This window comes from Spiroplasma endosymbiont of Dioctria linearis (assembly GCF_964030865.1).
Taxonomy (GTDB): Bacteria; Bacillota_I; Bacilli_A; order Mycoplasmatales; family Mycoplasmataceae; genus Spiroplasma_A.
On the sequence record NZ_OZ034984.1, the window covers coordinates 634,386 to 1,095,758 of the forward strand.

Sequence of the window (461,373 nt, forward strand, 5' to 3'; positions counted from 1 at the left end):
TTATATTTTCAAAGGTATTTTGATCTGCAAATGGTTTTAAAATTTTATCTCAAAGTTGATTGCTTTCTCATCAGTCAAAACCTTCAGTCCCTGTTTCACTACCTGCAATTGATAAATCTAAGTAATCACCATGATTATTTACTTGTTGCACAAAAGCTAATGTTAAGTGGTCAAGTCCATTAACACTAGAAGTAATATTTTGCATATTATTTCCTTCATATAACCCAGCATCTAAATAAGGTGAGAAATATGTTGATTTATTTGCTTTTGTTTTTTTAGTAATTGAAGATTTTCTATTTGGATTTGCATCACTTCATTTTGTATATAGACTTTTTCCAGGTCCAGTTGGAGGCATAATTGCTTCTCCTCCACTAGATCCTGCTCCAGGTCCAGGGTTTGTTCCCCCACCACCTTCTCATGAAGGTCCTTCTCAATTACCAGGATTTTCTAAATTGTCTAATGCTTTATTTGCTTGAATATCATTTTTATAATCAATAGCCTTTAACTCCTTAATAACTTCCTCTTTATCTGTAATTTCTTTTGGAATAGCATTTGCTAATAAATTTCCATTCAATGCTTCTGCATATGTAAATTGTTTGAAACCTGAGCCAGATCTAATGTTTTGATCTAATGCATTTTGGTCAGCTTGAGCTGGACCTGTTAATCCATTATCTTGAAAATGACTTGGTACATCTCTTGAAATATAGAACATTCCTAAACCACCAAATTCCTCTTTAACAGCTCAAGTTCTTAATTCAGCTGCATCTTTTGGAGTAAAGTTATAAGCAGCAGCTTCAGCTCTTCTTCCAATTCAAGGAGTGATTTTAATTCTTTTTTTCATGTAACTTAGATCTTTTTCATCTCCATTTGTTACTTTATTTATTTCCATTCAATTTTGTGCTGATTGTAAAGCTCCATCTTGGATTTGCTTTAATTCTCAATCACTATCAGTATTAACATCATTTGGCACAGTTAGATAACCTGTAACTAAATTTAATCTAAAATTAATACCTAAATATTTTGTAAAGTTATATAAAGGATAAATTTCATCACCTAATAAATTTAAATTATTAACTCCCTTATCTCCAAAACCAGGATGTAATGCAAGACCATCTTCTGTAGACATTACAAGTGATAATTGGAAATCATAACTTAAATCTTTTTCAATTAAAATTTTTAAAGCACTAGCCAATAGTATTTGTGAATCTAAGTAATCTCCTTGACGTGATAAATACGGTGCTGCAAAATAAAAATCAAACTTTTTAGTACCATATTTTTTTCCAACATTTTCAATTACTTCTGCCAATTCTTCTGGAGTTTTATTATTTTGTCAAGCGGAATGCCATAAAGAATTGGCAAAAGGTCCAAAAGAAATTCTTACATTTTCTGGATTTAAATTCCCACCATCATTATGACTTGTTATTTTTGTTTTAGAACTTTTTTTTGTTCAATCTCTATATCTATCATTAAATCATTTAGCATATTCAGTTTCTTCACCTTCTTTAGCTAAAATTCCTTTTCCATCACCTTTTGAAGGTCCAGCATTTCACATTGGAACTAAATCACCAGTATCTGCTGCATTTTGCATAAATCCTAATGTTACTTCTGAATTTTGTGTAATAACATTTTCTTTACCAGCTATTTCACCTAAGTCATTATAAATAATATTTTTTCCATTTAAACTTTTTTCTGCTTCAGCTCTTGTACCTTGACTTTTTCCTTTATCTTTCATCAAGTATTCTGCTGTATCTTCAACAATTCCCATATCTGCATAGGGAGAGAAAATAAACTCATCAGAGTTAATTGTTAATTTTTCAACACCTGCTAAAGAAGATCTATCTTCTTCTTTAATAACTCCATAAGTTAAACTATTTTTATTTGTATTTTTTGTTAATAAGTCCTTTGATATTTGCTTTTTAACACTATTTTGTTTTATAGTATTAATTTCATTATTTATGTTTCCATTACCTTTTCATTGTTCACCTGTTTCAAAAGTTTTGTCTTTTGCATCCATTACATTTCCACAAGCTACAACTGAACCACCAGCAGATACAACTAAGCTTGTACTTGCTAATAAATTTAATAATTTTTTCATATTTTGTCCTTATCCATTTAGTATAGAATATTACTAATATTTTTATTATATCTAAAAAGTATTTATTTTTCAAAAATATTTTTATAAATTAAAAATATTTCTATAAGGATAAATATCATTATAAAAGAAAAAACTCCTTTTTAAAAGAGTTTTTGATTTTTAAACTAGAGTTTATACCTGTTTTTAGCAATTTTATGTTCTGGCTTAGGATTTTTCAATGAACTTGTTCAATCTCCAGTAAAGGCTCTAGCAAAGTCATATTCTTCCAAATAAGCTAAACCATGAGTTAATAAACTTTTGTTTATTGGCTTTTTAGTATGAACATCTAATCCTCTATCATCATTCATTGATCACATTCCAATATATCCTAAACCAACATTGTGGCTTCAATTATACAATTCTTTTGCATCTTCTTCAGTAAATACACCTCAAACTGTATCATTAACTCCAATCATTGGAGTTGCCCCAATTAATTTATAAAGTCCTTCATTACCAATTGAAACTTTTCCATAATTACTTTCAATTGAAGTTGCTAAGTTATTTTTTGTAGCATTTACTGCTTGTTTTGCTAAATCAAAGTTAGTTAATCCATCTTTGATAGCTTGTACATAAATCGGATCACCATAGTCCATTAACATTAAGTTAACAACTGGTATATCAGCTTGGCTTAATCCTGCTTTTTTAAATTCTTCAACAAATATATTCATTACACGATAACCAACAGAAGTTAAACCTGTAGGCAATACTGGTAAAGTTAATGAGAAATCTCAATCCTTATCTTCTTTTTTCATTTCAGCAATTGTTGCTGCCAACAATCTATTATCCTCATCTAATTCTTGAGCATGTCCTTCAATATCAAAGTCAATTGCTTTTGGCATATTAACATCTTTATAACCATTTTTATTAGCTAAATTAACTAATGATTCTTGATAGCCAATTAAAGATTTTTTAAGTTCTTCTTTTGCTGTTAGTGTATTTTTAGCAAACAATTTATTTGCTAAAGTTCAAGGATTTTTATCTGTAAATCCACCTGTAGTTGCTCCACCATAAGCCACTTTAATATTTTCAAATTTATTTTGCTTTGCCATTGGTTCTAAAATTTTACCTCAGAATTGACTGTTTTCTCATCACTCAAAACCTTCAGTACCTGTTTCACTACCTGCAATTGATAAATCTAAGTAGTCACCATGGTTATTAACTTGTTGTACAAAGGCTAGTGTTAGGTGATCAAATCCGTTAACACTAGAAGTAATATTTTGCATATTATTTCCTTCATATAATCCAGCATCTAAATATGGAGAAAAATAAGTAAAACTGTTAGATTTTGTTTTTTTAGTAATTGAAGAAGTTCTATTCGGATTTGACTCACTTCATTTTGTATAAAGACTTTTTCCAGGTCCAGTTGGAGGTGCAATAACCTCTCCACCATTTCCTCCACCTGTTCCAGGTCCAGGGTTTGTTCCCCCACCACCTTCTCATGAAGGGCCTTCTCAACTACCACCAGTTTCTAAATTATCCAAAGATGTATTAGCTAGAATATCTTCATGATAATCAATTCCACCAATTTTTTTAATTCCATCTTTATCTTTTTCCTCAATTACTGGTACTGTTTCACCTGAAATTGTTCCATTTAAAGCTTTTGCATATGTAAATTGTTCAAAACCTGTACCTGATCTAATATTTTGATCTAGTGCATTTCTGTCAGCTTGTGCAGGACCTGTTGCGCCATTGTCTAAAAATTCACTTGGTACATCTCTTGATATATAAAACATTCCTAAACCACCAAAGTTTTGTTCTTTTGCTCAAACTCTTAAATCAGCTGCATTTTTAGGTGTAAAGTTATATGCTGCTGCTTCAGCTCTTCTTCCAATTCAAGGAGTGATTTTAATTCTTTTATTTACAAATTTTTTATCTTTTGATACACCATTTATAATATTATTTAATTTATTTCAATTTTGTGCTGATTGTAAAGCTCCATTTTTAACAATTTCTAACTCTCAATCACTATCAGTATTAACATCATTTGGTACAGTTAAGTAACCTGTAACTAAATTTAATCTAAAGTTCATTCCTAAATATTTTGTAAAGTTATATAATGGATATATCTCATCACCTATTAAATTTAAGTTTACTTGACCATGTTCTCCAAAACCAGGAGCTAATGCAACTCCATCTTTTGTTGACATTACAAGTGATAATTGAAAATCATAAGTTGGGTCACTTTCAATTAATATTTTTAAAGCACTTGCTAATAATTTTTGTGAATCAGCATAATCTCCTCTAGCTGATAAATATGGTGCTGCAAAATAGAAATCAAATTTTTTAGTATCGTATCTATATCCAACTGCTTTAATAACTTGCGCTAACTCTTCTGGAGTCTTGTTATTTTGTCATGCTGTATGTCACAATGAATTAGCAAAAGGTCCAAATGAAATTCTTACATTTTCTGGATTTAATTGCCCACCTTTTCCTTTTATTTTTTCACTTCCATTTTTATCTTGCCCAGTTCAATTTCTGTATCTGTCATTAAATCATTGAGCATATTCAGTTTCTTTGCCTTTTTCAGCTAAGATTCCTTTACCATCTCCTTTTGATGGACCAGCATTTCACATCGGAACTAACTCACCTGTGTCTGCTGCATTTTGCATAAATCCTAATGTTACTTCTGAATCATTAGTTATAACTGTTGAGTCTTCAGCAATTTGTCCTAAGTCATTATAAACAACATTGTTTTTTAAACTTTTTTCTGCAACATCTCTAGTTCCCTGACTTTTACCTTTTTCTTTCATCAAGTACTCTGCTGTATCTTCAACAATTCCCATATCTGCATAAGGTGAAAATACAAATTCCCCATCATTAACTGTTAAAATATCTTTATTTGCTAAAGAAGATCTATCTTTTTCTTCAATAGTAGCATATGTTGAACTTTTAATACTTGTATTTTTTATCAACAAATCCTTAGAGATTTGCTTTTTAATGCTATTTTCTTTTAGCTTAGAAACCTCTTGATTAATAGCTCCATTACCTTTTCATTTTGCTCCAGTTTCATAGTCTTTATCATCTTTATCTAAGTTACTTGTACAAGCAACAACAGAAGATCCTGCTGAAACTGATAAAGTTACAGTTGCTAATAAATTTAATAATTTTTTCATAGATTGTCCATCCTTTTTATATCATTATTTTTTGTACTATTAATTTAATTATATAAAATAGAAAGGTCATAATTAGGAACATTTAAGATATAAAAATATTTTAGTTAAAATATGAAAGCTAAAATAATTTTAGAGTTAATTATCGTTTTTTATAACTCATTGTTCTTCACCTATTTTATTAATAGACTCAATTATTAAAGAAACCAGCTGCTCAATTTGATAATTTGAATAAAAAGGATATTTTCTATCAAAATAAGGCTGCATATATTTTAATTTTGTATTATATTTTGTAAGTCATTGATTGGCAATGTCATTAAGTTCTGTCATTGCTTCTCTTTGTTTTCTAGATTTAATTTCACTTTTTAAATCTGAGTTTAATTGACCATATAATTCATTTGATTTTAAAGTTAATCATTTTTGAAACATAGCATAATTTGATACACCGCTTTGAATAACAGGAGAAACTATGTATCTATGTCTATAATTTTTAAACTTTTCTCATGAGGTATTTGAGACTCCATTTTCATTCGATAAGTTGTTTTGAATATATGTCTTATGTTCTATCAAATTAGTATCAAATAGTTTGATAGTAGATAAGTAATCAATAGGTAATTTGAAATTTGAGTTAGTATTTACTGAATATCGAGAAATACCTTCAAAAATCTCCTCATTTTCAAAATTAAATTGATTAAAGTAATAAGTATTTATTGAGTCCAATTTTATAAAAATAAAATTAGTTAAATCAAAAAAACTAATGTTTCTTTTTATTCATTTCCTTAAATTCTCAGTTTTCATAAATTGATCGATATTCATTTCTAACTCTCTTTTTATATATCGCTCATAAATAAAGGACTCTAATGATTTTGAAACATATTCATTAAATCACCTTAATAAATAATAGTCTGCATCATATGAATAATTAAACTCATTTTTCATTGTGTAGTTTATAAGTCTTTTTAAATTAACTAATAATCCTGAACTTAATTTATTAACATTCTTAAAATCCTTTGTTAGTTTTAATACTATATCATTTTCTTTAATTCCATTACGATTTACCCAGTATATTGATTCATTATTTACCATGCTAGCAATTACAGAAACAATTCTAAAGTTTATCTTTACATTTTTATAATTGAAAACTAAATTTATATAATTCTTATCTGTATGGATTTCAGGAACAACCTTATATGTTTTTGAAACTCTTAATATTGTTTCACTTAAATCTGATATTTTAATTAAAGAAGCACTTAGATATTTAACTGCACAAAGATCAAGATTAATTACATTATTTATTTTCATATATGAATGATATGCAAAATCACCAACTTTTTTTAAATGAATTTTTTCATTTAAAAAAAGTTGTTTTAATTCCTTAAAATAGGAATTTATTTTAGTTGTAAATGTCTGCTCTTCTAGAGTTAAGATTTTTACTGTTTTATTAAATTTTCATATATCTTTATTTAATTTCATATTAATCTCTTTCTATTTCAAAAGTAAAGTACTGTAAAAAAATTAAAAATAAACCATTTTCTTTATTTGTTGGATAAATTGTTCTTGAATGAATTTGTAAATCCAAATTATCATATTTTTGACTTTCCTTTTTTATGGAAATAGTTGTAGAACCTTTAGTATTTTTTAAATATACAACAGAGTCATATCAAAAGAAAAAGTTTCCATTAATATTTCTTTCCTTATTTTCTAAAAATTTATTAATATAGTGAAAATACTTTTCTAGAAATTTTTGCATACTTGGATATGTTCTATGAAAAACTCAACTTAAGTTTTTTAATTTAAAAGAATTATAAGTTTTTGCAATTTTTTTACTTCTTTTATAAAAAATATATTTTGAGTCTAAAACATTATCTACCTCTTTTTTACTTGAAAAATTATAGTCAAAACCAAAATCTAATCATCTTTGTAGGTAAATATTTTTAGTTAAATCATATTGTATCTCAGACATAATACTTATTTTTAAAAACAAACGTTCTTGTCTAGTTAATGAACTTCTAAGTTTTATTCTTACATAGTAAAAAAGAATTTGTAGTTTTTTTACTAGCAGCTTATTTAGCGTACGAAAACTTTTCACATACTCTAATGTAAATGATCTGTTATACATTGTTTTATTACAAATAATTGGTAGGAATTCATTATGCTTAAGCGCAGTTCTAATAATTATTGAAAAACCAATTTTTCCCTCTTTATAGAAAGTAATTTTTATTGAGTCTGCAAAAGTTACTATTTTTTTAGGACTATTACATCTATATTTTTTTACAATTCAACTAACTTTAATATCATTTGATACTTTGTAAAAATTAGTAACAAGTTTAAATATTTCTTTATTAATTTCACAAATTCAACAATCATCAAAATGTTCTCTTGTTTCAATTTCTTTTTCATATGTTTTATACATATTTCTGTTTACATATTTTATTGCTAGTAAATCAATATTAAGTTCTTTATCAAAATTATAAAGTTCTCCTGTTGCAAAACTACCATGAGTTTTTAATTGGACAATATCTTTTAATTTTGTCTTTAAATAGTAAATGTTTTTATCAATAAATTTCTTAAATTTATTATCAATATAAACTTTTTTTAGCTGATTATTAATTTGTTCAATATCAGCTGTAACTAATTTACTTGAAATTTTATCCATAATTATCCCCCACTTTTTTCGTAATTTAAGCAACTCAATACAAATAGAGAAGCTGTTTCAGCTCTCATTATATTTTCTCCCAAACCAATACTTTTATAACCTATTTTATTTAATTTTTTTACTTCTTGAGCATCAATTCCACCCTCAGGTCCAATAATTATATTAATGGTTTTAAATTTCTTTATAATTTCCTTTTTAAGGAACTCATTTGTTGCTTCTTCTCAGCAAACTAAATTAATGTCTGCCTTATAATATTCCAATTCTTGTAAATTTCTAACAATTGAATTTATTTTTGGAATATCAACTCTTTTTGATTGTTTTGCAGCACTTTCACAAATTGCATATCAACGAGTTATCTTTTTTTGTTCGTTTTTGACATCAATTTTTACAACATTTCTTTTAAATTCAACAGGAATAATATTATCTACACCAAGTTCCGTAGCTTTTTGGAGAATAAAGTCTCATTTTTGTTCTCTAATAATACCCAAAATCAAATTTACTTTATAGTTCTTTTTAATTAAATTTTCTTTTGATATTATTCTTGCTTTGCAAGATTTTTCACTTATTTCAAAAATCTTGCATAAGTACTTCTCATCTTGATAAATACAAAATATTTGCTCTTCTTCTTTTAATTTTATAACATTTTTAATATGATGAAGGTCATCATTTGTTATTTCAAAATAATCTTTCTCAATTTTATCTAAAAAGAAACTATGCATAATAACTCCAATTCTCTATATATTATAATATAATATTTATTGAGGTGAATATTATTTGAATTCTATAAAGTTGTTTGTTTAAAAGGAGAATTTGACAATGAAGATGACTGATAAAAATAGTCAAGAGCAAGAATTGATTCAAACAATGGAATCAATTGATATTGACTATGAATTCAGCAAACTAAAGAAGTCAAGCAGACATACAAGATTTAAGAGTGAGACTCTAAAAATAACTCTTGTCAGTTTGTTACTAAGTATGTCCACAGCTGTTAGTTTAATAAATGTAATTATTCCATTATATATTACTGGAGTAAATCTAGGCTTTGTCCTAAAATACTTTGTTATTGCTATAAGCTTCCAAGTGGTAGGTGTATACTGGGGTATGATAATAGGTTTGTTAGATGGTCTACTGCAATTTCTAATCTGAGGTTATAGTCCCTTATTTAGGTTAACATCTGGAATTGGATTAGCAATTTGAGTAGTACTTTTTTGATTAATATACGATAAAGTATTTCGAGTTTATAGTAAAAATGCCTCTTTTAATAGAAGTATTTCTCTAATATTCTCAGGAATGTTAGTATTTATTTTTGGGCCATTAAGCTCAGCATTTTTGAATTATTTAAGATTCTATATTGAATATGGTGAAATATATGGAATATTTAAATTTTTTCACTCATGACTAAGTTTTATGGTATTTGATCTATTTGCAATTATTTTATTCACACTCACTACTAATAGAATTCAAATATTAACTGAAAAATTGCTAAAATAAATAGAAAAAACCTGCATTTTATGCAGGTTTTTTCTATTTAATATCTTTTAGTATTTTTTCAATTTTATTAGCATTTTCTAAAGTTTTATCAAATTCAAATGTTAATTCTGGCACACTTCTCATTTCAACTTTACTTGCAAGAATCATTCTTATTTCTTTTAAATTCTCTTCAATTTCAGCCTTTACTTCATCTTTATTTGAATTAACATCCATTGATGAATAAAAAATCTTTGCATGACCCATGTCATTTGATAATCTCACTTCATGAATTGTGAGTGAATTTAAGTATTCACTATCTGGAAATTCTCTTTGCAAAATTAAGTTTAATTCTCTCAAAATAGTTGATTGATTTCTTTCAATTTTTATATCATTTGCCATAATTACTTCACCTCTTCTACCTTATATGCTTCTATAATATCATTTTCTTTTAGATCATTAAAGTTTTTAATTGTAATACCACATTCTTGTCCTTCTTTAGCTTCTTTTATATCTTCTTTTTTATTTTTTAAAGAAGATATTTCTCCACTATAAACTACAATTCCATCTCTTAAAATATGAACTTTTGAAGAACGTGGTACAACTCCACTCATAATTCTACATCCTGCTATTGTTCCAACTTGTGAGTGTCTAAATAATTGTCTTACTTGAGCTTCTCCAAGAGATTTTTCTTCAAAAACAGGATCTAACATACCAGTAGCAGCTTCTGTTATTTCTTCAATCAATTTATAGATAATATTGTGCAATCTTATTTGCACACTATCTTCTTCCGCTTTTTGTCTAACTTGTGATGTTGGTCTTACATTAAAACCATAAATTAGTGCGTCGGATGCCAAAGCCAATGTAACATCACTTGCTGATATTGCTCCAACTGTTGCACGAATTACATTAATTTTTACTCCTTCAATACTAATTTTTAGCATTGAATTTCGAACAGCTTCAACTGTACCTTGAGTATCAGCTTTTAAAATTAAATTAATTGATTTTAATTCACCAGATTCAATTTTATTTTTAATTGAATCTAAAGTGAATGTCTGATTTTTTTGTCTTGCTTCATTTTGTTGTTTTTCAAACTGAGCTTTTGCAATATCTCTTGCCATTTTTTCTTCAGTAACAACAATAAATTTATCTCCTGCTTTAGGAACTTCGTTTAAACCAATAATAACTGCTGGTTGACCTGGAGATACTTCAACAAGTTTAGCCTTATTTTCATTTTCTAAATCTTTAATAGTTCCAAATGTTCCCCCAGCAATAATAATATCTCTAATTTTTAAAGTACCATCTTGTACTAAAATTGTTGCAATAGGACCCCTATTTTTATCTAATTTAGCTTCAATAACAGTTCCTCTTGCAAATTTATTAGCATTTGCCTTTAAATCCTTTAATTCAGAAATTAATAAGATAGTCTCTAATAATGTATCTAGACCCACTTTTCCTTTTGCAGAACCTTCAATAAATGGAATATCGCCACCATATTCTTCTGCTACAATTCCATAATTCATTAATTCCATTTTAACTTTATTTGGATCTGCACCTTGTTTATCAATTTTATTTACAAAAACAATAATTGGAACACTAGCTGCTTTTGCATGGTCAATTGCTTCTTCGGTTTGAGGCATAACACCATCATCTGCTGCAACTACCAAAATTACTATATCAGTAACTTCACTTCCTCTTGCTCGCATCTCTGTAAAAGCTTCATGTCCAGGAGTATCAATAAAGGTAATTTTATTTGACTTTATTGTTGTTTGATAAGCACCAATATGTTGAGTAATTCCCCCAAACTCTCCATCTGTAACATTTGCATTTCTAATTGAATCTAATAATGTTGTTTTACCATGGTCAACATGACCCATAATTGTTACTATTGGAGGTTTTGCTGTTAAGTCCTTTGGATCGTCTTTTTCATTAAACGTTTCAAAAATATTTTCCTTAGTAACAGTAGTCTCTTTTTTAAAATCATAGCCAAATTCAATGCATAATTCACCCATTTGTTCTTCTGAGAGAATTTGATTTTGAGTTACCATTGAACCATTAGTAAAAAATCATTTTACAATTTCTGCTGGTCCTTTATTTAGTTTCTTTGCAAAATCCGCAATTGATAACGGTTCTGTATAAACAAAAATACCATCAATCAAACCAGTTTCTGTTGTTTGTTTTAGTTGATTTTTTATATTTGCACTATGTGCTTTAGATTTATTTTTAGACTGTTGATTCTTATTATTCTCTTGTTTTATATTTTTTGCCATAACTACTTCTCCTTTCTTATTCAATGTTTTTTAAAATTAACTTTACAAAATTATCATCATTAATTCCAATACTTTTAATATTGTTTCTTCCAATAGCCTTGCTTAATTGTTCGGAATTAAGTAAATTATTAATAATTTTGACATTATAAAATTTTGCCTTATCATTGATTTTTTTTAATTGACTTTTTCCCATGTCAGAAGTTGTTAGTACAATTTTTACTTTAGTTAGTTTAATTTGATCAAAGAGTTTTTCTCCATAAACTAATTTACCTGCAGATGAAATCATTCCTAAAGAACCTAATAATTTATCTATATTTAGTCCCAATTTAATTTTACCTCTTCTAAAAGTTTTTCATAGAATTCATTTCCCAAACTAGTCTTTAAATTTCTTTCTAAAGCTTTAGTTTTTTTTACTTTTTCAAGTGCTTCTATAGTTGGTCTTATATACGCACCTCTGCCATTAGCCTTCTTTGTATTATCAATAAAAACTTCACCATTTTTATTTTTAACAATTCTAATTAATTCAACTTTTGGATACATTTTATTAGATGCAGCATCTTTTCTAAGACTTATATCTTTTGACATTTTTTAAAACTATTTTTCATAGTATGAATCATAACTGTCATCAACATTATCAATACTTTCTTCGAATTCAAAAGTATTATCTTCTTCACTTAGACTTTCAAATGCTGCAATTGATGCTTGAATTTCATCGATTGATTTATCTTCTTCAATAAAAGCAATTTCTTCTGCTTCTTCTTGTTTTTTGATAAAGTTTTTATCTTTATTAAAGTTACCTGCAGTTTTTTCTCTTCTTTTGTTAACTTTATTTAGGAAATCTGGATTACTTAATTCTGCTTCATCAATATTTCCATTTCATTTAATTTCAATTTCTTTTTCTTTGGCATTTTCCAATGAGAAAATATTAATTTTCATATTTACAAGATTTGCAACTAATCTAGCTGCCATCCCTTTTTTACCAATTGCTAATGATAATTGTTCATTTGGAACAACTATAAAACACTCATTGTTTTCTTCGATAATATCAATACTAATTACTTTAACGGGTGCTAATGAATTCATTACAAATGTCTTTTTATCTTCATTTCATAAAACTACATCAATTTTTTCACCATTTAATTCCTTAGTAATATTTTTAATTCTACTTCCTGATGCACCAACACAACTTCCAATTGGATCTACACCCTCTTCGTGTGAAAATACAGCAATTTTAGCTCTATGTCCTGGTTCTCTTGCAACTGATTTAACTTCAACTATTCCCTCAGAAATTTCTGGAACTTCAGTTTCCATTAATCTTGTTAAAAATTCTGGATGAATTCTTGAAGCTTGAATTTGCGAATGCTTGTTATCTCTTGAAACTTCTTCAATATAGAAACAAATTCTATCATCAATATCAAAATCTTCTCCTGGAATAATTTTTTTATTTCAAATTGGAATAATTGAACCGTTAATATCAACTAAATAACTATTCTCTGTGATATCTTTAACAAATCCACCAACAATTTCATGATTTTTTGATAAAAATTCTTGATAAATTTTATTTTTCTCACCTTCACGAATTTTTTGCTTAATAATTTGTCCTACTTGCATTACAGCTATTTTTGAGAAATCTTCTTGAAATTCGACTGGTTCATATACATTGTCACCAATTGAAACATTTTCTCCATAAAGCTCTTTAGCTGTATTTAAGCCAATTTCTAATCATTCATCTTCTATTTTTTGAACAACAGTTAAAATTTTAAATACCTTAACTTGACCAGTATTTTGATCAATATCTACTCTTACTGTTGCTTCAGGATCAAATGATTTTTCATATGCTTTTTGAAAACCTTCTTTAATACCCTCCAAAACAATATCTTTGTCTATTTTTTTATCTTGTACGATTTCAAAAATCGCATCTAATAGTTTTGCACCATCTGTCATGGCTTTTAATCCTCCTATAAATTTTGTCAATTATGTTTTTAACAAATATAAAAGAAGACTTGCGTCTTCTTTTACTTTAAATATGACACTTTAATTATAACTAAATTATCTAAAAATTTGTATTTTTTTATTAATTTAAGTAAAAAAATTAAATTAAAGCTTATTTTTAAATAATGCATAGACCTTTTATATATAATTTGATTGTATTTAAATAAAAAAAGGAAATAAAGCAATGAAAAAAAGATGTCAATGAGCTAATAAAAATATACTAAATCAGCAATATCACGATAATGAATGAGCTAAACCAATTTATGAAGATAAATTGCTCTTTGAAATGCTTATTTTAGAAATAAATCAAGCTGGACTAAGTTGAGATATTATTTTGAAAAAGAGAGAGAATTTTAGAGAAGCGTTTGATAATTGAGATTATCATAAAATTGCTCTTTATGATGAAAAAAAGAGAGAAGAATTAATACTAAATCAAGGAATTGTAAGAAATAGGTTAAAAATAAAGGCTGCTATAAATAATGCAAAAGCTTTTATTAAGATTCAAGAAAATTATGAAAGCTTTAGTAATTTCATTTGGTCTTTTACAAATAATAAAATAATCAACAACTCAATTGAAGATGAAGAAATTACCCCTTCCTTTTCTGAATTATCAATAAAAATAGGTATTGAATTAAAGGAAAAAGGTTTTTCATTTTTAGGAAAGACAACTGTATATTCCTTTCTTCAGGCAATTGGAATTGTTAATGACCACTATAATTATTGTTCATTTAAAAATTAGAGAATAAAGATTAATTTACATCAAATTCTGCTGTTAGATATTTTTCATTTAACATTTTATTATAAATTCCTATGCCTACAAATTTATATAATTTTAAAAACATATTTTTCTGTTCATAATTTTGTTTATCATGAAGAAATAAGAATTTCTTAATAGAATCATTACTAAAATCCCTAATTATCTTATGCTCTATTGACATAGTCTCAGGAATAGATCAATAAAATTTATTTGTTGTTTTATTATATTTGGTTAATTTACCATAACTAGTTGAGTCTTCATCAGCTAAAATAAGTTGTTTTGAATTATCAAAAGTTAAGTAACCAGCTTGAAAAGTTAGCACTTTCATCTCATCTCTATAATGTAAAAAATTAGTTCTTCCTAAAACTGATAAGCATTGTTTTACAGTATAAGTAGAATTAACTGATAATAACTTATCAAAATTTCCTTTATAGTTCAAAATTTCATGTTTTAATTTATATTTTAAAATTAAAATTAGTTCTTCTACTATTAATTTATTATTTATAATAAATTCTTCTACAAGATCGTCTATTTCCAAATAATTAGGATATAAAGATAAAAACTTTTCCATACTTGTTATCTCGTATAAAAAGGATGTCATAAGTAAATTATCGAAGTCTAGATCTATATTCTTTTTATTAATTTTTCCCTCTAAACGATTTAAGAAATAACTTATTATTTGATGATTATCTAAAAAAATAAATTGTTTTAGTATATTTTTATTTCTGTTTGTATTATTCTCTTTATCTTTAAATTTTGATATTTCCTTTGCTGTTTTTAAAAATAGATCATCTAAAGCATTATAAAAATTTTGTAAAGAGAATTCATAGTTGTTAATTATTTTTTCTAAAGAATCACTACCATATTTTTTATAATATTTTATAACTTTACTTTTAATAATATTTTTATTTCCATATCATTTTTTTAAACTTTGCAAAATTATATTCTCAGTATGTTTTTCTAATGTTATTGTTGAATTATAAGGTAGTCCCTTTTTAATTACATTAAAATTTGTTCCAATTATTTGAGAACTAAATAGGTTTCTTATTCCTAAAGTAAGATCATATTTATTATCTATATTTGATATTAAATCATATACTTCTAATTTATTTTTTAATTCAGTCTTTCTAAGACCTCTACCCAATTGCTGCAAATAAACAGTTTTTGAATTTGTTGGTCTTAATAATATTATTGTATTGATCTCTGGTATATCTATACCCTCATTAAAAATATTTACTACACATAAATAGTTTATTCTACCAGTTTTAAATTCATACAATATTCTTTTTCTATCTTTATTATTTTCAGCTGTTAATGATTCTGCCCTTAAATTTTTTGCTTTTAAAAAATTAGAAATAATATTGGCATGTTCTATTGTGATACAAAAAATTAAAGCTGTTGGTCTGGCATATATACCCAAGTACTTCTCAATAGTCTTATATAATAATTCATTTCTAGATTGTGTATTAATTTTTTTAAATATTTCCCTATCTGAATTTATATCAACTCCATTTAAGTCAGTGGAAGTATCATCAATACAGTAATAATCAAAAGGACATAATAATTTTTGATTAATAGCATCTCATAGTCTCAATTCAGAAGCAAATTCATTATTAAAATATTTTTTTATATCTTTTCCATCTTCTCTTTCAGGTGTTGCAGTTAAACCAATAATTTGTTTAGGTTGAAAAAAATTAAAAGTTTTTTCAAAAGAATTTGCTGCAATATGATGGGCTTCATCAAAAATTAATATATCAAACTGGCTTTTTGAAAAATTATTTATTTTATTTGAAAGAGATTGGATGGTTGCAAAAAGATGTAAAGGTTTCTCACTAATTATTTGACCATCATATAAAACCTCTCCAAAATTAGGATTATTCAAAACTTCTCTATAGGTATTTAAAGCTTGATCAATAATTTCTTTTTGATGTGCTAAAAACAAAATACTTAGATTTTTATTTGAAGTCTCTCATTGTCTTTTAAAGTCAAAAGCCGAAACTAAAGTTTTTCCAGTTCCAGTTGCCATTACAATAAGATGCCTATTTTTTCCTTGAAATCTTCTATATGAAAGCTTATCTATAACATCTTTTTGAAATTTATATAAATTTCTTTTTTTATAAATAAATGAGTTATCTAATTCTAAAATATTTTTTTGCTCTTGATTCTCCTTAATTTTTTGAATTAGTAAATCTCTTTCATAATCATCTGAAAAATCAACCAAATTATCATCTCATAGTAAATTAAATTCCTCTATCATTTTTTGAACTAAATCATTATTTTCTTTTGAAGCAAATTTAATATTTCATTCCCTTCCACTAATCATTCCTTTATAAGTTAAATTAGAAGAACCTACTATTGCACTATTATAATTTGTTTTTCTTTTAAAGATCGCTGCTTTAATATGTATTCTTTCACTATGTCCCTCTAAATTGTCTTCTATCCTTATTTGAATATTGTCATAACTTTCAATTAATTTTTTTAGTTCTTGCAAATTATTGAATTGAGATAAATCATCAAATGTTGTAGAAATTATTCTTATTAAAATTTTATTTTTTTGACAATAATTAAATGTTAATGAAATCTTATTTAAAATAGATTTTGATATAAAGGGATAAATTAAATATACTTCATCTGATGTTAAAATTTCATTTTGTATTTCAGTTAAAAGTTCTTGCTCATCTTTATTTGTAAAAAATTTATCTTCTTTCATAATTTTTACTTGCTCCTATATTTTGAATTAATAAAAAAAGATAACAAAATGTTATCTTTTTTTATTAATAAACAAGTAAATTATATAACTATAATTTATATTTTATTATAAAACAATTATTTAATTAGTTCGTTATTTTCAAGAGCTTTATGAATCGATTCCATATTTATTGGTAATTTTATAAGGTTATTTAATGGTAAATTATTTTTAATTAAATATAAAAATAAATAATTTATCTGCCTATAATTATCAACAGCTATAACCAAGGAATTCTCATAGTTATCATATTTAAAGGATCTAATATTTTCTTGTAATAAAAACTCTCTAAATTTTTCTACATCAAATTGATCCTTAATAAATAATTTGTACTTGGAATAAATATTTAATGCTTCTTTTGAACCTTCAAATATTTTTTTCCCCTTTTCTAAAATAATATAATCATCAATGATATCTGAAATCTCATCAATATTATGAACAGTAATAATGATTGTTTTACCTTGATTCTTAAAATCTATTAATAAGTTTTTAATTTTATTTCTTCAATACGAATCTAAATTTGCTCCTGGTTCATCCATAATAATTATTTCCGTATCTTTAATAAAACACAATATCAAATTTAGACGATTTTTCATTCCTCATGAGAATTCACTTATAATTTTATTTCTTGTTTCTCATAAATCAAAGAACTTTAGTCAATACTCAATTTTTGTTTCTCTATCCTTTTTATTTATTCCAAGAATTATGCACATGGTTCTTAAAAAGAAGACAGCATTAACACTATATAGTGAAAAATCTGTTTGAGTATAAAAACTAATTAGTTTATTAATTTTATAATGAGATATTTTTTTTCTTGATACCCCATTGATATAAATATCTCCTTTAAAATTTCTTATAGATCCAATTATGGAATTAATTAAAACACTTTTACCACTACCACTAGAGCCAAGAATAGCTGTTATTTTTTGAGAATTAATATCCATATTAATTTCACCAATTTGATGAGTTTTAAATTTTTTTACAAAACTTTTGATATTTATTTCCATATTTATATCCTAACTTAAATCGAATTTGCTATATCGATAACAAATCATTGCAAAAAATCCAATAGATAATAAAGCTTGAATAGCCAAATATATTCATGGCTTTGTATAATGGTTATAAGAATTTTTATCTATAATATTAAATTCATTTAATATAAAAGTGTAATTGCTATAATTTAGAAACATATTTTTTTGATTATTCAAATCAATTTTTGATTTTGAGCCATTTTTAAATCAAAAATCCTTATAAGAAAATCCTGATAACTCTGTATAATTATTTCAAATACCATTAAATAAATTTAAATTATTATATAAATCAAATTTACTTCTTGCAGAATAATAGTTATTTCATCCATCATTTTGAACATCAACTGAGTATTTGGAAGCAACAATATACTTACTAGTGTAATTTATAAAGTACTCTTCCAATACCCTTGATGCTAGCATTAAAGGAAAAAATAAGTCATTTCTTATAAATGAATTTTCAATTGTTCCAGACTTTAAAGTCAATCCACTTTGTAAAGAAGTTGATGAATTTAAATTATATTTATAAATATTTGTTAAGTAATTTTTTTTAAATACAGCGCTTATAGTTTTATTATCTTTATAAATTTTACTTTTGGATTCATCAATAAAAACAAATTCCTCAAAGTAATCACTTGTAAATTGTTGAAAATTTGGTAGATAGCTTTGAATACTATCTAGAAAATCACTTAAATCTCTTAAAATTAAGCTTAATTTCTTATCACTCTTTTCAGTGTCTTTTATTAATTCCACTAATTTATCTTTTGAAATGAATATATTTTTTAAATATATTTCTGTATCAATTAAATCATCTGCTTTAAAGTCTTTCAGATCAGTCATGTTTGAACCAACAGGTAAATTTTTTATCTTTAAATTTTTTCCAGTAATTAATGTTTCCTCTTTTTTAATGATATTTAGTTTGCTTCAAAAGTTATTTATTCTTTTATTTATTGAATCTTCCAAAAAAAAGTCTTCTTTAGTAAATTCATTTTCCTTAACCATAAATTCATTTAGAGCATACGATAAATATGGATATTTTATTTGATAGTTTAATACATATTTTTGTAAGTCAAATGAGTCATATAAGTCACTTATTTTATAAATCTGTCCATTATTATAATTGAACTTTATTGTTCCTTGACTTTCTTTTGCTTCTATAAATTGACGAGGAATGTTTGAAAGAAAAGTAATAGATATTAATAGTGTACAAATAATTGTTGTAAACTGAATATTTGAAAATAATAAAAGTAGTAAGATAAAAGCCATTAGAAAAAGTGAAGATACAAATGAATAGAGAAAAAAAGCTAAATTTAGTTTTGCAATTAAATTAAAATTTTCTGTTAATAAGTATCCAAATAGAGTAATTAATAAAGTAGAAATTACTAAATTAAATAGAACCACAATATTTATTAAAGTATATTGACTTGTTAGCATTTTAACTCTTGAGACTTGATTTGCTAAAACTAAATACAAGAGTTTATTTTCTATAGAGTTAACAAAATAAAACTGCATGGACCTCAAAACTAAAAGAAAGATAAATAATGATATATAAATTAAAATATAAAAATTAAAAAATATAACTATTTGTTCTCCTGTTGTTAAAAAAAATAAACTAAGAGAAAAGAAAAATGGAAAAAACAATAATAATAAATTTAAAACTATAAATGATTTTTCATGAAATATAATTTTAAAATTAAATATTAACAATTTATTAAAGGATATACTATTTTGTATTTTCATAATTTTTAAGTAAAAAAATTAAATTTTACTTCTTTCAATTATTATTGAGTCATCTGCAAGAGGTTTTCCATATTCTTCAAATACAAAAACAATATTTAGGAAATTAAATTTTAAAAGTATTCCAGTTTTTCTTTCTTGATAACCTTTATATCTTCTAATTTGTTTATATCCATTTTCTGTTTTCTCAACATCTGAATAAATTCCAAATCAGTTTGTATCTGTTACACTTCCATTAGAATAATAATTTGTAAAGTATAAATTAAAAATTCCTTGATGACCATTCTCTAATAATTTATCTCTAAAATCAATTTGATTATCATTTAATAAGGATAGACCTTTATTAACTGAGGCAACATAACTTCCATCACTCACTTTTTGTAAATTATCTCAAATATTTCCTTCAATTTCCTCATCTCTAACTTTACCACTAAAAGCAAATGGTGTTTGAAATTGACTACTTCCATTTAATATTGTTGATTCTCTTGTATCGAAAACATTTTGAAATGATTTTATACCTTCAATAGTATTAAAGTAAATTGCATTTCCAAAAGATGTATCCTTAATTAAATTTTCCCCATTTAAATCCTTATTTTCAGCATTATCAATTGCTAAAGAGTATTTTATAGCCACACTATTTATTGGTAACTTATAGTTTGAGTTAATTACTAAAGATAATCCTTCAAGTGTAACTTTACCATTCGCCAATGAGTTTGTATTTTTATTAACTCCGTTATAATTACTTTCTGCTAAAAAAGTTTTAAATAAAGTTTCATAGTTTTGATACATGGTTTTTAGATTTTTATTTAATAAACTAAAAGCATCTTTATTGACATTTTTTGTGCCATAATCTTTAAAGTTTACTTCATTTCCATTTTCCTCTATATTTATTAAAATTGATTGATTTGCATCTTTATAATTTTGCCCATCCTTTTCATTTAGAAAAGCATTATAATTATTTGCTTCTACTTTTGAAGAAATTGAATTTTTTGAAATAGTTGGCTTATTATTAGATGAAAACTCTAATCCAATATTTATCTCGCTCAAATATTTATTTTTAATAAAATTTATAAATTCGTCTCTAAAATCAGTTGAAGCATAAATATTCTCTATTATCGATGCTCTTTTTTTACTATTAAAAAAATCAAATATTTTATAGCTAGTTCTTTTATCCAAATTTAATAAACTATTTTGATAATCTAATCAAGAGAATTTACTTTCACTACTTAGGAAATCATTTTCAATATTTTTTTGAATTTTATCAATATTTTTTAATAAAACCTCATCATTTGTATAAGTAAAGACTAATGGAATTGTTGTATCAAAACTTTGCTTATTACCATCATTATTTTTAAATTGAATTGTGATTTTTAAATTAATTACTGTTGAAGATAAAAAGTAATTTGGATTTGACTCTTCATTTTCCTGTCAGTCTTTATTTGTATATTTAATATCAATAGAATTTTTATCAAAGTCCAATGAATCAACTACTTCATTATTTCAAATGATGACATTAAACTTATCTGAAGAGTTTGCTAATTCATTTAATTTATTTCTTAGTTCAACTGTTCTTAAAATATTATTAAAGTCAGTTACAATATCATCTTTTAAATTTTCAGTTAAGTCTTCTCTGACATTTAAACCCTCTGGACTAGTATTTGTTCCATATTTTTCAATATTTTTTCTATTAAAAAAGTTATATACTCCATTATCATCAATTAATCCTAGTAATTTATTTTTTTTAGAATTAATAAATGAATCCATAATCTCGCTTGATTGTTTTTTAAATTGTTCAATCAATTCCGAAACATCATTATTTTCTTCAATTGGAGGCTGTTTTTTATTTCCACAGGCAATAACTGAAGTTGTTGCAGAGGAAGCGATTCCTAAACCTGCTAATATAGTTAATAATTTTTTCATTTTCTCCTTCACAAAAATGTTTGAAAAAAAATAAGTAAGTACTAAGCTCTTTGTTCTTAAAATCAATATTATCTAAAAAAAAAAAAAAAAAGCAAGGACTTGCTTGTTAAATAGCATAAAAAATAATTTTCCATTATTAACTTATTTAATAGATTTTATATTTATCTCAAATTTTGAAAATGAGACTTGTTGTATATTTTGAAAATTTTTCAGAAGAATAACAAATAGGAACTGAAATAAGTGTTGTGCCAATTAAAATTATTAAGGCATATACTATATTTCTTATAAGAGCTGGACTAAAATTTAAGAAGTTATTATTAAATAATTTCTCCATAAATATTATTTGAATAAGATAATGAAATAAATAAACATATAATGATAATTTTCCTAGATAATCAATAAATTTATTACTATACGATGGAATAGATAGGAAAATTAAAAATAATGGAATAGACATAAGAAATGTAATAATATTTGAGGTACTCATTGAAATTTTATAATTTATTACATTCATATTGTAATACATAATAGGAATGTAAATTAGAAGAAATAAGAACATTGGAATAAGAAATTTTTTAATACCCTCTAAATTATAATATCTCTTAATTCAGGCTCCAATTAAATAAAAAGTAATCATATAAAATAAATTAAACATTGTAAATACTTGTCCAAATCTATATAGAGAGGTTGTTGCAGAAGAAAAAATAAATAATAAGCATATTGATATAAATAAAAAAGTTGATGTGGTTTTGTTTACAAAGTCATTTAGATATTTAATAAATGGTTGTAATAATAAAAAGCATCAAATATACCATCAATCTCTACCACCAAGAAATAAATTATTTACATGATCAAGTATATTTGTAAAATTATTAATTGAAAGACAAACTATTGTATTTATTATTAAACAACACATTACAATCATAAAAAGTTTTAAAAAGTTATAATTTTTACTATCCACTTTAAAATATCCAGTAATAAGTATGAAAACGCTCATAGAAGCTCCAATAATTGGTTCTAAAAAAATAATATTTTGATATCCGAAAGCAGTTCAGTCATGATACAAAATAATTAAAAAAGCCATTAAATATTTAACCAATTGTAGATTGCTGTTATTTCTTCTCATAAATTCCTTTAAAATTTTATTTCACAATTTATTATATAGTAAAAGAGCACATAAATGTGCTCCTTCTAATAATTAAATACTAAAGTCTTATGTAGCTCCAACATTTTTTCAGTTGAAGTAAAGTGATCAACTATTTGTAATGCAAATTGTAAAGCCCCCCCAATTGAACTTCCAGTAATAAAGTTTTTATCAGCAATTGCAGATATATGAGGTTTTTTAATTGCTTTTTCTAAATTAGATGTGCATCCAGGATAATGTGTAACTTCAATTCCATCAACTAATCCCAACTTACCTAATATTTCTGGAGCAGCACAAATAGCTGCAATAACTTTATTTGCCTTTGCATGTTTTTCAAGTGAATTCATTAAAATTTCACTTTCCTTTAAATGATCAACACCAACTCTTCCACCAGGTAAAATTAAACAATCATATTCAGAAAAATTAATATCATTAATTAATTTATCTGCCATAATTTCAATATTTCAAGCTCCCTTTACTTGTTTTGAATCATTAATTGATACTATATCAACAACAGGAAAACTTTTAGGAAATAATTTTTCTGCTCTTCTTAAAACATCTACTGTTGCAACAACTTCTGTATCTTCAAAACCATTAGCAACAAAGATAGCCACTTTTGCCATTTTTTATTCCTCTTTTCTTTTAATATTATACTACTAATTTTTATATATAATATTTATAGGTGATTTCTATGGGAACTATTAAAAATTTAATACTAGTAACAAAAATATTCAAAAAAGATAAAAATAAAGATTTATTTAAAGAAAATAGTTCTTCAAAACTAATCCACAATCAAGAACTATTAGAAATAAATATAAGAACTATTAGAAATGCTTCTAAAAAATTTAGCTCATTAATTTTTAAAGATAAATTTTCTCCAGAAAATGGTTTTAGACTAATTTATTCAAAAGGATTTAATTCTTTTGGTTTTAAAGAAAATATAGACTTAGTTATTTGTGATGTTAAAAATAAAGTTATTGAAACTTATTCAAATTTTGGCCCTAACAAAATGACAAAATACTACAATAAGGCATCATCAATATATGTTTTAGCAAATAATATGAATCAATATCTTAATATCAAACAAAACGATTTATTGAAAATTTTAAAATAAAATTGACTACCTAGGTAGTCAATTTTATTTTTTAATTATATTTTATTGTTATCTTCCAAAGATTCTTGTTCAACTTTTGACCAAAAATCTACTGCTAACATTTTATCAACAAATTTAGTAGAAACATGCAATCCATTAAAATAAAAGTGATTTTTATTATGATTTAAGCAAATATGAATAATTGTTAATGCTAAAAACCTATGATTTTCGTCAATTAGCTCTTTTGATGATTTTTGCTTAAATTCTAAGTAGTCATAATTTTTAATCAATAATTCTTTCATTGTTTCAATTCCAGGATTATTTCATGATGTTAATAGGTATTCTTTTAATTTAGCAATTTTTAATTTTCCTTCATTTCCTTTTGACAATCAATAATTAATTATTTTCTTTTCAAAAATCAATGCAAATTTCTTTATTCCCTCATCTAAAGTAGGGAAAAAATATTGACTTGGTTCCAATTCCTCTTCAAGTTCAAAATGAATTAAAAGTCATGAAGTTGGAAATTTAACTACACCCAATTGATCTGAACTTAATTGATAAACTTTTTCACTCATATTTAAACTCCTTTAATTTATAAAATTATATCATAATTATAAATTTTTCTTACTTCTCATTAGTTTTCTTTTATTTCATAAGAACTGAGGGAGATTTTTTTCTAATATTTTTAGTTGTTATAACAATTGAAACAAAGAATGAACCAAAAACAAGAATAATTGCCAATATTGGACTTCATCAAGTTAAACCAAATGGTATTGAACCAAGTTGTTTACTAATTACGTTAAATAATATTGATATTAGTGTGAAGTTTGCAAACACTCCTAATGCGTAGAATAATGCAGATAATATAGTAACACTACCAAATGTATATTTAATAATTTTTCAATTTGAATACCCCAATGATTTCATAACAATCATAAATTTTTTATATTGATTAACGTATAAATCATTTATTAAGGTAATTGTTAAAACCATAATTATTATTAATAAGCATATTGCCACAGTGGCTACACTTAAAATTATAGAAGATAATTGGTTTATTAGAGCTTTTTGCTGACCTAATAAAACTGTTGATTTCATTTCAAGTGTACTTGATCCATAATTATTTCCATTCATAGTATCTTGACCTGCTTTATAGTCTCTTGAAAAAGATGCTTGAGTTGTAATAAAATATGGTTCTTCTGCATTTGATAATATACCACTATACCACATACTTGGTCTAACACTTTTTTGAAAGTCATTATCACCATAAATTAAATCTTTAATATTATTATCAGCTTTTTCACTAAAGTCATTTGGATTTATATAATCATATGTTTTGATGTCAACTCCATTAACATTATAAGAACCAACAGGTTTCGAAGTGTCTTCATATTTTAAATTGAATGGAATATATTTTGAAATACCATATCCACTTAATATATTTACAATACTTTGATCTGCAATTACTATAGGCTTTCCATATACTCCAATTGACCCAATTTTTTTAAATTTTATTTTTTCAATATTTTTATTATTTGATATTCAATTCATTTCAACGTTTCCTAAAGTTATTGGCCCATCAGTTTCTCTTAGAGTTCTTGCAAAAAGGTTTTCATACCCTTTTGACATATATTCAACTGGAACTCCTGATAAGTTCTCTTGCTCACGTTCAAAATTTCCTGATGCATCATAATATAGAGAATAAGGTTTGAATGCAAAATACTCGCTATTATTGTCTAAATTCGGGTTAACTTTTGCTCAAGCTTTTCTAGTTTCTTCTGGAACAAAATCTGAAGCATCCTCTTGTCATCATTTACTACTATCTCTATTCCCACTCTGTTTCAGCTTCATAAAATTCTCTTTATAGATTGATGGAATAAACATTGTTATATTATCAAAAGAATAGTATGGTCTTATTTCAAAATCCAATTTTTCACCTTCTGGTGTTGGAGTTGAATTTAAATTGAAAAATCCATAAGCATTATCTTTAAGTTTTATATCATTTTCACTCTTAAATAAATTAAACCCAGTTTGATCAAATATTGGAGCATGTGTAAATTTACTTGCAGATAGTCCATCCATATCAATAAAAGGTTTAGAACTAGATGAGTTTTTATATTTTAATCAATCACCATCATCATACATTCATGCCTCATTTGGAATATTTAAAGCGTTTTCTCTTAATATAAGTCTATCTTTTTGAATTTTTGGACTTTCAAGATTATCTCAATTTTTATCTAATTCAAAATCTGTTTGTTCATTTGAAATAACAGGAATAGTTAAATTTTTTCCATCATAAAATCTACTAATTTCTTTTAGTTCATTCGGTTCAATTTCTTCACCTTTTATTAATTGTTGCAAGATTTTAATTTGATAATCACTAATAAATAAATTTTCTCTATCATTCATAGTCATTTTATAAGCATTTTGAGTTGCTTGTAAACCAGTTAAGTCTAACTTCCTATTATTATTTGTCATAACATTTAGTCTTGTATAAAAGTTATCCACTCCTGGAATATATTTATTTATTTGTCAACCAAAAGCAAAATTATTAAGTCTATTTTCTGATCTAGTTACATATTGTTTTATATATGAAGGTGTTTGAGCAATTATAATATTTACAATTTGCTCTTTTCAATCTCCCTCTGTTATTGATGAGCCATCAATAAAGTTTATCAACAATTGTGGTAATCCATCAGTTAATAATCCAGATAGATCTTTTATTTTTTGTAATCTATCTTCAAAGTTTTCTAAATCAGGTGAATTAGAATGAATTGTTCATTCTAATATTTTTTGAATATCTGAAATTGAGATTCCTTTACCAACAAGTTGATTAATATTATTACCTAATAAACTTGCAATTATTGCAATTAAAGAGTTTTGTTCACTTGAATTATTTCCTTCAGAACTAACTCCATTCATAAAATTATAAAGTCAATTTGCTTTTATTTGATTATTTTTTCCCTGACTTAACAAGATTTGAGGTATTGCTGAGTTGTCTGAAGGTGGTCCAAAATCAGATACGTTTTTAGATATTTTTGTTATTCCACTTCCAAAAATATTATTGCTATCAAATAAGGATTTCTCATAATAGTCAATTTCTCTCGTTGGTGATAAAGAAGTTTTTGCTAAAGGCGCATTTCCTATTAATTCTCTATTTTCAAAATAATTAGAGTAATAAACATTTTTATAATAACTTCCTACCACATTTTGAACTAAACCTGGAATTGTTAAACCAAATGATACTAAAAAACCAGCAAAGAATACCGTTGTAGCTGAAAGAATTGTTTTAGAGAAACCAGAGGTTGCTAATTCTATACTAAATCTAGTAGAGAAAGATCTTTTTCTAAACATTTTATTATTAATTTTGTCCACTCATTTAATTCTTTTAACTTTTTCCATTTTATACATAATTTCTAACGTCGGTTTTTTAACTAATAAAAACGCTGTAACAAATGAAATTAAACATAAGAGTAATCCAAAAATCAATATAGATATTAGTAAGGCTAGCGGACTAAAAATAATTAAATCTGATTTCCCTGAAGAAAATTGCAAGAATACTTTTGCAACAAATTCTTGAATAAAGGAACCTAAAAGTCAAGCGATGGGAGCCACAAAGATAGTTACAATTATTCCATAAGATATATATGACGATGAAATTTCAAAATTCCCAGCGCCCATTGCTTTTAAGATAGCAATTTCTCCAGAGTTTAATTCAACTGTCTTTTTAACTGCTACAACAGTTGCTATTATTGTAATTATAAAAACTAAAATTGAAAAAGCATAAGAGAATATTTTAAACCCTAAAATTAGCATTGGTGCAACAATTCAATTAAGTTTAAGATTGCTTGAATCAAATGTTGAATATGTATTTATAAATGACTCATCATTTAATTTATCATTATTTCCAGTTATAAAATTATATGAATTGTATATTTCAACAATATTATTAAATGAATAAGCTCTATATTTTTCTAGATTTTTTTTACTCTCTGATATATTTTCTTTATTCTCAACAGTTAACATTGAATAAATAGACTTTGTAGCATTTTTTTCCAATTGAGTAGATATTATTTTATTAAAGTTATCTTTTGTAGCAAAAATTATAGCATTCTTCTTATTATTTGGAAGTGGATCTTGAGTATTCCCCATTGGAAAATAACTTAGAGGTTCTACAGCAAACCCTGAGATAACAAAGTTGCTTTCACCTAAGACTATATTATCCCCTAGTTGATATTTATTTGCTGTTGCAAATTGAGGATTTATTAAAATTTCATTTTTGGTTCTTGGTAAATTTCCTTCATATAAAGTTAATTTATTTTTTAAATCATTATTAATATCAATAATTCTATAATTAACTTCAGATATTACATCTGTAAATTCCATCTCAGCTCTAGCTTCATATTTAAAGCCCATTGCCTTAGATAAAATTTCATTTTTAAGATAGAATGCCTTTGAAGCCGATATTTCCTCATAATTATATTTTTTATTATAATTATCAAACTCTTCAAAATCTCTATTATAACCAATTAATTGTTCAATACTATTATTCTCATAATGCCTTAAATGTTTACTACTAAAACTACTATCATAATTATAAATTTTTCCACTATCGCTTCTTTTAACAATAATCTGATTGAAACTTCCTCTCATTCCCTTTTTAAATATATCTTCTTTTGAGTTTGGATATCTATCTAAATCAGGATCTGCTGAACCTAAATCAATATTGTTTTTTCATGGTCTAGAATTATTATCAACAAGAAAATTATTATTAACTCCTAATTCTTCTTCATTTCAATCATTTGGTAAAGTAGGATTAAATCCAAAAATTCATTTAAATATTGATAGTGCAAATTTTTTATTCTCAGTTTTATTTTCTTCTTCTGACTTTTCTAACAAAAAATTAAAACCTATTTCATTATTTTCATTTAATTTATTAAATTCTGCAATTATATCTTCTCTTTCTTTTGAATTAGAATTTGCTATTGCTTGATTAATTCAATACGAAGGATATTCAGTTGTTGAATTTATCAATTGTCTAATAAAAGTTTCTAATGCAAAATAGAGATATCGATTATAAATATCAAAATCATTATTATCATCTAAATCATTATTAATAAAATTATCATAGTTAATGAGTTCTTTAGTTTTTAACTCATAAAACAAAGTGTTTTTGACATAGCTTGGAGGATTTTCACTAAATAAATCTTCTAAATAATTCTTTTTCAGCAGTTCAATCGTTGGTAAATAAAAATTTGAAATAGTGTTATTGTAATTTGCAGCAGTTTTTGTTAAATATGAGTGAGAACTTGCACCTGGATAATAATTAACATCTAAGTTTGGATCTCACTTAACTTCATCTCTAATTGGATCATAAGTATATTGAAAAATGCTATATCAATAATCTCTATGTGCTAACATTTCTAAAAATTTTTCTTGAATATTTGAATCTTCAAAAGTTTTAGTTAAAAAAGTTTCTTCATAACCCTCACTTGAAAAATTTTCAAAGTGAGAAATATTATAATTCAATTCAATTGCTTTATTACTTCTTTGACTAGTTAAATCATTTGAATCTTTAACATACAAAAACTGATTATTAAGAATATCCATAGGAGCAATTATATTTGAACCTTTTCCTTCTGATAAATTAACCCCTACTACCTGTTGGTTAACAAAATCAAATGGGTCCATTTTAGACATAGTTTTTTCATAATCTTCACTAATTCTTTTGGTTGTTGAAAAAGACACGCTTAAAATAAAGGTAGCTAAAAAACTTAAAATTACAATTACAATAAACTGTATTTTAAATTTCATTACACCTTTTATACCTTGTTTTAAATACAAAAATAGCGTCTTTTTCATTTTATCTTTCCCGACTTAATTGGTTTATTTTTGAAATATTATATTATTTCAAAAATATTTTATCATAATTTAAAAATATAATTTAATTATCGGGGGATAAAATGAAAAAAATAATATCAATATTAGCAGTAATGAGTGTAACAACTTCTACTCTAACTGTTGCATCTTGTAGCATGATAAATTTAAAAAAAGCATCAATTACAAATAAAGTTAGTAATTTAACTAAAATATCTGAAACTTTATTGCGAGGTTCAATGATTCAAAATGCAAGTCAAGAAACAAATACAGGATTTGCATATGATTCAAATTATTTAAATAATCTTGTCTACAACTCAAAAGCAAACTCTTTAATGCCTCTTTTTAAAACAGGTCAAGAAACAAATTTAAATAACCTTAGAGATCTTTATTTTGATAATCAAGATTTAAATAGAGATGCAATTAATGAACTACAAGAAAATTTTTTAAATGATAAAGTTAAAGCTCCAATAACGTCAGTTAAAAATATTGCAGGAACTCTTATATTTGCAATAACTACTCTCCAATCAAATGGAGGAATTCATCCAAGTATTTCTGGTCTAATTCAGGGTGCTATACCTCAACTTGGTTTAAATGATGGCTTAGTTGACTCTTTAAACAGTAAAAATATTCAACCAATTGCAAAATTAATTCAAACAATTAATGAGCCTTTATCAAAAACAATAGGTTTTTTGCAAGAGTCAAATGTTATTTATGGAGTTTTGAAGAATTTTTTTAATTCTGAATTTGAAAATGCTATAAAAGAGAAAAATGTTGAAGAAATATTTAAATGAATAATAGATTTTTTAAATGAGGTAAATTTATCAGGAGGAGCCAAAATACTTGATAACTTAATTAATTCAATATTAATTCAAGATAAACAAGCAGAAAAATTAAGTGGACAAATGATCGTAAATGCTTCATTGAATAAGTTTAATAATATTTTTGCCAGAGTATTAAAACAAGAAGATAAAATTATTAGCAATGAAAATATATATGATTTAAATAAAAATTTTGATAAAAACCTAGGAAAAATAATTGGGGAATTCTTTCAACAAATAGAAAAAAATAATCTAAATTTAAATATAGAAACAATACTAAAATTGGTTTTTGAAAAGACTGAAAATATTACAGATATATTATTTATAATTTCAGGACTACTTAAATATATTTCTTCAATAGATTTTACAAGTTATATTCCACTATCAAATGATTATTTATTTGATAGTGAAAAATTAAACAATGATTTTTTAAAGGAGTTAAATAATTTAAGCCTAAAAGAAAATCCTTATAGTACAGAGAAACTTTTAAAAAATCTTTCTACGATTACAGGCATTGAAAAAAATTTAGATGGTAAGCAAATGCAAAAACTCTTTTATTTACTTTTTAACTCTGGTGAAAAAGTAACAAATATTGATCAAAATGTTGGGTTAATAAGCTTAATATCAAAATTAAGTTCTCCAATACTGGGACAAAATAAAAAAAATAACTACTCTTCTCTTCTTTACGGAATTGGCAATGGACTTGCAATTTGAAAAGGATGATCTTTTGGTGGAATTGGACCCGATCAAGTTGGAAATGTACTTAGATGAGTAATTGGTGATGGTCTTGGATTTAATTCAGACTTTAGTGGTTTAAATAAAGTTATTGAAATATTAAATGGTATTGGCATTACAATAGATTTAAAAGTTAGTGAAAAGACAACAAATCAACTAAAACATCTCTTTAGTGCTATTTGAGATGAGGATTCAACTTTAATTGAAGATTTAACTGGACAAAAAATTAGTTTATACTCTATTTTTAAAAATGAAATTGCAAGCGGTATTACAATATCAAAACTTATTGATTTAATTTATAAAAATATAGCTCAGGCTGATCCAAGTAATAAAATTGATAGAGAAAAAAGTATTGATAAAAAGGCAGAAAAATTATCTATTGGACTAAATATCATTAGTAAAGAAATTGTAAATGATAAATATCAATTATGATATAAAAGCAAAAATAGTGAAAAGCAATTCATAGAAAATAGTCAAACGGGAGACTATAATCCCCTACAGGCCTTAATCTTATCTTCAACAAGAAATGGGCTTTACTTAAAAATTAATGAAAACCCAATAATAGTAAATCAAAAAGTTAAAGGTTCTAAGGCTTCGATGTATGCTTTGGGAACTAATTTTGATTCAAATGGAAATCAAGTATTTAGCAATTTTAGAGAATCTTCTATTATGGAAGGATTGGAATATATTTTTGATGATAAAATAACTAATTATATTTTAGAAGATATTGTAAAAGCATTTAATGATATAAATATGATTGATACTGAGGTTTCAAATAATATCTATAAAAAATTAATTCAAAGTAAGAATTTTAAAACAAAAAATTTAAGTTATGTTAATATAGATAAACCAAATTTAGTACAATCGATAACTTATGAAACTACCTACGTTGACCCCTTTAATAATAAAAGTTTTAAGTATGAAATTAATCTAATTCTTAAACCTGATCAAGCTTCATGAAAAATAAATAATATAAAAAGAGTATAAGCATGATTTTGGTTATAAAAAGTTTCTTTATGTAAAGAAACTTTTTTAATATATAATAACTATAATTAGAGGGAGTAGTCGGGGAAAATGAAAAGAATTATTTCACTTTTAGGAATAGTTTCAATAACAGCATCTACAGCAAGTGTCACAAGTTGCAGTACAATTAATAACAAAAAAAAGTCAGTTATTAATAAAGTAAATAATTTAACTCAAATATCATCAACTCTTTTAAGGGGTGCAATGGTACAAAATGCTAGTCAAAAAGTAAATTATGGACTTGCATATGATGCAAATTATTTACTAGATTTAATACACTCAAGCAGAGCAAAAGAACTTATGCCAGGTTTTAATACAAATTATCAAACAGATATGAGTTCATTAAATAGTAGTTATTTTAATCAAAATTTGACAAGAGAAGAGATAAATAAAATAGCTAAAGTGAATGGGTCTAATGATAACGGCTCTTTTCTTACAGATAATGTAAAATCTCCTGTTGGAGCTGCTGATTCGATTGGAAGTCTTTTAACAGTCTTTATAGGAATTATAAAGTCTAATGGAGGAATTCATCCAAATTCTTCAGGGCTAATACAATCTTTTTTGCCTGAATTAAATCTTAGTGAAGATAATGTAGATAAATTTAGTAGCGAAAAAATGGCATCAATTTCAAATACTTTAGATCAATGAGCTGATATAATTGCCATAACAATAAAAATAGCTGTTAGCGCAAAATTACCATATACTTTAATTTCGAATTTATTAAATGTTAATTTTTTAACAGCATTAAGAGAAAATAATTGAAAACTCATTAAAGAATCAATTATTAAAACTTTTTTAAATATAGACTTTGTATCAATATTAGACCTATTAGTAAATAATATTTTAAGAGTAGATAAAATTGAAAACTTAACAAATAAAAAAATAATGAACGCTGCTATAAAAAGATCAAATAATATATTTGCAAAACTTTCAGGTCAAAAAGATAAAGTTATAAAAAATAAAGATGAATTATATAAAGATATTGACTTTGATTTTGAAAATAAATTTGGTGATGTCTTTGCAGGATTTTTAAATAACTTAAATAATTTAGACACATCAAATATTTTTTCTATTATTTTTGATGTCCTTTTTGTTATTTCAGCTATTTTTCAAAGAATTACAAGTATTGATTTCTCACAAGACACTCCACAAAGCCATGATGATCTTTATTCATATAAAGGAGAAGTTGGAAGAAAAGAAAAAAGGAATTTAAAATTTTTAAAGGAACTTGCTGATACTGACTTTAAAAATAGTCAATTTAGCACTAAAAAACTAATCAAAAACCTTTCTATTGCATTAAATGCAAAAGATAATGATGGTTTAAATTTTGCAAAACTATTAGGATTATTATTTCAAAGTGGAAGTAGTAAAACCTTAGACATATCAAAACCAGGAATTCTTGGTTGAGTGCCATCTTTATTAGCAAAATTAGGAACTTTATCAGGAGATTATAAAGGTGCTGAGGGTTTTTCACCGCTTCTTTATGCAATGGGTAATGGTTTTGCACAATGAAAAAATATTAAAATTAATGTGATTGGAGAAATTGGACCTAATCAAATAGGTAATTTTGTAAAAGCTATTATTGATGCTTTTATTGAAAACAGAAGTATTAATGGTTTAGACTCTCTATTTGATTTTTTAAAAACTTTTGGTGTTAATATTCCACTTAGATTTAACCAAGATGAAATGATGAAAAAATCTTGAAAAACTTTATGAAGCTCTGAATCAACTTTTTTGAAAACTATCATTGGAGGAGAAAAAAATATATCATTGCAAACTATACTAAGTTCTCAAATATATGAAGGAAAAACTATTTCTGAAATATTGGATTTTATATATTATTCAATTAGCTCAACAAATCCAAATTATATAAAAATAAAAGATTTAGAAGAAACATCAACAAGATTAGCTGATGGAGTTAGAGATATTTCTTCAGCATTAGTTGACAATAAGTACTCTATTTTTTATGGTCAAGATACTCCATATAAAGAAGGTAATAATAAATATACAGCTCTTCAAACATTAATGATAACAAATAATAAAAATGGATTATATATAAATTTTGATGAGAAAAACAATAAAAATGTTAAAGGTATGAGATCTGCTATGTTTGCTCTTGGAAATGACTATGACGAAGATGGTAGACAAAAGAATACATTTAGAGAAAAAACGATATTAAGTGGTTTGGAAAAAATATTAGATGACTCTGATATCAACGATCTATTAGATCAGATATTGCTTGGTTTTAAGGATGTTAATAAAATAAAAAGTGAACTTACAACATATTATTATAAACCTTTAATTTATCATAAAAATTTTAAGACAAAAATTTTAAGTTATAAAGGCATTGATGAACAAAACACTGATGCTATTATAAAATATAGAACCTTATATACAATACCTGTCACGAATGCTACATTTACATATGAAGTAGAACTATTATTATTAAATGGCTCTAATGAATGAAAAATTAGTTCAATTGAAAAAAAATAAAAACTCGTTTAAAATACGAGTTTTTTAAATATTACATTATAAATATAATTGCTATAATAATTCCTAAAGTTAAAATTGGTAACAAAAATCATAACAATCATGTTTTTGATTTTCACTTTACTCCATAACCCTTTTTTTTATCTTTTTTAGGCTTTTCTTTTTTAGGAGGGACTATTTTAATCTCTACATTTTTATCTTTTGCCTCTGGAGGAGCTTTTCTTCATTGTTCAAATTCTTTAATTGGTTTTATTTCTTCATGTTTTTTTTCAAATTTATGAGGTTTCTTTTCTTTTGCTTTATTTAAATCCTCATCAATGAACTGCTCCCTTTCATTTTCTGCAAGTAATGGTTCATCAGAATCTGGAAGCATTTCAATATCTCCATTTGTTCTTCCACTTAAAGTATCGACAAAGTGCTGTGCTACTTCTCTATTTGTAGTTCCAAATGTAATACCATTTCCAAAACTATCATTTTGAAGCGAAACATAATGTAAGCCTCCAGCATTTTTTGAAAATTGCAATTGAATTTTTTGCAATGAATAAGAGTCAAATGGTAAATATCTTATTTGTGTACTTGAATCATCATCACTAATTTCTAAAGTAAAAGTTCTTTTAGATGTAATAAAAACAATTCCAATCATATTTTCATCATATCTTTTAAAACTTGCTCAAAGTGCTGATAAAACTATTTCATCTTCATCAATATAAGTTTCACTGTGTTGTCAAACTTTCTCTAAGATATTTTTGTATGTAGGCAATCAAATATAACCTTGTTGAGCTAATTCTTCTTTTATTTTTGCACTAGTTTTCATTTTTAAATTACCTACTCTCTATCTATTATTTTATCTTATTTCCTTTTGTAAATTTTATGTATATTTCCATTAATTTTTTTTCATAACTGCTATGAGGTTTAAAAGTAAAATAGTTTATATCTTTAATTTCATCTGGTAAATACTGTTGTTCAACTCAATCGTTTTCATAATTATGAGCATATTTATAACCAATGCCATGTCCTAATTTATGAGCATTTCGATAATGATTATCTCTAAGATATGGTGGAATTGGAGGTGCTAAACCGTTATTAACATCTTCTATTGCCTTTTCTAAAGCTAAATAAGATGAGTTTGATTTCTCACTTAAAGACATTTCTATAATAGCTAAGCCCAAGATAATTCTTCCCTCTGGCATTCCTATTTGTCTAAAAGTTTGGCATGCTTGATAAACTCTTATTGGAATTGTTGGATTGGCTAGTCCAATATCCTCATAAGCCATAATAATCATTCTTCTCATCAAAATTTCAAAATCACCTATTTTCATTAATCTTGCTCAATAGTGTAATGCAGCATCAACATCACTTCCTCTAATTGATTTTTGTAATGCTGATTTTAGATCATGATATTCATCACCTTCTCCTGTTCCCTTAGTAACAGCTTGTTCAAATATTGCCTCAATAATTTCATTATTAATTTTAATATCTGGATATAATTCGAGCATTAATTCTATTGAATTGATAGCCACCCTTAAATCTCCATTAGAAAGCTCACAAAGTTTTACAAATGCATCTTTTTCAATATCTAGATTAATTTTATTATTTTTTAATACTCTTTTTATACCCTCTTTCATTTCTTCAATAGTAATTTCTTTTAACTTTAAAATTGTACACCTACTTCTAATAGCAGGATTAATTACAAAATAAGGATTTTCAGTTGTAGTCAAAAAAACTACAACTTTTTTTGACTCTATAAACTCTAATAAATAATCTTGAATATTTCTATTCATTCTATGAATCTCATCAACAATTAATATTAATTGTTCATCATGATTTGATGATTCAATTAACTTTTGCAATTTCTCTTTTTTATCATTTGAGGCATTAAAAAAATCATATTTTGCTTTAAGATCATTTGCAATAGAAATAGCCATAGATGTTTTACCAACTCCTGGAGGACCATAAAAAATTAAATTAGTAAGAAATTTTTTTTCAACAAGTTTTGAAATTAAACCATACTTATTATTAATTAAATGTGACTGACCAATGATATTTTTTAAAGTATCTGGTCTTAATAAGAAACTTAAAGGTTTGTTCATTTTTTTTAACTCCTAATTGAATAATAGCATAAAAAAACTAACCTTTTGGCTAGTTTTTAAGACTTACCTGCATCATGCAAATCTTTAAATTTTCCTGGAATCTTTATTAATTCTTTATAAGTTCCTTGTTGAACAATTCCCTTACCAGGAGCTAATACAAATATTTTATCAACATCTTTTATAGTACTCAATCTATGTGCAATTATTACTGATGTTTTTTCTTTCATCAGTTCATTTAATTGAACTTGGATTTCTTTTTCAACAATATTATCTAACGCACTTGTAGCCTCATCTAAAATTAATAACTCAGGATTTCTAAGTAAAATCCTTGCAATTACAAGTCTTTGTTTTTGACCACCACTTAGTAATAAACCACGTTCTCCTAAAATAGTTTGATAACCATAAGGTCAACTATTAATAATTTGATCAATTTGGGCTTTTTTACAAGCTTCATGTACTTCTTCTTCAGTAGCATTAAAATGACCATATCTAACATTATCATAAACATCACCAAAAATTATTGATGGCTCTTGTTCAACATAACCAACGTGACTTAAATAACTTTTTAAGTTAAAGTCTTTTAAATTCTTATCATTAACTAAAATGCAACCCTCAGTTGGATCATAAAATCTTAACAATAATTTTGAAACTGTAGATTTACCACTTCCAGTTTCACCAACAAAAGCATAAGATTTTCCCTTTTCTAAAGTAATATCCAAATTTGGAACAATGTTAACTTCTGGTTTCTCAGGATAATTAAATTTAACTTTTCTAAACTCAATTTTTGAAATATTTTCATCAAATAAAATCCCTGATTTATCTTTATCATCAAGAATTGGTTCTTTTTCAATAACTTCATATATTTGTGCAGAAGATGCGGATGCTCTTGATAGACCTGGAATAATTGCAGCTATTTGTCATAAAGGACGAGTTAAACCAACCATAGCTGAAATAAATGATGGTAAAGTAGTTGTTAACATCTTATTATCATTAAAAAATTCTATTGCAATAGTTATCATAATTAAATTAATTAGAACATCTGAAGCAATTAAAATTGCTAATAAAGTACCATCTATTTTTGAAATTGGCTTAAAGGCCTTAATATAAGGCTTATGAAGTTCTTCTAATCTTGATTCTTCATATCTTCTTGTTCCTGTTGCTTTTACTAATTTAATTGCTCCAATTCGATCAATTACATCACCATTGACATCAGAAATTACATCTCTAACTTTTTTAACCTTTTTTTGATATTGAAGTGAAAACATTATTACAATAAATGTTAATGAATAAACACAAATACTTGCAACTAAAGCAAGTTGTCAATGAATTGCGAACATCATAGCTGTTCCCATTACAATAACTAATGGTGCTTGAATTACTCAAGCAATCATTCCTGAAATCTCGTTTCCGATAACATTAGTATCTCCAACTAATTTTGTCATTAATTTTCCAATTTTTTTATCAGAATAATAACTAATGTCTTGCTCTAATAATCTTTTTATTGTTAAATTTCTTAACTCTACTTCTATATTTACTGCCAGCATAATTGAACATGAGTTCCTGATATATGTACAAAAATATAGCAAAATTAAATCTGTAGCTGTTATAGCCATTCATGCTTTTCAAGATAAATTTCAATATTGTCCATTTTGAGCTTGTGCTGCACTAAGAACATTTCTTAGAAATAAAGTATTTAAACTTACTAAAAAAGCACTAAAAGTTACAACAAAAACTACACTTAAAAACAATGCCTTATATTTTCATCCATAAATTAATACTATTCATGAAAATTTAAGTTTATTTTTTTCTTTAACTAATTTATAAACCTTATCATCTGGAATATATTTTTTAGATTCTTCTCTATTATCAGCAACAATCGCATCTCCAATTGGATTATTTGTTGCATTATATGAATTATCCATATAAATTTTCCCCTCTATTTTATATTGTTGATATATTATCATAAAAATATAAAAACAACTATTAGAAAGTTGTTTTTATATATTAGTGAGTTTTTTTGCCTTCTTCTTTCGATGAAGTTGCAATTGGTAATTCTCTAACAAGATCATTTAATTTAATACCAAATACATTTTCATAAACTTCTGAATATTTTTGAACAGGAACTACTTCCAATTCTTTTCTTACCTCTTCAGGAATATCTTCGATATCTTTAGTATTTTTAAATGGAATTAATATTTTTTTCAAACCACTTCTATGGGCAGAAATTGATTTTTCTCTTAATCCACCAATTGGGAATACTAATCCTCTTAATGTAATTTCACCTGTCATACCTATTTCTTTTGGTACAGGTTTATTTGTTAATGCTGAAACAATTGCTGTAGTAATTGTTACACCAGCACTGGGACCATCTTTTGGAACAGCTCCTTCAGGAACATGGATATGAATATCATTTTCATTGAATACTTCTTTAGGAATACCAAACGCTTTATAATTTGATTTAACAAAGTCATAAGCAATAGTTGCTGATTCTTTCATAACATCTCCAAGTTTACCAGTAAGAATTAATCCCCCTTTACCAGGAAAGTGGTTAACTTCAATTGGTAAAATATCTCCCCCGAATTGAGTATAAGCAAGTCCTGTAACAACTCCGACTTGAGCTTCATTTTCTTTTTCAGTATGTTCAAAAATTCTTTTTTTAAGTAATTCATTAACTACTTTAGGAGTAACTGTTAATGTTTCAATTTCTTTTTTTAACATTTTTACAACAAATTTTCTAGTGATTGAAGCAATTCATCTTTCTAATTGTCTTACACCAGCTTCTCTAGTATAGTGTTTGATAATTTCATTGATTGCTTCTTTTTTAAAGATTACTTGTTCTTTAGTAACCGCATGATCATCTAAAACTTTAGGAATTAAATACTCCTCTGCAATTTTCATTTTTTCGATTTCAGTATAACTTGATAATTCAATAATTTCCATTCTATCATATAAAGCTTCTGGAATATTTTCAGGATAATTTGCAGTTGCAATAAATACAACATCGCTTAAATCATATTCTTCTTCTAAATAATGATCTGAGAATTTTGAGTTTTGTTCTGGATCTAATACTTCTAACATTGCTGAAGCTGGATCTCCTCGATAGTCACTTGCCATTTTATCAATTTCATCAAGTAAGAAAACTGGGTTTTTAACTGCAGCTTTCTTCATTCCTTGAATTACTCTACCTGGCATTGCTCCTATATAAGTTTTTCTATGACCTCTAATTTCTGATTCATCTTTAACACCACCAAGAGCCATTTTTACAAATTCTCTTCCCATTGATTCAGCAATTGATTTTGCTAAACTTGTTTTACCAACTCCTGGAGGACCTACTAATGTAATTATTTGTCCTTTCACTTTGTTAGTATTTTGTTTGACAGCTAAATACTCAATAATTCTTTCTTTAACTTTTTCTAATCCATAGTGATGCTTATCTAAAACTTTTTTTGCAAAAGTTAGATTTGTTTTTTCCTCAGTTTTTTGTCATCATGGTGTTTGCATCATTCAATCAATATATGTTCTTGTAATATTTGCCTCTGAAGAAGAAGCAGGCATTCCTTCACATTTATCAATTTCTGATAAAATTCTTTTTTTTATGTTTTCTGGGAAAGGTTCTGATTCAAGGCGTTTTTTATATTTAGCCAAATCATCTCCTTCTCCATCCATATCCCCTAATTCTTCTTTAATAGCTTTTAATTTTTCTCTTAAATAAAATTCTCTTTGTTGCTCATCAACTCTTGATTTAATTTTTTTACTAATTGATGACTCAATATCTGCTGATTGACGTTTTTCATCTAAAAAGTCATTAATTATTTCAATTCTTTTAACAGGATCTAATTCTTCAAGCATTGCCTGTTTCTTTTCAATTGGCATAAACGGCATCAAATTAGCAGCACTATCTACAATAAAATTAGGATCAACATTTGCAGCAGAAGTTTTAATAATATCACCAACTTCTGATGGGAATTCATCTTGTGAACTTATCATTGCCTTAATATATTTTGTTATCTTATCTAACGCTTCTTTATTTGAGCTCTTTAAGCTATCTTTTACTTTATAATTTGCAATATAAAATTCATTCAACTCAATATCACTAATTTCTATACGTGATATTGATTTTATATTTACAGTTAATGTACCATCTTTTCATTCCTTTTTAATTTTTACTTCAGCCAATACACCAAATGTGAATAAATCATTTAATTTTGGATCATCTTCTAATGGTTTTTTTTGTGAAACCATTAGAATTTTTCCCTCATATTTTTCAACAGCTTCTTTAACTGCAAGTGTTGTTTTATCTCTACCAATTTCTAAAACTTGTTCAAAAGTTGGGTAAATATAACTACCACGAGTAATTAACATAGGTAATTTTTTATTCATAATATTCCTCCTTAGGTACAAAAATATAATATCATAATTTTTAGCACTTGCAAGTGTTAAGTGCTAAAAAAAAAAAAAAAAATACAAGAAATTTTGTATTTTTAACCGTTATTTGTATATAAGAAATCAACGATTTTTTCTTTAATTATTTCTTCTTTTATCTGTGCTTCTGGTAAGAAAGAATTCTTAATAAAGTCAATTTCTACACCAAATGATTTAGCTAAAGTTTCATACTTTTGTTTTAATTCTTCTTCTGATACTTCAAATTTTTCAGTATTTCTAACTTGATCTGTTATTAAATAACTTTCAATACGTTTTTTTGCATCCCCAAATAATTCGTTTCTAATATCACTATCAGTTAACCCTGTTTGTTTTTTATAATCTTTGATTGTTATTTTTTGACTTTGAACCTTTGCTTCAAATTCCTTGTATAAAGTTTCAATTTCTTTATTAATAGCTGATTTTGGAATTTCTATAGTTGAATTCAATCTAATTAAATCTATCACTTTGTTTACAAAAACATTTTTTGATTGTAATGTTTTTTGATCTAAAATTTGAGTTTTTAAACTATTTTCTAACTCTTTAAAAGTAGTAATTCCCGGTAGATTTAAATCCTTTACTAATTCATCATCTTTTGCAGGTAAAATTCTCTCTTTAATTTCTTTTACATCTAACTTAAACTCAGCTTTTTTTCCTTTTAATTCCTCAGTATAGTCTTTGGGGAACTCTACATTAATTGAAGATTCTCCTAGCCCTTTACCAATCATTGCATCTTCAAAACCAGGAATCATTTGGCCACTTCCAATAATTAATTTGAAATCTAGTCCTTTTCCACCTTTGAAAGCTTTACCATCAATAAATCCTTCAAAATCAAATGATACTGAATCACCCTTAGCAATTTTAGCACCTTTTTCTTTTAGTTTTTCCATTACAAATCTTTCTCTATATTGGTCAATTGCTTTATCTAATTCTTCTTTTGTAACTTTTAACTCTTCTTTCAATAACTCTTTATCTTTTAGCCCTTTGTAAGTTCCTATTTTTATTTCTGGTTTTAAGTCAAAAATAAAGTGTAACTCACATTCCTTTTCACTAATTTTAACAGGCGTTGGTACTGGTGAAGTAAATGGTTCAATATCAGACTTTTGATCTCTTGCAAAAGTCCAAGCTTTATCCATGATTGATTGAACTGCTGCATTTAAATATTTAACTGGTGTTAAATACTGTTCAATTTTTTCTTTTGGTGCTTTACCTTTTCTAAAACCTGGTATCTCAATGTTAGCTGCTGCTTTTGATTTACCTTTTTTAACTGCTTCTTCTCATTCTTTACCTTCAATTGTAACTATCCAAATTCCTTGTCCTTTTTGTGCAATTTTTTTTGTACTAAATTTCATATAAATTTCTCCTCTTTTATACATAACTTTTTTTATTATAACAAATAATTGACTATTATTAAGTAATTTTAATCTCTAACTTATTTTCTAAATTAATTAAATTTGAGTCAAAAATATACATTTTTTCTTTTAAAGTTTCATACTCTAGAGAATTCTCAATTGATGGTTCAAAACAAACAAATATTTCAACAATTATAGGTAACAATTTAACTATTGCTTTAATATTTGTATTTAATTTTAAGTAAATATTTCTAGAATTTAAATACTCACTTACATCGATTACAATATTAGAAAATTCAATATATAATTCAATTTTAGTTATAAAATAGCTTAATTTAGACATATTATTTTTCTGCATTAATTTTGCAATATATTCTGGATCATATTTTAAATCAAGATATTCTATATAATTAAACTTATTAAGCTTATTTAAACAGTTTTCTACTTTTGAAAGTTTCTTAAAGATACTTTCAATATCTTTTTTTATGACACTAGGAATGGCTTTAATTTTTATTGTATCTTTTCAAAAATTTATAAAAGTTTCATGAATACTTAATTGTTTATCTCTTTCTTCCCAAAACTTAAATAAACAGCACAAACAACTAATGATTTCATTGCAATTGCACTCAATTATTGAACAACTACAATTATCTATTTTATTTTTACAATTACAACATTTCATAATTGCATCTCCCATCAGTAGTTTAAATTAATATATTGCAACTAAATTATTTTCTTATTTGGAAGATAATTACTAGATTAAAATATTTACTCATTAATTTTTTTATATTCTTTTTATTTATTTTTTTCATTTTTTTTAGGTAGATTTTTTTTCTTAATTGGTTCACTTGTAAATATATATCTTATTTTTTCTCAAAGTCCCGCTTCAAGTTTTAATCTTTTTTTAAGTATTGATTTCTGTTTTTCTGGATGAATATTTAATCAAACAGAGATATTTGAAGTGTTTAATTTCTTTTTTAAATCATATCAAAAACTAAAGAACTTGTTTTTTGGGTCTATAGTTTCAGACATTGAGAACTCATATCCAAGAATAGTAAAAGTTTTTTGAGCTTCAACTGAAGAATCAATATATATCTTTTTATTATGTTCACTAATTTTAGATACTCTTTTTTCTTCTTGACTCTGTCTATATTTTTGTGCATCCTCTCTTGATCTACCATATAATTGCATTCAAAGTTTCTCTTTTTCTGCTTGCTCTCTAAAGTAGTCTCTCTCTTTTACAGTTCTAGTCTCAATAACTCTTTCGACAGAAGCCATTTCTTCTTCCCTAGCTGCCTTTTCTTCTTCTAAACGTTTTTTTTCTTCGTTAATACGTTTTTCTTCAGCAATTTGTCTTTGCTCAGCCAAACTTTTTTTCTCAGCTAGTTTATTTTCTTCTTTTATTTTTGCTTCTCTTTCAGCTTTCTCTGCTTTAAGTTTAACTGCTTTCTCTTGTCTTAGTTTCTTCTCAATAGCTTTTTGCTTTTCTATTTCTTTTCTTTTTTCCTCAGCAATTCTCTGTTCTTCAGCAATTCTCTGTTCTTCAGCTAATCTTTGTTGTTCAGATAATCTTTGCTGTTCAGCTACTCTTTTTTCTTCTTGAGCTTTTCTTTTTTCTGCAATAATTCTCTGTTCTTCAGCTAGTTTTTTTTGTACAGCTGCTCTTTTTTCTTCTTCTATTCTTTGTTCCTCAGCTCTATTTTGCTCAGCTATTCTTTTCTCTTCTCGCAATTTAGCTGCTTTCTCTTGTCTTAGTTTCTTCTCAATAGCTTTTTGCTTTTCTATTTCTTTTCTTTTTTCTTCAGCAATTCTCTTTTCTTCAGCTAATCTTTTTTCTTCTCTTAATCTAGCCACTTTTTCTTCTTTTAATTTTTTATCAAGAATTTTTTGCTTTTCTATTTCTTTTCTTTTTTCTTCTGCAAGTCTTTTCTCTTCAAGTATTCTTTTTTCTTCTTTTAGTTTAGCTGCTAGTTCCTCAGTTCTTTTTCTTTCTAAGGCCATTTTTTCTTCTAATTCTCTTTTTTGTTCCTCAACTAATCTTTGTTGTTCTTTTAATTTTGCATCTCTAAGTTTAGTTTCTTGCTCTTCTCTTTGTTTTGCTTCCAATAATAATTTCTCAATTGAATTTCTATTAATTGAATTTAGTTTAGGAACATCATTTTCTTTAGTTTTTTTTCTTGGATCTGCTTGAATAGAACTATTAACTAATTTTTTACTAGTTGCCGCTTTAGAATCATTTAATTGGAATTTAAAACTTTTTTTATCAAGTTCCTTATCTTTAAAAATAGTCTTTTTTAAACTTTGATAAACAGCTTCATTAGTTGCTTGGTTTCTGTTATTTAAATAAGCAGGCAAATTTGAATTCTCAATTTCCATTAAATAATTAATATAGTCAACTAATTGAAGACGAAAATTTATATCATATGCTTCATATTCTTGAGCAAATAATACTATTGTTTTACTATTAAGCCTCTTTTCAATTAAATTTTTAACTCTAGCTCTTACTTTTCCAGATAGTAAAGAGAAATCACTTTCTGTTCTTACTCTACTTTTGTTCTTAACTGTCATTTTTATTTATTACCTCTTTTTCTTTTTTTAATTGCTTAAAACAATTAAAAATAAATATTAAATTAATTACTATAGTTTGTTTAAAATAATTTAAGCAAACTTTTACTAGTTAAAAATATTTTACTATAAATATCATATTTTATTTACAAAATAAAGTATATTATTAAATTTAAAAGACATTTTTAAATATCATTAAAAAATAAAAAAAAAGACATTTTTATCATAAAAACTGTCTTTTTTATTATTTAATATTTTTTATAAATTTTCTACTAATTTTTTCAACTCTATCCTTACGTTTTTGCTCTTCTAATTGTTGAATAGTTTCTGCTTTTTGTTGAATTGCTTTGTAATTTGGAACTATTTCTTTAGCAACTTTTAATGACTCATCAAACATTTCGTTATCATTAACTTTTGTAAAGTATGCTTTCATTTTTAATTCAGTTCCTTTTATTAATTCTTGCTCTTGTCTAATTTGCGCGTCAATAGTTGCTATTTCAGCTCTATATTTAGCATCTCTTTCATAACGTCTCTCACGTTCAAGTCTTAAAACTGAAGCAACACGTTTTTCTTCAGTTCTTTTTAATTGACGTTCTTTCATTAATTCAATTAATTTTTGTCTTTCATGTAATCTTCTTAATCTCTCTGCTTTTTCGATTGCTTTTAAGTTTACATCCTCACGTCTTTTAAGTCTTCTTAACTCACGTGATTCGGCCATTCTTCTTGCACGAGTAACAATATAACTGTTAGCTCTTTCAATTTTCATCATATTAACTCTATGACGACGATCATTTCTTAATTGTCTCAAATACTCAACTTTATGAGTCATTTCATCAAGTGCTAAGCTTTCTCTTTCATTTGAAGCAATTAAATCATGAATCATTGGTCTTTTTGCAGCATCATAATTTATTGGATAGTATCCTACTGGTCTTTCTTCATGATAAGGTTTTGCTTGCCCTTTTTTTTCAGTTCTTTCATTGTTTGTTACTAATAAGTTAGTTTTTTCAGGATTTAAATTAATTTCAAATCCTTCTTTTGAAAGAATATTTCTTTTTTCTGGAATTATCATTTCATCTTTTATACTATATTCAATTTTACCCATTTTTTCTGTAACATAAATATTAGTATTAATGTCAAATTCTTCAGTTAAGTGTTTTTGGAAAAATTCTGTTCCTAATTCTAAAGCTGCAAGATTCTCATCTTCTTTTACTAAAATATTTTCTTGTACTTCAATATTGTTTGTTTTATTAAATTCTTCTCTAGACATATTTTCTCTTGTAATATATCCAATACTTTCTGAATTATTGTCTTGAGATTCACTTTCAGAAATTTTAGTTTCTTTTGTTAATTCTTGATTTGCAATATTAGCCTTTTCCTCTTGAATTAAACTATTTGAAACATTTCCATCATTAATAAAATCTAACAAATTAGGATCTGGAATTGCAGATGAAGTCATCAATTCAGTTTCTTCGTCTATTCTAATAACTGATTTAGTTGAAGCAACTTCATTTTCACTAGACTGAAGAGCTGCAAAACTATTTTTTAGAATGCTTTCTGGTTCTCCAACTCCCTTTTCTTCTGCTGCACTTAATAAGTTCTCAATTTCAAATAAGCTTTGCCCAGTTTTAGCTGTTGCAGTAAAATTAAATTTCTCTGTTTTAATTTGATTTGAATAACCAGCTCTAGATAAAATTTCTTCCTTAGTTGTCTTGCTACCTTTAAAGCTTGATGCAGTAGGAGAAAGTCTTGATATTAAATCTTTTCTTTTTTCATCTGGTAATACTGATACTGGTTTAACATCTAATCTATCTTTTCAACCAGAAATTGCTCTTTCATTAGTATAATTTTGTCCGTTAGCAAAATTTTCTCAAAAGTGTTTAAAAATCCTATTAAATTCACCTTCTCATAAGTCAATTAAATTAGGTCTTCTTGGGTCGTTCTTAGGTAATGAGTTTATTCTTTCATATGAAGAGATTAATTTTTTATAACTTTCATCAATTTGCAGATTATATTTATTAATTAAAGCTAATGCTTTGGGACCAAACTTTTGATATAAATATTCATTTGAGCCAGGCTTCTTTACAATAACTGTTTTTGTCCTTGTAGTACTTATATTTTTTCCTAATGATTTATTATTAGCCGCCATGCCTAGTTCCTCCATTTAAATATAGATTTATTATACACTATTTAGGCCTATTTTTAAAGGTTATCTTGCCTAGAACAGTTATAATTAAAAGATAAATAATTTTGAGTTTATAAAATAAAAATTAAATAAACAAAAGTCTATTTAATAAATGCAAAAGATATATTTTTTGGTTTTACTTTTAAAGTTTTATAAATAGAATCATTAATAACTGAAGTTGCTTTAACTCCATCCATAAAAAATTTTCCTTGACCAAGCGCGTATACTCTTACCAAAATAAATAGATCAGTTTCCTGATGAATAGTTACACTTACATTTATACTTTTATAGCCAACTGCAATTGAAATAACATCAAATTCAATTATTTTACTTAGTATTTTTTCATCTATTTCTAGATTACCTCTAGAGTTTCTTTCAATAGATATGTACATATCATTCACCTCTAATTTCTTATTTTAGTTTGCTCTTCCTGCATATTTTCCATCAGTAGTATTAATTAACACTTTTTCTCCTTCTTTAATAAATAAAGGAACAGTTATTTCTAATCCTGTTTCAACTTTTGCCTTTTTTTGAGCTCCACTAGTTGTATCACCTTTAACAGCAGGTTCAGCTTCAACTATTGTTAGTTCTATTTTTTCAGGAATAGTTATTCCCAGAATTTCACCATCATACTCTGTCATTTTTACCATAATACCATCTGTTATAAATTTTAATTCTCATTCTAATTTTGCTGAAGCAATTTCCACTTGTTCATAATTTTCAGTATTCATTAAAACACAATTTGAACCATCATTATATAAAAATTGCATATCCTTTTTCTCAATTAAAGCCTTATCTACTTTTTCTCCCCCTGTAAAAGTAATTTCAACTCTTGCTGCAGTTCTCAAATTTTTAACTTTTACTGTTACTTTTCCCTGTTGTCTACCTGTTTTAGAAAATGAGTTTTCCAAAACAACAAAAATATTCCCATCATATAAGAATGTATTTCCAGGTCTTAAATCGTTTACTGACATAAAATAATCTCCCTTTAATGTATCTAAATAAATTATATATAAAAAATGCTCTCTTGTGCTAATTTGAAAGAATTTATTTGTAAATAAAAATTAGTTAAAAATTAAACCCACTTTTATAGGTGAATTTGGATCTTTAAAAGTAGATGCACTAACCATTTTTTTACCTTCTCTTTGAAGTTCAATAATTTTTAAAAATCCATTAGTTGTATTTACAATTATTCCCTCTTTATCAATGGCAATTATTTCTCCATTAGCAAATATTTTATCTAATGTCATTATTTTCTCTTCATCTTTTATAACTCTTGCTGATTTTATTTTAATTCTTTCTTGGTCAATATATGTAAAAGCAATTGGTTGAGGGCTCAAAGCTCTAATAAAATTACAAATTTGCTCAGCTGATTTATTTCAGTCTATTTTTTCTTCTTCATTTTTTAAATTATATGCGAAGCTAACTTTAGTTTCATCTTGTTGAACTCCAATTAATTGCCCTTTTAATATTTGTAATAAACTTTCTTCTATCATTTTTTTACCTAAAACGGCCATTTTTTGAAAAACTGAATCAGCGTTATCTTCTGGTGTAATTAAAATTTCTGCTTGGCAATACACATCACCTGCATCCATCTTTTTAATCATTTTCATTAATGAAATACCAGTTTTGCTTTCTCCATTCATAATTGCATATTGTATCGGGCTTCCCCCTCTGTATTTTGGTAAAAGACTTGCATGAACATTAATACAATTTTTAAAGAGATCTAAAATTGGTTGAGTAATAAATTGACCATAAGCACAAGTAATCATAAAATCTGCTTCTAGACTTTTTAATTCATCATAAATTTGTGAAATCTTAAAAGGTTGAAATAGTCTATAATTTTTGCTTAAACTATATTCTTTTACTGGTGAGAACTTAATTTCCTTTTTTCTACCAATTTGCTTGTCAGGTTGAGTAATAATACCAACAATTGTTAGGCCAGTTTTTTCTATACCTTTTAAAATCTCAACTGATATATCAGGAGTACCACAAAATATCACTTTAAACATTAATTCTCATCCTCTCTTAATTTCATAAGATCTTCTAAAAAATTAGGATTATATTCCTTAACAATATCTACAACTTTTTGTAAAACTACAATCATGGCTAATGTATCTCTGTCACAATATTTAAGCATATCCTCTTTTAAAATTATTTCATATTCTTCTTGACTAATTACATTATCTAAAAATTGTCTGAAAGTTTGACTTGCTTTATCACCTTTATTAATTTTTAGATCCTTGTAACTCAAACTACTATCCAAAGCAGGTTGAGTTTTTTTAATTGAATATGATCCTCTAAACTCTGGATGATAAATTAATCAATTGTCTCCACTTTTTCTGAAAAATTCCATTAAGTCAATAGTATTCATATAAATGTAAGTCAAGGGAATTGTGAATTGAGGATAACAATAAATAAGATTTTTTAAAACTCCCTTTTCAAAAGATTTATTATATGCCACATAAATACCTGGACCATATTTAAAACAATCTCTAATAAAATTTAATAAAAATTGCGGTCTTGGATCTTCTTGATTACTTGCAATAAAGTTTAAATGTTTCATTGTATTTATTGGGTCATTAAAATCGTAATTTGGATTATCAATAACGTGAATTGAATATTGAAATGGAATTTGTTGGTAAGCTCAAGAATTATCATACTTAGGAATTGCTCACTTTACTGTTTCAAAGTCGTACATATAAACTGGATAATCATAATATTGTTTTAAATTTTTTAAGATTGTTTCATATGAACCAGCTTTGATAATATCTTTGGCTGTAATTTTTTTATTTTTTATAAAATTAGAAACAACATTAATTACTCTTTTTTCATCTTGCTTAAACAAATGTTTAGAATTATAAATATATTTATTATCTTCTACATCCTTAATATTTTCAATATAAATGTCTTTTGGAAATAATGAGTGTATAACTGCTGCAGATGCTTTAAATCTTGATAATTCGTAAAGATTAAACTTGCTTTTATCATAATATGGAACAACATGTTGACAATATTTTTCATCAAGTTTATAGCTTAATTTTGCATATTCCAATTTAATTTTTTTACACTTTTCATTAAATAAATTCTCTTTTGTTTCAAAAAAAGCTGATATCTCCGCTATACAACCATCAAAATAGAAATCATTTGCTTCCATTCCTTCAATTAAACTATTAATTTTTGGAAGTTTTATAGAATTCTCCAATTTATCTGTAATTCTTATTAATTGTGAATATATTAAATCAGATTCACCACTAATTGGAAGTTTTAAATCCTTAGTTTTAGGTTCTATATCATTTTCATAATCTATATCATATAAATCTGATACTTTAAAGTCTCGTCTTTCTTCTTTAATACCAATTCCTCTAATATAGTCTCTATTTATTAGGCCTATTTTTACATCATCAACAATATAACCATTTTTCTCTAAAACTTTTTTTTGATACATAATATCAAGAAAATGCTCAGTCTTTGAAGAGGTTGACCCCTTAAATTCAACAATTGTAACGTGCTTATTACCATTGTTAATTAAAACGTCACATCTAACTCTTAACATAGAGTCATTAGCTTCAAAAGTGGGTTCGAACAAATACTTTATATTATTATTTTCTAAAATCTCACGTGTTTTTTGAATTGTTTGACTATATTCCATTTCCTGAAAATCAAAATATTCAAAATTTGTTTTTTTCACTGAGTTCTCTTCATATAATTTTTCAATAAAATACTCCCTAGCAGCTTCACCAACTGCCAATCCATCAACAATTGTTTCTGCAGGAAGCCCTGATATCTCAAAACCATTAAGATCATTTAATTGTTTAATTAATAAATCTTTTTGATTAGACTCCTCTTTTGATAAAAGACTTTCTTCTTTTGTTAATAAATCAGAATATAAATCAATTGCATTAAATCCAGACGAAGAATTAAAATCATCTTCTGTGTTCATTTCAACTTTGTAATGAGTTTCCAGAATCTTATTTTTTTTCAAATTAATAATTGTTTTAAAATTTTCTAAATTATGAAAAATTCAAGCTATTTTTGGGCAAACGCCCATATATCTTTTAAAATCTTCTTTTGTAACTACTTTCATCTTATAATCCCCTAAACAAAAAACATATTATAAAATATGTTACTTATTTCTTCTTGGTACAAATTTAACTGTTGTTGCCTTAATAGCTTTATCCATTTGAAGAGAAATATCCTTATTACTTTTTTGAGTTTTTTTCTCAACTTTGATATTTTTAAGTTCCTCTTTAACTTGAGTTTTATGCTCAATAGTTTTTAACTTTTCTTCTTTTTTAAGTACAACTTTTTCTTGTTTTGTTAATTTAACTTTTTTTTCTGCAATGGCTATCCTTCTTTTTGTATTTTCAAGGTCAATTTCACCATTAACTTGTCAAGCAGTTACATAGTTATTTTTTCCTGATTTTGTAGTAATTCCTTCTACTTCATATGCATTAGTTGAAATTAACTTATTTGTTTTTGGTTCAAACATTTGAACAACAACATCAAAAACATCTCTATATTTGTACTCTACACCTTTTCTAGCATAAACCTTTTCATATTCAACTTTAATGTTTTTAATGTTCTGTGTTTTTGCCAGATAGTTTTTAATTTCTTCTTTAACTACTTTTTTTCTTTTTTGTTGTTCAACTTTTTGAGCTTTTTTACTTGTTATTGATGAAACTATAACAAATATTAAAACAACTAAAACAACAACTCCAATTACAATAGTACTTGTTGAACTACTTAGTAACATGTAACTTTACACCTTCTTCTAATTCTTTTTTATTTTAACTCATTTTTTTAAATTTTTAAAACTTTATCAATAACTCCACCACCAAGACAAATCTCATTAATATATAATACGGCTTCTTGACCCTCAGTAACAGCCCTAACTGGCTCTTGATAATTAATTTTAATTTTATTATTTGAGATTACTTCTACTTCAACTTTAATATCTTTTTGTCTATATCTAAATTTTGCACTACATTGAAATTTATTTGATTTAAAATATATTTCATAATTAGATATAAAATTAAATTCCTCAACTATGCAACTTTTTGATTCTAAAAAAGTCTCATCGCTTAATGGAGCTACATAAATAATTTTATTATTGATATCCTTTTCAGCAACATAATATGGTTCTTTTTGACCACCAAGATTTAATCCTTTTCTTTGGCCAATTGTATAGTACATTACACCAATATGTGTTCCTATTTTTTTATTAGATTTTATATCTATAATATCTCCTGGTTGATTTGAAATATAATTTTGTAAAAAATTAGTAAAATCTCTCTCTCCAATAAAACAAATACCTGTAGAATCTTTTTTCTCAGCTGTTATTAAATCATATTTTTTTGCAATTTTTCTAATTTCACTCTTTTGAAATTTTTGAAGTGGAAAAAGCGTTTTTGATAACTGTTTTTGGTTTAACTGACAAAGAAAATAACTTTGGTCCTTTTCCTTATCAAGTCCTCTTATTAATTCATAAGTATTTTTATCCTTATCAAATCTAACTCCTGCATAATGACCCATAGCAATATAGTCTGCTTTAAGATCATTAATTGCATAATTTAAAAACTTATCGAACTTAATGTATTTATTACAAAGAATATCTGGATTTGGTGTTCTTCCCTTTTTGTATTCACTTACAAAATGCTCAAAAACATAGTCTCAATATTCCTTAATGAAATCAACTCTATGAATTTTTATATTCAATTTTTTAGCTACTTCTAAAGCATCTAAGTAATCCTTTTCTTGTGGACATACTTCCTCATCTAATTTATTTCCAAGAATATCATTATTTAAGTTACTATCTCAATTCCTCATAAAAAGAGCTTCAACTTCATAACCTTGTTCTAATAATATTGCTGCAGTAACAGAAGAATCTACTCCTCCACTTAGACCAACAATAACTTTCTTTTTTTTCATAATTTTCGCCTTATTTTATTTATTTTTTTTCTTTTCCTTTTTTAATAGTTTACTAATTTTTTTATCTACTTTTGAGTCATTATATCAATCCTCAAATGAATCAAAATTAAAAGAGTTTTGATTTTGATTCTTAGTTAATTTTGATTTTACTTGTAAGCTTTCTACAAGTTGAGTTGTACCACCATCTTTTTCAAAAAAATCAGTTTTAACCTTATTTTTTTTATTTCTACTTTCAAGACTATTAAAAGCTTTTTGAAGATCATCAACTGTATTTGCAATAGTGTAATCAGAGTTATTTATTACTGGTAATGAGTAATTATTATCCTCTTTAAAGAATAAATTTAACTCCTTTGTATCTAAATCAGCACTTGGAAGCGTATTGCTAATGTTTAAAGCTTTATCATTATTCTTTTTCGCATTTTCATCTTCAAAATTGACATGCACAATTTTATCCATTTTTTGTTCTGCTTCAATTTTAGTTTCTGAATTTTGTTTGATATTCATTTCATCTCTTTCAATTTCTAATTTTTGAAGTTTTTTATCATCTTCAATTTCTTGCAGATCTTGAAGACTTTTATGTTCTTCAAGATTTTGTTTTTCAATTACTTTTTTCTGTTCCTCAAGTGCTTTTGATTGTTCATCATGAAGTCTTTTTTCTGCTAGTTTTTTTTGAATTATTAATTTTCTATTAGTTAACCATCGCTCTTCTGTCATTTTTCTTTTTTCTTCTAATAGTTTTATTTGTGCTAATCCATTTTCTTCTTCTAATTCTACTTCAATTAGTTTTTTTTCAGCTAAGAATTTTTGTTCCATTAAAATTTTTTCCTCATTTAGTTTTTTATTTTCAGCTAAAAGTTTATTTTCTACTAATAATTTTTCTTCCATTAATCTTTTATTTTCTGTTAACAACTTATTTTCTACTAATAACATATTTGCAGATAATAATTTTTCATCATCTAACTGATTCTCAAAGAATTCTTTTTTATTATCAAAATTTATTTTATCTTTTGCATTATTTTTGTCTTCTTCTTTATTAATTTTAGAAAAAAATACAGTTTCATTATCTTTTTTATCTAAATCTACTTCAATTGATTTTTGAACTAAAGAACTCTCTTTTTCTTTATTTACTTTGTTTTTTACAACTTCTTTATTATTATTATTAAAAATATCAGTTATTTGTTCTGAAGTCATTTCCACAGTTTTTTTAATCTCATCAATTTTTTTATTTAATGAAACTTCTAACTCTTTTAGTTCTTGTTGATAAGAATTTGTTTTAGGTATTAAATTCTCATTTCTAGCTAAATTATAGTTTTTAAATTTATTATTTGGTTTTAAATCAATATTTAATTTATTAAGAAGATAATCTTTATCATTTTGTTCATTTTCATAACTTCTTACTCTTAAATCAATAATTTCTTTTCTAATATCAGATCTTCTAGGCATAATCATTTTATCAACTAAATTAATTGACTCATATTTGTTATTCCCAATATCAGTTTTTTGAAAAGCCAAATTATTTGAATTTTCTGGAGCAAAAAAATGAGAATTAGCATTTTGAACAAGATCAATTTTTGATATGTTTTTTGTTTTAAATTCCATTGTTTTATCCAATTCTGTTAAAATTGTCTCTCCAGAGTTTTCATCAAATCATAGTTTATTTGTATGAAAATCCCCTAAGTTTTCATCAAATGAATTTGTTAAATTTTTATTAATTTTTAGAACTTTTATTTTATCAGACATAATAAACCTCACTAACTAATTATACAATAATTAGTGGCTATGAAAAATAATACTTTATGTAAAAAAATAACCTTCAAGGTTATTCTTCTAAATTATTTGTAACTTTAAAATTAGTTGAGTCTGATATGCTTTGCAATTTTTCTCTCTCGCTTTTTTCAAGATCTTTTGGAATTACAAAATTAACTTCTAATAATAAATTACCTCTGTGAGATGATTTAACACCTTTATATAGTCCATAATTTTTAACAGTAATAATATCTCCATTTTTGATACCTTTTGGTATTTTTACATTAATATTTCCATCTAATGTTTTTATAGAAATTTCATTTGCCAGAATAGCATCTAGATAACTTATATCAAATTTAAATTTGATATCAAACTCATTCACTATTGCTAATTTTTTGGAACCATTCAGATGTATATCTGCATATAAATGACCACGCTCTCCACCATTTGGAGAATAGTTTCCTGCATTTCTTAAAACAATTTGCTGACCTGGAACTAAACCTTTTGGTATTGGCATCATGACAGTTTCCTTTTTAAGAACAGTTGCATGTCCTCTACAAGTTTTACATGGATTCTTATTTTCTTTTCCATTTCCTTTACATTTTGGACAAGATTGTTGTGTTTGAAATTTAGCAATACCCATATCTTGAAGTACAGTAACTACACCGTGTCCATTACACACTTCACACTCAACAATATCTGATTTCGATTTTGCACCAGTTCCATCACAATCATCACATTTTGAAATTAAATCCATTTTAATTTCTTTGTCAACTCCAAATAATAATTCTTTTAGAGTTAAATTAACATCTATTACAACATCTTTTCCTCTTGAAGTTCTTGCTCTTGAAGAAGAACTACCTCTTCCTCCAAAAAAATTAGAAAAGATGTCTGAGAAAAAGTCTCCAGCTCCTCCCATATTTGAGAAGAAGTCTCCGAATCCTTGTCCAAATCCACCACCAAAACCAGAACCCATTCCACTTAATCCATCGTGACCAAATTGATCATAAGCTTGACGTTTATTTGCATCTAATAATACCTCAGCTGCTTCTGTAGCTTCTTTAAACTTTTCTTCTGCATCCGGTTCTTTACAAATATCTGGGTGGTATTTTTTAGCTAATTTACGATATGCTTTTTTGATATCATCTTCAGATGAAGATTTGGCAATACCCAAAATTTCATAGTAATCTCTTTTAGCCATAATATACCTTCTTTCTTATCTTTAAAAAACAACTACAAATTAGTTGTTTTTTAAAATTATTTAGATTCTTCATCTTTATTTTTGTCTTTTTTATCTTTTTTATCTTTTTTATCTTTTTTGTTTTCAATATCTTCTTTTGGTTGTTCAGTTGCACCAGCTTGTGCTTGCTGAGCTGCCATTTCAGAAGCCATTTTCATTGCTTGCTCTAAATCATTCATTTTTTTCTCTAAAGTTTCATAATCTTCCTTTGAAATTAATTCACGAATTTCTTTTGCCATTTCTTCAGATTGTTTTTTTTGCTCTTCATTTACTTGATCTCCAGTTTCACTAATTGAAGATTCAATTATATTCAAGTAACTTTCAGCCTTATTTTTTAATTCAATATTTTTACGTTTTTTATTATCTGACTCTTGATTTTCTTCGGCTTCTTTAACCATTCTTTCAATTTCTGCATCAGATAAACTACCTGAGTTTGAGATTGTAATAGTTTTTTCTTCATTAGTAGCTTTATCTTTTGCAGTTACAGATACAATACCGTTTACGTCAATTTTAAATGTAACTTCAATTTGAGGAGTTCCTTTTGGAGCTGGTTTGATTCCTGTTAATTGGAATTGTCCTAATGATTTATTATCTGCAGCCATTGGTCTTTCACCTTGTAATACATTAATATCAACTGCTGGTTGATTATCAACTGCTGTTGAGAATACTTGTGATTTTTCAGTTGGAATTGTTGTATTTCTTTGAATCAAAGGTGTCATAACTCCACCCATTGTTTCAATCCCTAATGTTAGAGGAGTAACATCTAATAAAAGAACATCAGTTACGTCCCCAGCTAAAACTCCACCTTGAATAGCTGCACCCATAGCAACAACTTCATCTGGATTAATAGTTCTATTTGGTTCTTTTCCAAGTAATGATTTTACTAATTCTTGAACTGCTGGAATTCTTGTTGATCCCCCAACTAAAAGAACTTGATCAATATCACTAGCTTTTAATTTTGCTTCTTTTAAAGCATCTTCAACTGGTTTTCTAGTTCTTTCAACTAAATCTTTTGACATTTTTTGAAACTCTGCTCTTGATAATTTAGTTGAAAAGTTAACTGGTCCACTTTCATTCATTGCAATAAATGGTAAGTTAATTTCTGTTTCAACTTGACTTGATAAGTTAATTTTTGCTTTTTCTGCTTCATCTTTAAATCTTTGTAAAGCCATTTTATCTTTTGATAAATCAATATTGTGTTCTTTTTTAATTTCTTGACCGATTCAATCCATAATTTTTTGGTCAAAGTCATCTCCCCCCAATTCATTATCACCTGAAGTTGATAAAACATCATATGTTCCTTCTGCTAATTCTAATAATGAAACGTCAAATGTTCCTCCACCCAAGTCATAAACTAAAACTTTCATTTCTTTATCTTGTTTGTCAATTCCATATGCCAATGCAGCTGCAGTAGGTTCATTAATAATTCTTTCAACATCTAAACCTGCAATTTTCCCTGCATCTTTTGTAGCTTTTCTTTGAGCATCATTGAAGTAAGCTGGTACTGTAATAACAGCTTTTGTTACTTTTGTACCAATTTTATCTTCAGCATATTTTTTTAAATATCTTAAAATTTCTGCAGAAATTTGTTCTGGAGAATAATCTTTTCCTTCTAAATTTCTTTTCTTATTTGTTCCCATATCACGTTTAATTGATATTGCTGTATTTGGGTTTGTTACTGCTTGTCTTTTTGCAGCTCCCCCAATAATAATGTCACTATTTTTAAATGCAACAACAGATGGTGTTGTTCTTTGACCTTCAGGGTTTTCAAGAACCATTGGTTGTCCACCCTCCATAATAGCTACACATGAATTTGTTGTACCTAAGTCTATTCCTATAATTCTTTCTTTTGCCATAATTAATCTCTCCTTTAATATTTTTCTAAATTACTCTGCAACTTTTACAGCTGCATGTTTAATAACTCTATCATGTAATTTATAACCATTTGAAACAACAATTGCTATTTTTCCTGATTTAAATTCTTCACTTTTTACTTGCTCAATTGCAGAATGCAATTCTGGATTGAAATCATCTCCTGGTTTTACAACAACCATTGCTACACCAGCATTTGTTAATGCTTGGTCAATTTGATTAATAATCATTTCAAATCCCATTAAATAATTTTTAATTTCAGCATTATCAGGAGTTGAATTTAAAACTCCTCTAAACATATCTATTGCTGGAATCAATTCCGAAGCTAATTTTTCACCGCCATACTTTCTAACCAAAACACTTTCATTTTGAAATCTTCTAACTGTATTTTGATTATCAGCTACCGCAATTAATCTTGCTTCTTCTAGTTTTGCAATTTCATCATTCAATGCTATAAACTCTAATTCCAATTTTTCAATATTAGAAAGTTCTTCAACATTAACTTCCTTATTTTTTTTGTCTTCAGTTTTTATATTCTTATGATCTTTATCAGACTTTTCATCTTTAATTTCTTTTGTTTTTGGATTTATATTTAATTCTTTTTTAATATTTTCAAATAGATCCAAAATTTTTTTCATTTTTTCTTTTTCCATTTTTATTCTCCTTCCAACAAAAATTTTTCTTCAATTTTATTGCTTATTCATTCTAAAAGTTTTGATACTTTATCATATTCAATTCTTTTAGGCCCAACTAGAGCTAAAGCACCTTTGCCCCCACCTTTTGTGGGAAAGTTTGTTCCAATAACTGCAATATCATCATTTTCATTGCCTGTTTCTAAACCAATAGCTACAGTTGTTTTGTTTGTTTTACTTTGGTAATTAAATCAAACAAAGGGAGAAGCATTTTCAATAAACTGAATAATATCTTTTATCTTATTTGCATCATTAAACTCTGGGTTTTCTAATAAATATTTAACACCACTTGTTCTTGATTTATTTGAATCTGTATGTATTAAAGCCCCTATTAAAGTTTGTAATACAAACTCATATTTTTTAACTTGTTGCCTTAATACAGGAATCATTGCTTGTGATTTTGTTTCAATTTCAGAAATTTTAGAATTTACTAATCTTTCATTAAATAAATCAATTGATAATCTTAGTTCTTCTAAAGTTATTGAATCAAGATTTATGTTTTTATTTTCAATTGCTCCATTTGAAAGAACAAATATTACAACTGCAGATTTATTTGAAATAGGTATCAACTCAATTTTTGATAAGAGTAACTCACCATTTACTTCTGAAGTCGCAACAACTGTTGCTAATTTTGTCATTTCGCTTAATATTGATGAAGTCTTTTCTAAAATCTCATCAATAGTGGCTCCTCTTTTTTTAAAGATCTCATTAATCTGAACTTTGATATCTTCAATGTTATTCGATTCCATAAGATTATCAACATAGTATCTATAACCTTTTGTTGAAGGAACTTTTCCTGAAGAAGTATGAGCTTTTTCTAAAAAGCCTTGTTCCTCTAGAAATGCTGATTCATTTCTAATTGTTGCAGAAGATACTTCCATTGTTAATACCTCTTGAATCCTTTTAGAACCTACTGGTAATGCAGTTTTAATATATTCTTCTATAATGGATTTTAAAATTAGGTTTTGACGTTTTGTTAACAATTAAAAACACCTCCATAACAATACATTTCTAGTTTATCAATAGCACTCTTAATAATCAAGTGCTAATTTAATTTATTTGAAGTTGATAGTACAAAATTGTTATTATTAACATCAATTACATAATTTCTCTTAGGTTCTATCTCACTCGAAACTATTGCCCTTGCAATTAAAGTCTCAATATTTCTTTCAATATATCTTTTAATTGGTCGAGCACCATATTGTTGATCATAACCTTCTTCTAAAATTTTTTTTATAGATGAATCTGTAAAATTTATAATATATTCATTTGATAATAAAACTCTCTCTTTCAATTCATCTAAAGTTTTTATAATAACTTCTTTAATAACATCTTTAGATAAAGCATTGAAAGTCACAATATTATCAATTCTATTTAAAAATTCAGGTCTAAAGAATTTTCTTAAGTTCTCATTTAGAACATCTTGGTCAATTAATTCTGGTGGTGTTGAGATTAGATATTCAGAACCAATATTTGAAGTCATAATTATGATTGTATTTTTAAAATCAATTGTCTTTCCAAGAGAATCAGTAACTCTACCATCATCTAAGATTTGTAAAAATATATTAAAAACATCCGGATGAGCTTTTTCTACTTCATCAAATAATAGTATTGAATATGGTGCTCTTCTTACACCCTCAGTAAGTTTACCTCCCTCTTCATAACCAACATAACCAGGAGGAGAACCTAATAATTTAGATACTGAATGTTTTTCCATATATTCAGACATATCAAACCTCAGCATTTTTTTCTCACTTCCAAATAAATTTTTTGCAAGTGATTTTGCAACTTCTGTTTTACCAACACCAGTTGGACCTAAAAATAAGAAACTACCTATTGGTTTATTTGGATCTTTAATTCCACTTCTACTTCGAATAATTGCATCAGATACAAGTTCTAATGCTTGATTTTGACCTTTTACCATTTTTTTAAGTGTTGTACTTAAACCTAAAAGTTTTTGTTTCTCACTTTCAATTAGATTTTCCATTTCTATTCCAGTTCATCTAGATACAATTGAAGCAATTTCAATTTCAGTTACTTCCTCTGAAATTAATTTCTCCTTATTATTATCAAGTGCAGAACTTAATTGTTTTTCTAAGGCTGGTAATAATGAATATTGAATTTCTCCAGCTCTTTGATAATTAGCTTGTGCTTGAACTTGTTCTAGTTCAACTTTTAAACTATCAATAGTAGATCTAAACTGATTAATTTTTTCTAAAGCTTTTTTTTCAGAATTTCATTTATTATTAAACTCGGCTTGTATTGATTTTAAATTTTTTAATTCTTTTTCGGCTTGTTGTAATCTATCTTTAGATTTTTCATCTTGTTCCTTAGAAAGAGCTGCTTTTTCAATTTCTAATTGCATAACTTTTCTATCAATTTGATATAACTCTGTAGGAACTGATGCTAACTCCGTTTTAATGGTGGCACTTGCTTCATCTACCAAGTCAATTGCCTTATCTGGTAAAAATCTATCGGAAATATATCTATCACTTAATTGTGCAGCTGCAACTAAAGCATTATCATGAATTCTTACTCCATGGTATGTTTCAAAACGTTCCTTTAGTCCTCTTAAAATTGAAATTGTTTCTTCAATAGTAGGTTCACTTACAATAACCTTTTGAAATCTTCTTTCAAGTGCAGAATCTTTTTCTATATATTCTCTGTACTCTTTTAAAGTTGTTGCTCCAATAACTTTAATACCACCTCTAGCAAGAGAAGGTTTTAATAGGTTTGAAACATCCATTCCTCCGCCATTTCCAGTTTTTCCTGCTCCAACAATTAGATGTAATTCATCAATAAATAATATTATTTGACCATTTTCTTTTTGAATTGCATTTACAATTCCCTTAATTCTTGCTTCATAATCTCCTAAAAAACTAGCTCCAGCCATAACACTTCCCATGTCTAACTCTAGAATTTTTTTATCTTTTAAAACACTTGGAACATCACCTTTATTTATTCGTTGAGCTAAACCTTCTGCAATTGCTGTTTTACCAACACCGGGCTCACCAATTAAAACCGGATTATTTTTAGTCTTTCTACTTAAAATTCTAATTACTCTCATAATCTCGTCATCTCTTCCAATGATTGGATCAATTTTTCCTTCTTTTGCATCCTTTGTTAAATCCCTTGTATATTTATTTAGGATTTCTGGATCATTTAAAGGATCTGGTTTTTGTGTAAAATCCATAAACATTCCTCCTCTTGATTAGCACTCTATGTGTCTAATTGCTAATCAATAATATATTACATTTTGTTTTAGCAATGTCAATGTTTAAGTGCTAATTTTTTGAAATTTTATAAAATAATTTGAATTAAAGAATAAGGTATTAATTATTTACTTATCAATTAGAAAACTATCTTGTAAATATATAACCCAACTAAAATAAAAACACAAATTAAAAGCACTAGTTTATACCAGTGCTATTAAGTATTAAATTTTATTAGAATAATTTTCTTCAATAAAAATGCAATATAGTTGCATAAAAGTGGAATAAGCCAATTTTGCTTTTTCCATTAAATTTAAATTTGAAGTTGATCTAATCACTTCTCCTTGAAAAAGTTTTATATTTATTGGTAGATACCTAAATACATCCAAATTTATTTTTTTATTTAGCTCAATAAAATCTTCAATTTTATCTGATCTCAAAACTAAGCTTAAAAGAATTTTTTGTTCCTCACTAATTAGACTTTTTAGATCTTCATTTTCATTAAAATCACAAAATAGTAAAATTAACTTATAGTTAATAGCATTTGAATCCTTAGAATTTTTAATTTTTTCAGTTTGTTTTTTAGTCAACTTTAATCAAATATTTGAATTATATCTTAATTGAGTTAAAAAGATTTGTTTTAAAATAAATATTCTTTGTAGAATTTTAAATCCATTTCCAATTGTAAACTTACTAGAAAAAAAGTTTGTTGTTCAATAAGATATATTTTCTGTTAGTTTTCACAAAATATAAGTCTTATTAAATTCTCTTTCTAACTCTTTTACTATTTTTATAAAAGAATTACTTTTAATTGCCTCAGAAAAAAGTATATCGTACTTTTGCTCTATTCTTACCTGAGGTTGATTTGAAAAGTTATATATAATATCTTTAAAATCTATAAAATTATCATCATTAGTTAATTTTAAAAAAGATAAATTGTTATTATCAATAGTTTTTAATTGTTTAAGCATGTGTTCCTCCAAACAATTAATCGCTCTTTTTAATTTATTTTTTTAGAAAGATCATAATTAATTACAGAATTATATCCTTTTTTAATAGCATCCTCATATGTAGCTTGTACACAAATTTCTAAAGCTAAACCACATATCTCTAAATCTTCTACTTTTTTACTTTTTAATCAAAAGTCTAATTCAGATTCAACATTTAACTTCTTATTTTCATTATCTTTAGAAATATAAAAAGCAGAATAACTATCATAATCTAATTTAGTTCCTTTTCTTATTATTAAGTCAGCATTTGATGAATCAATAATAAATTCTGCTCCTTGTGAATTAATTATGCAGTGTTCTGGTCATTCAGTAAAAGAGATATGATTTTGGGGATGAAAATCTCCTGAAAAAATAACATAGTTTCCATTCTTTTTATATTCACTAATTTTATTTTCAATTTCATTTTTAATTAATTCACCCTCAGGCACATAAAGTTTTCCCAATGGATTAGCAAAGTCATATTGATAATCTACTACAATTAAAGCTTTTTTCATATTATAAAAAATCTATTAATATCTCATTTAAGATATTAAATCCCCTTTCTGTACATCTAAGATTATTATTAACTATTTCTAATAAATTTTGTTCAATTTTCTGTTCAATTTTTTGTTTATAAAAAGTAACTATCTCTTTATTTTTTTCTAAAGATACATCAATTCCTTCTACCATTCTTAAACCCATCATTATAATTTGGAAATAATAATCTTCTTGTGAAAGCAACTCAAACTCTTTTTTATAATTCAAAATATTACCTTCATTTTTAGTCAAATAATATTTATTATCAATTTGTTCAAATCCTGTAGCACCAATACCTACACCAGCAAATGTTGAATTATTTCAATAACTAATATTATGAAATGATTTCTTATTTTCGCCTAAAGCATAATTAGATATTTCATATCTAATATAACCCAAATCCTTAAGGCCTTGATTAACTATTTCATCAAATAACTCGTCATTTTCGGGTACTTTCATATTTTTTCTTCCCCAAATTGATTTTTCCTTCATTATTAATGAATATCATGAAATATGATCTGGCTTTAATTCTTTAAGATACTTTAAATCTGTTGCAATATTTTCTTTAGTTTGATCATATAAGTTATACATTAAATCTATACTTACGTTTTTAAATCCCGCTTTTCTAATTAGTTTGAAAGCCTTTATTGCTAATGAATTATCATGAATTCTTCCAATTTTTTTTAATAACTCATTGTCAAAAGTTTGAATTCCCATACTAACTCTATTAATATTAAATTCCTTATAAATATTTAATTTCTCTAGTGTAACTGATTCAGGGTTTAACTCTATTGAATATTCGAAGTTTGGTCTGTTAGTAAACTTTAAGAGAATATTGCACATCCTTATTGTTTGCTCTTCGTTTAAACAACTTGGAGTTCCTCCCCCAATATAAATACTTTGAATATCTTCTAATCTATTTTCATAGTCTTGTAATTCAAGTTCAATTTTATCTAAATACTTTTCAATTATTTTTGGATCTTGTGGTTTTTTTACTTTTACAAAATCACAATAAAAACAAATATGTTCACAAAATGGAATGTGAACATATAAGCTATTAATTTTTCTATCTATTGATTTACTACTCCTCATGGTTTTAATGAAAGACCTCTTTTTTTTCTAATAATTAATCAAGGTATAACAATTAAGAATAAAAGAATTGCCATTGAAGTAAAGAATATAATCATACAAACTTTATTTGCTTTTTTTCTTATTTCTTTTATTTCTTGTTGTGGTATTATTTCATATCCATAATACCCAATTAAATTATTTTTTCTTGTTCTAGTTGTTACTATGTTTAATACGTGAACTATTAAAGTAATAAATAAAATAACTATATTTGTTTTAATTTCTGAATCTAACGATTTTAGACGCCCAACTTTTCAAAATAAGAAATAAATATCTGGATTTCCATTTAAATATTTACTTTGTAAACCATACATTATTGCTAATGAAATTGCTCCAAAAATATAAATACAAAATGATACTCAGTTTAAATAAACTCCTCTTGATATTAATGTTCTATAATTTCTAGTAATAAAATAAGGTACGAGCTCTTTTCCAAATAAGAGATCCTTTTCATATTTTTTGACATTTGAATAAATAAAGGCAAAGTCAGTCAAGCTAGTTATAAAAAATCCTGCTGATACAATTAATAATGTTATTGAGAAGAAAGGATACATTACTTTTGCTCTTTCCACTCCCATGTAAGTTCCATTATCTCCAGCTTTATAATAAATTGCTAACATAATTGAAGTTGTAATTATACCAACTACTCCTATTAAGAATATTAAAAATATTCTTAATTTCTCACTTCTTATTTCCCTAGCTATTTCTTTTGGAATGATATTTGCCTTTTTCATTCTTTCTCCATATGAATTATGTTCATAAGGATTATAATTATTTGAACTAACTGGTGCATAGTCAACTTCTGGATTGTATCCAAAATTTGGATTAGGATTAGGATTATAAAATTGATTATTATTAGAAAAATCATTATAGCCATATTGCATATTATTATTTGGCATATGATAATTTTCATATAAAGGTTTATTATTATAAATTTCATTTCTTTGAAGATTATTGATTTGATTGTTTGGAGGATAAACCATTCTATTATATTGATTTTCATCTCTATAATTTCCATAATTAATTCTTGACATATTCTCAAAATCTAAACGCTCTTGTTTTAAATTATTACTATATTGATTTTGATAATTTACATATGACTGCATTTGAGTTGGTTGATATCTTGGTTGTTGATATTGAATTAAATCTCTTTGATTATTTTGAAGATAGAATTTTTCATTTGGATCTCTTACTTCACTTCTCTTATAATCAGGCATTCTATTTTGTTGATAACTATTATCAAAATTTAATTGTCTTGGTCTTATATACCCAGAGTTCTTATTTTCAATTAGATTTTTTTGATATATTGCTGTTTCATTAAAGTAATTAGGATTATTTTGAGGGTTTGAATTTAACGCAAAATTTCCAACAGTTTGTTGGTTTTGATTTTCATTTAATTCTTCATTTTTAATTGGATTTACTAATCCACTCATAAAAAACGCCCCTTTTTTTTATGAGCATAAAAAGGTTTTATTTTTTTCTTCTATCTCTTTGAATTTTTTTAATTTTAGCTATTTCTAGCTCAAAATTATTTCTTTGATTTTCAAATTTTTCAAGTCTTTTAAATTCATCTGCTGATACTTGCTCTTTTTCAAAGTAAAATTTTGAATTTTTTCTAAAAAGTATCAAAAAATATATAGTTAAAGAAATAGATGCAATTATTGTAAAAACTAGCAATACAACTCATAAAGGAAGACTAAAGTCTAATACTTTAAAATTTGTTTTACTCATTAATAGTGTTTTCATAACAATCACCTTTTTAGCCCAACTGTAAATTACCCTATCTACAATCTTAATTATAATAACATATTTATTAAAAAAACTAGATTTTTTTAATCTAGTTTTTTCATTTTTTTAGTCTCAGCTTGCCACTAAAGCGTCAATAATATCATTTTTTCACTCTTGAATATCTAAATCATTAACAAAAAAGTCAATAAATTCATCTTTTAAAGTAACAATTAAGTTCATTGAAAAGTCATTTAATTCAATATCTAATTCTTTTAATTTTTCTAAAACTTCTTTAGGAAAATCAGGACTAAAAGCAATTGATTGTACACAATCTTCTGCAAATAATTCAGCATCTGATTCTTCTTGCAATGAACCCATTAGAGCAGAATAAACCTCTTCTTCACCTATTTCATTTTCTTTAACAACTCTTGCTATTTCTTCAAGGGGTTTTCCATCTAATTTTAATGGTTCATAATTTTTTTCAATTTCTTCTCCAAATAAAACAATAGCAAAATATAAACTCATTCCAGCTATTAATTCTTCAAACATCTTATCTGCTATTTCATCTGGTAAATTATCAATATATTCACTTATACTATTTGCTTGTACTTCTGTCATTTTATAGTTCTCCTTATTTATTTAATTATCTAACAAAAAAGTCCATTAATATAAAAAAGTTTTAATAATTATCTATTTAATGGCTTTATACTAATGACAATTATATAAGAGAATTTAATTAAAATAAAAACTTCAACTTTTAATAGTTGAAGTTAAGAATAAAATTATATCTAGTATTTTTAAATAAATTAATTATTTATAATATCCATTTTTGTATATATTATACTGTTATAATCTCAACTCTTATTATTTGGTCCTCATATTTCAAATCCCCTATTATAATGATTTTCCCTATCTTTATTAGGATCTTCTAAATCTATGATATGGTCAAAATAAAAATCTTTATAAGATGAATTTTCATATTTATAATTAAATTCAGAGGTATGATATGAAACTTTACTTTTAATATATGAATTTAACGCATATTCAATTTCAGTATTTCTAACTTCTGTTTCTTCATCTTGCTTATAATCAATCTTTTGTTTAAATGTAAAATTAGCATTATATAATTTTAAATTTAGATGTTGATTTTTGCTATTTGCAATAATCTTGCCTTTTTCATTTACCACTTCTTCAATTAGTAAATCTGGAGAGTTTAGTTGACTACTATATTCTTCAAAAAATTCTTTCATTCAAGTGCTTAAATTACTTGTTACATACCCCACAAAGTAATCTATATATAATGAAATTAAACCAATATAAATATCTTCTCCTTGATCTGTTTTGATTTTTAGTACATCCTCTCATATCCTTGTACATGAAAATGTATTACCTGATATATGTCCTGATCCCAAAAATATTGAGAATGCATTTTTCTTTTTTAGATTCCAATGATTATCATTTGTCATTTCTGATCCAAATTCAATTTGAATATTATTATAAACATTTGAAAAAGCTTTTTTTACTTCATCTTCACTTTTACCAACATAAAACCCTGACATCAATTCTATTCCAAATGGTTTTTCTAAACTTGCATCAGTTGGAAGTAAACTATCATATAAAAAATTAACATTATTATTATCTACATCATCTTTTTTAACGATTCTTTCATATTTATTTCCATTGTTTGAACCTGATCAAATCTTAAAGTGATCATCTTTTGATGATAACTCTAAGTCACCATTTTCTAATTCATTAACTTCTAATGAACCAAATCTTTCTAAAATTTCTTCATCTGATCAGTTAGTTTTCTCTTTTTCTGGGTCAGTTGTCCCTCCAAAACAAGATACTACTGTAAACGAACTTGAAGTTACCAATGTTATTGAACCAAGTACTGCTAATAATTTTTTCATTTTAATTTTCTCCATTTCTTATAATATCATTATAAATATTTTCTGATAGATTTCTAGTATTTGTTTTAGAATTTCACTCATAAGTTACTAATTTATTATTTATAATGGTTGAATACATTTTATAAATAATAAACTCTTCAGATATTGAATTGATAATTGATAATTGATTTTTATATAATTCCAAGGCACTTTGATAATCCTTATAATAAACTCATTTCCCAGTATTAAGTTTAAATTTAAAGACAGTATATTTACCATCACTAATAATATTTTCTCAATCTTTTTCTTGATCTTTTAAATTAACTGACTCATTTTTATGAATATACTTATAACTCAATTCTATTTGTTTTTGTAATTCTATAATGACCTCTTCTTCATTTTTTCTTGAAAAGTAGACTTTTCCATTTATATCATAAATTTCATATGCCTTTCTTAAGATTTGTAATGAGTTTTGAAACATTATTTCTTTTGCCGCATTTGGATTTGATGCTATATTTTCATTTAATTGATCTGAAAAATCAGATATATCTTTTTTATCGTTATTGTCAACATAATACATTCTTTTAATTCTTATTCCATTATTATTTTTATCATTGTCTAAATAATAAAAATTATTCTTTCAATTTTCAAAAGTTGTAGTAAATTCTATATCTCCAATATCCAAAGTTACATTCTTGCTATTTTTATTTTGTACATTCTTTAATATTTCACTTTGAAAAAATAATTGACTTTCACGGAAAGAAAATTGATATTTTGTTTTTTTATTATCTAACGTTTTTCCATATAATCAATCATCATATATTGGAGAGCTTTTTATATCTGTATTATATAAATTTTTAAAAAGTTCATCATAAATGGAATTGAATACTACTTTTTTTTGAACTTCACTAAATTGTGAGAGTTTTGTAAAATTTGCAATTTTTTGTAAAGTTTCTTTAAATGAAATACCATTTTGTTTTGCAATAGAATTAATAATTTCACTTTCATTGAAAAGATTTTTTTTAAAGCTAAATGCACTATCTAACTTATTAATAAAATTATTCCCTAAAAAATTTATTTCATAATTTTCATCTTTAATTTCTTCTTTATCAATTATTATTTTTTCTGGGTTTGTATCATTATACCCGCTTTGTACACATCTATCATTATTTGTGTCAAGTCTAAACATAATATACTTTTTGCCATTTAATGAGTCATAATATTTAAAATCATGTCATTGCCTTCTATTATTTTTAACTAAACTACAATAATCAGAGACCATATGCTCAGTTCAACTTCCTCTAGTATTTAAACTATTCATAAATTCTGTAAGTACTATTTGACCCCTTCCTTTATCACTAACACTAATTTCTAATTTCTTTCCTGAATTTAATACTTTAATGTCTATTCCTTCAAGATTATTTTGAATTAGTTCAAATCATTGACCACTTGGAGCAGTTAGAGTAATTTTATACTTAAATTGATTTGAGATAATATCATCTATATTACTAGAAAAATAAGACCAGAAATTATCATAAAAATAATCATTAAAATAGTCTTCCTTATATCTGAAAGAATCTTCCAAAGGACTTTGATTCATAGTATTTTTTAATGGACTATTTTTTTCTTCATACATTAAGCCATCTGCATCATATTTTGTTTTAAATGCATCATAGTAGTATCCTTTATGCATTTTTGATTGAAGATCTGTCATATCCTTTTTGTTAAAAGCATTATAATAAATACCATTATGAAAATAAAATAATGATTGCTTAATTGTTGCATTATTTTTTTGAAATGCTTTTTTTGCCTCAAATTCTGAGTCAAACCATTTAAGAGAATCATAAGAATACTTTGGTCTTATTAATCCCTTATTTACATAACTATCTAAAGCTCTTTCTTGAGCTGATTTTGTTTCCTTATTAATCGGGTCTTGATAACATCCTGAGTTTTGACCAGGTAAACAGCTTGGAAGAGTTACTTTTCCTAGTGCATTTTTATATACTTTTACAAAGTCATTGGAATGAACTCCATATAGTTTATCTGGATCAAGCTCATTTGTTGAATAGTTTTTAATAATTTTATTTGGATTTGAAGAGGTTGTCTCTTGTAAAATTGGGTTTTTTAGAAATTCTTGAGAAAGTATAGAGTTCTTATCCCTATATTGCTCTCCTTGGTAGTTATAAAGTACTTCAGAACCTATTATTTTAGAATTAAGTTTTAAATCCTTTTCAATTTCACTAATTTGCAATTCAGCCTTTTCATTAAAACTCTTTCTTGTATTTTGTTCAGAACTGTTTGTTAATAATGGAGCAGTAGTTGAAAAAAGAGCTGCCATAGATAGTAGAAACTTTGCTTTCATTAATTTATCCCCCTTGTATTTGAATTATCAATTTCTTTAATGTTTGAATATAAGTAATCTATATATTCAGCTCTATTTGAGAAAAATTTATCATTTAGTCAAAATTGTTCAACTTCAATCTCAATTAAATTATTTCTAAAATTTAATAATTTCATAATGTAATACATTAAATTAGTTTTGTCTTTAAAATAGTATTTTATTCCATAAAAATCAAAATAATAAATAGTTGTCTCTTCAAAATCTAAATTATACAACTCATCATAGTTATTTTTACCTTGTACTAATTCTGAAAATAAAACCTTTTTACTTGTATAAGTAAATGTTGATAATACATATTCCTTTGCTTCTTCAAAATTTGTAAAGTATCTATATTCGTTTTGTTCAAATGAATATTTATAGAAAATTTGATATTCTTCTTTTTCCAATTTTTCTAGCATGCTTTGAAGAGCCATTTGTTCATTATCAAATCTGCCTCCGAAAAAATCTGTATATCTTTCGCCAATTTTTCCACTAATTAAATATTCCTCTAATAAAATATTTACAAGATCATCCTTATTTTCATTTTTATAGTTTTTGTCTTTAGAAGAGAAATAAACTTTTTTTCCATTCATTAAAGTCTCATTAATAATATCTCTTTTTAATTGAATAATAGCATCATCATAAGTTGGAAAGTATCTTTCCTGATATAAATATATATCATTTTTAATAGGTTTTTTTAATTGGGTCACTCTAAAGATTTTTGAAGGATCAAATTTTTTTGATGAAAGAATAAAATTTGTCATTTGATATTCTAATCTTTGATGAGTATCTGGTATTAATAATTGATAAGTTTTTGTACTACTTATAGGTATAAAATCTAGAATCTCAATAACAATTGAAGTTATAATTAAAGCCTTTTGTGCCTTAACAGATAAATCCAATACCTTTGTTACATATCTTTCAAAAACTCCATTATTTTGGGCTACTTTTTTTTGAATATCTGAAACTAAATCATTAAATTTACTCTCAGCAAAATCTAAACTCTTATCTGCAAGATGATTAAGAATATTTTTTATTTCATTTGAATCTTTTCTTGAGTTATTAAACTTACTAAATTCCTTTTTATTAACTAAAAAATCTGTTATATAAGTTGCATCTTCAATACCAATTTTTTCTACAAAATCTTTTCATTCTTTTCTTGTATCAAATTTTAAAAAGAAATTATAATAAATTTTAGAGAGCATTAAATTATCCTCTTGTGTGATATTTGTAAATCTAAAAGCCTCCTTCATTTGATATAGATAAATTGAACATAATGTTGAAAAATCCATACTTTTAATATTTTTTAAACTATTAACAGCTGCATTGGATTCTCCAATAAGACCATATTTTTTTATTAAATATTTAAAGTCAGATAGTTCCGTTTCTGCCTTAAATCCATCAAAAACAGTATTAACAGTAAAGTTTTCTAAACTTCCAAATCTATTTTCTAAAATACCTAAATCTACAATTGAATTGACATTCATTGTCACTAAAAACATTAATTGTTCTACCAAATAAACAATTGTAGAACTTATTAAATTAAATAAGGCTTCTTTTGCACTACCTGTTTCAGAACTTACTAACTCTCAATTATTTTTATTTAAAATAATATTTTGTATATCTGAAGTTGATTCAATTATTGAATCACCTGTATAGACACCATCTTTTTCATCAATTTGTTCCAGATGATAAAGTCCTGGGGAGTTATAAATCTTATCAATTTTTGCCTTATCAACTTCAGTTGGATTTATAACTGATAAATCATTAACTTGACTATCTAAAAACTTATCTCCACTTTTAGTTGTATATTCTAATTCTAATGAGTTTTCTATTTGTTGTTTCAAACCTTCTTTTGTATATGCTAAATTTCCATAATTATATAAATCTTTACTTGGAAGGGAATTATTGTTTAAAAAATTTGAGTAATAATCCTCTTCTAAATCAGATTTATTTTCATATTCCTTACCATTTGAATAGTAAACTTTTTCTATTTTATCAAGATAACTTTTTTCAACTGCTTCTTTTGCAATTTGTTCATTAGATTCAGAAATAGCTTTACCATTTGCATCTTTATAAACTATTGTTTCATCATTTGAATCAGCTAAAACCTCAGGATATAGTTGTCCTAGCGAATCCATTACATAATCATCTACATTTTTATTTGTTTTTGTTTCTTTTATTTCATAAGAATTTTCAATATAATCAAAAACTTCTTCAAAAGTTTCAAATTTATTTTCACCAAGAATTAATTGATTATAAATATCTTGATATTTTTGAGACTTTACTCCACTTTCTTTATTATATAAAAAATAGTCAATAGCCTCCTTTTTTGAGTCAAATTTTTCTCCAAATAATTCATAATATAAATCATTGATAGGATTTTTTCAATCACCATTTTCATCAATGTTACGACTACATGCTACTACCATTGATGCAGAACTTGCTCCAATAGATAGTGTACCTAATATTGTTAGTATCTTTTTAATACTTCTCACCCTCTCTATTATTTTTTAATATATTTAAAAATATCTTTTAAAAACTCTTGAATGCTAAATTGATTATTAATAATTCTGAATTTTATGTATGAAATAAATTCAATGAAAAACATTAGTGAAATATTTAGCATAAATATCATTAATATGAAAATAATAATAATTGAACTATTATTTTTTGTAATTTCATTAATGGTTGACGAATTGCTCTTAATATTAAATTTAATATTATTATATTGAGTTAATTCTCTTATCATTAATCTATTATTTTGAATATTTTTAAATAATGTTTTTTGATATTCATTAATATTAATTATACTTTTAAAAATAGTTGAATTATAACTAGAAATATCTAGCAATTTATATGTTCTTATTTTTTTAAAACTTAGATTATATTCATAAGCTATTTCTTTTTCAATGCCAATTGTATTAATAACATTAAAATAAATTGAAGGCTCAATATTTGTCTTAAAAAAATAATTAAATCCATATCTATTGAAATCTTTATAAATATATCTAAGTTCTTGATCTTTAATATCTATGTTTTTAATATCCTTTCATAAAAAAGAATTTATGACATTTAATCAGTAATTCATTTCATATTCTTTAAAGTATAAAAAACTTTGAAAAACTTCAATATAACTTTTTTCAGTTATTTCATCAATTTCTAAGGGATTACTAAGATAATTTATAAGATAAAAATAAAATATATCTTTATAAAAATTGTTTACAAGACCTATTTGAAAATCACTGGCGTTATTAATTTTTAATATAAGTTTGCCATTTTTGAAGTCCAATTGAGAAACTAAAAATTTTAGTTCATCAATTTTTTGATCATCTCATAAATAATTATTTTTTAGTGTCTGATTAAATTTTTCTAGACCTCTATAAAAATTGTTTGATTCTTTGAATCAAAATGTTATTTTTGACATTATTTTTTCAAAATCCTCAGATTTCATTAAATTTTTTCAAATTAAATTTATTCCATCACTTTTGTTATATTCATTGTTAATTTTATAATCATATACATTACAAACTGGATATAATTCTTTATTTACATAAACAATTTCAGTGTTATAACCTTCACAAAAATTAATCATATATTTAGTATACTCATCAAAAATTACCTCATTTTTATAATTAATAATCTCTAAATTTTTAAAATTCATATTATGAATAGGATTATTTAATGCTGTAGCAATAAGATTAATATCTTCAAATGAAAAATTTAATTTTTCTTTATTTTTTGAAACTTGATCTACTAATTCATAAGAAACTCTTCTTTCTGAAATATTTTTTTGAACAATTGTTAAATGTAAAATATTCATTAAAGACAAAATTACAAATAAAGAGCTAAAAATTATACTTGATAGTTTATTAGAAATTATTATTACTCCTGAAATAATTAAAAAACAAATTGGAATATACAATATTAATAAGAGTTCTTTTATAAGAAAAACTTTAAAAACAAAACCAATATTATTAAATCCTATTATTCAAAAGTGAAATAAAATAAATATTGAGTGAATAGAAGAAGTTACAATTAATAAAATAATAAAACTACTCAATAATCATAGACAAATATATCTAAAAATATATAAATTTCTATATGCATCTCTTTGAAAGAAATAGTTAAGAATTTTTACTTTTTTTAAATAATTTATAATTACAAATGATATAAAGGGAATTATGCAAAAATAAATAAATCAATCAACATAATAAACTAAAACATTTATAAGGATTAATTTATTTTCATCAGCTGAGCTTTTTGAATTATACGATAAATTTGATTTATATGTAAAAAAGGCTATATTAAAAATTAAAAAATATATTAAAGTCAGTGAAATTAATACTATTCATGACTTTGCATTTTTAATATGCTCTTTAAAAAAATCAAAATTAATATGCATTTTCCCACCTATTATTCTTACTAAAGTTTTTAAATACTAGTTACTTAATATAAAACAAAATTTAATATGTATAAACTAAATTCAAACTTTTTAGAATTAAATACATAAAATAATCTCAATTTAAAAATTTAAATAAATCTATTTATTATTCACCACATTATACTTTTTTATTATATTCATTATTTACTTCTCCTTTCAAATTCATTTTATCAAAAAATAATTAAATAAGTGTTATTTTTTTAAATAAAAAAAACTTTAAAGTTTAAAACTTTAAAGTACTATCTAATATTTTTTGGAGCTGGAGCAGCTTTTCTTTTATGTTCTGAAATTTTGTGCAAATAATCAACTCTTTCTTTTACTTGAATATCCACTAATTTACCACTAATATAATCATCGATTAAATCATAACTAAAACCTATTTCAGATTCATCTGTTTGATCTTCTCATAAACTTGCAGTTGGAGCTCTATTTATAATTGATTCAGGCACACCTAAAATTTTTGCAGCTTCTCTAACTTCTCTTTTTAAAAGATGAACAATTGGTAATAAATCCACTCCTCCATCACCAAACTTTGTAAAATAACCAATATGTCATTCATCAGCATTATCAGTTCCCAAAACTAAATAATTATGAGTTTGAGCCATTGAATAAAGTGTTGTCATTCTTAATCTTGCTTTAGAATTTGCAAGAGCTATTTTTGATTGCTCAATTCCAGATTTATTTAATGAATCTGATAGAACCTCAAATGTTTTAGATAAATCAACTGATACATTTTTTAAATTAAGCTTATTAATTAATTCTAATTTGCTTTTTTCATCTAACTCACTAGATTTACATGGCATTCAAACAGTCAAATAATCATCTGGAAATGCTTTTTTTGCAAGAGCTGCAACAACAGCTGAATCAATACCACCACTAATTCCTACAATAACACCTTTTTGATTTGCTTTTTTAACTTCTTGTTGTAATCAATTTACTAAATAATCTAAATATTCTTTTAATTGCATACTAATCCATTCACTCCAATTCTATATCAAAAACTTTAACTACATCACCACGTTGGGCTCCTTTTTCTCTTAAGATATTATAAACACCTAAATGTTTAAGTTTTTCATTAAACAGTAGTAAATTATCATAAGTTGAGATTGGAGTTTTTTGATACGCTTTATAAACATCCTCACCTTCAATTCTTCATCTACCATTTCCAAGATTTTTGACTTGAATATCTTTTAAGTCAGATTCAAAGTTATAAACTTTATAATCTTGAGGATTTTCATCTTTTATTTCTCATAAAGGAATATCTTTTACTATTTCTAAAGTAGAACCTATTTCTAATAATAATTGATCAATATTAATTTTAGTCAATCCAGAAACTTCAATAATTTTTTTATCTTTATATTTTTCCTTAAAGTATAAAAGATTTATTTTAGCTTCATCAATATCAATTTTATTAGCTACAATAATTTCAACTCTTTTTTCTAAATTAAAATTATATTCAATAAGTTCTTTTCTAATTAATTCATAATTTTTTACAACATCTTCTGTTGCATAATTTCCTGACATATCAATAACATGACAAATTATTTTACATCTTTCAATGTGTCTTAAAAATTCATGACCTAAACCTTTTCCTAAACTAGCTCCCTCAATTAGTCCTGGTAAATCAGCTACAGTAAAAGTTCTTCCACTTTTATCTCTACTTACTCCTAATTGTGGGTTTAAGGTTGTAAAAGGATAATCTGCAATCTGAGGTTTAGAGTTTGAAATAGCTCTTAATAAAGTAGATTTTCCAGCATTGGGAAGACCAACAAATCCAACATCTGCTAATACTTTTAATTCTGCTTTAATATTTACTTCTTGTCCTGGGTCTCCTGCTTCAAAAATTGTTGGAGCCTTATTTCTTGAGTTTGCAAATCTTGCATTTCCTCTGCCACCTTTACCACCTTGAGCCAGAACTTCTTGTTGTCCATCACTAATAAAATCAAATAATAATTCATTTGTATCATTATTATAAATAATTGTTCCTACGGGGACTTTTATGTAAGTATCCTTACCATTTTTACCATGCATATTTTTAATATCACCTTTAAAACCATCTTCTGCACTGTAAAATTTTTGTAATTTTAAGTCTAACAATGATGACTTACCTTCATCTGCTATGAAAATAACATCACCACCTTTACCACCATCACCACCATTGGGACCACCATTTGCTACATATAGTTCATGACGAAAAGAAACAGCTCCATCGCCACCTTTACCTGATTTAATATTAAAATGCGCTAAATCTACAAATTTCATGAACTAAGTTCTCCTCTTTTATATACTATTCTAAACTATCACTATTCATTGATATTGATATTTCACCATTAATCAATTGAGTATAACAATTATGACATAAAAATGTTGGCATACCAATTGAAGCATTATAATCATCTAATTCCTGTCAAGCTTCAATTTGAGGCTCTATCATGTCATTTAACTCATCATCATCAATTTCAGGATTTTCATCCAGTATTCCCTTAGCAATTTGACCTAATGTTTTTGGTGCTTTTTCATCTATAAAATCTATTTCATCAATACCACAAACTGAACAAGTAACTCCAAATAATTGCATCATTACATTTTTTGGGTCATTGTATTTTACAAAATCCTCTTCTGTGAAAGTTGTTTTTATCATAATTTTTACCTCTTCTCTTTAAATGATATTATTTAACTCATTTAATAATAACATTGTATTTTCCTTATTAAAATCTATTTTTAATTCTAAACCTTCTTCTAAACTAATTCCTAATGAATCACAAGCCTTCATAATAATTGCCATTGCTAAATCATTTAATGTAAAGTTATCAAAATTTAGAATTGGAAAAACATTGTAAAAATATGAGTTTGCAATGTGCTGACAAATTGTAAATAGACTTGGATTTGAATCATAAATAGTTTGCTCAATTTTTAATTCAATATCTTTTAAAATTTCTTGTGCTTCTTTTAAATTAAATTTTGAAGGATTTATAGCTATAGTAGAACCATTTTTTTCAATAAATATTTCTTGATCTACTAATTGTTCAATTAAAACCATAATTAAGAATGTTTTATATTCTGGCTTTATCTCGCTATCTAATAAATAAGCTTTAATTTCTTCTAGAATTAATCTAGCATTTAATCCCCTTAAAGCATCAAAAGCCATTAGATGAGATTCTTGATCTAGTTTTTTTGACATAATATCAACAACTTTATTTGTTGTTCAATTTATAAAATTTTTTTCATTGAAATTAAGTTTTTCCATTATTTTTTTTTGCATTTGTTCCAATTGTTTTTCAAAATCTTGAGGTACATATGGAGCATTTAATTCATCACAAACAATTTTAAAAGCCTTATCATAATCATTTTCAGCCATTGCTTCACTAATTTTTTGCATTATTTCTTCATAATAATTTTTCATAAAAAGTACCTCTTAATATCTAATATTTTACCTTTTTTAAGAATTAAATAAATAGAAACAAAAAAATCTTTCAAATATATGAAAGATTTCAAATTAAATAATTATTTTTTAACTGCTTTTTTAACTGCTGAAGCATCTTTTGCTTTATTATTAATAACTTCTTTAATACGTGCAGCTTTTCCAGTTAATTTTCTAATATAGTAAATTCTAGCTCTTCTTACACGTCCACGTTTAATTATTTCAATATTTTCAATAATTGGTGAATGAACTGGGAAAGTTCTTTCAACAAAAACTCCATTTGAGTTTTTTCTTACACAAACTGAATATGAAATTCCACTTCCTTGGGTTTTAATAACTACACCTTCAAATGCTTGGATACGGAATTTTTCTCCCTCTTTAATTTTTACATTAACTTTGATAGTATCTCCTGATGTAAAATTTGGAAGATTAGTATTCAATTGTTCATCAATTAATGCTTTTGTGTTTTTTGTTAACATATTCATAATTATTTATCTCCTTTCATTTTTTTTAATTTTTCTATAAATTCTAAATCTAGTTTGTTTAATTCACTTTTTTCTAAAAGATCTGGTCTTTTATTAAAAGTATTTCTTAATCTACCTTCTTGACGATATTTTTCAACATTTGCATGATGTCCACTTGTTAAAACCTCTGGAGCTTTTTTACCTCTAAAATTAATTGGCTTTGTATAGACTGGATGATCTAATAAGTTATTTTCAAAACTATCATTTATATATGAATCTTTTGCAATTACACCATCTAATAATCTAGTTATAGAATCTAATATAACTATACTTGCTATTTCACCACCAGTTAAAACATAATCACCAATAGATAATTCTAAATCAACATAATCTAGAATTCTTTCATCAAAGCCTTCATAATGACCACATATTAATATTATATGTTCATATTTTAAAGAATATTGTCTTGCCAAATTTTGATTTCAAGTTTGACCTTGAGGACTTGTTAAAACTACTAAACTATTTTCCTTTTTACAACTTTCAATTGCATTCACAACTGGTTCTGGCATTAAAACCATTCCTTTTCCACCACCAAGTTGATAATCATCAACTTGATTATGTTTAAGGGTTGTGTGATTTCTAAGATCAATAATTTCGACATCAATGCTATTTTTTTCAATTGCTCTTTTAATTATTGACTCTGATATATAAGAATTAATTAAGTTGGGGAATAGAGTTATAATTGAAAATTTCATTATAATAAAACCTCAATTTGTCTCAGATATATTTTCTTACTTTCAATATCTATTTTTTCCAAATAGAATTCAACGCAAGGAACCCAAATTTGCTTATTGTCTATTTCAACTTTTATCAAGTCGTGTGCACCATTAAACATTTCATCAATAACTTTTCCATAAGAATTTTTTTGATAAAAACATTCAAATCCAATATAGCTAAATTCCTCTTCTACAATCTCAGATTCTTTTTTTACATAGACCAAACTATTAATTAATTTTTGAGCATTTTCAATATCTTTAATATTTTCTAAAGCAATTATGTGCTTTTTATTTAAAAAGTAAGATTTTTCAACTTCGAAAACATCTAAGTTTTCAGAACTACTTTCCAAAAAGAATTGCTCATTTTTTATATCTTTAATAAGAATTAAATTACTTTCCAACTTAAATTTTACTTCACCTTTTAAGCCATGAGTTGCAACAATTTTTCCTATTTTTTGTAAATTATTAAACATGTAGTTCTAAAACCTCTAAATCTATAATAATTTTTTTAGAAAAAATAGATACTTCAGAATTACATAAATTAGTAATTGCTTCTATAAAACCTTCATTCTTTTTGCCTTTAAAAAAATCTTCATTCTTTTCTTCAATTACAAGAATAAATTCATAAGTTTTATCAGTTTCGTATTTTTGCTTTAAAACATATAATATCTCTTTTGGAATAATGTCTTTTAAAATTCTTTCAAATGTCTTAAAAACGTCTTGTATCACTATTTATCTGAATTATTTTCTTTTTTTTCAGTAATTTTTTTAGTTGGTGCCTTTGTAGTTTTAGCAACAGTTGTGACTTTTGGTTTTGCTACTTTCTTAGTAGCTTTTGGTTGACCTTTTTTACTTTCCAATTTAGCATTGTGTAAATCAGTCATAACTCCTTCTTTTGAAAGAATGTTTCTTACAGTGTCAGTTGGTTGAGCACCTTGTTGAAGTCATTTTAAAGCTATTTCTTTTTTAAGACTTACTTCTCCATTAATTGGATTGTATGTACCAATTAATTCGATGTATTCTCCATCACGTTTAACACGGGCATCTGAAGCTACAATTCTATAAAATGCAGCTCTTTTTTTACCGGCTCTTTTTAATCTTAATTTAACCATTTTTTTCCTCCTTTTTTCTATTTAAGAACATTATTAATATTAAACTAAAAAAAAAGTTTGTCAAGTCAAATTACTTAACAAACTTATTTTAAGCACTTATTATGAGCATAAAATATTACTCTGTTTGAGAATATATCCTCTTCTTCAAAATACTCATAGACATCTCCATCTGAAATTCGTGTTTTGCATTTATAGCAAATTTTAGCGTGTATATTTTTTTTCATACAACATAATATTAAAAGTAATATAACATATAATATTTTACATTTTATATAATATTAGAATTTAGAAATATAAAAATATTTTAAAATCCTATCTTGCAAAAAATTTATTTCATAAACCTATAAATATTCAAAACATTATAAGAATAGTAAAATTAATAATATAGTATGTATTCTGATCTTTAGATATTGATAATATATTTATTACTAAAGTAGTAATAAATATTATCAATGGCACTATAAATGTTTCAATTGAGTTTATTAAATTGAATTTAGATTGTTCTAAAAGTTCTAAAAGCCCACCAAATACATATGTTAATAACATTGTTGAAAATACAATATATAAAATACTTTTTAATAGATTAAGAAGCTCTGAATTATATCAAGCCGGCTCTTCTGAGCCACTATTTATTGATACATCTGGAAAGAAAATAACATTAAGTATAATATTTGCAAATATTATTGAAATAATTACGTAATAAACTAGTAGATGCAACCAATATATTTTAATATTCAATTTTTTTGATGAAACAATAATTGAGATATTGTAATGAATCATAGCAACTATTAACATTGCTAATGCAAAACCAGCAAAAAAGTAATTGTTTATTTTAATACTATTTAAAGACATTATAACTCCGGCAATTACAAAAATAGTCATATTTAATAAAAATGCCATAAATAAAGAGTTCTTAAATTTAGAAATATATAAGCTAGATATTTTTCATCTACTTGCATGACTATTATCTAAATTATTTAGAGCTAAATTATACTTAATTGAATCTCAACTTGTATTTGTATAATAAGCTTCTGACATTTTTAATTCTTGTAATCCCCTTTGATTTTTAAGTGCTCTTTCTCTTTCAATATTAAAAGTTTCTTTGACATTATTTGAAATTACTTCTATTGCCTCTGAAAATACTTTTATATCCTTTTCTAATAATAAGTTATTTGCTAATTTATCAATAAAATCTGATAAATAATTTGGTATATAACTAATAGATTTAAAATCCTTTAAAGCTTTTTTAGCTCCATTTAAATCATTTGCTACAATAATTTTTTTTAAATTATCAATATAAATAATAGTATTTTCAAATTGAAAAAGAATATTATCTCTCAAATTTTTTCTATAAGTTTTAAGATTTACAAATCTTGAAAATAATAGACTTTTAATTGCTCCATAAATAATTGTAAAAATTGTACCTAAAAGAATTAATTTAAAAGGATCAAATAATTGGAACATCAATTCTCCTTCACCTTTATCTTTTAAATTATTAACTCAAGCACTATAAAAATAATACATAAAAAATAAAAAACATATAAAAACTAACTGTATACTAAATTTTTTAATAAAATCACCTATATTCTTTTGTTAGTAAACTAATTTAAATTGTTCTAATCAAAAATTTTCTTCTTTAAAACCTAATTTTTTATAAATATTAAAAGCCATTTTACTACCAAAAAGACATGCTTCCTTTTGGCCCTTTTCTAAACATCTGTTTATTAATGACTTCATTAAAAAAGTAGCAAGACCTTTTCCTCTTGCAACTTCTAACATTGCAATATCATCAATAACAGTTATATTTTCATCAAAGTGAGTTAAATGACCTGTTCCTACATATTGACCATCATATTTTATAATGTAAAGCTCGCTTACCTTTTGATACTCTTCAAAAATCCCATAAAATTTTTTAGAGTCTGTTACTTCATCTGAAAATATTGCTCCAACTATCTTTACAAAATTGTCTAATTGCTCTTTAGTATCAACTTTTATAAATTCCGCTTTTTTAACACTATATTTTTCATACTTTTGTAGATTTTTTAAATTAAGCGACATAAATTGATAATTAATTTTAAACTTAATTTCCTTAATTAATTTTTGCTTTTGATAAGCTTTATTTGTAAAATTAGTTAAAAACTTTGGACTATACTTTTTAATTTCATTAAGTCCCTCAAAATTATAATCTCAATTTTTCTTTATAATTGAGGTTGGATGATCATTAAAAGATAATAATTCATGCTCATTTATTTCTAACTTGTTAATTTCATTATTAACTGGATCAACATAATAACTTAAATAAACTTTTGCAATTGTGTCATATTTTTTTACTTCTGATATTTTTGATTTATATTTGAATTCCATATACTATTACCTCTAAACCTCAACACACTTATTTTACAAAAAAATAAAAAAAATGCTAGCAAAAGCTGGCATGTATTTTTTTAAATTGGCGCCCACGAGAAGATTCGAACTTCTGACCCTACGCTTAGAAGGCGCATGCTCTATCCTACTGAGCTACGTGGGCAAAATAAGACAAAATAATAATAGCAAATTTTAGACAAGAATGCTACAATTTTATCTCTTTGGTTATAAAAATATAGTATTATAAACATTCTAAAATTTAAATTATTTTGCCTTTTTACCAAATTTATTAGATTTATGAGTTTTTTTATTTTTTATAGGTAAGGTTTGCCTTTTATAAAATCATTTACTTAAATATTCTAATTTTAGTCTATCTTAAAACTTTAATATGCAAAGTGAAACTAGTAGAGTAATCATTTGATATTATTTCTCAATTACTTTTATTTTTAAAAGTATATATATTAAAAATTAACATTAAAATATATAAAAGGCAATAAAAATATTATTTAGTCTTTAAAAATATGCCTACTAAGTACTTATAAAATATTTTCTGTTTAAAAGACTTATAGGATTTAAACAGACAAATAAATAACTTTATTTTAACTTAACTAAAATTCTTCTAAGATTGAACATTTAAAAATAAAGAATTTATATTATAACTAATCTATTTTTTTCATCTTAATAATTTTAAAGGAAGTTCTAAATTTGAAATATACATTTTAGATTTTTCAAAGTCATTAATTAATAATTTTTCATATTCTTTACACATATTTTCAAATTTTGAATAAAGCTTTTTTACTAGTTCTTGTGTCTGAACAGTATGATCTAAAGGATGAGGACCCATTAAAATTAGAATGTTTTTAAAAAGTTCAAATAAGTCATAATTCATTTTTGAAGCTGTTGTATTTTCAACTCCAAGCAATAAACTCATTATTTTTCCAATTTTATAAAAGCATTTTTTATCATAAAAGTCATCAAGTTTTGTATATTTTAATTCTAAAACTTCATTAATATCATCTTCAGAAATTAAAAAGTCAAATTCTAATAGATTTTCAACATCTAATTTTCTTTTAAATTTATCTTCTTTAGTTTCTTCAAAAAGATTTAAAACATCAACAAAAAGCTTTTTCTTTGGTTTTATTCTTGAATCTATTAAATTTGGTAAATACTCATGAATTAATAAAATTAATCTTAACTTTGCAAGTACTGTATAAATTATTTCAGATGCTCTAAAAAGAGTTTCTTTATTATATGAAATGAATCTTTCCTTTTTTGATTCAATATAAGGAATTAAAACTTCTATATTAATATTTTGATTTGCAAAAGGTGATAAGATTTTAATATTTGATTTTTTTAATTCATTCCTTATTTCACCATTTTCATTAATATATTTATCATCAGATATAAATAAAGGAAGATAGTTTTTTAATTGATCAAATAACTCCTCACCATCATCAAGCATAGTAACTGCACTAATTTCTTCTTTCATAAGAATAGTTGTTAATTTTGTTAATTGGAAAAGCGCTTTAAAGCGTTCTTTTAAATCAAAATTATTTCATTTTGATGATGAAAAATTACTTAAAAAGAAAAGCCACTCTTCATCACTTTGAATCAATTCATGAGTTTCATTTAAGTAGTCTAACTCTTTTTCCCTTCATTCTCTTCCAGAATTAAATTTTCTCAAAATAACATCTCTTTGATAACATTTTTCAATTCTTTGATATAAACCCTGTTTTTCTTGAATACCTATTAAACTTAAAGTGAAAACAAATGGATAAATTGTTGAAGCTTTTATTTTACCATCGTCAGCTTCATAATTAATGTCATACTCATAGTTAATTACTAATTCTCTAATATAAGCTTGAGATAAATTTTTTCACATTTCATATGTTCTAAAACAATACTCATTAATATAAGGTAATAATAGATTTGAAATTATATCTCAACATAATTCATAAGTTTCTTCGTCTTTTAAGTTTGCTTTTCTTGGTTTATCTTTTACAAATCTATACCTAATTTTATAGATTTCTTCATATCTTTCTAAAATATATTCTGTATAAGAGTTATTTTCTTCTAAAGGAATTTCTGTTAAAACAATTCCTCGATATAAAGAATATTGAATAACTCCTAAATAAACTACTGGATATAAATTATAAATAAGTTCCTTTTGAGTTGTAATATAGTATTTAAGTTGTGCATTTTCGTGTACCAAATTATGTAAACCATACCAAAAAATACTTTGTTTATCAATTTCTCTCATATTAACCTTTCGCTATTTATACTAATGTTTTAATAAATTGCTTCATTGAATTTAAAGCTCTATTTGAATACATATCTTTTTTTTCTTCTTTTTTAATTTTAGACTTAATTTCTAAATTTTCAACAATACTTCAATTTGCTTTCATAGGTTGAAAGTTTTTTGAACTTGTTGAAATAATATAATTTTGTAATCCACCCATTACAGTATTTATTGGAAATTTCATAAGTTCTTGCTGATTTAATAATCTTGCAATATTTATAGCAGCTATGATACCTGATGAAGTTGATTCAACATAGCCCTCTACACCTGTAATTTGCCCTGCAAAGAATATATTATTATTTGATTTTAATTGATTGAATTCATTTAAAACAGTTGGTGAATTTATAAAGTTGTTTTGGTGCATAACACCATATCTTATAAAGTTGGCTTTTTCTAAACCAGGAATTAATCTAAAAACTCTTTTTTGTTCTGGTCATGTTAGATTTGTTTGAAATCCTACAAAGTTATAAAGATTATCTGCAGCATTATCTTGTCTTAATTGAACTACAGCAAAATTATTTGTTCCATCAAAATTTCTTAAACCTGCTGGTTTAAGAGGGCCAAAAGTTAAAGTGTCAAATCCCCTTTTTGCCATTACTTCTAATGGCATACAACCTTCAAAGTATTTTAGATTTTGTTCCGATTCTAAATGTACAGGAGCTAATTCAGCAGATATTAACTCATTATAAAATAACTCATATTGTTCTCTGTTCATAGGACAATTAATATAATCTTGAGTTTCTCCTTTTTCATAACGATTCTTTCTAAATGCTATATCCATGTTTATTGAATCTTTGGTTATTATTGGTGCAACTGCATCAAAGAAATAAAAATAATCTTGTCCAATTAACTTCGAGATCTCTGACTGTAATGTTTCACTGGTTAATGGACCTGAGGCAATTAAAGTTATTTGAGTTTCATCTATTTTTTTAAATTCCTCTTCAATTACTTCAATATTTTTATTATTTTTCATTTCATCAGTAATATATTTTGAAAATAATTCGCGATCTACTGCAAGACTACCTCCTGCTGGTATTTGAGCAAATTCAGCAGCTTTAATTATTAATGAATCAAACATTCTCATTTCTTCTTTTAAAGTTCCTACCGCATTTTTTAAATCACTTGATCTCAAAGTATTTGAACATACTAATTCAGCAAAATAATCCAATTTTTGTACTGGATTTCTTTTTAGGGTCTTTTTTTCATATAATTTAACTTTGATATTTCTTTTTGACAATTGGTAAGCTGCTTCACAACCTGATAATCCAGCTCCAATAATATTAACTATTCTTTTCATTGTTTAATTATAACAAAAAAATTGACTTAAAAATAAAAGGTAAATATCAATTTATCTAAATTTTATAAATATATTTTTAAAATTAATTATCTTGATAAATTATTACTAAATAAGCAGTTAAAACCTATTATTAATATCTTGACTCTTTTTAAGATTCTTCCTTTATTTGCATAAAGAAGTAGAATTACTCTCTTTTTTACATTATTAACTATTTAATTTAAATATATTAATTTGGTCTTATTTCTCTATTTTTTGTATCTTTAAAGAAGTTATCTTTTTATTTCTTAGATAAATAAAATGGAAATCTCTAATATTAAAAAATGCACAATATAAAATTGTGCATAAAATATTTTAAGATTCTCATTTTAATTTAAATGAAGCTGTCACTGTAAAGGCACTTACCAATGCTATTGAAACTGCTAAATAAATTCCAGTCTCTAAATCAAATATAAATCTTCCTGCTCAAGCATTTGTAAATGGCTCCATGCAATATTTAAATATATTTAAATAAGTTGCATATTTTAGAACTGGACTATTCATAATTAAATCAATTGGTATGAAGGAACCACCTAAAAAAGCAATTGGCATATATATAATATTTGAAACTGCAATATAAGTTGTTGTTGATTTAAATATACTTGCCAATAACATTCCCATTGCAACTGCTTGAACTAATGTCAACAATAAAAATGGAATTGATTCTCCAAATTGTACTGGTAAAGCAACATTTGCTCATCCAAACTCGCCACCAAACATTATCCCAGCTCAAAGTAAAGTTCATAAAAATCCCATAAGCATGAAAACAATTCCCATTGCTACAACAGTTAGTATAAAAAAAATTGGTTTTATATTTGTTGCACCAATTCTTTTCATAAGAACACTATTTTTAAATTCTAAAATTGTTTGTGGAATTATAAAAACCCCCACAGAGATTATTTGCATTATTGCTAATGAGCCTATTAAGTTATGTAATAAAGCATATTTAGGTTGACCACTTGATCCAGGTATTTCCATTGTTTTAAAAACAAAACCTTCAAGAAATAAAAGAATCAATGGGAAGAAAAATAAGAAGAATGGAACTGCAAAACCTTTTGCATAGTATTTCATTAAAAGTTTTATTAAAGGAAGATTTTTCCCTTTATTTTTTTCACTATTAATAATTCTATCTAATTTATTTTTATTTTCCTTATCTGATTTTTCAATATCTTTTTTTAAATCAGCTGATTTTTCTTCTTTAAATTTTTTTCAAGTAAAATTATGAACTGACCCATATTGTTTTACTAAATCTTTAACAAGTCCTTGTTCTCTAATTTTTCCATTATGAATATAGATATATTTATCACAAAGCTCTTCAATTTCACTCATCATATGTGTTACCAAAATCATAGCTTTATTTTTACTTACAACATTTTCCTTAATAACATCAAAGATTTCACTTCTAACTTCAATATCTAATCCTGTTGAAATCTCATCAAATATAACTAAATCAGGATTGTGAATTAAACTTAGAAGTATATTTACTCTTTGTTGTTGCCCACCGCTTAAACCCTCTAAAAATTTATTTTTAAAATTTTCAATTTGAAATTTTCTTAGGATTTCAATTAATTTCCCATGAGTCATTGGTATATTAAAAGTTTCTAAATAATACTTAATCATATCCAAAACTGTAATTCCAATTGGATATTTTGATTCTTGGAATTGTAATCCAATTGTCATATTTTCTTGTCTTTTAATTTTACCTAAAGTTGGTTTTCTAATACCTCCAAGTATTTCACTCAAAGTCGATTTTCCCCCACCATTAGGACCAATAATACCAATCCTATCTCCTGGATTTATCACTAAACTAACATCATCTAATGCATTTTTATTTTTATAAGTTTTTGTAATATTAGTGATCTCAATTAAAGGTTTTGTTTCATCAATACCCAATTCTTTTTTGTTTATTTGTTCTTTTTCTATCATAATTATTCCTCTCATTTAAATTTTAGACTCAATAAGTATAATACCTTTATCTTAGTTTTAATTTAACAATAAAAAATAAAAAATATTTTATAAATACTGATTTTTTTTAATAAAATAATAATGTTGAAAAACACAAAGGGAGAAAAATAATGAAAAGCTTCAAGCTGAAATTAAAAATGAAATACCTGATTTTCAAACTGAAAAAGAAGCAATTAATTGAGCTCTTAAAAGTACAAAATATCAAGAAGCTTTGATTGAGGCGACATGAACTTTTGCTTATATGGTTAAGGTCTTATGATTTTTACAAGAAGAACAACCAACCGAATCTATTGAAGAATATGAAGCAATTATAAATGATGCTAACACACAAGAAGTTTTAACATCAAAGAGCAAAAAGAGTATAAATTCAATAATCAATTGAGCTAAAATTAGTCCTTTATCATAATTATAAATATTAAAAGACCTCTTATTAGAATAAGAGGTCTTTTAATATTTTTTGCACAAATTTAACCCATTAGACCTGCATCATATAGATTTTTAAAGTGTCCAGTTTTACTTTTTAATTCACTAAAACTACCAACTTGAGCAATTCCTTTTTCTGGAGCTAATACTATAATTGTATCAACATTTTTTATTGTACTTAATCTATGTGCAATTGTAACAGTTGTTCTCCCCTTCATTAGACTATCTAATTTAGATTGAATTTCTTTTTCAACTATATTATCTAAAGCACTTGTTGCTTCATCTAAAATTAATAATTGAGGATCTTTTAAAAACATTCTTGCAATTACTAATCTTTGTTTTTGTCCACCAGACAACATAAATCCACGCTCACCAAGAATAGTATTATAACCTTCTGGTCATGTCATTACTAAATCATGTAATTCAGCTAATTTCGCTGCCTCTATTGCTTCTTCATCACTAGCATCAAAACGTCCATATTTTATATTATCAAGAACATCTCCAAATAAAATTTGAGGTTCTTGTTCAACATAACCAACTTTATCTAAGTAACTTGCTAAATTTACATCTCTTAAATCATTAGTTCCATTTATTAAAATTTGACCTTTAAATGGATCATAGAATCTTAATAAAAGCTTTGCAATTGTTGATTTTCCAGCTCCAGTCTCACCAACAAAAGCATATGATTTACCATGCTCAAATGTAAATGAAAATTTTGGAATAATAACTTTCTCTGGTTTTTCTGGGTATCTAAATTCAACATCTTTAAAAATAATTTCTTTATCAATATTTTCAATTTTAATTCCTTCTTCAGGATTATAATGTGGGTCAATTCTTGATTTTGAAGTTATAATTTCATCAATTCTTACAGCTGAAGTTGAAGCTTGAATTAATCCTATTTGTAACCTTGCCACTTGCATAACTGGTCCAACCATTGTTCCAACAGATGATATAAATGATGTTAAAACAACAGAAATTGTTGTTGGATCATCATGTCATTTTATTGCAGCTGCAATAACAATTATCATCTGAATTGAACTTATTCCTGCCACTAAAATAGTTACTATTGTAGATTGCAACTTAATTAAGCTACTTGATTTTTTAAAGTAATCCTTATGAATTTCTTTAAATCTTTCAGTTTCATAATTTTCAGTTCCAGAAGCTTTAATAAGTCTAACTGTAGCAATTCTATCTGTTACATCTCCATTAATTGATGTTATAGAATCTCTTGTTTTAAAAGCAGCCTTTTTTACAATTCCAAAACTTGAAAAAATTGATGTTACAATTACAATCATTGTTATTATTACAACTATTGTCAAATAAGTATCTATTGTAAACATCATGATTAATGCCCCAAAAAATGTAAATGAGGCATTTAACATTGTTACTGGTATTTGTTGTGCTTGATCTCCAATAATTTGTGTATCTGAAACAATTTTTGTTAAAATCTCTCCAATTTTTTTATCAGAATAATAACTCATATCTTGTTTTACTAATTTTTCTAGAGTTTTATTTCTTAATTCAATTTCTACATTTTTTCCCATTATTCCTGCTAAGTAATTTGAAGCAAAAGTAAATATTGCTAATGATGCAAATAATCCAAGTTGAACATAAATTCAATCTACTCAAGTTAAATTAAAACCAAATAATGGTGTAGTAGTAATTGGTTCTCCCTCACCTTCACGTGGAGGAACTAATATTATCATAATATTTTGAATAATTTTAGGACTTAGAACTCCTGCAACTGAAGATGCAAGTGTCAGTATAACTAAAAAAATACCAACTATAGGATGTCTTTTTAAATAATGAAAAACAATAGCAAAAAATGCTTTTCCACTTTTTTTCTTTTTGAAATCATTATTATTAGATTTTTTTGTATTTTCTTCTGAAATTAATTCTTCAGTAATATTTTTATTTGACATTTCTTCACCTTTTCTTACAAATTATACATTAAAAAGCAAAAAAAAGAGAGATAAATCTCTCTTTGAATTAAATAACTTTTATCATTTGTGTGTCGGGAATAAAATGATTAGTTAATTTATACTTAGTTTTTTTAGGCCTTAGCCTTACAAGTGTGATATCTCTATCACAAATTTATTATATCATTATTAGATTTGATTTAATATATCTTTTGCATTTTCTACTAATTTTGCCCCGTCTTTTATTAGTTTATTTGTAGAATTCCTAGAATAGATACTATCAGGAATTGCAAAGACCTCTTTACCTTCGTTTATTGAAAATGAGAACAGTTTTTTTATAATATCTTTTTCTTTAAATTGAATAAAAAGAATTGCTTTTGAGATACCACAAATCATTCTATTTGCATAGTCTCCCATAATATTAATAATATTACTATTAGATTCATATACTTCTGTAATTGCCAATAAATTCTTTCTTTCTGGTACATCAATTGTTTTTCTAAGATAATCTTTCATGCTTTCTTCAATTATTTTAATTAATTTATAATCATTTTTAAATCCAGTATCCAATACCTCATTATTAACACCAATATTTTCAATTGTTGAAAATACAGTACCCTCTTCATTTAAATCTCTCATAAAAGTTTGTGTACTTTTAATTCCATAATCATTAATTTCTTCTCCCCCAACCAAAGCAATTGTTTTATTATGTTTAGAGATAAGAGATATATCACCTTTGTAAAATATCACAAATGGTGGTTTATGGGTATTTTTTAAGTAATTTGGATATAACGGACTTAATATAGTTATAAAATTACAATCAATTGAATTTGAAACTTCATCCAAATCTTTATGAGTTATTTTTTCTTTGATTTCCAAAGCATTATAGATTTGATCTCAATCACCATTATATTTTATTGAAAAATATAATAATACATTTTCCATTAATTTAATTGAAAAATTTTATTTGCAACTAATTCATTTCCATATTTATTATTTTCCGCATTTCCGAAAGATACAATTCTTCCTTCAACACCAATATAGGATTGATCAAAATATTCATATTCTTCTCCTAAAATATTTGATCAAACTTTTACATTAATAAAATCCTCAATAGTTTCTCCCGATTTAGTTTTATAATTTCTTGGTACTTTTAAAACAAATTTATATAATTTTTTTTGACCATCTTTAGAATCAAAGACAACTTGAGGTTCACCTTCCATTTGGCCAATAATAGTTACATTATTCATATCAATACTCCTCCTACTATTAATATCGACATAAAGTTAAAAAAAATAATTGATTAATCAATTATTTTTTTACTTTTAAATTCTCTAAGTTTTTCTTTATATACTTCTTTTTCTTGTTTTAAATCATCTTTTAATTTAAGTTTTAATTTTTCTTTTTCTTCTTTTGTTAAGTCCTTATTTCTAAGTTCTTTCATTGTAGAAGAGTTTAAAGTAATAATTTTATTAGTATGTTCGTCCTTTAAACCTTTATTTTCAAGAATTCTTTGTTGGGATTTAATTCCCTTTTCACTTAAAAGATTTGATCCTTCTTCAATAAGTCCCTCTGATTTTGCAACAATTGTTGCAACAGCTACACCTCCAACAACATTTGCTCCTGTTCTTCCCATATCAAACAAACCATCTAAGGGAGCAATTAGTTGTAGAACACTTCCTGCATAACCACCAAATCCAATTCCTCCTAATACCCCAACAGTAACAACTGTTGCAGTTCCAGGAACACCAGCTATTCCAAGTGATGCAATGACAGTAACAAACAAAGCCATTATAAAGAATGTAAATAATCCCATATCATGAACAGCACTTCCTGAACCAGTTCCTGTTCATAGAATACTTGTAGCTAATCCTGATTGAACTCCAGCACAAGCAATCAATCCCATAGTTGTAGAAATTGGTTGAATTGTATTAGCAGCTCTTCCATTTACTTTCATATCTTGTGTTAATGTTTCCATTGCAATTGGTAAGGATGCATTGGAAGATTGAGTAGAAAAACCTTGTATTAAAGGTTTTCAAGCATTTTTTCATCATGCGCCAACTTTGATTCCACTTAAGAAAATTTCTAGTGTTAATAGACCTAAGGCAATTGCAACACCTAAATAACCTACTCCTATAATTTTTCCAATTGAAACTAATGCCCCTATTGGTCTTGAAGTAATTGAAACAGTAATCATAGACATAACAGCCAATGGCATTATTTTCATAAATGTCATTAAAATTGACATCATGACATCTCATCCTGTATCCATAGCTTTTCTAATTGCTTCCATTTCAACATGTTTTCTTTTTGATAGAATTTTTACACTTCCACCAGCTAAAGCACCAACTACCATTACAGGAATAATTGTGTTTTTAGATAAAGCTCCTACAATATTATTGGGAATATAATCTCAAATTATTTGCGGTAAAGGTACATTTTCTTTACCAGTAACAGAAGAATCAGGTGTTAATTCAAATCCTTTTCCTACTTTTACTAATAATCCTATAAAGAAAGTTATTGTAAACATTACAGCCACATTAAATAATAATAGAGCAATCCCCTTTGCTGTAATTCTTCCTAAACCAGTTTCACCAGGTTTAGATGTTATTTTAAATATTGCAATAAATACAATTGGCACTGTTAATAAGTAAACTCCATTTATAAATATATTTTTAAAGAATGAAGCTCAAATATTTAACTCATAAATTCAATATAATTCATTTCCTGGTTTGGAAATTTCTTCAAATGAATCTGAATTAGGAAAACCAACAATGGATTGTAAAACAATACCAAATATTAACCCAATTGACATTCCGAGTATAACTCTGTACATAAATGCAAATTTATATTTCTTTAAAAAGAATCATAAACCTACTTGTAAAGAAATAAATATAGTTATAGAGACAAGTGATTGTCATGTACTAATAGCTATAAAATCTCTAAGTAAATTATGACCTTGTTCTTCTGCTAAGAATTGCATATAATCTCTCCTTTTTTTATTTGTTTAACTTAGATAAAGCGATATGAATAATATCGACAGTTCTTGAAAATGGTGGAGCATAAGGTAAATCAATTTGTTCTAAATCAGAGTTTACTTTTGCCTTTTGTCAAATTAAAGCCGCCAAAGCATAAATTCTTAAAACAGAACTATTACTTCCAGCCATTTGAGCTCCCACTATTTCTTTTGTATTTTCATTAATTATCAATTTAAGATATAAGTCTTTTTGATTTGGAGTATAGTTCGTGTGATCCTTATCTTTAATAAAAACAGATTTTATATTCATATTATTTTTTAATGCCATTTGTTCTGTTATTCCAGTTCTTGCTATCTCTAAATCAAAAATTCTTAACATTGAACTTTGAATAGAACCAATAAATTTTGCTTTTTTTCCAGAAATATTATCTGCTATCACTTTTGCAAACTTACTTGCAACTGTAGCTAATGGTGAATAAATATCTTCATTATTAATATAATCCTTAGAGGTTGCACAATCGCCAGCTGCATAAACACCTTTAACATTTGTTTCACCCTTTTGATTAACAATAATTGTTCCTCTGTCATTCATTTTTAAATTACTATTTTTTAAGAATAAAGTATTTGGTTGAAAACCAACAGAGAGTAAAACTGCATCTGCTTTAATTTCTTTACCACTTTTTAATAAAATTGAACTAACTTTTTTATTTTTCAATTTTATTTCTACTAATTGTTCTCCAAGTAAAGTATTAATTTTTTTCTCAATTAATTTTTCTTCTATTAAATTAGAAATTTCTTCATCAAAAGCCTTTTTCATAACTTTTGACTCCATTTCCAATAAATATACTTGTTTATTCAATTCAGTAAGGCTTTCTGTCATTTCTAATCCAATAAAACCAGCTCCAACAACAACAATTTTTTTGATTTTGTCATTATTAATTATTTTTTCCTTTAATAAAACTCCATCTTCTAATGTTGTAAGAGAAAAAACATTTTCTCCATCAACACCACTAACATTTGGCTTAATAGGCTTTGCCCCTACTGCTAAAACTAAATTATCGTAATCTTCAAATTGACCATTAAAAAATACTTTTTTATTTTTGAAGTCAACTGAATCTACTTTTGTATTAGATATAATTTTAATACCTGTTTTTTCAAACTCTTCTTTTGTTCTTGCTATTAAAATATTTTTATCTTCAAAATTATTTGCAACAAAATATGGAAGTCCACATGCTCCAAGAGAAACGTAATCCTTTTCTTGTATAACAGTTATTTCTATACTAGGATCATTTCTCTTAAGTCTAGCAGCAACACCCATTCCAGTTGCACTACCGCCAATAATTAATGTCTTCATTTTTCTCCTTACCTTTAGCTTGCAATATATTAATGCCAATATTATTATAAGTACTAAATTCGCTTTTTTCATTTTAAATATAAAAAAATAATGACAATGTAGTGATACAAAAAAAGTAATCATAAATTTAGAGTTTTTTAAACAAGGTATATTTACCTTGTTTTTTATAATTTGAATATCAAGAATATCATTTGATAACTGATTTCTTATAAATGCTAATATCTTTTTTACAAAGCTTATTATTATGTATTGTCCCTTTTTTTAATAACGAGTGAAATGATTCAATAACAATATTGTCATAGCAAACTCCAGTGCGTCCCATAGAAATAATCATCTTGTGTTTATTTACAACACTAGCATATTCATGCGTCTTATATGACGACCCTTTATCGGAATGGATAATCATTCCATTTTTAAACAAACCTTTTCTTTTTGTTTTATTAATTGCTGATTTTAAATTTTTAATAATAAACTCATTGTTGTTTTTATTTGAAATTTTGTAATCAATAACTTCTCTTGTACTGCCATCAATAATTGTTGAAACATATAATTTACCATTGTTTGAAACCAAATACGTAACATCAGTGTACCAAACCTTATTTGGCTCCGTAACGGACTTATAATCACGCCTTATAAGGTCTTTGTACGTTAAGTCAGATTTAGTTCTACCTTTATTTATCAACTTAACTAAATTTGCTCTTTTTTGAAAATTTGAAATAATACTATATTTTCTCATTATCCTTAAAACTTTTGATGTACTTATATTTGTATTGTATTCTTTAATGTAATAATCCCGTATTCTTCTATAACCAAATTGACATAAATTATCATCAAATATTTTTTTGATTCTTTGATAAATATCAAAATCACGATCATAAGTTTCATCAATGTTTTTATACTTATCCCAATAGGATTTTTTGAGATTATATTTTATTAAAAGATCTTTTACTTTGATTTTTGAATTATTATTTAATTCATCTCTCATTGCTACTAGCAACTCTTTTTTGGTTGGGGCAATTTCAATAATACTTTTTTTAGATACTTTTGGATTTCTATTTTTATACAACCATGTATTTATTGTTGCAAAATTAACTTTGAATAATTTTGCAGCATACATTATTGAATAATTATTTTTTGTAATTTCAGATATAACTTTGTTTTTGAACTCTAAATCGTATTTACGATTTACTCTTTTCATTTTTCTCCTTTACTTAATTAAAGCGCAAAAAAAGAATTGAGTTTTCAATTCTTTAATGTTTGTTTATATTTCAATTTATTTATAATTTGATATCAATATTATTCAAAAAATGTCATTGTCATATAGTGAATATTTTCTAATTGAATTTCACTTTTTACATCTTTATCAAACTTTAAAGCTAATGAAGTTGTTTCGTGTCCTTTGTTGTTTCAAATTCCTTGTTCATCAAATTCACCAATTCCCATTTTTTTAACCGCTTCTAAAAATAAAGTTTTCATTGTTTTATTTTCATCTTCGGGTGAATTGATTACTTTCACATCAATTTCTTTACCGTCTTCGAATAACGCTAAACTAACTGCTTTATGTGATCAGTCTAATACTGTTTCCATATCTTTTGCTTTTGTTTCTACATTAGTTAGTGATTCACTAATTTTGTCATAAACATTTACTTGTAAAAAGTTATAACTTTCTGGATTACTGCCTTCTTTGTGAAAGAAGTCTTTATATGTAATGTTTGCGGGTGCATCGGCATCAATTTTTCCACCATCTTTTTCATTAATTAATTTACTTTCAACAATTTCTGAAAGTTCTTCATTTTTTACAATTTCTTTTTCAACAGTGTCATTTCCGCCACCACAAGAAACCAATACAGCACTTGTAGAAACTACTAAACCAGCAGCTCCTAAAATTCCTAATAATTTTTTCATATTTTAATTTTCCTTATTTTAAAAATTTAATTTTGTTTTATATTGTTATTGCGAATATCGACTATTGATTAATAATATTTTTTAATCAATAACGCAATTTGTCTTATCCGATATTGCTTGTAGTTATTTTGACAAAAAAAAAATCAAGTCTTGCAAAGAATTAATAAAAATTAATTCTTGCTCAACTGATGATTTTTAATTACTTTTCTTAATTGCTAATTCTTTAGTAAACTCATTTCTACACTTTTCGCATACTTGATCTAAAGTCAGCATTTTATTACTGTCGTATTTTTGAATACATTCGCAAGTTATTTGTTTACCTTCAACTACGTAAGTTTTTTCATGCTTACTAAATTCTTGAAAATCAACTTCGCACATTACTTTCATAGTATCAGCACTCATATATTCACCATCTCTTATATAACAAACATCGCAAATTAAAATTTCTTCAAATCCTAATTTAAGTTGATAAACTCCTTCAGTTTTTCAATATGTGAGTCTATCTTCTAAAAAGAATCTAAAAAAACATGGTTCGCAAACTCCTCCTGCCATAAGATCCACTTTATCACATATTGGGCATTCGCCATTCTTATTTGAATGCTCAATCATTGGTTTTATATATGTTTTATAAGTTTTTTTAGACTTGCTAACGCTTCGTCCTTAGTTATTTTTTTTACCATACAGGTTTCTCCTTTTCTTTTCTATCTATTTTTTTAATACATTCTAAATTTCATCATTTAATTCATTTATGAACCCATTCAACGTACATATTTATATCTTCTTTACATTCCTTATTATTGTGAATTGTTCCTTTTTTGAGTTGACTATGTCAACCTTCCATTAAACCGTTATCATATGAAACACCAGTTTCTCCCATTGAAGTTAAAATTCCATATTTATCTGTAAATATTTTGTATTCACCTGAAGTATATTGGCTTCCTCGATCAGAGTGAAGAATTAAACCTTCAGTGCTCATAAATTTTTCTTCAACACTTTTAACGGCTTTTATAATATTTGGCATTACTAATCCATTATCATTATGTAATGAAATCTTGTAATCAACAACTTTTCTTGTGTTCTCATCAATTATTGTAGAAAGATATCTTTTACCATTTTTTGATATCAAGTATGTAACATCTGTATATCAAATTTGATTTTCAGCTCTTGATAAGTTAAATTCTCTATTAATTAAATCTTTTGAAAATTTAGGCTTTTCCTTATATATTCTTTTTTCTGCTTTTTTCTTATTCTTAATAACATAGTTTGAATAAATATTATTTTCTCTCATAATTCTCCTTACTTTTCAATGACTAATATTTATACTGTATTCATATTTTAAATCTGCAGTAATTCTTCTATAACCATATTGGCATAAACTATCAATGAAAATTTTTTGTATTAATTTTGTTATTTGTTTATCTTTGTTTAATCGTTGTGAATAAATATTTTTATATTTAAGTCAGTATGATCTTTTAAGATTAAATAGCTCTAAAACATCTTTTAAAAAAAGTTATTTTTATCTACCAATTCTTTTATGAAAAAAACTTTATTAATATTTTTCATATCAATAACTTTATTATGTTTTTTTAGTAATTCAATTTTCATATAATAATCGAGTCTGACTTTTTTCACTATATTCCCCCAAGATAAACTCAGAAAAACAAAAACACTGGTTTTTACACCAGTGAACGATTCTCAAAATATTAAATTTAGAAAATAAAAAACAAAGAGCCATTCACACAGTGCTTTGTTTTCCTTACTTATATTATATCATTTAACACAATGATTTTTTTATAGAATCTAAACATTTATATTTAATAAATAAAAAAACTCCGAAGAGTTTTAGTGTGCATCAGCCCAATCAAGCACGGATTGTTTTCCTTTTCTTTAGGCGAAAAAAATTACCTCTTGAAAATCACTTTCCAAATATACCTTTATTATAGCGTTACAAAAAAATAAAAAGAAGTGAAAATTCACTTCTTCCCAACACTCTAGTTTTAGCCTCTAAAAAGTTCCCTAAGAAGCTAGTTGTTCCACAAGTAGACTAGGTCACCTACAAGCAGCTTTCCACAATTAAATCCTTAATTGATATTTATATTATAACGTTACAAATGAAAAATTTATACCCAAATATCATAGTAAAAATTTTGTAAATTTGGGTAGCAGGATAAAGACTGATATCATTTTGACTATAAACCCCCTAAAAGGTTGGTTTATTCGGCCAAAAAATGATATCAGTGAAAATAAAAGTGATATCACATTTGATATCACTTTTAACAATCGGCACCCGATTTTTTCTAAAAGTACTTTAAACACTATGTTTTTTAAACTTGCAAATGATATCACATTTGCAAAAAACTGATATCCTTTGCAAAAAATATTCTTTGAAATTGAGTAAACAAAATTAATTTATTATTTATTACTTTTAATATTATTACAATCTCTGCATAACATTTTTAAATTTTCTGGTGTTGTTTTACCTTTTTTCGACCATGGTATTCAATGATCACCTTGCATTAATTCAATATCAAACTTCTTTTGGCAAACAAAACATTGTCCGTTTTGTTTTTCATATTGAGAAATTTTTTGACTTTCTGTAAATGCTCGCAAACTCAAGTGTTTTTCCTCTCCAGAAAGAAGAAACTCATAAATACCTTTATTAGAAGTGACCTCATCATCTCTACGAAGTTCCTTTACCCTAATAGAAAATTCACTTGAATTATACGAATTTTCACTATATTTAAAATAAAGTCTACCTCAATCTACACTTTTCATTTCTGAATAATGATCAACGAAAGTGGTTTCAATTCAATTAATAACTTTTCTAAAATATGTTCACAATTCATTTGCATCATTATCAAGTTGATGAGTACTCATGTATTCCTCTATGGTTTTCATTTTTTTGTCTAAAATTATTCACCTTAAACTAAGTTCTAATAAATTTTGTCTATTGACTTGTACATTTACATAATATTTTGAAATCTTATCTGCACCTTGACCCGGAGCGGAAAAATATCTCTTAGCATCACTTAATCACGCTCCTGTATAAACAGCATTTCTAAGCTCTTGATTCGATAGTTGTTCACCCGCAATGTTAATAGTAGTAAATCAATCTAACTTTTCTTTATCAGTTCCCGTGCAAAAGTACACCATAAGTTTATAATTTAATATCTTGTCTTTTTCAACGTTGCTTAAACTATGAAAATAATTACTTTTAATATGAAAAATGTTAGAAACATATTCACATATACTTATAATCCTTTGTTGTCCATCTAAGACTTCAAAATTATCGTCTCCATTATCAACTCAATATAATACGTTGAGCGGAAAATTATTTAATACCGTATTAATCACCGCTTCACGTTGCTCACCTTTGTAAACATACTCCCTTTGATATGCTGGTCTTACATCTAATTTTCCACCATAAGCCTGAACACCAGTTAAGGCGTTATTTTTATAACCCTGCACCAAATCTCTAACTGGAATATTCTTTAATTTTATATCCATTATTTATTCTTCCTTTTTATTATTATTCTAAAATATTTAGCTACTCCATTAATCATTGAAAGATAATTACCAGCAGCTTTTGTTTCTTTGTTGCTCATAATACTATATCTTCCAATTCCATCAATAATTTCAAACTGATCAGGACTGAACTTATCTAAGAATGTAATTGGAACACCCATTGGTTCATAGTAATTTTCGGGAATTGACTTTGTAACATCAACATTAATTGCATCATAATTGTCATATTTTGGATTTTTACTATTATCATATTTATCAGTTAACACAAGTTCTTCGTGACGTTGAGCAAAGTCTAAGTTAGTGTATCACCTTACTCCTTTTACTTTTATGAATTTTCTACCTATTTTATCAATCTTCACAGTTGCAGCGTCGGCTCCATAATGTTCTGGAACAGCAAACCATCGGTCTCCTGAGTGTATACTTTTCCCAAGTCAAACTTTATTTTCTTTTATTAAAGGGAAAACATTTTTATAAGTAATCGCGTTTACATTTCCAATAATGGAATATTGTTTACCGTATTCCTCCATTAAATCTATAAATTCCCTAAAAAGACTAAACGGCGGATTTGTAACAACGATATCACTTTCTTTTAATAATTCAATACACTCATCCGATCTAAAGTCCCCGTTTGAAGTTTTGAAATTAATCATATCAAAATTATAAATATTTGAATCATCGCCCGTTCCATCATAGACCATAGCATATGATTTTCCGCCATCCTCTTTATAGTGAGTTGCAATTAATTTTTTTAGCCCCAAAAATTTAAATTGTTTATGAAAATAAACTCAAAATTGACTAGAAGCATTATCTAAAAGTTCTTTATCTTTAAACCTTTCATAAAACATAGTACGTTCAGTTTTAATTTTGAACCTTTTAACACTAATTCTATTTTTCAAAACAGATAAAAGTTCTGGATCATCACAATTACAAAGAACTGTTTTTCCCAAAAATTTTTCTGGATAATATCTAATTTCATCCTCGATAGTTTCTAGGGTTGTATAAAACTCATCATTTTTATTTTTATCAGCTTTTCTTAAATCTGCATTTTTAGCCATGTTTCTCGTTTTCCTTATTCTATAAGTAAATATTAGCATATATAAAATATGCTTTTTTTTATAAAAACAAATAGTATTTACTCAGATAATATAGTTTTAATAAATAATTGAGTGCACCATTAAGCGCCTTTAATATTTTAATGATGAATCTGAATTAATATATAAGGTCTATTTTGTACTCGTTTGGGATTTTTTACTTTATTCTGAGAACTCAAATTTAACCTGTCCTTTAAAATAAAAACAGTTACTTGATTCATCAATATCATTTTCATCTATAATGACAGTCTCTTGTTTAATTAGATTATTTTTGAATTGCTCAACATTATAAATATTATTATTTTCAGTATAGTGTCAAAATGCATTGCTCATACCGTTTCGTAAATTAATTTCATCTTCTGATATATTATTATTTTTGTAAAGTGTATCAACTAACAAACTACAATAGTCAAATAATTCCATATTATTAGTTTTGTTGTTTGATTTTTTTTGAATTTCTTTCAGGGATATCTTTGAGTTATAAAAAACTTCTGACAATTGAATTTCTTTAATGTCAACAATCACTAAAAATTCAACAAATTCTTTGGGTTTTCTTTTATCAAAAATCCTTACCCTTACTTCACCATTTGCAAAAGCATCTAACGCCACACCATCAATTGCGTCTGATGAGGGCCCGGTTCTTCTTGCTATGATAATTTCATTATTTGTATCATTTGTTTCTATCACAAGATCATCAATAAAGCCAATTCCCAAAACTTCAATAGCTCTATAAGATGAATGTGTGTTTATATTTTGTTCATTTATTGTATATAGATTATTGGTATTTCTAATCCCTATTTTGCATGCATCATTTAAGTTTAGAATATAACTTACTTTTAACTCAATTAAATTTGTTGCTTCAAATTCATAAATTTCTATAGTTATTTCAGAATCCCCTTTATCGGCAGAGAGTAAAACTTTATACTCCTTATTTTTATCTAAATCTTTTGACTCATTGAAAAGTGGTAAAAAGAACCTTTTAACATCCTCGTCATGTCGCACAATTTTTCCATTTTTATTGAATAATTTTAAATCTTCTTGATCATATCCTGAAGTAAATTTTTCTATAACTTTTTTGTCTTTATAACTAAAATATTGTTCATCCCTTGCGAAAATATCAACACTATAAATAACGTCTTGCGGAGTTATTAAATTTGATAAAGTTCCAAATGTAGTTTCCGGTTTTTCGGGTTCGTTGTTATCATTGTTATTCGGACTACACGAAATAGATGCGAATGTTGCTGATGTCACAATTACAATTGAACTCAACAAAGATAATATTTTTTTCATTTAAATTTTCCTTTGTATTATTTTAACTTAAAAAGGAAATACGAATTGTAGTTCCTTAAAATGATTACTTTTTTATACTCACTGTACAAGCATTATTTTTTTATATTTCTAAGAATTTTTTCAAATCTTTAAATAATAATTCACATTTAGACATTGCAGCCTCTTCATTATTACTTACACAAATGAAATATATTTTTATTTTTGGTTCAGTTCCCGAAGGCCTTACTGCAAATCAACTTCCATCTTCAAAGTAAAACTTCATTAAATTTTGTCCAGGCATATTGAATAAACCGTCAATATAATCTTCAACATAATTTAACTTTAAGCCACCCATTGATGAAAATTCTTCTTCTCTAAGTTTTTTCATAATAGGCTCTACTTTTGATTTAATTTCTTCCGGCTTAAAATTTAAGTTTTCAGTGTATGTATAATAATATCCATATTTAGCATATAGATCATTTAATACATCTATTAAAGTTTTACCTTTTTGTTTATAATATCATGCTGCTTCAACTAACATTGTTGTTGCTTGAATTCCATCTTTATCTCTTGTTGATGAATCAAGAACATATCCATAACTTTCTTCGTATGCAAATACAAAATTTAGATCTCTTTCAGACTCTTTTAAAATTTCTGAACCCATTCATTTAAAACCTGTTAGAGTTTTTATAACTTTAACATTATAAGTTTCATTTGCTATTCTATCACCTAAATCACTTGTAACAAAACTTGAGTACATAGCTGGATTTTTAGGAGTTAACTTATGTTTTTTCATTTGACTTAATTTTCATTCAATTAATAATGGACCAGTTTGATTACCATCAATTCTAATTCATTTTCCCTTATGATTAACAGCACAACCAATTCTATCTGCATCTGGATCTTGAATAATAATAATTGAAGCATCTTTATGTTTTTCTCCATATTCTAAAGGAATTTTTCAAGCAGGTTCAAATTCTGGATTTGGATTACCAACATTTTTAAACGTTGCATCTTCAAATGCATGTTCTTTTACTTCTATTACTTCATAACCAAAACTTCTCAATAATGGTGGAGTAAATTCAGTTCCTGTTCCATTAACAGCTGAATAAATCATTTTAAATTTATCTCTTGATTCATTCTTATAAAATTGTAAATTTTCAATCATTTCTTTATATTTTTTTAATACATTTTGAGGAACAACTTCTAAAAGAGTTTTATCAAACTTATAATTTCAATTTAAAATATCACTTATTTCTTCCATATATTCAGCAATTATTTTTGTATCTTCATCAATTAATTGACATCCAAATTCATCATAAATTTTATATCCATTATAAACTGCAGGATTATGACTTGCAGTAATTACAATTCCTCCAATGGCATTTAATTGCTTTGTTGCAAAAGAAACTACTGGAGTTGGTTTCATAATATTATCTTTAAATAAATATGCTTTAATTCCAAAACTTGTTAAAATCTCAGCAGCTAATTGAGAAAATTCTTTTGAGAATTTTCTATTATCATGACCAATAACAACACCTCTATTTAAAACATCTCCATATTTTGATAACAATAATTTTGCATAACTCATTGTCACTTTTTTAATTGTATATAAATTAAATCTACCTGGTCCGGCACCAAGAATACCTCTTATACCAGCAGTTCCAAATTCTAATTGCATATTAAATGCAGCATTTAATTCATCATCACTAGCTTTTAATAATTCCTCTTTTAAATTTTCATCTAAGTGATTAGATTTCAATCACTCCTGATAGACTTCATTATTTTTATTAAAATTCATGTTTTTTCTCCTTTAGAAATTTTATTGGTTTATAAGAAAATCTATGAATATCCAAAACACCAAACTCTTTAACTCTATTTTGGTGATCAATTGTACAATATCCCTTATTTTTTATAAAGTTATATTGTGGATATTTTAAATGATAATTATTCATTATCCTATCTCTATAAACTTTTGCTAAAATGCTTGCAGCTCCTATAGTAATGCTCAAGTTATCTCCCTTAATAATTTTTATAGTTTTACACAAATCTAATTCTATATTTTCTCCATCAATTAAGCAAACTTCTGGCTTAATTTTTAATTTTTTAATAGAATCTACCATTCCTATTCGACTTGTTTTCTTTGGATTAAATTCATCTACAAATTTTGAATCATATTCACAAATGCTATAGTCAATACAATTTTTTTTAATTTCATCAAACAATTCTTCTCTTTGCTTTTCATTTAATAATTTAGAATCTTTAATTTTAAAGTTGTTATACTCAGGTTTTAAAATTACAGTTGCTACAACAATTGGACCTGCCATTGCTCCCCTACCAACCTCATCACTTCCAGAAATTAAATTAACCTTATTTTCTTCTCTTATTTTTTGATCAAATAAGTATCTTGAGTTTTCTATCATTCAACTGTTAAATCACTTACTACTGTTGAATCTAAATCATTTTCCTTAATTGATTGGTTTGATATTTCCTTAATTTCAATTGGTTTTTCAAATGAAATTTTTCCTAAATTATTTTTAATAATGTCATGAATAAAAAGTTCAATAGCTCTTTCAACATCAGCTATTTCATCAAGAATTGTAAATTTATTTCTTTTAGCAATTTCTTCAAAGATAGTAAATGTATCATCATAATCTATTGGTCTTAATACGTGCTTATTAATTTTATAAGTATTTTCAATTAATGATGGATATGAATTATAAATATATCTCATTAATTTAGTTGCCATTCTCTCTTTTGGAATGACATCTAATCTAATTGAATTAGTAGCAGCACAATTACAAGCTACAGTTTCATTTTCAAACTTTGCAGGTAAAATTCCGGGAGTATCAATCAATGTAATATTATTTGTCATTACAATTCTTTGCATACCTCTTGTTACTCCTGGTTTATTGCCTATTTTTAAAGTCTTACCTCTTGATAGTTTTGAAATAACAGTTGATTTTCCAACATTTGGAATACCAACAACTAAAACATTAAGTTGTGGTTTTTCTATTCCCCGTTTTTTTTGTTTTAATTGTGATTCTTTTGTCATTTCATTTATAAGCTTTAAAACATCACTATAAATATCAGCTTGCTTATCTTTTACAATATATGTTGTATTTCCAATGGATTTAAAATATTCAGTCCATTGATTAGTTATATCTTTATCTGATAAGTCAAATTTAGTTAAAATTATTAATCTTGGTCTAGTGTTTAAAACTTTTCTTAATAATGGATTTTGTGTTGAAAAAGGTGCTCTTGCATCAACAATTTCCATAACAAGATCTACTATAGAAATCTTTTGTTCAATTTCCTTAATACTTTTATTCATATGACCTGGGAATCAATTAAAACTTGATTTTTCATCATTCATAGGATTACCTCCTCAGTGATAGTATCATTTTATAGTTTAATTATTAAAAAATCTAATTTATTTTTTAATTATTTATGATACTTTTGTTTTTTATTTATTTTAAACCCTCTATAAATTTGTTCCAATAAAATTATTCTTACCAAATTATAAGGTAAAGTGATTAAACCAAAACTAATTTTATTATTATGAATTTCTCTAAACTCTTGGCTAAATCCATCACTTGGACCAATTATAAAACATATTTTCCCATTTTTAAAATTTTGATTTTTTTCTATGGTTTCAGCAATTAATTCAGAACTATATTGCTTAGAGTTAATATCTAATAAAAATATTTCGTAATCTTTACTTTCTTGTAATTTTAAATTAATATTTTGCTCATTTTTTACCATATTAGATTTTATATCACCATGATCAAATTCATTAATTTCAATCATCTCTAACATAGAATGTTTTTTAAGCTTATCAATGTATGCTTCATATACTTCTCTATATTCCTTATTAACTTTATTAAAACAAATTATTTTTATTTTCATATTTACTCCTAAAACTCTTATAATTATACACTTACATATTTATTCAAAAAAAAATATGATAAAATATAAATATATTTTGGAGGATATTTTATGGCTGAAAAAAATAAATTTTATTCAATTTTAGACTACAGACCACAATTTGAAAATATAGTTGATGCACTTGTGCCTGATATTCAATTTTCTTATTCTGCTATTATGAATAATTCAACTATTCAAACATATTTTAATATGATTTCACTTGAATATTATGGATATGAATATTATCAATTATTGAGATTAAATAAATTAGAATTTAAAGTTAGTGAAAGAGCATTAAACTTAACTATTTTAGAAATGGTTTATAATATAATTACACAAATCATTGCAAGAAAATGAAGATATTCTGAGTATATTGCATATGATATGTATATATTACCTTTACGTATTAAAAAATATATTAAGGCAATGAATTATGAATTTATAGAGTATGAAACTGCAAGTAAAAAACCAATTTTAAAATTAGTTGGACAGCCTTCAAGAATTGTTGTTGAAGAATTGGTGGATGAATTTCATGATGATAGATTGAACTATGTTATAGAGCAATTTAGATCTACTGGTGAAGATGAAGTTGAAATGAAATTAATATTATTTAAAAGCATTTCTCTTTTCGCTCATGAGGGTGAAGCATTAATTTATCAAAAGTTTGGAAAATATTTTGCAGAAAATTATTTTAGAGATGTTAAAAGTTTAGAATCTTATAAAGCAGATAATTTATCTGCAAAAGAAAAAAAACATGTGTCTAAAATTATTAATGATATTTTTAATATAACTTTACTTTCAGTCTTATTAATGTCAGACGCAATCAAAACTGGTGTATGAAAAAAAATGAAAGATATTGAAAAAAGAAGAATAGAATTAGAAAGTACTCAAAAAACAATTGAAGAAGCTAATAAAAAATTACAGGCTATTTCTCAAAGAGAAAAAGAGATAAAGAAAATTGAAATTAAATAAAACTCTCTAAGGTATTTTAATAAAAGAAAACTTATTAAAATATATAGGGAGTTTTATTATTTTAAAATAGTAAAAGCCTAATTATCAAAAAAATCTAATGATTTTACTAATAAAAGCAATAAATAAAAACCAATAGATTATTATCTATTGGTTTTTTAATTTTAAAATTTCATTCCACCAAGATTTGGCATTTTTCCAGATTTAAGTGATTTAGTTAATTCAATAACTTGCTTTTTACCTTTATCAAATTGATTTAAAAGCTCATTAAATTCTTTTTCTGTTCTACCTGAACCTTTTAAAATTCTTTGCTTTCTAGTTATTGCTTTTAGAAGTCTTGGTTCTCTTCGTTCTTTTAATGTCATAGAAGTCATTAAAATATTTGCAACTCAAAGTTTTTGTTGAGCCTGATTAATTTGTGTTTCACTAACTTTACCATTTAATCCTGGAACCATTTTCATAATTCCTCCAAGATTTCCCATTTTTGCAACTTGTTCCATTTGATTTCTTAAATCCTCTAAATCAAATTGACCTGCAAACATTCTTTTCATTGTTTTTTCCATTGTTCTTTGGTCAACAACATCAGCTGCTTTTTCAAATAATGTTTCAACATCACCCATTCCAAGAATTCTATCAGCCATTCTTTTTGGGTAAAATTCAGCAAGAGCTCCAATTCCCTCACCCTCTCCAATAAATTTAATTGGTAGTTTTGTAATATCAGTTATTGAAAATGTTGCTCCCCCTCGAGCATCTCCATCAAGTTTTGTAACAATAACTCCTGTTAATTTTAATAAGTTATTAAATTCTTGTGACACGTTTATAATATCTTGCCCAGTCATTCCATCAACAGTAAGAATTATTTCCTGAGGAGAAACAACTTTTCTAATTTCATTAAGTTCATCCATTAATTGTTTATCAATTTGCAAACGACCTGCAGTATCTAAAATTATTACTTCATAACCATTTTTTTGAGCATAATCAACTGCTTGCTGTGCAGTTTTAACAGGACTTTGTTTACCTTGTTGAAAAACATCTAGATTATTTTTTTGACCTAATTCAACTAATTGATCAATAGCTCCTGGTCTATAAATATCTAAACCAACCATTAATGTTTTCTTTTTATTTTTTTTGGTAATTAAATGGGAAAGCTTACCAACTGTTGTTGTTTTACCAGCACCTTGTAAACCAACCATCATAATAATTGATGGCTTTTTATCTATTTCTAATGGTTTATTTGTTTTCCCTAAAATTTCAACTAGTTCTGCGTGAACTATTTTAACCATTTGTTGATCTGCTCTAACACCTTGTTCAATGAAAACACCTTGAGCTTTTTCCTCAATGTTTGCTATAAACTTTTTAACTACATCAATATTAACGTCTGCTTCTAAAAGAGCTAATCTAATTTCTCTTAATACATCTTTTACATTATCACTATTTAAAGTAGTTTTTTTTAAATTCTTTTCAATAGACTTTTTCATTCTATTGGCTAAAAAATCTCCAAATCCCATAGTTTCACTCCAATCTCAATTAATTATAACAAAAAACACAATTTTTGAAATGCCAAAAAAATAATTATAATTATCTAAAAAGTAAAGGTTAATAATAAATAAAATTATAGTTTTTTTGTAAATCTATAATTAAAAAATTTAATGAAGATAAATTAAAAACGCTAGTTGAAACTAGCGTTATAAATCTTAAGACAGGAATTTATTTTCCTTAGTTCACATTTCCTATAATCTTATTACTTCTCGTTTTTCACGGATTATAGTTATATAAATGTCTCCTGGAGTCTTATTTATTTTCTGAATGCTTTCTTTTAAATTTAAAGATATTTTTTTCATACTATAATCATCTACAACAGATGGATTTACCATAACTCTTATTTCTCTTCCTGCTTTAAGAACATAAACTTTAAGAACACCTTCTTGTTGTAAACAAATATCTTCAAGTTCTTGCATTCTTATAAAATATTGATCTGCATCATTATTTCTGGCTCCTGGCCTTGCAGCACTCATAGTATCTGCTATAGCTACAATTTCTGCATAGTATGTTTCTTTTTCAACATCATTATGATGTGATTCAACTGCATTAATTATTTCAGACTCTAGATTATATTTTTTTAGAATATCTACTCCTAATTTTACATGACTTCCTTCTTGCTCGAAGTCCACAGCTTTTCCAATATCATGTAAAAGACCAGATTTAAGTCCTATTTTTTCATCAAGACCCATCTCTAAAGCAATTTTTCTAGATATCTTTGCAACTTCAATTGAATGCTGCAAAGCATTCTGACCATAACTATGTCTAAATTTTAATTTACCTAGCATTTTAACTATTTCTTCAGGTAAATCATCAATATTTAAATTTAACAGGACTTCATTTCCAATCTCCAAACAATGCTTATCCAATTTTTCTTCTTGAATTATTAATTGTTCTTCAATTGTAGCCGGATGAATTCTTGCTGTTTTTATAAGTTCGCTTAAAGTTAAATATGCAATTTCTCTTCTTATTGGATTAAAAGAAGATATTGTCACCCTATTTGGAGTATCATCAATAATTAAATCAACACCCCCATAAGATTGAAATGTTTTTATATTTCTTCCTTCTTTACCAATAATTTTACCTTTTCAAGAATCATTTTCAATTTCAAAAAAAGTTGTATTTTTTTCAGAAGTGATTTCAATATGACAACTTTGCATTGCATCTATTAATATATCAGAAGCTTTTTTTTCAGCTCTAACTTTTAATTTATTTTCATAATCTTTAATTTTATTTGAAAGTTCATTTAAATATTTATTTTCTACAATATTAAATAACTCTGTTTTTATTTGATCTTCAGTTAAATTTGAAATATTTTCAAGAGCTAACTGAAATTTCTTTTTTTGAATGGCTAATTCATTTTTTATTTTATTTGTATTAATTTTTTCCTGAATTAGTTCTTCTTCCTTCTTATTCAAAATTTCTATTTCTTCAAAGAATTTTTCTTTTTTTTGTTTTAAATTTTTAGTTTCAATTAAAATTTCTTCTCGGATATATTCAGCGTCATTTTCAGCATTAAGTTTTATTAAAGCTGCATCTGCTTTTGCTTCCGCTAGAATTTTCATTTTAACTTCTTTTGACTCGTCTAATGTTTTTTTAAAAATGTATTTGCGCTGACGAGACTTAATTAAATATACTATAACTGTACCTAATACAATTAAAAGCACTATTAAAAAAGATATTATCGCAATATACACATGTACTAAATCATCGTTCATAACTAGCATTGTTCTCCAATCCTAGAAAAGCGTGGCGTTGCCTTATGCAACGTTATTATTTTACATTAATTAATAACAATAGTATAAATAGCAAAGAAGATTTTATAAATAAAAAAATAAACAAAAATAATAATAATTTTTGTTTATTTGAAAATATTATCCAACATGTAGTTCAACTTCAAAAGTAAAACTCTGAGCTGATCAATTAAAAGAAGAATTCTCATTAATTGATTGTGCTTTTTTATATGTAATAATATAGTGAATATGTTCATGAGAATGCTCTGCTTTGGAAATTATATTTTCATTAAAACTAAATGAGGCACTTTCATTCTCCTCTTTTACTGCACTAATAAATAAAATTTCAAAGTTTTTTGTAGGTAAAATTGATTCATCCATAATTACATTTTCAACTTTTTTTGCAGCTTCTTCAATTGCATTAATTGCCTCCTCTTCTGTTTCAACAGCTACTTTATTTAAAACTTTTTGCAAATTTTTTACTGTATTTTCAATAGTATTTACATTATTACAAGCAATAACACTTGTGCTAGCTGTACCAATAAGTCCAAATGAACCCAATAAAGTCAAGATTTTTTTCATATATTTTTTCTCTAATTTCTATTTCTAATATCTTTATTAGATATAAAAATTATAAATTAGATTTATGATTTTTATTTATAATTTTTATAAATAAAAATAATTTAAATTTAATAAAAAATTTTAAAATAAAAAAAACTGCATTAAATACAGTTATAAATTTATTCAATACTTTCTTTAAGTTTAGCTTGAATTTCTAAGTATTTTTCTGGATTATTATTAAATCATTCCCTCACTGATTCTTTTCCTTGACCAATTTTTTCTTCACCATATGAATATCAAACTCCAGCTTTATTTAAAATATTATATATTGTAGCCATTTCAATAATTTCAAGATCTTTTTCTACACCTTTATTATATGCAATAGTAATTTGACAAGTTTTAAAAGGTGGCGCTACTTTATTTTTTACAACTTTAATTTTAACTTTATTTGCAGTTGCCTCACCATTTGTAGATATTGTTTCACCTTTTCTTACTTCTAATCTTATAGATGAATAAAATCTTAAAGCTCTTCCACCAGGAGTTATTTCAGGACTTCCAAATATGACACCAACTTTTTCTCTCAATTGATTAATAAAAATTACTGTAGTATTAGTTTTCGAAACTATACCATTAATTTTCCTTAAAGCTTTTGACATCAATCTTGCTTGTAACCCAATTTGTTGATCTGACATTTCACCTTCTAATTCTGCTTTAGGAACTAAAGCAGCAACAGAGTCAACTACAACTATATCAATAGTATTTGATTTAATTAACATTTCTAAAATATCTAAAGCCTGTTCACCTGAATCAGGTTGAGCCACAACTAAATTTTTAATATCTATACCAATATTTTGAGCATACCTTGGGTCTAATGCATGCTCTGCATCAATAAAAGCTGCCCTACCATTATTTTTTTGTGCTTCACAAATTGCATGTAAAGAAAGCGTAGTTTTACCACTTGATTCTGGTCCATAAATTTCTATAATTCTACCCTTAGGATATCCTCCAACGCCAATAGCTCTGTCAAGTAAAAAACTACCTGTTGGAGTAACTTCAATTGCTGAATTGGCAGCATCTCCTAATTTCATAATTGATCCTTTTCCAAAAGTTTTTTCAATATCTTTTAATACACTTTTAAAAGCAGGATCATCATAAATATTATTATCACTCATATTTAAAAGCACCTCATTTGTATTTTTTTCTAATATTTTTTCTATCATATATTTTCCTCCTCAATTATCATTATCGACAATAAGGAATTAAAATTAAATTTCTAAAATTTTATTAATAATAAATTCACTTGCTCTAGTTTTATACTCTTCTCTTGTAATACTTTCTTTAATAAGAAATTTATAAATAAAATTTTTATTTTTAAATCTAAAACCAACAAAACTTAAACCAGATTTGTTATCTTCATATTTTGGTGGAGCATAACCTGTAAAACCAATAACAATATCGGAACTAATTTTTTCACTAGTTTTTTCTAACATTAAAGCTAGAACTTCTTTTGAAACAACACTATATTTTTTAATTACTTCTATATCTATTCCTAAAATTTTTGTTTTAAAATCATCAGAATAACAAATAAATGAACCCTTGAAATATTCACTAGCTCCAGAGATATTTGTTATTTGATTTGCAAAATACCCTCCTGTAAATGATTCACAAGTAGATAATGTTAAATTATTTAATTTTAAATATTCAAATAATTTTTTCATATACAAATCCTTAAAAAATATAGTGAGATTAAATTATCATAACCCACGTTTTGTAACACTTACGTGCATCAACTATCTATCTATCGCTTATGCATGCGATCCCAAAGGCTTGTTGAATTCCTCACCCTTAAGCTCCTCTACCAAAATTTGAGTTTCTTGCTTGTGGAGTTTACCCGTTCCATTTCACTATTTCTAGCTAATCGTCTCTGTGGCACTTTAAAAAGCTTATCATAGGCATAAATGCCCTTAGACTATACTTAAGTCGTTACCAATAAATTGGTACCTAAAGTTATTTTTTTCTCTAGCACAAACACTACATTCATCTCAGAATGTGCAAGCGTGGAGTTTCCTCTATATTATTTTTCAAATATAGCAGTTGATTCAAAATTAATCTCATTGTTTATTTTATACTAAATTACTTATTATATCTCTCTTTTTCTAAATTAGAAATTCTCTTAATAAGATCTGAACTATTTAGTCCCGCTCTTGCTAATGCTTCCATTTGACTTTCACTTAATTTTAAAGTTGCCAATGTTTCTGTTAATTCATTTGATAATCTATTAATATTTTCTTTTAAAGTGGCTATTTCTTTTTGTTTTTTAATATCTTTTTCTTCGAAAAATTTATAATCTTCTGCTATCATATCTAAAAAAGCATCAACTTCTTCTACTTTATAACCTTTATATTCAACTTCAAAATCTTTATCAATAATTTCTTGTTTAGTTAATTTTATAAAATCTGCCATTTTTTATACCCCCATTTAGTCTAATTGTATCTCATTTTATAATTTTTTGTAGAGATATATCGACTAATATATTTGGGTGAGATTTTGATATTAAAAAATAAAGGAATGTATTTAGAAACTATTATAAATAATAGTATAAGTACTATTGAAGAAAATAGTGGTTTTATTTATAAAATGCCTATTAATAACAATATTATTTCAGTTAAAGATAATATTATTACAGCAAGATTAAAGAAGAGCTATTTTTGTGATTATATTGGTTTATGAAAAGGAACTTATTTAGAATTTGAAACCAAAGAGTCTGAGAAGGACTATTTTAATTTGAATAATCTTTCTCAACAACAATTTGAAAAATTAAGATTAGTAAATAAAAATTATGGATTAGCTTTTCTAATAATATATTTTCATTTATATGAAAAAATATATATTATCCATATAAATGAATTAGAAAATATAAAAATTAAAAAAATACCCTATCAGTATTTCAAAGATAGTTTCTTGGAAATAAGTTTTTCAGGTATTAGTTTTAATTTTAATGATATTTTTAATCATTTAATCAATTATACATAGTTATTTTTACAGAAGTTTCTTTTGACTTATCTTCTAGTTTCTTCAATAAATCTTTAATATTATTAATTTTACATTCATCAATTATTGACATAATCTTTGGTTTTGAAATACCAAGTTCAATAAAATTTTCAATTTTATCTATTTCATTATCTGTAAGTTTATAATCAAAAATTTTTTCAATAAAGTTATATGTATTATCATTTCTTAATTTAGAATGTTTCTCTTCTAACTCTACAAGCAACCTATTAAATAAAGGTGTAAGATCAAGGATAGTTTTTTTACCTTTTTGTTCCAGCTTAATAATTCGATTTTTTAATAACAAAGATATTTCTTTTTCAATTTCTTCTTTTGAAAGTATCATATGTTCTGCTATTTGTGAAGGTGTAAAATTTTTTTGCTCATCATTTGATAACTCCATAATTATTAGTAAAATAGCTAATTGATTTTCATTAATTTTAATTTTTGAATAATTTAAAATTAAAAGAGTTTTTTTGCTTATTAACCCTGTTTTAAAAAGTTCAAACATATTTTTTTACAAAATTAAAACTTGCTATTTGCAAGTCTTTTAAATTTTGTTCTTATTATTTAGCTACTGCTTCTTTTAATTGTTTAGCTACTTTAAATTTTGTTACTGTTGTTGCAGCAATTTGGATTTTCGCTCCAGTTGCTGGGTTAACACCTTCACGTGCAGCTCTTTCAGCAGTAACAAATTTACCAAATCCTGCTATTGCAACTTCATCTTTATTAACTAGAGCATTTACAATTTCATCAAATACGAAGTTAATTATTTTTTCAGCATCAGCTTTTGTATTACCAAATTCTACTGAAACTTTTTCTGATAATTCTTTTTTTGTCATGGCTATACACCCCTATCTCTATACTACCTTAGCATGTTGGAAAAAGTCATTTACTAACGCACTAGGCTTATGATTATTGTATAGTATTTTATATAGTATTTCAAACATTGGCACTTTAATTTTATATTTCTGGCTGATCTCATAAGCTAACTTACAAGATAAAACTCCTTCAACAGTATTCTTATGAGAAATTAAAACAGTCTTTGCATCATCTTTTTGAGCGATTTGAACTCCCAATGAAAAGTTTCTTGATTTTAATGATGAAGCAGTTAGGATCAAATCACCAAGTGTTGCAAAATTCATAAATGTTTCTATTTTAGCTCCAAATTGTTTTGCTATAGTATATATTTCTGCATTTCCTATTGTAATTAATGATGCTTTTGAATTATCTGCTGCTGAAAAACCATGCAGCAATCCCGCAGCAATAGCAACACTATTTTTTAATGCTGCAGCAACTTCACACCCAACTACATCCGTTGTGGGTTTCACAATAAAGTATTCATTAGAAAATAAATTTGCTATATATATAGCAGTTTTTTCATCTTCATTGCAACTCATGACACAAGTTGGTTTTCTCATAATTACTTCAATTGCAACAGAAGGTCCATAAATTGCACCATAAGATTTCATAACATCTTTGCCTTGAAATCTTTTTTTAATTTTTTTACTTAATAAATCAAGATTTTCTTCATCTAAACCTTTGGCTACATTTATTATATGCATTTCACGCTTTCCAAATTTTATTACATTTTCAATTGCATTATCTAAAGCAAAAGTTGGTACACTTAAAATTACAATATTTGCTTTTTCCATGGCTGCTGCAAAATCTGTTGTTGCCTTTATATTTGAATTAATTAGTAAGTCCTGAAAGAATTTAGAGTTCAAATGATTATTATTAATATCTTCAACTTGAGTTTCTTCAATTCCATACATAATTACATCATGACCATTGTCTGCTAAAACATTAGCTAAAACTGTTCCATAAGCTCCAGTCCCTATTATTGCTATTTTTTCTTTTTGCATATTTTTATTTCCTTTCTCTAAAAATTATAGTTATTGGTACGCCACTAAAATCAAATTGTGAACGAATTTGATTTTCCAAAAATCTTTTATATGAAAAGTGAACAAATTCAGGATTATTCACGAATAAAACAAATGTTGGTAAGTATGCTTCTACTTGAGAAGCATAGAATATTTTCAATCTACCTCCATTATGATTTGGAGCGGGATTAATTAATTGAGCCTTATTGAAAACTTCATTTAATAAACTTGTTCTAATTCTTTTTTTAATATTTTTTTGAACTAAATCAACAATATCAAATATCTTATGTATTCTTTTATTTTCTTTTGCCGAAATAAATAAAACCTTTGCATAATTTAAATACTTAAAATAAGCCTTAATTTCTTCTTCTTTTCTTTTCATAGTATTGGTTTCTTTATCTTGAACTAAGTCTCATTTGTTACCAATAATTATTATAGGTTTATTTTCTTCAAAAGCAAAACCTCCAATATTTGTATCATGATCTTTAATATTTTCACTTGAGTCTAAAATTAATAAAACAATATCTGACTTATTAATCGTACTTATTGATCTTAAGTAACTATATTTTTCAAGATTTTCATAAATCTTACCTTTTTTTCTCATACCAGCAGTGTCTATAATTGTATAACTATTTCCATTATATTTTATTTTACTATCCACTGCATCAACTGTTGTTCCGGCAATTTCAGAAACTATCATTCTATCTTCACCAACTAATGAATTCACTAAACTTGATTTACCAACATTGGGTCTTCCAACAATTGCTAGTTTAAGTTCATCACTTTCTTGACTTTCATCAAACTTTGGAAAACTTTCAATTATTTTATCCAGCAAATCTCCTATTCCAATACCGTGAGTAGAAGATATCATAAAGGGTTCACCAAAACCTAAAGTCATAAAAGTAAAGGACTCATCAAATTGATCCTTTTTATCATATTTATTGACAGCAAGAATTACAGGTTTATGAGTCTTATAAAGTATCTTAGCAACTGCTTCATCTTCTTGAGTTATTCCATCTTTATAATTAATTGCAAAAACAATAACATCTGCTTCTTTAATTGCAATTTCTGCTTGCATTCTTATTTCTTTTGAAAATGGACTATCTTGTAAAGTTATTCCACCCGTGTCAACTACAATAAAAGGTAAAGTTAGTCATTCAGCTTTACCATACATTCTATCTCTAGTGACTCCAGGTTTGTCTTCAACAATAGCCTTTTTTTCTCTGATTATTCTATTAAAAAGTGTAGATTTACCAACATTGGGTCTTCCAACAACTGCTACAATTCCTTTTCTTGCCATAAACTACACCTCCTTAAAAAGTAATTACTATTTAAGTTTTTCTATTTTGTTTAAAATTAATCTAATTACTTTATTTATATTTAATTTACTTGTATCTAAATATCAAGCATCAGGGGCTATTTTAAGTGCCCCCATTTCTCTTTTTTTATCATAATCATCTCTTTGTTGAATTTGTCTTAAAATATCTTCATAAACATTTGGCTTTATTTTTCTTCTTTTATTTTGATTAAATCTTCTCTCTGCTCTTGATTCAACTGAACAATCAAAATATATTTTTAATTCTGCTTCTGGAAGAACAACCGTAGTAATATCTCTTCCAATTACAATATTGTTTTTATTTTGAGTCATTTTTCTTTGAGCTAAAACCATAAACTCTCTAACCTTATTATTTTTTGCTACATATTTAATATTTTCTGCCACTTCATAGTCAAAAATACTTTTTCCATATTCTATATTATTTACTAATATAGACTTTTCATTTATATATTCAAAATTAAAGCTTTTAATCTGTTTTTCAATTTCAGCATCCTTTAAAAAATCAACTTCATTATCTAAACAAAATTTAGTAAAAGCTCTATACATAACTCCAGTATCTATAAAATTCATTTTCAACTTAACAGCTATTCTTTTCATAACTGAACTTTTACCAGAACCTGCTGTACCGTCTACTGCGATATTAATATATTTCAATTGCTTTTATCCTCCTATTACAAATATTGGAATTATTATTGCTAAAAACATTAATACTACTAAAACAATTAAAATTGGTAAAACTCATTTAAATCGATATTTTCTTTCTTGTAATTTTCAGGTTTTCAAAACTTTATTTAAACCCTTTTCATTTTTTTCACTAACCTCTATTATCATTTGTTGAGTACTTCTATTATCTTTACTTCTTACTTGTTGAACAGTTGTCATTGAAATATCTTGTGGATTAGTTTTTAATCAAGCTTGCTTTTCTTTTAACTTATCAATATTTCTTTGAAAATTTTTATCGTTTGCTTGTAAGCTATTATACAAATTAATATACTTATCATTTCTTAGGTTAAGTGAACCTTCATCTTCTTCAACTTCACTAATAAAATTTTTATTAACTTGATTTAAACCAATTTTTTTAAGTTCTGATATTTCTAATTTCATTTCATATTTTAAATCTTCAGGAAATAAACTTGATGACTTGTCTCTATCTAGATAAGGTTTTTCAAATTCATGTTTTGCATCAAAAATTGATAACTTTTCCTTAAAAAAATCTAAATCTATCATTTTCAATTTTTCAAAAGTTGAATGTATTACTGATTTTTCATCTTGTATATTTTTTTTATAAGCAATTTCCTTTTTCACTTTTTCATGAATTGGCTTATTACGTTCCATTCTTGTTAGGTTCATTTTTTTCACCCCATTAACTTATATATTATAAATTAAATATGGAAATAATTGAAATTATTGTTATTATATTAAAGAAAAGGAGATGGTTTTTATGAAGAAAACTTGAATTGATAAATCAATGTGTATAGGATGTATGGCATGTGTGCAAATTGATGAAACTGAGACTCTTTTCATGGATGAAGATGGTTTTGCTGAAGCAAACGATAATGATCTAGAATTAGTTGAATGCCAAATGGTATGTCCTACAGGTGCAGTTAAAATTGGTGATGAATAAAAAAAGTTCTCAAAAGAGAATTTTTTTTATTCATTTATTTATTAATATTTTATAATAATAACTTATTTAATAAAACTCACTCATTAATAGTCTATTAAATTTATTTATTACAACTATAAAATAATTAGCCTTTTGGACAGTCTAATATCTTTTCTTTCTTTTTTTTTTTTTTTTGATAATGCGAAATTATAATTTCTTGTAATTTCAAAATTATTATATCATAGTTAAAAAAATATTATAATTTTTAATTATAATATAGAATTTTTTCCACTATAAGTTAAATAAAAAAATCCTAATATTAGGATTTTTTTATTAATAACTTATTTCTTCTTTTACTGTTCTTAATTGATTAAATACTTCTGATTGATATTTTTTTGTTCCATTAATAACAGCCAATAATGGTTGTTCTCCAACTTTTGTTGGTAATTGTAAAGTATCTCCAACATATTTTGCAATACCATTAATTAATGCTGTTCCACCACATAAAACTATTCCATTTCTGAAGATATCTCCAGCTAATTCTGGAGGTGTCATTTCAAGAACTTGAACTACTAATTCAATAATTCTTGACAAAGGAACTTTTAATACTTCTCTTAATTCTTCTGGTGTAATTTCAATTTCTCTTGGTAATCCTGAAACAACATCACGTCCATAAACTTTCATTGATTTTTCATCAATAAATTTTGCAAGTGAACCAATATTAATTTTGATTATCTCTGCTGTTTTAATTCCAATTTCCATTCCATATTGTGCTCTTATGAATTTTAGAATTTCTTCATTTAAATAGTTACCTGCTATTTTAATAGATTTTGAAATAACTATATCTCCAGATGAAATAACTGCAACGTCAGTTGTTCCACCACCCATGTCAACAACAAGTCTTCCTGTAGGAGCATTAATATTTACTCCCCCACCTAAAGCAGCCATTTTTACTTCTTCTTCAATAAATACTTCTCCAGCACCTAAACTAATTGCAATTTTTTTAAGTGCAGTTTTTTCTAATTGTGTAATTGCTGAAGGACAAGCTAATAACATTACACAATTTTTAAGAGTTTTTTCTAATCTAAGTCTTGCAAAAATATAATTTAATTGAGCTTGAGTAGCTTTGATATCAGTAATAACACCATCAACCATTGGTCTAACAATTCTTAGGTTTTTATTTCCTTTACCAATCATTTTGTATGCTTCTGCTCCAACTGCTACAATTTTATTTTCCTTAATTTTGTAAGCTACTATTGAAGGTTCATTATAAACTATTCCGTTTCCCTCAATATAAACTAATGTATACGCTGTTCCTAAGTCCATAGAAACAAATACTGGTTTTTTTCCTGCCATTTTTTTTATTTACCTCACTATTTTCAACTTTCATATACATTTTATCAAAGAAAAAGCCAAAAACTCAAAAAATTTATTTTTACTTGTAAAAGTGATTAATTTTTTTAACTTGAGGTTCTATTACTGCAAATAATGTATAGCAAATTGAAAATCTAACTAATTCTATTGCTGAAATAACACCTATAAAGATTCCTAAATTTTCTTTTATACTTGTTCATTCTCCTGAATGTGCCTCGTGATATGAGGTAATCATTCCTGTTGAAAAATGATTATGAGTATGACCGTGATCACTATTTGTTGTAATGTATAACATTAAAAATACTAATAGTGTGTAAATTATTGTTATTACAGGTACATAAATAACTATTGGTGTTCATTTTTTAAATCTATCCACGCTTTTAATTGGATGCTTATGAATACTTGAATTTCTAAAAATAAAGTAATAGACAAATCACATCAATCAAATTGATGCAAAATAGCCAAAACTATCAATTACTAAAGTTAATGGATTGTGAGCATCTATTAAGTGAATAAATGGCACTATAAATGCTATTATTCCAGAAAAGATTGGTCCTAGTGCTGCAAGTGATAATGTTATAACTAAAATATCTAATATTCTAAATGGAATTGCCACACCATATAATGGTATTTTGTCTAATAATTGCTCATATAACATTTCAAATGCTGATAATGCTACAGCTAATGCTAAGAAAACTCCTGTCAGAGTTATTTTAAATGTTAAATTTCTACGACTTGTAAATAAGCTACTTTTCCAATGAAAATCAGTATCATTTATATCATCGTGGTTACCTAGAGAATCAAAGTGGTGTTCATCATGATAATGGTCTTTTTTACCCTCTTTTACATCATCATGATCTGGTATTTCATGTTTTTTATCTTCCATATTTTTTTCTCCTTTTATTGTTCAAAAATATTATATACTAAATTATAAAAATTATAATTAAAAATTATAATTTTTATAATTTTTACTTTTTTTATTTGTTGTTTATAATAATATTGTGTGTATTTTCGGGGCAAGGTGTGATTCCTTACCGATGGTAATAGTCCATGAACTTGTAAAAGAGTTGATTCAGTGAAATTCTGAAACCGACGGTAAAGTCCGGATGAGAGAAAATACCATAACATTTTTATAAACTTTTTAGTTTATAGTTTTGTTGTATACTAAGCGCCCTTTTCTTTTTTATAATGGTAAGGGTTTTTTATTTCAAAGGAGTTAAAATGGAAAATACTTATAATTTCTGAGGTCATAAATATGATTTTGCAGAAATAAATAGATACAACTGAAGAATGGTACTAAAAGATAATTTTGTTCTAGACATAAAAAGAATATCTTTATTGGCTATGCTTTTTGCAATTGAAATACTTTTTACTATTATAAGTAAATACACTATTGGAGGTTTAGCAATAGCAGAAGCTTTTACAATAGAAATATCTTTAATTGGAATTTTATTTATATATCTAACCACAAATGTTTTCTACGCTGCCATATTTAATATTGCAGCAAATTCACTTAGAATGGTTTTACCTCTTCCAAGTAATTACATTGGTGTCCTAGCAATGACTATCTCTGATTTAACATTTATAATATCTTTTGCAGTTATATTTTTTTTATTAAAGAAAATTATACTATTTAAAATTAAAAGAGAGAATCAACTGAAATGATATCTATTATTGATCACTATATCAGGAACTTTAGCGATTATGATATCTGCATTTGTTTCTCTTATTTGTAATCAGCATTTTATTTTTGAATGATATGACATTTTATATCCTGGTATTGTTCCTGAAAGGAACAGTTATGGATGAAATATTTTGTTATGAACAGGGTTTGGAGTTTCAATTGCCAAGTTAGCAGTTAATCTGATTATTTTTTTATTAACTACTAAATTACTTGTTAAACTTATCAATAAACATTTATTTTAGAAAGTATTGCTATACTTGAAATAATTTAATATAAAATAATTTATAAAGGAGAACTTAACGATGGAAAAAAATGTAATTAAAATGATTGTTGAAATACCAAAAGGTAGCTCAAATAAATATGAATATGACATTAATACTAATGAAATTAGTTTAGACAGAGTTTTATACGGAGCTAATTTTTATCCAGGAGAATATGGATTTGTTCCTGAAACTCTTGATTGAGATGGAGACCCATTAGATGTTATAAGTCTTGCAACATACCCTACACTTCCTGGGGTTGGAGTTAATGTTAGAATCTTAGGATCAATCAAAATGATTGATGCAGGTGAAATTGACACTAAACTATTTGGTGTATTTGCAGATGATAGAAGATTTGATTCATATAAAAAAATAGAAGATGTTCCTCAACACTTGAAAGATGAAATTGAAAATTTCTTTTTACAGTATAAAGCATTACAAAAAAAAGAAGTAAAAATTAATGGTTGAGGTTCTATAAAAGAAGCTATGAATGAATTAAAGGAATGTAAGGAAAGATATATTCAATACAAGGATAGATATTCTAAACCTGGTGGTAAAGAAGAAATTATGGCTGAATGAAAACAAAAAGGTTTAGGCCAAGGATAAGAAATAAAAAATGAGATTATAAAGTGAATACAATTTTGGTCACTATATTTATCTCATTTTTTATTTCTTAAAGTAAAGTGAATGGTCCAACAAATTTTAAATTTGAAGTTTTTGAATTAAATCTAAAAACTTTAAAATCTATTTTATTAAATTCTTTTGAATAAATTCTTGCTATAGAAATATCCTTTTTATAACTTTCACATTCATTCTTTACGAATTGAATAATTTCCATTTCATATTTTTCCTCTAAACCATTTTTTAAACTATTTGAAAAAAAGATTAAAGTGACAATAAATAAAAATGAACTAATGGAAATGAACTCAAATATTGGTTTTTCAAAAATAAAAATTAGAAATTTGGAAGGATTTTCTTTAATGATTGATGTCTTATCTAAAAAAGAAAAAACTATTGCAGTAATTAAAGTTGAATAATAAATAGTATATAGAAATAAAGGTATTCACTTAACTATTAACTGAAATTTTTTTATATCTTTATCTTTTTGATAAAGCTTAGTATTAAATCAAATACTTGCTAATATATAATCCAATTCATATCCAACGCTTGGCATTATTCATTTTGGTATTACTATCTGTTTTTTTCTTTTATTTATCATTTGATTAATTCTTGAATAGCTTTCAGTTTCACCATAAATAACATTTAATTCTTCTGCTCTCAAATATACCTTAAATTTAGAGATTATGGAATCAATTTTTGAACTTGAAATATTGCTATCTGCTGTATTTATCTCATGAATTATTATTTTATTCAAACTAAAAGTATTAAAAATTCTTATAGTTATTAGAGAAATTAATGATAATCCTAATGCAATTAAAAGTATCTTATTTAAAGAATCCATAAGTTCACCTTTCTTTAAAATAATTATATAACTTTAAAATACTATCTTTTATATTTATCAAATAAAAATTTAATTTCCGGCTTTAATGAATTTACTTTTTTTACATCATAAATAGAATTAAAGTTTCTAACTATTCCATGGGAAGACATAAAAGCATTTACATAGAATTTACCATTTTTATAGTCTACTGGTTTTAAAGTTCCCCCTGCAGTTAATCCTGCAGCAAAAAAACGAACTTTATGATCATCAATTAAATCTAAATCATGTAATATTGAATCAAAATCAAGATTATATTTTTCCAATCAAGCGCGTTCTTTATTTTGTCTTTCAAATGTTTCTAATTCATTTGGTCAGACTTCTTCATATCTTACAAGCCTTGATTGCATTTTACAGTCAGCTGAAATTGCAAGAGCCGCCATTAAGGACCCCTCCGGTGCTCCTCCAATTCCATAAACAAAGTCAGCTTCTCCATTCACAACATCAATTGCTGCCAATACATCTCCATCTTGGATAAGCCTTACAATTATTCCCATATCATTCATTTTTCTTATAATTTCTTGATGACGTGGTTTATCTAAAATAATACACTTCAGATCTTTTCTTTTAGCATGAATTTGCATTGCTTCAATCGAATAAATTAGTCCCTTGGATAAATTAATGCACTCTTTAAATTCTGTGCTAACAAAGAGTTTTTCCATGTACATTTCAGGAAGTTGTAACATTGTATTTTCTCTTGAAAAAGCAATTGTTGAAATACTTCCAGCATAATTATATGCTGCTGGATGAGTCCCCTCGACAGGATCTACACTAACATCATATGTTAAAACACTAGGATCTTCTAAATCACCAAGTATTTGACCTACAAATAGCATAGGAGCTTCATCTAACTCTCCTTCTCCATTTACTACTTTTAATTTAAATCCCTTCTCATTTTTTAACATTACTTGAAAGGCTTCAACTGCAGCTTGATCTACTAAGTTTTTGTTTTTTTTACCAATATATTTATATGAAGCAATTGCAGCTACTTCAACAGTTCTTAATAAAATAATATCGCGATTCATTTTGAATACCCCTTATATAAATAATTATAACAAAATTATCTGAATCTACTTTTAGCTCTTTTGTATTGTTTATTTCCTTATTAGTCTATAATCTAATTTGTATAAAGGAGATGTATTTATGTCAAAAAAAATAAGAGCACAAGATAATTTCTTTGACTATATGAATAAGGAATGAATTGATAAAACTGAATTACCAAGTGGATATCCATCATGAGGTAGTTTTGAGATGCTACATAAAAAATCAATGGATGATATTAAAGAATTAATTTTGGAATTCAAGTCTAAAAGGTCAGATTTAAAAGGAGATCAAGAAAAAATAACTAATATTTTTGAAAATTACTTAAATGTAAAAAAAAGAAATGAGCAAGGAATCACTCCAATAAAGGAGATTATAGAATTAATTGATTCATTAAATTCAAAGGATAACTTTACTGATTTTCTAATAGAGTCTTTTAAAAGATTTAATATATCATTTTTTCACTCAAAGGGAATAGACTCTGATTTTAAAGATAGTAATAAAAGAGCCTTAATGATTGGTTCAATGGGCTTGGGTATGTCAGATAGAGATTTTTATGATGAGAATCACCCAAGACATAAAGATATTAAAGCTGCTTATAAAATATATTTAGAAGATATTTCAAAAGCTTCAAAATTAGAATTTAAAACAAAAAGCATTTTTAATTTAGTTTATAACTTTGAAAAAGAAATATCTCAAAGTATGTTAAAGCAAGAAGAATTAAGAAGTCCAGAAAATATTTATAATGTTGTTAAAATAAGTGATTTAAATAAGTACTGCCCATTTATTAACTGAGACAACTATTTAAATGAAACAAAATATGGAAAAGCTGAAATATTAATATTAACTGAACCTAAATTTTTAGAAAAACTAAATGATATGCTTAATAAATTTGAATTAGATGAATTAAAGGATTTGTTGAAAATAAAAACTTTAATAGCCTTCTCATCAATATTAAGTTTAGATTTATATCAAATAAATTTTAAATATTCAAGTATCTTTAGTGGTGTTAAAGAAATGAAGCCAGAAATTGATAGAGCTGTTGAATTTACAAATTCAAGATTGGGAGAGTTATTAGGAAAAGAATATGTAAAAAAACACTTTTCCCAAGAATCAAAAGAAGATGTTCTTGGAATTGTAAAGGACTTAATTAAAGTTTACTCAAAAAGAATAAATAATTTAGAATGAATGAGTAAAACTACAAAAGCAAAAGCTATTGATAAATTGAACTCGTTTACAGTAAAAATTGGTTTTCCAGATAAATTTGAAGACTATTCAAAAATTGAAATTAGAAGCTATGAACAAGGTGGGAATTTATTTGAAAACATCAGAAATCTTTCAAAACACTTTATTGAAAAGGAGTTAAATGAAATAAATCTTCCTGTCGATAAAACAAAATGATATATGAATCCTCAAACTGTTAATGCTTATTATAATCCCACTTCAAATGAAATTTGTTTTCCAGCGGGAATATTACAAAAACCATTTTATGATATTAAAGAACCAAAAGCTAAAAACTTAGGTGGTATTGGTGCTGTCATTGGTCATGAAGTAAGTCATGGATTTGATGATGAAGGAAGTAAATTTGATAAAAATGGGAATTTTGAAAATTGATGAACCGAAGAAGATTATAAGCAATATAACTTAAGAACTCAAAAATTGGTTGAGCAATATAATTCATATGAAATTAATGGAACTAATGTTAATGGAAAATTAACATTAGGTGAAAATATCGGAGATCTAAGTGGAGTTGCAGCAGCGCTAGATATTTGTAAGGCTCAATGTAAAGAAGATATAAAACTATTCTTTGAAAATTATGCAACAATTTGAATGAGAAAGTCTACTGATGAATTAAAAAATACTCGTCTTTTAATAGACCCTCACTCACCTGAGGAGTTTAGATGTAATGGAGTTTTAATAAATATTGATGAGTTTCATAGTGCGTATGAAACAAAACCAGAAGACAAAATGTATCTTGAAAAATCAAAAAGAATTAAAATTTGATAAAATAAAAATCAATAGATTAGTATCTATTGATTTTTATTTTTTTAAATTATTCTTTATCAACTGCTGCTTCTTTAATTACCTTTTTATCCTTTAAAACTAATTTTCCAAAAAAATGAGTTTTATCTTCTATAACTAGTTTTCCAAAAAACTTTGAAAAACTAAAAGCATATATAAAGCAAATTATAGAAAAAACAGTATAAGTAACTGTCATCTTAACTAATAACAATTTGGACTTTTCATTTGTATTATCAAATCCATTTAATAATTCTGGGGCTCTTAGACTAATTCCCCATATTATTGATAAAACTATTATTAGTAGAAAAATAAAAATATTAATTGATAGATATATTCAATTTATTTTAGTTTTTTTCTTATTTACTAAAAAAATAGTATATCCAAAAATAAATCAACCTAAAGTTACAATAACAAATAATAAGGACATATAGCCAATAAGCTCTAAAATAATCATATATCACTCAATCATTTTATCTATCTCCTCAATATTTTCTAGTTTCTATTTTTAATTTATTAATAATATTTTTATAGCCCTGAATTTCATCATATCCTTTTTTACTTGAAATATATTTCTCAAGATTTGTTTTATTTGACATAATATTTTTATCAAATACAGTTTTATTATAATTTAAATCAAATTTTGTACTACTCAGTTTTTTACCTAATTTAAGAGTTTGTGCTATATTTTTATATAGAAATTCTTCTGAAAAATAATTTTTATCAATTAAATAATTAATTTTATTAACATTATTTGTTCCTACAGCTAATTGTAAAAGTCTAGTTGAAGGCATAAATTTAAAGTCCTCATCAGAATTAATATCTGCAATTTCAGTTATTTTTTGCTTATCTTTTTGTGTATCATATTGTGGATAAGTAAATAAGGTATCCCCAGAGACATAACTTATATCTATAAAACTATAATCATTAAAATCAGATGATCAAGCAGAATGACCCTCTTCTCATCCATTTAATATATATTTCATATAATGTGGCTCACCTTGCTTATAAAGTGAAGATTGTATATAACCTAATATTCCAGGTTCTGCTCTTGTTAAACTAAAAGTACTATCTGAATCTAAAAAGTATTCACCACTTTTTAAATTATTCTTGTTTCTAAAATTTTTAAAATTATTATAGTTTTTGTTTTTCTCATTATAAATATCTAGTAAATGAGTCCAAGCATAATCAATATGATCATAACTTTCAATATTTTTATAATCAATATCTCTTTCTCAATCTGAAAAAGCCATTCCTAAATAATCTTTATTTGGGTCAACTTTTTTTAATCATTCATTAGTTTTTATAACTTCACCAGAATTTATTTCATCTAAATAATAATATAATTTTATTTCATTAGCTCATTTTGGTTTTTTATTATCTACGTGCTTTTTAAATTCCTTAAATCATCAATTCATGAAACCTTGTCCTACACTATAATTTAAAGAACCATTAACATAAAAATATTTCTCTTCTTTTTCATTATAAATATTAAGAGTTTTATTATCTGTAGTTCAACCAGATTTTGTTGAGTTAACAAAACCATGTTTCATTCCAGCATCAGCTAAAAGATTTAAATATGTATCAAAAGTTGCTCAATCACTTTCATCAATATAAAGATCATCTTGAATATCCTCAATAGTAATAAATTCTTCTTTAGAACTAATTGTATCAAAATTTCCTTTATATCTTCACGGAGTGAAGTTTAAAGATTTTCTCCTTACTTTTCAAAGATTATGAAACTCTCTTTCATCATCTCAATTAGTATTTCAACTATCATCAATTCTTAATTGAAAAGAATCCATTCCAAGTTCTGCAAGTGATTCATACTCATTTTTTCAATATTTATTTCAATTAAAATCAAGATATTCATCAAAAGATAATTTATCTTGGATTCCTACTGGAACTCATTTGTTTTCATTCTCTTTAAAAACACTATTATAATAAGCAGAGGTTCATTCAGGAAAATAAAAAATATTATAATCTGCTTCCTTATAATCATCATAATTTATGTCAAATAAATTTAGAGTTATTTGATTATTAATAGAGAAATCTTTTTCAGTTTCTTTTTTACCAGTAATTTTGAAATTAAGTTTTTCAACTGCTTTATTTTTAATTTCATTTGATTTTACAGAAACATTTATTATATAAACTTTATTTTCATAAACATTATTTAAAGCTTTTCTATTATTAATTTTTTCAGGAACAAGTAACGCTTGTTGAATACCAAATGGATTTTTCATACCATTAGTTAATTTATAATCACTAGCATAAATAAATTCATTAAATCCAAATTCTACTTCAAAATCTTGTTCATTTATTTTTTCTTCTAATTCAACTTCTATTGAGTCAAATTTTTCATTAGCCACTACAACTATTTGTGCAGTATTAAAATCATTTTCTCAAATGTCTATTGAATGCTCATTATTTAAATAATTATATTTTTCTATATCTCCATAAAATTCAGCATTTTCCAATGAATTGCTTTCTTCGCTTGGGATATACAAAGCATAATTTTCATAAGCATCTGTAGAAAAAGCATGTAGCTTTTCTTTGCCCTTAAAATTTTCTTTCATTTCATTTGTTAACTTGAAATCCAAATAGACGCTTCTTTCTAAACTAGATTTATTTATAAATATTACTAGTGAAAAAATTATTAAAATGAATTGTAAACAAAGAGTTGAAATAAGTAGAATTTTTTTTGTCATAGTACCCCTTTATATTTTAATTCTCAACATTATGATAAATATCTTGAACATCTTCTAACTGATTTAATTTTTCAATTAATTTTTCAAAATTAATTTTTATTGCACCATCTGTTATTGTAATCATTTCATCTGCTAACATTGTAGTTTCTGCAATATTATAATTATTAATACCAGCAGAATCTAAAGTTTTTTTAACTTGATTAAATGAATTAAAAGGTGCATAAATTACTGTCATATTTTCTTCTTCTACAACATCATTTACTTCACAATCTGTTTCCATTAATAATTCTAATGTTTGTTCAACATTTTTCTGATCAAATGCAAAAATGCTTACCGCTTGAAATGAGTGAGATACAGCTCCACTGTTGGCAATCTTACCACCATTTTTATTAAACGCATCTCTTATTTCAGCAATAGCTCTATTAACATTATTTGTTAGTGAATCAACAATTATCATCGAGTTTCCTGGGCCATAACCCTCATATCTATTTGAAGTATAATTATCTGCATCTCCACCTTCAGCCTTTTTAATTGCTCTTTGAATTACATCAGCTGGAACTTGTTTTGACTTTGCTTTATCAATAGCGCTTCTAAGTGCTAAATTTGAATCTGGATCTTTGCTGCCAGCTTTTGCAGCCATATAAATTTCTTTTGAAGCTCTACCATAAATTGCTGATTTCATAGCAGCTGTTTTTTCCATACTTGCTTTTCTAACTTCATGTGCTCTTCCCATATTAAAACTCCTTTGCATTTGAAAACTTTACTATAAAATTTTACACTAAAATTTTTATTTATTTAGGAAAAGCGTTACATTTATTTTTTATAATTAGGTTTATATTAGAATCTTCTTAATTCAATTTAATTACATAATTTAAATTAATTAAAAAAAGTTACAGATATGTAACTTTTCTATTATAAATATTTAATTTTAATAATTATACTTTGTACTTATTTTGGAATAAAATATATCTCCAACTATACCATTATTATAAATAGGTTGTATTCCTAAATATATATAATTTTCTGAGTTTTCATTAAGTTCTCTAATATAGTGACTATTTAAATTATTTTGACCTTGATAATATCATTTTCTACCATCGATTGAGTAATAAATTTGAAAATAACTTGCACTTGAGTTATTTGTCTCTCAATTAAATCTAATATTTATATTATTATCATTTTTTTCTCTTTTAATAATATATTCACTATTTATTTTTGATACTATTGTTTCTTGATTGGAATCAATCTCATGCTTATTAATCTCAAATCCTCCAACAGAAAAAATAAAATTATTATTATTCTGTGGATTAATTTTTAATCCAAGTTTAGCAATTCTATTATCTTTATTTATTCCTTGAGCAGACGATAAATCAGCACTAATTTTATATCATCCATCCTTATTTTTCTCTTCAATGATTGTATCAATACTTTTAGGTCCTTCATTTAATTTTGAGTCCGTATATGTTATTTGAGTATTATTTAAAATATCTTCTAATTGTAAATTTGAAGACTTACCTATTTTATCTTCATCACTTGTCTTTATATAAAAACTTACCTTATAATTACTTTTACTCAAATTAGTTCCCATTAAATTTCAAAAATAATCATTTTTTGATCATATGCCAGGTATAACTCTTCCATCGTTATTAAAGTCATAACCCATTCCTATTGATATAGAGTTACCCTTCATATAAGGATTGTAATAATCATAATATGGTGCTAACTGACCATTTTTATTTATTTGACTTACAAATTTTTCTCCATCATTTGTTTTTATTGAGTTTGTATTTGGGTTTATTATTGAACTTCAAAAATCCCATTGGTAAGTAGGATTTGAATCTGCAATTCTGGAGTTAGTTCATGGATTAATTTTGTCATAAATAATCTCATTATTACTATCTCTATTTATAAAATATATTCCTGATCCTGTTGAAAAATAGGTTTTCATAGATGGATCATTTTCAATTTCTTCAGGTTGCTTATCAGAAAACTCACTATAGTTATTATCAATAATTCTATCCGCAACTATTGTTTTTTCTAAAAAACTATTACCTATTCCATAACTCTTATTGTACTTACCATTATTATTTAAAATAAAGTTATTTTTATAAGCTTCATTTCAATTTTTTTCCTCTGAATTAAAAAAATCATATTTAATTCTTGGATCAGACATATAAATAGCTTCGATATTTTGTTGTCCCTGTCCAATCATCATATCGTATCCTTCAGCATCATTTTCTAAATAACCATTTTTACCAGTCATTTGATAAGTGGAATAGAGATTTGATATTTCTTGTTGCATTATTAAATATTTATATAGATTCTTTTCTTTCCAGATATTTTTTGCTTTTAAAAAGTTTTTAAAGGACTTTGAATATTCATTTGCTCCACCAGATCCAAATATTGAAAAAGAATTATTAGGTTCATTATCATATTCATTTAAATTATTTTTATTAAATATTTGATTTCTATAATCATAGGCACCAACACTAGGGATAGTAATACTTTCATTTAATAATGTATAAGCATTTTTTCTAGCTTCATTATTACCATTATGTTCTGAACTTATATATTCATTAAGATTAGGAGTTGAAATACCAAAATCTAGTTGTATAGAACTAGCACTTCTAGAGGCATCAACTGTCTTTTTAGAATTTGGTCGTGATGAAACTTTATCATATTCTAAACTTCCATCATTTGTATAATAAACAATTGATAATCTTCTTCCGATTTTATCTTCTATTTTTTTTGCTTCCCTATTAAACTGCTCCATTATTTTATTTATCTCTGAATTTTTAATAACATACCCGTCACCTTGAGATCCATTTGCCTCATTATTTATCATTCAACCATCAAAATTGAATTTTATACATTGTTGAATTAAAATGTCCACCATTTTATAATTGCCATTTAAATCAATCTCTAAAATACTTTTTAGAGATTCTCTAGTTAAATCTTCTCAACCAGACATATATCAAAGACCTAATACTGGAACACCATTTTTGTGCATATATTCACTATAATCTGCAAATGATGGAGTTAATCAACCTTTATTTGTTATTGCTGGTCAAGTATACATTTGATGCATATAACTTAAATTTGTTAGGTTACCACCAAATGGATTTTTTGTTCCTAAAATAGAACTTGATGAACTTGAAGGAGCATGAAACATATTGAAAAAACTACTTTTTTGTTGATTTTTTACAGTGCTTTTTGCAACATAATTTCTTGCTCTTAGCTTTTCTTTTGATATATTATATTTTAAATCCATATCTTTACCATCATTTCAAGTGGGAAGTGAATTAATATAATTAAATTTTCTAGATCTAGATTGAATTCCAAAATCTAATCATTTATTTCCATTTGGTCTATATGATTTTATTATTGGTGAACCTGTAGCTCCTTGTTTTTTTATAAAATTTGCTCCTTTATATGATGTAGCATAATTGTCATAGTCAAAAATTTTATCAACTACACCATTTGAGGAATCAGTTTTTTTTAAAAGTGAATCATTAAAAGCAATTCCACTTTTATCAAATTGATCATAAAATCAATTATAACCATCTCCATCTTCTGTTTCTCCTGTACTTCAATTAAAATCAGGTAATCCTTCAATATAATTTCTTGTTGTTATATCTCCGATATTACAAGATACAGCACTTAAAGAAGCTCCTGAAATAATAAAGCCTACTAATAATAATTCAATTATTTTTTTCATATTTTTTTATACCCTCCTTGCTTAATATTAATAAGCAGTGTAAAAAAAGAAATTCATAGCAAGGACATAACATAAGTAATTGGCAATATTATATTTGCTTTATTCGTTAAAAATGTAAATGGAATTTCTAATTTTGGATTTACTATTGTTTGTAATATATTAATTTTATACATTGTTATGTTAGTAATTGAAGATAAAAATAATCATTGAAAGGATTTTATCGGCATCAAGTATCCAAATAAGTTTAATACAATAACTGCTCTATTATTCGTTATTAAATTTATATCAATTAAGCAATCTCCTAGTAATAAAAATACTATTATTATTATTAAATTTATTGATTGAATAATAACTAAATTTTTAAACAGCATTGACATTAAATAACAAATGGCAAGTAGACATAACATATATAAGAATGAAGTAATTAACGAATTCAAAATACAAAAAAATAAATTAAAGTATTCTCATACATTATTATTAATGAAAAATATTTTTTGCATTGAAAAAAATAGATATTGAAAATTTTTAAAATACAAAAAGCTATCTATAATATTTACAATAATTAAACAAAAAAATAAAGATAGAAAAGTTATTAATAAGGTACAAATTAATATTGAGAAATATATTTTGAACTTATTTATCGCAAATATTTTAGCTTGTTTAACAAGAATACTTTGCTCTCAATTTGAAATCAATAAGGAGAAAGTAAATAAAGAAAAAGTAAAAGGTATTATAAATAAATTAAAAATCTGTCCACTACTTTCAGCATAGTCTTTATTACCAAAAGATGTTTTAATTAAGTATGCACTAATAAATATAAAAGTTGGTATTAATATTGCTAATACATATACTTTAAAGTTTTTAAATATAGTTTTAAAAACATAATTAAAAGTTGACCGAAATGATATATTGGATTTTAAAGAATTAAACATATTTTACCTACTTTCATTTAAATAATTTAATTGATAGATACGTTAAGATTGATACTAAAATAATTGAAATGACTACTAAAACATATATATTAGTAATAAATGTGTAACTATGATCATCAGAAATAATTTGTTTTATTCCACCTCTAAAATCAACAAAGGTAAATGAAGCTGTAATTAGTAAAATTCAAACCATATACTTTGTTATTGACATATAACCTAAGAAAGTTATAAATCAACTCCTAGTAGAAATAAACGAAGGTATAATAACATCAGACATAATTAAATAGAAAATAATAATTAAAATTGGAACTACTGCTTGAATATTTTTTGAATTAAATAGATTCATAATTATAACACAAGAAGAAAAAACAGTTATTTGAATTAAAATTGAGACAAAAATAAATCAAACCCAATTTCATCAAAATAGGTTTCCTAAATAATTAAAACTTATTTTAAACTGAACTTTAGAAATTAAATAGACAATTAATATATTTAAAAGCTCTGCAGCAAAAGTAAAACATGTAGAACAAATTATAATCGATAAAATAATATCATATGGCTTAGTGCCTATAAATTTAAGTCTTTTAATTAAAGACGTATCCTTTCACGAAAACAGCATACTAGAGAAATAAGCTCCAGTAACAAAAGAAGGAATCAGAAATAAAGAAGTCATTTGAGGTGGTAGTAACTCAAATGTATTTGAATAATTTGTATAGCCTATAAAACAAATAATAGTAATTATTAATGAAGAAGCAGATATTATTATTCAAGCTCTTTCATTTCTTAAGCTTAATGATGTTATTATTGATATTGTTTTTTTGAAATTACTAACTCCTATTTTAAAATTACTATTATTTCTCATCATCAATTTCCTCATAATATTTTTCTAAAAAATATCTAATTGATCCATACTCTTTAATAATTTTTTTTACACTTTCATCCCTATAAATTTCACCTTTATTTAAAACTATTATCCTATTACATATTTTTTCAATTTCTTCAGGTATATGAGATATTACTATTAAAGTAATATCTTCTTTTTTTCTTAAATTATCAAAAAAATTAACTAGTTTGATTTGCATTTTTAAGTCAAGTCCTGTTATTAATTCATCTAAAATTAATATTTTTGGTTTTTTAATTATTGATATCATAGAGTTAAAGCGTTGTTGTTGACCACCAGATAAGTCACTTAATCGTTTAGTTAAAATATCTTCAACCTCAAATATATTAATTAACTCTTTTATATATTCGTCTTTATTTCATTTTTTTGAAATTAACAAATTAAGTAAATCTACCCCTCTTGTATTAAATGGTCAGTCTCCTTTTTGGAATTGTATTCCAATACTCTCTTTAATTTTATTATCAATTTCTTTATTTTCACTTATAAAATTTACTTTACCTTCTGTTGGTTCACTTATTCCAGATATTATTTCTATAAGAGTAGTTTTACCACTACCATTTGCTCCTAAAATACCAATTGCCTCTCCCTTTGCAATTTCAAAATTTAGGTTTTTTAAAACTCATTTATTTTTTTCGAATTTTTTTGATAAATTTTCTATTTTAATCATTTTTATACCTCTAACTCATTTCACTATTTGCAAAAAGCAATAAGTTTCATGTTCTTTGTGTAAAATCCTTAAGCTGAGTATTAAATTCTATTCAAGGATTAAACGGTAGTTTCTCTCTATTGGAGTAGTTATTTGAAGTTTCTTCAATTTTATCAACAATAACTTTATCCTCATTTCCTTCTTCTGCTTTAATAAATTCAACTCAGTTATTTTGATCATAGCTAATATAAATGTATCTATTATCTGATTTTCCTAAATCAAATAAAAAGATTCTTAAATCATAAAATGAGTTATATTTATAGGCATAGTAAAGTAAAGACCCCGGACTATCTTGTCTGTATTCTTTTCCCTTATTATTAAAAACATTATCTATTCCTTCTAATGGTGCTGCTTTTTTTTGATACATTTCAGATTTCGGATCAATGAAATTAATATAATTTAAGGCAATCTCTGTATATATTTTTATTAAATTACTTGCAATATAACACTGTAAATTTTCATTATTAGAATAATATTGATTTCAATCTCACAGTTTGAATTGAATAAAACTATCCACTTTATTATCCTGGATACTAATATTTAATTCTTTTCTTCTATAATATGGATCAAATACATTTAAAGTTTCTTCTTCACCATTATTATTATTCTTTTTTGCAAGAAAATTTAATTTAACTACCTGACCAATATCATTTTCATTAACTTCCTCATTTGTTTTAAAAAAAATATTATCAGTATTATTTAAATTTACTAAGTTAAAATACTCATTTCCTGATTCATCTATAAAAGAATCTTCCTGATTTATATTAACTATATCTAATATTTTTTTATCACTTATTGAACTTTGATTAACATATAATTTAAATCCATTTTCCTCTAAAGCACTAAAGTTAGATATTTCATATCTTTCAACTTCATGCAAGGGAGATGCAGATGGACTATTATGTCCCATTACTTGTAAACCTAAATAAATTGCATCAACACGTTTACTTTTTATTCTTATTGGTTTTTTTTGCATTAAGTCAACACTAATTTCATCAACATTACCATTTTTAATTCTCTTTGCTTCATTTTCAAGCTCAACTTTATATTTTCAATCATAAGCAGCTGAGTAAGTTTGAGAAGAGTTTACAAGATTTTCTCAACTTGACCTATATTTTGGTTCTAAAGGAATATCTTTAAAATTTAATAAATTATCAAGGGCACCTGATCTACCCTCTTCTTTATTTTTAATTGTAGTGGTAATCAAAAATAAGGAAGAATATAATGGTAATACTGTTAATGCTGAGATTGCAAATATTAAAAAAATTTTGTTTTTAAAATTAATGATTCCCGATTTCATTTTTTTAACCTCTTTTATAACTTTTAAAATTATAGACAAAAAAAAAAAAAAAACAATTCCCTATAACAGTGTTTTTTATAACCGCATAATTTTAGCTACTTATAATTTTATTTAATAACTCTTTTAAATATTAAAAAAGAAAACTCAAAATAAAGTTTTCTTTTTCAATTTATATAGAATATTTAGAAAGTCCTTTAATAAAAATGTTTATTTTTATTAAATACAACCATTATATTCGAAGATTATACAAGTTTTACTTTACTAATTTTGGATCTATAGAATAAATTTTTTTCATAATAAAGTCCATTTTCGTTTCTAAATTGTCTGTTTCCGCATCTACTACCAAAAAATCAAACATATGTTTTCTTCTTTCAAAGAAATCATCATATTTTTTATTTAATGTTTCTCAATATTGTCTTGGAGTATTAAGTTCTTGACTTCTTCCTCTCTCTTTAATTCTTTGGATTGCTTTGTTGGTTGACACTTTTAAATAAATTACCAAATCAAATGTTGCTCTATGCGCTAAATTTGGAATAACAACATGCTCATAAAAATCAGTGTAAGTTTTATAATCAACATCATTCATTGTTTTTAATTCATGATTAACTGCAACAAAAATTGGGTCTTCCAAAATTGTTCTATCAAAAATTACATTTTCCAAAGATTTTGCTGCAATTATTTGTTGGCTTCTTGCAGTAAGCATATATATTTGCATTTTAAATACATTAGCCTCCATATTTTTATAATAATCATCAAAGTATGGATTATTATCAATTGGTTCTGGAAATATTTCATAACCTAGTCTTTTTGAAATCTCTTCACTAATAGTTGATTTACCTGCACCAACTGTTCCAAAAATAGCTATTCTCATTTATTTACCTCTCTTAACTTTCAATGAATTATAAATTCCATAAAACTGCTTAATTTCATGTGACTTTAGTTCTCTAAATTTACCAATTGGTAAATCATCAATTGTCAAAAACTCTATTTGAGTTCTTTTTAATTTTCTCAAATAAATATCTGCTGCAACTAGCATTTTTTTTACGTGATGTTTTCTTCCCTCTGCAATTGTTAATTCAATAACAGATTCATCATACTCTTCATCATACTTAAGTAATCTTGCTTGAATTGCTTTTGTTTTGTAATCATCATCAATAATTACACCTTCTACAAGTTTTTTAATTTGATATTTATGAACTTTTCCTTTACATAATGCTTGATATGTTTTTCTAAATTCATATTTTGGATGCATTACAAAGTTTGCAAATTCTCCATCATTTGTCATAATTAAAGCTCCTGATACATCATAGTCAAGTCTTCCTACTGGATATACTCTTAATTTTGAGTCTTTAAAAAATTCTGCTACAGTTTTTCTATCTTTTGGATCATGCATTGTTGTTAATACTAATCTAGGTTTGTTAAACAAATAATAAACCTTTTCTTTATTTTCATCCAGGTTTTTATTATTAATATCAATTTTTACATTTGTATCAAATTTTGAACCCATTTCTCTAATAACAGTTCCATTAACTTTTACTCTACCTTGTTCAATTAATCTCTCTGCTTGTCTTCTTGAACAATAACCTCTAGTGGCTATTATTTTTTGTAATCTTTCTTCCATTATGAACCTCTATTAAAAATGTCTTTTTCTTCTTCTATTGCTTCTTTTAGTTTTGGCAACTCATCTAAGCTATTTAAATTAAAATATTTTAGAAAATCATCTGTTACTTTATATAGCATTGGCTTACCAACATCTTGAGATTTTCCAGCCTCTTGAATTAAATTTCTTAGTTTTAATTTGTAAAAGATTGTTTCACAATTTACACCTCTAATATCTTCAACATTAGCTCTTGAAATTGGACCTTTATAGGCAACTATAGAAAGAGTTTCAATACTTGCTGTTGAAAGTTTTGATTCAGTCTTTACATTTGCTAATTTTGTATAATATTCAGCATTTTCCTTTTTTGTAATTAATCTAAATTTATTTTTTGCAAATTTTTGAATATTTAAACCACATGACTCATCGCTCTTATATTTATCAACTAATTTATCAATTATTATTTCAATCTCATTTGTACTAGCTTCATTTAATATAAATTGCAAATCTTCAATTGTTGTTCCCTCATCACCACTAACAAATAATAAACCTTCAACTATTGCTATCTTTTTATTCTTATCCATAATTTTCTCCTCTTAATAATCTAATTCAAATACTTTACAATAACTTCATCACCATTTTGAGAAAGCGTTATAAATTTCTTAGCTGCTAAATCTAAGACAGCCAAGAAAGTCGCTACCATCATTCTAATTGAGAATTCTTTTAATTCAATTAATTTTGCCAAATCAATTTCATCAATATTATTATTTTTTAAAAATGCCTTGATTTCTTCTGCTACTTCTTCAGGAGAAACATCAGCTCTATTAATTGTATTAACTTCCATTCTTTGGAATTTATTTTTCTCAATTGCTTTTAAGAATATATTTGAGAATTTTTCTATATCAATATTATTTTGAGCTAAAGGTAATTCATCATCATCAATTTTAGATATCTTTATTATACTTTTTGCTTTACTAAAAGTCTTTAAAAAATCTTCTTGTTTAGTTTTAAAGAAATTTGTTACTTCTTTAATTTTGTGATATTCCATTAATCTACGTATTAAATCATCTCGTTCTTGATCTTCATAATTTGAATCAACTTCAACTTCTTCTTTTGGAATTAATAACTTTGATTTCAATTCTATAAGGTATGCAGCCATAACCAAATATTCACTTGCAATTTCAATATCTAGTAACTCATATTCTTTAATATAACTTATATACTGTGAAGAAAGTTCAATTAAATTAATGTCCATAATATTCATTTCTTTTTCTTTTATTAAATGAAGTAGTAAGTCCAGTGGTCCATTAAAATTATTTAGTTGTATTTCATTTCAATTATTCATAATGTACCTCTTAAATTAAACTATTTTTCCACTCTTAATGAATCTAATGTTTCTTTGATTTGCTCGTTTGATTGTAAGTATTTATTTAACGCTAGCATTATTCTACCAATTATTATGAATAATAACTCTAATGAAAAACAAATATTATATTTATATGCTGGATCAACAAAATCATGTTCAATGGAATTTCTTAACCTTCTAATATAATGTCAAGCTTTAGAATAAGTTACTCTTTCAATAACATCTGATAGTTGTTGGAAATCGAAAGCGCTTTTTGATAAAAAAGAAATATTTGGCAAAAAATCATTGGAGAATCTTAATGACTCACTAGAGTATTTTGTAGGTTCTTTTTTACAATACTTATCGTTTAAATGCTTTGCAATATAAGTTAATTTATCAAATATTGTGTAAAGATATTTAAAACTTTCATTTTGCTGATGAAATTCAACTGAACTTACACTATACAACTCTTTAAAATTTTTTAGTGCATCATATTCTTTTGATTTTTCTAAGAGATATTTAAAGATACTTTTTATTTCTACAAAAATTGAGAAATTGAAAGTTCTTTCTTCACTATAAATTGTTTTTTCAATTGCTTTTTTTACATTGCTTGTATAATTGTGAACATTTTCAGTACTTAATTTAATTCCACTTTCTTTTTTAAAAGTAATATCTAAATATCTGGCACTATTATCACAATATTCAACTAGTTTTTCAATAATTGCATCATTTTTAAAAAAAGTCTCATCAATGTAGTTTTGAATAATATCACTATATTTATTAAACTCTATTAAAGATTCATATTCTTTAGAGGCAAGTGATTTATTGATTTTAACTATATCTTTTAATGTAGTTTTCTCTAACATAATTTTTACCCCTTACTATATTAATTATACATAAAAAAAATTTTATAACCCATTATGTGTACTAAAATTTAGTTTATAAAAGAGTGTATAATATTTTAGTAAAGAGAAGACAATTTGGAGAAATTTATGATAAATAGAATTAATACACGAAAAGTTATAGTTGGCAATATTGAAATTGGAGGAAATAACAATGTTGTTATTCAATCAATGACAACTTCAAAAACTCACAATGTTAAGGAAACTCTAGAACAAATAAATTCACTTTATAAAGAGGGATGTCAAATTGTTCGTGTTGCAGTATTAGGTATTGATGATGCTAATGCACTTAAACAAATTGTAGATAACTCCCCTGTCCCTATAGTTGCAGATATCCATTTTAATTATAAATTTGCCTTAATTGCAGCAGATGCTGGTTGCGCTAAAATAAGAATAAATCCAGGAAATATTGGAATTGAAGAAAATACAATTGCAGTTGTTGAAAAATGCAAAGAGAAAAAAATACCAATAAGAATTGGAGTAAATTCAGGTAGCTTACCAAAAAAAATGGTTGCTCAATATGGTTGAACAGCAAAAGCAATGGTGGAATCTCTTAGAGAACATATTGAGATATTAGAAAAGTATAATTTTAAAGATATTATTTACTCTTTAAAGGCAACCGATCCTTTAATGGCAATTGAAGCCTATGAACTTGCTAGTGAAAATTGAGATTATCCTGCACATTTAGGAATTACCGAAGCTGGTAGTTTATTAAATGGAGCAATAAAATCAAGTTTTGGTCTGGGTTATCTTCTTCAAAGAGGAATTGGAAATACTATAAGAATTAGTTTAAGTGAAGACCCTGTTGAAGAAATTAAAGTGGCAAAAAGATTATTAAACTCACTAGGTCTATTTAAAAATATGGTTGAGGTAATTGCTTGTCCAACTTGTGGAAGATTAGAGTTTGCTCTAAGAGAAGTTGTTAAGGAAGTTGAGGAATTTGTAGAGGAACTGCGATTCCCTTTAAAAGTAGCAATACTTGGTTGTGTTGTTAATGGCCCAGGTGAAGCAAGTCAAGCAGATATTGGAATAGCTGGTGGAAATAAAGGTGGTATTATTTTTAAAAAGGGAAAAATTTTTAAAACTGTTCAACAAGATATGTTAGTTCCAGAATTAAAAGAATTAATATTAGAATATTATGAGGAATGAAAAAAGATGCAATAGCATCTTTTTTAAAATTCAATTTGTAATAAAAAATTCCTTTCTTGATTAGATTCTAAATTTAAAACTTCTGGCTTATCTTTTAACTCCTTAGATATCTTATTTTTCATATCAGGTAATCCATTTCAATGTTCAATACAAATAAAATCACAATCATTATTTTCTCTTCATAATACTAAATCTTTAAAATCATTAGTTTTAATTTTAAATTCTATTTCTCCATTATTTAAAATAATATCTTCATTATAATAATTATCAGTTATATATGATTTACTATTATTAAAGTCTAAACTTTTATGTGTGATTTCTTTAATTTCAATATCCTTATTTAAACTTACAATAAGTCCTTTTTCAAATTTATCTGAAAATAAGATTGGCTTATCAAATCTTAAATTTGCTTTATTGAAAAACTTAAAGCCAGGATGATGTCCAAGTGAGAAAAACATAGTTTCATGCTCTAGATTTTTTACAATTATGTTTAAAAATAAATTATTCTTTATTAAATATAATTCAATTATAATTTTAAATTTAAATGGGTATATATGATAAAAATCATTATTTGAAATATATTCTATAATCACCCTACTTTTGCTCTGCTCAGTAACTTTTCAGTTTCTTATTTCTCTAAAAAAGCCATGTCTTTCAAGTTTTAAAGGTTTGCCGTTATGTTCTAAATTACCGCTTAAATTACCACAAATAGGAAATAAAATTGGTCAATTTTTCTTTCATTCTGAACTTTTTTGATATATTATTTCCACATTAGATTTCTTAACACTTTTTATTTCAAAAGGATTAATTTCAAAAATAACCTCAATTTCATCATTAAAAATTTTATTCATAATCTTGATTAATATCCTCCTCTATAGCTTTTAAGTTCAATTTTGTTTTTGTTTTTGCAATAACTCTTTTTTTAATTAACATTTTTAAATTTTTTGTAGCAGAATTATACTTATTATAATCTGCAAATATTTTATTACTCATAAAGTAAAATATTAATATTGAAACAAGCACAATTACACAAGCAATTGACATTATTAATGTTGAGAAGTTATCAAAGGTTCTTAAAAATTTTTCAATTTCTTCACTTGTTGAAGTCTCTTTAAAAATAAACAATTGATCTAAATTAGAAAAATTTTTAAAAATACCTACTTTTAAACTAGATAAACTATTTTGTGTCACTTCAACAATAAAATATCCAAGAAACATTGAACTTCCATAAAAACCTGTAACTGGATTTTTTTTAGCTCTATAATTTCAAAATACACAAGCTGAAAATAATGAGTAAATAATTTGGTTAAAGCAAATCCCAGTAAGTATATTTAATAATATAAATATAAATGGATTAGAAATAAATGCCATTATTGTATATGCTGAAAACAAAATAAATAGATTAATATAGATTAAATATTTTTGTTCTATTATTTTTCTTAAAACTTTATAACTTAATACGGATGCTAATATTGTTGGAATTAAATAAATAAATTCATTAATTCTTAATCAGGTCAAAACATTCTCATCATTTAAATTTAAATTAGTTAAATTTAAAGCAATATATAACTTTATAAATAATGAGTTATTTATTGCACTAGTCAAAGTTAATAGAAAAGCCAATGTGTAAATAATAAAAAAAGTAAAATTATTCTTCTTTGGTAAATGTTCTAAAACTTCATTATCAAACACTTGAACTAGGTTTTTATTTTCTTTAATGATAAAGCTAAGTACAAAAGCTGTAAGTAACATCGATATCAAGAATAAATTAAATAAAATTGTACTTACATTGTTATTAGCAACCATATTTACATTATTAAAATAAATTCCTAAAGAAGATGAAAAAGAAATAAATATAAATGTAATTCAAACTGAAGGCATAATATATATTCTAAAAAAGCTTTGCTCATTTAAAAATAGAGTAAATAATGTTGAGCTTGCTAAACAAAATGAAAGCATAATTGATACAATGATTAACATTCATAATGGCAAATTTAGAAAACTTATTAATGCTAAAACTAAAATTAGTAAAATATTACTTATTTGAATTCAAATTTTCCTATTTTGCATGATTCCCGTAGTAAAAGTCGCAATTGGCTTTAGAATAATTAAAAATAAAAAAGTTGAAAAAATACTAGCTAAAATAAAATTTGTCGAACTAATATTTTGTTGTAAACTTATCTGATTTTTTATTTCAATACCTGCATATCCAGCTGCTACTCAAAATAAAATAATTTGAATTAATCATAAATAAGTAGTCCTTTGTAATTTTTCTTTTTTGCACAAAAATACCATTGAAATAGCACAAATTATAAAAAGTATTGGAAATAGAATTATTATATCTCAGTGTTTCATTTTGCACCTCAAATTATATTTTATTACAAATTAAAACTAAAAGGTCATTTAAATGACCTTTTAGTGTGAAATTTTTTGATGATTTTGTACTTTTTCAGAAACTACTGGGTTCATTTGTTGCTGATTAATTTTTTTAATATCTTTTTTAATTTTTTTAATTTCATTATGAACTTTAATTAAGTAGACACTTGATTCATTATTATAATTTTGAATTGAGTCAATTATTTCAACCCTATTCTCAAGTTGAAAATTATAAAATGCAATCTTTTTATATTGTTTATCACTAATTATTATTAAATAGAAAACTAGGTAAATTAAGAAAACTAATGTTGTTAATATAAATGCTGTCATAAAAATAACATCTATTGCATTATTAAAATTAAAAGTAAATATTACACTTAGATTTAATGTTTTGTTTTGAACTCAGTAAACTGAACTTTTAATAAATAGTCCAATGATTGGCGTAATTAGCATAGTTAATAATAAAATTATTAACCATAAACTCATTAATTTGAATTTTTTATAAATTTTAGAGTTTTTTAAAGCATCCTGATTAAAATTTCTGTTAACTCCAAATAAAGTATTTGTATTATTAACATTATCCCTATATTTTTCATTTAAACTATCTTGAAAATTTTGTTGCTTATTGAAGTTTTCAAACAATTTTCTAGTATTCAAAGGTCCAGTTTCCAAAGTATCAAAATGTTTTTCATCAAACTCCTTATTTGAGTTATTTGCAAACTTATTAAGCTCAATTTCTTTTTCAATTACTTTATGATCTAATGACTCAGTAAAATCATTTTTAAATAAGTTTGTATTATTGTTATTTTCAACTTGAGTAATCTCTTTAATTAAATCAGAATTTAGTTCTTTTAATAAATGAGAATTTCTTTCATTTGAAGGATTAGATTCTAATTCCTTTATTAAATAATTTTTAAATTTATCATTTTGATTAAAATTTGTTTCATCATTTGATGAACTCTCTTTTAATTTTCTCTTCTCATACTCTATTTCATGCTTTTTAAAATCTTTAATTTCTTGTATTCTATTAATTTCAGATTGTTTTTTTTCTTGTTGTAATTTTCTTGTAGGAATTATTTCAGTAGTTTTAGTGGCTACTTCTCCAACCAACTTCAAATCACTAAAAGTCTCACTTATTGGTGAAATATTTTCTAATGAAGATTTTCTCCTTGGTGTCAAGTGAATTTTTGTTTCAGGAGTTTGAAAGTTTTCAACTAATGTAGATGATGTGTTAGATTTTTCAAATATATTTACTGTTTCGTCATTTTCAAAATCTTCATTTTCAAAATTATCAAAAATAACATCATCTAATGTAAAAGTATTTTCTCCAGTTAAATCAAACAAACTAACATCTTCAGTTTCTTGTGTTATACCAATTTCTGAAAATAAAGATTCAATATAACTAGTATCAGTAATTTGATTTTCAGTTACCTCTTTTTGTACTTCTTTTCTTGGTCTTAACTCAATTTGTTGAACTTCTTGAGAATTAACTGTTACTATCTGTTGATCTATTAGGTTTTTTAATTTCAAAAATTTAATGAAACTAGAATTAATCTGTCTTTCAATTATTTCTAATATTACATAATTTTGGCGATTATATGATACAACCATCCCTATACTAAATCCCATAAGATACACCTCTAATATTTAGTATATATATAAATAAATGTTTTACAACCTTGCTTGAGGGACTTTTATAAGGTATCTTTTAAGTTGAATTAGAATCAAATATTAGATAAACAAAAATAAAAAAAGCATAAGCTTTTTAATAAATACTAAATTTTCATTAAATCATTTTCTTTATCTTTTGCCATTTTATCAAGCATATCAATAAATTTATCAGTATTTTTTTGAATTTGATTTTCCAAATCTTTTTTTACATCTTCTGGATATGAACTATCTTTTTTAATTTTATCATTTGCATCTCTTCTTGCATTTCTAATTCTAACTTTAAAACTCTCAAGCTCTTTTAACATTTTTTTAACTAAGTCTTTTCTGATTTCTTCAGTTAGTGCTGGTATATTAATTCTTACTAAATCAGCTTCTGCAATTGGATTTAATCCCAAATCAGCCTTATTTATTCCTGCTACAACTGCAGCTACCTGACCTTTATCATAAGGCTTAATAACTAACTGTTGAGGCTCAGGAGAAGATACTTGTGAAGTTTGATTTAATGGTGTTGGAGTTCCATAGAAATCAACAATAACACTATTTAGCATATTTGCGTTAGCTCTTCCTGTTCTAATTTTCAATAAGTATTCTTTAAAACTTTCTATTGTCTCTTCCATACTCATTTCAGTGATATCAATTATTTCATGTGACATTTTAAAAATCCTCTCTTATTTATTTAATTACAGTGCTTTCTAATTCACCGTGTGCAATTTTGATAATGTTGTCTGCACCATTCATATCAAAGACAACAATTTCCAATTTACCATCTCTTGATAATGCTGCAGCTGTTGAGTCCATAACTTGTAAATTTCCTGCAACTAAATCATTGTGTGTTAATTTTTTTAAAAACTTTGCCTGAGAATTAGTATTTGGATCAGAATCATAAACTCCTTTAGTTCCATTTTTAGCCATTAATAAAGCATCGGCTTTAATTTCAATTGCTCTAATACTTGCTCCAGTATCTGTTGTGAAGTAACTATAACCAGTTCCACCAGCAAATATTGTTACATAACCTTCATCAAGTTTTTCTCTTGCATTTCTATAGTTATATGAACTTGTTACAGTTTTAATTTCCAAAGATGAATAAACTTTTACTTTATCAAATCCTAATTTTCTTAATGTAGCTTCAAATGCCAATGCATTCATAATTGTTGCTAACATTCCCATATAATCTGCTTCAATTCTAAATAATTCAAGAGTATCTGCTAATTTTCCTCTTCAAATATTTCCCCCACCAATTACAATTCCAATTTGCAAACCTTGCTTAGTTAATTCAATTACTTGTTTTGCAACAGCATCTAGTCTTTCCTTATCATAAATGTCTCCATTTCCTTTTAAGGCTTCTCCAGATATTTTCAATAGAACTCTTTTAAATTTTAGTGCCATACTTACCTCGCTAGATAGATTATAACAAAAACCCATATTTTTTTAATAAAAATATGGGTTTTTTGCAATTTAATATTTATATTATTAAATCTCCTTATTATCAACAACTTCTTTTTTTACTTGCTTTTCTTGTAAATAGAATTTTAAAAAACCTATTGGAACAATTAAAATAACTAACAATATAACTAAAATAGGTTTTCAAATATCTGCCATTTTTGTTGTACTTAACATTAACATCATTGAACCTCCAAGTGTTAATAGACAAGTTAAATATGCAAAAGTAACAAATATTCAAAATAATCAATTTTTATAAATTTTCTTATAAGTAGGTTCTTTTAATCTTAAGTAAATTACATTAGTTGTCATTAATATTTTTAATGCACTTACTGCTAATGAAAAATACGCTAATAACTCAATAATTTGATTAAAAATTATATACAATATAGCACAGCCAATTAGAAGTAACATAGCCATATATGGTTGATTTGATCATTTAGAAGTTTTTAAAAAAGGTTTAGATAAATCTTTTTCTTCTGCCATCTTGTATATCAGTCTTGTTTGATATAACAAAAATGCATTAATTGAACCAATAAATAGTAAAATTGCTAAAACATTAAAAGTTATTTTTGATCAATAAGGTAATTTAGAAAAAGCCAATAATCCTTGATTACCATTTGCCATTTCATCACCTGATGACGCTAATGATAACAGAGCAATTCCATATATTAAATAAATTGTAATAACAATTATCACACCAGAAATGATTACTCTTGGTGTAGTTTTTTCTGCATTTTTAATTTCTCCTGCCACATAAGTTGGTACTTCTGTACCAGAATAGGAAAACATAGTCATTGTAATTGCTGGAATTAATAAGGAAGATGAAATATATGCTTGACCTAGACCTTGATTCATTTCCTTATTACTTAAAAGCCCATTAGTTGAACCATAAACTAGAGCTAATATCATTACAAATAATATAGGTAAAGCTTTAATTACTAAAAATATTATTTGACTTACTTGACTACTATTTTTTAAAAATATTTGAGTTCCCCCAATTAATAACAAAATTAAAATTGATATACTCTTTAATAAATAAATATTATCAGATTTTGCCATACTCATAATAATTGTAGATAAAGCTAAACAACTACTTGCTATTGCAGTTGCTGATACAAATAATGTTAAAACTCAACCAAATCAGAAACTCATAACTTTTCAGTTTGCTTTTCTTAATCAACTATAAGTAGTTCCATTTTCTTGAAAAGAAATTGCAGGTTCTACCATTAAAAATGTTTCAGGAAGAATTATTATTCCCCCAATAATTCAAGCTAATATCATAAGCAATGGATTATTACCAACCATCATAAAAACTTGATTGAAAGTAACAAGTAAGCTTGAACCAATTGTTGCTGTTAGTGTCAAAGCTAACACAGTTCAAAAACCCATTTTTCTATTTTTCATTTTTTATTCTCTCGCTTTCCTGTGAAAACTCTAAAGTTCTATTAATGTACTCTTCATTATAATCTGCAATTACATTTACATGTTCAGAACCTTCTGGTGTTCATAATATACTTCTTTTATTTTTTTCTAAAGAGATTTTTTTATTATACATATCTAAACTCATTTCATAAGGAATAAATGTATCGCCAATAGCATGTATAAAAAATATTGGTACTTCCTTATTAAATTTCATATTTTTAATTAAATTGTAACTACTTTGATTAGTCTTTGTAATTTTACTAAACTTCTTAGTATAATTTAAACCATTAAATCATCAGGCTTTTTTAAAAAAATTATTTTGAATATAATAACGATACTGATATTTAATTTTATTAAAACCACAGTCGGCAACTACTCAACTTATTTCATTTTTAAAAAGACCTTTTTGAGAATATAAAATAGAAGTTGAAGCGCCCATGCTATTACCGATTAAACCAATATTTTTAACATTATTGTTAATCTTCAAATCACTTATAATTTCATCTATCATTTCAATACTTGAATAGCCAATATCAGTATATTTGCCATAACTCTCTCCATGTGCAAATGCATCAAAAGACAAGATATTATATCCCTTTTTAAAATAGTGATAAACAAGTCTTAACGCTAAATATTTATCTTCAGTTCAACCATGTAAAGCAATTACTCAATTATCGCTTTTCTTGTTTATAACTTTAATACAACTTATATCTCCCTTTTTGGTTTCCAACTTATACTCTTTAATATCACTATTTTTAAATGATTCCTCTTTTAAACTCATTTTTTTTAAATCTCAATAGTGATAATCTAAACAATTTAATTTGCTTGTAATATTTGGATATTGACCAATATTTCTCTCTTTTTCAGATCTTGGATATGTATAACAAAAATCCCTATATATTTTAAAGTCTCTTTTTGATTTTATTAAAATTAAAGGAATTAAAATAGTTGTAAGTATAATTCTTGAAAAATTATACTTATATTTTTTTATATTTTTGGACATAAACTATTCCTCTCAAAAATTTCATTTTGATTCCTACAAAAAAATTTTAAAATATATACTGCATATATTTTCATTTTTATAAAAAATGAAAATTTTTTTTATATTAAAAAACCTAATCAGTATAATCTTCTCGATTTGAATTTCTATTGTAAAAAAATCTTTCCTTTACAGTTCAAAGTGACTCACATATTGAGGGAATGCAAATTATTAAAAGTATATAATCAAAAATTGTATTTATAGAATTATAAATAAATGAGTAACCGATATTATTTGCTCAATTAAATTCTTTATTGATTACTTCAATTTTATTTGGATTTAATCAGTATACAACACCTGAAGTAACTCTTGAGAAATATAAAAATATAATTGGTATAGAAATAAAAGCAAATCATACTCCAATCTTAGTAATCATTTTCTCCGTTTTTACATTTGGTGTGAAAAAACCAGCTGTAAAAATTAATAGAGTTGGCAATCAATAATCAAAGAAAAATTGTCAAAACTGTAAGTATGCTCCTGGTAAAAGTATTGACAAAGTTGCTGCTAAGAAGCATAAAGTAATTGAAGCAGATAATGATAAGATAAAAGCTCCAAAAAAAAGTGGTATATACTTAAATGTCAATGTAATATAAAAAGGCATTGGTGGTATTAATCCAGTTACAAAACCTATTGAAAAATATAAGGCTAATAATAGTGAAATTGAAGTCATATCAAATATTGTTCATCTTTTCATTTTTATTTTTTTAACTTTAAACTCTCATTTACTTAAATAATAAATTAAAGTCTCTAAATTAAAAGTTATAAAAGCTAAGGCTATTATATTTTTTTTATTAATTTTATCCTTATCGAGGATAATATTAAGAATTAGTGAAAAATTTATTAAAGTAAATAAAACAAAAAATAATGAAAAGCAAAAAGAGATGGTTATTATTTTTCCAAGTAAAAGACTACCATTTTGATCTCCTGCCTCGATAATTGTAATAATTGCTCAAATCACCAAGCCTAAACATATTAATATTCTTATTGTAGATAAAACTATTGATAATTTTATAATTTTTTTATTCATGAAGTTCCTCCATGAAAAAAGCAGAATTTTTATTCTAAAGGTCTTCCTACGCTAGTATTAACTAGATCAGGTTCTAAGAGTATTTCTCAAACTTATTTAAAAGTTACCTCTGCCTTTTTCATACTTATTTTATATTAAATAAAATAAAAACACATATTAAAATGTGTTTTTATCTATTAATTTTATTTCTCTAAATCTTTCTTAGATTTTGCAACTGTCTTTTTGGCAGTTGATTCTGCTTTGGCAACTGTTTTTTCAGCTGTTTTTTCAGCCTTTTCAACTGTTTTTTCAGCTGTTTTTTCTGCTTTTGCAACTGTCTTTTTGGCAGTTGATTGTGCTTTAGCAACTGTTTTTTCAGCTACTTTTTCAGCTTTTTCAATTGTTTTTTCAGTTTCTAATTCTACTTTTTCAATTGGTGCTTTCACATCTTTTTTAGAAATCTCTAAAGCTTCAGCTCTAATTTTAGCCACTTGTTCTTTAAAATAAGTAACCTCATCTCCCTTTTCTGGATTAACACCTGTTTTTGATGCATTCTCTAAAAAATAAATTCCTAAAGCTGTTTTTTTACTAAATTTTATTTTTTTAATTGTTCTTCTACCTTCTAAGTAGTTAACATAAACAGCACTTTTTTCATCATCTTCAATTATTTTTTGAATTTTTGATAATTTGATTGATTCTCCCAATGTAACAATTTTTTCATCATCAATATAAAATCATAGTTGATTTGAAAAAAATAAAACCATTGAAAACCAAATTGCCGATGTTACAAATGATATTACAATGCAAACAATAAACAATGACATAGTCAAACTTTTTAAATCTATAAAATAAAATACCAACGACATCACTGCTGCTACAATTGATACAATTTGTAAACCTATCATAATTCCAACTAATAATTTATTAGCAAACTTAACTTCAGATTTATTAGTTTTAAATAATCCTGTTAAATATCATGAATAGATTGATGATAATGGTGCTACAGTTAAAAGAACAATTGAAAGAATTAATAAATTACTTGCTTGTAAAGATAATAAATTATTAACCATATTAATTACCCGCCAACTGTGCTGCAACTTCAGCTGCAAAATCTGTTGTTACTTTTTCAATTCCTTCTCCAACTTCAAATCTAAACATTTGCTTTAAAGTTGCACCTTTTGATTTTACAAAGTTTCCTACTGTTTGCTTTTCATCCATTACAAATCCTTGATCCAATAAAGTTATTTCAGCAATTTTTTTATTTAGTTTTCCTTTTAAAATATTTTCAGCAACATTTTCAGGTTTACCAGTTAAATCAGTAGTTTCCTTAATAATGTGCATTTCTTGATCTTTAAACTCCTGAGGCACATCAATTTGTGATAAATATTTTGGAGACATAGCTGCAACATGCATACAAACATTATATGCATCATCACTTGAAATGTTTCCATCAAAATTTAGTAAGACAGATATTCTTTTATTTGCATGATTATATATCGCTAAATTTTTTCCTTCAACTGCAGCAATTCTTCTTAATTCAATTTTTTCACCAATTGTTGCTGTTGCTTCAACACAAGCTTCACTAATATTTTGTCCTGATGCCAATTTAACATTTAAAGCTTCTTGTAAATTTGTAGCTTTTGATTTTAATAAAGCATTACCAATATTTTCAATTAATGCCATAAACTTATCATTTTTAGAAACAAAATCAGTTTCTGAGTTTACTTCAAAAATAATTGCTCTTTTACCATCAGTTTTTGCAAATGAAACTCCTTCAGCTGCTACTCTATCAGCTTTTTTAGCTGCTTTTGCTAAACCATTTTCTCTTAATCAAACTACTGCTTCTTCAATGTTACCGTTTGTAGCTTCTAAAGCTTTTTTACAGTCCATCATTCCAGCAGAAGTCATTTCTCTTAATTCTTTAATTAATTGTGGTGTAACTGCCATTTTAATCTCTCCTATTTAGTTTCTTCTTTATTTACAGCGGGTTTTTTAGGTGCAGCTGATCTTTCACCCATTGAATCATTATTTCTTGGTGTATATGGTCTTTGACCTTCTCCATATTGTTTCTCTTCTTTTTTCTGAGCAACAATTTTTAAACTACTTGGTTGCATTTTAATACCTGCTGCGTCAGCATAAACATCAACTATAAAATTAGTAATAATATTTACTGATTCTTGAATATCGTCATTTGCAGGAATTACAAAGTCAACCATATCTGGATCAACATTTGTATCACAAATAGCAATAACTGGAATTCTTAATTTTCTTGCTTCTTTAACAGCAATTTCATCAGTTTTAGGATCAACTACAAACATCGCTGCAGGTAGTTTATGCATTTGTTTAATTCCACCTAAAGTCTTTTCTAATTTAGCTTTTTCTTTTCTAATTAAAATTTGTTCCTTTTTAGGTCTTAAGTTTATTTTTCCTGTTTTTTCTTCATTTTCAATGTCTCATAAAGTTTTAATTCTTAATGAGATTGTTTTCATGTTTGTTAATGTTCCACCCAATCATCTTGAGTTTACAAAGAAATTACCACTTCTTAACGCTGCTTCTTTTACTGCATTTTTGGCACTTCTTTTTGTACCAACAAAAATTATTTTCTCTTTTTTTTGTCCAATTAAAGTAACGTATCTTTTAACGTCTTCTAATCTTCAAATAGTTTGTTGTAAATCAATAATATGATTTTTATTTTTTGCTCCATAAATATATGGTTTCATTTTTGGATTTCAACGCTTAGTTTGGTGTCCAAATTGAGCTCCAGCATCTCATAACTGTTCTCTTGTTAAATCTTTTGCCATGTTTTAATTTCCTTTCAAATTTTTATTCGTTAATCTTCCATAATGGTTCTAAATAAATCCACTTGTTTAATTAAAAATAACAAGCACTAGGATGTAAAATTCCCATATGTGATTGCATACCCAAAATTAAATATACAATATTTATAGTATATCATTTTTTAATATTTGTTCTACAAAAAAATAATGCTTTAAAAGCATTATTTTAATTTTGTTAATTTAACTAAGGATTTTGCATAAATTTCCATCATTTTCTTTAAATCATCAATTTTTACATATTCATTATATGAATGCATAGTTGAATCATTCATATCAAATTCTGCTCCAAAAGCAATCATATTTGGCATTGATTTAGCAAATGTTCCCCCACCAATTGCTATTGGTTCAGCTTTTAAATCTCCAGTTACTTCTTTATAAACTTGCATAATGTTTTTTACAACTTCACTATCTTTTGGAAAATAAACTCTATCTTCAATTGAAGATAATTTTAACTCAATATTTTGATTTGAAACAAATTTTTCTAAAACTTCCACAACATCCTTTTTTGGATCTCTTGTACAAGGTATTCTAAAATTAATTGTAAATCTAAAGTCTTTTTTAGAAACTTCAACTATTCCATTACAAGCAGTTAAACTTCCAGTCTCATCTGTTAAGTCTCCAAATATGTCTTTCATATCAAAATTTAAGTGAGCATATTTTGAAACAAAGTCAGCTAAAGGATGTTTCAATCCAATTTCAGCAATCGCTTTTAATAATCAAGTTGATGCAGATATTCCTTTAAAAGGTAAACTTCCATGAGCTGATACTCCCTTTACAAATAAGTAGTTATCTTTTTCATAAGAATCAATTGAATTTTTCTTTAGTCAAGCTGCAATTTCGCTTTTTTTAGGTCCATCATATTTAACTAAATCATTTACCGCGTTATATACTTCTCCTCCACTTAGTTCAAATTCTGATTCAAATTTTCCCACTAAATCAACATCAGCAATTCATTTTTCTGCATAAACAACAGGGAAATGACCATCAGGAACATATCCTAAATCACACAATTGCTCATTTGCAACATATGCCTCCATACATTCTCAGTTTGTTTCTTCACTTGTCCCAAAAATAAATCTAACTTTATAATCTGGTTTAAAACCATTATCAATCAAATATTTAAAAGCAAAAATATTCATCATTGTAGGTCCTTTATCATCAAAAGTACCTCTACCTATTAATTTCCCATCTTTTATTATTGGTTCAAATGGATTAGTTTTTCACTCATCAATATTTCCTGCAGGAACAACATCTAAATGACAAATTATTCCAAATAATTTATCCCCAAATCCATAATCTGCATAGCCATATCTGTAATCTGGAGCTATAAAAGTTTCAAAACCAAAACCCTTTAGTAAATCTATACAATGATTTAAAACATTTTTTATTTCTTGATGTACAGGTGCTCCATATGTCAGATCTCTTCTATAAGATGGCATAGCCACTATTTTTTTTGTTTCTTCCAATGCTTGATCAAAATATTGACCTAATAGTATTTCTTTAACTACATTCATAAATAATCTCCTTAATTTTTATTTCTTTCTTTTACAACGATATCATAGGCATCATTTATTTGAGCCATTTTTTCTTTTGCATATTCATTATTATTTTTATCAGGATGATACATTTTAGCAAGTTTTAAATAAGCTTTTCTAATTTTATCATCTGAATCAGTTGGTAACACTTCCAATATTTTATATGCTTCTATTAATTTTAATTGCTTTTCATCAACTTCAAAATTTGTTTTACTTTTTTCTTTTGATTTAACTTGCAATTGAATTTCAATCATTTCAATAATTTTATTTAATTGTTTAGAAAATTCAAGAAACTGACTATCAATATATTCATTTAAATTTTCTGGTTTAATTGATTTAAAATTTTTATTTTCCTCTTTAAAAATGATAGCTGGTATAACTGCTAAAATAAATGTCTGCTTATACAAATTGAAAGTTTTTGTAAGAAATTCACTGTATATCAATAATAGAACTTTTGTTGAAAATACAATAAAATTTTTTTTAGATAGGTTCTCAAAAATTACGAAAAAATCAAATTCTTTAACTGCTCAATAGTCATAAAAACTTTTTTGAGTATTTTCAATAGTTAAAATTAATTTTTCATTTCTATATTTTTTCTTTATTTCTTTAAATTCAGACTTGAACGGAAATCTATTAAAATTTTCGACTAAATCAATTTCTTTTATTAAAACTACTTTATCCTTTTGACTTGCAAATGAGGATTTAAAACTTTTTAGTGCTTCATTAACTTGAATATTATCTTTACTATTTTTTTCACGTTTTCCTAATTTAATCTTATATAAAAAACTTAAAATACCAAATAAAAATAATAAAATAAAAACTAATACTCAAAATGACATTATTAAACTCCTCTTCTCATTAAAAAAACTCCTATTTAAAGGAGCCTTATTTATTATTATTTAGATTCTTGGGGAATAACAACAGCTCTAGTTCTGTTTTTACCAAATCTTTGATATTTTACTATTCCTGATACTAATGCAAATAATGTATCATCTCCACCACGTCCAACGTTTACACCTGGATGGATTTTTGTTCCTCTTTGTCTGAAAATTATAGAACCTGCATTAGCAAATTGTCCATCTGCTTTTTTAGCTCCTAAACGTTTTGATTCTGAGTCACGACCATTTCTAGTTGACCCTACTCCCTTTTTAGAAGCAAAATATTGTAATCCTAATAAGAAACGCATATTAAATCATCCTTTCTATTTTAAAATTCTTTGGATATTGTACCTCAATAGTTTCTAGTTGAATAATCATAAACTCTAATAGATGATTTAATAAATTATCCTCTATTATTACTTTTATTTCTATTCTATTTGCATCAACATTAATTTTTATATTTTTATTAAATTTAATATCTAATGCATTTAATGATCCTGAAACTATTCCTGTAATTGCAGCACATACAAGATCTTCTCCATGATCTTTTAAATTTGCATGTCCCCTTATTACAAATGAATTTATTTTATTTTCCTTTTTAAAAATTTTTGCTTTTACCATCAACTATTCCTCTGTTTTATTTGAAGTAGAAGTTTTTGGTGCAGCTGTTGTTTTTGGTGCAGTTGATTCTATTGTTGGTTTTGAACCACTTAATGAAATAGTATCAATTTTAACCTTAGTATAAGGTTGTCTGTGACCATATACTTTATTAACATTTTTCTTAGGATGATATCTAACAACTCTAAGTTTTTTTCCTTTACCTTGTTTAACAACAGTTCCTACAACTGCTGCTCCTTTTATTAAAGGTGATCCTACAGTTCCATCAATCATTAGAACTTCATTAAAAGTAACTTTTTTACCTTCTTCAACCTCTAATTTCTCAATATAGATTTCATCTCCTGATTGAACTTTAATTTGTTTTCCACCAGTTTTTATAATTGCGAACATCTTTATTCCTCCCAGTCTAGACTCGCCTTGTATGTGAGTTATTTTGCAAACTTCTTTATAACATACAAAAGTGCGGTTGAAACTAGCAACCTAAATAATTTTATACCAAATTAATAGATTTTTTTACTTTTTTTTACTTTTTTAAGCAAATATTAAAATAAATTTACCACATTTGGAACATTATTTTCAGCTTCAATTGCAGCTTTATTCGAAACTGAATTATCTGTCTTAAAAGTAGAATTTCCAATTTTAGCATCTAACTTATCAACTTTATTTAATGAAATTGCTGTAAAAACAGTAGTGGCAATTGTTCCTATTGAATTTGAGAAAAGTTCACCAATTGATTTTGTAATAGAACCAAAACCATTAAGTAAAGCTCCTAACATCCCTTTACCTCCAATAATTTCTCTTGATTTTTGTATAGATAATTTTTCCATATTTAGACCTCCTATATTAATATCGTCATAATATTTAAAAATTAATCTTTATAAAAATATTTTGTTAATTCATTTTTACTTACAGAGAATTTTTTTGAGATATTTTTTATTGCTTCCTTTTTACTAATATTTTCTGATATTAGTTTTTCAACCTCATATATAATTAATTCCATATCTACTTTTATTTCATTTTTTAAAGAATATTTAGAATCAATAATAATACAAAATTCTCCTTTTAAAACTAACTGATTATTATTAATATATTCACAGATCTCAACAATTGTTCCCCTTAGAAACTCCTCATTGAGTTTTGTTAATTCTCTTGCTAATACAATATTTGTATTTTCATTTAATTGTAGAGAGAGCTGATTTAATGTTGCTTGAATTCTATGAACAGATTCATAGAAAGATATAATAGTATCACTATTATTATTATTCTTAAAGATTTCTTGCATATCTTTTTCCATATTTTTTTTATCTAAAAAACCCAAAAATAAATTCCTTTTTGCAACAAAACCTGAAGCTGCTATTGCATGAATATATGCAGGACCACAGTTAATTGAAGTTATATTGACTTTTATATTATTTTCAATAATATTTTTAATAACAATGGCTCCTGGATCACTAATGCAAGGAACACCTGCATCACTAATTATTGCTATATTTTTACATTTATTAATATCATCTATTATTGTTGGCAAGATTGAATACTCATTAAATTTATGTAAAGCTTTTAATTTTTTTGATATCTTTAATTTTTCAAATAATTTAAAACTTACTCTAGTATCTTCACAATAAATAACATCAGAGATTTCAAAAGTTTCAATTACTCTTTTTGATATATCATTTAAATTACCAATTGGAGTTCCCACTAGATATATAGTTGTCAAATCATTTTTAAATGTGCTTTGAACTTTTAACATATGGCACTCTCCTTTTATACAAAAAAAACCTAATAAAATTATTAGGCTAATTATTTAATATCTTTAATTGTTATTTTATAAGGTTCTTTTAGTTCTCTTACTTCAACTGAGTCTCCAACAACTTTACCCATCATTGCTTTTGCCAATGGTGATTCATTTGAAATTTTATTTTCAAATGGATCTGCTTCAATAGCTCCTACAATTTTAACAGTCATTTCTTTTTTAGTTTTTTGACTTGTAAATGTAACTTGACTTCCAATTTTTACTTCCTTGTTTTTTGAATTAGAATCTTTAATAATCTTTGCTTTTGAAAGCATTGCTTCTACTTCTTTAATTCTTGCTTCTACTTCTGCTTGTCTATTTCTTGCTGCATCATAATCAGCATTTTCTGATAAATCTCCTTGTGCACGTGCTTCAACAAGTTCTTCAATAACTTGTGGACGGACATTATTGATTAAATGAGTTAACTCTTCTTTTAATTCTTTAAGACCCTCTGCTGTTAAAATAATATCTTTATCTATCATATGAATCCCCTTTTATTAACTAAAATATTATACATTTTTTTATTATAAAAATGACTATATTATTCTATTTTTTAATATCTAATTGTTTTTTTATTTCCTTAATATTTAAAACAATTTCATCCTTTTTAACAATACTCTTTATTTCTTCAAAACTGGCATTATAAAAGTCTATTCTAGAAGGAAATTGACTATTTATTTTTTGAATCATTTTCTCTCCAATGCCTTTTATTGTAGCTAATTCATCTCTTGTAAATGATTTATTATGTTTCTTCCTAAAACCAGCAATAGCATAATTATGCACTCTATTTTGAATTAATTCTAAGAATTTAAAAACCTCTTGAGATTTATCTAAATATACTTCTTGCATATCATAGTTCAAAATATATTCAGTCCTATGTTTATCATTTTTAACAAGTCCAATTATTGGAATATTTAAATCTAATAGTTCTAATTGCGACCTAGCAGCATTTACTTGAATTTTACCTCCATCCATTATTATTAAATCTGGTAAACCTTTTTCTTCACCGATTTCCCTTTGATATCTTCGATAAATCATATTTTGCATTCTTTGAAAGTCACCTTTTTCATCAATTATAATATTATACTTTCTAAAGTCATTAAAACTTGGTTGTGCTCCTTTAAAAACAACCATAGCACCAGTTACAAATTCATCTAAGATATTGGCTACATCAAACATTTCAATATGATATGGATAATTTGGAAGCTTTAGAGTTTTTTGTAAATTATCAAGTAATTCTTCATTACTCATTGATTTTTGATTTTTGTAGATTTCTTGTTGTCTAATATATTCCCTAGCATTATTTCTAGCTAGTTCCAATATTTTTAAACTAGTTTCATCATTTCCATAAGTTATTTTTTCTTGAAATAAAAATTTTAGGCTTGTATGTTCCAATATTTTAGGAAGAATAATATAATCAGGGAGCATATTTTTTAAGTATATTTGCATAATAAAATTTTCAAATAGAGATACTAAATCCTCTACACTATTTTTAATAATTAATTGGTCTTTTAAAATTAATTTTCCACTTCTATAAAATAAAACAACAAAACAGATGTACTCTTCTGATTCAAAATAATTAAAAACATCACGATTTAAATTATCATTAATATCAACAAATTGTTCTACAATTGAAAAATTTAAATGAGCTATAATATCTTTTATTCTTTGTGCTTCTTCAAATTGAAGATTATTTGAAGCAACAATCATTTTTTCTTCTAGCTTATTTTTGAAATCATTGTTTGTTCTATTAAAAAAATTTTTAACTTTTGTTATTTGCTCTTGATAATATTCTTTTTCAACATCCTTAAAGCAAGCACCAGAACATTGGTCAATATGAAAGTGAATACATGGTTTACCCAAATTTCCTTTACATCGTCTTAAGGGATAAATTCTTTCTAGTGTTTTTAAAATATTTCTAGCACTAGTTCCGTCTGGAAGTGGTCCAAAAGATATTTGATTTTTATTATCAAAATTTCTAGTATATACATAAATTGGATCATGTTCTTTTGTAATAGCAATATAAGGATATTTTTTATCATCATTTAAAACAATATTATATCTTGGACGATATTTTTTTATTAGGTTTTGCTCTAAAATTAAAGATTCCTTTTCATTATCAGTAACTATAGTTTCAATATCAAATATATCTCTAACAAGTTGTGTTGTTTTAAAATTATGAGCCTTATTAAAATAACTTGCAACTCTTTTTTTAAGATTTTTGGCTTTTCCAACATAGATTACTTGATCTTTTTTATTTTTATACAAATAACAACCAGATTTCTCTGGTAAATTTTTAACTATGTTTTCCATAAATCTCACCTCAAATATAATTATATATAGTTAAATAAATTAAAATCAGCAAAACTAATTTGCTGATTTTAATATACATCTTCATTTTGAATATAAACATCTCTTGGTTTTGAACCATTTTGAGGTCCAATGATACCGCTTTCTTCAAGTTCGTCAATAATTCTTGCAGCACGGTTATAACCAATATTAAATTTTCTTTGGATTAAGCTTGTAGAAGCTTTTTGTGTTCTAATTACATAATCTTTAATTTCATCAAACATTGAGTCCTGACCAGCTCCAAGATTAACTGTAAAACTTGGTTCCTCTGCCTCTGCCTTTAAAAATTCTGTGTCAAAAATCTGTTGTTGTTGACTTGAACAATGTTTTACCAATTTCTCAATTTCATCATCGCTAATGTAAGCTCCTTGAGCTCTTACAAGGGATGTACTTCCTGGAATTGTATAAAGTAAATCTCCTTTACCAATTAATTTTTCAGCTCCATTTGAGTCTAGTATTGTTCTTGAATCAATTGATGAAGCAACTGAAAAGGCTAATCTTACAGGTATATTTGATTTAATAACACCTGTAATAACATCAGTTGATGGTCTTTGAGTAGCTACAATTAAGTGAATTCCTGCAGCCCTTGACAATTGTGTAAGTCTCATAATTGAATCTTCTACATCTTTTTTATTTGATGTCATCATTAAATCAGCAAGTTCATCAATAATAATTACATAATAAGGTAACTTAGTTGAATCTGTTTTTTGTTTAGCATTAAATCCTGCTATATTCTTAACCCCATATGTTGTAAATAATGCATATCTTCTTTCCATTTCATTTATAACTTTTTTCAAAGCACTATTTGCAATATTCATATCACTAATAACTGGTGCAAGTAAATGTGGAATTGAAGAGTAAACTGAAAGTTCAACTTTTTTAGGGTCAATCATTAAGAACTTAACTTCATGCGGTTTTGCTCTCATTAAGATTGAAGAAATTATTCCATTTATCATAACTGATTTACCACTACCTGTAGAACCAGCAACAAGTAAATGAGGCATTTTATCTAATTCACCAAATAGTAAATCTCCAGTAACTGTTTTACCAATAGCAAATAATAACTTATTTCCCATTTTTACAATTGGTGTATTTTCAATAACACCTCTCATTGGAACTGCTTCTGGTTTATCATTTGGGATTTCAATACCCACGGCAGCTTTTCCTTGAATTGGAGCTTCAATTCTAACATTTTGACTTGCAAGTGCCAATTTTAAATCGTTTTCCAATGAAGTAATACTATTAACTTTTGTTCCTGGTTCAGGTTGTACTTCAAATTTAACTACACTAGGCCCAATGCTCATATTTTTTACACTTGCTTTTACACCGAACTGTTTAAATGTTTCATTAATGCTTTCCGCCTTTTGTTTGGCTGAATTAGTAATTTCTTCTTGGTCTTTTAAATTCACAACATGTACTTTTAAAATATCAATTGATGGCAATTGATATGAATGGTTTACAAATTGTTCCTTTTCAACTGCTTTATTTTTATTAACTTCCATAGTTTGGTTAACTTTATTTGCTGATTGATATGATGATGAAGAATGTAAAATATTTCTTGAAACGTTCTCTTGCATTGGTGAAGTATAGTCACCATAATCTTCAATCATTTTTTTCTCTTCTTCTTTTTCTTTTTTAGTTTCACTAATAAAATGATCTAGTGTAATTTGACCTGATTGAACTTCTTCAATTTTAGTTGAATTTTTTCTATTTCTTGATTGTACTAATTCAAGTGTCTTTCCATTTGCACCAAAAGGAGTTATATTTGTTTCTTTAGCTAATTCTTCTCTTGCTTTTTCAGTTGATACTTGACCATATTTTGTATCATATGGAAGAGAATCATAACTATAATCTTTTTCTCTTCTTGGAATATAATTATGTTCTTCTCTAACTAAATTTTCAGCTTGTCTTCTAGCTTCATTAATTTTTTGATCTAAATTATAATCAACTACCCTATTCTGATTTGGGTTTTGAGTTAAATTTTGATTTTGATTTGGATTAACATATTGCTCTTTATAATTTTGATTTGAATTATAACTTTCTAAATTTACATTAGAAAAATCATCATTGTAAAAATCAGTATTTACTTCTTCATAAATATTATTTTCATAGTTTCTATTAAAACTTGGAAGCTCAATTGTAATATCTGATTCTTTTGATGAAGACAAAATTATTCTTTCATCAAAAGTCTCGTCATTTTGAATATTCAAAATATTTAAAATCCCTCTTCCATTACTTTCTCTTTTAGGTTTTTCTGAAGCTGAATAATTTACACTTTGAGTATTTTTAAGGGAAAGAATTCTTAATCTTTTGCCTCTACGCTTATGCTTTGGTTTTAAGAAAAAGAAAGGATCTCCAGTAAAAATTCATATCATATCTAAAGCAAGAAATAAAATAGCAATAATTAAACCAACATATATTGATGTGTATGCAAATATTCCAGAAAGAAAAGTTCCTATTAATCCTCCACCAGATCAAGTTGTAAAGTATGTACTTGGGTCTGCTATTCAAATTGTTCCACTATTTTCACCTCAAATAGAGTTATTTTTTCAATTAGTTAAATAAGAATTCAATGAGTCTTTTAGTATTGTTCCTGACCATATATCTTTTACTATAAAATCTTGTGTTTTTACATGATAAGCAACAATAAATAAAATTGCACTAATAATTCAACATAAGCAAATCCAAGTTAAAAAAATCATAGCTATAAACCTCTTTTTAGGTTTAAATTTTATTCCAAAATAAATTGAAAAGTCTAGTAAGAAAAATAAAGAGTATAAAAAATATTTAAATCATCCAAATGGCAAATTAAAAATTACATCATCGAAGAATTGACCTACTATTGTAATTCTTCCCAGTGACATTAAATTTAAAAAAAATAATACTAAAGCTCCAACTATTCAAGAAATTGAGTCATTTTTTCTTTGTTTTTTTTGAATAGAAAAAGCCCTTGTACGATCATTATCGTTATGATTATTTAGCCCTTTGTTATTATTCATCATTTCACCTTATTTTTGCCCTTACCATATAATTTTAATATATTTTAACCTTTTTTTACATTCAATTAATAAAAACTCATAGAGACTATGAGTTTTTTGATTTAGTCATTTTTGGTTCAAAGAATGAACCATCTAATTCATTAATGATTACTAAAACAATTGGTTGCTTTCCAGTTTCTTGTTTCAAAGTACTTCTAATTCTTGAAACAATTTCCTTTTTAATTGCATTTAAATCAAAACTAGCAGGTTTTGTTTTTGCCTCATTTTTATATTTCTCTAAAATATCAATTATTTGCTTTTGCATTAATTTAAAAATAGGATTTTCATCAGTAATGTAAATAACACCTCTCATTTGAATATCTATTAATGATATCAATTCTTTTGTTTTACTATTTACATTTGCACCGATTATAACTGCACCATCAGTTGCAAGTTGTTTTCTTTCATTTAAAACAACTGCTCCAATATCACCAACACCAATTCCATCAACATTTACATCGGCTGTTTTTATTGAATCAGAACCAATAACTAATTTTCCACCATCACTAATTTTTAAAATTTGTCCATTATTAATTAGTTGTATATTTTTCTTTTCCACTCCAGCTTCGATTGCTGCTCTTTCAGCACTTAAAAAATCTTTATATAAACCTTTAATTGGAATAAAAGATTTTGGTTTCATTATTCTTGTCATCAATTTTATATCTTCATAACTTGCTCTCATAGATCAAATATTTTTATCACTTAATGATATTAATTTTGCATTTGTTCTTGATAATTCATCTAAAATTTCAGCATGTCTTTTTTCTACCCCAGCTGCTGGCGGAGTTGCTAGTATAATAGTATCATTTTCTGTAAATTCAACCTTATCATCATTTCCCGCAGCTATTTTTGCAAGTCTTGCATATAGAAGATCTCCTGCTCCAGTTAAAAGCAAAATACCATCTTGAGATTTCATAAAGTCTTCAATAGATATAATATCTTTTTCAGTAATTTGTAAACTCTCTTGGATTACTTTTGATTCAACAACCTTAGTAATTGTTTTTCCATAAATTGCTATTTTTCTATCATTTGCCTTTGCTTGTTTTATTATTTCAAATAATTTAAAAACATCTTCTTCAAACATTCCTAAAATTAAACGTCTTTTTTTATCTTTCATTGGCGCTGCAATGAATTTTTCAATTCTATGATTTGGAACTGTATATCCAATCCTTGATGCATATTCTGCGTCACTTATTAATGCCAAAACACCCTTTTGAGCAATTTGGTTTAAGTGATTCATATCTGTTGAGAAATATGATTGTTCATTTCCATCAATAATATAATCACCTGCATATACAATTACACCATCTTGTGTATGAATTGCAAAACCATATGATTCTGGAAATGCAGCTGTTGTTCTAAAAGCTTCTATTTTTACATCACCAAAATTAATGATATCTTTATCATTAATAATTTTAAAATTATTTTCTCTATTTTTAATTCTGTATTTTAAATTTCTATATTTTAAAATTGTTGTTGTAAGTTCATTGCAATAAACTGGTACGTCTATTTCTCTTAAAATGTAACTAATTGCTCCTGAATTATTTGAGCTTGGATTTGAAAGAAAAATTCCTTTAATTTTTTTTGAATTTGCTTTTAAAAAGTCAAAATTGGGAATTATTACATCAATTCCTAATACACTTCTTTCTGGAAACTTAATTCCTGCATCAAAAATATATAAACTATCGTTAACACTAATAACAAAAATATTTTTTCCTCTTTCGTCTTGACCACCAAGAGCCATAAATTTAATATCTGCCATATTTTTTCTCCTTATTTTTTTAATTTCTTCTTATTATTTTGTTTAATTTTTTTAATAAACGTTAACCAGAATTGAATTCTATTTAATTATAATTTATTTATAGTTAAAGTAAAGTTTTTTTAAATAAAAGAATAAAATCTTAATGAGAGAGGAAGAAATTTATATGTATATTTCAGTAGAAGATTATTCATTAAATTACGATAAATATTTCACTTTAGATGTTAGAACAGAAATGGAATTTAAGACTTTACCTCATTTTGATTGAGCAATAAACGTGCATATTGAGGAATTTATAAAAAAATTTGAAACCATTTTAAAAGAAAAAAATCCTGAGAATAAGCCAATTGTGACTGTGTGTAATGCAGGAAATAGAAGTGGTGAAGTTGCTAGATTTTTATCAGAAAATGGCTATAATGCAAAAACACTTGATGGTGGAATTTATAAGTATAAAAGAAAAATAAGATAATTAGTCTATCTTATTTTTTAATTCCTCTTCTAATTTTTTTAAAAATAACTTAATCGAAAATTCTTTTGAAGTTAAACTTAATGTTTTTCCTTCAAGTTCTGCCTTAATTTTTAGTTTTTTTAGATTATTTGTATTTACTAAGTGCTTTGATAAAATTAAAATCTTGTCATTATTAATACTATCAATATTTTGAATAGTACCTATTTCATTTAAAATTTTTTCATAAATAGTTCAGCCTTTTTCAATTGAGTTTATTCCAAACTTTTCTTTTCTTTTTCTTAACATACTTAATGTTGAAAAGTAAAGAAATAAAGAAATGAAACAAATAATAAATAAAATGGCAATAACAATATATAGAATATTATTCATTATTCAATTATCTCCTTATCTTTAATAAAAATATCTCTCAAAATTTGAATTTTACTTGTATTTTTAGAATTACTAATATCAGTTACTACTTTTATATTTATTTTTGAAGGTCTTATTTCAATTTCTAAATCATTAACTGGATATTCAACAGTATCAATTATCATTATCTCATTTGATTTATCTTCAAATTTTAATTTTAAAATATATTGATCATTTAAAATTAAAGGTGCATTCAATGTTCTAAATTTATTAGTACTTACAGGAACTAATTCTTGCAATTGATACATTTGACTATTTCTTGATAAAATCACTGCTCCACCAGCTGATTTCATATAACCACTACTTCCATTAGAAGTAGAAACAACAAGTCCAGTTCCATGAAATTTTTCTAGAAATTCATTATTTATATAAATTTCAACATACAATGGTGTTTTTTCATTAAGAATTTTAACCTCATTTGCAGCAATTAAATTTTGAGATTTTGTTTTAATTTCTAATAATTCAAAATTACTTAAACTAAAATTATTTTTCTCAATTGAATCTATTGTAGCGTCTAAGTTTTCAACTCTATTTTTATTAGTGTAGAAACCAATTCCCCCTGACTTAAAGGGCACAAATTTAACATCTTTTATTTGCTCTTTATATTTAGAAACAGCCTTTAGAAAAGTTCCATCTCCTCCAAATATAAAGATATAATTAGGTAACTTTTCATTATAAATTCATCCTCTTGACTCTAACTTTTCTTTTAAATGAAAAACAACTTCTTCTGTTGATTTATAATCATTTTTTATAATACTAAATGAAAGCATTATTTCACCTCTAAACTATTATTAATTTTACTTATTTTTGGAAGAAAAATATATAAAGATTGTATAATATTAAATGTAAATCAAGGAGCAAAGAATCATGACTAAAAAGAGAATGTTGTCTGGTATAACCACTACAGGAAAAATGACATTAGGAAACTATATTGGAGCTATGAAAAATTTTGTAGCATTACAAGATGAATTTGAAATGTATGTATTTGTAGCTAATCTGCATGGAATAACTACCCCAATTGATAAAGAAACCTTAAGAAAAAATATAAAAGAAATGGTCACTTTATATTTTGCTTGTGGAATGGATCCTAAAAAATCAACAATTTTCTTACAAAGTGATGTTTTAGAGCACACTCAACTAGGTTGAATTCTTACATGTAATACAACAATTGGTGAATTACAAAGAATGACTCAATTTAAAGATAAATCAACTAAAGTAAAATCTGAAAATGGAACTGAATTTATCCCTACTGGTTTACTAACATATCCAGCACTAATGGCAGCAGATATTCTACTTTATGATGCTGAATTTGTACCAGTTGGAAAAGATCAAAAGCAACATATTGAATTAACAAGAAATATTGCAGAAAGAATGAATAATAAATTTGGAGAAATGTTTACAATTCCGGGAGATTACACTCCAAAAGTTGGGTCAAAAATAATGGATCTACAAGATCCTACAAAAAAAATGTCAAAATCTGCTGCTAATCCAAAAAGTTTTATTGCTCTATTAGATGATATTAATGAAGTTAAAAAGAAAATAAAGTCTGCTGTAACTGATTCAGAAAATATTATTAAATATGATATTGAAAAAAAACCAGGTGTAAGTAACTTATTAACAATTTACTCAGCTTTGAAAAATATTTCAATTGAAGAGGCAGAAAAGTTTTTTCATAATAAGGACTATGGAGTATTAAAAGAAGAAGTTTCAAATGTAGTTGTTGATTTATTAGAAAAAATCCAACTAAAATTTAAGGAATTATTTAACTCTGATTTAGTAGATTCTTGATTAGAACAAGGCGCAGAAAAAGCAAGAAAATTAGCAAGTAAAAAATTAACAAAAGTAAAAAATTTAACTGGTTTAAATTATAAAAGAAAATAAAAAGAAACTCTTAAGTAGAGTTTCTAACTAATCAGCGGCACTTCATTGTGTTGCTTTTATTTTTTTAACAATTTTTGTGCAATCATCCTTATGTCTAAATTCTCTACATTGTGGATGAATTGCAATTATATTATCTGATGTTAATTTTAAATCTTTAAGATCAATAAATTCACACACTCATGAGAAATCTCCCTTTTCAAATTTTGATTTATCCATAAAAAATTTACATATAAAACACAATCTAAATTTATCTTCATCTCTATTAATTAATTTGGGTGAATTATTTCAAGCACTAATTATATCCTCTTTTGAAAATTCAATTTTATTATTATCTAATATTTTTGCCATAAGTTACCTCTTTTAATCTTTATAATTTTAACACAATTAAAAAAATGAGCTAAATTTGCTCATTTATATTATTTTTTAGCTTCTAAAGCTTTTTTAGATGATGTTACGATTGATTCAAATTGTTTTGGTTCATGAATTGCTAATTCAGATAACATTTTTCTGTTAATATCAATTCCTGCTATTTTTAAACCATTCATAAATTTTGAATAACTTAATCCTAATGGTCTAACTGCTGCATTTATACGAATAATTCATAATTTTCTAAAATCACGTTTTTTAAGTTTACGTCCAACAAAAGCATAAGCCATAGAACGTACAACTTGTTCATGAGCCTTTTTATAGTTTGCTTTTTTTGTTCCATAGTAACCTTTTGCTCTTTTAATTCAACGTTTTCTTCTTGCTCTAGTTACTTTACCAAATTTTACTCTTGCCATATTGTTTTACCTCCTAATTTTGTAATAATCCTTTTAGACGTTTCATATCTCCAGCTGAGACGAAAGTTGCTTTTTTCAAATGTCTTTTTCTTTTTGTTGATTTATTTTGTGCTAAATGAGATCTATAAGCTTTACCTCTTTTTAATTTACCTGCACCAGTTTTTTTAACTCTTTTTGCTAAAGAGCTTTTTGTCTTCATTTTTGGCATAAATTCTCTCCTCCTATAATTAACCTTTTTTTGGCACTACATACATATCTAAGAATCTTGTATTTAGTTTAGCTTCTTTTTCAACTTTTGCAATATCTTCAATTTTAGTAAAGAATTTATCTAATGTTTCTTTACCAAATTCTTGAAAAGTTATCTCTCTACCCTTAAATTTTAATGATACTTTAACTCTATCGCCTTGTAATAAGAATTCTCTTGCTTTTCTAGCTTTAGTATCTAGATCATGCTCTCCAATTCCTACAGTTAAACGAATTTCCTTATTTTCAACTTTAACTTGATTTTTCTTATTTTCTTTTTGTTTACGTTTTTGTTCATATTTGAACTTACCATAATCAAGTATTTTAGCAATAGCTGTATTACTATCTTGCATACCAACTTGAAGTAGGTCTAAACCTGCTTCTTCTGCTAATTTTAAAGCTTCAAATTTGTTTAATGGACCATTTTTAGTCCCATCATCATTAATAATTAAAATTTGTTTTGCTCTAATTTCTCTATTTACAAAATCTGTTATTATTTTTTTATTGTCTGCCATTTGTCCTCCGAAATAAAAAGTGTGCCGTTAAAAGATTAGGAGCACACTTAAAATTTATTTATTTTATATATAGATAATAAATAAGTTTTATACCGTTTCTTTACAAATTACGGTGAGCTGTGCGCTTCTTTCTTTAAACCTTAATTATTATAATATAGTTTTTTGAAATTTCAAATTTTTTTTAAAATTTATAATATTCTAGCTGAAACCGTTTATTTTTTAGCAATGACTTCTATTTCAATTAGTCCATTTTTAGGCAGTTTTGAGACCTCAAAGGCACTTCTGGATGGTTTATGTTCTTCAAAATAGTCTGCATAAATATGATTAATTACATCAAAATTTGCCATATTTTCAATTAATACTGTAGTTTTAATTATATTTTTTTTAGTAAAATTAGCTTCTTTTAATATCTCATCAATATTTTGTAAAGCTCTTTTTGTTTGCAATTCAATATTTTCTTCTAAATTCATTGTCTCAGGATTTAATCCTAATTGTCCAGAAATATATAAAAAGTTTTCTTCAGTTAATATGGCTTGTGAATATGGTCCTATTGCCTTGGGTGCTTTTAAAGTGTTAATTATTTTCATTTTTTTCTCCTTTTGTAATTAATAATACTAATTTTATTTTCTTAATTACCTCTTTTAAATTTCTTTTATTTATACCTATATTTAATCTAATTCAGATATCTTTACAATCTGCAAAGTCATCTGAATAACTTAAAATTAAGTTATTATCTATAAATTGTTGTTTTAATTCTTTTAAATCCAAATTTAATTTCAGTTTTATTCAAACTAAATAGGAAGCTTCCATTTGCATAATTTCTAAATTCTTAAAACTAGATAATTCTTGAGTTAGAAAAATATAATTTGAGTATATATATCTTTTTAGCGTTTGTAATCAATTATAAGAATAGGAATTTGTATATGCACTTACCAAGGCTGGTTGAAAAAAGATATTTGAAGAAGTTAAGGAATCAGATTCGTATTGATTTGAGATTTGTTCCAAGATTTTTTTATTAGAACAAATCATATATGACCCCTTTAAACCTCCTAAATTAAAAGTTTTATTTGGTGAATTACATACTATAAAATTATTAAATTGAGACGAGTAATTTCATAAAGAATTATGTTTTTGATTTAAGACCAAATCCCCATGAACCTCATCAGAAAATATTAGAACATTATGTCTATTACATATCTCTATAATTTTAAGTATTTCTGTTTCTTCTCAAACCCTTCCTCCAGGATTATGAGGATTACATCATAAAAATAGTTTTATTTTATTTTTAACAATTTGACTTTCAAAATTTTCAAAATTAATATAATAATTATTATTTTTGTAAATTAGATTATTATATATTACACTTCTTTTTGTTTTAATAATTGATCTTTCAAATGGTTGATATATTGGTGATTGAATCAAAACTGATTCATTTTTCTTAGTAAAGCACTTTACTACTTCAAACATTGCATTTACTGTTCCATGAACTAATTTTATCAAATCAATTTCTAAAATTATATTATGCATTTTTTTATATCAAATTTTAATTGCTTCAAGAGACTCTCTTTTTGTGTAAGTATAACTATAAGTTTTTTTCTTAGCTCTAGAGATTATTGATTTGACAATGGGTTTTGGTGTTTGAAAGTCTAAGTCCGCAATTGAAAGATTATAAAATTTTTTTGAAAAATCAATTTTATAGTTTTCTTCTAAGTATTCAATAGATCATTTTCTTTCATTGTTTTTTGATCTATCAATTTTTCTATTAAAGTCTTTATTCATTATTTTCACCTAGTTTCTTATTAATTTTGCAATTTCATTTTTTAGTTTCTCAACTTTTGGACCAATAATTATTTGAATATTATAATCATCTATATATTTAATTGCTATTGCTCCTAAATCTTTTACTGCTTCTTGGGAAATATTCTTAGGATTATTTAAAGTAATTCGCAACCTTGTATAACAATTATTTAAAGTTTTTATATTTTCTTTTCCCCCTAATAATTCAATATATTTTACAACCACCTCATTTGAAGTATCTATTTTTTTATTTTTTTCATTACTTATTAAAGTAATTTTTTCTTCTTCACTTAATGCTTCTCTACCAATAATTTTTACATCTCTATATTTTATATAAAAATAAAAGGTTCAGAAATAGAGTGCTCCCCAAATTGGACCAACTAGTAGAATATAGTATCATTTAGTTACTAGCCCCTGCATTAATCCAAAAACAATAAAATCAATAATGTTGCCGTCCGTATTTCCAATTTTTACTTGTAATAACCCTACAATCATATATGCTAGTCCAATATAAAAACAATGAACCAAATATAACAATGGAGCAACAAATAGAAACAGAAATTCTAAGGGTTCGGTAATTCCCCCTACAACACTTGCAACAATTCCAGGTATTATTACAGACTTTACCATTTTTTTCTGTTCCTTTTCTGCAAGAATATATATGGCAATTGCTGCCATTGGTAAACCAAACATTACCGTAGGCATATATCCTTGAGATAGAAATCTAGTTGCCGATGCAGAAATTGGCAATCCTAATTCTAATTCCTTATAAAAAATATTTAAAGCTCCTGTAATTTTTTCCCCACTTGGAAGAACAATTGTTCCTCCAACAGCTGAAAATCTAACAATTGTATTTATAACATGATGCATACCTGTGGGTCTTACTAAACTTTCTGTAAATCTATATAAGAAAGGACCAAATCAGTCTACCTTTTGTACTCCTAAGCCAATTCAATATATTAATTGATTAAAACAAGGTCATATAAAAGTTGTAGGTATTGCTATTGCAGAAAATATTAACAATGAGATTATTGGAACAAATCTAGTCCCACCTCAAAATGATATTGCATTTGGTAAACTAATATATTGAAATTTTTCATGTAGCCAATATACTAATAGACCAACAAATATAGCTCCTAATACTCCAATATCCATAGTTTTAATGCCCAAAATTGATTGTGTTGATTTACCAATAAATGTTCCTTCTGAGGTTAAATTCTCAGGTAAAACATTTAAAGTAAAATTAATAACAAAAAGAATTGTAACATAACCAATAAAACCACTAAACGCAGCTGATCCTTGATTATCAGAAGCTAAACCTATTGGAATAGCCATAGCAAACATAAATGGCAAAAAAGTAAATCCCATTGCTCCAATTGTTTTTAATAAAACAAAAAAATCATATAGACCTCTAGTTTTTAATCAAGGAATTTGTACAATTGTTGCATTAGAAGTAAGTGAAGCACCAATTCCTAATAAAATTCCACAAAAAGCCAACATTGCAATTGGAAGCATAAATGTTCTTCCTAACTTTTGAAATTTATTTAATAAACTATTTCTTGATTTTTTAGTATTAATTTTCTCCATATTTTTTTGATTTTTAAACCCTAATCTTTTCATACTTATTATTCCTTTCACTTTAATATTACTTAAAGCAAAAAAATAATTAAGAGTTCTAGTTAATGCTGTACCTTAGTTAATTACCTTGTACCTTCTTAAGTAAGTGATTTGTTAAATCCATATAAATATAGTCCAAAATTTGGATTAAACATTGACCTCTTATTGAAAATGAGTCTCAAATTTTATCTTCAAGCTGTGGTATTTCAATTACATTATCACAATACTTTTTTATTTCTCCATTATCGCCAAGAATTCCAAAAATATATGTCTTGCCTTTTAACTTTGATGCAAATTCAATTAGATATTTACTATTTCCAGATAAACTCAAAATAAATACAACATCATTTTTATTAATCTGTTGGACGTAGGACTCTATAGAATTTAAATCTCTTTCTTGTATTATAGTCTTATTTAACCATCTAATTCTTTGAGCAAAATTCCTTGATATATTATAAGCTAAATTCATTCCAAACATATAAACTGAATTTGCTTTAGATATTTTATCTAAGAGTTCTTTTACTTTATCTTCATTTGAAAGATATCTTTTTAAAACAATATTAGAAGACATGTTTTTAATCTCTAAATAATTTAGATATTTATCATCATTATCTATTAATTGCTTTTTGAAATTAAATTGATCATTTAATTTCAAATTATTTTTTACTAAGTTTTTAATTTCAAACTTTAATTCACTAAAACCTGATAAACCAGTATTATTACAAAATCGAATAATGGATGGTTTAGAGATATTTGTCTCTAAAGCCATTTTTTCAAGACTATAGTCATTAATAATTTTGAGATTTTTTAGTATAAAATTTGCAATATATGAGTTTATATCTTCAATACTTTTATTGGCCATTGATTTTAAGATTGCTAAAAATTTTAATTCTTCCATACTAATATTCCTCTATGTATAAATCTATTTAAGAAATTTTATTTCCTAGTTAATCTTATCTTTAAAAGTAAAGTTTTAAACAATATTTCAAACTTTAAAATTTTATTAGGAATATAATTTTATTAGGATGTGATTTTATGTTGGATATAATTAAATTTAATTTTAAAAGAATGAAAAGTAAGTGATATTTAATACTTGGGTTTTTATTTATTTTTTATTTTTATTTTCTGATTCTTGATATAGCAACTCTTATTATTGCTGAAATAAGTTTTGAAGAGAAAATGGAATTTATAAATATTAGAGGTCAATTTATAAATATAAGTTTTATTCTATTTTTTATGTTTTTTAATTGATATCTTTATAAAGATTATCAAAGCGGAATCTGAAATCATTTAATAAGCTCAAAAATTAAATCTAAAAAAATAATTCTTGCTTATATATTAACTAGTTTTATTATTTCAATAACTAACTTAATAACTTATTTTCTCTGATCTATAATTTTTTATAGAAATTATTTAAATGACTATGGAATTATTAATTTTTTTATAAATAATTTTTTTAAACAATTTTCATTAATTATAACTATTTTTGTTATATTAATATTAATTTTTAAAATCTCTCCTGATAAAAAAGAATTATCATTAATTTTTTTAGCAGTGATGCTATTGTATTTCACATGAATAGATTATTTTTTGCCATTTCTTAGTTTTAGTCTAAATAATAAACTAATAAAAATAATAATTAACTTAATTCCACTTATTAACATATCAATGATTAATAGTTCAAATGAATATATTTGATTAGCCATATTAGTTAATTATTCATTATTAGTGTCTAGAGCACTAATATTTACTTTTAAAAAATAGGAGGTTTTTATGAAAATCAATATGAATAAAAAAATATCAGACTTTTTTCAAATTAATATTAATGATTTGGAAATAAAGGAAAATGAAATTATTGGAGTTATGGGTGCAAATGGTTCAGGTAAAACTACATTTCTAAGACTATTGTCAAATAGTTTTAAAAATAGTAAAAATGTTAAGGTTGATCAAAATTATAGTTATTGTATATTACAACAAGTAAGTGATTTTGGACTTGTTAAATTAGTAGATTTAGTTATTCTGTTTAATAAACTAAATAAGAAAAATATTGATATAAATAAATTTTTTGATAACTATGATTTACTTCCTTTTAAAGAATCCTATTTTGCTAAACTATCTCCAGGACAACAGCAGCGTTTTAAATTTATGCTTATTCAGTTATTTGAAACAGATATTTTAATTTTAGATGAGACATTTAATTTTCTTGATAGTGCTTGAAAAAATAAATTATTAAATGATATAAAAGAAATAAAAAATAATTACAAAAATATCTTTATTATTGATCATGACTTAGAAAAAATAAAACAAATTTGCAATAGAATCATTTGTTTTAAAAATGGTGAAATTGTAATTGATTCAAAAGATGTTAATTCAATTAATCAAATAGATATAGACAATATATTAGTTAAATAAAAAATTCAACTAAATTAGGTTAGTTGAATTTTTTTATCTAAATTTATCTATATCAGCTATATTAGGATTTTCTCTTTCAATATTCCTTATAAGCTTATTCTTTTTACAATAAATTTCAATCTCGTCTGAAATGACTTTAATTTTATTTTTTAAGACATCAGTTGCTTTTACATTATCATATTCATACCTTAAATTTCTAATAGCATTTTCCAATTTATATAACCCTAAAACTTTATTATGCTTCATTTTTTGCTCTTCTTTTGTAATATTTTTATCTGGAATTTCTGTTGAACCAGGAAAATAATCAATATCAATATGTTTACAACCTATATGATGATATCCTTTTGAAATAGCTTCACTCATTGTAATATATTTATTATCATATTGTTCTAAAGATAAAATAGTATTTTCAAAAGGAATACATAACTCACAACTATCTTCTTCTGGTTGAACATAAACAATTGTTCTTAATCTCAAAGCTTCTTTTTTACCAAATCAATTATAAATCCCAAGCATTGGTCTATTATTTCTATTCTCTTTTGCTTCTGTTATCTTCTTATCAACTTCAGAATCTATAAACTCTTTTGGATTATTTACTATGTCTTCCTTCTCTTTTACTTTTTTAGTTATTTTGTTTCAAGGAATAATAAAATAAATTAATATAAGAAATAAAACAATAATAAAAATAGCTCATCAAGGAAATTTATCCATAATTTCTATTAATTATTATGATCATTAAGATGTTCATAATAATCTCTTGCCTCCTTTAAATTTATTCTTTGTTCTTTTTTACAATTCACACAAATTCCATTATAAGAAGACTTTGTTTCAAAATTAATTGGATTTTTAAAAACAAATTTTTTAAAATCTCAACAACTTTTGCAAAAAGTAAATATTCAATCAGTATCTTGTTCAAAATTAAAAGCCATATTTTCCTCCAAAAAAAGAAATGTAACCATTTCTTTTTTTACTATTTTTTAACTTCTTTTGTTTCTTTAATTTCAACTATTTTTTTCAGTGCATTTGCTGCATGTTCAACATCTGGACCAATAACAATTTGTAAACTTTCATTTCCTAATCGTTTGATTCCATAACTTCCTGCAGATTTTATTAAGGCATCATCAATTTTACTATTATCTTTTAAAATTAATCTTAATCTAGTTGCACAATTATCAATACTTACAAAATTATCTTTTCCAATGGCTTCAACAATTTTTAAAGCCATATTTTCATATTTATCTCCCTTTTGTGAAGCCTCTTTTGAAGTCGAAGCTTTACTTGAAGTATTTAAATTACCTTTAGCAGATATTGCTTCAACATTTCTACCTGGTGTAGAAAGATTCATTCATTTAATTACAAAGTAGAATACAAAGTAGTAAGTAGCTCCAGCAGCAGCTGTAAGTACTAAGATTCACAATGGGTTAGATACTATAGTACCTTGATTATTTGACAATGCTCATGACTGTGGTAATGAAGCTGCATAATCAATAAATCCGGCACTAAATCCAAATCCAATTTGTATTTTCATAGCTGTAGTTATTGCCATAAATATTCCTGTAAGTCCTGCATGAATTCCAAGTAAAACAGGTGCAATAAATACAAATGAGAATTCTAATGGTTCTGTAATTCCTGATAAGAATGAAACCCCAGCAACTCCTCCAAGGAATCCAGCAATTTCTTTTCTATTATTTTTATCAGCTGTCATTATCATGGCAACAGCTGCCATTGGAAGACCACCCATCATTATTGGGAAAAACCCTGCTTGAAATAATCCTGAGTTACTAATACCTTTTGCAAATGCATTAATATCTCCCATTTCAGTTACTCATTCATTTCCAACTGATGGAATTGAACCAAAACCTGGTTGAACTATATTTCCACTAACTGGCATTTGGAATCAAAAGAATGTATTCATAATTTGATGTAAACCAAATGGTAACAATAGTCTATTTAAAACTGAGTAAGCTGTTGTTCCTGGTATTGCCACAGCTGGGTTTTCTGGATTAGCAACTGCTGTACCAAAACTAATTAAACCTAATTGTATTCAAGGTCAAATAATTGCAAAAGCCAAAGCTGTCGGAATTGTAACTACAAGTGCTATCATTGGTACAAATCTACGACCCCCAAAGAATGATAAAGCAGTTGGAAGTTTTATATCTTTAAATCTATTATATAGAAACGCTGATAAACAACCAGATACTATTCCACCAAGCACTCCAGTACTTAAAACATAAACTCCACCAACTACATTTCCCTCTTTAATTTGCTGCACATAAAGTAATTTTGAAAAACTATCTCCATCTTTAGTAGTAAATGTCATTAATTTTCCATAAAGCATTTCAGGAAGAGTTCCCTCTCCAGTTAATGCTGCAATAGATAAATAAAATATTACAGCTACAAGAGCAACCTCACCCCGATGATCTTTGGCTAATCCAAAAGCACATCCAATAGCAAATAATAATGCAAGATTATCAAATGGAATTGAACCTGGCTTTTGAATAATCAATGAAATTCAATAACCTATTTGATTAGTTATTTCACCATCAATATTAGTACTGTAAGTAATACCTAAAGCACCAAAACGATTTAAAATAGCTGCAAATGGTAAAACTGCAATTGGGAATTGTAGTACTTTTCCCAATTCTTGAAGCATAGTTAAAAATTTACTTCAGCTATTACTTGAATCGTTTGAATCTTTAACTTTTTTAGTCTTTAACTTTTTTTCATTAGTCAGATGTAAACCTTTATTATTCATTTTTTTATTTCCTTTTCTACTTATAAGTCCATAGTACAAAAAAAAAAAAAAAATGCAACAATTTTCTATAAAAAGTTACATTTTTAGAAAAATTTTTGAGCTAAATTAATTCACCTAAACAAATAGCTAAGAAAATTAATGCCATCAAATAACCTACAACTGCTAAGGTAAAAATTCCATAATATTGTCAAAATCTAAATATTTTGAACTTAGTTGTAATAACTTTAAAGGAATCTTTTTCATCTTTTTTATTTCCTTTAAATCTAATAAAAAAGATAGTTGAAAAAATTCCAAGTAATAATCCTAAAATACCAAAACTAAACAATGTTCAAAATGTTCCTGTACTTAATGAGCCTAATAACATTTTTTAATCCTCAATTCTAAATCTAAAATGACTTCATGGACCAATAAAGTCAAGTAGTCTATACTCACTTTTTTTTATTGTACCAATTCAATTATACTTTTTATGTTTATCTTCAAACTTATCTTTTAAAATTATATGACACTCTCCCTTATATTTAATGTCATTATTATTTACTATTACTACCTCACCTTTATTATAAATTTTTTTAGCATTTTGTGAAGGAATTGAATCATTTTTAAATTCAACTCTTGAGAAAGTTGATCTTATAAAATATTCTGTAATATCTCCCCTTCTAAAATGATTAAATTCTAATATATTTTGCTCTATTTTACTAATTTTATAAATAGGTTTTAAATTCAAAGTTATTTCATATTTATCAATATTTCCAAGTTCTTCCAACTCAGATTTTGTTGCATATGCATTACCAATTATAACTGTATCAATTTCGTTTGTATAAAATAAAATCTTTGCTTGTTCAGAAATACTTAGATTTCTTTGTTCTTCTAAAGTAGGTAATTCTTTTCAACCTACAGCAGAGGTCATATTTCCATGATGGCTTCCTACAAAAGCTGCAGTAGACAAATTATATTTTAGATATCTTTTATTTGCTTCACTAAAATAGTCAAAAGGTAAACCAGTATATTCTAAGGGATAAAAGTTGTGACACCCACTTAATCTATCTTTTACTGGTTTAAAATCTATTACATTATCAATTAAACTATCATTATTTGACATATTTAACTGTATATCAATTGCCGACTTGTTATGAGTAATATTTGCAATTTCAAATGGTAAGCTTGGTGAATCTAATCTTAAGCAATCAATTCCATATTCTTTACATTTTGATATATCATTAACATTAATTCCAATTAGCTCCATTGACTGATATTCAACATCTAATATAGTATAAAATCCAATTTCCTTTGCATATTTTAAAGATTTTAAAACCATTTCAGCCTTTTCCTTATCATTTTGTGATCCTACAAAATGCAAAATACTTGTAAAGACTACTTCATAGTTTAATTTCTTTGCTAAATCTAAATACTGTTTATCCTTTTCAAAAGTTGATTGTTCTGGATAAATTGATATTCCTAATTTTCTTTTCATAAATTACCTCACTAGTATAATTTTATCAATAAAAAAATCACTTTTTGAAGTGATTTTTATTTACAGTTTTTTAAAGCAAATTTTAAAACTTTCTCTCCATTTGCTTTACCATAATCTTCTTTTTCTATAACAAAAACAGGCATATTAAGATATGATTTCATTTCTTCAAGTTCATAACCTACTTGAGGACCTAATAAAACTATATCTCAGTTTTTTCCATTAAGTTTAGCTTCATTTATTGAAACAGCCTTGATTTCAACATTTATATCTTCTTCAAATGCATAATTTTGCATATTTTTAACTAAAATTGATGTACTCATTCCTGCATTACAAGCTAATAGTATTTTTTTATTCATATTTGATTTCCTCCCAAGATAATTTAACTTTATGAATTTAAATTATTTATTCCATTATTATTTTCTAACATATTTAATTCATGTGATTTCGGTTTTTTTGTAAACTTGCTTAATAGTTCGCGTTGTTCTATTTTATTTGCCATTAAAATAAAAGGCACATAACATCCCATTAATATAACTAGATTTATTCCAGCAACAAAGCCACCCATAATACTTTTTGTTGTTAAGATTCCACCAAGTATTGGTGGTGTTGTTCATGGAACCATAACGCTTGAATGTGGCATAATTCCTGCTACCGTTGCAAAATAAGCAAATGAACCTGCTAATAGTGGTCCAACAATAAATGGTACAAATAATATTGGATTTAAGACTAAAGGCAACCCAAATAACAATGGCTCATTAATACAAAATAAAGCCGGAATTAAAGTTACTTTTGCCATACTTCTATAATCGCCCCGTTTCGAAAACATTAATATGACAAGAATTAAACCAATAGTTCCCCCAGTACCTCCCATAAATATGAAGTTATTCATAAATGGATTTGTAAAAACATATTCCGGATTTAATCCCTCAGCTAACGATTGTTGATTTTGAGTAAGTCCATCTAGTTGAATTGGTTCTAATATTGGTGAGAGTACTCCACTGGCGTGAATTCCCATAAATCATAATATTTGTCATAAAAGAACTATTGCTATCATTCCACCAAATCCAGAAACTGCGTTAACCATAGGTTTTTGAATTGCTACAGTTATTAAACCATTTAAATCAATGAATGTAACTTTTTCAGTTCCAATAGAAATCTCTCCTACACTTTGACCAATTCAAGTAATTGAAAATGCAATAATTCCAAAAAACACTGCTGAAATAGTATAAGGAATTAAAATATTAAATGATTTAGAAACTCCATCAGGAACTGATTCAGGCATTCTAATTTTAAATTTTTCATTTTGTGAAAGTCTACCAAATAAAACAGTAGAAGTAATACTTATAATCATGGCAGTAAACATTCCTGAAGTTCCAAAAACTCCTATATTTGTTCAAAATGACGGGCTCATAATAAGAAATGCTACAAATGCGACAACAGCTGCAGATCATTGATTAACCTTATAATAAGGTGCTAAATGGTATGCAATTGCACCTGCTAGTAAAAATCCAAAGAATGCATAAGTTCCATTCCAAATATATGAACCTATTGTTTTAAATTTATCTAAAATAGCTAATTCATCAGCAGTTAAATAAAAGAAGTTAAAAAATCCCCCATTGGCTGCTCCTAAAATTATATTATTAATTAAAATAAAAACAGCTCCAACTATTACTAATGGCATTAATGAAAAAAATCCATTTTTTAATGCAACCATAAATTTTCAATTCGAAAGCTTTCCAGAAGCATTAGTTACTTTATCTACAGTTATTTTTATAGTTAAAGGATCTGCTTTACCAGCATTGTATCTAATTAAAAGTTTTTGATGTTTTATTCTCAATTTTTCTTCTTTTATTTTATTTTCATAAAAAATTTTATTTTCATTAATTTTTAATGAAAGATCATAAATTGTTTCATCTAATTCATTTTGAAAAGGTTTAATTCTTCTGGCTTTTCTTTGTTTTTTTAAGATATCATCAATATCAGCAAGACTTTGATTATCTTTTTTTCATTTTTCCATTAGATTTTTAGATTCGATTTTATAGTTTTTTCTATAATTAAATATTTTAGTTGTAACATCTAATTTAATTTCTTTTAGTTGTTCCTTTAATTTTAAGTGCTCCTCTTTAATTAAACTCTTTTTATCATTTCACTCTTTTTTAATTTTTGTTTTAAGTTCCTTATTTTTGGAATTCATAGAGGTTTTTTGAGACTTTATAAAAGAAATTTTACTTTTAGTTTGCTCAATATCCAATTTATTTTTTTCAAGCCTATTTATTTTTTTCTCTTCATATTCTGAATCTAAATTTTGAATATTCTTGTCATAATCCTCATAGAGTTTATTTATATCAGTTTTTTGATATTTCGCAATTGAAAGTGACAAATCAAAACTTGCTTTTAAATCCTTTTGTTTTTCTTTTTTAATTTTATTAAAAGTTGAGGATACCAACTTTAACTTTCTTTTCTTTTGATGAAGTTCATTAGATAATTCAAATAATTCTTTTCTATTTTTTTTTAACTTTATTTTGTTTTCTTTAATGATTTTTGTTGCTTCAAAAATTTCAGAATAGTTTTCATACTTTTGCATAATTAAAAGTTACCCCCATCATCTGTTTCTTGAAAACCATATTTAAAAAATTTTTGAACTTCTTCACTATTTAAACTTCCCTCTAGACCATTAAAATGAACTCTAGGAGCAATTATTATTTTTTCTTCAAAACCAAAATCCTTTTCAACTATTGCTTCATTAATCTTTCAATCCTCTTTTTTTATACCCAAAGACATTACTTCAATTAAATTATCGTCAATTCTCAATGCCTCTTCATCGTTTAATTGTTCTGGAGGTTTTCCTTTATAATCTTCACATACTCTTCAACTATTTAAATAAGCTATTTGTTCTTCTGGTTCCATTTCTGTATAATTTAACTCACTATTACTTTTTGAAGTGTGTTCGCAACTTCAATTATAAGTTAAGATCCCATTAGTATCTTTATTTTTTGAATCATATCAATAACCAGTATAATCTTTTAATGAATCCTCTCCTTTTTGACCAACATTAAGATAATTAATAATACTCTTATCAAATTTGAGTTTTGTTAAAGAGTTTCCACTACTAATTACTTTTTGCATTACTATAAATTTTAGCATTGGTACAAAAAAACCATTTTCAACGTATTTATTCATTTCATCAATACTATCAATATAAGCCTTATTTTGAGATGTTTGTTGATAATTATTAGAGCTGTCTTGTGTTATTACTTTATAATAGGTTTGTGTAAATTTTAAGTTATTTTTTAGAACTGCAAATCTAGCTGCATTTGATTGAAATTCAGGTTTTATTATCTCATCTCCAAAAAAATCTAAAAAATTCTTTTCTGATTCATAATTCATTATTTTAGAAGAATTACCATAAATTTCTTTATCTTGAAGTACATAGTAATAATAATCATTATTGTTATCACTTTCTTCATCGATTACTACCATTGAATCAAAATAGCTTTTTGCTGTTGAAAATAGTTGTAATGACTCATTAGTTATTTCCTTTAACAGAGCATTGTTTCTTTTAATTTCACTATTAATATCCAATGAGAATAAGTTTCTACGTACTTTATTTGATAAATCGATTTTACTTGTAATATTAAAATATTCATTCTCAGCAATAGATTGTGCATCCTTTTTTAGAATTGCTTTAAATTCCAATGCTCAAGTTGCATTACATGAAACAACTTGAGTAGTTAGTAAAACTGAAGAAGTACTTAAACCTAAAGCACCAATTACAGATATTAGTTTTTTCATATAATCAACTCTTTCTATATATATTTTATAATATTTAAGGCATTAAATACAAATAAATAAACTCAAGATTTAATTTTTGTAAATAATAAAACTTTTTCTTATTTTATACTTCTAATAAAAAAATTAACTAAAAGATACAATGATTAATAATATAAGTATAAAAAATAAGTACTTTAAATTTAAGTCATTATTTAATTATTAAATAAAATAAAAAGACAAAGCCTATTAAATATAAGTCTTGTCTTTTACTAATAAAATAAATTTATTTTATTGTCATTAAATTATCCATACCATATTTATAAACTCCTCAAGCTCCAACCATATTTCCTAATTGCGCTGTTCTAATAGTTATTCTTGAGTAAAAATCTGGTAAAACATATTTTTTTAATTTTTGTTTAATAATTTTAATTAATGGTTCACCTAAATTGGAAGGACCCCCACCAATAACAATCATTGATAAATCAAAAAAATGAATTAATACTGAGATACATTTAGCTAATGGTTCTAAACTATCTTCGAATACTTTTATAACTTCAGGGTCTTTAATTTTAACTAAATCTGCTACATCAATAATATGAATATCTCCATTTAACTGATTAAATATTTTACCTAATGGACCCTTAGATTTTTCACCAACCTGTTTTAATTTTTTTTCAATACCTGTTGCTGAAGATACTGGTTCTATGCAGCCAATTAAACCACAATTACATTGACACTCTGATTGAAAACCACCACCATGCCCTGGTTCACTTGGCAGTCCAGTGTTATCTCCAAAAACTAACTTTCTATCAAAAATTGCTCCACCACCAACGCCAGTTCCCAATGTAAATAATGCCATTGAGTCTGGTTTTCCTTTTAAAGAAATTGCTCATTCTCCGTAAGCTGCAGATTTTGCGTCATTTAAGACAAATACATTTTTATTATTAAATAATTTTATTAAGTTTTTTTTAGCTGGATAGTTTTTTCAACCTAAATTAGTTGAATAAATTACTGTTCCAGTTTTATTATCAACAATTCCACAAACTGCTATTCCAATGAAATCAAGTTCACTCATATTAATTTCATTTTCTTTTGCTATCTTAAAAGCTTCTTTTGCAATATTTTCAAGTATTTTATCTTTATTTATGGTATTAAAAATAAAAGTATGTCTAATTTTCATATTATCAAAAAAAGCACATTTAGCAGTTGTGGCTCCTAAATCTATTGTAAATGCTTTTGGCATATTATGCCCTCCCAAAATTTTATTTATTTATAATTTTATACATTTCAATCATTTCTTTGCCAAGATCGATAATTGCTTGAGTAGTTATCATTTGATCTTCAGCATGAATAAATATTAATTTTAAATCAAGTTTTTCTCCATTTGCTTCTCTTGAGACAATATCAAAATGAAGATTATGTGCTTTTGTCATTTCCAACTCAGCTTCTTGTATTAATTTATTTGCAATATTAAATTCTTTTACCTTTGCTGAACGAATTGCCTTTATTGCATTCGATTTTGAAGTTCCAATACAAGAAATCATTTCCATTGATATATTTTCTCAATTAATTTCACTCATTTTTGCTCTCCTATTTCATAAGACCTAATGTATATAATTTTTTAAAACGACCTTCTTTTTGTTTAAGTTCGTCAAATGTTCCTCTTTGTGAAACCCCATTTTTATCAAGTACTATAATCTCATTAACATTTTTTATTGTACTTAATCTATGTGCAATAACAACTGTTGTTCTACCAACCATTAATTTATCTAACTCTAATTGAATCTCTTTTTCTACAACATTATCCAATGCACTAGTTGCTTCATCAAGAATAAGTAATTGAGGGTCCTTTAAAAAGATCCTTGCAATTACTAAACGTTGTTTTTGCCCTCCACTCAGCATAAAACCTCGTTCTCCTAAAATTGTATCATAACCCATTGGGAGTTTTTTTATGTAATTATGGATTTTTGCCCTTTTAGCTGCTTCAATTGCTTGCTCATCCGTTTTATCAAAAAAGGGATATTTAAGATTTTCCATAACAGTTCCATAAAGAATTTGTGGTTCTTGCTCAACATAACCCACTTTATTTAAATAACTACTTGGTTCTAACAACATAATATTCTTACCATTAATTAAGATTTGTCCTGTTGTTACATCATAAAATCTCAACAATAATTTAGCAATTGTTGATTTTCCAACACCAGTTTCTCCAACAAAAGCATAGCTTTTATTTTTTTCAAAAGTTAGATTTATTTCAGCTAATATTTTCTTTTTTGGAGATTCGGGATAATTAAATGTAACTTTCTCAAAAGTTATTTTTTCAATATCTCCTATTTTCTCAGGCTGATCTGCAAAGGTTAATAATGAGTTTGTATCATAAATATAGTTTAATCTCATTATACAATTAGATAATTTTGTAAGTCCTCTCATTCACATTGGTAATGTTAATAATGAATAAAGAATGTTATTTGTAGCTGACGTAAATGCTACAAGTAAGTGAGATAGTTCTGATGGATCCATAGAATTCTTATAAAGACCAATAGCTGAAATAATTGTAATAATTGGTAATGACCATGCAAAAGTATAAGAAAAAAATGATAATAAAGATTGAAGTCAAATTACTTTACTTAATTTTTTATCATATTTATCATGTAACTTCATATTTCGCTTAGTTTCTCTATCTTCTGATGCATTTGCTTTTATCGCTCTAATATTAATTAATCGATCTGTAATATCTGCATCAATTGATTGTTTAACATCAACTGACTCAATAATGGCTCTTCGATAATAAATAAATAAAACTCAAATTATTATTACTAAAACTATAAATATCATTAAAACAATTAAAGCAAGATTAACATCTAAAATAAACATAAATATCATCATTGTTATAAAACTAACAGTTGTGAACAATAAATTTAATAAAAAATCATTAAATGAATCTCCTGCTCCCTGGCTGTCATTAATTACTCTCGACATTATTAGTCCTAATTGGTTTCTTGAATAGTAACTAATATCAACTTCAACAAGTTTTTTTAAGGCTTTAACTCTTAAATAAATTTCAACTTTTTTTGAAAAATAAGCTGAGTAAATATTTGTCAAATAGTCAAAAATTATAATTAGTACTAATAGTGCTAATCCAACATACGCTCAGCTAACCCAAGTCATTGAAAATCATAAAAAACTATTAGCTTGTTGTCCATTATTAATAATATTTTTTGTCATTTGACTAACTACAATAGTCATTGAAGAGTAGAAAATTGCATCAATAATTGTAAAAATAATATAGCCTACAAAAGTAGTAGGATTTTGTTTAATGCACTCTCCAATCATTTTAAAAGAGTCTATAAATTTCTTTTTAGAGAATGCTTTATCACTTATAAATTTCTTTTTTTTCATAAATACCTCAAAAATAAAAAACCCTTTCTAGGTTTTTTTATGGTTCATCTTAAAAAATATGAGAGCCTGTATAATTCAGTCCAGTTCCGATTAATAGTAATGCAATATTAATTCCTAATAATGATAAATGGAACTTTCACGTACCTTTCATTATTGTACCATAACTTGTTCTACCAATTTGTGCTGCTCCAACAACAATTCCTGATGCTGGAGATACCATATTTGCCATTCCATTTGCAAATGCAAAAGCTGTAATACTTCCAGAAACCATTGTTATTGAAGAAGAACCAACAGTAACTGAATTTGCTAGTGGTCCTCACACTGGAAAAATGGCAGTTGAAAATCCTGAGGTTGAAGGTAAAGCAAATGATAATGGAATAAACAATAGGAAAGTAATTATTATAAATGCAAAAGGATTCATTGCATTGCTATTTGACCCATTTATTGAACTTAACATTAATGACTTAATTCCAGTTTCACTTAATAAATAAGTAATAGCTCCAGCTATTGAAATAATAAATGCTACTCCTATCATATCTTTAGAACCAGTTAATAAATCCTCTACAAAAGTTTCTTCACCTTCTCAATTTAAAATAGAAACTATTAACGAACCTATAAGGAAAAAACCAGCTACAACGTACATATCTCCATGTCCAAATCCAGGAACTAACGATGTAAAAAATGGCATATATTTTTGTACTCAAATACCTGCACCCTCAAAAATATTTTTACCAATTAATGTATCTCAAGGAAATAAATAAGCAATCATTAAAAGGAACATAAGTAAGAATATTATACATACTGTTATTCTTTTCTTTGTCAATGGCACTTCATTAACTTGTTCTTTTAAAAAGTATTTTTTATCCTGTTCTAATGTAGAAAAAGTATATGATAAATGTGGATTTTTTTTAACTTTTCTTGCATAAAACATAATATATGCTGATGTAAAACCTGTAACTAAGAACCAAGCAATTATTCTGAATGCTAGTCCATCAGTTGGATTAGAAATTCCCTCTTGACTTGAGTTAGCTGCTGCTGAAGCTGTAAAAATTAAGAAAGGATCAAATGTTGCTAGCATTGGACCAATACCACCACCAAGAAGGACAGTAATTGTGGCTGTAAATACATCAAAACCTGCAACAAGCATAAGTGGAATAACTATCATATGAAACCCTAAAGCTTCTTCAGCCATACCATATGCTGACCCACAAAAACTTAAAAATACTACAATAATAGGAATGGCTCATATTGTTTTATCTTTAAATTTTCATGCAATTTTTTGAGTTAAAGCATCTAATGACTTAGACTTCATAACAATATAAATAAAAGCACCAATTGCCATAACAAAAACAATAATTTCAACCTTATCATTAAATCCCTGAAAAATAGAGACAAATAAATCAATAATACCAATAGCTTTAATTTTTTCATCTTCAGCTTTTACGCCTGCATAGTGTAAAATTCACGATACTACCATTATGATTACTAATACAAAGAAAAGTATTGTAAAAGAGGTAGGAATTTTGAACTTCCTTTTTTTATTAATTTTTAATTCATTATTATTCATTTTAATTTCTCTCATTCTAATTAATATAATCTATTGCTATTTATTATGTGCTAATGGTTATTATTTATTATTTTATTTGTCTATTAAAAAATTTTAAAGATAAGTATTAATTGAAAATTAATCAAAAAACATAGTTTAAAACTACTTGCGTTTGCCCTTACTGTTCTGCTTGATTATTGATCTCATATAATACTCCTGTGCTTTTATCTATTAAATTATAATATAAAAAAATGTCAATTCTGACACTTTTAAAATATATTTTTTGATTTTAAAATTATTTATTTACTTATTTTCCTTTGAGTCATTTTCAGCTTTTTGTTCTTTAATTTTTTTATCAATTCTTTTAATTTGTTTATCAGCTTTATCTTTAAAACTAATAGTTTTTCCTTCTAAATATTCCAATTTAATTTTTTTGAATAAAATTGAAACATATTCCTTATTAATATAATATAAAATACCTGGTAATAATAAAGCTCCCGATAATCAGTTACCTATTAATGTTGGAATAGTACTTAATGCAATAAATAAAAGAACCTGAGAAAATTGAGGTGTTAATCCACTTTCTAAAGTTAATTGTGGATTAAATATTGTTTCAAATAGTAACATTCATAAAAAGAATGAGTTTGCTGGTCCATGTTGGAATCCACCTATTGCAAAGAAAGCAATTGGAAAAATTAATAATAATACTATAGTTGCTGAGTTTTTTGTTGAACTTGTTAATGGCAATGTTGAACATACCATCATATTACATAAAATTCCAGAACAGATTCCAATACCTATTGTTGCAAAGATACTAACTGCTTTAATTGAAGTACCACTTGATAAATCATCTGCAACTAAATATAATTTATGAATAACCATATCAAAAGTTTTAAGTAAAAACGCTTCATTATTCTTAAGTAAACCACCTGCACCTGCAAAAAGAGCTACAAATATAAAAGTTCCTAAGAAGTTTCCTAAAAGAACACCAAAGATTCCCTTTAAATAAGACCTTTTACTTGCACATCCTTTAAAAACGGGAATACTACTAAAAACATGACTTGTAAATAAAGCTCCACCAAGAAATGTAATTAAAATTATACATCCTGGAAAAAGAAAACCCAATAAAAGAGTTCCTACTTTTTCAAAACCAGTTCCTTGTAAAGAAACCATTGCAATAACACATGCCACATAACCAAAACCAATAATTACACCACTCATAATTCCTAAAAGAATTTGCTTAACAAAAGTATAATGCAATTTATGAATTGCTGCCTTGAATCCACCAAGTGTACCATCAATCATAAATGAATGTTGTGCATCTAATATACCATAGTCTTGTTCTTTTAGAAGTTTTATTTCTTCTTCAATATTTCTATTTTTATTCATAAAGTTTTTCTCCTAATTATTATACTATTCTTTATCTCTAATTTTAGTTTCAACCATCTTAATAAATTCTTTTAATGAGACTGTAGTTTGTTGTTCACTACCATATCTTCTAAAAGTTACTGTATCATTTTCTGATTCCTTTTCTCCAAGAACTAATTGATAAGGAATCTTTCTTACTTGTGAGTCACGAATTTTATAACTTAATCTCTCATCTCTTAAATCAATTTTTGATCTAATTAATTTTGCTTTAAGTTGATCTCTTACTTTTTCAGCATATTCCTTATTTACTAAATTAACTGGAATAATTTCAACTTGTAATGGTGAACATCAAAGTGGTAGAACACCTTTTGTTTGCTCTAAAAGTACGGATATAAATCTTTCATAAGTTCCTACAAGTCCTCTATGAATCATAATCGGTTTTTCAAGTTCTCCATCACTGTTGATATAACTTATATCAAATCTTTGTGGTAATAAAAAGTCTAATTGTATCGTTGAAACTGTTATTTCATGACCTAAAGCAGTTTTTGCTTGAATATCCAATTTTGGACCATAAAATGCTGCTTCACCAATCATTTTTTTATAATCAATTTTTAATTCATTTAAAACATTTTCTAATTCAGCTTCAGCATGATTTCACATTTTTTCATCATTAAAGTATTTTTCTTTATCTTTTGGATCTCTTAGAGATAAAGAAAGATAGTCAACTTTAATATCAAAAGTTAATAGTACTTCTGTAATTAAATTAAAACATCTAATAAATTCATCTTTTACTTGTTCAGGTGTAACAAAGATATGTGAATCTGTTAATTCCATAGCTCTAACTCTTTCAAGTCCTGTTAAACTACCTGATGATTCATATCTATGTTGTAAAGCATGTTCTGCAAATCTTAATGGTAAATCTCTATAACTTCTTTGTTTATATTTATATACTGCAATATGATGCGGGCAACTCATTGGTTTTAAAACCATTTCTTCTTTTGGAAGCATCATTGAAGCAAACATATCATCACGATAATGATCTCAGTGTCCAGAAGTTTTATAAAGCTCACTAGTACCAATAACAGGAGTTTCAATTTGAATAAAATCGTATTCGAATTCCTTTTGCATTAAATACTTTTTAATCTCTTGTTTTAAAATGGTTCCATTTGGCAATCAAATTGGTAAACCTTGCCCAATTAAAGGATCTAAATGATAAATTTCTAAAATTTTGGCAATATGTTTATGATCATTTTCCTTAATTTCTTCAATTTTTCTTTGTTTTTCTTCAAAAGCCTTCTCAGTAATTGCAGTTAAACCATGAATTTTATATACAAACTTATCTTCTCTTATTTGAAAAGCAGTAACCTCATTTAATTGAATTTTAAATAAGTCACTTGTTTTATTAAGAGTTGCAAATCTTGAATAAAATAAAACATCTTTTATAGCAGAAATTGGAAATTTAATATATCTTTTTTTATTTAAGTCAACCATACCCATTGTATATTTTTCTTTAACATTCATTTTATTCATCATATCAATATAATCTTTTTCAGTAAAAGTATTTCCTTTGAACTCAATATCAAGAGCTAATGAAATATATTTATTTGATAGTTCTTCAACTTTTTTAATATTTTCCAAAGTTAATTTTTGATCACAATCAAAATAACTAAAAAATTCTAATTTATTATATCCTTCTTCTTCAGGGTAAAGACTACCCTCAGGAAAAACTTCTTTAAGTGCTAATCCAACAATCACCTTAGCAGTATAATTTATAACAGATTCATATAATTCATGTCTTTCTGTTATTAATTGTAATTTACAGTCTCTATCAATAAGTGCTGTATTTGGTACAACCTCTTTATCATTAATAACTGCACCTACACATTTTTTTCCAAGTGATATTGAAATTTCTTGAGCAACTTCAAGAACAGATTTTGGTTCATCATAATTTATAATATTGCCATCTAGTAGTGTTATTTTCATCTTTTTCCACCTCTATTTTTATAAAAAATACATAAACTAACTTTCTTAATTATACATAATTTTATTAAGCACTAACAACAAAATTAACTTTATATTATATTTTATTGAAACTTTTCAAGAAAAAAAACCAAATATTAGAATAAAAAATATACTCATCAATAAGAGTATATTTTAAAGAACTATATTTTAAAGGCTTTAAAATTTTTATCAAAATAATTTATAACTTCTATACATTCATCAATATTTTCTAATTTGGCTCCTGATGCACTAATATGACCACCACCACCAAATTTAATTGCAATATCTCTGACATTACATTTATCTGATCTAAACTCAACTCTAATAAAGTTGTTCTCTTCTGTAAAAAATACTCAAGCATTAGCATCTTTAATTTCACCTAACATATTAACTCAAAGCGATACTTTATTAAAATTATTCAATTTAAAATCTTTCATTATTTCTTTACTTAAAATAATATAGGCTATTTTTTGTTTTGAAATTTTATAATTGCTTAGAATATAGCCTTTCAATTTAACTTCTTGTTCTGTTAAACCATAAATATTTTTATAAGCATCGCTTATATTAAAACCTTTTTTTAGAAGAACACTTGCCATTTCAAAAGTTCTAGAAGTTACATTTCTATACATAAATCTATCTGTATCTGTTACAAGGCCATGAAATAAATAATAAGCTGTTTGTTCTGAAAAAGCTAATTTTGATTTATTATAAAGCTCTGTTAATAATTCACAAGTTGCTGGATAAGAATCATCAACAATTTCCATTGTTCCATATTGATCAACACTCACATGATGATCAATTTTAAAAATATCTGAAGCGGATTTTAATCAATTTAAATCCTCAATATCGATTCTCTGTTTTGTTGCAGTGTCTGTAATAATTACTAATGAGTCTTGAAAATCATTTTGCTTTAATACTTGTGTTTTACCAATACATTTATATTCATTTGGTAAAATTCCACCTAGTTTGATATCCTTATTTTTAAAGTTATCATTAATAAATTGATATAAAGACATTTGTGAACCTATAGCATCAAAATCTGGATAAATATGTCTTAAGAGTATTATTTTTTTATTCTCATTTATTAGTTTAATAAGTTTTTTAAACATTTTATTTCCTCTAATATTCTAAACTTTCAATTCTAATTTTTGTTGACTTTTTAATAAAAGATTTTGATTTTTTTATTTCTTTCCTTAATGTCTTATCTTCTAATAGATTTTTAGAATTTAAATCAAGGTCTTTAATCTGTTGAATCTTACTATTTTTTAATTCTTTTATAAATTCAATTCTTTTTTTATTAAATTCTTCTATTAATTTTTTATATTTCAAATTATGAGTATTATAAATATTTTTAGCTTCAATTAAATCTAACTCTAAATTATCACTTAACTTAAAGTTTTTAATGTAACTCAAGTATCATGCATGCTTATTAGAAACTTTTTTCCTTTTACTAATTGTTTTTGCTTCTTGAAGAATTTGTTTATTAATATATGCATAATAAGCTTCTGATTGAATAAACTCCATTCCATCTTTTGATAATCCTAAAACTTCATTTGCTTTGTATTTTGAAAAATTTTTATGTTTGATTGCAAGAATTATTTTCTCAATATATTTAGGATTAATTCCTAAATTAATTTTATTTCTTAAGGTTGTAGAGATATATTCAATTAATAAAGTAAATAGTATAATACCAAAAAGCAAAGCACCAAATTCATTAAATAACTTATCTGCAAAATAACTATTTAATAAATAACCCATATTTCCTGATGCAACAACACCTAAGATTGCTACTTCTTTAAAGTTTATATCAAATCTATAAATTATGTATGAAATAACACTACTCGTAGTTTGAGGCATTACACCATATTTAAATCTTTGGAATTTATTTAATCCTGTAGACTCTAATTGATATAGGACTTTTAAATTTATATCATCAAAAACTTCTCTATTATATTTTGTAAGCATACCAACAGTTCCAGCTGCAATTGCTAGAGTTGCTGTAAATGGCCCCATACCAACTAGTGCAATAAATAAAATTGCATAGATGTAAGTTGGAATTGATCTTATAATAGAAGTTATTAGTACAAAGAATTTTGCAACATAATAATTTACTATATTCTCTGAACTTAATATACCAAAAATATAAGCTATAATTGCTCCTATAAAAGTACCAACAATAGCAATTGATAAAGTTTGAAATAATAAATAAATTACTGATTGAGGTGCATATCCATAAGGAATAAATAATGATAATCAGTTTATTTTAAACATCTCTAATATATTATGGTTAGTATCCTTAATAGTTTGTGAACTTTCAATACTAAATTCAATGAAAGTTAATGAATAACAAAAAAGCGCAAAAAGTGTAAAGTATAAACATAATCTTTTAATGTATCTTTTTGGATTCTTTTTAATAACTTCATCTATAGTTAGATTCTTTAAATAAATTTCATGTTCTAATACTGCCGAATTATCTAAATTATTTCTCATTTCTTCTTTTAATTTAAGAACTTCAAAATTAAAATTAGTGAGATAAACCTTATCTCGTCTAACATTTATTGAGTTTTTTTCATCTCAAATAAATCATGTTTTTGAGTTTAAATTTTTATTTTTAAATTCTTCAAATGAAATTATATCTTGTTTTAATTTTGAATTATGTTCACTTAAGAAATCAACTTTTTTATTTCTTATATCCTGTTTAATTTGCTTAACTAAATCATAATTTTTATCTTGTTTTGCAACTTCTAAACTAGAATATAAATCTTTTTGAATAATATACCTTATATAAAAATTTATATTATTCATTCTTGAAATTTTTTTAATTAAAGTGGTATATTTTTTTTGTTTTTTTTCATCTAAAATATAATCTTTATCTAATAAGATATATTTCTTTAATACATATATTATTATTTCCAATAAAATTACTACAGCAACTATTAGAAATAATAAAAACCCCACTCTAGATCAATCATCGTTATCCCTTGAATTATCAATTAATTTACCAATACCATAATTTGTAACTCCACCAATAACTGAAATATATCTTATATTAGTTTCTAGCGCATAAAAAGTAGCTGAAGTAATATGATTTGATATTTGTGGCACAACAGCTGATCTAAAAGATCTCATTTTATTAGCCCCTGTTGCTTGTTGTGATATAAAAATTTTTGTATTTATATGTTCTATTCTCTCAAATAAAATTTTTGAAGTTATTGAAAATGTAAAAATTGATAAAACAATTGTCACTGTTAAAATTGTTTGTCCAAAATATCCAACAAAAATAAGAGCATAGACAAAAGCAGGAATTGTTCTAAAAATTGCAATAAAGCTTTTAGCAGTATTATTAATAAATTTATTATTTACAATATTTCCTGCAGCTAAAATTGCAACAGGAATTGCTATAAGCACACCAATTATAGTTCCAGCAAAAGCCGTTATCATAGTCATAAAAATAGAATTTAGAGCAGTATTTAAGAAAACTATTCCTACAGTATCTGGTTTAAGAAAATCTTCTCAATCCCATTTAAATAAATCTCCAATTCTTTCAAAAAATAAGCCAAAAGATGAAAAAAATTCAGGTCAGTTGGTTTCTAACATATTGAAACCAAATATTATTAATATAAAAACTATAATAGATAGAGTTATAAAAAATGTTTTTTTAGGAGCTTTTGTGTATCTATTATTTATTGCAAAAACATTTCTAGAAGTAATCGCATTAACTTTTCTATTCATTTTAATAATTTTCTCCATAAACTTCTTTTAAAATTTTCTTTGTCAACTGTTCAGGTTTTCCATCAAAAATAATTTTTCCATCTTTTAATCCAATAATCCTTGAAGCATATTTTTGTGCTAATTCAACATGATGTATATTTAAAATTATTGTTATTTTTTCAGTTTTATTAACATTTTGAAAATCCTTAATAACCTGATTAGCAAGTATTGGATCTAATGCAGAGACTGGCTCATCTGCAATAATTAATTGAGGTTCTTGAGATAAAGTTCTTGCAAGTGCAATTCTTTGTTGTTGACCCCCACTTAAATTTTCAGCTCTAATATATGCATAATCTAATAAATTTAGTTTTTCTAAAGATTTTAATGCAATCTCCTTATCTTTTTTTGAAAATATTCCAAAAAGAGATCTTCAAAAATTCACTTTTGAGATTCTTGAATTTAATACATTTGTTAAGACTGTTTGTTTTTCTAAATTATTATATTCTTGAGACATAAGACCAATCTTATTTCTTAATTCTCTTAATTTTTTATTTTTTATTTTACTTAAATTGTATTCTTCAATATCATTTCAACTAATTAATATTTCTCCCGAAGATATTTTATTTATACTATTAATGGTTTTTAAAAGTGTAGTTTTACCAGCCCCTGATAACCCAATTATTGCAACAAACTCGCCATCCTCTATTTTTAAATTAATATTTCTTAAAACATGTTTACCATTAGGTCAAACCTTGTTTACATTTATGAATTTTATCATATTAAAAAAATACAAAAAAGCTTTAAGCTTTTTGTATTATATTATTTTCTATCAGTTTTTCATCTTATCTAATAGAGTTTGTGTTGCGTTTGTTGTTTGAGTAATTGATTTATCTGTTGCTAATTCAAAATCAAAACTATTTTCCTTACTTATTGGTCCTACATAACCTGTATGATTGTAAATTTCAAATATGCTTGCATTTTCTTTATCTTTAATTAAATTTTTAAATGCAGTTCTTAAATCATCTTTAAAAGTTTCATCCTTTATAGTTTTTTTAGAATAAGCTATTAAATCATTAACAATTGGATCAGTTGCTCCAATTATTGTTGTATTTTTAAAACCATTTTCAACATCACTTGAAATTTTACTTTCCATTCTTATGTCACTAAACCCAACTGCATAATTTGCAGTTCCACTTGAAACTTCTTGAGAAGCTTGAGGATAACTACTTTGTTCATGTTTATTTTGTCATAAATCTTTTAATTCATTATCTCCAATTTTTAAAACATCTTGTAGTCAAAGCATTGGATATAAAACTCCTGAACTTGATGTTTTGCTAGCCCCAAAAGTAAATTGGAAGTTTTTATCTTTTGTTCCTTTTAAAATTAATTCCTTTAATGCTTCATGATAACTAGCAGAGTCTTGAAATGAATCAATGTTAAAATTGTTATCACTTAGAAATTTATTATTAGCATATATATATGATCTATAGTATGATGCTTCATTCTCTTGGTCTAATAAAAGTGCCTTTGCCTTTTCTTGAGTCTTTAATTCATCAATATTATCTTTAACCATTTCATTATAATGCTTAGATAATTTTCATGAATTTTCCGAAGTAACTTTTTTCATTGCTAATTCTGAACTAAATTTACCACTATCATCTTGAAATTTTTCAAAACTTGTCTCAGGTTTTGCTCCTGCTCTTGAAGCATTTAAAAGAATTCCTTGCTTATCAAATACTCCTTCTTTTTCTGTTCCTCTATATTTTGTATATGTATTTACAGGTAAGAAAGCTAAATGGGCTTTTCCATCTTGTAAAGTTTTTCCAGCAACTTCATAATTTGTTGAAGTTGATATCTTAACTCTTTTTGTAGATGTTCTATTATCTGCTTGAGCAATTTTTGATAATTCCTTTGCCAATTTTTCCTCTAATGGTTTTACAGTACTTATAATTTCTGTGCTATTTTGAGATGGTACAAATAATATATTTATTGTATCCTTATTTGGATTACAAGATACTACATATGTACCTGAAGATATAACTATTGATGATGATCCTAAAATTGAAAGTAGTTTTTTCATTTTTTTCTCCTATTAATTATGTTGAAACTATAAAGAAAAAGAAAACATACTAACTCTATTTTTATAGATGTATGTTTTCTCCTATTCCTTATTAATTTCAAAAAAATAATAACATTTATTCAATAAAAATTTAAAAAAATACATAGAAAATTTTCTATTTATTATTTTAAGTAATAAAAAAACCTAAACTTTGATGTTTAGGTTTATGATTATCCTACTGTAACTTCTTTAATATCTTCATTTCTAACAAATAATATTCTTTCACCCTGTTTTGCTCCTCATGATTTTGCAACTTGTGATATTGCTTTATTATCTTTCATGAAGGCATCTAAGTTATCAACTTTATTCATGAAAATTGAGTGCATTGATCCAAAACCAGTTCATAATTTTTCACTGTCACAAACACCTAAGATTGTAACATTTGGTCTAAATTTTGAAATAGTTCTTAATAATTCACCAGTTCTTGAAACCACAATTGCATACTCATAACTTCCACTAATTGTAGTATTAGCTAACTGATTTGCAATTTCTGCTCTTTTACCTGAACTTGATTTTCTAGCTTTTTCTAATTGTTTTGTATAGTAATTTTTTTCATAAAATTCCACTTCAGCACGCTTATTAATTGTTGACATAGTTTCAACAGTAATAAATGGGAAATCCCCATTTGCTGATTCACCACTTAACATAGTTGCATCAGCTCCTAATTCAGTAGCATAATAAACATCAGTAACTTCAGCTCTTGTTGGTTGTGGATTATCAGTCATTGATTCTAACATTTGAGTTGCTACAATAACTAATTTTCCTTTATCTCTACATTTTCTAATTATTTGTTTTTCTCAATATGGTACATCATAATATGGAATTTCTAATCCCAAATCTCCACGAGCAACCATAATTCCATCAGAAGCATCAATAATTGAATCAATATTATCACATCCAACTTGTGATTCTATTTTTGAAATAATTTGAATATGTTCAGCATTTTTCTTTTTTAAAATTTCTCTTATTTCATTAACATTATCTGCTGAGTTAACAAATGACGCTGCAATATAATCAATATTATTATCAATACCAAAATTTATATCGTTATAATCTTTTTCTGCTAAAAATGGTAATGTAAATTCAATACCTGGTAAATTAACTCTTTTATTAGTTTTTACTAAGTGATTATTAAATGCTTTACAAATAACTTTAAATTGTTCAACTTTTGTTACATGCATTGTTAATTTTCCATCATCTACTAAAACAGTATCTCCTACTTTAACATCTTGTGACATATCATATGACATTTGCATTTCAGTTGCACTACATTCTCTAGTAGAAAAATCTTTTGGATTTGTGTAAACAATTACTTCTGTTCCAACTTTAACTTCTTGTTTTCCATCTTTCATTTTACCAATTCTAATTTCCGGACCTTTTGTATCCAATAAAATTGAAATTGGTTTATTAATTTCTTTTCTTAAAGTTTTTACTCATTCAAATCTTTCACCATGTTCTTGAAAATCTGCATGTGAGAAATTTAAACGAATTGTTGTCATTCCTTTATCAAACAATTCCTTTATAGCTTCTTTTGAGTGAACACTTGGCCCAATAGTTGTAATAACCTTTGTTCTTTTCATTTTTTCATTTAAATTAAATTTATTCATTTTTTTCTCCTTGTTAATAACAAAAAAATTATATCACTTTATTAGAGTAATTGCTTAAATACACAATTCTATAAAAAAATACCACATTTAAGTGGTATTTTTTTATACTTGATAAACTTTAATATCTTCATTTTTTACAATTAAAATTTCTTCGCCTTTTTTTGCCCCTCAAGATCTTGCAATCTCTATTAAGACATCTTTATTGTTAATAGCTTGATCAATGCTCTTTACTTTATTCATAAAGATTGAATGCATTGCTCCAAAACCAGTTCATAATTCCTCTTTATCACAAACCCCTAAAATTGTAACATTTGGTCTAAATTTTGAAATAGTTCTTAATAATTCACCAGTTCTTGAAAGAACAAGAGCAAATTCATATTTCCCATTTCTTGTAATATTTGCTAATTCATCAGCAATTTCTGCTCTTTTACCAGTAGTTGATTGACGAGCTACTTCTAAAGCTCTATCATAATAAATTTTTCCATAAAACCCTAATTCTGCTCTTTTATTAATTGTTGCCATAGTTTCTGTAGTAATAAATGGATAAATTCCTGCAGCTGATTCACCACTTAACATAGTTGCATCAGCTCCTAATTCAGTGGCATAATAAACGTCAGTCACTTCAGCTCTTGTTGGTTGTGGATTATCAGTCATTGATTCTAACATTTGAGTTGCTACTACAACAACTTTTCCAGCTTTTCTACATTTTCTAATCATTTGTTTTTCTCAATATGGTACTTCATAATATGGTATTTCTAATCCTAAATCTCCACGAGCAACCATAATTCCATCTGATGCTTCAATTATTGAATCTATATTAAAAATTCCTATTTTTGACTCTATCTTTGAAATAATTTGAATATGTTCTGCCTTTTCTTTTTTTAGTATTTTTCTAATTTCATTAACATTATCTGCAGAGTTAACAAATGACGCTGCAATATAATCAACTTTTACCTTAGCTCCAAATTTAATATCATCAATATCTTTTTGAGCTAAAAATGGTAAAGAGAATTCAACACCAGGAAGATTTACTCTTTTATTTGTTTTAACAATATGACTATTAAAAGCTTTACAATTGACTAATCCTGGTTCTACATTAATAACATTCAATGTTAATTTTCCATCATCTACTAAAACACTATCTCCAGGTTTTAAATCAATACTCATATCATATGAAACTGTCATTTCATTTGATTTACATTCACGATTTAAATATTCCTCTTGTGTTGTAAAAACTCTAATATCTGTTCCAGCTTTTATTTCTTGAGCACCATCATGAACTTTCCCAATTCTAATTTCTGGTCCTTTTGTATCTAGCATTATTGAAATTGGTTTTTCTAACTCATCTCTTAACTCAATAACTGATTTAATTTTTTCTGCTTGTTCTTCTTGTTTTCCATGTGAAAAGTTCAATCGAACAACATTCATACCAGCTTCAAAAAGTTTTCTAATATCATCTTTTGAATGTGTACTTGGTCCAATTGTTGTAACAATTTTAGTTCTTTTTATTTTTTTCGCTATTTTACTTGGTTCATAAAATTCTATTTCTTTATTCATTATATCTCTCCTTGTTAAAACTATACTGCTTTATTGATTTCTCTTAATTTTTTATATTCTTCATTTTTATCTACTTTTGGCATATTTAATGTTGATTCTATATCTCTTGCAACTAAATTATTGTTGCTCATTCCAATATATAAACCACCTTTTCCAGCTATTAATTCTTCAACTGCAAAGATACCTGCTTTTACTGCTAAATATCTATCCATAGCTGTTGGTTTACCACCTCTTTGAATATGACCAAGTATTGTAGCTCTTGTTTCATAACCAGTTTGCTTTTCAATTTTTTTTGCTAATTCATTAACATTATAAATTTTTTCAGCAACAGCAACAATTACACTTCTTTTATTTTTATCATGAAGTACTTTAACTTGCTCAATAATTTCTTGTTCTGATAAGCAATTTTCTTTTGTAGAGAATACTTCAGCTCCACTTCCTGTTGCAGCGTATAATGTTAAATCTCCACAACCATTTCCCATAATTTCTACTACTATGCATCTGTTATGAGATTGTATAGTATCTCTCACTTGATCTAGAGCATTAATAACTGTATTTAAAGCTGTGTCAAAACCAATTGTATAATCTGAAGAAACAATATCATTATCAATTGTTCCTGGAAGACCAACACAATTAATTCCCATTTTTGTTAATTTTTCAGCTCCTTGATAACTTCCATCTCCACCAATTACAACTAATGCTTCTATTTTTAAAATTTTTAAATTTGCAACAGCTTTTTGCCTAACTGACTCTTCTTTAAATTCAGGTAATCTAGCTGAACCAATTACTGTTCCACCTTTTGAAATAATATCTGCTGCAAAATTAATATCTACTTTTTCAATTCAATTATTAACAAGGCCCTTATAACCATCTCTTATAATATAAGGTTCTATTCCTTTTGAAATTGCAGTTTTAATAACTGATGCAACAGCTGCATTCATTCCAGGAGCATCTCCTCCTGAAGTTAATACTCCTATTTTTTTTATCATAATAACTTCCTCCATATATAGATTATATAACTTTTTTAAAAATCTAATTAAATAATAGAAAATGCTATTATTTTCATTTTCAATTCTCTATTTTTTCAACATCACAAACCGCAATGTAAGGAAGATTTCTCAATCTTTCATCATAATCTAAACCATAGCCAATTACAAATTCATTTTCAATTTCAAAACCAACTCAATCTGATTTAATTGGAATAACTCTACCTTCTTTTTTATCTAAAAGAGTCACTATTTTGACTTCCTTAGCTCCTTTAAAAGAAATATACTTTTTAATATAATTTAGTGTTATTCCTGAATCAATTATGTCTTCAATTATTAAAACATGCTTATCTTTAATTGATAAATTTAAATCTAAGTTAATCTTTGGCTCTCCACTAGTTTTTGTTCCACCCATATACGATGAAACAACCATATACTCTGTTTGACACTCGTGATTAAAATGCTTAATAAAATTTGCCATAAAAGGAACACAACCTTTTAATAGTCCTACAATTATAACTGTATTATCCTTTACATTTTGTTGTCTATAATAACTTTCAATTTCTGTTGCCAATTCACTAGTTCTTTTGTCAATCTCTTCTTGATTAAATAAAATCTTTTTGACTAAAGGATGTGTTTTCATTGATACCCCCACTTATTTATATTGTAATTATATACTACTTAATTGAGTTCAAATAGGTTTCTAAAATTAATTTAGCTGCTAATTGGTCTTTATTTTCTTTTTGTTTTTTTCTACTAAAATCAGCTGAGATCATTATTTGTTTTGCCAGTCTTGTAGTTAATCTCTCATCAACTCTTTTAATTTGTTCTTCATTCACAATTTTTTGTTCTAAACAAATTTCAATAAATTGTTCGACCATTTCAACTCTTTCACCAGAAGAACCATTCATATTTTTAGGATAACCTATCACTATTTCTTCAAAACCTTCCTTATTTAAAAAAGTACTTAATTTATTAACTGCCTCTAAAAAGTTATACTCTTGAAATCTAATTGTTTCTTTTGGATTTGAGAAATAACCTTCACTTGTTGCAATACCAATTGTTTTACTACCAAGATCTAATCCAATATATTTAGCCATAATTATTTTTTCCTTTCATAAATTTTTTTGACTATTATTTTTGATAAAAAATAATAAATACTTACCAATAAAATAGAAAATAGAACATCTGTTAAAAAGTGTTTTAACATTAATATCCTTGAGATACCTGTAATTAATATTAAAGATAATATAGAAGTAGTAAGAATTATTTTTGAAACCCTTCTATTATCTAAAAAATAAATTAAACTTAACATTGCTCCTGCTGCAGCTGTATGACCAGAAGGAAAACTACTTCCTCTTACTTTTGAAAGATTTATTTGTAATAGTCATTGAAAATTTTCTTCCTCTATTAAGACATCATAGGGCCTATTTCTTCCAAAGAGAATTTTAAAAATCCCTACATTAATAAATAATAATGATATAAAAATTGCTGCTGATAAGGCTTGTTGAAAATATATATTAATATAATTATTTTCACTATCAAATAAATATCTTAAATATATATTTATGAAAATAATAAAAATAACTAATAAGACTAAAAGAAATATGGAGAAACTAAATTTAGAAATATCAAATGAGTTGTTTTTAAAATAAAATTGTTTTTTAAAGTAAAGAAAAATAGTTATACTTGCAAAATAAATAAGATTAAATAAAATAACATAAACTATTTTTGCATTTATATTTGCTTTTAGGTAACTTAAAAATTTTAATAAAAATATAAATAGAAATAAATAAATTGGAAAGAATAAACAAACTCTACCATACGTATCAAAAACAGATGTGAATCATGTTTTATTTAAGTTTTCATTTACTAATTTAGATATTCTAAGATCAAAAATTGAACTTAGAATAAAAAAAGTTAAAATTACTAGAAATAAAGTTAATATTAAATATTTATTTTTAAGCATAGGTTTTTTACTCATAATTTAATTATAAATAAAAAATCTACAACAAAAAAAGAATCCTTAAGATTCCTTTATAAATTATTTTGTTAAATTATAGAATGATTTTAAACCATCGTAAATTGCAGCTTCTCCCAATTCAGCTTCAATTTCAATTAATCTATTATATTTTGCAATTCTATCAGATCTTGACATTGACCCTGTTTTAATTTGACCTGTATTTAAAGCAACAGCTAAATCAGCAATTGTTGAATCTTCAGTTTCACCTGAACGATGTGAAGTAACAGCTGTTCATCCTGCTTTTTGAGCCATTTGAATTGTTTCAATTGTTTCTGTTAATGTTCCAATTTGGTTTAATTTAATTAGTACTGAATTAGCAGCTTTTTTCTCAATTCCTTCAGCAGTAATTTTTGGATTTGTAACAAATAAATCATCTCCAACAATTTGAATTTTGTGACCCATCACTTTTACTTGTTTTTGGAATCCATCTCAATCTGATTCAGCTAAACCATCTTCAATTGAGATAATTGGATATTTATCAACTAATTTATCTAAGAATGAAACCATTTCATCAGTTGTTAATGCTCATTCTTTTCCTGTTAATTTTTCAATTTTCTTAAAGTGATATTTTCCATTAATGTATAATTCTGAGTTAGCACAATCCATTGCGATCATAATACCATCTTTACCTGTTTTATAACCAGCTTTTTTAATTGCTTCAACTAATAAATCTAAAGCAACTTCAACTGGAGTTTTTGCTTTAAATGCTTCAATAGTTTCTTTTGGATATGCTCAAGCAAAGTTTGGTGCAAATCCCCCTTCATCACCAACAGCTGTAATATCTTTTTTATCATGTAATAAAGATTTTAAAGCTTGGAAAGTTTCTGAAGCTCATCTTAATGATTCACTAAATGTTGGTGCTCCAACTGGCATAATCATAAATTCTTGGAAATCAATTGCAGAATCCGCATGTTCTCCTCCGTTAATAACATTTAACATCGGTACTGGTAATCTTCTTGCATTTGTTCCACCAATATATCTATATAATGGAATTTCCAATTCACTTGCTGCTGCTTTAGCAACAGCTAAAGAAACACCTAAAATAGCATTTGCTCCTAAATTTTTCTTGAAATCATCACCATCTAATTTACACATTTTTGTATCAATTTTTACTTGCTCTGTTACTTCCATTCCAATTATTTCTTTTGCAATTTTAGTATTTACATTTGCTACAGCTTTTAAAACACCTTTCCCATTAAAGCGTTTTTTATCTCCATCTCTTAATTCTAATGCTTCTCTTGAACCAGTTGAAGCTCCTGAAGGAACTTTTGCTGTTCCAAATCCTCCAAATTCAGTTGTAACATCAACTTGAACTGTTGGGAAACCACGTGAGTCTAAAACTTCACGTGCAATAATATTAGTTATTTTTGACATATTAAATTCTCCTTACATTTCTATAATAAACCTATTTTTGTATATTTAAATAATTTTTTCTAATATAATAGTGGAACTTTTTTTAAAAAAAAATTCCATAATGGAATTTTTAGTGTGGATCATTTCTATGTTGTTTTCTTTCATTCTCTGTAAGTCATTTTTTTCTTAATCTAATATCTTCTGGTGTCACTTCAACAAGTTCATCTCATTCAATAAATTCTAATGCTTCTTCTAAAGTGAATTTTCTTGCAGGAGTTAATTTAACTGAATCATCACTTCCTGATGCTCTTGTATTTGTTAATTTTTTACCAGTCGTTGGATTAACATTTAAGTCGTTATCTCTTGAATGTAAACCTACAATCATTCCATCATAAACTTCAACTTGAGGTCCAACAAATAATATTCCTCTTTCTTCAAGATTATTTAGTGCATAAGGAAGTGTTATACCATTTGCCATTGAAACAAGAGTACCATTTTGTCTACCTTCAATTTTTCCTTTATACTCTTCATAACCAACACTTGATTTTACCATTACACCTTCACCACGAGTATCATTAGTAAACTCTGATTTAAATCCAATTAAACCTCTTGTTGGTATATGGTAAGTTACTTTATCTCTTAAACCATCTGAATCCATGTCAACCATCATACCTTTTCTTAAGTTTAATTTATTAATAACTGTTCCAGAAAATTCTGTTGGTACGTCAATAATAACTTTTTCCATAGGTTCAAATTTTTGACCCTTTTCATCAATTCTTACAACAACTTCTGGTCTAGATATTCCAAGTTCAAATCCTTCTCTTCTCATTGTTTCAATTAAAACAGACAAGTGAAGTTCTCCTCTACCTAAAACTTTAAACCCATCTGCTGATGAATCAGTTAAAGCCTCAACTTTTAAACCAACGTTTACTTCTAATTCTTTATCTAATCTCTCTTTGATATTTCTTGTTGTAACATATTTTCCAACTCTTCCAGCAAATGGAGAAGTATTAACTAAAAAATTCATACTCATTGTTGGCTCTTCAATAATAATTGGAGGTAAAGCATCTATTTTATCAATTTCACAAACTGTATCTCCAATTGTTAAATCACTAATACCTGAAATAACAACTATTTCACCAGCTTGTGCTTCTTTAACAGCAACTCTTTTCATTCCTTCATAGATAAATAAACCTGATATTTTTCCTTTAGTTACTGAACCATCATTTTTAGAAATTGCAACTTGTTGACCTTCCTTGATTACACCTTTAAATAATCTTCCCACTCCTAATCTTCCAATAAATGAGTCATAAGCTAAAGATGATATTTGTAATTGAATTGGTTCATTTGCCAATTCTAATGGGTAGTTTCCAACTTGTTTAATAATTGTTTCAAACAAAGGTACTAAATTTTCACTTGTTTCTTCCATTGAGTATTGAACAATACCATCACGAGCTGTACCAAATAATGATGGAAATTCAATTTGTTCATCATTTGCATTTAGTTCCATAAATAATTCAAGAACTTCATCAACTACTTCTAATGCTCTTTGATCTTTTTTATCAATTTTATTAATTAATAGTATTGGTCTTAACCCTAACTCTAAGGCTTTTGATAAAACAAATCTAGTTTGAGGCATTGGTCCCTCAGCTGAATCAACTAACAAAATAACTGTATCTACAGTTTTCATAATACGTTCTACTTCACTTGAAAAATCGGCATGTCCAGGAGTATCAACAATATTAATTTTGTAATCATTATATTCAATAGCACAATTTTTTGAATAAATTGTAATACCACGTTCTCTTTCTTGGTCATTGCTGTCCATTACTTGTTCTTTTACTTCTTCATTTGCTCTAAAAACGTTAGATTGATTTAAAAAAGCATCTACTAATGTAGATTTTCCAGCATCAACGTGAGCAATAACTGCTATATTAATAATTTTTTTATTCATGATTCTCTCCTATTTAATAACCTATTGATAATAACAAATATTTAAATATTATACCAACAAAATGGCTTATTTTATTTTATAAAATTTTGTTGATAAATAGCAATTTAATATTTAATTAAGATTAATTTTTTAATGTTTTATAAAAAATTTCTTTAGTTTGATCAGATAGCATTTTAGTTTCTGCTATTCTTAATTCTTCTTCTTCAATTAAAGGCTTATTTTCTTCAATAATAGTATTTGTAATTCTCTCTTCTTCAGAGACAATATACTCTCTTAATAATAATGAAAAGTAAATTTTTGTTGAGTGATAAATTGCAAAATTATAAAGTATAACTTCTTCATCTGTACCAAATTGAAGACTATTATCTTCATCTTCTTCCAATAAGTCTAATAAATCACTTAATAAGTCATTTATTTTATATGTCTCTTTAATTACTAAATAAAAATCATTTATTTCTTCACATCTATGTATAATTTTCTTAATTTCATTTGTTACTATTATGTATTTGTGTGAAATTTTCATAGTATCAATTTCTTCAACAAAACTTTTGTAATTGAGATCAATAAGCTCTTTAAATGCATAATCATATATTTTTAGATTACTCATAATTTCCTTTTTTGATTCTAAAAATAATATTCTGCTCGAATCATATAGATACTCATACTCAAAAAAATTATCACAAATTGAAATCATCCTTAATAAACAACTTAGGCTATCTCTATCAACTTGATTTTTTTGTTTTACTTCAATCTCTTCAAATTTTATTTCAATAAAATCTCTAAATTTTTCAATATCTTTTGTCTCAAATCATTCTTGTTGAATTACTTTTAAAAATTTACTTTCCTCACCAAATACTGAATATAAAATAAAAATTTCTTTACTTATTAAATCACTTTGTATAAAACTATATTCTTCATATTCTTTAATAATCATTAATTATCTCCTACTATAAAATGGAAAAATCCAAGTGAGCTATTTTTTAAATAAGTTAAATATTTATAGATTAATAAGTTCTAAATGAAACAAATTTTTATTACATTTAAAGATTTATCTATTACTATATTTTCAATAATTTTTGGCTTTAATTCTTTTTTTCAAACTTAAATAATTTCATACTTTTCATAATACTTCTCAACAATTTCTTTAAATAAATTAATTTTTTTCATTTCCATTGCAGAATTTTGATCTGAGTTTAAGTCTGGATGAAATTGCTTTGCCATTTTTCTATAAATTTTTTTAAACTCATCAGGCTTTGCCATTTTTGATATACCAAAGTAATTAAATGCATCATTTACTTCATCATTAAATACAAGAGTTTTTGTTTTTTCAAAGAAAGTATCAAATTCCTCATCTTCATCTACTGAGAAAAAATTTGCTTGTATAGTTGAGTTATTAGTTGACTTTGCTTTACCGTATTTACTTTGAAAAATAAATGTTTCAACTGTTAAATCAATAACTTGATCATACATTCTAGATCAGTGATAAGTGAAATCGTCACCCAAATCAATAATTTCTTCAATTAAAAGATGGTGCCTATATGGATCTAATTTTCTTTTATCAATTAATAAAAAAGCCTTCTCAATAATTCCGTCCAATGCTTCTAAAGAAGTTCTTTGCATTACTTCAAAAACCCTTATTAATGGAGTATCATTTATATTTTTATTTGCAAAAGTATAATTAAATAGTTTTCAAAACTTTTTAGTAATGTAAAAACTAAATTTAGAAATACTATTAACAATTAATGCAGCTTCATAACTACCTAAACGATTAGAAATACTATTATATGTTTCTTTGAAATAACTTGCCATAGGATAAGAATAAAACTTCTCAACTATTGATATTGAACCTAAATTTCAAGAGTACTTATCCTTGTTTTCAGGTGAGTTTTGATTTTTTATTATTTCTTGAATTAAATCATTATACTTTGAAATATCAATAACTAAATTATCTATATTTCAGTGATTAGCAGGCTTCATTGCTCTATCTCAAATAATCAAACTTGAAATATCTTCAGAGTTATCAAAAAAATTTGATGTTTTTTTAGTCTCTTTTTGCATTTTTTTAAATTCTCGTTTTCATCCCATAAGTTTTCTCCATAAAGTTATTATACTTTCACTTTTAGTATTTCACTTATGTTTTTATAATTTGGCATATATCTTTCAACATATCTTCAAAAGTCCTTTGAGTGATTTTTATGAACCAAATGACTTAATTCATGAATGACAACGTACTCTAATGCAATAACAGGAAAATGAATTAATCTTGTATTTAAAACTATTTTTGATTTTTCAGGGAAACAAACACCCCACTTACCTTTCATAACTTTTACTGAAAGATTTTTGAAGTCTAAATTCATTATTTGCTTATATTTATTAACAATAGTTTCAAAATAGAAAAAATAATTAATTGCTATTTTTTTATACATTCTTTTTATTGTTTCTTCTTTAGTTTCATAAATTTTGAAATCTAGCTTTTCCTTTTTATCAACTTTATCCAAAAATCTTGCAACATATTTCTTATCATTAATCTTGAAAAAGCCATTTTCTGAGATCATATAAAACTGGTTTTTTTCTCTATATTCAATTATTTTTTGAATCCTTTGAATATTTTTATAAATTAATTGTTCAATTTCTCAATCATATGCATGAAATGGTGCAGAAACATTGATACTAGTTTCTTCTAACTTTAATCTAATAAATTTTTGGTCTTTTAAAGTTAAACAATAATCAATTTGTTGACCTTTATAGCTTAAACTCTTATTCAGTTTTACCCTTTTTCTTTCTTTTTGCATTTTTTCTTTCTTTTTTTTCTTTCTTTTTATTTAATATTTCTTCTTCCATTTTCTGAAACTTTTCAAATTTCTCTCTTTTTTCTTCTTCAATTGTTTCTCGTCTTACTCTTTTAATTTCTTTATTAACTTGATCTGGTTCAAATTCTCCAAACTCAATTTTTCCCTCTATAACTTGAGTTACTAAACTTCTAGAATTCTCATCTCTAATGAAAAAATCACTGTAATCTAATTTCATTTTTCTAATCATATGTGCTTCAAAAATTGAGAATAATCCAAAAATTACTATAACTCCATACATGCATTGTAGAGCAATCATTCAACTATTAAATGGAGAAAAAGTATCCTTTAAAGATTTTCATGCTTGATATATTGCATCATAATTGGGGTCTGTTGGATTTGTTTGAATACCTGCTTCAAACAAAGGAATAATAAAGTATATTCCATATATAAGGCCCACAAACAATATTGGTCAAAATATTAAACTAAAAGCTAAATAAGCTCTTTGCTTTCATAGTTTTTTATTAAAAAATGGTTTTACAACTGCAAAAAGTAAGATTAGCAAGGTCATTAATCATGAAAGAGGAGCTATTATATTAATTACAAGTGTAGTATTAGATGTTAGTCTATCTGGATACATAAATACTCCAATAAATTTTACTAAATTTCTTATTCCATCATCAAAACCAATTGTAAAACCAACAATAATTGGGGCCAATAATCAAAAAATTATCATTAATATTCTAAAAACCAATAAAATAGTCATAAAAAAAATTGAGCCAGTTTTAAAATTTTTAAAATTGATTTTTTTGACTTTATTTTTTTCTTTTTTTAATGCTTTTTCTTTTTTCATAAAATCCCCTAATACTATAATTCTATATAAAAAAAATTTTAAACAAAATAAATGTTTAAATTCTTTTAATGTTTATTTTCATCAGTATTAGTTCTTCTTGACATATATTTAAATTCCCCTGTATCAAAATTAGAAGAATTAACATTATCATAATCTTCATCTTCATTAGAATTTGCAATTGGGTCATCTAAATTTAATGGTAATTCTAATTCATCATCGTATTTAACTGATTCATTTGCTAAATTCTTTTTAATTTCTTCAGGTTTAATTTCCTGTTCAATGTCATTTAATATTAGTTGATTTTCTTCAATAGAATATGGAATTATTTTATTATCTTTAGGTTCTTCCTCTGCAATTAAAGAGGACATATCCATTCCGCTTAAAGCTCCAGTTCTTTCAATTTCTTCAATTGCTTCTTCATACGATTTATTTAACCCACTTTTCATGTTAAGGATTTTATTTTTTAAATCAGAGACATCTTTAAGAGAATCTTGAGATTGATAACTTTGGTCATCTATTTTTTTAGCAACTGAGTCTAATTTTTGATTATTATTTTTAGCTACAAAATTTTCTGGATTTATAGAAATATTAATAATTGTAATAATTAAATCTACAATTAAAAGAGAAAGCAATGGCATAAAATAAGTCATTTTAATTTGAATTTCTGCATTTAAATATAAAAATGTATGAATAGATAAAATAATAATTACTCAAAAACTTATAATAATATCAAATACTCCAAATACTTTTTCCACTTTATTTTTTCCTAAACTTGAGAATAAACTAATTCCAAAGTAAGCTAAACCACTAAATAATAATCCAATTCTGTTTATATTAAGATCCTTAAAAGAGAAAATTATCTTATTATTTAAATCAACAGTTATTCAAGGCAAGATTAGAATAAGTGACACAGATATTAATAACATTATTATAATTTTTCATACTTTAATTTTTTTCATCTAAATACCGCCTATATGTTTAATTATATAATTTTATTAATAATAAATATATAACAATTCCTAAAGAATTATATATTTATTATCATAAAAACTCAATTCATAAAAGAATATAGAATATTTGAATTTATTAATTCTCAAATAAAATTAAATTTAACTAGAGCAATCTAAAACCTTTTTCATTTTGTAGTGTCATATTTCACCATCTAAAAATTTGTCTGAAATAACTTCAAAACCATTTTTTTTATATAAATTTAAAGCAGATTCTTGAGCATTTAAGAAAATCTCTTGAGCATTTAAATTATTTTTTATAAATTTTTCTAAGAAATTAATAATTTTATTTCCAATTCCTTTACCCCTAAACTCTTTTAAAACCGCAATTCTTCCAATATATCATTGGTTAGCTTTCTTTAGAATTCTTGCGCAACAAACAACTTTATCATTTTCAAAACCAATAACATGAAAACTTTGTGAATCATACTCATCATACTCATCAGCCTCTGGGTATTTTTGTTCGTCACAAAATACTTTTTTTCTAATTTGACATGCTTGATTGAAAATATCATTTTGTGTTGAGTATTCAATTAAAAAATTCATTAATTATCCTCCTAATCATCTAATTTAAGAACAGCTATGAAAGCTTCCTGTGGTACTTCTACAGAACCTATCGCCTTCATTCTTTTTTTACCTTCTTTTTGTTTTTCCAATAATTTTTTCTTACGTGAAATATCTCCACCATAGCATTTGGCTAAAACATTTTTTCTCATTGCCTTAATAGTTTCACGAGCTATTATTTTTCCACCAATAGCAGCTTGAATTGGAACTTCAAAATTTTGTCTTGGGATTATTTCTTTTAACTTTTCAGTTAAAATTCTTCCTCTTGTTTGAGCAAAATCCCTATGAACTATTGTTGATAAAGCATCAACAATATCTCCATTTAATAAAATATCCATTTTTACTAATTTTGATTGCTTATAACCTATTAATTCATAATCAAAAGATGCATAACCCTTTGACATTGATTTTAATTTATTGAAAAAATCAAAAACAATCTCGTTTAATGGCATATCATAAACTAAAGTTCTTCTCATATCATCAATGTATTCTATATCAATATAATTTCCTCTTCTATCTTGACATAGACTCATTAAATCTCCTAAATATTGATCTGGGGTCATAATTGTCACTTTAACAAAAGGTTCTTCAATAAATTTTATTTTTTGAGGATCTGGTAAAAAAGCCGGATTATCAATTTGAATTGTTTCATCATTTGTTTGAGTAACTTTATAAATAACAGATGGAGCAGTAGCAATTAATATTAAATCATATTCTCTTTCAAGTCTTTCTTGAATAACATCCATATGTAATAAACCTAAAAAACCACATCTAAAGCCAAATCCCAAAGATTGAGAACTTTCAGGTTCATAAACCAAACTTGCATCACTTAAAGAGATTTTTTCTAATGCCTCTTTTAGATCTTTATATCTTGCTGTATCAACAGGATAAATTCCACAATAAACCATAGGATTTAATTTTTTATATCCATCAAGGGCAACTTTTGCGCCATTTTCTTTTGTTGTTATTGTATCTCCAACTTGCACATCTCTTACTGTTTTAATTGCTGCAGCAATTCAACCAACTTCTCCAGCTTCAAGTTTGTCTTTCTTTACTTCATAAGGTGTTTTAACTCCCAATTCTGTAACTTCATATGTCGCTTTTGATTGCATCATTTTAATTGTTTGACCAACTTTTATTGTTCCCTCCATAATTCTTACAGAGACCATTACCCCTCTATATTTATCATAATAAGAGTCAAAAATTAATGCTTTTAATGGCTTATTATCATCAGGGTCTAAAGGTGCAGGAATAAACTTTACAATTGCCTCCAAAACATCTTCAACATTTAAACCAGTTTTTGCACTTATCATTGGAGCATTTGAACAATCTATTCCAATCACTTTTTCAATTTCTTCTTTTACTCTCTCTGGATCTGCTGCAGGTAAATCCACTTTATTAATTATTGGTACTATTTCTAAATCATTGTCTAATGCCAAATAAACATTAGCTAATGTTTGTGCTTCAATACCCTGACTGGCATCAACAACTAGCAATGCTCCTTCACAAGCAGCCAAACTTCTAGAAACTTCATACGTAAAATCAACATGACCTGGTGTATCAATTAAATGAAAAATATATTCTTCACCATCTTTAGCTTTATACTTTAATTGAACAGAATTAAGTTTTATTGTAATTCCACGTTCTCTTTCAATATCCATTGAATCTAAAAGTTGTGCTTGCATATCTCTTTTTTGAACAGTTCCAGTTAATTCAAGTAATCTATCCGCTAAAGTTGATTTTCCATGATCAATATGAGCGATTATACTAAAATTTCTAATTTTCGATTTATCCATTTTTAATCGCCTCGTAGTTTTCTTTAAATATTATAACCAATAATCTATTAATAAAAATTAATTTATTGTGAGTCACTAAAAAATAGTTCTTAAAAGGACCTAAAAAATTATATTCTCCAAATTATAGAAAATAGATTCAAAAAAAATTTAGTTTTTTATTATATTATTTTTTAGTTTTTATTTCCAAGTATTTTTTTCATATTTCATTTACATAGTCATGAATAAAAGGTTTTTGTCTAGTTTTTATCATTTCTTTAATTTCATCAACACTTTTTCATACTTTTTCTATAATATCTCTTGAATAATTCCAACTAATTCTATTTCTATTAAATTCTTTTAAATCCAATATTTTATAACTATAGTCATTAAAAACTTTAAAATCTAAATCATAATCTATATATTTTACTGTACGTTCTTCAAAAATATAAGGTGATGCTAAATTACAATAGTAATTAATTCCACGTTCCTTAAACATACATATTATGTTATATCATTCCTTCTTAAAAAAGAATCATATAGCTGGTTCATTTGTTTTTCATTTTCTACCATTAATTTCAGTAATTAGTACTTCCTCATTAATTAATATTATATGATTTTCTGTTTCTTCAAAAATACTAACTTTTTCTCATGATCTATATATTTTGCCATTGTGTTTATACGCATGAACAAAAACTAAATCTCCAGTTTTTGATTTCATTCAAAAACCTCCTTTCAGTACCCATTCTATATTATTATTAATATACAAAATAATTATAACTTCAATTCAAGCCTTATTTAAAAAAACAAATACTTTAATATTTGTTTTTTTAAATAATATTATTAATATGCTCTTGCAAAATATACCATTAAATTTGATTCTTTATTACAATTAAAACATTTTGATTTGATTTGATCTATGCCATCAGGAATACATCTTGAGTTTGTTGAAGTTTTTTGTTTTACATCATTTTCACATTCAATTTCTCCACAAAAAGGTACCAATACAAATCCTGGTGTTTTTTCAATAATTGATAAATATTGCTTTACACTATCTGCTTTAAAAGTTTTATCAAGTCTATTTTTTAAAGCTTTTTGATAAAGATTTTTATCGTGCTCTAAAATTTCATTATTTATATAATTTTCAACATCCTCTAATTTTACTTGTACTTTATTTCTTAAGTCTCTTCTAGAGATAGTAACAACTCCATCTTTTAAGTCTCTTGGCCCAACTTCTACTCTAATTGGAACTCCTTTGATTTCAGCTTCAGAGATTTTAAAACCAAAAGACTTGTCACTTTTATCTAGTTCAACACGATAATTTAAATTTAAGTTCTTTTGTAAATTATTTGAAATATCCAGTACTTCCTTAGAATCATTAATTGCAATAATTGATATTTGAATTGGTGCCACTTTGCTTGGTAAAACAAGTCCAAAATCATCTGAATGAGTCATAATAATTGCACCAATTAACCTTGTAGATATTCCCCAACTTGAAGAATATGCATATTCTTCCTTTTGATTTTTGTTTTGAAACTTAATATTAAATGCTTTTGCAAAGTTATCTGCAAAATAGTGACTTGTTCCAGACTGCAATGATTGTCCATCATACATTAATGATTCAATTGTATAAGTTTCTTTAGCTCCAGCAAATTTCTCTTTTTCAGTTTTTCTGCCAGAAATTACGGGTAACAAAAGAATATCATTTGCCAATTTTTTATAAATTTCTAAAATATCCAAAGTCATTTCCTTAGCTTCAACTTTTGATGAATGAAAAGTATGACCCTCTTGTCATAAAAACTCACTACTTCTTAAAAATGGTCTTGTTGTTTTTTCTCATCTCATAACATTTGCTCATTGATTATATTTAACTGGTAAATCTCTGTATGAATTTATTTCCCTAGATAAAAAATCAGCTACTAGAACTTCGCTTGTTGGTCGAATGAATAAGTTTTCTCCTAAATTTTTATCTCCAACTTTAGTAACAGTTGCAAGTTCTGGAGCAAATCCCTCTACATGTTCTTTTTCAGCAAGAAAAAGTTTCTCTGGTATTAAAAGTGGAAAATAAACATTCTGAATTGATATTTTTTTAAATTCAATATCTACAATTTTTTGAATTAGTTCTCAAATAGCATAACCATGTGGTTTAAAAATCATTGTTCCTTTTACAGGCCCATATTCCATAAGTCCAGCATTTTTAACAACGTCTGTATATCACTTACTAAAATCCACATCTCTAGAAGTTATTTTTTCCATTTTATTTGCCATTAATTACTTTCTCTCTTTCTTTTTATCAATATTTCCAGTTTCTCCAAAGAAAACATCAATATCAATATCATTTGCTTCTACATATGTTTGAATTCTTTTCAAATTTGCCTTATCTTTAATTAATATAAATTCAATTGCCTCTAAAGGTACTGTTTCATATATATAAACAATATTTTTTGCCTCATCAAATGCTCAATCATTTTTAGTTAATTTAGCTAAATTATGAGGGTTAATTCCAATAACACTAATTTTTTCAATATCTACTTTTGACTCACTTGCTCATTTTCAAAAATGAGCTCTTGTTGATGAATCAAATTCTAATCCAATTGAGTTTTCATTTTCTAGATAAGTTCAGACAATATACTCTTCATTTTTTTTAAGATTTTGATCTTTTAAAAGTCTAATACCGCGCTCTAAAATTAGTAATATATTATTTACATCAGTATAAAAATATAAGTTATTAATATTTTTAGTCTTAATAATATTTAAGACTTTTTTTTGTTGTTCTTTACCTTTAAATAATTTTTTGAAAAAACCCTTTTTAGGTTTATTTTCACTTAATTCCTTATTTTTATCATTTTTTTTCATGTTATAAACCTCTTAACATATTTCATATTACTTATTCTATATCTAATACATTATATATTCAAATAAAAAACCAAGATTTTAAAATCTTGGTTATATTTTTTAAAAAAATGGCGGATTGAGAGAGACTCGAACTCTCGCGCCAGTTACCCGGCCTAACACCTTAGCAGGGTGCCCTCTTCACCAACTTGAGTACCAATCCATTTACATTTTTAATTATAACAAAAATATTGCTTTAACATAAATAGATTTTTTTAAATTATTAAAAACAATTTGGTCTAATAAAATGACGACATTTTTGAAAAAAAAAAAAAAAATGCAAATGACTATATAATAAAGTAATGGAGAAAAATAGATGATAGAAATTAAAAACTTAACAAGAGTCTTTAAAAATGATACTGGTATAAAAAATGTCAGCTTCAATATTAATGACCAAGATATTATTGCCTTTGTTGGTGATAATGGTGCTGGAAAAACAACAACAATAAAAGCCATTTTTGGCGAACTTCACTTAAAAGAAGGAGAAATTTTAATAAATAATGAAAATTTATTTATTAATAATAACTTACAAAAGTTGGCTTTCTTTCCAGATACTAACAATATTCCACTAGACATGAAACTCCACGAATATATATTATTTTTATGTGCTGCTAATGGAATCAACAAAAAACAATTAGAAAATAAAATTAAAAATATCTATGAAATGCTTGATTTAAATAAATTTAAAAATAAAAAGATTAAAGAGTTATCCGCTGGATGAAAGAAAAAGGCAATTATGGCAAGTGTACTTGTTCGTTCTCCGAAATATATTATTTTAGATGAACCAACAGCAAATCTAGATGTTGAATCAAAAATAGAGTTTATTTCAATTCTTAAGGAGTTAAATAAACTCGGTGTTACAATTCTTATTACAAGTCATATCATTGAAGAACTTCAGGAAATAGCAAATCATTTAGTTCTTATCAAAAACGGAGAAATTGTTTATGATAAACAATTTGATAATAAGAAAGAGTTAATAATTAATATTTATAAAAAGTTTATTGATCCAAAAAAAGTAAATATTGAATTAATATCGAACTTATATAAGGAGGATAACCAAAATGAAAAATAAGAATGTAAAAAGTCTATTTATAATTTATTTTTTAAACTTAAAATTAGCTTTAAGAAATAAATCTATTATTATCACAGGTTTAATTTTCATTTTTGTTAGTTCCTTATTTATTCTTATGCAATCACTTTCAAGTACCTATCCTAAAATGCAGTTAATGAATTTGTCATTGTTTAAAGCAGTCTCATATATTTGTAGTGGATTTTGCTTTAGTATCTTTCTGACTTTAATTGCATTCTTCTTTTTTAAAAAGCAAAAAGATGATGGAATTCAAAATATAGAACTTAGAGCAGGAATACCTATTTGACAATCGTTTTTATATAGATATTCTCTTGCGATATTAATCTCAATACTATATGTTTTAGTAAACTTTATTTTAGGTACTTTGTTTACACTAATTTCAAGCTATGAGCAAGTAATTATAAATGATATATTATTGAGTCAATTGGCTTTTTATTTCTTTTTACCTATAGTATTAATACCTTTTATAATAGCTATTTCAATGACTTTTAGTGTAGCCATTGGAATTTTAAATAACTTGCTATTAGCATTGATAATTTTTATATACCCCTTTGGAGCTGCATTAAGTAGTCAGTTAAATGGAACTATCAATAAAATATCAGAAACTAGTTATGTAAATGCCAATATTAATATGTACCTAGGTCACTCATTCTATAATAATTTAAAAAATATTGAGAAGTATAATGAGATTTTCAAAGAAAGTGAAATTGATTTTAGTTATAAAGATTTTACAAATAATAATCTTGATAATATTGAGAAAAGAGCTTTTTTAAATGGTCAATTTAATTTACTAAACGATGAATATAAAATTTCAGGTCCTATGACTGAGATTTTTGAAAAAGCACAAGAGCTTGAACCTTATAATTCAGATATTGAAAATCAATATTGATTGCTGTCTAAAGAAGGATGATCAGAAAAACAAGTATATATTGAAATTCAACCAACTATAGTACATTTAAAAAAACAATTACCAGAATTATTAAAACTATTCAATTGAGTTGAATATACTTATAAAAATTATTTAACAATTATTAAAGATGGTGAACCTGGAGATTCAAATGGATTAGCCTACTCAATTTTTAAAAAAAACTCTTTGGATATTGAATTTACTTTCAAATTTAAAAATGAAGATTTAAATAAAAAGAATGAACTAATATTTGAGGTTTATAAAAAGCATCCTGAAATTATGATTATTAATTGACTAATTATGTCGGGTTATAGAGCATCAATGTACAATGATTTTAATAACTCAGACAATGATATTTTAAGTATTAAAAATAATGGTATTAATTATGCTTCTGAATTTAAAACAAATAATAGCTCTGCTAATGGGAACTTTTTTAATAACTGGTGATATATTTATAGAGGTAATAATACAAAACCTTTTGTAAATGATTATGTTTCTTCAATTTCAGCTATGATGCAACCTACAAAGGCTTTAAAATATTATTCAAAAAATGATATTGAAGAGATAATTAAAAGAACAAAACCAAAAGAAGAAAAATTAAATGATGAAGACTTATCTCTTTATAAGGATTTAGAGATGAAAATAAATGGTGGATTTAATATGACATTATGCATAATATGCTGAATAGCTTTTTCGGCAATATTAACATATTTGAATTTATTAATTTATAAGAAAAAATCAAAAATATAAATCTCATTTAAATATTTTATAATTTTAAATCCAACATTTATCTATGTTGGATTTTTTTATTTAACTAATGAAAAATATAATTTAGAAATATTGAAGGTCTTTTTTAAAAATGAGATGTCTCATTTCTTTGTTGTAGTAAATATTTTTAAAATCTCCTATTTTAATAAAATCATTTTTTAAAACAACTTTTTGAGAGATTAAATTATCATATTTTATTAAAGAATAAACTTGCTTTAATCCATATTTATTTTTTGCAATTTTTAATAAATCTGAAAGTGCTTTTGTAGCATATCCTTTTTCAAAATTTATATTTAATAATATATTCAATTTCATATACAGTATTTCCATTTACTTCTTGTAGTGTTATTCGTGCTTAATCAACTACTAAATTATTTTCTGAGTCAGTAATAAGTTTATAACCTAATTCATTTTCTAAATATCTTTTTTGTTGTTTTTTTATTCAATCATGTACATCTTTTTCATTAAAGTCATATTCTCAAGCTTTTATAACTTTTTTATTTAAAAGCATATCAGCAATATCTTAATAATCTTCAATACTCATTTTTTTATAAGATAATTTCATATTATAAGTTCTTTCCATTTTCTTTAATTATAAACTATAAAAAACCTTATTAGTATTCTCTTGTAAGACATACTTAATAAGGTTTTATCTTTTAATTTAAAATATTTTTATTTACTAAGCCTCATTGTTTTTTTTGGCTTTTCGTTGTTCACCTAGAATTTTTATCATACGTGGTTTAATGGCTTCTTGTTCTCCACCATAAACAATCTGAACATTTGTTCCTCTAATAAGAGCTCCATTGGCTCCTCCTAAAGATATGATACCTTCTTTGTCAACAACACCTCCGTCTTTTACAGTTACACGTAAACGACTAGCACAAGCATCAACATCGACAATATTGTTTTCTCCACCTAAAAACTCAATTATCTTTGTGGCTTTTTGAATTCTTGCATTTTCAGAAGAACTCTTACCTTTTTCAATTTTCATATCATCAACATTCTGACCTTTTGCTTCTTTATAATCAGCTTTTGTTGCTAATTTAACATCACTACTTCCGTCTCTTCCTGGAACCATTACATTTCCATATTTTACTGCAAAGTAGAATGAGAAGAAGTAGGCTGGTGCCATAATACCTGCCACCCCTAGAATTGCAAATACTGATGTTGCACTCATAGTTTTACTTCCAAAGAATGGAATTATTCCAAATACTATATAATCAATAAATCCTCCTGAAACTGTCATTGAAACATGAGTTTTAAATAGTCCAGATAGTAAGAATGAAATTGATGCCAACGGCATATGTACACCATAGAATAATCAAGGTGCTAAGAATAAGAATGTATATTCTATTGGTTCTGTAATTCCTGTTAGGAAACAAGTAAAGGCAGCTGAGAAATAAATTCCCATTACTGATTTTCGATTTTCCTTAGGTACATTTAATCACATTGCTAATCCCGCCATTGGTAATCCTAACAACATAAATCCAAACTTACCTGATTGGAATCTTCCAATATTTAATCCTAAAATATCTAAATCTTTAAAATTTAAAACCTCTGAATTAGCAATAACTTTATAAGCCATTGTCTGATCTCCCATTGATTTTCATAAATCAGTATAATTAGTACTTATTAAATTTCTAATTTGTTCAAATGATGGTGTTGCTGTTCCTAATAATTTAACTCCATCATGGTTTTTAGCTCATAGATCTGCAAATTGTTGTTGAACAATTGGATCAATTGTTTTTTCAAAAGCTTCAGCAATTGAACCTCCAGCGTTTGTTCATCACAGTGGCGCATAGAACACGTGGTGTAATCCAAATGGAACTAATGAACGTTCTGCAACTTCATAAATTAATGAATCTACACCATAAGGAAGTTTTCCTGATGCTTGTCCAAAGGCTGCTAATCCCATACCTAGATATGGTCATAAAAACATAAATATAAATGATAATGGTATAACTGCAACAAATGTTACAATAGGAACTAACTTTGTTCCACTAAAGAAACTTATTGCAGAAGGTAATTGAGTATCATGAAACTTATTGTAGCATTTTGCTGCAATGGCACCAACAAATATACCTGCAAATACTCCTGTATTTAATGAATTAACTCCAATATTTGAAGTGATTAATCCATTTGGAATTCCATTAATTCATAGCAATGAATAATAAGCACTTCCAGCAGCATCAATGTATTCTAGATTCGAATTAATTGTTGAGCCTTTTCCAGATTCAGCAATTTGTTGACTAGCTGCAGATACATATTTGGCAATATCTTGTAATCCAAATCCTAAATCTTCTCAAATAATTTCTCATTTATTTTCTGTAACTTTTGTATAAAGTTGATGTCAAGTTTGGTCATTTAATTGTACTCAAACTGTACTTTGATCTACTTTGCTTGTATGCAATAATGCAGCTTGCATCCCATTCATAACAAGAAAACCAACAACTGCTGTTAAAGCTGCTATACCTGAGTCCTTAGTATACGCTAATGCAACTGATATACAAAATAGTACTGGTAAATTCCCAAAACAAACATCACCCATTTTATTTAGAAGTGATCCAAAATAAAATAGAAATGCAACATCACCAGCATTAGATGAAATCGCTGCACCAACACCAAGAAATACACCCGCTATAGGTAAAAGTGCTATAGGTAATAAGAACGCTTTACTTAATTTTGAAAGTGTGGGCATAATATTTTTACCCATGCTTTTCATTTTAGCAGTAAACTTATTTGAAGACTTTTCACCAGTTTTTTGAGTAATATTTTTCATTTAGTTTATTTCCTTTCTTTTGTTGTGGTTGCTAACTAGAACATCATCATTAAACCAGTAAATGCCATTATAAAACCAAAAATCGCAACAAAAAGAGGAAAGTTTTTTTTAGTAAACTCCCAAATTGTCTGACTTTCTTGATTTCCAGTTTTAAAATTTGAATTATCTTTTATTTTATTTTTGGCATAATATGCCCAATATCCAAAACCTACAATTATTAATAATCCAATTATTAATAATGACAACCCTATAATTTGATTCTGTTCCATTTTTAAAATTCTCCACACTTTTATTATATAGTGGAAATTTTTTTATTGCAATACTATTTTTTTAAATTTTAAATATATAAGTGTTGCTAAAGAAATTTTTTTAATTTTATATATTAAAACCTCTAGTATCAGCTTTGGTTTTTTCTATTCAATACTTAAATTTACTCTTGTCTTGATTTTTTTCTAATTCAATGAATCTAATATCTTCATTTTTTAAACCCTTTTCATTCATATAGTCTTCAATATTTTTATATTCCTTATGTTCAATTTTATTTACAATTTCTAATGTTGTTTCACTAAAATTGCTACTTTTGAATATTAATATTGGTCAAAAATACTCTTTTGAATTAAAATTATTAAAAATTAGGGCATAAATACCTGACTTATTTTCAAATTTATCCCCAAATTTTACTACCCTTTTATTTTTAAAGATCTTTTTAATGTCATTATTTTCCATTTCTTTTTTTAATTTAAAAACAGAAGAAGCACCTCAAACTGAAACAACTAGACCAATAACAAATAAAATTATTATTAATGATAAAGCTCATACTGGTATACTTGTACCTTTATTAATTTCATTCATATAATAAAACTCCTTTTCTTATATAAAACTTTTTATATACAATGGTTTAATATCTTTTAAATCCTTTATTTCAACAAAAAGTGACTTAGTTTCAAAATAGCATTTTTTAAAATCAATATCCTTATAATCTGTAACTAAACTAAAATCTGAAAATTGTTTTTGAAAATCATCAAGATATTCAAAAGGTAATAATTGATCTTCAATAATATTTTTACCACCATCATAAATTCCTAAATATATTTTAGCTCCCCTTGCATCTAATACACTTATGGCCTTATTATTACCAGCTTGAAATGCTAATGACGATAAAGTAAAGACATTAAATTTCTCATTTAAAGTTTTCAATGTTTTTACAATAGTAATAGCCACCCTTACACCTGTGTAACTTCCTGGACCCTTTATTGCATATAAATTCTCTATTTCTTTTATAGTTAAGTTGTTCTTATTTAAAAAAATAATAAGTTCATTCATTACAATATCACTTACTCTTATTTGATTGTCTAAAAATAAAGTATCGATAACTTTATTATTTTTTTCTAAAATGATAATCAATTTATTATTACTAGTATCTAAAAAAAGATTCATTTAATTATTCTCCTCTATAGAAAAAATTCTTTTGGTTTCAGAAATTATTTCAATTGATATTTTTATTACATTAAAATATCTAAAATAATCAATTGCTAAATTTTGACTTCATTCAACTATATTAAAGGAATTAAACATTTCTTCTAAATACATTTCACCATCTTCTTTTGGAGTTAACCTATAAGCGTCAATATGATTTACTTTTAATTTATCAATTTGATATTGGTGCATTATTGTAAAAGTTGGTGAAGTCACCAATTCTTTTAATCCCATTGCTTTAAGCAAGTATTTACTAAATGTAGTCTTTCCAGAACCCATTTCTCCCTCAAGAATTAAGCAACTATTTTCCTTAATTTTAGGCAAAATTATTTTAATAATTGTAGTTAATTCATCAAGATTGCAAATTTCTAATCTCATTTAGCAATACTCCTTTGCCTATATGTATATATGATATAATGAATTTGCACTATTTTGGAGGTAATTATGGTTAAAGATATTTTAATAATTGGCTGTGGTTCTGCGGGACTATATGCTTGAAAAATGGCAGCCGAATTAAAATTAACTGGTGATATAGTTGAGTCAAAAGACACATATGGTGGTCAAGTTAGTACCTATTATCCAGAAAAATATATTTATAATTTTCCAGCAATTCCAAAAATTCAAGCACAAGAAGCTATGGATCAAATGTATGAAGCAATTAAAAAAGAAGATAATGAAATTATGGCAATTTATAATACATATGTTTTAGAAATAAATATAATAAAACCAGAAGAAATTGGCCATGAGAATTGATTTGAAGTTAAATTTTCTAATAAAAAAAAGAGAAAATATAAAAGAGTTCTTTTTACAGATGGTATGGGCTTATCTAAACCGATACCACTGGTTAAAAAAGATTATGATAATATATTTTATTCAATTACAAATATGAGTGCTTTTAAAGACCATAATGTATTAATTTTTGGTGGAGGTGACTCATCACTTGATTGAGCAAATGAACTTAGCAATAATATTGCTAAATCAGTTACTATAATTCACAGAAGAGAAGAATTTAGAGCAAAACCAGCAAGTATTGAAGAGGCACAAAAAAATAATGTTATATTTTTAACACCATATAATTTTGTTAAAATTTTAGAGCATAATAAAGATATTGCAAAGAAAATAAAAATAAGCAATATTAATACAAATGAGGAGTTAGATCTAGAATTTGACTCAATTATTGTTCAATTTGGACAAACAATTGAAAAGCAAAAATTTGAAAATCTAAAATTAAATATAAATAATTTAAATAGATTTGAAGTAGATTATACTATGCAAACTAATGTAGTTGGAATTTATGCAGCTGGTGATTGTTGCATTTATCCTACAAAAGTTAGAAACTTAGTTTCTGGAGTTTATGAATCTATGCAAGCAGTTATTCATATTGAAAAAACTCTAAAAAATAGAAAAGTTGTAAATAATGGTTGATAAAAAATAAAAATTTAATGTTCAATAAGCATTTAATTAGAGGTAGAGAATAAAATGAAAAACTGAGTGAAAATAATAGCATGATATATCTTTTTTATTTATTTTTTTGCTTTTTTAATGCTCTCTGCAACTATGGCTCAAATTAATCCAGCACCTAGATATCATATTTTTACATGATTAAATAAAATTTTTGCAGATATGGCTTTTTGAACTACGCAAACAAACTGAATGTTTTTTATATTCTTTTTATTTGTTGCTTTAAATGGAAAATGGGGTTTATGAAAACCAGGAAAAGTTGCATGAATTAATTTTTTAAGTTATTTTACTTTAACAATGGTCCTCTTTTGGTCTGCTTTGTCAGGTTCAAAAGAATATCCATTAGTACTATGATCTAATCAATATAATACTTTTATTAAGTGATTTATTACAGTTACTACACATCTTGTAACATATTTAATTGCTATGGGTTATTATTTTTTTATAGTAAAAAGAGAAAAAGTTGATACAAAAACTTGATATAAAAAAAATTTATTAATTGGTTGAATATATCCAATGTTTTATTTGTTTTTTGTTTTAATTAGAATGCTGATAATGAATAATTTTGGTACTGAACATTTTATGATGCAAACTCCAAATAGTGAAATTATTTGGCTTGAAGAAAATTATGAATGAGTTTTAGATTTATCTGTTAGTGTTCTGTCCACCCCCTATTTTTTCTTTAATCCATTTGTTCTTAATGGATTAGAACTTATTGTAATTGGTTCTATAGGTTGTTTACTTTTAATTACTTTGTGTCAATATTTATTAATATGAATTAATAATACTTTTTTAAAAGAAAATAAAATAAATAAAAATAAAGAGATAATTATTTTATCTCAACAAGAAAAAATAATTGCTTACTCAAAAATTTCTTTGGGTTTAATTTTTATCTCAGCTTCAATTTATAAGTTAACAATATTTTCAAATTATAACTTCAGTGAAAAAGACAGTGAATTATATTATATAGCTTATATACTCTTATACTTATTCTCATTGGGAACTAATCTCATAATGACAATAGTTACAATATTAAAATTACTTAAAATATATGAAAATAAAAATATTGAATTCGTCTCATCAGCTTTTTCTGGTTTCTTTTTAATACATATTTATTTTTTATCATTGATAATTCTTATTCCAATTATTTTTGAAAGAGTTACAGAAAATAAAAAAAGTTTGTTACTCAATAAATAACAAACTTTTTAGATAAAACTTTAAAATTAATTCAAAACTCGTCTTTTAGTATCAATTTTAAGAAAGATTTTATCAATAGCTGAGTTAATATCATTGTTATAAAAAATTACACTAATTTCTTTTCCAGTTAAAGAGTGATGATAAGTATACATATATTTATCAATTGATGTTTTATTTACATCACCATTGACTCTAGCATTTGAAAGAGCTGCTTTTAAAGCCATTTCCTGAGAAGCATAATAAATGTAGCTATTAGTTTTTATATCTTTTAATTTATAAACTAAATACCTTCCATCGGAAATAATTGAATCATAAGACTTTTTAACATTATTTCATGACTCTATTTCTTTTTTATGTGTCATTTTTGACTGTAATGAAATTGTGCTTTTTAATGCCCTAATTGCTTCTTCTTCTGAATTTCCACTCTCTATTGATTGACCAAAAACATCATAAGCAATATATCTTTTTTTAAGACTCAGGTTACTTTGCAAAAATTGCTTTTTTCTGGCTTCTCATAAGTATCTGCAAGTAATTTACCAAATTCCTTAATTAATTTTAGTTGTTCTTGTTTTATAGCATTTAATATTAGTCCTTTCATAAAACCTCCATTTATTGATTATAAAGAGTACAAAGTCGCCTATTACTCATAAATAAATTACAATACTTTTTATATTTTTTACAATAAATAGAGAATTTATTGTAAAGTTTTTAAAGAGGTGAATTATGAAAAAACTATTATTAACATTATTTTCTATATCATTAACAGTTATGCCCAGTTTAAATATTATTAGCTGTCAAACTGATATCGATGATGAAGACTACTTTATACCATCTGAGTAACCAAAAAATATTGAAGAAATTGAAAAAACTGTAAAAACTGCAGCAAGTAAATCTGATAGTTTAAAGATTAATTATGAAAAAGAGTGAACTGAATATAAAATAAGAATTGAATTTGAAAAAATGACTGAAGAAGAGCAAGAGAAGGAGCGAATGAATTATAATCTTAACTCTATCACTAAACAAAAAGATATAATTTTTAGATTTTGAATGTTAATATATTCTTATAAGGTATTCCAATTTAATGAAAACTATTCAAAGGAACTTGAAATAGATAATGGAAGAAAAATTATTTTTAGTGCAGTAAGTAAAGAAGAATTTATAAGACTTTCAGATATTTTTTTAAATGATAAATACTCAAACAATGAAACAAAAGACCATCTAAAAAAAATGTATGATTGAGCAATACAAGATAACCCAAATGTAACTAAATAATCTTTTAAAATTTATAAATTATTTAAAAAGAAAAATAGAAAGCCTTATGCAATTTGCATAAGGCTTTCTATTTTTTTATTTTTCAATTAATGATGGTTGGGTCATTTCTTTTGGAGTTTCTACCCCCAGAATTTCACATATTGTTGTTGCTACATCAGCAATTGCAGCATCTTTTTTTCTAATTTTAATTGACTTGTCTGTTATTATAATTGGTACTGGCTGACTTGTATGTTTTTTGTTAGGTCCACCTTCTTTATCAATCATAATTTCAGCATTACCATGATCAGCTGTAATAATCATTGTAGAGCCATTTTTTTCACACGCCTGATAAACTCTTTCTAATTGTTTATCTAAAGTTTTTACACCTTTAATTGCTGCTTGTAAATCACCTGTATGTCCAACCATATCACAGTTAGCATAGTTTAAAACAATTAAGTCAAATTCTTGTGACTCTATTCTTTCAACTAATCTATCAGTAATTTCAACTGCAGACATTTCTGGTTTTAAATCATAAGTTGCAACTTTAGGTGAAGCAATTAAATCTATTGAAGCACCTTTAAGTTTTATTTCCTCTTGTGTTGCTAAACCATTTTTAAAATAATCTTTTCCTCCATCAAAAAAGAAAGTGACATGAGCTATCTTTTCAGTTTCAGCAATTCTTAATTGTTTATAACCCTTTTTACTTAATCATTCACCTAAACCATTGATTACCTCAATTGATTTAAAAGCAATATGATTTGATTTAACTGAGTCTGAGTATTCCATCATACATAAGAAATATATTTGATCACCTAAGAAAGTTAAATTTTTAAAGTTTTGATCACTTCACGCTTCATAATTTTTATTTGTAAATGTACTTGCCATTTGAATTGCTCTATCTGGTCTAAAGTTTATAAAAACTAGTGTATCACCTTTTTTTATAAAACCATTTTCACAAGTTTTATTATAAGCTGGTAAGATACCTTCATCATCTTTTCCTAAATCATATTGCGACTGAATATATTTTGCAGGATCTGTAAATGAATTTTCACAATTTCTATCTACTAATGATTTATAACCTTCTGCAACTCTTTCCATTCTTTTATCTCTATCCATTGAAAAGAATCTTCCTGAAATTGAACCTACTTGTCCAACTTTATATTCTTTAAATAAAGCATTTAATTGTTCTAAGTAATTTAAAGCAACAATTGGTTTTGTATCTCTTCCATCTGTAAATAAATGAATATAAATTTCTTTAACTCCTGCCTTTGCAGCAGCTTTAAAAGTTGCAAACATATGATTCATATGTGAATGAACTCCACCATCAGAAAATAACCCCATTATATGAAAAGCACTATTTTTATCTAATGAGTTTTTAATTGCCTTTTGAATTTCATCATTTGACTCAAATTTATTATCACTAATTGCTTTATTAATTAGTGTTAATGATTCATACTTAATTCTTCCCGCTCCTAAGTGAATATGACCTACTTCAGAATTCCCCATTTGTCCTTCTGGAAGTCCAACTCATTCACCACTTGCATGAGAACTTGCTCACGGATATTGCTTTTTAAGACTTTCTACAAACTCCATGTTTGCTTGAAAAACAGCATTACCTTTTTGTTGTTCTGCAATTCCTCATCCATCTAATATTGCCAATACTACTGGTTTTTTTGTTTTCATTTTTACTCTCCTAGTATATATTTTTTTATTGCTTTGGCCACAGCACCTTCTAAATTTGTATATTGAGATACTTCAGTTGCCTTTGCCTTAATTTCATCATGTGCATTTGCAGGAGCTATTGATAATCCTGCAAATTCAAACATTGGAACATCATTTGCACCATCACCCATTGCCAAGATTTCTTCTTTTTTAATAGAAAACTTTTTAGATAAAAATTCTAATGCATATTTTTTATTAATACCCTTTTTAGTAACTTCTCCTGCTAATGAACCTTCTGTTCAAGAAACCTCTAAACCAATTTCTCTTAATTTTTCTACATATTTTTTATTAGTATTCATTGTCAATATTTTATGACAATCTAACATTTCCATACTTGAATTATAAACTACAGGTTCATAGTCAAAAAAATGAGTTTCATGTTTTAAAACTTTTCCTTTTTCAATTGGCATATTAATATAACTCAATTTATCATTTACAGTATATGCTCAAAGTTCTATTTCGCTAAAATCTTTGTCAGTTTTTAAAATTTCAAAAGCTTTAAGAGCTGTTTTTTTATCAATTGGATTTGCATCGATTGATTTATTCTCTTTTAAATCATAAATTAATGCTCCATTAAATGCAGCAAAAATAGCTCCATCATTTTTAAAATTAAATAACTCTAATCTATTTAATTTTGTGTGAATTGGTCTTCCAGTTACAAAAACCACTTTTATATTTTTTTCAATGGCTTGATTGATTGGTTCCACATTTTCCATTACAATATCATCTAAAGATTTAAAAGTGGTACCATCCATATCTAAGGCTAAAATTTTATAATTCATATTTATAAATTAACCTTTGTAATTTACTAATCCAAGATAAGAATCTTCAATTAATGATGCACCACCAACTAGTGCTCCATCTATATCCGCTTGCTCTAAAATTTCTTTAATATTTTCTGGTTTAACACTTCCACCATATTGAATTAAAATTTCATCTGCAACTTCTTGATTATAAAGTCCCTTTATAATCTCTCTTATTTCTTTACAAACATTTTGAGCTATTTGTGGAGTTGCAACTTTTCCAGTTCCAATTGCTCAAATTGGTTCATAAGCAATAACTACTTTTTTAGCATCTTGAGCTGATATCCCTGCAAATCCATTAGTAATTTGATTTTTAACTCATTCAATTGTTTTACCACTTTCATAAGTTTTCAAACTTTCTCCGCAACATAAAATTGCAGTAATATTTGCTGCTAATAAGCTTTTTGCTTTATTATTTATCATTTCATCAGTTTCGCCAAAAAAATCTCTTCTTTCTGAGTGACCAATAACTGCATATTTAATACCTAAATCTTGCAACATTGGAACTGATATTTCACCAGTAAATGCTCCTTCTTTTTCAAAGTAACAATTTTGTGCTGCAATTGCTATATTCTTAGCAACTTTTTGTACATCGCTTAGCATAATTGAAGGCACAGCGATACCTGCAATAATATTTTTATCTACTTTAACTTTTGAATCCACAGCTTCAATAAATTTGATTGCTTGTGAGTTTGTTTTGAACATTTTTCAGTTTCCTACAATAATTTTTTTTCTCATTTTTATATGCTCCTCTAATGATTACACTATAATTTTACACCATATTATAATGTTGCAAATTAATTAAAATAAAAAACCCCTTAAGAGTTAACTTATTTTAATAACCTAGCAGCTTCATTGTCAATTACTACTGTTACATCTTTGTGATTTAACAAAATTGAACAAGGTCAATTTTTTGATATTGGCCCTTCTACTAAGTTTTTAACAGCTTCTGCCTTTGCTGAGCCCGTTGCAATTAAAATAATTTTTTTTGCATTCATAATTGATTTCAAGCCCATTGATATTGCTTCAGTTGGTACATCTTTTTCATTTTCAAAAAATCTTGAGTTTGCTTCAATAGTAGATTTTGTTAATTTAACTATTGAAGTTAACCCCTCAAAATCACTTCCTGGCTCATTAAAGCCAACATGACCATTAATTCCTAAACCTAAAAGTTGTAAATCTATTCCACCCTTTTGAGAAATTAATTCATCATATTTTTGTGCTTCATTATTAGTTTCAATCATTCCACTTGGTACAAAAGTGTTTTTTTGATCAATATTAATGTGATCAAAAAGTTTATTGTTCATAAAATATCTATAAGATTGACTATGTTCTGAACTCAATCCTTTATATTCATCCAAATTAAAAGTTGTAACTTTACTTCAATCAATATTTAGTTCTTTTGATTTAACAATAATATTTTCATAGGTTGTAACAGGTGAGCTTCCTGTTGCTAAACCTAGAACAATATTAGAATTAGACTTAACTTCATTTAATATTAAATCACTTACAATTTTACCTGCTTCATTGTTATCACTAATTTTTATAATTTTCATAAGTATACTTCTCCTCTTATATTCATATATTAACTAATTTTTGAAATTAATTTATTTCAAAAATCAAAATAATTATATAACCCTTCTGTGGCTTCTAATTTAAGACCCAATCTTGGAATCATTCTTTGTAATAATACATAGGTAAGCAATCTATTTTTTCCCCTAAATAAGTACTTTTTATTTTTAATAGAAATTATTACGCCAAAAGTTTCAATGGAGACATCTAAAATTGAAGAAAATTCAATTGTTTTAAGAACATTTTGATTACTATCAGTTAGAAAAATATTTTGATTTGAGAAATAACAATCATAAATTCCCATTAATTGAATCTTTTTTTCAGCAACTTCTGGATTATAGTTGTGGACATTTACACTAGTTTGAATTAAATTTATTCTTTCTTTTTTTTCTAGTTGAAATCTAACTGGAAATTGTTTTAGGGGCCTTCAAGAGTTAAAAACCAATTCCTCCATATCTCTAATAAATCTTTCTTCTTTAGAATTTAAAGTTAGTTCCAATTTTTTTATATTTCTTTTTAGTTTACCAATAAAACCTTCTGAAAGTTTAAAGTTGGCATTTATTCACCTTCAAAGAATTCAATGTTTAAAATAAGTAAATGTATTTTTATCATTTATTTTCTTCTCAACTCTTTTAATATATCACTTTGATTTTCTAGAAAGATTATTCTCATCAAAATACTTAACAAAACCTGATCTTTTTAGATAATAGCTTATATCTCCATTTACTCTTAAAAACATTTTTTACCACCTTTTATTTAAAAAATTATTTATACTCATTTTTATTTTAAATAAATTATTCCAATTCTTTTAAAATTGCTACATTATTCATATATTATTATAATGTAAAAAGATTAAGGAGCAAAACAAATGAAAACTATAGTAATTGGAACTAATCATGCTGGAACAACAGCAGTTAGAACTTTAAGAAGATTAGATAAAAACATGGAAATTACAACTTATGATCAAAATGATAACATATCATTTCTAGGTTGTGGAATCGCTTTATGAGTTAGAGGAGAAGTAAAAGACCCAAATGGTTTATTTTATGCTTCACCTGAAATTTTAGAAAGTGAAAACATAAATGTTAAAATGCAACATCAATGAATTGGTATGGATGCAAAGAAAAAAACAATCAGAGTAAAAAACTTAAAAACAGGAGAAGAATTTGATGATAATTACGACAAATTAGTAATAGCATCAGGTACATGACCAATATTCCCTCCAATTGAAGGAATTGATTTAGAAGGTGTTCAAATTTGTAAGAATTTCCACCATGCCAAAGTTATTAAGGCTGCTAATGATAATCCTGCTATTAAAAAAGTTGCTGTTGTTGGAGCTGGATACATTGGAGTTGAATTAGTAGATGCTTTTGTTGCAAACAAGAAAAAAGTATCATTAATCGATATTGCAGATAGAATTATGCCAGTATATTACGATAGTGAATTTACTGGATTAGTAGAAGAAACAATGAAGGAAAAAGGAGTTAATTTAGCTCTTGGACAAAAAGTTGTTAAATTTGAAGGAAAAAACGGAAAAGTAACTAAAGTTATTACAGATAAAGGTGAAATTGCAGTTGATTATGTAGTATTCTCTGTTGGAGTTATTCCTCAAACACAATTATTAAAAGGTGTAATTGATCTTGATGAAAGAGGAGCAATTAAAACAAATGAATTTATGCAATCTTCTAACAAAGATATCTATGCAGTTGGTGACTGTGCTCAAGTTTACAACTGTTCAATGAAAAAAGATACTCAAATCGCATTAGCAACTACTGCTGTAAGAACTGGTATTCTAGCAGCTGCTAATATTACTCAAGGAAATAAATTAAAAAGCCCAGGATTCACTGGAGCAAATGGAATTGAAGTATTTGGATGAAAAATGGCTTCAGTTGGTATTTCTATGGAAGCATGTAAACGCTTTGGACTTGATGTAGAAGAAGTTATGTTTAAAGATTCTGATAGACCTGAATTTATGTCAACTTATAAAGACGTATGAATTAAAATTATTTGAGAGAAAAAATCAAGAAGAATTATTGGGGCACAAGTTGCTTCTGTAAATAACCATACAGAAGTTATGTATATGTTTGCTTTAGGAATTCAAAAAGGACTTACAATTGATGAATTACCATTAGTTGATATCTTCTTCTTGCCTCACTTTAATAAACCATATAACTTTATTACATTAGCTAGTTTAGAAGTTTTAGGATTAAATTATTTCAAAAAATAATTTATAAATAATAAAAAAATGGAGTTTTAACTCCATTTTTTTTATTTCTATTTTAGTCCTAAAACTATACCGTTTTGCAAATCAATATCTTTTGAGTTTGGAGTTTTATTTAATCCAGGCATGCTCATAACATTATTTGTATAAACAAGAATAAATTTAGCTCCACTATTTACAATTATATCCTCAACAACAATTTTATAGCTTTTTAAATTTCTATCATTTCCATCAATTGAATTTGCCGATTTAACCATGCATACTGGAAGATTTTTATATACTGTCTTATTAATAGCCTTTATTTTCTCTTGAGCTTTTTTGCTAATCTCAAAATCTTTCAAATAATAAAAATTGTTGATTATTTTTTTTATTTTTTCTTCAATTTTTTCATTCTCTTTAATTAAACTTTTAAAATTTTGTTTAATATTACAAATTTCAGCTACTTTTTTAGCCAAAGCCTGAGCACCTACTGCTCCTTTAATATAGGCTTCATTCATTTCTCATAAATAGTTATTCTCATCTAATCATTTTTTTAATTGCTCCAATTGCTCTAAACTATCATTTTCAATAAAGTTTATTGCAACAATTAAATTTAAATTATATTGGCTAACATGTTTTAAATGTTTTTCTAAATGATCAAAATTATTTTCAAAATCTTTGTGCAAATTTAGTGCTCTTAAAGTGACAACCATTACTGTACAATCTGGGATTAAATCATTATCTTGATTTACTACATTGATGTACTTTTCAAATCCTAAATCACTCCCAAACCCTGATTCAACAATGCAATAATCTCCTAAGTTTAATGCTAAATTTGTTGAAATAATTGAGTTTGTTCCTGTAGCAATATTTGCAAATGGGCCACAATGAATTAAGGCTGGAGTATCATATTTTGTTAAAACCAAATTTGGTTTAATTGCATTTTTTAAAATAGCCATTAAAGATCCTGTAATTTTTAATTGCTTTAAAAATATCTCTTTTCCTTTTAAATCATAGGCAATTAGAGAATTATCTAATCTAATTCTTAAATCTTCTAAACTTTTAGATAAGCTTAAAATTGTCATCATATTACTTGCTGCAGTTATTGTAAATTGTTCTTTTCTAGAAACTTTACTACTTATTTTAATATCAACATTTCTTAAAGCTCTATCATTTAAATCCAAACATCTTTTTCATATAACTTGATTTGGATCAATTTTAATATCACTCTTTCAATAAATTTCAGAGTCTATCTGTGCTGAGATTAAATTATTTGCTGTTGTAATAGCGTGAATATCTCCAGTAAAGTGTAAGTTAATTTCATCCATTGGAATAACTTCACTTTCTCCTCCACCAGTTGCAGTTCCTTTTCTACCAAATACTGGTCCTAAACTAGGTTCTCTAAGAGCTAAAATTACATTTTTACCAATATGATTCATTCCATCAGCTAAACCAATTGCTGTAGTTGTTTTACCTTCTCCTGCTGGAGTAGGATTTATTGAAGTCATTAATATTAACTTACCTCTTTTATTATTCATATACTTTTCATAGTTAATTTTTACAATATTTTTGCCATAAAAATCAAAATCTTTTTGATCAATTTTTAGCTTATTTAATGCTTTTAAGATTTTTTCCATTATAATCACCTTTAGAATGTTTCTTAGAAAGGATTTAAGTCATGAATAAAATAATAGATGGTAAATTTTATGCTCAGGAATTAAATACTCGTCTCAAAAATAGTATAGAGCAAATAAATGGAAAAAGAAAACCAAAATTAACAATAATTCAAATTGGCGATAATTTTGCAAGTAATAAGTACATAAAAAATAAATTAAATGCTTGTGAAAAAGTAGGAATTATTGGTGAGTTAAAAAAGTATCAGGAAAATATTAAACAAAGTGAAATAGTTAGAGAAATTGAAAAGTTAAATAAAGATTTAACAGTTGATGGAATAATTGTCCAACTTCCATTACCTTCACATATTAATGAAAAAGAAATTACAGATACAATTTCTCCTTTAAAAGACGCTGATGGCTTTACTCCTATAAATTTAGGAAATGTAATGTTAAATAAATCAAATATTTATCCCGCAACACCTTATGGAATCATAAAGTTACTAGAGTGAAAAAAAATTAATTTAATTGGGGCAAATATTGTAATAATTGGAAGAAGCAATATTGTAGGAAAACCTCTTGCTAATATGCTTATTAATAAATCAGCTACAGTTACAGTATGCAATACTAAAACAAAAGATTTAAAAAGAATTTGTAAAAATGCAGATGTTCTAATTAGTGCTGCTGGTGCTGCAAATTTAGTTACTAAGGATTTTGTGAATGATAAAATGACAATAATTGATGTAGGTGCTAATTTCGTGGATGGCAAGTATTGTGGAGATGTGAAATTTGATGAAGTATTTGAAATAGTTAAATATATTACACCTGTTCCAGGTGGTGTTGGTCCTATGACTATATCTTGTTTATTAGAAAATACATTTAATCTTTATAGTCAAAAGGAGAACTAATTGTTCTCCTTTTTATTATTTTTTAATAAAGAATTTGTTATTAATAAAACTGAAGCAATAACTACAAAAGAGGACATAAGTAAAATCATTCCTAATATAGAAGCCTTAGTTAATAAAATAATCATAAAAAATATACTAGCAATAATTAATGAGAAGAAAGCATTCCCCATAACATGATCAATAATCATAGCTAATGAAAACTCTTCGTCAGTGACAATGCTTTTAAATCTTTTAGCTTTAGTTTTTTCAATTAAAGCATAAGCAGTTCCAAATATAAACATTAGAATAATTAATAAAGAGTAGTAAATATTATTTATACTTGAGAAATTGACATAAATACTTGTTATTAAAAAACTTATAAAGCCAATAACAGATATGATAGTTAATAGCATTGCTATTCTATTTACATTACTATTTTTAAATTTAATAGTTCCAAAAATTGCTTGAGCTAAATATTTTGAAATAAATCCAAAGATTAAAAATAATAACAATGACGCATTTTTTATTTCAGTGCTCATCATAATTTTATTATTTTCAAAACTTAGAAAAAAGAACAATACTAAGGATCAATCTAGAAATTTAAAAAATCCTATAAAGTAATTTTGAATAAATATTTCAGTAAAAAATTTTTTATTACTTTTTAATGTTTTAAAAGAATCCTTATTAATATTTAACACATTTCCCTCAGACATAATATTTGCATTAAATAAGAATAAGCTAATAAGAATAATCATTACTGCTATAAATAAGAATAATATATATAAACTCTTTGAGTAATAATCTATTAGAAAAGGTATTGGTAGTAATAAAAAACCAAAAATAGAATTATATTTAGAGGTCTTATTTTTTAATCCATTCCTTCTTTCAAAACTTTTTATAATCTCAATATTTATTGGCAACAACCCTGCTACAAAAATCCCGAACATAGTTAATCCAGTAAATAATAATGAATTAGCTAGAGTAAAATTATTTGTTTCAAATGAACTAAATGTAAATACCAAAGCAAACAATAATCCAATTGAGTTAATTTTTAAAATATTTAAATTGCCAATTTTTTTAGCTAATTTAATTCACGATGGAGTTATAAATAACATCATTATAGGAACAATTATTATTGATGCTAAATAATTGATATCATTGAATTTTGTTACCATTTTATATGGAACAAAACTAAAATAACTTATTAAAATCATCATTGAAATAATCATAGATGCCAATTGAATATTATAATTTATTTTTTTATTTGAAATCTTCAAAATGTTATTCTCACTTTCTTCAATATATTTTTTAAATGAAATATTATATATAGATGAATATCTTCCCTCAATTTTTAAAAATAGATTTTGAAATCTTTTTAATAAGAAAGGTGTTATTACACAGTACATAAAAAATATTATATAAGCCTCATGCAAATGTGTTAAATATAATGAGTAACCTTCAGTCTTACCATACGTAAAAATTGATACTAGCAAATATAAGGTTGTAATCATTAAAGCAAATACTGGTGCAATTATATAAACTACAATTTTGTTTTTTAATAAAAAATGTCTAAATAAAATTATAGTTATATTAAAAAATAAGTAAATTGTAATTGTACAAATGCTTAAAATAATATCTATTGGCATTAATAAACTTAATAGTGATATTCCAATTGTTGATAAAATTGAAATATTACCTTTCAAAAACAATGCCGTTAGTAGAATAATTAAAAGTGTTAAGTCTACACCTGGTAAAGGTGAAAAAATTAGTTTTAAACACATTGCTAATGAAATCATCATAGCACTTGAAGTAAGATCTAAAATCTTATTACTGACATTTTTATTCATTTTCTATATCCTCTCTTTTATAAATTTATAAAAGAGAAAACGAAAAGAAGTTCACCATACTCTTAACTAAAAAGCTCATAATTATTTCCTTCTATCTTATTTTAAAATTAAACTCTCCATTTTCATTATCAAATATAACACCATCTCCATTCATTGAAAGTCTATCATTATAGATTTGAATTTCAACTTCTGAATGTGGTTGTTCAAAATAATCACAATTTTTATATCTATCTGTTATTTTTATTACTCTTTGATTTTTACTACCAATAAGTCTTCTATTCTTATCTAAAAGTTTCATAATAAATGGTCCATCAATTAAAATATCTATATTTTTTAAAATATCCTTATGTTCTTCGAACATTTGTTCATAAATATATCCCGTAAAACAAATTACTGATAAATTATTTTTTTGACTTCAAATAACAAGTTCCTTTAAGCCATCCGGTTGTAAAAAAGGTTCCCCTCCAATTAGAGTGATACCTTCAATATTAAATAAAGTCTTTGCCTCTAAGATTTTCTCATAAATAAACTCATTTGGCATAAACATCTTTTTTTCTAAACCTAATAATTCCTGATTCGAACATCCATTGCATCCAATAGTGCAACCTTGAAATCAAATAACAAACCTAATTCCTGGCCCTTCAATCTCACTATTCATAAGAAATTTTCCAATATTTAAATTAGCCATTAATATTAAATATTATTTTTCCTTCATTTGTTGAGGTTAAAATTTTAGTTCCAGTTCTTATGCTTTTTAAATTCTGAAATATAAATTCTGAAAGTGGATCTACTAAATTAGTTTCAAGGGAGTTTAAAACATCTCTTCCACCTCTTCTTTCATCAGCATTTTTTAATATAATTTCAATTAAAGTTCTATCAGTTAAATCAATATGCAATTCAGCTTTATACTTTTCATAAATTGCAATTTGGATTGGTTTTACTTTTTGACGTATTATTTTTGCTTTTAAATTTAAATCCTTTATAAAATTGAAAGGAACTATATTATTTCCAAATCTTCCTAAAAGTTCAGGTCTATTTAAATCATTTGTAAAATGATTTTGAACTTTTTTTATAAATTGATTATGAACTTCACTTGCACTTTGATTGGGATCAACTTCTGCTGCTCCAATATTTGAAGTAAATATTATAAACGATTCACTAAAACTAACTGTTTGACCAGTATTATCTGTTAATCTTCCATCTTCAAGAATTTGTAAAAATTTATCAAATATTTTTGGACTTGCCTTTTCAATCTCATCAAATAAAATTACACTAAATGGTTTTTCTTTTACTGAATTTGTCAGTTGTCCTCCACCCTCAAAACCAACATATCCAGGAGGTGCTCCAATTAATTTCTGATCTGCATTTTCTTGTCCATACTCTGACATATCAAACCTTATAAGGTTCGCCTCATCATTAAATAAAAAAGTTGTAATAGCTTTTGCAAGTTCCGTTTTTCCAGTTCCAGTTGGACCTACAAAAAATAAAGTTCCTTTTGGTTTACTTCTTTTTGAAGAAAAAGTTATTCCAGTAAGCCCAGTATAAGCCTTATAAATTACTTTTGCTACTTTTGCAACAGCCTCATCTTGTCCAATAACTTTTGAAGAAAGTTCTTGTTTTATTGTCAACATTTTTTCATAACTTAATTCTTCTCATGGAGAAGTCTTTTCTCCATAATTGTATATATTAAACATTTTATTAAAAGTAATTGGCGTTGCAAAATTACAACTGAACTTTGCAAAATGAGATAATTCTTTAAGTGTTCAACCTTCTGTTGCATCAACTATATTTTCAAACTCTGTTGAGATATCTGTAACTTGAATTCTCAATTTAATTGTAGATAAAAATTGCTTTCTTTCATCTCTACTTGGTTTTGGTAATGTTGAAATAATAATTTCAGGATTATCTAAGTATAAACTAGGTGGTAATTGATTTATTTTTTTAGTTAAAAAAACAATACAGTTTGTTAGTTCATCAATTCTTGAAATTGAAAATTTAGATTCTTTTAATGTCTTTGAAAATTCTGTTAAAACAGCTCTATCATCAACATCTAATCCTTGGTCACTGAAAACAAAATTAGTATAATCTGCTACAAAGCCAATTTTTCTTTCATCTTCTCTATTAATATTTTTATTTAAAAGAGTAAAGAAGTCAATTGGTTTTTTTAGAACTAAATGATCTTTAAAATCGCTTTTATCAATATCACCATTGAATAACTCATCAAATTCATTACCAATAAATTCTCCATTACTTGATTTAATGGAAGAACTAGTAATTAGGCTCGTTATTTTTTTTCCTTTTAGCCCAGAATTTTGGTCAAAAATAAATTTATCAGAGTATTTTTTTTGATCAAAAATACTAAAAATTATATCGTGGATATTTACATATTTACCCTCGAATTCATAAATATCATCTATATTCCCCTCAATTATAATTGCCTTTTTAATACCTATTAAATTTTTTAACTGGTTTAATTCTCTCTTTACACTCATAAATTCACCTACTTACTTGAGTTCTTATTTTTTTTGTTATTTATATTTTGCTTGTTTTTAGCAATATATTTTGGTTCTCTATACTGCTTATTAAATTCTTTACTTGAATGTAAGTTAAATTCTTTAAGTTTATTTAAAAAAGCCTGAGCATCAGCATCATGCTCATGACCTTCAAACCCTTCTCAATTATAAACAAAACTTCCATCTAATTTTACAACAAAGTCTGCTGTTTCACCAGTCAGTTTTTCACCATGAATAAGAATTAAATTTTTCTCTTTTATTTTTCTTATATTTTCTTCTTTTACTATATAACCAACTTCTCTTATTGACTTAACAATTTTTATTACATTATCTTTTCTAATTGCTTCTTGTTCAGCTAATTTTGATGAGCTTATAAAATAGTCTTTTATATCTTTTTGATAATTTTTTGTTTCTTTTAAGGAGATTAATTTATTAGCTTGCTCTTTAATAGCAGTTAATAAATCTGAATCCTCTTTATATAATTGAATTGAATTTTTAACTATTTCCTTACTCATTACTCTATTAGAAGTTTTAAACTGCTTTAGTTCTTCAGTTATTAAATTAATAATTTCTTCAGGTTTTTTATTAATCAATCTATGTTGATTTTTTTCAAACATTTCTTTAATGAAAAGTTTATCTTTTTCATTTTTATATTTACTAATTAATTCATTTTTAAAACTTATTAAATCCCTAAAATTATCTTTAGTAAATACTTTTAAAATATTCTCTTGTTCTTTTATTAATACATCTCTTTTTAAACTAACCACCTGAACTTTAAATTCAGCTAACGTATCACGTTTTCTCTCTGCATATCTTTGAATTTCATGATAAGTTTCAATTGCAACATGTGTATTTGTAGAAAGATCTCTTTCATAAGTATTTCTTGCCAAATCCTTTTCTTCCTTTTTTAATTCTTCTAACAGCTTTTCAATTTCTTTTTTATAAAATCCTGAATTATCAATTTGCTCACAATGTGATATTAATTCAATAATATATTCAATTAATACATCAATATCTTTTTTGATAAATGAAAACTGTTTTTCACAATTAATTAAAATTTCTTCAGCTGACATACTCATGCTTATTTTCCTCCAAACATATTAGTATACTTTAATAAATCAGTTTGTGTATATTTTCTCTCTTTTCCAAAAATAATATTTAAGGCTTTTTTATAATAATTATCATTATTTTTTAAAATCTTATCTACAATTTTAGGCTTATTTAAAACATTTTTAACTCATATTAATTTTAACTCAATTGGCATATTATATATTTTTTTATCTATAAATTCATTTATATCATTTTCTATCTTATTTATATAATTTCCAGCCATAATTTTAACTTTATAATCTATTATTTCTTCTGTTTTTTGAAGAAACTGTTCACTTTTATATTTGTAATAATATCTATAAAAATCTGTTAACGAGTCAGATAAATTTAAAAGATACTGATCAAAATTTTCAATATCTAATGAGTTACCAACCAACTCTATAATAGAATCCAATAAAAATTTATAATTCTCTTCTACAAATTTATAGTTAGAAATATATAATTCCTTAGTTATTTTTCCAATAATATTTAAAGTTTGAGCATGTTGAGTTCATACATCAGAGTTATATTTATTATCAACAAACATCTCTGCTCTATTATTTGTTTTGAAATATTTTGTTAATACACCTAAAGAATCTCTAACATTATATTTTCAACCATCAATTGAATTTTTTTCTAAATAACTATTAATTCTATAAATATTTTCAATTGTACTTTGCATATTTATTTTGTCGAATATATCCAATATATTTTTTGTATCAATAAATTGATAATTTTCTAATATATCAAATAATTCATCATCTGTTCTTTCATTAGATATTTTTATAATTAAATTTTTTGCAACTCTTTCTAATATTAAAGATAATTTTCTATCGGTTTTTTCTGCTAAATATTGTTTAATAGCATTATAATTTTGCCCAAAATCAACCGTCTTAAGTAAAAATTCTTCAAGAATTGCAGAGACTTTTTCTTCTAAACCAAGACGTTCCAAAATTAAGTATATATTCATTGATATATCATACTTTTTATTTATAAGTGAATCTTCAAATTTTTCTAAAGCATTATCTATACTAGATATAAATAGATTTGCTAAATCAATATGTTCAGTTGGGTTTTTATACTTATAAATAACAGGAATATTTATATTAATAGACTCAAAAGATTTATTTGCCAATAAAAAACTATTTGACATATTTTTAGAATCCAAATAGACAAAAGAATTATTTTGTAAAATTTCATTGTCAATATGGCCAACATAAAAAATTAGCTTATTATCTATTACACTTATTGTTTTTGTATTTCTTTTGGAATTATAGAAAATAATTATTTCAATGTTTTTTGCTAACTCTTTACTCTTTATAATTTCATCATCTGATTTTATAAATTGATCATTTATTAACATTAAATTATAACTTGTTTTAATATTTAAATTTGAAAATAAGTCTGGGTTAGACATAAAGTCATTTTTATTTTTTATATGTAACTCTGGCATAAATAATTTTTTTATTTTTTCATCATACTTACTTAAGATACTTTTCAAAATATCTAATGCCATATTAGGATTGAATCTTAAATAGTCATCAAAAAAATTGCTCTCAGTTTTAATTTTATAAGTACCATTATCAAATAACTCAATTCAAGCTTCTATGGCTGCTGTATCATTTTGAATATACTTTTCAAAGTTACTAATATCATTTATTGATTCTTGCGCTTCATTTATAACATCCCTTAAAAAAGAATTATCTCCAAAAATGTCAGGATTTTGGTCTATAAATTCAGAACATGAATTGTAAAGTCACTCATTATTTGAGAACTCTTTTTTATCTATTGTTGTAGAAAGTTTGTGAGTAAACTTAACATCGCTTACTCTTTTTTTTCAATTAATTTCATTGATAATTTCCTTATTCTTATAAACAGGATCTATATAAAATTTTATATCTTGAAATTTATTATCTTGAGAAATTGTGTACGTTCCCTTTTTAAACTCTTCTTTTAATTTTAAGTCAATTGAAAAATTATTAATTGGTGTATTCATATTTAATAGTCCTACACCAACTTTATTTTGACCAATTTCTATTACTTTAAAATTTATTAACTCTCTTAAGGCTCTCTCAAAAAGAATTTTATTTTTGATATTAAAATCTTCTTCCAAAATATCATTAATATTTTTATTTTTATTTGGATGTTCTATTATAATTAATAAAATTAAAAATTCCATAAATGTAGGTTTTCTTATTTCAGAATACTTTATTTTTAATGGTATATAAAATTTTTCATATTGAATTTCAATTTTATTAAATATCATTTTTCTAATCCTCCATTATTTCATTAGGTTTAAGTAAACAACCTTCAAACTCAAGTTTTGATATTATATCAGCATAAACTTGATAACTATTTGAAACACTTGGGTCATCAATAGTTGGTATCTTAACAGTTATATCATTTACTGCTCTTTGAGCCCCTATTATTATTAGTAATTCTCTTGCTCTTGAAAAAGCTACATTTATTCTTTCATATTTTTTTAGAAAGTCTCTTCCAGATTTAGTTGATAACTTTTCTGGATTTCTTACTAAGTTTACTAAAACATAATCTGCTTCTTTTCCTTGAAAATCATCAACTGTATTAATTACTATATTTATATTTTTAAAGTTAGCAATATTGATCTCTTTTTTTAATTTATTTACATGCAGTCCATAAAAACTAATTACAGCAACACTTGGTTTTATTTTTTGTTTTTTCTCTAAAACTGCTTTATCAATTTTAATTAATAATTGTTTGGTTAATTTTATTTCTAAATCATTAAATAAACTAGTTGAAAAATCTTCACTTTGTTCATAACTAATTTCATTTTTTACATTATATGTAGAATCAACTCAATAAGAAGAATTTCTTGAGTTAATTATTTCTTTATTAAAATGATTAATAATTTTTAAGTCATGTCTTTTTTGCTCACTTACTTGTGACTCAACTTTTAATTGTCCATCATAAAATTTATTTACAATTTCCATAATTTGTTCATGACTTCTATACTGAGTTTTAAGAATAGTAGTTATATTTTTATTTTTTGCAGATATAAGTTTCTTAAAAGCAGAATCATCTAATAATTCATACATCAAATTATAATTGTAATCTTTATTAAAATGTTTATTAACATCTTCAACATCATTTGGTTGCAATTTTAATATTGGTGGTAATTGTCTGTAATCACCTACTAATATTAAAGATTTACCATAAATTAAAGGCATTAAGATTTCCAATATAGTAGCCTTTGAAGCTTCATCAATTATAACAACATCAACATCCATGTTTCTTAAATTTAATTCTTCCAGCCCTAATTTATTAGCAAAGTTATCTTTTGTAAATTTAAATAAATTTGTAGATGTTAGTGTCATTGAATATACGTTAACTAAATTATCCAAAATGGTTTTTATGTATTTTTGACTATCTTTAAAAGTTTGACCAGTAAAATTCTTTGAGGCAAGTTCTTCATTAAAATTATTTGTTATTTTATAATTGTCATTTAAATATTTTATTATTGAAGAGTACATTTCTGAAAAGTTTTCTTTTCTTATTCTACCTTGTTTCAACTTTTTTTCTAAATTTTTTAATTCCGATTTTACCTGTTCTTCTAAATCAATATCAGTTAGGCCAAGGTCTAATGAAAACTTATCATTAACTACTTTTATCAATTCTCTAAGCTCTCTAGCACTTGATCCAGCATTTTCAGCTAAATTATTCTTTGTAACTATTAATTGATTTTTTTCAATTTCAAATTTATCTAAATTAAAATCTGAGAATACTTCATTCTCTTTATTTTGTAATCTTAATTCTATTTCTACTTTTAAATTTCTTAGGCTAACCAAAAAAGTTTCAAATATTTTATTTAATTCATTAACTTTAATATCAGTTCTTAAAATTTGTTCCAGACCTTTAATTCTGCTTTCTTCTTTTTCAGCTAAATCAAAATCAGCATTTCTTTTGTACTTGTTTAAAATTAATTTTGATTTTTTAATTTCTAAAAATGCTTCATTTTTATAATAAACTTCATTTACAATTTCTTTTATTAATAAGTAAGGATTTAAAAAATCTTTTGGATCAAAATTTAAATTTATATAAACAAAATTGTTTAATTCAAATTTAATTGAATTTTCATAACAACTAATTATTCTTTCTCCCACATTAATTAAGGCATCAAATTCTTTTGTCGATATAGTCTCAATTAAATTTATTACATTTATTAATTCCTCTTTTAATAAATTTTTTGATCTAACCTTTTCTAATTTTTTTTCTTTAAAAGCTGTTATTTGATTATTCAAATCATCTATTTTTTCTTGAATACTTCTAACTTGATTATTATTTTGATAAAAACTTTTATTCGCGTTTATTAATCTTTCTAATTCATTTTTATAATTATTAAATTCCTTTATTAAATTTTCATCATTGTTCATATCATCAAAAGCTCTTTTTCCAATAGCCTTATAATAATTGTAAAGAACTCTATCAGGCGAATAACTATTTGAAGATTGTGATTTTATATTTAACTGATTTGTTAATCTTATTTTATTAAGATTAGGGTCAATTGGTAATCTGTCAACAACATTTTTAATAGCTTCATGATTCTGACTTGAAATAAGAACCTTTCTATTTATTTTTGCTAATTGAGTTATTATTTCACAAATTACTTGAGTTTTTCCAGTTCCAGGAGGTCCTTGCAAAATAAAAATATCTTTTGTATTAATAGCTTTTCTTACTGCATCCTTTTGTTCAGCATTTAAAGTAAAATTAAAGTCTGTATCTTCTATTCTAATATCATTTGACACTTCTGATAATTCTACTAGCTTTGTATTAAATAAATAATTTATTAAATAAGGGTTTTTTGTATTTCCCTCTGATACTTTTTTTATTACTTGCTTAGACCTTTCAATTAGAACATCTTCACCAATTCCAGTATATGCAATGTATCCTGAACTTAAAGATTCTAAATTACTATTTAAAAATATTGACTCATCAAAATCCTGTTCAATTTCAAAGTTTATTTTTTTGACTTTTCATTGTTGCATTTCTTTTGGGTTATTTTTCATTAATATATCAAATTCATTTTTTTCCCCAAGAAAAATATTTTTACTATTTTTCATTCAATAATTTGCAAAACTTATTTCTTCATCTGAAACACCTAGCATATTTGATACTTGTAATATATTTTTAATGTCATTAATTTTATCAAGATCAAAATCAAAAATTTCATGAATATTTTTAATAAGTTCATGGGTAGTTAAAATATTTTTATTCATTTTTATTGGTACAAGAGATAAGTCTTTTGTTTTTTTAATTCTATTAATTTTTTCTAATTCATCAGTTAAAAGGTCCAAAGTAACTACATAAGAAATTTGATATGGAATTCTTTTATTTTTTAAATAAGATTCTGAATTTACTAATAAATATTTATAGGCTCTAGTTTTAAATTCTTTAATCTCATACTCAAATACGTTAGAGTCAAAATAAATTTTATCTATTCTCATTACCTTTTGATAGTTTAAACCCAAATAAGGTAAAGATTTTTTTCTATCTAGTTTCAATAAATCATCACTAAATTCTAAATAGTTCAATCATTTATCTTTTTCTTCTTCAAATGTAGATAGTAATTTTCCTATTTCAGAAAGATTAGAAGAGTTTAAAACATTTCTTCTAATTAACTCTTCATCTTTAATTTGACCTTGATTTCTAATTATTAGAATTTGTGATTCTTGTATTATTGTTTCAAACTCTTGAGCTACTGGCTTTAATCTTGTCATAAATATAGAACTTATAATAAGAGAAGCATTCATAGTATCAATGTTTACATAAAACCCAAGATAAGTTCCTTCAGGTAAAAGACTTTGATTTTTTGAGTCTAACTCAATTCTTATAATTCCATTATAAGATGCTTTATTCTTATCTTTTTTAGAGAATTGTCTGGTTTTGTTGTCTAAAAGACAGATAAATGATTTTTTAGCAAGAGAGCTTCTCAAAAAGTTTTGAAACTCCACACAAGTATTTATACCCCTTATATCTAATTGTTCTATTATTTGATCTAAACTAGATGGGTTTTCTTTAAATTGAACATTTTGTAAAAAAGAGAAGTCTAATATTATTTCCTTAACTGCATTATTCTCAATAATATTTGACATAAATCAGCCCTCACTTTTGTCTTAAATTATTATAACATTTTTAGTTAATTAAAAAATATCAACCAAAAGGCTGATATTAGAATTTAATCTTGATGTGGTGCAAATGGGTCAACTACTGCCAAAGTATTTGGGTTCTCTCTTTTTAATACTTTTTTATCTATTTCATAATGATTTCCATTAGACATTCGAATTCAATCAAGTAAATCATTTGTTTCTGATATTTCTTCAAAGAAATCAATTGCAAATCATTCATAGAATTTCACTGTTGTAAAATCTGATTTTTCCTTTGCATTTTTTGTGAATTCATCTGTAATTTTTGCAAAATGTGTTCTACAACTAATGTACTCTTGCAAAATTTCTACAATGTTTTTAAAATCCTTATTTTTAATTTCTATTGAAGATATTTTATATCCTTGACCCTTATCTAAAAGGTAATTCATTATTCTTCTCTGATGTAAAAACTCATCTTGAGCTTGTACTTGAAAAAAGTGTGTAAAACCTGGATAACCAAGTTCATCACATTTTTTACTCATATTAAAACAATTTAATTGCATTTTAATATGTTCGTTAATGTAATCTTGAAGATTACTTAAAATTAATTTATCCATAAAAATTCTCCTTTAGTATTATTATAATCTCTTGAGAATATAATATATTTAAATTAAGTAAAAAACTTTTAAGTTAATTTATTTAATAACAATATTTACAATTTTATCTAAAACAGCTATTTCTTTTAATATTTGTTTGTTCTTAATTTGCTCTTTTATGACATCAAGAGATTTAGCTTTTTCTATTAATTCCTCTTTTTGAGTACCTTTATCAACTTCAAAAGTCGCTCTTAACTTACCATTTATTTGAACAGCAATAGTAACAACTGAAAGAGATAATTTAGATTCATCATAGTTTGGTCATGCTTCTAAACATACACTTGATTTATTATCCAATTTTTCTCATAATTCCTCAGCTAAATGTGGAGCATAAACAGAAAGCATTTTAATAAAGTTAAAAATGTATTCTTTATAAATTGGTTGAGTTTCTTTATAGACTGAATTTACAAACATCATTAATTGTGAAATTGCAGTATTGAATTTGCAATCTTCAATCATTTGAGTTGTTTTTTTAACAACATCATTATAAATGAAATCAAGATTATGATTATTTTTATCTGTTAATTTAATATTTTCAATCATTCTATATACTCTATCCAGTCATTTTCTAGCTCCGTCAAGTCCTTTATAACTTCAAGGTAAAGAAGCCTCTAATGGTCCCATAAATACCTCATATAACCTTAAAGTATCAGCTCCATGGGAATCAATAATTTCATCAGGGTTAATTACATTACCCTTAGACTTACTCATTTTTTCACCATTATCTGCCAAAATCATTCCTTGATTTATTAATTTTTGAAATGGCTCTTTTGTTGGCACAACTCCTAAATCAAATAATACTTGATGCCAAAATCTTGCATAAAGTAAATGAAGAACTGCATGCTCTTGACCACCAATATAAAGGTCAACTGGTAATCATTTTTTAAATAATTGCATTGCCTCTTTTGAGTTAATATCTACTAAATTATTAGGACTTGTTGTCAAAATGTAGGCCAAATAATATCAACAACTTCCTGCTCATTGAGGCATTGTATTGGTTTCTCTTTTTGCTGACTTGCCTTTAAAATCTATATTTACTCAATCAGACAAATTTGCCAATGGTGATTCTCCAGTTCCTGAAGGTTTAATATAATCTGTTTTAGGTAACTCTAATGGTAAATCCTTTTCATCGATTAAAGCTATTTGACCATCTTCTAAAAAGACTATTGGAAATGGCTCACCATAAAATCTTTGTCTTGAAAATAATCAATCTCTTAATTTATAGTTGATTTTTTTTTCGGCTTTTTTTATTTTTTCTAATTTATTAATTACCAAATCAATAGCTTCTACTTTGGATAAACCATTTAAAAAATCTGAGTTAATTATTTTTGACTCACCCACAAAGGCTTTTGATTCATCTTTGGTTTCTAATACAAATTTGATTGGTAGATTATACTTTACTGAGAATTTTCAATCTCTTTCATCATGACCAGGCACAGCCATTACTGCACCTGTTGCATAATCATTTAATACATAATCTGCTACCCAAACAGGTAATTCTTCTTTTGTAAAAGGATTTATAACATAACTTCCTGTAAAGATACCAGTTTTATCTTTTGAGTCATCTTGTCTTTCAATTTCAGTTTTACTTTTTGTTAAAGTAATATATTCTTGAACTTTCTTTTTATTTTCTGCAGTAGTTAGTTTTAAAGTTAATTCATTTTCTGGAGCAAGAACAATATATGAAACTCCAAAAATTGTATCTGCTCTTGTTGTAAATACATTTATTTTTTCCTTATTATCTTTAACATCAAATTTTATAATTGCTCCCTCAGATTTACCTATTCAATTTTTTTGTAATTCTTTTACTGAATTTGGTCAATCTAACGAGTCTAAACCTTCTAATAATCTATCAGCGTATTTTGTAATTTTTAAAACTCATTGCTTCATTGGTTTTTTCACTACTTCAAATCCACCAATATCAGAAACCATTTTCCCATTCATTGAAACAACTTCTTCATTTGCAAGAACAGTTCCTAGTCCTTCACATCAATTTACACTTGCTTGTCTAATTTCAGCCAATCCCTTTTTATAAAGTTGTTGAAAGATTCATTGAGTAATCTTGTAATAATTTGGGTCACTTGTATTTACTTCTTTATTGTAATCGTAACTAAAACCCAATTTTTTTAGTTGTTTTCTAAAAGTAATAATATTTTTAGCTGTAAATTCTCGTGGATCATTTCCAGTTTTTAAAGCATATTGCTCTGCTGGCAGACCAAAGGCATCTCACCCAATTGGATGAAGTACATCGTATTGTTGCATTCTTCTCATTCTTGCAAAAACATCTGTTGCAGTATAACCTTTAGGATGACCAACATGAAGTCCTGCTCCACTAGGATATGGAAACATATCTAAAATATATGCCTTTTTATCTTTATTGCTAGTTGTTCTATATGTATTATTTTCTTCTCAAAACTTTTGTCATTTTTTTTCTATTGCTTTATGTGAAAATTCCATTTTATTACCTCTTTTATTAACTTTAAATATTTTACATTAAATATTAATTAGTGGTAATGTTTAATGATAACAAAAAAAACTTAAACATAAGTTTAAGTTTTCTATAGTCATTCTTTAAATATTCTTATATATAACATTTTTACAGCTTGTGCTAAAAGCATATATGCTGCAACAAAGCTTAATGCAATTGGTAAGAATGATCATTTTGGTACGCCCATTTTCATACCATCACTAATTGCATCAATACTCATAAATCCATATGGCACAATTATGGCCATAGAACAAACAAAGATTGTTGACACTGTAACTTGTCATGAACCATTAGATTGAATAAATGGAATTTTTTCAGTTCTATACATTTGCATTACTGCAGTTTGTGTCATTAACCCAACAACAAATCAACTACCATTAAATATTTCTAATCCACCTTCACTAGGAGGTTGTACTCCAGCACCTATTCCTGGATTAACAATATGATATCCATATAATAACACCAAGAATGTTGAGATGTCAAATATTGAACTTACAGGTCCATTTATGACTGTAAATCATATTATATTTTTTGTTTTTAATGGTCGAGGTTTATCAGTAAATTTACTATCTACTTTATCAAAAATAAATGCAAACATTACTATATCATATAATAAATTTTGAGTTAACAAATGCAATGGTTGCATTGGCTCTGACATTGTTAAAAATAAAGCAACCAGAACACTAAGAACATTACCAAAATTTGAAGCAATTGTAACTTTAATATATTTTAAAATATTAGCTAATGAAACTCTTCCTTCATGAACTGCATGACTAATTGGAAGTAATGATTCTTCCATTAAAATAATATCTGCAGCTTCTTTGGCTATATTTGATGCTTCATCAAAAGAGATTGCAACATCTGATTCTCTTAAAACCGGAGCATCATTTATTCCATCTCCCATAAATCCTACAACATGTCCTTGCTCTTTAAGAGTTTTTATTATTGTTGATTTATGTATCGGACTTAATTTAACAAAAACATTTCCCTTACGAACTGTTTTATGAAGTTGATCTTCATTCATTGCTTCAATTTCTTTTCCTGTATATAATTTTTCAATTTTAAAATCTACTTTAGAACAAATAGCTCTAGTAATAATTTCATTATCACCTGTAAGAATTTTTGTTGAAATTCCTTTTTCAGCTAATTCCTTAATAATTTTTTTTGATGTTTTTTTTGGTTCATCAAAAAAAGTACCAAAACCATAAAATACTAAATCTTCTTCAATATCTTCATCTTCCAATTCATTATGTGCAATTCCAATAACTCTAAATCCATCATTATTATAATCATTAGATTTTTTCATAATTTTATCAATGTGATCTTGTTTTAACTTTACTATTTCACCATTTATATAAATACGATCACATACTTTTAAAACTTCTTCAATAGCTCCTTTTGTAAAAATTTGTTTTTCTCCGTTTTTTGAAAGGATTACTGATAATATTTTTCTTTGAAAATCAAAAGGTACTTCTCACTCCTTTGAATATTCATCAAGATTTGGCATACTAATCTTTTTACTTAATAAAACGGCTTGGTCAATTGGATTTTGAAATCCTGTTTGGAAATAACTATTTAAATATAATATATGTTCAATCATTTCATTCTTTTGACTTTTTATATCAAAAACATGATCAAGATTAATTTCTCCGCTTGTGATTGTTCCTGTTTTATCAGTACATAAAATATCAATAGCTCCCATATTTTGAACAGCATTTAGATTTTTTACTATAACATTTTCTTTTTTTATTTTTGAATAACCCCTAGAAAGATTTGCAGTAACAATTACTGGTAACATTTCTGGTGTTAATCCTACCGCAATTGATATTGCAAATAATGCTGCTGAAAGTCATCTTTGATCAATTGTTGCTGGTCTCAACCCAAAAACTAAAAAGACTATTGGTGTAACTGCTAACATAAATGAAATTAGCAGCATTGTAATTTTTCAAACTCCTTTTTCAAAAGAGTTTTTACTTCTTTTTTCTGTAACTTTATCATTAATTGCAGAAAAGAAAGTTTTCTGCCCAGTTTGAATTACCAAACAAAGTGCAGAACCAGAAACCACTTCAGTTCCCATATAACATACATTTTCATACTCTAAATAATTTTCCTTATTATTTATTATTTTCTTTTGTACTGGGAAAGATTCTCCTGTTAAAGAAGATTGATTTAAATATAAGTTATTTGATCAAATAACTTTTACGTCAGCTGGAATTAAATCCCCATTTGAAACATATATTAAGTCACCAGGAACAAGTTCTGATGTTTCAATTTGCTCACTTTCTTTAATTAATTTTATTGAATTTGCATTATCAATATCTTTAATCTCAAAGTCAACATCTCTAATGACCTTTGTCATATGTTTATTTTCAAACGTCATTTTTTTAATAACGTGAAATGATCTAATTTCTTGAACAAAATAAATAGTTCCACTAATTATAATCATTGTTAAAACTAATAATGCTCCAACAAGATCTGATAGTTCTGGATCTGTTGCATATTGATAGAAACTGAATGTATCAATTACAATCAATATTAAGTTAAATGGACTGAAAAATGCCTTAATAAAAGACAAAACATAATTAAATTTTTTCTCCTTTAGTAAATTATCTCCAAATTTATTTTTTTGAGCTTCTACCTGTTCTTCTGATAAACCAAAGTTAGAAATCTCTAATTTTTTTAAAGTTTGTTGCTGATCTAAGTCAACAAACTTTGCTAGTTGATTATTATAATTGTTATTTACTTTTTTATTTTTAGTTTTCATAACATAGTTCTCCTTATTTATGAAAGCTAACTTATAATCTTATTTTGACAATACAAAAAAAAGCGATAAATTAGCATTACTTCTTATCTTGCTTTGAATAATTAAACTTCGTACCTGTTCGGAAGGAATACTCATATTTACCACCTCTCTTTAAATCTTTAATTATTATACATATATAAAATAAAAAAAGACACCTTAATGGTATCTTTAAAATCTAAATGGTCGGAATAAGTGGACTTGAACCACCGACCTCACCCTTATCAGGGGTGCGCTCTAACCAACTGAGCTATACTCCGTAAAACAATATTAATTATAAAATATTACCTTTTAAAATTCAATAAAAAAGCATTTTTAATTAAAAATATTTCATTAAAAAAACGTCATTTAATGACGTCTATTATTCATTTAATGGTGGTTTTGGACGGAATTGAACCGCCGACACATTGAGCTTCAATCAATTGCTCTACCAACTGAGCTACAAAACCAATAATGGCGACCCCAACGGGACTCGAACCCGTGATCTCCTCCGTGACAGGGAGGCGCGATAACCAACTTCGCTATGGGGCCAAAATGGTTGCGGGGGTAGGACTTGAACCTACGACCTTCGGGTTATGAGCCCGACGAGCTACCAACTGCTCCACCCCGCGATAAAAATGGCGGAAGATGAGGGATTCGAACCCCCGCTCGGGTTTCCCCGACTCTCGGTTTTCAAGACCGACCCCTTCAGCCAGGCTTGGGTAATCTTCCGTATTTTGTTTTGCCCCATCCTGATCATTATAGAGTCATCATGAATGGTGGACCTTATTGGACTCGAACCAATGACCATCCGGTTATGAGCCGGATGCTCTAACCAACTGAGCTAAAGGTCCAAAATAATAAAAACAATAAAATATATGGTAGCGGGGAAGAGACTTGAACTCTTGACCTCCCGGGTATGAGCCGAGCGCTCTAACCAACTGAGCTACCCCGCCATATATGGTGGACCCGAACGGGTTCGAACCGTCGACCCCCTGCGTGCAAGGCAGGTGCTCTCCCAGCTGAGCTACGGGCCCATATATAAAAAATATTAAATTATAAATGGTCGGGAAGACAGGATTCGAACCTGCGACCCTTCGGTCCCAAACCGAATGCTCTACCAAGCTGAGCCACTTCCCGAAGTATGAATATTTAATAATATTCATGGTAATTTTCAATAATGGCGCGCCCTAAGGGACTCGAACCCCTAACCTTTTGATCCGTAGTCAAACGATCTATCCAATTGATCTAAGGGCGCATTTTTGTGTGAAAACAACCAAAAATATTATATTACAATTTGTAAGTTTTTTATCAACTTTGCATAAAATTGACAATATTTATTATAGCAAATAAAAAGATAATTTGTGTCTTTTTACAAAAATAAATAAAATAAAAAGAAGTATTTAAACTCCTTTATTTCAATAATGGAGGTACCAGTCGGAGTCGAACCGACGATCAGGGAGTTGCAGTCCCATGCCTTAGCCTCTTGGCTATGGTACCATTACCTAAATGATTATACTAAAAAAAATAAAGGAATTACAAACATAATACCTTTGATTATAAAAAATATTAGCTTTAGAGATATATTTAAAAATCCTTTTAAATTACAAATTTATTTAATAATTTTAATATAAAAAAATATGCACTAATATGCATATTTTTTACAATTAATTAATGTTTAGTTGAAATTATCTGATTGAATTTATCAACTAAGTAATTGTCAAATTTTTCATCAAAACTAAATGAATCTCCTTCTTGAGGCGTAAATCATTTCTCTCATTCATCGCCTTTTGTCATTCCATATTCTAATATCTCTTGAAATCCAGTAGGCATCCCAGTTTCATCAACAAGAGCCTCTTGAGAATCTCTACTATAAATAAAGTTTATAAAAGCATAAGTTGCTTCTAACTCTCTATTTCCACTTGAAATAACAAGATTATCACTTCATAGATTTGTTGATTCTTTTTTAACTTCTTTATCTAAGATTTTAATATTTTTATGTGTTAAATCTTTTCTAGGTACTTCTGATATTATTGTAAAGTCAAAATTATTTGATTGAACCTCTTCTCGATTGACTATTAAGTTATCTTCTTCAACTTCACTTTCATAGTCATCTTGAGTTGCATAAATTAAATCTCCATTATACATTACTGCAATATCAAAATCTTTATCATGAACTTTATCTTGAAGTTGATCTCCATATAATCCTACATTTCTATAGCTTACAAGATTTTTAATTTCATTTGACACATTATCAATTTGTTGCTGTTTACTTAATGCAACATTACTAACTGTAAGACCATCTTTTGCCTCGACATTTCCATATAGCTTTTCAAAACCATACATAAATACATTTTTAGGGTCTTCATTTAATGCAAGATTAAATCCAGCTTCTGCACCTTTTCATAAGATGTCCCATGATAATTTATTAGGATCTATTTCATAAAACATGCTTTTTTGATTTATTTGTTCTGTGAATATATTTTGCTCCTTTAAGAAATTTACTAATTTTGTATTTTCCTTAAATTGACCATTCACCATATCCCCTAAGTTAAATACAATTCTAACATCTCCTCAAAATCAAGGAATTGAGTAATCTAATAAGTTAGAAGAAATATCATCAGCATCTTTGAATTTATGATTTTCATGAGCGTCTAAAATATTGCAATTATAGTGTAATATTTCTTTCTCTATTTCGTCCTCTTGAAATAAAGTATCTTTACAAACTTTTGAGCTAGGATTTTCAATTGGATTTTCAATTGTTTCAACTTTATCTCAATCAATTTTTTGTAAAGCACCTTCTGTAGCTAATTTTTCAACCATGTAATCACTTGGCACCATTATGTCATAGTTAAATGTGTATGTTTTATTATATAGAGACTCATTTGAATCATATTGTTGATAGTTAACTTTATACCCTGTTTCTTTTTCAAACTTAGTAATTAAATTAACATCAATATAACTTCCTCAATTTCCAATTACTAAATCATAAATATTATTCATTACATATGCTGTTGTTAATAATGAAAATGAGATTAATAGAGCTGAACCCATAGTAAGTTGCTTTCAGTTTCTTTTAATTCATCTATTTGACTTAGGAACATAAGTTTCTTCTAATACATCAGGAAAATACTTATCTTTTTTAGCTTTAACATAATTATTAACTTTTTCTAATTTTTCCTCTTTTAAATCTAACTTAGAGTTAATTGATTGAGTTGCTTCTTTAAGTTTTTCTTCTCTAATTTTTTGCAATTCAGCTAACTTAGATGAGTAACTTTCATCATCCTTATTTAATAAATTAATTTGCTTATCTATAGAATCCACTAGTGAGATTTTTCTAAATACTTTTTCTTTAATTAATTTTAGTTGCTCATATTTTTTTCTTGATTTTTCTTCATTTTCTTTTTGTAATAAAGCTAATTTTTCAATAGTCATCCTTAGTTTATATTGATTTCTTCCCTCAAGTAAACTATCTCTTTTAATAGAAAGTTCCTTTATTTTTTTATTGTATCAAGAAATTTCATTTGAGTTTGGATACTCTAAACTTGCTAACTCTTCTTTTAAATCAATTACTTGTTGACCAATTTCCAAAGCCTTATCTTTATCATTTTGATTTCTTTCATTAATTCATTCAATTTCTTTTTCGTACTTATAAATCTTTCTTTCTAATTTACTCAAAACTTGCTCAAATTTTCTTACTTTTTTCTCATTTGTCATTTTTTTAATTTTTAATTCAATTTGTGATTTCTTAATATTTAACTTTTTAAATATTGTAAAATATCTTTTTTCTGTTTTAATTTCTGATGAAATTAACTCTTTCTTTCACTCTAATTTACTAATTTTTTTATTGTTGTTTTTACTATTTAATAACTTAAATTGAATTTTAAGCAATTTAAATTTAGCCAAAAGTTTTAAATTTTTAGTCTTTTGTGTTCTAGTACCAGTTGAAAGACAACTTTGAAGATACTTAATTTCACTTTCAATTCTACTAATAACTTTTATTTTATATTCACCTTTTTTAATTTGAACTTTCACATCTTTTGATTTCTGTAAAGCAATTTGAATTATATTTCAAATTAAAACTATAAGCACAATTGAAGCTACCAATAAAGTTCCAAAAGCATTTATATAGGGTTGCATTCTTTTAGCAGTATAAATAAAAGTAGATACGTTAGTTTGTCCTCCACCAGTAAAGTAAGAAATAATAAAATCATCAAAACTCATTGCAAAACAAATTGCTGCTGCTGTAATAATACAAGGTGTTAAAATTGGAAGAACAACTTTATAAAAAGTTTGTCTTTGATTTCCACCAAGATCTTTAGAAGCTTCAAGAATGTTTTTATCAATTCTGTTCATAAATGGAAGAACTGTAATAATTACATAAGGCACATTAAAAGAGATGTGCGCTGCAATTAAAGTAACAATTCCAAATTTTAATCCTGCAAGAACAAATAATAACATTAATCCTACTGCAGTAATAACATCAGCATTTACCAAAGGTATATTTGCTATCCTTACTCAATTATCTGCTGATCTCTTTTTAATTTTTGTCAATCCTACAACAGCCATCATACCAATTAGTAGTGACATTATTGTAGAAACCATTGCCACAAATAATGATACAGTTATTGATTTCATAAATGGAGAGTTATTAACTAAGGCACTATATCACTCCAAGCTAAATCCACTTCAACTTGTAACACTACTACCAGAGTTAAATGAAAATATAATCATCACTGCAATTGGTACATAAATAAATAACATCATTATTAAGAAGTAACTTGATTTGATGAATTTTTTCATTTTTTTGACCCCCTAACTTCAAATTTATTTGAAATTAATTTCATAATTCCCATAATTGCAAATAAAAGTAATGCCAAAGCAATTGCTATTGTTGCTCCAAAAGTGAAATCAGTTCCTCTAAAGAAATAGTTTTCAATAATTGTAGTAATTAAATTTATTTTTCCATCACCCATATATCTAACAATTAAAAGCGATGTAGCCGCTTGAATTAATACTAATGTAAATCCAGCAAAAACCCCTGGTAATGATTGTCTAAAAGTTGTATGTCAAAACGCTTTTGACTTACTTGCTTTTAAGTCCAAAGCAGCCAAATAATAGTTTCTATCTTGATTTTCAATTGCATTATAAATTGGTGATATAGCAAATGGTAAAAACATATAAACCATTCCAATAATAACTGCTATTGGTGTTCCCAAAAAACTTGGAGAGATCACTAAGAATAAACTTCGCAATCCAAGAATTTTTAGTATCATACTTATTCAAATTGGTAATGTAACAAGTACTCATACATTTTTTGCTAATAATTTATTTTTTAATTGAGCCATTATTAAAGCAATTGGATAAGCACAAGCGACGCATATAATACTTGCTATAAATGCATACAATAACGATAAAAATAAAACATATAAAATTGACCCTGATGTTAAAAGCTTAACAAAGTTTGAAAAATCAAGTTTAAATTTAATACTATTACCAGTTGCTTCAATTATTGAGAAAATAATTATTCCTAATAATGGAAGCACAACTAAAAATCCCATTACAACCATAAATGGTAACATTATCGGTCAAACTTTTGATTTGATTCCTTTTACGATTTTAAATTCCTGAATTTTTTCCTTTAATTTTATTTTTGGTATTTCTGTTTCTATTTCTGTTCCTTCGGATTCTATATTTTCAATATCGTCTAATTCTTTTTCGACTTCAACATTATTTTTTTCTTCTATAATGTTTTTTTCGTTATTTAAATTATTCATCTATCTCTTTTCACATAATATGTAAATCGTCGGGATTTCATTTAATAGAAACTTCTTTATCAAAATCATGGAATTCAGTTGTGTGTACAATATAACTTCTACTTTTTGCTTTAATAGTGATTTCATAATGGACACCTTTAAATATAATATTTTCAACTATACCATTAAAGAATCCTTTGTCTGGTTTTTGAATTTTTAAGTCTTCAGGTCTTAAAACAATATCAATATTTTTTTCATTTTCTCCAAAACCTTTATCAGTACATTCAAATTCTTTGCCATCAAATTTAACTTTTAAGTCTTTTATAAATTCACCATCTTCAATAACATTTGATACACCAATAAAATTAGCCACTCAGTTATTTTCTGGTTCATTATAAATTTCTTCTGGAGAACCAATTTGTTGAATTGCTCCATCATTCATAACAACTATTCTGTCACTTAAAGTTAAAGCTTCTTCTTGATCATGGGTAACTAAAATAAATGTTATTCCAATTTCTTCTTGAAGCTCTTTTAGTTCATCTTGCATTCTTTTTCTTAATTGAACATCAAGAGCTGACATAGGTTCATCCAAAAGTAGAATTTTTGGTTTCAAAATAAGTGCTCTAGCAATTGCAACACGTTGTTTTTGACCACCACTTAATTCATGAACCCTTTTATTTTCCATACCTTCTAATGAAAATTTTTTGATATATTGCATTACTTCTTTAGTTATCAAATCTTCTTTAACTCTTTTAACTCTTAGTCCATAAGCAATATTATCGTAAACATCATAATGAGGGAAAAGTGCATAATTTTGAAAAATTGTGTTTATTTGTCTTTTATTACTTGGAATTGGAGTCAGATCTTTTCCTTCAAATAATAAATCACCAGAGTCTTGTTTTTCTCTTCCCCCAATGATATTTAAAGTAGTTGTCTTACCACACCCAGATGGTCCTAAAAGAGTTATAAACTCTCCTTCTTTAATATTAAAACTAACACCTTTTAAAACAACTTTTCCATCATAACTTTTAGTAAGATTTCTAATCTCTAAAATATTATTGTTGTTCATAATATGTCTCCTTTTAAAAAAATATTAAATTTTTAACGCGTAATTTATTAAAACTAATTACGCAATCAGGAGGAGCATTTCAGTCTCTAAGACTTTTTCAAATCATTCTACACGAGTAATTACTACATTAAATCATTCAGAAATTAAGTACTGATTAATATTTATTATTGCTTGTAATTTCATAGTAATTCTCCTTTAATTTTTTATAACATTATTATATATATAATAATGTTAATTTTTTTATAAACTTCAAATAAATACTAAAAAAGATTTTATTAGTAAAATCTAATTTCAGTAACTACATTATTTTAAAAATTATAGTTTCTAATCAACCAATTTATATAAGTAGCTTGACCTGATAAACTGTTACTTGAAAAGTTATTATTATAGTCATAATAATTTAAATTTCATTTTTCACTAACATATCTATTTTCATCATTTGTAGTGAATTGCAGTATATCTTTATAATCAATATATTCATAATTATCATTTAAAATAACTTTAGCCTTATTTACAAGGTTAATTCCTTTAACCATGTTAGTATATCTTAAACTGTCTAGCATTTCATTACCATCTCCAGGATAAATATAAAACGAGTCTCCCGGCTCTTTTGTTGCATCTAAAACTTCAGCATCTAATGAAATATCATTTTTATAACCATCTACTTGATATCTGTCATAACCATCAGCTCCAAGTTTACTTGAAAATAACATAGCTCATAACATTTCATATCCATTACTATTTAAATAAGTAGCTGGATAATTATTTCATGAAGAGTATATATGAGTTTTTTTATTCTGAGAGTTTCTCTTATTAAAGTATTTAATTAAATCATCTAGTTTTTCTTTGCTTTTACTAAACTCATAAATAAATTCTCTTTGTTGTAAAGTAACATAGTCATAAACATCTAAACCCTTTTCAAGTCCCTCAAAATCCTCTGACTCTAATTTAAATTCTCAGCCACCATATAAATGACTTTTTCAGAAATCTTTATACGTATCATTTATCTCTTTAAAAATATTTATTGATAAATTATTTACTTCTTCTGAAAATTCATCATATGAATAATAAATATTCATATCTTTATAAATATCATTATTTTTACTTGCATGAATTGCAAGTTGATCACGCAGTAGCGGAATCATTTGATTTATAATTGCAATTCCATCTTCTGTTATTTCCCCTTTATTATTTACATATAAACTATTTGCAGAAACCTGATAAGCTCTTTGATCAGAATCTTTAACAAAGAAATTAAACATATTAGATGAGCCTCTTGAACCAATAGGTATTAAGATATTTTTAACTCCACTATCTTTTAAAAATTTAACATATCTATCAAAAACCTTAAATTCTAACTTTCAAAAACCTTTATTATTAGTTTCCATAAATATATCTTCTAGATTATCACCCATGAATTCATTTATAATATTTTTCTCTCCTTCATTAGGAGTAAAAACATACTTTATAAAATTACCCAAACCAAAATTAGGCACTGAAATACTTTCATAGTTCGAATTTTTAGACATTTCCTTTATTTTTCTGCCCAAAATGTTATCTCTTGTAATTAAAGGATTGACTTCCAAATATTTTGGAAGAGTTCTAGTGATATCATCAACTATTGCATAATCATAATTACCAATAATTTTTGTTGCTTTAGATTCAGTAGTTAATAATCCTAATTTTTCTAAATTATTTTCTTTATAAAAGTCAATATTTATATAATCAATTTGCTCACCTGCAGTTGTGACATATTTATAAGTTTTTGATTTTAATCAAACTCTTATAAATTCATCCTTTTGCTCTATTTTATATACCTCAGAATCTTTTGGTAATAAAGGATTTTCACTTTTAATTATTTTTTTTAAGACTTCATAATCATCAAAATCTATATTATCTCCTTCGTTATAGTCAATTTTTCTTTTTGTAACTACTTCATTTAAATTTTTTAAAATAAACTTTGAAGAAGTATTTGGGAAAAACATTGCACTAGATCCAAAATTTGAAGTTTTATACTGTAAATTATCATTAACTTGATATTCTTTATCAATGATAATTTCCTTTTGAATATCATTAATACTATAACTAATTTTAATTTTTAATGAACCTTCAACAGCTTTATCATTACTAATATATCTAATTAATATTGGTTGAAAGCTCAAAGGCATTTTATTAAAATTATTTTCATTAGATACTTGATCAAATGTATAAAACTCTCCAAGGGGAATTAAATCATTGTTTGCAATTGTAGTATTATTATTTTTAATTGGATTAACAAAATGAGCTGAAACATTAATATCTTCATTATCATTTAAAATCTCAACATTAATATTTTTTACAACATCCACATTAATATTTTTAAATAAAATAATTTGTTCTTCAACAATATCATTTTTTCAAAGCTTTATTTTATTATTATAAATTTTTGTTCTTTTAACATTTTCTTCATCTCCATAAAAAGTATATTTATTGTTATTCTTTTTATAAGTAGCATAATTGAACTCTGTTTCACCAAAAAAATAAGATAATTCATTAGAGTTTTCTAACTCTTTCTTATCTTCTTTATTTAAAGGTCCACTTTGTCAAACAGCTAGTTGCTTATTATTAATGATAATTTTTTCATTATTTTTTAAGATAATAAATGTCATTGCAGTAACGATTGAAGTTATGAATATTAGACTCATAAAAATAATTATTATAATCTTTGGTTTTGTTTTCATTTTATCTCCTTATTGAAATAAAATTATTACCCTTAGTTTTAACCATCGAAAATTCTAATTTGTTAATAAACTATAAAATTCAAATAAAAATAGTTTTATTTGAATTATTACCCTTTTTTTTGTTTTTTTAGACTAGCACTGTTTTTTGAATTCAGTAACCAACACCATGTTTTTTATTTGTTTTTGTTGAATCTGATGCAATTTCCTTTAAGTGTTTTTTTGAGTTTCCCATTGCAATTCCTTGACCTACTCATTCGATTGCTCTTTGATCATTATCACTATCACCAAAATACATTATTTCTTCTGCTTTTATACCATAAGATTTTGCAACATTTTGAAGTGAGTATAATTTATCTACACCTTTTGGATTAATTTCAACATTAGATGAGTGTGGGACATAACTCCATGAAAACATCTCAAATTGCTTATCTTTTAATTTTTCTTTAAGATCAGAGATGCCACTAGGTTTTCCATATACAACAATTTTATATGAAGTATCTTTTACTGTATCACGATTATATCTAATAAGTTTTCTATGAGAAAACTTTTTTAATACATATGTAAATAAATCTTTTTTTAATACATATGCAATATTTGGATCTTTTGCATAACTAAAACAGCTTAACTTATTTTCCTTAGCAACATCATAAATGTATTTAAAATCCTCTAACTCAAATAAATGTTCTTCAACCATAATTGGTTCAGCTTTTTCATTGTATTTAAAAGTAGCTCCACCGTTTAAACTTATTAAATATTCTTGAGCTGAATCAAGGCCAATTGCTTTTGCAATGTTTTTAGCTCTTGATATATTTCTACCTGTGGCAATACAAATTTTTATTCCCTTTTTTCTTGCCTCTTTAATGGCCTTAATATTTGTTTTCGATACTAAATTTCTTCTTTTTACTAAAGTTCCATCTATATCAAGTGCTATTAACTTTATCAATTTCCTATGCCCCCTTATTTAATAAATTGTTTTAATATATCTTTTGGCATAAAACCACTATTTTGCTTAACAACTTCACCATTTTTAAACATAATAATAGTTGGAATTGACATCACATTATATTTTAATGCTACTTCCTTTAATTTATCAGTATCAACTTTAATAAAATTTACTTTTTCTTCTTCATTTGATGTTAAATCAAAAATTGGTGCAAACATTTTACAAGGTCCACATCATTCCGCATAAAAGTCTACTACTGTTGCTTCTTTTGATATTTCTTGATTAAATTCTTCTACTGTTTCTATTACTTTAACTGCCATATTTTTCTCTCCTTATATTCCTTATAATATATTCTTAATTATATATTCTGCTACTCCATTTTCATCATTTGTCTTAGTGACAAATACAGCTTTTTCTTTTAGTTCTTTTAATCCATTTTCCATTGCTATAAAATTGTCAACTTGTTCAGCTAATTCAAAATCGTTAAAACTATCACCAAATCCAAATGTTGTTGTATTTGATTTATCTAAACCTAAGTAGTTTAGTACATCTTTAACTACAGATCCTTTATGAATTCCCTTAATAGCTAATTCATAAACTCTATCTGTATATTTGATTATATCAAGTTCATTACTTATAATAGCAAAATTTTTATAAAATAATTCAATACTTTCCTGAGATGGTTCTTTTTCCAAAACTACTGTAATATGATTTATTTCCTTATCAATTTCTTCAAAAGAGTCAATTACTTTATAATCAATTTTCATAATTTCTGATCAGTATATTGAATTTTCACCTGGTCCATAAACAAAATATGCATCATCACTAATAAAATGAACTTTATATTTTCCAATCTTGCCATAAGTTATATTAAAAATTTGCTTTAAAGTTTCCTTAGAAATATATTCTTTTTTTATTCAATTATTTTTTTTGAAATCATATATATGACTTCCATTATTTGCTGCAGCAATTCCACCAAACTTGTCCAACTCTAAGTATATAGATTGTTGTTCAAAGGTATCTTTTGTACATCTTGCAGTTACTGGTATAAAATAGTAGTTTTTCTCATAAACTTTCTTTACAACTTCTTTTGTAAATTCACTAAATTCATGTGTACTTGCAAGAGCACTACCATCTAAATCTGAAAAAATAAGAACATTTTCTTTTAATTTCATAATATCACCTCGATTTATCAATAATGATTATAAATCAAATATATTAGTTTAGGAAATCAATTAAAAAATGATTCCTTTAATTTGAATCATTTCTTAATTTTTATATCTATTTATCTGATTTTTTAGCTTTTTTTTCTTTTAATTCAACATTTTTAACATTTTCATTTTTTTTCTTTGTTTTTAACCCATGAAATATTGTTAAAATTCCAGCATTGTCATGCTTTGGAAGTAAAAGATTTAATATTACTCCAGAGAATGTTGCTAAGAATAATCCTGTAATATGGAATGAACCAATTATAATATCTTCTTTCATAATTGACATTCCAATTCCTATTGCAAGGATAACTGATATCACAACTAAGTTTTTAGCATCTTTAAGGTCAACTTTTGCATCAATCATAATTTTTATACCATTTGAAGCAATCATTCCAAAGAGCATTAAACTAATTCCACCCATTACAGGAACTGGAATCATTTTTATTACTTCATTAATAGGAGCAATGAAGCTCATTATTATTGCAAATATTGCAGCTAAGCCAGTTACTCAAACACTTGCCACCTTTGTCAAACCAACAACACTTGTATTCTCTGCATAGGTTGCATTTGCAGGACCTCCTATTAATCCTGCAAAACTCATTGCGACTCCATCAGCCATTAAGGTTCTACTAATTCCAGGATTTTTAATAAAATCTCTTCCTGTCATTGTTCCAATATTTATATGATCTCCTAAATGTTCAACCATTGTAACCAATGATATTGGCACAATGGCAACTAAAGCTGGCCCAATTGTATTTGGATTTACATCTCATATTTTTTTAAAACTTGGGTATCACTCTCAGTTATTTGGATTTGAAATATCTTGTGTATTCAAGATTGTTCAGTTAGTTTTAGAAAGAGAGAAATGTAAAATTATACAGACAAGATAACCAATACTTAAAGCTATAAGTATTGGAATAACTTTAACAAAACTTTTTGCCTTTAACATACAAATAGCTGCTACAAGAAAAGTTAAGACTCCAATTAAAATTGCTAATCATTGAGGATAGTTTCCTCAAGCATTATTTTTTGCAACAAAACCAATATTCTCTAAAGCGCTAGGAACAGCACTAAGACCAATAGTTATTATTATTGGTCCAACAACTATTGGAGAAAAAGCTTTTTTAATTCATTGAACACCAGTTCAATGAATTAAAAATCCCATGAATATATAAACCATTCCTACAACAAATATAGCTATGAAAATTGAGTTTCCTCATTGATTTCAACCTATTCCTAAAACAGTCATATAAGCAAAACTACTTCCCAAATATATTGGTACTTTTGCCATTGTTAGTGCAATATAAATTAAAGTTCCAACTCCCGAACAAAATAAAGCCATTGATATATTTATAACTTCTCCCTTTTCAGACAAACTATTTATAATAATTGGGACCAATACTGTAGCTCCAAACATTGCAAATACATGTTGAAGTGATAGTACAGTCCACTGTCCAATATTTTTTGGTCTCTGATTAGGTTCTAAAACCAAATCAAGTTTTTTAATTTCTTCCATATTATTCTCCTTTTAAACTAAAATATTTACAAAAAAAATCAACCATTAAAATGGTTGATTAATTAAATATAAATAATTTAGAAAATTGAAAAGATTGAGAAATATAAAAATCTCTAAATTTTAATTTTTTATTTTTTATTTTTGAACTAAAATTTTTCATAAATTCCTCAAACTTTTCTTAAAAAAGAATATACACAATATAAATAAAAATTGCAATAATAAAATAAAAAAAATAAAAAAAATCACTGGCAAGTGATTTAAAATTCTTTATGGTCCGGAATAAGGGACTTGAACCCCCACGTGTTACCACGCCAGATCCTAAGTCTGGTGCGTCTGCCAATTCCGCCAATTCCGGATGAATGGTGTCCCGTATAAGACTTGAACTTATGACCCACTGGTTAAAAGCCAGTTGCTCTACCGACTGAGCTAACGAGACGATTAAAATAACAAATTTATAATAACATTTTTTTTGTTTTAATCAAATAATTAAATGCAAAAATTATAAGTATTCTCTTGTTGTTTTCAAATGTATTGATCCAGTAATAATAAAACCTAGACCACAGATAATATTTACTATTCCAAATATTCAAGTAAAAGAAATAATAGTAAAGAATAATATACTTCCCAAAATTACTAATATAATTGATCCCACAAAAGTTGATTTAATTGTATTCCTAATAATAAATACTAAAGCAATACAACCAATTATTAATAAAAATACTATTGATAAAATTACAATTATATAAACTATATCATCTAAATTTTTATCATTAAGTTTATAATATATATTTTTAATAAAACTGATTACCAATATTTGATTTAAAAGAAACACTGCTAAAAAAATATAAATAATTAAAGATAAGTTTTTTTTCATGCATTTGTTCCTCTAATAATATAATACATATATTTCAGAATAAAAAAACAACCAAATATGGTTGATGATATTTTCCTTATGGTGCTGATGATAGGACTTGAACCTACAACCTACTGATTACAAGTCAGTTGCTCTGCCAATTGAGCCACATCAGCATAAAAAAAATGGTGGAGTGTGACGGGCTCGAACCGCCGACCGCCTGCTTGTAAGGCAGGAGCTCTCCCAACTGAGCTAACACTCCAAAGAAAAATATAAAAATGGTAGCCTGTACGGGGTTCGAACCCGTGTGTGCACGGATGAAAACCGTGTGTGTTAACCGCTTCACCAACAGGCCATCAAAATGGCGGCTTTTGCAGGACTCGAACCTGCGACCAACCGGTTAACAGCCGGTTGCTCTACCAACTGAGCTAAAAAGCCATAGATAGATTTCTACCTATTCATAATAGCATATTAATATTATTAAAATCAATCTTTTTTATTAAATTTTTACAAAAAAATGCTTTTTTATAAAAATAAAAAAAACAAATAAAAATATTTGTTTTTAATATTATTCAATTAATCCTGCCTTATAAAGTTTTTGAAAATGTCCTGGTTGATCTCTTAACTCATTAAACTTACCTCTTTGAACTATCCCAGCTCCATTACCACCTAAAACAATAATTTCATTAGCATTTTTTATAGTGCTCAATCTATGTGCAATAGTAACAGTTGTTCTGCCCTTCATCAATAAGTCTAATTTTGCTTGAATCTCTTTTTCTACAATATTATCCAGTGCAGAAGTTGCTTCATCAAGTATTAAAACTTGTGGATTTTTTAAGAACATTCTTGCAATAATTAATCTTTGTTTTTGACCACCGCTTAATAAGAAACCACGCTCTCCTAAAATGGTTTCATAGCCTCCTGGTCAAGTCATAACCAACTCATGCAATTCTGCCTTTTTACATGCTTCAATTACTTCTTCATCGGTTGCATCAAATGAACCATACTTTACATTTTCAAATACATCACCATAAAGGATTTGAGGATCTTGTTCTACATATCCAACATGTCTTAAATAACTTGCTAAGTTTACATCTTTTAAATTTGTTTTACCATTAATAAGGATTTTACCTTTTGAAGGGTCATAAAATCTTAAAAGTAATTTTGCTATTGTTGACTTACCACTTCCAGTTTCACCAACGAAAGCATAAGATTTTCCTTCTTCAAAAGTAAAACTAAACTTAGGTAAAATAATTTTTCCTGGTTTTTCAGGATATTCAAATTCTAAATCTTTAAATTGAATATCCCCTTTAACTTCCTTAACAATCTCACCATCAAAGTAATGAGAATCCATAATTGATTTAGCATGGATAGTATCATCAACTCTTTGTGAAGCAACAGAAGCTTGAGCTAGTCCAAATAAAGCTGCCATTATATTAAATAGTGGTCCTATCATTAGGCCTTGAGCTAAATTATATGATGCAAATGTAGTTCCAAAGAACTCTTTTGAGACAACTTTATCAGCATTACCATAGATTAGCATAGCACTTACAACTGTTGAAAATTGAAGCACAAATATTCCACCTCACATAATTGTCAACATAAGTGCAAGTCTTGTACCAACTTTTTTTGATTTTTTATAGAAATCTTTGTGAACTTCTTTAAATCTTTCTGTTTCATAATTTTCTGTTCCACTTGATTTAATTAATCTTACAGTTGCAATTCTATCAGTTACATTACCATTTATTTCTGTAATACTTTCCCTTACTTTAATTACTTTTTTTCTTGTTGCAAAGAAACAAATCATCATTAAAGCCATTATTATTGCAAAAGTGACCACAGTAACTGTTGCTAATTGTCAACTTAATATATACATTAAAATTGCTGCACCAATAATTTCGAAGAATGATAGTCCAAATTGTAATGGTACTTGAACAGCTTGATCTCCTACTATTTGAGTATCTGAAACAATTTTTGTTAATATTTCTCCAATTTTTTTATCTGAGTAATAAGAAATATCTTGTCTTACTAAGTTTTCTAAACATCTATTTCTTAAACTAATTTCTATTCTTCTTCCCAATATAAATGCCAAATAATCATATACATAAGAAAAGACACAATAAATAAGAACAACTGCTATAGAAATATAAACTAATAGCAACCAATCTTCCGTTCATATTTTTGTAATAATATTTGTTCCCTGAACTACTTTTTCCGGATCATTTTTTAATCCTATAGCTCCTGTCATCTGAAATGTTAGTATTGGTAAAAGTAAAGCTAATATAACAATAATGATACAATGAGCTAACATTACTAATGATAATTTTCATTCTTGTATAAAGTAGTAGAGTAAAGTTTTAAGAAACTTACCTCCACCAACTTGTAATTCAAAATCTTCCATAATTCCATTTTTCCTTCTTTATATTAAATACAACTCTTATTATATAGTAAAAAAAATACTATAAACTTTTCCTAGCAACTTAAATTCATTTAAAAACTAATTTATATGTAAAGTAAATAAATATTGTAGGTAATAATGAATTTATAAAAAATATCATTGCCAATATTGGATTTAATCCTATTGTTGTGAAATCAAAAAAGTCATTAATTATCCCTACGGGAATTAAAGTTAAGGTTGTCACAACAAAAGCTACTCCCATTAAAATTAATAATCATTTATTTGGTCGGTATTTATCAACATCACTAATATTTTTTGTTGATTTAATTGGTAAGAAAAAATTATTATATAGTATTGAGTAAAATATTGGTGAATACATAATTGCTATATAAACTCCTGTCTTACCAAATGCTAATGAGCTTTCACTACCATAACCAAATCATCAAACTGCAATTTGATAATTTAAAACAGCAAATAAGGTATTAAAGAATGTTGTTATAAACATTTGAACTCAAATTCCTTTTAGTAAACTTTCATGCTTACTTGTTGGGGGTGGGTTCTTCATAACACCTTTTCTTTCTTTTTGCATTCCAATAGGAACTGCAACAATAGTTTCAATAATAAATATATGAAATAAAATATTAACTGAGTTTAAAGCAATATCTTTATTTATTACAAGTATTAACAATAGTGTAATTATTTGACTAATATTTGCTGCAAGTAGAAATGATATTGAATATTTAATTTTTTCATAAACATTTCTTCCTGAGTTAACTCCAGATATAATACTTTTAAAATTATCATCTGCTAAGATAACATCACTTACACTTTTAGCAACTTCTGTGCCTGTAATTCCCATTGATATACCAACATCAGCTTTAACTAGACTTGGTGCATCATTAACACCATCTCCTGTCATTGCAACAATATTTTTATCTTCTTGAAGTAAATCCACAATTAATGCCTTATGTTCAGGATTTACTCTTGCAAAAACGTTGGTTTTTTGCAATCTTTGTTTTAACTCATCTCTAGATAACTCATTAATATCTTGGCCTGTTAAAACTCCATCAAATATCTCATCTGCAATTCCTAATCTTGATGCTATTTCAAAAGCAGTTATTTTGTGATCTCCTGTAATCATAATTACACGAATACCACCTTTTTTAGCTTCTTCAACTGATTTTTTAACTTCTTCTCTTGGTGGATCAATAATTGCCACACAACCTAAAAAAGTTAAATTACTTTCATAAGTATCTTTAGAGTCTTTATACTCTTTTTGAGCAAAACCTAAAACTCTTAATCCACTTTTAGCAAACTTGTAAAGCTGTTCATTTAAAATATTTCTATCTTTTTCTGTTAAAGGAGTTACTTTACCATTTACAAGTTTATTCGTACAAATATTTGAAAGATAATCAACTGCTCCTTTTACATAAATTATTTCTTTTTTATCAACATAATTTAAAGTAGTCATTAATTTTCTTTTTGAGTCAAAAGGAATTTCATCAACTCTTTCATTATTTTTTCTAATTTTAATATAATCAATATCAAATTTTTTTATAAATTCAATTGTAGCTATTTCAGTTGCACTTCCAATTTTTTCTTTTTCTACAATTGCATCACTACACAATGATATACAATTTATTAATTCTTTATGTTTTGCTTTATCTAAATCCTTTAAATCTTTTTCACAAAAATCAATAAAAATTTTATCTACTGTCATTTTATTTTGAGTTAGTGTTCCTGTTTTATCTGAACAAATTACATTAACATTTCCTAAAGTCTCAATTGATTTTGGATTCTTTATAATAACATTTTTTTTGGCCATTTTTTTAGTAGCCACCATTAAACAAATTTTTACAATAATTGTCAGTGATTCTGGGATTAAAGATATTGCAGCTGAAACAGCAACTAATAAAAGATTTTTTATGTCTGCTCTTCCCCCAGATGAAGGATGGATTGAATCTCTTAAAAATCATGCTGTTAAAAATAAAATTAATCCTAATATAATTGATGTTAAACCAATAATTGCAGTTAATAAAGTTACTTTTTTTTCTAATGGTGTTTTTTCAGGTTTATGAGAAGTAATCTTATTTGCAATTTTTCCAATTTCAGATTCCTTACCTGTTCCAAAAATAACACCCATCATTTTACCTTCAATAACCAATGTAGACATAAAAGCTATGTTTTTTTGATCTCCTAGCATTAGGTTTTTATCTTTAATAGAATCTGAAATCTTTTTAACAGGTTCATTTTCTCCAGTTAAAGCTGACTCATCAATTCTAAGCAATTGATTATCAATGATTCTTGTATCTGCTGGAACAAATCCTCCAGAATTAACAAAAATAATATCTCCTGGTACAAGTTCTTCAATATTGATTTCAATTTTCTTTGAATTTCTTAAAACAATTGCAAATTGTTTATTTTCATTCAAATTAGATACTTGATTTAGAGACTTAACTTCTTGTATTGTTGCTATAATAGAGTTAGTTAAAACTATTATTGCAATAATAACTAAACCTGTTATATCAACAGTTTCAATTTTTTGTGAAATTGCAGATACTAAACCAGAAGCTAAACCAGATAAAATCATTATTAAACTTAAAGGATCTAAAAAGCTCTTTAAAAAAATTATAAATCAATTAGTTTTTTTGCTTTTAGGAAGATTATTTTTACCATATTTTTCTAATCTTAATTTAGCTTCATGATTTGATAATCCTGTTTGCGGATTTGTTTCTAATATACTACATATTTTTTTATTTGATAGTTTGTACCAATCGTCGCTTACAGCGACATTTTTGGAGTCTGCTATCTCTTTATTATTTTCATTTATATTCATTATGCACCTCAGAGATTTTAAAATCTCAATATTTAAATCTTACTACTTTAAATATATAAGTCAAATATAAGTTGAATTTTTTTAAAATTTATATAATTTAACCTCTTGTTTTTGCCTTTCACTTTGAATATTTCTTTGTTTTTGCTCTATTTTTTTTATAATTATAAACTCTTGGTGAGCTAAAAATATTAACCTCATAATTTTGATTAAACAGTGTAAATGTCTTAATAAATACAAATATAAGAAAAATAAGTATGATAAAAAGTAAAAAAGCCAAATAATAACTACTTTTTTTAAAACCATTAATTTTTATATTTTCTTTTAAATCTTGCTCAAAATTTATTTTATTTATTTTTTTTAAAGATAAATTTTGTAAATTTAAAACTGCTGGCAAATCAAGATTATATTGATTGGGAAACATTTCATAGTATAAATACTCAATGCTTTTAGAAAAATTTAGATAATCTTTTTTAATCATTTTATTTAAATTTGAATTTATACTTTTAATATTTTCTAATCTCATATTAATATTAAAGAGATTTAAAAAAAAGCAATTTGTTAAATAGACTTCAATAAAATCATACATATAATATTTTTTATGAATTTCTAATATGCTTGCAGCTAAAAAATCCTTATTCCATGAAAAATCATCATAAATATTTCAAAACTCATATTTTGAAAAAATAGATGTATCTAAAAAATTTTCAAATACTTTAAGATATAAAATGTTAGTTATTGGATCAATCTCTGTTGGGTTATTTGAATAATTAATTAAATAATAATAGAATAGCATTTTTATAAAATCCTCTAGTGTTTCATATTCCTCTTTCGAATCTCCATAAAAATTAATTCCGTTATTTGTGAAGTAAATCCCATTTATAAAATCATAAGTTAATAAATGCTCATTGCGAATTTGAAAATTAGATTTTAAAGATAATTTAATAATTTGTAATTTATCTCTTCAATTTTCTTCTAAAATTGAATCAAAAATAAATTTGAATTTTAAACTACTTTCTTTATTATTAATTGAATTAATTCAAATTAAATTAACACCCTCTTTAGAAGCAATTTCTTTTGCGATCTTTTCTTCTTTTACTTCACAAGTAGCTTTTAATTTTTCTTCTTTAATAAATACATTAACATTAGAATTACATGAGATTTTTAAAAAATCACTGTATAATTTGAATATTTGTTCTTGATTTCATTTATTAGCTTCTAAGTATGGAATATCATAATATAAATTATTATTTGTCATATATGAAAAATTAACTAATTCTTCTGTTGTTATTTGTTTTTCTTCAATTTGATTAAAACTATTAGTATATTTTAACTTTACAACTTCATTATTGCTTAAAGTTAGTTGAGCAAATAATAAAATAGCTATATTAATGCATAGTATAAAGCTTAAAAATAATTGCATAATAATATTTTTATAAGTAAATATTAAATAACATATTAAATGAACCAAAATGGTCAACATTAAGATTAAAGCGGTTTGAAATAAAACGATTGCAATAAAGTCCAATTTATTATTTAATCACCACAAATTTGTTATAAAAAATATACATGAGTATAAAAAGATATAAAAAGAAAATTTTAGTGTAGTAATCAGTGCTGTAAGCAATATTATTAATAATTTTTTATTAGTAATACTTTGCAACACTCACTTTTTATTAAACTTTAATATATCAAAGGAAATTAATGGTATAACAAAAATCAATATAAAAAATATTGAATAGCTTAATAAAATTTTTTTTGTAATTAAAAAATTATAATTTTCATTATAATTTTCAGTGTTTATTAAAATAAATGCTAACTTAATTAAATTAACTATAAAAATATAAATAATTAGAGTTAAAATTAATTTAAGTCATAGGCTAAAATTTTTTATTTCCCTTATAAAAATGCTTTTCACATTGAATACTCTTATCTTTCTTTTATTTTTAAAAAAAATATAATTTTATACTTCTTCTTGCAAATTAATAATTAATGGAAATCTAAATTGCTCTTGATAGCCCTCTACAGTATCAAAACCAACTTCATACAATGGTGACTTTTTCAAAAAACCTAACTCAAGTTTATCATAGTTTTTATCATTCCCTGCTTTAACTTCATAAGAGGTTTTCTTTAAATAATCCATCTTAGATTCTTTTATATTAAAAGTATTAATTTGTTCTTCGAAAATTAAACATTTTGAGTATAGTCAGCCTCTCAAAATTAAATAAATATTACGTTCTTTATTTTCTATTTGAAGATACTCATCAAATTTCATTCCCTTTAGTATATATATATCTCCATCTTTATAAAACTCCACATTTTCCTTATTATTTTTTAGAGCAAGTTCCTTAAAATCTATTATAATTTCTTGCATTATTTTGTCTATATTTTCATTTATATAACCAAATATAAAATCAAACATTATAGTAGTAAAGTAAACAGTAATAGGGTTTTCTCCATTTTTATCATATACTTGATGATTAAATCTATAGTATTTTTGATAAGGTATACCTGCAGTAAATCAATTCTCATAGAAATTTAGAAAGGGCTTTTTTGTATATATTATTGTATCATTGTAATCTTTAATAGCGTTATCTGCATAAGTATACTTAGAAAGAGAAACATATGAAAGAAGTTCATAATTTCATTGATTATCAATTGTTGAATCACCATACATTTTTCCATCAATTTGTTCAAACTCGTCTTCTTTTAAGTTTATTTCTTTTTTTCATTCAATGTCTTCAGGATTATTTGGATTAGTATAAGCGTTAAATTTAAAAGAATCAGAGATTATTTTAATCTCCCCTCCATTATTTTCATAATGCAATTCACCTAAATTTTTAATAGCATCTTCTTTTACTCAATCTGTTTTTTCCTTAATTACAGGTGGTTCTGTATCACCACAAGCAGCAACATTAATACTTGCTGATGCCACTAACCCAAATGCTGATAATATTGTTAATAATTTTTTCATAATTAATTTTTTCCTTTTATATCTAAATAAATTTTATTTGATAATTGCTTAATATCTGTGTTTGTATCTCAATAGTAGTTTCTTTTAACTCCTTTGATTATTGTTGTATAAATGTAGTAGCTTACTCATTTTTCTTCAATACCTCCAATTAATGAGATCTGATTCTCATAAATTGCTTTTGCACTATTGTAATCTTTAAAGTACATCATATTGCCATTACTTGCTTTAAATTTATAAACTGAATACAAGCCATCAGTTATTAAATTATTCATATCAATAAACTGATCTTTATAATTTGCTAACTCATTTTTATGAACTAATTTATAATCTAACGAGATTTGCTTTTTTAACTCTTGTGCTGCAGCTTCTTTTGTATCTTGAAAAATTTGTTTTTCCTTCCCATTAATATCATAGACAAGATATGATTTTCTTAAAATACCTAAATTATTATTAAAGACAATATCTTCAGCTTTTTGTTTGGTTTCTGCTAAATTATTACCCAAGGGATCTGAATAAATATTAATTTTATTATTCTCATGATTTACTCTATTGTAAGAATAATATCTAGGAATTAATTCAATTCCAGGTTTATTTCTTGAATTCTCTAGAGGGACAAAATAATTTTTCCAAATATCTACATTCTCTGTAAATGCTTTTCCTTGTCAAGTAAAAGTTGCTCTATTATTTTGATCAATAATAGCAGTATTTTTAAATGAATCTTCAAATAATTTTTTTGTATTTAAATACGAATAATTAAAAAGCTTCATACCACTTTGTTGTTCCTTAAAAGATCCATATAAGTAATCATTTTTTATTATTTTATTATTATCTAAAGATGATTGAAATATATTTTTTTGTAGTTGATCAAATATTGAAGAGTATAGTTCATTTTTTATTTCTGTTGAATAACTACTTACTTTTTCTCATTGAGTTAAATCTATATTATTATTGCTTCTATCTGTTAAAATTTTATCAAAATCTAAATTCATGTTTAAATCACTGTTTAAATAACTTCATAGTTTATCATTACTATTTTTTGAGCTTAATTGAACTTTTGTATTTTTTTCTGTATTTAAGATTTCATAAATTCCTAAATGTGGATTTGAAGACCATATTTTATTACATTTACTTGGATCAGGTACATCTAAAGATATTTTAAAATCATCACCACTACTAAAGATATAATTTGTCTTCTTTCCTTTACCTTTACTATTTTCACATCCTCTTCAATAATTATAAGAGTCAACATCCCATGAAGATGTATTTCTAAGTCTATCAACAACTGTCTTATAGTTTAAATTAGCAGCTGCTTTTCCTTTTAAAACAATTGTTAAATCCTTATAACCAACCATTTCGCCATCTACTATAACACGTTCTCCTGGAATTATTTCTCCCTTTTCTTTATTATCAAAATTTTGTTTTATTGTAAAAGCTTCTGCATGTGAATTATTCCCAAAACTTGTAAGTTTGATTGTATATTGGTTTTCTTCAACTTTTATTATGTCATTTACTCTTTCATTATTTTCCATATGAGCTTTTAAGTTATCAAAGAAATAACTTACAAAATCTTTTTCATTAAAACTAAAAGCTTTTTTGAAAGGTTCTAATACTGTTGGATCACTAATCAATGATTCATCTAGCACCTCATAGCGATAACCAGTTGTAAATAAATTGAATAAGACATCCATATCATTTTTATTAAAGGCATTATAATATTTTCCATTGTAGAAATAGAATAGTGACTGACCTACTTGAAATTCACTCTTTTTAAATTCTCTTTCTGCTTCAAAAGTAGACTCGTATCATTGTTGTCCATCATATGAATACATTGGAACAAATAACCCTTTATTTGCAAAACTATCATAGGTTCTTTCAATTTGGCTGTTAAGTATTTCTCCTGTTACTGGATCTTTTATTGATTTAACACAACCTACTACTAAACCATTTTCACAGTTAGGTAAAACTGCTTTACCTAAAGCATTTTTATAAACTTTTACCATATCTTTTGAATTATTATTATAGATTTTTGATCCATCTAATTCATTTGTTGCATAGTTTTTAATAATTTTATTTGGATTACTTACTGTTTGTTCTACAGTAATTGGAGACTTTTGTAAATGTTCATTTAATATAGTGTTTTTATCTCTATATATTTTATCTTGATATTTATATTCATATTCTGATTTTATTAGTTTTGAATTTTTTAAAATATCTTCTTCTAAGTATTTTAATTCTAATTTTGAGTTACTTTTTAAATCTAAATTATTATTAAGACCTAAAGTAGCTGATGTAGATAAACTTAAAGTTGATAATGAAATTAGTAGTTTTCTAAGCATAAATCTTTACCCCCTTGCTTACATTTATTTCCTTTATATTTGTATTTAAATATTCAATAAATAATACTTTATTTTCAAAAATAGTATTGTTGAAAATGTATTTCTCTACTGTAGTTTCTATAGTTGTACTTTTATAATTTAATAATTTCATAATGGCATAAGTTGCATTTACTTTATCTTTGTAAAAATAGTCCATTCCATATAAATTAAATGTATAGATTGGTTTTTCGAATTTAGATAAATCATATAGATCATCAAAGTTAGTCTTTTTAGATAAATCACTTGAGCTTACTAATTTCATTTCGAAATCTTTGATTTGATTATCAATAAATAAAAGCATTTCTTCATAATCTTTAGTATAAAAACTTGAGTTAGAATTAGCTCCTGTTCCAAAATTATAATAATGATATCTAGTTAAATTATTTGGGTCTTTTAATTTTTCTTCCATGGCTTCAAGGGCATCACGAACGTTTGAATGAATTCCTCCAAAGTGATCTGAGTATGCAGAATAATTTATTTTATTTTCTGTTAAAGTTTTATTAGTTAAATATTCTATTAACTCTTTTTTATCACTAAGTTGAATTTCGGGAAAATAATCGCTTTCATATATTACATTATTTGATTCAATCATTTCATCAATTAATATTCTAATTAAATAATCATTTGCAGTTTCCTTTGATGAGAAACTTCTATTACCTAATTGGTATACTTCATTATCTCTTGGTTTATTAATTGAAAAAACTTTAAAAATTTCTTCCGGATTAAATTTTACTTTTTCTCATTGTCAAGCAGTAATTGAATAACTCAGTTTTTGTTTAGTATCAGGGATAATTAATTCATATACTAAAGTTTTTTGTAAACTAATACTATTAATAAAATCAAATATGTCTCCAATAATTGGCACAGCACTTACTGCCTTTTGAACAGCCTTATTCAATTCATTTGTAATTTGATTAGCTATTTGAGTTGCATGTTTTATAATTAATTTTTCTGTTTCATCTATTGCTTTTAACATTAAATTTTGAGTAAAAGAATTACTTAATGCGTCATTTAGGGAATTAATATTTTTTTGAATCACACTTGTATTTTCAATATAGTTTAATTTTTCAAAAAAATCATTTTTCTCAATAAGGAAGTCTAAAGCCATTAGTACATTATTTTTTCCTAAAGAATCCACAAACACTTTTCACTCTTTTATTTCACTTGTTATATTTACAATTACTTCATACATTAATTCATTTAATAAATCTGAGTCTTTTACTGAAATTTGAGAAAATCTAAAAGTATCTGCAATTTGATATAAATAAATTACTGCTTTTTGTATGAACTCAATTGTTGTTAAACTGTTAATCTCAGAAAGAATATATTCAGACTCTGAAACTAGTTCATATTTTTCTACTAAATTTGAAAATTGTTTATATGTAGATTTGTCACTAAAACAGTTAAAGATAGATTCTGAACTTATTTTTCCATTGCTTGGAAAACAATAATCTAACTTATTAAAATCTTTGTTATTCTCAACATTAGTTTTAAATTTTTCTAAAAGATTAACACTGGACATTAAGGTATCACTCATTAAACTTTGAGTAATATCCATTAGGTTTTTACTTGTTTTACTTGCCAATGTTCAATTCTTTTCATCATAGAAATATGTATTAAGATCTGATTGAGAAGTTATTACTTTGTCACCAGTAAATTGACCACCTTTGTTTCCTTTTGTCTCAATAAGAAATTTACCTGGCGATTTTAAATACTTCTGAATTCTATTTTTATCTTCAGTTGAAGGATTAAATGAGTTTTTTGTGTATAAATCAAAATCCTTTATTTTTTGATTATTATACAGATAGGTAGTTCTAATTGAGTTGGCAATCTCCCGCTCTACTTCCTTTTTATTATAGCTAGCAGAACCAATTGTAAATAGCTCTTCTTTTTCTATTCCACCTTGTTCAGAATTATTAATAAAATTTTTATAATAGTGTTCCTTTGCTTCACTAATATTATTATAAAATTTATCTTCAACATAAAAGTTTGATTGAATTTTATTATAATATGTTTTTTCTACAATCTCTTTTGCTTTAATAGCATCTTGTTCATAAACAACTTTGCCATCTGCATCTTTATAAACATAAATCTCATCATTATCATTTTTTACAACAGTTGAAGATAATTGATTCATTCCATCAATTACAAAAGCATCAATATTTTTATTTGTTTTTAATTCCTTTATTGGATAATTTGAATCAATATATTCTAAAACATCTTCACTAGAATTATGTTTTGATTCACCAAGAAAAATCTCTGAAAAATAGTCACTTTCAGAACTAATTTGTAAACCATTATCTAAATCCAGATAATAGTTTATGGCATCTTCTCTTGATTCAAATGTTTCTCCAAATAACTCAAATTGCTTTTTATCTTTATTTAATTCAGGCTCTTTTATTAAAGAACCTCTATTACATGATACAACTGCTATGGTTGGTGTTATTAACAAACCCAAACTACATATCACTTTTATCAGTTTATTCATTTTCTTTCTTGTGTCCTTACTCTTTTTGGTTTTCCTTATATACCTAAAAATATCTTAGCATACTAAATTATTTTTTTATTAATATTTTTTGAAATTTTATTAAAAAATGAAATTTTTTCCAATAATAATTCATTTTTAAATCTGCTTTAAAATAAAAAATTCCAATATAAATGTTTTACATGGGATTTCTAGATAATAATTACAAGATTATTTATTTAGTTTTTTTAAGAATAACTAGTACTATAATTTATTTCATTTATTAAAGGTTTTTATTGAAGCTTTTTTTAAATAATTCCATTTTTTTACATTAAGCCAACTAATATAAAAAGTTAAAAGTAGCAATTAAGCCCTTTTTTATTTCAGTCACTGAATTAACAGGTAATAGACCTTTTAATGTTGTCATTAAGAATACCGCATAACATTTATTCCTATCTATAATATGTTCACCTGTTCTTCTGTTTCACAATTTTCTGAATAAAGTAATCAATAACTACCCCTACTATAATATCCATATCTTTGAGAATTGAACAATCCAGAAGTTAAATCAAAGATCTATACTTTTGAAGAGACTCTATAATTAAATATTGAATATTAATTTATAAAAAAGATGTAATTGAGCAGAAAACACTATTATTAAACAAACATAGAATGAGGAAGAACTATTTAAAATGTTAACTTTAGAACTTAATGAATCAGGATTAAGTTGATTAACAATATTAAAAAGTGTGAAGATTTTAAAAATGCTTATAATAAAGTTGGTAAATATACAAACGAATAATAGAATCCTTCTCACCTTCTTTAGCATCCTGAGTTAAATACATATTGTATTTAGTTAATATTTCAGAGTCTTTTAAAGAAACTGATTCTTGTGCAAAATCCATAGTATTCCTTCTAATTCATACTCTATACTTTTAATTGCTAATTAAACCTATATTTTATTTTAGTAATACCAATAATGAAATGTTAATTTTTTAAAAATATAAAAAAGTCCTCTCATGGACTTTAAACATACTTATTAAATCTAATATTATTATTAAAATGCTATTCAAAATTCAAAACAATATTTGATGTAAAACTTTCTTCTTCATATCTAATAGATTCACTAGTTACTGTTATTTTTGCTATATATTTAATTTTTTGTTGATCTATTGGTTTTACCTTCGAAACATAAATACCTTTTTGTAGATCTGCTGTATCTAGTCCTCTAGAAGCAAAAATGTAATTTAATATAAATTCTTCATTAATTTCCGTATTTTGATCTACTGTAATATTCATATCTTTAATTGCAGAACTTAATTTTGATTTAAAAGCAATGTCTCCAGTAGAACAAGAAACACTTAAAACTGGTGTACTTGAAATTAAAAGTACTGATGTTAAGAATGTAAGTATTTTTTTCATAATTATATTATCTCCATATTATTTTTCATTATAAGCTGCTTGTATTGCAATAGCACCAGCAAATGTTGTATTACATAATCCAAAGCAAAAGAAACTTTTCGTTTTTGCAAGTGTAATGTTTTTTCTAATAAGAATTAATTTTTAAAGCTCCTAGTTTTAAAGCAAAAAAATTCCATATAAATGTTTTAAATGGAATTTCTAGATAATAATTACAAGCTTATTTATTTAGTTTCTTAAGAATAAATGACACTACAATTTACTTAATTTATTAGGGGTTTTTATAGAAGTTTTTATTAAATAACTCTAATTTTTTTTATATTAAACCAACTAATATAAAAAGTTAAGATATATAGCGAACTTAATAAAAGAAAAACCAACAATGGATGTCATCATATAAAGGTTGTGAAAAATACAAGACTTGTAGATAAAGAAACAAAATTAATAACTCCACTTAGCAATAGCAATCCTAATAAAAAACCAATAGAGAACATAAATAATATAACTCCATTATATACATTGAATATTTGATTAATTATATAAAAGTTTGAGTATCCCATTATCTTCATACCATTTATAAACTCTTTATTATCAGTAATTATTAAAGTTGTGGCCAACATTAATATAATAAAAGTTATTATTAATAAAATAATAATAAATATATATATTGAAAAGTTAAGAGTAGAAATTAAGTCCTTTGTTATTTCAGTCACTGAGTTAACAGGTAATAGACCTTTTAATGTTGCAATTGAGAATCCCTCATAATAGTTATTTTTATCTATAATAGGTTCACACTCTTCTTCTGTTTCACAATTTTCTGGATAAATTAATCCATAGCTACCTCTTGTTCCAAATTGACTATAATCTCCATATCTTTGTGAATTTGATAATCCAGAAGTTAAATCAAAGATCTCTGCTTTTGAAGAGAGTTTATAATTAAATATTGGATATTGATTTATAAAAAAGTCATACATATTTTTTCATTTCTCATTTTTATTTCTATTAGCTTTAAATTCTTTATAACTAATATTTTTAAGTTTATTTTTCAACTCTTCATCATTAAATTGTTCAAAAGTATATATCTCTTCAACATGAGCTCATTCAGGAATAAAGAAATTATTAAAGTTAAATTCCTCTACCTTATCATAGCCAATAATTTCATTTGCATTGTCATTTGTTATTCAAGCTTTTGGTGTACCATAACTTTTTTCAATACCCACAATTCTAAATTTTTTATTACTTTTATAAATATTATTTGTTATTTGTAACTCATTGTCTGTAACTCGTTTATGAATTGGTGGCTGGTTGGAAGCTCCTACAGCTCCACCATTTGTTATTGCAAAATCTACTCCTCCTATTTTGGCTGAATTAAAACTAACAGGTATACCTAAACTTGTATCTGAAAAATTTCTATAGTCTGACGTAGATTTTGGAGCAGAATAATAACTTCTGCTTGACTGGGTTCTAAAATCCTTGAAAGGACTTTTTGATCATCCCATCTCTAAATCATTTATACCAATATCACTATAATTGTTATTAATGTATTTTTCTAATTTTTCAATGTATACATTGAAATCTATAACATTACCTTCTTTGATTTTTAAATTTTCAGAAAGAGCTTTATTAATTATTAGAGGATAATAGGAATTTGAATCATTAAATAGCTGATTATTAATAACTGTATTTTTTTTATTTTTAAGTAAATTTAATTTTGATTTTTCATTTACTCCATAAATATTGAAATCTTGATCTCTATAATTTGCTTTAAAGTAAGTTCCTAACTCCTCTGATTTTTTATCATATGGTACTAAACTATTACTTACATTATAATTTTCATTTAACTCAATTGACTTAATTATTTTTTGTTGAATAAAGTAGGGAGAATTTGTATAAGTTAATAATAATATTCCCATACCTAATCTTCATTCAAATACTGAAGCAAATCACAATGTAAGATTATTATTTAATCTAATAATGTCTTGATTTTCTCAATCGCTTATTACTGATGACTTTAGGTTTTTTACATCTACTAAATTATCATTATATGTAAAGTTAAAATCCGCTATTTCTGAGTTCTTTATTTCATAAAAGTCATTGTAATCTTTACTTATTTTTCAATATTTATCATAATTAGAAAAGTAATCCCCTTTATAAATAGTTTCCTTCTTTATAATACTATTAATTTCTTTTATGTTAATTTGATTATTTTCTACTATTTTTGAATTATATTTTAATGGTAATCCTCCAATATATTTTTTATAAAAATTTAGAAGTAAATTATTATATTTTAATAATTGCTCTTTTTCAGGATTTTTATTTTTTAAACTTACTAATTCTTGTTTAAAATTATCATAATCTTTTCATTGAGAATAAATATTTTTAATAGTTTGTTTTGATCCTATATTTCCTATCGGTCAAGACGAGTCAATATCTGCATTATCCAAATCCAATAAAAAACTTGTAGAAAGATTTTTTCAGTTTAATCAACTAAATTCGGCTCATGCTGTATTATTTTTTTGAGCAATATCATATGAATAGTACTCTGAATGTATATCAGAGTTTAAGATATTTTTAGTAACCTTATTTCAATTAATAGTTTTTTTATCTTCTAAAAGAGGATACGCCGTACTTACTTTATCTTTGCTTTTTGACCCCACATATTGATCTATTATTTTATTTTTAAAATCAAATCCTCATTCTTCATCTTTAAAATTTGGATTATAGGTTTTATAAAAAGTTAAAGGATTATTTGGTAAAGGACTAGTATACTCAACTTTATTTTTATAATAGATATTTGAAAATACCGATTCATAATTTCTCTTAATTTGCTTTGGAATAACTATTGTTGCAGTTGTTAGTGTGGAACACAATAACATAGCAGCTGCTATTCCTGTTATTTTTGTTAATGAAGATAAGAAAAGAGCAGATCTTAGTTTTTTATTAAATTTAGAACTCTTATATAATTTTTTATATTGTCTTGCTAAGTAAGATATTTTTAAGGTTTTAACACCATTATTTAAATAAATAATTCCTTTATTAAAAACTGTAAAAGAGATTATTTTTATAATAAAAATAAATATTAATATAAAGAAAATAAAAATAGTGAGAAAAACTAAAGGTAAATAACTGAAATTTTTAAAGCTAAAATTAAAAAAGTTTGAGAAAATATTAAGCACTTGTATCTCTAAAGAGTAAAAGAATATTAATGAGAAAATAAAACCTACTAATATTGAAAAAAGTATGTTTGCTAAATAATTAATAATTATATTTTTATTTTTATATCCCATAGACTTCAAATAACCAATTTCATTCAATGAGCTTTCAAAATCTTTTTTTGTTACTAAATAAATTATAAATAAGCAAATTGAAAAAATTAAAGTCAGTAAAAGACTTGATAATATATTAAATAATAGGATTACCTTGTTAGGTCCATTTACACGTGAATAGCTTCTAGAATTTTTATCATTATTATTATAAAAATAAGTTGAGTTATTGCTTAAATTTCCATATTCCTTATATTTTTTATTTATAGATTCTAAGTCTCTGTTACCATATCTATTATTAAATTTAATAGAAAAATAGGAATTACCATCATATTCAGAAGTTAAAGATATTAAAGAGTTTGAAGAGTTATATATTTTCATGTTTCTTTCTTCATATTTATCATCTCCATATTTTACATTGAATTTGTAATCACTAAATCCCATATTTCTATAATCTAAATATACAATAGCTTCTTTATTCATATTTGGTAAGAATGACATATCACCAAATATTGGATATGCAAAATCCGCAGAACTACCAAATCCAATTACTTGGTATCAGTTTAATCCATAATATTGATTAAGTTCAAGTAAATCCTCAATATTTGCTGTATTTGAAATATCTGAAGCAACATTTTGATTTTCTTTAACAAGAAGAGAATCTCCATATTCATCTGGGTGTAATCTAATAACTTCTCCAATTTTAATATTATTTTTTTTAGCAAACTGCTTATTTATTATTACCTCCCTTTTAGATTTTTGATATGAATTAGAAAAACCTCTACCTTTATCAATTACTAGACAATCTATACAGTTATTGCTAATTGAATGAGTTTTAGATAAAACCTTTAGTTTTAATAATTCATCATGATTTTTAATATTATTAATATTTCACTCTTCTGTCTTACTTCATTCAAAGTTATTTTCTAAAGCTAATCTATTTAAAATATATTGTTGATACAATTCTTGATTTTCAGGAAGATTGTCTTTTTCATCTTTTGAAGGATCTATTAGACGATAACTTTTATCAACTTCCATTACACTATCTCTTACATTACTAATTTTTTTAAATTCATTGTAACCTCAAAGGACTTTTAAATTAATAGAGAAAATTGAAAAAAGAATAAAAAAAGTAAAAAAAAGTAAAAAAGAAACAGCAATAACTGAAATAGAGTTGTTTCTAATTTTTCTTATTGAATTTTTAAAAAATAATATCTTTGTTTTCATTTTTAACCCTTAAAAAATTATAAAATAAGTATTTTTATAAATTTTTAAATAAGGTTGTTATTTTTTATATTTATAAATAAATTTACTTTTGATTAAATAATTACAAAAATTATAACATATTTATCAATATCATTATTTATAAGTTTTTTACTATCATCTATCCAATTGTTACTTCCTCTTCTAAATAACTAAAGTTTTGTTTATTTTTAGGTTTTACAAAAGCTAATAATGTATTAGATATTCCTAATTGACCTATAAACATTGTCATTACTAACATTATTTTACTTATTACACCTAACTGAATAATTTGTTCATTAGGGAATGGTTGAAATCCAACTGTACCAAAGGCACTACATACATACATTATTAATTTAATAATTGTTGCTTCTGTATTTTGAGTCTCATCTGTTCTAAATAGCATTTTATTACTATCCAAATAAACAATAAATATACTTGTTGTTACAATAAAGAACGAAATAAATACTACAGCAAAAGCTCTTTTAACAGTCTCATCTGGTATTTTTCTTTTAAATACCTCAACTGATTTTTTATTTCTCATAATAGAAAATATTGCTAATACACAGATAGCAAAAGTTGTTGTTCTAATTCCCCCAGCAGTAGATGATGGTGCAGCTCCAATAAACATTCAAATAGATAATAAGTATTTACTTCCAGCAGTAAAACTATTAACATCTACTGTTGCAAAACCAGCATTTCTAGTTGAAGAGACATTAAAAATTAAATCCATCATTCAAACATGAGTTGGCTTCCAGGCCCCACCATTAGATACTCATTTATGATAAATATTAATTTTTTCATCACCCAATAAGTTATAAGTCTCTTCATAATGACCACTTAATAATATTTGACTTTCTTCAACAGTAAGATACTCTGTTAAAAAAACTAATATGGGCCCCAATATGAATAAAGTTATATAAGTTATAAAATTTAGCTTTGTGAATAAAGAGAATTTAACTTTTTTTCCTTGTTTTCTTGCTTTAATTTTTTTCTTAATATCATGATATGTTGGATATCCTAATCCACCTATTACTCATTGACATAGGAAAGTAACTTGAATTAAATAAGCATGCGAACTTCCTTGATTATAAGGAAGTAGCGAGTTACCACTTACAATATCAAATCCAGCATTATTTGTTGCACTTATTGAATGAAATATGGCAAATCAAAGTGATTTTCCAAAATCATTATAAGGATTTGTAACAGTTGATGGATCTAATTTATGAGTTCCCTCAAATGAAAGCGGAGTAAAATAAAATCCAAAAAATAAAACTATTGATCCCACTAACTCTAATATTAATAAAAATACAAAGGCATCTTTTATCATTTCCACAGTATTTGATAAACTATTATTTCCTCTTTCTTTTTGAGCAATATTTTGATCGTCTAAAGAAATTTTTCTTCCTATCATTACTAAAAGAGTAATTTTAATTGTAAGAATTCCAATTCCTCCAATTTGACACATTATTATTATTAATAATTGTCCTAAAAATGAATAACCCGTATTTGTTTGTACCATAGTTATTCCTGTATCAGATATAGCACTTGAAGCTGTAAACATTCCCGTAATGAAATTTCAGTGATTTTTTGAATCAATAACAACTCCCGGAATTGAAAGTAAAAAACCCCCTAATATGATAGAAATTAAATAAGCCAAAATTATTTTCCCACTTATTCTAGAAAAAGGTAATCAGTTTTTTAACTTATGAAAAAACTTTTCATTCTTATTTTCTACACTTTTTTTTACTTCTGTCTTTTTTTTATTAGATTTACTTTTAACAATATCTTTCTCATCATTTGAAGAATTTTTCATAAAAATAGCCTCTTTTTAAATCTATATTAAATTATACATTAAAGATTAAAAGAGTTGTATAATTAATAAGTTAGAAAGTTGGAGTAAATATGGCTAGAAAAAAAAGTTTTGCTATATTTGGGGCAAACTACTTTGGTCTATCAGTGGCGCAAACACTAGATGAAAGAAAACAATTAATAAAGATTTTTGACTATGATGAAGAGAGATTAAATTTACATATTAATCAATTTGAATCAGTTGAGGGGGTTGTATTAGATGCAACAAATAAAAATGCTTTAGAGAAAAATGGTATTTCACAATATGATGGAGTTATAGTATGTTTTGGTGGAAATATGGAGTCAAGTATTTTAACAGTTTTAAATCTAATAGATTTAGGTGTTGAAAATATTATTGTTAAAGCAAGAGATGAGAGACATAAAAGAATATTATTAGCTCTTGGACTTGAAGAAGACAAAGTTATTATTCCTGATGTTATTACAGGTAAAATGGTTGCAACAAAATCCTTATTTGATATTGAAAGTGAAGTTCAATCAATTGATAATGAATATGTTTTTACAAGCATTACTGTTCATGAAGAAGAAATTATTGATAAATCAATATTTGATGCTGGTTTAGTTTCTAATAAGGACTTTAATATTATTCAAATAAAAAGAAATGGTAAAACTATTTTACCTGATGAATATACAATTCTTAAAGAAGGAGATATTCTTGGAGTATATGCAAAAAATAATGTTGTAAATGATCTAGTTTTAAAAATTAGAGGAGAGCAAGAAATAGAAGAATAAAAAAGGTTAACCTTAAAATGTGGTTAACCTTTTTTATAATTTTTTTATAATTTTTTTTATTATTTCTGTTGCTATTGTAGGATTTACATTACCACCAGTATTCTTCATAAGTTGCCCCATTATTGTTTTCTCAACTCTCTCTGGTCTTTGTTGATATTGTTCCTTTATCAAATTTAGATTTTCCTTAATAATAGGATCTAAAATTTTTTCAATTTCACTTATATTTGAAATAAGCTTAAGATTATTTTCTTCTACTATATCTATAATTTCCTTATTAGTCTCAAATGCTATTGGCAATATTGTTTTAACATGCTTTGAGGAAATCATCCCCTCATCTAATAATTTTATTATTTGATTAATATCTTGTGGTTTTAATTTTGATTGAGATAATTCAATTCCATCTTTATTTAATAAAGATTTAATATCAGTTAATAAATAATTTGCAATTTTTTTAGGTTCAGAACCTAATAGAATTGTTTCTTCAAAAAACTTTACTAAAGCTAAATCAGACAAGATGTAATTGGCATCTTCAATAGAAAGACTATAGTTTTCAATATATTTTTTTCTCTTCTGTGATGCTAATTCTGGAGAATTTCTAATAACTTCTTCAATTCAATTTTTATCCAATTTGATTGGGAAAATATTTGGTTCTCTAAAATATTTATAATCAATTGCATTTGATTTTTTTCTCATTAAGACAGTCTCTTGAATTGTCTCATCAAATCTTCTTGTTTCTTGATCAACAATCCCTCCAGATAACAATAATTTTGATTGTCTTTTTATTTCGAACTCAATTGATTTTTTTACATTATTTAGAGAGTTTAAATTTTTAATCTCCACTTTTGAACCTAAATGTTCATAACCATAAGGCCTTAGTGAAATATTTATATCACATCTTAAAGAGCCTTCATTCATTTTTACATCACTTACTCCTAAAAATAATAATAACTCTCTCAATTGATTTACATATTCAACAGCTTCAAAGGCACTTCTAATAAGAGGCTTTGAAACAATTTCAATTAGACCCACACCACTTCTATTAAAATCAATATACGTTAATTGATCTTTATGTGTTTGCTTTGCAGTATCTTCTTCAATGTGCAATCTTTCAATTTCAATAACTTTCTTTTCCCCATTCTCTAAATTAATACTAATTTTCCCCTCTTTTCCAATAGGAAAAAACTGTTGTGTAATTTGATAACCTTTGACAAGGTCAGGATAAAAATAATTTTTTCTATCAAATCTTAAAAGAGGATCTATTTGCATATTTAAAGCATTACAAGTAAGTAAAGCTAATCGCACACCTTCTTTATTTACTGATGGCAAAGTACCAGGATAACCCATATCAATTTCTGATACCTGTGAATTGGGAGTTTCTCCATAACTTACTGGGCCTAAACCAAACATTTTTGATTTAGTTTTTAACTCAATATGATTTTCAATTCCTATAACTACTTCAAAGTTATTCATTTGAATCACCTACTTGTCTAAAGTTTTTTGCAATTATATTTTCCAAGTATTTTGCTGCCTGTAGTACTTTTAAATCTTCTTTAGGTTTTGCATTTAAATTAATTCCTATTGGCATATTTTCTTGTGAAACAAAAGGTATTGTAATTGATGGCATACCATTAAAATTTGCAAGAATCAAAATATCTTCTGCAAAAATAAATTCTCCATCACCTTTTTGTTCTACATCAACACCATAAACTTGGTCAACAGTTGGCGCTGGTTCAAAAGTTGGAGGCAATATTAATATATCAACTTTTTCATATAGTTTTTCTAATGCCTCTACAATAAGTCTTCTAACTTTTTTTGATTTAGCTAAAAGTATCTCTTGATTTTCTGATCTTAATTGATAACTTCCAATTAAGAATCTTCTCTTAACAGTCTCTCCAAAACCTTCGGTTCTAGAATTTTTTATAATTTCTTTATAATTATTTCCTTTAGCTCTTAATCCAAATTTAATTCCATCTAAGTTATAATTTGAAGATACTCCTTCAGCAAAAGAAATCATCATATATGCTGCAGGTATTGCTTCAAGTAGTTTCTTATCAAAGTCCAACTCAATAACTTCATGGCCCTCCGCCTTTAAAATATCATATAACCTAAGGTAATCTTTTAGAAGTTGACCCTTTAAAAATTTATTAACATTTTTGATATAACCAAATTTTATTTTTTTATTAAAATTATTAATATTTTTTACAAACTCTTGTCTATTGTCAATTGAAGTAAAATCTCTTTCATCTTTCCCATAAGTTGCCTCACATAAATATGTTAAATCTTCAACATTGTTGGTGAAAAAACCTAAATGATCTAAACTAGGAGCATAAGGAATTGCTCCATATCTTGAAATAGAACCATAAGTTGGTTTGAAACCAACTATCCCTGTTAAACTAGCTGGTTTTCTAATAGAGTCACCTGTATCTCCTCCTGTAGCAAATGGCACAATTCCTTTTGCAACTGCATAAGCACTTCCACTTGAACTTCCCCCAGCAATTCTATTTTTATCATGAGGATTTCTAACTTCACCATTAAATGAGAATAAACCCGTTCCTCCCATTGATAATTCATCCAATGCAGCTTTTCCTATTAGAATAGAGTTTGCATTATTAAAGCATTCAGCAATTCTTGCATCATATAATGGAACATAATTAGATAAAATTTTTGAACCTGCAGTTGTTAAAATATTTTTTGTTGTAATATTGTCTTTATGAATAAAAGGAATTCCACTTAAAATATTTTCTTCGTCAATTTTATTTTCTATTTCCTGAGCCTTTTGCATTGCTTCCTTTTCACATAAAGTTATTAAAAAATTACTATCTCAATCAGCTTTTGATGCATCTAAAACACTCTTAATTAAATCAGTAGTTTTTAACTCTTTATTTACTAATTGGTCATGTAATTTCTTTAATGTAGTTTTTTTAAAATTCATATTATTTAACCACCTTTACAACTGTTATGAAATCTTCAAAAGTACTAGGAGCATTTTTAAGAATTTCATCTTTCGATAAAGATTTTGTTTCATCATCTTCTCTCAAGTCCTTTATAAAAATTTCAAAGGGATAATGAAGTTCTTCAACATTATCAGTATTAACTAGTAAAACTTTTTCAAATTTTTTTAATATACTATTTTCATATTTTAAAATATTTTGTAATTCTTTTTCTGATAAATCTAACATAGCATCATCTTGAAGCTCTTTTAATAATTCTAAATTAATTGTCATGTTTATTCTCCTATCATTTCTAAAAAATCTTCTTCTGATAAAATATTAATTCCCAACTTTTGAGCTTTTTCTAATTTACTTCCAGCCTCATTGCCTGCTAATAAAAAATCAGTTTTTTTACTTATTGTATCAATAACTTTTGCACCATACTCTTCAAGTAAATCTTTGAAATAATTTCTTGGTCTGCTCAATGTCCCTGTTATAACAAAGCTTTTCAATGTTATTTTATCATTATTTTTAGTGCCTTCATTACCCAAATATTGCATATTAATTTTAAGTTTTTTTAGCTCTTCAATTAATTCTCTATTTTGTTTAATTTCAAATCAATCACAAACTGATTTAGCCACTATTGGCCCCACATCATTAACTTGTTCTAATTGATCAAAAGTTATTGAAGATATCTTATCTATATTTTTGAAATTAAGTGATAATGTTTTTGCAGTTTTTTTACCGACATGTCTGATTCCTAAACCAAAAAATAATTTTTCTAAGGAGTTTGTTTTTGAAACCTCTATTGACTCTAGCAAATTATTAACAGATTTTTCACCCATTTTATCTAGTTCTATTAATTGATCTTTATACTTATGTAATTTATAAATATCAGAAACTGTATTAACAAATTTATTAATAAAAAGCTTCTCAATAATTTTTATACTTAATCCTTCAATATTCATAGCATCTCTTGAAACAAAGTGTTCCAATCCTCTAACAATTTTTCTCGGACATTGAGAGTTTATACAATATTGGTCAACTTCACCATCTACTCTTTCCAGTATTGATTCACATTGTGGACAATTTTTTTCTTCACTTCATTTTTCTAAACCATTATAATTATCATCTTGTATTGGTGAAATTACTTCTGGAATTATATCACCAGCTTTTTTTACTTTTACTTCTCCACCAATTCTAATATCTCGTTGAATAATAAAATCTGCATTATGAAGTGTTGCTGCTTGTACTGTTGTTCCTGCAATTTGAACAGGCTCTAAAGAAGCATTATATGTAATTCTTCCTGTTCTTCCAACAGTTGAAAAAATATTTTTTAATTTAGTTTGCTTAGTTTCAGCAGGAAACTTAAAAGCTATAGCTCACTTTGGAGACTTTGCTGTATAACCTACTTTTTCATATAAATCAAAATCATTTATTTTAACTACAACACCATCTATTTCATATTGTAAATTTTCTCTCTGGGAAAGAATAAATTGAATATGACTATATACATCTTCAATGCTGTTGCAGATTTTACCCAAACTATTTATTTTAAAATTCATTGTTTCTAAATAATTTAAAGAATCACTGTGAGTATGAAATTTTTCTCTATCCATAAAGTAATATAAGAACGCATCAAGTTTTCTTGAAGCAGCAATACTTGAATCAAGTTGTCTTAAAGTTCCCGCTGCAGCATTTCTTGGATTTGCAAAAATCTCTTCATTATTTAATAATCTTTGCTTGTTTAATTTTTCAAACTCATTTTTAGATAAAAAAACTTCCCCTCTAATTTCTACATAATCACTTTTATCTGATATTGAAAGCGGAATACTTTTTATTGTTTTTACATTTGAAGTAACATCCTCACCATAAATTCCATCCCCTCTAGTAACACCTTTAAACAAATTTCCGTTTTTATATATTAATGAGATTGATAATCCATCTATTTTAGGCTCTACAAAAAAATTATATTTTTTATTTTCAATCTCTTTTATGATTTGATCATTAAAATTTTCCAAATCATCTTTATTAAAAGCATTAGCCAAACTTAACATTGGTTGCTTATGCTTATATTTTTCAAACTTATCTATAACAATTCCCCCCACCTTTTGTGTAGGAGAATCTGGTGTTATTAGTTCAGGATATTGTGTTTCTAATTTTATTAATTCATTTAAACTTTTGTCATATTCTGAGTCATCCACTAAAGGTTTATCCAATACATAATAGGCATGACCTCACTTATTTAAATTATCTTTTAATTGTCTAATTTTTTCTAAAATTTCTTTCATTAAAATACCTCCTATTAAAAATTCACTCTTGAATATTTTTTTATAATTACTACATCATTTATTTCTTCAATTGTTTTCTTTGTTCTTATCGCATAAGGCAAAGTATTTATAAATGTAAATAGCAAGACTATTAAAACCACTCCATTTGTTTCAAACATTTTTGGATAAAATGTACTTATGAATCTTACAGAAATTGGATTATAGAATGTTAAATAACTAATTAAAAATAAATCAATAGAGTTCGTTATTAAATCATACTTAATTTTTTTTCTAAAGAAAACTCATACAAATGAACAAGTTAGTAAAGTCATTGATATTATGAAAGTTAAAAACTGTTTTGCAATATCATTCTTTATTAATGAAGTTCATATGTAAATTATATTTAGAGAGTTATACTCTTCAGATAAAATGTTTTCATTAAAAGCCAAAAAAAATCCTGTTGATATCATCATAAAAAATAAAGGTACAAATAAAACAGTGAATAGACTTCTTGTTTCTAAAAAAGTTTCGAATTTGACAACAAAAGAATATCTCCTATTCATTAAGTAGGAAGCTAGTAACATAATTAAAAGTATAAATCCAAAAATAATAACCTGTAAATATAAGCTTAAAATAATATTATAAAATATGAATCCAATCATGGGAAATATTGCTATTTTTAAAATATCCTTTGTAAAATTTTGATTAAATCTTCTTTGAATTGTAAAAATAAATGCATACAATAAAAATAATATTTGATAAGAACTATCTCAAGAAAAGGATATATATCCTCCTAATACAAACCCTATAAAAATTGGACTATACCTTTCCCTAACATTGGCTGTTGTATATCTTAATAATAAAGTTGCTGCATAAAATATTAAATAAAGAAGAATCATATCACCTGTAAAAATGGAATAATCTAATCACCAGAAAATTATTCTTGTAGTGATAAATGTTATAAAACTAATAATGAAAACAGTTATTCTATTATTTATTTTCATTTTTGGAGTAAAAGATTCATAAAATAAGAACAAGATTGAAGTAATTATAAAGGCATCTAAAATAATTAATAACGGAACAATTAAATCCTTATACTGATATGGTTCAATATTTACCATCATTATTACTGAAAGTTGAAAAGTATATCAACCCTGAAACGGCTTAAATCCAAGAAAGTTAAATAAAGTTGAATCATTAAAAAAAGATACGGGGTTATCTTTTAATCAATACAAAATAGCCAAAGTATTTTTATGTCTACTAAAATTTTCTTTTGAGATATAGTTAATTGATGCATAATCAATAGCTATAAAAATAACCACTACTACTAAAAATATTAGAGAGTCAATTTTTAAAAAATTAGTGTTTAATCAAAACTTTATAAAAATAAAACAAAATAGAAGATAAATTAAAGATATTGCAAATATATAATACACAAAAAAAACATATGGAAGAACTGATATTAATTGCAATGGAAAAGTGAATACTGATATAAAAGTAAAATAACTAAAAAAACCTGTGGCTATTGCTACAAAGTGATTCTTAATTTTAAATTTAAAAAATTCAATGAATATTAAGCCTGATGTATAAAACATAAACAAATATAACATTGATATTCCTATTGCAATAAATATTGAAGAACTTATCATATTTTCACCTTTATAAATTATAGCACCTAGAAAGTGCTTAAAGATTCTTAAAAACTAAATAAAAAAATTGATTTATATCAATTTTATTTGCCTTTTAGAACATAAATATTTTCATTTTTTGGATTGACGTTAATCACTGTTGATTCATTAATTACTGAGGAACTGACTGTTGTATCTTCAATACCATACATAGCATGAGAAATTTGATTTCCTTTGTCAACAATTTCATCTACATCTATTCCATATTCCTCTAAGTTTTTCTTTCTTGATTGAGAATCTCTTCTTAAAAGAGTTTTTTGAATAATTGGAAGATTTCTTATAATACCATTAAATAGTTTTGCATTAAGAACATATGAGAATAAAATTAGAATAAAAATTGTTGACAATATTGTTCCAAAGAATAAACCAATTAGAGGAGCAATATGAGCTCCTTCTCCTGTAGCACTTCTAATATCTAAGTATTTACTAATTAAAAATGCATTTAATAAAATAGCAATAAATGTAGGAACAATCAATATTAAGAAATTATTTATAACATATTTTTTATTAGAGTTGTAAGTGACATATTTTCAAACATAAATTCATAAATAGCCATATCTAATAATTAAGCAAAGTAACTTAATTAAATACATACTAACAACTCCAATAACTAAACTATTAATTCCCCCAACACCAGCTGTAACTAATATAAATGGTACTAAAACAGCTGTAATTATATAAACAACCCCAATTATATTTTGAAATTTTGAAACTTCGCCATATCTTCCTTTTGCCTGAATTAAAGTCATTTGACTATCGCAAAGAATTGTAAATGCAGTAACTGCAGCATAAAGCATTGAAAAAATTGGTGTATAAAACATAAATTCAAAGGCCTTTGTACTTGGGTTTGTTGGGTCTGTTAAAGTAATATTTTTACCATAAAGTGCACTAACAAAGTATGGAGATAATATAGACATATTAATAAATGTAAAGGCCGCTATTAAATAACTATAGAGCTCATATTTTGCATAACTATTTCAATTAATTCTTCCTCTTCTTGCAACTAATGTAACAAAAAACTCTCTAAAGGATACAATAAAATTTGTCATTATTAGCCTAACATTTAGAGCAACAACTAAATAAAGTGAAAGCGTTGATGAAACATTTAGGCCAAAAATTACTGAAGCTATAGCAATATCTGAATTTAATAATAATGTTGATCCTAAGTTAGATCAAGTTATTTTTGAAGTTGTGGTATTTAATTTGAAACTATTGAAATCTCGATAATATTTCAATCATAAATATTTTTTTCTAACATATAAATATATTAATAATCCCTTTACAGGAGAATAGAGTAATATAGGAATAAATGCTATTACTGGATTACTAGCCTTTGCCAATAAATAAAAAGTTAATCCATTTACTAAAATATCTGTAAAAAGAATTGTTATTCTTCTTATAACATTTTTATTATCAGCTATAATTATAGTTTCATAGACGCTAAATCAGTAAGCAGAAACAAAGTTTTTTGACCCAAAGATTAAAGCAATAATCATTAATTGTCAATATGGGGCAAATTTTTCATCAGTTAAATTCAAACCAATATTGGTTCAACTATTTGGATCAAAAATGCTACTATCTTGTGCATTTACTCCTGCATATAATGGGTAAGCAAGTGCAGTTACTGTAACTAAGACTAATCCAACAATAGCTGATCTTCTAAAACTTTTTTTTGCTGTTGAGTAAATCTCATTTGCACTAATTCAATCATTAGTTACTAATGGTTTTACAAGTAAAATTGAAGCAGCAATCCCTAATGCTCCCTCTGCTGTTGCAATAATTGCAGAGAATGATGTTACTAAACGCACAAACCCGTTAAACTCAGTTCCAAATTTTTCTAAAACTCAGTACATTGTTAAAAATTGAATTATTGCATTTAGAGTAGAGATTGTTGTACCAACAATAACACTAAAAATACCTTGTCTTGTAGATAACATCTCAAACCTCCTAATATATTATTTTAATTTTAACATTAAAAGCTATATTTTGATTTGTATTCATTACCATTTAAATATTCTAAATGACCTTCAAAATTATTAAAAACTATCTTATAGGCAATTAAATCAATTTCTCTTAGATGACTTCTCTTACCACCGTATCTAAAATCTTTACATATTGGAGATTTATAAAAATTGCAAACAGCTCTAATTTGGTGTTTTCTACCTGTTAATATTTGAACTTCATATATATTATTTTTTTCATCAATTAACTTATTTACTTGTTCAACCTTTTTAGCATTGTTAAATTTATCAATTCTAAATTTTGCCTTTTGATTATCATTATCATATTTAATATATCCTGATATTTTTCCTGTCTGCAAATTATCATTTTCTGTTTTTGCTAAATAAAGTTTTTTTATTTTAGTTTTATTATTTAACTCATTTAAAAGAATATCCAAAGTAATTTTATTTTTTGCATAAATGACTAACCCCTTTGTTAGTTTGTCAATTCTATGAACATGACTAATGACAAAACTATTTTCCAAATCAGGATTATATTCATTTTTATTTTTCAAATAACTTTTTACCATTTGATCTAAATTTATATTCACTGGTGAGTGCACTTCAAGATTAGCTGGTTTATCTACAATTACAATATTTTCATCTTCATAAACTATTTCTAGTTCAGAAAAGTCCACTTCCAAAAACTGATCTCTTTTCTCAGTTTCACTACTATCATAAATTTTGACTTCATCATTTAATTTTATTTTTTGTTTTGTATCTTTAATTTTAATATCATTAACTTTAATTTTTCCTTTTCTAAATCATTTATAAATAATAGATAAATTAGTAGATTTAAAATTTTTTTTAATAAAATTAAAGACTGTTTGATCAACATCGTTTTGATTGACTTTTATTATTGTCATAAGTAACCTCTTTTTTTCTGTTTTTAAATAATAAATAAGATTAAAATAAATGCTAATAAATTATTTAGCAAGTGTACTATTCATGAGAAAGTCATATTCCCTTTAGTAAATAAAAATACTCCTGATAATATAAAACCTGCTGAAGAATAACTAAGAATATGTTGAAAATCAAAGGCTGGTCCATAATGAACAAACCCAAAAAACATTGCACTTCCTACAAAACCTAATCATCTATTTGAAGCATTTAAGTTGAAGCAATTTCTAAGGCATAACTCTTCACAAAATGGAGCAACAACAACAGTAAGTATAAATAATAAAATAATATATGTTATTTTAATTGACTTATCACTATCTCTCAGTATACCAATTAAGTTTTTTTGGTTCTCACTTTCTGAGGCTCCCATTAACTTTGTCTCAATTAAATTTAAAAAAATAAAAGTTGAAACGAAATACAGTATTACTGTACCTGCAACTCCTATTATAATAATTTCTTTTCATTTAGTTTTTAAAGTTTCTTTAAATCTTTTAAATATTTTTCTATCATAAAATATAGCCAAAATTATGATTATAACCTCTGTTAAAATCATAGTCAGAATTGAAGAAAAGGCAGATATTAATTCTTTATCATTATTTAAAGCCGAGTTAATTAAAAGCATTATAAGTCCAGTAAAAATAAAAACTATCTGTGGACCTATAATTAGTAGATAAATTCAAAAATAACCACCTTTAAAAAACCCAGGTCCGTTTCTTAAAATATTAAAAACCATTCCAATAATAACGGATACTAAATATAAAAGAGCAAAAGCTTCCTTATTATTATTACCAAAAAGAGCAATAAATATAGACAAAATAAATGGGACTATTAGTACGGAAGTTATAAAAATCATTCCATCAGTTTTATAATTTAATATATCAAATCTAAATTTTGTTTCTTCGCTTAAACCGAAGTGCTTATCTCTAAATTTGTTTACCTTTTCTTGCATTAAATCACCTTTTTAATTTTACTCCAAAAAGCTTCTAAAAAAATAAAAAGCCCTAACTAATAGGGTCTTTTAAATATTTAAATTACTTAACTTCAATTATTAAATCACCTTTTTTTACTTTACCAGTTTTTAAAACTTCAAATTTTCTTCCACTCATAGAATCAGTTGTAAAAATTAATGGTGTATTCATTGAAGGTACTTTTTTAGATACCTTTGCCATATCTACGTTTACTAATAATTCTCCAGCTTTAATATTTGATCCTTGTTTTACTTTAATATCAAATCCTTCACCATTTAGTGAAACTGTATCTAAGCCAATGTGTAATAATATTTCAACTCCATTTGAGTTTGCTATACCATATGCATGACCACTTGGAAAAACTGTTACAAGTTTTCCATCTATTGGTGCTACAAATTCTCCATTATCAGGAATAAATGCTATTCCATCTCCAAGCATTTTTTCTGAAAATACTTCGTCTTCTACTTTTGATAGGTCAATAATTTCACCATCAACTGGTGCAAAAACCTCTAGCTTTTTATTTTTTGTGAATAATCCCATAATTTACTTTCTCCTCAAACATTATTTTACAATAAAAAAATGTTATTATTATATTTTTAAATAAAAAAAATAATTCTTACGAATTACTTGTTTTTCATTACTTCTTTAACTAATTTTAAAACCTCAGAAGAAGTCTCACATTCTAAAGCTTTATCTGCTAATTGTTTTACTTCTTTTAAAGTTAATTTTGACATAATGCTTCTAGCCTTTAAAATACTTGTTGCTGACATTGAATAAGCATCAAGTCCTAAACCCATTAATAAGGGAAGAGCATCTGGTTCACCTGCCATTTCTCCACACATTCCAGCTCATTTTCCGTGTTTGTGTGCACCATCAATTGTCATTTTTAATAATTTTAAAATTGAGGGATTGTATGGTTGATATAAGTAAGTAACATTTTCACTCATTCTATCAGCTGCCATTGCATATTGAATCAAATCATTTGTTCCTACTGAAAAGAAGTCCGCATGTTTAGCAAAATTTTCAGCGTTGACTGCTGCTGCTGGAATTTCAACCATCATTCCAATTTGTAAATCTTTACCAACTTTAATTCCTTCCTTTTTTAATTCTTCTTTACATTCTAATGTAAATTTTTTTGCAGCTAAAAATTCATCAATTGTTGCTATCATTGGAAACATTATTCCTACTGGCCCAAAAGCACTAGCTCGTAGTAAAGCTCTTATTTGATCTCTAAAAATATCTTTTCTATCTAAAGTAAATCTAATTGCACGATATCCCAGAAATGGGTTCATTTCGTGTGGGAATGAGAAATATGATAACTTTTTATCACCACCAATATCTAAAGTCCTAATAATAGTGATTTTACCTTTCATATCTTCAACGACTTTTTTATATGAAACAAATTGCTCTTCTTCTGTTGGAAAATGATCATTGTCCATGTATAAGAATTCACTTCTAAATAAACCTATTCCCTCTCCACCATTTTCAAGAACAGATTCTACATCCTTAGGACTTCCAATATTTCCCTCTAAAATAAAGCCATCAAAGCCATCTTTAGTTAAAGTTGGCTTATCTTTTAATTTTTTTAATTCTTCTTTTTCTTTTTCAAAGCTTTCTGCCAATTTTTTTCATTGATTTTTATCTGAAGGATTAATTTCAATATCACCAGTTTCACCATTTATTGCTAAAATATCTTTATCTTTCACGTCACATAAAATAGTTTTCAAACCTAAAACTGCAGGAATTTCTAAACTTCTTGCCATAATAGCGGCATGACTAGTTCTTCCTCCAATATTACATGCAAAACCCTTTACAAATTTTGGATTTAATTGTGCAGTTTGAGATGGAGTTAAATCTTCAGCAACAATAATAACTTCTTCACTAATTGTTGCTAAATCTGCTACAGGGAGATTTAAAACATATCTAATTAATCTTTCAGTTACATCTTTAATATCTGCAGCTCTTTCTTTAAAATATTCATCATCCATTGCTTCGAACATTGCCATATACTTATCGGTTACTTCTTTAATAGCTTTTGCAGCATTATAATTTTTATCCTTAATTAAAGTTGTAAATTCTTCTGCCATTGCTGGATCTTCTAATATTGAAGCATGAGCTTCAAAAATAGCGGCCTTTTCTTCCCCTAGTTTTTCTTTTGCAATTACTTGCAAATTTTCTAAATCAACTTTAGCTTTTGCAATTGATGAAGTTACAAGAGTTAATTCTGATTCAATATTTTTTGGTATTACATCTGAAATAATTATTGGTTGTTCATCTAATATATAAACCTTGGCGATTGATATACCATTACTTGCACCAATTCCTGACATTTTTTTAGACATTAAAATCTCTCCTTTAAAACAAATATATTATAACAAATATTGCATATATAGAGTGTAAACAGAATATAAAAAAACAACTAATTATTAGTTGTTTGATATTATTATTTTAAAAATATTAAGAAATTTTATTTTATAATTCTCCTTGATTGTTTGAATAAGAGTTCTTCAAACCTCTCGAATATAATTTTTATGATTTAATATTCCTACTCTAGAAATACTTAAAATAAAAATTCTCCTTATATAAATTAATAAATCCTTTATTTATTAATGTTATTCAGAGAATTATATTAACAAAAGCTTAGATTTTTAAATACTTAGTTAGAGATAATAATTTATCTAAAATTAGTTACTAAGACCCTTTTCCTAATTTTTTATTTAATAGAACAGTTAAATATTGCATAACCTATATACTTATCAATTTCATTTGAGGCCAAAGCAAAATGCTCACCGCTACCATCTTCATTATTTCCTCATCCTCTAAAGTTTATATTTTTTTCATTTATATCTTTATTTTTACTTAATTCAAGACCTAATCTAACTGCTTCATCCTTATCTCGACTTTCTAGTTCAAGTTCAGTTTCTGAATAATTAAATTGTTCACTAAATGCTGTTACTTCTCTTCCTTCTAATCATCATATACGTATTTTTTTAAAATTATCTATCCTTTCCTCAAGACCTTTTATTGACTCTGAAAATTTTGATAGATCTTGTTTTATCATTAGGTCTAAATCGTGAAAAGCATAATTTTCATCATAAAAATCTGATACTGATGCATATTTTCATAACACCATCTCAGTTTCTACTAATACATTATCTTCATTATACTTTCAAACACTAATAATAGTATCTTTGCTTTCCATTTTTACAATTTTATGGGCCGCTACCAGTATAATTGTATAATATTCCTCAAATCTACTTTTTATTTCAAAATTTTCAATTTCAGAGTCATCCTTTTCCTCTTCAACCATTTCATCAATTTTAAATTCAGTAACTGCTTGTTTCTTAGATAAATCTAATATAATTTTTTTAGCCTCATCCACATTAGTAGGGAATTTTGGAAGTTTAAAATCACTATTTTGTTTTGTATTACAAGATACAACTGCTACACTTGCTGAAGCAACTAAACTAGTTGTTGCTAAAATCGATAATATTTTTCTCATTTCATTTTCCTTCTTGTCTTAATTGACATAAAAATTATATACCTATTAGTTATACTTTTATAGTTAAAAAGGTATAACTTTAAATCTTTTTTAACATCTAGATTTTTACTTTTATCTTGACCTATTTTTAATATTTAATGATAATAAATTTTTCTGCTGAATTATTTGTCAACAAAGTATTCTAATTACAATATTTAATTATAAAGTTATGAGCTACTATTAATCTCCTTTTATTTAACTTTTTAGATTAATTCTTATTATTATTTTTAAATCTCATTGCTTAATTTAAATTCTCTTTATCTCTTGTTAATTTTTTAAATTTATAATATCCTCATTACTAGTTTTAAAAACTATTAAAAACAAAGTCTCTTTTATATTAATTATGTATTTTTTTGACTCTTTCAATCTTAATCTATTAATTCATAAAGCTTCTAAATAAAAAATTAATAACAAACTAAATTTATAAAAATTTAATATAAATTCAGTTTTTGGTTTATTAAATGCTTCTTAAAAAGAAAACCTTTTTACATTAACAAATACTTTATATCGTTATATAAAGTATTTTAAAAATATGTTTGAAAAAATATTAAACTGCAACTAATAATTAGTTGTTTATAATGTCTTTAATTTTTTATTCTCAATTATTTCCTTATTGACCTTATATGTTACTTTTTTTTCTATATAAATATTGTAACAACTCATAATTATAAAAATACCTGCAAAAATAAACATTAAAGCTTGTTTTAATTTTCCTAGTCTTGCCTTTTTCAGCACTTGCTGAGTAACTTTTCCATATGCATCAATTCATTGAGGATAAGCCACCATATAGTTTATTGTGCTAATTAATAAAAAAAATGAAACTATTAAAATAATTGATGCACTCACAATTCTTCTAGTACCACCAGTTTTTTTTAATAAATTAAAGTGATTTAAAGTAAGTAAAAGTATAAAAAAGAATCATCCAAAATAAATTCAAAGATTTTGATATGTAAATAAAACAAAAGTATAATCAAAATCTCATAAAATTTTAGCTTCATAATTTTCAATTTGTTTTTGTGCAAAATAAATTGAACCTTCTTTTTTACCAATTAGATTTAATTTTATGAAGCTTCCACTTTCAGTTTCAAATAGCATTGGCATAAAAAATAACATAAGAATTGAAAGTAAAGATAAAATTGAATATAAGATAAGTGTAGTTTTTCAATTATTTTTAGCATTAAAAATATTTTTAATTTTTATCATTTTAACTTTCTCCCTTATCTACTTCATATAAATCCTTAAATAATCCCTCTTTTTTTATTAACTCGTTAAAGGTTCCAACTTGCGCAATCTTTTTAAATGAGTCTAATACAAAAATCTTGTCATAATTTTTAATTGTAGTTAATCTATGTGCTATTGTTATTGTAGTTTTTCCTACTATTAATTTATCAAGTTCAATAGAGATTTCCTTTTCAACTAAATTATCTAAAGCACTTGTAGCTTCATCTAAAATAATTAGGCTTGGGTTCTTTAAAAATGTTCTTGCTATAACAAGTCTTTGTTTTTGACCACCTGATAATTGTTTTCCTCTTTCAAATAAAAATGTATCATACTGATTTTCTCAACTCATTATTAAATCATGAAGCTTGGCTTTTTGACAAGCTTCTATTATTTCATCATCAGTGGCATCATTTTTAACATAAAGTAAATTTTCTTTAATTGTTCCTGAAAGAATTTGTGGTTCTTGATCTACATAACCAATATTTTGAAGTCAGTTTTTTAAATCTATATCTTTTAATTCCATATCACCATTTACTTTTATTGAGCCTTCATAATTTTCATAAAATCTTAAAAGTAACCTTGTAACTGTAGATTTACCACATCCTGAGGGTCCAACAAAAGCATATGATTTTCCTTTTTCAAAACTTATTGATAAATTATTAAGAATATTATTTTCAGGAGAAGCTGGATAAGCAAAAGAAACATTCTCAAAAACAATGCTTTCTATTTCTTTTTCTTCAATAAATTTAGGTTCTTTAATATCAACTATGTTATCTTCATCATTTACAATACTTGCAATATTTTGAGATGATTTATTTGTTGAACTGATACTTTGGAGAATTGTATTTAATTGAAATATTGGTGTTACCATAACAAAAATACCTGCAGTAAATGTAGAAAAAACAGTTATTAATTTACTTGTATCTGAAGCATAAATGAAAACTCCAAAAACTATTGATGATAAAGTTAAACATCCTACTGCTCCAATTATAATCCCAGGGATTATAGATATTGCAAAATTTAATTTTTTATTATACTTATTTTGTTTTTCATTCTCTTCACTAAAGTGCTCAATTTCTTTTTCTCATGTTCCTGTTGATTTAATTAATCTTATTGCAGATATTTTTTCCGTAATCTCAGAGTCACTTTTTGATTTAGCCTCCATACTTTTTTTTACTGGTTTTGCAATAAGTAAAACTACAAATAAAGCAATTAACATTACTCCTAGTATTAAGCTAAACATTAATATTGAAATTAATTTATCAATATAAACTAGCATTGCTGTAGAGCCAATTGTTGAAAAAACTATAAATAATAAAATTATTGGAGCAACTTTTAATTGCTCAGAAATATTTTTGCAATCTTTAACTATTGTCTCAGTAATTTTTCCTTGAGAGTTTTTATTATAAAAGTCTACATTTTTTGTTAATAATGACTTAATTAATTTATTTTTTAAATCAGTTTGAGCTTCCTCACTAATAATCCCACAAAAACAATAAGCTATATACATACAAATTATTACAAGTACTATTGTTGCCAAAAGAATATATACTCATTGAATTTTTGTAATAGAAAGTCCAAAAAAGATAGCAACCACATTTTTACCATCATAACTTAAATAATCAAAATAAAATTTTTGTAAAATATTATTAATAAGTTCCTTTGGCATTTCTAAATCATTGCTCAAAATAAATTCTTCAATTTGGTTAAAAATTTCTTTTTTATCTTCTTCAATAAATGGAATTAAACCTTTTATAATTTCAGATAGTAACTCTTTATTATTTAAAGTCTCTATTAAAGATTCTCCAATTAAAATAGAGGTTATTTGCCTTGCTATTAGGATGTTAAAAACAGAAAGACAAGAAACCAAAATTATAAAAGATATTGCAAAAATAGATTTTACTTTATGTTTTTTTCAATAAAAAAATCAGAGTCCAAAAAAGCCTTTGCTTTTTTTAAATTCTGTTTTTTCTTTATATTCAATTAAAGATTCATCATCTATGTATCTTACAAAAAAATCTTTATTCATTTATTTTACCCTTTTATATTTTCGACTTTCTTGATCAAATTATGTAAGCCAAATAGTTTAAACCAAATGACAAGAGTAAGTATATCATATAAATTACTGGTACATTATAACTAATTTTTTTCTTTAAGTTAACTTTTGAAAAAATAGGACTTAAAGGTTCATTGCCCTTGTTTTCTCTTAAATCATACTTAGCCAAATCTGTATAGTTAGAATAACCAGTTGTTATTCCTGTATATGATAATACAGAAGCAGAAAACATTAGATCTTTATTTAAAGAACTTCCGAATAATTGACTATGCATTGATGAAAAATGTTGAAAAATATTAATATTATTTTTTAGAATAGATTCATTTGTCCACTTTTGATATGCGTCATAAGCTTCATAAGGCGTCTTGAACATATTTCCATCCTCTGCGGAACCAGAAGTTCAATCTGCATTATAAAGTTCTCCTCTTCAAAACATATTATTTAGTCATGCTTCTGTAATAATATTATTAATAATTAATAGTTCTGGGTATCTTAGGTAAACTTTATATATCTCATCATTTTCTTCTATATCATTATTACTAATTGAAGTAGATAAATGACTAAAATTACTTGCAAATACATAAGTGCTATCATCAAAAAGGTTTCTTGTTGCTGATAAAGCAAAAATATACTTAGAGTAAATTGAATTTGTTCAATTCAATAGAGAGCTATATTTTTTTGTAGTTTCTTGTTTTTTTAGTCATTTAATTAATGGTGATAAATTATGAAATTCAGATTCACTCCTATTATTAAAATCTATATAACTGCCTTGATATCCTGGACTTGATATAGTAGGTTTATTATTATCTGATTTCATACCTTGATAAATAGTTTGATAAATCTCATCCAAAATTTTAAAAATCTCTGTATTTTTTAAAACTGGTATTGGTTTTATTTCATCAGTCTCAATTTCTTCATCCTCTTGAAAATAAATGCTTGGTGCTCCTCCATATAATGCAGCCATTAAAGTATTATAAGTTTGACCTTCTTCTTTGCCCAATTTTGATAATTTATAATAATTAATATCTTGAGCATTTAAAGTTTCTATGTTCAAATTATTTTGAACCTCACTTAAAAAAATTGAGTTATTTTTAGTATCTACTGAGTCTACAAATATTGAGTTAACTGCTTCATCATCTTTAAATGTTTCATAAAATGATTTAGAAATGTTTATTTTTAGATTTGTTTTCATAACCGAGATATTATTAATAGGTTTTGAGTACTCTATAATTGATGGTATTGAAGTAAACATTGATGACAAACAAAGAATCATTGCTATCATTATATTTAACATTACACTTCAAGCAATAGAACAAATAATTGTTACTAAAAATACAATAGGACTTCAAGCAATAGTTAGAAAAAAATAAAATATACAATTGCTTAAAATAATACCTGATACTAAATCAAATTTAAGGACAATTGACGAAGATATAATTATTTTTATAATTGAATTTATAGCTGCTACTCCACCAACAAAGGTAATAAATACAAATCATCTTAGCAAGAAAGATTTTTGAAATTTAATACCAGATCTTGTTTCAATATTTTGAATACCATCCTGCATTTGTTTCTTTATTAATTCCGTCGAGATTATAACCATAAATACTATAAAGAAAAATACTTCACATATAAATGATATTGAGACAAATATAACTCCCATATTTATAGCATTAAAAGGTGTTTTTAAAAAACCTGCTGTGGTTGATGAAAAGATAAAAGTTATAATAATTGAAATTATAGCTGTAGATAAAACTGCTTTATTTCTTATCAAACGCTTAAGATTAATAAGAAATAAAGTATTAAATCCATTAAAATCTTTTACTTTGTTAATCTTTGAAGCTTTAATTTTAATTGTTTCCATATTAAACCACCATTTCCTTATTCATATAAATTTCCTTTAAAAGTTTTTCCCCATTATTTTTCTCAGCCATTATTTCCTTATATAATTTTGCAATTGATTCACTTTTATTATCAAAATCCTTTTCCAAAACTACTTCTCCATCTCTTATAAAAACAACATAATTTGCAACTTCTTGTAACTCTTCTAAGATATGACTAGTAATTAGGATTGTAACTCCTATTTGAGAAAGTTCATGAAGAATATTCATAAAAGATAATTTAGCTTCAACATCAACATTTGCTGTTGGTTCATCAAAAACAATATATTCAGGTGTTCTTACAAGTACACTTGCCATAATTGCCCTTTTCTTTCAACCAGCACTTAAACTTTTAATTTTTTTATTTTTATATGGTTCTAAAGAAAGCATTTTAAAAACCTTATCAGCATTTTCTTTGGCTGCATTTTTTGATATATTATTAACTGCACAAATATATGCAACATAGTCCTTTAATTTCATATTTAAAGGAACACTATTTGAATCTGGAAAAAATGCGATTCTTTGAAGGTTTTGCTCTTCAAAGATACTTTTACCATCCATTAATATTTCTCCTTGCTCTAATTTTAATTCTCCGAAAAGAGCCTTAATTGTTGTAGTTTTACCTGCACCATTATCACCTACAAAAGCTACTACTGAACCCTTTTTAATTGTAAAACTAACTTGGTTTATAACAAAACCACCTAAGTCTCTTGTAATATTTTTTACTTCTATCATATTAAAGTTCCTTTCTATAATTTAGCTTTCTTATCAAAAATTAAATACCCAACATAACCAAATGGCATAATAATTACAATATAACAAAAGTAAGCAAGTGGTATTATGAATGATGTGCTTTTATTTATCTTGTTTTTTTCATAAACGGGTTTCATAGAAGAGCCTCTTGACTGATTTTCTGAACTAGAGTTCTCAAAATCAAAAATATTTTTTATATTTAAAAATTGACCTTGAAAGAAAACAGTACCTGCCGAGTTATATGAATCATTTAATAAGTTAGATGAAAATAATCCAGTAGACATAGCTGCAAAGTGTCTAGATATATCAGTAGTTAAAGTATTAGACTTTTTAGAAATATTAAAATAAGAATATAGTCCATCATCAATAGTTACAGTTTTATTATCTCGTAATATTGGTCTAACTACATCAAACTCCATTGACTCTTTTCATAAATTTATAATTAATGCATTAATAATTGTTAATTCAGGAAATTTTTTATAGACTTTAGCCATTTCATTATTTTGCTCTATAATTTTATTATTTCGGCAAACTTCTAAATTTGTTTTACCATCTTCATCTGTTAAAGTTAAATTACAAAAATCATCAGCGAAATTATCATAAAAGTTTTCTTGACCATATTCATATACTTTTTTTCAAGAAAAAAAATCAAAGTTTTTATCGTAACTTAAACCTCCACTATTTACAAGAGCTAAATCAAATATCTCATTATAACTTTTATTGTTTGAAAAATATGAATCATTATTATCAGCAATAATTGAGGTCTTGTATTTATTATAAAAATTTTTAATAAATACAAGTATATTTGAATACTCTGGCAATATTTCAGAAATCTGATTTACAAAATTATCTATATTTATATCGTTTGATTCTACTTTGTTAGTTTTATAATATTGAGATTCACCCTTTACGAATATTGAAGGAACCTCGTTCTTATTTTCAGAAATAAGTACATCCTTATTCTCCAGTGTAGTTTTATTTATTTTTTCAATTATTTTTCAAATAGGTGTTTTTTCCAATAAATATTGTTGCTCTACTTCATCGTTTACTCCAAAAACATTATAGTTATAATAAACTTGGCCAAATCCAATACTTTTAAGAAGAATATGTGTCGCCTTTTCATAATTAAAGTTTCCATAATCACTAAACTCATTTTTACTTAAATATCTCTTTGAGTTTCATCCAGGGAAGAAATCTTCTGTAGGAACAATTTTATATGAAAATTTTTTATTAGTTTTATGTTCAATCTCTTCAGTTTCTTCATACTGTTTTAAAGGATCTAAAGTATTAATCAAGTAACTATTCATTCCTTTTAAAGACAATGAATTACCATTGCCATCATCGTCATTAAATAATTCATTATCTTTTTTAAAAGTATTATAAAAGTCTTGTGCAGAAAACATTTTAATATTTGTTTTTCAATTATCCACTTTTGTGGTACTTATAATAAATTTTAGAGAAGCAAACATTGGTGCTAATCCTACAGTAATCATAAATATCATTGAGAATAAAGTTGCAAGTGATGTTTTAAAAATAACCATTATTAAAGATATAAAAATAGTTGAAAATAATGCTAAAAAATAAAAGAAGAATATTTGTGAATAATGTAAATTAAGGAATAATGTACTATTATTTAAACTAATCAAATTTAAAAATATAGCAAATAATAAAGGTATTGTTATATAAATGCAAGCTACAGTAAAAGTAATAAGAATTCTAATTAAATAAGATTTTCAGGTTTTATATCCAGCTCTTAATTCAATAGATGATATACCATCTTTGATTTGTCTTTTAAATAGATAAAGTGAGTTTAATAATACATGAAAAATTAATGATGCTGCGCCTACTAGAAATGTAAAGTATTTTAATGATGAATAACTTGATATATCTGAAGCTTTAATAATTTTTGTATATTCGACTATAAAAAATATCATTGTTGCGAATGCAAATATTATTCCACTAATAATTGACCCAACATTTTTCATACTCAGCTTTAAATTAATTGAATAAAGTAAAGTAAAGTTTTTAAAATTTTTCTTTTTTAAGTTTTTATCTATTACAATTTTTTCCATATTATCCATTTTCCTCTTTATTTCGATATAGGTCTCTTAGAATATGCAAATCCTTAATTGGTTCATTCATATGTTTTTTATAAATATCCATTATGTGTTCTTTTTTTCTATCAAAATCATTTGCATACACGATTTGTCCTTTTTTAATTAATACCAGATAATCCGCAAGCTCTTGTAATTCTTCAATTATATGACTTGTAATTAAAATTGTTATTCCCACTTTTGATAGGAGTTTAAAAATATTCATAAAGTATAACTTTGATTCAACATCAACATTTGCTGTTGGTTCATCAAAAATAATATACTCTGGTGATCTAACCAAAACACTTGCCATAATAGCTTTCTTTTTTCAACCTGACGATAATTCCTTTATTTTTTTATCTTTATACGGTCTAAGGTCTAATAATCTATATACGTTATCAATGCTTAACTCTGTTCTATTTTTATCCATATTATTTGCAGCACAGATATAATGTAAATATTCATGAACTCTTATATCCAAAGGTACATTATTTGAATCTGGAAAAAAAGCCACCTTTGAAAGGTTATTATTTTTAAATAGACTTTGTCCATCAATTAAAACCTCGCCACTATCTAATTTAAGTTCACCAAAAAGTGCTTTTATTGTTGTTGTTTTACCCGCACCATTATCACCTACAAAAGCTACTACTGAGCCCTTTTTGATTGTAAAACTAACATCTTTTAACCCAAAACTCCCTAACTTTCTGGTTATATTTTTTATTTCAATCATAACATTCCCCTTTACAACTATTGTAAATTAAATAAGCTGCTATTCTAATATAAAAAAAATAAAAAACATCTTTTAAGAAAATTGACAGATAACAAAATTTATTTTATTATCTATTTTCTTTTAGATGTTTTTATTTAAAAATTTTTAAATAACACATGCATCACATTCATAATTTTCACTATCTTCAAGAACTTCTTGACGTACTCTAACATAGTAGATTGAAGCACATCCTTTTTTAAAGGCTCTTACATACGCCTTATTTAAGTCTCTTGTAGTTACTTGATCAGTCATAAATAATGTTAATGATATGGCTTGATCAACATGTTGTTGAGCGGCAGCTGCAATGTCAATAATAGGATCTGGACCAACTTCATAAGCTCCTAATGAATAGTAGGCCATATTTTCAAAGTCAATTTTATAAGCTGGTACATAAACTCTTCCAAGTTTTCCTTCTTTTCTAACTTCAACTGGTGCAACTACTGGTTGTAAACTTGGAGTACAAGAAGATAAATAACTTATTGAACCTGTTGGAGCTACTGCCATTAAGTGTGAGTTAGCTAGTCCTGTTTTTTTAATTTCATTTGATAATTCTATTCAATCTTTTTGAGTAGGAATTGAAACTTTATATTTATCAAATAAGTTTTTAATTAATTCTGATTGAGGAACTCACTTATTACTTTCACATTTTGTATATTTATTAAAATATGATCCATCTGCAAATTTTGAGATTTTAAATCCAGCAAAAGAGCCATACTCTTTTGATAATTTATTTGAAGCTTTAAAAGCATGAAAAGCCATTGTGTAAAAAAACATATTTGTAAAATCAATTGCTTCAGGTGAATTATAGTAAATATGATTTGTTGATAAAAATCCATGTAAATTCATAGCACCTAATCCAACTGCATGATTATTTTTATTTCCATTTTCAATTGAGGGGGCACTTGATAAATCACTATTTCTTGAAACATGATCTAAAGCAAGAATTGAGTTATAGATAACCTCTGAAAACTCTTCTCCACTTTCCATTGCTTTAGCAATATTCATACTCCCCAAGTTACAACAGATATCCTCACCTGTTTTCTTAAATGATAAATCTGAATTATATTCACTTGGAGTTGAGACTTGAACAATTTCACTACATAAGTTACTCATAACAATTCTTCCAGCTACTGGGTGAGCATTATTATTATTTACAGTATCATCGAATAGTAAATAGGGATAGCCGCTTTCAAAATGTAATTCAGCGATTGCTTGAAATAATTTTCTGGCATTAATATATGTCTTTTTAATATTTTTATTTTTTAGCATATTTTCATATTCATCAGTTACTGAAATATCTGAGAAAGGTTTCTTATAAACTTTTTCAACATCATAAGGGCTAAAAAGAGCCATATCTTTATTTTCCTTTGCTAAATCAAAAGTTATATTTGGAACTACTACTCCTAATGATAAAGATTTTATTCTTATTTTTTCATCAGCATTTTCACGTTTTGTATCAAGGAATGACATTATATCTGGATGATGAACGTTTAAGTATACAGCTCCAGCTCCTTGTCTTTGCCCCAATTGATTTGCATAAGAAAATGAGTCTTCTAAAATTTTCATTACAGGAATTACACCTGTTGCTTGATTTTCAATGTTTTTAATTGGAGCACCAAATTCTCTTAAATTAGTTAAACAAATTGCAACTCCACCCCCACGTTTTGATAATTGTAAAGATGTTGTAACTGCTCTTGCAATTGACTCCATGTTATCTTCAATTCTAAGTAAGTAACATGAAACATATTCCCCTCTTTGTTTTTTTCCTGCATTTAAAAAAGTTGGAGTTGCTGGTTGAAATCTTCCTAATATTATTTGTTTCAAAATATTTTTAGCTTTATCAAAATTTCCACCACCTAAAAATAGTGCATTTAAAACTACTCTATCTTCATAAGTCTCAATATATTTTTTACCATCAAAACTTTTTAAACCATAAGCATTAAAAAATTTTAATGCTCCCATAAAACTAGGAAATTTAAATTTGAATGAATATGCATATTTGCTTAATTCATCAATTTGTTTAATTGTATATTTAGAAATAACTACTTCATCATAATATTGATTTTTTGTTAAGTAATCAATTCTTTCCTTAGTTGTTGAAAATTTCATCATATTTGGTTCAATATGTTCTTTCATATATAATTCTGCTGCTTGAATATCTAATTTAAAGTTATCCTGACCAGGCACAAATAATTTTGCTCTAGCATTTAATTTTATATACTCATCTGATTCATTTGTACCAGAAAGATTTTTTATATTATCTTTGTTCATTATTTTATTCCTCTCAAAAATCTTCCAAGATTTTTCTTATTGTTTCAACATCTTGTGCAGTTCCTAAAAGCTCAAATTGATATAGTAAGGGAACATTTAACTTTTTAGAAATTATCGGTCCTGCAATTGCAAATGTATCACCAAAATTAGTATTTCCAGAAGCTATTACTCCTCTACATAAATTTCTGTTATTTTCATTATTTAGAAATCTTATAACTTGAGCTGGTACAGCCCCTTTTGTATCTCCGCCACCTCCAGCATAAGTTGGAGTTATTAAAACATATTCCTTTTGAACAATTAGTTGATCATCTATTTCATAAGGAATTCTTGCATCATTTACATCTAGTTTTTCCATAAATCTATGGGTGTTATTAGACACTGAAGAAAAGTATACAACAAATACTTTTCCCTTTGGTTTTTTAATATCTTTATTTGATATTTTAATAACATCGTCATGCATTAATTAAAATTCTCAATCCTCATCAGATGTTTCTTCGGTTACACCCATAACATAAGATGACCCATTACCTGAGAAAAAGTCATGATTTTCATCAGCTCTTGCTGATAATTGGGTAAATATTTCTGGTTCAATTCTAGTTTCTTCTTCTGTAAATGGAGATTCATAACCCAAGTTTTGTAAAAACTTACCTGCATTATATAAACTAAATCTTACAGCATCTTCTGCAATACCAAACCCATCATATAGTTCATATAAAAATTTATTCTCTAACTCTATTAATTCATATAGTAAGTCAAATACAAATTTTTTCATCTCTGCTTGTTTTGCAGGAGATAATTTTTCAACTTTTCTTTGATATTTGTATCCACTGTAATAATTATGAATAACCTTATCTCTCAAAATTAATCTTATAATGTCTGAAGTATTTGGTAATTTTCCTCTTGCTGATAAATAAAAGGGTAAGTAAAATCCTCCATAAAGTAAAAACCCTGGCATAAGTGCGGCTGCAACTTTTGACTTTAATGGATCATTTCCTGTGTAATATGGTATTAATGCTTTTGCTCTTTCTTGTAAACTATCAGAATTAATTACTCATTCATGTGCTTCCTCAATTTGGTCACTTGAACATAATGTTGAAAAAATTGTTCCATAAGATCTTGCATGAACAGCCACCATAAACGCAAAGTTAGTATAAATAACTTGCTCATGATCTGTTAATGAATTTGGCACTTGTGCAACATCTCCAACAGTTGCTTGAATAGTATCCAATAAAGTAAGTCCAGTAAAAGTTCTTGTTACTAGCTCTTGTCATTCTGGAGTTAGTGTTTTTCATGAAACTAAGTCATTTGAAACTGGAACTTTTTCAGGTAATCAAAAATTTTGTGTAGCTCTATTTCAAACTTCTAAATCCTTATCATCATTCATTACATTTCAATTTACCGATCTCATTCTTCCATTGAATTTATTCATAGCAAATTCAATTGGAGAAAGTGAGTCATAATAATATTGATTCTTTTTCTTTGCCATTTTTTTATTTTCGCCTTTCATTTAATTCTAGTTTTATAGAATAATGCAATACAATAGTGCCTGTAATTATAAATTATACCTAGTTTGGTTGTCAAAAATGATACCTAGAAAAGTAGATCATTTCACGTAACACTTTTTACTAAATAAATATTAAGTGAAACAAAAACACTATATTTGTATCCTGGTTAAAATATTATCTTATATTAATCCTTTTATAAGCCAATAAAAAGATTAATATAAAATCCCTTGTTTAACCTTAATTGTTATAAACTTACTCATTTATACTACTTCCACACATTTACCCCTAAGATAAATCTGTTGATATCCTTTATGTGAAATTTGTGTTTTTTATTTCTATAATGTTATAACTAAAAAAACAAAAAAAGGTATAGTTTTTTCAAAAAAATTTAAGAAAATAATTCATTTAGTTTCACTAAATAAGATTTTTTTCTAAAAGAGAATGTTAAGAATAAAAAAAGCCTTATCAGGGCTTATTAATACTAGATAATTGAGTTATCTTTCATTGCTTTCTCAATTGCCTCAATAGCTTCGTTTTCGTCTTGGCCATTTGCTTCAATTGTAATTTCAGCACCAGTTTTAACTGCTAATGCCATAACATTCATAATTGATTTTAAATTACCTTCTTTATCTCCACATTTTATTTTAATTTCTGATGCGTATTTTGAAGCTTCTTTCGTTAAAACTGATGCAGGTCTTGCATGTAATCCAACTGGATCAATTACTTTAGCTGTAAATGAAGTCATGTATTATCCTCCTTAACAATATTATTGTATATAAAAATGATACATATACAATAAAAAAAACGCTTTAAATTTTAATTAATTCTATTCTATTTTTTCTCATGAAGCAGAGTTTATTGGTATCATTTTAACACCCTGTTTTGGATCTGTAAAAGCCACCGAAATATATCTATCAATAATCTTAATAACTAGACCATCTCCAAAAATCATATGTTTTATTTTATCGCCTTTAACTACGCCAGCCTCCAGTTTATCAGGTTTTAGTTCTAAATTTGCTTTTCCTTTATAAGTACTTGAGACATCAGTATTAGAGTGAAAATAAATGCTTTTTTCTATTTCATATAATTCAGGATTAAGCTCTTGAATAAATCTAGAAGGTCCTAATTCACCATTAGATATATAAGAATATTCTCCTGAAACGTAAGATATAAAAAGTCTTTCTTGAGCTCTTGTAATTGCAACATAAAATGCTCTTCTTTCTTCTTCTAAATTTTCAATTGATAAAAAGCTCATTTTTGAGGGGAATACATCTTTGTTTAGACCCACAATAAATACAACCTTATTTTCTAATCCTTTTGCCGAGTGAATTGTTAATAGAGTAACCTTATTTATCTCATTTTTATTTTCTTCATCACTTGACAAAGCCTCTTCTTGTAAAAAGATAACTGCTCTATTTAAGTCATTTTCAGTTTCATTATAATAAGTGTCATATTTTTCCATTTGATCATAATATGCTTCTAAATTTTGCAATGCTTCAATATCTTCTTTATCTTTTAAATCTAGACGGTCTCTATAACCAGATTCTTTAATTAAAGTTTCTGTTAATTTTAATATACTTTTATTTTCTTCAAATATTTTTCTTGCGTTTTTTAAGCATTCTATAAGATCATTTAAATTTTTGGATATTTGATTAACTTCTTGACTTTTTGTTGTTAATAAATCAAATAAATTTAAATTTAATTGTTCTGATGCTACTTTTAATTTTGAAGCTGTTACAGCTCCGACTTTAGGAGTAAATGTAAAAACTCTTTCCATAGATAAATCATCTTTAAATACAACTGCTCGTAGTAGAGCAGTTACATCTTTAATTACTTTTCTATCTCTAAATTTAAACCCTCCAATTAGCTGAAAAGGAATTTTTTGATTTTGAAATTCCTTTTCAAATTCCTGGGACCATGCATTTGTTCGATAGAGAACAAAAATATCTGAATACTTATAATTATTTTCCTGAACAAGTTCCTTTATTTTTTTAGATACAAATTTTGCTTCAAAGTTTCTTGAAGCTACTTCTTTGACTTGAACTATTTCCCCCTCTTTTTTTTGAGTAAAAATATCCTTCTTCTCTCTATTTTTATTATTATCAATAAAGTTATTTGCAATATCCAAAATTGGTTTTGTTGATCTATAATTTTCATTTAGAATTATTGTACGAGAGTTTGAAAACTCATTTCTAAAATTAAGAATAATATTTACCTTTGCACCTCTTCATGAATAAATAGTTTGATCTGGGTCTCCAACAACAGTCAAATTATTTTTTTTGCCTGTTAATCATTTTACTAAATCAAATTGTATGTAATTTGTATCTTGAAACTCATCCACCATTATATAGTCAAATCTATTTCTTCATTTTTCTATTATATTTATATTATCGTTGAATAGTTTATGAACTTTCAAAATTAAGTCGTCAAAGTCCAAATAATTTTTTTCATATAAATATTGTTGATAATCTCTATAAGCTTTTGCTCATTTCTTTTCTTCAAAATTAAAAGTTTCTTCATATGCTTCATTTCAATCAATCTGTTTAGACTTTCAATTACTAATTTTAGATAGAATTTTTCTTTCTGGCCTATTTTTTTCTGTACTAATATCGAGTTTTTTAATTATATCTCTAATTATTTTTGCTTGATCTGAAGCATCAATAATAGTGAAATCCTTTGATATACCAATATCTTCACAATCTTCTCTAAGCACTCTAACACAAAAAGAGTGAAATGTTGTAATCAAAGGACTTCTATCTAAATTTGGAATTATTTTACTAACTCTATCTTTCATTTCCTGAGCTGCTTTATTTGTAAAAGTAACTGCTAATATCTTTGATGGGTAAATTCCTTCTTTTTCAATTAGATATGCTATTTTCGTTGTTATAACTCTCGTTTTACCACTTCCAGCTCCCGCTATTATTCTTACAGGCACATCAGTAGTAATTACTGAATCAAGTTGCTCATCATTTAATTCTTTTAATAGTTCTTTTATCATGTAAATAACTCCTATAACTTTTCTATAATATCAATTTTTAGAGATAAAACTTCGGAAAATAAAATAATAATTTAAATACTTTTTAAATCCTGATAAAGTTTTTCAAAAAATTCAGATTCAATTAATTTGTTATGTCCCGGTTTAGAACTTAACATTAAACATACACTAAATTTATTTATGGGATCAACTAATCCTGTAGAACCTAATAAGCCATCTCAGCCAAATTCTCCAATTTCAGTTAGTGGAAAATTTTTATTTTCTATTCTTACTCTTACACCATAACCATAACTATAATCTTCATTTAAAGTTCATCTAAAATTTGATCTCAATTTTTTTAGTCTATCTGTTGTCATTTCTTTTAAAATTTTTTCACTAATGATTTGCTCTCCTTTTATATTTTTTCCATCAATTAAGAAATCTAAAAACTTCAAATAATCACCTACTGTTGTAAATAAGCCAGCCCCACCCATTGGCATTTTTGGAACATTGTCAATTTCTTGAATAAAAAAATTAAAATTCTCTACTTTTTCCAAAATAGGCTTATCTTCTAATAAACTTCAATTATAAACTTTTGCTTCTCTTCTTCTATCTTTTAAGTAGAAGTCGCTGTCTAACATTTCTAACCTGTCAAATATTCTTTGCTTTACAAAATCTCTATAACTCATTGATGTAGCTTTTTCTATTACGGCTGCAATAACATCTAGTGATAAACCATATCTTCAATTTGTTCCTGGTTCAAATTCTAAAGGAATTTTTGAAAGTTTATTTATAAAAGTATAGTAATCCATAAATTTACCATTGATTGGCTTTACAAATTCTGCTAATAGTAAAGTTGTCTGTTTTTGGGTTATAGTTTTATTTCCAAAATATGCTAACCCTGAAGTCATTGTTAATAAATGTTTAATTAAAATTTCATTCTTAGCTTCAACTATTTCATTATTATTTTGAATATTTAAAACTTTCATATTTTTAAATTCAGGAAAAAATTTATGTAGAGGATCATTTAAATCTATTACTTTTTCATCAATTAAAGTTAAAAATGCAGCCACTGTTACTGTTTTTGTTAGTGAATAACCCCTAAAAATTAAATTTTCATTCATTTCAGATTTTGTATCTATATCATTAATTCCATAGGAAAATGAAAAAATGTTTTTTTTATTTTTATTAATTTTTAAAACTGCTCCTGTAAAATATTTTTTTTCAACTAACTCTATCAATTTATTTTTAGTATTTTCAAAATTATTCATCTTCTTCTCCTATTATTTTTTTTATTTCTTCTAAATCAATTTTACCTGGTCTATTTTTTTGTAGGTGGATATGATCAATAGTTTCATCTTTTTTTTCAATAACTACTATTTTTTCTAAAAAATAAACTCTTATTTTTAATTTTAAATCTATTGAGGAAATATTATCTTTTTGTAAATAGATTGTTAAAGGAATATAAATAAATCACATTGCGAGAAAAGTATATCCTATATTATTTATTATTTTTAAAATAATTATATTATCAGAATCTTTTGGAGTAGTAAATAAAATAACTCCCATAATAATTTGAATAATTAATAAAAAAAATAAAGGAACATATAGAAAATATAATTCTCTTAAAAATACATTTGATAATGTTATTTTTTCATTATTTATTTTTTTTAATCTTAAATTAAAAATTAATTTTCCCAAAGTATTCCCTTTACATAAGTATGGTAAAAGTACAAAGTATAAAAACAATACTAGTTGGCTTACAGGAATATTTATAAGTAAACTATTTAAATCATGAATAGGATTTAGAAATGACAATAGTAAAGTTGGAATTGAACAGATAATAATATCAAAAAGTCTTGCAAAAAAGATTCTTCCTAAATGTGGCTTAACCAAATTATGAGAAAAATCATTTTTACTATTTTGATTTATCATTGAAAATCATCCTTTTTATTTTGCTAATTTTAATAGGTTTTTCATATATGACGAAAAGCCTATTACTACTTCTTTAAACTTCTCATCTTTTGTTTCTAGAAAAGCTTTATTATTTTTCATAAACTCTTCTCTTTTATCTTCAAATTTTCTGCTTGCAAAACTAGATGCCTTTTTAATTAATAATTTATTATCAAATTTTCTAATATTCCACAATCATATATGTATCATAGTTTTATAATAAGCATAATTTAAATAATCTTTTAAGTTTTTAAATTTACCAATTCTTCTAAAGTAATTTAAAATATGAGTTCATTGATTAACTAAGTCAAAAACTGAATATTGAACTTTTTGCAAACTCATTTCTTCTAATGGCTCTTTTATGTTTAAAAATAGATATGAATTTGCCTGTCCTAAAATTTTATATGCAAATAACATATCGTATCTTACAAACCTTCTGAATTTAAAACCAAATTCTTTTAATAAATTTGTTTTAAATAATTTATTTGATAAAGAACTACTTAAATAAGCAAATGGTTCAAATTCATTATTTAAATTATAAATTTTTCCTTTTTCTAAAAAAGTATCTATACATTTATCTGATAAACCAGTTAATTGCGTAGTATATTCCAAAATATCAATTTCTTGATTTTTATATTTTCCTAATTCTTTTTTTAATAGACTAATAAAGTTAGGATTAATTTTGTCTCCTTGAGATATAAAATGTATATACTCACCATCAGCTAAATCAATAGCAGTGTTTCAGCAAACTGCAGCTCCTTGAATTGAACTATTTATAACTATTTTTATATTTTCAATATCTCAAAAATATTTTCTTGATATTGAAAGTTGTTCATTACTTTCTAGCATTTTATCTGAAATTAAAATTATTTCATAATCCTTTTCACTTTGATCTAAAATACTTTGTAATGTAGCGTCTATATTTTCTTCAATATCTTGTCATGTAAGAACAAATGAGACTAACATAGAATACCCCCCTACTTATTACAATAATTTTACACTAATTTATAAGTACAAAAAACCTTTTGTAGAAATACATAAAAAAGCAAAGTAATTTGCTTTTAAAATATTAAATTTCTAGGAGTTCTTGGGAAAGAAATTACATCTCTTATATTTGAAGCCCCAGTTACATACATTATAAGTCTTTCAAAACCAAGACCAAATCCAGATGATTTATAATAACCATAATTTCTAAGTTCATTATATCAACTTAAATCATTTGGCTCAATTCCCATTTCCTTACATCTCTGAATAATTTTATCAAAACTATCCTCTCTTTGGCTTCCCCCAACTAATTCCCCAATACCTGGTACTAATAAATCTGCTGCTGCCACAGTTTTATTATTATCATCTTGTTTCATATAAAAAGCTTTAATATCTTTTGGATAATTAGTTACAAAAGTTGGACACTTATTAACAACTTCACATATGTATCTTTCATGTTCTGTCCCTAAATCAAGACCAAATTCTATATTTGATTCTTCAAATTTATGTCCATCTTTAACAGCTTTTTTAAGAACCTCAATAACTTGTTCATATTTATTTATGGCAAATTTTGAGTTTCTTACATTATTTAATTTATCAATTAATCCTTCTTCCAAATTATTATTACAGAATTCTAGTTCATCTTTTGCGGTTTCAAAAATATAATTAATTGTGTATTTAATTAAGCTTTCAATAATTTCTAAATTTCCCTTTAAGTCACAAAAAGCCATTTCTGGTTCTATCATTCAAAATTCAGCTGCATGCTTTGAAGTATTAGAATTTTCTGCTCTAAAAGTTGGACCAAAAGTATAAATATTTTTAAAGGCTTGTGCATAAGACTCACCATGTAATTGACCAGAAACAGTTAAACTTGCCTTTTTACCAAAGAAATCATTTTCATAATTAGCATCTTTTATAGTAGTAACTGTAAAAGATTCTCCTGCTCCTTCAGCATCATTAGCTGTTAGAATTGGTGTATTTATATAAATAAAGTTTTTCTCTTGAAAAAATTTATGAATAGCAAAAGCTGCTACTGACCTAATTTTAAAAATAGATTGAAAAGTTTTAGTTCTTGCTCTTAAATGAGATATTTCTCTCAAAAATTCAGGTGAATGTTCTTTTTTTTGAAGTGGATAATCTTCAATTGCTTGATCCAATAAAGTAATTTCTTCAGCTTGAACTTCAAATTCTTGCTGTTTTCCAGGCGTTAATATTACATTTCCCCTTATTTCTATAATAGAACCCACTCTAGATTGACTAGCTTGTTCATAACCTTTAATATCAGACTTATAAACTACTTGAACATCTTTAATTGTCGTTCCATCATTTATAATTAAAAAACTGACAGTCTTACCTTGTCTATTATTTCTTACTCTTGCAATCAAATTTACTTGCTTTGCATTTTTATATTCTAAATATAATTCTTTAATATCGTTCATATTAATACTTCCTTTTGCAATATTATTATACAAAAAAGAGAGTTAAAACTCCCTTTTATTTTTATTAACTAATTTAGTAATAAAGAAATTTTATCTTTTTTCTCAAATTTTAATAAACTTCATTCTTCTACTAAATTTTTAAAAAGTTTCTCATCTTTTTCATACAAATTAATAAACTCAGCTAATTTATAATTATATGTTTTAAAATGATATCTTACTGACTGAGTATGCATTGAAAAATTAAAAACTAAATAGTTATCCTCTTTACAATTTCTTTTCAATAATAGTTCGTACGTATCTGAGCAGCTTGTAACTTTGTCATCTGTTGAATGAAAAAATAAGGTTGGAAAGAGACTTTTTTTATCAATATCTTCTAGAACTTTAAATATGCTGACATCATGTAAATTTAAATTACTTTCCTGTCGGTTATGTTTCTCAATTAATCTATTAATAACTTTTTTAGTTCTTCTCTTTGGCAATAAGAATAAATAAATATTTCTAACATGTAAAAATAATCTAAATACACTTCCATAACCTGCATCTGAAACTAGAAATTGTAAATTCAGTTTCTTAAATTCTTCATTGTATACTATCGAGCAATAATTAATTACAAAAGCTCCCATACTAGTTCCCATTAAAGCTAATTTATCAACTTTTTTATTTTTTTTAATTCAATCTACTGCTCCCATTAAATCATGCTGTTCATTTGCTCCCATTGTTGTAGAACCATTTTCTGATTGACCATGACCTCTAAAATCAAAAACCAAAATATTATATCCCATTTTTGCAAAAGCCATTGCATGATGAAGTGATCAGGTTTTATGCCCAGCAAATCAATGACAAGCAATTACTCACTTATTGGAATTCTTATTTGGTTCATAAATTAAACCTGAAATATTTAAACCATCTCTTGCTTTAAAATTAATTGAAGATATATTTTCAATATCTTTTACTTCAATTTCTGGTCTTTTATAAAATCTTTTAACAATTTTATTTGTAGTAAGAATCTCTCTGAGTCAAATTTTATCTTCTCTAGATTTATTGTATTTTTCAACTTTTTTTGAAACCCTTAAAGAAGATTGCGAAAAAGGTTTTTCTAATCCTGAATAGAAAACTCTAAAACTTCTTTTAACACTATTTAATAAGGTATTTTTTCTTTGTTTTTGGGATTTTTTCATAAACTAATACTCATTCCTATAAAATTAATTATCAGAATTTAAAAAATGATAAATTAATAAGTCATTAAAATAATTAAATGGTACAGAACTTGAAATATGTCCTTTATAAATACTCTTATCAGGATTATCTACTATTAGAGTATGAATAGAATTTAAATATTTTGTAATATCACTCGACGCAACTTTTCCTGAAATATAAATTATTTTTTTCTTCATTTCTCCTAGTTCTGTTATTGCTTTGTCTAATCTTGAAGAATTACCATATCTAGTAAAGAAAATAAAAATATCCTCTTCTTTTGAAGTTTTAATTCTATCTTTTATTGTTTCTTGGTCACTATCTAATAAATAAACATTAAATCCACTTTTGTAAAAAAAGTTTGAAAGTTCCTGTGCTGGGCCTGAAAGTAAATTTTCTCAATAACAAAAAAATATCTTTTTTGAAGATTTGATAATATTTAAAGTATCAAATATTGATTTTTTTTCTATTAATGCATAATTTTGTTTAATTATATTTATATAACCTGAAACAACATTTTCATCATTTTTTGCTATATTAATTTCTTGATTCTCTGCATCATTTGCAAGAGAAATAGCAAAATCTCTAAACCCTTTAATGTTTAATTTTTTTAATAATCCATAAATTGCGCTGTAACCAGTTCCGGCTTCTTGTGCCATTCTTTCAATTTTCATATTTGTATCAACAATTTCTTTTAAGTGATCTCTAATATAGTCAACAATTTTCTTTTCCTTTATTGTTAAATCCTTATCATCGATTGTTGTTAATTTGCTTAAAAATGATCTCATAAATCTCTCCTACTTTTTATCTTTAATTAAATATTCATTTGTCAACTCAGCTATCATAGCTGCATTATCTGTACAATACTTTAAATTTGGAATATTTACATTTTTTATATTATATTTTTTTCCTACTTTATAAAAAATATCTCTAATGCTTTGATTTGCACTAACTCCTCCAACAACAGTTATTGTATTGGGTTTAAACTCCCTAATGGCCTTTTCAAATTTTAACATTAAACTATCAATTGCTGTTTTTTGAAAACTTGCACAAAAGTCTTCTATTATAATCTTTTCATTATTTTGATTTAGCTTATTGATTAAATTAAGACTAGCTGTTTTTAATCCTGAGAATGAAAAATCATAACTATCATCATTTTTAGTAATAGGCAATTTATACTTTTTGTCATTACCTTTTTGTGCTAATTTATCTATTTTTGGACCACCTGGATATTTAAATCCTAAAACTCTTGCTACTTTATCATAACATTCACCAACAGCATCATCTTGAGTTGTACCTATTAATTCAAAAATCAATGGTTCTTTTAAAAATTGAATTTGAGTATGTCCCCCGCTAACCACTAAAGCTAATACTGGATATTGAAATTTTTGTTCAATATTTGCTCCATATATGTGGCCCTGTATGTGGTTCATGTCCATTAACGGTTTTTTTAAATACATCGCAATAGTTTGTGCAACTAATTTCCCTATAATTAGACTTCCAATAAGTCCCGGATTTGATGTATAAGAAATATAATCTATATCTTCTAACTGAGAATTACTTTGTTGAAGTGACTCTAATAATACCCAATGGAAATTCTCCACATGTAATCTTGAAGCTAATTCAGGAATGACTCCTCCAAATTCAGAGTGTTCCTTTATTTGACTTGAAATTATATTAGACAAAATTTTTCCATTATCCATAATTGAAATACTAAATTCATCGCAACTTGACTCAATAGCCAAAATTCTCATTTAAATCCTCCCTTTTAAAGTTATCTTTATTTTACTATATTTTAAAGTCTAGTAAAAGATTTAATAGAATATTTTTCCACAATGCAAAAATACACCAATATTAAGTTATTAAATAAAATATGCACTTTATCACTTGTTTCTATTCATAGTTTAACTCTTTCAGGAGTTTTGAACATAAATTATATATACTCTCTTGAAAAAACTACTAAATTAAAATTCTTCAAAGTTGCAAATATTTATTATTTATTAAAAGGACTTAATAAATGAAATAAAAAATTCTGCATCTATTTAGGATGCAGAATTACTTATATTGATTTTAAAAATATTTTTTATTTTTCTATTATTTTAAATCTATAGATGCTTCCAATGCTAATTCTATCATTCCCATAAAATTATTTTGTCTTTCTTCAGCTGTTGTTATCTCTTTAGTAACTAAGCTATCTGAAACAGTTAATAAACAAGCAGCTTGTTTATTTGTAAGTTTTGCATTTGCGAATAATGCAAATGTTTCCATTTCAACAAGAGCTAAATTATTGGCTTTTGCAAAATCTAATATATTTTCATATCTATAAAAAACATCAGATGAGTGACATCTTCCGCTATGAATTTTAATATTTTTTTTCTTTGCAACTTCCTCTATTTTTTCAAATAATATTTTACCAGCCTCAATTATATTTGAATCAATATTAGCAGCAATTTTTGCATAGTTATTTTCTCCAAATGATTCTTTAACATTAAAAATATCATAAACTTTAATTTCTTCTTTATAACTTCCTGCACTTCCAACTCTTATTATGTAATCAACATCATAAAATTTGAAAAGTTCATATGAGTAAATCCCAATACTTGGACAACCCATTCCACTTCCAGCAACAGTTATTTTTACACCTTTGTAAGTTCCTGTATACATAAACATATTTCTAACTTCATTTACAAGTTTTACATTTTCTAAATATGTTTCTGCTATTTTTTTTGCTCTTAATGGGTCCCCTGGCATTAATACAATTTTTGCTATGTCTTCTTTCTTAGCATTAATATGTGGTGTTGGTATATTCAATGTAATATTCCTCCTTTTTTACCAAGGTTATTTTAACTAAATAAAAAAAAATTTCCATAGAAATTTTTTTATAAATTTATCTTTGCGTTTTATCAAATGGTATTCCATTTGCTTTTGGTGGTTTTGATCTTCTTGCAAAAATCATCATAATTACTAATGACATTACAAATGGTAATATTCTAAATAATGAACCATTTGTTTTCATTCAATCTCCGGCATTTTCTATTACTGGAAGTCTTGTACCGAATGCAAACATTAAAGAAAATACAAATGAGAATAATGCTATCATACTAATTCTTCATTGCCCTAGAATCATAATAGCAAGTGATATGTAGCCATACCCTTGTACTGATCCTGCAAAACTACCTAATAGTCTTGATACAACAAATATAGCACCGGCTAATCCAGCAAGCATGCCTGAAATTAGTATACAAACTATTCTATATTTTGTAACTGAGATTCCAGCTGAATCTAGAGCATGAGGATTTTCACCTGCAGCTATATGTCTTGTACCTGTTTTTGTAAATGTAAAATAAAATCCAACAATAAGAGAAATAATTATAGCTATAACAAGATATAGCGTAATTATTATGTTAATTCCTGAACCAATTCCAATTACCATAAAATTAGTTGCAATATAGTTTTCTGGCCCTGTTAATGTTGAAGTTGCAAGAACTAATGCAATTCCTTGTGCCAAGATATTTATTGCAGTACCTGATATTATTTGATCTCCCTTTAATTTTATTGCCGTAAAAGCATGGAGTAATGATAATAGTCCTCCCATCATAGCTCCAATAAGTAATCCAACTAATTGTCATCATTGACTTATTTCAGCACCTGATGAATGAACTACATATCCAAATATACTATATCCTAAAGCTCCCATTGTCATAAATCCTTCAATTCCAAGATTTACAACTCCAGATCTTTCAGAAAACATCCCAGCAATAGCTGCTAACATAAATATTGCAAAGAAAGTAGATGTATCACTAAACAATGCACTAATGAAGTCTGTCATATTTATCTTTCACCTCCACTAATCTTTCAAAATATTCTATTTTTATTTTTTCAGTATCCTTATTTTCTTTCAAATTTTCTTTATATTTAATTTTTAAATCTTTTATGAACGCTTTTGCTTCAAATTTTGAAGCAATATAACTTTCCTTTAATATTTTTATATCATGTTTTGTATTCTCAATAAGTTCTGTACACTCTTTTGAGATATTTGCTTTTTCTTTTTTATCATAATGACTTATTTTTGCAATTATTATATCAAGAGCTATAAACTGTCTTTTTGTTTTTTTATTATGAAAATTAATATTTAAACCCTTAATTGAATTTAATTCATAATTTTTATATCCATTTTGAATTGCATCATTAATTGACTCTTTTAAAACAGAAATATTTTTTAAATATTTTCTATTATAAAAAGTCTTTAATTCATTATATTGATAAGAAAGCTCTGAAAGTTTTTGTTTATCTTCTTTAGAAACATTATTAATTTCTTTCTTAATATTAACCAATTCTTCCAAATTTTTAATTTCTTTAATTAATTTTTTTATATTTTTAATTTCCAATTTATAAACTGCTATTTGATTTTTTGTAACTATATCTTTTTCAAGATACAATTTCTCTTTTATTTTTGTTCACAAATTTAGTTTAATAAATATAATATAAAGTGTTGAACAATAAATTATAATACCAAAAATTAAATCTGCAACCTCTGGTTGTAAATTATTGAATCCTGGTGTTGTTATTGCAACTGCTGCTCCCTCTTTGACAATTGCTCAAAATAATGCAATTGGTACAATACCTAAAATATTGTTAAAGGCAACCAAAGCAATTGGAATACCATCAAAACCAAGTTGAGGAACTAAGTCCTTATTAAAAGTTATACTACCTTGAATTAAGAAGTAATAGAAGAATCCAGCCATACTTATTAGTGCTCCTTGAATAGCCATAACCATTAAGATGTAATATTCACTTTTAATACCAGCATATTTTGCAGCAGTTGGTGAATTACCAATTACTTTAACTTTATAACCTGTTGTTGTAAATGTAAATACAATATAGACTACAATAACAGATATTAATGCTAACATCACACATAATGCTCATAATGAATTACCAAGCATAGCCATTGATTCATTTAATGAAGGAGATGCTGCAGGCGTTTCTGAAACTGTCATATATCATTTTAATAAGTATCAAAATATTCAATTAAGCAATATTGAAGAGGCAACCTCATGTACATTTAAATAAACTTTCATTGCCCCACAAATTACAGATATTAACATTCCAGAAATTATAAACATTATAAAAATTAAGAATGCATTTTTTGTATCGTTACCAATTGAGTTCATTATTATATATGACATTAATAATCCTGATAGGATTTGTCCTGAACCACCCATATTAAATATTTTTAATTTAAATCCCAGAGCTAAACCTAATCCAATTAGTATATATACTCCAAAGTAAACTAATGTTCTTTCAATATTTGTTGATAATGCTCTTACAAACGCTGTTCCTAAAAAAGCAAATCCATTTTCACCATTAGTAAATATAAATAATACACCCACAAAAAGACCAAGTAAAATTGATATAACTGAAGACTTAACAAACCCCAGTTTTTCTGCAAATCCTGGTGATTTAACAAAAGCCTCTGTTTTTACTTTCATAGTTCATAGTTTAATTTTAAACATTTACACTAACTCCTTCCAAATTAGAAGTCATTAATTGACCAATTTTTTCTTTAGTCGCTTCTTTTTTACTTAACTTTCCAATGATATTTCCAGAATTAAGAACAACAATCTGATCTGCTAATTGCATTACTTCTGACAGTTCATATGAGATTAACAATATTGCTTTTCTATCCTCTTTTGCTTTTAATATTTGTTGATGTATAAATTCAATTGAACCAACATCTAATCCTCTTGTAGGTTGAAAAATAATTATAAAATCATTTTCTCTTGAAAGTTCTCTACCTATAATAACTTTTTGTTGATTACCTCCAGATAGATCTCTTACAACTCTAAAACCAGAGTCTGAGTTTCTTACATCATAGTCTTTTATTATTTTTTGAGTATGATTTTGTACTTTTGCAAAATTTACAAATCCCCATTTACTATACTTACTAGTTGAAATATCTTGTAAGGTTGTGTTATTTATAATATTTGCATCTAAGACTAAACCATGCTCATGTCTATCTTCTGGAATAAAACTCATTTTATTTTTTAAATATCTTTTTGAAACTGATGACTTTGTAATATCTTCACCTCTATAAAATATTTTTCCACTTACTGGCTTTGTTAAACCGCTAAGTACTGCAGCAATTTCATTTTGTCCATTGCCTTCAACACCAGCAATGGCAACTATTTCACCCTCTTTTAACTCTAAATTAAAATTTTTCAAACCTATAACTTTATTATTACTATGTTTTTTAACATTAATATTTTCAAATTTAATTACGGTTTCACCTATTTTAGAAGTAGAATTATTTTTAACTTCAACAAGTGATCTTCCAACCATTGCTTTTGAAATATCTTTGATACCTATTTTTTTAACATCATAAGTACCAATATATTTTCCCTTTCTTATAACAGTTGCTTTATCAGCTACTTTTTCTATTTCAGCAAACTTATGAGTTATAAAGATAATTGTTTTACCCATCTTTTTAAACTCTAACATAACATCTAATAATCCATCAATCTCTGTTGGAGTTAACACAGCAGTAGGCTCATCAAAAACAAGAATATCTGCATCTCTATATAGAATTTTTAATATTTCAACTCTTTGTTTCATACCTACAGATATATTTTGAACTTTTTTATTTAAATCTACTTCTAAATTATACTTATGCATTAATTCCACTGTTTTTTGAATAACTGTTTTTTTATTAATAAATTCTCAACCTATTACATCTTCAGCACCTAAAGCTATATTTTTCCAAACAGGTAAAATATCAATCATTTTAAAATGCTGATGAACCATTCCTATTCCTAATTTTGTAGCCTTTATTGGAGAAGTAATTATTTCTTCTTTACCATTTATTTTTATAGTGCCCTTTGTAGGTTGGTATATCCCAAATAGAATTGACATTAGTGTCGATTTACCAGCACCATTTTCACCAACTAAACAATGTATTTCTCCCTTTTCAACTTTAAAATTAATATTTTCATTTGCAATAACTTTTTTATTAAAAATCATTGATATATCTTCCATTTCAATTGCATAATTAATCATTTAGAAAGTACCTCCTAAAGTAATATTTAGAATTTTATCTCCATAAGCCTTAATTGTTTTTTCATTAATTAATGATTTTTCAAAACTGTTATTATCAATTGTTTCAAATAATTCTATTGATGCTTTTGTTAATACATCAGGTTCAAAAATTAAAAGTATTTTTTCTTTCAATTCCGGTGTAGCTAAATTTCTACCCCCAGCTGACATATTACCACCAACTCAAAGAGTTTTTCCAACTTTACCTTCTTCTCATTGAGAACTACTTCATTCTTTTTTATCATCAAGCGCAACTGTAACAAATTCTCCCTGTTCATTTTTTTCAGTTAAATTAATTTTATCTTTTAAATACTCTGCTGTTTTTTTAACAACACCGTCATTAATTCAATATGGTGTATGTGCTAAACCAACTATAGTAGCATTCTGAAGATCCTTTTCAGCACTTGTTAAGAATATTCCCTTATTCTGAGGAAAAGCTTCTGCTTGATTAGTATCTACACCAATCACTTTTACAGTTTCTCCTCCATCTTTTTGTTTTGAAAGACCAACTACATCTATAGTTTGTGGTCCTGCAACTGGCATTATAAAGTTTGCTCCATTTTGTATCAAAGTACTTGATACAACTAGTCCATCTCCTTGTTGAAATGAGTTCGAATATCAACTAGCATCTGATGGAGAATTAGGAAATTGACTTTGAGTCATTTTGACTTTTTTTGTTAAATCTTTTTCATTTAAATCAAAATCAGTTTTAAATATTTCCTTACCTTGATCAGTTTTTTTTAGTTCATTGAATACCTCAATAGAGGCTAAATATCCAACAATGAATGCATCTACTGCTCTTGGATTTGATATTCCACCAAAAGATCCAAGAGAGATTTCTTTGTATTTATCTCCTTGTTGGAGACCTCAAATTATAGCACTCATTCCTGCATAAAAGCCAGAAATATCTCCTCTAAAGCTAAATGCAAGTTCATTTGTTGCAGAGCTTTCTCCATCTAGGAAAATAGTTGAACCTTTACCACTCATTACTTCTGGTGCATAATTTTCACCTTCCCCAGGCATTGCATGGTGAAAGCCAGGTAATAAAATAGTTTTTGCCCCATTATTTCTGGCATTTCTATATTGATTTTTCATTACCTTTGAACTACTATTTTCTGGTTCAATTTTAGATATTTTTAAATCTTTTTTTTGAAGAACTTCTTGAAGAAACTCATTTCCTGCTTTAAAAGTGGATTCATTAAAAGATTTATCAGAGATTTTACCTGCATCTGTTACTAAATATATTTCTGATATTGCAGATAATTTACTACACGAAACTAGACTAGAAGTTGATGAGCAAACAACAACTCCAGCCATTAATCCTGAAAGTAATTTTTTCACTTCGTTTTTTCTCCTATATTTATTTATTTGTGTAAACTAATTATTGCTATTATTTTTGATAAAAAGGACTTTATATATGTAAATTAAAAATTCCTTTAATTTATTTGCTTTTAGGTAATGTATTGGTACATTGTAGAAACATCAACCCTTTATGTCGACTTATAAAAGCTGTTATTTAATTTACACTTTTATTATAGAATGAATAGTTTTAAAATAAGAATTTTATTTATATTATTTTCAAATTTTATTAATAATAAAATATAATATAACAAGGTGAAAAAAATGGACTTTAAAATAATTAAAAAAGACTTAAGAAAGCCAATCCTATGATTTGCATCATTGACATTATCTTTCATGGTTATTTCTTCAATTATAATTCTAAGCATAGGTAGTTTAGAATTACGAAAAAAAATATCTTTATTTTGTCAAATCAATCTTAATTTTTTATTAGTTTATATAGTATGTTTATTGACGAACTTAAGTAAAATTTCCATATCTTTATTTTACAATATAGAAGTTGTAACAAACTTAGAGACAAATGAAAAAGATATTAAAATTTTAAAGACCAGATTTGTAACTATCTTTACAATTATCTTTACAATTGGGGCATTCTTTATTGAATTAACCAGTGGTTCAATAATTGATAAAGTAAGTTGAACTCAAAAAGCATCTGAATCTTGATGAATATACTTTATTCTTTTTATTATAAATTTTATATATTTGTATTTATTTTTTGAAATAAATAAATATTTAATTACACAAAACTTAGAATTTAAAAATTCATATTTAGAATTTATTAAAAATCCACCAAAAAAAGAGGTTATAGAAAAAAACTAGACCTCTTTTTTAATTATAATTTTATTAATTTTTTTACCAATAGAATGAAATTTTTGCTCATATTCAGTTGCTATATTATCTTTCAATAAATATTTATTTGAGTATAGATCACTAGTTTTATAAAGAACTTTAAATTTAGATTCTCTAATCTGATCTAAACTAAAATTATATAATTGATCATTATCTGTTTTAATTTCAATAACTCCATTATTTTCTAATAACTCTCAATAAATTTCTAGGAAAGTTACATAAGTTAATCTTTTTTTATAATGCTTTGCTTTTGGTCAAGGATCTGAAAAATTTAAAAATATACCTTTTAAAGAGTTGGCTTCAAAAATATCCAATAAATTTTCAGCAAAATTATTTAAGAACAGTAAATTATTTAAATTAAAATTTTCTTTGTTAAGCGCCTTTTTTAAAGCAACTCCTATTACAGTACTTTCTTTTTCCATAGCAATAAAATTTTTATTAGAGTTTTGAATTGCTTGATTAACGACAAATTGACCCTTTCCACAACCTATTTCTAAAAATGTATCTTGTCTTTTTAGAAAAAAATTTATTGGATTAATTTTCTCTTCTGTAGTTATTAAGAACTTTAAGTTTTGTTCAATAAAATCTTTTGTTCAATTTTTATTTCTTAATCTCATATAAACTCCTTAAATATAACTTGCAAAGAAAATTAAACCTATTGAGAAAAATAATGCAGTTGAAAGAGCATCTACTAAAGTTGTTAATAACGGAGCTGCCATCAATGCAGGATCTAATTTCAGTTTTTTAGCAATTATTGGAAGTGTTCCTCCAATTAATTTTGCCATTATTAACGATAGATACATAGCAATTGAAAGTGTAGCAATTGTATATCATATTCTAGGATCCTTTAAATTGCCTTTAAACTCAATTGAGTAGATAATTACCATTCTTATAAAATTTACTAAAACAAGTATTAAGCCTGTAATGATAGCTACTCTAAATTCTTTCCACATTACTCTTGCATAATCTTTGGTTTCAACCTCTTTTAAAGATAATGCCCTTACAATCATCGTTGAAGATTGACTTCCAGCATTACCTGTAGTTCCAGAAATTACAGTTAACAAAGGAGTTAATAACATCATAATAATGTAACTTGGGTCTGAGATAGTGGTTTCACTTTTAGAGTGATAAATTTTTATAAAAGTTGAGATTATAATTTGTGAAAACGTAGCAGAAATCATTAATAGCAATAATCAAACACTTCTAGACTTAACCATTTTTCAAATACTTGTCTTAAAATATTCATCGTCTGTTGGACTTATACCAGCCATTTTATGGATATCTTCAGTTACTTCTTCTTCAATCACATCCAAAACATCATCCACAGTAACAATCCCTACAAGTTTTTGTTGAACATTAATAACTGGAAGAGTTGTAATATCATATTTTTTAAATAGCTCTATAACGCTTTCTTGATCATCTTTTGTATAAGCAAATATAACTCTTTCATCCATTACTTCAGATAATAGTGATTCTCCTTTTGAAAAAACTAAATCCTTTAATTCAACAATTCCCTTTAAATTATTTAAATCATCGACTACATAAAATGTATTATGATCTTCTGACTCTTCATCTCTTTCTCTAATTTTTTCAATTGCTTCTGTAACAGTTCAATTAATTTTAAATCTAGTATAATCAACACTCATAATACTTCCAGCAGTATCATCGTTATATTTTAAAATACTATTTATTTGAGCCCTAGCTTCCGCAGTTGAAGCTCTTAGAATCTTCTTTACAATATTTGAAGGCATCTCCTCTAATATATCTACAATATCATCTGTATATAATTCTGAGAATAACTGACTAACTTGTTTTGAAGACATTTTGTTAATTATTTCTTCTTGAATATCTGTATCAAGATGAGGAAATATTTCACTACTTGTATCATTTGTGAATAATCTTAATGCAACAATTATTATTTTTTCATCTAATTTTTCAAGAGCCTCAGCAATATCTTGTGGATAATGATTTTCCTCTAATTTTCTTAATTCTTTAATATCATTTGCTTGAATCGCTTTTTCAATTTCTTCACTTAACGTCTTTAACTGTTCTTCTCTTTCCAACATATTATTCCCTCTTATTTCTTATTTATTTAATAAATATTTTAACTCATCTGATATATTTTCTCTTGGTTCTATTGAACTTCCAATTAATTCACCAGTAAATAATTTAACTCCCAACTGTTTAAGATGTTTATAAATTAAGTAGCTATTTACTGATGAAGCTACTAATTTTGCCTCTAATTTTTTTGCTATTTTCAAACTTTCAATTACTATATTTTCATTTTCCTTTACAAAATTTATTTTTTTTGCTATTTCATTTTCTAGAACAATAAAATTAGGCTTGTAAGAATTTAATAGAGTAAAGTCTGTTTTAAGAGAACCAAAATTACTTATTGATATTTGGATCCCGTGTTTTTTAAGTCTTTCAATATTTTTCTCTAACTCTTTTTTATCATCTACTTCTTTATTTATATCAAAATTAAGCACTAATTTAAATAAGTTTATTTTAAGATTTTTTAATTTTAAAATAAACTCATCTGAATCAAAATCCTTATCAGATAAATAATCACTGTCATAATTTGTAAAAAATTTCTTATTCTTTATTTTATCATTTTGCTTAGCCATTTTTTTTAATGAATGAAGTGAGATATATCTCAAAAATAAAGATGATAAACCCATATCCATTATCAATTGACTTTTTTGAGAAAATTCATCTGCATTTATATCCATACCACCTATAAGACCGTTTAAAAAATAATACTCAAAGTCATTTTTATCAGTCGAATAAATTGGTTCAAATAGAGTTACAAACTGATTTAAATTTGCAATTTCATTTAGAGACAACATTTTCTTATTTTGATTTTTCTCTTTTATTATTTCCATCGGATTAACAACTATATTTTCATCTTGATATTTAAGTAACAAATCTTTTTCAACATGTAAATTATATTCTAATAAAGTATCTAAATTATTTGAATGCAGTCCATAGAAAGAGCAAATAGATTTTAATTTTACACTAATCTTATAATTGGAAATTATAAATGAGGTATTGACCTTAGAAAAAATCTCTTTAATTTTTTTTAACTCCAAATTATTTTTTTCACTAAATTCATCTTTAATTTCAAATGGAATAAATGTTGCAAATGTTTTATAATTTGGTTTAAAGAATATTGCATTAGGAAATTGTTTTTGCAATAAAGTATAACTTTCCTCTGAAATTGAATTTACAACTTCCTCTCTTATACTTCCATTTACTTTTGCTTCAAACTTTTCAAAATTTGAAATAAAATATGTTACATATAATCCATACTTATATTTATGTTCTTGAATCTTATTTGATATTTGTTGATGGGCTGATGTAAAGTTCAAATAATAAGTATTATCATATACTACAATATTTTGAAGTTTTAAAGCATGCAAATATATTTGATTGATAACAGCAATATATGCATAGGCCAAATAACCACTTCCTAATCAAAAAAGTAAGTTTGTTAAATTATCAAGCGCTTGTGAATTTTTAATTGTAGCTAAGGCTCAAATTAAGCCAACTATAAGTATGCTAATTGTTGTTATTGACCAATTTGACCAATTTGAAACATTAATTCAAAATCTTGATATTAAGTAATTTACAACAGGAATTATGTAAGCCAACGTTAGCATTGTTATATTTCAAGCCCCAGTAGGTTTACCAAAGTAATTACTAAAAAGTGAAGAAAAAACTGCTAAGTTTAAAATGTTACAAGTCAAAATTCCAATACCACTAAATGGTGAAATAAAAACTATAGCAACTCAATATAAAAAAGTTGGTAGCAAAATTGTTATTCCTAAATTACCAGTGTTAATTCCAAGAATTGAAATTATAATAAGAGAAAATGTTGAAACAAAACCTAAAATAAAACCTAAAAGTATTTCATAATATATTTCTATTTTCTTAAATAGATGTCTTGTTAAACCTCAAACTAAAGTATAACAAAAAGCAATAATTGCTGTATAAGAGAGACATGTAATTAAAACACTTATAATATCCATAAAATTACATTCCTTTCTTACAAAACAATTAAGCATAAAAAAATGGTGGAGATGGCGGGAATCGAACCCGCGTCCAAAATACTCCAACCCATAACATCTACAGTTTAGTTGTCTCTAACTTACACTAAAAACCAACAGAGTCAACAAGATTTAAATTTCTAGCGCTAATAATTATTTTCAAACAAATTTATTATTAGAATCATTTGTTCTATTGTGCTAGGTAATACGTTAATCAATGAAGCACAAACACACTTCATAACGTTGAAATACTATAAACTTTAAAAGTTTATTAAGCTGCTAAAGCAACTCCAGCTGATGCATTATTGATCATAAATGCTGGCATTTCAAATTCATTTTTTTCTTCGTTTGCATTTTATCAAACCTAGTAGTATTAAGGTCTACCAAACCACTGCAGTTATGAGTCAGCCATATCCTGTCGAAACCGGGACACCCCCATATTTATATTATAAAACATTATTCATACAAATTTTAGGGCTATTAAATTTTTTATAAATAAGTTGCTTTATCCTAAAAATCAACTATTATTTAAGAGGAGGAAAAAAAATGACTAAAACATCAAAAAGTTTAGGTATAGCGGGAACTATAATATCAATGGTTTTTAGCGCCCTAGTAACAGTATTAGCAAGTATTGCCATAATAAGCACTACTCCAATAGTACAACAAGAATCAGAATCATTATTTTATATAGTTTCAATTATATTACTAATTGTTCCAGTATCAATTTCACTGATTTTATACATTATAATTTTAGTATTTTTAAAGTCAAAGAACAAAAAAAGAGTATTTGCAGCAGGAATAATGGAAATAGTTGTATCAGGTTTATCACTATTATCATTATTGACAAGTAACTATGGTTTTTTAAATATAGTGCCCGCTGGTTTAATGCTTGCAAGTGGTATTATGATTTGTGTAGAGTATAGTAAATACAAAAAGGAAAATGAAAATAATTTAACAGAAGAAAATAAAGATATTTAAAACTGATTAAAATTTGAAGATTAAATATAATTCTCTAAATATAGATATGACTAAAAATCAAAAGTTTATATAAGGAGATTTTTTTTTATATAAAAATAAAAAAAATCTTATAAATTAATATAAGATTTAATAAACTATTGTTCTTCAGGAATTAAGATTAATATACCAGATACCAACCCTAATAATCCCATAAAAAATATACTACAAATTCCTAAAGCGATATGCGGCTGGTTATCACCAATACTTTTTTTAGTAGCTATTGTCATTGGAATCATTCAAATTAATGGTATTAGCAAAAACGATACTAATACTGTACTTATAATTGAACAAATATATGCTGCTTGTCTCATTTTGTTTTTCCTTTTTATAACGATTTCATTATAACATTTATTAAAATTTAATAAAATATTTTATGAGTAGAAAAAAATTCTACTTTATTTTACTTAACCTTCTTTCAATATCTCTTTTTTTAATTGTTTCTCTTTTATCAATTTCTTTTTTTCCCTTACCTAAAGCTATCTCTATTTTTGCCAAGTTATCTTTCAAATATAATTTTAAAGGAATTAGAGTAAGGTTCTCTAATTGAACTCTCTTTATAATTTTTTTTATTTCACTTTTATGCATAAGCAAAATTCTATTCCTAGATGGATCTTGTTTAATGTGATTTGCAAATTCATAATTTTTTATATTCATATTTAAAATTTCGACTTGACCTTTTCTAATAAGAATAAAGGATTCCTCAATAGACACATCTTTATTTCTAATTGATTTAATTTCTGGACCAGTTAAAACTATTCCCACTTCTCAAGTATCTAATATTTCATAATTAAAATATGCTTTTTTATTTTTTAATAATACATGCTCACCCATATTTATCACCACCGTTAAACAAGCACAAAGTCTATAATTCTTTTTTTAACATCTGCATTTTTTACTTTTATTTTTACTTTTTGGCCTAGTCTAAGAATTTTGTTTTGTTTGTTTACCATAATACTTGTCTTTTCTTCAAAAGTAAAGTCAGGAAGCTCTGAGATATGAATTAATCCTTCAACACAATTTTCTAGTTGAACAAAAATGCCAAATTTTAAGACTGCAGCTACTATTCCCTCATACTCTTGACCAATTTTAGATTGCATATATTCAGCCATACACACTTTATTAACTTCTCTTTCAGCTGATACTGCTTGTTTTTCAGTGTCATTAATAATTCCACAAGCTTTTAAAACAAAATTTTTATTTTGCTCCAGTTTTAGTTCTCTTAAATCCTTACTAATTAAGTACTGCTTTAAAAATCTATGAACAATTAAATCACTATACCTTCTAATTGGACTTGTAAAATGTGTATAACAATTACTTGCTAATCCAAAGTGACCTATATTCTCCAATTCATATGCAGCTTTTTCCATAAACTTTAATAAAGTAACATTAATAACATCTCTTTCAGTAGAATCTGTTATTTGACTTTCAATTTGAGTTAATGCATGTTTAATCATTTTGGGATTTATTTTATCTAACTCATTTAATTTTACATTTACTCCTAAAGCTCTTAATATTGAATGCCATTCAATAAGATTTTCTTCTTTTGGAACATCATGATTTCTATAAATAAAGGGCAATTTCTTTTCAAAAATAATACTTGCTACGCATTCGTTTGCACTTACCATGAAGTTCTCAATTAGTTTTTCACTAATACCTCTTCCACGCTTTGCAATTTCAATTACATTAGAATCCTTATCTAATATTATCTTTGGCTCTGCAATATCAAATTCAATTGCTCCTCTATTTGATCTTTCCACATCAATTATTTCATGAAGCTCTTTTGCTATCATTAGCATATCTATAATTTCTTCTTTAATGTCTACTTTTTTTTGAGAATAAAGTTCATTAACTTGTTTATAAGTTAAACGTGCTTTTGATATCATAATTGATTCATAAACTTTTTTATTTATAACATTCCCTTTTAGATCAAAATCCATTTCTGCTACCATGCAAAGTTTTTCTTCATTGGGATTTAAACTACAAACTCCATTAGATAATTTTTCAGGAAGCATTGGTATTACTTTGTTGGCTAAATAAACAGAATTACCTCTAAATAAAGCTGTGTTATCTAAAGGTGAAAATGGAGTTACATAATAACTTACATCTGCAATAGCTACAATAAGTTTATATCCCTTATTTGTTTTTTCAACATAAATTGCATCATCTAAATCTTTTGAATCTGCACCATCAATTGTTACTAAATTTTTATTAATTAAAGAATTAGAAAGTCTTCTTTTAATTTTTTCATCTTTATAATCAATTGGCTTTGCAACCTCAATTGCATTATCCAATGTCAAATTATTAAATTCTGGTTTAATATCAAATTCATAGGCAATTGAAATAATTCTATCTATTGCCTTATTTGCATCTCCAATTATTTTTTGAATTCTTGTAAATAGTTTTCTATCTCTTACATCTAATATTTTAACTTTTACAATTAAATCTTCTTTTAACTTAAAATCTTTCAAATTAACTAATACGATTCTATAATTCTTAAATCCGGGTTCATTGGGAATAAAATCTATAAACCTACCACAACTACTTTTTCTCATTTCTCCAATTAATGATGTTTTAGTTCTTAAAACAATATCTTCTACATTTGCTTTAAGTCTATCATCATTTTCTTTTTGAACAGTAAAAATAACTTCATCAGATGAAATAGAACCATTAAGTGCATTTGGAGGAACAAAGAAATCATCATCTTCACTGTTTAATTCTTTTATAAATCCAAACCCTTTATCATTTATTTTTATTGACCCAATTCTATATTTTTCTCCAACAAAATAAATAACATTTTCTTTAGTCCAACCAATTAAATGCTCTTCTTGAAGTAATCTTAAAGCATCCGTAATACTTTCATATTTTCCATTAATATTATTAGTTAAGTCATTTAAATGCAGTCTATCTTTTTTCTTTAACCGCTCCAATATTATATTTTTCATAAATTCTCTTTCTATTAAAAAAACACTATTAACTTAGAACAGTGTTTGAAATAATTCCCATTACAATTGTAATTATAAATAGTGTAATTCCTAAGCTGAACATCCAAATTGATGTTGTCTTATCCATACCTCTCTCTTTGGAGTTTGAGAATAATTCATCATTACCACCATTTAATGCACTTAATCCAGTTTGCGAGCTTTTGTTCTGTACTAAACCAACAATTATCATTAATATTGAGACAATTAAACCAAGAATTTCAAAACCTAAAATTATTTGATTTGCTAGTGTTTGTTGTGACGCTGTTCCGGCAAGTAAATTCATACAAGGCCTCCATTCATTAAATATATAATACTACAATTGCTACAAAAAAAGAATATTTTATACATCTATCTTTCTATAAAATGGAATAATTAAGAGAATTATTCCAATAAGCATTATGAAAATTTATTATTTTCAAGTTATAATTAGTTTGGTGATAAAAAATGCAATGACTAGAATATATATTTAAATTTTTAGAAAAAATTTTTAGAAAAAATGCTTTTAAGGCTAAATATAAAACAAAAAATATGAAAAGTCTCAATAATATTTTAAAGAGTAAAAAGTGACAAGTAATTGATATTAGAAATAGTATTTCATATAACCAAAATCACCTTAAAGGATCTATAAATATTCCTCTACTTACTTTTAATTTAAAGTATTTTAAAATATTGGATAAAAAAAATAAGGTACTTATTATTGATGAAGATTCTAGAAGTCATTTATCTATTTATAAGAGTTTAAAAGCAAAGGGTTTTAAATCATACATTTTGTATGAAGGCTACAAAAATATTAAGAATAATGCGGATTTTGATAAATTAACTAAAGTTATTGTTTATTAAAAAATAAAAAAAACAGAATCTAAGTTCTGTCTTTTTTAATACTAATCTACGTCCCTAAAAAATTCAATTGGCTCTACATTTAGTGCTTTTGCTATTTTTTCAACAGATTTTAATGATATATTTCTTTTACCTCTTTCAGTATCGGAAATATAATTTCTGTGTAGCTCTGAAGTGAAGCTTAATTCTTCCTGTGTTAATTTTGCATCTACCCTTATTCTTTTCATGTTCTTACTAAATGTTTTTATAATGTTTTTTTCCATATTTATTCTCCAATTGTATTTGCCAATTTATTTATCATTCTAAATAAATTGCTTATTCCAGATTTTGTTATTGATATATTTTTATCGTTCATTAAGACTTCCAATTCTGAAAATGATGCGTCTGGATTCTCTAATCTTATTTCTGACAATAACTGAGCTTTAGGCGATAATTCTAGGAGAAGATTATTTTTTATAATCTTTTTAATCTCTTCTATCTGCTTTAAGCCAGTCTCTGACGATTTCTGCTGATTATAGATATCTATATTTATCATTCTATTTATATTGTTGCTAACATCTCTATTAATTCTTGTGTTTTCAAATTTCATAACAGAAATTGGAGCATCTATGAATTTTAGGAAATCAGAAACAGCTATAGATTTTTTAATATAGCAAACTATTTTATTTCCTTTATTTGTAGTTTTAAAGTTAAAGTGATATTTATTTAAAACTTTTCTAATATATTGAGCTGATTCATTTTCTTTAAATTGTAACTCTAAATGATAATTTGTAGTTTCAGGAGAATTAACACTTCCAATAGCTATAAATAGTCCAGAGATATAGGCTCGTGTTAATCCTTCTCAAGTTTTTTTAATATATTTTTCTAAATTAATTTCAATTATTTTATTTGCTAATTCTGGATGAAATATATCATTTTTTGATAAAAATTCAATGATATTTTCAGTTAGCGTAAGCTGATAACTTTTACTATTTCTAAGTTTTTGAACTTGTATAATTGATATCTCAATTTTTCCATTATATATTGTTTTTAAAAGCGAAAATACATGTCTAATAATGTTATTACTATTACTTGTAAGTCTTAAAGCAACTCCACTATTTGCATATATAATTTCACCATTATATTTTATAAAACCAGAGAGTAACATAATCTTTTGCTCATTTGTAAAAGTGTGGTTCAAAATTTCTTCTTTAACTTCCATTGCAAAAGACATATTACCCTCCTATTTTTTTTCTAATTTTTCTTTTAATTTTTGTCTTGCTTTTTCTTCTTTAATCTTGTTTTTCTCTATTTTCTTTGTTTCTATTTCCTTTTTAAACTCCTTATTATTTTCATGGTCTAAGTAGAAATATTCTTGTTCATATATAAAACCTGTAGTTCTAAATAAATATGGAAAAACAAATTGTGCCATTATTGCTACTAATAAACCAAAGAACATTGATAAACCAATTATGGTTAAAGATAAAGTTCTTTGATACATTAAGAATAAATGATCATCTGGTCTTCCTACTTCTAAAATGAATCTTACCAAGTTTCACGCAAAGAAATATGCTCCTGCTTGCACCCCCGATCTAATTAGAGTATAGTTTTCAGGGTTGTTACATTTGGATAAAAGTTTTCCTTGTTTTCATTTTCTTTTAACATAATTTTTATCATCAATTTTAGTTATTTCAGTCTTATAAAATTCAATTTCTTTTTTATGATGATTTGCATATACTTCTTTTTTTCAAATATGAAATTTAGATATTCCTTCATAATTTTCTTCAGGATTTACTTTTCAAGGTTTTTTCCCAAACCATTTACCAATGTTAGGTATTATAAAAGTTATTATTAACCATGCTGCTATTAAACTTATTGATTCATATAGAAATATTGGTGACATAATATATTCTGTACCAGGTGATAATTCTAAACCATTTAGTTTTTCCCCTGCTTTTCCATTATAAGTTCATACCATATTTGTTTTTATAAAATTTGGCAGTCACTTCAATGCAGTAGTATTACCATTATTTCATTCTGCTAATGGTTTACCAAATATTTCATGATTAAAGAAATTTCCTCATCTTCCAATTCCCTGACCAATAAGAATATTTGGGATTATGCAATCAGTATATACCCATAATGATACTTTCGTTCTTCTACCTAAAAAATAAAATATTATTAATCCTGCCAAAGTTCCAACATAAACTCCACCATGAATTGCCATACCACCATTTCAGAAAGCAAAGAGTCCAAAAAAACCAGAGTTATTTTGACCATAACCCGCTGCATTTAACTTACCAAAAAAACTTGCTCCTATTAAAGATACTGGAACAATTATAGCTGCTCCAATTCATAATTCAGTAAGTGAAACTCCTCTTCTATAAAGTTTTATTGCAGAGATACCGACAGCAAAAATAACTCCCAAAGTCATTGTTAGTGCATAAATATGAATAATTCCATAATCATCTCTAACAGTTCATCATTCTGTAGCTTCTTTTCAATTGTCCTTTTGTATTCAGCTATAAAACATTTTCTCAACACCTTTTTTAACTTAAATTATTTTAACATAGCAATTAATAAAAAACCTTGATAATTAATCAAGATTTTCAATATAATTTACAGCATTTTGACCCGCAATCGCTCCATCAGAAGTAGCTGTTGCAATTTGTCTAAATGGTGTATTTCTAACATCTCCAGCCACGAATAGACCTTCTATTTTAGTTTTCATTCTTTCATCACCAATAATGTGTTTTTCTTCATTTAATATCTGAATTTGTTTTACAAAACTTGTGACTGGATAATGTCCAATAAATGGAAAAACAGCATTAACATCAATTTTTGATGTATTATTTTCTAATACATTTTTGATTTTAATTAGTGAGACTTTATCACTACCTTCAATACTTTCAACAACTGAATCCAAAATAAATACTATTTTTTCATTATTTTTAGCCTTTTCTAATGTTTTATTATCAACTCTAAATTTCTTACTTCTATGAATTAAATATACTTTTGAGACAAATCTTGTTAAAAATATAGCTTCTTCAATTGCACTATATCCCCCGCCAACAACTGCCACAGGCATTTCCTTATAAAAGCTTCCATCGCAAACAGCACAATAAGAAACTCCCTTACCATAAAGTTCAATTTCCCCTGGAACCCCTAATAAATTCTCTTTTGTTCCAGTAGCAATTACTAGCGCTTTTGAAGTTAAAGTTTTTCCATTTTCTAATGTTATATTAAAGGATTCTTTTTTTTCAAAATCTTTTAAACCAGAGAACTCAAATTTTGCCCCCATTGCTGTTGCTTGCTCAAAAAAATGCATAGCTAAATCTGGTCCTTGAATATTTGTAAACCCTGGATAATTTTCAATTTCTCCAGTTTTAATAACCTTACCTCCAGGTGCTTCTTTTTCTAAAACAAGTACATTTAAACCTGCTCTACCAGCATATATTGCTGCACTCAAACCAGCAGGTCCTGCACCTGCTATTATCAAATCATAATCAACATTAATATGATTTTTCATATAGTCAACCCTCTTCCCTTCATTTTTTTGGAGCTATAAATTGTGCAAATATAATTACAGCCAATCCTAATAGCAAAAATCCTGCTAAAAATAAATAATTTAAAACCACATTATCTTTTACAGTTAATTCATAAGGATTTCTTAACTGATCAAGGATAAGTCTTATAATAGTATAACCTAAGATATATATTCCTGCTAATACTCCACTGTAAATAATTTTATAATTATTTGGATTATTTATCTCATATAGTTCTTTTGAATCTCTTTTTACAAAAACTATAAGTTGATTTTTTTCTAATTTCAATTTCTGTAATTCCACTTTACTACTATTCTTTAATTCCCTTTTAAAATTATAAAAATCTTGTTTTGTTATTTTATTACTTTTTAACTTAACTTTTTGCTTTTCAATTTCTTCATTATTTTTTCTAATTATAGATTGATACTTTTGCTTTGCCTTTATTGCTAATATTTTTCTTTTCTCTATTTTTTCTTGTGCTTTTTCAACTAAATCTTTTGGAGGTTCATACAATGTATAAGCTTTTTTTCAAACTCATGATGTTGATAAATATAACTTACCATCTTTATCCTTTAAATATTCAATAGTAGATTGTGTACTATAACTTTTTAAATCGCTTTCATAAATAGACTTAAAACTTTTATTTCATTTGCATGGGAAGTTTTCTGGGTCAACTTTTCATGGTTTTTTACTAATTACTTTTCATAGGTTAGCAAAAACAAAGGTGATTAAAATTCAAAGGAGTAATGTGGTAAAAGATTCATACAAAAATAGGGGTTCACGAAATTGAAGAGTTTCCAATTCCGAAGATGTAGTTAAATCTTTAAAATAAAATAATCTATGTCAAATAAAATTTGGCAATCAGTTTATTTTATTTAAATCATGTACTTCTCTTCCTAATATTTCATGATTAAATAAGTTACCTCATCTTCCAATTGATTGACCTAATAATATATTTGGAACAATGCAATCTGCATAAACATAAATTGAGATTTTAGTATATCTACTTTTATGTCATAGTCATAAAAAGGCAGCTGTTCCTCCACAAAGCATCGAACCAAAAAAACTCATTCCAGGTTCCCAAAAGAAAATTAACATATATAACTTTCATTGATCTCCTGATGATCCTAATTTTCCAAATATACTTGCTCCAATAATTCCCACAGGTAATGATATATATATTCCGTTCATAAAATCCTTTAGTGGAATTCCTCTTTTATATAATTTGAAAGCAGAAACAAATATTACACTTAAAACACCAGTAACAACTAAAAGAGAATATAAAAATGATAGTGAGTCAGATTCATATGGAATCTTTTCTCCATTTTCTCAAATAATATTAGATAAAAAACTAATCATTGTTAAATTTAATTGCTCTTTCGCTTAATACTTCAGTTTCATCTTTATAAAGTCCACTCTGTTTAATTTTTAATTTAGCAACTGCCGCTTCAATTATATTTGGAATATTTCTTCCTGAAGAAACTGGAATTTTAATATAAGGAACTAAAGCCCCTAATATTTCATATGTTGCAAAAGAGGTTCCCAGTCTCTCTGAATCATCAATACCATTTTTTTTAAATTGTGTTAATTCAATAACAAGATCAATTTTTGTTTTTTCTAAAATAACTTGATATCCATTTGTTTGTGAAACATCCACTATACCAATTCCTCTAACTTCAACTAAATTTTTTAATATTTCATGGCTTTTACCATATAATTCATTTGACTTTTTAGTAATAACTATTCTATCATCACCTACAAATAAGTGATTTGTTTTTACTAAGTCTAGTGTAATTTCTGATTTTCCTATTCCTGATTCTCCAATTAATAACACACCCTTACCAAAGATATTTACACAAGAAGCATGTACTTCAACTACAGGTGCAAAATAATCATCCATAAATTCAAGAACATTTTGAGTAAAATCACTTGTTGATTCTGTTCTAGTTCTAACAAGTAAAGAATCTGTTTCTTTAGCAACCTCAATTGCCAAATTATCTTCAAATTTATCTGTAAGAATTATCAAAGGTATGTTTCTTGAAAAAAGCTTCTGATATCTTAATCTTCTTTCCTTTTCTTCGAAGTTCATAATATACAAATATTCCTTTGTAGACATAACAATTATTCTATGAGACTTCTCTCCGCTTTCAAAGTAACCAGTTAGTTCTAAACCTGCTCTATTAATTCCATAGACATCAATTTGAGTTTCCAGCTTATTTTGACCTGAGACTACTTTTAATTTAAATTCTTCAATTATTTTTTTTGCATAAAGTTTACTCATTTTTTTTACCTCAATAGTAATTATATCTAATAAATTAATTAAAAAATCTAGATTTAGTAATCTAGATTTTTTAATAAGTATTCCGCTTTAAAACATCATACAAACTCAGTATTTCAGTTCTTTAACATCTTTCTTATAGGTAAAAATGTTGAATAAGTAAAGGAAATATAAATTGGTAAAGTTATTGGTAATTTAATTAATTTAGCTACAAAATCAACTCAAGCAGCATTTCCTTTTCAAGACATCATTCAAATTTGATTTAATATTAAACTTTGAAAAATATATGCTACTGAATATAAAATTATTACTTTTAATAATATTCTATTTTGTGCTCTTGTTAAGAAAACAAGAGATCCAAAAAATGCCAAAACACATTTACCAAACATATAACCACCATGATAACCGTAACTACTAGGCATAACAATTGCCATTAAGGTATCTGTACAAATTGCAGAGATAACTCCACATAATGGGCCAAATAAAAGACCAATTAGAAAGATAATTCAATCCCCTAAAGCTATATGAATATTTCCAAAAATTGGTGGAAAATTATAAGTGAAGCCGGTCAATACTGCACTACAAGCTGCAAATAGTGAAATTACAGTTAAGTGCTTTAAACTAATTTTTTTGAAAGTGAAGTTTTCTAATGCCAAAGCGCACAATAGAATACCTAGGACAAGAAATATAGCTGCAATATTTGTATATAAATATAAAGACATTTTACTCTTCCTCCATTCATTTATATATTAATGGAATAAAGTATAGACTTCCACAAACTAATATATTTTTATGTTTATTCTCTTTAAGAAAAACTTTTCAATCTTTAACAATTGTAAAATCTATAAAATCTTCTTTATTTATTTTTCAAGATTTTTTATGATCAAATTCTGTTAAATAAATTTTTCTATCTCTTTTTTTTAAACATTCCAGTATTTTCTTATAGTCTTTACCTTCACTTGCCCCAAACAAAATTATAAGGTCTTTAATTTCTTTTATTTGTTTAGATAGTTTTAAAGCTCCATCATAATTATGACAACCATCAATAATAAAAATTGGATCTTTCTTTAATAAGCTATACCTACCAAGTGGAGCTTCTTCAAATGAATTTACTGTAATACCCAAATAATTAAGTAATTCAATAGCTAATCCTTTATTAAAACTTTGAAAATATATTGGGTCCATAATTTTTTTTGTAAAAACCTTTGGATTATTATTTACTTTTTGAATAATTTTTTTATATTTTATATTATCTGCACTTAAAAATATTTTGACATTCTCTTTTGCTATAGTTAATTTTTGATAAATAATTTCTTCGATTGTATATCCCAAAACTTCTTGATGATCCATACCAAGAGAAGTTACACAAACTGCTAATTGTTTCTCAAAAACATTTGTTGAATCTTTTAAGCCACCAATTCCTGCTTCAATAACAGCTATATCAATTTTTAATTCATAGAAATATAGAATTACAATAAGAGTTCAAATTTCAAAAAAAGTTAACTCATATTTTTTAATTAACTTTTGGTTTTCTGCAAGCAGCCTTTTTAAATTTTCATCAGAAATCATTTCACCATTATATTGAATTCTCTCATTTTGATTTAAAAAGGCAGGTGATATAAATAGACCCACTTTTTTAAACTTGGTTTTTAGACCATTGAAAATAAATTGTGAAGTTGATCCTTTACCATTTGTTCCTACAACATTAATAACATTAAAACTATTTTGAGGATTACCAATATCTTCTAATAATTTTTTTAAATTATAGTTCTTTTTAAAAATTATTTCAGAAGGTATTAAATTTTCTTCGACACTAATCATTTAAATACTCCTTTAAATATTTGGCAGTAAAACTGTCTTTATTTTCAATTATTTGTTCTGGTGTACCAGTAGCAAGAATAGTTCCTCCTCCACTTCCACCTTCAGGACCTAAATCAATCACATAGTCTGAAACTTTTATAAAATCAAGATTATGCTCAATTGTCAAAACTGTATTTCCTTGATCAACTAAAATATTTAAAACACTTATTAATCTTTTTACATCATCAATATGTAAACCTGTTGTTGGTTCATCTAATAAAAATAAAGTTTTTCCAGTTTGTCTTTTTAATAAGAAAGTTGATAATTTAACCCTCTGTGCTTCTCCACCAGAAAGAGTTGTTGCATTCTGTCCTAATTTTATATAACCAAGACCTACTGCTAGTATTGTTTCTAACTTCTCTCTAATTTTAGGAATATTTTCAAAAAAATCATGAGCTTCTTGAACAGTCATACTTAAGACATTTCATATATTTTTTCCTCTATATTTTATTTGAAGAGTTTCTTCATTATATCTTTTTCCATCACATATTTCACAAACCACTTCTACATATCCAAGAAATTGCATATCAACACGAACGACACCATCTCCTCAACATGAATCGCATCTTCCACCAGGAACATTAAAACTAAATCTTCCCTTTTTATAACCCCTAATTTTAGACTCGGGAATTTCTGTGTAAAGATCTCTAATATCATCAAAAACAGATGTATATGTTGCTGGATTAGATCTCGGTGTTTTACCAATAGGATCTTGTGATACATAAATTATTTTATCAATGTTTTCTCAACCTTTCATTGATTTATATTTACCTGGACGAATTAATTCTTTGTTTATTTCTTTTTTTAATCCTTTATAAATAACTTCTTCAACCAAAGTTGATTTTCCACTTCCACTAACTCCTGTAACTGAGATAAATTTACCTAATGGGAGAGTTACATCAATATTTTTTAAATTATTTTCACTAGCACCCTTTATTTCAATTTTTAAGCCATTACCACCCCTACGTTTTTTTGGGGTAGGAATTGATAATTGCTTAGATAGATATTTTCCTGTTAAGGAATTTGGATTTTTACAAATATCTTCATATGTACCTTGTGCTGTAATATTTCCACCTTCAACTCCAGCACCAGGTCCAATATCAACTATTCAATCTGATGCTTTCATTGTATCTTCATCATGCTCTACAACAATTAAAGTATTTCCTAAATCTCTTAGTTTTTTTAAGGTAGTAATTAATTTATCATTGTCTCTTTGGTGTAAACCAATTGAAGGTTCATCTAGAACATAAAGAACGCCTGATAATTTTGAACCTAATTGTTTTGCTAGTCTAATTCTTTGTGCTTCTCCTCCAGAAAGAGTTGTTGCACTTCTAGAAAGTGTTAAATAATTTAAACCAACCTCATTTAAAAAACTAATTCTTGAAACAAGTTGATTTAAAACAAGACTTGCAATTTTTGCTTGTTGCTCATTTAAATTTAAGTTTAGTAGGAAAGTTAACTCCTCTTCAATAGTTAATTCTACAAAGTCAGCAATTGAGATGTCATTAATTTTAACGCTTAATGCAATATCATTTAATCTTTTTCCCTTACAAGTTTTACAAACTTTTGACATCATATATTTTCCATAATATTTTCTATTATCTTCTGATTTAGTTTCAATATATTTTCTTTCAATAATATTTGCAATTCCTTCAATATAATCAAAAGCTCTTAATGTATTTCCACTAACAGTAGTAATTTTAGTTTCAATTGGCTCATCACTTCCATATAAAATAACATTTATTTGTTTTTCATTTAATTTATTTATTTGTGAATTTATATCAATTAAATAATAATCACAAAGTAACTTAAATTTTTGTCATTCTATATTTGTTGAATCAACAATATTTTTATAATATAAAATACCACCTTCACGAATAGATAATGATGGGTCTGGAATTATCAGACCTGGATCTGCTTCTAAATTAACCCCTAAACCTGAACAAGTTTCGCAAGCTCCATTTTTTTTATTAAAAGAAAATAAATTAGCCTCTAAGTTTGGAATTGAAAAACCACATTCACTACAAGAATATTTTGTTGAAAATAATTTTGTTTCATTATTTCTCTTTGGGTAATAAATTTTAATAAGACCATTTGAGTATCCTAACCCAACTTCTATTGCTGAATAAATTCTTGATTGAAGTTCTTCATCTCCTGCTTTAAAAATTAATCTGTCTACGACAATATCAATATTATGTCTTTTATTTTGTTCTAATTGAATATCTTCTTCAAGATTTCTTACTTCGCCATTTATTTGAACTCTTAAAAAATTTTCTCTTTTTAATTTTATAAAGAGATCTTTATGAGTTCCTTTTTTATCTCTTACAACTGGAGCTAAAATGAAGATTTGATCATCTTCTTTTGTTTCTTTTTTTAATGTCTCTATAATTTCTTTAAGAGATGATGTTTTAATTGGGCCATGACCATTTACACAAAATGGAGTTCCAATATTTGCAAATAATAATCTAAGATGATCATGTATCTCTGTTGTTGTTCCTACAGTTGATCTTGGATTATGACTTGTTGTTTTTTGATCAATTGAAATAGCAGGGCTTAAACCTTCAATTTCGTCAACATCAGGCTTTTCCACAGATTTTAAAAATTGTCGTGAAAATGAAGATAATGATTCAATATATCTTCTTTCACCTTCAGCATAAATAGTATTAAAAGCTAGTGACGATTTTCCACTACCAGATAAACCTGTAAAAACTACAAGTTTCTCCTTTGGAATTTCTATATCAATATTTTTTAAATTATGCTCTCTTGCTCCTTTTATAATAATTTTTTTGTTCATAATAATAACCTTTACCCTTCTGCTTGTAACTCTAAAATAAGATCTCTAAGTTCAGCTGCCTTTTCATAATTTTGTTCTTTTGCAACACTTAACATTTGTTTTCTTAAATCAGAAATTAAATCTTCCTTTTTCTTTTCTTTTTCTTTTTTCTTTAGTTTTTTTAATTCATCAACTTTATTTCTAATATTTGAATCAGAAATAATATCTGTAATTTTTTTGATAATAGTTTTTGGAGTAATTCCATGAAGTTCATTATATTCTTTCTGAATATTTCGTCTTCTATCAGTTTCTTCAATTGCTTCTTTCATAGCAGGAGAAGTTGAATCCGCATAAAAAATTACACGACCTTCAGAGTTTCTAGCAGCTCTTCCTATTGTTTGAATTAAACTTCTTGTATTTCTTAAAAACCCTTGTTTATCTGCATCAAGAATACAAACTAAACTTACTTCAGGAATATCTAAACCCTCTCTTAATAAGTTAACACCAACAATAACATCATAAACACCTTTCCTTAAATCAGTTAGTACCTGATTTCTTTCCAAAGTTTTTAACTCTGAATGTAGATAGGCTACTTTTAAATTTCTTGATTGTAAGTAAGTTGTGATATCTTCAGAAATTCTAATTGTAATTGCAGTTATAAAGACCTTTTGTTTTTTTGCAACTACTTTATTAATCTCATCTACAATATCATTCATTTGATTAATAGTTGAGCGAATTTCAATTTGAGGATCTACTAATCCTGTAGGTCTAATGATTTGCTCAATTACATCATTATTAACTAAATCAAGTTCATACGGACCTGGGGTTGCAGATGTATAGATAACATTTTTTAATTTACCTGCAAATTCTTGAAACTTCAAAGGTCTATTATCAATAGCGCTTGGTAATCTAAAACCATGTTCAACCAAAGTTTCTTTTCTACTTCTATCAGTATTGTACATAGCATTTAGTTGAGGAATCATCATATGAGATTCATCTATAATAGTTAAAAAGTCTTCACCAAAATAATCAATTAAAGTAAATGGTGGAGTACCTGGAGTTCTAAAGTCTAAGTGTGGTGAATAATTTTCAATTCCACTACATATTCCAAACTCACTCATTGTTTCCATATCATATTTAGTTCTTTTCATTAATCTATCTGCTTCAATAAATTTTTTTTGATCTTGAAATCATTGAACTCTTTGATTTAATTCTTTACCAATATTTTCTACAACTAATTTCATTTTATCAAAGTTTGTAACATAGGCTGCAGCTGGATAAACTGTAAACATTCTAATTTTTTCTAAAACTGTATTATTTAATACATCTATCATTTCAATTGCTTCAATCTCATCTCCAAACATTGAGATTCTAATATGATATTTATCAGTTCAACTTGGTGCAATTCTTATAACATCACCCTTTGCGCTAAAATAACCCATAGCTAAATCATTTTCGTCTCGAGTATAACCTGTTTGAACAAGAAAAGTTAATAATTCTTTTTTAGATAAAACTTGACCAACCTCTAATTCAAAAAAAACATCTCCGTACTCTTTTGGATCTTGTGTTGCATAGATACATGCAACAGATGCCACTACTATTGTATCTCTTCTAATCATTAGAGCGTTCATTGAACTTAGTCTCATCATTTCTAAATCATTATTTCTTTTTGCATCTTTATCTATATATAAATCTCTTGATGGAATATATGCCTCTGGTTGATAAAAGTCAAAATTAGAGACATAATATTCAACTCTATTATTTGGAAATAGTTCTTTTAGTTCAATATACAATTGCATTGCTAATGTTTTATTATGAGCTAAAACAAGAGTTGGCTTATTCATTTCCTGAATTACATTTGCCATCGTGAATGTTTTTCCTGTTCCTGTTGCACCCATTAAAACTTGATGTTTTACATTGTTTTTTAAACCAGAAATTAACTTCTTAATTGCATTGGGTTGGTCTCCATCTGGTTTATATTCTGTAACTATACTAAATTTTTGATTTTTACTTTCCATTTTATTACCTCTTTAATAAGACCTAAAAAATCTAGAGATTGGCCCCTAGAAATAATATTGCCTAGCAATATTTTACATAGATTAATTAAAAAAACAAGACATTTGTCTTGTTGTAAAAAATAGAAAAAAATATTTTATCCAATTTTTGTTTTTGTTTGAACTTGTTCAGTGTCTTCAATATCATCTTCTGAAATTGAACCATCTGGGTTAGTTTTAAATGTTTTTTTAACTTTACCATTTTCATCTAAAACTTTAAATTCTTTTTGTTTTTTTTCTAATTCAGTTGCTAGTGCCATTAATATCTGTGTTTCAATTAGTAGTTTTGTTTTTTCAGCTTCATCAGTTTCTTTTTTAGCTAATTTTTCGTAACTTGCTTTAACATCTTTTGCAGTAAAGATTTTTTTCAACTTAAATTTAGTTACCATTCTTTCAACTTCTTCAAAAGGAATTTCAGCTGATTGTTTTTGTTGCTGAGAAAAAATTTCATCAAGTTTTTTCATTAGACCCTCAAGAATTGCATATTGAAATTTAACTTTTTCTAACTCTTCTTTTTTGCCTTTTAATTCCTTTTTAAGTTCTTTAAATCTTTTATCAACATTTGCTCTTGCAAATTTTTCTTTAGGAATTTTTCATTCTTCTAGAATTTGATCGATATCTTTATCACTTATATTAATAGTTTTTGGTTCTTCATTATTAAATTCAATAGTTTTTTCATTTGGTCCAACTTCTCTTACAAATGATCCATATAGTTTAATGATTGTTTCTTCTGCAATCATTATTTTCATTTTATTGAATAGCCTAGCTGATTCTTCTACATATTCATGCAATGGATTATTTTGTGCATATTGTTGTAAATAAATACCACTTCTCAATTTTTGATTTATATTAATGTGTTTTTGTCAATGATAGTCAAGTGATTGAAGAATAGTTCTTCTTTCCATTTCACTTATAACTTCTTGTGGTACAGAGTTTGTTTTGCTTAAATATAATTCCATCATACTTTCAGAGATCTTTTTTGCAATTTGTGCTTTTTCTAATCCACCAAAGTCTTTTTCACTTAATGAACCTTCAATAACAAATCTTGAGTTAATGTCTTTTATTAGAGAAGAAATATTAATTGTTCTTTCTCCTCTAACAAGCTCTGAGTTTCTTTCTACAATTTCATATGCAATTGTATATTGAAATCTTGCAATAACTCCCTTTAAAGTTTCTTGTTCTAGAATTGAATCTCTTTGTGAATAAATAGCTTCACGTTGTTGTGAAAGAATATTATCGTAATCAAGAACATTTTTACGTTGATCAAAATTTAACCCCTCAAGTTTTTTTTGAGCATTTGTAATTGCTCTTGTAAACAATCTTGATTTAATATGATCATCACCCAATTTTAAAAACATCTGTCTTAATTTAGGAGCTGAGAAACGAATCATTAATTCATCTTCCATAGAAATATAAAATCTTGAACTTCCAGGATCACCTTGTCTACCAGCTCTACCTCTTAACTGATTATCAATACGTCTTGCTTCGTTACGTTCAATACCCATAACAAATAGGCCACCATTTTTTCTAGCTTCATCTGAGAGTTTAATATCTGTTCCACGTCCAGCCATGTTTGTTGCTAATGTTATAGAACCTACTTGTCCAGCTTTTTCAACTATTTCAGCTTCTCTATGGTGATTTTTAGCATTAATCATTTCAAACTTTAAACCAGCTTTTTGTAAATAATGAGAAACTTGTTCAGAAGAATCAACTGATGTTGTTCCAATAAGTACTGGTCTTCCAGATTGGGTTACTTCTTCTAAGTCTTTTACTAAGTGTTTTAATTTAGCATTAATTGTTCCAAAAGTTAAGTCTGGTTCATCTACTCTAATAATTGGTTTGTTTGTTGGACAAACAATAACTCTTGTATTATATATTTTTAAGAATTCTTCTTCCTCAGTTTTTGCAGTTCCTGTCATTCCTGAAAGTTTATTATATAGTCTGTAAAAATTTTGATAAGTAATTGTAGCTAAAGTTGTTGTTTCTTCTTCAATTTCAACACCCTCTTTTGCTTGTAACGCTTGTTGCAAACCATCACTATAAGCTCTACCTGGCATTGTTCTTCCTGTAAACTGATCAATTAAAATAATCTCATTACCTTGAACAGTATACTCAACTTCTTTTTTAAAAGTAAACATTGCTTTTAATGCGTTCATAATTAAGTGAAATACTTCAGTATTTCTAAAATCAAATAGATTATCAATACTAAAGAATTTATGTGCTTTTTGAATTCCGGGTTCAATTAAATAAACTTGTTTTGATTCTAAATCAATTTCAATGTCTGTTTTTTCATCCAATGATTTAGAAAATGAATCAGCTGCTTTATATAAATTAATTCTATTTTGGCTTCCCCCAGAAATAATTAAAGGTGTTCTTGCCTCGTCAATAAGTATTGAGTCAGCCTCATCAATAATTGCAAAGTTAAGTTTTCTTTGAACTTTTTGATCTAAACGATATACCATATTATCTCTTAAGTAATCAAATCCCAATTCTGAGTTTGTTGTATAAGTAATATCTTTAGAATAAGCACTTCTTTTTTGCTCTTTAGATAAATCTCTCCCATTTAATCCAACACTAATTCCTAGCATGTCATAAACTTGACCATTAATTTCACTATCTCTTCTAGATAAATACTCATTAACAGTAACAACGTGAACTCCTAAACCAGATAAAGCATTTAGGTATGCAGGAAAAAGACCAGTTAAAGTTTTACCTTCACCCGTTCTCATCTCTGCAATATCACCTTGATGTAAAATAATAGCACCAATTAATTGAACTTTATAAGCTTTTAGTTTTAAAACCCTAAATGCAGCTTCTCTAACTACTGCAAAAGCTTCAACTAAAAGTTCATCTAAAGTTTCACCGTTTGCTAATCTATCTTTAAATTCTTGTGTCTTATTTGATAATTCTGTTTCACTTAATTTTTCATAGTCCGCTTCCAGTGAAATAATTTGCTCTGCTATTTTACCGTGCTTCTTAACTATTGATTTGTCTCTTGCCATTAAAAACTACTCCTTTTTTTGCTAAGTCAAAAATCTTAATCATTATACAATTATTATTGCCAAATAGAAAGTTATAAACGGAAAAATATTTCATAAAAATTTTTTAATATATCAAATATACGGTTATTTAAAATTTTTGTATGTAAAATTTACTATTAAACTAATTATATTATTTTAATAAAAAATAAATCCCAAATATAATTTAATTAGATTAAAATTTTAAATAAAATTCCAATTTCTATTATCCAATTAAAAAAACCAGTAAATAAAAATTACTGGTTAACTTGATTATAACTATAAATTATTTGATATATAAATGTTTTAGTAACTGAAAAACAACTCTACTATAACAACTCTACTATTTTAAACTGCAAAGCTCCTCTAATTTAAAAAGTTAAATGAACTTATTTATTGAATTTTGCCCTCTGCTTTTAATTTCTCTTTTAATTTTTCTAGCATTTCTTTTGTCATTGCATCTAAATTATACTTAGGATTAAAATCTCATTCTCTTCTTGCACAACTATCATCAATACTATTTGGTCAAGAATCTGCAATTTTTTGACGAGCAGTATCAACTTTATAATCCATTTTGAAATTTGGAATATACTTTTTAATTGATTCAAAAATTTCTTCTGGTGCAAAAGACATAGCAGTTATATTAAATGAATTTCTATGAATTAATTTTTTTGGATCTGCATTCATTAATTGGACAATTGCATCAATTGCATCATCCATATACATCATGTCCATTTTTGTTCCTTTATCAATATAACTTTCATACTTACCAGTTAATAAAGCTTGATAATAAATATCAACAGCATAATCAGTAGTTCCTCCACCAGGTTCAACTTTATATGATATTAATCCTGGGAACCTTACTGATCTTGAGTCAACACCATATTTCTTATTATAATAATTTGCTAATAATTCTCCCGCAACTTTTGTTACCCCATACATTGTTGTAGGGTTCATAACTGTATCTTGAGGAGTATTATTTGCTTCTGCATCTGGTCCATAAGCTGCTATTGATGATGGAGCAAAAAACTTAGTATTTAATTCTTTAGCTATCTCCAAAGCATTCATTAATCCAGTCATATTTAAATCTCAAGCAAATTTAGGGTTTTTTTCAGCAGTTGCTGACAATAAAGCTGCTAAATGAATAATTGTATCTACTTCATATTTTTTTGCCAATTTTAAAAATGATTCATAATTAGTGACATCTAATTTTTCAAAAATTCCCTCATCACAAATAAAATTATCTTCAAGTTTTCTTATATCTGTTGCTATAACATTATCCTTTCCCAAATCTTTTCTTAAACGTAAAACTAACTCTGAACCTATTTGTCCTAAAGCTCCTGTAATTAAAACTTTTTTCATATCTATTTCTCTCCTTTTGTTTTAATTTTCTCAAACTCTTCTGTAATAACTTTATAGACTTGATCTAACTGTTCTTTGGAATGTAATGATGAAATCATTAATCTTATTCTGGCTTTTCCTTTTGAAACTGTTGGATAAATAATGGGAGAAACTAAAATCTGTTTCTCAAATAATATCTTAGTTAATTCTGTAGCAACTGATTCTTCGCCTACCATAAATGGTGTAATTGGAGTTTTTGTATTACCAATTGAATAACCGTTATCAATAAATTTATTTTGAATATATTTTGTGTTTTCTCAAAGTTTCTTAATTCTATCATTTGATTTTTTCATCTCTTTTATAATTTTTATTCCAGCATAACAAATTCCTGTTTGTAGTGATGATGAGAATAAAAAGACTCTTGATTTTTGCTTTAGATATTCAATTAGTATTGACTTACCACAAATAAAACCTCCAACAAGTCCATAAGCCTTAGATAATGTTCCAACTTCTATATCAATTTTTCCTTCCAGACCAAAGTGTGCAATTGAGCCTTGACCATTTGGTCCAAGTACTCCTTCACCATGCGCATCATCAACAATACTATAAGCATTATATTTTTTTGCTAAATAGCTAATTTTATCTAATGGAGCAATATCTCCATCCATAGAAAAAACACCATCTGTGATAATAAAAATATTGCCTGTTACTTCATTAGAATTAATTTTTAATATATTTTCTAAATCACTCATATCACAATGTTTATAAACAGCTCTTTTGGCTTTTGATAAACGAATTCCATCAATTATTGAAGCATGATTCAACTCATCAGAAATGATTAAATCATTCTCATTTGTAATAGTTGGTATTAGTCCAGTATTCGCTTGAAATCCACTTTGAACAACTAAAGCATCTTCAGAATTTTTAAACTCTGCCAAAATTTTTTCAAATTCTCTATGAACAGAGTAACTACCAGAAATTGATCTTACAGCTCCAGGTCCCACTCCATATTTGTCTGCCGCTTCTTTAATTGCTTGGACTGTAATTGGATCATTTGCAAACCCCAAATAATTATTTGAGCACATATTTAAAAAATCTTTATTATTAATTTTTACAATATCACTTTGAGCTCCCTCAAGTATTTTGATAATGTTATAAAGTTTATCTTCTTTTCTAATTTTTAATTCTTCTTCTAAACGATTATATAAACTCATTTTATTCTCCTTTATTAACTTTCTGTCTTTTTTTAAGTAAATGAAACTCAACTAACATAGATATTGAGACATAAAATATAACAGCTATTGCTAATCATTTAAGAACTATATCAAAAGTTCTTTTGTCCATGCCTGCTCCCATTTGTAAACCTACAAAAATTAATAAAAAGGAACTTACAACACCAAAAATAGCTGATATTAAAATTAAATTGGACGTTTGCTGTAAATATTTCTTTCTTTTTATAAAAGTATAGGCTGCAGGCAACATGCATAAAGCTGATCCACAAGCCATTATAGGAAACACTACTTCTTGTTGTAATCCTAAAAAAGATAGTGTTGCCATTGCTGGTGCATATAGCCCAATTCCAAATGATTGAATCATTCCTAAAAAGAAGAATACAATTGTTCCAATAATAATTCTTCAAGGTTTATCCATAAGTGATGTTTGATCTCCAATATTTGATGTACTAATTACGTTAACTTGAGGATGAGTTAAAATCATTAGTATTGCTACAAAAAATAAAACTACCCCCATAATAATTTTTATTGAAGTTTGATCTTTTATCTTTGATACGAATAAGGAACCTACAAAAGTTCCACAAATAATTGCTATAACTAAAATTAATAGAGTTGCAATGTTTACTTGAATCGAACCAACAAATAAAGCTGACTCTATCAAAGCACTTACACCCAAAGCCACATTTAATGTGCCGGGTAACTTTGTATCATCTTTTATGGCTCTTGTTCCTTTTAATAAACCAGTAATAACTCCAAAAGAACCAACACCAATTGTATCTGTAAATCCTCCAGTAAAACCTACTGCTAAAATTACTTTTTCCCTTTGATTTACATCTTCATATTTAACTTTTAATGTAAATCAAAAATAAATTAAGCTAAATACAACTGCGGATAATAATAAAAATATGCAAATTATAAAAGCAACTAATTGCTCACCCTCTCAAATAACCTTCCCAGGATTTTGTCAAGGAAAAAAAACTAAATAATTAATTAAAATTGATATAATAGTTGCTACCATGGCAATAGAAAAAAATAACATCCATTTAGCAAATTTTTTCTTATGCTCTTGCTTTGATAATAGTAACTGTGATTCTTCTTTCACTATAATATTTTCCTTTCTCATTCTTTTATTTTTTTGGCTATAAAAACTTATAACCACTTATATAATATAAAAAAAAAAAAAAAACCAATATTTTATCCATTTTTTATTAAAATAATATAAATTTTTCCAATATAATATAATAAATTATTTTAATAAAAACTATTATTTTTTATAATAAAAGAGTAAAATAATTGTTGGTAAAGTTATGATAAGTTTAAATATATTAAGCAATAACAATATTGTGATAAGAAGCTTCTTAACTAAGAAATCAAGATTCACTACCTATATTTCAAAAGTAACAAATAAAACTGAATTAAAAAATTTTATAAAAAAGCATACTGATAAAGGAGCAACTCATAATTGCTATGCTTTTAAGTATGGCCATGATAATTTAAATTATGGATACAACAATGATGGTGAACCAAAGGGAACTGCAGGTGAACCATTATTAAAACTAATCGAAGTAAGTAATGTTACTAATATTATAATATTTGTTAAAAGATATTATGGTGGAGTAAAGTTAGGAACAGGCGGATTGCAAAAAGCTTATACTAATTCAGCAATTGAAATAATGAAGGAAAGTGAATTTAAAAAATTAAGACTTCTAAATAATATAAAAATAAATTTTAAAATAGCAGATATTAAAGCTATTAAATTATTTTTATTAAAACAAGCTGAAGACATTAATTATACGTATACTAAAGATTTGGTTACGGTAGAATTCAATTTAGATAAAATTGAAAAAATGGACTCTATTAAAGATAAAATAAATATTTTAAAAATTAAGCAGGGGTATTATTAAAGGAGAACAATAATGGATAAGAAAAAAGTTGTGATTATAGATGGTTACCATCTTCTTCACAAAGGTTATTATGGAAGTTTAAAGAGAAAAAAAGTTGCTATAAATAGAGATGGAGTTTTAATAAATGCTGTATATGTCTTTGTAGCAAACGTCTATCAATTAGTTCAATCAAATGAATATCATACTGTACTAGTTACATTTGATGTAGGAAAAGAATGTTGAAGAAAAGAAATATATCCAGAATATAAAGCAACAAGAAAAGAAACACCATCAGATTTAATTCCACAAATGCAATTAGTTAGAGATTTTTTAACAGCTGCAAATATACCATGATATGAAAAAGTTAAATATGAAGGTGACGATATAATGGGAACTATTTCTAGAATAGCTGTTAAACTTGGCTATCAAGTTGAAATAGTTTCAAATGATAAAGATACATATCAATTAATTTGTGATGATGTAAAGGTTGTTTCACAACAATCAAAAAAATGTAAACAAGAAATAATAACGAAAAAAGAAGTTTTTGAAAAATTTGGTTGCAAACCTTGTCAAATACCTGATATAAAATCACTATTAGGTGATCAATCAGATAATATAAAGGGTGTTAGAGGAATGCATTATAATACAGCAACAAAATTAGTTGCAAAATATGGATGTGTTGAAAATATTTATAAAAACTTAACTGACTTTCCTGAAGAGCAAAGAAAAAAACTTGAGCTTTGTAAAGAAAAGGTTTTAATGAATAAGCAAATTGCAAAAATATTAAAAAATGTTGATATTGGTAGAATTAACTTTAAACCTTTAAGAATTAACTACATAAGATTTATGGGTTTTCTAAAAAGAGAGAAAATGTGAGCATTTACTAAAATGATTGAAGATAAAGTTAAACAACAACTTACTTATAAAGAAAAAATAAAAACAGAGATACAAGAACTTTCTTAAATCTCTGTTTTTATTTTTTGACCTTTTTCATCAACCTCATAAAGTCTTTGAGTTAGTATTCTAATTTGATCTTTTGAAACTCTTATTATTCCTCTATGAAGGTGAATATATTTTATAGTTCCATCAATTTCATATTTCATATCACCAATAAGAAGTGTTGAAACAATTGAAGTATGGTTAGCATAAATTGTTATTTGTCCATCAGAAGTTCTTACATTTGCATATTCTACCTCTAAATCATCTATATATACACCCTCAGGAGTAATGATTTTTAATTTAGTTAGTTGCATTATTTTTTAGTTTTGAATCTTTCAATAACTTCTTCAACTGAACCCGCATACATAAATAAAATCTCAGGAATATGATCTAAACTACCATTTAATATAGATTCAAATGAACTTACTGTATCTTTAACTGCAACATATTTGCCACTTCTACCTGTAAACTTTTCACCAACAGTAAATGGCTGAGACATAAAGTTTCTTATTTTTCTTGCTCTATTAACTACAATTTTATCTTCTTCTGAAAGCTCTTCCATACCAAGAATTGCTATTATTGATTGTAGTTCCTTGTATTTTTGTAAAGTTTCCTGTACTTTTAAAGCTATCTGATAATGATTCTCTCCTACAATTTGTGGATCTAACATCCTAGAATTTGAATTTAATGGGTCAATTGCTGGATAAATTCCCAATGATGCAATAGTTCTATCCAAAACTACAGAAGCATCTAAGTGAGTAAATGTTGTAGCTGGTGCTGGATCAGTCAAATCATCTGCTGGTACATAAACTGCTTGTACAGATGTAATCGAACCTTTTTGAGTTGATGTAATTCTCTCTTGAAGTGCTCCCATTTCAGTTGCCAATGTTGGTTGATATCCAACAGCCGAAGGCATTCTTCCTAAAAGAGCAGAAACCTCTGAACCTGCTTGAGTAAATCTAAAAATGTTATCAATAAATAAAAGTACATCTTGATTTTTAATATCTCTAAAATATTCTGCAATTGTTAACCCAGTAAGAGCAACTCTCATTCTTGCACCAGGTGGTTCATTCATTTGACCAAAAACCAAAGATGTTTTATCAATAACACCAGCATCTATCATTTCAAAATATAAATCATTACCTTCTCTTGTTCTTTCACCAACTCCTGCAAATACAGAAATACCACCATGGGCTTTAGCAACATTATTAATTAACTCTTGAACAAGAACTGTTTTTCCAACTCCCGCTCCACCAAATAAACCAATTTTACCTCCTTTTGCAAAAGGCATCATTAAATCTATAACTTTAATTCCTGTTTCAAGAATCTCTGCAGAAGTAGCAAGTTCGTCATAATTTGGAGCTAATCTATGAATTGGCATTCTTTCCCCTTTAACTGGAGGTTTATCATCTATTGGGTCACCTAAAACATTGAACATTCTACCAAGAACTTTATCTCCTACTGGAACACTAATTGGTCCTCCAGTATTTGTTCCAATAATTCCTCGAACTAAACCTTCAGTAGGGCCCATAGCAATAGTTCTAACTAAGTCATCCCCAATATGTTGAACAACTTCTAAAACAAGTTTTATTCCATTATTATCCAATTCAATTGTATTATAAAGTTTTGGCATATCCTCTTGTTTGAATTTTACATCCACAACAGGACCCATTACTTGAACAACTTTACCTTGTGTAATTTTTTCTGTCATACTTATTACCTCTAATCTTCATTTTGAGCATTAGCTCCTCCAATAATTTCACTAATTTCTTGTGTAATATTTTCTTGTCTTTTTCTATTAAAAACTACACTTAAATTATCTGAGAGTTCTTTACCATTTTTATTTGCAGCTTCCATAGCCATTCTTCTACTTGCGTGCTCTGAAACTTGTGATTCAATTATTGTACCAAATAAAATTGTATTTAAATACATTGAAACACTTGTTGTTAGTACAGTTTCTGGATCTGGTTCCAAAATTAAATCTTGATGTAATTCATTCTCCTCGAGTTTTTTTTCTATTGGAAACATATCTAAAACAGCTGGTTCAAAAGTAACATTGTTAATAAATTTTGTATAGACAATTTTTATTTGATCAAATTCTTTTTGAACAAAAGAGTTTAGTAAATTAACTGACATTTTTCTTGATTGCTCATTTGAAAAATCAACATCAATATCTAAAAATTCCTCTTTAATATTTAAATTATTTGCTCTACAAAAGTTAGCAACCTTCGTTCCAATAGCAATTACACTATCTGTTTTTTTATTTACTAATGGTTTTAATACTTTAAAAATACTTGAGTTATATCCACCACATAATCCTAAATTGGAACCAATAACAATTCATAAAGTACTGTTTAATACTTGGTTTTGTTTTTTTAAGTATATTGAGTCCTCAGAGTGTGAAATAATATAATTAAAAACATCGTATACTTCATCTAAATAAGTTTGAATGTTTCCCATCCTTTTAGATATTTTTTTTAATTTTGCTGTTGCAACTAATTCCATTGCCCCAGTAATTTTACCAATATCTTTTATTGAACTTATCCCAGATTTTAATTCACTTAAATTTGCCATACTAACCTAAACTTTCATACTCATCTTTTTTACCATACTCATCAACTTTATAACCTTGTAACTTTGAAGTGATATTTTTTAAAACTAGTACCAATTGAGATTTTACAGAAGCATATAAACTATCACTAAACTCTTTTTCTGCTTCTAGCATTTTTCTAAGTGCTTTAGCATTTTTATCATTTTCAAAATGATAAAAAACTAACTCTTTAAAATTAATCATTTCACTTAGTGGTAATCATTTTATTAATCTTTCTTTGATAGATAATAATAAAATTGCTTGATCAATTTGTGCTGCTGGTTTATATTGTCTTTGCTTTAAAAGCTCAACAATTTTTTGACCATGATTTAATGTTTCTTTTGTAGTTTCATCTAGATCACTTCCAAATTTTGCAAATGCTTGCAACTCATAATATTGAGCCAATTCCAATTTTAAAGTACTAGCTACTTGCTTAACTGCTTTAATTTGAGCAGCAGAACCTACCCTTGATACTGACAATCCAGTATCAACAGCTGGTCTAATACCTGAATTAAATAATTGCTCTGATAAAAATATTTGCCCATCAGTAATTGAAATTACATTGGTTGGTATATACGCAGATATATCTCCAGCTTGAGTTTCAACAATTGGTAAAGCTGTAATACTTCCTCCACCAAAATTTTCATTTACTCTTGCTGCTCTTTCAAGTAATCTTGAGTGTAGATAAAAAACATCTCCTGGATATGCTTCACGACCTGGTGGACGTCTTAATAATAAAGCTAAAGTTCTATAAGCAATTGCATGTTTTGATAAGTCATCATAAATAATTAAAACATCATCACCTTTAGACATTCATTCCTCTGCAATTGAAACTCCAGTATAAGGAGCTATATATTGAATTGGTGCTGATTCACTTGCTGATGCTGAAATTACTGTTGTATACTCCATTGACCCAGCTTGCTTTAATTTTTCAACAACTTGAGCAACTGTTGACTCTTTTTGACCAATAGCCACATAAATGCACTTAACATTTTTTCCTTTTTGATTAATAATTGCATCAATAGCAATTGCTGTTTTACCAGTTTGTCTATCACCAATAATTAATTCACGTTGCCCTTTTCCAATAGGTATTATTGAATCAATTGACATAATTCCAGTTTCCATTGGTTGATTAACTGATTTTCTAGACATAACTCCTGAGGCAATTTTTTCTACTGGTGCAAATTTTGTATTATTCAATGGTCCATTTCCATCAATTGGTGAGCCCATTCCATTTAAAACTCTTCCCAGAAGAGTATCACCAACTGGAGTTTCAACAACTTTGCATGTTCTAACAACTTTATCACCCTGGCGAATTTTTGAATCATCACCCATAATAACTGCACCAACTGCACCCTCTTCTAAATTAAGAGCCATACCATAAATATCATTTGAGAAAATTAAAAGCTCACCCATCATAACATCTTCAAGTCCAAATAAAAGAGCAACACCGTCACCAATACTTGCAACAGTCCCTTCTTGTGATTGAATAATATTTTTGCCATATTCTTTAATTTGCTTTTTTATAACCTCTGATATTTCATTTATTTTAAGTGACATATCTTTACCTCTGCTCTCTATTTTCCAAAATAATATTTTTCATATCTTCAACTTTTCCCTTTAATGAAAAATCAAAAATATTATTAGCAACTTCAATTCTAATACCGGCAATTAAAGAGTTATCAATTTTGTTTTCTAGTTTTATATTTTGATTTATTTTATTTTTAATTTTTTCTTCAATCGTAGAAATATATTTTTGGTCAATTTTTAAAGTTGAATAAATTATTCCTTTTTTAATATCTAAACTCTCTCATAATTTAATTATTGCAGCATTTAAGATATATTCTATATATGAAAAAATCTCTCTTTCAACAATTAATTTTAAACAATTTAGCACTAATGGCTCTAAATATTTTTTAAAAATATCTTCAATGAATTTTATTCTAGTTTTAACATCAATAAATTTATTTGATAAAAAGTATATCGCTTCTTGATTTAACTCAAAAATGTTTTTTAATTCTTCTAAAGTTTTTGTAAATGATTTAGCTTTTTTTTCTTCAACAATTAATTCACAAATTGCTGCTGCTCAATTATTAATTAAAGATTGTTTAATCACTTAATTAATCCAAACTATTTATAAACTCTTTAATCATTTTTTCATTTTTATCTTTAGAAATATTTTCATTTAAAATTTTTTCAGCTGCTACAAATGCCAGGTCAATAACTTCTTGTCTCATTTGTTCATACATTTCATTTTTTTCAAGTTGAATTGTCTTTTGAGCATGGTTTTGAATATTTGCAGCTTCTGCTCTTGCATTTTCCATAATCTCTAACTTTAAATTATCAGCTGATAATTTTGCTGAATTCATTATCATTTTAGATTCTTCTTTTGCTGAATCTAAAATTTGAAAAGCTTCTTTATTATTTTTATTTGCTTTTGCCTGTTTTGAAACAGCATCATCCAACAACTCACTAATTTTTTTTCTACGTTCTTTTATTGTTTCTCTAAAAGGTTTATAAACTAGCTTAGTTAATAATATTAATATAATTATTGTTGATAGAATATGAGCAATAAAATTTGCTAAGTTAGGAAATAAATTTCCAATAATATCTGGTATTCCAGCATCTAAAAACATAAAACTCATCTCATCTTTCTTAAGCTACAAAAATTAGTAAAATTGCAATTACAAGTGCGTATATAGCTCCTGATTCTGCAAAACCAGCAGTAATAATTAGTGTAGATGTAATTTTTGGTGCTGTTTCTGGATTTCTACCAATTGCGATACATGCTCCATATCCTACTATTCCTTGTCCAATTGATGCTCCAACCATTCCCATTCCTGTAAGTCCTGCCCCAAGAAGTTTTAATCCCTCTCCTATTTCTATTTCCTTTACTTCAGCAAAAAACATTAATAATGTTGAGTATAAGGGCATAATTGAAATAAAGTTACCCCCTAGATTTGTAAGTATTTGTGCAAACATATTTTTTTCTCCTTTTATAAATTATCTTTCAATTTTTTCTTCTCCATCATTAAGACCTTCACCTAGTTTAGCACCAGATCAATAAGAAAGAGTTAACATTGAAAATACAACTGCTTGAATGGTTCCATCAAATAAATCAAAGTATAAATGTAACCATGGTAATGAAACTACTGAGAAAACGTTAAATCCTGCTCATCAGTAATTTAATTTATTATCTCAATCCATTCCAGGGCCATTTGGTCAAAATATATTACCTTGAAGTTGTATTAGACTTGCATAAAGCAATCCTAATAAAATACTACCCCCAAGCATATTTCCAAATAGTCTAAAAGAAAGAGATATTAAAGGGACAAACTGTCCTAAAAGCTCTATTGGATTATAATATCTTTTAAAAAAAGCTAACTTTTGATACCTTAATCCGTAATAATAAATTCCTATAAATGTTACAAATCCCATTGAGAATGTAACTGTATAAGAAGTTGTTAATGACTCTATTCCCAAAATTGATACTACAGAAGAAACTATTATATACATAAAAATATACATTATGTATGGAGTTAATTTTCTGTATTTTTTACCCATGATTGTAATAACCATATTTTCAACCTTAGTAATAAACATTTCTGTTAAAACTAAAAATCCAGTTAATTTTTTATCTTCTTTATAATTTCTAATTTTTACATTATAAACTATACAAAATGTACAAATAATAATGCAAGTTATTAGTATTGATAAAAGTTGAGGGGTAATTGACAATAGAGCATCAACAAAACCTTTGTCATCTGCAAGGAACATATATACTCCTTTCTCTTTTAATAGTTACCATATAAAAATTCACTTACTTGGCTTTACTAAAATAAACTGAGGGAATTCAATTTACTATAAAAGCAATTACTAATCCATATATATTAAATATGTTCGGTAAGTAAAAACTTATAAGGAATGGAACAATATAAAACCCTATTCGTAATGTTGTAATAAACATATAACTATAAGGATTTAAATTATCGATCAAATTTTTTATTCCTAATTTCATAAAAAATAATGAAAAAAACAAAAAACAAGAACCTAAGAGATACCCATTAACTAATGAAAAATTTACTAATTTTAAAATAAATAAAATTGTTAATAAGCATGTAATCATTGATATAAGAGATATTAATATAATTTTTCCTTTATTTTTAAACAAATTATACTCTCCTTATTAAGTTCCATCTAATTAATAATACTCTTATTAATTTATAAAATCTAGGAAAATTATAGTCATAATAAAAAAATAGATACGTGAAATATATCTATTTTGTTCCAAAAATTCTATCTCCAGCATCTCCAAGACCGGGTTCTATAAATCCACTTTCGTTTAAGATTGGGTCTAAACTAGCAGTATAAATATCTACATCTGGGTGATCTTTAATAATTCTGTCAACACCCTTTTGCACAGCAACTAAACAAACAAACTTTATTTGAATTGCTCCTCAAGATTTAGCTATTTCAATTGCCTTTGAAGCACTACCCCCAGTTGCTAACATTGGGTCAACAACAATAACATAACTACTTTCAATATCTTTTGTTGTTTTTGCAAAGTATTGTACAGGTTCTAAAGTTTCTTCATCTCTATAAAGTCCAATATGTGCAATTCTTGAAGTAGGTACTAATCTTTGTATTCCCTCTGTCATTCCTAATCCTGCTCTAATAATTGGTACTAAAACTACTGGAACATCTAATTTATATCCCTTTGTTAAAGTCACAGGTGTTTTGATATCAATTTCTTGTATAGGAACATCTCTAAAAATTTCATAAACCATTAGTTGCCCTATTTCATTTAAGTTTTCTCTAAAGTCTTTAGATGATGTATCCTCTTTTCTCATTCTAGTTAATTTATCTAGAATAAGAGGATGTTTAATAATTGTAAAAGCCATTTGATAACCCCCTTATTGATTATTTAGTTTTTCCACTCTATTTTTATGTCTTTCTTCAAATTCCGTATTTAAAAAAAAATCTACAAGTCTAACTGCTTTTTCATTTGCAATTATTCTTGCTCCAAGAGCTAAGATATTTGCATTATTATGTTGTCTTGCCAAGATTGTTGTTTGATCTTCATAACATAAAGCGGCACGCGCACCCTTTACTTTGTTTGCAGCTATTGATATTCCAATACCTGTCCCACAAATTATTATTCCATAGGTACTATTTTCAACAACTTTTTTTGCAACTTCTTTACCAAAAGCAGGATAATCTACTGAATGACTATCATCTGTTCCAATGTTTATCACTTCATGACCTTTTGTTTTTAAAAATTCCACTATTTGATTTTTCATCTCAACACCTGCATGATCATTTCCGATATATATTTTCATAATTAAAAGCTCCCTCAAAATGAATATACACTATTTTAAAAATAAAAAAACCTAAAATAAAAAAAGGCTTTCACCTTTTTAATATTCTGAATCGTAAGTTTCCTTACCTTTTTTAATTATATCTGCACTACCAGTTAACCCTGTTCCAGCTGGAATTAAATTTCCTAACATAATGTTTTCTTTTAATCCCTCTAGTTTATCAATTTTTCCTTTGATTACCGCTTTTACAAGAACTCTTGCTGTATCTTGGAATGACGCACTTGATAATCAAGAATCTGATTCAAGTGGAGCTTTTTTAATACCAAAGATAACGTGTTTTGCAAGTGGTGGTTTTTTACCAGCAATAATTGCAAGTTTAACTTCATTTCTGAATGTTCTTGAAGAAATAACCTCTCCAGGAAGTAATTCAGTTTCTCCTGAATCAATAATTTTAACTTTATTTAACATTTGTTTAACAATAATTTCAATATACTTATCTGAAATTTCAATACCTTGTAGACGATATACTTTTTGAACTTCTTTTAAAATATAGTTTTGTACATCTTCAATTCTTGCAACTTCTAATAATTCTTTAATATTTATTGCACCTTCTGTTAATTTTTGACCACGAGTTACAAATTCACCTTCTGTTACTCTTAAAATAGCTCCATATTGTGATTTGTATTTTCTTTCGTCTTGTTCAGAAGCAACAACTATTGTTATAATTCCTTCTTCTTCTTTTGCTTCTTTAATAACACCATCAATTTGTGAAATTATAGCAATTGAACCTTTCGGATTTGTAACGTCAAGTAACTCTTTAATACGAGGTAACCCTTGAGTAATATCTGCTCCACCAGCAACCCCTCCAGTATGGAAAGTACGCATAGTTAACTGAGTACCTGGTTCACCAATAGATTGTGCTGCAATAACTCCAACAGGTTCACCAATTGTAACAATCTCTCCTGTTGCTAAGTTTATTCCATAACATTTTCTACATACACCACGGTTTGTATCACATGTTAAAACTGTTCTAATTTGAACTTCTTCAATTCCAGCATTAATAATATCATCTGCTAATTGTAATGTAATAAGTTCATTAGCTTCAACAATTGTTTTTCCTTTTGAGCTAATAACATCATTGAAAGTAAATCTTCCAACTAATCTATCTTTTAAAGGAACAATTATATTATCATGTTTAGTTTCAATAATTGAATGAACATCAAATCCTTTTGTTGTTTTACAATCATCCTCAGTAACAATAATTTCTTGTGATATATCAACAAGTCTTCTTGTTAAATAACCTGAGTCGGCAGTTTTCAAGGCAACGTCAGCCATACCTTTTCTTGCTCCGTGAGTAGAAATGAAATATTCTGAAACAGTTAGACCCTCACGGAATGAAGACTTAATTGGAATTTCTTTAATATCACCCTTCGGGTCATTCATAAGACCTCTCATACCTACTAACTGTGTAAAGTTCGAAACATTACCCCGAGCTCCTGAATCGGCCATAACAAATACTGGATTTTTTGGATCTTTTTTTAGAACTTCTTCAAGTTTATTTTGAATTTTATCTTTTACTTGAGATCATACAGTAATTACTCTACGCTTTTTCTCAGTTTTTGTTAACATACCCATATTATAGAAATTAGTAATTTGAGTTACTTTTTCATCTGCAATTTTAAAATCTTCAAATTTTTGTGTATAAGCAACAACGTCAGCTGCACTAATTGTTGTTCCAGATTTTGATGAGAATTTAAATCCTAAATCCTTCATGTTATCTAACATCTGAGCAGTTCTTTGTGCTCCAAATAATTTAAAGTATCTCTCAATAATTGAAGATAATTCTTTTTTCTTAATTGGTTGTTGAATTTGATATTCCTTTTGAATATAAGTTCTTATATCAGTATTTCCATCGATCACAAACTTCTCAATTTCTTCTTCTGCATTGTTAATATTTGCATTAACAATTCAAGGGAATTCTTCAACAAACATTTGGTTAAAGAATATTTTACCAACAGTTGTAATTAAGAATTTATCTTTATGTTTATCTGATATTTTTTTATTTTTAAGTTCACTAATTGGAATTGCAACAATTGCATTTAATGAAACAGAATCAGTTTCATATGCAATTTTTACTTCATCATAATTTGTAAATAAAGTTCCTTCACCAAGTACACCTTTTTCCTCTGTTGTTATGTAATAGTTTCCTAAAATCATATCTTGAGTTGGAGTAACAATTGGTTTACCATCTTTTGGTCCAAGAATAGCTTTTGAACCTAACATAAGTGCTCTAGCTTCAGCAACAGCTTCATCACTAATTGGTAAATGGACAGCCATTTGATCACCATCGAAATCGGCATTAAATGCTGTTGTTACTAATGGGTGAAGTCTAATTGCTTTACCTTTAACTAATTTTGGTTCAAATGCTTGAATACCTAAACGGTGAAGAGTAGGAGCACGGTTTAATAAAACCGGTCTATCTTTAATTACTTCCTCTAAAACGTCTCATACTTTTGCATCATTTGTTAATATCATTTTTTCTGCAACTTTTACATTCTCAGCAAGATCTTTTTCCTGTAATCTTCTAATGATAAATGGTTTAAATAATGTGATTGCCATATCTCTTGGAATACCAGCTTGATACATTTTTAAATCAGGTCCAATTGCAATAACTGAACGTCCTGAATAGTCAACACGTTTTCCTAAAAGGTTTTGACGGAATCTTCCTTGCTTACCTTTTAAAATTGATGTTAATGATTTTAAAGGACGTTTATCTTTACCAGTTACTGGTCTTGGTTTACGTTCATTATCTAATAAAGCATCAACTGCTTCTTGAAGCATACGTTTTTCATTATTAACAATAATACTTGGAGCTCCCATTGATTTAACTTTTTTTAGACGTTCATTTCTAATAATGATTCTTCTATATAAATCGTTGATTTCAGAAGTAGTAAATCTACCACCATCCAATTGAATAATTGGTCTAATATCTGGTGGAATTACTGGAATAACATGTAAAATCATTCATTCCGGTCTTGATTTAGATTTTTTTAGTGAGTCTAAAACTTCTAAACGTTTCATTAGTTTATTTTGTTCAGATGAACCTCTTTTTTCTTTTAAGTCATATCTGATTTTTTCAATTTCTTTTTCTAAATTAATATTTTTTAATAAGTCTTCAATGGCATTAGCACCAATTCCAAACTTAGCATTAATATATCTCGAAATAAAAGTTGCTGCTTCATCCATTGAAAATGGTAAGCTTGGAGTTCTTAATTGATTAATTAAATTCTCAGCTCTTTTTCAAGAAAATGTCTCTGGTTCAATTCCAGCTTTAATATCTTCAAGTGTTTTTAATAATTTTTCTCTTGTTTTTAAACTTGCTTTTGCATTCCCTAAATCTAAAACCATTCCTTTTTTAAGGTGTTTTGAATTTCCAGGATCTAAAACAATATAACTTACAAAATAAACAACTTCTTCAACTTCTTTAGTTTTTAAATCTAAAATTGAAGCAATCCTTGAAGGAGCAACTTTTAACATTCAAATATGAGTTACTGGCTCTTCAAGCTCAATATGCCCCATTCTTTCACGTCTAACAATTGATTCAGTAATTTCTACTCCACAACGCTCACAAATTTTACCTTTGTTTTTTACTTTTTTGTATTTCCCACAGGCACATTCATAATTTCTAGTTGGTCCAAATATTCTTTCGTCGAATAAACCTTCTTTTTCTGTTTTTAATGTTTTATAGTTAATTGTTTCTGGTTTTGTAACTTCACCACGTGATCAAGATCTAATCACATCTGGAGAAGCTAATTCAATTTTAATCATTCTCTTATTTGAAATTGCCATCTTAAAACTTCTCCTCTTTTATTCTTCTATACTTTCATCTTCAAAAGTAATAACATCATCTTCGCTAGTTTCACTAAAACCTGCAAGATCAGCATCATTAAATGATGAATCTGCTAATAATTCCTCGTCGATTTCAAAATCATCGTCATCATCATATGCATTGATTTGCACTTTTTTACCATCTTGGTCAATCATATGCATATCAAATCCTAATCCCATAATCTCTTTTGTAAGAACATTAAATGATTCAGGAATTCCTGGCTTAGGAATTGGTTTAGATCTAACAATTGATTCATATGTTTTAATACGACCTTTAATATCATCAGATTTAATAGTTAAGATTTCTCGTAATGTATAAGCAGCACCATAAGCTTCAAGTGCTCAAACTTCCATTTCTCCAAATCTTTGACCACCATTTTGAGCTTTTCCTCCTAATGGTTGTTGAGTAATTAATGAGTATGGACCAATGTTTCTTGTATGTAATTTATCATCAACCATGTGAGATAGTTTTAACATGTACATTACACCAACAGAGATTGGTTTATCAAACGCTTCTCCTGTTTGACCATCAATCAATGTTACTTTCCCATAGTTATCCATTCCAGCTTCTTTCATAATATCTTGTAATTCTTGCTCTTTAACTCCTTCAAAAACAGGAGTATTAACTTTAATTCCAAGTTTTTTTGCAGCCATTCCTAAGTGAATTTCTAGTACTTGTCCAATATTCATACGTGAAGGAACACCTTGTGGATTTAACATAATGTCAACTGGAGTTCCATCTTCCATATGTGGCATATCTTCAACAGGTAAGATTTTTGAAATAACACCTTTGTTACCATGACGTCCAGCCATTTTATCTCCCTCTTGAATTTTACGTTTTTGAACAACATAAACTTTAATAATTTCCAAAATATCAGCTGGTAAATCATGTCCATCAACTCTTGAGAAACGTTTAATTGATTTAATAATTCCTTCACCACCATTTGGTACTCTTAAAGAATTATCTTTAACATTTCTTGATTTTTCTCCAAAAATAGCATGCAATAATTTATCTTCTGGTGATAATTGAGTTTGTGATTTTGGAGTAACTTTACCTACTAAAATATCTCCAACTTTAACCTCTGCTCCAATTGCAACAATACCATCTTCATCCAAGTATTTTTTACTTGCTTCAGAAATATTTGGAATATCTCTAGTAATTTCTTCTGGTCCTTGTTTTGTTTGTCTTCTTTCAATTGTATATTCATCAATATGAATTGAAGTAAATCTATCTTCAATTACAATACGTTCAGAAACAATAACAGCATCTTCATAGTTATAACCATTTCAAGTTGTGAAAGCTACAACTACATTTTGTCCAAGAGCTAATTCACCATTTTCCATTGATGGTCCATCAGCTAAAATGTCTCTTGCTTTAACTTTATCTCCAATTTTAACAATTGGTAAATGAGTTAAAGCTGTTCCATTATTTGAACGACTAAAATCATTTAAATCATATGTTTTAATTCCATCTTTTTGTTCAACAACAACTTTTTTTGAATCCACATATTTAATAATTCCTGGAGCTGTTGCAACAATAGCATCTCCTGAGTCACGAGCAGCTTCATGTTCCACACCAGTTCCAACAATTGGAGATTCTGGATTAATCAATGGTACAGCTTGACGTTGCATGTTTGCACCCATAAGTGCACGGTTAGCATCATCGTTTTCTAAGAATGGAATACATGAAGTAGCAATTGAAACAATTTGTTTTGGAGAAACGTCAACATAGTCAACATCCTTAGGACTAACCATAATGTCATCTCCTCTATAACGAGCAATTACTTGGTCATCTAAAATTGTTCCATCTTCACCAAGATTAATATTGGCCTGAGCAACAACATAATCTTTTTCTTTATCTGCAGTTAAATATTCGTATTCTCCTGACATAACTTTAGTATTTTTAACTTTTCTATATGGAGTCTCAATGAACCCATATTCGTTGATTTTTGCATAAGTTGATAAATTGTTAATCAATCCAATATTTGGTCCCTCAGGGGTTTCAATTGGACATATTCTACCATAGTGAGAAGGGTGAACGTCACGCACTTCTAAAGCAGCTCTATCTCTACTTAGACCACCTGGTCCTAAAGCAGTTAATCTACGTTTATTTGTTAATTCTGCTAATGGGTTAGTTTGATCCATAAATTGTGATAATTGTGAAAGATTAAAAAATTCACCAATTATTGCAGTTAATGGTTTATTGTTAATAATACTTGATGGTTTCATTTTGAATGGATTTGAAGTAGCAAGTTTTTCTCTTACATTTTTTTCAATACGCATCATACCAATTCTAAATTGATTTTGTAGTAATTCTCCAACAGTTCTAACTCTTCTGTTTCCTAAATGATCAATATCATCTATTTCACCAATACCATCCATTAGATTTATAGCATATGAAATTGTTGCAACTATATCTGGTAGATTAATAAATTCATCTTTTGATTTTTTTGTAATCCCAATAATTGTTGCTGTTTCATCTCTTAAGTCATTATCCTTAAATACTTTTACTTTTTGAATTTCATTTCCTGAACTTATTTGCTCATTAAAATTAATTTTTTGAACCATTGCTCCAGCTTCTAAAACTCTATCTAAATCATCTAAAATGTCTTTTGTAATTTCTGTTCCTTTTTCAAAAGCAACTTTACCTTTTACATCTATAATGTCTTCAGCTAAAACACGTCCAATTAATCTATTTTTTACAGATAATTTTTGTTGTAATTTAAATCTTCCTGCTTTTGTTAAATCATATTTTCTTTTATCAAATAGTAAACCATATAAATATTTACTTGCTCCATCAGCTGTTGCTGTTTCACCTTGACGTATTTTTTTATAAATTTCTTGAACTTGGTTTTCATAATCTATTTCAATATCACCAGTTAATGTGTCTAAATCATAGCTTGATGAAATTACTTCATTATTATCAAATAAGTCTAAAATTTGCTCTTTTTGCATTTTAAATGCAGTTAGTAAACTTGTTGCAGTAGTTTTTCTAGATTTGTCAATTTTTACATAGAATACATTTAATACTTTATTATCCAAAGCTTTTTTTGAATCTAATTCAAATTCTAATCATGTTCCTCTTGAAGGAATAATATCTGCAAAGTAAATCATTTCCCCATTTTTACGGTTCATTTCTTCTTTAAAATAACTTCCTGGTGAACGAACTAATTGAGAAACAACAACTTTTTCACTACCATTAATAACAAATGTTCCTCTATCCGTCATTAGAGGGAATTCTCCAAAGAAAACCTCTCCAGTTTTGTAAATATCAATATTTGCTAAATAGAATTCTTCTTTGTCCTCTTTAATTTCAATTTGAATTGTATCTTTTTCTCCAACTTTACTTTTGAATTCAAAAAAGTAAAGTGATCCTTTACTGTCTTTAAATTCAACTCCAGTTGATTCTAATTTTTCTTGTAATCATCCTTTTAGGAATGTTTCCATTGATCCTGAAATTTCTTCTTTAAAAACTTCAACATCTTCCATATGAATAGTTAAAGATAAATTTGAATAAATTGGTGCTTCAAATATTTTTGACTCTTCTTTTGCTTTTTTTATTGAAAGTCTTGATTCTCTAAACTCTCAATCAGTCATTGATAATACTATATCTCCATCAGCTGAAACAACTGGAAAAACTTCTTCAAATACTTCATTTATTCCCTTATTTTTAAATCAATCAAATGTGTCTGTTTGCAACTCAATAAGATTTGGTAATTCTAAATCACCTGATACCTTAGCATAGTCACGCCTTTCCACTAGTGCATTAATTTTCTTGATTTTGTAATTCATTTAATAGTGTCCCCCGTTCAAATAAAACATACGCAAAAAAATTCTATCTTATTTTAAAGACTAAATCAATAGCAAATAGCAAAGAATAATTATTTCTTTGCATTTTTTTAGTTATTTAGTTAATTTCTCTAACATAGTCTTAATTGATTCTATACTTTCATTTCATCATTGCAAGTCTTCCAGCTCTTTTATTTTATTTTCTTCAAATCTTTTTCTTTTTACTTTTGCTGGATTTCCAGCAACAATTGAGTAAGGTTCTACATCTTTTGTGACAACAGCCTTTGCTGCAATAATACTTCCATTACCAATCTTAACTCCTGGCATAATAGTTGCTCCATAGCCAATTCATACATCATGGCCAATAATTGTATCTCCTTTACTTTTAAAAGGTTTGATATTTTTTTTGTTTACTTCAAATTCATCAAACATTTCAAAAGGATATGTTGAAATTGAATTAATTCTATGATTTGCACCATTCATTAAAAATTTAACATCTTCTGCAATTGCACAGAAATTACCAATAACTAGCTTATCTTTATGAACATTTGGAAAATGATATAAAATATTTCTATTTTGAAACTCTTTTGCTCCTTTTTCATTTTGAAAACTATAAAAGTAACTATACTCTCCAACTTCAATAGCAGAATTAGTAACGTAATCTTTAAGTAAATATATTTTTGATGATTTAGACATATAAAACTCCCTCTAATAAAAAATGACCTTCAAGGTCACTATAAATTAATTCTTATTTTAAATCTACTGAAGCTCCTGCTTCGATTAATTGTTTTTTCATTTCTTCTGCATCTTCAACTTTTACATTTTCTTTAATAGCTACTGGTAATGTTCCATCAACTAATTTTTTAGCATCCATTAATCCTAAACCAGTCATTTCTTTAACTAATTTAATAACTGAAACTTTGTTTCCTCCAGCACTTGTTAACATAACACTAACTTCACTTGGTGCAGCTGCTCCTGCTGCTGCAGCTGGTGCTGCAACTGCTGCAGCTGCTACAACTCCGAAGTGATCTTCTATTGATTTAACTAAATCGTTTAATTCTGTTAATTTCATTTCTTCTAATGCTTTAATAATATCGTCTTTTGTAATTGCCATTTTTGTTTTCTCCTTTTTTTCTTTCTTCTATTTTATTGCTATTTGTACACTTAATTGTTTTTTTATTCTGCTTTTGTATTTGCTATTTCTTTTACAGTCAACATAAATTGACGTAATGGGTAAATAAGTGATGAAGCAAACATTGAGTATAACTCTTCTTTTGATGGAAGAGAAGCAATTTCATTAATTGCTGCTGTATCCATAACATTTCCTTCATAAATACCTGCTTTAAGAACTAGATCTGAATTTAATTTTGCAAATTCAGAAACTAATTTTGCTGGAAATAAAGCTTCTTCATCTGAAAAAATATAAATATTTTGTTGTACTAAATATGAATCTAGTCCTTTAATTTTTAACTCTTCAGTTGCTCTTCTAAATAATGAATCTTTATAAACTTTAATAAAAATCCCTTTTTCACGAGCCTTGTTTCTTAAGTCTGTCATTTGTGCTACAGATAAATTTTTATATTCAGCAATTACCATACCTTTACAGTTTTGGATTCTGTCTGAAATTTCTTTAACTATCTCATTCTTTTTAGCATGAGCTGGTCTTGTGTTTGACATTATTAACAACCTCCTTTTTTTACTTTCGCATTTAAAATCAAAATAAAAACCTCAGATAATTTCCGAGGTCAATTAAAAATACAATAAACATTGTAAGCATTCTTACAATTGGTATATGTAGTTTCATTCCTCGGTAACAAATTAAGGGATAAAATCCCAGTTACTTTCTTCGGTACGAATAGCACTTATATAATATCATATTTGTAGTGCTTGATGAGAATTTTTATCTTTATATTATTAATTATTTTTTATTGTATAAACTTGATCAAACTGTCTATATAAATCATCAATTTCAAACACATAGTCTACTATAAATCTATTTGGAACCTTAAAGAAAAATTTAAAATTAGGATGACATCCCTGCTTATCTGCAAGAGTAATTATATCTATTGTCTTGGGTTTTAAGGAATCTAAATATTCATAAACAGTATCTAAAGTTTTGCCTTTATCAATAATATCTTCAATTATTAAAACATGTTTATTCTCAAGAATTGGTTTTTTTACTTTTTTATAAAATTTTACTTCTCTTGTTGATTGAGTACATAAGTAACTTGATACAGAGATAGTACCTATTTTAATTGGCATATTCAACTTTCTTGATAAATCTGTAAAAAAGAAAAAAGAGCCATTAAGAGTAAATAATAGACTTATCTCATTTTCCTTAAATTGCTCATTCAACTCATTTGCTAATTTTGTTATTTATTGTTCTATCTCCTGTTTTGAAATTATTAATTTTAATTTATGCTCAATATTTATAATAGTTTTCTCCTAAAAGAAATTATAAATTAATTAAAAAAAGTTGTTTAATAAGAAAACAACTTTTAATTAGTTTTAAGTTCTATCAATTGTCTTATTTGTAGCTTCATTATATCTTTCACCAATAAGTTCAATTTTATTAAGTCTTTCTTTAATTTCATTTAATTCTTCTTTAGTAAATTTAACATCAGCTCCTGTTAAATTTTCTTCTAATCTCTCAAGCTTTTTTGTACCAGGAATCGGAACAATTCATTCCTTTTGAGCTAAAACTCAACCAATTGCAACAGCTGCAGCTGTTGTTTTTTTTCTTTTAGCTAGTTCTTTTACAAATTCTACTAACTTAAGATTCTCTTTTAAGTATTCCCTATTTTGAAATCTTGGCATTGTTAATCTAAAGTCTCCTGGTTCTAATTTAGTATTTAAATCAATATTCCCTGTTAAGAAACCTCTACCCAAAGGAGAAAAAGGTACAAAGCCTATTCCCAATTCTTCAAGTGTTGGTATTATTTCCTTTTCTGGGTCTCTTCAAAATAATGAATATTCACTTTGTAAAGCTGTTACAGGAAAAATATTATGAGCTCTTCTTATAGTATTTGCAGAAGCCTCACTTAACCCTCAGTGTTTAATTTTTCCTTCTTTGTGAAGTTGTTTCATAACTTCTGCAACTTCTTCTATTGGAGTATTTGGATCAACTCTATGTTGATAGAATAAATCTATATAACTTGTTTTTAATCTTTTTAAAGAACCTTCTATTGCTCTTCTTATATTTTTCTCACTACTATCTATGTCTTTTTTTGTTCCATCTTCATTAAAGCTAAATCCAAATTTTGTTGCAATAACAACTTTATCTCTAATTGATTCTAATGCTTCTCCTAAAATTTCTTCATTATTAAAAGGACCATATATTTCAGCAGTATCAAAAAATGTTACTCCCTTTTCATATGCCTTTTTAATAAAATTCACAGCTTCTTGTTTTGTTGGAAATGGCGGGAATGAGAAACTAAGCCCCATACAACCCAAACCAATTTCAGAAACTATTAAGTCTTTTCCTAATTTTCTTGTTTTCAAAATACTTATTACCTCTCTTATTTATTTAACTTTTCTAAATATAAACTTTTTTTATACTCAATAAATTCAATTTGCTCTTGAATATCTTTGAGCTTATTTAAAACAATCTCTTCTTGCTTCAATATCATTTCATATCTTTCTTTAATAGAGGAATCTCCTTTTTCAATAAAATCCAAATATTTCTTAATTTCTTTTAATGACATACCTGTCTTTTTTAAACATATAACTGTTTTTGGAAATATTAAGTCTTCTTCAAGAATAAAGCGATAGTTATTTTTATCTCTTTGTAATTTTGTTATTAAACCTTGTGAGTCATAATATCTCAAAGCAGATTCATTAATTTTAAGAATGTTTGCAAGTTCATTTAAATATATCTTTTTCATATCCTTCTCCGATTTTCTAAAAGACTTACTTTTAAAGTGATTCCTTATTAAAATTATAATTCATTAAAGTTACTTTAATGCAATAGAGATTCTACTTTATTTAAAAGTTTTTTATTTCAAAAACATTGCTTATAATATGTTTTGCAGCTTTATCTACTCCGTTTTGGTGATTTTTCATAGCAAAAGAGTTTTTTGTAAATTCTAGCATTTCAATATCGTTTTCACCATCACCACTTGTATAAACGTCTTTAGGTGAAAAGTTGTTAAACTCTTGTATAACTTTAATACCATAGGCTTTTGAAACATCTTCTCTCATTATTTCAATAACATTTTTATGAGTTCTTACTGCTTTACATCCCTTTATTTTTCCTGCTAATATTTTTTTAACTTCTTCTATTTCTGATTCTGCTAAGAAAAAATATAATAAGTTTAAATCTTCTGAGTTTAAAATATCATAATTCCCTTGTTCAAAATTATTGTGTGTTGAAGCATATTTTTTTAAAAAAGCATTACCATAAACCTCAGGTTGATCAACTTTTGAGTAACTCATTCTTTTATCTTTTAAACAATATCCTAAAATATATTTTTCTTTTAGACTATCAAAAATATCTCTTATTTGTTTTCTTGATTCTTTTGGAATTGATGCATTTGCAATTACTCCTTTACCATTTTCATATATAACAGCACCATTATTGCAAATCATATAATCATATGGTATTTTAGCTTTTTCCAGTACTGGTTGAATTTCATGTTCCATTCTTCCTGTAGCTATTGCAAACTTATTTCCCTCCTTAATTCAATTTTTAATAAACTCTAAATCTCTTGGGTCAATATAATCATTGTGTGTTAAATTAATTGTTCCATCATAATCTGAAAATCATCATTTCATAGTTTCATATTCCTTTCTTAATTATTATAAAATAAAAAAATAAAAATCTCACAAATGTGAGATTTTACTAATTTTCAATAAGGACTTTAATTCCAGGTCCCATAGTTGTTGAAAGAGATATATTTTTAATATATGTTCCCTTTACAACTGCTGGTTTTGCTTTTTTTATTACATCTAAAATAGCTGTATAATTTTTCATTAAATTATCTTCATTAAATGAAACTTTTCCTAATATTGAGTGAACATTTCCCTCTTTATCAGTTCTATATTCAACTTTACCTTTTTTAATTTCATCTAATGCTTTTGCAATATCCATTGTTACTGTTCCTGTTTTAGGGTTTGGCATTAATCCTTTTGGTCCTAAGATTTTACCTATTTTACCTAATTCAGCCATCATTTCTGGTGTTGCAACAATAATATCAAAATCAAATCAGTTTTCTTTTGCAATTTTTTGAATTAAATCTTCTGCTCCTACAAAATCTGCTTTTGCATCTTCAGCTTCTTTAATCTTTGTTTTTGTTAGAACTAAAACTTTTTGAGTTTTACCAGTTCCACCAGGCATTACAATAGCCCCTCTTATTTGTTGGTCTGCATGTCTTGGATCTACATTTAAGTTAAATGCAATTTCCACAGTTGAGTCAAATTTAGTAACTGAAGTTTCTTTTACTAATTTAATAGCTTCTACAATTGGGTATAGTTTAGTTTTATCAACTTTTTGGTTAACAGCTTTTAATTTTTTACTTAATTTTGCCATTATTATTTACCTTCTTTTTCTGGCATTCCAGTAACTTTAATACCCATGTTTCTTGCTGAACCTTCAATAATTTTCATTGCTGCATCAATTGTATTTGCATTTAAATCAACCATTTTATACTCAGCAATTTTTTTAACATCTTCTGCTGTAATAGTTGCAACAGTTTCAGTTCCTGACTTTGATGATCCTTTAGAAATTCCTGCAGCCTTTTTTAACATAAATGCTGCTGGAGTAGTTTTTAAAATGAAATCAAAAGATTTATCATCATAAGCTGTAATAACTACAGGTACTACTTCTCCAGCTCTATCTTTAGTGGCATCATTAAATTGTTGTGTGAATTGAGGCATGTTAATTCCAAGTGAAGCTAATTCTGCACCTGGTTTTGCTTGCATTGCCATAAATTCTAATTTTGCTATACGTGTGATTCTTTTTGCCACGAACAACACCTCCTGTTTTCGCTGTGGTCCTAACGTAATGATATGCATTTGCTTATCTTACTTCCACAATTAAAATCTGCCATAATTAATAATAACATAATTTAAAAGTAAAATAAATTTCTTTTTATTAAATAAGATTTATGGTTTCTATAACAATTTGTTCTACTGGTACATCTTCATGAAAGTTATGTGTTGTTGTTTCACTCTTACTAATTTCCAATGCAACTTTCAAACTTTCTTCATTAGATAACTTTCCAAACGATGCATATTGTCCATCTAGAAAACTTGCGTCACCTGTTACAATAAAAAATTGACTATTTGCACTATTCATATCATTTGTTCTTGCCATTGATAAAACTCCAGGAGTGTGCCTTAAAGAAGTTGTATTCTTATTTCATCCATTAATTGAGAACTCTCCCTTAATTGGTTTTAAACCACCTTTCTCATTCATTTCAATATCCATTCCCCCACCTTGAATCATAAAATCTTTTATAACTCTGTGAAAAACTAGACCATTGAAATATTTATCTTTGATTAAACTTACAAAATTCTTAACTGTAATTGGTGCTAAATCTGGAAACATTTGCGCTTGCATTTTTCTACCATCCCTTAAAATTATTTCAAATTCTATTATTTTCATATATTTTTACCTCATGAAATAATAATACAAGAAAATAAAAGAACTTTGTATAAAACAAAGTTCAAATTAATCAATATATGCTTTTTCTAAATTTGAAAATTCAAATTCTGTTTGTGTAATTCTTCCAAACAATTCAATATTAACAACGGCAATTCCTTTTTCGAAATCCATCTCCATCACTTGTCCTTCGGTACCTGCAAAAGGACCATCCTTTACTCTAACAACTTCTTTCGTATTGAATTTCGCAGTAAACAACACTTTTTCCTTTTTAGGCTGATTTGCATTACCTTTTGATGTTTTTTCATTTTTATCTTGTTGACTATTTTGTTCTAACATTCTTGAAACTTCTTCAACTGTTAATGGTAAAGGTTTGGCACCTTTACCTGATGAACCAATGAAACCAGTTACTCCTGGAGTATTTCTTACAATAAATCAAGTTTCATCAGTCATATTCATATTTATGAACAGATATCCTGGAAATTTATTTTTTTCATTAATTTTATTATTTTTTCCTACAACAGGTCCTTTTGAAATTCTAATATCGAATATTCTATCCTCTAATCCTGATGTTTCAATTTTTTGAAGTAAGTCAGTTCTAACACGATCCTCGTGCCCACTATTACAATTAATTACAAATCATTGTCCTTTATAAGATGCTAATTCATCTTCTAATTCAAATAAGCGTTGTTCCATGATAATCTCCTTTTAGATAATTTTAATAAGTTCAAATAAGCTTTGAAAACCTCAGTCAACAAAGAAAAAGAATACTCCAAAGATTGCAATAAATATTATAACTCATAGAAATTTAGTTCCCAAATTTTTTCTTGAAGATCATTGAATTTTATTTACTTCCTTCAAGAATTTAATAGGCGCTTCTTTTATAGCTAATTTATAATTTATTTTTTCTTTTTCTTTTTTTACTTTTCTTTTTTTAGCTGCTTTGACTTTTCCTTCTTGTGTTCCATCATGCCCTTCAAACTCATTAAATAATTTAGTAAATTCCTCTTTTTTTTGTTTTTTTTGAGTTTTTTTACTATCCTTTTGAGTTTTTTTGTCCTGAATTTTTTTCAATTTTTCCTGAGCTTTTTGCTCTTTAGAATTATTTTTATCAGACATGTTTATCTTGTCTCCTTATGTAAAACATGTGCATTACAAGTAATACAATGTTTTTTAATTTGTAGTCTTTCTCTCTGAGAAATAGTACTTTTTTGAATAGTATAATTTCTTGAAAGACATTCACTACAAACTAGTATAACCTTTTTTTTTGATTGTGGCATGAAAACACTCTCTTCTTTTCCTACATATTATATATTAGAAGTATCTTTAATAAAACCCTTAAAAAGACTTTTTAGTTTTTCTTTAAACTCTAAAAACTCTCTTCTTTTAATCTTTAATTTCTCAATAATCTCTTTTTGGCTATATCCTTTATAAAGCATTTTTGCCATATTTGCCTCTGTTGCTACACACTCATATTTAATAAAATTTTTCAAAGTTTCTCTTATATAAAGATTTTTTTGCTCATCATTATATTTTTGTAAAGAAAATTTATCTATATCTCTATCTATAAAAGTTTGGCCTTCTTCTGTTAGTCCACTTCTAAATGAGTTTATTATCAATAGAGTTATTTTTCTTTTATCTCTTTTAAGATACTTTGCATAATCTAATATACGTCTTTTTATTATAAAATTTGCATAAGCTAATAAAGGCACTTTTCTATTTATATCAAATTTATTTTTAATCTCTTTAAGAGCAAAAAAACATGAGATGTAAAATCATCTTTATCCAATTGGAGATAACCTAACTTAATATGTTCTGTATTGATAATTTTTATTACGGATTTTTGAAAATGTACTAATTCCTTTTCAGAAATATCATTTCCAAATTCTATTCTTATACTTTCTTTAATTGCGTCTACCGCGCCATATTGATTTGGCATTTGTTTTTCCTTTCAAAATCTATTTTTTAGATAATTCAAAAAGGATTATTCCTGTTGCAACAGAAACATTTAACGAGTCAATCACGTTATTAGTTTCAATTTTAAAAGTAAAATCAGACATTTCTATGATTTTACTTCCAATTCCATTTCCCTCATTCCCTATAATTACTACTGACTTATTATCAAAATCAATTTCCCCAATGGATTTACTATTCTCACTTAAATGAGAACTATATATCCAAAATCCCCTGTCTTTTAGACTGCTTATTGCAGACTTAAGATTACTAACTTTGATGATCGGTACATTGTAAATTGTTCCTGCAGACGCTTTCATAACTGCTGGTGTAACTTGAACTTGATTGGATTCTTGTATAATAATCCCATCCACTCCAAAAAGACTAGCTGTTCTAATTATTGATCCAAAATTCTGTGGATCTTGTATTTTATCTAAAATTAAAACTTTTTGTTTTAATTTTGAATTATTATAGAAATCTTTTAATTCAAGATAATTGAAGTCTCTTACTTGTGCAATTAATCCTTGATGATTGACTCCCTCTTTTATTAGTGAGTTAAACTCTTGCCTTTCCAAAGAATGTCATTCCAAATTATTTTGTTTTATGATACTAAAGATCTCTGGATTAAATGAGTTTCCTTTTAAAATAAAAACTTGCTTAATTTCAATTAGGAAGTTTCTAATTGTATTTTCAACTGCATTTTTTCCATAAATATAGTTTTTCATTAAATGATATTCCCCTGTTTAAGAGTTTCTCTCAATTTATCTGCTTTGTCAAACTTTTTCTGAGATATTAATAATTTTCACTCTTTTATTTTCTCAATATCTTTTTTATCTAATTTTTTAATATTAAAACTGAATCCCAAGACCTTTATTATTTTTAATAATTTTTTATAAGTTAAATCAACTCTTTTACTTTTAATTTGAATATTAATATTTTTACACATTTCATCAATAAGAGAAATTATCATAGGTGTGTTTAAGTCATCATCTAATAAAGACTCAAAATTTGTAATATATTTATATGAATTAAAATCCTCATCAATTGGAGTTTCATTTATTAATACTACCTCTCCAATTGCCGTACCTCAATTAACTGTTCTTAATAAAGATTCAACTTTCGTAACTCAATCAATTGATTGGTTAATCAAATCTTGATTGATATTTAAAGGTTGTGTATAATTTGAGTTTAAAAAGATATATCTTAGTGAATTAACTCCATTTTCCTCTAAATAATCTTTTACAAGAATTGTATTATTTAGAGATTTAGACATCTTAATATCATCAATTGACAAATGACCATTGTGTAGTCAGATATTAGATAACTCTTTTGAGTTTTTTGCCATATATTGAATTCTTTCATTTTCATGATGGGGGAATTTTAAATCAATTCCTCCGACATGAATGTCAATTGTGTCTTTAAAAAAATCATCTATTAAAAGTGCACATTCAGTATGTCATCCAGGTCTTCCAAAACCTCATTTAGATAATCATTTTTTGCCAGTTTTAGTCTTTTTTCAAAGAATAAAATCCTGAGGGTTTTTTTTATTCTCATCGATTTCAATTCTTTCACCGATATTTAGATTATTAATATTTTGATTTGATAAAGCTCCATACTCATTGCTTCATTTACCAATATCAAAATAAACATTTCCTTTTTTTTCATAAGCAAATCCTTTTTTTATTAAATCATCAATAAAAATTAGGATTTCACTTATTTTTGAAGAAATTGGTGTTATTAAAGTAGGACTTTTTATATTTAGGTTTTTAAGGTCATTAAAAAAAGCATCCGCATATATTTGGGCATGCTCTTCTTCTGCAATATTTTGCTCAGCCGCCTTTTGAATTATTTTGTCATCAATATCTGTAATATTTAAAAGGTATTTATATTTTATTTCCTTATATTCCAAGTATCTAACAATAATATCAGTTAGAATTAATGGTCTTGCATTACCAATGTGAATATAATCATAAACTGTTGGTCCACAACTATAAATACAAAATTTAGGCACATTAATCTCAATAAATTCTCTTTTTAAAGAATCATATAATTTCATTTACTTTTACCTCTAGGTTAAATTATCTATCTCTCTTAATTAACGGAGCTACAGCTTTATAGGTTAAATATAAAACTGCTGAATTAAATATTATTTTTAATGGTGCTTGAATAAGTCTTCCAATAAACATAGCTGTATATCCACCTTCCGATGGTATTCCTAAAAAACCAGCATCTCCCCAAGCCGAAATAACAGCTGTTACAAGATATTCTGAAGCCGTTGCAAAAAGTATTATTGGGAGTAGTACATGTAACGTCTTCCTTTGTCCACGAATAAGAAGAACAAAATAAATAACTCAAAATAAACCAAGACAAATAATTATTGAGCCTAAAAAAATTCACTTATAAACTTCCTTAGATACTTCAAAGTTTAAAATTTTTATTGATTCACCCTCCGGATATGCGCTAATTACATATACAATAAAAATTGCAAACAATATTAAAAATAAATTAATTAAGGCTACTGGTACTCAATTATATCCTTTACCTAATCTTAAAAAACTTGACCCAATACCTGCAATAAAACCATAACAGATTATTACAATTATAAATGCAGGATGTATAAATGATGGAACAAAAATCATTACTAAGACTTCTGTTATAAGTGCCACTAAAACTCCAATAATTGGTCCAAAAATAAAACCAGTTATTTTTACCATAACACCTTCAAAAGCAATTCTAATTGGTGGAAATACAGTTATTGGCAGTGTTAATGAAATAACAACAGTAACACTTACATTTATAGCTGTAAACATTGTTATATAAGCAATGTTTTTTGTAGTAAATCTTATACCATGATATCTTTCTTTAAGAACTCAATATGATATTGCATTATAAAAGAAATAGACAGCAATAAAGAAACCTATAAATGCAGACATTGCATAGGCCATATTATTTCCCTCTAATAACCATTTACTAATGTTATTCATATTAATGCTCCTTAGTCTTCTCAATAAATTTCTTCGTCGTTATTTTTTTTCAACATTGAGTTTATTTTTGAAAATGGTTTACTATTTTCAAATCCGTTTTTAAAACTAAATGGTGAGGGATGAGCAGAAAAAATAATTTTCTCCTCATTTTTAAATACAAGACTATTATATAGTTTTTTTGCAAAATTTCCCCATAAACAATAAATAATATTTTCATTAAGATTATTTATTTCATTTAAAATTTTTAAAATTACTTTATCTCATCCTAAATCTTTATGAGAATTTGGCAAACCCTTTTCAACAGTAAGAGAAGAGTTAATTAAAAAAACACCTTGTTTAACTCAATTTGATAAGTCATTATTTTGAAAATGATCAATGCCTAGATCACTTTTTAATTCTTTAAAAATATTCTTTAAACTTGGAGGAGTTCTAACACTATTTGATACACTAAAAGCAATCCCGTTTGCTTGTTTTTTGCCATGATAGGGATCCTGTCCTATAATAATGACCTTAATATCTTTTGGTTTAATTAATTTAAAAACTCTAAAAATATCATCCTTTTTAGGATATATATATTCAAAACTTTCAATCTTATTAAGAATATTTTCAATATCTTTAATAATATCTTTATCTGAAAATAAATCAATTCACTCTTTTGGTAATTCTTTTAATATATTCATTATTTAAGTAGCTTTTCATATTTCTTTCTAGAACTTTCTTCTCTTCTTTTAATTCTTCTTAGCTCTTTTTTTTCTTTTTTTGAAAGAGAAATATTATCTAAATCTTCTAATTCTGCATCTTTTCTTGGAGTTGAAAATATTTCATCATCTTCATTAACAGGACCTAAGTCTATTACATTTGGATCTCTCTTTTTCAATAGATTATTTTCAGGAATTAAATTCTTTTGGTATATTTCTGTTATTGCTTTTTTTTCAAATTCTTCAGAGTCATCATCACCAATAGTAATATTTTTACTTGTTTCTGGTAAATCATCTAATCCAAATACTTTTTCCGGTTCAGGAATTTGATCAATTATTTCTTTTCCATTTTTTTGTTTTTGATGTTCTTTAATTAATTGACTAGCTACTTCACTTAAATATAAAGTTGGAGTTTCTTCAAAATCTGCATTTACTTCAGGTAAATCATCAAGTCCATTAATTTTAGCTTTTTTATTTTGCTTATCAATAAAATCCTGATTAACTATGTTTAAGTCATCTTCTAAATTAATATTTTCTTGCTCAATTACACTTTCATTATTATTTCTAAAACTATTAAAACTTGTTAAGTCTTTATATGCAGAAACTTCCCCTAAACTATCATCATCAGTATTATTAATAAAAACTTTATTTTCTTGAATAATGGCTCCTAATTTATCCTCTTCAAACAAACTTGAATCAATTGAAATAGTATTGTCATTAAATCCAAATTTAAAATCTTCTTCATTATTTTGTTCTACTTCCTGTTTATCTTCAAATTGAGATTTATTTTCAAATTCTTTTATATTTGCTGGATCATATCTATCTTCAAATTCACTTATTTTCTCTTGCTTATATCTATCCTCAAAATTTTTATTAGTAAATAAATTATGTTTAGGATTTCCAATATCTTTATTCATACTCTGTTCATTAACATTTAAGAAGTTATTAATTTGTTCATTAGGTTCTTCAAAATATATGTTATTAATTTCAGATTCTCTATTATTTTCAATATTATTATTTTCATTATTTCTTAACTTATCAGAAATACTATTTACCTGACCGCTTAAATTTAACAATTGATCAGAGAGATTATTTATCTGACCTGATAATATTTTAGAGTTAGAATCCTCATTATTATTTTTATTATACATTTGATTATTAAAGTTTGAAGAATCAGCAATAAAACCCCCATTTTGAAATGGTACAAAAGGTCCACTACTTTGACCATTCATAATTCCAAAATTTTGTGTTGGTCCATTATATGTGGGATATGAAGGTTGTTGCATATTTGGATATCCATAAGTTGGTTGTTGCATATTTGGATACGGCGATTGAATAAAGTTTTGCACAATACTTGGAACTTGACTTTTTTCACAATTTTGTTGAGGAATCCCATTTTGTACATTGTTAACTGGTTGAGTATTTGACCCTCTATTTTCATTTAAATATTTATTAGAAACACCATAAGGAGCTGATTGTCCTAATTTTAATTGAAATGGATCTTCATGAATACCAATTTTTTTACTACTAAAATTATTATCATATAAAAAATTATTTCTTTGAGGCTTTTGCCAGTTTGAGATAGTTCTATTAGTAGTTTTAATAAGAGATTGTATAAATTTATTTGCTTCCAATTCCCCAATAAAAGATGCCACTACTTGATTTGTTCTTCCGTCAACTATATTAAAAAAATCATTTTCAAATTTTACATAATAATTCATAGTGATCCTCACCCTTCTTATTTTTTATTAATTAATAGGATCTATCTCTAGCTTTGCCTTTTGTAAATCTTTAAATATATCATCATTTCCAGCTCTAAAAATTTCTTTTTCAGTAAACTGATAAATGCTTGGTTCATATCAATAGATAACTTCATCTGTTCTTTCTTTATTTTCGTTATCAAAACCCTTTTCTAATACTATTCCATTTAATTGATAACCCACAATCAAATTATCTAAAGTAAATTTTAATTTATAATTTCTACCTTCAGAATCTTTTTTATCCCCAGGGACACTAAATAAAAAATCAATGCTTAATTTTTGGTCATTATCCGATTTTCCATAAATAAAAGTTCTTTTATCATTTTCCTTTGAACCAACAACTTGTGCTTGCATAGTTTTTCCATCATTTGCAGTATAAAAAGTAACTCCAGTTGATATGTCATGTCTTGCTTCTATACAATCTTCACCATTACACTGTTCAAATTTTGCATCACTTTGAACAAAGTTATTATCAAATTTTCCAGGCATTAATATACCATTTCTAAATTTTTCATCGACTTTATTTAATTGTGTATGTAATGTTTTAAATTGTGCTTGAGTCAAATTGTTTACACCCAAAACCTTTTTCATTTCTTCACTTCCAAATTCCTTAATCTTTGAATAAAGATTATTTGCATCTTCATCAGTCATATTATAAATTTTTTTATCTTTGTAACTACTAAAATCACTATGATTAAAGTATTCTTTGTAATGACTTTCTTCTCATTTAAGTTCAATATAATCTTTAAGATTCTTTTTATTTCCATCTTGATTTTCTTTAATTTTTTGAACCTTACCATCTTTATATTCTATTTCTGTATTCATTGTTAAAGCATTCGATGCTTCATATACTGAAGCGTTTGATGCAGTTCACTTTTCATTTTCACTTAACTCAGATTTAGTAATACCTAAATTATAATTAATTTCAGTAAAGTTTGAATTTTTTGGAGCTTCATAATCTGATTGAAAATCTGATTTAAAATTTCCTTCTTTTGTTTTTGTATTATCAATAAATTCAATATATTCTTTTTCACCATCGATAAAAAGATTTTCTAGTGCCATACCTAATCCCTTTTCACCCAAAACTTTTTTTTGCTCTTCTCTTTTTTTAATGTTTGGATATTTAGTTTCACTAAAAGTTAAAGACTCCAAAATTAAATTAGCTAAAACGGGTAAAGTTGCTGCACTACCAAAAAGTTTTTGAAAGTTAACTTTATTATTAGCAATTTTAAATTCTTCCTTTTCATCAATTGTAATTTTTACTGGATTTGTTTCAATACCACAAGATACAACAGCTGATATACTTGGAGAAACAACTAGTAATGAACCTAAAACCGATAATAACTTTTTCATAATTTAAACCTCTTTTAAAAAAATCTTTACTCTATTTTACCTTATTTGAAAGAAAAAAGCATTAGGAATTTTTAGACTGATCAATAAATTTACCATAACTTCTAAGGAAATTTACTTTAATAACTCCTGTAGCTCCATTACGATGTTTTGATATTATTACATCTGTTTCATCAGTTGGATCTTCAGAAGCAAGATTATATTCTTTTGTTTTATAATACGCATCTCTATATAAAAACATAATTATATCTGCATCTTGTTCAATAGCTCCACTATCCCTTAAATCAGACATTAATGGTGTTTTCTCTTCTCTCTTTTCAACACTACGAGATAATTGTGATAAACAAATTATCGGCATATTTAACTCCCTAGCTATTTTTTTTAAATGTCTAGATATAGTTGCCACTTCATTTTGTCTACTATCAAATTTATTTGACATTGAAGAAATCAACTGTAGATAATCAATAAAACAAATTTCTACTCCAAAATCTCTTTTCATTTTTCTAAGTTTTGATTGTAATTGTAAAACAGTAATTCCCGGAGTATCATCAATAACGATATTCATATTTTTTATTTGCTCACCGCTAGCTGTAATTCTAGACCATTTTTCTGTTGTTAACCCTTGAGCATTTCTTAATGAACTAGATTCTATACCTGAAATTGAACTCAATATACGTTGAACTAATTGCTCTTTTGGCATTTCCAAAGAAAAAAATGCAACACCATTTTGTCTTTCTGCTGCATTCACGGCCAAGTTAAGAGCAAATGCTGTTTTACCCATTGATGGACGAGCAGCTAAAATTATAAAATCTCCTTTTTGTCATCCATTAGTAATTTGATCTAAATCAGAAAACCCTGATGGGACACCATTTACTAAACCTCCATTTTTTTCTAAAGCCTCAATTTTTTTAATAACGTCAACTACAGTTTCTTTAACTTCGGTGGCATCATCTTTTTTAACATCAGTTTTTATATTAAGAATTTTTTGTTGAGCAATAACAAAAACTTCATCAATAGGTGATTTACTATCTCTTAATTGTTTAATGTGTATTAAAGCTCTATCTAATTGTCTTCCAATTGAATTTTTAAAAACTATTTCTACATAATCTTCAAAACCCTCATCTGTATAAAAGTAACCTGATACATCAGATAAATATGATACTCCTCCAACTTTTTCAAGGGACTTTTTATCTTCTAAATACTCAGCTAGTTTTGTAATAGTTATATTTTGACTATTAATTGAAACTGTATTTATTGCTTCAAAAATAATTTGGTGCTTTTCTAAACTAAAATCTTCTGAGTTTAACTGCGTTAAAATATCAAAACTTGCTTTTGGTGAATGCATTGCAATTGCTAAAACTGCTTTTTCTGAGTCAATTAAAACACTTTCAATACTAATATTCATATTTTCTTTCATTATTCTGTACCCTCTACAAAGACTTTTAGTGTAGCAATAATTTTAAAATCAAGCTTAATTTTTAAATAAAATAAACCAAGCTTATTAATATTTTCATGCTTCTCAAATTTTCTTTTATCTAAATCAATAAGAAATTCTTTTTTAATTCTATCTGTAATTTGAGAAAGTGAAATTGAGCCAAAGGGTTTTCCATCTTTTGTTTTTATTTTAAAGTTTAATTGAATATCTTCAATCTTTAACTTTAAATTATTTATTTCAATTTCTTTTTCTGCTTTAATTTTTTCTTCTTTTACTTTTCTAACATTTAAGTGGCTTAAATCTCCTTTTGATGCAACAATTGCTAAACCCTTTGGAATTAAAAAATTTGTTGCATATCCATCAGACACATTTACAACATCATCTTTTTTGCCATAGTTTTTTACATCACTTAATAGAATTACTTTCATTTTTTTCACCTTAATAATTATAACAAATAAAAAACACCTTGTTGGTGTTTGAAAAATTATTATTGAACAACAAAAGGTAATAAACCCATTCCTCTTGCTCTTTTAATTGCAATAGCTAACATTCTTTGATGTTTAGGTGATGTACCTGTTACTCTCTTTGGTAAGATTTGTCCATTAGCTGATATAAATTTTTTTAAAAGGTCTACATCTTTATAGTCAATATAATCAATATTGTTTTTTGCAAAGAAATTAACTTTTTTTCTTCTTACAAATTTTTTCATTTTTTATTCTCCTCTTTTAGTCTTCTCATAAAATTGAATCATCATTCGATGATTTTGAATCGTCTATTAGATCAAAATCAAAATTATTTGATGTTTGTTGTGTAGATGATTTTGATTGGTTTGATTCAAATGAATTATTTGATCCAGGTTGGTTACTTGCAGTACCAGTGCCACTCAAAAATTCTATCCTATTAGCTCTCACTGTAACTATTTGTAAAAATTGGCCATTAGTATTTTCTTGTCTAACATTAATAGCACCTTCAACAGAAATCTGAGCTCCCTTTTTTACAAACTTTGCAAGATTTTCTGCTGTTTTTTCTCATGCAAAACAAGGTACAAATTGTGTAAATTGATTACCCCCAGAAAATTCATTAACAGCTAATGTGAACGGAACATAAGATTTACCATTTGATGAACTTCTAAGTTCAGGATCTTTTGTTATTCTTCCAATTAAATTTACTGAATTCATTTAAATTCTCCTTCAAATATATTAAGCAGCTTCTTTTTCAACTTTTGTTACTTTTACTTCTTTATCCTCAGTTTTAACAGCAGCCTTTGGTTTTGTTGCTTTTACTTCTTTTACTTCTTTTACTTCTTTTACTTCTTTTACTTCTTTTACTTCTCTATTAACTTTTGCTTCTCTAAATTCTTGTGAATTAGAATTTTCATCTCTTCTTGGCATTCTTCTATCAAATCCTCTTGAAGGCTTTTTCTCTTCTTTAAATTTAGACATATCAGTTTTTGATAATTTTGTTGATTGAATGTATCTTTTTTCATTTTCAGTATTAATCACTTGATATCTAACAACATTTTTATCAATTCTTGAAACACGTTCAAATTCATTAATATTTACAGAATCTGTTTCAACTATTACAACAGTATAATAACCTTTTTTCTTTTTCTTAATTACATATGCAAAATCTTTTAAACCTCAGTCTTCTGATTCTAAAATTTTTCCGCCATTATTAGTAAGTATGTCATGTAATTTTTTTTGTACAGATTTAATATCTGTTACATCTTGATCAATGATATACATTATTTCGTATTTTCTAATCATATTCTATCTCCTTGTGGTCTTTTGGCCTAGTTAAAGGCAAGGAGTTAATAAAAATTAACTCGCTTATTTATTATATAGTAAAAATTAATGTTTATTCAAGATAGATTCAATTTATAACTAACCTTGTACATCTTTTCTAAAAGTAATTTTTATATTACTTTCTTCACCATCAATAAATTTAACTTTACTACTTTGTTTTTCAATCATTTGACAATCATCATAAGCTTTAAAATTTTTTTTCTCATAGGCTTTTTTTATTATTTCAGTTTTAAAACCCTGAGGTGTTTGAGTTTGGATATAAAAATCTCTATTAACAGTTTTTATTTTATTTTTTTTAATTAACTTTAAACAGTTTATAACTTTTAATGTTGGAACTACGCAATCATACTTTTTTAAATTTTTTATAATTGATTTAATAAGTTCTTTAGACACAAAAGGTCTAGCACCATCATGAATTAATACATAGTTTTCCTTGCTTAATTCTAAACCCTTTTTTACAGATTCAGCTCTTGTTTCTCCCCCTTGAACTAAAATGATTTTTTTATCTTTAATTAAATTAAAAACTTCCTTATTTGATACTAAAATAATCTCTTTAATTTCTTTAATATTATAAAAACTACTTATTGTTTTATTTATTAATAATTCATTCCCAATTTTCACTAACATTTTATTTTGTCCAAATCTCTCACTAGAACCATTTGCAACAATAATTAAGGATATCATTTTTTATCACCAATCTAATTATAAATAAAATCACAACAAAGTTGTGATTAAAAAATATTAATATTATTTATTTTGCAATATTCCATAAATTCCTTACCTCATATTGAAGAATGAATCTCTCCAATATGTTGCTTTTCAAGAATTGTCATAACAACTCTATTTATTAAAACACCAACTGATAAAGTTAAAGGTAGCTCATTTGACTTAATTAAATGATTATACTCATTATTAATTTTGCTATTTTCTTTTAGTATTAAGTTTTGTTCCTTTAAGGTTTTTCTATCAACTTGAAATCCTGCATAAGAAACTGATATAGATTTTTCACATTCCCCATTATAAATATAAAGCTTAGAGTAAGTTTTTAAATTAAAAACATCTTCAGACAACTGACCAATATTTTTTTGATTAAAAATTTTATCTGCATAATTTTGAATTACAAAACTACCATTATCTTTACCAAATTTATTTAATCTTTCAGTAAAAGTTAATAAAGGATATAATTCTCTAAGTTTTTCGTAAGTTATAAATGTTAGAGTTTTTGAGTAGTGAAAGGTATTTAAATTTTGAAATTTTTGACTAATCTTTAAATCAATAAAACACAAAATTTTATAAATCTCTATTAATTTATTATTTAGAAATTCCATATCAACTTCATCAACAAGAATCTCTAAACCAATTTCTTCATATATTAAGGAACTTGTGTTATCTAAGTTAACATCTCTATTAACTGTAGTAAAATTAGTTATTATTCCACTTATAGTTCTATCATCATTCTCTAGATTTCTTAAAAAATATCTTCTTCATTTATTATTTGCTTGCATTATTTCACCATACTCATTCTGACTTACAATATCAAAATCGATTGGTCTTTTTGTTTGCTGAAAATCATCATTTAATCATACTGATTTATTTGTGATTAGACCACTGGACATATTCAATAAATTAAATTTGCTTTTCAAAGAAGAGAAAATATTTTCTTTAATAAATTCTATTCCCTCTATAGTATCTTTAAAGTTTAATTTAGATACATAACCTAATGCAATACCATATTTCATTAGATACCTCTAGGTTTCATTTGAGGGAAAAGTAAAACATCTTTTATTGAATCAGAATTTGTTAATAGCATAACTAACCTATCTATTCCTATTCCTATTCCAGCTGTTGGGGGCATTCCATATTCTAAAGCTTCTATGAAATCAATATCCATATCATTTGCTTCATCATTACCTGCATCAGCTTCCTTTATTTGATCAATAAATCTCTCATACTGATCAATCGGATTATTTAACTCAGCAAAAGCATTTGCATACTCTCTATTAATAATAAATAATTCAAATCTATCAGTAAACCTTGGGTCTTTTGCATTTAATTTTGAAAGAGGAGAGATTTCTTTAGGATGTCCTCAAATGAAAGTAGGTTCAATTATTTTTTCCTCTACAAACTCTTCAAAAAATAAATTAATAATATGACCTACTGAAAAATGATGTTTATCTACTTTAATATTATGTCTCTTTGCAATTGCACATGCCTCTTTAAAAGTCATCTCTTTTCAAAAATCTATACCACATACTTCTTTAATTGCATCTACCATATGTCATCTTTTAAAAGGTTTTTCCAAGTCTAAATCATATCCAGAGTATTTGATTTTTGCAGTTCCTCTAACTGAAAAAGAACATTCTTTAAATATATCTTCACATAATGTCATTAAAAAATCCATATTTTTGTAAGCAACATAAAGTTCAACAGAAGTGAATTCAGGATTATGTCTTGTACTTATACCTTCATTTCTAAATATTCTTCCTATTTCATAAACACCATCAAATCCCCCAACGATGCATCTCTTTAAGTGGAGTTCAGTTGCTATTCTTAAAAAGAACTCATTATCTAAGGCATTGTAGTGAGTAACAAAGGGTTTTGCACTTGCTCCTCCTCTTACAGATTGTAAAATTGGAGTTTCAACTTCAATATAACCTTTAGAGTCTAAAATTGATTGAATAGTTCTTATAATTTTTGTTCTGTTAATAAAAACTTGCTTTGATTCAGGATTAACAATTAAGTCAACATATCTTCTTCGATATTTTTCTTCAATATCTGCAATACCTAAATGCTTATCTGGTAATGGTTTTAAAGCTTTAGATAGTAATTTAGCATTTTTAACTCTTATAGTTAACTCACCATGATCTGTTTTCATCATAATGCCTTCAACTCCAATTATATCGCCAAGATCTAAATCCCTAAAATATTCAAATTCTATTTCTCCAATTTCATCTTGTCTTACATAAATTTGAATTGCATTATCTTGATCTTGAATATTTCCAAAAATTGCTTTTTTTCCAGCTTCTCTAAACAGTCTTATTCTTCCTGCTGTAGATACTTTAATATTTGCCTTTTCTTGTAATTCCTCTTTTGAAAATGAAGAAAACTTTTCTTTTAATTCAGTTATAGCGTGACTTTTATTAAATTGGTTTTCAATAAAAGGATCTCTCTTATCATTAATAAGTTTTTTTAATTTTTCTCTTCTAATATTTTCTTGTTCTGAAAAATTTCTTTCAAAGTTATTACTCATTTTCTTATTCTCCTAAGTTTCCATCTTCATAAAATTTAAATATTTTTTTTATATCTTCTAATGATTCTATAGTAGTTGCCATTTTTTTCATTTCTTTTATTTTATTATCTGAACCTAATGTTCCTAAATATCAAAGAAGTTGTTTTCTCATTTCTCTAATTGCAAATTCTTCTCCACGCATTTCAATTAAAATATTTGCATGTCTTGTCACTGTTGCTTTTCACTCTTGATAACTTGGTCCCTCTAAAAATTCACCAGTATCAAGATAGTGTTGTATCTCTCTAAAAACTCATGGATTACCTTGTGCTGCTCTTGCAATCATAATTCCATCACAACCAGTTTCTTCAATCATTGCCTTTGCTGAAGGACCATCAAAAACATCACCATTCCCAATTACAGGAATTTTAACTGCCTCTTTTACTTTTCTAATTCAACTTCAATCTGCTTTACCATTATAAAATTGATTTCTTGTTCTTCCATGTACAGCTATAGCACTTGCTCCATTTTTTTCAGCTATTTTTGCAAGTTCAACCACATTTCTGTTTTCATCATCTCAACCAATTCTCATTTTTACAGTTACTGGTTTAGAAGTGTTTTCAACAACTGCCTTAATTACTTCTCCAACTCTTTCTGGATATTTTAATAAATTTGCTCCTGCTTGACTTCTTAATGCCACTTTTGGTGCAGGACAACCCATATTTATATCTATAACATCACACTCAGAAAATTCTTCAACAATTTTTGCACCTTCAACAAATGAATCAGTATCAAATCCAAAAATTTGTAAAGTAATTGGATGTTCCAGTTCAGAAACCTCAATCATAGTTTTAGTTTTTTGATTATTATGAACTAAACCTTCTGTACTAACCATCTCAGCATATACTAAAGACGCTCCTTTTTCTTTACAAATAATTCTGAAAGCTGCATTTGTAGTTCCTGCCATTGGACCCAAAAATACTTTACCTTTTATAACTATATTTCTAATTTTCATTAATTTTTATTTTCTCCATTTATATATAATAAATTATTTATTTCTTTAAATATAACGTATATATTTTTTGATATTTTCGAAAAGAATTTATTAATATGATTAACAACCTCAGCTTGTTTTAAAGATCTTGCAATTCAATCAATATTTATTTGAATTACATCTTTTTCATAACCATTTGCAATTAAAGTACTAGGGTCATTTCAAAAAACTATTTTTTTAGAATCAGTATCCATAATTAAAGCTAATTCATCAATTTTTTTAAAATATTCTTTAAGGTGAGTTTCATCCACACCTTTAAAACTAAAAATTGGCATAATTTCTCCACCTTTAACAATTATAATTATATACTTTTTTTAAACCCATTTTAAGATTAAAAAACTACAAATTATTCATTTGTAGTTTAGAGTTTTTGAACTATGATCAGTCAATTTGAGCTGGTCTTTTTGGAGATTTATTATGCTTAATTTCATCAATTAAGCCATTTCTTACGTGTATTACAGTATCTCCAATTTCACTAATATTTGGATTATGTGTAACAATGATTACAGTTGTATTATATTTTTCCTTTACATCAACAAGAATATCCAATACTTTTCTACCCATCTCTTCATCTAGTGCTCCTGTTGGTTCATCACCAAATAGAATTTCGGGGTTTTTTGCTAATGCTCTAGCAATTGAAACCCTTTGTTGTTGTCCACCAGACATTTGATGTGGGTATTTATTCATTTGTTCTTCCATACCAATAGTTTTAAAGATTTCTTCAATTGACATTTTATTTTCTTTTGATTTACTTAAGTTTTCTCCAACTTCTGCATTTTCTTTTGCAGTTAAGTTTGAAAGCAGATTGTATTGTTGGAATATAAAACCAACATTTTCTCTACGAAATTTTGTTAAATGAGAGTCTTTCAATAAAGACAAATTATTACCTAGAACAAAGACATCACCCTCTGATGCCTTATCCAATCCTGAGATTGTATTTAATAAAGTTGTTTTTCCTGAACCAGATGGTCCAAGTATTACAATAAATTTACCCTTTTCAAGTTTCAAGTCCACACCGCGTAACACAGGAGTTAACATATCTCCAGTCACATATCATCTTTTTACGTTGTATAGCTCAATAACATTTTTATCTAAATCAGGATTATTACCTGTTGTAGATACTATTTTACCTTCTAATATTTTTTTTGAATATTTTGAGGTATTTTGTTTTTGGACCTTATTTTTCAATTTTAATCCTTTAACACCTTCTTCAGTTACTAATGGTAACTGAACATGTTCAAATTCTCTTATAAGAGTTTGATCCATACCAACCGAAGTTTTTTTAGTTAGTTTTTTATTGTCAATCCTTTCAGATTGTTTTAAATCTGCTTCAACCCTTTTTTGTTGTTTTAAATCTTTGTCTTCCATATTAAACTCCTTAATATAGAACTTAAATACACCTATAATAGTATAACATAAATCCTATTTAATCTCATTTGGTTTTACATTATATTGTTTTTTACAAAAATCACAAGTAACTTCTACCAGTTCTCCCTGTTCAATAATTTTTTTAATCTCTTTTTCTCCTAATAATTTAACTGAAGATATTACCTTATCAATATTACAAGTACATTCAAATTTTAACTCACTAATACCTAGGATTTTTGCATCACTACAAATATCTTTTATTAATGACTCATAGTTAGTTGTATTTATTAGAGTTTTAACTAAGTGATCTAATGTTCCTATCTTCTCTTCTACAAAATCAATATCTTCATCTTTAAATCCAGGAAGTAATTGAATAATTATTCCACATGCCTTTTTAATGTTTGCATCTTCATCCAATTCAATTGTTGAAGTAATTAAAGAATTAATTTGGTCACTTTGTTGTAAATAGTACATAAAATCAAAATTAATCTCACCTGAAATTATTTCTACTCTTGAAGTATAAGGAGAAGTTTCCCCATTATCTCTAGATATTTGTAAAAATCCTTGTTTTCCAACTACTTGTGATAAAGCACTTCCCTCCTCAAGATTAATTTTATCAATTTCAAAGTTTGGGTTTTGAATATATCCTCTTACTTTTTTATCCTGAAATTCAGCAATTATTGATCCACCAAGACCCATTCCATTTAAATTAGTAGTCATTTTACTTCCATCTTTTATAGATAAGCTCAAAAGAGCATTATCTATAATTGTTCTACCTAATGCTACTAAAGCAAGAGGATTTGCATTTTGCAATACTGCAATTTCTTTAAAACTTTCTGTAATATCAACTATTGATATTTTGACATTATTTTTTTTACTTATAGCTCTAATTTCCATATCCATAATTTTGTTCTCCTTGAAATTCACTTATATTATTATACTTGTTTAAAAAATAAAAAAACACTTTAAGATAAAGTGTTTTACTTATCATCTTCATCTGGTTCAAACTCTAATATTGCACCAGATTCTTTTTTCTTATCTTCAACATCTTTTCTGTTTTTTTCTTCTACAACTTCTTTTGGTAATTTATTATGTTTATCAATGTAATCAATTTGCTCAGCAGTAATTGTTTCTAATACTCTTAAAGACTCTGCAATTAATTCTAAAACATCTTTATGCTTATTTATAACTTCTAATGCAGTCTTGTAACATTTCTCTAAAATAGTGTTTATCTCTGTATCAATTTTAAATGCCACCTCATCTGAATAAACTCCTTTTGTTTGTCCATATGATTCCTCTTGCATTGTTAAATATTTTGTAAGTCCTAAAGTTGACATACCAAATTGTGTAACCATTCTTCTTGCAATATTTGTAGCTTTATCTAAATCATCATGTGCTCCTGTTGTAATTTTATTTTTACCAAACATAATTTCTTCAGCAGCTCTACCCCCAAGATAACCAGCGATTGATGCAAATAAATCTTCTTTTGATGAAAAATTTGATTCATCCTTTGGAGTCATAATTGTATAACCCCCGGCATTACCTCTAGGAATTATAGTAACTTTTTGAACTTTTGATGCAGATTCTAATCTCAATCCCATTAATGCATGTCCTGCTTCGTGATATGAAACAATTTGCTTATCTTGCATTGTCATAGCTCTTGATTTTTTAGCTGGTCCACCAACTACTCTGTCAATAGCTTCATCTATATCTAAAATATTAATCATTTTTCTTTTATCTCTAACAACAAGAATTGCTGCTTCATTAAGAACATTTTCTAGTTGTGCTCCTGAAAAACCTGGCGTTCTTTCAGCAATACGCTTTCAATCAATTTCAGGTGATACAGATTTATTTCTTGAATGAAGTTTTAATATTGCTTCTCTCTCACGAATATCTGGTAATGATATTTGAATAGTTCTATCAAATCTTCCTGGTCTTAATAAGGCACTGTCTAAAACATCAACTCTGTTAGTTGCTGCCATAACAATAACTCCAGTATTTGATGCAAAACCATCCATTTCAACAAGTAATTGATTTAATGTTTGTTCATTTGTTGAAGCTCCCATTCCACCACTACGTTTTCTACCAACAGCATCAATTTCATCAATAAAAATGATACATGGTGCTGCTTTTTTAGCATCACTAAAAAGATCTCTTACTCTACTTGCTCCTAAACCAACAAACATTTCTTCAAACTCAGAACCAGCCATTGAGAAAAATGCAACGCCAGCTTCCCCAGCAACTGCTTTTGCTAATAAAGTCTTACCTGTTCCAGGAGGTCCCTCCATAAGAACACCTTTTGGTACTCTAGCTCCCATTAATGCATACTTATTAGGATTTTTTAAATAATCAACAAGTTCAACAAGTTCAATTTTTTCTTCATTAATACCTGCAACGTCTGAAAATTTAACATCTGATTTAATTTCTCTTGGTCTTGTGTTTTTGCCTGGTCCAAACATTCCACCACCCATTCCACCTTTTGACATAGATGAGAATATTCAAATATAAAAACCAATTAAAATTACCATTGGTAATAAATTAATTATTAAAGTCATAAACGGTGAATTTCCTTGTGATATTGTTATTATGTTTTGAGTAAAATCCTTAAAAGCATTATTATCATCACGAAGTGAAGTATAAGATGAATTAGTTAAAGTTAAAACAAACTTCCTTACTACTCCAGAACTATTAGTATATGACCCAGATATAATGTGTAAACCACTGTATACCTGTTCCGTTGAATTTTTACTTATTTTATTATTCATTAATAGCTCAACGAATTCTGATTCTGTTAGTTTATCTGATGTCCCTGCAATAAACTGTCAAATAACAATTCCTATTACTATTAACATAACTATAAATAAAACCCATAATCATATAGATTTTTTCTTTTTCATTTTTTCACCGTTTTCTAATTTCTTTATAATTTTATCATTATATGTTTATTTTATTTAAAAGTATTTTGTTTGTTTTATCAAAAATTAAAATATTTTCATATCTTTTAAGATAGTTTACCTTTTTATCTTTATATATTTTTGATAACAACTTAGCATTTAAAAAAATCTTAGATTGATATTTTTTTCAGTTATTTGTAACAATAATGTTTTGACTATCAACTATATTATTTTTAAATAGTTGTTCTTTAAAATATTTATTTTGCTTATCTTCAATTTCAAAAATATTTAAATCCTTAGATTTTAATACTCTAATAGTTTCATAATCTTTCATTAAAATCAGATTACCTTTTTTAATTTCAATTAACCTTTTTTTAGATAATAGTTGTTTTAGGAATTCCTTAATAATTGCCTTTTTTGTTTTATATAAAAACTGTGCAAAGTCATTTTTCTCTAAAAAGTTAAATAAAAGATATTCATTTCAATCATTGTCCTTACAAAAGTTACTTAATTCTAACCGATTAGAGATAGACAAGTTTTTTATTTTTAACTGATAACCTGATAATTGATTATTTTTATTCTTAATTTCTTTAATTAATTCATTAAAATCACTTTCACTAAGAGTTGACCTTATTCTATTTCTTTCATATATTAAATTAGAATTTGTATAGTCAGTAATATAAGAAATTTTCATATTATCTAAATATTTTAAAATTTCAGACTTCTTAATTGATAATATTGGTCTTAATATTTTCTTATTCTTATAAAGGGATTGATTATTTATACCAAAATAAGATACCTTTTTATTACTTTGTTTTTGCATCAAGTATGTTTCAATATGATCATTTAAATTGTGAGCTATCAATATTGCATCAGCTCCCTGATTCTCCAATTCTTTACAAAAAAAATCATATCTTACATTTCTTGCTCATGATTCAAAATTTTCTTTTAATTCATTATAATTTTGCTTAATAGTTTTAATAAAAAAAATAATATTATTCTCCTTACAAAGTTTTTTAATAAGTTCTACATCTTTATTAGAATCTTTTCTAAAATTATAATTTACATGACAAACTACAAAATTTTTAAATTCATTTTCCAAAAGGTAATTAAAAAGAAAAACACTATCAGGTCCGCCTGATAATCCTAAAATATATTTCTCCTCTTTTTTTAGCAATTTAATCACCAAACATTTCTAATATTTCTTTTTTATAAGTTCCATCATCATTGTGAATATATAAAGGTTCTAAAATTTTCATTCCATCATTACCATCATTAATTGCTTCAATAAGAACTCTTTTTGATTCTTGTTTTTCTTTAGAATAAACTATTTGTATTTTCTTTACTGAGAAATTATTTTGTTTCAATAAAATAATAATTTCATCCAACCTATTGCTTAAGTGAACCATAAGAAATTTACCACCATTTTTTAATGCTGTTTTTGCACTTTTTATTATTTCTTCTAAAGTTATTAATACCTCATGTCTTGCTGGAATTAAAAATTTACTTTTCTTATTAAGATTTGAGTCTTTATCTACTTTGAAAAATGGAGGGTTACAAAATATTAAATCATATTGGTTATTTTTATCCAAAACAAATTTTTTAATATCCATATTAACTATCTCAATTTGCTTTTCTAAATTATTTAATAATATATTTTTTTTTGCAATTTGACATGACTCTTCTTGAATCTCAATACCTGTAATTTTTGATTTAGTATATCTAGAGATTATTAATGGAATAATCGCATTATTTGTTCCAAAATCCAAAATGTTTTTAAACTTATTTGAAGGTTTCCAAAATCTAGCCAACAAAATTGAGTCAATACAAAAATTAAACATTTTATTATCTTGAATTATTTTAAGTCTTTTATAATTTAAAATGTCATTTTTCACTTCCATTAAATCACCTCATACATTTTTATAAAGAGATTTTCTAAAATCAAATTAATATAATTTGTTTCTTTTATTTCATTTATTGTATCTAATAAAAGCTCTTGTAAAAATTTTATATTTAAATTTATTGAGTTTTCAAAAGCTATATTCAGGTTTCTTATAATTTCTGGTCTTTCCATTTTTTTGAAAGTTATTAAATATTTTAATAACTTTGTCTTGTTCTTGTTTAAAAATAGATTAATAAGTTCTGAATCCATTTTTTCTTTTCTATTTTCATTTTCAATTGAGAATAGCTTGCATCTAGATTTAATAGTACTTAAAATTTTATTTCTATCTGTTGTTAATATAATTGCATATGTATTTTGAGGTGGCTCTTCCAAAAATTTTAGTAAAGCATTCGATGCACTATCACTTAAATTTTCACCATTTGATAAAATGTAAACCTTATTTTTATTATCTTCAATTCCTGAAGATGAAAATTTTATAATTAGTTCTTTAATATCTTCTTTTGATATTTTTGATATTGAGTCTCCAATATAAGAGATATTTAAATTATTTTTATTAACTGTTTTTAAACATCAATCACAATTATCATTTTCAAGCGAATTATTTAAACAATATATTTGTCTTAAAACCTCAGTTGAGATATTATCAAGATCAGTTTGATTTTCATTTGAGATTATTATTGAGTGATATAGTATTCTTTCCTTTATCAGTTCATTAATAATATTCAATACCTCCATTTTTTTCATTATTTTTTTGTTCTTTCATTAAGAGCATTATCGATTAAAAAATCTACTTGTTGCAAAACCTCATTAATTTGTTTTCTAGAATCCACAACTTTAATTCTATCTGAGTTTTCAGAAATTAAGATTTGATATCCTTCATAAACTGCTTCATGGAATTTTTGGTTCTCTTGTTCCATTCTATCAGCACTTCTTTTTCTATTCATTAATCTTATCTGAGATTCCTTTGGAGTTATATCAAAAAAAATTGTTAGGTCCGGTTTTGTTGAACCTAAAACAATGCTTTGTAATTCATTTACATCAGCCATACCTATATTTCTTGCATATCCTTGATAAGCAGATGTTGAATCCATAAATCTATCACAAACAACAATTGTTCCTTCTTTTAAAGCAGGTAGTATAATTGAGTCTAAATGCTGTTTTCTTGCTGCTACATATAAAAGAGTTTCAGCTCATGGATTAATTGAGTTTTTTTCATCTAGAATAATTCTTCTTAATTCCTCTGCCAATGGTTCTCCACCAGGTTCTCTTGTTAATAGAACTTTGTATCCCTTTTGAATTAAATTATCTTTAATCATTTTTGAAATTGTTGTTTTCCCTGAACCATCAATACCCTCTAATGAAATAAATAACATATTACAATTCCTCTAAACTAATCATCTAGTTTCTTTCTATTTAAAATTGCATCATTTAACGTCTCTTGGTCAATATAATCTAAAACTCCACCTAACGGAATTCCTCTTGCAATTCTAGAAATTTTCTCGCTTATTCCTTTTGCCTTATTAGCTATATAGTTTGAAGTAACTTCTCCTTCAAATGTTAAATTTAAAGCTAGCAATAATTCTATACCTTTATTAATTCTAACAAATAATTCACTTATTTTTATTTTTTCGGGACCTATATTTTTATTTAAATTTATTTCACCATTTAATACATGAATTATCCCGTTGTAATTACTTTTGGCAATTTTTATAGCATCAAACTTTGTAGAAACGACACAGATAATATTTGGATTTCTATTTTTATTATCACAAAAAGTACATTCTCCATTTTCTCTAAAGTAAAAACATATATTGCATTCACTATATGAATCCCTTATTTGAGATATTATAGATTCCAATGAGCTAATTTTATTTTTGTTAATTATTAAATCAAAAACAATTTTTTCAGCCGCTTTTTTACCAATTCCATCAATGGTTTTTAACTCTTCAATTATTTTATCCATTAATTCACAACCTTAATATTTTGATCTCCTAAAATTTCTTGAGCTCTTTTTAAATATTCATTTTCTTCATTATCATCTTTTGTTTTTAACATTTCATAGAAAGACTCAGTGTTAATACTTTCAAAGTTAGCCAATTTATTGTTATCTTTTCTATCCATAAATTCAATTCTAATTTCAGATCATCTTTTTTTATCTAAGGAGATTATTTTTACTTCCTTACCAAAGTATTTATATATTAACTTTCTTATTTCCGAATTTTGAAGTCTATTATTAATTCATTTTGATATAGTTCTTTCCTCAGATACTAAGATAATAGAATCTTGACTAGACGCTGTTATTTTTGAACCATAAAACATAATAAAATTTTCTATAAATTTGGAACTATTATTAATTACATCTTCATCAAAAATACGCTCAAATTTTTCTTCAAAATATTTTCTTGCTTCTTTATTAGCACCTACTAAAACATTAATAATCTGATCATTTGTAAAATCTATAAAATTTTTATAAGTATTTGATTCTGAAATTAATAATTTCATTTGCAGTTTTAAGAATTTAGATTTTCCATTTTCTTTAAAAAAGTCTGCTATATTATTTTTAATTTCAAAGCTATTATCTTCTATATTTTCCTTTTGAATATTTTGAGATTTAACTTCCTCTATATTTTCCTTTTGAATATTTTGAGATTTAACTTCCTCTATATTTTCTATTAGTGTTTCAATAGGCTTATCAAATAAAATATCTTTGGAGTTATTTGATTCTTCTGCCTTTGGTTCCTCTCAATTTATTTTGGAGCTGTAGATAGAAGCAATATCTTCTTCTATATTATTAACACTTATAAGTTCATTAGTAGAAACTGTTTTCAATATATTTATTAATATATATTGAAAACTTATATTTGAGTTTTTAGACTTTGTATAAGAGTTAGATATGTTATCTGCTAAATCAAACAATATTTTTATATTAGTTTCATTAAAACTATTAAATTCATCAATTGTTAAATTTTTCAAAAATGCATAATCTTGTGTAAGCTTAACTTCAATTATTTCTTTAATAATATCTAATAAACTTAAAGTCATTGTTTGGAAATCAATTCCTTGATTATTTGAAACTTCAAAATAGGATATTATTTCTTTTGTATTACCTTGAATTACATTTCTAATAATATTAATTTTTTCCATTTTTGTAGCAATATAAAATATTTTCTTAAGAATTTCAACGTTAACCTCTTGACTAGAAATTGTTAAGGCTTGCTCTAAGTAATTAAGAGCATCTCTTAAAGATCCATCTGACATGTAATAAATCTCGCTTAAAGCTTCTTTAGTTATTTGTTTTCCTTCTAAATTACATATTTCTTCAACTTTTTGTTCTAAATTTACTTGAGCAATTTTTTTAAAATTAAACAGCTGACATCTTGAAATTATTGTTGCTGGAATTTTTGAAAATTCTGTAGTTGCCAAAATAAAGATTACATGTTTAGGAGGTTCTTCTAAAGTTTTAAGTAACGCATTAAAAGCAGAGTTTGATAGCATATGTACTTCATCAATTATATAAACTTTATACTTAGAAAAACTTGGTAATAAAGATATATTAGATTTTATATGTCTAATTTCTTCAACTCCATTGTTTGAAGCTGCATCTATTTCAAATATATCAGAGTGTGAATTATTATTAAATTCTTTACAACTAGTGCAATTATCACACGGGTTATATCCATTTAAATTTTGACAATCAACTATTTTTGCAAATATTTTTGCAATTGATGTCTTTCCTGTTCCTCTTTGACCAGAAAATAATAAAGCATGACCAAATGAATTTGAATTAATCTGAGATATTAATATTTCTTTAATTCCAGAATGCCCTGCAACTTGGTCAAAATTCTTTGGTCTATATTCTCTATAAAGTGACTTCTTATTCTCCATTATTTTTACTCCCCTTGCATAAATATTTTACCTAGTTATTTCCTCAAATTTAAAAAGAATTCTTTTAATTCGCTTTCAAAAACTTTATATTCCTTATGATCTCCCATTTTTTCAAATTTTATATCAGTTGATATTCTATTATAATTGCACTTTATATTATCTAAATAATATAAAACATTCTTTATATTGGCTTCTTCAATAACTGTAATACACATCAAACAAGGCTTTAATGTAGTTACTAACTTATATTCTCCCAAATTTTTAGTTCTCATTCTTTTATACATTTTATTTAAGACTCTAATTTCAGCATGATTTGAAAAATTATATTTCTTTTGCCTACTATTAAACGATTTTGCAACAATTTTATTATTAGTATCAATTAATAAGGCTGATACTGGAACATCCTTATTCTTCTTACATTTCTTTAATTCTTTAACTAGTATATTAAAAATTAATTCCATAAAAAAGTTCTCCTAAAAATAAAAAAAGTCACTGTACAAGGCACTAGATTCTTATGGCTGCTACCTTCCGGTCCTGACCAACTTCGAACGTCACCCTTACAATGACATTTATATAATAACATTTTTTGGACAAATTTATAGTCTTTTTATTTTTTCTAAATTGTTTCACGTGAAACAATTTAGAAAAAATAAAAAAAATAATGTTTCACGTGAAACATTATTCTAAAAAGTTAATATTACCTAAATAAGGTTTTAAAACATCAGGAATTAATAGTTTATTACCATCATAATAATTTTCTAAAATAGCTGCAAATAATCTATCAATTGCTAATCCTGAACCATTTAATGTGTGTACATTTTCATTCTTACCGTTTTCATTCTTATATCTTGCCATTATTCTTTTTGATTGAAAATCTAAGCAGTTTGAACATGAAGATATTTCCCTATATTTATTTTGATGTGGGAATCAAACCTCTAAATCATAAGTTTTTGCTGATGAAAACCCTATATCTCCTCCACATAATTCAACAACTCTATATGGCAGATTAAATAACTTTAGACATTCTTCTGCATCTACAAGCATTTTTTCTAATTCTAAGTAAGATGACTCACTATCAGTAATTTTAACCATTTCAACTTTATTGAATTGATGTAGTCTTATTAAACCTTTTGTATCTCTACCAGCACTACCAGCTTCTTTCCTAAAACATTGAGTAAAAGCAGTTAAATACATAGGTAATTGAGATTTTTCCAATATTTTATCTCTAACAATATTTGTCAAAGGAACCTCAGAAGTTGGTATTAAGTATTGATCACCAATTTTATATGCATCTTCTTCAAATTTTGGAAGTTGACCAGTTCCAAACATATTTTCCTTGTTTACTATTAAAGGAAGACACATTTCCTTGTAACCATTGTTTGTATGTCTATTAATTAGTATATCCGCAAGAGCTCTAATTATCTTTGCCCCCAAATTAGTATAAACAACAAATCTTGAACCAGACAATTTTGAACCTAGTTCAAAATCTACTAACCCTAGCTTTGATGCAATATCTCAGTGTGCTTCACCATTATTCTTTATTTTTCCTACTTTTCATGTCTTAATCTCAACATTATCTTCTTCGTCTTTACCTAAAGGAATGTTTTCATTTGGTATATTTGGTATATAACTCAATTTATAATTAATTTCCTGGTTAATTGTTTTTAGATCATTATCTAACTTTTCAACCTTTTGATTTATTTTTGAAACCTCATTTTTTAATTTTTCAATTTCATCTTTTTTATTATTTTTACTTAAAATTCCAATATCTTTTGAGATTTTATTTTTTTTAGCTTTTAATTCTTCTACTTTAAAAGTTACTTCTTTTCTTTGTGAATTTAGTTCGATAATTTCTTTTAAATCTGAATTAAAATCCTTATTTCTCTTTTTTAAACTTGAATTGACCTTATCAAAGTCACTTTCAATTTTATTTATATCTAGCATTTTTATTCACCTTTATTTCATTCTAATGTAGTTGATGTAATAGTTTCATCCTCTTCTAAGTTAAACCCAATTACCCCAGCAGAGTTTCTTGATTGCAAGTTGATATCTTGAGCACCAATTTTTATTATTTTACCTTTTGAAGAAATCATTAAAATTTCATCTGTTTCTCTAATTGCCAAAAGAGATTTAAATTTTCCTGTCTTATCACTAAGTTTCATTCCTAAAACACCTTTAGCACCTCTACCAAAAATATTATACTCACTTATAAGTGTTTTTTTAACAATCCCTTTTTCCGATATTGTTGCCACACTTTCATTTTTGTAACTTGAACATGAAGATACAACAAAATCATTTTTGTCTAATCCCATACCTTTTACTCCTCTAGAAGATCTAGACATTGGTCTGAAATTATCTTCATTTACTTTAATTATTTTTCCATTCAATGATGCTATTAAAATTTCAGTACCTCCAATTGTTGGTATTACTGAAACTAATTTATCTCCTTCGTCTAAATTAATTGCAATTTTTCCAAAGTTATTAATTCTGTTAAATTCTTCTATTTCAACTTTTTTAACAACTCCTTTTCGAGTTACAAAAAGTAAATATTTAAAGATATTTTTTTTATTTTTTAAAGGTAGAATCGATGTTACTTTTTCAGATGAATTTATTCCAATAAAGTTAATTACTGGAACACCCCTAGCATTTCTAGAAAATTGTGTTATATTATAGGCTTTAATTCGATAAACTTTTCCTTCATCTGTAAAAAATAATACATCATCTTTTGTTTTACCAAATTTTGCAATAGAAATATTATCTTCATGATTATTATTTATAATGACACCCTTACCACCACGTTTTTGAGTTTTAAACTCCTCATTAGAAAGTCTTCTAATATATCCATCTTCTGATAAAGTTATTAGCATTTGACTATCTTGAATTAACTCTTCATCATCAATTTGAGTTTCATCCTCTTCAATAATTTTTGTTCTTCTTTCATCACCAAATTTATTTACTATTTCTTCAAGTTGACTAATAAGTAAATTATTTTGTTTCTCTTTTGAAGCTAAAATTTCTTCAAGTTCAGATATTCTTATTTCTATATTTTTAATATCTAATTCTACTTTTTCTCTTTCCAATCCTACTAATCTTTGTAATCTCATATCTAAAATTGCTTTGGATTGTTTTTCGTCAAATCCAAAAGCTTTAAATAATTTTTGATGTGCAATTTCAGTAGTTTTTGATTCCTTTATAATTTTTATAATTTCGTCAATATGATCTAATGTAATTCTAATTGCATTTAGAATATGTAGTTTAGAATTTAACTTATTTTTTTCAAAAATACTTCTTTTAACAATTATTTCAATTTGATGCTTTACATAAAATTTAATTATATCTTTAATGTTTAAAACAACAGGAATACCATTATTTAGAGAAAGCATATTTATTGCAAAGCTAGATTGTAGATTTGTATATTTATAAAGTTTTTTAATTATAAGTTGAGGGTTAGAGTTTTTAGATAATTCTATAACAATTCTAATTCCTTCATAGTTAGATTCATCTCTAATATCTGAGATACCCATTATAATTTTGTTTTTATAAAGTTCTACAATTTTTTCAACAACCTTTAATTTATTAGTTTGGTATGGAATTTCACTAACAACAATTCTTTGATTTTTGCTAGTTTCTTCAATATCAATTTTTGATCTTATTATTAAATTACCTTTACCAGTTCTGTAACCTTCAATCATACTTTTTCCATTTGTCATTAAAGCTCCTGTTGGAAAATCAGGACCTTTAATAAACTTTAAAATATCATCAATTGTCATTTGATCATCTTTTATATATGCAATAGTTGCACCTATAACTTCTCTTAGATTATGAGGTGGAATATTAGTGGCCATACCAACAGCAATACCAGTTGCTCCGTTAACTAAAAGATTTGGAAAATAACCAGTTAAATACTTTGGCTCTCTTTCAGAAGCGTCATAATTATCAACAAATGGAACTGTTTCCATATCAATATCTTTCAATAATAAAGATGTAATTTTTGAAAGTCTTGCTTCAGTATAACGCATTGCAGCTGCACCATCACCATCAATTGAACCAAAATTCCCATGGCCTTCAACCAATGGATATCTGTAAGAAAAATCTTGTGACATTCTAACCATAGCTTCATAAACTGATGAATCTCCATGAGGATGATATTTACCAATAACTTCACCAACAATACGAGCAGACTTTTTATGAGGAGTATCTGATGTAATTTTTAAATCATTCATAGCATAAATAATTCGTCTATGTACAGGTTTTAATCCATCTTTTAAATCAGGAAGAGCTCTACTAACAATAACACTCATTGAGTATTCTAAAAAATCTTTTTCAACTTCACTTTTAATGTCCATTTCCAAAATACGACCGTGTTTTATTTCACTCATTTAGTTATACCTACCTATTTTTAAATATCTATATTTTCTACAAACTGTGCATTTTCAGTAATAAACTGTTTTCTTAAATCTGCATTTTCTCCCATTAAACTAGAGAAAACTTCATTTGCAAGAAATGCATCTTCCACTTTAATTTGAATCATAGTTCTTCTTTCTGGGTCCATTGTTGTTTCTCATAACTGAATAGGATCCATTTCACCAAGTCCTTTATATCTTTGAATTGTATATTTTAATTCTTTATATTTTTCTTCTTTTAATTGATCAAGTTCCAAATCATTATATGCATAGTCAAAAATATTTTTTCCATTATCAATTTTATATAACGGTGGCTGAGCAATATAAACATTTCCATTTAAAATTAATTCCTTCATATATCTATAAAAGAAAGTTAACAGTAATACTCTTATATGGGCACCATCAACATCAGCATCGGTCATAATAATTATTTTTCCATATCTTAATTTTTTAAGATCAATATCATTTTTAACACCAATTCCAACTGCTGCAATAATAGATTGAATCTCATTATTATCAAAAACTTTAGACTGCTTTACTTTTTCAACATTTAAAACTTTTCCTCTTAAAGAAAGAATTGCTTGTGTTTTTCTATTTCTACCAGTTTTTGCACTACCTCCAGCAGAATCACCCTCAACAAGATATAATTCACATTCTTCAATATCTTTTGACTCACAATCTGCTAATTTTCCAGGTAATGAAAAATTATCAATTGCTGATTTTCTTCTTGTATCTTCTCTTGCTCTTTGAGCAGCTTTTCTTGCTTTTTGAGAAACTAAAATTTTCTCAACAATCTTTTTAGCATCATTTGGGTTTTTCAATAAGAATTCTCTAAATGCTTCATTTGTTATTTCTAAAACTGCTTCCTTAGCATCTGTATTAGATAATTTTGCTTTTGTTTGTCCCTCATATAAAGGATCTCTATGTCTAATTGAAACAACAGCTACAATTCCCTCTTTTAAATCATCTCAAGTAAATTTATTACCTTTAAAGTTTTTTAAATCATTAGTGTAAGAATTAACCGCTTTTAATAATGCACTTCTAAATCCCTCTTCATGTGAACCACCTTCAGATGTAAAAATGTTATTACAGAATGAAAATAAATTTTCATCATATGTTTCGTTATACTGAATTGAAATTTCAACTTCAATATCATTAAAACTATTCGACATATAAAAAATTTCATCGTGTACTTTTTCTTTTCCACTATTTATTTCTTTTATATAATCCTTTATTCCATCTTCAAAAATATAACTAAGATATTTATCATTTCTTTGATCATATAAATTTAATTTTAATTTTTTATTTAAAAAAGCTAGTTGTCTAATTTTATTTTGAATTACTTTAAAATCAAAATCTATAACCTCTTTAAAAATTCCTGGATCAGGTTTAAATTTTATAATTGATCCATTTGAATCAGAATTCCCAATTTCTTTAAGAGCAGTAGCATTTCTACCACCTTCAGAAAATCTTTGATGATAAATTTTTCCATCCCTTGAAATCATTGCTTCAACATATAATGATAATGCATTTACAACTGAAGCACCCACACCATGTAAACCACCTGAGACTTTATAAGTGGCTTCATCAAATTTACCCCCAGCATGTAAAATAGTAAAAATTGTTTCTAGAGTTGTTTTTTTTGTTTTTGGATGAATATCAACTGGTATTCCTCTCCCATTATCTTTAATTATTATTTCATTCTGATCAGTTATAAAAATAGATATTTCATTACAAAAACCTGCTAATGCCTCATCCACAGAGTTATCCAATATTTCTCAAATCATATGATGAAGACCAGTTTTATTTGTATTTCCAATATACATTCCAGGTCTTTTTCTAACAGCTTCTAATCCTTCAAGTACTTGAATTTGATTAGCTCCATACTTATTATTTTCCATAATAAAAATACCTCTCACTTACTTTAATTATATCATTTAAGTAAGTGAAAGGTATGTACATATAAGTTATTAATTTGAAAACATAGGTAAAATAATTTGACTCAAATCCATATCTTCAGAAGAAGAAATAACAATTGGTTTTTTAGAATCAATTAAATTAATTTCTACATTTTTAGTTTCAAAAGTTTTTAATGAATCAATTAAATATTTTGAGTTAAAGCAAATATTTTGTTCATCCAATCCTTTTAATTCAAATTCCTTAAAAATTTCTTCAAAACTACCAATTTGATGAATATTAGATTTAATAAAAATACTATCATTATTTAAAATAAGATTTACAACTGTTGACGTATTTTCTTCACTTGGAATATCTGCTCTTGATATTAGTTTAAAAAACTTTTTATTGTCCATATATAATGTTGTATTAAAATCTGTTGGAAATACTGCATTAACATCAGGAAATTGTCCCTCTAAGATTGTTGTTTGAAATAATGTATTATTAATTATAAAAGTTACATGACTATCAACTGAGACAATTTTACATTCTCCTTTTTCTGGTAATAATTTTATTAGTTCTAAAACACTTTTATGAGGTATATTAGTTTCAAACTTAGTTGGAATTTCATCAAACAACTTTATTCTTTTTCTTGATACTCTAAAACCATCAGTTCCAGTAATATAAAACATTGAATTGTCTATAGAAAAATTTAAACCTGCTAATACTATCTTTTGATTTCATTCATTTACAGAAATTATTGTTTGATTTAAACTTTTTTTAAGATCTATATTTTTTACTGTAACAATGTTTCCTTTTTCTCTAAAACCAATAGTTGGATAATCATTGTAATTTAAAATGTTTAATGAGAATTCAGATTTTTCTCCTGATAAGGAAACTAAATTTTCTTCTATACTAGAAACATTAACAATGTCATCGTCCATACGTCTAAGAATCTCAAGGAAATATTTACTTCTTATTAAGATTGAACCAGTTTCTTTTATTAATAAACCATTAGTTCCCATGTCAATAATTGTTTTTATTGACATTGATGTATTTGAAGAAATTAAAGAAACTTTATCTGCTTCAATTTCTAATAAAATTCCACTAATACTTGGTGTAGGAGCTTTTGAATCAATAATTCTATTACATTTATTTATCTCTTCAATAAAAGATAGCCTATTTATACTAAAGAACATTTAAAATACCTCCATATTTATTATCTATTATTTATATTATTATTATGCTCTTAAAATGTGGATAACTTTTAAAATACCAATAAAATAAGAACTTTATGAGAATATTTTACCACTTTATACAATTTTTTTATAATTAAGAAGTTATGTCCTTTTTAATCTTCTTTAATGTATTTTTAAAAATCTTATCTTCAGCAATAGCCTTTTTAATTTTATTACATGCATTTATAACAGTTGTATGATCTTTTCCACCGAACAATATACCAACTTCTGAATAATTTTTTTTCATTAGTTCATTTGTTAAATACATTGAAACGTGTCTTGCAATAACAACACTAGATACTTTATTTTTTGCATCAATTGATTTTACATTAACTCCATAATTTTGAGCTACAACGCTTTTTATTTTTTGAACAGTTATTTCTCCACCAGGAGCATATGAATAGTCCTCTAATAATTTTTGTATAGTATCAAGTTCAATTATTTCTCCTATTGAATCTTGTTCTTGTATTAGTTTAAATTCAATTTTATTAATTATTCCTTCAATTTTTCTTACATCAGATCCAAAATGAGATGCAATATATTTTTTTGATTCATTTGTTAAATTTAAATTTGCCATTTGAGTTTTATAATCAATTATTTTTAAAGCCGTTTCAACATCTGGTGGTTCAATTTTTATACTTAAACCTTGATTAAATCTTGAAACTAATCTTTTATCAAAACCATTTAATAATTCAGGGAATTTATCTGAAGTTATTACAATTTGTTTACCATCCTCAATAAAAGCATTAAAAATATTGAAAAATATTTCATTAGTTTTTCCACTATTTGCAAGAAATTGAATATCGTCTATTAATAGAACATCAATTTCATTCATTTCAGTTTTTGTTTGTTCTATTTCTTTGAAACCACCTAATAGTGAATCTAGAATTTCTTTTCTAAAATCATTTGATGCATAGTATTTGATATTTAAATCATCCTTTTGCAGATTTAGTTCATTATTTATAGCTTTAAGTAAATGAGTTTTACCTAAACCAGAATCTCCATAGATAAATAATGGATTTCATTTATTACCCAAATTATTTATCAAAGCTTTTGAAGCATTATATGCTTCACTATTACTTTTACCTGAAATAAAACTATCAAAATTAAAATCTCTTCCAATATTTTTTTTCTTACTTATTATTATTTCACTTATCTTTTTTTCTTTTTTAAATTCTTCTTTTGATAAAAAACTTATTGAAATATCTTTTTCCAATATTTTACTTATTTTGTCCTTAAGTTCTTTTACAATGTTTTCCAAATAATACTTTGATAAGTCTTTATTAACAACAATAACCTTCTGATTTTCTGAAAGATCTTCAATTGAAGCACTCTTTACATACTCTTCATATACGTTTGGTTCGATTAAATCAGAAGATATTAATCACTTTTTAATTTCTTTTCATAATGATATGTTACTCATTTTTTTACCCACCTTGAATACAACATTTAAATTATAAGTTATCCACATAGTTTTGATGTGTATAACTTTAAAAATATACCAAAAAATACTTAAATTGGGGATAAAAAAAGTTAAAATATGCCTTAAATAAAGGATGCTTCAACAGTTATCCACATACAAATATTATTAATAAGTTGTTAGAAGTTACACAAAATACAATAATTAGTATCAAAATATCTGTGTTTTAAGTTATAATATTTAGTGAAGTTTTGTTTTAAAAAAAGGAGGTATTTTATGAAAAGAACTTGACAGCCAAGTAAAATCAAGCATGCTAGAACTCATGGTTTTAGAGCTAGAATGGCAACTAAAAATGGTAGAAAAGTTATTAAAGCAAGAAGAGCTAAAGGTAGAGCTAAACTTACTGCATAATAATAAATATGAAAAACAAAAATATAATTAAAAAGAATCATGAATTTCAAAGCATTATAGGTTCTAAAAGATTTATTAAATCAAAGGAATTTGTGATTTATTTTAAAAAAAATACTTTAAATAGATTTAGATACGGAATATCTGTTGGAAAAAAAATGGGTAATGCAGTGTTTAGAAATAAAATTAAAAGACAACTAAGATCAATGATTTATGAATTATTAGATGATCAAAAAGATAAGAACTTTGATATTGTTTTAATAGCTAGAAATTTATTCTTAAATAAAGACTATAGCTTTAATTTAGAGGTTCTGCGAAAGTCTTTATCACAAATAAGTTAAAAGAGAGGTGAACATCTTGTACAAACAAGATTATTCTAAATATCTAAATAATAACAATAATAATAATAAAAAAACTACAAAAGATAAGTTAAAAATCTTTTGAGTTTGAACAAAGTTGATATTATTTGTATTTATTATTGTCTCAATGCTTTGAGGTTGTGTACAAATGTATCAACCAAAGTATACAGTTAGTACTGTTACTGATATGTCTGGAAATAAAATATTTTCTCCAGGTGTCTCTTTTGAAATAATTATTAATTCATTAGGTGATTGAAGTTCAAAAAATCATTGATTCAAAGTAGACAATAATGGTAATATGGTTGAATATGCCTTTAATCCAATATCCTCTTGAGGTCAGGCATTTACAGTCACTTCGTCTCCTTTTTATGGGTTCTTTGTTTACCCAATCTCTTGGGTATTAGTTGGGTTTATAAGTCTATTCTCTACTCACAATGAGAAAGGATTAGATCCTAATTCAGTATCATATGGAGTCTCAGCAATATTTGCAATATTCTTCACTTCTTTAATAATTAGAGGAATTACATTAGTATTTACTTGAAAAACACAAATAAATCAAGAAAAAATGCAGGGTTTACAGTCAAAACAAGCTGAAATTCAAGAAAAGTATAAGCATTCATCGGATCCAAGTGCAAAACAAAAACAACAAATTGAATTAATGGGATTATATAAAAAGGAAGGTATAAGCCCAATGAGTTCGCTTGCAACGTCATTCTTATCTATGCCTTTCTTATTTGCAATGTTCTCTGTTGTTAGAGCAACACATGCACTAAAAGTTGCAACTGTTGGTAAAATAACTTTGGTAGAGGTACCATTTGAACAAATAAAACAAGGGAACTGAATATATTTAACTTTAATTGTTATTTATTTACCCCTACAAATTACTTCAATGTTACTTCCAATGATACTGCAGATGTTTAAAAAGAAACCAAAATTAGAATCAGAGCAACAAAAAAAAGCTAGAAAAAAACAATTAATTATGCAAATAGTATTTATGGTTGTATTCCTATTCGTTGTATTTAATATTGCTTCTGGTGTTGCTATATATTGAATTTTCTCTTCGACATTCCAAATAATCCAAACTTTAGGTTTCCATTACTTAAAAGAAACTAGAGTTTCAAGATTAAAGAAAAAAAGAGAAAAACAAAATAATAAAAATAAGACATTAGCTGCAAAAGTCTCAAATGAATCTAAAAATAAAAAATAATAAAATAAATCACTTCCTAATAAGTAAAAAGTCAAAAACAAAACTGGTTTTTTATGAAAAAATAAACGAAGTGATTTTATTTATTTCTAGCCAAAAAAGAATTGAAATAATGAAGTTTTTAAATGAGCAGCTCTTAAAAATTTCTAAAATTAAAATAATATCAATTTTTAGAATTGAATCAAAGAGTAAAAATGTAATTGCATATGATTCAATTTTTGAGCTTAATAAAGAAACAAAATTGAATTTATGAAGGGTTATTAAAAGCTTAATAAAAATAAAGTTTAATATTTTTTTGGATTTTGAGATTATTAATTTTAATATTTCAAATAAAAATAAGAAAGATTTCAATAGATTAAAACTGAATAAGATTATAAATAATGTTCTACTTTCAAAGCAAGAAGAGATATTACCATCATATCCAAAGCCTTTGAGAAAAGAAATTAATATGATAATTTCCAAGTATAATAACCTTAAAACAAAGACATCAGGTCAAATTGGCGAAAGAAAAATTAGAATAATATACAAGTCAGAACATTAATATTCTGATTTTCTTTTTGTTATAATCAAGATTGGGAAGTTGGTAAAATGAAATTAAATATAAATGATACTATAGTTGCTTGTGCTACTAAAATAGCAAAGCAAGCAATATCCATTATTAGAATATCTGGAGAGAATGCTTTTAAAATTACAAATAGGCTATTAAAAAATAAATTAACAAAGAGTAGCAACATTCAAATTAGAAAATTATTTGATAAGAAAGATCTTATTGATGAATCCTTAATTTTGACATTTGCAAATGGTAATTCATTTACAGGTGAGGATGTTGTAGAAATACAATGTCATGGAGGAATTCTACTTACAAATCATATTGTATCTCTATTAATATCATATGGAGCAAGACCAGCCCTACCAGGTGAATTTTCTCAAAGAGCTTACTTAAACGGAAAAATAAACCTTATACAAGCTGAAAGCATTAATAATTTAATTGATTCTAAAAATGAACTGTCCCTAAAAATTAGCGCTCTAAATTTAGAAGGAAAAAATCATAAGTCACTAATAGATATGAAAAATGATTTAATAGATTTAATTTCAAAAATTCAAACATCGATTGATTATCCAGACTATGATGACGTTGAGGGTTCAGGTCCTGAAGAAATTATTGAACAACTAGATTTTTTAAAACAAGAAACCTTAAAAATATTGGATATAAGTAAAAGATTTAATTTTTTAAAAACTGGAATAAATACCCTAATACTTGGAGAAACAAATGTTGGAAAATCGTCACTTTTAAATACTTTAATTTCAGAAGAAAAAGCTATAGTAACAGAAATCGAAGGTACTACTAGAGATATTGTTGAAGGAGAATTAAATTTTACAAATTTTACACTAAATTTAATAGATAGTGCAGGTATAAGAAAAACTGATAATAAGGTTGAAAAAATTGGAATTGAAAAAAGTATTTCTTTAATCGATACATCAAATCTTATTTTATTTGTTATAAATAAAGGTAAAATTAATTATGAGATATATGAAAAAATAAGAAATAAAAAACATCTCGTTGTATTAAATAAATCTGAATTACTTAAAAAAAATGATATTGAGGAGATTAGAAGAGAGTTTAAAGATTTAGTTGTTGTTTCTGCTCTTAAGGGAGATATAAAGGACCTTATTAGCAAAATTGAATTAGAATTTAATAATGAAGATATTTTAGAAAGTGATATTCCAGTTTTATCTAATTTATTTCATATAGAAATGTTTAAAAATATATTAAAATTATTAGAAAATAGTTTAAAAAATATTAAAGAAGGTTTTACAACTGATTTAATAAATGTAGATCTTTATGAGATTTTAAAAATTCTAAATAATCTTTTAGGAATTTATGATGCAGATGAAGAAGTTATTGACAATATTTTTAGAAAGTATTGTTTAGGAAAGTAGGTTTAAATTATGGCAGGTATATTTGATACACACACACATTTTAATGATGTTGTATATAAGGAACAAGAGATTGAAGTCTCTGAAATGATAAAAGATGCAAAAATAAATGGAGTATCTCATTTTTGTTGTGTAGGGTTTGATATTGATTCTTCTAAGGAGGCATGCAAGTATGCTTTAAAATATCCTAATGTTTATGCAGCAATTGGTATTCATCCTAATGATGTTTATAAATTTAAAAAAGAAGATCTATTAGAAATTGATGAAATGGCTCATAGTGATAATGTAGTTGCAATTGGAGAAGTGGGACTTGATTATTTTTATACAGATGAACATAGGGAAATTCAAAAAGAGTTTTTTAAAGAGCAAATAAAAATTGCAAAGAAAAATGAACTAGTAGTTATGATGCACATTAGAGATAAGGATGATTCAGAACAAGCTTACTTAGATGCATTGGAAATTTTGGATAAACTTCAAGTTAAAAGAGCCATAGTACACTGTTATACAAGAGGAATTGAACTTGCAAAAAAATTTACTAAAAGAGGTTATCTAATATCAATACCAGGTGTTGTAACATTTAAAAATGCAACTAAACTTCATGAAACTGTGGAGAAGTTATCTTTAAATGAAATGATTGTAGAAACTGATGCACCGTATTTAACTCCAGAGCCCAAAAGAGGAAAATTAAATATGTCTAAAAATATAGCTTATACTATTGAAAAAATTGCAAATATTAAAAAGCTTAATAAAGCTGATATTATTGAGGCAACAACAAGTAATGCAATGAAGATATTTAAAATAGCATAAAAAAAATTGGTTTTATAAAACCAATTTTTTTTATGATAAATAAGATGTTTGACTACCTTTTTTAACATTTTTTGCGTTTTTACCGTAGTAATCATTGTCAATTCTTTGGTTAATAGTTTTTTCAAATACTTTTGAACCTTCAATAACTCCAGTTAGTGGATTTGGTGTTAAATGACAAGGTACTGAGAAAATCCCATTAAAGTACTCTTTAATACCTCTTATTTTTGATCCACCACCACATATTGTAAATCCATTAGTAATTATATCTCCTGCTAATTCAGGTGGTGTATTTTCCATTAATTCAATTAATAAGTCTGTAATTCTACTAAAAGCGTTAACTAAAACGTTTCTTATTTCTTCAGAACTAATAATAGCTTCTTTTGGTAATCCTGAAATAATATCTCTACCAAAAACAGACATAGTTCTTTCACCTTTATATTTTGCTAATGAACCTAATTCTTTTTTTACTTCTTCGGCAGTTTTATCACCAATTGTTACATTATATTCTGATCTGATGTATTTTTTTACTTCTTCGTTAAATGCATTTCCTGCAATTTTAATTGATCTAGAAATAATTATATCTCCAGCTGAAATAATTGCTATATCAGTAGTTCCTCCACCAATATCAATTACTATATTTCCTTTTGGAATTTCAATATTAATTCCTGCTCCTAAAGCTGCCATTTTTACTTCCTCTTCAACAATAACAATTTCAGCTCCCATATCGTAAGCAACTTGTTTTAAAGCTTCTCTTTCAAGTTCAGTTACTTCACTTGGACAAGCTAATAAAATAATTGAATTTTTTCATTCATTTAACATTTTTAACTTACTAAATACATGTTTTAACATATCTCTTGCAGCGTCTAAATCTGTAATTACACCATCTCTAATTGGTATTTCCATTCTAATATTATCATTAGTTTTTCCAATCAAATTATATGCATCTTGACCTAATGCAACTAGTGTATTAGTCATATTGTCATATGCCATAATTGAAGGTTCGTCGTAAACTATACCCTGTCTTCCTACATAAGCCAATATGTTACTTGTTCCTAAATCCAATGCAATAAATGTACGTTCCTCTATTTTCATAAATACCTCCTATGTCATAAAGTTTATAATATAATTATACCTTTTTTAATTAGATAAAACAATACAGCTTTTACTTAATTTTTAATATAATTGAATTTTGAGTTTTAATAAATAGTTGAGAAGACTTTTCATTTTTTGGTGATTCTTTAAATTTAAATATACCTAAAAATTTATATCCTTTATAAATAAGATTGTCTTTAAATTTTGCAAATACTATTATATCGTCATTTTCATTTTTTAATTTTTCATATCTTTTTACTTTCAATTCCTCTGATCCAGTATTATTGTACAAAGTTATTTCTTCTAGATTTTCCGAAGGAAATATTGCATATTTTTCTAATTTCATTACTTCTTCCTTCTTTTTTGTTTCAACAAAATTAATAAATCAAACACGACAATTATCATTGACTCTATTGTTGTTTCCCTTAAGAATACTTTTATTGTTTATTGTAAAAAACTTAAATATAATTTCAGAAATTAATTCATAATAGTCATTATTCTCTTCTATTTTTATAGTGTGATTATCCATGCTGTTTTACCTCGTTCAAGATAAATTATGACATAATCTAAAATAAAAAAATTTTAATAATATGTATAAAAGTTATTAATTTTTTCTATTTTAAAAATAAAAAATTTCCCTATTATATGACTTTGTGGAGAGTCATAAAAGGGAAATGTTATTTTTATTATTTTAAATACTTAATAATTATCTACCAAGTATATCTTCATGTCATTTTTCGGCTTTAATAATTTCTCAGATTTCACTTTCGAATTTTTTAGTTCCGTTAATAACTGCTAATAATGGTTGTTCACCAATTTTTGTTGGTAATTGTAATGTATCTGCGAAGTATTTGTCGATTCCTTTAATTAGGGCTCCACCTCCACAAATTGTAATACCATTTCTAAAGATATCTCCTGCTAATTCAGGTGGTGTATCTTCTAAAACTTGTACTGTTAAATCAATAATTCTTGATACTGGTACTTTTAGTACTTCACGTACTTCTTCTGGAGTAATTTCAATTTCTCTTGGTAATCCAGAAACAACATCACGTCCATATACTTTCATACGTCTTTCATCTGGAAATTTTGCTAATGAACCAACGTTAACTTTAATTGATTCTGCAGTTTTTGATCCCACTTCTAATCCATATTGTGAACGAATAAATTTTTGACATTCATCATTTAAATAGTTTCCTGCAACTTTAACTGATTTTGAAAGAACTATATCTCCTGAAGCTAAAACAGCTATATCAGTAGTTCCTCCACCCATATCAACTATTAAGTTTCCTGTAGGAGCATAAATATTTACTCCTCCACCTAAAGCTGCCATTTTTACTTCTTCTTCAACAAATACTTGAGATGCTCCAAGGTTAACAGCAATTTTTTTAAGAGCTGTTTTTTCCAATTCAGTAATAACTGAAGGACATGCTAACAACATTATTGAATGTTTTAATTGTTTTGTAATTCTAAGTTTTGAAAATATATATCTTAACTGAGCTTCAGTAGCTCTAATATCAGTAATAACTCCGTCAACCATTGGTCTTACAACACGAATAGTTTTGTTTCCTTTACCTATCATTTTGTATGCTTCTTCACCTACAGCGATTATTTTGTTTTCTTTAATTCTGTAAGCTACTATTGATGGTTCGTTATAAACTATTCCTTGTCCAGCAATGTATACTAATGTATTAGCTGTTCCAAGGTCCATAGAAACGAATGTTGGTTTTTTATTTGCCATACCGTTTTCTCCTTTAATATTTCTAAATAAATGAATTATATATTTCTATTCAAAACTAGAATATATAATCTTTAACAATTCTACCATAAAAAAAGCAAAGTTGCAAACAAGACTTATTAGCACAATGGATACAAACTATTATTTAATTTATTATAAACTTTTTTTTCAAATTTTCAAAACTTTATAAAAGGTAACCATAGGTATAGATATTCTTTATATTTATACCTATTCAAATTATTTCAAATTATTTCAAATTATTTCAAACTATATCAAAGGTGATACAATTAATTTGTGGAGGTTATATGCACAAATTAGAAAGAAAAGATATTTTGTTAAATAGAATTATAGAAAAAAATTTTATGTCCTCAAAGGATTTCTTTGATTATGCAGCGAGTGTAAATATTAATAAATCAACTGCTAGAAGAGATCTAAATGAATTGGAACAAGAGGAAAAAATAAGTTTAACTTTTGGGGGAATTATTTCAAGAGTTGAGAACATATATGAACCTGATAGAATGGGGAAGGTTCAAAAAGAACATTTTGAAAAAAATGTTATTGCAAAAGAGGCTGCAAAGTTTATTAAGAGTGATGAGATTATTTTTTGTTCTCCTGGAACAACTATTGAGAGATTTGTAAGAGAGATTAAAACTAAGGTTAAATTATTAGTTACAAATTCTTTTCCAGTTTTTTTAGAAGCATGGAAAAATAATAAAGTAATGGATGTGCTGTTACTTGGAGGAGTTTTTAAAGAAAAGTCTCAGGTATTTTATAGTCGTAGTACTAAAAAATACCTTGAAGGAATTAAATTTTCTAAAATATTTTTTAGCTGCTTATCTTTAGATTTGGAAGGAAATATTTATGATGATTTTCTACCAGAAGTAGAGACAATAAGAGATGTTTTAAGAATAGCCAAAGGGAAAATTCTACTTGTAGATTCATCAAAAATAAAGGATGAAGGAGTCGAAAAGGTTACTAATATAAAAGATATAGATGTTGTAATTACAGATGAAAAGAGTAAAGAAAAAATTGGAGATTCATTTCAAAATTTAAATATAATTTACTCTAATGGAGAAGAAAATGAGTAAAAATTTTAGAGAAGAAAAATTTAATACTGTCAAAGAGATTTTACAACAATCTCTTATATGAAAAAAAATAAGTAAAGAAGTTGCTAAACAAATAGAAATTTTTAAAGAGTATTTTGAAAAGTATAGGGATTACAAAATAGTATTTACTGGTGCTGGAACTAGTGAGTTTATAGGGCAAGCATTACGTCCTTATTTCTATAAAAAAGGACGTAATGTATCATCAATAGCAACAACAGATATTGTTTCAAATCCCCTAAACTTTTTAAAAAAAGAAGATAAAACTATTTTAATCTCTTTTGCAAGAAGTGGTAATTCACCAGAATCAATAGCTACTTTTAATATAGCTAATAAGTTAATAGATGAAATTCATCATTTAATTATAACTTGTAATGAAAAGGGAGAATTGGCGAAAATAGGAAAAGACAGTAAAAATGCAAAAGTATTTTTACTACCAAAAGAATCAAATGATAAAGGTTTTGCTATGACATCAAGTTACTCTGGAATGCTTTTGGCAGCTTTTTTAATATTAGAAATCATATTAAAAACAAGTAATGAAATTAATATTAAAAAATTATGTAATGATTTTGAGAAAAACTTAAGTCTTATTGATTCAAGTATTCAAAATATTAAATTAGATGAAAATGATAGAGTTGTTTATTTGGGAAGTTCAGAGTTTAAGGGTTTTTCAAAGGAAGCTCATTTGAAACTATTAGAATTAACGCAAGGAAAAATTCCGTGTTTTTATGATGGAATATTAGCATTTAGACATGGTCCAAAATCAATAATAAATAATAATACAACAGTTATTATTCTTATGAGTAAAAATAAATATGCAAGAAAGTATGAAATTGATTTATTAAAAGAGATTGCTTTAGAAAAAGTTGTTAAAAATCTAATAGTTCTTGATAATACAAATTCCGATGAGATAAAAAAATATTCTGATACTGTATTGAATTTTGAAAATGAAGATTTGAATGAGATTTTTATTGGCTTAAATTATATATTGTTTGCTCAAATTTTATCTTTAAGTACATCTATCAAATTAAATATTAATCCAGATAATCCATGTCCCTCAGGTGAAGTTAATCGTGTTGTTAAAGGAGTATTAATTCATGAGTTATTCTAATTAGTGAGTTTAACTAAAATAGCTTTGCTAATTGGAATGATATTATCTTTAATTTTAATTATTGCCGTAATAGTATATTTAATTATTCACTATAAAAATAGAAATCCTCAATTGACAGTGAAACCTAAGGGTGAAATGTTTCAATTATTTAAAGGGTGAATGATTGTTTTTTGCATTTTTTTTATCACTCTTGTTTTTATTTTTTGTTTATCAATGTTTATAGTTGAAATGACTAAATAATGAAATTTTATCTCAAATTATTCCAAAAAAAGTGAATATTTCTCATTTAAAAAGTTTTTCTTATAATTTTATATAGAAAATATAAGTGAGAAAGGAAAAAAGAAAAAATGAATACAGTTTCAAAAGAAACAAAAATGAAGAAAGAAAAAAATTTTGATAAGACTAAAAAAAATAACTTTTTTAGTAACTTATTGATAAAACTACAAGGTCTTGGTAAATCCTTGATGTACCCAATTGCATTATTGCCATTTGCAGCTCTACTTAATAGATTTGGCTCTTTAGCTATGGAATTAAATAGTGATGCTCAATATAATGTTGGTTGGTGAATTGGATTTATTATACAAAAACCTGGTGCAACAATTTTTGATCAATTACCATTATTATTTGCAATAGGAACTGCTTTTGGTCTATCAAAGGACCAACGTGGTGAAGCAGCTTTAGTGGGAGCGGCATTTTATCTTATACTAGTAGCATTTCTTGCTGAAGGTGGATTGCCAAAGTTATTTTATGATAAAGTAGTAACATTTGATTTCTATAAGGAATCAGAGGGAAATAAAGAATTAGCAGGTGCTCTTTCAGGGCTATTCTATGTACCAAAATATGGAATGATTAATCAGAAGCTAGAAATTATTGGTGGAACATATATTTTGAATATTGGTGTATTAGGCGGAATAGTAGCGGGATGCTTATCAGCTTGATCTTACAATAAATTTAAAGGAATTAAATTACCCCAAGCTCTTTCATTCTTTGGAGGAAGAAGATTTGTACCTATGGTTATAATGGTAGCATCTCTACCAGTAGCATTCTTATTTGCAATACTTTGACCATGATTTCAATATGGTTTAGTATCATTTGGTAAATTAGTATCCTCTGGGGATTCTTGAGCTGTTCCAGGTGCATTCTTATATGCTCTATTAAATAGGATTGTTCAACCCACAGGGTTACATCATATTGTAAATACATTCTTGTGATTCCAAATGCCTATTGAAGGTCAAATTGTTGACTTTTCAGGAAGTATTGTTTTATTTAACAATATGAATGAATCACCATTAATTGGTGAAAATGGTATATTAGATTCAAAAGCTATTGAGACAATTTTACAGCCAATATCAAATTACTTTTTAGGGGGAGTTACCATTACTAATGATAACTTTAAAGAATTTTTTAACATTAAAATGTCTGGATTACCTGAGGGTGTATTAATGAATAATGTTGATGGAATAACAAGTTTTACAATTTTTGGAGATATTAATGCGTTCCAAAAATCTATGGTATCAGGGAATTTTCAGACAGGATTTTTCCCAATGTTTTGAGGAGGATTACCAGGGGCAGCATTAGCTATGATAATGTGTTCTAAAAAAGAAAAAAGAAAAGAGGTAACAACTTTCTTAGCTGGGGTTGCATTTGTAGCAGCTTTAACAGGAATTGATGAGCCTTTAGTTTTCTCATTTATTTTTGTGGGACCCATTCTTTGAATGGTAAATGCACTATATACCTCAATTTTTGCAGCTATTGCTATTGCAATGCATATGCATATTGGTTTTGGATTTAGTGGTGGTTTTATTGATTATATAATCTCCTTCCCTAATGCCTGAGGAATGAGTAAATATGAAGGAATGGTAAATGGTAAAATGTATGGAGTAATATCAAATCCACTTTGAATGTTTGTTTTATCTGGATTGGCTTTCCCTGCATATTACTTTACATTTAGTATTTTAATTAAAAAACTTGATATTAAAACTCCTGGTCGTGAAGAAGAAGGAGATGCAGTACCTTTACTTCAAAAAAATAAAAAGAATAAGACAAATCAAAAATATGAAATGATGGCGAAAGGCATTATTGATATTGTAAAAGTAGAAAATATTGTAAAAGTAGAGAATTGCAGTACTAGACTAAAGCTAACCGTTAAGGATAATAAATCTGGAATTGATGATAAAGATTTAAAGGCCTTAGGAATATATGGTATTAAAAGACTTGGTAATCAAGGCCTTCAACTTATAATTGGTACTGATGTTGAGCATGTTGCAGATATTGTTCAAGAAATGATAAAAACTTAAAAAATAAAAACATCCAGCTATTTTTAAATAACTGGATGTTTTTTACATGCTATTTTTCACATCAATTCCTATTAAATTAAATGCATTTGATAATACTTGATAAACTGATTTTATTAATAAAACTCTTTGATTTGTTAAACTAATATTCTCATCATCCAGTATTTTTGTTTCTGCATAATAAGAATGAAAATATTTTGATAGTGATTGTATAAAGTCACAAATTATATTAGGAAGTCTAGAGCTTGCTGAGTATTCAAGTATTGAATTAAAGCTATCTAATAGGATTATAATTTCTTTTTCTTTTTGGTTTTTAAATTCAACAGATTTATTTATTTCTAGTTTTAATTTTTTAAAACTAGAAATAATTTTATTACATCTTGCTGTAGCATATTGTGCATAATAGACTGGATTAGTTGAATTTTTCTCTAGAGCTAAGTCTAAATCAAAATCCATATGACTAGAAGGGGTTTTAGAAACCAATGTGTATCTAATACAATCCTTTCCAACCATTTCCAAAAGATCTATTAATCAAACAGCAGTGCCTTTTCTTTTTGACATTTTAAATTCTTGTCCATCTTTCATTAAACGAACCATTTGAATCATATCAATATCAATAAGATTAAAGTCATATCCCAATAAAGCAAGACCTGCTTTTAATCTTGTTATATAGCCATGATGATCTCCACCTCAAAAATTAATATACTTATTAGATTTTGTTCTATCAATTCTATCACTGTGTGATGCAATATCTGGAGTTATATATGTAAAACTTCCGTCACCTTTTTTAAGAACTCTATCTTTATCATCACCAAATTCAGTTGTTTTAAGTCATAAAGCATTGTCTTTTTCATATGTTGCGCCAAGTTCATTATATTTTTTTATTATTTTATTAATTGAGTTATTTTGATACATCTTTGCCTCACTTGAGAAGTGATTTATGGTAACTCCTAAACTGCTCATTTGATTTTTAATTTCCTTCATAAAAAAGACAATTGATTTTTGCTTGAATAAATTATTAACTTCTTCATTATCAATTTTATTATTTACTATTGAAATATCTTTAAATTTATCTTTATATTCATTTATAAAAATCTGAGCAACTTCTTTATACATTTCCCCACCATAAATTTCTTCGGGTTTATCAACACTAAGTCCTTGCATTTCCTTATAATGATAAAAAAGGGTGGCTGCAGAGATATTAATTTGATTACCTGCGTCATTAACATAATATTCTGTCTCAACATCATAACCTGCAAATCTTAAAATTCTTGCAACAGAATCTCCAATAGAACCATTTCTTGCATGACCAACATGCAAATATCCAGTTGGATTAGCAGAAACAATTTCTAGATTATATTTTTTTCCCTTAGATTTTGATTTACCAAAATTATGACCTTCTTTTATTACCATTTTAATTACTTCATTTAAAAGAGAATTGTTTATTCTAAAATTTATAAAACCAGGTTTTATAAATTCAACGTTTTCAAAAATTTCATTATCTTTAACTTCTTCAACAATTAATTGTGCTAGATCTATTGGATTTAACTTATTTAATTTAGAGTTAATTAATGCGAAATTTGTTGCAAAATCAGCATTTTGAATTAACTTAGGTCTTTCAATTAAAATATCTCCCTTTAAATTGAGTTTTTTTATTGCTTTTTCCATAACATCTCTAATTTTATTTATTAATATATTCATAATTTCCTCTAAGTTCTATAGTCTTATTTTATAAAAAAAAATAAGACTTTGTCTTATTAATAAAAAATATTATTACTAACCCATTGCTTCTATAATATCAAATGTTTTTTCCTTATGCATTATAGCGCCTTCAATAGTTGCTGTTGCAGCATTTTTTGCAACAATTACTGGAATTTCAAAAAAGTTTTCGAAGAATAATTTTACACCAGGTATTCTTGAAAGACCTCCAGTAATAATTAAACCATTCTTTATTATATCTCCAGCTATTTCACTTTGAGTTTCTTCAAGAAGTGAAGTGATTGTATTAGTTATATTTCCAAATACTGACAAAATAAGTTTAGATATATCTTTATCTTGAACTTCAATTTCTCTTGGTCTTGCTGAGTTTAAATCGTAACCATATGCTTTTGTTTTTAAAGGTTCCTTATTTTTTAGAACTGAACCTACAGCAATTTTAATTGCCTCAGCAGTAACATCTCCAATTAAAATACCTTCTTTTGTTTTTAGAGTTTTTATAATTTCTTGATCAATTGCTTCTCCACAAGCCTTTGTTCATTTATAATTTATTGTTTCTCCATTATTAACTAAACCTATTGTTGCTTTTCCTGCTCCAAGTTCTAAACACATATATGAATCTGAGCCATAGATGTTGTATCCTGCTCCAAGTAATGCCAATTTAATATCATCTTCAATAATTACATGAGAAACCCCAAGAGATTTAATTGATCCAATAAGAGCTCTTCTTTCAATATCACTCATACTAATAGGACAAGCTACAGTAACAACTGAGTTTTTTACTTCTTCTTCATATTTTAAAAGAATATTTGATAAAAATTGCTTTAATAAATTCATATCAGTTAAAATCCCGCGTTTTAAAAGACTTTTAATTTGCATTGCTCCACTTAATTTACCTACAAACTTTTTTGTAGCATCCCCAATTGAGATTACTTTTTTAGTTTTATAGTCAATAGCTATTAAACTAGCTTCATTAAAAACCATTCCTAATTTTTCAATAAAAATTCTAGTTTTGCTTGTTCCAATGTCTATTGCAATATGTCTTTTTGTTCTTAAACTAGCTCTTGCCACAATGGGTACCTCACTTTTTTACTATATATTTAGTTTAAACATTTTTCTTTAAATAATCTAGTGTTTATTAAATAAAATAAACAAATAAAAAAGGAAGATTCATTCTCTTCCTTATTTATTATTTTATGTTATATTCTCTTGAATCACGTATTTCAATAATTTCTAATCATTTTTCTGCTTGTTTTTCGTATTCTTTAGTACCTTCAATAACTGTTAGTAATGGATCTTGAGCTTTAGTTACTTTTAATTGGAAAATTGATTCAAAGTAAGTATCAATTCCTCTAATTAAAGCTCCTCCTCCACATATAGTAATACCATTTCTAATGATATCTCCAGCTAATTCAGCTGGTGTGTTTTCCATAACTTCAACAATTAGGTCTGTTATTTTTGAAAATGGTGCTAATAAAGCATTTTTTACTTCATCTGGTGAGATAACAACTTCTCTTGGTAATCCAGAGATAACGTCACGTCCGAATGCACGGAATGTACGTCCATTATCTATTTTTGTTAATGCTCCAATTTCAACTTTGATTTTTTCAGCAGTTTTAATTCCGATTAAAACATTATATTCAGCACGAATATATTTTCTAATTTCTTCATCTAAATGATTTCCAGCAACTTTAATTGATCTTGAAATAATAATATCTCCTGCTGAAATAATTGCTATATCAGTAGTTCCTCCACCAATGTCAACAACTAAGTGACCACTAGCGATAGAAATATTAATTCCAGCTCCGATTGCTGATAATTTAACTTCTTCTTCAACAAGAACATGTCTTGCTCCCATATCTGAGACAACTTGTTTTAATGCACTTCTCTCTAATTCAGTAACTCCTGAAGGGCAGGCAAGAACTACTAATGCATGTTTTAAGATGTCTGATAATTTAATACGTGAAAAGATTATTTTAATTAAATCTTTAGCTGCGTCAAGGTCTGCTATAACTCCATCAACTAATGGAACTACCATTCTAATATCATCGTTTGTTTTTCCGATCATTTCGTATGCTGCTTCACCTGAAGCAATAACAGTGTTTGTGTGAACATCGTATGCCATTGTTGAAGGCTCATTATAAATGATACCTTGTCCACCTAGATAAGCAACAACGTTAGCTGTTCCTAAATCTAAAGCAACGAATTCTCTTTTACGATCTCATGATGCCATATTTATTTCCTCCTTTATAAGAAAAAAACCCTTCGTGTATAATTATACTATAAATGTATTTTGAATACTAGTAATATACACGAGAAAGGTAATGTTAAGTCTATGAAGATAAAGCAAGTTATAATTGTTGAAGGTGTTACAGACACTGCCAAACTTAAGAAAATATTTGGAAATGATAATGTTGATACCATAGAAACAAATGGTCTTGCTTTATCTAAAAATACTTTAAATTTTATTTCTGATGTTAATAGCACACGTGGTGTAATTATATTAACAGACCCTGATGGACCTGGTTTAAAAATTCGCGAGACTATTAATATCTTTCTTAATTTTAAATGTTTTAATGCATTTATCAATAAGAAACGAATAAATAATTCAAAAAAAATTGGTTTAGCAGAAGCTGAGGATAACGATATAAAAGAGTCTTTATCCAATTTAATTACATTTGATTCATTAAACTTAAGTATAACCTGAGAAGATTTTTTAAAAAATGAGTTCTATAAACCACAAGCAAGAAAAAAAATAGCACAAAAGTATAACTGAAGTGAAAAAATAAACTCTAAGACATTATTTAAATGGGTTAATTATATTAATCTAAATGTTAAAGAGCTTAAAAAAATAGTAGGAGAATAAGAATGCAATATGCAAAGAAAAAGTTTGGACAAAACTTTATAACAGATAAAAATTTAATTAATAAAATTATTGATATTTTAGATCAAGATGAGGATCATTTAATAATTGAAATTGGACCAGGAAAAGGAGCTTTAACAAAAGAGTTAGTTAAGAGATTTAATAAAATTATAGCCATAGAAATTGACAGAGATATGGAGAGCATTTTGAAATCAGAGATTAATTCTGAAAAACTTGAATTAGTAATTAATGATTGTCTAGAAGTTGATTTTAATGAACTAATAGAGAAACATCAGTATAAACAAGTTTCAATTATTTCAAATACTCCATATTACATCACAAGCGAAATAATTTTTAAAACGTTAAATATTTCTAAAAAATTAAATAAAGCAATATTTATGGTTCAAAAAGAAGTTGCTCAAAGAATTTGTGCAAAAGTTAATGAAAATAATTACAATAATTTATCAGTTGCTGCTCAGCTTTACTCGGATATAAAATATGAATTTACTGTTAATAAGAATATGTTTAAACCAATTCCAAAAGTTGATTCTGCAATTATTTCTTTTAAATTTAATGATACTAATTTAAATAAATTAAATGATAATGATTTAAAGTTTGTATCATTTGTAAGAAAGATATTTAATAATAAGAGAAAAACAATATTAAATAATTTAGCTGTTATTACAAATAATAAACAGGAAGCTTTTAATATTCTTAATAAGGTTGAGATAAAGGAAAATCTTAGACCAGAGAATATAAGTTTAGATCAGTTTATAAATATTTATAATGAGGTAAAGAAATGTTATTAAAAAGTTATGCAAAAGTAAATTTAAGTTTAAAGGTAAGTAAATGCAAAAAAAAGCTTCACAAGATTAATTCTGTCTTTACAAAAGTAAATGATTTGTATGATGAGATAGACATTAAAAAATCTAATCAAAAAAAAGATTTAATAACTTGTAACTTTAAGGAACTAGAAAAAGATAATTTTGTTTATAAAGTTTTAAATTTCTTAAGAGATAAAAAAATTATTAATTCTTATTATCATATTAATATTTTTAAAAATATTCCTATTGGTTCTGGGTTAGGTGGAGGGAGTAGTAACGCAATTACTGTAGCAAAGTATTTTACAAAAAATATTAGAATATTAAAAAAAATCTCAAAAATCATAGGTTCAGATTGCTATTTTTTTATATGAGATTTTAATACTGCAATAGTAAAAGGTTATGGGAATAATGTTAAAAAGATTTCAGATGTTACTCAAATAAAAAAACAGGATTTAATTTTTACAAAAGTTAAATGTAATACAAAAGAGGTTTATGACAAGTTTGATGAAATTGAAGCTTGAAAAAATGTCTTAGAAAAAAATATGTTAGAGATTCCTGCCTTGCAACTATATCCTAATTTAAAGAAATATAAAGAAATAGGTCAGATGAGTGGCTCAGGATCAACTTTTATTAAAAAAACTAGTTTATTAAAATAAACTAGTTTTTATTTTTTTAAGCATGTCTTGAACAAACTTTAATGTTATCTAAATCTTGGTTAGCAACATTTTGTTGCATTTTCATAGCCAGCACACTTGCAGCAGATCCACCTTGATTTGTTTTTCTCATTTCTTCAACACATTTAAAACATGATGAATCAAATTCTTTTTTCATTATGTAAACCTCCCAGTTATAAAGTTATTCTAGACTAAATCTGAAAAATCTAGTGTTCTATTTGCTCAGTTTGTAGAGAAGTTAATATCATGAGTTGTAAGAATTACAGTTCCCTTAAAGCTTTCTATTGCTTCCAATAAAGATTCTTTTGCTAAAACATCAATATGATTAGTTGGCTCATCGAGAACTAGCAAACTACATGGAATCATACTTAAAGCTGCTAATCTAACTCTTGTTTGTTCTCCTCCAGATAATTTTTCCATTGGTTGCATCATTAATCCACTTTTAACACCAAATTGGGCAATTTTAGCTCTTGCTTCTGATTCAGTAATATCATTAAATTTATTAATTAAATATTGAACAGGACTAATTCCTCTTACATCTTCAATTTGCTTAAAGTAAGCATATTCAACAGCGTTTCCAAGTTCTACTTCACCTTTAAATGCAGGTATTTCTGTAGACATAGTTTTTAGAAATGTTGTTTTTCCAATACCATTTCTACCACTAATAATACATTTTTCTCCTTCCCTTAATTCAAAGTTAAGTTCGTGTAAAAGAGGTGAGTCATAGCCAATAATTAAATTATGAGCTTTTACAATAACATTAGTACTTGGTCTTTTATAAGAAAAAGAAAATTTAGGTTTTGTTAAATCTCTTCTCTCTTGTATTACATCAATTTTTTCTAATTGTTTTTGTCTTGATTGCGCTGATTTTGCAGTGGAAGCTCTTGCTTTATTTTTTGCAACATAAGTTTCTAGTTTTTTAATTTCTCTTTGTTGAGCTACAAAAGCTTTGTCATATTGCTCCTTTTGAATTTCTGCTTCTTCAATATATTTATCATAATTTCCAACATATCTTGTAAGCTTTAAATTATCAAGTGCATAGATTATTCCACAAGTTTTATTAATAAAATCATTATCATGTGAAACCATTATGAAAGCCTTTTCAAAGGATTGTAGGAATTTCGCTAGTCATTTAACTTGTTCTAAATCTAAAAAGTTTGTAGGCTCATCAAGTAATAAAAAATCATCTCCACTTAATAATAATTTTGCAAGTATTACTTTACCTCTTTGACCTCCACTTAGTTCACCCATTGTTGCTTGAAGTTTTTCTAAGCCTATTCCTAATCCAGTAACTAGATTTCCAATTTTTTTATCAATAGAATCAAAGTCATTTAAATTTAAAGTATCTTGATAACTTAAAGCTTTTACTAAATCATCTTCTTTATATTCAATAGCCATATCTTCATAAATTTTATTCATTCTTGCTTCTAATTCAAAAAGTTCTATAAAGGCTCCTTTTAAATATGAATCAACAGTTTCATTTAGATCAACATCTTGATGTTGATCTAAATATCCAATTTTTGTTTTTGGATGTATTTTTAATTCACCTTTATCACATAACATTTTTCCAGCTATTATGTTTAATAAAGTTGTTTTCCCAGCTCCATTTGGACCAATCAAAGCAATATGTTCACCTCTATTTAGTCTAAAGCTTGTATTGTCATACAATTTTTTCCCACCATTAGCATGTACTAAATTATCTAAAAAAACTAATCCCATTTTAACCTCCATGATTATTGCAATAAAAAAAGTCCTTAAGACTTATAAATAAACAAGTATAGGAATTTTTATTAACTCCTATTAGATTATATATTAATTTCCCTTATTTAACTTTTTTCAAGTAATATTTATTCTTTTTATGAATTTAATTTTATTCAAATATGTCGTGCTTTATCTAATTTAAGATTTATTTAAATTAAATAATCAGTGTTATATTTAGGTCTTTTAAATTTAGCAAATCATAAAAGGTAGTTAAAAATTTGATATTATATTTAAGGAGACTTATATTTATGAACAAACAAGATATTAAAATTTTTGGTTTATCATCAAACAAGAATTTAACAAAAAAAATATGTGAGATATTAGGGGTTGAAGAATCACAAGCAAATACATCAAAATTTTTAGATGGAGAAATGATTGTTCAATCACTGGATTCTGTTAGAGGACAAGAGATATATATTGTTCAATCAACAAATCAACCAGTAAATGATAATTTAATGGAGCTATTGATTGCAGTAGATGCTTTTAAAAGAGCAAATGCAGCTAAAATAAATGTTGTAATTCCATATTTTGGCTATGCTCGACAAGATAGAAAAGCAAAAGGTAGACAACCAATTACTTCAAGATTAGTTGCTAATCTTATTGAAACAGCTGGTGCACATAGAGTAATAACTGTTGATTTGCACTCTGCCCAAATTATGGGATTTTTCAATATTCCAACAGATAATTTTTCAACTGCTCAAATAGTAGCTTCAGAAATTATAGATACAATATCAAAAAATAAATTAGATCCATCACAGTGTATACTTGTATCTCCAGACCATGGAGGTTTATCAAGAGTACATGGTGTTGCAAAATATACAGGTAATATAACTAATGGTATTGCTGTTATTGCAAAAAGAAGACCAGAACCAAATAAAGCAGAAGTAGAATTTATTTTGGGAGATGTTAAGGATAAAACTTGTTTTATTATTGATGACATGATAGACACTGGTGGAACAATTATAAAAGGAGCTCAGGCTTTAAGAGAACAAGGTGCAAAAGAGATACATATAATTGCTTGTCACGGTTTATTTAATGGTGAAGCTGTTTCAAAAATGCAAGCAGTGATTGATAATAAGACTGTTAATAGTGTTGTTGTAACAGATACAATTCAAATTCCAGAAGATCGTAAATTTAAAGGATTAAAAATTATTTCTGTTGCAAAACTTCTTGCTCGAATGATAAAAAGCTCATATGAAAAATCTTCATTAACAGGAGTTTATAATGAAGAGCAAGATAAAATAGTAAAAAGAGTTAATGCATATATTAAAGGATATAAAAAATAGAATGCCTAAATTAATTGTTGGTTTAGGTAATCCTGGAAAAAACTATCTTAAAACAAGACATAATGCAGGCTTTATAGCTATTGATGTTTTATTAGAAAAATATGGTTTTCAAAAAAGTGCAGAAAATTTTAATGCTGAAATTTTCTTCTCAAATATAAAAGGAGAAAAGGTACTTTTTGTAAAGCCACAAACCTTTATGAATTTATCTGGAGAAGCAATTATATCAATATTGCAATATTATAAAATAGAAATTAAGGATTTTATAGTTTTGTATGACGATAAAGATTTGGAATTATCTAAAACTAGATTTAGAGATACTGGTAGTTCAGGTGGTCATAATGGAATTAAAAATATTATAAGTCATTTAAAAACTGAAAATTTTAATAGATTAAAAATAGGAATAGGCAATCCAGGAAATTATAAAATTGTGGATTGAGTATTATCAAAAATGTCAGAAGATGAAATTAATTTAATTAAAAATCAAATTTTAAATATTTCATCTTTTGTAGAAGAATTCATTTTTGTAGAAGATTTAAAAAAAATTATGAATAAGTTCAATTAAGGAGAAAAATGAAAAAATATAATTCATTAGTTGTAGTTGGAGCCCAATGGGGTGATGAAGGTAAAGGTAAAATGACTGATTATTTTGCTCAAAAAGCAAATCTAGTTGTTAGATTTGCTGGTGGAGATAATGCAGGTCATGTTATTAATTTTAATGGTCAAAAGCATAAAGTTACAATAATTCCTTCAGGAATTTTTAATAGAAGAGTAACAAATATAATTGCAAATGGTTGTGTTGTAAATTTATTAAACTTAGTTAAAGAATTTGAAATTATTAAACAAAGTGGAGTTGATTATGGTAATCTTTTGATTTCAGATAGAGTTCAATTAATTTTACCTTATCATGTGATGATTGATGAAGCTCAGGAAAATGAACGTGGAGAAAATAAAATAGGAACTACAAAAAGAGGAATAGGACCTGCTTATCAAGATAAAGTCTCTAGATTAGGAATAAGACTTGGTGAATTAGGTGAAGAAAATTTCAAAGAGCGATTTAAATTAGTTTTTGATTATCAAATGAAATTTCTAAAGAATATGTTTAATATTAAAGCTTTGGATTTTGAAAATACATATAAAGATTTAATTGAAGCATACAATAAAATTAAAGAGAGAGTAATTGATACTGACTCATTTATTGAATCAGCAATTAAAGAAGGCAAAAAAGTTTTATTTGAAGGAGCTCAAGGAGCTCTATTGGATATAGATCATGGAACTTATCCTTATGTAACTAGTTCTAATACATCTGCAAATAATGCTTCAACAGGTAGTGGAATAAGTCATAAATTAATTGATTCAACTATGGGTGTTGTTAAGGCATATTCAACTAGAGTTGGTGCAGGTGCATTTCCTACGGAATTAAATGATAAAATTGGTGATGGAATAAGAGAACGTGGTAATGAGTATGGTTCAAATACAAAAAGACCTAGAAGAATTGGATGATTAGATGCTGTTGCATTAAAACACGCAATTAGAACATCTGGGATAGACTCAATATTTATTACATTACTTGATGTTTTATCAGGAGTTGATGAAATTAATATATGTATAAAATATGAATTAGATGGAAAAGAAATTAATAATTTGCCTAGTGTAAATCAAAAATATGAAAGATGTAAACCAATATATTTATCAAATCCTGGCTGAAAAGAAGATATAACTAAAGTAACTTCATTTGATCAATTACCACATGCTGCTAGAAATTATTTAATGATGATTGAAAAAATATGTGAAATAAAAGTATCAGGATTCTCAGTGGGACCAGATAGAGAACAAACAATAATATTAGAAAACATTTTTTAAGTGAGGTAAATTAAAATGATAGAACGTTATGCTATAAAAGAAGTTGAAAAAATTTGAGCTGATAATAATAAACTCAATATCTGATTGCAAGTAGAAATTAATGTTGTAAATGCTTGAGCACAATTAGGTTATGTTCCACTTGAGGAAGCAAAAATAATTGAAAAAAATGCAAAAGTTGATATTAAGAGAATGCTTGAAATTGAGCAAAAAACAAAACATGATGTTGTAGCATTTACAAGGATGATTTCAGAACAACTTGGATCAGAAAAAAAATGAGTTCATTTTGGATTAACATCTACAGATGTTGTGGATACTGCTCAAAATAAAATGATTCAACAATCAAATATTTTATTGGAAGAATCTTTAAATAATTTAAGCGTTATTTTAAAACAAAAAGCAGAGCAAACCAAAAAAATAATTATAATGGGAAGAACTCATGGTATGTATGGAGAACCAACATCTCTTGGTCTAAAATTTCTTTTATGATTTGATGAAATTCAAAGGCAGATCATAAGATTAAAACTAGCAAGATATCAAATAGAGGTTGCTAAAATATCAGGTTCTATGGGAAACTATGCAAATTTAGAACTTGAAGTTGAAGAATATGTTGCAAATTCAATGAATTTAAATTTAGATAATATATCTACTCAAGTCACTCAAAGAGATAGACATGCATTTTTAATATCTGTAATTGCTAATATAGCATCAACTTTTGAAAAAATAGCTACTGAAATAAGACATTTTCAAAGAAGTGAAGTTCAAGAAATATGTGAAGGTTTTGGTAAAGAGCAAAAGGGATCTAGCTCAATGCCTCATAAAAAAAATCCAATAAGTTCAGAAAATATATGTGGTCTTTCAAGATATGCAAGGTCTTTTGTTAATACAGCCTTTGAAAATAACGTTTTATGACATGAAAGAGATATTTCACATAGTTCAAACGAAAGATTAGTTTTTCCAGATATTTATAATATAATTATTTATGTATCAAAAAGAATGACAAATACAATTAATGATTTGGTAATTAATGAAGATTTAATTACCTCACATATTAATGACCAAAAAGGAATATTCTTTAGTCAAAGAATATTAACCTACATTTTAATGAAATATGAATTTTCAAGAGAAGAAATTTATGACTTTATACAAAAGTGTACTTTGGAGTGCCAAACTTCAAAAAAAAGTTTTAAAGAAATTTTAGTTAAAAATGGAATTATGAAATATATTTCATCAAAGAATGAATTAAATGAGCTTTTTGATATTAATTTTTTCATTAGAAATGTTGAAAAAATATTTAGAAGGGTGATGAATAATCATGGATAATCAAAAATTAGTAACTTTAATAACAGAAGAAGAAATTAAAGCAGCAATTGCAAAGGCAGGAACAGATTTAGGTAAAACTTATGAAAATCAGCAATTAGTTATTGTAGCTGATTTATCTAGTTCATTTATTTTTATAGCTGATTTAATTAGAGAGTTACCAATTGATGTCACAATTCAGTTTGTAACAACACCAAAAGAAAATGAAGACTTATTAATAGACCTAGGTTTAAAACATACTTTAACAGATAAAAATGTATTAATTGTAAATGATGTTTTAAATAAAGGTAATAGGCTTGAAAAATTACATAATCTTGTTGAAAGGGAAAAGCCTGCAAATATTCAAATTTTAAACTTAATTGAAAAAAATATTAAAGATAGAAAAATGGAATTAGAAAGTGCATCACTATTTAAATTAGAAGATGTATTTGTTGTTGGTTATGGATTAACTTATAAAGAAAGTTATAGAGGACTAAAGGGAATATATAGTCTTTCAATAGAAGAATAGTTATGAAAAAATATTTTTTTGTAACAACTCCTATATATTATCCAAGTGGAACCTTGCATATTGGTCATGCTTATACGACAACCTTAGCAGATGTTATTTCAAGATATAAAAAGGAAAACGGATTTGAAGTTTTCTTTTTAACTGGTTCTGATGAACATGGTCAGAAAATTGAAGAAAAGGCAAAGGAAAATAATTTAAAGCCAAAGCAATATGTTGATAAAATAGTTCAAGGTTTTTTAAATTTATGAAAGCTATTAAATATTGATTATAATCGCTTTATTAGAACTACTGATGAAGATCATGTGGCAGCTGTTAAAGAAATTTTTAGTGAACTATTAGAAAAAAAATTAATATATCCATCAACTTATAAGGGAAAATATTGTATTAGTTGTGAAGAATTTTTAACAAAAGAACAAATGGATGAGTCATATATTCATTTTATTTGTGGCAAAAAGGCTGAAGATTTTGAAGAAGAAACATATATGTTAAAAGTCTCAAGTTTTAAGAAGTATTTACAAGAGTTATTTACTACAGATTTCTTAGAGCCAGAATCAAGAAAAAAAGAGATGCTAAATAATTTTATTAATAATGATTTAGAAGATTTATCAGTTACAAGAGTAAGTTTTAATTGGGGAATTCAAATAAAAGAAAATCCAAAACACGTAATATATGTATGATTGGATGCACTTTCAAATTATATTACTGCGTTAGGTTATAAATCAAAAAATGATCAACTATTAAAAAAATTCTGATCAAATGATACTGAAATTTTACAAATTATTGGAAAAGAAATTACAAGATTTCATTCAATTTATTGACCAGTAATATTAAACTCACTTGGTTTAAAAACTCCTGATAAATTACTATCTCATGGTTGAATATTAAGTGGTGATAAGAAAATGTCAAAATCAATTGGTAATGTTTTAGACCCAATTGAAATAATTAATAAATATTCAAGTGATGCATTACGATTCTATATGATAAATAATTTACCTACAGATAGAGACGGAAGTTTTACAAATGAATTATTTATAGAATCATTTAATAATAATCTTGCAAACAATATTGGAAATTTAATTTCAAGAGTATCTAATATGATAATTAAATATTTTGATGGTTTACTTCCAAATAAAAATGTTTTAAATCATTGATTGGTTAAAAAGGGTTTTGAAACAATCGAAAATTATAAAGAACAAATGGATAAATATAATATGTCACAAGCAACTCAGATTGTTTTAAAGTTAGCACAAGAATGTAATAAATTTATTGAAGATGCAAAACCTTGAACTTTAGAAAAAGAAAATAAGACTGAGGAGTTACTAGAGGTATTATCTGTTTTACAAAAAAATATAGTTATAATTTCTTATTTATTGAAAACAGTTTTAGTTAATTCATATCCTGATATGATAAATCAAATGGGATTAGATTCAAAACAAATTAATTTTAATAATTTAAAAGAGGATTTTAAATTTAAAAAAATAGTTGATAAATTAGTCTTATTTGAAAGAATAAAATAAAAGAGAAGGAGGCGTGCACATGCAAGCTGAAATAGTTGTAGTTGGTGCAGGCCATGCTGGTGTAGAAGCAGCATTAGCTTCTGCAAGAATGGGAAAAAAAACAATTTTAGTTAACTTATATAAAGATAAAATTGCAACAATGCCATGTAATCCATCAATTGGTGGCCCAGCAAAAGGAATTGTTGTAAGAGAAATTGATTCACTTGGTGGAGAAATGGGTAAAGCTGCGGATGCTACTGCATTGCAAATTAAACTATTAAATTCTTCTCGAGGGCCTGGTATTTGAGCATTACGTGCTCAATCAGACAAAATTGAATACTCAAAGTATATGGAAAATGTTGTTAGTAATCAAAAAAATTTAGAATTAGTTGTTGGAGTAGTTAAAGATATATCTTTAGATTCAAATAATGATGTTAAGTCAGTTATACTAGAAGATAAAACTGAAATTAATTGTAATGCAGTAATATTAACTACTGGAACTTATCTTTCTTCTTTAATATATCGTGGTGAAGAAAAATATGAAGGTGGTCCAAATGATGAAATTACAACGAAATCATTAAGTCAAACATTAGTTAAACTTGGGCTTAGAACTTTTAGATTTAAAACTGGAACACCTCCAAGGGTTAAAATGAACTCTATAAATTTGGAAGAGGCATTAATTGAACCTGGTACAAATGAAGATTTAGCTTTTTCTTTTTCTACAAAGAAATTTTTACCATTTGAAAAACAAGAAGTTTGTTATTTAATTCATTCAACTTCAAAAACTAAAAAAATTATTGAAGATAATTTACATAGGTCAGCAATGTATTCTGGAGAAATTGAGTCTATAGGACCAAGATATTGTCCAAGTTTTGAAGATAAAATTGTAAGGTTTAGTTCAAAAGAAACTCATCAAATTTTTTTAGAGCCAGAATCAAAATCTTTGGATACTTTTTATGTTCAGGGATTTTCAACTTCTATGCCAATTGAAATACAAGATAAGATGCTTAGAAGTTTACCAGGTTTTGAAAATGTTGTAGTAGATAAATGAGCTTATGCAATTGAGTACGATTGTATTGATCCTCAACAACTAAAATTATCTTTAGAATTAAAATTAATAGGTAATTTATTTTTAGCAGGTCAGATTAATGGAACAAGTGGTTATGAAGAGGCAGCAGGTCAGGGCTTAATTGCAGGAATAAATGCAGTAAGAAAAATTGATAATTTAGAACCTCTAATTTTAAAAAGAAATGAATCTTATATAGGAGTTATGATTGACGATTTAATTAATAAGGGAGTAATTGAACCGTATAGATTACTTACAAGTAGAGCAGAAAATAGATTAACTTTACGAAATGATAACTCTGAAATGAGATTAAAAAAATATGGTTATGAAGTAGGTTTAGTTTCAGAAAAAGAGTGAAAATTACATCAAAAATTTGAAAAAGAAATTTTTGAAAAAATGGAGTTATTAAAAGAAGTAAGGTTTAGTCCTAAAACACAATTAGCTATGGAATTAAAAGAAGCTGGTCAAGCTGTTTTAACTCAGGGATTTAGTGCTTATGAAATTTTAAAACAACCTAAAGTAGATATAAATATTTTTAAAAAATATATTAAAGAATTAAATGAACTTTCGAAACAACAGCTTCAAACTTTATTAATACTAATAAGATTTGAAGGTTATATCAAAAAGGAAAATGAGACAATTGAAAAATTTGTAAAGCTTGAGAATAAAAAAATACCTAAGGATGTTGATTATTCAAAAGTTGAAAATATTGCTTTAGAGGCAAGGCAGAAGTTGGAAAAGGTTAAACCTACTTCAATTGGTCAAGCTTCAAGAATAACAGGAGTAAATCCTGCAGATATTCAAATGTTACTATTTCACTTAAAAAGGAAATATAATGAGGTATAATTCATGATTAATGTTAATAAGAAAAATAAAACGAAAAATAAGATTTTTGAGTTTTTATCTGTTTTCTCAATGACTTTTGGCATAGTTGTTGGTAGTGGAATTTATTTAAAAAATGCTGGAGATAATGGTGTACTTGCAAAAGCTGGGAATAATCCCTATTTAGCAATAGCTGTTTGGACACTTATGGCATTTTTTTGTTGTTCAATGATGTTATCTTTTATAGAATTATCAAGTTCAACCAAAAAAGGTGAACATAATACCTTAACTGCTTGAGCTGGAAGATTTCTTGGGAGAAGATATGGTTCATTAGTAACAATACTATATGCTATTATTTATCTTCCAGTTTTAATAATAATTGGAGCATTATTTACAACAAGTAGTTTTTTTCAATCCATTAATATTATTTATGAATTCTCTACAGGCAAGGAAAGTTGATTAACAGGAGATACAAAAATTATTGTTGAAATATTTGTAGCTTCATTAGTATTAATTTTATTTCAAATTGTTAATACTTATACAACCAAGCCTGGTAAAATTTTGCAAACTGCTCTTTCTTTTTTGAAGTTTATTCCTTTAATTACTGTCTTAATAGCAGGAATCACTTTTTTCTCACTTGGTAAAGAAAGCTCATTTGATCCAGAAAAAGTTGGAGGCTTTCAAATTAATAATATATTTTTGACAATGGTTCCAATTATGTTTGCCTTTGATGGTTTTTTAGATTCAGCTGCAATACAAAAGGATTGTGAACATAAAGAAGTTGTAGCACCAGCTATGATGACGGGTATTGTTGCGGTTTCTATATTTTATATAATAATTAGTGTTGCGATTTTTATGGGAGCTTCTGATGGGAATATATTAAATATTTTTAAAAGAGAGGGTATAGATCCAAGAATTCATTTTACTTTTAATTTAATAATTACTTTAACTTTATTGACAATGGTAAATGCATATAGTGTTATTTATCCAATAGTTATAAGAGCTTCAATTGAAGAGAAATTTGTTTATTCCAAAAAAAATGGAGAAGAACTTTCTAAAATAAAATCAAGTTGAATTTCAATATTAATTGTTTTTATATTTTTTATTGCCTTTGTTGGTTCAAGTTTGTTACTACCAAAAAGTATAACTGGAGATGACTCTTACTTATATACAGCATATTTATCTTCTGACTCAACAATAATAATTGTTTACTTGTTTCACATTCCTTTGTTAGTGCAAATGCTTATAAATAGAAAAACCAAAAAAATTGAAGTTAGAAAAGTCAGAGGGGCCTATTGTGCGGCAATATTTTCTTCTTCCATGTTAATTTTGACTTTGGGTTACATTTATTATTTAAATATTATAAAATCATTAATAGATGGACAGCTGATATCTCCAATAATGTGATTTGTATTTATAATAATATTAGTAGGTTTTTGGATTATTAATGAAACGATTATTTCAAAAAATAATATTGAAATAAATGATTTTTATTTTAGAATAAATCCTAAAAATTGATTTAACTATGATAAACAAAAATGTTTAGATATTTTTAATGCTAGAAAGGTTTTAAAAAATGATAAAGGTAAACAAAGCAAACAAGGCAAAAAATAAGTCCTTTGAATTTTTAACTATATTTTCAATGGTTTTTGGAATTGTAGTTGGTAGTGGAATCTATTTAAAAAATAAGGTAGAGGCTGGTGGAGTATTACATGAAGCTGGAAGGAACCCTTGATTAGCACTAACTGTTTGATTATTTATAGGAGTTTTATGCTCACTTATAATGTTAACCTTCATTGAAGCAGCATCTGCAACAAAAAATGATGGTCATTCTACAGCTCAAAGTTGAGCAAATAAATTTATTAATAGAAGAACAGCTTCTTTATTTTCTATTTTATATATTTGTATGTATCTTCCGATTTTAGCTGGTTTGGGAGCGTTATTTACAGTTAAAACGGTCTTTAGTGGAATTAACTCATTTTATTTTATTGTAAATGAAGAAAGTCTAATTTTAAAAATTGGAAAAGTACAATGGATGTCGTTGGAGTTATTTTTCTCAACATTAGTATTAATTGGTTTTTCATTAATGAACATTTTTACTCATAAACCAAGTAAACTTATTCAGAGTATTTTTACTATTGTTAAGTTTTTACCTTTAATAACTATTGTAATAGGTGGATTTACGCTTTTTGCAATTAACTCAGAGGGCAATAATTCATTTAATCCTTCATCAGACTTTGAACCGTGACAAGTAAATACTTTTTTTGGAACAATGATCCCAATACTCTTTGCATTTGATGGATTTATTTATGCAGCAACTTTACAAAAGGATTGTGAACATAAAGAAGTTGTAGCCCCAGCAATGCTTTCTGCAATTATTGCAGTAACATTGTTTTATATAATAATTACTATTTCAATTTTTTTTGGAGCAAGTGATGGAGACGTATTTAAATTATTTGATAATATGTTTAGTAAATCTCCTTGAGTATCTTTATTATTCAAAATTGTAATTGCTTGTACAATTTTGACGACTGTAAATGGTTATACAACTTTAATCCCTAAAACAGTTCAATCTGGTGTTCAAGAAAAATTTATTTATTCAAAAAATGGTAAAGATAATATTAGCTATGTAAAATCTGGTTTTATTGGATTGGCAATAACAATGTCAATTTATGTATTATTTATTACAATATCAATTTTAATTGACTGAAAAAGTGCAGAAATTAATTACTTCTTAGTTGCAGACTATTCCTCAAACAGTACAGTAATGTTTGGTTTTGTAGTCTATTTAATATTAATGATTTTTGTATTACATAATAGAAAAACCAAAAAAGTAGAGACTTTAAAAATCAAAGGTGGTTTTGTAATTGGAATAATAACATCAACAATATTGTCTATTATAATTGCATATGCATATTATGACTTTTTAATTGGCAAGTTTATGTCAAATGATTTAAAGACAATGATTGATCCTATTTTATTAATATTTTTTGCTGTGATACTTGCCATTGCTTGAATAATTAATGAAGGCTTAATTTCAAAAAATAATATTGATTCTAATGACTTTGTTTTAAGAATTAAACCTAAAAATTGATTTAATTATAATAAAGAGTTAGAAATTGAAAAATTTAAAAGTAAAAGTAATGTAAAATAAAAAAGAATTAATCTTTTTTATTTTTTTTAGAGGAGTGATTAAATGGATTGAAATAGATTTAAAGAGTTAAATATTGATCTAACTGATTTTCAAAAAAATTTATTATTAAACTATAAAACTATTTTGCAAAAAGAGAATGAAATTCATAATCTCACTGCAATAGTTGAAGATCAAGAAATATTGGATAAGCATTTTTTTGATAGCTTATTATTTACAAAAGTTTTTAATCCAGATAATTTAGAAATACTTGATATAGGAACAGGCGCTGGCTTTCCAGGAATTGTTATAAAAATATTCTATCCGAATACAAAAGTATTTCTTTTAGAATCAAACTCTAAAAAAATAAATTTTTTGAGGAAAGTAATTTTAGAATTAGATTTAAAAAATATTTCAACTATAAATGCTAGAGCAGAAGAGTACACAATAGATAATAAAGAAAAATTTGATGTAATTATTTCAAGAGCAATGGCACCACTTAATATTTTGTTAGAAGTGGGAGCTCAGGGTTTAAAAACAAATGGAACTTTTATATGCTTAAAATCTAAAAATGTAAATGTAGAATTGAATGATTTGAATAATCAAGAAAAAAAATTAGGATTAAATTTATTTCTAAAACAAGAATTAAAAGATGAAGTTTTAGGAGAAAGAAATAATTTATTTTATTCAAAATATAAAGAAACACCCTTAGAATATCCAAGACAATATAGTCAAATTAGAAAAAGACCTTTGGGAAAATAATAAATATTTAATATATAATAATGACTATGAGAGGTATTTTATGGCAAAAGTAATTTCAGTTTCGAATCAAAAGGGTGGTGTTGGTAAAACTACAACCTCAGTAAACTTAGCATGCGGCCTTGCTCTGGCAAATAAAAGGGTACTACTTATAGATATGGACCCCCAGTTCAATGCAACAACAGGAGTGGGCTTTGAAATAGATAGTAATACCTTAAGTATGTATCATGTCTTTGTGGGAGAAAAAACACTTGGTGAAGTAGTTATCAAAAATATTAAAAAAAATATAGACTTGGCACCAAGTTCAATTGATGTGGCAGCAGTTGACCTTATTCTTTTAGAACAAAAAAATAATAATCAAAATGTTTTAAGAGAAGAAATTAATAAAATTGGGCATAATTATGATTTTGTTATTATTGATTGCCCACCAAGTTTAGGATTAATTAATAGAAATGGACTTGCAATTTCTGATACAGTATTAATTCCGATACAAGCAGAGCATTATGCAATGCATGGAGTGGCGCAATTATTAAGAACTATTAAAAAAGTAAAAGAGACATTAAATCCAAATCTTACTATTGAAGGTGTATTAGTAACAATGTTTGATTCAAGAACAAAACTAGCACACGATGTTTTAGAAGAAATAATGAAAACATTTGGACCAAAGGTTTACAAATCAGTTATTCCTAGAAATGTTAGAATATCTGAATCTTCAATGGAAGGTAAATCAATATATGAATATGATAAAAATGGAGCTGGCTCAATTGCTTATATTGAGTTTGTAAAAGAGGTGTTAAAAGAAAATGGCCAAAGCTAAAGGAAAATATAATTTTAAAGGATTAGATGATATTTTTGGAGAATCAGTTTCAGATATTATTGGTGTTATTGAAAACGATAAAAACAAAATTGAAGATAATAAGACAATGATAGATATAAAAGTTCTTGTTGCAAATCCATATCAACCAAGAAAGAATTTTGAAAAAGAGGAACTAAACGAACTTGCAAGTTCAATTAAAACACATGGTATAATTCAACCAATTATAATTAATAGTAAGAATCAAATTATTGCAGGTGAAAGAAGAACTAGAGCTGCTAAGTTGGCAGGACTTAAGAAAATTCCTGCAATAGTTTTAGAGTTAAGTGAAAGTCAAATGGAAGAGTTTGCAATAATTGAAAATATTCAAAGAGTTGATTTATTGGATATTGAAGAAGCTGTTGCATATAAAAAGCTTTCAGATAATTTAAAACTAAAACAAGAAGATATTGCAACAAGAGTTGGTAAATCAAGATCACATATAGCAAATATTATGAGACTTTTAAATCTGCCTGAAAAAGTACAAGATGCTATGTTACAAAAGAAAGTATCAATGGGTCAGGCAAAACCTTTATTAGCAATTGTTAATAATGAAAAATTATTAGATTCTATATTTAAACAAATTTTAGAAAAAGAGTTAACTTCAAGAGAAGTAGAAAATTTAATTAAAAAAAGTAATTTACCAAAAAATGAAAAAAAACAAGATTCTAAAAATAACTCAATAGTTCATATGGAAAATAAGATGATGAGAAAACTTGGAACAAAAGTGAGTATTGAAAATGGTAAGTTAACTATTAGATATTCAGACGAATCTGATTTAAATAGAGTTTTAGAGATTTTAGGATTAACTAATGAAGATTAATTTAGGAGATAAAGTATTTTTAAAAAAGCCTCATCCAAGTAAAACTATATTTTGAATTGTTTTAAGGATTGGTACTATTTATAAATTGCAATCTAATATAGATGAAAAAATAATATTAGAATTTCAAAAAGATGATCTTTTAAAAAAAATTAAAAAAGTAGAAAGTGGAAAATAATATGGGATTACAAGTAGGGATAGTTGGTTTACCAAATGTTGGGAAATCCACTTTATTTAATGCAATTACAAACTCAAAAGTTGAAGCAGCAAATTATCCATTTGCAACAATTGAACCAAATGTTGGAGTTGTAGAAGTACCAGATTGAAGATTAGATAAATTAGCTGATATATTCAAATCAAAAAAAACTATTTATACAACAATTGAATTTGTTGATATTGCTGGTTTAATTGCAGGAGCAAGTAAAGGTGAAGGATTAGGTAATGCCTTTTTAGCAAACATCAGAGAAACAGATGCTATCTGTGAAGTTATTAGGTGCTTTGATTCAAAGGAAATAACTCATGTTGAGGGAAGCGTTGATCCGATAAGAGATATTGAAATAATAGAGCTAGAATTAATTTTATCTGATGAAGCAACCGTTAAAAAAAGACTTGCGAAAGTTGAACCAAAATTTAAGTCGACTAAAGATAAAGAAATCATCTTTGAATATACTTTACTTAAAAAACTGGCAACTCAACTTTGTGATGGTAAGTTATTAAATAAACTTGATTTTAGTGAAGAAGAAAAAATTGCTTTAAAATCATTTCAACTTTTAACAACAAAAAAAATTATTTATGTCGCTAATGTTGGTGAAGACGAAGTTAGAGAAGATAATAATTATGTAAAGCTTGTTAGAGAATATGCTAAATCATGTAATTCACAAGTTGTTAAAATTTCTGCAAAAATTGAAGAGGATTTAAGTGAACTTGAAAAAAATGACAAAGAGGTTTTTTTACAAGATGCTGGAATTGAAACGTCAGGACTTGAACAACTAATCAAAGCTGCATATTCAACGCTAGGGTTAAAGACATATTTTACTTGTGGTCCTCAAGAAGCAAGAGGATGACAGTTCAAAGATGGTTTTAATGCTCCACAATGTGCTGGAATTATTCATACAGACTTTGAAAAAGGTTTTATTAAAGCTGATGTTTATAAGTGTGAAGATATTTTTGAACTTGGAGATGAACAAAGTTTAAAGAATAGCGGAAAAATAAAACTTGAAGGAAAAAACTATATCGTTCAAGATGGAGATGTTTGTTTTTTTAAATTTAATAAATAGTATTAAGGATTTATAACTTTAATTAGTTATAAATCATTTTTTATTTTATAATTATTTTGTTAAGAGGAATAAGTATGAAATTTAAAGTTGGATTTTCTAAAGATATGCACAATTTAATAATTGGAGATTATATTTTACTGGGTGGAATTAATATACCTTCAAAAACTAAGGTTGATGCATATAGTGATGGAGATGTTTTATTTCATAGTTTAGCCGAGGCTATCTTTGGATCACTTGGAGAAGAAGATTTAGGTCAAAATTATAATTCAAAAAATATGAAAGAAAATTTCGAATCAATTATTATGGTTAAAGATTCTTTAACTCTTTTGAAGAAAAAAAAATATAAAATATCTAACATAGATATTTTAATAGAGCTTGATGCACCAAATCTTATAAATTTTAAAGCTGCTATTAAAAAAAATCTTTCAGAGATTTTAAATATTGGATTGGATCAAATATCAATAAAAGCTACTACCACAGAAGGAAACTTTAAAAATATAATTACAAGTTATTGTAATATATTAATTTATAAAAGTGAGGAAAATGAAAATGGAAAAATTTAGATTAAGATACGCGCCATCACCAACTGGTTATTTACATATAGGAAATACAAGAACAGCTTTAATGAACTATCTTTTTGCAAAACACTATAATGGAGATTTTATTTTGAGAATTGAAGATACAGATATCGATAGAAATGTTGATGGAGCAATAGACTCTCAATTTGATAATATGAAATGATTGGGCATTCTACCAGATGAATCATTTAGAAATCCAAAAAAGGATTTTGGAAAATATATGCAGTCTGAAAAGTTTGAAGTATATAAAAATTATGCAAATATTTTATTAAAGCAAGGGAAAGCATATAGATGTTACTGTACTTCAGAAGAACTTGAAAAGGATAGAGAAATGCAACTAGCAAAAGGTATTATTGCTCCTCAGTATAATAGGAAATGTTTATCTAATAAAAGTAATGATGAGACAAAACCATTTAATATTAGATTTAAAGTTCCAGAGAATAAATTATATAGAATTAATGATCTAGTTCGTGGTAATGTTGAGTTTAACTCAAAAGAAATTGGTGATTTTGTAATTATAAAATCAAATGGAATTGCAACATATAATTTTGCTGTTGTAATTGATGATTATGATATGAAAATAACTCATGTTGTTAGAGGTGAAGAACATATATCAAATACTCCAAGACAATGTATGATATATGAAGCTTTTGGTTGACAAGAACCTCTATTTTGTCACTTAACATTAATAGTTGATGAAACAAAGAAAAAACTTTCTAAAAGAAGTGGAAATGCAATGTTTTTTATCTCACAATATAAAGAACAAGGTTATTTACCTGAAGCAATTTTTAACTATATTTCATTACTTGGTTGAAGTCCAAATAGTGAGCAAGAGATTTTTACTAAAGAAGAACTAATAAAAATTTTTGATGAAAAAAGATTTTCTAAATCTCCTAGTACTTTTGACATGATAAAAATGAAGTGAATTAATAGTCAATGAATAAAAAAAATTAGTGATGATGATTACATAAAATTAGTGATTAATTTTATTGATAAAAATAAGTTTGAAATTAAAAATAAAAAGGATAACTGAATCAGATCTGTTTTACTTTTATTTAAAAAAGAATTAGAGTTCGCATCTCAAATTAATGATCATTTAGATATTTTCTTTAGTAAGAAAATAGATGATAAAACAAAAAATATTTTGGCAGAGTTTAATATTAAAAAAGATTTAATAGTTTTTTTAGAAGATGAATTAAAAAAAATAGTTGAATTCAATGAAGAAAACATTAAGGCTTTGATAAATAATATTGGTAAAAAATTTGAATTAAAAGGTAGAGATTTATTTATGCCTGTAAGAATATTTACAACTTTAAGTGAACATGGTCCAGAGTTGGCAAAAACAATTTCACTGATAGGAAAAGAACAAGTTATACTTAATATAAATAGTATTAAATAAGAGGTTGGTTATGGAAAAGTTTATAAGAGATAATGTTCATGGAGAAATTTATTTTGAGGATAAAGTGTTTTCAGAATTAATTGATACAGATGAATTTCAAAGATTAAGAAGAATTATTCAACTAGGTGGAGGACAATTTGTTTTCCCAAGTGCCAATCATACAAGGTTTTCTCATTGTATAGGTGTTTATCACGTTATTTGTAAGTTTTTAGAAAATGAAATTATTAATAAAAATATTTCAGCAAAAGATAAAAAGATTTTACAAATAGCAGGTTTACTTCATGATGTGGGACATGGTCCATTTTCACATACTTTTGAGTTGATATCTGCTGTATCTCATGAGCAATATACTGTAGAAATTATAAGAGGAAATACTCAAATTAATAAAGTACTAATTAATAATGGAATTAATCCTAAAGAGGTTGTTTCAGTAATTGAAGGTAAACATAAAAATAAAATAGTGAATTTTCTAGTTTCAAGTCAGTTGGATGCAGATAGGTTAGATTACTTATTAAGAGATTCAAAAGGGGCTGGAGTTAACTATTCTAAACCTGATATTGATTGAATAATAAGAAATGCTAGAATTCATGAAGGTCAAATTGTATTTACAAATAAAGCCATAAATGCAATTGAGAATTTTTTATTAGGAAGATATCATATGTTTAAACAAGTGTATGAACACAAAATTTCTATTGCTTTTGATAATACATTTAAAATGTGATTCAAAAGATTAAAGGACTTATATATTGATAAATATCATTTTAGAGCATCAAAGACAATTGAGATTTTTAAAGAAGTATTTGAAAATAAAATTAT

398 protein-coding genes, 19 tRNA genes, 3 other RNA genes, 1 pseudogene, 2 riboswitches and 2 other annotated features (2 of these 425 running past the window's edge) are annotated in these 461,373 nt (G+C 25.9%); of the genes and pseudogenes, 59 read left to right on the forward strand and 362 right to left on the reverse strand.

The genetic code is table 4. From position 1 onward, the window contains the following. The 5 genes from AAHM84_RS02695 to AAHM84_RS02715 all read right to left on the reverse strand — a co-directional run. A protein-coding gene (locus AAHM84_RS02695; RefSeq protein ID WP_342258408.1) for a lipoprotein crosses the window boundary here: on the reverse strand, nt 1–2,095 show its 5' portion. Its footprint begins 878 nt before the window's first position; 2,095 of the gene's 2,973 nt are visible here — the first part of the coding sequence; it begins with the start codon at nt 2,093–2,095; its stop codon lies beyond the left edge, outside the window. Between the two features lie 164 nt (nt 2,096–2,259). Beyond that, nucleotides 2,260–5,247 carry a lipoprotein gene (locus AAHM84_RS02700; protein ID WP_342258409.1) on the reverse strand — a complete coding sequence of 996 codons (2,988 nt, stop codon included), beginning with the start codon at nt 5,245–5,247 and terminating at the stop codon, nt 2,260–2,262. A gap of 135 nt (nt 5,248–5,382) precedes the next feature. Beyond that, nucleotides 5,383–6,717 carry a hypothetical protein gene (locus AAHM84_RS02705; protein ID WP_342258410.1) on the reverse strand — a complete coding sequence of 445 codons (1,335 nt, stop codon included), beginning with the start codon at nt 6,715–6,717 and terminating at the stop codon, nt 5,383–5,385. A 1-nt stretch (nt 6,718) separates the two neighbouring features. Next, entirely contained in the window at nt 6,719–7,900 is a 1,182-nt protein-coding gene (locus AAHM84_RS02710) for a hypothetical protein (RefSeq protein ID WP_342258411.1), read from the reverse strand. Between the two features lie 2 nt (nt 7,901–7,902). Then, complete coding sequence (locus AAHM84_RS02715) at nt 7,903–8,619, reverse strand: RsmE family RNA methyltransferase (protein WP_342258412.1); 717 nt, start codon at nt 8,617–8,619, stop codon at nt 7,903–7,905. Nucleotides 8,620–8,716: 97 nt separating this feature from the next. Here AAHM84_RS02715 and AAHM84_RS02720 point away from each other — a divergent pair, with 97 nt between their 5' ends. Next, a complete protein-coding gene (locus tag AAHM84_RS02720) occupies nt 8,717–9,391 on the forward strand; it encodes a hypothetical protein (RefSeq protein WP_342258413.1) in 675 nt (224 codons plus the stop codon). A 33-nt stretch (nt 9,392–9,424) separates the two neighbouring features. Here the strand turns inward: AAHM84_RS02720 and rbfA are convergent, their stop codons facing one another. The 5 genes from rbfA to nusA are packed head-to-tail and all read right to left on the reverse strand — an operon-like array spanning nt 9,425 to nt 13,581. Beyond that, complete coding sequence (gene rbfA, locus AAHM84_RS02725) at nt 9,425–9,769, reverse strand: 30S ribosome-binding factor RbfA (protein ID WP_342258414.1); 345 nt, start codon at nt 9,767–9,769, stop codon at nt 9,425–9,427. A gap of 2 nt (nt 9,770–9,771) precedes the next feature. Beyond that, nucleotides 9,772–11,637: a translation initiation factor IF-2 gene (infB, locus tag AAHM84_RS02730; RefSeq protein ID WP_342258415.1), complete on the reverse strand. Its 1,866-nt coding sequence runs from the start codon at nt 11,635–11,637 to the stop codon at nt 9,772–9,774. Nucleotides 11,638–11,653: 16 nt separating this feature from the next. After that, nucleotides 11,654–11,962, reverse strand: a complete 309-nt coding sequence (locus AAHM84_RS02735) for a 50S ribosomal protein L7 (protein WP_342258416.1) — start codon at nt 11,960–11,962, stop codon at nt 11,654–11,656. Then, the gene (gene rnpM, locus AAHM84_RS02740) at nt 11,953–12,222 is read right to left on the reverse strand and encodes an RNase P modulator RnpM (RefSeq protein WP_342258417.1); all 270 of its coding nucleotides are present in this window, start codon (nt 12,220–12,222) and stop codon (nt 11,953–11,955) included. The genes AAHM84_RS02735 and rnpM overlap by 10 nt, the downstream gene beginning before the upstream one ends. 9 nt (nt 12,223–12,231) lie before the next feature. Further along, nucleotides 12,232–13,581 (reverse strand): transcription termination factor NusA, encoded by a 1,350-nt coding sequence (nusA, locus tag AAHM84_RS02745; RefSeq protein WP_342258418.1) that lies wholly within the window; start codon nt 13,579–13,581, stop codon nt 12,232–12,234. Between the two features lie 232 nt (nt 13,582–13,813). Between nusA and AAHM84_RS02750 the strand changes: the two genes are divergently transcribed. After that, a complete protein-coding gene (locus AAHM84_RS02750; RefSeq protein ID WP_342258419.1) occupies nt 13,814–14,368 on the forward strand; it encodes a DNA-3-methyladenine glycosylase I in 555 nt (184 codons plus the stop codon). Nucleotides 14,369–14,378: 10 nt separating this feature from the next. On the opposite strand, the gene AAHM84_RS02755 is transcribed toward AAHM84_RS02750, so the two are convergent. The 6 genes from AAHM84_RS02755 to AAHM84_RS02780 form a co-directional block, all read right to left on the reverse strand. Continuing rightward, nucleotides 14,379–17,096 (reverse strand): DEAD/DEAH box helicase family protein, encoded by a 2,718-nt coding sequence (locus tag AAHM84_RS02755; protein WP_342258420.1) that lies wholly within the window; start codon nt 17,094–17,096, stop codon nt 14,379–14,381. 116 nt (nt 17,097–17,212) lie between these two features. After that, nucleotides 17,213–18,139 (reverse strand): ABC transporter ATP-binding protein, encoded by a 927-nt coding sequence (locus AAHM84_RS02760; protein ID WP_342258421.1) that lies wholly within the window; start codon nt 18,137–18,139, stop codon nt 17,213–17,215. A 9-nt stretch (nt 18,140–18,148) separates the two neighbouring features. Continuing rightward, nucleotides 18,149–19,594: a hypothetical protein gene (locus AAHM84_RS02765; RefSeq protein ID WP_342258422.1), complete on the reverse strand. Its 1,446-nt coding sequence runs from the start codon at nt 19,592–19,594 to the stop codon at nt 18,149–18,151. A 324-nt stretch (nt 19,595–19,918) separates the two neighbouring features. Next, complete coding sequence (locus AAHM84_RS02770; RefSeq protein ID WP_342258423.1) at nt 19,919–21,817, reverse strand: lipoprotein; 1,899 nt, start codon at nt 21,815–21,817, stop codon at nt 19,919–19,921. Nucleotides 21,818–21,962: 145 nt separating this feature from the next. Beyond that, nucleotides 21,963–22,943 (reverse strand): acyltransferase family protein, encoded by a 981-nt coding sequence (locus tag AAHM84_RS02775; RefSeq protein WP_342258424.1) that lies wholly within the window; start codon nt 22,941–22,943, stop codon nt 21,963–21,965. Nucleotides 22,944–23,008: 65 nt separating this feature from the next. Then, nucleotides 23,009–23,584, reverse strand: a complete 576-nt coding sequence (locus AAHM84_RS02780; RefSeq protein WP_342258425.1) for a DJ-1 family glyoxalase III — start codon at nt 23,582–23,584, stop codon at nt 23,009–23,011. 68 nt (nt 23,585–23,652) lie between these two features. Between AAHM84_RS02780 and AAHM84_RS02785 the strand changes: the two genes are divergently transcribed. Further along, nucleotides 23,653–24,075, forward strand: coding sequence for a hypothetical protein (locus AAHM84_RS02785; RefSeq protein WP_342258426.1), 423 nt, complete (start codon nt 23,653–23,655; stop codon nt 24,073–24,075). A gap of 35 nt (nt 24,076–24,110) precedes the next feature. Here the strand turns inward: AAHM84_RS02785 and AAHM84_RS02790 are convergent, their stop codons facing one another. Both AAHM84_RS02790 and AAHM84_RS02795 read right to left on the reverse strand, forming a co-directional pair. After that, a complete protein-coding gene (locus AAHM84_RS02790) occupies nt 24,111–24,629 on the reverse strand; it encodes a hypothetical protein (RefSeq protein WP_342258427.1) in 519 nt (172 codons plus the stop codon). 70 nt (nt 24,630–24,699) lie between these two features. After that, the gene (locus AAHM84_RS02795) at nt 24,700–29,916 is read right to left on the reverse strand and encodes an ABC transporter permease (protein ID WP_342258428.1); all 5,217 of its coding nucleotides are present in this window, start codon (nt 29,914–29,916) and stop codon (nt 24,700–24,702) included. A gap of 101 nt (nt 29,917–30,017) precedes the next feature. Here AAHM84_RS02795 and AAHM84_RS02800 point away from each other — a divergent pair, with 101 nt between their 5' ends. Both AAHM84_RS02800 and AAHM84_RS02805 read left to right on the forward strand, forming a co-directional pair. After that, nucleotides 30,018–32,474: a hypothetical protein gene (locus tag AAHM84_RS02800; protein WP_342258429.1), complete on the forward strand. Its 2,457-nt coding sequence runs from the start codon at nt 30,018–30,020 to the stop codon at nt 32,472–32,474. A gap of 87 nt (nt 32,475–32,561) precedes the next feature. Beyond that, the gene (locus tag AAHM84_RS02805) at nt 32,562–35,003 is read left to right on the forward strand and encodes a hypothetical protein (RefSeq protein WP_342258430.1); all 2,442 of its coding nucleotides are present in this window, start codon (nt 32,562–32,564) and stop codon (nt 35,001–35,003) included. 31 nt (nt 35,004–35,034) lie between these two features. On the opposite strand, the gene AAHM84_RS02810 is transcribed toward AAHM84_RS02805, so the two are convergent. The 45 genes from AAHM84_RS02810 to AAHM84_RS03030 form a co-directional block, all read right to left on the reverse strand. Further along, nucleotides 35,035–35,814, reverse strand: coding sequence for a hypothetical protein (locus AAHM84_RS02810; protein WP_342258431.1), 780 nt, complete (start codon nt 35,812–35,814; stop codon nt 35,035–35,037). A gap of 25 nt (nt 35,815–35,839) precedes the next feature. Next, nucleotides 35,840–37,090 (reverse strand): replication-associated recombination protein A, encoded by a 1,251-nt coding sequence (locus tag AAHM84_RS02815; protein ID WP_342258432.1) that lies wholly within the window; start codon nt 37,088–37,090, stop codon nt 35,840–35,842. Between the two features lie 56 nt (nt 37,091–37,146). Further along, entirely contained in the window at nt 37,147–39,012 is a 1,866-nt protein-coding gene (locus tag AAHM84_RS02820) for an ABC transporter ATP-binding protein (RefSeq protein WP_342258433.1), read from the reverse strand. Nucleotides 39,013–39,094: 82 nt separating this feature from the next. Then, the gene (gene lon / locus AAHM84_RS02825) at nt 39,095–41,470 is read right to left on the reverse strand and encodes an endopeptidase La (RefSeq protein WP_342258434.1); all 2,376 of its coding nucleotides are present in this window, start codon (nt 41,468–41,470) and stop codon (nt 39,095–39,097) included. A gap of 101 nt (nt 41,471–41,571) precedes the next feature. Continuing rightward, on the reverse strand, nt 41,572–42,861 hold the full coding sequence (tig, locus tag AAHM84_RS02830) for a trigger factor (protein ID WP_342258435.1): 1,290 nt from the start codon (nt 42,859–42,861) through the stop codon (nt 41,572–41,574). Between the two features lie 58 nt (nt 42,862–42,919). Next, nucleotides 42,920–43,543 (reverse strand): hypothetical protein, encoded by a 624-nt coding sequence (locus AAHM84_RS02835; RefSeq protein ID WP_342258436.1) that lies wholly within the window; start codon nt 43,541–43,543, stop codon nt 42,920–42,922. A 113-nt stretch (nt 43,544–43,656) separates the two neighbouring features. After that, the gene (locus tag AAHM84_RS02840; protein WP_342258437.1) at nt 43,657–45,429 is read right to left on the reverse strand and encodes a hypothetical protein; all 1,773 of its coding nucleotides are present in this window, start codon (nt 45,427–45,429) and stop codon (nt 43,657–43,659) included. A 241-nt stretch (nt 45,430–45,670) separates the two neighbouring features. After that, complete coding sequence (locus AAHM84_RS02845; protein WP_342258438.1) at nt 45,671–47,572, reverse strand: hypothetical protein; 1,902 nt, start codon at nt 47,570–47,572, stop codon at nt 45,671–45,673. 137 nt (nt 47,573–47,709) lie between these two features. Next, nucleotides 47,710–48,000: an MMB_0454 family protein gene (locus AAHM84_RS02850; protein WP_342258439.1), complete on the reverse strand. Its 291-nt coding sequence runs from the start codon at nt 47,998–48,000 to the stop codon at nt 47,710–47,712. Nucleotides 48,001–48,024: 24 nt separating this feature from the next. After that, a complete protein-coding gene (gene efp / locus AAHM84_RS02855; RefSeq protein ID WP_342258440.1) occupies nt 48,025–48,582 on the reverse strand; it encodes an elongation factor P in 558 nt (185 codons plus the stop codon). Nucleotides 48,583–48,672: 90 nt separating this feature from the next. Beyond that, complete coding sequence (fmt, locus tag AAHM84_RS02860) at nt 48,673–49,620, reverse strand: methionyl-tRNA formyltransferase (protein ID WP_342258441.1); 948 nt, start codon at nt 49,618–49,620, stop codon at nt 48,673–48,675. After that, on the reverse strand, nt 49,620–51,695 hold the full coding sequence (locus AAHM84_RS02865; RefSeq protein WP_342258442.1) for a DUF2779 domain-containing protein: 2,076 nt from the start codon (nt 51,693–51,695) through the stop codon (nt 49,620–49,622). Before AAHM84_RS02865 ends, fmt begins: the two co-directional genes overlap by 1 nt. Nucleotides 51,696–51,734: 39 nt before the next feature. Beyond that, nucleotides 51,735–52,364 carry a hypothetical protein gene (locus AAHM84_RS02870; protein ID WP_339034743.1) on the reverse strand — a complete coding sequence of 210 codons (630 nt, stop codon included), beginning with the start codon at nt 52,362–52,364 and terminating at the stop codon, nt 51,735–51,737. A 47-nt stretch (nt 52,365–52,411) separates the two neighbouring features. Then, nucleotides 52,412–53,539: a tRNA 2-thiouridine(34) synthase MnmA gene (gene mnmA / locus AAHM84_RS02875; protein WP_342258443.1), complete on the reverse strand. Its 1,128-nt coding sequence runs from the start codon at nt 53,537–53,539 to the stop codon at nt 52,412–52,414. Between the two features lie 15 nt (nt 53,540–53,554). Then, nucleotides 53,555–55,279, reverse strand: a complete 1,725-nt coding sequence (locus AAHM84_RS02880) for a hypothetical protein (RefSeq protein WP_342258444.1) — start codon at nt 55,277–55,279, stop codon at nt 53,555–53,557. Between the two features lie 79 nt (nt 55,280–55,358). Beyond that, a complete protein-coding gene (locus AAHM84_RS02885) occupies nt 55,359–56,486 on the reverse strand; it encodes a DnaJ C-terminal domain-containing protein (RefSeq protein ID WP_342258445.1) in 1,128 nt (375 codons plus the stop codon). A 56-nt stretch (nt 56,487–56,542) separates the two neighbouring features. After that, a complete protein-coding gene (dnaK, locus tag AAHM84_RS02890) occupies nt 56,543–58,381 on the reverse strand; it encodes a molecular chaperone DnaK (RefSeq protein ID WP_342258446.1) in 1,839 nt (612 codons plus the stop codon). Between the two features lie 30 nt (nt 58,382–58,411). Continuing rightward, the gene (locus AAHM84_RS02895) at nt 58,412–59,050 is read right to left on the reverse strand and encodes a nucleotide exchange factor GrpE (protein WP_342258447.1); all 639 of its coding nucleotides are present in this window, start codon (nt 59,048–59,050) and stop codon (nt 58,412–58,414) included. 2 nt (nt 59,051–59,052) lie between these two features. Next, nucleotides 59,053–60,072, reverse strand: coding sequence for a heat-inducible transcriptional repressor HrcA (gene hrcA / locus AAHM84_RS02900; protein WP_339029413.1), 1,020 nt, complete (start codon nt 60,070–60,072; stop codon nt 59,053–59,055). 62 nt (nt 60,073–60,134) lie between these two features. Continuing rightward, complete coding sequence (locus AAHM84_RS02905; RefSeq protein ID WP_342258448.1) at nt 60,135–62,282, reverse strand: ATP-dependent Clp protease ATP-binding subunit; 2,148 nt, start codon at nt 62,280–62,282, stop codon at nt 60,135–60,137. A gap of 243 nt (nt 62,283–62,525) precedes the next feature. Beyond that, nucleotides 62,526–63,272 (reverse strand): hypothetical protein, encoded by a 747-nt coding sequence (locus AAHM84_RS02910; RefSeq protein ID WP_342258449.1) that lies wholly within the window; start codon nt 63,270–63,272, stop codon nt 62,526–62,528. 29 nt (nt 63,273–63,301) lie between these two features. Next, nucleotides 63,302–63,805, reverse strand: a complete 504-nt coding sequence (locus AAHM84_RS02915; protein ID WP_342258450.1) for an isochorismatase family protein — start codon at nt 63,803–63,805, stop codon at nt 63,302–63,304. A gap of 1 nt (nt 63,806) precedes the next feature. Further along, a complete protein-coding gene (hemW, locus tag AAHM84_RS02920) occupies nt 63,807–64,919 on the reverse strand; it encodes a radical SAM family heme chaperone HemW (RefSeq protein WP_342258451.1) in 1,113 nt (370 codons plus the stop codon). After that, nucleotides 64,898–66,388 carry an MSC_0882 family membrane protein gene (locus AAHM84_RS02925; RefSeq protein ID WP_342258452.1) on the reverse strand — a complete coding sequence of 497 codons (1,491 nt, stop codon included), beginning with the start codon at nt 66,386–66,388 and terminating at the stop codon, nt 64,898–64,900. The genes hemW and AAHM84_RS02925 overlap by 22 nt, the downstream gene beginning before the upstream one ends. A 37-nt stretch (nt 66,389–66,425) precedes the next feature. Beyond that, nucleotides 66,426–66,701 (reverse strand): TIGR04561 family membrane protein, encoded by a 276-nt coding sequence (locus AAHM84_RS02930; RefSeq protein WP_339029425.1) that lies wholly within the window; start codon nt 66,699–66,701, stop codon nt 66,426–66,428. 108 nt (nt 66,702–66,809) lie between these two features. Continuing rightward, nucleotides 66,810–67,301 (reverse strand): hypothetical protein, encoded by a 492-nt coding sequence (locus AAHM84_RS02935; protein ID WP_339029427.1) that lies wholly within the window; start codon nt 67,299–67,301, stop codon nt 66,810–66,812. A 188-nt stretch (nt 67,302–67,489) separates the two neighbouring features. After that, nucleotides 67,490–68,593, reverse strand: a complete 1,104-nt coding sequence (locus AAHM84_RS02940) for a lipoprotein (RefSeq protein WP_342258453.1) — start codon at nt 68,591–68,593, stop codon at nt 67,490–67,492. Between the two features lies 1 nt (nt 68,594). Next, nucleotides 68,595–70,934 (reverse strand): hypothetical protein, encoded by a 2,340-nt coding sequence (locus tag AAHM84_RS02945; RefSeq protein WP_342258454.1) that lies wholly within the window; start codon nt 70,932–70,934, stop codon nt 68,595–68,597. After that, the gene (locus AAHM84_RS02950) at nt 70,934–73,450 is read right to left on the reverse strand and encodes a hypothetical protein (RefSeq protein WP_342258455.1); all 2,517 of its coding nucleotides are present in this window, start codon (nt 73,448–73,450) and stop codon (nt 70,934–70,936) included. The genes AAHM84_RS02945 and AAHM84_RS02950 overlap by 1 nt, the downstream gene beginning before the upstream one ends. A gap of 8 nt (nt 73,451–73,458) precedes the next feature. Continuing rightward, nucleotides 73,459–75,357 (reverse strand): hypothetical protein, encoded by a 1,899-nt coding sequence (locus AAHM84_RS02955; RefSeq protein WP_342258456.1) that lies wholly within the window; start codon nt 75,355–75,357, stop codon nt 73,459–73,461. 278 nt (nt 75,358–75,635) lie between these two features. Continuing rightward, nucleotides 75,636–76,364 (reverse strand): NAD(+) synthase, encoded by a 729-nt coding sequence (gene nadE, locus AAHM84_RS02960; protein WP_342258457.1) that lies wholly within the window; start codon nt 76,362–76,364, stop codon nt 75,636–75,638. Between the two features lies 1 nt (nt 76,365). Then, nucleotides 76,366–77,658 carry a GTPase ObgE gene (gene obgE / locus AAHM84_RS02965; protein ID WP_342258458.1) on the reverse strand — a complete coding sequence of 431 codons (1,293 nt, stop codon included), beginning with the start codon at nt 77,656–77,658 and terminating at the stop codon, nt 76,366–76,368. 25 nt (nt 77,659–77,683) lie between these two features. Continuing rightward, nucleotides 77,684–78,037, reverse strand: a complete 354-nt coding sequence (locus AAHM84_RS02970) for a hypothetical protein (protein ID WP_342258459.1) — start codon at nt 78,035–78,037, stop codon at nt 77,684–77,686. An 18-nt stretch (nt 78,038–78,055) separates the two neighbouring features. Continuing rightward, a complete protein-coding gene (locus AAHM84_RS02975; RefSeq protein ID WP_342258460.1) occupies nt 78,056–78,799 on the reverse strand; it encodes a DUF3196 family protein in 744 nt (247 codons plus the stop codon). A 101-nt stretch (nt 78,800–78,900) separates the two neighbouring features. Beyond that, nucleotides 78,901–79,305 carry a 50S ribosomal protein L19 gene (rplS, locus tag AAHM84_RS02980; protein ID WP_422398407.1) on the reverse strand — a complete coding sequence of 135 codons (405 nt, stop codon included), beginning with the start codon at nt 79,303–79,305 and terminating at the stop codon, nt 78,901–78,903. After that, nucleotides 79,305–80,036, reverse strand: a complete 732-nt coding sequence (gene trmD / locus AAHM84_RS02985; protein ID WP_342258461.1) for a tRNA (guanosine(37)-N1)-methyltransferase TrmD — start codon at nt 80,034–80,036, stop codon at nt 79,305–79,307. Before trmD ends, rplS begins: the two co-directional genes overlap by 1 nt. After that, nucleotides 80,036–80,530, reverse strand: coding sequence for a ribosome maturation factor RimM (gene rimM / locus AAHM84_RS02990; protein WP_342258462.1), 495 nt, complete (start codon nt 80,528–80,530; stop codon nt 80,036–80,038). The genes trmD and rimM overlap by 1 nt, the downstream gene beginning before the upstream one ends. Then, entirely contained in the window at nt 80,523–80,786 is a 264-nt protein-coding gene (locus AAHM84_RS02995; protein WP_342258463.1) for a hypothetical protein, read from the reverse strand. Before AAHM84_RS02995 ends, rimM begins: the two co-directional genes overlap by 8 nt. Continuing rightward, nucleotides 80,786–81,169 (reverse strand): 30S ribosomal protein S16, encoded by a 384-nt coding sequence (rpsP, locus tag AAHM84_RS03000; protein ID WP_342258464.1) that lies wholly within the window; start codon nt 81,167–81,169, stop codon nt 80,786–80,788. Before rpsP ends, AAHM84_RS02995 begins: the two co-directional genes overlap by 1 nt. Nucleotides 81,170–81,481: 312 nt before the next feature. Further along, nucleotides 81,482–82,633, reverse strand: coding sequence for a hypothetical protein (locus AAHM84_RS03005; protein ID WP_342258465.1), 1,152 nt, complete (start codon nt 82,631–82,633; stop codon nt 81,482–81,484). 129 nt (nt 82,634–82,762) lie between these two features. Continuing rightward, complete coding sequence (locus AAHM84_RS03010) at nt 82,763–83,533, reverse strand: GNAT family N-acetyltransferase (protein ID WP_342258466.1); 771 nt, start codon at nt 83,531–83,533, stop codon at nt 82,763–82,765. Between the two features lie 86 nt (nt 83,534–83,619). Beyond that, a tRNA-Arg gene (locus tag AAHM84_RS03015) sits at nt 83,620–83,696 on the reverse strand. A gap of 501 nt (nt 83,697–84,197) precedes the next feature. Further along, on the reverse strand, nt 84,198–85,793 hold the full coding sequence (locus AAHM84_RS03020) for a hypothetical protein (RefSeq protein ID WP_342258467.1): 1,596 nt from the start codon (nt 85,791–85,793) through the stop codon (nt 84,198–84,200). 16 nt (nt 85,794–85,809) lie between these two features. Then, a complete protein-coding gene (trmFO, locus tag AAHM84_RS03025) occupies nt 85,810–87,129 on the reverse strand; it encodes a methylenetetrahydrofolate--tRNA-(uracil(54)-C(5))-methyltransferase (FADH(2)-oxidizing) TrmFO (RefSeq protein WP_342258468.1) in 1,320 nt (439 codons plus the stop codon). 351 nt (nt 87,130–87,480) lie between these two features. After that, nucleotides 87,481–89,091: an ABC transporter ATP-binding protein/permease gene (locus AAHM84_RS03030; protein WP_342258469.1), complete on the reverse strand. Its 1,611-nt coding sequence runs from the start codon at nt 89,089–89,091 to the stop codon at nt 87,481–87,483. Between the two features lie 280 nt (nt 89,092–89,371). On the opposite strand from AAHM84_RS03030, the gene AAHM84_RS03035 reads away from it, so the two are divergent. After that, the gene (locus AAHM84_RS03035) at nt 89,372–89,536 is read left to right on the forward strand and encodes a hypothetical protein (RefSeq protein ID WP_342258470.1); all 165 of its coding nucleotides are present in this window, start codon (nt 89,372–89,374) and stop codon (nt 89,534–89,536) included. Nucleotides 89,537–89,597: 61 nt separating this feature from the next. Here the strand turns inward: AAHM84_RS03035 and AAHM84_RS03040 are convergent, their stop codons facing one another. From AAHM84_RS03040 to AAHM84_RS03115, 16 genes are all read right to left on the reverse strand, one after another. Then, nucleotides 89,598–91,475, reverse strand: a complete 1,878-nt coding sequence (locus AAHM84_RS03040) for an ABC transporter ATP-binding protein (protein WP_342258471.1) — start codon at nt 91,473–91,475, stop codon at nt 89,598–89,600. Between the two features lie 186 nt (nt 91,476–91,661). Next, a complete protein-coding gene (locus tag AAHM84_RS03045; RefSeq protein WP_342258472.1) occupies nt 91,662–92,417 on the reverse strand; it encodes a DNA-processing protein DprA in 756 nt (251 codons plus the stop codon). After that, nucleotides 92,417–92,722, reverse strand: a complete 306-nt coding sequence (locus tag AAHM84_RS03050) for a single-stranded DNA-binding protein (protein ID WP_342258473.1) — start codon at nt 92,720–92,722, stop codon at nt 92,417–92,419. The genes AAHM84_RS03045 and AAHM84_RS03050 overlap by 1 nt, the downstream gene beginning before the upstream one ends. Before the next feature lie 53 nt (nt 92,723–92,775). Continuing rightward, a complete protein-coding gene (locus tag AAHM84_RS03055; RefSeq protein ID WP_342258474.1) occupies nt 92,776–94,455 on the reverse strand; it encodes a dicarboxylate/amino acid:cation symporter in 1,680 nt (559 codons plus the stop codon). A 16-nt stretch (nt 94,456–94,471) separates the two neighbouring features. Then, a complete protein-coding gene (locus AAHM84_RS03060; protein WP_342258475.1) occupies nt 94,472–95,803 on the reverse strand; it encodes a CoA-disulfide reductase in 1,332 nt (443 codons plus the stop codon). A 127-nt stretch (nt 95,804–95,930) separates the two neighbouring features. Further along, a complete protein-coding gene (locus AAHM84_RS03065; RefSeq protein ID WP_342258476.1) occupies nt 95,931–97,001 on the reverse strand; it encodes an IS3 family transposase in 1,071 nt (356 codons plus the stop codon). A 98-nt stretch (nt 97,002–97,099) separates the two neighbouring features. Beyond that, nucleotides 97,100–97,708, reverse strand: coding sequence for a lipoprotein (locus tag AAHM84_RS03070; RefSeq protein WP_342258477.1), 609 nt, complete (start codon nt 97,706–97,708; stop codon nt 97,100–97,102). Between the two features lie 195 nt (nt 97,709–97,903). After that, on the reverse strand, nt 97,904–98,260 hold the full coding sequence (locus tag AAHM84_RS03075) for a hypothetical protein (RefSeq protein ID WP_342258478.1): 357 nt from the start codon (nt 98,258–98,260) through the stop codon (nt 97,904–97,906). 121 nt (nt 98,261–98,381) lie between these two features. Continuing rightward, nucleotides 98,382–99,212 carry an IS3 family transposase gene (locus AAHM84_RS03080; protein ID WP_342259364.1) on the reverse strand — a complete coding sequence of 277 codons (831 nt, stop codon included), beginning with the start codon at nt 99,210–99,212 and terminating at the stop codon, nt 98,382–98,384. Between the two features lie 908 nt (nt 99,213–100,120). After that, nucleotides 100,121–101,176 (reverse strand): HNH endonuclease family protein, encoded by a 1,056-nt coding sequence (locus AAHM84_RS03085; RefSeq protein ID WP_342259365.1) that lies wholly within the window; start codon nt 101,174–101,176, stop codon nt 100,121–100,123. A 38-nt stretch (nt 101,177–101,214) separates the two neighbouring features. Further along, nucleotides 101,215–102,288 carry an adenine-specific methyltransferase EcoRI family protein gene (locus AAHM84_RS03090; protein ID WP_342258479.1) on the reverse strand — a complete coding sequence of 358 codons (1,074 nt, stop codon included), beginning with the start codon at nt 102,286–102,288 and terminating at the stop codon, nt 101,215–101,217. 198 nt (nt 102,289–102,486) lie between these two features. Next, entirely contained in the window at nt 102,487–103,614 is a 1,128-nt protein-coding gene (locus AAHM84_RS03095) for a hypothetical protein (protein WP_342258480.1), read from the reverse strand. Nucleotides 103,615–103,714: 100 nt separating this feature from the next. After that, a complete protein-coding gene (locus tag AAHM84_RS03100) occupies nt 103,715–105,394 on the reverse strand; it encodes a phospho-sugar mutase (RefSeq protein WP_342258481.1) in 1,680 nt (559 codons plus the stop codon). Continuing rightward, nucleotides 105,384–106,016 (reverse strand): ribonuclease HII, encoded by a 633-nt coding sequence (locus AAHM84_RS03105; RefSeq protein ID WP_342258482.1) that lies wholly within the window; start codon nt 106,014–106,016, stop codon nt 105,384–105,386. The genes AAHM84_RS03100 and AAHM84_RS03105 overlap by 11 nt, the downstream gene beginning before the upstream one ends. Further along, nucleotides 106,010–106,969 carry a ribosome biogenesis GTPase YlqF gene (gene ylqF / locus AAHM84_RS03110; RefSeq protein ID WP_342258483.1) on the reverse strand — a complete coding sequence of 320 codons (960 nt, stop codon included), beginning with the start codon at nt 106,967–106,969 and terminating at the stop codon, nt 106,010–106,012. Before ylqF ends, AAHM84_RS03105 begins: the two co-directional genes overlap by 7 nt. 68 nt (nt 106,970–107,037) lie before the next feature. Further along, nucleotides 107,038–107,502 carry a 23S rRNA (pseudouridine(1915)-N(3))-methyltransferase RlmH gene (locus tag AAHM84_RS03115; RefSeq protein ID WP_342258484.1) on the reverse strand — a complete coding sequence of 155 codons (465 nt, stop codon included), beginning with the start codon at nt 107,500–107,502 and terminating at the stop codon, nt 107,038–107,040. A gap of 90 nt (nt 107,503–107,592) precedes the next feature. Between AAHM84_RS03115 and AAHM84_RS03120 the strand changes: the two genes are divergently transcribed. Beyond that, nucleotides 107,593–108,492 carry a hypothetical protein gene (locus tag AAHM84_RS03120; RefSeq protein ID WP_342258485.1) on the forward strand — a complete coding sequence of 300 codons (900 nt, stop codon included), beginning with the start codon at nt 107,593–107,595 and terminating at the stop codon, nt 108,490–108,492. Nucleotides 108,493–108,653: 161 nt separating this feature from the next. On the opposite strand, the gene ffh is transcribed toward AAHM84_RS03120, so the two are convergent. The 7 genes from ffh to AAHM84_RS03155 all read right to left on the reverse strand — a co-directional run bounded on the left by ffh (nt 108,654) and on the right by AAHM84_RS03155 (nt 114,785). Then, the gene (ffh, locus tag AAHM84_RS03125) at nt 108,654–109,997 is read right to left on the reverse strand and encodes a signal recognition particle protein (protein ID WP_342258486.1); all 1,344 of its coding nucleotides are present in this window, start codon (nt 109,995–109,997) and stop codon (nt 108,654–108,656) included. Between the two features lie 222 nt (nt 109,998–110,219). Continuing rightward, nucleotides 110,220–111,746: a ribonuclease Y gene (gene rny / locus AAHM84_RS03130; protein WP_342258487.1), complete on the reverse strand. Its 1,527-nt coding sequence runs from the start codon at nt 111,744–111,746 to the stop codon at nt 110,220–110,222. Between the two features lie 156 nt (nt 111,747–111,902). Continuing rightward, the gene (locus AAHM84_RS03135) at nt 111,903–112,343 is read right to left on the reverse strand and encodes a lipoprotein (protein WP_342258488.1); all 441 of its coding nucleotides are present in this window, start codon (nt 112,341–112,343) and stop codon (nt 111,903–111,905) included. Nucleotides 112,344–112,501: 158 nt separating this feature from the next. Beyond that, nucleotides 112,502–113,542 (reverse strand): recombinase RecA, encoded by a 1,041-nt coding sequence (gene recA / locus AAHM84_RS03140; protein ID WP_342258489.1) that lies wholly within the window; start codon nt 113,540–113,542, stop codon nt 112,502–112,504. 45 nt (nt 113,543–113,587) lie between these two features. Further along, nucleotides 113,588–114,040 (reverse strand): nicotinamide-nucleotide amidohydrolase family protein, encoded by a 453-nt coding sequence (locus AAHM84_RS03145; RefSeq protein WP_342258490.1) that lies wholly within the window; start codon nt 114,038–114,040, stop codon nt 113,588–113,590. A 34-nt stretch (nt 114,041–114,074) separates the two neighbouring features. Next, an RNA gene (rnpB, locus tag AAHM84_RS03150) (RNase P RNA component class B) lies at nt 114,075–114,428 on the reverse strand. A gap of 27 nt (nt 114,429–114,455) precedes the next feature. Further along, nucleotides 114,456–114,785, reverse strand: a complete 330-nt coding sequence (locus AAHM84_RS03155) for a DivIVA domain-containing protein (RefSeq protein WP_342258491.1) — start codon at nt 114,783–114,785, stop codon at nt 114,456–114,458. 84 nt (nt 114,786–114,869) lie between these two features. On the opposite strand from AAHM84_RS03155, the gene AAHM84_RS03160 reads away from it, so the two are divergent. Continuing rightward, on the forward strand, nt 114,870–115,355 hold the full coding sequence (locus tag AAHM84_RS03160) for a Holliday junction resolvase RecU (protein WP_342258492.1): 486 nt from the start codon (nt 114,870–114,872) through the stop codon (nt 115,353–115,355). Here AAHM84_RS03160 and AAHM84_RS03165 read toward each other — a convergent pair. From AAHM84_RS03165 to AAHM84_RS03190, 6 genes are read right to left on the reverse strand one after another with little or no spacing between them, the layout of a single operon-like run. Next, complete coding sequence (locus tag AAHM84_RS03165; RefSeq protein WP_342258493.1) at nt 115,330–115,881, reverse strand: DnaD family protein; 552 nt, start codon at nt 115,879–115,881, stop codon at nt 115,330–115,332. The genes AAHM84_RS03160 and AAHM84_RS03165 overlap by 26 nt on opposite strands. A 55-nt stretch (nt 115,882–115,936) precedes the next feature. Further along, on the reverse strand, nt 115,937–116,212 hold the full coding sequence (locus AAHM84_RS03170) for an HU family DNA-binding protein (protein WP_342258494.1): 276 nt from the start codon (nt 116,210–116,212) through the stop codon (nt 115,937–115,939). Nucleotides 116,213–116,230: 18 nt separating this feature from the next. Beyond that, nucleotides 116,231–117,235 carry an NAD(P)H-dependent glycerol-3-phosphate dehydrogenase gene (locus tag AAHM84_RS03175; RefSeq protein WP_339029501.1) on the reverse strand — a complete coding sequence of 335 codons (1,005 nt, stop codon included), beginning with the start codon at nt 117,233–117,235 and terminating at the stop codon, nt 116,231–116,233. Between the two features lie 4 nt (nt 117,236–117,239). Continuing rightward, nucleotides 117,240–118,553 (reverse strand): ribosome biogenesis GTPase Der, encoded by a 1,314-nt coding sequence (gene der, locus AAHM84_RS03180; protein WP_342258495.1) that lies wholly within the window; start codon nt 118,551–118,553, stop codon nt 117,240–117,242. A gap of 27 nt (nt 118,554–118,580) precedes the next feature. Then, the gene (gene cmk, locus AAHM84_RS03185) at nt 118,581–119,243 is read right to left on the reverse strand and encodes a (d)CMP kinase (RefSeq protein WP_342258496.1); all 663 of its coding nucleotides are present in this window, start codon (nt 119,241–119,243) and stop codon (nt 118,581–118,583) included. 6 nt (nt 119,244–119,249) lie between these two features. Continuing rightward, nucleotides 119,250–119,939: a hypothetical protein gene (locus AAHM84_RS03190; protein WP_342258497.1), complete on the reverse strand. Its 690-nt coding sequence runs from the start codon at nt 119,937–119,939 to the stop codon at nt 119,250–119,252. A gap of 91 nt (nt 119,940–120,030) precedes the next feature. Here AAHM84_RS03190 and AAHM84_RS03195 point away from each other — a divergent pair, with 91 nt between their 5' ends. Continuing rightward, nucleotides 120,031–120,213 (forward strand): ferredoxin, encoded by a 183-nt coding sequence (locus AAHM84_RS03195; RefSeq protein WP_342258498.1) that lies wholly within the window; start codon nt 120,031–120,033, stop codon nt 120,211–120,213. Between the two features lie 312 nt (nt 120,214–120,525). On the opposite strand, the gene AAHM84_RS03200 is transcribed toward AAHM84_RS03195, so the two are convergent. Both AAHM84_RS03200 and AAHM84_RS03205 read right to left on the reverse strand, forming a co-directional pair. Then, the gene (locus AAHM84_RS03200; protein ID WP_342258499.1) at nt 120,526–121,548 is read right to left on the reverse strand and encodes a rod shape-determining protein; all 1,023 of its coding nucleotides are present in this window, start codon (nt 121,546–121,548) and stop codon (nt 120,526–120,528) included. Between the two features lie 79 nt (nt 121,549–121,627). Next, entirely contained in the window at nt 121,628–122,452 is an 825-nt protein-coding gene (locus AAHM84_RS03205; protein WP_342258500.1) for an ECF transporter S component, read from the reverse strand. A 117-nt stretch (nt 122,453–122,569) separates the two neighbouring features. Continuing rightward, a riboswitch (FMN riboswitch) is annotated at nt 122,570–122,688 on the forward strand. Nucleotides 122,689–122,787: 99 nt separating this feature from the next. On the opposite strand from AAHM84_RS03205, the gene AAHM84_RS03210 reads away from it, so the two are divergent. Both AAHM84_RS03210 and AAHM84_RS03215 read left to right on the forward strand, forming a co-directional pair. Then, on the forward strand, nt 122,788–123,492 hold the full coding sequence (locus AAHM84_RS03210; RefSeq protein ID WP_342258501.1) for an ECF transporter S component: 705 nt from the start codon (nt 122,788–122,790) through the stop codon (nt 123,490–123,492). Nucleotides 123,493–123,552: 60 nt separating this feature from the next. Beyond that, nucleotides 123,553–124,116, forward strand: coding sequence for an inorganic diphosphatase (locus AAHM84_RS03215; protein ID WP_342258502.1), 564 nt, complete (start codon nt 123,553–123,555; stop codon nt 124,114–124,116). A 67-nt stretch (nt 124,117–124,183) separates the two neighbouring features. Here AAHM84_RS03215 and AAHM84_RS03220 read toward each other — a convergent pair whose 3' ends face one another. Continuing rightward, nucleotides 124,184–124,972 carry a hypothetical protein gene (locus tag AAHM84_RS03220; RefSeq protein ID WP_342258503.1) on the reverse strand — a complete coding sequence of 263 codons (789 nt, stop codon included), beginning with the start codon at nt 124,970–124,972 and terminating at the stop codon, nt 124,184–124,186. 41 nt (nt 124,973–125,013) lie between these two features. Beyond that, entirely contained in the window at nt 125,014–126,033 is a 1,020-nt protein-coding gene (locus AAHM84_RS03225; RefSeq protein WP_342258504.1) for a fructose-bisphosphatase class II family protein, read from the reverse strand. Nucleotides 126,034–126,151: 118 nt separating this feature from the next. Between AAHM84_RS03225 and AAHM84_RS03230 the strand changes: the two genes are divergently transcribed. After that, nucleotides 126,152–128,056 (forward strand): M13 family metallopeptidase, encoded by a 1,905-nt coding sequence (locus tag AAHM84_RS03230; RefSeq protein ID WP_342258505.1) that lies wholly within the window; start codon nt 126,152–126,154, stop codon nt 128,054–128,056. A gap of 46 nt (nt 128,057–128,102) precedes the next feature. Here AAHM84_RS03230 and AAHM84_RS03235 read toward each other — a convergent pair whose 3' ends face one another. The 12 genes from AAHM84_RS03235 to AAHM84_RS03290 form a co-directional block, all read right to left on the reverse strand. After that, nucleotides 128,103–128,540 carry a hypothetical protein gene (locus AAHM84_RS03235; protein WP_342258506.1) on the reverse strand — a complete coding sequence of 146 codons (438 nt, stop codon included), beginning with the start codon at nt 128,538–128,540 and terminating at the stop codon, nt 128,103–128,105. A 1-nt stretch (nt 128,541) separates the two neighbouring features. Then, nucleotides 128,542–130,776 carry a hypothetical protein gene (locus tag AAHM84_RS03240; RefSeq protein WP_342258507.1) on the reverse strand — a complete coding sequence of 745 codons (2,235 nt, stop codon included), beginning with the start codon at nt 130,774–130,776 and terminating at the stop codon, nt 128,542–128,544. A gap of 16 nt (nt 130,777–130,792) precedes the next feature. After that, nucleotides 130,793–131,509, reverse strand: a complete 717-nt coding sequence (locus AAHM84_RS03245; protein ID WP_342258508.1) for a YebC/PmpR family DNA-binding transcriptional regulator — start codon at nt 131,507–131,509, stop codon at nt 130,793–130,795. Nucleotides 131,510–131,704: 195 nt separating this feature from the next. Beyond that, the gene (locus AAHM84_RS03250) at nt 131,705–134,494 is read right to left on the reverse strand and encodes an endo-beta-N-acetylglucosaminidase (RefSeq protein ID WP_342258509.1); all 2,790 of its coding nucleotides are present in this window, start codon (nt 134,492–134,494) and stop codon (nt 131,705–131,707) included. A 939-nt stretch (nt 134,495–135,433) separates the two neighbouring features. After that, nucleotides 135,434–136,288, reverse strand: coding sequence for a hypothetical protein (locus AAHM84_RS03255; protein WP_342258510.1), 855 nt, complete (start codon nt 136,286–136,288; stop codon nt 135,434–135,436). Then, nucleotides 136,278–136,994, reverse strand: a complete 717-nt coding sequence (locus tag AAHM84_RS03260; protein ID WP_339029537.1) for an ABC transporter ATP-binding protein — start codon at nt 136,992–136,994, stop codon at nt 136,278–136,280. The genes AAHM84_RS03255 and AAHM84_RS03260 overlap by 11 nt, the downstream gene beginning before the upstream one ends. Nucleotides 136,995–137,004: 10 nt before the next feature. Then, nucleotides 137,005–138,333: a hypothetical protein gene (locus AAHM84_RS03265; protein ID WP_342258511.1), complete on the reverse strand. Its 1,329-nt coding sequence runs from the start codon at nt 138,331–138,333 to the stop codon at nt 137,005–137,007. 253 nt (nt 138,334–138,586) lie between these two features. Next, the gene (locus AAHM84_RS03270) at nt 138,587–139,204 is read right to left on the reverse strand and encodes a deoxynucleoside kinase (RefSeq protein WP_342258512.1); all 618 of its coding nucleotides are present in this window, start codon (nt 139,202–139,204) and stop codon (nt 138,587–138,589) included. Then, nucleotides 139,205–139,957, reverse strand: coding sequence for a pseudouridine synthase (locus tag AAHM84_RS03275; RefSeq protein ID WP_425289570.1), 753 nt, complete (start codon nt 139,955–139,957; stop codon nt 139,205–139,207). Further along, the gene (gene scpB, locus AAHM84_RS03280; protein WP_342258514.1) at nt 139,954–140,514 is read right to left on the reverse strand and encodes an SMC-Scp complex subunit ScpB; all 561 of its coding nucleotides are present in this window, start codon (nt 140,512–140,514) and stop codon (nt 139,954–139,956) included. The genes AAHM84_RS03275 and scpB overlap by 4 nt, the downstream gene beginning before the upstream one ends. Before the next feature lie 20 nt (nt 140,515–140,534). Continuing rightward, complete coding sequence (locus tag AAHM84_RS03285; protein ID WP_342258515.1) at nt 140,535–141,275, reverse strand: segregation and condensation protein A; 741 nt, start codon at nt 141,273–141,275, stop codon at nt 140,535–140,537. A gap of 20 nt (nt 141,276–141,295) precedes the next feature. Beyond that, a complete protein-coding gene (locus tag AAHM84_RS03290; protein ID WP_342258516.1) occupies nt 141,296–142,141 on the reverse strand; it encodes a hypothetical protein in 846 nt (281 codons plus the stop codon). Between the two features lie 126 nt (nt 142,142–142,267). Between AAHM84_RS03290 and ispG the strand changes: the two genes are divergently transcribed. Next, nucleotides 142,268–143,341 (forward strand): flavodoxin-dependent (E)-4-hydroxy-3-methylbut-2-enyl-diphosphate synthase, encoded by a 1,074-nt coding sequence (ispG, locus tag AAHM84_RS03295; protein ID WP_342258517.1) that lies wholly within the window; start codon nt 142,268–142,270, stop codon nt 143,339–143,341. A gap of 8 nt (nt 143,342–143,349) precedes the next feature. Here the strand turns inward: ispG and AAHM84_RS03300 are convergent, their stop codons facing one another. From AAHM84_RS03300 to AAHM84_RS03405, 22 genes and pseudogenes are all read right to left on the reverse strand, one after another. Further along, a complete protein-coding gene (locus AAHM84_RS03300) occupies nt 143,350–144,177 on the reverse strand; it encodes a hypothetical protein (protein ID WP_342258518.1) in 828 nt (275 codons plus the stop codon). Continuing rightward, nucleotides 144,170–145,681, reverse strand: a complete 1,512-nt coding sequence (locus AAHM84_RS03305; RefSeq protein ID WP_342258519.1) for a hypothetical protein — start codon at nt 145,679–145,681, stop codon at nt 144,170–144,172. Before AAHM84_RS03305 ends, AAHM84_RS03300 begins: the two co-directional genes overlap by 8 nt. 60 nt (nt 145,682–145,741) lie before the next feature. Further along, nucleotides 145,742–147,331: a hypothetical protein gene (locus tag AAHM84_RS03310; protein WP_342258520.1), complete on the reverse strand. Its 1,590-nt coding sequence runs from the start codon at nt 147,329–147,331 to the stop codon at nt 145,742–145,744. A gap of 146 nt (nt 147,332–147,477) precedes the next feature. Next, on the reverse strand, nt 147,478–148,026 hold the full coding sequence (frr, locus tag AAHM84_RS03315) for a ribosome recycling factor (protein WP_342258521.1): 549 nt from the start codon (nt 148,024–148,026) through the stop codon (nt 147,478–147,480). Nucleotides 148,027–148,045: 19 nt separating this feature from the next. Further along, nucleotides 148,046–148,759, reverse strand: coding sequence for a UMP kinase (gene pyrH, locus AAHM84_RS03320; RefSeq protein WP_339029557.1), 714 nt, complete (start codon nt 148,757–148,759; stop codon nt 148,046–148,048). An 84-nt stretch (nt 148,760–148,843) separates the two neighbouring features. Then, entirely contained in the window at nt 148,844–150,220 is a 1,377-nt protein-coding gene (locus AAHM84_RS03325; protein WP_342258522.1) for an amino acid permease, read from the reverse strand. Next, nucleotides 150,210–151,241 carry an alpha/beta hydrolase gene (locus AAHM84_RS03330; protein ID WP_342258523.1) on the reverse strand — a complete coding sequence of 344 codons (1,032 nt, stop codon included), beginning with the start codon at nt 151,239–151,241 and terminating at the stop codon, nt 150,210–150,212. The genes AAHM84_RS03325 and AAHM84_RS03330 overlap by 11 nt, the downstream gene beginning before the upstream one ends. A gap of 112 nt (nt 151,242–151,353) precedes the next feature. After that, entirely contained in the window at nt 151,354–152,304 is a 951-nt protein-coding gene (locus AAHM84_RS03335; RefSeq protein WP_342258524.1) for an energy-coupled thiamine transporter ThiT, read from the reverse strand. A 25-nt stretch (nt 152,305–152,329) separates the two neighbouring features. Continuing rightward, nucleotides 152,330–152,425, reverse strand: a riboswitch (TPP riboswitch). Nucleotides 152,426–152,486: 61 nt separating this feature from the next. Further along, a complete protein-coding gene (locus tag AAHM84_RS03340; protein ID WP_342258525.1) occupies nt 152,487–153,353 on the reverse strand; it encodes a hypothetical protein in 867 nt (288 codons plus the stop codon). 1 nt (nt 153,354) lies between these two features. After that, nucleotides 153,355–154,230 carry a translation elongation factor Ts gene (gene tsf / locus AAHM84_RS03345; RefSeq protein WP_342258526.1) on the reverse strand — a complete coding sequence of 292 codons (876 nt, stop codon included), beginning with the start codon at nt 154,228–154,230 and terminating at the stop codon, nt 153,355–153,357. Between the two features lie 11 nt (nt 154,231–154,241). After that, nucleotides 154,242–155,084: a 30S ribosomal protein S2 gene (rpsB, locus tag AAHM84_RS03350; RefSeq protein ID WP_342258527.1), complete on the reverse strand. Its 843-nt coding sequence runs from the start codon at nt 155,082–155,084 to the stop codon at nt 154,242–154,244. A gap of 197 nt (nt 155,085–155,281) precedes the next feature. Continuing rightward, nucleotides 155,282–156,634 (reverse strand): Sapep family Mn(2+)-dependent dipeptidase, encoded by a 1,353-nt coding sequence (locus tag AAHM84_RS03355; RefSeq protein WP_342258528.1) that lies wholly within the window; start codon nt 156,632–156,634, stop codon nt 155,282–155,284. Nucleotides 156,635–156,645: 11 nt separating this feature from the next. Then, nucleotides 156,646–157,494: a J domain-containing protein gene (locus AAHM84_RS03360; protein WP_342258529.1), complete on the reverse strand. Its 849-nt coding sequence runs from the start codon at nt 157,492–157,494 to the stop codon at nt 156,646–156,648. Between the two features lie 56 nt (nt 157,495–157,550). Then, nucleotides 157,551–157,841, reverse strand: coding sequence for a 50S ribosomal protein L27 (rpmA, locus tag AAHM84_RS03365; protein WP_053945913.1), 291 nt, complete (start codon nt 157,839–157,841; stop codon nt 157,551–157,553). 1 nt (nt 157,842) lies between these two features. Then, the gene (locus AAHM84_RS03370; RefSeq protein WP_342258530.1) at nt 157,843–158,154 is read right to left on the reverse strand and encodes a ribosomal-processing cysteine protease Prp; all 312 of its coding nucleotides are present in this window, start codon (nt 158,152–158,154) and stop codon (nt 157,843–157,845) included. A 90-nt stretch (nt 158,155–158,244) separates the two neighbouring features. Next, nucleotides 158,245–158,541: pseudogene (gene rplU / locus AAHM84_RS03375) on the reverse strand (50S ribosomal protein L21); the annotation flags it as partial. Between the two features lie 8 nt (nt 158,542–158,549). Continuing rightward, nucleotides 158,550–158,629: a sequence feature (ribosomal protein L21 leader region), on the reverse strand. 64 nt (nt 158,630–158,693) lie between these two features. After that, on the reverse strand, nt 158,694–158,978 hold the full coding sequence (locus tag AAHM84_RS03380; RefSeq protein WP_342258531.1) for a hypothetical protein: 285 nt from the start codon (nt 158,976–158,978) through the stop codon (nt 158,694–158,696). A gap of 41 nt (nt 158,979–159,019) precedes the next feature. Further along, nucleotides 159,020–159,901, reverse strand: coding sequence for a 16S rRNA (cytidine(1402)-2'-O)-methyltransferase (gene rsmI, locus AAHM84_RS03385; protein ID WP_342258532.1), 882 nt, complete (start codon nt 159,899–159,901; stop codon nt 159,020–159,022). Between the two features lie 50 nt (nt 159,902–159,951). After that, the gene (gene greA, locus AAHM84_RS03390) at nt 159,952–160,422 is read right to left on the reverse strand and encodes a transcription elongation factor GreA (RefSeq protein ID WP_422398405.1); all 471 of its coding nucleotides are present in this window, start codon (nt 160,420–160,422) and stop codon (nt 159,952–159,954) included. A 67-nt stretch (nt 160,423–160,489) separates the two neighbouring features. Continuing rightward, complete coding sequence (gene uvrC, locus AAHM84_RS03395; protein WP_342258533.1) at nt 160,490–162,256, reverse strand: excinuclease ABC subunit UvrC; 1,767 nt, start codon at nt 162,254–162,256, stop codon at nt 160,490–160,492. 68 nt (nt 162,257–162,324) lie between these two features. After that, nucleotides 162,325–165,291 (reverse strand): DNA translocase FtsK, encoded by a 2,967-nt coding sequence (locus AAHM84_RS03400; RefSeq protein WP_342258534.1) that lies wholly within the window; start codon nt 165,289–165,291, stop codon nt 162,325–162,327. 85 nt (nt 165,292–165,376) lie between these two features. Beyond that, nucleotides 165,377–167,092, reverse strand: a complete 1,716-nt coding sequence (locus AAHM84_RS03405; protein ID WP_342258535.1) for a ribonuclease J — start codon at nt 167,090–167,092, stop codon at nt 165,377–165,379. 163 nt (nt 167,093–167,255) lie between these two features. On the opposite strand from AAHM84_RS03405, the gene AAHM84_RS03410 reads away from it, so the two are divergent. Next, on the forward strand, nt 167,256–167,558 hold the full coding sequence (locus AAHM84_RS03410) for a rhodanese-like domain-containing protein (protein WP_342258536.1): 303 nt from the start codon (nt 167,256–167,258) through the stop codon (nt 167,556–167,558). Here AAHM84_RS03410 and AAHM84_RS03415 read toward each other — a convergent pair whose 3' ends face one another. Then, nucleotides 167,559–167,927 carry a hypothetical protein gene (locus AAHM84_RS03415; protein WP_342258537.1) on the reverse strand — a complete coding sequence of 123 codons (369 nt, stop codon included), beginning with the start codon at nt 167,925–167,927 and terminating at the stop codon, nt 167,559–167,561. After that, nucleotides 167,927–168,736 (reverse strand): hypothetical protein, encoded by an 810-nt coding sequence (locus tag AAHM84_RS03420; RefSeq protein ID WP_342258538.1) that lies wholly within the window; start codon nt 168,734–168,736, stop codon nt 167,927–167,929. The genes AAHM84_RS03415 and AAHM84_RS03420 overlap by 1 nt, the downstream gene beginning before the upstream one ends. Before the next feature lie 97 nt (nt 168,737–168,833). On the opposite strand from AAHM84_RS03420, the gene trpS reads away from it, so the two are divergent. Further along, a complete protein-coding gene (trpS, locus tag AAHM84_RS03425) occupies nt 168,834–169,847 on the forward strand; it encodes a tryptophan--tRNA ligase (protein ID WP_339029593.1) in 1,014 nt (337 codons plus the stop codon). Nucleotides 169,848–169,874: 27 nt separating this feature from the next. Here trpS and AAHM84_RS03430 read toward each other — a convergent pair whose 3' ends face one another. The 8 genes from AAHM84_RS03430 to AAHM84_RS03465 form a co-directional block, all read right to left on the reverse strand. Beyond that, nucleotides 169,875–170,195, reverse strand: a complete 321-nt coding sequence (locus tag AAHM84_RS03430; RefSeq protein WP_342258539.1) for a hypothetical protein — start codon at nt 170,193–170,195, stop codon at nt 169,875–169,877. A gap of 68 nt (nt 170,196–170,263) precedes the next feature. After that, a complete protein-coding gene (rplT, locus tag AAHM84_RS03435) occupies nt 170,264–170,629 on the reverse strand; it encodes a 50S ribosomal protein L20 (protein WP_342258540.1) in 366 nt (121 codons plus the stop codon). Nucleotides 170,630–170,642: 13 nt separating this feature from the next. Next, nucleotides 170,643–170,837 (reverse strand): 50S ribosomal protein L35, encoded by a 195-nt coding sequence (gene rpmI / locus AAHM84_RS03440; RefSeq protein WP_339029598.1) that lies wholly within the window; start codon nt 170,835–170,837, stop codon nt 170,643–170,645. Nucleotides 170,838–170,856: 19 nt separating this feature from the next. Next, the gene (gene infC / locus AAHM84_RS03445) at nt 170,857–171,387 is read right to left on the reverse strand and encodes a translation initiation factor IF-3 (protein ID WP_053945899.1); all 531 of its coding nucleotides are present in this window, start codon (nt 171,385–171,387) and stop codon (nt 170,857–170,859) included. A gap of 212 nt (nt 171,388–171,599) precedes the next feature. Continuing rightward, nucleotides 171,600–171,974: a Rid family detoxifying hydrolase gene (locus AAHM84_RS03450; protein ID WP_342258541.1), complete on the reverse strand. Its 375-nt coding sequence runs from the start codon at nt 171,972–171,974 to the stop codon at nt 171,600–171,602. Then, nucleotides 171,961–173,166, reverse strand: a complete 1,206-nt coding sequence (locus AAHM84_RS03455) for a MalY/PatB family protein (protein WP_342258542.1) — start codon at nt 173,164–173,166, stop codon at nt 171,961–171,963. The genes AAHM84_RS03450 and AAHM84_RS03455 overlap by 14 nt, the downstream gene beginning before the upstream one ends. Before the next feature lie 9 nt (nt 173,167–173,175). Beyond that, a complete protein-coding gene (locus tag AAHM84_RS03460) occupies nt 173,176–174,804 on the reverse strand; it encodes a PTS transporter subunit EIIC (RefSeq protein WP_342258543.1) in 1,629 nt (542 codons plus the stop codon). A gap of 76 nt (nt 174,805–174,880) precedes the next feature. Next, entirely contained in the window at nt 174,881–175,699 is an 819-nt protein-coding gene (locus AAHM84_RS03465; RefSeq protein WP_342258544.1) for a MurR/RpiR family transcriptional regulator, read from the reverse strand. A gap of 137 nt (nt 175,700–175,836) precedes the next feature. Here AAHM84_RS03465 and AAHM84_RS03470 point away from each other — a divergent pair, with 137 nt between their 5' ends. Then, entirely contained in the window at nt 175,837–176,565 is a 729-nt protein-coding gene (locus AAHM84_RS03470) for a hypothetical protein (RefSeq protein WP_342258545.1), read from the forward strand. A 9-nt stretch (nt 176,566–176,574) separates the two neighbouring features. Beyond that, the gene (locus AAHM84_RS03475) at nt 176,575–177,213 is read left to right on the forward strand and encodes an ATP-binding cassette domain-containing protein (RefSeq protein WP_342258546.1); all 639 of its coding nucleotides are present in this window, start codon (nt 176,575–176,577) and stop codon (nt 177,211–177,213) included. 33 nt (nt 177,214–177,246) lie between these two features. Here the strand turns inward: AAHM84_RS03475 and AAHM84_RS03480 are convergent, their stop codons facing one another. The 37 genes from AAHM84_RS03480 to AAHM84_RS03660 all read right to left on the reverse strand — a co-directional run bounded on the left by AAHM84_RS03480 (nt 177,247) and on the right by AAHM84_RS03660 (nt 218,874). After that, on the reverse strand, nt 177,247–177,924 hold the full coding sequence (locus tag AAHM84_RS03480) for a hypothetical protein (RefSeq protein ID WP_342258547.1): 678 nt from the start codon (nt 177,922–177,924) through the stop codon (nt 177,247–177,249). Between the two features lie 8 nt (nt 177,925–177,932). Then, nucleotides 177,933–178,142, reverse strand: coding sequence for a hypothetical protein (locus tag AAHM84_RS03485; protein WP_342258548.1), 210 nt, complete (start codon nt 178,140–178,142; stop codon nt 177,933–177,935). 41 nt (nt 178,143–178,183) lie between these two features. Next, nucleotides 178,184–179,968 carry a PTS transporter subunit EIIC gene (locus tag AAHM84_RS03490; RefSeq protein ID WP_342258549.1) on the reverse strand — a complete coding sequence of 595 codons (1,785 nt, stop codon included), beginning with the start codon at nt 179,966–179,968 and terminating at the stop codon, nt 178,184–178,186. Between the two features lie 100 nt (nt 179,969–180,068). Then, nucleotides 180,069–180,332: a hypothetical protein gene (locus AAHM84_RS03495; protein ID WP_339029617.1), complete on the reverse strand. Its 264-nt coding sequence runs from the start codon at nt 180,330–180,332 to the stop codon at nt 180,069–180,071. A 3-nt stretch (nt 180,333–180,335) separates the two neighbouring features. Next, nucleotides 180,336–181,439 (reverse strand): MupG family TIM beta-alpha barrel fold protein, encoded by a 1,104-nt coding sequence (locus tag AAHM84_RS03500; protein ID WP_342258550.1) that lies wholly within the window; start codon nt 181,437–181,439, stop codon nt 180,336–180,338. Nucleotides 181,440–181,495: 56 nt separating this feature from the next. Next, nucleotides 181,496–181,795 carry a PTS sugar transporter subunit IIB gene (locus tag AAHM84_RS03505; RefSeq protein WP_053945887.1) on the reverse strand — a complete coding sequence of 100 codons (300 nt, stop codon included), beginning with the start codon at nt 181,793–181,795 and terminating at the stop codon, nt 181,496–181,498. A gap of 29 nt (nt 181,796–181,824) precedes the next feature. Beyond that, on the reverse strand, nt 181,825–184,023 hold the full coding sequence (locus AAHM84_RS03510; RefSeq protein WP_342258551.1) for a PTS transporter subunit EIIC: 2,199 nt from the start codon (nt 184,021–184,023) through the stop codon (nt 181,825–181,827). A gap of 2 nt (nt 184,024–184,025) precedes the next feature. Beyond that, entirely contained in the window at nt 184,026–185,231 is a 1,206-nt protein-coding gene (locus AAHM84_RS03515; protein ID WP_342258552.1) for a hypothetical protein, read from the reverse strand. A gap of 262 nt (nt 185,232–185,493) precedes the next feature. Next, nucleotides 185,494–186,453 (reverse strand): ROK family protein, encoded by a 960-nt coding sequence (locus tag AAHM84_RS03520; RefSeq protein WP_342258553.1) that lies wholly within the window; start codon nt 186,451–186,453, stop codon nt 185,494–185,496. Nucleotides 186,454–186,472: 19 nt separating this feature from the next. Then, the gene (locus tag AAHM84_RS03525) at nt 186,473–186,790 is read right to left on the reverse strand and encodes a PTS lactose/cellobiose transporter subunit IIA (protein WP_339029631.1); all 318 of its coding nucleotides are present in this window, start codon (nt 186,788–186,790) and stop codon (nt 186,473–186,475) included. A gap of 10 nt (nt 186,791–186,800) precedes the next feature. Next, entirely contained in the window at nt 186,801–188,609 is a 1,809-nt protein-coding gene (locus tag AAHM84_RS03530; RefSeq protein WP_342258554.1) for an ABC transporter ATP-binding protein, read from the reverse strand. Nucleotides 188,610–188,658: 49 nt separating this feature from the next. Next, nucleotides 188,659–190,176, reverse strand: a complete 1,518-nt coding sequence (locus tag AAHM84_RS03535; RefSeq protein WP_342258555.1) for a hypothetical protein — start codon at nt 190,174–190,176, stop codon at nt 188,659–188,661. A gap of 282 nt (nt 190,177–190,458) precedes the next feature. After that, entirely contained in the window at nt 190,459–191,544 is a 1,086-nt protein-coding gene (locus tag AAHM84_RS03540) for a formate/nitrite transporter family protein (RefSeq protein ID WP_342258556.1), read from the reverse strand. A 24-nt stretch (nt 191,545–191,568) separates the two neighbouring features. Further along, a complete protein-coding gene (gene thrS / locus AAHM84_RS03545) occupies nt 191,569–193,506 on the reverse strand; it encodes a threonine--tRNA ligase (RefSeq protein ID WP_342258557.1) in 1,938 nt (645 codons plus the stop codon). A 179-nt stretch (nt 193,507–193,685) separates the two neighbouring features. After that, nucleotides 193,686–194,633: a bifunctional oligoribonuclease/PAP phosphatase NrnA gene (locus tag AAHM84_RS03550; RefSeq protein ID WP_342258558.1), complete on the reverse strand. Its 948-nt coding sequence runs from the start codon at nt 194,631–194,633 to the stop codon at nt 193,686–193,688. 10 nt (nt 194,634–194,643) lie between these two features. Then, nucleotides 194,644–197,256 (reverse strand): PhnE/PtxC family ABC transporter permease, encoded by a 2,613-nt coding sequence (locus AAHM84_RS03555; RefSeq protein ID WP_342258559.1) that lies wholly within the window; start codon nt 197,254–197,256, stop codon nt 194,644–194,646. 1 nt (nt 197,257) lies between these two features. Then, nucleotides 197,258–198,013 carry a phosphonate ABC transporter ATP-binding protein gene (gene phnC / locus AAHM84_RS03560; protein WP_342258560.1) on the reverse strand — a complete coding sequence of 252 codons (756 nt, stop codon included), beginning with the start codon at nt 198,011–198,013 and terminating at the stop codon, nt 197,258–197,260. A 48-nt stretch (nt 198,014–198,061) separates the two neighbouring features. Continuing rightward, nucleotides 198,062–199,315 (reverse strand): PhnD/SsuA/transferrin family substrate-binding protein, encoded by a 1,254-nt coding sequence (locus AAHM84_RS03565; protein WP_342258561.1) that lies wholly within the window; start codon nt 199,313–199,315, stop codon nt 198,062–198,064. 209 nt (nt 199,316–199,524) lie between these two features. Beyond that, the gene (gene pyk, locus AAHM84_RS03570) at nt 199,525–200,961 is read right to left on the reverse strand and encodes a pyruvate kinase (protein WP_342258562.1); all 1,437 of its coding nucleotides are present in this window, start codon (nt 200,959–200,961) and stop codon (nt 199,525–199,527) included. A gap of 102 nt (nt 200,962–201,063) precedes the next feature. Continuing rightward, entirely contained in the window at nt 201,064–202,518 is a 1,455-nt protein-coding gene (gene pyk / locus AAHM84_RS03575) for a pyruvate kinase (protein WP_342258563.1), read from the reverse strand. A 20-nt stretch (nt 202,519–202,538) separates the two neighbouring features. Next, nucleotides 202,539–203,507, reverse strand: a complete 969-nt coding sequence (pfkA, locus tag AAHM84_RS03580) for a 6-phosphofructokinase (RefSeq protein WP_342258564.1) — start codon at nt 203,505–203,507, stop codon at nt 202,539–202,541. 67 nt (nt 203,508–203,574) lie between these two features. Continuing rightward, nucleotides 203,575–204,147 carry a hypoxanthine phosphoribosyltransferase gene (gene hpt, locus AAHM84_RS03585; RefSeq protein ID WP_342258565.1) on the reverse strand — a complete coding sequence of 191 codons (573 nt, stop codon included), beginning with the start codon at nt 204,145–204,147 and terminating at the stop codon, nt 203,575–203,577. 34 nt (nt 204,148–204,181) lie between these two features. Beyond that, the gene (gene ruvX / locus AAHM84_RS03590) at nt 204,182–204,604 is read right to left on the reverse strand and encodes a Holliday junction resolvase RuvX (protein WP_342258566.1); all 423 of its coding nucleotides are present in this window, start codon (nt 204,602–204,604) and stop codon (nt 204,182–204,184) included. A gap of 2 nt (nt 204,605–204,606) precedes the next feature. Then, nucleotides 204,607–205,473 carry a phosphatase PAP2 family protein gene (locus AAHM84_RS03595; RefSeq protein ID WP_342258567.1) on the reverse strand — a complete coding sequence of 289 codons (867 nt, stop codon included), beginning with the start codon at nt 205,471–205,473 and terminating at the stop codon, nt 204,607–204,609. A 75-nt stretch (nt 205,474–205,548) separates the two neighbouring features. Continuing rightward, entirely contained in the window at nt 205,549–206,901 is a 1,353-nt protein-coding gene (gene eno / locus AAHM84_RS03600) for a phosphopyruvate hydratase (RefSeq protein WP_342258568.1), read from the reverse strand. 109 nt (nt 206,902–207,010) lie between these two features. Further along, the gene (typA, locus tag AAHM84_RS03605; protein WP_425289571.1) at nt 207,011–208,837 is read right to left on the reverse strand and encodes a translational GTPase TypA; all 1,827 of its coding nucleotides are present in this window, start codon (nt 208,835–208,837) and stop codon (nt 207,011–207,013) included. Between the two features lie 118 nt (nt 208,838–208,955). Beyond that, entirely contained in the window at nt 208,956–209,768 is an 813-nt protein-coding gene (locus AAHM84_RS03610; protein ID WP_342258570.1) for a hypothetical protein, read from the reverse strand. 167 nt (nt 209,769–209,935) lie between these two features. Beyond that, nucleotides 209,936–210,919, reverse strand: coding sequence for a DnaJ domain-containing protein (locus tag AAHM84_RS03615; RefSeq protein WP_342258571.1), 984 nt, complete (start codon nt 210,917–210,919; stop codon nt 209,936–209,938). A gap of 20 nt (nt 210,920–210,939) precedes the next feature. Further along, nucleotides 210,940–211,626, reverse strand: coding sequence for a M48 family metallopeptidase (locus AAHM84_RS03620; protein WP_342258572.1), 687 nt, complete (start codon nt 211,624–211,626; stop codon nt 210,940–210,942). Next, nucleotides 211,592–212,476 (reverse strand): hypothetical protein, encoded by an 885-nt coding sequence (locus tag AAHM84_RS03625; protein ID WP_342258573.1) that lies wholly within the window; start codon nt 212,474–212,476, stop codon nt 211,592–211,594. The genes AAHM84_RS03620 and AAHM84_RS03625 overlap by 35 nt, the downstream gene beginning before the upstream one ends. Nucleotides 212,477–212,541: 65 nt before the next feature. Further along, a complete protein-coding gene (locus AAHM84_RS03630) occupies nt 212,542–213,435 on the reverse strand; it encodes a hypothetical protein (protein ID WP_342258574.1) in 894 nt (297 codons plus the stop codon). A gap of 150 nt (nt 213,436–213,585) precedes the next feature. Beyond that, nucleotides 213,586–214,029 (reverse strand): GNAT family N-acetyltransferase, encoded by a 444-nt coding sequence (locus tag AAHM84_RS03635; protein ID WP_342258575.1) that lies wholly within the window; start codon nt 214,027–214,029, stop codon nt 213,586–213,588. A gap of 11 nt (nt 214,030–214,040) precedes the next feature. Then, on the reverse strand, nt 214,041–215,843 hold the full coding sequence (gene lepA / locus AAHM84_RS03640) for a translation elongation factor 4 (RefSeq protein WP_342258576.1): 1,803 nt from the start codon (nt 215,841–215,843) through the stop codon (nt 214,041–214,043). Nucleotides 215,844–216,006: 163 nt separating this feature from the next. Then, nucleotides 216,007–216,540, reverse strand: coding sequence for a DUF402 domain-containing protein (locus tag AAHM84_RS03645; protein WP_342258577.1), 534 nt, complete (start codon nt 216,538–216,540; stop codon nt 216,007–216,009). A 122-nt stretch (nt 216,541–216,662) separates the two neighbouring features. Next, entirely contained in the window at nt 216,663–218,087 is a 1,425-nt protein-coding gene (gene proS / locus AAHM84_RS03650; protein ID WP_342258578.1) for a proline--tRNA ligase, read from the reverse strand. A 3-nt stretch (nt 218,088–218,090) separates the two neighbouring features. Then, entirely contained in the window at nt 218,091–218,675 is a 585-nt protein-coding gene (locus tag AAHM84_RS03655; RefSeq protein ID WP_339029676.1) for an acetyltransferase, read from the reverse strand. Nucleotides 218,676–218,783: 108 nt separating this feature from the next. After that, nucleotides 218,784–218,874 (reverse strand) — tRNA-Ser (locus tag AAHM84_RS03660). Between the two features lie 153 nt (nt 218,875–219,027). On the opposite strand from AAHM84_RS03660, the gene AAHM84_RS03665 reads away from it, so the two are divergent. Beyond that, nucleotides 219,028–219,783, forward strand: coding sequence for an ABC transporter ATP-binding protein (locus AAHM84_RS03665; protein WP_342258579.1), 756 nt, complete (start codon nt 219,028–219,030; stop codon nt 219,781–219,783). After that, on the forward strand, nt 219,773–221,458 hold the full coding sequence (locus AAHM84_RS03670) for a hypothetical protein (protein ID WP_342258580.1): 1,686 nt from the start codon (nt 219,773–219,775) through the stop codon (nt 221,456–221,458). Before AAHM84_RS03665 ends, AAHM84_RS03670 begins: the two co-directional genes overlap by 11 nt. Nucleotides 221,459–221,539: 81 nt before the next feature. On the opposite strand, the gene AAHM84_RS03675 is transcribed toward AAHM84_RS03670, so the two are convergent. From AAHM84_RS03675 to tsaE, 7 genes are all read right to left on the reverse strand, one after another. Further along, entirely contained in the window at nt 221,540–221,791 is a 252-nt protein-coding gene (locus AAHM84_RS03675) for a GNAT family protein (RefSeq protein WP_342258581.1), read from the reverse strand. A 40-nt stretch (nt 221,792–221,831) separates the two neighbouring features. Next, a complete protein-coding gene (locus tag AAHM84_RS03680) occupies nt 221,832–221,987 on the reverse strand; it encodes a hypothetical protein (RefSeq protein WP_342258582.1) in 156 nt (51 codons plus the stop codon). A gap of 168 nt (nt 221,988–222,155) precedes the next feature. Further along, complete coding sequence (locus AAHM84_RS03685; RefSeq protein ID WP_425289572.1) at nt 222,156–224,198, reverse strand: PTS transporter subunit EIIC; 2,043 nt, start codon at nt 224,196–224,198, stop codon at nt 222,156–222,158. A 92-nt stretch (nt 224,199–224,290) separates the two neighbouring features. Continuing rightward, a complete protein-coding gene (locus AAHM84_RS03690; RefSeq protein WP_342258584.1) occupies nt 224,291–224,524 on the reverse strand; it encodes a hypothetical protein in 234 nt (77 codons plus the stop codon). Nucleotides 224,525–224,630: 106 nt separating this feature from the next. Continuing rightward, entirely contained in the window at nt 224,631–225,107 is a 477-nt protein-coding gene (locus tag AAHM84_RS03695) for a hypothetical protein (protein WP_342258585.1), read from the reverse strand. Between the two features lie 18 nt (nt 225,108–225,125). Next, on the reverse strand, nt 225,126–225,692 hold the full coding sequence (gene tsaB, locus AAHM84_RS03700; RefSeq protein ID WP_342258586.1) for a tRNA (adenosine(37)-N6)-threonylcarbamoyltransferase complex dimerization subunit type 1 TsaB: 567 nt from the start codon (nt 225,690–225,692) through the stop codon (nt 225,126–225,128). Beyond that, entirely contained in the window at nt 225,693–226,109 is a 417-nt protein-coding gene (tsaE, locus tag AAHM84_RS03705) for a tRNA (adenosine(37)-N6)-threonylcarbamoyltransferase complex ATPase subunit type 1 TsaE (protein ID WP_342258587.1), read from the reverse strand. 66 nt (nt 226,110–226,175) lie between these two features. Here tsaE and AAHM84_RS03710 point away from each other — a divergent pair, with 66 nt between their 5' ends. Both AAHM84_RS03710 and AAHM84_RS03715 read left to right on the forward strand, forming a co-directional pair. Beyond that, nucleotides 226,176–227,159, forward strand: a complete 984-nt coding sequence (locus AAHM84_RS03710) for an NAD(P)/FAD-dependent oxidoreductase (RefSeq protein ID WP_342258588.1) — start codon at nt 226,176–226,178, stop codon at nt 227,157–227,159. Between the two features lie 51 nt (nt 227,160–227,210). After that, nucleotides 227,211–228,389 (forward strand): hypothetical protein, encoded by a 1,179-nt coding sequence (locus AAHM84_RS03715; protein WP_342258589.1) that lies wholly within the window; start codon nt 227,211–227,213, stop codon nt 228,387–228,389. A gap of 26 nt (nt 228,390–228,415) precedes the next feature. Here AAHM84_RS03715 and AAHM84_RS03720 read toward each other — a convergent pair whose 3' ends face one another. Continuing rightward, nucleotides 228,416–228,880, reverse strand: coding sequence for a hypothetical protein (locus AAHM84_RS03720; protein WP_342258590.1), 465 nt, complete (start codon nt 228,878–228,880; stop codon nt 228,416–228,418). Next, nucleotides 228,817–228,987: a hypothetical protein gene (locus AAHM84_RS03725; protein WP_342258591.1), complete on the reverse strand. Its 171-nt coding sequence runs from the start codon at nt 228,985–228,987 to the stop codon at nt 228,817–228,819. The genes AAHM84_RS03720 and AAHM84_RS03725 overlap by 64 nt, the downstream gene beginning before the upstream one ends. A 392-nt stretch (nt 228,988–229,379) precedes the next feature. On the opposite strand from AAHM84_RS03725, the gene AAHM84_RS03730 reads away from it, so the two are divergent. Further along, entirely contained in the window at nt 229,380–229,661 is a 282-nt protein-coding gene (locus AAHM84_RS03730; RefSeq protein ID WP_342258592.1) for a hypothetical protein, read from the forward strand. A 75-nt stretch (nt 229,662–229,736) separates the two neighbouring features. Here the strand turns inward: AAHM84_RS03730 and gpmI are convergent, their stop codons facing one another. The 5 genes from gpmI to AAHM84_RS03755 all read right to left on the reverse strand — a co-directional run bounded on the left by gpmI (nt 229,737) and on the right by AAHM84_RS03755 (nt 234,476). After that, nucleotides 229,737–231,323 (reverse strand): 2,3-bisphosphoglycerate-independent phosphoglycerate mutase, encoded by a 1,587-nt coding sequence (gpmI, locus tag AAHM84_RS03735; protein ID WP_342258593.1) that lies wholly within the window; start codon nt 231,321–231,323, stop codon nt 229,737–229,739. Nucleotides 231,324–231,325: 2 nt separating this feature from the next. After that, nucleotides 231,326–232,144, reverse strand: a complete 819-nt coding sequence (locus AAHM84_RS03740; RefSeq protein ID WP_342258594.1) for an HAD family hydrolase — start codon at nt 232,142–232,144, stop codon at nt 231,326–231,328. Nucleotides 232,145–232,153: 9 nt separating this feature from the next. Further along, nucleotides 232,154–232,903 (reverse strand): triose-phosphate isomerase, encoded by a 750-nt coding sequence (gene tpiA / locus AAHM84_RS03745; protein WP_342258595.1) that lies wholly within the window; start codon nt 232,901–232,903, stop codon nt 232,154–232,156. Between the two features lie 92 nt (nt 232,904–232,995). After that, nucleotides 232,996–233,721 (reverse strand): glucosamine-6-phosphate deaminase, encoded by a 726-nt coding sequence (gene nagB / locus AAHM84_RS03750; protein WP_342258596.1) that lies wholly within the window; start codon nt 233,719–233,721, stop codon nt 232,996–232,998. A 29-nt stretch (nt 233,722–233,750) separates the two neighbouring features. Further along, on the reverse strand, nt 233,751–234,476 hold the full coding sequence (locus tag AAHM84_RS03755; protein ID WP_342258597.1) for a hypothetical protein: 726 nt from the start codon (nt 234,474–234,476) through the stop codon (nt 233,751–233,753). Nucleotides 234,477–234,605: 129 nt separating this feature from the next. Here AAHM84_RS03755 and AAHM84_RS03760 point away from each other — a divergent pair, with 129 nt between their 5' ends. Beyond that, entirely contained in the window at nt 234,606–235,964 is a 1,359-nt protein-coding gene (locus AAHM84_RS03760; protein WP_342258598.1) for an FAD-dependent oxidoreductase, read from the forward strand. A 47-nt stretch (nt 235,965–236,011) separates the two neighbouring features. Here the strand turns inward: AAHM84_RS03760 and AAHM84_RS03765 are convergent, their stop codons facing one another. Next, a complete protein-coding gene (locus AAHM84_RS03765) occupies nt 236,012–237,574 on the reverse strand; it encodes a formate--tetrahydrofolate ligase (protein ID WP_342258599.1) in 1,563 nt (520 codons plus the stop codon). Nucleotides 237,575–237,615: 41 nt separating this feature from the next. Between AAHM84_RS03765 and AAHM84_RS03770 the strand changes: the two genes are divergently transcribed. After that, nucleotides 237,616–238,458 carry a bifunctional 5,10-methylenetetrahydrofolate dehydrogenase/5,10-methenyltetrahydrofolate cyclohydrolase gene (locus AAHM84_RS03770; protein ID WP_342258600.1) on the forward strand — a complete coding sequence of 281 codons (843 nt, stop codon included), beginning with the start codon at nt 237,616–237,618 and terminating at the stop codon, nt 238,456–238,458. Here AAHM84_RS03770 and AAHM84_RS03775 read toward each other — a convergent pair. The 46 genes from AAHM84_RS03775 to AAHM84_RS04000 form a co-directional block, all read right to left on the reverse strand. After that, nucleotides 238,455–240,284, reverse strand: a complete 1,830-nt coding sequence (locus AAHM84_RS03775) for a hypothetical protein (RefSeq protein WP_342258601.1) — start codon at nt 240,282–240,284, stop codon at nt 238,455–238,457. The genes AAHM84_RS03770 and AAHM84_RS03775 overlap by 4 nt on opposite strands. A 91-nt stretch (nt 240,285–240,375) precedes the next feature. Beyond that, nucleotides 240,376–240,942 (reverse strand): 4Fe-4S single cluster domain-containing protein, encoded by a 567-nt coding sequence (locus AAHM84_RS03780; RefSeq protein ID WP_342258602.1) that lies wholly within the window; start codon nt 240,940–240,942, stop codon nt 240,376–240,378. A gap of 22 nt (nt 240,943–240,964) precedes the next feature. Further along, complete coding sequence (locus AAHM84_RS03785) at nt 240,965–242,776, reverse strand: AAA family ATPase (protein ID WP_342258603.1); 1,812 nt, start codon at nt 242,774–242,776, stop codon at nt 240,965–240,967. 8 nt (nt 242,777–242,784) lie between these two features. After that, nucleotides 242,785–243,876, reverse strand: a complete 1,092-nt coding sequence (locus AAHM84_RS03790; protein WP_342258604.1) for a hypothetical protein — start codon at nt 243,874–243,876, stop codon at nt 242,785–242,787. Nucleotides 243,877–243,878: 2 nt separating this feature from the next. Then, nucleotides 243,879–246,152 carry a hypothetical protein gene (locus AAHM84_RS03795; protein ID WP_342258605.1) on the reverse strand — a complete coding sequence of 758 codons (2,274 nt, stop codon included), beginning with the start codon at nt 246,150–246,152 and terminating at the stop codon, nt 243,879–243,881. A gap of 4 nt (nt 246,153–246,156) precedes the next feature. Continuing rightward, a complete protein-coding gene (locus AAHM84_RS03800; RefSeq protein WP_342258606.1) occupies nt 246,157–250,014 on the reverse strand; it encodes an AAA domain-containing protein in 3,858 nt (1,285 codons plus the stop codon). Nucleotides 250,015–250,097: 83 nt separating this feature from the next. Further along, a complete protein-coding gene (locus AAHM84_RS03805) occupies nt 250,098–250,622 on the reverse strand; it encodes a ferritin-like domain-containing protein (protein ID WP_342258607.1) in 525 nt (174 codons plus the stop codon). A gap of 78 nt (nt 250,623–250,700) precedes the next feature. Then, nucleotides 250,701–253,118: a leucine--tRNA ligase gene (leuS, locus tag AAHM84_RS03810; RefSeq protein ID WP_342258608.1), complete on the reverse strand. Its 2,418-nt coding sequence runs from the start codon at nt 253,116–253,118 to the stop codon at nt 250,701–250,703. A gap of 101 nt (nt 253,119–253,219) precedes the next feature. Continuing rightward, entirely contained in the window at nt 253,220–255,913 is a 2,694-nt protein-coding gene (gene mgtA, locus AAHM84_RS03815; RefSeq protein WP_342258609.1) for a magnesium-translocating P-type ATPase, read from the reverse strand. Between the two features lie 219 nt (nt 255,914–256,132). Next, nucleotides 256,133–256,209: transfer RNA gene (locus tag AAHM84_RS03820), tRNA-Ile, on the reverse strand. A gap of 113 nt (nt 256,210–256,322) precedes the next feature. After that, a tRNA-Phe gene (locus AAHM84_RS03825) sits at nt 256,323–256,398 on the reverse strand. Between the two features lie 5 nt (nt 256,399–256,403). Continuing rightward, nucleotides 256,404–256,480, reverse strand: a tRNA-Asp gene (locus AAHM84_RS03830). Between the two features lie 4 nt (nt 256,481–256,484). Then, nucleotides 256,485–256,560: transfer RNA gene (locus tag AAHM84_RS03835), tRNA-Met, on the reverse strand. A 7-nt stretch (nt 256,561–256,567) separates the two neighbouring features. Continuing rightward, nucleotides 256,568–256,660 (reverse strand) — tRNA-Ser (locus tag AAHM84_RS03840). A gap of 45 nt (nt 256,661–256,705) precedes the next feature. Next, a tRNA-Ile gene (locus AAHM84_RS03845) sits at nt 256,706–256,782 on the reverse strand. A gap of 25 nt (nt 256,783–256,807) precedes the next feature. Continuing rightward, a tRNA-Met gene (locus tag AAHM84_RS03850) sits at nt 256,808–256,884 on the reverse strand. A 5-nt stretch (nt 256,885–256,889) separates the two neighbouring features. Next, a tRNA-Ala gene (locus AAHM84_RS03855) sits at nt 256,890–256,965 on the reverse strand. Nucleotides 256,966–256,991: 26 nt separating this feature from the next. Further along, nucleotides 256,992–257,068 (reverse strand) — tRNA-Pro (locus AAHM84_RS03860). 41 nt (nt 257,069–257,109) lie between these two features. Beyond that, nucleotides 257,110–257,186 (reverse strand) — tRNA-Arg (locus AAHM84_RS03865). A gap of 167 nt (nt 257,187–257,353) precedes the next feature. Continuing rightward, nucleotides 257,354–257,428, reverse strand: a tRNA-Cys gene (locus AAHM84_RS03870). Nucleotides 257,429–257,599: 171 nt separating this feature from the next. Next, entirely contained in the window at nt 257,600–260,731 is a 3,132-nt protein-coding gene (gene potCD, locus AAHM84_RS03875; RefSeq protein WP_342258610.1) for a spermidine/putrescine ABC transporter permease/substrate-binding protein, read from the reverse strand. Continuing rightward, nucleotides 260,698–261,705 (reverse strand): spermidine/putrescine ABC transporter permease, encoded by a 1,008-nt coding sequence (potB, locus tag AAHM84_RS03880; RefSeq protein WP_342258611.1) that lies wholly within the window; start codon nt 261,703–261,705, stop codon nt 260,698–260,700. Before potB ends, potCD begins: the two co-directional genes overlap by 34 nt. After that, on the reverse strand, nt 261,698–262,753 hold the full coding sequence (gene potA, locus AAHM84_RS03885) for a spermidine/putrescine ABC transporter ATP-binding protein (protein WP_342258612.1): 1,056 nt from the start codon (nt 262,751–262,753) through the stop codon (nt 261,698–261,700). The genes potB and potA overlap by 8 nt, the downstream gene beginning before the upstream one ends. A 57-nt stretch (nt 262,754–262,810) precedes the next feature. Next, the gene (locus tag AAHM84_RS03890) at nt 262,811–262,936 is read right to left on the reverse strand and encodes a hypothetical protein (RefSeq protein ID WP_339029741.1); all 126 of its coding nucleotides are present in this window, start codon (nt 262,934–262,936) and stop codon (nt 262,811–262,813) included. Nucleotides 262,937–263,061: 125 nt separating this feature from the next. After that, nucleotides 263,062–265,473 (reverse strand): glycoside hydrolase domain-containing protein, encoded by a 2,412-nt coding sequence (locus tag AAHM84_RS03895; protein ID WP_342258613.1) that lies wholly within the window; start codon nt 265,471–265,473, stop codon nt 263,062–263,064. Nucleotides 265,474–265,600: 127 nt separating this feature from the next. Beyond that, a complete protein-coding gene (locus tag AAHM84_RS03900; RefSeq protein WP_342258614.1) occupies nt 265,601–266,416 on the reverse strand; it encodes an HAD family hydrolase in 816 nt (271 codons plus the stop codon). A 14-nt stretch (nt 266,417–266,430) separates the two neighbouring features. After that, the gene (gene trxA / locus AAHM84_RS03905; protein ID WP_342258615.1) at nt 266,431–266,736 is read right to left on the reverse strand and encodes a thioredoxin; all 306 of its coding nucleotides are present in this window, start codon (nt 266,734–266,736) and stop codon (nt 266,431–266,433) included. 21 nt (nt 266,737–266,757) lie between these two features. Then, nucleotides 266,758–267,591, reverse strand: a complete 834-nt coding sequence (locus tag AAHM84_RS03910; RefSeq protein ID WP_342258616.1) for an HAD-IIB family hydrolase — start codon at nt 267,589–267,591, stop codon at nt 266,758–266,760. 106 nt (nt 267,592–267,697) lie between these two features. Continuing rightward, on the reverse strand, nt 267,698–269,143 hold the full coding sequence (locus AAHM84_RS03915; protein ID WP_342258617.1) for a uracil-xanthine permease family protein: 1,446 nt from the start codon (nt 269,141–269,143) through the stop codon (nt 267,698–267,700). A gap of 270 nt (nt 269,144–269,413) precedes the next feature. Beyond that, nucleotides 269,414–269,498, reverse strand: a tRNA-Leu gene (locus tag AAHM84_RS03920). Between the two features lie 5 nt (nt 269,499–269,503). Next, a tRNA-Lys gene (locus AAHM84_RS03925) sits at nt 269,504–269,579 on the reverse strand. A gap of 63 nt (nt 269,580–269,642) precedes the next feature. Continuing rightward, nucleotides 269,643–270,017: a hypothetical protein gene (locus AAHM84_RS03930; RefSeq protein WP_342258618.1), complete on the reverse strand. Its 375-nt coding sequence runs from the start codon at nt 270,015–270,017 to the stop codon at nt 269,643–269,645. Nucleotides 270,018–270,096: 79 nt separating this feature from the next. Continuing rightward, nucleotides 270,097–270,172, reverse strand: a tRNA-Thr gene (locus tag AAHM84_RS03935). Between the two features lie 10 nt (nt 270,173–270,182). Next, nucleotides 270,183–270,258: transfer RNA gene (locus AAHM84_RS03940), tRNA-Val, on the reverse strand. A gap of 17 nt (nt 270,259–270,275) precedes the next feature. Beyond that, nucleotides 270,276–270,351 (reverse strand) — tRNA-Glu (locus tag AAHM84_RS03945). Nucleotides 270,352–270,358: 7 nt separating this feature from the next. Continuing rightward, nucleotides 270,359–270,434, reverse strand: a tRNA-Asn gene (locus tag AAHM84_RS03950). Between the two features lie 130 nt (nt 270,435–270,564). Beyond that, nucleotides 270,565–272,397: an ABC transporter ATP-binding protein gene (locus AAHM84_RS03955; RefSeq protein ID WP_342258619.1), complete on the reverse strand. Its 1,833-nt coding sequence runs from the start codon at nt 272,395–272,397 to the stop codon at nt 270,565–270,567. Nucleotides 272,398–272,476: 79 nt separating this feature from the next. Beyond that, a complete protein-coding gene (locus tag AAHM84_RS03960; protein WP_342258620.1) occupies nt 272,477–275,230 on the reverse strand; it encodes a cation-translocating P-type ATPase in 2,754 nt (917 codons plus the stop codon). Between the two features lie 97 nt (nt 275,231–275,327). Continuing rightward, a complete protein-coding gene (locus AAHM84_RS03965; RefSeq protein WP_342258621.1) occupies nt 275,328–276,650 on the reverse strand; it encodes a hypothetical protein in 1,323 nt (440 codons plus the stop codon). A gap of 540 nt (nt 276,651–277,190) precedes the next feature. Continuing rightward, nucleotides 277,191–278,201, reverse strand: a complete 1,011-nt coding sequence (locus tag AAHM84_RS03970) for a lipoprotein (protein ID WP_342258622.1) — start codon at nt 278,199–278,201, stop codon at nt 277,191–277,193. 2 nt (nt 278,202–278,203) lie between these two features. Then, nucleotides 278,204–280,537: a hypothetical protein gene (locus tag AAHM84_RS03975; RefSeq protein ID WP_342258623.1), complete on the reverse strand. Its 2,334-nt coding sequence runs from the start codon at nt 280,535–280,537 to the stop codon at nt 278,204–278,206. After that, on the reverse strand, nt 280,530–283,064 hold the full coding sequence (locus AAHM84_RS03980; RefSeq protein WP_342258624.1) for a hypothetical protein: 2,535 nt from the start codon (nt 283,062–283,064) through the stop codon (nt 280,530–280,532). The genes AAHM84_RS03975 and AAHM84_RS03980 overlap by 8 nt, the downstream gene beginning before the upstream one ends. Before the next feature lie 734 nt (nt 283,065–283,798). Continuing rightward, nucleotides 283,799–283,945: a hypothetical protein gene (locus AAHM84_RS03985; protein WP_342258625.1), complete on the reverse strand. Its 147-nt coding sequence runs from the start codon at nt 283,943–283,945 to the stop codon at nt 283,799–283,801. Between the two features lie 160 nt (nt 283,946–284,105). Beyond that, nucleotides 284,106–284,462, reverse strand: coding sequence for a hypothetical protein (locus AAHM84_RS03990; protein ID WP_342258626.1), 357 nt, complete (start codon nt 284,460–284,462; stop codon nt 284,106–284,108). Between the two features lie 293 nt (nt 284,463–284,755). Continuing rightward, nucleotides 284,756–288,949, reverse strand: a complete 4,194-nt coding sequence (locus AAHM84_RS03995) for an ABC transporter permease (RefSeq protein ID WP_342258627.1) — start codon at nt 288,947–288,949, stop codon at nt 284,756–284,758. Between the two features lie 157 nt (nt 288,950–289,106). Then, on the reverse strand, nt 289,107–290,780 hold the full coding sequence (locus tag AAHM84_RS04000; protein WP_342258628.1) for a TrkH family potassium uptake protein: 1,674 nt from the start codon (nt 290,778–290,780) through the stop codon (nt 289,107–289,109). Between the two features lie 89 nt (nt 290,781–290,869). On the opposite strand from AAHM84_RS04000, the gene AAHM84_RS04005 reads away from it, so the two are divergent. Next, a complete protein-coding gene (locus tag AAHM84_RS04005) occupies nt 290,870–291,565 on the forward strand; it encodes a TrkA family potassium uptake protein (protein WP_342258629.1) in 696 nt (231 codons plus the stop codon). A gap of 33 nt (nt 291,566–291,598) precedes the next feature. On the opposite strand, the gene gatB is transcribed toward AAHM84_RS04005, so the two are convergent. The 34 genes from gatB to AAHM84_RS04175 form a co-directional block, all read right to left on the reverse strand. Continuing rightward, nucleotides 291,599–293,035, reverse strand: coding sequence for an Asp-tRNA(Asn)/Glu-tRNA(Gln) amidotransferase subunit GatB (gatB, locus tag AAHM84_RS04010; protein WP_342258630.1), 1,437 nt, complete (start codon nt 293,033–293,035; stop codon nt 291,599–291,601). After that, nucleotides 293,028–294,497: an amidase family protein gene (locus AAHM84_RS04015; RefSeq protein ID WP_342258631.1), complete on the reverse strand. Its 1,470-nt coding sequence runs from the start codon at nt 294,495–294,497 to the stop codon at nt 293,028–293,030. Before AAHM84_RS04015 ends, gatB begins: the two co-directional genes overlap by 8 nt. Before the next feature lies 1 nt (nt 294,498). After that, the gene (gene gatC, locus AAHM84_RS04020) at nt 294,499–294,789 is read right to left on the reverse strand and encodes an Asp-tRNA(Asn)/Glu-tRNA(Gln) amidotransferase subunit GatC (RefSeq protein ID WP_342258632.1); all 291 of its coding nucleotides are present in this window, start codon (nt 294,787–294,789) and stop codon (nt 294,499–294,501) included. 2 nt (nt 294,790–294,791) lie between these two features. Then, nucleotides 294,792–296,792, reverse strand: a complete 2,001-nt coding sequence (ligA, locus tag AAHM84_RS04025) for an NAD-dependent DNA ligase LigA (protein WP_425289573.1) — start codon at nt 296,790–296,792, stop codon at nt 294,792–294,794. Nucleotides 296,793–296,800: 8 nt separating this feature from the next. Further along, nucleotides 296,801–298,414: a hypothetical protein gene (locus AAHM84_RS04030; protein WP_342258634.1), complete on the reverse strand. Its 1,614-nt coding sequence runs from the start codon at nt 298,412–298,414 to the stop codon at nt 296,801–296,803. Nucleotides 298,415–298,497: 83 nt separating this feature from the next. Further along, the gene (locus tag AAHM84_RS04035; protein WP_342258635.1) at nt 298,498–300,390 is read right to left on the reverse strand and encodes a hypothetical protein; all 1,893 of its coding nucleotides are present in this window, start codon (nt 300,388–300,390) and stop codon (nt 298,498–298,500) included. A 35-nt stretch (nt 300,391–300,425) separates the two neighbouring features. After that, nucleotides 300,426–301,319 (reverse strand): RluA family pseudouridine synthase, encoded by an 894-nt coding sequence (locus tag AAHM84_RS04040; protein ID WP_342258636.1) that lies wholly within the window; start codon nt 301,317–301,319, stop codon nt 300,426–300,428. 23 nt (nt 301,320–301,342) lie between these two features. Further along, nucleotides 301,343–302,302 (reverse strand): CPBP family intramembrane glutamic endopeptidase, encoded by a 960-nt coding sequence (locus AAHM84_RS04045; protein ID WP_342258637.1) that lies wholly within the window; start codon nt 302,300–302,302, stop codon nt 301,343–301,345. A gap of 82 nt (nt 302,303–302,384) precedes the next feature. Continuing rightward, entirely contained in the window at nt 302,385–302,861 is a 477-nt protein-coding gene (locus AAHM84_RS04050; RefSeq protein WP_339029782.1) for a PTS glucose transporter subunit IIA, read from the reverse strand. An 83-nt stretch (nt 302,862–302,944) separates the two neighbouring features. Then, nucleotides 302,945–304,663: a phosphoenolpyruvate--protein phosphotransferase gene (ptsP, locus tag AAHM84_RS04055; protein WP_342258638.1), complete on the reverse strand. Its 1,719-nt coding sequence runs from the start codon at nt 304,661–304,663 to the stop codon at nt 302,945–302,947. 371 nt (nt 304,664–305,034) lie between these two features. Continuing rightward, a complete protein-coding gene (locus AAHM84_RS04060) occupies nt 305,035–305,823 on the reverse strand; it encodes a lipoprotein (protein ID WP_342258639.1) in 789 nt (262 codons plus the stop codon). 612 nt (nt 305,824–306,435) lie between these two features. Beyond that, complete coding sequence (locus AAHM84_RS04065; protein WP_342258640.1) at nt 306,436–307,065, reverse strand: hypothetical protein; 630 nt, start codon at nt 307,063–307,065, stop codon at nt 306,436–306,438. Between the two features lies 1 nt (nt 307,066). Then, nucleotides 307,067–309,112 (reverse strand): ABC transporter ATP-binding protein, encoded by a 2,046-nt coding sequence (locus AAHM84_RS04070; RefSeq protein WP_342258641.1) that lies wholly within the window; start codon nt 309,110–309,112, stop codon nt 307,067–307,069. Nucleotides 309,113–309,125: 13 nt separating this feature from the next. Next, entirely contained in the window at nt 309,126–311,003 is a 1,878-nt protein-coding gene (locus AAHM84_RS04075) for a hypothetical protein (RefSeq protein ID WP_342258642.1), read from the reverse strand. Between the two features lies 1 nt (nt 311,004). Next, nucleotides 311,005–311,754, reverse strand: coding sequence for an ABC transporter ATP-binding protein (locus tag AAHM84_RS04080; RefSeq protein WP_342258643.1), 750 nt, complete (start codon nt 311,752–311,754; stop codon nt 311,005–311,007). A 14-nt stretch (nt 311,755–311,768) separates the two neighbouring features. After that, complete coding sequence (locus tag AAHM84_RS04085) at nt 311,769–313,844, reverse strand: hypothetical protein (RefSeq protein WP_342258644.1); 2,076 nt, start codon at nt 313,842–313,844, stop codon at nt 311,769–311,771. Nucleotide 313,845: 1 nt separating this feature from the next. Next, nucleotides 313,846–314,595, reverse strand: a complete 750-nt coding sequence (locus tag AAHM84_RS04090; RefSeq protein ID WP_342258645.1) for an ABC transporter ATP-binding protein — start codon at nt 314,593–314,595, stop codon at nt 313,846–313,848. Between the two features lie 144 nt (nt 314,596–314,739). Then, nucleotides 314,740–316,905, reverse strand: a complete 2,166-nt coding sequence (gene nrdE / locus AAHM84_RS04095; protein WP_342258646.1) for a class 1b ribonucleoside-diphosphate reductase subunit alpha — start codon at nt 316,903–316,905, stop codon at nt 314,740–314,742. Nucleotides 316,906–316,909: 4 nt separating this feature from the next. Further along, nucleotides 316,910–317,365, reverse strand: a complete 456-nt coding sequence (nrdI, locus tag AAHM84_RS04100) for a class Ib ribonucleoside-diphosphate reductase assembly flavoprotein NrdI (protein ID WP_342258647.1) — start codon at nt 317,363–317,365, stop codon at nt 316,910–316,912. Nucleotides 317,366–317,368: 3 nt separating this feature from the next. Continuing rightward, entirely contained in the window at nt 317,369–318,391 is a 1,023-nt protein-coding gene (gene nrdF / locus AAHM84_RS04105; RefSeq protein WP_342258648.1) for a class 1b ribonucleoside-diphosphate reductase subunit beta, read from the reverse strand. Between the two features lie 500 nt (nt 318,392–318,891). Beyond that, the gene (locus AAHM84_RS04110) at nt 318,892–319,155 is read right to left on the reverse strand and encodes an HPr family phosphocarrier protein (protein WP_339029804.1); all 264 of its coding nucleotides are present in this window, start codon (nt 319,153–319,155) and stop codon (nt 318,892–318,894) included. An 81-nt stretch (nt 319,156–319,236) separates the two neighbouring features. Continuing rightward, the gene (locus tag AAHM84_RS04115) at nt 319,237–321,408 is read right to left on the reverse strand and encodes an ATP-dependent helicase (protein WP_342258649.1); all 2,172 of its coding nucleotides are present in this window, start codon (nt 321,406–321,408) and stop codon (nt 319,237–319,239) included. Nucleotides 321,409–321,479: 71 nt separating this feature from the next. Then, nucleotides 321,480–322,655: a serine hydrolase domain-containing protein gene (locus tag AAHM84_RS04120; RefSeq protein WP_342258650.1), complete on the reverse strand. Its 1,176-nt coding sequence runs from the start codon at nt 322,653–322,655 to the stop codon at nt 321,480–321,482. Then, a complete protein-coding gene (locus AAHM84_RS04125) occupies nt 322,648–323,319 on the reverse strand; it encodes an RDD family protein (RefSeq protein WP_342258651.1) in 672 nt (223 codons plus the stop codon). Before AAHM84_RS04125 ends, AAHM84_RS04120 begins: the two co-directional genes overlap by 8 nt. A gap of 15 nt (nt 323,320–323,334) precedes the next feature. After that, nucleotides 323,335–324,303 (reverse strand): glycosyltransferase family 2 protein, encoded by a 969-nt coding sequence (locus AAHM84_RS04130; RefSeq protein WP_342258652.1) that lies wholly within the window; start codon nt 324,301–324,303, stop codon nt 323,335–323,337. Between the two features lie 95 nt (nt 324,304–324,398). After that, the gene (asnS, locus tag AAHM84_RS04135; RefSeq protein ID WP_342258653.1) at nt 324,399–325,760 is read right to left on the reverse strand and encodes an asparagine--tRNA ligase; all 1,362 of its coding nucleotides are present in this window, start codon (nt 325,758–325,760) and stop codon (nt 324,399–324,401) included. 68 nt (nt 325,761–325,828) lie between these two features. Then, nucleotides 325,829–326,938 carry an alpha/beta hydrolase gene (locus AAHM84_RS04140; protein WP_342258654.1) on the reverse strand — a complete coding sequence of 370 codons (1,110 nt, stop codon included), beginning with the start codon at nt 326,936–326,938 and terminating at the stop codon, nt 325,829–325,831. Nucleotides 326,939–326,962: 24 nt separating this feature from the next. Continuing rightward, nucleotides 326,963–327,742 (reverse strand): hypothetical protein, encoded by a 780-nt coding sequence (locus tag AAHM84_RS04145; protein ID WP_342258655.1) that lies wholly within the window; start codon nt 327,740–327,742, stop codon nt 326,963–326,965. Nucleotides 327,743–327,751: 9 nt separating this feature from the next. Further along, a complete protein-coding gene (gene tsaD / locus AAHM84_RS04150) occupies nt 327,752–328,708 on the reverse strand; it encodes a tRNA (adenosine(37)-N6)-threonylcarbamoyltransferase complex transferase subunit TsaD (protein WP_342258656.1) in 957 nt (318 codons plus the stop codon). Nucleotides 328,709–329,048: 340 nt separating this feature from the next. Further along, entirely contained in the window at nt 329,049–329,759 is a 711-nt protein-coding gene (deoD, locus tag AAHM84_RS04155) for a purine-nucleoside phosphorylase (protein ID WP_425289574.1), read from the reverse strand. 82 nt (nt 329,760–329,841) lie between these two features. Beyond that, nucleotides 329,842–330,783 (reverse strand): ABC transporter permease, encoded by a 942-nt coding sequence (locus tag AAHM84_RS04160; protein ID WP_342258658.1) that lies wholly within the window; start codon nt 330,781–330,783, stop codon nt 329,842–329,844. Next, nucleotides 330,767–332,470, reverse strand: a complete 1,704-nt coding sequence (locus AAHM84_RS04165; protein ID WP_342258659.1) for an ABC transporter permease subunit — start codon at nt 332,468–332,470, stop codon at nt 330,767–330,769. The genes AAHM84_RS04160 and AAHM84_RS04165 overlap by 17 nt, the downstream gene beginning before the upstream one ends. Continuing rightward, entirely contained in the window at nt 332,463–334,010 is a 1,548-nt protein-coding gene (locus AAHM84_RS04170; protein ID WP_342258660.1) for an ABC transporter ATP-binding protein, read from the reverse strand. The genes AAHM84_RS04165 and AAHM84_RS04170 overlap by 8 nt, the downstream gene beginning before the upstream one ends. Next, nucleotides 334,011–335,387, reverse strand: a complete 1,377-nt coding sequence (locus tag AAHM84_RS04175; protein WP_342258661.1) for a hypothetical protein — start codon at nt 335,385–335,387, stop codon at nt 334,011–334,013. It abuts the gene before it with no gap. A gap of 282 nt (nt 335,388–335,669) precedes the next feature. Here AAHM84_RS04175 and AAHM84_RS04180 point away from each other — a divergent pair, with 282 nt between their 5' ends. After that, nucleotides 335,670–336,224 carry a hypothetical protein gene (locus AAHM84_RS04180; protein ID WP_342258662.1) on the forward strand — a complete coding sequence of 185 codons (555 nt, stop codon included), beginning with the start codon at nt 335,670–335,672 and terminating at the stop codon, nt 336,222–336,224. Here the strand turns inward: AAHM84_RS04180 and trmB are convergent. The 4 genes from trmB to ssrA all read right to left on the reverse strand — a co-directional run bounded on the left by trmB (nt 336,221) and on the right by ssrA (nt 340,740). Continuing rightward, on the reverse strand, nt 336,221–336,871 hold the full coding sequence (gene trmB, locus AAHM84_RS04185; protein WP_342258663.1) for a tRNA (guanosine(46)-N7)-methyltransferase TrmB: 651 nt from the start codon (nt 336,869–336,871) through the stop codon (nt 336,221–336,223). The genes AAHM84_RS04180 and trmB overlap by 4 nt on opposite strands. A gap of 9 nt (nt 336,872–336,880) precedes the next feature. Next, nucleotides 336,881–338,320, reverse strand: coding sequence for a magnesium transporter (gene mgtE, locus AAHM84_RS04190; RefSeq protein WP_342258664.1), 1,440 nt, complete (start codon nt 338,318–338,320; stop codon nt 336,881–336,883). Between the two features lie 18 nt (nt 338,321–338,338). Beyond that, a complete protein-coding gene (locus AAHM84_RS04195; RefSeq protein ID WP_342258665.1) occupies nt 338,339–340,285 on the reverse strand; it encodes an EAL domain-containing protein in 1,947 nt (648 codons plus the stop codon). A gap of 43 nt (nt 340,286–340,328) precedes the next feature. Beyond that, nucleotides 340,329–340,740, reverse strand: a transfer-messenger RNA (tmRNA) gene (gene ssrA / locus AAHM84_RS04200). Nucleotides 340,741–340,849: 109 nt separating this feature from the next. Here ssrA and AAHM84_RS04205 point away from each other — a divergent pair. Then, a complete protein-coding gene (locus tag AAHM84_RS04205; RefSeq protein WP_342258666.1) occupies nt 340,850–341,281 on the forward strand; it encodes a hypothetical protein in 432 nt (143 codons plus the stop codon). Between the two features lie 134 nt (nt 341,282–341,415). Here the strand turns inward: AAHM84_RS04205 and AAHM84_RS04210 are convergent, their stop codons facing one another. The 4 genes from AAHM84_RS04210 to secG form a co-directional block, all read right to left on the reverse strand. Continuing rightward, nucleotides 341,416–341,631, reverse strand: a complete 216-nt coding sequence (locus tag AAHM84_RS04210; RefSeq protein WP_342258667.1) for a hypothetical protein — start codon at nt 341,629–341,631, stop codon at nt 341,416–341,418. 79 nt (nt 341,632–341,710) lie between these two features. After that, nucleotides 341,711–342,151: an SsrA-binding protein SmpB gene (gene smpB / locus AAHM84_RS04215; RefSeq protein WP_342258668.1), complete on the reverse strand. Its 441-nt coding sequence runs from the start codon at nt 342,149–342,151 to the stop codon at nt 341,711–341,713. A 14-nt stretch (nt 342,152–342,165) separates the two neighbouring features. Next, complete coding sequence (gene rnr / locus AAHM84_RS04220; RefSeq protein ID WP_342258669.1) at nt 342,166–344,262, reverse strand: ribonuclease R; 2,097 nt, start codon at nt 344,260–344,262, stop codon at nt 342,166–342,168. A gap of 28 nt (nt 344,263–344,290) precedes the next feature. Continuing rightward, entirely contained in the window at nt 344,291–344,584 is a 294-nt protein-coding gene (gene secG / locus AAHM84_RS04225) for a preprotein translocase subunit SecG (RefSeq protein WP_053945765.1), read from the reverse strand. A gap of 161 nt (nt 344,585–344,745) precedes the next feature. Here secG and AAHM84_RS04230 point away from each other — a divergent pair, with 161 nt between their 5' ends. Beyond that, the gene (locus AAHM84_RS04230) at nt 344,746–345,141 is read left to right on the forward strand and encodes a rhodanese-like domain-containing protein (protein WP_342258670.1); all 396 of its coding nucleotides are present in this window, start codon (nt 344,746–344,748) and stop codon (nt 345,139–345,141) included. Between the two features lie 41 nt (nt 345,142–345,182). Here AAHM84_RS04230 and AAHM84_RS04235 read toward each other — a convergent pair whose 3' ends face one another. The 14 genes from AAHM84_RS04235 to AAHM84_RS04300 all read right to left on the reverse strand — a co-directional run bounded on the left by AAHM84_RS04235 (nt 345,183) and on the right by AAHM84_RS04300 (nt 364,319). After that, complete coding sequence (locus tag AAHM84_RS04235) at nt 345,183–345,401, reverse strand: helix-turn-helix transcriptional regulator (protein WP_339029844.1); 219 nt, start codon at nt 345,399–345,401, stop codon at nt 345,183–345,185. A gap of 2 nt (nt 345,402–345,403) precedes the next feature. Next, nucleotides 345,404–346,351, reverse strand: coding sequence for a DNA-binding protein WhiA (gene whiA / locus AAHM84_RS04240; protein ID WP_342258671.1), 948 nt, complete (start codon nt 346,349–346,351; stop codon nt 345,404–345,406). A gap of 9 nt (nt 346,352–346,360) precedes the next feature. Further along, nucleotides 346,361–347,650, reverse strand: coding sequence for a prolipoprotein diacylglyceryl transferase (locus AAHM84_RS04245; protein ID WP_342258672.1), 1,290 nt, complete (start codon nt 347,648–347,650; stop codon nt 346,361–346,363). A 63-nt stretch (nt 347,651–347,713) separates the two neighbouring features. Beyond that, a complete protein-coding gene (gene trxB, locus AAHM84_RS04250; RefSeq protein ID WP_342258673.1) occupies nt 347,714–348,646 on the reverse strand; it encodes a thioredoxin-disulfide reductase in 933 nt (310 codons plus the stop codon). Further along, nucleotides 348,630–350,021, reverse strand: a complete 1,392-nt coding sequence (locus AAHM84_RS04255) for a prolipoprotein diacylglyceryl transferase family protein (RefSeq protein ID WP_342258674.1) — start codon at nt 350,019–350,021, stop codon at nt 348,630–348,632. Before AAHM84_RS04255 ends, trxB begins: the two co-directional genes overlap by 17 nt. Continuing rightward, entirely contained in the window at nt 350,014–350,943 is a 930-nt protein-coding gene (gene hprK / locus AAHM84_RS04260) for an HPr(Ser) kinase/phosphatase (protein ID WP_342258675.1), read from the reverse strand. The genes AAHM84_RS04255 and hprK overlap by 8 nt, the downstream gene beginning before the upstream one ends. Nucleotides 350,944–350,996: 53 nt before the next feature. Beyond that, on the reverse strand, nt 350,997–351,662 hold the full coding sequence (locus tag AAHM84_RS04265) for a folate family ECF transporter S component (RefSeq protein ID WP_342258676.1): 666 nt from the start codon (nt 351,660–351,662) through the stop codon (nt 350,997–350,999). Nucleotide 351,663: 1 nt separating this feature from the next. Continuing rightward, nucleotides 351,664–352,761, reverse strand: coding sequence for a bifunctional folylpolyglutamate synthase/dihydrofolate synthase (locus tag AAHM84_RS04270; RefSeq protein ID WP_342258677.1), 1,098 nt, complete (start codon nt 352,759–352,761; stop codon nt 351,664–351,666). Next, nucleotides 352,754–355,597: an excinuclease ABC subunit UvrA gene (uvrA, locus tag AAHM84_RS04275; protein WP_425289575.1), complete on the reverse strand. Its 2,844-nt coding sequence runs from the start codon at nt 355,595–355,597 to the stop codon at nt 352,754–352,756. The genes AAHM84_RS04270 and uvrA overlap by 8 nt, the downstream gene beginning before the upstream one ends. A gap of 8 nt (nt 355,598–355,605) precedes the next feature. After that, nucleotides 355,606–357,591: an excinuclease ABC subunit UvrB gene (gene uvrB, locus AAHM84_RS04280; RefSeq protein ID WP_342258679.1), complete on the reverse strand. Its 1,986-nt coding sequence runs from the start codon at nt 357,589–357,591 to the stop codon at nt 355,606–355,608. A gap of 134 nt (nt 357,592–357,725) precedes the next feature. Further along, on the reverse strand, nt 357,726–360,629 hold the full coding sequence (gene secA / locus AAHM84_RS04285) for a preprotein translocase subunit SecA (protein WP_342258680.1): 2,904 nt from the start codon (nt 360,627–360,629) through the stop codon (nt 357,726–357,728). Nucleotides 360,630–361,037: 408 nt separating this feature from the next. Then, nucleotides 361,038–362,006, reverse strand: coding sequence for an L-threonine 3-dehydrogenase (locus AAHM84_RS04290; RefSeq protein WP_342258681.1), 969 nt, complete (start codon nt 362,004–362,006; stop codon nt 361,038–361,040). Nucleotides 362,007–362,008: 2 nt separating this feature from the next. Continuing rightward, entirely contained in the window at nt 362,009–363,199 is a 1,191-nt protein-coding gene (locus AAHM84_RS04295) for a glycine C-acetyltransferase (RefSeq protein WP_342258682.1), read from the reverse strand. Between the two features lies 1 nt (nt 363,200). After that, a complete protein-coding gene (locus AAHM84_RS04300) occupies nt 363,201–364,319 on the reverse strand; it encodes a TSUP family transporter (RefSeq protein WP_342258683.1) in 1,119 nt (372 codons plus the stop codon). A gap of 205 nt (nt 364,320–364,524) precedes the next feature. Between AAHM84_RS04300 and AAHM84_RS04305 the strand changes: the two genes are divergently transcribed. Together AAHM84_RS04305 and AAHM84_RS04310 are read left to right on the forward strand one after the other, a co-directional pair. After that, nucleotides 364,525–365,121: a YigZ family protein gene (locus tag AAHM84_RS04305; RefSeq protein ID WP_342258684.1), complete on the forward strand. Its 597-nt coding sequence runs from the start codon at nt 364,525–364,527 to the stop codon at nt 365,119–365,121. A gap of 12 nt (nt 365,122–365,133) precedes the next feature. Continuing rightward, nucleotides 365,134–366,063, forward strand: coding sequence for a 5'-3' exonuclease (locus AAHM84_RS04310; RefSeq protein ID WP_342258685.1), 930 nt, complete (start codon nt 365,134–365,136; stop codon nt 366,061–366,063). On the opposite strand, the gene AAHM84_RS04315 is transcribed toward AAHM84_RS04310, so the two are convergent. The 60 genes from AAHM84_RS04315 to dnaA form a co-directional block, all read right to left on the reverse strand. Beyond that, the gene (locus AAHM84_RS04315) at nt 366,060–366,353 is read right to left on the reverse strand and encodes a F0F1 ATP synthase subunit epsilon (protein ID WP_339034241.1); all 294 of its coding nucleotides are present in this window, start codon (nt 366,351–366,353) and stop codon (nt 366,060–366,062) included. The genes AAHM84_RS04310 and AAHM84_RS04315 overlap by 4 nt on opposite strands. Beyond that, on the reverse strand, nt 366,353–367,750 hold the full coding sequence (atpD, locus tag AAHM84_RS04320) for a F0F1 ATP synthase subunit beta (protein ID WP_342258686.1): 1,398 nt from the start codon (nt 367,748–367,750) through the stop codon (nt 366,353–366,355). The genes AAHM84_RS04315 and atpD overlap by 1 nt, the downstream gene beginning before the upstream one ends. An 11-nt stretch (nt 367,751–367,761) precedes the next feature. Then, on the reverse strand, nt 367,762–368,613 hold the full coding sequence (atpG, locus tag AAHM84_RS04325; protein ID WP_342258687.1) for an ATP synthase F1 subunit gamma: 852 nt from the start codon (nt 368,611–368,613) through the stop codon (nt 367,762–367,764). Between the two features lies 1 nt (nt 368,614). Further along, on the reverse strand, nt 368,615–370,189 hold the full coding sequence (atpA, locus tag AAHM84_RS04330; protein ID WP_342258688.1) for a F0F1 ATP synthase subunit alpha: 1,575 nt from the start codon (nt 370,187–370,189) through the stop codon (nt 368,615–368,617). Between the two features lie 4 nt (nt 370,190–370,193). Then, nucleotides 370,194–370,745 carry a F0F1 ATP synthase subunit delta gene (locus tag AAHM84_RS04335; protein ID WP_342258689.1) on the reverse strand — a complete coding sequence of 184 codons (552 nt, stop codon included), beginning with the start codon at nt 370,743–370,745 and terminating at the stop codon, nt 370,194–370,196. A 4-nt stretch (nt 370,746–370,749) separates the two neighbouring features. Beyond that, the gene (gene atpF / locus AAHM84_RS04340; RefSeq protein ID WP_342258690.1) at nt 370,750–371,265 is read right to left on the reverse strand and encodes a F0F1 ATP synthase subunit B; all 516 of its coding nucleotides are present in this window, start codon (nt 371,263–371,265) and stop codon (nt 370,750–370,752) included. A gap of 19 nt (nt 371,266–371,284) precedes the next feature. Beyond that, entirely contained in the window at nt 371,285–371,539 is a 255-nt protein-coding gene (locus tag AAHM84_RS04345) for a F0F1 ATP synthase subunit C (RefSeq protein ID WP_425289576.1), read from the reverse strand. A 93-nt stretch (nt 371,540–371,632) separates the two neighbouring features. Further along, nucleotides 371,633–372,406 (reverse strand): F0F1 ATP synthase subunit A, encoded by a 774-nt coding sequence (locus AAHM84_RS04350; RefSeq protein WP_342258692.1) that lies wholly within the window; start codon nt 372,404–372,406, stop codon nt 371,633–371,635. A gap of 43 nt (nt 372,407–372,449) precedes the next feature. Then, on the reverse strand, nt 372,450–372,800 hold the full coding sequence (locus AAHM84_RS05465) for an MG406 family protein (RefSeq protein WP_425289566.1): 351 nt from the start codon (nt 372,798–372,800) through the stop codon (nt 372,450–372,452). Nucleotides 372,801–372,906: 106 nt separating this feature from the next. Continuing rightward, nucleotides 372,907–373,530, reverse strand: coding sequence for a uracil phosphoribosyltransferase (gene upp, locus AAHM84_RS04355; RefSeq protein WP_339029886.1), 624 nt, complete (start codon nt 373,528–373,530; stop codon nt 372,907–372,909). Between the two features lie 12 nt (nt 373,531–373,542). After that, a complete protein-coding gene (gene rpiB / locus AAHM84_RS04360) occupies nt 373,543–373,968 on the reverse strand; it encodes a ribose 5-phosphate isomerase B (protein WP_342258693.1) in 426 nt (141 codons plus the stop codon). A gap of 78 nt (nt 373,969–374,046) precedes the next feature. Beyond that, nucleotides 374,047–377,796 (reverse strand): DNA-directed RNA polymerase subunit beta', encoded by a 3,750-nt coding sequence (rpoC, locus tag AAHM84_RS04365; protein ID WP_342258694.1) that lies wholly within the window; start codon nt 377,794–377,796, stop codon nt 374,047–374,049. An 18-nt stretch (nt 377,797–377,814) separates the two neighbouring features. Further along, the gene (locus tag AAHM84_RS04370; RefSeq protein ID WP_342258695.1) at nt 377,815–381,627 is read right to left on the reverse strand and encodes a DNA-directed RNA polymerase subunit beta; all 3,813 of its coding nucleotides are present in this window, start codon (nt 381,625–381,627) and stop codon (nt 377,815–377,817) included. Between the two features lie 111 nt (nt 381,628–381,738). Next, nucleotides 381,739–382,320 carry a CatB-related O-acetyltransferase gene (locus AAHM84_RS04375; RefSeq protein WP_342258696.1) on the reverse strand — a complete coding sequence of 194 codons (582 nt, stop codon included), beginning with the start codon at nt 382,318–382,320 and terminating at the stop codon, nt 381,739–381,741. A gap of 52 nt (nt 382,321–382,372) precedes the next feature. Further along, entirely contained in the window at nt 382,373–382,738 is a 366-nt protein-coding gene (rplL, locus tag AAHM84_RS04380) for a 50S ribosomal protein L7/L12 (protein WP_342258697.1), read from the reverse strand. A 62-nt stretch (nt 382,739–382,800) separates the two neighbouring features. Further along, nucleotides 382,801–383,301, reverse strand: coding sequence for a 50S ribosomal protein L10 (gene rplJ / locus AAHM84_RS04385; protein WP_342258698.1), 501 nt, complete (start codon nt 383,299–383,301; stop codon nt 382,801–382,803). Nucleotides 383,302–383,335: 34 nt separating this feature from the next. After that, nucleotides 383,336–383,492: a sequence feature (ribosomal protein L10 leader region), on the reverse strand. A 46-nt stretch (nt 383,493–383,538) separates the two neighbouring features. After that, nucleotides 383,539–384,000: a phosphoribosyltransferase gene (locus AAHM84_RS04390; RefSeq protein WP_342259366.1), complete on the reverse strand. Its 462-nt coding sequence runs from the start codon at nt 383,998–384,000 to the stop codon at nt 383,539–383,541. Nucleotides 384,001–384,132: 132 nt separating this feature from the next. Further along, nucleotides 384,133–385,125 carry an aldo/keto reductase gene (locus tag AAHM84_RS04395; RefSeq protein ID WP_342258699.1) on the reverse strand — a complete coding sequence of 331 codons (993 nt, stop codon included), beginning with the start codon at nt 385,123–385,125 and terminating at the stop codon, nt 384,133–384,135. A 17-nt stretch (nt 385,126–385,142) separates the two neighbouring features. Next, nucleotides 385,143–385,508, reverse strand: coding sequence for a MerR family transcriptional regulator (locus tag AAHM84_RS04400; protein ID WP_342258700.1), 366 nt, complete (start codon nt 385,506–385,508; stop codon nt 385,143–385,145). Nucleotides 385,509–385,608: 100 nt separating this feature from the next. Further along, the gene (locus tag AAHM84_RS04405; protein ID WP_342258701.1) at nt 385,609–386,397 is read right to left on the reverse strand and encodes an HAD family hydrolase; all 789 of its coding nucleotides are present in this window, start codon (nt 386,395–386,397) and stop codon (nt 385,609–385,611) included. Nucleotides 386,398–386,464: 67 nt separating this feature from the next. Further along, nucleotides 386,465–387,151, reverse strand: coding sequence for a 50S ribosomal protein L1 (gene rplA, locus AAHM84_RS04410; RefSeq protein ID WP_342258702.1), 687 nt, complete (start codon nt 387,149–387,151; stop codon nt 386,465–386,467). 2 nt (nt 387,152–387,153) lie between these two features. Continuing rightward, complete coding sequence (gene rplK, locus AAHM84_RS04415; RefSeq protein ID WP_342258703.1) at nt 387,154–387,588, reverse strand: 50S ribosomal protein L11; 435 nt, start codon at nt 387,586–387,588, stop codon at nt 387,154–387,156. A gap of 127 nt (nt 387,589–387,715) precedes the next feature. Next, a complete protein-coding gene (locus AAHM84_RS04420; RefSeq protein ID WP_342258704.1) occupies nt 387,716–388,228 on the reverse strand; it encodes a peptidylprolyl isomerase in 513 nt (170 codons plus the stop codon). A gap of 66 nt (nt 388,229–388,294) precedes the next feature. After that, nucleotides 388,295–388,921 (reverse strand): transcription termination/antitermination protein NusG, encoded by a 627-nt coding sequence (gene nusG, locus AAHM84_RS04425; protein WP_342258705.1) that lies wholly within the window; start codon nt 388,919–388,921, stop codon nt 388,295–388,297. 12 nt (nt 388,922–388,933) lie between these two features. Continuing rightward, nucleotides 388,934–389,344 (reverse strand): preprotein translocase subunit SecE, encoded by a 411-nt coding sequence (secE, locus tag AAHM84_RS04430; RefSeq protein ID WP_342258706.1) that lies wholly within the window; start codon nt 389,342–389,344, stop codon nt 388,934–388,936. Nucleotides 389,345–389,346: 2 nt separating this feature from the next. Beyond that, nucleotides 389,347–389,505, reverse strand: a complete 159-nt coding sequence (gene rpmG / locus AAHM84_RS04435; RefSeq protein WP_020835970.1) for a 50S ribosomal protein L33 — start codon at nt 389,503–389,505, stop codon at nt 389,347–389,349. 27 nt (nt 389,506–389,532) lie between these two features. Next, nucleotides 389,533–389,937: a hypothetical protein gene (locus tag AAHM84_RS04440; protein ID WP_342258707.1), complete on the reverse strand. Its 405-nt coding sequence runs from the start codon at nt 389,935–389,937 to the stop codon at nt 389,533–389,535. Nucleotides 389,938–389,945: 8 nt separating this feature from the next. Beyond that, nucleotides 389,946–390,164 (reverse strand): hypothetical protein, encoded by a 219-nt coding sequence (locus AAHM84_RS04445; RefSeq protein WP_342258708.1) that lies wholly within the window; start codon nt 390,162–390,164, stop codon nt 389,946–389,948. A 19-nt stretch (nt 390,165–390,183) separates the two neighbouring features. Then, complete coding sequence (gene rlmB / locus AAHM84_RS04450; protein ID WP_342258709.1) at nt 390,184–390,903, reverse strand: 23S rRNA (guanosine(2251)-2'-O)-methyltransferase RlmB; 720 nt, start codon at nt 390,901–390,903, stop codon at nt 390,184–390,186. Then, nucleotides 390,903–392,234 carry a cysteine--tRNA ligase gene (gene cysS / locus AAHM84_RS04455; RefSeq protein ID WP_342258710.1) on the reverse strand — a complete coding sequence of 444 codons (1,332 nt, stop codon included), beginning with the start codon at nt 392,232–392,234 and terminating at the stop codon, nt 390,903–390,905. Before cysS ends, rlmB begins: the two co-directional genes overlap by 1 nt. 22 nt (nt 392,235–392,256) lie before the next feature. Beyond that, nucleotides 392,257–393,162 (reverse strand): hypothetical protein, encoded by a 906-nt coding sequence (locus tag AAHM84_RS04460; protein ID WP_342258711.1) that lies wholly within the window; start codon nt 393,160–393,162, stop codon nt 392,257–392,259. 11 nt (nt 393,163–393,173) lie between these two features. Next, entirely contained in the window at nt 393,174–393,833 is a 660-nt protein-coding gene (locus tag AAHM84_RS04465) for a uracil-DNA glycosylase (RefSeq protein ID WP_425289577.1), read from the reverse strand. A gap of 8 nt (nt 393,834–393,841) precedes the next feature. Next, on the reverse strand, nt 393,842–395,581 hold the full coding sequence (locus tag AAHM84_RS04470) for a hypothetical protein (RefSeq protein WP_342258713.1): 1,740 nt from the start codon (nt 395,579–395,581) through the stop codon (nt 393,842–393,844). A 27-nt stretch (nt 395,582–395,608) separates the two neighbouring features. After that, the gene (locus AAHM84_RS04475) at nt 395,609–396,973 is read right to left on the reverse strand and encodes a hypothetical protein (protein WP_342258714.1); all 1,365 of its coding nucleotides are present in this window, start codon (nt 396,971–396,973) and stop codon (nt 395,609–395,611) included. A gap of 61 nt (nt 396,974–397,034) precedes the next feature. Beyond that, entirely contained in the window at nt 397,035–398,387 is a 1,353-nt protein-coding gene (dnaB, locus tag AAHM84_RS04480; protein ID WP_342258715.1) for a replicative DNA helicase, read from the reverse strand. After that, on the reverse strand, nt 398,387–398,833 hold the full coding sequence (gene rplI / locus AAHM84_RS04485; protein WP_342258716.1) for a 50S ribosomal protein L9: 447 nt from the start codon (nt 398,831–398,833) through the stop codon (nt 398,387–398,389). Before rplI ends, dnaB begins: the two co-directional genes overlap by 1 nt. A 59-nt stretch (nt 398,834–398,892) precedes the next feature. Then, on the reverse strand, nt 398,893–399,114 hold the full coding sequence (gene rpsR, locus AAHM84_RS04490; protein ID WP_053945715.1) for a 30S ribosomal protein S18: 222 nt from the start codon (nt 399,112–399,114) through the stop codon (nt 398,893–398,895). A 16-nt stretch (nt 399,115–399,130) separates the two neighbouring features. Continuing rightward, entirely contained in the window at nt 399,131–399,583 is a 453-nt protein-coding gene (locus AAHM84_RS04495) for a single-stranded DNA-binding protein (protein WP_342258717.1), read from the reverse strand. 21 nt (nt 399,584–399,604) lie between these two features. Then, complete coding sequence (gene rpsF, locus AAHM84_RS04500; RefSeq protein WP_342258718.1) at nt 399,605–400,171, reverse strand: 30S ribosomal protein S6; 567 nt, start codon at nt 400,169–400,171, stop codon at nt 399,605–399,607. Between the two features lie 117 nt (nt 400,172–400,288). Beyond that, nucleotides 400,289–400,894, reverse strand: coding sequence for an IspD/TarI family cytidylyltransferase (locus tag AAHM84_RS04505; protein WP_342258719.1), 606 nt, complete (start codon nt 400,892–400,894; stop codon nt 400,289–400,291). A 47-nt stretch (nt 400,895–400,941) separates the two neighbouring features. Continuing rightward, nucleotides 400,942–401,949, reverse strand: coding sequence for a hypothetical protein (locus tag AAHM84_RS04510; RefSeq protein ID WP_342258720.1), 1,008 nt, complete (start codon nt 401,947–401,949; stop codon nt 400,942–400,944). Continuing rightward, nucleotides 401,949–403,460, reverse strand: coding sequence for a lysine--tRNA ligase (gene lysS / locus AAHM84_RS04515; protein WP_342258721.1), 1,512 nt, complete (start codon nt 403,458–403,460; stop codon nt 401,949–401,951). Before lysS ends, AAHM84_RS04510 begins: the two co-directional genes overlap by 1 nt. A gap of 4 nt (nt 403,461–403,464) precedes the next feature. Next, nucleotides 403,465–404,451 (reverse strand): tRNA dihydrouridine synthase DusB, encoded by a 987-nt coding sequence (dusB, locus tag AAHM84_RS04520; protein ID WP_342258722.1) that lies wholly within the window; start codon nt 404,449–404,451, stop codon nt 403,465–403,467. Next, on the reverse strand, nt 404,451–404,765 hold the full coding sequence (locus AAHM84_RS04525) for a DUF1904 family protein (protein WP_342258723.1): 315 nt from the start codon (nt 404,763–404,765) through the stop codon (nt 404,451–404,453). The genes dusB and AAHM84_RS04525 overlap by 1 nt, the downstream gene beginning before the upstream one ends. A 100-nt stretch (nt 404,766–404,865) precedes the next feature. After that, entirely contained in the window at nt 404,866–405,858 is a 993-nt protein-coding gene (locus AAHM84_RS04530; protein ID WP_342258724.1) for an ABC transporter ATP-binding protein, read from the reverse strand. Nucleotides 405,859–405,912: 54 nt separating this feature from the next. After that, the gene (locus AAHM84_RS04535; RefSeq protein WP_342258725.1) at nt 405,913–406,761 is read right to left on the reverse strand and encodes an Hsp33 family molecular chaperone HslO; all 849 of its coding nucleotides are present in this window, start codon (nt 406,759–406,761) and stop codon (nt 405,913–405,915) included. A gap of 77 nt (nt 406,762–406,838) precedes the next feature. Next, a complete protein-coding gene (gene ftsH / locus AAHM84_RS04540) occupies nt 406,839–408,755 on the reverse strand; it encodes an ATP-dependent zinc metalloprotease FtsH (protein ID WP_342258726.1) in 1,917 nt (638 codons plus the stop codon). A gap of 37 nt (nt 408,756–408,792) precedes the next feature. Beyond that, nucleotides 408,793–409,929, reverse strand: a complete 1,137-nt coding sequence (tilS, locus tag AAHM84_RS04545; protein ID WP_342258727.1) for a tRNA lysidine(34) synthetase TilS — start codon at nt 409,927–409,929, stop codon at nt 408,793–408,795. Between the two features lies 1 nt (nt 409,930). Next, nucleotides 409,931–410,653 carry a tRNA1(Val) (adenine(37)-N6)-methyltransferase gene (locus AAHM84_RS04550; protein WP_342258728.1) on the reverse strand — a complete coding sequence of 241 codons (723 nt, stop codon included), beginning with the start codon at nt 410,651–410,653 and terminating at the stop codon, nt 409,931–409,933. Then, nucleotides 410,653–411,399, reverse strand: a complete 747-nt coding sequence (locus AAHM84_RS04555; RefSeq protein WP_342258729.1) for a hypothetical protein — start codon at nt 411,397–411,399, stop codon at nt 410,653–410,655. The genes AAHM84_RS04550 and AAHM84_RS04555 overlap by 1 nt, the downstream gene beginning before the upstream one ends. Then, on the reverse strand, nt 411,399–412,028 hold the full coding sequence (gene tmk / locus AAHM84_RS04560; protein ID WP_339029956.1) for a dTMP kinase: 630 nt from the start codon (nt 412,026–412,028) through the stop codon (nt 411,399–411,401). The genes AAHM84_RS04555 and tmk overlap by 1 nt, the downstream gene beginning before the upstream one ends. Before the next feature lie 17 nt (nt 412,029–412,045). Further along, the gene (locus AAHM84_RS04565; RefSeq protein WP_342258730.1) at nt 412,046–412,618 is read right to left on the reverse strand and encodes a toprim domain-containing protein; all 573 of its coding nucleotides are present in this window, start codon (nt 412,616–412,618) and stop codon (nt 412,046–412,048) included. Beyond that, entirely contained in the window at nt 412,618–414,540 is a 1,923-nt protein-coding gene (gene dnaX / locus AAHM84_RS04570; protein ID WP_342258731.1) for a DNA polymerase III subunit gamma/tau, read from the reverse strand. Before dnaX ends, AAHM84_RS04565 begins: the two co-directional genes overlap by 1 nt. Nucleotides 414,541–414,575: 35 nt before the next feature. After that, nucleotides 414,576–415,001 (reverse strand): deaminase, encoded by a 426-nt coding sequence (locus AAHM84_RS04575; protein WP_342258732.1) that lies wholly within the window; start codon nt 414,999–415,001, stop codon nt 414,576–414,578. A gap of 15 nt (nt 415,002–415,016) precedes the next feature. Beyond that, an RNA gene (ffs, locus tag AAHM84_RS04580) (signal recognition particle sRNA small type) lies at nt 415,017–415,114 on the reverse strand. Nucleotides 415,115–415,218: 104 nt separating this feature from the next. Then, a complete protein-coding gene (gene serS, locus AAHM84_RS04585) occupies nt 415,219–416,484 on the reverse strand; it encodes a serine--tRNA ligase (protein ID WP_342258733.1) in 1,266 nt (421 codons plus the stop codon). A 2-nt stretch (nt 416,485–416,486) separates the two neighbouring features. Beyond that, nucleotides 416,487–418,919, reverse strand: a complete 2,433-nt coding sequence (gyrA, locus tag AAHM84_RS04590) for a DNA topoisomerase (ATP-hydrolyzing) subunit A (RefSeq protein WP_342258734.1) — start codon at nt 418,917–418,919, stop codon at nt 416,487–416,489. Nucleotides 418,920–418,939: 20 nt separating this feature from the next. Beyond that, nucleotides 418,940–420,844 carry a DNA topoisomerase (ATP-hydrolyzing) subunit B gene (gene gyrB, locus AAHM84_RS04595; RefSeq protein WP_342258735.1) on the reverse strand — a complete coding sequence of 635 codons (1,905 nt, stop codon included), beginning with the start codon at nt 420,842–420,844 and terminating at the stop codon, nt 418,940–418,942. A gap of 69 nt (nt 420,845–420,913) precedes the next feature. After that, entirely contained in the window at nt 420,914–422,038 is a 1,125-nt protein-coding gene (gene dnaN, locus AAHM84_RS04600; RefSeq protein ID WP_342258736.1) for a DNA polymerase III subunit beta, read from the reverse strand. 133 nt (nt 422,039–422,171) lie between these two features. Then, nucleotides 422,172–423,500 (reverse strand): chromosomal replication initiator protein DnaA, encoded by a 1,329-nt coding sequence (gene dnaA, locus AAHM84_RS04605; RefSeq protein ID WP_342258737.1) that lies wholly within the window; start codon nt 423,498–423,500, stop codon nt 422,172–422,174. 273 nt (nt 423,501–423,773) lie between these two features. Between dnaA and rpmH the strand changes: the two genes are divergently transcribed. Genes rpmH through AAHM84_RS04635 form a run of 6 tightly spaced genes read left to right on the forward strand, consistent with a single transcriptional unit; the run spans nt 423,774 to nt 428,213 of the window. Then, nucleotides 423,774–423,908: a 50S ribosomal protein L34 gene (gene rpmH, locus AAHM84_RS04610; RefSeq protein ID WP_020836790.1), complete on the forward strand. Its 135-nt coding sequence runs from the start codon at nt 423,774–423,776 to the stop codon at nt 423,906–423,908. A gap of 8 nt (nt 423,909–423,916) precedes the next feature. Next, entirely contained in the window at nt 423,917–424,246 is a 330-nt protein-coding gene (gene rnpA, locus AAHM84_RS04615) for a ribonuclease P protein component (protein WP_342258738.1), read from the forward strand. Between the two features lie 16 nt (nt 424,247–424,262). After that, entirely contained in the window at nt 424,263–425,471 is a 1,209-nt protein-coding gene (yidC, locus tag AAHM84_RS04620) for a membrane protein insertase YidC (RefSeq protein WP_342258739.1), read from the forward strand. Then, entirely contained in the window at nt 425,449–426,009 is a 561-nt protein-coding gene (locus AAHM84_RS04625) for a hypothetical protein (protein WP_342258740.1), read from the forward strand. Before yidC ends, AAHM84_RS04625 begins: the two co-directional genes overlap by 23 nt. A gap of 53 nt (nt 426,010–426,062) precedes the next feature. Then, nucleotides 426,063–427,409, forward strand: a complete 1,347-nt coding sequence (mnmE, locus tag AAHM84_RS04630; protein WP_425289578.1) for a tRNA uridine-5-carboxymethylaminomethyl(34) synthesis GTPase MnmE — start codon at nt 426,063–426,065, stop codon at nt 427,407–427,409. Between the two features lie 9 nt (nt 427,410–427,418). Beyond that, nucleotides 427,419–428,213, forward strand: coding sequence for a TatD family hydrolase (locus tag AAHM84_RS04635; RefSeq protein WP_342258742.1), 795 nt, complete (start codon nt 427,419–427,421; stop codon nt 428,211–428,213). A gap of 30 nt (nt 428,214–428,243) precedes the next feature. Here AAHM84_RS04635 and AAHM84_RS04640 read toward each other — a convergent pair whose 3' ends face one another. The 3 genes from AAHM84_RS04640 to AAHM84_RS04650 all read right to left on the reverse strand — a co-directional run bounded on the left by AAHM84_RS04640 (nt 428,244) and on the right by AAHM84_RS04650 (nt 431,043). Beyond that, the gene (locus AAHM84_RS04640) at nt 428,244–429,305 is read right to left on the reverse strand and encodes a rod shape-determining protein (protein ID WP_342258743.1); all 1,062 of its coding nucleotides are present in this window, start codon (nt 429,303–429,305) and stop codon (nt 428,244–428,246) included. A gap of 70 nt (nt 429,306–429,375) precedes the next feature. Next, the gene (locus AAHM84_RS04645; protein WP_342258744.1) at nt 429,376–429,834 is read right to left on the reverse strand and encodes a hypothetical protein; all 459 of its coding nucleotides are present in this window, start codon (nt 429,832–429,834) and stop codon (nt 429,376–429,378) included. Nucleotides 429,835–430,011: 177 nt separating this feature from the next. Next, on the reverse strand, nt 430,012–431,043 hold the full coding sequence (locus tag AAHM84_RS04650; RefSeq protein ID WP_339029982.1) for a rod shape-determining protein: 1,032 nt from the start codon (nt 431,041–431,043) through the stop codon (nt 430,012–430,014). A gap of 302 nt (nt 431,044–431,345) precedes the next feature. On the opposite strand from AAHM84_RS04650, the gene AAHM84_RS04655 reads away from it, so the two are divergent. The 3 genes from AAHM84_RS04655 to AAHM84_RS04665 all read left to right on the forward strand — a co-directional run bounded on the left by AAHM84_RS04655 (nt 431,346) and on the right by AAHM84_RS04665 (nt 435,551). Continuing rightward, complete coding sequence (locus tag AAHM84_RS04655) at nt 431,346–432,128, forward strand: DeoR/GlpR family DNA-binding transcription regulator (protein WP_342258745.1); 783 nt, start codon at nt 431,346–431,348, stop codon at nt 432,126–432,128. After that, nucleotides 432,121–433,254, forward strand: coding sequence for an SIS domain-containing protein (locus tag AAHM84_RS04660; RefSeq protein WP_342258746.1), 1,134 nt, complete (start codon nt 432,121–432,123; stop codon nt 433,252–433,254). The genes AAHM84_RS04655 and AAHM84_RS04660 overlap by 8 nt, the downstream gene beginning before the upstream one ends. Nucleotides 433,255–433,601: 347 nt before the next feature. Further along, a complete protein-coding gene (locus AAHM84_RS04665) occupies nt 433,602–435,551 on the forward strand; it encodes a PTS transporter subunit EIIC (RefSeq protein ID WP_342258747.1) in 1,950 nt (649 codons plus the stop codon). Nucleotides 435,552–435,593: 42 nt separating this feature from the next. On the opposite strand, the gene argS is transcribed toward AAHM84_RS04665, so the two are convergent. The 3 genes from argS to AAHM84_RS04680 form a co-directional block, all read right to left on the reverse strand. After that, a complete protein-coding gene (gene argS, locus AAHM84_RS04670; protein WP_342258748.1) occupies nt 435,594–437,249 on the reverse strand; it encodes an arginine--tRNA ligase in 1,656 nt (551 codons plus the stop codon). A gap of 75 nt (nt 437,250–437,324) precedes the next feature. Continuing rightward, on the reverse strand, nt 437,325–438,335 hold the full coding sequence (locus AAHM84_RS04675; RefSeq protein WP_342258749.1) for a rod shape-determining protein: 1,011 nt from the start codon (nt 438,333–438,335) through the stop codon (nt 437,325–437,327). 118 nt (nt 438,336–438,453) lie between these two features. Next, a complete protein-coding gene (locus AAHM84_RS04680) occupies nt 438,454–439,497 on the reverse strand; it encodes a rod shape-determining protein (RefSeq protein ID WP_339029992.1) in 1,044 nt (347 codons plus the stop codon). 102 nt (nt 439,498–439,599) lie between these two features. Between AAHM84_RS04680 and rnmV the strand changes: the two genes are divergently transcribed. From rnmV to AAHM84_RS04695, 3 genes are read left to right on the forward strand one after another with little or no spacing between them, the layout of a single operon-like run. After that, nucleotides 439,600–440,130, forward strand: coding sequence for a ribonuclease M5 (rnmV, locus tag AAHM84_RS04685; RefSeq protein ID WP_342258750.1), 531 nt, complete (start codon nt 439,600–439,602; stop codon nt 440,128–440,130). 2 nt (nt 440,131–440,132) lie between these two features. Further along, entirely contained in the window at nt 440,133–440,936 is an 804-nt protein-coding gene (rsmA, locus tag AAHM84_RS04690; protein ID WP_342258751.1) for a 16S rRNA (adenine(1518)-N(6)/adenine(1519)-N(6))-dimethyltransferase RsmA, read from the forward strand. Continuing rightward, nucleotides 440,927–441,607, forward strand: a complete 681-nt coding sequence (locus AAHM84_RS04695; protein ID WP_342258752.1) for a hypothetical protein — start codon at nt 440,927–440,929, stop codon at nt 441,605–441,607. The genes rsmA and AAHM84_RS04695 overlap by 10 nt, the downstream gene beginning before the upstream one ends. Nucleotides 441,608–441,623: 16 nt before the next feature. On the opposite strand, the gene AAHM84_RS04700 is transcribed toward AAHM84_RS04695, so the two are convergent. Both AAHM84_RS04700 and AAHM84_RS04705 read right to left on the reverse strand, forming a co-directional pair. Continuing rightward, nucleotides 441,624–441,782, reverse strand: coding sequence for a hypothetical protein (locus tag AAHM84_RS04700; protein WP_342258753.1), 159 nt, complete (start codon nt 441,780–441,782; stop codon nt 441,624–441,626). A gap of 29 nt (nt 441,783–441,811) precedes the next feature. Further along, entirely contained in the window at nt 441,812–443,344 is a 1,533-nt protein-coding gene (locus AAHM84_RS04705; RefSeq protein ID WP_342258754.1) for an ABC-F family ATP-binding cassette domain-containing protein, read from the reverse strand. Nucleotides 443,345–443,634: 290 nt separating this feature from the next. On the opposite strand from AAHM84_RS04705, the gene AAHM84_RS04710 reads away from it, so the two are divergent. The 17 genes from AAHM84_RS04710 to AAHM84_RS04790 all read left to right on the forward strand — a co-directional run. Further along, entirely contained in the window at nt 443,635–444,672 is a 1,038-nt protein-coding gene (locus AAHM84_RS04710) for a ribose-phosphate pyrophosphokinase (protein ID WP_342258755.1), read from the forward strand. Between the two features lies 1 nt (nt 444,673). Then, nucleotides 444,674–445,234: an aminoacyl-tRNA hydrolase gene (gene pth, locus AAHM84_RS04715; protein WP_342258756.1), complete on the forward strand. Its 561-nt coding sequence runs from the start codon at nt 444,674–444,676 to the stop codon at nt 445,232–445,234. Between the two features lie 8 nt (nt 445,235–445,242). Next, nucleotides 445,243–446,532, forward strand: coding sequence for an adenylosuccinate synthase (locus AAHM84_RS04720; protein WP_342258757.1), 1,290 nt, complete (start codon nt 445,243–445,245; stop codon nt 446,530–446,532). 15 nt (nt 446,533–446,547) lie between these two features. Continuing rightward, entirely contained in the window at nt 446,548–447,852 is a 1,305-nt protein-coding gene (gene purB, locus AAHM84_RS04725; RefSeq protein WP_342258758.1) for an adenylosuccinate lyase, read from the forward strand. Further along, nucleotides 447,845–448,357, forward strand: a complete 513-nt coding sequence (locus AAHM84_RS04730; RefSeq protein WP_342258759.1) for a phosphoribosyltransferase family protein — start codon at nt 447,845–447,847, stop codon at nt 448,355–448,357. The genes purB and AAHM84_RS04730 overlap by 8 nt, the downstream gene beginning before the upstream one ends. Nucleotides 448,358–448,359: 2 nt before the next feature. Continuing rightward, a complete protein-coding gene (gene metG, locus AAHM84_RS04735) occupies nt 448,360–449,874 on the forward strand; it encodes a methionine--tRNA ligase (RefSeq protein ID WP_342258760.1) in 1,515 nt (504 codons plus the stop codon). Nucleotides 449,875–449,887: 13 nt separating this feature from the next. Next, nucleotides 449,888–451,765, forward strand: a complete 1,878-nt coding sequence (gene mnmG, locus AAHM84_RS04740) for a tRNA uridine-5-carboxymethylaminomethyl(34) synthesis enzyme MnmG (protein ID WP_425289567.1) — start codon at nt 449,888–449,890, stop codon at nt 451,763–451,765. Nucleotides 451,766–451,768: 3 nt separating this feature from the next. Then, nucleotides 451,769–453,355, forward strand: coding sequence for an APC family permease (locus AAHM84_RS04745; RefSeq protein WP_342258762.1), 1,587 nt, complete (start codon nt 451,769–451,771; stop codon nt 453,353–453,355). Beyond that, nucleotides 453,318–454,895 carry an APC family permease gene (locus AAHM84_RS04750; RefSeq protein WP_342258763.1) on the forward strand — a complete coding sequence of 526 codons (1,578 nt, stop codon included), beginning with the start codon at nt 453,318–453,320 and terminating at the stop codon, nt 454,893–454,895. Before AAHM84_RS04745 ends, AAHM84_RS04750 begins: the two co-directional genes overlap by 38 nt. A 42-nt stretch (nt 454,896–454,937) precedes the next feature. After that, on the forward strand, nt 454,938–455,633 hold the full coding sequence (rsmG, locus tag AAHM84_RS04755; RefSeq protein ID WP_342258764.1) for a 16S rRNA (guanine(527)-N(7))-methyltransferase RsmG: 696 nt from the start codon (nt 454,938–454,940) through the stop codon (nt 455,631–455,633). A 40-nt stretch (nt 455,634–455,673) separates the two neighbouring features. Next, the gene (locus AAHM84_RS04760) at nt 455,674–456,447 is read left to right on the forward strand and encodes an AAA family ATPase (RefSeq protein ID WP_339030015.1); all 774 of its coding nucleotides are present in this window, start codon (nt 455,674–455,676) and stop codon (nt 456,445–456,447) included. After that, nucleotides 456,434–457,306, forward strand: coding sequence for a ParB/RepB/Spo0J family partition protein (locus tag AAHM84_RS04765; protein ID WP_342258765.1), 873 nt, complete (start codon nt 456,434–456,436; stop codon nt 457,304–457,306). Before AAHM84_RS04760 ends, AAHM84_RS04765 begins: the two co-directional genes overlap by 14 nt. Further along, entirely contained in the window at nt 457,296–457,481 is a 186-nt protein-coding gene (locus tag AAHM84_RS04770) for a DUF951 family protein (RefSeq protein WP_342258766.1), read from the forward strand. The genes AAHM84_RS04765 and AAHM84_RS04770 overlap by 11 nt, the downstream gene beginning before the upstream one ends. Before the next feature lies 1 nt (nt 457,482). Then, complete coding sequence (ychF, locus tag AAHM84_RS04775) at nt 457,483–458,580, forward strand: redox-regulated ATPase YchF (protein ID WP_342258767.1); 1,098 nt, start codon at nt 457,483–457,485, stop codon at nt 458,578–458,580. 74 nt (nt 458,581–458,654) lie between these two features. After that, nucleotides 458,655–459,143: a 2-C-methyl-D-erythritol 2,4-cyclodiphosphate synthase gene (gene ispF / locus AAHM84_RS04780; RefSeq protein ID WP_342258768.1), complete on the forward strand. Its 489-nt coding sequence runs from the start codon at nt 458,655–458,657 to the stop codon at nt 459,141–459,143. Continuing rightward, nucleotides 459,130–460,557 carry a glutamate--tRNA ligase gene (gene gltX / locus AAHM84_RS04785; protein WP_342258769.1) on the forward strand — a complete coding sequence of 476 codons (1,428 nt, stop codon included), beginning with the start codon at nt 459,130–459,132 and terminating at the stop codon, nt 460,555–460,557. The genes ispF and gltX overlap by 14 nt, the downstream gene beginning before the upstream one ends. Nucleotides 460,558–460,567: 10 nt before the next feature. Continuing rightward, nucleotides 460,568–461,373, forward strand: the 5' portion of a protein-coding gene (locus AAHM84_RS04790) for an HD domain-containing protein (RefSeq protein ID WP_342258770.1). It continues 385 nt past the right edge of the window; the window shows 806 of its 1,191 coding nt (coding positions 1–806); the start codon lies at nt 460,568–460,570; the stop codon falls past the right edge of the window.